The organism is Rhizobium glycinendophyticum (assembly GCF_006443685.1).
GTDB classification, from domain to species: domain Bacteria; phylum Pseudomonadota; class Alphaproteobacteria; order Rhizobiales; family Rhizobiaceae; genus Allorhizobium; species Allorhizobium glycinendophyticum.
Map to the genome: position 1 here is coordinate 618,774 of NZ_VFYP01000001.1, position 453,962 is coordinate 1,072,735.

General features: G+C 61.6%; 420 protein-coding genes, 4 tRNA genes, 1 pseudogene and 2 riboswitches (2 of these 427 cut by a window edge). Of the genes and pseudogenes, 237 read left to right on the forward strand and 188 right to left on the reverse strand.

From position 1 onward, the window contains the following. Window positions 1-863, reverse strand: partial view of a LacI family DNA-binding transcriptional regulator gene (locus FJQ55_RS03045; RefSeq protein WP_140829052.1) — the 5' portion only. 169 nt of this gene lie to the left of the window's left edge; the window shows 863 of its 1,032 coding nt (coding positions 1-863); it begins with the start codon at window positions 861-863; its stop codon lies off the left edge, out of view. A gap of 276 nt (window positions 864-1,139) precedes the next feature. Here FJQ55_RS03045 and FJQ55_RS03050 point away from each other — a divergent pair, with 276 nt between their 5' ends. From FJQ55_RS03050 to FJQ55_RS03085, 8 genes are all read left to right on the forward strand, one after another. Beyond that, window positions 1,140-2,501 (forward strand): ABC transporter substrate-binding protein, encoded by a 1,362-nt coding sequence (locus tag FJQ55_RS03050; RefSeq protein WP_140826235.1) that lies wholly within the window; start codon window positions 1,140-1,142, stop codon window positions 2,499-2,501. Window positions 2,502-2,622: 121 nt separating this feature from the next. Then, window positions 2,623-3,633, forward strand: coding sequence for a carbohydrate ABC transporter permease (locus FJQ55_RS03055; RefSeq protein WP_140826236.1), 1,011 nt, complete (start codon window positions 2,623-2,625; stop codon window positions 3,631-3,633). A 1-nt stretch (window position 3,634) separates the two neighbouring features. Beyond that, window positions 3,635-4,780, forward strand: coding sequence for a carbohydrate ABC transporter permease (locus FJQ55_RS03060; protein ID WP_140826237.1), 1,146 nt, complete (start codon window positions 3,635-3,637; stop codon window positions 4,778-4,780). A gap of 39 nt (window positions 4,781-4,819) precedes the next feature. Then, window positions 4,820-6,475, forward strand: coding sequence for a beta-galactosidase BglA (bglA, locus tag FJQ55_RS03065; protein WP_140826238.1), 1,656 nt, complete (start codon window positions 4,820-4,822; stop codon window positions 6,473-6,475). A 16-nt stretch (window positions 6,476-6,491) separates the two neighbouring features. Beyond that, on the forward strand, window positions 6,492-7,580 hold the full coding sequence (locus FJQ55_RS03070; protein ID WP_140826239.1) for an ABC transporter ATP-binding protein: 1,089 nt from the start codon (window positions 6,492-6,494) through the stop codon (window positions 7,578-7,580). 157 nt (window positions 7,581-7,737) lie between these two features. Continuing rightward, window positions 7,738-8,142 (forward strand): hypothetical protein, encoded by a 405-nt coding sequence (locus FJQ55_RS03075; protein WP_140826240.1) that lies wholly within the window; start codon window positions 7,738-7,740, stop codon window positions 8,140-8,142. 120 nt (window positions 8,143-8,262) lie between these two features. Next, entirely contained in the window at window positions 8,263-8,967 is a 705-nt protein-coding gene (locus FJQ55_RS03080; protein ID WP_140826241.1) for an SDR family oxidoreductase, read from the forward strand. A gap of 189 nt (window positions 8,968-9,156) precedes the next feature. Beyond that, complete coding sequence (locus FJQ55_RS03085) at window positions 9,157-10,479, forward strand: DUF2778 domain-containing protein (RefSeq protein WP_140826242.1); 1,323 nt, start codon at window positions 9,157-9,159, stop codon at window positions 10,477-10,479. A gap of 164 nt (window positions 10,480-10,643) precedes the next feature. Here the strand turns inward: FJQ55_RS03085 and FJQ55_RS03090 are convergent, their stop codons facing one another. The 6 genes from FJQ55_RS03090 to FJQ55_RS03115 form a co-directional block, all read right to left on the reverse strand. After that, complete coding sequence (locus tag FJQ55_RS03090) at window positions 10,644-12,422, reverse strand: methyl-accepting chemotaxis protein (RefSeq protein WP_140826243.1); 1,779 nt, start codon at window positions 12,420-12,422, stop codon at window positions 10,644-10,646. Window positions 12,423-12,681: 259 nt separating this feature from the next. After that, window positions 12,682-14,499: a phosphogluconate dehydratase gene (gene edd, locus FJQ55_RS03095; RefSeq protein ID WP_140826244.1), complete on the reverse strand. Its 1,818-nt coding sequence runs from the start codon at window positions 14,497-14,499 to the stop codon at window positions 12,682-12,684. A 126-nt stretch (window positions 14,500-14,625) separates the two neighbouring features. Next, entirely contained in the window at window positions 14,626-15,324 is a 699-nt protein-coding gene (gene pgl, locus FJQ55_RS03100) for a 6-phosphogluconolactonase (RefSeq protein WP_140826245.1), read from the reverse strand. A gap of 10 nt (window positions 15,325-15,334) precedes the next feature. Continuing rightward, window positions 15,335-16,807 carry a glucose-6-phosphate dehydrogenase gene (gene zwf / locus FJQ55_RS03105; protein WP_140826246.1) on the reverse strand — a complete coding sequence of 491 codons (1,473 nt, stop codon included), beginning with the start codon at window positions 16,805-16,807 and terminating at the stop codon, window positions 15,335-15,337. Window positions 16,808-16,952: 145 nt separating this feature from the next. After that, entirely contained in the window at window positions 16,953-18,239 is a 1,287-nt protein-coding gene (locus FJQ55_RS03110) for an NAD(P)/FAD-dependent oxidoreductase (RefSeq protein ID WP_140826247.1), read from the reverse strand. 10 nt (window positions 18,240-18,249) lie between these two features. After that, window positions 18,250-19,686, reverse strand: coding sequence for a glutamine synthetase family protein (locus FJQ55_RS03115; protein ID WP_140826248.1), 1,437 nt, complete (start codon window positions 19,684-19,686; stop codon window positions 18,250-18,252). A gap of 122 nt (window positions 19,687-19,808) precedes the next feature. Here FJQ55_RS03115 and FJQ55_RS03120 point away from each other — a divergent pair, with 122 nt between their 5' ends. From FJQ55_RS03120 to FJQ55_RS03125, 3 genes are all read left to right on the forward strand, one after another. Then, window positions 19,809-20,990 carry a BaiN/RdsA family NAD(P)/FAD-dependent oxidoreductase gene (locus FJQ55_RS03120; RefSeq protein WP_140826249.1) on the forward strand — a complete coding sequence of 394 codons (1,182 nt, stop codon included), beginning with the start codon at window positions 19,809-19,811 and terminating at the stop codon, window positions 20,988-20,990. 165 nt (window positions 20,991-21,155) lie between these two features. After that, a complete protein-coding gene (locus tag FJQ55_RS23300; protein WP_161596938.1) occupies window positions 21,156-21,308 on the forward strand; it encodes a hypothetical protein in 153 nt (50 codons plus the stop codon). A gap of 283 nt (window positions 21,309-21,591) precedes the next feature. Further along, window positions 21,592-24,117 (forward strand): methyl-accepting chemotaxis protein, encoded by a 2,526-nt coding sequence (locus FJQ55_RS03125; protein ID WP_425467492.1) that lies wholly within the window; start codon window positions 21,592-21,594, stop codon window positions 24,115-24,117. A 61-nt stretch (window positions 24,118-24,178) separates the two neighbouring features. Here the strand turns inward: FJQ55_RS03125 and FJQ55_RS03130 are convergent, their stop codons facing one another. Continuing rightward, a complete protein-coding gene (locus FJQ55_RS03130) occupies window positions 24,179-24,406 on the reverse strand; it encodes a hypothetical protein (RefSeq protein ID WP_140826251.1) in 228 nt (75 codons plus the stop codon). A gap of 90 nt (window positions 24,407-24,496) precedes the next feature. Between FJQ55_RS03130 and FJQ55_RS03135 the strand changes: the two genes are divergently transcribed. Then, window positions 24,497-25,372: a LysR family transcriptional regulator gene (locus FJQ55_RS03135; RefSeq protein ID WP_140826252.1), complete on the forward strand. Its 876-nt coding sequence runs from the start codon at window positions 24,497-24,499 to the stop codon at window positions 25,370-25,372. Window positions 25,373-25,418: 46 nt separating this feature from the next. Here the strand turns inward: FJQ55_RS03135 and FJQ55_RS03140 are convergent. Further along, window positions 25,419-25,495: transfer RNA gene (locus tag FJQ55_RS03140), tRNA-His, on the reverse strand. Window positions 25,496-25,657: 162 nt separating this feature from the next. Beyond that, window positions 25,658-26,098, reverse strand: coding sequence for a phasin (locus tag FJQ55_RS03145; RefSeq protein ID WP_140826253.1), 441 nt, complete (start codon window positions 26,096-26,098; stop codon window positions 25,658-25,660). A gap of 248 nt (window positions 26,099-26,346) precedes the next feature. Between FJQ55_RS03145 and FJQ55_RS03150 the strand changes: the two genes are divergently transcribed. From FJQ55_RS03150 to FJQ55_RS03160, 3 genes are all read left to right on the forward strand, one after another. Beyond that, the gene (locus FJQ55_RS03150) at window positions 26,347-30,156 is read left to right on the forward strand and encodes a sensor histidine kinase (RefSeq protein WP_140829054.1); all 3,810 of its coding nucleotides are present in this window, start codon (window positions 26,347-26,349) and stop codon (window positions 30,154-30,156) included. Between the two features lie 133 nt (window positions 30,157-30,289). Then, window positions 30,290-30,949 (forward strand): LysE family translocator, encoded by a 660-nt coding sequence (locus FJQ55_RS03155; protein WP_140826254.1) that lies wholly within the window; start codon window positions 30,290-30,292, stop codon window positions 30,947-30,949. Between the two features lie 128 nt (window positions 30,950-31,077). Further along, entirely contained in the window at window positions 31,078-32,700 is a 1,623-nt protein-coding gene (locus FJQ55_RS03160) for an ABC transporter permease (RefSeq protein ID WP_140826255.1), read from the forward strand. A gap of 241 nt (window positions 32,701-32,941) precedes the next feature. On the opposite strand, the gene FJQ55_RS03165 is transcribed toward FJQ55_RS03160, so the two are convergent. Continuing rightward, complete coding sequence (locus tag FJQ55_RS03165; RefSeq protein WP_140826256.1) at window positions 32,942-34,891, reverse strand: acetoacetate--CoA ligase; 1,950 nt, start codon at window positions 34,889-34,891, stop codon at window positions 32,942-32,944. Window positions 34,892-35,051: 160 nt separating this feature from the next. Between FJQ55_RS03165 and FJQ55_RS03170 the strand changes: the two genes are divergently transcribed. Beyond that, window positions 35,052-36,926, forward strand: coding sequence for an AsmA family protein (locus tag FJQ55_RS03170; protein WP_161596939.1), 1,875 nt, complete (start codon window positions 35,052-35,054; stop codon window positions 36,924-36,926). 209 nt (window positions 36,927-37,135) lie between these two features. Continuing rightward, entirely contained in the window at window positions 37,136-37,357 is a 222-nt protein-coding gene (locus FJQ55_RS03175) for a hypothetical protein (protein WP_246085008.1), read from the forward strand. A gap of 30 nt (window positions 37,358-37,387) precedes the next feature. Here the strand turns inward: FJQ55_RS03175 and FJQ55_RS03180 are convergent, their stop codons facing one another. The 5 genes from FJQ55_RS03180 to FJQ55_RS03200 form a co-directional block, all read right to left on the reverse strand. Next, window positions 37,388-38,209, reverse strand: coding sequence for an ABC transporter permease (locus FJQ55_RS03180; RefSeq protein WP_140826259.1), 822 nt, complete (start codon window positions 38,207-38,209; stop codon window positions 37,388-37,390). Between the two features lie 10 nt (window positions 38,210-38,219). Continuing rightward, a complete protein-coding gene (locus FJQ55_RS03185) occupies window positions 38,220-39,128 on the reverse strand; it encodes an ABC transporter permease subunit (protein WP_140826260.1) in 909 nt (302 codons plus the stop codon). Window positions 39,129-39,138: 10 nt separating this feature from the next. Beyond that, window positions 39,139-40,293, reverse strand: coding sequence for an ABC transporter ATP-binding protein (locus FJQ55_RS03190; protein ID WP_140826261.1), 1,155 nt, complete (start codon window positions 40,291-40,293; stop codon window positions 39,139-39,141). Window positions 40,294-40,383: 90 nt separating this feature from the next. Beyond that, a complete protein-coding gene (locus tag FJQ55_RS03195; protein WP_140826262.1) occupies window positions 40,384-41,484 on the reverse strand; it encodes a polyamine ABC transporter substrate-binding protein in 1,101 nt (366 codons plus the stop codon). Between the two features lie 148 nt (window positions 41,485-41,632). Beyond that, entirely contained in the window at window positions 41,633-43,060 is a 1,428-nt protein-coding gene (locus tag FJQ55_RS03200; RefSeq protein ID WP_140826263.1) for a helix-turn-helix domain-containing protein, read from the reverse strand. Between the two features lie 236 nt (window positions 43,061-43,296). Here FJQ55_RS03200 and aceA point away from each other — a divergent pair, with 236 nt between their 5' ends. Both aceA and FJQ55_RS03210 read left to right on the forward strand, forming a co-directional pair. Continuing rightward, window positions 43,297-44,586 (forward strand): isocitrate lyase, encoded by a 1,290-nt coding sequence (gene aceA / locus FJQ55_RS03205; protein ID WP_140826264.1) that lies wholly within the window; start codon window positions 43,297-43,299, stop codon window positions 44,584-44,586. Window positions 44,587-44,748: 162 nt separating this feature from the next. Further along, entirely contained in the window at window positions 44,749-44,994 is a 246-nt protein-coding gene (locus FJQ55_RS03210) for an SMc00767 family acetate metabolism repressor (protein ID WP_113377258.1), read from the forward strand. Between the two features lie 108 nt (window positions 44,995-45,102). Here the strand turns inward: FJQ55_RS03210 and FJQ55_RS03215 are convergent, their stop codons facing one another. Together FJQ55_RS03215 and FJQ55_RS03220 are read right to left on the reverse strand one after the other, a co-directional pair. Next, window positions 45,103-46,206 (reverse strand): branched-chain amino acid aminotransferase, encoded by a 1,104-nt coding sequence (locus FJQ55_RS03215; protein WP_140826265.1) that lies wholly within the window; start codon window positions 46,204-46,206, stop codon window positions 45,103-45,105. 173 nt (window positions 46,207-46,379) lie between these two features. Then, a complete protein-coding gene (locus tag FJQ55_RS03220) occupies window positions 46,380-47,009 on the reverse strand; it encodes a HupE/UreJ family protein (RefSeq protein WP_140826266.1) in 630 nt (209 codons plus the stop codon). 169 nt (window positions 47,010-47,178) lie between these two features. Here FJQ55_RS03220 and FJQ55_RS03225 point away from each other — a divergent pair, with 169 nt between their 5' ends. From FJQ55_RS03225 to FJQ55_RS03235, 3 genes are read left to right on the forward strand one after another with little or no spacing between them, the layout of a single operon-like run. Continuing rightward, window positions 47,179-47,769 (forward strand): HupE/UreJ family protein, encoded by a 591-nt coding sequence (locus FJQ55_RS03225; RefSeq protein WP_140826267.1) that lies wholly within the window; start codon window positions 47,179-47,181, stop codon window positions 47,767-47,769. Window positions 47,770-47,798: 29 nt separating this feature from the next. Then, window positions 47,799-48,485 (forward strand): hypothetical protein, encoded by a 687-nt coding sequence (locus FJQ55_RS03230; RefSeq protein WP_140826268.1) that lies wholly within the window; start codon window positions 47,799-47,801, stop codon window positions 48,483-48,485. Beyond that, window positions 48,485-49,090 carry a DUF1007 family protein gene (locus FJQ55_RS03235; RefSeq protein WP_140826269.1) on the forward strand — a complete coding sequence of 202 codons (606 nt, stop codon included), beginning with the start codon at window positions 48,485-48,487 and terminating at the stop codon, window positions 49,088-49,090. The genes FJQ55_RS03230 and FJQ55_RS03235 overlap by 1 nt, the downstream gene beginning before the upstream one ends. 43 nt (window positions 49,091-49,133) lie before the next feature. Here FJQ55_RS03235 and FJQ55_RS03240 read toward each other — a convergent pair whose 3' ends face one another. Beyond that, on the reverse strand, window positions 49,134-50,015 hold the full coding sequence (locus FJQ55_RS03240; RefSeq protein ID WP_140826270.1) for a LysR family transcriptional regulator: 882 nt from the start codon (window positions 50,013-50,015) through the stop codon (window positions 49,134-49,136). Window positions 50,016-50,119: 104 nt separating this feature from the next. On the opposite strand from FJQ55_RS03240, the gene FJQ55_RS03245 reads away from it, so the two are divergent. From FJQ55_RS03245 to FJQ55_RS03255, 3 genes are all read left to right on the forward strand, one after another. Continuing rightward, window positions 50,120-51,616, forward strand: coding sequence for a CoA-acylating methylmalonate-semialdehyde dehydrogenase (locus FJQ55_RS03245; RefSeq protein ID WP_140826271.1), 1,497 nt, complete (start codon window positions 50,120-50,122; stop codon window positions 51,614-51,616). Window positions 51,617-51,826: 210 nt separating this feature from the next. Beyond that, on the forward strand, window positions 51,827-52,894 hold the full coding sequence (locus tag FJQ55_RS03250; RefSeq protein ID WP_140826272.1) for a YjgN family protein: 1,068 nt from the start codon (window positions 51,827-51,829) through the stop codon (window positions 52,892-52,894). Next, window positions 52,884-53,945 carry a M48 family metallopeptidase gene (locus tag FJQ55_RS03255; protein ID WP_140826273.1) on the forward strand — a complete coding sequence of 354 codons (1,062 nt, stop codon included), beginning with the start codon at window positions 52,884-52,886 and terminating at the stop codon, window positions 53,943-53,945. Before FJQ55_RS03250 ends, FJQ55_RS03255 begins: the two co-directional genes overlap by 11 nt. A gap of 97 nt (window positions 53,946-54,042) precedes the next feature. On the opposite strand, the gene FJQ55_RS03260 is transcribed toward FJQ55_RS03255, so the two are convergent. Beyond that, complete coding sequence (locus FJQ55_RS03260; protein ID WP_140826274.1) at window positions 54,043-55,086, reverse strand: Fe(3+) ABC transporter substrate-binding protein; 1,044 nt, start codon at window positions 55,084-55,086, stop codon at window positions 54,043-54,045. A 172-nt stretch (window positions 55,087-55,258) separates the two neighbouring features. Here FJQ55_RS03260 and rirA point away from each other — a divergent pair, with 172 nt between their 5' ends. From rirA to FJQ55_RS03275, 3 genes are all read left to right on the forward strand, one after another. Then, complete coding sequence (gene rirA, locus FJQ55_RS03265; RefSeq protein WP_062276273.1) at window positions 55,259-55,741, forward strand: iron-responsive transcriptional regulator RirA; 483 nt, start codon at window positions 55,259-55,261, stop codon at window positions 55,739-55,741. Between the two features lie 230 nt (window positions 55,742-55,971). After that, a complete protein-coding gene (locus FJQ55_RS03270) occupies window positions 55,972-57,612 on the forward strand; it encodes a GMC family oxidoreductase (protein ID WP_140826275.1) in 1,641 nt (546 codons plus the stop codon). Between the two features lie 48 nt (window positions 57,613-57,660). Next, the gene (locus FJQ55_RS03275) at window positions 57,661-58,194 is read left to right on the forward strand and encodes a gluconokinase (protein ID WP_140826276.1); all 534 of its coding nucleotides are present in this window, start codon (window positions 57,661-57,663) and stop codon (window positions 58,192-58,194) included. Window positions 58,195-58,232: 38 nt separating this feature from the next. On the opposite strand, the gene FJQ55_RS03280 is transcribed toward FJQ55_RS03275, so the two are convergent. The 3 genes from FJQ55_RS03280 to FJQ55_RS03290 all read right to left on the reverse strand — a co-directional run bounded on the left by FJQ55_RS03280 (window position 58,233) and on the right by FJQ55_RS03290 (window position 62,432). After that, window positions 58,233-59,531: an NAD(P)/FAD-dependent oxidoreductase gene (locus tag FJQ55_RS03280; RefSeq protein WP_140826277.1), complete on the reverse strand. Its 1,299-nt coding sequence runs from the start codon at window positions 59,529-59,531 to the stop codon at window positions 58,233-58,235. A 10-nt stretch (window positions 59,532-59,541) separates the two neighbouring features. Next, a complete protein-coding gene (locus tag FJQ55_RS03285) occupies window positions 59,542-60,900 on the reverse strand; it encodes a glutamine synthetase family protein (RefSeq protein ID WP_140826278.1) in 1,359 nt (452 codons plus the stop codon). Window positions 60,901-61,178: 278 nt separating this feature from the next. After that, a complete protein-coding gene (locus FJQ55_RS03290; RefSeq protein WP_140826279.1) occupies window positions 61,179-62,432 on the reverse strand; it encodes an NAD(P)/FAD-dependent oxidoreductase in 1,254 nt (417 codons plus the stop codon). A gap of 168 nt (window positions 62,433-62,600) precedes the next feature. Here FJQ55_RS03290 and FJQ55_RS03295 point away from each other — a divergent pair, with 168 nt between their 5' ends. Continuing rightward, window positions 62,601-62,966: a YbaN family protein gene (locus FJQ55_RS03295; RefSeq protein WP_140826280.1), complete on the forward strand. Its 366-nt coding sequence runs from the start codon at window positions 62,601-62,603 to the stop codon at window positions 62,964-62,966. 63 nt (window positions 62,967-63,029) lie between these two features. On the opposite strand, the gene galE is transcribed toward FJQ55_RS03295, so the two are convergent. Genes galE through FJQ55_RS03310 form a run of 3 tightly spaced genes read right to left on the reverse strand, consistent with a single transcriptional unit; the run spans window position 63,030 to window position 67,325 of the window. Next, a complete protein-coding gene (galE, locus tag FJQ55_RS03300; protein WP_140826281.1) occupies window positions 63,030-64,016 on the reverse strand; it encodes a UDP-glucose 4-epimerase GalE in 987 nt (328 codons plus the stop codon). A gap of 51 nt (window positions 64,017-64,067) precedes the next feature. Continuing rightward, on the reverse strand, window positions 64,068-65,225 hold the full coding sequence (locus FJQ55_RS03305) for a UDP-galactopyranose/dTDP-fucopyranose mutase family protein (protein ID WP_140826282.1): 1,158 nt from the start codon (window positions 65,223-65,225) through the stop codon (window positions 64,068-64,070). Window positions 65,226-65,285: 60 nt separating this feature from the next. Then, a complete protein-coding gene (locus tag FJQ55_RS03310) occupies window positions 65,286-67,325 on the reverse strand; it encodes an O-linked N-acetylglucosamine transferase, SPINDLY family protein (protein ID WP_140826283.1) in 2,040 nt (679 codons plus the stop codon). Window positions 67,326-67,380: 55 nt separating this feature from the next. Here FJQ55_RS03310 and FJQ55_RS03315 point away from each other — a divergent pair, with 55 nt between their 5' ends. The 3 genes from FJQ55_RS03315 (at window position 67,381) to FJQ55_RS03325 (ending at window position 76,719) form a co-directional block, all read left to right on the forward strand. Further along, window positions 67,381-68,127 (forward strand): hypothetical protein, encoded by a 747-nt coding sequence (locus FJQ55_RS03315; protein WP_425467494.1) that lies wholly within the window; start codon window positions 67,381-67,383, stop codon window positions 68,125-68,127. 65 nt (window positions 68,128-68,192) lie between these two features. Further along, window positions 68,193-68,993: a hypothetical protein gene (locus FJQ55_RS03320; RefSeq protein WP_140826285.1), complete on the forward strand. Its 801-nt coding sequence runs from the start codon at window positions 68,193-68,195 to the stop codon at window positions 68,991-68,993. Window positions 68,994-69,231: 238 nt separating this feature from the next. Further along, complete coding sequence (locus FJQ55_RS03325) at window positions 69,232-76,719, forward strand: beta strand repeat-containing protein (RefSeq protein ID WP_140826286.1); 7,488 nt, start codon at window positions 69,232-69,234, stop codon at window positions 76,717-76,719. Window positions 76,720-76,834: 115 nt separating this feature from the next. On the opposite strand, the gene FJQ55_RS03330 is transcribed toward FJQ55_RS03325, so the two are convergent. After that, window positions 76,835-77,038, reverse strand: coding sequence for a hypothetical protein (locus FJQ55_RS03330; protein ID WP_062276256.1), 204 nt, complete (start codon window positions 77,036-77,038; stop codon window positions 76,835-76,837). A gap of 205 nt (window positions 77,039-77,243) precedes the next feature. Here FJQ55_RS03330 and FJQ55_RS03335 point away from each other — a divergent pair, with 205 nt between their 5' ends. From FJQ55_RS03335 to FJQ55_RS03345, 3 genes are all read left to right on the forward strand, one after another. Continuing rightward, window positions 77,244-78,245, forward strand: coding sequence for a GlxA family transcriptional regulator (locus tag FJQ55_RS03335; protein WP_140826287.1), 1,002 nt, complete (start codon window positions 77,244-77,246; stop codon window positions 78,243-78,245). 43 nt (window positions 78,246-78,288) lie between these two features. Next, complete coding sequence (locus FJQ55_RS03340) at window positions 78,289-78,684, forward strand: (R)-mandelonitrile lyase (RefSeq protein WP_140826288.1); 396 nt, start codon at window positions 78,289-78,291, stop codon at window positions 78,682-78,684. A 151-nt stretch (window positions 78,685-78,835) separates the two neighbouring features. Next, window positions 78,836-79,168, forward strand: a complete 333-nt coding sequence (locus FJQ55_RS03345; RefSeq protein ID WP_140826289.1) for a helix-turn-helix domain-containing protein — start codon at window positions 78,836-78,838, stop codon at window positions 79,166-79,168. Between the two features lie 64 nt (window positions 79,169-79,232). Here the strand turns inward: FJQ55_RS03345 and FJQ55_RS03350 are convergent, their stop codons facing one another. The 3 genes from FJQ55_RS03350 to FJQ55_RS23400 form a co-directional block, all read right to left on the reverse strand. Continuing rightward, on the reverse strand, window positions 79,233-80,423 hold the full coding sequence (locus FJQ55_RS03350; RefSeq protein ID WP_140826290.1) for an NnrS family protein: 1,191 nt from the start codon (window positions 80,421-80,423) through the stop codon (window positions 79,233-79,235). 65 nt (window positions 80,424-80,488) lie between these two features. Then, the gene (locus FJQ55_RS03355; protein ID WP_140826291.1) at window positions 80,489-81,004 is read right to left on the reverse strand and encodes a hemerythrin domain-containing protein; all 516 of its coding nucleotides are present in this window, start codon (window positions 81,002-81,004) and stop codon (window positions 80,489-80,491) included. A gap of 10 nt (window positions 81,005-81,014) precedes the next feature. After that, window positions 81,015-81,170 (reverse strand): hypothetical protein, encoded by a 156-nt coding sequence (locus tag FJQ55_RS23400; RefSeq protein WP_167507684.1) that lies wholly within the window; start codon window positions 81,168-81,170, stop codon window positions 81,015-81,017. A gap of 121 nt (window positions 81,171-81,291) precedes the next feature. Here FJQ55_RS23400 and FJQ55_RS03360 point away from each other — a divergent pair, with 121 nt between their 5' ends. From FJQ55_RS03360 to crcB, 13 genes are all read left to right on the forward strand, one after another. Then, window positions 81,292-81,837 carry a cytochrome c oxidase subunit 3 gene (locus FJQ55_RS03360; RefSeq protein ID WP_246085010.1) on the forward strand — a complete coding sequence of 182 codons (546 nt, stop codon included), beginning with the start codon at window positions 81,292-81,294 and terminating at the stop codon, window positions 81,835-81,837. An 8-nt stretch (window positions 81,838-81,845) separates the two neighbouring features. Further along, on the forward strand, window positions 81,846-82,121 hold the full coding sequence (locus FJQ55_RS03365; RefSeq protein ID WP_140826293.1) for a cytochrome C oxidase subunit IV family protein: 276 nt from the start codon (window positions 81,846-81,848) through the stop codon (window positions 82,119-82,121). A gap of 148 nt (window positions 82,122-82,269) precedes the next feature. Next, window positions 82,270-82,722 carry a c-type cytochrome gene (locus tag FJQ55_RS03370; RefSeq protein WP_062276241.1) on the forward strand — a complete coding sequence of 151 codons (453 nt, stop codon included), beginning with the start codon at window positions 82,270-82,272 and terminating at the stop codon, window positions 82,720-82,722. A 26-nt stretch (window positions 82,723-82,748) separates the two neighbouring features. Further along, window positions 82,749-84,095 (forward strand): nitric-oxide reductase large subunit, encoded by a 1,347-nt coding sequence (locus FJQ55_RS03375; protein ID WP_140826294.1) that lies wholly within the window; start codon window positions 82,749-82,751, stop codon window positions 84,093-84,095. A gap of 77 nt (window positions 84,096-84,172) precedes the next feature. Further along, a complete protein-coding gene (locus tag FJQ55_RS03380; protein WP_140826295.1) occupies window positions 84,173-84,976 on the forward strand; it encodes a CbbQ/NirQ/NorQ/GpvN family protein in 804 nt (267 codons plus the stop codon). A 12-nt stretch (window positions 84,977-84,988) separates the two neighbouring features. Then, entirely contained in the window at window positions 84,989-86,887 is a 1,899-nt protein-coding gene (locus tag FJQ55_RS03385) for a nitric oxide reductase activation protein NorD (protein WP_140826296.1), read from the forward strand. 183 nt (window positions 86,888-87,070) lie between these two features. Next, complete coding sequence (locus tag FJQ55_RS03390) at window positions 87,071-87,352, forward strand: DUF2249 domain-containing protein (RefSeq protein WP_140826297.1); 282 nt, start codon at window positions 87,071-87,073, stop codon at window positions 87,350-87,352. Between the two features lie 87 nt (window positions 87,353-87,439). After that, entirely contained in the window at window positions 87,440-87,955 is a 516-nt protein-coding gene (locus tag FJQ55_RS03395) for a DUF2249 domain-containing protein (RefSeq protein ID WP_140826298.1), read from the forward strand. A 285-nt stretch (window positions 87,956-88,240) separates the two neighbouring features. Beyond that, complete coding sequence (nirK, locus tag FJQ55_RS03400; RefSeq protein ID WP_140826299.1) at window positions 88,241-89,380, forward strand: copper-containing nitrite reductase; 1,140 nt, start codon at window positions 88,241-88,243, stop codon at window positions 89,378-89,380. A 68-nt stretch (window positions 89,381-89,448) separates the two neighbouring features. Continuing rightward, complete coding sequence (locus tag FJQ55_RS03405; protein WP_246085011.1) at window positions 89,449-90,342, forward strand: SUMF1/EgtB/PvdO family nonheme iron enzyme; 894 nt, start codon at window positions 89,449-89,451, stop codon at window positions 90,340-90,342. 98 nt (window positions 90,343-90,440) lie between these two features. After that, window positions 90,441-91,145 (forward strand): Crp/Fnr family transcriptional regulator, encoded by a 705-nt coding sequence (locus tag FJQ55_RS03410; RefSeq protein WP_140826300.1) that lies wholly within the window; start codon window positions 90,441-90,443, stop codon window positions 91,143-91,145. Window positions 91,146-91,261: 116 nt separating this feature from the next. Then, the gene (locus FJQ55_RS03415; RefSeq protein ID WP_140826301.1) at window positions 91,262-91,708 is read left to right on the forward strand and encodes a pseudoazurin; all 447 of its coding nucleotides are present in this window, start codon (window positions 91,262-91,264) and stop codon (window positions 91,706-91,708) included. Window positions 91,709-91,985: 277 nt separating this feature from the next. Beyond that, window positions 91,986-92,369 carry a fluoride efflux transporter CrcB gene (gene crcB, locus FJQ55_RS03420; protein ID WP_140826302.1) on the forward strand — a complete coding sequence of 128 codons (384 nt, stop codon included), beginning with the start codon at window positions 91,986-91,988 and terminating at the stop codon, window positions 92,367-92,369. A 181-nt stretch (window positions 92,370-92,550) separates the two neighbouring features. Here the strand turns inward: crcB and ribB (FJQ55_RS03425) are convergent, their stop codons facing one another. Together ribB (FJQ55_RS03425) and FJQ55_RS03430 are read right to left on the reverse strand one after the other, a co-directional pair. Next, on the reverse strand, window positions 92,551-93,186 hold the full coding sequence (gene ribB / locus FJQ55_RS03425; protein ID WP_140826303.1) for a 3,4-dihydroxy-2-butanone-4-phosphate synthase: 636 nt from the start codon (window positions 93,184-93,186) through the stop codon (window positions 92,551-92,553). 116 nt (window positions 93,187-93,302) lie between these two features. Next, window positions 93,303-93,447: riboswitch (FMN riboswitch) on the reverse strand. A 190-nt stretch (window positions 93,448-93,637) separates the two neighbouring features. Further along, entirely contained in the window at window positions 93,638-94,159 is a 522-nt protein-coding gene (locus FJQ55_RS03430; protein WP_140826304.1) for an FAD/NAD(P)-binding protein, read from the reverse strand. Window positions 94,160-94,549: 390 nt separating this feature from the next. Here FJQ55_RS03430 and FJQ55_RS03435 point away from each other — a divergent pair. The 12 genes and pseudogenes from FJQ55_RS03435 to FJQ55_RS03490 all read left to right on the forward strand — a co-directional run. Next, a pseudogene (locus FJQ55_RS03435) lies at window positions 94,550-94,750 on the forward strand (nitrilotriacetate monooxygenase); the annotation flags it as partial. A gap of 194 nt (window positions 94,751-94,944) precedes the next feature. After that, window positions 94,945-95,538 (forward strand): ANTAR domain-containing response regulator, encoded by a 594-nt coding sequence (locus FJQ55_RS03440; RefSeq protein WP_140826305.1) that lies wholly within the window; start codon window positions 94,945-94,947, stop codon window positions 95,536-95,538. A gap of 28 nt (window positions 95,539-95,566) precedes the next feature. Then, window positions 95,567-96,841: a CmpA/NrtA family ABC transporter substrate-binding protein gene (locus FJQ55_RS03445; protein WP_425467522.1), complete on the forward strand. Its 1,275-nt coding sequence runs from the start codon at window positions 95,567-95,569 to the stop codon at window positions 96,839-96,841. A gap of 354 nt (window positions 96,842-97,195) precedes the next feature. Next, window positions 97,196-98,494 (forward strand): CmpA/NrtA family ABC transporter substrate-binding protein, encoded by a 1,299-nt coding sequence (locus FJQ55_RS03450; RefSeq protein ID WP_140826307.1) that lies wholly within the window; start codon window positions 97,196-97,198, stop codon window positions 98,492-98,494. A 198-nt stretch (window positions 98,495-98,692) separates the two neighbouring features. After that, window positions 98,693-99,604 (forward strand): nitrate ABC transporter permease, encoded by a 912-nt coding sequence (ntrB, locus tag FJQ55_RS03455; protein WP_140826308.1) that lies wholly within the window; start codon window positions 98,693-98,695, stop codon window positions 99,602-99,604. Window positions 99,605-99,615: 11 nt separating this feature from the next. Next, on the forward strand, window positions 99,616-100,413 hold the full coding sequence (locus FJQ55_RS03460) for an ABC transporter ATP-binding protein (RefSeq protein ID WP_140826309.1): 798 nt from the start codon (window positions 99,616-99,618) through the stop codon (window positions 100,411-100,413). Window positions 100,414-100,418: 5 nt separating this feature from the next. Then, on the forward strand, window positions 100,419-102,866 hold the full coding sequence (nirB, locus tag FJQ55_RS03465; RefSeq protein ID WP_140826310.1) for a nitrite reductase large subunit NirB: 2,448 nt from the start codon (window positions 100,419-100,421) through the stop codon (window positions 102,864-102,866). Between the two features lie 158 nt (window positions 102,867-103,024). After that, entirely contained in the window at window positions 103,025-103,354 is a 330-nt protein-coding gene (gene nirD / locus FJQ55_RS03470) for a nitrite reductase small subunit NirD (RefSeq protein ID WP_140826311.1), read from the forward strand. A 30-nt stretch (window positions 103,355-103,384) separates the two neighbouring features. Further along, the gene (locus FJQ55_RS03475) at window positions 103,385-106,042 is read left to right on the forward strand and encodes a nitrate reductase (RefSeq protein WP_140826312.1); all 2,658 of its coding nucleotides are present in this window, start codon (window positions 103,385-103,387) and stop codon (window positions 106,040-106,042) included. Continuing rightward, complete coding sequence (cysG, locus tag FJQ55_RS03480; RefSeq protein WP_140826313.1) at window positions 106,014-107,525, forward strand: siroheme synthase CysG; 1,512 nt, start codon at window positions 106,014-106,016, stop codon at window positions 107,523-107,525. The genes FJQ55_RS03475 and cysG overlap by 29 nt, the downstream gene beginning before the upstream one ends. A gap of 392 nt (window positions 107,526-107,917) precedes the next feature. Next, the gene (locus FJQ55_RS03485) at window positions 107,918-108,433 is read left to right on the forward strand and encodes a hypothetical protein (RefSeq protein WP_425467495.1); all 516 of its coding nucleotides are present in this window, start codon (window positions 107,918-107,920) and stop codon (window positions 108,431-108,433) included. 465 nt (window positions 108,434-108,898) lie between these two features. Beyond that, window positions 108,899-110,182: a glycerate kinase type-2 family protein gene (locus FJQ55_RS03490; protein ID WP_281285491.1), complete on the forward strand. Its 1,284-nt coding sequence runs from the start codon at window positions 108,899-108,901 to the stop codon at window positions 110,180-110,182. A gap of 282 nt (window positions 110,183-110,464) precedes the next feature. Here FJQ55_RS03490 and FJQ55_RS03495 read toward each other — a convergent pair whose 3' ends face one another. The 4 genes from FJQ55_RS03495 to FJQ55_RS03510 all read right to left on the reverse strand — a co-directional run bounded on the left by FJQ55_RS03495 (window position 110,465) and on the right by FJQ55_RS03510 (window position 115,684). Then, window positions 110,465-110,680 carry an AraC family transcriptional regulator gene (locus tag FJQ55_RS03495; RefSeq protein WP_140826314.1) on the reverse strand — a complete coding sequence of 72 codons (216 nt, stop codon included), beginning with the start codon at window positions 110,678-110,680 and terminating at the stop codon, window positions 110,465-110,467. A gap of 113 nt (window positions 110,681-110,793) precedes the next feature. After that, entirely contained in the window at window positions 110,794-111,771 is a 978-nt protein-coding gene (locus tag FJQ55_RS03500; RefSeq protein ID WP_140826315.1) for an alpha/beta fold hydrolase, read from the reverse strand. A 1,025-nt stretch (window positions 111,772-112,796) separates the two neighbouring features. After that, window positions 112,797-114,947, reverse strand: a complete 2,151-nt coding sequence (locus FJQ55_RS03505; protein WP_140826316.1) for a sensor histidine kinase — start codon at window positions 114,945-114,947, stop codon at window positions 112,797-112,799. Further along, on the reverse strand, window positions 114,944-115,684 hold the full coding sequence (locus FJQ55_RS03510) for a response regulator transcription factor (protein ID WP_140826317.1): 741 nt from the start codon (window positions 115,682-115,684) through the stop codon (window positions 114,944-114,946). The genes FJQ55_RS03505 and FJQ55_RS03510 overlap by 4 nt, the downstream gene beginning before the upstream one ends. Before the next feature lie 214 nt (window positions 115,685-115,898). Here FJQ55_RS03510 and FJQ55_RS03515 point away from each other — a divergent pair, with 214 nt between their 5' ends. The 5 genes from FJQ55_RS03515 to FJQ55_RS03535 all read left to right on the forward strand — a co-directional run bounded on the left by FJQ55_RS03515 (window position 115,899) and on the right by FJQ55_RS03535 (window position 122,255). Continuing rightward, window positions 115,899-116,921 carry an ABC transporter substrate-binding protein gene (locus tag FJQ55_RS03515; protein ID WP_425467496.1) on the forward strand — a complete coding sequence of 341 codons (1,023 nt, stop codon included), beginning with the start codon at window positions 115,899-115,901 and terminating at the stop codon, window positions 116,919-116,921. 108 nt (window positions 116,922-117,029) lie between these two features. Further along, entirely contained in the window at window positions 117,030-118,055 is a 1,026-nt protein-coding gene (locus FJQ55_RS03520) for an ABC transporter substrate-binding protein (RefSeq protein ID WP_140826318.1), read from the forward strand. 77 nt (window positions 118,056-118,132) lie between these two features. After that, window positions 118,133-120,364: an ABC transporter permease gene (locus FJQ55_RS03525; RefSeq protein ID WP_140826319.1), complete on the forward strand. Its 2,232-nt coding sequence runs from the start codon at window positions 118,133-118,135 to the stop codon at window positions 120,362-120,364. Then, on the forward strand, window positions 120,361-121,419 hold the full coding sequence (locus tag FJQ55_RS03530; protein ID WP_140826320.1) for an ABC transporter ATP-binding protein: 1,059 nt from the start codon (window positions 120,361-120,363) through the stop codon (window positions 121,417-121,419). Before FJQ55_RS03525 ends, FJQ55_RS03530 begins: the two co-directional genes overlap by 4 nt. 32 nt (window positions 121,420-121,451) lie before the next feature. After that, on the forward strand, window positions 121,452-122,255 hold the full coding sequence (locus FJQ55_RS03535; RefSeq protein ID WP_140826321.1) for an inositol monophosphatase family protein: 804 nt from the start codon (window positions 121,452-121,454) through the stop codon (window positions 122,253-122,255). 265 nt (window positions 122,256-122,520) lie between these two features. On the opposite strand, the gene FJQ55_RS03540 is transcribed toward FJQ55_RS03535, so the two are convergent. The 6 genes from FJQ55_RS03540 to FJQ55_RS03565 all read right to left on the reverse strand — a co-directional run bounded on the left by FJQ55_RS03540 (window position 122,521) and on the right by FJQ55_RS03565 (window position 128,563). Next, on the reverse strand, window positions 122,521-123,318 hold the full coding sequence (locus FJQ55_RS03540) for a CPBP family intramembrane glutamic endopeptidase (RefSeq protein WP_140826322.1): 798 nt from the start codon (window positions 123,316-123,318) through the stop codon (window positions 122,521-122,523). Window positions 123,319-123,665: 347 nt separating this feature from the next. Then, on the reverse strand, window positions 123,666-124,214 hold the full coding sequence (locus FJQ55_RS03545) for a hypothetical protein (protein WP_140826323.1): 549 nt from the start codon (window positions 124,212-124,214) through the stop codon (window positions 123,666-123,668). Window positions 124,215-124,272: 58 nt separating this feature from the next. Next, window positions 124,273-126,375 carry a M13 family metallopeptidase gene (locus FJQ55_RS03550; RefSeq protein ID WP_246085013.1) on the reverse strand — a complete coding sequence of 701 codons (2,103 nt, stop codon included), beginning with the start codon at window positions 126,373-126,375 and terminating at the stop codon, window positions 124,273-124,275. Window positions 126,376-126,442: 67 nt separating this feature from the next. Continuing rightward, entirely contained in the window at window positions 126,443-126,781 is a 339-nt protein-coding gene (locus tag FJQ55_RS03555; RefSeq protein WP_246085014.1) for a hypothetical protein, read from the reverse strand. A gap of 50 nt (window positions 126,782-126,831) precedes the next feature. After that, complete coding sequence (locus FJQ55_RS03560) at window positions 126,832-127,530, reverse strand: SH3 domain-containing protein (RefSeq protein ID WP_140826324.1); 699 nt, start codon at window positions 127,528-127,530, stop codon at window positions 126,832-126,834. Window positions 127,531-127,648: 118 nt separating this feature from the next. Next, window positions 127,649-128,563 (reverse strand): LysR family transcriptional regulator, encoded by a 915-nt coding sequence (locus tag FJQ55_RS03565; RefSeq protein WP_140826325.1) that lies wholly within the window; start codon window positions 128,561-128,563, stop codon window positions 127,649-127,651. Between the two features lie 187 nt (window positions 128,564-128,750). Between FJQ55_RS03565 and FJQ55_RS03570 the strand changes: the two genes are divergently transcribed. Continuing rightward, window positions 128,751-129,743, forward strand: coding sequence for a L,D-transpeptidase (locus tag FJQ55_RS03570; RefSeq protein WP_140826326.1), 993 nt, complete (start codon window positions 128,751-128,753; stop codon window positions 129,741-129,743). Window positions 129,744-130,536: 793 nt separating this feature from the next. On the opposite strand, the gene FJQ55_RS03575 is transcribed toward FJQ55_RS03570, so the two are convergent. The 8 genes from FJQ55_RS03575 to FJQ55_RS03610 all read right to left on the reverse strand — a co-directional run bounded on the left by FJQ55_RS03575 (window position 130,537) and on the right by FJQ55_RS03610 (window position 139,370). Beyond that, a complete protein-coding gene (locus FJQ55_RS03575) occupies window positions 130,537-131,670 on the reverse strand; it encodes a Gfo/Idh/MocA family protein (RefSeq protein ID WP_167507685.1) in 1,134 nt (377 codons plus the stop codon). A 35-nt stretch (window positions 131,671-131,705) separates the two neighbouring features. Then, on the reverse strand, window positions 131,706-132,605 hold the full coding sequence (gene folD, locus FJQ55_RS03580) for a bifunctional methylenetetrahydrofolate dehydrogenase/methenyltetrahydrofolate cyclohydrolase FolD (protein ID WP_140826328.1): 900 nt from the start codon (window positions 132,603-132,605) through the stop codon (window positions 131,706-131,708). Window positions 132,606-132,608: 3 nt separating this feature from the next. Then, on the reverse strand, window positions 132,609-133,493 hold the full coding sequence (gene purU, locus FJQ55_RS03585; RefSeq protein ID WP_140826329.1) for a formyltetrahydrofolate deformylase: 885 nt from the start codon (window positions 133,491-133,493) through the stop codon (window positions 132,609-132,611). A 112-nt stretch (window positions 133,494-133,605) separates the two neighbouring features. Beyond that, window positions 133,606-134,688 (reverse strand): ABC transporter permease, encoded by a 1,083-nt coding sequence (locus tag FJQ55_RS03590; RefSeq protein WP_140826330.1) that lies wholly within the window; start codon window positions 134,686-134,688, stop codon window positions 133,606-133,608. Between the two features lie 20 nt (window positions 134,689-134,708). After that, window positions 134,709-136,262: a sugar ABC transporter ATP-binding protein gene (locus FJQ55_RS03595; protein ID WP_140826331.1), complete on the reverse strand. Its 1,554-nt coding sequence runs from the start codon at window positions 136,260-136,262 to the stop codon at window positions 134,709-134,711. A 63-nt stretch (window positions 136,263-136,325) separates the two neighbouring features. After that, window positions 136,326-137,249, reverse strand: a complete 924-nt coding sequence (locus FJQ55_RS03600) for a sugar ABC transporter substrate-binding protein (protein WP_140826332.1) — start codon at window positions 137,247-137,249, stop codon at window positions 136,326-136,328. 116 nt (window positions 137,250-137,365) lie between these two features. After that, window positions 137,366-138,178: a TIM barrel protein gene (locus tag FJQ55_RS03605; protein ID WP_140826333.1), complete on the reverse strand. Its 813-nt coding sequence runs from the start codon at window positions 138,176-138,178 to the stop codon at window positions 137,366-137,368. 160 nt (window positions 138,179-138,338) lie between these two features. After that, a complete protein-coding gene (locus FJQ55_RS03610) occupies window positions 138,339-139,370 on the reverse strand; it encodes a LacI family DNA-binding transcriptional regulator (RefSeq protein WP_140826334.1) in 1,032 nt (343 codons plus the stop codon). A gap of 127 nt (window positions 139,371-139,497) precedes the next feature. Between FJQ55_RS03610 and FJQ55_RS03615 the strand changes: the two genes are divergently transcribed. The 5 genes from FJQ55_RS03615 to iolG are packed head-to-tail and all read left to right on the forward strand — an operon-like array spanning window position 139,498 to window position 144,043. Next, on the forward strand, window positions 139,498-140,625 hold the full coding sequence (locus FJQ55_RS03615) for a fatty acid desaturase family protein (RefSeq protein WP_425467497.1): 1,128 nt from the start codon (window positions 139,498-139,500) through the stop codon (window positions 140,623-140,625). A gap of 43 nt (window positions 140,626-140,668) precedes the next feature. Further along, window positions 140,669-140,983 (forward strand): MocE family 2Fe-2S type ferredoxin, encoded by a 315-nt coding sequence (locus FJQ55_RS03620; RefSeq protein WP_140826336.1) that lies wholly within the window; start codon window positions 140,669-140,671, stop codon window positions 140,981-140,983. A gap of 1 nt (window position 140,984) precedes the next feature. After that, window positions 140,985-142,205, forward strand: coding sequence for an NAD(P)/FAD-dependent oxidoreductase (locus FJQ55_RS03625; RefSeq protein WP_140826337.1), 1,221 nt, complete (start codon window positions 140,985-140,987; stop codon window positions 142,203-142,205). 24 nt (window positions 142,206-142,229) lie between these two features. Further along, window positions 142,230-143,024: a 3-methyl-2-oxobutanoate hydroxymethyltransferase gene (locus tag FJQ55_RS03630; RefSeq protein ID WP_140826338.1), complete on the forward strand. Its 795-nt coding sequence runs from the start codon at window positions 142,230-142,232 to the stop codon at window positions 143,022-143,024. Between the two features lie 23 nt (window positions 143,025-143,047). Next, window positions 143,048-144,043, forward strand: a complete 996-nt coding sequence (gene iolG, locus FJQ55_RS03635; RefSeq protein ID WP_140826339.1) for an inositol 2-dehydrogenase — start codon at window positions 143,048-143,050, stop codon at window positions 144,041-144,043. A gap of 374 nt (window positions 144,044-144,417) precedes the next feature. On the opposite strand, the gene FJQ55_RS03640 is transcribed toward iolG, so the two are convergent. Then, window positions 144,418-145,878 (reverse strand): FAD/NAD(P)-binding protein, encoded by a 1,461-nt coding sequence (locus tag FJQ55_RS03640; protein WP_140826340.1) that lies wholly within the window; start codon window positions 145,876-145,878, stop codon window positions 144,418-144,420. Between the two features lie 140 nt (window positions 145,879-146,018). Here FJQ55_RS03640 and FJQ55_RS03645 point away from each other — a divergent pair, with 140 nt between their 5' ends. Continuing rightward, window positions 146,019-146,558: a flavin reductase family protein gene (locus FJQ55_RS03645; RefSeq protein WP_140826341.1), complete on the forward strand. Its 540-nt coding sequence runs from the start codon at window positions 146,019-146,021 to the stop codon at window positions 146,556-146,558. A gap of 30 nt (window positions 146,559-146,588) precedes the next feature. Next, entirely contained in the window at window positions 146,589-147,467 is an 879-nt protein-coding gene (locus FJQ55_RS03650) for an acyl-CoA dehydrogenase family protein (protein ID WP_140826342.1), read from the forward strand. On the opposite strand, the gene FJQ55_RS03655 is transcribed toward FJQ55_RS03650, so the two are convergent. Further along, entirely contained in the window at window positions 147,443-147,889 is a 447-nt protein-coding gene (locus tag FJQ55_RS03655; RefSeq protein ID WP_140826343.1) for an Rrf2 family transcriptional regulator, read from the reverse strand. The genes FJQ55_RS03650 and FJQ55_RS03655 overlap by 25 nt on opposite strands. A 262-nt stretch (window positions 147,890-148,151) precedes the next feature. Here FJQ55_RS03655 and FJQ55_RS03660 point away from each other — a divergent pair, with 262 nt between their 5' ends. The 4 genes from FJQ55_RS03660 to FJQ55_RS03675 are packed head-to-tail and all read left to right on the forward strand — an operon-like array spanning window position 148,152 to window position 152,157. Then, window positions 148,152-149,504 (forward strand): LLM class flavin-dependent oxidoreductase, encoded by a 1,353-nt coding sequence (locus FJQ55_RS03660; RefSeq protein WP_140826344.1) that lies wholly within the window; start codon window positions 148,152-148,154, stop codon window positions 149,502-149,504. A gap of 11 nt (window positions 149,505-149,515) precedes the next feature. Continuing rightward, window positions 149,516-150,355, forward strand: coding sequence for an ABC transporter permease (locus tag FJQ55_RS03665; protein WP_140826345.1), 840 nt, complete (start codon window positions 149,516-149,518; stop codon window positions 150,353-150,355). A 48-nt stretch (window positions 150,356-150,403) separates the two neighbouring features. After that, the gene (locus FJQ55_RS03670; protein WP_140826346.1) at window positions 150,404-151,381 is read left to right on the forward strand and encodes an ABC transporter substrate-binding protein; all 978 of its coding nucleotides are present in this window, start codon (window positions 150,404-150,406) and stop codon (window positions 151,379-151,381) included. Between the two features lie 2 nt (window positions 151,382-151,383). Next, the gene (locus FJQ55_RS03675) at window positions 151,384-152,157 is read left to right on the forward strand and encodes an ABC transporter ATP-binding protein (protein WP_140826347.1); all 774 of its coding nucleotides are present in this window, start codon (window positions 151,384-151,386) and stop codon (window positions 152,155-152,157) included. Between the two features lie 543 nt (window positions 152,158-152,700). Here FJQ55_RS03675 and FJQ55_RS03680 read toward each other — a convergent pair. Together FJQ55_RS03680 and FJQ55_RS03685 are read right to left on the reverse strand one after the other, a co-directional pair. Beyond that, complete coding sequence (locus FJQ55_RS03680) at window positions 152,701-154,320, reverse strand: GMC family oxidoreductase (protein WP_140826348.1); 1,620 nt, start codon at window positions 154,318-154,320, stop codon at window positions 152,701-152,703. 26 nt (window positions 154,321-154,346) lie between these two features. Further along, entirely contained in the window at window positions 154,347-155,066 is a 720-nt protein-coding gene (locus tag FJQ55_RS03685; RefSeq protein ID WP_140826349.1) for an FCD domain-containing protein, read from the reverse strand. Window positions 155,067-155,209: 143 nt separating this feature from the next. Between FJQ55_RS03685 and FJQ55_RS03690 the strand changes: the two genes are divergently transcribed. The 8 genes from FJQ55_RS03690 to FJQ55_RS03725 all read left to right on the forward strand — a co-directional run bounded on the left by FJQ55_RS03690 (window position 155,210) and on the right by FJQ55_RS03725 (window position 164,195). Beyond that, window positions 155,210-156,682, forward strand: coding sequence for an aldehyde dehydrogenase family protein (locus FJQ55_RS03690; RefSeq protein WP_140826350.1), 1,473 nt, complete (start codon window positions 155,210-155,212; stop codon window positions 156,680-156,682). 104 nt (window positions 156,683-156,786) lie between these two features. After that, window positions 156,787-157,713: an ABC transporter substrate-binding protein gene (locus tag FJQ55_RS03695; protein ID WP_246085119.1), complete on the forward strand. Its 927-nt coding sequence runs from the start codon at window positions 156,787-156,789 to the stop codon at window positions 157,711-157,713. An 87-nt stretch (window positions 157,714-157,800) separates the two neighbouring features. Continuing rightward, window positions 157,801-159,279, forward strand: coding sequence for a sugar ABC transporter ATP-binding protein (locus FJQ55_RS03700; protein WP_246085120.1), 1,479 nt, complete (start codon window positions 157,801-157,803; stop codon window positions 159,277-159,279). Window position 159,280: 1 nt separating this feature from the next. Continuing rightward, window positions 159,281-160,288, forward strand: coding sequence for an ABC transporter permease (locus FJQ55_RS03705; RefSeq protein WP_140826353.1), 1,008 nt, complete (start codon window positions 159,281-159,283; stop codon window positions 160,286-160,288). 9 nt (window positions 160,289-160,297) lie between these two features. Further along, the gene (locus tag FJQ55_RS03710; RefSeq protein WP_140826354.1) at window positions 160,298-161,281 is read left to right on the forward strand and encodes an ABC transporter permease; all 984 of its coding nucleotides are present in this window, start codon (window positions 160,298-160,300) and stop codon (window positions 161,279-161,281) included. A gap of 13 nt (window positions 161,282-161,294) precedes the next feature. Further along, on the forward strand, window positions 161,295-162,392 hold the full coding sequence (locus FJQ55_RS03715; protein ID WP_140826355.1) for a mandelate racemase/muconate lactonizing enzyme family protein: 1,098 nt from the start codon (window positions 161,295-161,297) through the stop codon (window positions 162,390-162,392). 10 nt (window positions 162,393-162,402) lie between these two features. Further along, window positions 162,403-163,440, forward strand: coding sequence for a zinc-dependent alcohol dehydrogenase (locus FJQ55_RS03720; RefSeq protein ID WP_140826356.1), 1,038 nt, complete (start codon window positions 162,403-162,405; stop codon window positions 163,438-163,440). Further along, entirely contained in the window at window positions 163,437-164,195 is a 759-nt protein-coding gene (locus FJQ55_RS03725; protein WP_140826357.1) for an SDR family oxidoreductase, read from the forward strand. The genes FJQ55_RS03720 and FJQ55_RS03725 overlap by 4 nt, the downstream gene beginning before the upstream one ends. A gap of 210 nt (window positions 164,196-164,405) precedes the next feature. Here the strand turns inward: FJQ55_RS03725 and FJQ55_RS03730 are convergent, their stop codons facing one another. From FJQ55_RS03730 to FJQ55_RS03765, 8 genes are all read right to left on the reverse strand, one after another. After that, window positions 164,406-165,134: an SDR family oxidoreductase gene (locus FJQ55_RS03730; RefSeq protein WP_140826358.1), complete on the reverse strand. Its 729-nt coding sequence runs from the start codon at window positions 165,132-165,134 to the stop codon at window positions 164,406-164,408. 22 nt (window positions 165,135-165,156) lie between these two features. Further along, the gene (locus FJQ55_RS03735; protein ID WP_140826359.1) at window positions 165,157-165,885 is read right to left on the reverse strand and encodes an SDR family oxidoreductase; all 729 of its coding nucleotides are present in this window, start codon (window positions 165,883-165,885) and stop codon (window positions 165,157-165,159) included. Window positions 165,886-165,909: 24 nt separating this feature from the next. Beyond that, the gene (locus tag FJQ55_RS03740) at window positions 165,910-166,980 is read right to left on the reverse strand and encodes an ABC transporter ATP-binding protein (protein WP_140826360.1); all 1,071 of its coding nucleotides are present in this window, start codon (window positions 166,978-166,980) and stop codon (window positions 165,910-165,912) included. A gap of 122 nt (window positions 166,981-167,102) precedes the next feature. After that, on the reverse strand, window positions 167,103-168,143 hold the full coding sequence (locus FJQ55_RS03745) for an NAD(P)-dependent alcohol dehydrogenase (protein WP_140826361.1): 1,041 nt from the start codon (window positions 168,141-168,143) through the stop codon (window positions 167,103-167,105). A 4-nt stretch (window positions 168,144-168,147) separates the two neighbouring features. Further along, window positions 168,148-168,351, reverse strand: a complete 204-nt coding sequence (locus FJQ55_RS03750; protein WP_140826362.1) for a DUF2160 family membrane protein — start codon at window positions 168,349-168,351, stop codon at window positions 168,148-168,150. A 4-nt stretch (window positions 168,352-168,355) separates the two neighbouring features. After that, window positions 168,356-169,189, reverse strand: coding sequence for a carbohydrate ABC transporter permease (locus FJQ55_RS03755; protein ID WP_140826363.1), 834 nt, complete (start codon window positions 169,187-169,189; stop codon window positions 168,356-168,358). Further along, a complete protein-coding gene (locus FJQ55_RS03760) occupies window positions 169,186-170,064 on the reverse strand; it encodes a carbohydrate ABC transporter permease (protein ID WP_140826364.1) in 879 nt (292 codons plus the stop codon). Before FJQ55_RS03760 ends, FJQ55_RS03755 begins: the two co-directional genes overlap by 4 nt. Before the next feature lie 130 nt (window positions 170,065-170,194). Further along, window positions 170,195-171,625 (reverse strand): extracellular solute-binding protein, encoded by a 1,431-nt coding sequence (locus tag FJQ55_RS03765; protein WP_140826365.1) that lies wholly within the window; start codon window positions 171,623-171,625, stop codon window positions 170,195-170,197. A gap of 243 nt (window positions 171,626-171,868) precedes the next feature. Between FJQ55_RS03765 and FJQ55_RS03770 the strand changes: the two genes are divergently transcribed. Continuing rightward, window positions 171,869-172,792, forward strand: a complete 924-nt coding sequence (locus tag FJQ55_RS03770; RefSeq protein ID WP_140826366.1) for a helix-turn-helix domain-containing protein — start codon at window positions 171,869-171,871, stop codon at window positions 172,790-172,792. Between the two features lie 672 nt (window positions 172,793-173,464). Next, a complete protein-coding gene (locus tag FJQ55_RS03775) occupies window positions 173,465-173,893 on the forward strand; it encodes a MarR family winged helix-turn-helix transcriptional regulator (protein ID WP_161596941.1) in 429 nt (142 codons plus the stop codon). A 9-nt stretch (window positions 173,894-173,902) separates the two neighbouring features. On the opposite strand, the gene FJQ55_RS03780 is transcribed toward FJQ55_RS03775, so the two are convergent. Both FJQ55_RS03780 and FJQ55_RS03790 read right to left on the reverse strand, forming a co-directional pair. After that, window positions 173,903-174,313 carry an ester cyclase gene (locus FJQ55_RS03780; RefSeq protein WP_140826368.1) on the reverse strand — a complete coding sequence of 137 codons (411 nt, stop codon included), beginning with the start codon at window positions 174,311-174,313 and terminating at the stop codon, window positions 173,903-173,905. Window positions 174,314-174,691: 378 nt separating this feature from the next. Then, a tRNA-Gln gene (locus tag FJQ55_RS03790) sits at window positions 174,692-174,765 on the reverse strand. Window positions 174,766-175,051: 286 nt separating this feature from the next. Between FJQ55_RS03790 and FJQ55_RS03795 the strand changes: the two genes are divergently transcribed. From FJQ55_RS03795 to FJQ55_RS03805, 3 genes are read left to right on the forward strand one after another with little or no spacing between them, the layout of a single operon-like run. Continuing rightward, window positions 175,052-176,770, forward strand: a complete 1,719-nt coding sequence (locus tag FJQ55_RS03795) for a Ppx/GppA phosphatase family protein (protein ID WP_140826369.1) — start codon at window positions 175,052-175,054, stop codon at window positions 176,768-176,770. Window positions 176,771-176,772: 2 nt separating this feature from the next. After that, window positions 176,773-177,555 (forward strand): RlmE family RNA methyltransferase, encoded by a 783-nt coding sequence (locus FJQ55_RS03800; RefSeq protein WP_140826370.1) that lies wholly within the window; start codon window positions 176,773-176,775, stop codon window positions 177,553-177,555. Window positions 177,556-177,568: 13 nt separating this feature from the next. Then, complete coding sequence (locus FJQ55_RS03805) at window positions 177,569-177,952, forward strand: VOC family protein (protein WP_140826371.1); 384 nt, start codon at window positions 177,569-177,571, stop codon at window positions 177,950-177,952. 11 nt (window positions 177,953-177,963) lie between these two features. Here FJQ55_RS03805 and FJQ55_RS03810 read toward each other — a convergent pair whose 3' ends face one another. Further along, window positions 177,964-179,370, reverse strand: coding sequence for a DHA2 family efflux MFS transporter permease subunit (locus tag FJQ55_RS03810; RefSeq protein WP_140826372.1), 1,407 nt, complete (start codon window positions 179,368-179,370; stop codon window positions 177,964-177,966). 244 nt (window positions 179,371-179,614) lie between these two features. On the opposite strand from FJQ55_RS03810, the gene FJQ55_RS03815 reads away from it, so the two are divergent. Beyond that, window positions 179,615-180,595 carry an MBL fold metallo-hydrolase gene (locus FJQ55_RS03815; RefSeq protein WP_140829065.1) on the forward strand — a complete coding sequence of 327 codons (981 nt, stop codon included), beginning with the start codon at window positions 179,615-179,617 and terminating at the stop codon, window positions 180,593-180,595. 64 nt (window positions 180,596-180,659) lie between these two features. On the opposite strand, the gene FJQ55_RS03820 is transcribed toward FJQ55_RS03815, so the two are convergent. Beyond that, window positions 180,660-181,010: an ATPase inhibitor subunit zeta gene (locus FJQ55_RS03820; protein ID WP_161596942.1), complete on the reverse strand. Its 351-nt coding sequence runs from the start codon at window positions 181,008-181,010 to the stop codon at window positions 180,660-180,662. Between the two features lie 285 nt (window positions 181,011-181,295). Between FJQ55_RS03820 and guaB the strand changes: the two genes are divergently transcribed. The 3 genes from guaB (at window position 181,296) to adhP (ending at window position 184,514) form a co-directional block, all read left to right on the forward strand. Further along, a complete protein-coding gene (guaB, locus tag FJQ55_RS03825; protein WP_140826374.1) occupies window positions 181,296-182,786 on the forward strand; it encodes an IMP dehydrogenase in 1,491 nt (496 codons plus the stop codon). 86 nt (window positions 182,787-182,872) lie between these two features. Continuing rightward, window positions 182,873-183,286 (forward strand): MAPEG family protein, encoded by a 414-nt coding sequence (locus FJQ55_RS03830; protein ID WP_140826375.1) that lies wholly within the window; start codon window positions 182,873-182,875, stop codon window positions 183,284-183,286. A gap of 199 nt (window positions 183,287-183,485) precedes the next feature. Continuing rightward, window positions 183,486-184,514 carry an alcohol dehydrogenase AdhP gene (gene adhP / locus FJQ55_RS03835; protein ID WP_140826376.1) on the forward strand — a complete coding sequence of 343 codons (1,029 nt, stop codon included), beginning with the start codon at window positions 183,486-183,488 and terminating at the stop codon, window positions 184,512-184,514. 57 nt (window positions 184,515-184,571) lie between these two features. Here the strand turns inward: adhP and FJQ55_RS03840 are convergent, their stop codons facing one another. Continuing rightward, window positions 184,572-185,048 (reverse strand): hypothetical protein, encoded by a 477-nt coding sequence (locus tag FJQ55_RS03840; protein ID WP_140826377.1) that lies wholly within the window; start codon window positions 185,046-185,048, stop codon window positions 184,572-184,574. Window positions 185,049-185,242: 194 nt separating this feature from the next. Here FJQ55_RS03840 and FJQ55_RS03845 point away from each other — a divergent pair, with 194 nt between their 5' ends. Both FJQ55_RS03845 and FJQ55_RS03850 read left to right on the forward strand, forming a co-directional pair. After that, entirely contained in the window at window positions 185,243-186,382 is a 1,140-nt protein-coding gene (locus tag FJQ55_RS03845; protein WP_140826378.1) for a DUF3734 domain-containing protein, read from the forward strand. Between the two features lie 140 nt (window positions 186,383-186,522). Continuing rightward, window positions 186,523-187,149, forward strand: coding sequence for a TetR/AcrR family transcriptional regulator (locus FJQ55_RS03850; protein WP_140826379.1), 627 nt, complete (start codon window positions 186,523-186,525; stop codon window positions 187,147-187,149). Window positions 187,150-187,157: 8 nt separating this feature from the next. On the opposite strand, the gene FJQ55_RS03855 is transcribed toward FJQ55_RS03850, so the two are convergent. Continuing rightward, window positions 187,158-188,111, reverse strand: coding sequence for a LysR substrate-binding domain-containing protein (locus tag FJQ55_RS03855; protein WP_140826380.1), 954 nt, complete (start codon window positions 188,109-188,111; stop codon window positions 187,158-187,160). Between the two features lie 191 nt (window positions 188,112-188,302). On the opposite strand from FJQ55_RS03855, the gene FJQ55_RS03860 reads away from it, so the two are divergent. Further along, window positions 188,303-188,602: a YjiS-like domain-containing protein gene (locus FJQ55_RS03860; RefSeq protein ID WP_140826381.1), complete on the forward strand. Its 300-nt coding sequence runs from the start codon at window positions 188,303-188,305 to the stop codon at window positions 188,600-188,602. Between the two features lie 210 nt (window positions 188,603-188,812). Beyond that, a complete protein-coding gene (locus tag FJQ55_RS03865; protein WP_140826382.1) occupies window positions 188,813-191,305 on the forward strand; it encodes a methyl-accepting chemotaxis protein in 2,493 nt (830 codons plus the stop codon). Between the two features lie 83 nt (window positions 191,306-191,388). Here the strand turns inward: FJQ55_RS03865 and FJQ55_RS03870 are convergent, their stop codons facing one another. The 8 genes from FJQ55_RS03870 to FJQ55_RS03905 form a co-directional block, all read right to left on the reverse strand. Further along, complete coding sequence (locus tag FJQ55_RS03870) at window positions 191,389-192,279, reverse strand: DUF937 domain-containing protein (protein WP_140826383.1); 891 nt, start codon at window positions 192,277-192,279, stop codon at window positions 191,389-191,391. 119 nt (window positions 192,280-192,398) lie between these two features. Continuing rightward, window positions 192,399-193,772 (reverse strand): glutamate--cysteine ligase, encoded by a 1,374-nt coding sequence (locus FJQ55_RS03875; RefSeq protein WP_140826384.1) that lies wholly within the window; start codon window positions 193,770-193,772, stop codon window positions 192,399-192,401. Between the two features lie 139 nt (window positions 193,773-193,911). After that, entirely contained in the window at window positions 193,912-194,649 is a 738-nt protein-coding gene (locus FJQ55_RS03880; RefSeq protein ID WP_140826385.1) for a 16S rRNA (uracil(1498)-N(3))-methyltransferase, read from the reverse strand. 20 nt (window positions 194,650-194,669) lie between these two features. Continuing rightward, on the reverse strand, window positions 194,670-196,175 hold the full coding sequence (locus tag FJQ55_RS03885; RefSeq protein ID WP_140826386.1) for an inorganic phosphate transporter: 1,506 nt from the start codon (window positions 196,173-196,175) through the stop codon (window positions 194,670-194,672). A 176-nt stretch (window positions 196,176-196,351) separates the two neighbouring features. Next, on the reverse strand, window positions 196,352-196,861 hold the full coding sequence (locus FJQ55_RS03890) for an NUDIX hydrolase (RefSeq protein ID WP_208758177.1): 510 nt from the start codon (window positions 196,859-196,861) through the stop codon (window positions 196,352-196,354). 182 nt (window positions 196,862-197,043) lie between these two features. Next, a complete protein-coding gene (locus FJQ55_RS03895) occupies window positions 197,044-197,793 on the reverse strand; it encodes an HAD-IIB family hydrolase (protein ID WP_140826387.1) in 750 nt (249 codons plus the stop codon). Further along, window positions 197,790-199,127: a glycosyltransferase family 4 protein gene (locus FJQ55_RS03900; RefSeq protein WP_140826388.1), complete on the reverse strand. Its 1,338-nt coding sequence runs from the start codon at window positions 199,125-199,127 to the stop codon at window positions 197,790-197,792. The genes FJQ55_RS03895 and FJQ55_RS03900 overlap by 4 nt, the downstream gene beginning before the upstream one ends. A 230-nt stretch (window positions 199,128-199,357) precedes the next feature. Further along, entirely contained in the window at window positions 199,358-200,191 is an 834-nt protein-coding gene (locus FJQ55_RS03905; RefSeq protein ID WP_140826389.1) for a FadR/GntR family transcriptional regulator, read from the reverse strand. Window positions 200,192-200,372: 181 nt separating this feature from the next. Here FJQ55_RS03905 and FJQ55_RS03910 point away from each other — a divergent pair, with 181 nt between their 5' ends. Both FJQ55_RS03910 and FJQ55_RS03915 read left to right on the forward strand, forming a co-directional pair. Next, window positions 200,373-201,644, forward strand: a complete 1,272-nt coding sequence (locus FJQ55_RS03910; RefSeq protein ID WP_140826390.1) for a DUF3422 family protein — start codon at window positions 200,373-200,375, stop codon at window positions 201,642-201,644. A 66-nt stretch (window positions 201,645-201,710) separates the two neighbouring features. After that, window positions 201,711-203,123 carry a DUF6880 family protein gene (locus FJQ55_RS03915; protein ID WP_140826391.1) on the forward strand — a complete coding sequence of 471 codons (1,413 nt, stop codon included), beginning with the start codon at window positions 201,711-201,713 and terminating at the stop codon, window positions 203,121-203,123. Between the two features lie 3 nt (window positions 203,124-203,126). Here the strand turns inward: FJQ55_RS03915 and FJQ55_RS03920 are convergent, their stop codons facing one another. Further along, entirely contained in the window at window positions 203,127-204,023 is an 897-nt protein-coding gene (locus FJQ55_RS03920) for a LysR family transcriptional regulator (RefSeq protein ID WP_140826392.1), read from the reverse strand. A gap of 138 nt (window positions 204,024-204,161) precedes the next feature. On the opposite strand from FJQ55_RS03920, the gene FJQ55_RS03925 reads away from it, so the two are divergent. The 5 genes from FJQ55_RS03925 to FJQ55_RS03950 all read left to right on the forward strand — a co-directional run bounded on the left by FJQ55_RS03925 (window position 204,162) and on the right by FJQ55_RS03950 (window position 209,388). After that, window positions 204,162-205,595 (forward strand): FAD-linked oxidase C-terminal domain-containing protein, encoded by a 1,434-nt coding sequence (locus FJQ55_RS03925; protein WP_140826393.1) that lies wholly within the window; start codon window positions 204,162-204,164, stop codon window positions 205,593-205,595. A gap of 277 nt (window positions 205,596-205,872) precedes the next feature. Next, the gene (locus FJQ55_RS03935) at window positions 205,873-207,081 is read left to right on the forward strand and encodes an FAD-binding protein (protein ID WP_140826395.1); all 1,209 of its coding nucleotides are present in this window, start codon (window positions 205,873-205,875) and stop codon (window positions 207,079-207,081) included. Next, window positions 207,078-207,458: a DUF4870 family protein gene (locus FJQ55_RS03940; RefSeq protein WP_140826396.1), complete on the forward strand. Its 381-nt coding sequence runs from the start codon at window positions 207,078-207,080 to the stop codon at window positions 207,456-207,458. Before FJQ55_RS03935 ends, FJQ55_RS03940 begins: the two co-directional genes overlap by 4 nt. A 53-nt stretch (window positions 207,459-207,511) precedes the next feature. After that, entirely contained in the window at window positions 207,512-208,828 is a 1,317-nt protein-coding gene (gene glcF, locus FJQ55_RS03945) for a glycolate oxidase subunit GlcF (RefSeq protein WP_140826397.1), read from the forward strand. Window positions 208,829-208,887: 59 nt separating this feature from the next. Next, window positions 208,888-209,388 (forward strand): hypothetical protein, encoded by a 501-nt coding sequence (locus FJQ55_RS03950; protein WP_140826398.1) that lies wholly within the window; start codon window positions 208,888-208,890, stop codon window positions 209,386-209,388. Here FJQ55_RS03950 and FJQ55_RS03955 read toward each other — a convergent pair. The 3 genes from FJQ55_RS03955 to FJQ55_RS03965 all read right to left on the reverse strand — a co-directional run bounded on the left by FJQ55_RS03955 (window position 209,376) and on the right by FJQ55_RS03965 (window position 211,758). Further along, window positions 209,376-210,035 carry an outer membrane protein gene (locus tag FJQ55_RS03955; protein ID WP_140826399.1) on the reverse strand — a complete coding sequence of 220 codons (660 nt, stop codon included), beginning with the start codon at window positions 210,033-210,035 and terminating at the stop codon, window positions 209,376-209,378. The two genes, FJQ55_RS03950 and FJQ55_RS03955, sit on opposite strands and share 13 nt — an antisense overlap. Window positions 210,036-210,182: 147 nt before the next feature. Next, window positions 210,183-210,866 (reverse strand): L,D-transpeptidase, encoded by a 684-nt coding sequence (locus tag FJQ55_RS03960; protein ID WP_140826400.1) that lies wholly within the window; start codon window positions 210,864-210,866, stop codon window positions 210,183-210,185. A 91-nt stretch (window positions 210,867-210,957) separates the two neighbouring features. Further along, window positions 210,958-211,758 (reverse strand): L,D-transpeptidase, encoded by an 801-nt coding sequence (locus tag FJQ55_RS03965; RefSeq protein WP_140826401.1) that lies wholly within the window; start codon window positions 211,756-211,758, stop codon window positions 210,958-210,960. Window positions 211,759-211,966: 208 nt separating this feature from the next. Between FJQ55_RS03965 and FJQ55_RS03970 the strand changes: the two genes are divergently transcribed. Continuing rightward, entirely contained in the window at window positions 211,967-212,602 is a 636-nt protein-coding gene (locus FJQ55_RS03970; protein ID WP_140826402.1) for a DNA-3-methyladenine glycosylase I, read from the forward strand. A 5-nt stretch (window positions 212,603-212,607) separates the two neighbouring features. On the opposite strand, the gene FJQ55_RS03975 is transcribed toward FJQ55_RS03970, so the two are convergent. The 7 genes from FJQ55_RS03975 to relB all read right to left on the reverse strand — a co-directional run bounded on the left by FJQ55_RS03975 (window position 212,608) and on the right by relB (window position 216,479). Then, window positions 212,608-213,273 (reverse strand): DNA-3-methyladenine glycosylase I, encoded by a 666-nt coding sequence (locus tag FJQ55_RS03975; protein WP_140826403.1) that lies wholly within the window; start codon window positions 213,271-213,273, stop codon window positions 212,608-212,610. Window positions 213,274-213,280: 7 nt separating this feature from the next. Next, on the reverse strand, window positions 213,281-213,988 hold the full coding sequence (locus FJQ55_RS03980; protein WP_140826404.1) for an HAD family hydrolase: 708 nt from the start codon (window positions 213,986-213,988) through the stop codon (window positions 213,281-213,283). Window positions 213,989-214,086: 98 nt separating this feature from the next. Next, complete coding sequence (copM, locus tag FJQ55_RS03985; RefSeq protein WP_246085016.1) at window positions 214,087-214,470, reverse strand: CopM family metallochaperone; 384 nt, start codon at window positions 214,468-214,470, stop codon at window positions 214,087-214,089. 63 nt (window positions 214,471-214,533) lie between these two features. After that, entirely contained in the window at window positions 214,534-214,923 is a 390-nt protein-coding gene (locus FJQ55_RS03990) for a hypothetical protein (protein WP_140826406.1), read from the reverse strand. Between the two features lie 53 nt (window positions 214,924-214,976). Continuing rightward, a complete protein-coding gene (locus tag FJQ55_RS03995; RefSeq protein WP_140826407.1) occupies window positions 214,977-215,732 on the reverse strand; it encodes a hypothetical protein in 756 nt (251 codons plus the stop codon). Between the two features lie 3 nt (window positions 215,733-215,735). After that, a complete protein-coding gene (locus FJQ55_RS04000) occupies window positions 215,736-215,942 on the reverse strand; it encodes a type II toxin-antitoxin system RelE family toxin (RefSeq protein WP_167507719.1) in 207 nt (68 codons plus the stop codon). A gap of 45 nt (window positions 215,943-215,987) precedes the next feature. Then, window positions 215,988-216,479, reverse strand: a complete 492-nt coding sequence (gene relB, locus FJQ55_RS23935) for a type II toxin-antitoxin system RelB family antitoxin (protein WP_425467498.1) — start codon at window positions 216,477-216,479, stop codon at window positions 215,988-215,990. Between relB and hisS the strand changes: the two genes are divergently transcribed. The 4 genes from hisS (at window position 216,370) to hisG (ending at window position 220,359) form a co-directional block, all read left to right on the forward strand. Next, window positions 216,370-217,941, forward strand: coding sequence for a histidine--tRNA ligase (hisS, locus tag FJQ55_RS04010; protein ID WP_140826409.1), 1,572 nt, complete (start codon window positions 216,370-216,372; stop codon window positions 217,939-217,941). The two genes, relB and hisS, sit on opposite strands and share 110 nt — an antisense overlap. Next, window positions 217,941-218,306 (forward strand): VOC family protein, encoded by a 366-nt coding sequence (locus FJQ55_RS04015; RefSeq protein WP_140826410.1) that lies wholly within the window; start codon window positions 217,941-217,943, stop codon window positions 218,304-218,306. Before hisS ends, FJQ55_RS04015 begins: the two co-directional genes overlap by 1 nt. A gap of 179 nt (window positions 218,307-218,485) precedes the next feature. Beyond that, complete coding sequence (locus FJQ55_RS04025) at window positions 218,486-219,667, forward strand: ATP phosphoribosyltransferase regulatory subunit (protein ID WP_140826411.1); 1,182 nt, start codon at window positions 218,486-218,488, stop codon at window positions 219,665-219,667. Continuing rightward, a complete protein-coding gene (gene hisG, locus FJQ55_RS04030) occupies window positions 219,664-220,359 on the forward strand; it encodes an ATP phosphoribosyltransferase (protein WP_140826412.1) in 696 nt (231 codons plus the stop codon). The genes FJQ55_RS04025 and hisG overlap by 4 nt, the downstream gene beginning before the upstream one ends. A 198-nt stretch (window positions 220,360-220,557) precedes the next feature. On the opposite strand, the gene FJQ55_RS04035 is transcribed toward hisG, so the two are convergent. The 4 genes from FJQ55_RS04035 to groES form a co-directional block, all read right to left on the reverse strand. Beyond that, window positions 220,558-221,007: a DoxX family protein gene (locus FJQ55_RS04035; RefSeq protein WP_140826413.1), complete on the reverse strand. Its 450-nt coding sequence runs from the start codon at window positions 221,005-221,007 to the stop codon at window positions 220,558-220,560. 242 nt (window positions 221,008-221,249) lie between these two features. Next, window positions 221,250-221,690: a hypothetical protein gene (locus FJQ55_RS04040; protein WP_208758178.1), complete on the reverse strand. Its 441-nt coding sequence runs from the start codon at window positions 221,688-221,690 to the stop codon at window positions 221,250-221,252. 813 nt (window positions 221,691-222,503) lie between these two features. Then, entirely contained in the window at window positions 222,504-224,144 is a 1,641-nt protein-coding gene (gene groL / locus FJQ55_RS04045; RefSeq protein ID WP_140826414.1) for a chaperonin GroEL, read from the reverse strand. Window positions 224,145-224,212: 68 nt separating this feature from the next. Then, on the reverse strand, window positions 224,213-224,509 hold the full coding sequence (gene groES, locus FJQ55_RS04050; protein ID WP_062276043.1) for a co-chaperone GroES: 297 nt from the start codon (window positions 224,507-224,509) through the stop codon (window positions 224,213-224,215). Between the two features lie 150 nt (window positions 224,510-224,659). Here groES and chrA point away from each other — a divergent pair, with 150 nt between their 5' ends. The 7 genes from chrA (at window position 224,660) to FJQ55_RS04085 (ending at window position 232,756) form a co-directional block, all read left to right on the forward strand. After that, on the forward strand, window positions 224,660-226,015 hold the full coding sequence (gene chrA / locus FJQ55_RS04055; RefSeq protein WP_140826415.1) for a chromate efflux transporter: 1,356 nt from the start codon (window positions 224,660-224,662) through the stop codon (window positions 226,013-226,015). A gap of 97 nt (window positions 226,016-226,112) precedes the next feature. Further along, entirely contained in the window at window positions 226,113-226,961 is an 849-nt protein-coding gene (locus FJQ55_RS04060) for a TIGR01459 family HAD-type hydrolase (RefSeq protein ID WP_140826416.1), read from the forward strand. A 13-nt stretch (window positions 226,962-226,974) separates the two neighbouring features. Continuing rightward, entirely contained in the window at window positions 226,975-227,955 is a 981-nt protein-coding gene (locus FJQ55_RS04065) for a bifunctional riboflavin kinase/FAD synthetase (RefSeq protein WP_140826417.1), read from the forward strand. Window positions 227,956-228,047: 92 nt separating this feature from the next. Continuing rightward, window positions 228,048-228,287, forward strand: a complete 240-nt coding sequence (locus tag FJQ55_RS04070) for a BrnA antitoxin family protein (protein WP_140826418.1) — start codon at window positions 228,048-228,050, stop codon at window positions 228,285-228,287. A gap of 246 nt (window positions 228,288-228,533) precedes the next feature. Then, window positions 228,534-231,437 carry an isoleucine--tRNA ligase gene (ileS, locus tag FJQ55_RS04075; RefSeq protein WP_140826419.1) on the forward strand — a complete coding sequence of 968 codons (2,904 nt, stop codon included), beginning with the start codon at window positions 228,534-228,536 and terminating at the stop codon, window positions 231,435-231,437. 136 nt (window positions 231,438-231,573) lie between these two features. After that, window positions 231,574-232,206 carry a hypothetical protein gene (locus FJQ55_RS04080; RefSeq protein WP_140826420.1) on the forward strand — a complete coding sequence of 211 codons (633 nt, stop codon included), beginning with the start codon at window positions 231,574-231,576 and terminating at the stop codon, window positions 232,204-232,206. Window positions 232,207-232,273: 67 nt separating this feature from the next. After that, window positions 232,274-232,756, forward strand: a complete 483-nt coding sequence (locus tag FJQ55_RS04085) for a GNAT family N-acetyltransferase (protein ID WP_140826421.1) — start codon at window positions 232,274-232,276, stop codon at window positions 232,754-232,756. An 18-nt stretch (window positions 232,757-232,774) separates the two neighbouring features. Here the strand turns inward: FJQ55_RS04085 and FJQ55_RS04090 are convergent, their stop codons facing one another. Next, window positions 232,775-233,095, reverse strand: coding sequence for a hypothetical protein (locus FJQ55_RS04090; protein ID WP_140826422.1), 321 nt, complete (start codon window positions 233,093-233,095; stop codon window positions 232,775-232,777). Beyond that, window positions 233,092-233,547, reverse strand: coding sequence for a nucleoside deaminase (locus FJQ55_RS04095; RefSeq protein ID WP_140826423.1), 456 nt, complete (start codon window positions 233,545-233,547; stop codon window positions 233,092-233,094). The genes FJQ55_RS04090 and FJQ55_RS04095 overlap by 4 nt, the downstream gene beginning before the upstream one ends. Window positions 233,548-233,616: 69 nt before the next feature. Between FJQ55_RS04095 and FJQ55_RS04100 the strand changes: the two genes are divergently transcribed. From FJQ55_RS04100 to FJQ55_RS04110, 3 genes are read left to right on the forward strand one after another with little or no spacing between them, the layout of a single operon-like run. Beyond that, the gene (locus tag FJQ55_RS04100; RefSeq protein WP_140826424.1) at window positions 233,617-235,593 is read left to right on the forward strand and encodes a pseudouridine synthase; all 1,977 of its coding nucleotides are present in this window, start codon (window positions 233,617-233,619) and stop codon (window positions 235,591-235,593) included. A gap of 6 nt (window positions 235,594-235,599) precedes the next feature. Continuing rightward, window positions 235,600-236,160, forward strand: a complete 561-nt coding sequence (gene rsmD, locus FJQ55_RS04105; protein WP_140826425.1) for a 16S rRNA (guanine(966)-N(2))-methyltransferase RsmD — start codon at window positions 235,600-235,602, stop codon at window positions 236,158-236,160. A gap of 26 nt (window positions 236,161-236,186) precedes the next feature. After that, window positions 236,187-237,062, forward strand: coding sequence for a patatin-like phospholipase family protein (locus FJQ55_RS04110; RefSeq protein WP_140826426.1), 876 nt, complete (start codon window positions 236,187-236,189; stop codon window positions 237,060-237,062). A 106-nt stretch (window positions 237,063-237,168) separates the two neighbouring features. Here FJQ55_RS04110 and FJQ55_RS04115 read toward each other — a convergent pair whose 3' ends face one another. Continuing rightward, window positions 237,169-238,992, reverse strand: coding sequence for a monovalent cation:proton antiporter-2 (CPA2) family protein (locus FJQ55_RS04115; RefSeq protein WP_140826427.1), 1,824 nt, complete (start codon window positions 238,990-238,992; stop codon window positions 237,169-237,171). Between the two features lie 122 nt (window positions 238,993-239,114). Between FJQ55_RS04115 and FJQ55_RS04120 the strand changes: the two genes are divergently transcribed. The 6 genes from FJQ55_RS04120 (at window position 239,115) to lpxK (ending at window position 244,912) form a co-directional block, all read left to right on the forward strand. Beyond that, window positions 239,115-240,461, forward strand: a complete 1,347-nt coding sequence (locus FJQ55_RS04120) for a TldD/PmbA family protein (RefSeq protein ID WP_140826428.1) — start codon at window positions 239,115-239,117, stop codon at window positions 240,459-240,461. Between the two features lie 16 nt (window positions 240,462-240,477). Beyond that, entirely contained in the window at window positions 240,478-241,269 is a 792-nt protein-coding gene (locus FJQ55_RS04125) for a 3'(2'),5'-bisphosphate nucleotidase CysQ (protein ID WP_246085018.1), read from the forward strand. A gap of 61 nt (window positions 241,270-241,330) precedes the next feature. Continuing rightward, window positions 241,331-241,567, forward strand: a complete 237-nt coding sequence (locus FJQ55_RS04130) for a DUF4170 domain-containing protein (protein WP_140826430.1) — start codon at window positions 241,331-241,333, stop codon at window positions 241,565-241,567. 148 nt (window positions 241,568-241,715) lie between these two features. After that, the gene (waaA, locus tag FJQ55_RS04135) at window positions 241,716-243,035 is read left to right on the forward strand and encodes a lipid IV(A) 3-deoxy-D-manno-octulosonic acid transferase (RefSeq protein WP_425467523.1); all 1,320 of its coding nucleotides are present in this window, start codon (window positions 241,716-241,718) and stop codon (window positions 243,033-243,035) included. 19 nt (window positions 243,036-243,054) lie between these two features. After that, window positions 243,055-243,762: an HAD family hydrolase gene (locus tag FJQ55_RS04140; RefSeq protein ID WP_140826432.1), complete on the forward strand. Its 708-nt coding sequence runs from the start codon at window positions 243,055-243,057 to the stop codon at window positions 243,760-243,762. 109 nt (window positions 243,763-243,871) lie between these two features. Beyond that, window positions 243,872-244,912 (forward strand): tetraacyldisaccharide 4'-kinase, encoded by a 1,041-nt coding sequence (gene lpxK, locus FJQ55_RS04145; RefSeq protein ID WP_140826433.1) that lies wholly within the window; start codon window positions 243,872-243,874, stop codon window positions 244,910-244,912. On the opposite strand, the gene FJQ55_RS04150 is transcribed toward lpxK, so the two are convergent. After that, a complete protein-coding gene (locus FJQ55_RS04150) occupies window positions 244,909-245,139 on the reverse strand; it encodes a DUF2093 domain-containing protein (protein ID WP_140826434.1) in 231 nt (76 codons plus the stop codon). The genes lpxK and FJQ55_RS04150 overlap by 4 nt on opposite strands. Window positions 245,140-245,226: 87 nt before the next feature. Continuing rightward, the gene (mutL, locus tag FJQ55_RS04155) at window positions 245,227-247,095 is read right to left on the reverse strand and encodes a DNA mismatch repair endonuclease MutL (RefSeq protein WP_140826435.1); all 1,869 of its coding nucleotides are present in this window, start codon (window positions 247,093-247,095) and stop codon (window positions 245,227-245,229) included. A 278-nt stretch (window positions 247,096-247,373) separates the two neighbouring features. On the opposite strand from mutL, the gene FJQ55_RS04160 reads away from it, so the two are divergent. Together FJQ55_RS04160 and FJQ55_RS04165 are read left to right on the forward strand one after the other, a co-directional pair. Further along, window positions 247,374-249,074, forward strand: coding sequence for a response regulator (locus FJQ55_RS04160; RefSeq protein ID WP_140826436.1), 1,701 nt, complete (start codon window positions 247,374-247,376; stop codon window positions 249,072-249,074). A gap of 140 nt (window positions 249,075-249,214) precedes the next feature. Then, window positions 249,215-250,576: a putative bifunctional diguanylate cyclase/phosphodiesterase gene (locus FJQ55_RS04165; RefSeq protein WP_140826437.1), complete on the forward strand. Its 1,362-nt coding sequence runs from the start codon at window positions 249,215-249,217 to the stop codon at window positions 250,574-250,576. Window positions 250,577-250,589: 13 nt separating this feature from the next. On the opposite strand, the gene FJQ55_RS04170 is transcribed toward FJQ55_RS04165, so the two are convergent. Then, window positions 250,590-251,492: a LysR substrate-binding domain-containing protein gene (locus FJQ55_RS04170; protein WP_140826438.1), complete on the reverse strand. Its 903-nt coding sequence runs from the start codon at window positions 251,490-251,492 to the stop codon at window positions 250,590-250,592. An 88-nt stretch (window positions 251,493-251,580) separates the two neighbouring features. Between FJQ55_RS04170 and FJQ55_RS04175 the strand changes: the two genes are divergently transcribed. Further along, on the forward strand, window positions 251,581-253,122 hold the full coding sequence (locus tag FJQ55_RS04175; RefSeq protein WP_140826439.1) for a trimethylamine methyltransferase family protein: 1,542 nt from the start codon (window positions 251,581-251,583) through the stop codon (window positions 253,120-253,122). Between the two features lie 195 nt (window positions 253,123-253,317). Then, on the forward strand, window positions 253,318-255,363 hold the full coding sequence (locus tag FJQ55_RS04180) for an NADH:flavin oxidoreductase (RefSeq protein WP_140826440.1): 2,046 nt from the start codon (window positions 253,318-253,320) through the stop codon (window positions 255,361-255,363). A gap of 62 nt (window positions 255,364-255,425) precedes the next feature. On the opposite strand, the gene FJQ55_RS04185 is transcribed toward FJQ55_RS04180, so the two are convergent. After that, complete coding sequence (locus FJQ55_RS04185; protein WP_140826441.1) at window positions 255,426-256,121, reverse strand: PRC-barrel domain-containing protein; 696 nt, start codon at window positions 256,119-256,121, stop codon at window positions 255,426-255,428. A 262-nt stretch (window positions 256,122-256,383) separates the two neighbouring features. Next, window positions 256,384-257,271, reverse strand: coding sequence for an SMP-30/gluconolactonase/LRE family protein (locus FJQ55_RS04190; protein WP_140826442.1), 888 nt, complete (start codon window positions 257,269-257,271; stop codon window positions 256,384-256,386). 344 nt (window positions 257,272-257,615) lie between these two features. Here FJQ55_RS04190 and FJQ55_RS04195 point away from each other — a divergent pair, with 344 nt between their 5' ends. The 5 genes from FJQ55_RS04195 (at window position 257,616) to FJQ55_RS04215 (ending at window position 264,265) form a co-directional block, all read left to right on the forward strand. Continuing rightward, window positions 257,616-258,353 carry a helix-turn-helix transcriptional regulator gene (locus FJQ55_RS04195; RefSeq protein ID WP_140826443.1) on the forward strand — a complete coding sequence of 246 codons (738 nt, stop codon included), beginning with the start codon at window positions 257,616-257,618 and terminating at the stop codon, window positions 258,351-258,353. Between the two features lie 358 nt (window positions 258,354-258,711). Beyond that, window positions 258,712-259,872 (forward strand): iron-sulfur cluster carrier protein ApbC, encoded by a 1,161-nt coding sequence (apbC, locus tag FJQ55_RS04200; RefSeq protein WP_140826444.1) that lies wholly within the window; start codon window positions 258,712-258,714, stop codon window positions 259,870-259,872. Between the two features lie 150 nt (window positions 259,873-260,022). Next, window positions 260,023-261,000, forward strand: a complete 978-nt coding sequence (locus FJQ55_RS04205) for a magnesium transporter CorA family protein (protein WP_140826445.1) — start codon at window positions 260,023-260,025, stop codon at window positions 260,998-261,000. 15 nt (window positions 261,001-261,015) lie between these two features. Beyond that, window positions 261,016-262,917: a potassium transporter Kup gene (locus FJQ55_RS04210; protein WP_140826446.1), complete on the forward strand. Its 1,902-nt coding sequence runs from the start codon at window positions 261,016-261,018 to the stop codon at window positions 262,915-262,917. A 217-nt stretch (window positions 262,918-263,134) separates the two neighbouring features. Then, window positions 263,135-264,265, forward strand: a complete 1,131-nt coding sequence (locus FJQ55_RS04215; protein WP_167507720.1) for a cell wall hydrolase — start codon at window positions 263,135-263,137, stop codon at window positions 264,263-264,265. A gap of 2 nt (window positions 264,266-264,267) precedes the next feature. Here FJQ55_RS04215 and FJQ55_RS04220 read toward each other — a convergent pair whose 3' ends face one another. After that, window positions 264,268-264,462: a hypothetical protein gene (locus FJQ55_RS04220; protein ID WP_140826448.1), complete on the reverse strand. Its 195-nt coding sequence runs from the start codon at window positions 264,460-264,462 to the stop codon at window positions 264,268-264,270. A gap of 377 nt (window positions 264,463-264,839) precedes the next feature. Between FJQ55_RS04220 and FJQ55_RS04225 the strand changes: the two genes are divergently transcribed. The 6 genes from FJQ55_RS04225 to FJQ55_RS04250 all read left to right on the forward strand — a co-directional run bounded on the left by FJQ55_RS04225 (window position 264,840) and on the right by FJQ55_RS04250 (window position 268,030). Next, window positions 264,840-265,202 (forward strand): AtpZ/AtpI family protein, encoded by a 363-nt coding sequence (locus FJQ55_RS04225; protein WP_062275971.1) that lies wholly within the window; start codon window positions 264,840-264,842, stop codon window positions 265,200-265,202. Between the two features lie 55 nt (window positions 265,203-265,257). After that, on the forward strand, window positions 265,258-266,010 hold the full coding sequence (locus tag FJQ55_RS04230) for a F0F1 ATP synthase subunit A (RefSeq protein ID WP_062275969.1): 753 nt from the start codon (window positions 265,258-265,260) through the stop codon (window positions 266,008-266,010). A gap of 68 nt (window positions 266,011-266,078) precedes the next feature. Then, window positions 266,079-266,306, forward strand: coding sequence for a F0F1 ATP synthase subunit C (locus FJQ55_RS04235; RefSeq protein ID WP_006466154.1), 228 nt, complete (start codon window positions 266,079-266,081; stop codon window positions 266,304-266,306). A 79-nt stretch (window positions 266,307-266,385) separates the two neighbouring features. Continuing rightward, on the forward strand, window positions 266,386-266,973 hold the full coding sequence (locus FJQ55_RS04240; protein WP_062275967.1) for a F0F1 ATP synthase subunit B: 588 nt from the start codon (window positions 266,386-266,388) through the stop codon (window positions 266,971-266,973). A gap of 5 nt (window positions 266,974-266,978) precedes the next feature. Continuing rightward, window positions 266,979-267,464 (forward strand): F0F1 ATP synthase subunit B, encoded by a 486-nt coding sequence (locus FJQ55_RS04245; protein WP_062275965.1) that lies wholly within the window; start codon window positions 266,979-266,981, stop codon window positions 267,462-267,464. 83 nt (window positions 267,465-267,547) lie between these two features. Continuing rightward, window positions 267,548-268,030, forward strand: coding sequence for a hypothetical protein (locus FJQ55_RS04250; RefSeq protein WP_140826449.1), 483 nt, complete (start codon window positions 267,548-267,550; stop codon window positions 268,028-268,030). Window positions 268,031-268,034: 4 nt separating this feature from the next. Here the strand turns inward: FJQ55_RS04250 and FJQ55_RS04255 are convergent, their stop codons facing one another. Together FJQ55_RS04255 and FJQ55_RS04260 are read right to left on the reverse strand one after the other, a co-directional pair. Further along, window positions 268,035-268,724 carry a ribonuclease HII gene (locus FJQ55_RS04255; protein WP_140826450.1) on the reverse strand — a complete coding sequence of 230 codons (690 nt, stop codon included), beginning with the start codon at window positions 268,722-268,724 and terminating at the stop codon, window positions 268,035-268,037. A gap of 143 nt (window positions 268,725-268,867) precedes the next feature. After that, window positions 268,868-270,025, reverse strand: coding sequence for a PA0069 family radical SAM protein (locus FJQ55_RS04260; protein WP_140826451.1), 1,158 nt, complete (start codon window positions 270,023-270,025; stop codon window positions 268,868-268,870). Between the two features lie 130 nt (window positions 270,026-270,155). On the opposite strand from FJQ55_RS04260, the gene FJQ55_RS04265 reads away from it, so the two are divergent. After that, window positions 270,156-270,677: a glycosyltransferase family protein gene (locus tag FJQ55_RS04265; protein WP_140826452.1), complete on the forward strand. Its 522-nt coding sequence runs from the start codon at window positions 270,156-270,158 to the stop codon at window positions 270,675-270,677. 12 nt (window positions 270,678-270,689) lie between these two features. On the opposite strand, the gene moaB is transcribed toward FJQ55_RS04265, so the two are convergent. The 4 genes from moaB to FJQ55_RS04285 all read right to left on the reverse strand — a co-directional run bounded on the left by moaB (window position 270,690) and on the right by FJQ55_RS04285 (window position 275,097). Beyond that, window positions 270,690-271,235 carry a molybdenum cofactor biosynthesis protein B gene (moaB, locus tag FJQ55_RS04270; RefSeq protein ID WP_140826453.1) on the reverse strand — a complete coding sequence of 182 codons (546 nt, stop codon included), beginning with the start codon at window positions 271,233-271,235 and terminating at the stop codon, window positions 270,690-270,692. After that, the gene (locus FJQ55_RS04275) at window positions 271,232-272,146 is read right to left on the reverse strand and encodes a 4-(cytidine 5'-diphospho)-2-C-methyl-D-erythritol kinase (RefSeq protein WP_140829070.1); all 915 of its coding nucleotides are present in this window, start codon (window positions 272,144-272,146) and stop codon (window positions 271,232-271,234) included. The genes moaB and FJQ55_RS04275 overlap by 4 nt, the downstream gene beginning before the upstream one ends. 5 nt (window positions 272,147-272,151) lie before the next feature. Beyond that, the gene (locus tag FJQ55_RS04280) at window positions 272,152-273,963 is read right to left on the reverse strand and encodes a tetratricopeptide repeat protein (protein ID WP_140826454.1); all 1,812 of its coding nucleotides are present in this window, start codon (window positions 273,961-273,963) and stop codon (window positions 272,152-272,154) included. Between the two features lie 117 nt (window positions 273,964-274,080). Further along, a complete protein-coding gene (locus tag FJQ55_RS04285) occupies window positions 274,081-275,097 on the reverse strand; it encodes a polyprenyl synthetase family protein (RefSeq protein ID WP_140826455.1) in 1,017 nt (338 codons plus the stop codon). A 107-nt stretch (window positions 275,098-275,204) separates the two neighbouring features. Here FJQ55_RS04285 and FJQ55_RS04290 point away from each other — a divergent pair, with 107 nt between their 5' ends. From FJQ55_RS04290 to FJQ55_RS04315, 6 genes are all read left to right on the forward strand, one after another. Further along, complete coding sequence (locus tag FJQ55_RS04290; RefSeq protein ID WP_140826456.1) at window positions 275,205-275,435, forward strand: putative signal transducing protein; 231 nt, start codon at window positions 275,205-275,207, stop codon at window positions 275,433-275,435. A gap of 29 nt (window positions 275,436-275,464) precedes the next feature. After that, window positions 275,465-276,238 carry a tRNA1(Val) (adenine(37)-N6)-methyltransferase gene (locus FJQ55_RS04295; protein ID WP_140826457.1) on the forward strand — a complete coding sequence of 258 codons (774 nt, stop codon included), beginning with the start codon at window positions 275,465-275,467 and terminating at the stop codon, window positions 276,236-276,238. A 91-nt stretch (window positions 276,239-276,329) separates the two neighbouring features. Next, a complete protein-coding gene (locus tag FJQ55_RS04300) occupies window positions 276,330-277,193 on the forward strand; it encodes a S49 family peptidase (RefSeq protein ID WP_140826458.1) in 864 nt (287 codons plus the stop codon). Between the two features lie 36 nt (window positions 277,194-277,229). Beyond that, complete coding sequence (locus FJQ55_RS04305) at window positions 277,230-277,424, forward strand: hypothetical protein (RefSeq protein ID WP_140826459.1); 195 nt, start codon at window positions 277,230-277,232, stop codon at window positions 277,422-277,424. Between the two features lie 108 nt (window positions 277,425-277,532). Beyond that, window positions 277,533-278,672, forward strand: coding sequence for a PAS domain-containing sensor histidine kinase (locus tag FJQ55_RS04310; RefSeq protein ID WP_167507686.1), 1,140 nt, complete (start codon window positions 277,533-277,535; stop codon window positions 278,670-278,672). 162 nt (window positions 278,673-278,834) lie between these two features. Continuing rightward, entirely contained in the window at window positions 278,835-279,767 is a 933-nt protein-coding gene (locus tag FJQ55_RS04315; RefSeq protein WP_140829073.1) for a glycine--tRNA ligase subunit alpha, read from the forward strand. A 3-nt stretch (window positions 279,768-279,770) separates the two neighbouring features. Here the strand turns inward: FJQ55_RS04315 and FJQ55_RS04320 are convergent, their stop codons facing one another. After that, window positions 279,771-280,172: a response regulator gene (locus tag FJQ55_RS04320; RefSeq protein WP_113376060.1), complete on the reverse strand. Its 402-nt coding sequence runs from the start codon at window positions 280,170-280,172 to the stop codon at window positions 279,771-279,773. A 28-nt stretch (window positions 280,173-280,200) separates the two neighbouring features. Next, a complete protein-coding gene (locus FJQ55_RS04325) occupies window positions 280,201-282,213 on the reverse strand; it encodes a sensor histidine kinase (RefSeq protein WP_140826460.1) in 2,013 nt (670 codons plus the stop codon). A 203-nt stretch (window positions 282,214-282,416) separates the two neighbouring features. On the opposite strand from FJQ55_RS04325, the gene FJQ55_RS04330 reads away from it, so the two are divergent. The 6 genes from FJQ55_RS04330 to FJQ55_RS04355 all read left to right on the forward strand — a co-directional run bounded on the left by FJQ55_RS04330 (window position 282,417) and on the right by FJQ55_RS04355 (window position 289,587). Then, on the forward strand, window positions 282,417-282,968 hold the full coding sequence (locus tag FJQ55_RS04330) for a LemA family protein (RefSeq protein ID WP_140826461.1): 552 nt from the start codon (window positions 282,417-282,419) through the stop codon (window positions 282,966-282,968). A gap of 36 nt (window positions 282,969-283,004) precedes the next feature. Beyond that, window positions 283,005-284,270: a 3-phosphoshikimate 1-carboxyvinyltransferase gene (aroA, locus tag FJQ55_RS04335; protein WP_140826462.1), complete on the forward strand. Its 1,266-nt coding sequence runs from the start codon at window positions 283,005-283,007 to the stop codon at window positions 284,268-284,270. Beyond that, entirely contained in the window at window positions 284,267-286,201 is a 1,935-nt protein-coding gene (locus FJQ55_RS04340; RefSeq protein WP_140826463.1) for a DUF2207 domain-containing protein, read from the forward strand. Before aroA ends, FJQ55_RS04340 begins: the two co-directional genes overlap by 4 nt. A gap of 170 nt (window positions 286,202-286,371) precedes the next feature. Further along, window positions 286,372-288,681, forward strand: a complete 2,310-nt coding sequence (gene glyS / locus FJQ55_RS04345) for a glycine--tRNA ligase subunit beta (RefSeq protein WP_140826464.1) — start codon at window positions 286,372-286,374, stop codon at window positions 288,679-288,681. Window positions 288,682-288,784: 103 nt separating this feature from the next. Beyond that, the gene (locus FJQ55_RS04350) at window positions 288,785-289,048 is read left to right on the forward strand and encodes a type II toxin-antitoxin system ParD family antitoxin (RefSeq protein ID WP_140826465.1); all 264 of its coding nucleotides are present in this window, start codon (window positions 288,785-288,787) and stop codon (window positions 289,046-289,048) included. Window positions 289,049-289,092: 44 nt separating this feature from the next. Beyond that, window positions 289,093-289,587 (forward strand): 2-thiouracil desulfurase family protein, encoded by a 495-nt coding sequence (locus tag FJQ55_RS04355; RefSeq protein WP_140826466.1) that lies wholly within the window; start codon window positions 289,093-289,095, stop codon window positions 289,585-289,587. A gap of 56 nt (window positions 289,588-289,643) precedes the next feature. Here FJQ55_RS04355 and FJQ55_RS04360 read toward each other — a convergent pair whose 3' ends face one another. The 4 genes from FJQ55_RS04360 to purD all read right to left on the reverse strand — a co-directional run bounded on the left by FJQ55_RS04360 (window position 289,644) and on the right by purD (window position 295,717). Then, on the reverse strand, window positions 289,644-291,464 hold the full coding sequence (locus tag FJQ55_RS04360; protein ID WP_140826467.1) for a methyl-accepting chemotaxis protein: 1,821 nt from the start codon (window positions 291,462-291,464) through the stop codon (window positions 289,644-289,646). Between the two features lie 313 nt (window positions 291,465-291,777). Beyond that, window positions 291,778-293,610, reverse strand: coding sequence for a methyl-accepting chemotaxis protein (locus FJQ55_RS04365; RefSeq protein ID WP_140826468.1), 1,833 nt, complete (start codon window positions 293,608-293,610; stop codon window positions 291,778-291,780). A 269-nt stretch (window positions 293,611-293,879) separates the two neighbouring features. After that, a complete protein-coding gene (locus tag FJQ55_RS04370; protein ID WP_140826469.1) occupies window positions 293,880-294,332 on the reverse strand; it encodes a plant virulence effector HPE1-like domain-containing protein in 453 nt (150 codons plus the stop codon). 113 nt (window positions 294,333-294,445) lie between these two features. After that, window positions 294,446-295,717, reverse strand: a complete 1,272-nt coding sequence (gene purD, locus FJQ55_RS04375) for a phosphoribosylamine--glycine ligase (protein WP_140826470.1) — start codon at window positions 295,715-295,717, stop codon at window positions 294,446-294,448. 173 nt (window positions 295,718-295,890) lie between these two features. Between purD and FJQ55_RS04380 the strand changes: the two genes are divergently transcribed. Next, window positions 295,891-298,209 (forward strand): Tex family protein, encoded by a 2,319-nt coding sequence (locus FJQ55_RS04380; RefSeq protein ID WP_140826471.1) that lies wholly within the window; start codon window positions 295,891-295,893, stop codon window positions 298,207-298,209. Window positions 298,210-298,288: 79 nt separating this feature from the next. Here the strand turns inward: FJQ55_RS04380 and FJQ55_RS04385 are convergent, their stop codons facing one another. Both FJQ55_RS04385 and FJQ55_RS04390 read right to left on the reverse strand, forming a co-directional pair. Then, a complete protein-coding gene (locus FJQ55_RS04385) occupies window positions 298,289-298,630 on the reverse strand; it encodes a TraR/DksA family transcriptional regulator (protein WP_425467502.1) in 342 nt (113 codons plus the stop codon). A gap of 10 nt (window positions 298,631-298,640) precedes the next feature. Continuing rightward, the gene (locus FJQ55_RS04390; RefSeq protein WP_140826472.1) at window positions 298,641-299,051 is read right to left on the reverse strand and encodes a universal stress protein; all 411 of its coding nucleotides are present in this window, start codon (window positions 299,049-299,051) and stop codon (window positions 298,641-298,643) included. A 216-nt stretch (window positions 299,052-299,267) separates the two neighbouring features. On the opposite strand from FJQ55_RS04390, the gene FJQ55_RS04395 reads away from it, so the two are divergent. From FJQ55_RS04395 to FJQ55_RS04420, 6 genes are all read left to right on the forward strand, one after another. Then, on the forward strand, window positions 299,268-300,152 hold the full coding sequence (locus tag FJQ55_RS04395) for a VOC family protein (RefSeq protein WP_140826473.1): 885 nt from the start codon (window positions 299,268-299,270) through the stop codon (window positions 300,150-300,152). A gap of 140 nt (window positions 300,153-300,292) precedes the next feature. Next, window positions 300,293-301,369 carry an AI-2E family transporter gene (locus tag FJQ55_RS04400; RefSeq protein ID WP_140826474.1) on the forward strand — a complete coding sequence of 359 codons (1,077 nt, stop codon included), beginning with the start codon at window positions 300,293-300,295 and terminating at the stop codon, window positions 301,367-301,369. Window positions 301,370-301,466: 97 nt separating this feature from the next. After that, window positions 301,467-302,324, forward strand: coding sequence for a metallophosphoesterase (locus FJQ55_RS04405; protein ID WP_140826475.1), 858 nt, complete (start codon window positions 301,467-301,469; stop codon window positions 302,322-302,324). Window positions 302,325-302,493: 169 nt separating this feature from the next. Then, a complete protein-coding gene (locus FJQ55_RS04410; RefSeq protein ID WP_140826476.1) occupies window positions 302,494-302,940 on the forward strand; it encodes a c-type cytochrome in 447 nt (148 codons plus the stop codon). Between the two features lie 78 nt (window positions 302,941-303,018). Further along, window positions 303,019-303,936 carry a cytochrome c gene (locus FJQ55_RS04415; protein ID WP_140826477.1) on the forward strand — a complete coding sequence of 306 codons (918 nt, stop codon included), beginning with the start codon at window positions 303,019-303,021 and terminating at the stop codon, window positions 303,934-303,936. Between the two features lie 80 nt (window positions 303,937-304,016). Next, on the forward strand, window positions 304,017-304,241 hold the full coding sequence (locus tag FJQ55_RS04420) for a hypothetical protein (protein ID WP_062275898.1): 225 nt from the start codon (window positions 304,017-304,019) through the stop codon (window positions 304,239-304,241). A gap of 25 nt (window positions 304,242-304,266) precedes the next feature. On the opposite strand, the gene FJQ55_RS04425 is transcribed toward FJQ55_RS04420, so the two are convergent. Beyond that, window positions 304,267-304,836, reverse strand: a complete 570-nt coding sequence (locus FJQ55_RS04425; protein ID WP_140826478.1) for a DJ-1/PfpI family protein — start codon at window positions 304,834-304,836, stop codon at window positions 304,267-304,269. 32 nt (window positions 304,837-304,868) lie between these two features. Further along, window positions 304,869-305,357, reverse strand: a complete 489-nt coding sequence (locus FJQ55_RS04430; RefSeq protein WP_140826479.1) for a GNAT family N-acetyltransferase — start codon at window positions 305,355-305,357, stop codon at window positions 304,869-304,871. Between the two features lie 411 nt (window positions 305,358-305,768). On the opposite strand from FJQ55_RS04430, the gene FJQ55_RS04435 reads away from it, so the two are divergent. Beyond that, complete coding sequence (locus tag FJQ55_RS04435; protein ID WP_140826480.1) at window positions 305,769-306,128, forward strand: HVO_A0114 family putative DNA-binding protein; 360 nt, start codon at window positions 305,769-305,771, stop codon at window positions 306,126-306,128. A gap of 8 nt (window positions 306,129-306,136) precedes the next feature. Here FJQ55_RS04435 and FJQ55_RS04440 read toward each other — a convergent pair whose 3' ends face one another. Together FJQ55_RS04440 and FJQ55_RS04445 are read right to left on the reverse strand one after the other, a co-directional pair. Continuing rightward, complete coding sequence (locus FJQ55_RS04440) at window positions 306,137-306,595, reverse strand: cupin domain-containing protein (RefSeq protein ID WP_140826481.1); 459 nt, start codon at window positions 306,593-306,595, stop codon at window positions 306,137-306,139. Window positions 306,596-306,607: 12 nt separating this feature from the next. Continuing rightward, window positions 306,608-307,021, reverse strand: coding sequence for a MerR family transcriptional regulator (locus FJQ55_RS04445; protein WP_140826482.1), 414 nt, complete (start codon window positions 307,019-307,021; stop codon window positions 306,608-306,610). A gap of 84 nt (window positions 307,022-307,105) precedes the next feature. On the opposite strand from FJQ55_RS04445, the gene FJQ55_RS04450 reads away from it, so the two are divergent. Further along, complete coding sequence (locus FJQ55_RS04450; protein WP_140826483.1) at window positions 307,106-307,843, forward strand: cation efflux transmembrane domain-containing protein; 738 nt, start codon at window positions 307,106-307,108, stop codon at window positions 307,841-307,843. A 72-nt stretch (window positions 307,844-307,915) separates the two neighbouring features. Here the strand turns inward: FJQ55_RS04450 and FJQ55_RS04455 are convergent, their stop codons facing one another. Together FJQ55_RS04455 and FJQ55_RS04460 are read right to left on the reverse strand one after the other, a co-directional pair. Next, entirely contained in the window at window positions 307,916-308,233 is a 318-nt protein-coding gene (locus FJQ55_RS04455; RefSeq protein ID WP_140826484.1) for a hypothetical protein, read from the reverse strand. A 211-nt stretch (window positions 308,234-308,444) separates the two neighbouring features. Continuing rightward, window positions 308,445-310,553: a S9 family peptidase gene (locus FJQ55_RS04460; protein WP_140826485.1), complete on the reverse strand. Its 2,109-nt coding sequence runs from the start codon at window positions 310,551-310,553 to the stop codon at window positions 308,445-308,447. Window positions 310,554-310,699: 146 nt separating this feature from the next. On the opposite strand from FJQ55_RS04460, the gene FJQ55_RS04465 reads away from it, so the two are divergent. Next, entirely contained in the window at window positions 310,700-311,470 is a 771-nt protein-coding gene (locus FJQ55_RS04465; RefSeq protein ID WP_140826486.1) for a polysaccharide deacetylase family protein, read from the forward strand. An 8-nt stretch (window positions 311,471-311,478) separates the two neighbouring features. Here FJQ55_RS04465 and FJQ55_RS04470 read toward each other — a convergent pair whose 3' ends face one another. Then, on the reverse strand, window positions 311,479-312,366 hold the full coding sequence (locus FJQ55_RS04470; RefSeq protein WP_140826487.1) for a branched-chain amino acid aminotransferase: 888 nt from the start codon (window positions 312,364-312,366) through the stop codon (window positions 311,479-311,481). A gap of 295 nt (window positions 312,367-312,661) precedes the next feature. Between FJQ55_RS04470 and FJQ55_RS04475 the strand changes: the two genes are divergently transcribed. Beyond that, window positions 312,662-313,459, forward strand: a complete 798-nt coding sequence (locus FJQ55_RS04475) for a MipA/OmpV family protein (protein WP_140826488.1) — start codon at window positions 312,662-312,664, stop codon at window positions 313,457-313,459. A gap of 79 nt (window positions 313,460-313,538) precedes the next feature. Continuing rightward, window positions 313,539-314,492: a 4-hydroxybenzoate octaprenyltransferase gene (gene ubiA / locus FJQ55_RS04480; RefSeq protein ID WP_140829078.1), complete on the forward strand. Its 954-nt coding sequence runs from the start codon at window positions 313,539-313,541 to the stop codon at window positions 314,490-314,492. A gap of 136 nt (window positions 314,493-314,628) precedes the next feature. Here ubiA and FJQ55_RS04485 read toward each other — a convergent pair whose 3' ends face one another. Next, a complete protein-coding gene (locus FJQ55_RS04485) occupies window positions 314,629-315,195 on the reverse strand; it encodes a DUF6101 family protein (protein WP_062278037.1) in 567 nt (188 codons plus the stop codon). Window positions 315,196-315,558: 363 nt separating this feature from the next. Between FJQ55_RS04485 and FJQ55_RS04490 the strand changes: the two genes are divergently transcribed. The 4 genes from FJQ55_RS04490 (at window position 315,559) to modC (ending at window position 320,440) form a co-directional block, all read left to right on the forward strand. After that, entirely contained in the window at window positions 315,559-317,742 is a 2,184-nt protein-coding gene (locus FJQ55_RS04490) for a DUF1217 domain-containing protein (RefSeq protein ID WP_140826489.1), read from the forward strand. Window positions 317,743-317,828: 86 nt separating this feature from the next. Then, window positions 317,829-318,629 (forward strand): molybdate ABC transporter substrate-binding protein, encoded by an 801-nt coding sequence (modA, locus tag FJQ55_RS04495; RefSeq protein WP_140826490.1) that lies wholly within the window; start codon window positions 317,829-317,831, stop codon window positions 318,627-318,629. Between the two features lie 24 nt (window positions 318,630-318,653). Then, complete coding sequence (gene modB / locus FJQ55_RS04500; protein ID WP_140826491.1) at window positions 318,654-319,355, forward strand: molybdate ABC transporter permease subunit; 702 nt, start codon at window positions 318,654-318,656, stop codon at window positions 319,353-319,355. Then, window positions 319,355-320,440: a molybdenum ABC transporter ATP-binding protein gene (gene modC / locus FJQ55_RS04505; RefSeq protein ID WP_140826492.1), complete on the forward strand. Its 1,086-nt coding sequence runs from the start codon at window positions 319,355-319,357 to the stop codon at window positions 320,438-320,440. The genes modB and modC overlap by 1 nt, the downstream gene beginning before the upstream one ends. 18 nt (window positions 320,441-320,458) lie before the next feature. Here modC and FJQ55_RS04510 read toward each other — a convergent pair whose 3' ends face one another. From FJQ55_RS04510 to FJQ55_RS04520, 3 genes are read right to left on the reverse strand one after another with little or no spacing between them, the layout of a single operon-like run. After that, window positions 320,459-320,848, reverse strand: a complete 390-nt coding sequence (locus FJQ55_RS04510; RefSeq protein ID WP_140826493.1) for a winged helix-turn-helix domain-containing protein — start codon at window positions 320,846-320,848, stop codon at window positions 320,459-320,461. A 4-nt stretch (window positions 320,849-320,852) separates the two neighbouring features. Then, the gene (locus FJQ55_RS04515) at window positions 320,853-322,295 is read right to left on the reverse strand and encodes an FAD-binding oxidoreductase (protein ID WP_425467503.1); all 1,443 of its coding nucleotides are present in this window, start codon (window positions 322,293-322,295) and stop codon (window positions 320,853-320,855) included. Beyond that, the gene (locus tag FJQ55_RS04520; RefSeq protein WP_140826494.1) at window positions 322,292-323,293 is read right to left on the reverse strand and encodes an L-threonylcarbamoyladenylate synthase; all 1,002 of its coding nucleotides are present in this window, start codon (window positions 323,291-323,293) and stop codon (window positions 322,292-322,294) included. Before FJQ55_RS04520 ends, FJQ55_RS04515 begins: the two co-directional genes overlap by 4 nt. A gap of 219 nt (window positions 323,294-323,512) precedes the next feature. Here FJQ55_RS04520 and FJQ55_RS04525 point away from each other — a divergent pair, with 219 nt between their 5' ends. Next, window positions 323,513-324,592, forward strand: a complete 1,080-nt coding sequence (locus tag FJQ55_RS04525) for a GGDEF domain-containing protein (RefSeq protein ID WP_140826495.1) — start codon at window positions 323,513-323,515, stop codon at window positions 324,590-324,592. 15 nt (window positions 324,593-324,607) lie between these two features. On the opposite strand, the gene FJQ55_RS04530 is transcribed toward FJQ55_RS04525, so the two are convergent. Continuing rightward, a complete protein-coding gene (locus FJQ55_RS04530) occupies window positions 324,608-325,210 on the reverse strand; it encodes a DUF6656 family protein (protein WP_140826496.1) in 603 nt (200 codons plus the stop codon). 303 nt (window positions 325,211-325,513) lie between these two features. Then, window positions 325,514-325,716: riboswitch (cobalamin riboswitch) on the forward strand. A 101-nt stretch (window positions 325,717-325,817) separates the two neighbouring features. Between FJQ55_RS04530 and FJQ55_RS04535 the strand changes: the two genes are divergently transcribed. The 7 genes from FJQ55_RS04535 (at window position 325,818) to minE (ending at window position 331,469) form a co-directional block, all read left to right on the forward strand. Beyond that, complete coding sequence (locus tag FJQ55_RS04535; protein WP_140826497.1) at window positions 325,818-327,062, forward strand: aromatic ring-hydroxylating oxygenase subunit alpha; 1,245 nt, start codon at window positions 325,818-325,820, stop codon at window positions 327,060-327,062. 2 nt (window positions 327,063-327,064) lie between these two features. Beyond that, the gene (locus FJQ55_RS04540) at window positions 327,065-328,150 is read left to right on the forward strand and encodes an FAD-binding oxidoreductase (protein ID WP_140826498.1); all 1,086 of its coding nucleotides are present in this window, start codon (window positions 327,065-327,067) and stop codon (window positions 328,148-328,150) included. A gap of 205 nt (window positions 328,151-328,355) precedes the next feature. Next, on the forward strand, window positions 328,356-328,745 hold the full coding sequence (locus tag FJQ55_RS04545; RefSeq protein ID WP_140826499.1) for a BA14K family protein: 390 nt from the start codon (window positions 328,356-328,358) through the stop codon (window positions 328,743-328,745). A 243-nt stretch (window positions 328,746-328,988) separates the two neighbouring features. Continuing rightward, on the forward strand, window positions 328,989-329,432 hold the full coding sequence (locus FJQ55_RS04550) for a BA14K family protein (protein WP_140826500.1): 444 nt from the start codon (window positions 328,989-328,991) through the stop codon (window positions 329,430-329,432). A gap of 164 nt (window positions 329,433-329,596) precedes the next feature. After that, a complete protein-coding gene (gene minC, locus FJQ55_RS04555; protein WP_140826501.1) occupies window positions 329,597-330,367 on the forward strand; it encodes a septum site-determining protein MinC in 771 nt (256 codons plus the stop codon). A 29-nt stretch (window positions 330,368-330,396) separates the two neighbouring features. Next, the gene (minD, locus tag FJQ55_RS04560; RefSeq protein WP_140826502.1) at window positions 330,397-331,212 is read left to right on the forward strand and encodes a septum site-determining protein MinD; all 816 of its coding nucleotides are present in this window, start codon (window positions 330,397-330,399) and stop codon (window positions 331,210-331,212) included. Further along, window positions 331,209-331,469, forward strand: a complete 261-nt coding sequence (gene minE / locus FJQ55_RS04565) for a cell division topological specificity factor MinE (protein WP_062275848.1) — start codon at window positions 331,209-331,211, stop codon at window positions 331,467-331,469. The genes minD and minE overlap by 4 nt, the downstream gene beginning before the upstream one ends. A gap of 108 nt (window positions 331,470-331,577) precedes the next feature. On the opposite strand, the gene FJQ55_RS04570 is transcribed toward minE, so the two are convergent. Beyond that, complete coding sequence (locus FJQ55_RS04570) at window positions 331,578-333,491, reverse strand: PhoX family protein (protein WP_140826503.1); 1,914 nt, start codon at window positions 333,489-333,491, stop codon at window positions 331,578-331,580. A gap of 404 nt (window positions 333,492-333,895) precedes the next feature. Between FJQ55_RS04570 and FJQ55_RS04575 the strand changes: the two genes are divergently transcribed. Both FJQ55_RS04575 and FJQ55_RS04580 read left to right on the forward strand, forming a co-directional pair. Next, complete coding sequence (locus tag FJQ55_RS04575) at window positions 333,896-335,674, forward strand: acyl-CoA dehydrogenase family protein (RefSeq protein WP_140826504.1); 1,779 nt, start codon at window positions 333,896-333,898, stop codon at window positions 335,672-335,674. 271 nt (window positions 335,675-335,945) lie between these two features. Then, on the forward strand, window positions 335,946-336,704 hold the full coding sequence (locus FJQ55_RS04580) for a crotonase/enoyl-CoA hydratase family protein (protein WP_140826505.1): 759 nt from the start codon (window positions 335,946-335,948) through the stop codon (window positions 336,702-336,704). Window positions 336,705-336,739: 35 nt separating this feature from the next. On the opposite strand, the gene FJQ55_RS04585 is transcribed toward FJQ55_RS04580, so the two are convergent. Beyond that, a complete protein-coding gene (locus FJQ55_RS04585) occupies window positions 336,740-337,657 on the reverse strand; it encodes an aminoglycoside phosphotransferase family protein (protein ID WP_140826506.1) in 918 nt (305 codons plus the stop codon). A gap of 218 nt (window positions 337,658-337,875) precedes the next feature. Between FJQ55_RS04585 and FJQ55_RS04590 the strand changes: the two genes are divergently transcribed. Then, on the forward strand, window positions 337,876-338,199 hold the full coding sequence (locus tag FJQ55_RS04590; RefSeq protein ID WP_140826507.1) for a hypothetical protein: 324 nt from the start codon (window positions 337,876-337,878) through the stop codon (window positions 338,197-338,199). Window positions 338,200-338,205: 6 nt separating this feature from the next. On the opposite strand, the gene FJQ55_RS04595 is transcribed toward FJQ55_RS04590, so the two are convergent. After that, window positions 338,206-339,456, reverse strand: coding sequence for a class I SAM-dependent RNA methyltransferase (locus FJQ55_RS04595; protein WP_140826508.1), 1,251 nt, complete (start codon window positions 339,454-339,456; stop codon window positions 338,206-338,208). After that, complete coding sequence (locus tag FJQ55_RS04600) at window positions 339,453-340,289, reverse strand: TlyA family RNA methyltransferase (RefSeq protein ID WP_140826509.1); 837 nt, start codon at window positions 340,287-340,289, stop codon at window positions 339,453-339,455. Before FJQ55_RS04600 ends, FJQ55_RS04595 begins: the two co-directional genes overlap by 4 nt. A 454-nt stretch (window positions 340,290-340,743) precedes the next feature. On the opposite strand from FJQ55_RS04600, the gene FJQ55_RS04605 reads away from it, so the two are divergent. The 3 genes from FJQ55_RS04605 (at window position 340,744) to FJQ55_RS04615 (ending at window position 346,036) form a co-directional block, all read left to right on the forward strand. Next, window positions 340,744-341,769: a DUF4424 domain-containing protein gene (locus FJQ55_RS04605; RefSeq protein ID WP_140826510.1), complete on the forward strand. Its 1,026-nt coding sequence runs from the start codon at window positions 340,744-340,746 to the stop codon at window positions 341,767-341,769. Window positions 341,770-341,976: 207 nt separating this feature from the next. After that, window positions 341,977-344,001 carry a methyl-accepting chemotaxis protein gene (locus tag FJQ55_RS04610; RefSeq protein WP_140826511.1) on the forward strand — a complete coding sequence of 675 codons (2,025 nt, stop codon included), beginning with the start codon at window positions 341,977-341,979 and terminating at the stop codon, window positions 343,999-344,001. Window positions 344,002-344,191: 190 nt separating this feature from the next. Beyond that, entirely contained in the window at window positions 344,192-346,036 is a 1,845-nt protein-coding gene (locus FJQ55_RS04615) for a methyl-accepting chemotaxis protein (protein WP_140826512.1), read from the forward strand. 75 nt (window positions 346,037-346,111) lie between these two features. Here the strand turns inward: FJQ55_RS04615 and FJQ55_RS04620 are convergent, their stop codons facing one another. From FJQ55_RS04620 to FJQ55_RS04630, 3 genes are all read right to left on the reverse strand, one after another. Further along, a complete protein-coding gene (locus tag FJQ55_RS04620; protein WP_140826513.1) occupies window positions 346,112-346,369 on the reverse strand; it encodes a DUF2188 domain-containing protein in 258 nt (85 codons plus the stop codon). 8 nt (window positions 346,370-346,377) lie between these two features. Beyond that, complete coding sequence (locus tag FJQ55_RS04625; protein ID WP_140826514.1) at window positions 346,378-346,704, reverse strand: hypothetical protein; 327 nt, start codon at window positions 346,702-346,704, stop codon at window positions 346,378-346,380. A gap of 158 nt (window positions 346,705-346,862) precedes the next feature. Further along, entirely contained in the window at window positions 346,863-347,465 is a 603-nt protein-coding gene (locus FJQ55_RS04630; protein WP_140826515.1) for a superoxide dismutase, read from the reverse strand. Between the two features lie 194 nt (window positions 347,466-347,659). Here FJQ55_RS04630 and FJQ55_RS04635 point away from each other — a divergent pair, with 194 nt between their 5' ends. Beyond that, complete coding sequence (locus tag FJQ55_RS04635) at window positions 347,660-347,989, forward strand: hypothetical protein (RefSeq protein WP_140826516.1); 330 nt, start codon at window positions 347,660-347,662, stop codon at window positions 347,987-347,989. Window positions 347,990-347,992: 3 nt separating this feature from the next. Here the strand turns inward: FJQ55_RS04635 and FJQ55_RS04640 are convergent, their stop codons facing one another. The 7 genes from FJQ55_RS04640 to FJQ55_RS04670 all read right to left on the reverse strand — a co-directional run bounded on the left by FJQ55_RS04640 (window position 347,993) and on the right by FJQ55_RS04670 (window position 354,416). Continuing rightward, complete coding sequence (locus FJQ55_RS04640; protein WP_140826517.1) at window positions 347,993-348,334, reverse strand: YkgJ family cysteine cluster protein; 342 nt, start codon at window positions 348,332-348,334, stop codon at window positions 347,993-347,995. A gap of 3 nt (window positions 348,335-348,337) precedes the next feature. After that, window positions 348,338-349,522 carry an MFS transporter gene (locus FJQ55_RS04645; RefSeq protein WP_140826518.1) on the reverse strand — a complete coding sequence of 395 codons (1,185 nt, stop codon included), beginning with the start codon at window positions 349,520-349,522 and terminating at the stop codon, window positions 348,338-348,340. A gap of 46 nt (window positions 349,523-349,568) precedes the next feature. Beyond that, window positions 349,569-349,817 (reverse strand): type II toxin -antitoxin system TacA 1-like antitoxin, encoded by a 249-nt coding sequence (locus FJQ55_RS23940; RefSeq protein ID WP_140826519.1) that lies wholly within the window; start codon window positions 349,815-349,817, stop codon window positions 349,569-349,571. Between the two features lie 44 nt (window positions 349,818-349,861). Then, window positions 349,862-351,781, reverse strand: a complete 1,920-nt coding sequence (gene dxs, locus FJQ55_RS04655) for a 1-deoxy-D-xylulose-5-phosphate synthase (RefSeq protein WP_140826520.1) — start codon at window positions 351,779-351,781, stop codon at window positions 349,862-349,864. A 92-nt stretch (window positions 351,782-351,873) separates the two neighbouring features. After that, window positions 351,874-352,800, reverse strand: a complete 927-nt coding sequence (locus tag FJQ55_RS04660) for a pirin family protein (RefSeq protein WP_140826521.1) — start codon at window positions 352,798-352,800, stop codon at window positions 351,874-351,876. A gap of 423 nt (window positions 352,801-353,223) precedes the next feature. Beyond that, a complete protein-coding gene (locus FJQ55_RS04665; protein ID WP_140826522.1) occupies window positions 353,224-353,478 on the reverse strand; it encodes an exodeoxyribonuclease VII small subunit in 255 nt (84 codons plus the stop codon). Window positions 353,479-353,480: 2 nt separating this feature from the next. Further along, a complete protein-coding gene (locus FJQ55_RS04670; protein ID WP_140826523.1) occupies window positions 353,481-354,416 on the reverse strand; it encodes a histone deacetylase family protein in 936 nt (311 codons plus the stop codon). 178 nt (window positions 354,417-354,594) lie between these two features. Here FJQ55_RS04670 and FJQ55_RS04675 point away from each other — a divergent pair, with 178 nt between their 5' ends. Next, on the forward strand, window positions 354,595-354,996 hold the full coding sequence (locus FJQ55_RS04675; protein ID WP_140826524.1) for an acyl-CoA thioesterase: 402 nt from the start codon (window positions 354,595-354,597) through the stop codon (window positions 354,994-354,996). 35 nt (window positions 354,997-355,031) lie between these two features. On the opposite strand, the gene FJQ55_RS04680 is transcribed toward FJQ55_RS04675, so the two are convergent. The 3 genes from FJQ55_RS04680 to FJQ55_RS04690 are packed head-to-tail and all read right to left on the reverse strand — an operon-like array spanning window position 355,032 to window position 356,904. Beyond that, window positions 355,032-355,595, reverse strand: a complete 564-nt coding sequence (locus FJQ55_RS04680) for a biotin transporter BioY (RefSeq protein ID WP_140826525.1) — start codon at window positions 355,593-355,595, stop codon at window positions 355,032-355,034. 29 nt (window positions 355,596-355,624) lie between these two features. Further along, window positions 355,625-356,230 carry an energy-coupling factor transporter transmembrane component T family protein gene (locus FJQ55_RS04685; protein WP_140826526.1) on the reverse strand — a complete coding sequence of 202 codons (606 nt, stop codon included), beginning with the start codon at window positions 356,228-356,230 and terminating at the stop codon, window positions 355,625-355,627. Further along, complete coding sequence (locus FJQ55_RS04690; RefSeq protein WP_140826527.1) at window positions 356,224-356,904, reverse strand: energy-coupling factor ABC transporter ATP-binding protein; 681 nt, start codon at window positions 356,902-356,904, stop codon at window positions 356,224-356,226. Before FJQ55_RS04690 ends, FJQ55_RS04685 begins: the two co-directional genes overlap by 7 nt. A 148-nt stretch (window positions 356,905-357,052) precedes the next feature. On the opposite strand from FJQ55_RS04690, the gene FJQ55_RS04695 reads away from it, so the two are divergent. From FJQ55_RS04695 to FJQ55_RS04715, 5 genes are all read left to right on the forward strand, one after another. Next, the gene (locus FJQ55_RS04695; protein ID WP_140826528.1) at window positions 357,053-358,240 is read left to right on the forward strand and encodes a winged helix-turn-helix domain-containing protein; all 1,188 of its coding nucleotides are present in this window, start codon (window positions 357,053-357,055) and stop codon (window positions 358,238-358,240) included. Between the two features lie 31 nt (window positions 358,241-358,271). After that, complete coding sequence (locus tag FJQ55_RS04700; RefSeq protein WP_140826529.1) at window positions 358,272-358,688, forward strand: GNAT family N-acetyltransferase; 417 nt, start codon at window positions 358,272-358,274, stop codon at window positions 358,686-358,688. Between the two features lie 153 nt (window positions 358,689-358,841). Further along, window positions 358,842-360,890, forward strand: coding sequence for an autotransporter domain-containing protein (locus FJQ55_RS04705; protein ID WP_140826530.1), 2,049 nt, complete (start codon window positions 358,842-358,844; stop codon window positions 360,888-360,890). Window positions 360,891-360,967: 77 nt separating this feature from the next. Next, entirely contained in the window at window positions 360,968-361,399 is a 432-nt protein-coding gene (locus FJQ55_RS04710; protein WP_140826531.1) for an antitoxin Xre-like helix-turn-helix domain-containing protein, read from the forward strand. Then, window positions 361,400-362,098 (forward strand): RES family NAD+ phosphorylase, encoded by a 699-nt coding sequence (locus tag FJQ55_RS04715; protein WP_140826532.1) that lies wholly within the window; start codon window positions 361,400-361,402, stop codon window positions 362,096-362,098. Between the two features lie 27 nt (window positions 362,099-362,125). Here the strand turns inward: FJQ55_RS04715 and ribB (FJQ55_RS04720) are convergent, their stop codons facing one another. From ribB (FJQ55_RS04720) to FJQ55_RS04730, 3 genes are all read right to left on the reverse strand, one after another. Further along, a complete protein-coding gene (gene ribB, locus FJQ55_RS04720) occupies window positions 362,126-363,226 on the reverse strand; it encodes a 3,4-dihydroxy-2-butanone-4-phosphate synthase (RefSeq protein ID WP_140826533.1) in 1,101 nt (366 codons plus the stop codon). A 9-nt stretch (window positions 363,227-363,235) separates the two neighbouring features. Next, complete coding sequence (gene aroC, locus FJQ55_RS04725) at window positions 363,236-364,330, reverse strand: chorismate synthase (protein ID WP_140826534.1); 1,095 nt, start codon at window positions 364,328-364,330, stop codon at window positions 363,236-363,238. Window positions 364,331-364,505: 175 nt separating this feature from the next. Next, the gene (locus FJQ55_RS04730) at window positions 364,506-367,568 is read right to left on the reverse strand and encodes a bifunctional diguanylate cyclase/phosphodiesterase (protein ID WP_246085019.1); all 3,063 of its coding nucleotides are present in this window, start codon (window positions 367,566-367,568) and stop codon (window positions 364,506-364,508) included. 300 nt (window positions 367,569-367,868) lie between these two features. Between FJQ55_RS04730 and FJQ55_RS04735 the strand changes: the two genes are divergently transcribed. Further along, window positions 367,869-368,129 (forward strand): DUF1344 domain-containing protein, encoded by a 261-nt coding sequence (locus FJQ55_RS04735; protein WP_062275785.1) that lies wholly within the window; start codon window positions 367,869-367,871, stop codon window positions 368,127-368,129. Window positions 368,130-368,150: 21 nt separating this feature from the next. Here FJQ55_RS04735 and FJQ55_RS04740 read toward each other — a convergent pair whose 3' ends face one another. Then, window positions 368,151-368,753 (reverse strand): histidine phosphatase family protein, encoded by a 603-nt coding sequence (locus tag FJQ55_RS04740; RefSeq protein ID WP_140826535.1) that lies wholly within the window; start codon window positions 368,751-368,753, stop codon window positions 368,151-368,153. 17 nt (window positions 368,754-368,770) lie between these two features. After that, complete coding sequence (fabI, locus tag FJQ55_RS04745) at window positions 368,771-369,589, reverse strand: enoyl-ACP reductase FabI (RefSeq protein ID WP_140826536.1); 819 nt, start codon at window positions 369,587-369,589, stop codon at window positions 368,771-368,773. A gap of 242 nt (window positions 369,590-369,831) precedes the next feature. Between fabI and FJQ55_RS04750 the strand changes: the two genes are divergently transcribed. After that, the gene (locus tag FJQ55_RS04750) at window positions 369,832-370,647 is read left to right on the forward strand and encodes a DUF2243 domain-containing protein (RefSeq protein ID WP_140826537.1); all 816 of its coding nucleotides are present in this window, start codon (window positions 369,832-369,834) and stop codon (window positions 370,645-370,647) included. Between the two features lie 8 nt (window positions 370,648-370,655). Here the strand turns inward: FJQ55_RS04750 and FJQ55_RS04755 are convergent, their stop codons facing one another. Beyond that, window positions 370,656-371,927, reverse strand: coding sequence for a J domain-containing protein (locus tag FJQ55_RS04755; RefSeq protein ID WP_140826538.1), 1,272 nt, complete (start codon window positions 371,925-371,927; stop codon window positions 370,656-370,658). Window positions 371,928-372,149: 222 nt separating this feature from the next. Beyond that, the gene (locus FJQ55_RS04760) at window positions 372,150-372,560 is read right to left on the reverse strand and encodes an RT0821/Lpp0805 family surface protein (RefSeq protein ID WP_208758179.1); all 411 of its coding nucleotides are present in this window, start codon (window positions 372,558-372,560) and stop codon (window positions 372,150-372,152) included. 109 nt (window positions 372,561-372,669) lie between these two features. Between FJQ55_RS04760 and pdxH the strand changes: the two genes are divergently transcribed. Continuing rightward, on the forward strand, window positions 372,670-373,284 hold the full coding sequence (gene pdxH, locus FJQ55_RS04765; RefSeq protein ID WP_140826539.1) for a pyridoxamine 5'-phosphate oxidase: 615 nt from the start codon (window positions 372,670-372,672) through the stop codon (window positions 373,282-373,284). Between the two features lie 21 nt (window positions 373,285-373,305). On the opposite strand, the gene FJQ55_RS04770 is transcribed toward pdxH, so the two are convergent. Both FJQ55_RS04770 and FJQ55_RS04775 read right to left on the reverse strand, forming a co-directional pair. Next, window positions 373,306-374,352, reverse strand: coding sequence for a polysaccharide deacetylase family protein (locus tag FJQ55_RS04770; protein WP_140826540.1), 1,047 nt, complete (start codon window positions 374,350-374,352; stop codon window positions 373,306-373,308). A gap of 82 nt (window positions 374,353-374,434) precedes the next feature. Continuing rightward, entirely contained in the window at window positions 374,435-375,925 is a 1,491-nt protein-coding gene (locus FJQ55_RS04775; protein ID WP_140826541.1) for an MFS transporter, read from the reverse strand. 78 nt (window positions 375,926-376,003) lie between these two features. Here FJQ55_RS04775 and soxR point away from each other — a divergent pair, with 78 nt between their 5' ends. Beyond that, a complete protein-coding gene (gene soxR, locus FJQ55_RS04780; protein WP_140826542.1) occupies window positions 376,004-376,447 on the forward strand; it encodes a redox-sensitive transcriptional activator SoxR in 444 nt (147 codons plus the stop codon). A gap of 244 nt (window positions 376,448-376,691) precedes the next feature. Then, on the forward strand, window positions 376,692-378,041 hold the full coding sequence (locus tag FJQ55_RS04785) for a D-alanyl-D-alanine carboxypeptidase (protein ID WP_140826543.1): 1,350 nt from the start codon (window positions 376,692-376,694) through the stop codon (window positions 378,039-378,041). Here the strand turns inward: FJQ55_RS04785 and FJQ55_RS04790 are convergent, their stop codons facing one another. The 5 genes from FJQ55_RS04790 to FJQ55_RS04810 all read right to left on the reverse strand — a co-directional run bounded on the left by FJQ55_RS04790 (window position 378,042) and on the right by FJQ55_RS04810 (window position 381,212). Then, on the reverse strand, window positions 378,042-378,395 hold the full coding sequence (locus FJQ55_RS04790; RefSeq protein WP_161596943.1) for a type II toxin-antitoxin system RelE/ParE family toxin: 354 nt from the start codon (window positions 378,393-378,395) through the stop codon (window positions 378,042-378,044). Window position 378,396: 1 nt separating this feature from the next. Next, window positions 378,397-378,648: a hypothetical protein gene (locus FJQ55_RS04795; RefSeq protein ID WP_140826545.1), complete on the reverse strand. Its 252-nt coding sequence runs from the start codon at window positions 378,646-378,648 to the stop codon at window positions 378,397-378,399. Between the two features lie 78 nt (window positions 378,649-378,726). Beyond that, window positions 378,727-379,158 carry a bleomycin resistance protein gene (locus tag FJQ55_RS04800; protein WP_140829083.1) on the reverse strand — a complete coding sequence of 144 codons (432 nt, stop codon included), beginning with the start codon at window positions 379,156-379,158 and terminating at the stop codon, window positions 378,727-378,729. Then, a complete protein-coding gene (gene tldD, locus FJQ55_RS04805; RefSeq protein ID WP_140826546.1) occupies window positions 379,158-380,573 on the reverse strand; it encodes a metalloprotease TldD in 1,416 nt (471 codons plus the stop codon). Before tldD ends, FJQ55_RS04800 begins: the two co-directional genes overlap by 1 nt. 105 nt (window positions 380,574-380,678) lie before the next feature. Next, window positions 380,679-381,212, reverse strand: a complete 534-nt coding sequence (locus FJQ55_RS04810) for an invasion associated locus B family protein (RefSeq protein ID WP_140826547.1) — start codon at window positions 381,210-381,212, stop codon at window positions 380,679-380,681. A gap of 327 nt (window positions 381,213-381,539) precedes the next feature. On the opposite strand from FJQ55_RS04810, the gene coxB reads away from it, so the two are divergent. From coxB to ispH, 10 genes are all read left to right on the forward strand, one after another. Continuing rightward, the gene (gene coxB, locus FJQ55_RS04815; protein WP_140826548.1) at window positions 381,540-382,424 is read left to right on the forward strand and encodes a cytochrome c oxidase subunit II; all 885 of its coding nucleotides are present in this window, start codon (window positions 381,540-381,542) and stop codon (window positions 382,422-382,424) included. A 14-nt stretch (window positions 382,425-382,438) separates the two neighbouring features. Next, window positions 382,439-384,106 carry a cytochrome c oxidase subunit I gene (gene ctaD / locus FJQ55_RS04820; RefSeq protein ID WP_140826549.1) on the forward strand — a complete coding sequence of 556 codons (1,668 nt, stop codon included), beginning with the start codon at window positions 382,439-382,441 and terminating at the stop codon, window positions 384,104-384,106. A gap of 90 nt (window positions 384,107-384,196) precedes the next feature. Continuing rightward, window positions 384,197-385,153 (forward strand): heme o synthase, encoded by a 957-nt coding sequence (locus FJQ55_RS04825; protein ID WP_140826550.1) that lies wholly within the window; start codon window positions 384,197-384,199, stop codon window positions 385,151-385,153. Then, entirely contained in the window at window positions 385,153-385,287 is a 135-nt protein-coding gene (locus FJQ55_RS23835) for a hypothetical protein (RefSeq protein ID WP_140826551.1), read from the forward strand. The genes FJQ55_RS04825 and FJQ55_RS23835 overlap by 1 nt, the downstream gene beginning before the upstream one ends. A gap of 5 nt (window positions 385,288-385,292) precedes the next feature. Beyond that, window positions 385,293-385,919, forward strand: coding sequence for a cytochrome c oxidase assembly protein (locus FJQ55_RS04835; RefSeq protein WP_140826552.1), 627 nt, complete (start codon window positions 385,293-385,295; stop codon window positions 385,917-385,919). A 55-nt stretch (window positions 385,920-385,974) separates the two neighbouring features. After that, window positions 385,975-386,853: a cytochrome c oxidase subunit 3 gene (locus tag FJQ55_RS04840; RefSeq protein WP_140826553.1), complete on the forward strand. Its 879-nt coding sequence runs from the start codon at window positions 385,975-385,977 to the stop codon at window positions 386,851-386,853. A gap of 157 nt (window positions 386,854-387,010) precedes the next feature. Beyond that, window positions 387,011-387,394, forward strand: coding sequence for a DUF983 domain-containing protein (locus tag FJQ55_RS04845; RefSeq protein ID WP_140826554.1), 384 nt, complete (start codon window positions 387,011-387,013; stop codon window positions 387,392-387,394). Next, window positions 387,387-388,139, forward strand: a complete 753-nt coding sequence (locus FJQ55_RS04850; protein WP_140826555.1) for an SURF1 family protein — start codon at window positions 387,387-387,389, stop codon at window positions 388,137-388,139. The genes FJQ55_RS04845 and FJQ55_RS04850 overlap by 8 nt, the downstream gene beginning before the upstream one ends. Window positions 388,140-388,213: 74 nt before the next feature. Then, a complete protein-coding gene (locus tag FJQ55_RS04855; protein ID WP_140826556.1) occupies window positions 388,214-388,579 on the forward strand; it encodes a DUF1304 domain-containing protein in 366 nt (121 codons plus the stop codon). A 10-nt stretch (window positions 388,580-388,589) separates the two neighbouring features. After that, a complete protein-coding gene (ispH, locus tag FJQ55_RS04860) occupies window positions 388,590-389,588 on the forward strand; it encodes a 4-hydroxy-3-methylbut-2-enyl diphosphate reductase (RefSeq protein ID WP_425467524.1) in 999 nt (332 codons plus the stop codon). Between the two features lie 30 nt (window positions 389,589-389,618). Here ispH and FJQ55_RS04865 read toward each other — a convergent pair whose 3' ends face one another. After that, window positions 389,619-391,322: a putative bifunctional diguanylate cyclase/phosphodiesterase gene (locus tag FJQ55_RS04865; RefSeq protein WP_246085020.1), complete on the reverse strand. Its 1,704-nt coding sequence runs from the start codon at window positions 391,320-391,322 to the stop codon at window positions 389,619-389,621. A gap of 209 nt (window positions 391,323-391,531) precedes the next feature. On the opposite strand from FJQ55_RS04865, the gene FJQ55_RS04870 reads away from it, so the two are divergent. The 3 genes from FJQ55_RS04870 (at window position 391,532) to FJQ55_RS04880 (ending at window position 393,473) form a co-directional block, all read left to right on the forward strand. Continuing rightward, a complete protein-coding gene (locus tag FJQ55_RS04870; RefSeq protein WP_140826558.1) occupies window positions 391,532-392,497 on the forward strand; it encodes a homoserine kinase in 966 nt (321 codons plus the stop codon). After that, entirely contained in the window at window positions 392,494-392,961 is a 468-nt protein-coding gene (gene rnhA, locus FJQ55_RS04875; protein WP_140826559.1) for a ribonuclease HI, read from the forward strand. Before FJQ55_RS04870 ends, rnhA begins: the two co-directional genes overlap by 4 nt. A gap of 89 nt (window positions 392,962-393,050) precedes the next feature. Beyond that, entirely contained in the window at window positions 393,051-393,473 is a 423-nt protein-coding gene (locus FJQ55_RS04880; RefSeq protein ID WP_246085021.1) for a type II toxin-antitoxin system RelE/ParE family toxin, read from the forward strand. A 15-nt stretch (window positions 393,474-393,488) separates the two neighbouring features. On the opposite strand, the gene FJQ55_RS04885 is transcribed toward FJQ55_RS04880, so the two are convergent. Beyond that, window positions 393,489-393,806 carry a helix-turn-helix domain-containing protein gene (locus FJQ55_RS04885; RefSeq protein ID WP_140826560.1) on the reverse strand — a complete coding sequence of 106 codons (318 nt, stop codon included), beginning with the start codon at window positions 393,804-393,806 and terminating at the stop codon, window positions 393,489-393,491. A gap of 166 nt (window positions 393,807-393,972) precedes the next feature. On the opposite strand from FJQ55_RS04885, the gene FJQ55_RS04890 reads away from it, so the two are divergent. Continuing rightward, window positions 393,973-394,281: a Dabb family protein gene (locus tag FJQ55_RS04890; RefSeq protein ID WP_113375649.1), complete on the forward strand. Its 309-nt coding sequence runs from the start codon at window positions 393,973-393,975 to the stop codon at window positions 394,279-394,281. 57 nt (window positions 394,282-394,338) lie between these two features. On the opposite strand, the gene FJQ55_RS04895 is transcribed toward FJQ55_RS04890, so the two are convergent. The 6 genes from FJQ55_RS04895 to FJQ55_RS04915 all read right to left on the reverse strand — a co-directional run bounded on the left by FJQ55_RS04895 (window position 394,339) and on the right by FJQ55_RS04915 (window position 398,886). Continuing rightward, window positions 394,339-395,238: a metal ABC transporter solute-binding protein, Zn/Mn family gene (locus tag FJQ55_RS04895; protein WP_140826561.1), complete on the reverse strand. Its 900-nt coding sequence runs from the start codon at window positions 395,236-395,238 to the stop codon at window positions 394,339-394,341. A 39-nt stretch (window positions 395,239-395,277) separates the two neighbouring features. Continuing rightward, the gene (locus FJQ55_RS04900) at window positions 395,278-396,150 is read right to left on the reverse strand and encodes a metal ABC transporter permease (RefSeq protein WP_140826562.1); all 873 of its coding nucleotides are present in this window, start codon (window positions 396,148-396,150) and stop codon (window positions 395,278-395,280) included. Next, the gene (locus FJQ55_RS04905; protein WP_246085022.1) at window positions 396,147-396,902 is read right to left on the reverse strand and encodes a metal ABC transporter ATP-binding protein; all 756 of its coding nucleotides are present in this window, start codon (window positions 396,900-396,902) and stop codon (window positions 396,147-396,149) included. The genes FJQ55_RS04900 and FJQ55_RS04905 overlap by 4 nt, the downstream gene beginning before the upstream one ends. Further along, entirely contained in the window at window positions 396,899-397,021 is a 123-nt protein-coding gene (locus tag FJQ55_RS23840) for a hypothetical protein (protein WP_281285476.1), read from the reverse strand. The genes FJQ55_RS04905 and FJQ55_RS23840 overlap by 4 nt, the downstream gene beginning before the upstream one ends. 433 nt (window positions 397,022-397,454) lie before the next feature. Next, on the reverse strand, window positions 397,455-397,940 hold the full coding sequence (locus FJQ55_RS04910) for a peroxiredoxin (protein ID WP_140826564.1): 486 nt from the start codon (window positions 397,938-397,940) through the stop codon (window positions 397,455-397,457). 70 nt (window positions 397,941-398,010) lie between these two features. Then, the gene (locus tag FJQ55_RS04915) at window positions 398,011-398,886 is read right to left on the reverse strand and encodes a protein-disulfide reductase DsbD domain-containing protein (protein ID WP_246085023.1); all 876 of its coding nucleotides are present in this window, start codon (window positions 398,884-398,886) and stop codon (window positions 398,011-398,013) included. A 161-nt stretch (window positions 398,887-399,047) separates the two neighbouring features. On the opposite strand from FJQ55_RS04915, the gene FJQ55_RS04920 reads away from it, so the two are divergent. Both FJQ55_RS04920 and FJQ55_RS04925 read left to right on the forward strand, forming a co-directional pair. After that, on the forward strand, window positions 399,048-399,653 hold the full coding sequence (locus tag FJQ55_RS04920) for a YqgE/AlgH family protein (protein ID WP_140826565.1): 606 nt from the start codon (window positions 399,048-399,050) through the stop codon (window positions 399,651-399,653). Window positions 399,654-399,760: 107 nt separating this feature from the next. Next, on the forward strand, window positions 399,761-400,396 hold the full coding sequence (locus FJQ55_RS04925; RefSeq protein ID WP_140826566.1) for a LysE family translocator: 636 nt from the start codon (window positions 399,761-399,763) through the stop codon (window positions 400,394-400,396). Between the two features lie 26 nt (window positions 400,397-400,422). Here FJQ55_RS04925 and FJQ55_RS04930 read toward each other — a convergent pair whose 3' ends face one another. From FJQ55_RS04930 to thrC, 4 genes are all read right to left on the reverse strand, one after another. Then, complete coding sequence (locus tag FJQ55_RS04930) at window positions 400,423-403,272, reverse strand: EAL domain-containing protein (protein ID WP_425467525.1); 2,850 nt, start codon at window positions 403,270-403,272, stop codon at window positions 400,423-400,425. A gap of 56 nt (window positions 403,273-403,328) precedes the next feature. Then, window positions 403,329-403,940 (reverse strand): GNAT family N-acetyltransferase, encoded by a 612-nt coding sequence (locus FJQ55_RS04935; RefSeq protein WP_140826568.1) that lies wholly within the window; start codon window positions 403,938-403,940, stop codon window positions 403,329-403,331. A gap of 61 nt (window positions 403,941-404,001) precedes the next feature. After that, window positions 404,002-405,300: a M16 family metallopeptidase gene (locus tag FJQ55_RS04940; RefSeq protein WP_140826569.1), complete on the reverse strand. Its 1,299-nt coding sequence runs from the start codon at window positions 405,298-405,300 to the stop codon at window positions 404,002-404,004. A gap of 20 nt (window positions 405,301-405,320) precedes the next feature. Continuing rightward, window positions 405,321-406,727, reverse strand: coding sequence for a threonine synthase (gene thrC, locus FJQ55_RS04945; protein ID WP_208758202.1), 1,407 nt, complete (start codon window positions 406,725-406,727; stop codon window positions 405,321-405,323). A gap of 304 nt (window positions 406,728-407,031) precedes the next feature. Between thrC and FJQ55_RS04950 the strand changes: the two genes are divergently transcribed. Continuing rightward, the gene (locus FJQ55_RS04950) at window positions 407,032-407,616 is read left to right on the forward strand and encodes a hypothetical protein (RefSeq protein ID WP_140826571.1); all 585 of its coding nucleotides are present in this window, start codon (window positions 407,032-407,034) and stop codon (window positions 407,614-407,616) included. 96 nt (window positions 407,617-407,712) lie between these two features. Next, window positions 407,713-408,633 (forward strand): diacylglycerol/lipid kinase family protein, encoded by a 921-nt coding sequence (locus FJQ55_RS04955; RefSeq protein WP_140826572.1) that lies wholly within the window; start codon window positions 407,713-407,715, stop codon window positions 408,631-408,633. 18 nt (window positions 408,634-408,651) lie between these two features. Here the strand turns inward: FJQ55_RS04955 and FJQ55_RS04960 are convergent, their stop codons facing one another. The 4 genes from FJQ55_RS04960 to FJQ55_RS04975 all read right to left on the reverse strand — a co-directional run bounded on the left by FJQ55_RS04960 (window position 408,652) and on the right by FJQ55_RS04975 (window position 411,186). Then, entirely contained in the window at window positions 408,652-409,341 is a 690-nt protein-coding gene (locus FJQ55_RS04960; RefSeq protein WP_140826573.1) for an HAD family hydrolase, read from the reverse strand. Between the two features lie 142 nt (window positions 409,342-409,483). Then, window positions 409,484-410,074, reverse strand: a complete 591-nt coding sequence (locus FJQ55_RS04965) for a TetR/AcrR family transcriptional regulator (RefSeq protein WP_140826574.1) — start codon at window positions 410,072-410,074, stop codon at window positions 409,484-409,486. Continuing rightward, a complete protein-coding gene (locus tag FJQ55_RS04970) occupies window positions 410,074-410,418 on the reverse strand; it encodes a DMT family transporter (RefSeq protein ID WP_140826575.1) in 345 nt (114 codons plus the stop codon). The genes FJQ55_RS04965 and FJQ55_RS04970 overlap by 1 nt, the downstream gene beginning before the upstream one ends. An 81-nt stretch (window positions 410,419-410,499) precedes the next feature. Next, entirely contained in the window at window positions 410,500-411,186 is a 687-nt protein-coding gene (locus tag FJQ55_RS04975) for an ArsR/SmtB family transcription factor (RefSeq protein ID WP_140826576.1), read from the reverse strand. A gap of 168 nt (window positions 411,187-411,354) precedes the next feature. Between FJQ55_RS04975 and FJQ55_RS04980 the strand changes: the two genes are divergently transcribed. From FJQ55_RS04980 to FJQ55_RS05000, 5 genes are all read left to right on the forward strand, one after another. Then, window positions 411,355-411,684 (forward strand): NIPSNAP family protein, encoded by a 330-nt coding sequence (locus FJQ55_RS04980; RefSeq protein ID WP_140826577.1) that lies wholly within the window; start codon window positions 411,355-411,357, stop codon window positions 411,682-411,684. Then, window positions 411,681-412,025 (forward strand): antibiotic biosynthesis monooxygenase family protein, encoded by a 345-nt coding sequence (locus FJQ55_RS04985; protein WP_140826578.1) that lies wholly within the window; start codon window positions 411,681-411,683, stop codon window positions 412,023-412,025. The genes FJQ55_RS04980 and FJQ55_RS04985 overlap by 4 nt, the downstream gene beginning before the upstream one ends. A gap of 120 nt (window positions 412,026-412,145) precedes the next feature. Further along, window positions 412,146-412,568, forward strand: coding sequence for a DUF1284 domain-containing protein (locus FJQ55_RS04990; RefSeq protein WP_140826579.1), 423 nt, complete (start codon window positions 412,146-412,148; stop codon window positions 412,566-412,568). Between the two features lie 124 nt (window positions 412,569-412,692). Then, window positions 412,693-413,070 (forward strand): MmcQ/YjbR family DNA-binding protein, encoded by a 378-nt coding sequence (locus FJQ55_RS04995; RefSeq protein WP_140826580.1) that lies wholly within the window; start codon window positions 412,693-412,695, stop codon window positions 413,068-413,070. A 764-nt stretch (window positions 413,071-413,834) separates the two neighbouring features. After that, window positions 413,835-414,965 carry a site-specific DNA-methyltransferase gene (locus FJQ55_RS05000; protein ID WP_140826581.1) on the forward strand — a complete coding sequence of 377 codons (1,131 nt, stop codon included), beginning with the start codon at window positions 413,835-413,837 and terminating at the stop codon, window positions 414,963-414,965. A 261-nt stretch (window positions 414,966-415,226) separates the two neighbouring features. Here FJQ55_RS05000 and FJQ55_RS05005 read toward each other — a convergent pair whose 3' ends face one another. The 3 genes from FJQ55_RS05005 to mutY all read right to left on the reverse strand — a co-directional run bounded on the left by FJQ55_RS05005 (window position 415,227) and on the right by mutY (window position 417,561). After that, window positions 415,227-415,589, reverse strand: coding sequence for a nuclear transport factor 2 family protein (locus tag FJQ55_RS05005; protein WP_140826582.1), 363 nt, complete (start codon window positions 415,587-415,589; stop codon window positions 415,227-415,229). A gap of 271 nt (window positions 415,590-415,860) precedes the next feature. Further along, window positions 415,861-416,472, reverse strand: a complete 612-nt coding sequence (locus FJQ55_RS05010) for an HAD family hydrolase (protein WP_140826583.1) — start codon at window positions 416,470-416,472, stop codon at window positions 415,861-415,863. Window positions 416,473-416,475: 3 nt separating this feature from the next. Continuing rightward, window positions 416,476-417,561 (reverse strand): A/G-specific adenine glycosylase, encoded by a 1,086-nt coding sequence (mutY, locus tag FJQ55_RS05015; RefSeq protein ID WP_140826584.1) that lies wholly within the window; start codon window positions 417,559-417,561, stop codon window positions 416,476-416,478. 160 nt (window positions 417,562-417,721) lie between these two features. On the opposite strand from mutY, the gene FJQ55_RS05020 reads away from it, so the two are divergent. The 3 genes from FJQ55_RS05020 (at window position 417,722) to FJQ55_RS05030 (ending at window position 423,187) form a co-directional block, all read left to right on the forward strand. Next, the gene (locus FJQ55_RS05020; RefSeq protein ID WP_140826585.1) at window positions 417,722-418,243 is read left to right on the forward strand and encodes a DUF721 domain-containing protein; all 522 of its coding nucleotides are present in this window, start codon (window positions 417,722-417,724) and stop codon (window positions 418,241-418,243) included. A gap of 293 nt (window positions 418,244-418,536) precedes the next feature. Then, window positions 418,537-420,741, forward strand: coding sequence for an SLC26A/SulP transporter family protein (locus FJQ55_RS05025; RefSeq protein ID WP_140826586.1), 2,205 nt, complete (start codon window positions 418,537-418,539; stop codon window positions 420,739-420,741). 166 nt (window positions 420,742-420,907) lie between these two features. Beyond that, the gene (locus FJQ55_RS05030; RefSeq protein ID WP_208758180.1) at window positions 420,908-423,187 is read left to right on the forward strand and encodes a SulP family inorganic anion transporter; all 2,280 of its coding nucleotides are present in this window, start codon (window positions 420,908-420,910) and stop codon (window positions 423,185-423,187) included. A gap of 32 nt (window positions 423,188-423,219) precedes the next feature. Here the strand turns inward: FJQ55_RS05030 and FJQ55_RS05035 are convergent, their stop codons facing one another. From FJQ55_RS05035 to FJQ55_RS05045, 3 genes are all read right to left on the reverse strand, one after another. Beyond that, complete coding sequence (locus FJQ55_RS05035; RefSeq protein ID WP_140826588.1) at window positions 423,220-425,364, reverse strand: CHASE2 domain-containing protein; 2,145 nt, start codon at window positions 425,362-425,364, stop codon at window positions 423,220-423,222. An 83-nt stretch (window positions 425,365-425,447) separates the two neighbouring features. Further along, a complete protein-coding gene (locus FJQ55_RS05040; RefSeq protein ID WP_161596944.1) occupies window positions 425,448-427,976 on the reverse strand; it encodes a FecR domain-containing protein in 2,529 nt (842 codons plus the stop codon). Window positions 427,977-427,985: 9 nt separating this feature from the next. Continuing rightward, window positions 427,986-429,386, reverse strand: coding sequence for a tetratricopeptide repeat protein (locus FJQ55_RS05045; protein WP_140826590.1), 1,401 nt, complete (start codon window positions 429,384-429,386; stop codon window positions 427,986-427,988). Window positions 429,387-429,744: 358 nt separating this feature from the next. Here FJQ55_RS05045 and FJQ55_RS05050 point away from each other — a divergent pair, with 358 nt between their 5' ends. The 3 genes from FJQ55_RS05050 to FJQ55_RS23630 all read left to right on the forward strand — a co-directional run bounded on the left by FJQ55_RS05050 (window position 429,745) and on the right by FJQ55_RS23630 (window position 434,594). Continuing rightward, entirely contained in the window at window positions 429,745-430,482 is a 738-nt protein-coding gene (locus tag FJQ55_RS05050) for a DsbA family protein (RefSeq protein WP_425467504.1), read from the forward strand. Window positions 430,483-430,704: 222 nt separating this feature from the next. Beyond that, window positions 430,705-434,169 (forward strand): chromosome segregation SMC family protein, encoded by a 3,465-nt coding sequence (locus tag FJQ55_RS05055; protein ID WP_140826592.1) that lies wholly within the window; start codon window positions 430,705-430,707, stop codon window positions 434,167-434,169. Continuing rightward, complete coding sequence (locus FJQ55_RS23630) at window positions 434,166-434,594, forward strand: Ivy family c-type lysozyme inhibitor (RefSeq protein ID WP_246085024.1); 429 nt, start codon at window positions 434,166-434,168, stop codon at window positions 434,592-434,594. The genes FJQ55_RS05055 and FJQ55_RS23630 overlap by 4 nt, the downstream gene beginning before the upstream one ends. Before the next feature lie 11 nt (window positions 434,595-434,605). Here FJQ55_RS23630 and FJQ55_RS05065 read toward each other — a convergent pair whose 3' ends face one another. Then, window positions 434,606-435,772, reverse strand: coding sequence for an MFS transporter (locus tag FJQ55_RS05065; RefSeq protein ID WP_140826593.1), 1,167 nt, complete (start codon window positions 435,770-435,772; stop codon window positions 434,606-434,608). A 361-nt stretch (window positions 435,773-436,133) separates the two neighbouring features. Further along, window positions 436,134-437,447 carry an enoyl ACP reductase FabMG family protein gene (locus tag FJQ55_RS05070; RefSeq protein WP_167507723.1) on the reverse strand — a complete coding sequence of 438 codons (1,314 nt, stop codon included), beginning with the start codon at window positions 437,445-437,447 and terminating at the stop codon, window positions 436,134-436,136. Window positions 437,448-437,799: 352 nt separating this feature from the next. Between FJQ55_RS05070 and ppdK the strand changes: the two genes are divergently transcribed. From ppdK to FJQ55_RS05085, 3 genes are all read left to right on the forward strand, one after another. After that, window positions 437,800-440,466, forward strand: a complete 2,667-nt coding sequence (ppdK, locus tag FJQ55_RS05075; RefSeq protein ID WP_140826595.1) for a pyruvate, phosphate dikinase — start codon at window positions 437,800-437,802, stop codon at window positions 440,464-440,466. Between the two features lie 5 nt (window positions 440,467-440,471). Continuing rightward, complete coding sequence (locus tag FJQ55_RS05080) at window positions 440,472-440,729, forward strand: addiction module antidote protein (RefSeq protein WP_140826596.1); 258 nt, start codon at window positions 440,472-440,474, stop codon at window positions 440,727-440,729. 121 nt (window positions 440,730-440,850) lie between these two features. Continuing rightward, the gene (locus FJQ55_RS05085; RefSeq protein WP_140826597.1) at window positions 440,851-441,198 is read left to right on the forward strand and encodes a hypothetical protein; all 348 of its coding nucleotides are present in this window, start codon (window positions 440,851-440,853) and stop codon (window positions 441,196-441,198) included. Window positions 441,199-441,359: 161 nt separating this feature from the next. Here the strand turns inward: FJQ55_RS05085 and FJQ55_RS05090 are convergent, their stop codons facing one another. Beyond that, entirely contained in the window at window positions 441,360-441,851 is a 492-nt protein-coding gene (locus FJQ55_RS05090) for a histidine kinase (protein ID WP_140826598.1), read from the reverse strand. 283 nt (window positions 441,852-442,134) lie between these two features. On the opposite strand from FJQ55_RS05090, the gene FJQ55_RS05095 reads away from it, so the two are divergent. The 5 genes from FJQ55_RS05095 to FJQ55_RS05115 all read left to right on the forward strand — a co-directional run bounded on the left by FJQ55_RS05095 (window position 442,135) and on the right by FJQ55_RS05115 (window position 445,576). Continuing rightward, complete coding sequence (locus FJQ55_RS05095; protein WP_140826599.1) at window positions 442,135-442,602, forward strand: carboxymuconolactone decarboxylase family protein; 468 nt, start codon at window positions 442,135-442,137, stop codon at window positions 442,600-442,602. Next, window positions 442,602-443,462, forward strand: a complete 861-nt coding sequence (locus tag FJQ55_RS05100; protein ID WP_140826600.1) for a sigma-70 family RNA polymerase sigma factor — start codon at window positions 442,602-442,604, stop codon at window positions 443,460-443,462. The genes FJQ55_RS05095 and FJQ55_RS05100 overlap by 1 nt, the downstream gene beginning before the upstream one ends. A 147-nt stretch (window positions 443,463-443,609) precedes the next feature. Beyond that, complete coding sequence (locus FJQ55_RS05105) at window positions 443,610-444,233, forward strand: FMN-binding negative transcriptional regulator (protein ID WP_140826601.1); 624 nt, start codon at window positions 443,610-443,612, stop codon at window positions 444,231-444,233. Window positions 444,234-444,356: 123 nt separating this feature from the next. Continuing rightward, entirely contained in the window at window positions 444,357-444,653 is a 297-nt protein-coding gene (locus tag FJQ55_RS05110) for a cupin domain-containing protein (protein WP_140826602.1), read from the forward strand. Further along, on the forward strand, window positions 444,650-445,576 hold the full coding sequence (locus FJQ55_RS05115; protein ID WP_140826603.1) for an MBL fold metallo-hydrolase: 927 nt from the start codon (window positions 444,650-444,652) through the stop codon (window positions 445,574-445,576). Before FJQ55_RS05110 ends, FJQ55_RS05115 begins: the two co-directional genes overlap by 4 nt. Before the next feature lie 46 nt (window positions 445,577-445,622). Here the strand turns inward: FJQ55_RS05115 and FJQ55_RS05120 are convergent, their stop codons facing one another. Both FJQ55_RS05120 and FJQ55_RS05125 read right to left on the reverse strand, forming a co-directional pair. Further along, window positions 445,623-446,576 (reverse strand): DUF1499 domain-containing protein, encoded by a 954-nt coding sequence (locus FJQ55_RS05120; protein ID WP_140826604.1) that lies wholly within the window; start codon window positions 446,574-446,576, stop codon window positions 445,623-445,625. A gap of 87 nt (window positions 446,577-446,663) precedes the next feature. Then, complete coding sequence (locus FJQ55_RS05125; protein WP_140826605.1) at window positions 446,664-447,647, reverse strand: hypothetical protein; 984 nt, start codon at window positions 447,645-447,647, stop codon at window positions 446,664-446,666. A gap of 104 nt (window positions 447,648-447,751) precedes the next feature. On the opposite strand from FJQ55_RS05125, the gene FJQ55_RS05130 reads away from it, so the two are divergent. After that, window positions 447,752-448,075 carry a hypothetical protein gene (locus tag FJQ55_RS05130; RefSeq protein ID WP_140826606.1) on the forward strand — a complete coding sequence of 108 codons (324 nt, stop codon included), beginning with the start codon at window positions 447,752-447,754 and terminating at the stop codon, window positions 448,073-448,075. Window positions 448,076-448,386: 311 nt separating this feature from the next. Here FJQ55_RS05130 and FJQ55_RS05135 read toward each other — a convergent pair whose 3' ends face one another. After that, window positions 448,387-448,947, reverse strand: a complete 561-nt coding sequence (locus tag FJQ55_RS05135) for a type 1 glutamine amidotransferase domain-containing protein (protein ID WP_140826607.1) — start codon at window positions 448,945-448,947, stop codon at window positions 448,387-448,389. A gap of 169 nt (window positions 448,948-449,116) precedes the next feature. Here FJQ55_RS05135 and FJQ55_RS05140 point away from each other — a divergent pair. Continuing rightward, window positions 449,117-449,191: transfer RNA gene (locus FJQ55_RS05140), tRNA-Gln, on the forward strand. Between the two features lie 84 nt (window positions 449,192-449,275). Here the strand turns inward: FJQ55_RS05140 and FJQ55_RS05145 are convergent. Both FJQ55_RS05145 and FJQ55_RS05150 read right to left on the reverse strand, forming a co-directional pair. Beyond that, window positions 449,276-449,554: a hypothetical protein gene (locus FJQ55_RS05145; protein WP_140826608.1), complete on the reverse strand. Its 279-nt coding sequence runs from the start codon at window positions 449,552-449,554 to the stop codon at window positions 449,276-449,278. A 423-nt stretch (window positions 449,555-449,977) separates the two neighbouring features. Further along, window positions 449,978-450,394 (reverse strand): hypothetical protein, encoded by a 417-nt coding sequence (locus FJQ55_RS05150; protein ID WP_140826609.1) that lies wholly within the window; start codon window positions 450,392-450,394, stop codon window positions 449,978-449,980. A 345-nt stretch (window positions 450,395-450,739) separates the two neighbouring features. On the opposite strand from FJQ55_RS05150, the gene FJQ55_RS05155 reads away from it, so the two are divergent. Then, window positions 450,740-450,816: transfer RNA gene (locus FJQ55_RS05155), tRNA-Pro, on the forward strand. A gap of 332 nt (window positions 450,817-451,148) precedes the next feature. Further along, complete coding sequence (locus FJQ55_RS05160; protein WP_140829093.1) at window positions 451,149-452,216, forward strand: LacI family DNA-binding transcriptional regulator; 1,068 nt, start codon at window positions 451,149-451,151, stop codon at window positions 452,214-452,216. Between the two features lie 46 nt (window positions 452,217-452,262). On the opposite strand, the gene FJQ55_RS05165 is transcribed toward FJQ55_RS05160, so the two are convergent. Next, window positions 452,263-453,962: the 3' portion of a methyl-accepting chemotaxis protein gene (locus FJQ55_RS05165; RefSeq protein WP_140826610.1), read on the reverse strand. 7 nt of this gene lie beyond the right edge of the window; 1,700 of the gene's 1,707 nt are visible here — the last part of the coding sequence; its start codon lies beyond the right edge, outside the window; it ends in the stop codon at window positions 452,263-452,265.

Genomic DNA, 453,962 nt, shown 5'->3' on the forward strand with positions numbered 1-453,962 from the left:
GTAAAATTCTCCGGCTTCAACAAGGGCAATTCGTCGTCATGGGCGATCAGCGACATGTCGATGCCCAGCTTCAGCCCTGCCTCGTTCATGGCGCGCACGGCCCCAAGCGCAAGCACCGTACTGGCACACAGCACGGCAGTCGGTCGCTCCGGATGCGCCAGAATTTCTTTCATGCCACGATAGCCCTGTTCGTCGCCCATGAACGTGTGCCGGACATGCGCTGGATTGAGACTGAGTTGTGCCTGCGACAGCGCCTTTTCGGTGCCAAGCTTTCGGCGAAATGCGAAATCCAGATCGGCTGGTCCATTCAGTAGCGCGACCCGCTTGTGTCCCAACTGCATCAGGAAGCGCGTCGCATCGAAGAAAGCGCCTTCATTGTCGACGTCGAGATAGGGGTAATCCAGCTCCATGCCATAAGATCGTCCATGCACGATGAAGGGCAGCGATAGAGACTTCGCCATGGCGATCCGCGGATCCTTCTCCCGCACATAAGCGAGATAATATCCGTCGACGCTACCGCTCGCCACGAGCCATCGGATGGCCTCTTCCTCCTGGTTCGCCTTGGCCGGCATGATGACGAAGTGAAAATCCTGGGTGATGGCAGCTTCCGCGAGACCGCTCTGAAACTCGGCAAAATGCATATCGGAGCTGTGGTCCGGCGAGATCGGCATGATCAGGCCGATCGAGCCCGCCTTGCCTGTCGCCAGCCGCTGGGCTGCGCGATTGGGACGATAGCCGGTCTCCTTTGCCGCCAGCAACACGCGCTGGCGCGTGTCCTCGCTCACTTCCGGATAACCATTGAGCGCGCGGCTGATCGTCGTTTGTGACAGCCCGAGCAGCTGAGACAATTCCTTGAGATTCACTGCTGGCATTCCTCTCCCAGGCCCGTGCGCAACCTCCTGAATTGCGCTCAAAGCGCTTCGACTATGGCTCAGGCCGGGCCGACTTCACAAGCGGAAACTGACTGAAAGCAAGGCATCCGTATGTTGCCTTGCGGCATGTTGCGACGTTTTCAAGCAAACGGAGAAAAGCCGCTTGACTCGCGATGGAACCCAATGGGATGAAATAGGCGCCAAAGCGCTTTGAAGAAGTGCGGACCGAAGGACGTTGGCCGTCCGATGTGATGGGAGGTTAATCACATGAAGAAAATGTTTCTGATGACCGTGGCAGCAGCCGCGCTGGTCGCCGGCACTGCCGCCGCAGCAGACCTGAAGTTCAAGCCGGGTGAGGATTCCAAATTCAACTGGGCAAGCTTTGAACAGTACAAGGCAGCGAACAGCGCCTTGAAGGGCCAGTCGATGACCATCTTCGGCCCCTGGCGCGGCGAAGACCAGGTATTGTTCGAAAGCGTCCTGGCCTATTTCGAAGACGCCACCGGCGTTGACGTCCAGTATTCGTCTTCTGAAAACTACGAGCAGCAGATTGTTATCGACACCCAGGCCGGCAGCCCGCCGAACGTGGCCATCCTGCCGCAGCCGGGCCTGATCGCCGACCTTGCGTCGAAGGGTCATCTGACGCCGCTCGGCGACGAAACCAAGTCCTGGCTCCTGGAAAACTATTCGGCCGGGCAGTCGTGGGTCGACCTGTCGACCTATAAGGGCAAGGACGGAGCTCCGGCTCTCTACGCATTCCCCTACAAGATCGACGTGAAGTCGCTGGTCTGGTACGTGCCGGAAAACTTCGAGGACGCTGGCTATGAAGTCCCGAAGACCATGGAAGAGCTGAAGGCCCTGACCGAAAAGATCGTCGCCGACGGTGGCACGCCCTGGTGCATCGGTCTGGGTTCTGGCGGTGCGACCGGTTGGCCGGCAACCGACTGGGTGGAAGACATGATGCTGCGCACGCAGCCCGCTGATGTCTACGACAAGTGGGTTACCAACGAAGTGAAGTTCACCGATCCGGCCGTTGTTGCTGCGATTGATGAGTTCGGCTGGTTCGCCAAGAACGACAAGTTCGTCGATGGCGGTTCGAAGGCCGTCGCTTCGACCGACTTCCGCGACAGCCCGAAGGGCCTCTTCGGCGCACCGCCCAAGTGCTACCTCCATCACCAGGCTTCGTTCATCCCGTCCTTCTTCCCGGAAGGCACAAAGGTGGGTGAAGATGCAGACTTCTTCTACATGCCGCCCTATGCCTCCAAGGCAGACCTCGGCAATCCGGTCCTCGGCGCCGGCACACTTGCCATGATCGCCAAGGACAGCCCGGCTGCCCGCGCCTTCATCGAGTTCCTGAAGACCCCGATTGCCCATGAAGTCTGGATGGCACAGTCCAGCTTCCTGACGCCGTTCAAGGGCGCGAACAAGGCAGCCTATGCCAACGCGCCAATGGCCAAGCAGGGCGATATCCTCCTGAACGCGACCACGTTTCGCTTCGACGGCTCCGACCTGATGCCGGGCAAGATCGGCGCTGGCGCATTCTGGACCGGTATGGTTGACTACTCCGGCGGCAAGCCCGCTGCGGATGTTGCAGCCGACATCCAGAAGGCTTGGGACGGGCTTAAGTAAACCCGCAACCGACCGCAATTCGCCGGGCCGCATCGAGACGATGTGGCCCGGTCGTCGATACACAAGAACAAGTGCACCGCGCCTCGAGGCGACGCGGAGCGATCGACAGGGAGGGGACATCTTGGAACAGTTACTCTTTGCATTGCTGACGATCATCGTCGGCGTCGCCGCAGCGATCGGTTATTTCTACGGCTCGAACCTGCTGCTGGACCGCATTTTTCCATCCCGCATCGCCGATACGGCCAAGGCGTCCCGCAATTTGCGCCGCGCGGCGCTCATTCGTCCCTGGCTGTTCCTGGGGCCGGCGCTGATCTCCTTGACCGTCTATCTGGTCTATCCACTGTTTTCCTCCATCGCCTATTCCTTCATGGATCGCGGCGGTGAAAACTATGTCGGGCTCGCGAATTTTCGCTGGATGCTCAACGACGGCGAGTTCCGCCAGTCGATCTACAACAACATTCTCTGGCTGATCGTGGTGCCAGCGGGCTCCACCTTCTTCGGCCTGATCATCGCAGCACTCACCGACCGGATCTGGTGGGGCAATATCGCCAAGTCGCTGATCTTCATGCCGATGGCGATCTCCTTCGTCGGTGCATCCGTTATCTGGAAATTCGTTTACGACTATCGCGACGCCGGCTCCGAGCAGATCGGTATCCTGAACGCGATCGTCATGGCCTTCGGGGGCGATCCGCAGATCTGGATCTCGCTGCCCTTCTGGAACAACTTCTTCCTGATGGTCATCCTGATCTGGATCCAGACGGGTTTTGCCATGGTTCTTCTGTCGGCTGCCCTGCGCGGAATTCCGGAAGAAACGATCGAGGCCGCCGTCATCGATGGCGCCAATCCCTGGCAGATCTTCATCAAGATCAAGGTGCCGCAGATCTGGACGACCATTGCCGTCGTCTGGACCACAATCACCATCCTCGTTCTCAAGGTGTTCGACATCGTTCTCGCCATGACCAACGGCCAATGGCAGACCCAGGTTCTGGCGAACTTGATGTTCGACTGGATGTTCCGCGGCGGCGGCGATTTCGGCAAGGGTGCCGCAATCGCTGTCGTCATCATGGTTATGGTCGTGCCGATCATGATCTGGAACATTCGTAACGCCCGCCGGGAAATGGAAGGACACTGAGATGGTCGCAAAGAAACTTTCCCCGCTGACGATCGTCGTCAATCTGACCGTCCTTCTTCTGGTCGTTCTCTGGACCCTCCCGACTGCGGGCCTTCTGATCTCGTCATTGCGCGACAAGGACCAGATTGTCGCATCGGGTTGGTGGACCGCGCTTGGCACCTCCAGCCAGAACGCCATCTATCGAGCCCCTCCGCCGAGTGCGCAGGTCGAGGAAAACGGTGTCTTCGTCATTTCCGGCAATGTTTTCGAAGGCAACGCCGGCAATGTCTCTGCCTTCGGCATCAACATCAACGCGCCTGCCGCCTATGAGCCGGGCCAGACGGCGGAACGCAACGACGGCAGCAAGCTGACCATCCAGGAGAATGGCGACTTCCGCATCGAGTCGACCACCGCCTTCGAAGGCACGCGCGGCGACCGTATCTTCTTTACGGCTTCGGTGCCGCCGCGCTTCACCCTGGAGAACTACCAGACGGTGCTCACCGCCGAGGGGCTCGGCAAGTCCTTCCTCAACTCGCTGACGGTGGCCATACCCTCGACCATCATCCCGATCCTTGTTGCAGCCTTCGCCGCCTATGCGCTCGCCTGGATGAAGTTTCCCGGCAAGGCGCTGCTGCTCGCCGTCATCGTCGGCCTGCTCGTCGTGCCCTTGCAGATGTCATTGATCCCGCTGCTCAAGATGTACAACGGCGTCGGCGCCTTCTTCGGCGTACCGGCCAAGGGTTATCTCGGCATCTGGCTCGCCCATATGGGTTTCGGCCTGCCGCTCGCCATCTATCTGCTGCGCAACTACATCGCCGGCCTGCCGCGCGAGATCATGGAATCGGCCCGTGTCGACGGCGCCTCCGATTTCGAGATATTCACCAAGATCGTCCTGCCGCTGTCCTATCCGGCACTCGCCTCGTTTGCGATCTTCCAGTTCCTCTGGACCTGGAACGACCTGCTGGTCGCCATGGTCTTCCTGGGAACCGGCGACAACGAACTCGTTTTGACCGGACGCCTCGTCAACCTGCTCGGCTCGCGCGGCGGCAACTGGGAAATCCTCACGGCTTCGGCCTTTATCACCATCATCGTGCCGCTCCTCGTCTTCTTCGGCCTCCAGCGCTACCTCGTCCGGGGTCTGCTCGCCGGTTCGGTCAAGGGAGGCTGAGCGGTCCGGCTCAACTTCAGACATGCACAAGGATTGACTATGAGTTCATCGACGCAATCGGCGCTTCCCGCCGACAAGGATTGGTGGCGTGGTGCGGTGATCTACCAGATCTATCCGCGCTCCTATCAGGATTCCAACGGCGACGGCATCGGCGACCTCAAGGGCATCACCGCGCGCCTGCAGCACATCGCCGATCTCGGCGCCGATGCGATCTGGATCTCGCCCTTCTTCACCTCGCCGATGAAAGACTTCGGCTACGACGTTTCGAACTATGTCGATGTCGACCCGATGTTCGGTTCGCTGACCGATTTCGACGGCCTGATCGCCGAAGCGCACCGCCTCGGCATCCGCGTCATGATCGACCTCGTGATGTCCCACTCTTCGGACCAGCATCCCTGGTTCGTCGAGAGCCGCTCGAGCCGCGTCAATCCGAAGGCTGACTGGTATGTCTGGGCGGATTCGAAGCCCGACGGCACGCCGCCGAACAACTGGCTGTCGATCTTCGGCGGTTCGGCCTGGCAGTGGGACCCGACCCGCATGCAGTATTACCTGCACAACTTCCTGACCTCGCAGCCGGACATGAACCTGCACAATCCGGAGGTCCAGGACGCCTTGCTCGCAGCAACCCGCTTCTGGCTGGATCGTGGCGTCGACGGTTTCCGCCTCGACACCATCAACTTCTACTTCCACGACAAGGAACTCAGGGACAATCCGCCGCTGGCGCCCGAGCGCCGTAACGCGTCGACCGCGCCGGCCGTCAACCCTTACAATTTCCAGGAACACATCTACGACAAGAACCGCCCGGAAAACATCGCCTTCCTCAAGCGGTTCCGCGCGCTGCTGGACGAGTATCCTGCAATCGCCGCTGTCGGTGAAGTCGGCGACAGCCAGCGCGGTCTGGAAATCGTCGGTGAATACACGTCCGGCAACGACAAGATGCAGATGTGCTACGCCTTCGAATTCCTGGCGCCGGAACCGCTGACGCCCGAAGTCGTGCGCAACACCCAGAATGCCTTTGCAGCCGCCGCCCCCGAAGGCTGGGCCTGCTGGGCCTTTTCCAACCACGATGTCGTGCGCCATGTCAGCCGCTGGGGTGCCAGCGTGCTCGACCGCGACGCCTATGCCAAGATGATGGCGGCCCTGCTGCTCACCCAGCGCGGCTCGGTCTGCATCTACCAGGGTGAGGAATTGGGTCTGACCGAAGCCGACATCGCCTTCGAAGACCTGCAGGATCCCTATGGCATCCAGTTCTGGCCTGAGTTCAAGGGCCGTGACGGCTGCCGCACGCCGATGGTCTGGGACGACCACGCCACCCAGGCGGGTTTCTCGACAGCGGCCAAGACTTGGCTGCCCATCCCGGTCGAGCATGTGCTGAAATCCGTCAACACGCAGGTCGGCAGGCCGGAGACGGTGCTGGAGCAGTATCGCCGCTTCCTCGCCTTTCGCCGTCAGTATCCGGCCTTTGCCAAGGGCGACATCACCTTCCATGAAGCGAGCGACACGCGCCTTGCCTATACGCGCGCGCTCGGCAACGAGAAACTGCTCTGCGTCTTCAACATGAATGCCGAGTCTGCCGCGATCGCCTTGCCACAGGGAGAGTGGCTGGCGCTCGAGGGGCACGGCTTCGTCAGCAGCGTCAACGACAACAAGGTAGAATTGCCGGCCTGGGGCGCTTTCTTCGCGCGCCACGCCTGACAGGGGAGGAAGAGAAATGACGGGTCTGGTTCTGAAAGACATCCGCAAGGCCTATGGGCAGGTAAAGGTCCTGCACGGCATCGATCTGGAGATCAAGGAAGGCGAGTTTGTGGTCTTCGTCGGCCCGTCGGGCTGCGGCAAGTCCACGCTGCTGCGCATGATCGCCGGTCTTGAGGATATCACCAGCGGCGAGATGTATATCGACGGCCAGCTCGTCAACGATGTGCCGCCTTCCAAGCGCGGTATCGCCATGGTTTTCCAGTCCTATGCGCTTTACCCGCATATGACGGTTTACGACAACATGGCCTTCGGCATGCGCATTGCCGGCGAGAGCAAGGAAGAAATCGACCGTCGCGTCCGCTCGGCCGCCAATATCCTGCAGCTCGGCCCTTATCTCGACCGCCTGCCCAAGGCTCTGTCGGGCGGCCAGCGTCAGCGTGTCGCCATCGGCCGCGCCATCTGCCGCGACCCTAAGGTCTTCTTGTTCGACGAACCGCTGTCGAACCTCGATGCAGCGCTCCGGGTTGCGACCCGTATCGAGATCGCCAAGCTCAACGAGCAGATGGCCGACGCCACGATGATCTACGTCACGCACGACCAGGTCGAGGCTATGACTTTGGCAGACCGTATCGTGGTTCTCTCGGCCGGCAAGATCGAACAGGTTGGCCCTCCGCTCGAACTCTATGAGCGTCCGGCCAATCTCTTCGTCGCAGGCTTCATTGGTTCGCCCGCCATGAACATCATGCCGTCCACCATTATAGAGACCGGTGCCGTCACCCGCATCAAGCTCAAGGACGGCTCTGAAGTCGCCGTCGATATCGAGACGGCAGCCTCCGAAAAGGGCAAGACCGCAAGCTTTGGCGTCCGTCCTGAAGACCTTTCCATCGCAACGGGGGACCAATTCCTGTTCGAAGGCACGGTGTCGATCGTTGAGGGCCTTGGTGAAGTCACGCTTCTCTATGTTATGGGCCCGGTCGAGGAAGAACCGATTGTGGTCAAGCTCCCGGGCATCGTCGACGTGAAAAAGGGCCAGACTTTGCGCTTCTCTGCCGACCGGACGAAGCTCCATCTCTTCGACGCAGCTGGCCAGACCTACCGCCGCTAACCGTATTCAACTCTCCTGATTTGTTAAGCCCTCGTTATCCCTAGTGGTAACGGGGGCTTTTCGCAGCCATGTTCGGCATCGTGTGAAATACCGACTGTTAAGGTGTGACTGCTAGCTTTTTACCCATAACAAACGACAAAAAGACAAGGGTAGAACAATGAGAGCGGCAGGTGGCAATCACTTTCTGAAAAAGGAAGAATCCTTCATGTACGACCGGGAGAACCGGTACCGCATGGAAGACACCATGAATGCCGGGCGTCTCGAATATACCGAGAACGGCATGACCCACATGGCGGCGCGGCGCTGCGACGTCATTCGCATCTCGATGAGCGGCGCGGTGATCGCCCTGCTGACCCAAGTCAATCTCCCGAAGCAGTTCTATCTCGACATTCCGGACGCCCGTATCAACAAGGTTGGCGCAGTCCTGATGAAAACCTTCCCGAACAACACCGCGGAGATCCGCTTCCTGCGCCTGCTGACGCAGAAGGAACTCGACCGCATCTTCGTCTTCTCCACCCATCCGGCGCACAAGGACCGGGTTCTCGACGTCCGCAGCTGGTAATCAGGGCATTCGGATTTTTGAAGGCCGGTGGAGCGAAGGCTGCACCGGCCTTCAGCATTTCTGACTGGACATCGAATACAGGACCTTCGATCTTTCGCCCACATCAACGGGAGAACGAACATGTCCATTGAAAAGGTAGCTATTGTGACCGCCGGCGGAAGCGGCATGGGAGCTGCAGCAGCACGCCGACTGGCCGCCGACGGCTTCAAGCTTGCCATTCTCTCCTCCTCCGGAAAGGGCGAGGCACTGGCGGAAGAACTGGGCGGTTACGGAGTGACCGGCTCCAACCGCTCGGCGGAAGACCTTGCCCGCCTCATCGACGGCACCATGGAACGCTTTGGCCGTATCGACGTGCTAGTCAACAGCGCCGGCCACGGTCCGCGCGCGCAGATCCTAGAGATAACCGACGAGCAGTGGACGACCGGCATGGATGTCTACCTGCTCAACGTCATCCGCCCGACCCGCCTCGTCACGCCAATCATGCAGGCGCAAAAGTCCGGCACGATCATCAACATCTCCACCGCCTGGGCCTTCGAACCCTCGGCCATGTTCCCGACGTCTGCCGTTTTCCGCGCGGGCCTTGCCTCCTTCACCAAGATCTTTGCCGATACCTATGCGGGCGAAAACATCCGCATGAACAATGTTTTGCCCGGCTGGATCGATAGCCTGCCGGCGACCGAGGAACGGCGCGACGCGGTGCCGATGAAACGCTATGGCACCAGCGAGGAAATCGCCGCGACCATCGCCTTTCTCGCATCGGATGGCGCTGCCTACATCACCGGCCAGAACCTGAAGGTTGACGGCGGGCTCACTCGCCATGTCTGAGATCACCCTGAATGAAGCGGCGGAATGCTGTTTGTGACAACAAATCGCTCCGCGTAAACCACTTGGTTACCAAACTTCTTCATTCTTTAGGACCAGCGACAGGACAAAAAAGTCCTCTCCTGTCCCAGTAAAGCCGGCATTGACTGTCATGTGCCGGTTCCCAAGAGTTTGGTAAGCGAGTTCAGTATCATGGCGTCCTCGACCTCTCCGGTCTCCGGTGGCACTGCGTCCGCCGTCAAGAAGATGCAGTCGCGCAAGGTCAAGCGCGGCTCCAGCCTGCCGACGGTCATGGGCGTTACACTTGCCTGTCTCTTCTGGACGACCGCCAGTTTGGCCGTGTTCAAGGGGCTGGCCTCGTCGCCGATTGAGGCGCCGCTCTACAACGCTCACGTCCTGCCGAAGCCAAGTCTCGCCCTGGCGCAACCTCTGACACCGCAAGCGACGACGGCATCGTCAGGCGACTTCCACGCGCTCGAAACCATGCGGAAGCGATTCGCAGAAGCGGTCGCGGCAACCGACAGTCTAGGGCTCCTGATGCTGCCGACCGCTATGCGTCTGGCCGAGGTCGAGAAATCCGACCGCCTGCTTCTTGCTCGCATCGAGAGCTTCTCCGATCCGCAGGCAATGGCCGTGCTGCGCGAAGCGCTCGGCAAGTTCGAGGCCGAACGTCAGCAGGCGGCGCTGGCCGTCGCTACCCGCGATCGGCGCACAGGTGCGGACGATATCGTGCCGGTGGATCCCATCGTGACAGCCTCTCTTGCCCCGGCGTCAACGATCGCGCCGACTGCGCTCGGCTATGCCGCACCTCCAACGGCGGATGCGGTGATGGCGGCGACAGATCCCCGCGAGGAGCCGTTCCAGGAACTTCTATCGGAACCGCAGGCGAGTGAGCACGGCGACTTGCCGGACGACGGCCCGCTGCCGCAGGCAAAGCCCCGTGCGGCGGCAATCCCGGCGCCGGAGCCCCCCGTCGCGACCGCTCCGGAAAAGCCGAAGAGGAAGACGCTGGCCAATATGCTGGCCTATGCCAAGCCGGATAATCCGATCACCACGGATGACGGGGCAGGCGGACTTTTCAGCCGTAAGAACTCGCTTCCCGGTCCAGGTAGCCGCATCGCGGTCTATGTGATCGAGGATGCCACCGTTCATATGCCGAATGGCGAGAAGCTTCGCGCCCATTCCGGAAGAGCACATATGCGCGACAACCCGAAGTTTGTGCACATGAAGAACCAGGGTCCGACCCCGCCAAACGTCTACAAACTGCGGATGCGTGAAGCCCGATTCCATGGTGTTGAGGCGATCCGCATGACCCCGGTCGGCGACGCGAAGATGTACAATCGCGATGGCTTCCTCACCCATACCTATCTGCTGCGCAAACGCGGAGACAGTTCGGGCTGCGTTGTGTTTGAGGACTACAATCGCTTCCTGAATGCCTTCAAGCAGGGTCAGGTCAACACGTTGATCGTGGTGCCCTCGCTGCGGGAACTGCCGAAATACACCGCAATGCTTTGACGCAAGCGCATAGATCGAAGGCCTGCGAGGTTCTGCTTCGGAGGCCTTTTGTGTTGCGCGCCTTATGATCCTGAGACCGAGGGTCGATTAGGCGATGAGGCTTCTAGCGCGAAGGGTGAAGGCCGGCGGATGCAGCCGGCCCCATGCCCGTTGCCTCTGCAGGATCAGAATTCCTGCCAATCCTCCTTGAGAGCCGTATTGCCCTGAACGGACATCGGCCGTGCCGCGGGCCGACGCTCGCTTTGCGCCGCGGGCGGCGCGTGTCTCACTGGTGCAGAGGGCTTGCGGGCCGAACCGGAATAGTGGTGGCCGAGCGAGAACCGGGCGATGAACTGGCGGAGCCTTTCGGTCTCGTTGGCAAGCGTGGCGCTGGCGGCGTTGGATTCTTCCACCATCGCTGCGTTCTGCTGCGTCACCTGATCCATCTGGTTGACTGCGGAGTTCACCTCCGAAAGCCCCGTCGCCTGTTCCCGGGCAGAGCTTGCGATCGCCTGCATGTGGTCGTTGACGGCAATGATGTTTTCCTGGATCGTCTTCAGAGCCTCGCCGGTCTCGCTGACCAGCTTCACCCCGTTTTTCACTTCTTCCGAGGAATTGCGGATCAGTTCCTTGATTTCCTTCGCTGCCTGGGCGGAACGTTGCGCGAGCTCGCGCACTTCCTGAGCGACGACGGCGAATCCCTTGCCCGCTTCACCGGCGCGGGCCGCTTCCACCCCGGCGTTCAGGGCCAGCAGGTTGGTCTGGAAGGCGATCTCGTCGATCACCCCGATAATGTTGGAGATCTGGTTGGACGACTGTTCGATCCGAGCCATCGCGCCGACGGCCTCGGCGACGATCTCGCCCGATCGAGCGGCACTGGTATCGGCCAGCTGGGTCGACGTGCGGGCCTCTTCTGCGCGCTTGGACGCATTGTTGACGTTGACCGTGATCTGGTCGAGCGCCGCCGCCGTCTCTTCCAGCGAGGCCGCCTGCTGCTCTGTCCGCTTCGACAGGTCTTGGGCGCTGTGGCTGATCTCACGAGTTCCGCTGTCGATCTGGTCGGTCGATTTGGCAACGGCTCCGAGCGTCGAGCCGAGCTGTGTCAGCGCTTCGTTGAGGTTGGTGCGCAGGGCTTCGAAATCCGGCGCGAACGGTCGGTCGACCGTGAAGCTGACATCGCCGCCGGCCATCTTCATGAGGGCGTCGCCGATCGTATCGACGGCATGAACGCGTTCGGTCACATCCGTTGCGAACTTCACCACCTTGGCCACACGGCCCCGATCATCGAGCATCGGGTTGTAGGAGGCGTTGATGACTACCTTTTTGCCGCCCTTGCCGTAGCGTGTGAATTCGGCCGCCTGAAACTTTCCGGCACGAAGCTGTTTCCAGAACTCCTGGTAATCGTTCGTCCGGCTGTATTCAGGATCGACGAACATGCTGTGATGCTTGCCCTTGATCTCGTCCATGCGGTAGCCGAGCGCATTCAGGAAATTGTCGTTCGCAGTGACCACCTCGCCATCAGGCGTGAATTCGATGATGGCCTGGACGCGACTGATTGCGACCATCTGGTTCTGGTAGTCGAGATTTTGCAGACGCGCGCTGGCATTGGCCCATTCAACGACGAAACCCGTTGTTTTCGAGCCGCTCTTTAAGGGAGTCACGATCAGGTCAAAGGCATGATGGCCGACCCAGATCGTGGCTTTATGCTGCACTTTCAGGCTGGCCAGCATATTGCGCTGGTGCGACGGGTTTTTGTGGAAGATGTCGATGTTGCTGCCGATCAGCTTGGCATACTCGAAGCGCGGCAATTCTTTCTTCAGGTCGGCTTCGGCTTCCTGAAGCATCTCTTTCACGGCGGCGTTCATGTAGCGGATGTTCAGCTTCTCGTCGGCGATCATGATTTTGGCGGTGATCACTTCAAGGGACTCGAGCTGCGCCTTTGTGTTGTATGACTGTCCAAACATTCTGTCCTGGTCCTTTTTGCCAGTTTTGCGAGTAGAGCTCCGCTCCTCCGGAACGAAGGTAGACAAAAGACAGAATTTCTCGAAGATGGGTTGGGTTTGTATATCTTCTTGATTCTGTTGGCTTTTATTTGAGGGGATCGTACATATTAGCCGTTGCGAATGCGTTAATCAGTCTCATGCTTCGATATCTCGATACATGTTGCGAACAAAAAGGCCGCGATTGCTCGCGGCCTGGCTGTAGTCAAAATTCGCGTCGGTTTCAGAACAGAACGCTGGCGCCCCGATCCGCAGGACCTGCAAGGCGCCGGAAGCTCGCAAAGAGTTCGCGGCCCATGCCGAATTCGTTTGCATCCAGATCGGTTGTGGCATTGTCGCGGCCAGCGAAATCGACGGCGTCGACCAGAACTTCGAGCGTGCCGGCAATGGCATCCAAGCGCACCATATCGCCATCCCGGATCTTGGCGATGGGTCCGCCATCCACCGCCTCCGGTGTCACGTGGATCGCCGCCGGCACCTTGCCGGATGCGCCGGACATGCGGCCATCGGTCACCAGCGCGACCTTGAACCCACGATCCTGCAGCACGCCAAGCGGTGGCGTCAGACGGTGCAATTCCGGCATGCCATTGGCTTTCGGCCCCTGGAAGCGCACGACGGCAATGAAATCGCGGTCGAGTTTGCCTGCCTTGAACGCATCCTGCAGTTCCTGCTGGTCGTGAAAGACGATCGCCGGCGCTTCGATGACGTGACGCTCGGGCTTCACCGCCGAGATCTTGATCACGGCCTTGCCGAGATTGCCGGTGAGCATCTTCAGGCCGCCATTCGACTGGAACGGCTTGTCGATGGTGGTCAGCACCTTCGGATCTGCACTCACGTCGGATGCCGGCTCGCGCGAGACCGTGCCGTCCTCGGAGAGCTTCGGATCGATCGTATAGGCTGCAAGACCCTGCCCATAGACGGTCCGCACGTCGTCGTGCAGGTAGCCGGCTTTCAAGAGCTGCTTGATCAGGAAACCCATCCCCCCGGCCGCATGGAAATGGTTCACGTCGGCAAGGCCGTTCGGGTAGACGCGTGCCAGCAACGGCACGATATCCGAGAGTTCCGAGATATCCTGCCAGGTGAGTTGTATCCCGCCGGCGCGCGCCATGGCGATCAGGTGGATTGTGTGATTGGTGGAACCACCTGTGGCGTGCAAGCCGACGACACCGTTGACGATCGAGCGCTCGTCAATCATCTCTCCGGCCGGGGTGAATTCGTTGCCAAGCGCCGTTATCGCAAGCGCGCGCTTGGCGGCTTCCTTGGTCAGCGCATCACGCAGCGGCGTGCCCGGATTGATGAACGATGCGCCGGGCATATGGAAGCCCATGATCTCCATTAGCATTTGGTTCGAATTGGCCGTGCCGTAGAAGGTACAGGTGCCAGGACCGTGATAGGATTTCGATTCCGCTTCGAGCAGTTCTGCGCGACCGACCTTGCCTTCTGCATAGAGTTGACGGATGCGCGACTTCTCGTCGTTCGGCAGGCCTGTGGTCATCGGGCCGGCGGGAATGAAGATCGACGGCAGGTGGCCGAAGGTCAGAGCCGCGATCATCAGGCCCGGCACGATCTTGTCGCAGACACCGAGATAGACTGCGGCATCGAACATGTTGTGCGACAGACCGATACCGGCCGCCATGGCGATCGCATCGCGCGAAAAGAGGGAGAGTTCCATGCCGGGCTGGCCCTGAGTGACCCCGTCACACATTGCCGGAACCCCGCCGGCGACCTGTGCAACTCCACCCGCTTCAGACGCGGCCTTGCGGATCAGCGCCGGATAGGTCTCGAAGGGCTGATGGGCCGAGAGCATGTCGTTATAGGCGGTGATGATGCCGAGATTGGGTACCACATCGCCGGCGAGCGCCGCCTTCTCGGAGGGGGAACAGACGGCAAAGCCATGGGCGAGATTGCCGCAGGAGAGAGTGGAGCGGTGTACGCCCTTGGAGATCGCGCGGCGCGTCCGGTCGAGATAGGCCTCGCGCGTCGGCTTGGAACGCTCAACGATCCGCTTGGTGATGGCTTCGATTCGGCTGTCTGCACTCATCGGATTTCGCTCCTCTAAAAGCGCGCATCAGCTCACGCCGCGCGCAGGGCCTCCCGGGCCCGGACATCAGGTTCTTGCGCATCAGGCCAGCCGTGATCGGTCACGGCACGGCGAAGGGTCACCGGTTCAGGGTGCCCAGTAGATCTCAGGCGTTGTCGCGGCCCGTTCCAGCACCGCGCGGATCGGCATTTCCGCCGCGTCTGTGCCGGAAATTGCCTTGTCCAGCACGCTCTTCTTTTCCGCGCCCTCGATATGGACGATCAGCAGGCCGGCATCTTGCAGCGCAGAGAAGGAGAGCGTCAATCGCGCTTCCCCGGCACCCGGTGCCTCCATGGTCATGACGCGGCGAGGCAGGGAAAGGTCCAGTGCGGCGGCGAGGTGATCGCCACCGGGGAAGAAGGAGGCCGTATGGCCATCCGTCCCCATGCCGAGGATCACAACATCGAACGGCCCCGTCATGCCCGGAATGATGCCGGAAGCCGTGATCGCCGCCTCTTCGATGGTCGCCTCGGGCCGGTACAGCGGTACGAACTGCGCCATCGCGGCGGCGTTCTTGAGAAGATGTGTCTTCACCAGCAGATGGTTGGAGCGCGGATTGTCCTCCGGCACGAAGCGTTCGTCGACCAGTGTCACCTTGATCTTCGGCCACTCGATATCCCGGGTAGAGAGTGCTTCGAAGAAAGCCTTTGGTGTCGATCCGCCGGAAACGGCGAGCGTGGCTTCCCCGCGGGCAGATAAAGCCGCCGAAAGAGCCGCCGCCACGCGATCGGCGAGAGCCTCGGCAAGCGCCGGGGCAGTCTCGAAACTGTGCATCTGATGCCCCATCTCCCCGGCCTCAGTCGTTTTCGTGCCAGGTGCGACCGTCACGCTCGATGAGCGCGATGGCCTGGCTCGGACCCCAGGTGCCGGACGTGTACCCTTGAGCCTTCTGGCCAATTTCTTCCCAAGCTTTCAGGATCGGGTCGCACCACTTCCAAGCCGCTTCCACTTCGTCGCGGCGCATGAAGAGCGTCTGGTTCGAACGGATGACGTCCATCAGGAGGCGCTCGTAGGCATCGGGATTGCGTACGTCGAAGGCCTGGGCAAAGCTCATGTCAAGAGAGACATGGCGCAGGCGCATACCACCCGGGCCCGGATCCTTGATCATCAGCCACTGCTTGACGCCTTCATCCGGCTGCAGGCGGATGACCAGTTTGTTGGCTTCGATCCGGCCGGCGCTCTCGCCAAAGATCGAATGCGGGATCGGCTTGAAGGCAATGACGATCTCCGACATGCGGGCGGCAAGACGCTTGCCCGTGCGCAGGTAGAAGGGAACGCCGGCCCAGCGCCAGTTGTTGATCTCGGCCTTGATGGCGACGAAGGTTTCTGTGTCGGATACTGCGCCCAGCTCTTCCTGGTAACCGTTGACAGCACCACCTGCAGAGGCGCCAGCGCGATACTGGCCGCGCACCGTCTGCTTCTCCACATTCGCAGGCGTGATCGGCTTCAGCGACCTGAGCACCTTCAGCTTTTCGTCACGAACAGCCTCGGCGTCGAGGGAGGACGGTGCTTCCATCGCCACGAGGCAGAGAAGCTGCAGGATATGGTTTTGCACCATGTCACGCAGCGCGCCGGCCTTGTCGTAATAGGTGACGCGGCCTTCCAGACCGACAGATTCTGCGACCGTGATCTGCACGTGGTCGATATGGGCGGAGTTCCACAGCGGCTCGTAAAGGGCATTGGCGAAGCGCAGTGCCATCAGGTTCTGCACCGTTTCCTTGCCGAGATAGTGGTCGATACGGAAGATCTGGTCTTCCTTGAAGACCTTGCCGATCGTGTCGTTCAGCGCTTGGGCCGAGGCGAGGTCGCGGCCGATGGGCTTTTCGACGACGATGCGCGTCGACTTGGTGATCAGCTTGTGGTCGCGGATCTTGTCGGCGATGTCACCGAAGATCGAGGGCGATACGGCGAGATAGAAGGCACGCACCGTATCCTTGCCAGTATCCAGCAGCTTCTTGAGATCGTCCCAGCCCTGATCGGATTTGGCATCGACCGAGACATAGTAAACGCGCCCGAGAAACTTAGCGACCTCAGACTCTTCCAGCTCTTCCGCCTTCAGATGCTCCTTGAGGGCTGCAAGCGTATAGTTGCGGTACTCTTCGTGCGTCATGGCGGTGCGCGAGGCGCCGATTACGCGGGTTGGCTCCGTAAGTTGCCCGGCCAGTTGGCGATGATAGAGCGCGGGCAAAAGCTTGCGTTCGGCCAAGTCGCCGGTCCCGCCGAAGACGACGTAGTCAAAGGGTTCCACAGGGATGATCTGGCTGCTCATGCGGCATCTCTCGTTCGCAAATTCGTTGGACAGGTTCTAATCTAATCGATTTAAAAAAGCCACCCTGCGGCCAGGGATTTTGTCGATCCATGCCGTCGAAAGGATGAACAAAGCCTTGTCTGCGACACTCGATCGCGGCTCGGATTCAGAATCGATCCCGAAGGGCATACCAGGTGAGCGCCAGGAAGAGCAGGGGCTTTCTCAGCCGCGCGCCTCCGGGGAACGGGGAGATCTTCAGATCCTTGAGCACGTCCAACTCGCTGGCATTGCCGGCAATCGTGTCCGCATACATCTTGCCGGAATAGTTCGACAGCATCACGCCATGGCCGGAATAGCCGGCAAGCGAAGTGACACCTGGCAGGACCTCGCGGGCAAACGGTTTGCGCGGCATCGTGATCCCGACAGAGCCGCCCCATGCATGGGTCATCTCCACGGATGCGAGCGCAGGATAAATCTCCGCGATTTGCCGGCGAATATGGCTCGAAATATCGCGCGGGCTGTCAGAGGTATAGGCCTCGCGTCCGCCGAACAGCAGCCGTCCATCCCGTGTCTTGCGGAAGTAGCGCACGACAAAGCGGCTATCGGCAACCGCTTCCGATCCCGGCAAAACTTGCGGGAACTTTTCGAGCGGCACCGTCGCGCCGATGAAGGAGCGGATCGGCATGACATGGGCTGCCGTCACCGGCTCGAGATTGCCGATATAGGCGTTGGTCGCGATCAGCACGCGGTCCGCAGTGATCGTGCCCCTAGCCGTGTCGATGAAAGTCTTGCCGCCCATCTGACGAATGGCGCTGGCCGGCGTCATTTCGTGGATCTTTGCACCGGCAGAGGCGGCGACGCGCGCCAATCCCACCAAGAGCTTCAGCGGATGGATGTGGCCGGTGCCGGCGTCGCGCACGCCGTAATGATAGCGCGTCGATCCCAACCGCGCCTGCGTCTCTTCCCGGTCCATGAAAGAGACATGCGGATAGCCGTAGCGCTCGGCCATGACGTCCGCGTCATGCCGGTAATCCTTTTCCCAGCCGCGCTTGTGCGCGACATTCATCTGGCCGGGCATGTACTCGATGTCGATGGCGTGCTGCTCGGCGAAATCCAGGAGATATCGCTTGGCGTTTTCCGCGAGGTCGAACAGCGCCTTCGATCGCTCGAACCCCAGTTCCTCCTCCAGTTCGGCGGGCCAGGCGCGCTGGCCGGTGCCGAGCTGTCCGCCATTGCGGCCGGAGGCGCCGTCGCCGAAGCGGCTGCCCTCGATCAGGACGACAGAGACGCCGAGACGGGCGAGATTGAAAGCGGCCTGCAGGCCGGTGAAGCCGCCACCGATGATGGCGACGTCAGCGGAAACCGAGCCGTCAAGGGCCGGGTAGTCCGGCCGCTCGCCGACACTGGCCTGATACCAGGATATTCCTGGGGCGATCGGGCTTTGCCAGGTCATGCTGTGCTTCTCATACGTTCAAGAGGAGGAATTCCCGTTCCCACGGGCTGATCACCTGCATGAAGGTCTCAAACTCGCCGCGTTTCACACCGGCATAGAGCCCTATGAACTCGCGACCGAAGACATCAAGGAAGTCCGGCTCGCTCTCCATGAGCGAGACCGCTTCCAGGAGACCGCGCGGAAGGTCCACCGAACCCTCATTCTCGGAACCCTCGGCGGCGGCAGTCGGCTCGATTTCCTTGATGATGCCGAGATAGCCGCAGGCGAGCGAGGCCGCCAGCGCGAGATACGGATTGGCATCCGAACTCGGCAGACGGTTTTCGACACGCCGGGCCGCCGCATCCGACACCGGCACGCGAAACGCCGTCGTGCGGTTGTCATAGCCCCAGGCATTGTTGACGGGCGCCGCCATGTCAGGCGTCAGGCGGCGATAGGAATTGACGTATGGTGCAAGCATCGCCAACGCACTCGGCACATATTTCTGCATGCCGCCGATGAAGTGGAAGAACTCCTGCGAGGCCGAACCATCCGGCTTCGAAAAGACATTTTTCCCGGTCTTGATATCGACCACCGACTGGTGGATGTGCATGGCCGAACCTGGCTGACCCTGCATCGGCTTTGCCATGAAGGTGGCGTAGATGCCGTGCTTGAGCGCCGCCTCGCGGATCGTTCGCTTGAACATGAAGACCTGGTCGGCAAGCTCAATCGGATTGCCATGGCGCAGGTTGATTTCCAGCTGTGCCGGGCCTTCCTCGTGAATAAGGGTATCGATCTCGAGACCCTGCTTTTCCGAGAAGTGGTAGATGTCGTCGATCAATTCGTCGAATTCGTTGATGCCGGCGATCGAGTAGCCTTGACCGCCCACGATCGAACGGCCCGAGCGCCCTTTTGGGGGATGAAGGGGATAGTCCGGGTCGTCGTTCATCGCCACGAGATAGAATTCGATCTCCGGCGCGACGACCGGCTTCCAGCCCTTCTCCTCATAAAGACGAAGCACGTTTTTCAGGACGTTGCGCGGCGTATAGGAGACGTTCTCGCCATCGACATTGACGATGTCGCAGATCACTTGCGCCGTCGGGTCCGTCTCCCACGGCACCACGGAGAGCGTCGAAAGATCGGGCACCAGCTTCAGGTCGCTATCGCGCGGCTCATAGCGGAAGTTCTCCGTCTCATCAGGATATTCGCCTGAGATCGTGTGGCGATAGAGCGCCGAGGGCAAAGCGAGCGACGTGTTCGACGTGAACTTCGACGACGGCATCATCTTGCCGCGTGGCACGCCGGCCAGGTCAGGCGTAATGCACTCGATATCCTCGATGCCGCGGGCTCTCAGCCAGCTCGCAGCCTCCTTCCAATTGGAGACTCCACGCTTCGATCCAGGGTCCGGCGGAATGCTCGCCTTCTTGGAGGTCACGTTGGAGGGTCTCTTCATCGGTTTCTTCGGAGGCATGTCTCACCAGTTGGTTGTTGGTGAGTTCCATCATAGCCAGACTTTCCCCGATGGCGAGGGGGAAGCGTTGACTTTGATCATAAGTTTGTCGAGACAGGCGGCAATTGGACAGGAGACGTGGCATGGCCATGACCTATGACACCGTCATTATCGGAGCGGGTGCAGCCGGGATGATGGCCGCCTTTACAGCAGGTCGGCGCGGTCGCTCCGTCCTCGTGCTCGACCACGCTAAAGCTCCGGGCGAAAAAATCCGCATTTCCGGCGGTGGCCGATGCAACTTCACCAACATACATGCCAGCCCGAAGAACTACCTGTCGCAGAACCCGCATTTCGCCAAGTCTGCGCTCGCCCGCTACACGCCTGCCGATTTCATCGCGCTCGTCGACAAGCACAAGATCGCCTGGCATGAAAAGACGCTTGGGCAGCTCTTTTGCGATGACAGCGCCAAGGACATCATCCGTATGCTGCTCGACGAGATGCGTGCGGCTGATGTCGAACTGAGACTGTCCTGTGAGATCTCCGAGGTCGTCAAAGGGATCGATGGTTTCCGCTTGCAGACGACCGATGGCCTGGTCATCGGCCGCACTCTGATGGTCGCCTCCGGCGGTAAGTCGATCCCTAAAATGGGCGCCACCGGCTTTGCCTATCGCATCGCCGACCAGTTTGGTCTCTCCGTCACCGAAACAAGGCCGGCACTCGTGCCGCTGACGCTGGAGCCGAACCTGCTCGCGTCCCTGTCCGATCTTTCCGGCGTTGCCGTCGATGCCGACATCGCTCAGGGCAAGACGCATTTCCGCGAGGCCATGCTCTTTACCCATCGCGGCCTCTCGGGCCCCGCCATCCTGCAGATCTCCAGTTATTGGCGTGAGGGCGACGAGATCGTGCTGTCGCTCGAGCCGGAGCGGGACTTTGCCGACATCCTGAGGTCAGCCAAGCGCGACAACGGCCGTCAGCAGGTGCAGACGATTTTGGCCCAGTATTTGCCCAAGCGTCTCGCCCAGTATTTGGCGGAAACGCACAAGCTTGGGCGTCCGCTCGCCGATCTCCCCGACAAGGCTCTTGTGGCGCTCGCCGACCAAATCCGCGGCTGGCGCCTGAAGCCCGCCGGCTCCGAAGGATACCGCACGGCGGAAGTGACCCTAGGCGGTATCGACACCCGACACCTCGATAGCCGAACGCTGCAGGCGAAGGACGTGCCCGGCCTCTTCTTCATCGGCGAGTGCGTGGACGTCACCGGCTGGCTCGGCGGCTACAATTTTCAATGGGCCTGGGCCTCCGGTCATGCGGCGGGCGAAGGCGTCTGAACTTTTCGCCCGTTAGGGGCAAGCTTCGGGGGGTAATTCAGAACTTGTTAACATGCGTCGGCCATCCTGACTGAATGCCGGCATGCAAACGAAGCCGCGACATGAGGTCAGGCCGGCGAGCCGAAAGGCATGTTCTCGTCACGGACCGTTTCAAGGATTGCATGGATGACCCCTGAAAACCGCAAGCCCCGCGCCATTGCCATCGCCGTTAGCCGCCGGCAGGATGAAGAACGCAGCAGTCTCCGCGCATTTCTGATCAGCACCCTGTTTGCTGCAAGCATGCTGGCAACCCTTGCCACCGGTCTTCTTCTCGGCTGAACCGCTGAAACCGGAGCGACTCGAGCCGGAGCGCCTGTCTCTGTGCCCGATTTCCAATGGGCGGATCGGGCTTGCCGCGCTATCGGCGGATGTCTGTCCCTGCCATGGGATCCACCAGATCAGTTGAGGTCCAGCCTTTAGCTGTCGCTGTTTAACCTGGTCTTGATACTTTTCGCGCAATCCTCGTCATCGGAGTGGAGTAACGCCCATGCGGAGAAACCCGCATGGCAATCAAGGGATGTGCCGGAAAATGCCGGTCTCTTCCCGTCATGGGGGATGCGTTTTGATCGATCAGATACTGTCCAGATTTTCGATTTCGACCAAGGTCATGGCCTTCGTGCTGCCCTTTGTTCTGTCGATCACTGCTGTTGGCCTCATGGGGCTCTATGCCTCCGGTCTGCTGCAGCAGCGAATGGAGATCTCCAACGGTACTATGCGTTCGCTGAACGGTTTCCGCAGCGTCAATGCCGCCATGACCCGCTTCCTGAACGAGACGTCTGAAGAAACCCGCACTGCCGTCGTCTCGCAACTCGACGTCCAGCAGGCGACACTGAAGGACAATATTGCCGAGATCGGTGAAGGTGGCATGGGGCGCAACTTCCTTGACGAAGCGATTGCCGGCACTGGCGCGATCAATCAGAAGATCGATGCGCTGTGGCAATTGCACCAGTCGGAGGTGCAGACGGCTGCCGCCATTCAGGAGCATCTGAAAGGTCTGATGGCCCAGCAGATCCGCGTTGCCGACGAAGCGCAGAAGCTGCAGCGCGCCGTGGTCAGCGGTGAAGGTGATGCCAAGGCGGCATTGCGCGAAGCCGACCGTCTGGCGGCTGCCGGCACGCAGCTTGCCGAATTCACTCGCGGTTATTTTGCAGCCGGCCTTCCCGAAGCGCAGGTCCCCTATCTGCAAAAACAGCTACCTGAACTGGTCAAGACGCAGCGCAAGATCGCCAATGCCCTGCCGGCCAAACTGAAGCCTATGGGGAAAGATTTTCAGGCCGCCATCAACGATCTGAAAAAGCAGATTGCGACCGGTGACACGAGCCTGGAGGCAGGTCGCGCGCTCGGTTCCATCGTCGCCCGTTTCCGCGGCTTTGCCGCAACCTTGGAGCAGGGCGCAAAAGAGAAATACGCGTCATCGGTCGAGAAATTTTCCACTGTCGAGACGGGCGCCGTCCAGGCCGATGACGTCCAGACCGGTAGCCGTATGCTGGTCGCTGACGTCTATGACCTGCGCCTCGTCGCTGCCAACTTCCTTAATGTGAAGGACGACAAGAGCCGCGAGCCCCTGCTGCGGCAGATCAAGCTTGTCGGCGACAACCTCGTCGTGCTCGGCGGCAGCATTGCTGACAAGGCCTTTTACGAGAGCCTGACGGGCGCAATCCAGCCGCTGCTGGCCTCGCTGACCAGCGATTCAGAGACGCTGGTCAAGACCAGCAGTGCCCGCGCGGAAAGCTTCGCTGATGCGAGCCGCACCATGGATGCGATATGGGCCTCGCTCACCTCCTTTGCCGACCTGCAGAAGGATGCAGCCGGCACCGAACGCCAGGAAGCAAACCGCCTGTCGATCGGCACAACCATCGCCGGTGTGATCCTCGCCATCATCGGTGGCTTTGCTTTGGTGCTGACCCTGCAGCGCCCGATCGCACGCATCACTGCCACCATGCAGCGTCTGGCCGAAGGTGACCTCGAAGCCGGCATTGCCGGTGACAAGCGTGGCGACGAAATTGGTGCGATGGCGCGCGCACTCGGCGTCTTCAAGACCAACGCCCATACCAAGATCGAGATCGAAATGCAGCGCCAGCGCGAGCAGATCGAGGCGGAGGCCGAGCGGCGGCGCAATGACGAGGAAAAGCAGGCTCTGGACCGCCAGATCGAGCATGCCGTCGGCAAGCTTGCCCAGGCGCTGGAACGGCTCGCCGTCGGCGACATCTCCTTCGAGATCGAGGATCGTTTCCACGGCCGCCTCGAACAACTGCGCACCGACTTTAACCTGTCGCTCGCCCGCCTGCGCGACACCATGCACCAGATCTCCGGCAATGTGGACCAGATCCAGAACAACGGCCGGCAGATGGCGCAGTCGGCGCTCGACCTTGCCCGCCGCACCGAACAGCAGGCCGCCTCGCTAGAGGAAACGGCCGCTGCCGTCGACGAAATCACCGCTGCCGTCCGCTCCTCCTCGGAGCGCGCCGAACAGGTGAACGGCGTCGTGCGAGAAGCCAAGAAGAACGCCGACGAATCCGCCGTCGTGGTCGGTAGCGCGATTTCGGCCATGGGCCGGATCGAGGACGCCTCCCGCCAGATCTCCAACATCATCGGCGTCATCGACGAAATCGCCTTCCAGACGAACCTCCTGGCCCTTAACGCCGGCGTCGAAGCCGCCCGCGCTGGCGAAGCCGGCAAGGGCTTTGCGGTCGTTGCCCAGGAAGTCCGCGAACTCGCCCAGCGCTCCGCCAATGCGGCGAAGGAAATCAAGGGCCTGATCAACCGATCGGCAACCGAAGTGGCAAGCGGTGCAACCCATGTCCAGCAGACCGGCGAGGTCCTGTCGCGCATTGGCACCCAGATCTCGGCGATCAGCGAGCATATCGAAAAGATTGCCGAGACCAGCCGCGAACAGTCCGGCGCACTGCAGGAAGTGAACGGCGCCGTCGGCCGCATGGACCAGATGACTCAACAGAACGCCGCGATGGTGGAAGAGGCGACGGCGGCCACGCAGGATCTGTCGATGCAGACCGATGCGCTGCGCGATCTCCTGCAGCAGTTCCGCATCGAGGCGGATCGGGGGCAGGGAGCGGTCAGAGCTGCGTAAGCAGAGATTTCCGCAACAGGAATAGAGAAGAGTCCGGTGACGTCACCGGGCTCTTCTGCATTTACCTGCAGGTATGCGGTGCAGCGGCCGCGTGAGAACGTCCGGCTGGCTCGCAGGTCGCGGCTCTCACCCTGGAGAGCCAGTGATCAAGATGCGACCAGTTCCAATGCAGTCGGAAAGACCACGGCTCCGAATACTGCCGGTAGAAGTCATCTTCATCCTTGGCGCTGTAAGCCCGCGACGCTTTCTGCAGAAAAAGAAAGGCCAGGATCATGGAATGTTCGGTCATCAAAAAGCTCCTCGTCAATGTCTCGACTTGAGAGGCTATCGATCAAATTTAGCTGTATAAACCGGCAATTTTGCAGTATGTTTTTCAGTCATGAAAGATATCGCTTGGGACGCTTATCAGATTTTCATCGTGATTGCCCGCCAGGGCGGTTTAACAGCTGCCGCTGATGTCACGGGCATGAGCCCCGCAACACTAGGTCGGCGCATGGTCGACCTTGAGCAGCGGCTGGGCCGCGAACTCTTCCTGCGCAGCCAAACCGGATATCGCCTGACGCCCGACGGAGGGCAGCTGCTGGAGCAGTTGTCCGAGCTTGAGGCGGCGTCGCGCAAGGTCGAGGAATGGCGGCGTGGCACAGTCGGGCAAGCCTTGGTGCGCATCAGTCTCGGTACCTGGATCGCCTGGCTCGTAGCGCAGAACATGCACGCGATTCGCACTGACCGGGATGCTTTCCGTATCGATCTGAATATCGCCGAGCAGCGGGCACGTCTGGCCCACCGCGAAAGCGATATCGGCATCCGCGCTTTCGAGCCGGAGGAGGCGAACCTAGCGTCCGTCGCCGCAGGCGAGGTGGCTTATGCAGCCTATCGCGCCAGCAATCGTGACTGGATCGGCGCCGAGCCGTGGCTGGCTGTGGATACGGAAAATGCAGTCTCGAACTATCTACGGTGGCCGCACGAAAACAAGCCGGACCGGATCGTCACTACCGTCAACCGTCCGCGCTCGCTGCGCGATCTTGTCAGGGCCGGAGCCGGTATGGCGATCTTGCCTTGCTTCGTCGGGGACCTTGATCCAACCCTTGAGCGGAGTGGCGAAGAGATCGTAGCGCTCCGTCACCGGCAATGGATCGTGATGAACAACGATGACCGCCATCGCCGCGAGATTCGCACGGTTGTCGACCGCATGGCAAAGCTGCTCTCCGCACACAAGGACCTGTTCGCAGGGCGTCGACCGAGCAAGACGAGCTAGGACCGCGTTTCCACGTCTCGTGTGCAGATATAGAAAAAGTGAAAAATGGTACGGTTGGGGGGTCTCGAACCTCCGACCTCAGGTGCCACAAACCTGCGCTCTAACCAACTGAGCTACAACCGCACATGACCGCGTCGCTGACGCCGTCGAGGGGTCACATACGAGCAGTCGGATTTTTTTTCAAGCCCTTTCTGCGGATCATGCAAAATGCGCTTGGATAGACAAAGGGCCAGGCTTGAAAGCCCGGCCCTCTGTTCTGGGAGGATCTTGCGTCAGAAGACGGGATCAGGCGGCCTTGAAGGTGGAAGCGGCCTTTTCAGCGGCTTCCTTGCCCGGCTTGACGACGGATTCGGCAACCTTCTTTGCGGTTTCCTGGATGGACTTGGCCTGTTCGATCGTCACTTCAGCCTGCTTGCGGATGAAGGACGTCTGGAGTTCAAAAAGTTCGGCAACCGACTTGACGCCGAGCAGGGCTTCGAGATGCGAGAGCGAATGCTCCGTGTTGGTGCGCAGTGCGTCGATCGCCTTGAGGCCCAGCTCGACGGTGCCGGCCTGGGCGGTCTGCACGGTGGCTTCAACGGTCTTGGTGGCTTCTTCGGTCGCAGCCTTCATCTTGGCATAGGCTTCCTTCGACTGGGCAGCGCCCTTTTCGGCGAAGTCGCGAAAGCTTTCCTGCATCTTGGAAGGATCGAAGGTCGAGAAGGAGAACATATCCTTGGTGTTCATGGCGTATTTCCTCTTGTTCGGTGGGGCCGTGCGGGCCGCTCGTACATGCATGAGGACTATATAGCACCGTTTATGGTGCGTTGCAACATCATTGTGCAGTGCACAATTAGAAAAGCTGCATGTGGGCAACTCTGGCCGGTTAACCTTATCGACCGAAACAAGGGACACTTTCTGGACCCAAAGGCCCTCCCTAGCTATTAAAAATCTGTTAATTTGCCTTTTGAGGCCATGACGTGACAGGTTCAGCAATGCCCGCCCAGTATCCCTTCATCGACGTCGCCGTGCATGATCTGATCCGCCCGAGGCTTGCCCAGGGCGAGGCGCTCGTGCTGTTTTCGCCGTCGCTCGATCGGGTTCTGTGGTGCAATGGTGCGGGTGCGCGCTTCTTCGGTCAGGCTTCTATCTACGATTTTCTGGAGGAGGGCCCCGACCGCAGCGACGTGACCTTCCGTCAGATCGATGCCGCTGCACGCCAGTTGGCGAACACCGGCGACAGCCGCAGCCTGATGCTGCGCGTCACCTCGGGCTTTCAGAAGCTGCCGGTCACGGCTGCCGTTGAGCGCGTGGAGATCCGCGCCGCCGATCCCGTTGTCCTTCTGGCCGTGCCGTCCCTCACGAAGGGTCGCCCTGGTCTGGCCGAGCGCGCTCAGGACCTGATGAGCGGCTTCGATGATCCGGATACCCATATGGCGGTTCTCGATGCGGAAGGAACCGTCGTCGCCGGTTCCGCCGACTTTGCCCGTCTGGGCGTAACGGCTGCCACCGCGCGCATGCTGATCAATCTTGTCGAGGCCGATGCCGACCGCCTGGTTAAGCGTCCCATCCCGACGGGTCGGGGGTATTTGCCGGCTGCAATCGGCAAGATCTCCGACGATCCGACGCTGCACCTGTTGTTTGCGGTGGAGACGATTTTGGGTCAGATGGACCCGAGCGACGATTTCGAAGACGATGCCCAAGCCGACCCTTTGGAAGGTATCGCTGACGTTGCAGACGCAGAGGTCACGGCCGAGCGTGATTTGCCCGTCGCAATTGCCGAGCCAGTTCGGGCCGACGATACGGGTGAATTGGAAGAGGCGGATGAAGTCGGCGCGATGGAGCCGATCGTTGCCGAGCAGGGACCCGTATCGGAGCCCTTCGACGCCGTCATCGATGCGATCGGCGCGATCGAAGAGATTGAACCGGACGCCCAAGATGTCATTGAAGCGGATCCTGCAGATGAGCCGCAGGCGTCTCTTGAAGTGGGCGATGAGCGCCTGACGCCAGAGGTGGTTGGCCCCGTGTACGCCAGCGAGTTCGCTGGGGAGCAAGCGGCTGACTTGTCCTCCCGAGAGTCCGACGCCTTCGATCAATACACGCCGGCTGCACCGCAGGCGGCAAGCCCGGAACGGGCCGTCGCCGCAACCATCGTCAACACGGTCCCGAGCTCCAGTGCTGCACCTTTTGCCTTCGATCGCAGCCGTCGCGCAACGCGCTTCGTTTGGAAGATCGATGCTGAAGGCCGTTTCAGTGACGTCTCCCCCGAATTTGCCCAGGCCGTTGGCCCTCATGCGGCCGATATCAACGGGGTCGCCTTTTCCGATCTCGCCGCTCTCTTCAATCTCGATCCCGAAGGAAAGATCGGCGAACTTCTGAAGAAGCGCGACACCTGGTCCGGCAAGACCATCCTTTGGCCGGTCGAGGGCACGACGCTTGTCGTCCCGGTCGATCTGGCAGCCCTTCCGACCTATACCCGCAACCGTGATTTCGATGGCTTCCGGGGTTTCGGCATCGTTCGGGTCGCCGACGCGCAGGAAGATCCCAATGCCACAGGGTTGACCTTCGTGCCCTCCATGGCATCTGCCGCGGCCGCAGCATCTGATCCGATCGACAGCCGCGAACCGACCCGCGACGAGGATCTCGAAGAATTCCTGTCCGAACTCAGCGAAGGCGAGGGCCATCCGCCGGAGGATTTCGAGGAAGACCAGCTGCATCATCATGATCTCGATGATGTCGAGACCTGGGTGATCGGCGGCAACGAAGACGGGGAAGAGTTCAACACCACATCGGATATGGGCGAGGGGGATGCCGACGCACCTGCTTCTGGAGAAGAACCCGCCACGGCTCCGGCTGAACCGCAACAGCCGTCCACGTCGCCGCCAAGCTATGAACCTCCCGTGCTGCGCATCATGCAGCCACCGAAGCCGAGCCTGCCGGAAAAGGTCATCCAGCTGGAAGAACACCGCATCCGCAGTCGGGACAACCTGACGCCAGGTGAACAGGCAGCCTTCCGCGAGATTGCCCGGAAGCTCGACCCGCTGGGTCTGAGGGCCCGCGTCGAGGAATCGCTCAACCCGGCGGCCTCCGCCCCGCCGGCCCTCAGCACGGCTCCGCCGACCTCGCCGTCACCGGCCGCAGCCGAAACCGCCGCAGCTTCCGCCTCTTCGACCGCCGCTGACAAGCCCGCATCCGTGGCCACCCCGGAGACGGACACGCCGACCGAAACGGTTACGCCCGCAACGCCGCCGGTGGACCTGCCGGCAGCGACTGTCCTTGAGGGCTTGCCGTCACGCCGCGAGCGCAGTTTGACCGCCGAGATCGTCGATCTCATGCCCGTCGCCCTGCTGGTGCATGTCGGCGACCGGCTGATCCACGCCAATCCCGAATTCTTTGCGCTCACCGGTTACACTTCGCTCAACGATCTGCAGGCCGTCGGCGGACTTGATGCGCTCATCCAGCGCCAGGACATGGATGAAAATGGCGAGCCGGGCGGCGGTGTTGTTGCCGTCTGTGCCGATGATCGACTTGTGCCGGTTACGGCCCGCCTGCAATCGGTGCGCTTCGATGACGCAAGTGCTCTGATGCTCGCCCTCATCGCTCAGCCCGGCCACGGCGCCAAGGCGCAGGAACACGTGGTGGAACCTGCCGAGGCTCCAGTCAATCCAGGTGAACTGGCGCGCCTGAAGGTCGAGGTCGACGAATTGCGGTCGATCCTGGAGACCGCGACAGACGGCGTCGTCATCCTCGATTCCGATGGCGACATCCGCTCGATGAACCGGGCCGCAAGCGCCCTGTTCAATTTCGACGACATGGAAACCCGCGGCAAACCCTTCGTGATGCTGTTTGCCCATGAGAGCCAGAAGTCGATCCTCGATTATCTGAACGGCCTTTCCGGCCATGGCGTGGCGAGTGTTCTGAATGACGGACGCGAAGTCATTGGCCGCGAAGCCTCCGGAGGCTTTCTGCCGCTATTCATGACCATCGGCCGCCTCAACTCGTCCAATGGCTACTGCGCCGTCATCCGCGACATCACCCAGTGGAAGCGCACGGAAGAGGAACTGCGCAACGCCAAGCGGGCCGCGGAGACCGCAAACGCCCACAAGACCGACTTCCTCGCCCGCGTCAGCCACGAGATCCGTACGCCGCTCAACGCGATCATCGGCTTTGCCGACATGATGGCCAACGAACATTTTGGTCCGGTCGGTCACCCGCGCTACGGCGAATACGCGCATGATATTGTCCGCTCGGGCCGTCATGTGCTCGATATCGTCAACGACCTTCTGGATATCTCGAAGATCGAAGCAGGCGAGATGGAACTCGATTTCGCCTCTGTCGGCCTGAACGACATGGTCCAGGCGGCCGTATCGATCGTCCAGCCGCAGGCCAACAGCCAGCGTGTCATCATCCGCACCGCTTTGTCTCAAGCCGTCCCGAATGTCGTGGCCGATGGCCGCTCCATCAAGCAGATCGCGCTCAATATCCTGGCAAACGCCATCCGCTACACGCCCTCAGGCGGGCAGATCATTGTCTCCACATCCTATGAGCCAAACGGCAGCGTCACCCTGCGTATCCGCGACACGGGCATCGGCATGTCACGCAGCGAGCTAGAGCAGGCGATGAAGCCCTTCCGTCAGGTCTCCACCGGCACGCCGCGCAGCCGCGGCGACGGCACAGGCCTTGGGCTTCCCCTCACCAAGGCTATGGTTGACGCCAACCGCGCCCAATTCGCCATCTCCTCAACACCCAACGAGGGCACGCTGGTGGAAGTGACCTTCCCGTCACCACGGGTACTGGCGGATTGAACGCCGATGCTGCGGCGAGGCACCCGCAAATCTTAAGGCTTGAGGCGGGCGTGCCGCGTCAATAGGCCTCGTGTTAGTGCCCCGGCAAGCCGGGGCTCGCTCTAGGGAACGACGAAGTACAGGCGGAACGACCATGGCCACGATCGGCATCTTGACAGGCATTCTTTTCGCAATCGCAATAGGTGCCATGAGCCCCGGACCGAGCTTCGTTCTCGTATCCCGCGTCTCCATTTCGCATTCCCGCCTGCATGGGCTCGCCTCAGCCATCGGCATGGGTCTCGGCGGTGCGCTTTTCGCGACACTTGCTCTGGTGGGTCTGGTAACTCTGCTGCAGCAGGTCGAATGGCTCTACCTGCTGCTGAAGTTCGGCGGTGGCCTCTACCTCGTCTATCTCGCCACCCGGATCTGGCAGGGCGCAAAGACGCCGCTGGTTGCCGCAGGGAGCGGTGAGGCCGCCGGAACGGGCGCTTCTGTCTGGCACAGCCTCGGCCTTGCCTTTGCCACCCAGATCAGCAATCCCAAGACCGCCGTCGTCTACGCCAGCATCTTCGCGGCCCTGATGCCGGCCGCCCCGCCGCTTGCCATGCTTCTGGTCCTGCCGCCGGCGATCTTCGCGGTCGAGACCTCCTGGTATGCAGTGGTCGCAATCGCTTTTTCGGCGCCGCGCGCCCAGAAGGTTTATCTCCGTTGGAAGATCGGTATCGATCGTCTGGCTGCTCTGGTCATTGGTGGGCTCGGCCTGCGCCTTGTCGGAGAGACGGTATCGTCTGCGGCGCGTCTCACCCTGCGCTGATCCGGGCGGTTCCCTTCTGCAGGCCTTTGCGCTAGAGGAAACCAGCCTCCCCATCCGCAAGGGCCGACAGCTTGTATTCTAACGCGCGCTCGGGCACAGCCCCATCGACCAGACCTCTTCGCAGCAGCATGGGGCCAGCAACGCGCGCCGCCTTGGTCGTGGCCCTCGTCGTCGTGATGCCGATTGTCGCGATCTTCGTCATCGGTCTGTCGTCCGATCCGGGCAATTGGCAGCACATGCTGACTAACGTCATTCCGCGGGCCGGCTTGCGCACGCTCTGGCTCCTGCTTTTCACCGGCCTGGTCACCGCCATCTACGGCATCGGCACCGCTTGGCTTGTGGCGTCCTGCGAGTTCCCGTTGCGCCGCGTCTTTTCGCCGGCTCTCGTCCTGCCGCTCGCGATCCCGTCTTATCTCGCGGCCTATGCCTTTGGCGAGTTCCTCGATTTCACCGGCCCGGTCCAAACACTGTATCGCGCGATTTTCGGCTATACCTCGGCACGAGACTACAGCTTCTTCGATGTCCGCTCTCTCGGCGGCGCCGTACTGGTAATGTCGTCGGTACTCTACCCTTATGTCTATCTCGCCTGCCGCTCGATGTTCCTGATGCAGGGCCGCGCCGCCGCCGATGTGGCGCGAACGCTGGGCGCGAGCCCTTTGCGCGTTTTTGCCCGCATCCAGGTGCCGATGGCCAAGCCCGCCATCATGATCGGGCTCACGCTCGTGACGATGGAAACGCTGAATGATATCGGCGCGGTGGAATATCTCGGCGTCCAGACGCTGACCTTTTCGATCTACGACACCTGGCTCAACCGTGGCAGCCTCGCAGGCGCCGCCCAGATTGCCTGCGTCATGCTGGCAATCGTCGCGCTGCTGCTCTTCGTCGAGCGCCAAGCCCGCAAGCGCCAGCGCTTTACCAGTCACAAGACGACAGCCGTTGTTTCCGATGCCGTGCGGTTGAAACTGTCTGGTCTGAAGGGTGCGCTCGCCACCTTTTTCTGCCTTCTGCCGATCCTGCTCGGTTTCGTCATACCCTTCATCGTCCTGGGCGGCTTTGCTCTGCGGCGTGTCGACGACTTCCTTGAACCGAGGCTCCTCGATGCTCTCTGGCATTCGACGCTCGTGTCGGCCACGGCGGCCGTGATCACGGTCTTCCTTGCATTTGTGCTTGCCTATGCCGCCCGCACCGAACGTTCGCGGCTCGCCCGTAGTGCCAGCCGCTTCGCCTCCCTCGGTTATGGCATTCCAGGCACAGTGCTCGGTATCGGCGTGCTCATCCCGCTCGCCGCATTCGATAACGCCTTCGATGGGTTCCTGCGCCAGACCTTCGGCGTCTCGACAGGCCTCCTCCTGTCGGGGACCGGTTTTGCCATCGTCTACGCCTATACAGTGCGCTTCCTGACTATGTCGGAAGGAACGATCGATGCGGGCTTCCAGAAGCTGTCCCCGCATCTCGACATGGCCGCCCGTACGCTCGGCCGATCCGGGCCACAAACGCTGCGCCAGGTGCTGCTACCCAATCTTCGGCCCGCTGTTCTGACGGCGGGCCTGCTGGTGTTCATCGAGACGTTGAAGGAACTTTCCGCCACCATCCTGCTGCGGCCCTTCAACTTCAATACGCTAGCCACACTCGTCTACGAGGATGCTTCACGCGGCATGGCCCAGGATGCGGCCGTTGCCGCAATCATCATCATTCTGGCGGGACTGGTGCCAGTGCTGCTCGTATCGCGCTCGCTGGACGACAAGCACTAAGGCAAAAAAAAAGGGCGGCCCGAAGCCGCCCACAGTAGATGCTGTCGAACCGGAGAAGAAGGCAATCGACATCATGTCTAAGAAGCCGGAACCGGCTCTCACTCGCACTTCATTGTGCGTCTCCAAGTTGCCGACAGTCTTGCCAAACCCGCCTTAACAGATCCTTACCGCCTGGGCTTGCGGAATACCCTAGAATTGAGGTGTCGGGTCGGGCTGCGGCAGGTTTCGATACACAATCGCGTCAGCTCTGCAGCTCTGGCAGATGGGCGAAGAGGTCGAGCGCTTCCGGATTGGCGAGCGCCTCCTTGTTCTTCACCGGACGTCCATGCACCACCTCGCGCACGGCAAGTTCGACGATCTTGCCCGACTTCGTCCGCGGGATATCTGTCACCTGAATGATTTTTGCCGGAACATGGCGCGGAGACGCACCCGTGCGGATCTTGGCCTTGATCTTCTTGTCCAGTGCCTCGTCCAGTATTACGCCGGGTGCCAGCCGCACGAAAAGGATGACGCGGACATCGTCATCGAAGTCCTGGCCGATGCAGATTGCCTCGATCACTTCGTCCAACTGCTCGACCTGGTTGTAGATCTCCGCCGTACCGATGCGCACACCGCCCGGATTGAGCGTGGCATCCGAGCGGCCGTGGATGATGATCCCGCCATGCTCGGTCCATTCGGCAAAATCGCCATGGCACCAGACATTGTCGAACCGATCAAAATAGGCTGCATGGTATTTTGCACCGTCGGGATCGTTCCAGAACATGATCGGCATGGACGGGAAGGCCTTGGTGCAGACGAGTTCGCCCTTCTCGCCGCGAACGGGTTGCCCGTCATCGTTCCACACATCCATCGCAAGCCCGAGGCCCGGCCCCTGGATCTCGCCACGCCAGACCGGCTTCAAGGGGTTGCCCAGCACGAAGCAGGAAACGATATCAGTGCCGCCGGAAATAGACGCCAGCTGGATATCGTTCTTGATGCCTTCATAGACGAAGGAAAAGCCTTCAGGCGACAGCGGCGATCCGGTCGAGGTCAGCAGCCGGAGGCTCGACAGGTCGTGGGTCGTCTTCGGTGTCAGTCCGCTCTTGCGCACGGCATCGATATATTTTGCCGAAGTACCGAAGACCGCGAATTTCTCCTGCGCCGCATAATCAAAGAGCACGTTGCCGTCGGGATAGAAGGGCGAGCCGTCATAGAGGCAGAGTGTTGCCCCACAGGCGAGCCCTGAGGCTAGCCAGTTCCACATCATCCAGCCGCAGGTGGTGAAGTAGAAGAGCCGGTCGCCGGCACTAATCCCGCAATGGAAACGGTGCTCCTTCAGATGCTGCAGCAGCGTGCCGCCGGCGGAGTGCACGATGCACTTCGGTACGCCTGTCGTTCCCGAAGAGAAAAGGATGTAAAGCGGGTGCGCGAATGGCAGTTGCTTGTAAACGATCTCCTGCACGGAGAATGGCGCAACGAATTGGTCGAGGCTGCGGCCATCGGCAAGCCTTTCCACGAGCGCAGCCGTTTCGCCGGCATAAGGAATGACGAGCACCGGCACGCCGAGCTTCTCAGCGACTGCCACCACCTTGTCGGCCACATCCTGACGCTTGCCATTATACCAATAGCCATCACAGGCGATGAACAGGCTGGGCTCGATTTGGCCGAAGCGGTCGAGCACACCTTGTTCGCCGAAGTCCGGGGAGCAGGACGACCAGATGGCGCCAAGCGAGCTGGCGGCCAGCATCAACGCAATGGTCTCCGGCATGTTCGGCATCATGGCGGCGACGCGGTCGCCGGCGCCAATCCCCATGGCCTGCATCGCCTGCTGCAGCCTTGAGACCATGGCCGTCAGGCGCTGCCAGCTCCACCGATCTGACACCTTGTTTTCGCCGCGAAAGATCAGCGCATCGCCTTCACCGGCATGTACCAGCAGGTTCTCGGCAAAATTCAGTTGAGCCTCGGGAAAGAAGCGCGCCTTCAGCATAACATCGCCGTCAGCCAGCGCGATGCTCCCCTTGCTGCCCTTCACGCCGCAATGATCCCACACCGCAGACCAGAAGGCACCCCGGTCGCGGATCGACCAGTCATAGAAGGCCTCATAATCCGGAAAAGGTGTGCCCAGGGTCGAGCCGCACCACTCGATGAACTGCGTCAGCGGCTGAGCAGCCTTGAAAGCGTCCGTCGGAACCCAAAGGGGTGAGATGTCCATGATACTGTCCTCCGCAGGTGGCGAGGCTTATAACATATTGCAGTGCGATATACAGCGCCGTTCACGGCGCTTCCAAGGCATTACTTTCCTCGTTGCGACGAGAGTAGGTATCGAGCAGAACGCTTGCCAGCCGGTCCCTGCACCCGGTAAAGGAGCATGGATGTCAAAAGCCGACCGCCCCTATCGACAGGACGAGAACCCTGCGGCCAAGTTGCATTGGCGCCGCTTGCTGAGACTTGTTCTCGTCTCCACGGTTCTTCTCGTTCTGGGCTCTGTGGCTCTGCGGCTGGCAGCACCCCATCTGATATCGAGTTCAGTGGTCAGGGCGGCGCTGGCTTCTGCCGTTTCGCGTTGGACAGGACATGACGTTTCCATTGCAGATGTCGCCGAGATCACGTTCTGGCCGGAGCCGCAGGTCACCTTGACCGGCGTGACGGTCAGCCGGGGTAAGGGGTCCGCGCGGCAGGTACTCGGTGAGATCGATGCGCTCTCAGCTCGGTTCAGCTTTCTCTCAGCCCTGCGGGGGCAGCCTGAATTCAATGCCTTTGAATTCACCCGGCCGAGGATCCGTATCGAGCGCGACATCGACGGACTGCTCGACTGGAGCAATGAGGGGCTGCTGAGCGAAGCTGTACGTTCCGTTGCCCCCAGTGCCTCTGGCGGCCAACAGATCGAGGCCGATGCAGATGCTGAAGTCGGCAGCGTTGCCGTTCTTGGCGGTGAGATCATCCTGATCGACGCCGCGAGCGGACGGGAATTCGAAGCCCGTGATGTGAACGCCGAGATCGAATGGCCAAAGCTTTCCGCGCCGCTTTCCGGCAAGGCCACGTTCACCTATGACGCCTTGCCTGTTACCCTCACCCTCGACACCCATGCGCCGCTCTTGCTGATCGGTGGCCAAAAGGCTGATGTCGATATTTCTGCGGCCTTGCCGGGCGTAACCGGCAAGCTGAAGGGGGGCGTCAGCCTCCGTAAGGGTCTGACCGGAACCAGCAATATCGAACTGGCGGTCACAGATATCCCGACCGTCGCCGGCCTCGCCCAGCTTAGGATCGCGGGAACGGAACGCTGGAAGAGCGCGGCGCTGAAGACGCAACTGATCCCGGCTGACAGCGAGTGGCGCCTGGAAGGGTTGGATTTCCAGGTTAACGATAGCCGTGGCAACGGCTTTCTCGCATTCCGGCATACGCCCGGCACACGCCCTGTGCTCAGCGGCACACTCGCGCTCGCCCACCTCGAACTGGAGGATCTCTTGCAGTCCTTGTCGATCGAGATCGGCGACAGGGCAGACGTTCGTTTGCCGAGCCTCACCCGCTGGCTGGATTTCGACCTGCGGCTGTCGGCAACCACGGCTGCCCTGTCGCCCTTCGAACTGGCTGAAGTCGGTGCCAGCGTCATCGGGCGTGGGGACGCGCTGAAACTGGTGATCGCCGACAGCGATTTTCTCGGCGGCTCTTTGAGCGCCCGCATTAGCGGCAGTGGAGACGGCTTCAGCAAAGGAGCCGATCTTGCGGTGACCATCATCGATGCCCGTCTCAGTGAACTCGCCAAGGGCCTCGGTGTTGAAGGTCCGGTCCTCACCGCCAAGGGCTCGGTCGACTTGAACGCCAAGCTTGCTGGCGTGGGCTGGCGCAGCAATCTTGAGGCGATGTCGGGCACACTGCGGATCTCCGCCACTTCGGGACAGTTGGAGGGCTTCAACGCAGAGGGGGTGCGACAGCTGGCTGCCGATCGCTCCTATTTCCAATTGAGCGCAGCTGGCAGTGGCCGTTTTGCCTTTGATCGTTTCGACATGTCCGCACGTTTCGCCGAAGGCTCAGCGGAAGTCGAACGATGCCTCTTCGTCGGCAACGACCAATCTCTGTCCCTGTCAGGGATCGTCCCGTATAGCCGCAAGGCGCTGGCATTGATCGGCCAACTATCGCCCTCGACCTCAAATGTCGCCACCCCGGCAGACCTGCGCTTTTTCATCGGCGGCGGCTTTGCGGATCCCGTGATCTCGCCCATTCCCCGTTCCGGCAGCGTCAGCCCATAAAGAACCATGCTCGCCAGATGCGAGCCGGTTCATCCAAGTCCTCAGAGCAATTTTTAAGAAGTGCGCAGGGGTCTCGCGCCCGGAATCGCGCAACAACAGAGAGCTAGAGCGGTTGCGCGATTCAGAGAGGCGCGGAAAAGCTCTAGGCGCTACAATGGATCGAATCAAAACGTCTGGGGGCGCGGACGGTGCAGGGATTTCTCTCCGGCTTGATCAAGTTGGCGCTGGCCTCGCTGATCGCGGGCACGCTTTTGTCCTTGTTCGGAATCACGCCGCGCGCGGTGATGGACGGCATGGGCCTGACCCCCGAGGACATTCAGTACGGATTCGTCACCGCCTTCGCCTGGACGGCTCCGCGCATTCTGATGGGAGCGTTGGTGATCATTCCGCTTTGGTTCGTCACCTATATGTTGCTGCCGCCCCGAAGTTAGCCTGACGGCAGGTGACGGGCTTCAGTGGCCTCAACTCGTCAGACCGCGCGCTGCGACATGCTCGTCGCGCTGCCGCTGCAACTCGCGCTGTTTGGTGCCGATCGAGGCGATGATCACGCCGATCGTGACGATCCCGATCAGGATCGTGCAGACTGCATTGATCTCAGGCGTGACCCCAAGGCGAACCTGCGAATAGATCTTGATCGGCAGCGTGGTGGCGCCCGGGCCTGTCGTGAAGCTCGCAATGACCAGATCGTCGAGCGACAGGGTGAAGGCCAGCATCCAGCCGGAAATGACGGCAGGCAGGATGAGCGGCAGGGTGATCTTGAAGAAGGTCTTGACCGGCGGGCAGCCGAGATCATGGGCCGCTTCTTCGAGACTGGTATCGAATGTCAGCAACCGCGACTGCACGACGATCGCCACGTAGCACATGGTGAAGGTCGTGTGCGCGATGACCACCGTCATCAGCCCTCGGTCGACGCCGATGGCGACGAACAGCAAGAGCATCGACAGGCCGGTGATGACCTCCGGCATGACGAGCGGCGCATAGACCATGCCGGAAAACAGCAAGCGACCGGGGAAGCGGCCGTAGCGCACCAGCGCCAGCGCCGTCAGTGTGCCGAGCACGGTACCGAGCGTGGCGCTCAGCAGACCAACACGCAGCGTCACCCAGGCAGCACTCATCAGGCCTTCGTTGCGCCACATCTCGCCATACCATTTGAGCGAGAACCCACCCCAGACAGTGACCAGCTTGGAATCGTTGAACGAGTAGATCACCAGGATCAGGATCGGGATGTAGAGAAATGCGAAGCCGATAGTCAGGATCGTCGGGTCAAATTTACCAGGTTTCATTGGCCGCTCCTCACGCTTTCTGCTGCTGGTTCTGGAAGATCGCGATCGGAACGACCAGAAGCAGAAGGAGGAGAACGGCGACGGCAGAGGCCAGTGGCCAGTCGCGGTTGCCAAAGAATTCGGTCCACAACGTCTTGCCGATCATGAGCGTCTGGGCACCACCCAGAAGATCCGGAATGACGAACTCGCCAGTGATCGGGATGAAGCAGATCATCGCGCCGGCAATCACGCCCGGAATGGAGAGCGGGAAAGTGATTTTCCAGAAGGCTTTCCACGGAGGACATCCAAGGTCGCTCGCGGCTTCCAGGAGCGTCCCATCCATTTTCTCCAGTGCCGAATAGAGCGGCAGCACCATGAAGGGCAGGTAGGAATAGACGATGCCGATGAAGACGGCGATTTCAGTACGGAATATTTGCACCTGATTGCCTTCGTCCATCAGGCCCAGCGAATGTAGGAGCACCGTCAGCAGACCTTCCGGCTTCAGGATGCCGATCCAGGCATAGACGCGGATCAGGAACGAGGTCCAGAATGGCAGGATGACCAGCATCACCAGTGTCGGGCGAATGGTGACCGAGGCGCGCGCCATTGCCAGCGCCATGGGATAACCAATCAGAAGCAGCAGCACGGTCGAGATCAGCGCGATGCGCAGAGACGACACATAGGCGTTGAAATAAAGCGGATCTTCCGTGAGGAAGCTGTAGTTCTCGAAGTCCAGTTGGCTGAAGAAGTCACCGATCGCCGATAGCCCTTCGAAGACGGGCGTATAAGGGGGCATGGCAATCGCCGTATCCGACATCGAGATCTTTACGATGATCAGGAACGGCGCCACGAAGAACAGCACCATCCAAAAATAGGGAATGAGGACGACCAGCCAGCGGGCTGGCCCGGATTTGGTGGCGGCGGCGACGGGTTCGGCCATGTCGCTCTCCTCAGCGGGTTAGAACGAGGCCGGCATCGGCCGGCCAGGACAGCCAAACGATGTCACCAAACGTGATCGGCCGGTCAACCAGTCGGGAAACATTGGCCTGCGCGGCACGGAACATGCGACCATCGTCCAATTTGACGATGAAGATGGAAAAATCGCCGAGATAGCCGATGTCCCAGACCTCGCCATGCAGGGCATTGGTTGTCGCTTCCTCGGGCTTCGAGGTTGTAATGCGCACCTTCTCAGGGCGGATAGCGAAGGCGACGCTGTCTCCGACTGTAGCGTCGCAACTCTGGTCGACGGCGATCGTCACGCCCTCGCAGTCAACCTTGACAAGCTCACCGTTGATCCCCGCCTCCTTGGAAGCGACCTTGCCCTCAAGGATGTTGATGTCGCCGATAAAGTCGGCGACATAGCGCGAATTCGGAGCCTCGTAGATTTCCGCAGGCGTTGCCACCTGCACGAGGATGCCCTTGTCCATCACCGCAATGCGGTCTGACACGGTCATCGCCTCCTCCTGGTCGTGGGTGACGATCAGAAAGGTCAGGCCGAGCTTCGTCTGGATGTCCATCAGTTCGAACTGCGTCTCCTCGCGCAGCTTGCGATCAAGCGCGCCGAGCGGTTCATCGAGTAGCAGCACCTTCGGACGCTTGGCGAGAGAACGGGCAAGCGCCACGCGCTGCCGTTGGCCACCGGAAAGCTGGTTCGGCTTGCGCTTGGCAAAGCTCTCCAGTTTCACGAGCTTCAGCATTTCCTGAACACGCGCTTCGATCTCGCCCTTTGGCAGGTTGTCCTGTTCAAGGCCGAACGCGATGTTCTTCTCCACCGTCATGTGCGGGAAGAGCGCATAGGACTGGAACATCATGTTCGTCGGCCGCTTGTAGGGCGGTGTGCCCGCCAGGTCCTTGCCCTGCAGCAGGATGCGCCCGCTGGTCGGCTGTTCGAAGCCCGCCAGCATGCGCATCAGTGTCGTCTTGCCGCAACCGGATGGGCCGAGCAGCGAGAAGAACTCGCGCTCGTAAATGTTGAGCGTCAGATTATCAACGGCGACGAAATCCCCGAACCGCTTCGTCACGTTCTCGAAGCGGATAAACGGGACCGCGTCAGGATCCATCCAAGGAGAAAATTTGCGTTTAACAGGCCCCAATGACTTCGCCATTACCCGATCCCAGCCGTAGTGTTTTGATTGACCCCAGACACGAAGAAAACCGCCGGATGCTTGAGGCACCCGGCGGTTTCAAATCAATTGTTAGCTACCCGTTTTGATCTGTGTCCAGACCCGGTTCAGCACGCGCTGTTCCTTGGGGCCGTAGGGCGAGATGGTAAAGAGTTTTGCCATGACGTCAGCCGGCGGATAAACGGCCGCATTATCCTTGACCGCCGGGTCCAGCAGTGACTGCGAAGCGAGATTGCCATTGGCATACTGGACGTAGTTCGAGGCCTTGGCGATGACATCCGGCTTCATCAGGAAGTTGATGAACTCATGCGCCTCGGCAACATTCTGGGCATCCGCGGGGATCGCCATGTTGTCGAACCACATGTAGGTGCCTTCCTTCGGGATCACATAGTTGATCTCGACGCCGTTTTTGGCTTCTTCCGCACGCGCCTTCGCCTGCAGAATGTCGCCAGACCAGCCGATCGTCAAGCAGATGTCGCCATTGGCGAGATCGTCGATATAGGCCGAGGAATTGAAGGTGCGCACCGAGGGACGGATCTTCGAATAGACCTCGCCGCCTGCTTCGAGATCGGCCGTTTCCTTACTGTCCGGATTCTTGCCGGCATAATTCATCGCGATGGCAAAGGTCTCGTCTGATGCGTCGAGGATGTTGATGCCGCAGCCCTTGAGTTTCTCGGCATTTTCCGGCTTGAAGATGGCATCCCAGCTGTCGACCTTGAAGTCGGCGCCGAGCGCTTCCTTGACCTTGGCGACATTGTAGCCGATGCCGGTCGTGCCCCACATGTAGTTCACGGCATATTCGTTGCCGGGATCATACTTCGCCAGACGTTCGGAGACGTCGGGCCACATGTTCTTCAGGTTCGGCAGTTTCGACTTGTCGAGTTTCTGGAAGACACCAGCCTGGATCTGGCGGGCGAGGAAGGGTGCCGTCGGCACGACGACATCGTAGCCGGAGCCACCGGCGAGCAGTTTGGTCTCCAGCAGTTCATTCGAATCGAACACGTCATAGACGACCTTGATCCCCGTTTCCTTCGTGAATTCCTCAAGCACCGATTCGTCGATGTAGTCCGACCAATTGTAGACATGAACGACGCGTTCCTGCGCCTGAACACCGGACGCGATGAAGATCGTCGTGAGGGCCACTGACGCCGTACGAATGAAAAGAGCCTTCATTTTTTTCTCCTGTTCCAGCTCGAAGACCTGCATCTCCGGCTACCGTTCCCGTTGTTTTTTAAGAGACTAGAAAGGAATTGGACGGGCGACAAGCGAAATTCTTCGCAGTCGCGAAGGGGTCTGGAGCCAAGTCCTGGACTCCCTACATTCATTGAAAATCGAAGGCGGAGAGGCCTGTGACCATTTCATCCAGCCCCAGCGGTCGTGTGAGCGGTGGCTCGGCACGTGCCAGGCAACCCGATCTTTCGCAAAGCCGACAGGCCGCTCCAATGGCGATCGGCGGCACAGCTTTGTCGGGCAGGGCGGCCGCATAGGCCACCTCGTCACGGTGTCCAATATCGCAGCCGATCAGGAGTGCGGTCCGCCGGACCCGCTCCCCGAAGCCGGCTTGAGGTCCTTCCAATGTCCGGGAAATCGTCAGGAAGCCGGCGCCATCCGGCATTTCCACCTGTTCCACCAGAACCTGCCCCGGCTGCGCGAAGGCGGCGTGGATGTTGAGCTTCGGGCAGCCACCCCCGAACTTCGCATGGGGAAAGCCTTGCGCCCCCGCCCGGCGAAAACGATTGCCGGCATTGTCGATCTCCATCATGAAGAAGGCCAGTCCCGGTGCCCCCGGCCGCTGCAGCATGGTGAGCCGGTTCGCCGCCTGCTCAAACGACACATTGAAGCGCGCCCTCAGGATGTCGATATCGTAGCGCGCCCGGATGGCCGCCGAAAGGAAGGCGCCATAGGGCATCATCAGCGCATGGGCGGCGGCGCGGGCCAGCTCGAAACGCCCGAGCCGGCGCGCCTCGCCCGAACTCAGCTCCAACGCATCGAGTTCGGCCTGCAGCGCTTCGCTCAATGCCAAAAGCACTACCTCCATGGCCACTTCCCGCAGTTGGTCGAAGACAGAAAGACGCTCGGAGAGAAACAGCCGCATGGAGTGCCGGTCATAGCGCCGCCTGAGCGATGGCATGGTCTGGACCGGCAATGTTCGGACCACGATGCCGTGGGTGCTGCGCAACCAGGATTTCAACGCCACGGCGAGGTCGTCGCCGGCGGCGAGGCCAAGGCTCGCATGGAATGCCTCGGCCGCCTCGTCCAGCCTGTCGAAGTAGTTGGCTCGCCGCTCGAAGGCCTCACGCACTTCGTCGATCGGCAGCCGCGCGCCGGACAGGGATGTCTCGTGTCCTTCCCGTGCCAGGAGATCGGCGAGGTCCGACAACCGCGCCGCCTGTTCGCGATAGGCGCGGTAAAGCTTGACGATGCCGCTCGCCGCGTTGGGGGCCGCTTCCGCCACCTCAATCAGTTCCTGGTCACCCGGCAGCTCACCGGAGAGCAGCGGGTCGGCGAAGACCTCTCGCAGCTGGCTCGCCGACCCTCCGGCCTCTCCCTGTAGCTCATCCAGATCCACCTTGTAGACAGAGGCGAGCTTCAGGAGCAGCTGCACGGTGAGTGGGCGCTGGTTGCGTTCGATCAGGTTGAGGTAGGACGGCGATATTTCCAGCGCCTCTGCCATGGCGGTCTGCGTCAGGCCAAGGCCGTTGCGGATTCGGCGCACACGGGGTCCCGCGAAGATCTTGCGCTCTGCCATTTACAGATCCTTACAAGTGAAGCCAATCCATCTCAAGATAGCATTGTGACATAATTTACAAATTAACACGCCGCTCCTGTCAAAGGCAAGACAGCATAACCTCTTTCATCTCGTTGTTTTATTGAATTATCTGGCCGTCTTTTGCAGTGCGATGTAAATATAGTCACATCAGAAGGGCGAAGCGAAGGCACAGCGATCGCTTGAGCCGCATCCGGAATTGAACAGGGAGATCCCATATGACTGAATTTTACAATCTCGTTCCGAACGCACCCAAGGGCCGTTACGACGGCATCGATCGTCCCTACACTGCAGAAGACGTCAAGCGCTTGCGCGGTTCGGTCGAGATCAAGCACACGCTCGCCGAAATGGGCGCCAATCGCCTCTGGAAATTGATCAACGAAGAGCCGTTTATCAATGCGCTTGGCGCTCTCTCTGGCAATCAGGCCATGCAGATGGTCCGTGCCGGCCTGAAGGCCATCTATCTCTCCGGCTGGCAGGTTGCAGCCGACGCCAACACGGCATCCGCGATGTATCCGGACCAGTCGCTCTATCCGGCGAACGCTGCACCAGAGCTCGCCAAGCGCATCAACAAGACGCTGCAGCGCGCCGACCAGATCGAGACGCAGGAAGGCAAGGGGCTGTCGGTCGATACTTGGTTCGCCCCGATCGTTGCCGATGCGGAAGCAGGCTTCGGCGGGCCTTTGAACGCCTTCGAAATCATGAAGGCCTTCATCGAAGCCGGTGCTGCTGGCGTTCACTTTGAAGACCAACTGGCGTCAGAAAAGAAGTGCGGCCATCTCGGCGGCAAGGTTCTGATCCCGACCCAGGCCCATATCCGCAATCTGACCGCTGCCCGTCTGGCCGCCGACGTCATGGGTGTCCCGACGCTGATCGTCGCACGCACCGATGCCGAAGCTGCAAAGCTTTTGACCTCCGACATCGACGAGCGCGACCAGCCCTTCGTCGACTATGATGCAGGCCGCACGGCGGAAGGCTTCTACCAGGTGAAGAACGGCATCGAGCCCTGCATCGCCCGTGCGATCGCTTACGCTCCCTATTGCGACATGATCTGGATGGAGACCGGAAAGCCGGATCTGGAACAGGCCCGCAAGTTCGCCGAAGCCGTGCACAAGGTCTATCCGGGCAAGAAGCTTGCTTACAACTGCTCGCCCTCCTTCAACTGGAAGAAGCATCTCGACGACGCGACGATCGCCAAGTTCCAGAAGGAACTCGGTGCCATGGGCTACAAGTTCCAGTTCATTACGCTCGCCGGCTTCCACCAGCTGAACTACGGCATGTTCGAACTGGCGCGCGGCTACAAGGATCGCCAGATGGCCGCCTATTCGGAGCTGCAGGAGGCGGAATTCGCTGCCGAAGTCAACGGTTACACCGCGACCAAGCACCAGCGCGAAGTCGGCACGGGTTACTTCGACGCCGTCTCGCTCGCCATCACTGCCGGCCAGTCCTCGACAACCGCGATGAAGGAATCGACCGAAACCGAGCAGTTCAAGCCGGCTGCTGAGTAAGGATAGCACCCTCCCCTCGAGGGGGAGGGTCGGCACGCAGTGCCGGGGTGGGGTGACCACCGCAATCATCAAAGGTTCACCCCCACCCGCAGCTACGCTGCGACCTCCCCCCTCAAGGGGGAGGTGACTTCAAAAACCCCAGACACCAAGAGGAGAAATGCCATGACACCCCAGACCCGAGTCAAGGAACGCGCCGAAGAACAGTCGTCGGCCATGAGTACCGATCAGCAGGCGATGATCCGCATGCTGGCCAATGACCTGCACCGTCTCAATCATTCGATCATGAAGGCCGTCGATGCCGGTGTCTCGGTCGAACTCGTCCGCTCGGCCCGTCACCATGGCGGCGACGGCAACTGGGGTGATCTGTTGATCCCCGTCATCGTGACCCAGGGCGCAAACGCGGCCTGATCCCGCAGACCAATATCCCCCATCCGGTCCTGACCTCCGGATTGGTACCGCACAGCGATCGCCTCGGGGAGGAGGTGGATTGCTGTGCGGCTTTTTCGTTCGGCTGCCTTAGATGCGGGTGACGTCCTTCACCCAGCCGTAAGGGTCGGCCACCGTGCCGCGCTGGATGCCGGTCAACTGGTTGCGCAGCTTTTCCGTTTCCATGCCGGTACCGGCATTGCCGATGACGAATTCGCCGTCCGGATGCCGCACAGTCCCGATGGCTGCGACCACGGCGGCCGTGCCGCAGGCAAAGGCTTCGCGCAGCTTGCCGCTCTTGGCGTCCGCCATCCATTCGTCGAAGGAATAGGGCCGCTCGATGACCTTCAAACCGTTGTCGCCCGCAAGCTTGATGATCGAGTTGCGGGTAATACCTGGCAGGATCGTGCCTGAGAGCGGCGGGGTGACGACGGTGCCGTCATCCATCACGAAGAAGACGTTCATGCCGCCCAGTTCTTCGATCCACTTGTGCTCCGCAGCGTCGAGGAAAACCACCTGGTCGCAACCGCGGCTGGACGCTTCCTTCTGGGCAAGCAGGCTTGCGGCATAATTGCCGCCGCACTTGGCAGCACCCGTGCCGCCAGGGGCAGCGCGCGTATAATGCTCGCTGACCCAGAGCGTGACCGGCTTGCTACCGCCCTTGAAATAGGGGCCGACCGGGGAAGCAATGACGCTGAAGATGTATTCGCGCGAGGGGCGAACGCCGAGGAAGGTTTCGCTCGCAAACATGAACGGGCGAAGATAAAGGCTCCCTTCCCCTTCCGGCACCCATTTCGCGTCGATCTTGACCAGTTCCTCGACAGCTTTCAGGAACAGCTCTTCCGGAATCTCCGGCATCGCCATGCGCTCGGCCGATTGGTTGAAGCGCCGCGCATTCTCTTCCGGGCGGAAGAGGGTGATGCGACCGTCCGCACCCTTGTAGGCCTTCATGCCCTCGAAGATTTCCTGGGCGTAGTGCAATACGCTGGCAGCCGGATCGATCTGGAATGGGCCGCGGGCCTTCACTTCGGCCGTATGCCAGCCCTTGTCGGCATGCCATTGCACCACCACCATGTGGTCGGTGAACAGCGTTCCGAAGCCCAGGTTTTCAAAAGCCGCTAGCCGCTCGGCTTCCGGCATGGGAGCGGCATTCGGTACGATATGGAAGTCGAGCTCTGCGGTATTCGTGGTCATGAAAAGCCTGTGCCTGGATGTTCACGGTTTCGCGGTGTCAGGCGGAAACTGCTCCGGCCGGACGATGCCGTGGTTTGTGCGGTTCCGCTCCCGTTTGTCAACTGAAACCGTATGGCTGCAATGCAGCAAAATGCGGCTGCTGGCAGGGCTTCCCGTGGCTCGGAGCGCTTCGGTCAGCCAAGGACGAGAGCCAGCAGGAACCACATGCCGGCAAGTGCAATCGTAGCACCGAGCGCCTGCACCAGTTTTCCGTGGGCTACGGATTTGAGAGCAGCGCCGATCCCGATCCCGACCACGTGAATGACGCCGGTCGAAACGACGAAGCCGACGGTAAAGGCGGCCGGGTCGCTGGCCCTCGGGGCCAGCGCGCCGTGGGGGATGCCGTGCAGGATGGCAAAAGCGGAAATCAGGCCCAGCGCCACCCATTCCGGCGCTTTCCAGGCTGCCGCGATTGCAGCACCGAGCGTCAGCACCGAGATCGCGATCCCGGCCTGTACGATACTGGAAGGCAGGATCTCCAGCATGCCAGCAACGCCGCCAAGGCACATGACAAGGGGGAAGGTGGCTGGCAGGGTCCAGACCGAGCGCCCGCCCATCTGCGCGCCCCACAGCCCGACCGCCAGCATCGCAAGGAAGTGGTCGGGTCCCGCCAGCGGATGACCGAAACCGGAGCCGAAGCCCCCGAGCGGCCCGTCCATGACATGCGCCTGGGCGAGAGAGGGCATCCAAAGGAAGGCGAGGGCGAGGCCGGCAGGCGCGATGTATCGCCGGGTCCTGATCACTTTCGTGGAAATTGCGCCCATCATCCTTCTCCGATGTCTCTACGTCCGCGATCGCGACAGTCATTCCCGTCTACAGTTTTGCACGATTCGGATATAGTCGTGTCGGCGCATGCGACCCGCTCCTCGTCCCATCGTGTTTTTGCCGCAAATCTCGTTTCAGCCTTTCGCCGTCATGTCCGGAGAATTTCATATGCCATCCAACCGCCTCGTTCATCATCTGGCTCTTGTCTCACTCGTCTTCGCCCTCCCGACCGTGGCTGAAGCGCATGTGCTGGCGGGTGAAGGTGGTGGTTTCGTGCATGGCTTCGAGCATCCGCTTTCCGGCCTCGATCATATGCTGGCGATGTTCTGCGTCGGCCTGTGGGGTGCCCAGATGGGCGGTCGCTCGGTCTGGAGCCTCCCGATCGCCTTTCCGCTGATCATGGTCGTCGGTGGCATGATGGGTATTGCCGGCATCCCGCTTCCGGCTGTCGAAAGCGGAATTGCCCTGTCGATCATCGTGCTCGGTGCGGCGATCGCCTGCCTCTGGCGTCCTCCGGAATTGCTGGCCCTCGTGGTCATCGGCGTCTTTGCGATCTTCCACGGTTATGCCCATGGCGCGGAACTCCCGAACGCAGCCGATCCCGCCGATTACGCCTTCGGCTTCGTCGCCGCCACCGGCCTCATCCATCTCGCCGGCATTGCCGTTGGCCTCGGCTTCCAGAGGCTTCATGGCGGCCAGCTCGCCCGCGCGCTCGGCGGGCTGATCGGCCTCGGCGGCGTTTACTTCCTCGTCGCCTGATGGTGAGCGTGCCATCCAGGATATGGTCGTTGCTTTTTCTTGCTCTCTGGGCGCTGGCGGTGGGTTTCATCCTGGCGCCGGGTCTGAGGAATGGATCCTCGCCCTTCACGGCTCTCGCAACCGTTGAATTGCTGCTGCCTCTGTTTGGCATCGCAGTCCTGACTGGCCAGCTGCCTGGACGTTTTGCCGCCCCTGGTGTCTTCGTCCTGTTCATCGGCGGACTGGCGGGTCTTGTGTTTCGCGAAACCCTCTATGCCATTCTGGCGCCGGTGCCCGGTGCGGCCCAGCATCTGTTCCTCGCCGGTCCTATCGCCTGTGCTGTCACCGGCGTCCTTCTCGTCCTGCCTCTGGGCTGGCGTCCCTATATGGTCCTGCCGTTCCTGCCTTTGGCCGGTGCAGCTCTTGCCGTGGCAACCCGCCTCAGCGACCCGACACTCTTTGCCCCCAACTACCTCGCATCCGCCTTGGCGCTTCAGGCATCGGCGTTGTTCGCCATCGCCTGGCCGGTTTCGCGTTTCCCCCATCCGGTGCTTCAGGTCGGCTCCCGTATCATCGGCAGCTGGATGCTCGCAGTCGCCCTGCTTTACGGTGGTGCCTATGTTGCAGGCCGCGACAAGTCGCTGACACCGCCGCCCTTTCCGCCTCTTGCAGGAATAGAACAGGCGATCGAGGAGACGGCACCCGGTCTCGGCCCGTTACCAGGGCAGGGCGGCTGATGCGCAGATGTTTCGCTGCCATGTTCGCCGCTCTGAGCCTGCTTGCAGCGCTGCCGCTGTCCACTAGCCCAGCCTTCGCCCATCCCGATATGGCCGCATCAGTCCGTCTGTCATTTGCCATGGAGCAGTCGCGTCTCACTGGCCTGGCCGAGCGACTGGTCTTCGATGCGACGACCAGCCGGCGGCTTTTGACACGCTTCGACGTCGACGATGACGGTGAGCTGTCAGATGTCGAACGCGGCAATCTTGAGGACGAACTCCTCACGCGTCTCACGGAGCGGCATTTCTTCACCGAGCTGTCGCTGGATGGCGAGCAGCTAATCCTTCCTGCTCCCTCCGGAGCCGTGGTCCGGCTAAACGCAGGCTATGTCGAGCTGCAGGTCGAATTCCGCTTCGCATCCCCAAACGACCTAAACTCGGCCACGTTCGGCGTCCTGATGCGCGACCGGGATCTCGCGATTGTCTTCAGGCTGGATCCGGTGACCCCCGCGATCCTGTCCGGTACCCCGTCAGCGGTATGCGTCACAGGCATGCAGCAACGACGTGATCAGGCCTATTTCGGCGGTCTCGTCATACCAACGATGGTCACGCTCACCTGCCGTTGAAGACGTGGAGTTCCCTTGGCTGGTGCAGGCAACGACGCTGCTTTCATCCGAAGATCCCGCGATCCCGCTCCACGGCCTCCTGCAGGAACTGCACCACAGCGCGCACGCGCACGAGCTCGCGGGCACTCTCGTGATAGGTCGTCCAATATGCCCTGCGAATGGTAATGTCGGGCAATACGCGCACGAGGCCGTCATGCTGCCGCGCGATATAGCTGTGCAGGATGCCGATCCCAGCGCCGGCGAGAACGGCTTCCGTCTGCCCAATCGCCGAGGAGATCTCGAAGCCGGCATTCCAGTCGCGCATCACCTCGCCGGTAAAATTGAGCGAGGGTGTGAAGATCAGGTCTTCGACATAGCCGATGCGGCGGTGGTTTTTCAGTTCCTCGGCGCTCGACGGCAGGCCGTGTGTTTCGACATAGCCACGGGAGGCGTAGAGCCCGAGCGTATAATCCACCAACTTGGAAGATACGAGGCGGCCCTGATCGGGCCGCTCAAGGGTAACCGCAATGTCCGCCTCGCGTTGCGACAGCGAAAATGAGCGTGGCACCGGCACGAGCTGGATCTTGAGTTCTGGATGCTGGGCAATCAGGGCGCCTAGCCGTGACGCGAGGAAGAAGACGCCGAACCCGTCAGGCGCTCCGATCCGGACAGTGCCGGCGACCTGCGTATCGGTGCGTCCCAGACGCGCCTGCACCTCCAGCATCTCGGTTTCCATCCGCTCGGCGGAGGAAAGAAACGCTTCGCCCTCGGCGGTCAGCTCGCAGCCATTGGTGCGGCGAATGAAGAGCCGTGTCTTCAGCGCGGTTTCCAGTGACGTTAGCCGCCGCGACAGCGTTGCATGGTTTAGCCCCAGCCGTCGGGAGGCAGCAAGGATTTGCCCGGTGCGTGCCACCGCGAGGAAGATGCGAACGTCATCCCAGTTCATCGAACGCCTTGTGTCGAAATTTGCACAACGGATGCGTAAATCATCGCGTTGATTTGTGCAAATCGAAGCGCATACTGCCTCCACAACAATCCAGGAGGACACCCATGTATCAGGTAGGTCATTTCATCGGCGGCAAGCATGTCGCCGGAACTTCGGGCCGCAAGCAGCCGATCTACAATCCGGCCACGGGCGAGATCCAAGGTGAGGTTTCGCTCGCCAGCGCCGAGGAACTGAACGCGGCCGTCGAGAACGCAAAGTCGGCCCAGGCCAAGTGGGCCGCCACCAATCCGCAGCGCCGCGCCCGCGTCTTCATGAAGTTCGTCCAGTTCCTGAACGACAACATGGATAGCCTCGCCGAGACCCTCTCGCGCGAACACGGCAAGACGATTGAAGATGCGAAGGGCGACATCGTTCGCGGCCTCGAAGTCTGCGAATTCGTCATCGGCATCCCGCATCTGTCGAAGAGCGAGTTCACCGAAGGGGCCGGCCCGAACATCGACATGTATTCGATCCGCCAAGCTGTCGGCATCGGCGCCGGCATTACGCCGTTCAACTTCCCGGCCATGATCCCGATGTGGATGTTTGCCCCTGCAATCGCCTGCGGCAATGCCTTCATCCTGAAGCCGTCGGAGCGTGATCCGTCCGTTCCGATTCGTCTGGCCGAACTGATGATCGAGGCAGGTCTCCCGGCCGGCATCCTCAACGTCGTCAACGGCGACAAGTCCGCCGTTGACGGCATCCTGACCCATCAGGACATTTCGGCCGTCTCCTTCGTTGGCTCGACCCCGATCGCCCGTTACGTCTATGGTACGGCAGCCATGAACGGCAAGCGCGCCCAGTGCTTCGGCGGCGCCAAGAACCACATGATCATCATGCCGGATGCCGATCTCGATCAGGCAGCCCAGGCGCTGATGGGTGCAGGCTACGGCTCCGCCGGCGAGCGCTGCATGGCGATCTCGGTTGCCGTTCCGGTCGGTGAAGAAACCGCCAACCGCCTGATCGAAAAGCTGACGCCGATGGTGGAAAGCCTGCGCATCGGCCCCTACACCGATGACAAGGCCGACATGGGCCCTGTTGTCACCAAGGAAGCCCAGGCCCGGATCAAGTCGCTGATCGACAGCGGAGTCGAAGCCGGCGCCAAGCTCGTTGTTGACGGCCGGGATTTCAAGCTCCAGGGCTATGAGAACGGCTACTTCGTCGGCGGCTGCCTCTTCGACCACGTGACTCCCGAGATGGACATCTACAAGACCGAAATCTTCGGTCCGGTTCTGTCGGTCGTTCGCGCCAAGACTTATGAAGAAGCCCTCGACCTGCCGATGAAGCACGAATACGGCAATGGCGTCGCGATCTACACCCGCGATGGTGATGCCGCCCGCGACTTCGCCTCGCGCATCAACATCGGCATGGTCGGCATCAACGTGCCGATCCCGGTTCCGCTCGCCTACCACTCCTTCGGCGGCTGGAAGTCGTCGTCCTTCGGCGACCTGAACCAGCATGGCACCGATTCCATCAAGTTCTGGACGCGCACGAAAACGGTCACCTCGCGCTGGCCGTCCGGCATCAAGGACGGCGCCGAATTCGTCATGCCGACGATGAAGTAAACGGCGCATCTTCGATGACATGCACGACGCCATCCTCCTTCACGGGAGGGTGGCGTCGTCGTTTGTAGTTGTCGTCAGCGCGGATTTTGCGAAAGAAGCGGTGCTGCAGAGTGTCCTCCGGCACTTGAGTGCAGTCCGCTGTCGTGGTCATTGTGGGTTGCGTCGCCGGGGATAGCGACGCTCCATACGTGATCTGACGAGGGACATTTTATGCAAGAGGCAGTTTTCGGTCGCGCTTCCAGTTTGAAGCGCGGCGAATTTCGCGGCAGCGCCGGCGAGTATTTTGGTATCTGGATCGTCAATATTCTTTTGACGATCATCACGCTCGGGATCTATTCCGCTTGGGCCAAGGTCCGCCGCAATCGCTATTTCTACGGCAATACGGTCGTTGACGGCCATTCCTTCGATTATCACGCCCGCGGTCTGCAGATCCTTGTCGGTCGGGGGATCGTGTTTGGCTACATCGTCGTCTACAACATCATTCTGTCGATCAGCCCGATCGCCGGCGGCGTGCTGGCACTTTTGATGCTGGTCCTGCTGCCCTGGATCGTCATGCGCAGCCTGCGCTTCAACGCCCGCGTGACGAGCTACCGCAACATCCGCTTCGATTTTGTGGGCAAGACCTGGGGCGCCGTCGTGGCGATCATCTTCGGTGGCCTTGTCTCGGTCTTTTCGCTTGGCATTCTCGCCCCCTTCGCCAGCCGCTGGCTCTATGGCTACATCTTCAACAACCTGCGCTACGGCGACCGCGCGTTCCAAACGGACCCGAAGATCGGCGCTCTCTATCGAGTCTGGCTGCCGGCCTTCCTGCTGATGGTCGTCGGCGTGGCGATTGGTGCCTTCCTCGGCATGATGGCCTATTACGGTTTCGAGGGCGTGGACGAAAGCATGGCGGAACCGGAAGTGCAGATCATCCTCGCCATCTATGGCGCCTTGATCCCGGCTTTTGTCGTCTGGGCCGTCGCGGCCATCTTCTACCGCGTTGGCGTCCGAAATGTCGTGATGAACGCAACCATCTTCGACAACCGTCATCGTCTGTTTTCCGATATTGGCCGGCTCCGCTATTTCTGGATCGTGCTCTCCAACATCCTTGTGTCCATTGTCACTTTCGGCCTGATGCGTCCCTGGGCGGCCGTCCGCGAGCACCGTTACGTGATCACCCATTCGGGCATAATCGTCGATGGTGAACTGGGCGATGTGGTAGCCTCGATCCAGAATTCCGGCTCGGCCATCACGGCCGAATATCTCGATCTCGAAGGGTTCGATTTTGGCTTCTGACGACACCCGCATTGCCATCGGCCGCTGGCATCCGCCCGGCTCCAGTCGCAGTGAACCGGCGATCCTTCTGGCTCAGGGCAAGACACTTTTCGTCCGGCTGGAAAACCAGTCGGGCGACCCGGTCTCAGTCAATGATCTGACGCGGGTGGATATTTCCACCCGCGTCAGCCGCATTCCGCGCCGCATTGCCTTTGCAGATCAGTCCCTGTTCGAAACCGAGGACAATGACGCCATCGATCTGTGGCTGAAGCGTCACCGGCGCACGGGCGTCGTGCACGAACTGGAGCGCTTTCACCCGCGTCTCGCCGCAATGGTCATGGCGGTCGCTCTTCTGGCCGTCCTTATTTATCGTTTCGCCGTTCCGGCTCTGGTTGAAATCGCCGTGGTAGTCACCCCGCCGGCCGTGACGCAGTGGATGGCGAGCGGCACGCTAATCTCGCTCGATAAGGCGGTATTCAGCGAAACCAAGTTGCCGCAGGCGAGGCAGGACGAAATCCGGGCAGCCTTTGCCGACATAGCGCGCGTTTCGGTGCGCGGCCCTGACGCTTACAATCTCAACTTTCGGGCAGGGGGCGCAATCGGTCCCAATGCTTTCGCTCTGCCTGATGGCACACTTGTCGTCACTGACGAACTGGTCGAACTGGCGGAGAATGATCTCGACATGATCGCCGGCGTGCTTGCCCATGAAATCGGCCATGTCGAACGTGAGCACTCGCTCCGTCAGCTTTATCGCGCTGCCGGCACGGCCGGTCTCATCATGTTGATTGCCGGCGATGTCGGCTCGGCCGGCGAGGATATCCTGACCAACGGTGCGGCTCTGATGTCGCTGTCTTATTCGCGGGATGCCGAAAGCGAGGCGGACCGGATATCGGTGGAACTGATGACCAAAGCTGGTCGAGATCCACGCGCCATCGGCCGCTTCTTCGAGAAGATCGAACAGAAGCTCGGGATGAAGGGCGACTCCTCCTTTCTTTCAACGCATCCGGGCACGGCCGAGCGCCGAAAGGCAATCGATGACTACGCAGCCAGCATCGGGACAGACGGCCGCTGATCCGGCAGCCGATCTCGTTTGACGCAGCAACCTAGGGGACAAAAGAAAGGGGCCACCGTCGCCGGCAGCCCCTCTTCATCCTGGGAGGATCAAAGTCTTATTGGGTCGGGCCATCGTTCAGGCCGACCTTGTCGACCAGTTCCGATGCGATCTTGCGATTGGCAGCGATTTCCGCGAGCGGCAGTGCATCAGGCTTGATTGGTCCGAAGCCGGCAACGATTGCAGACGGCTTGGAGCGAGGGCCGACAGGATATTCGAACACCTGCTCGGCATAGATCGTCTGGGCTTCGTCAGAGGCCAGGAATTCCATCAGCTTGACGGCATTGTCCTTGTTCGGCGCGTTCTTGGCGAGCGCCATGCCTGACACGTTCACATGCGTGCCACGATCGGCAGCATTCGGGAACAGGACCTTTACGGAAGCAGCCCATTCCTTCTCTTCCGGGTCCTTCTCGTTCGTCATCATCAGGCCGAGATAGTATGTGTTGGCAAGACCGAGATCGCATTCGCCGGAATAGATGGCCTTGGCCTGGGAGCGGTCATTGCCGTCGGGTTTCTTGGTCAGATTGTCCTTCAGGCCCTTCAGCCAGGTTTCGGTGTATTCAGCCCCATGATGGGCAACCATCGAGGCAAAAAGACCGATATTGTAGGAGTGCTGGGCATCGCGCATGCAGATGCGCCCCTTCCACTTCGGATCGGCGAGTTCCTCATAGGTGATCGCCGTCTCCTTGACGCGTTCCTTCGAGGCATAGACCACACGGCCACGGGTGGTGAGACCAAACCAGTTGCCCTCGGGGTCGCGATACTGCGCAGGGATCTGGCTGTTAATCTTGTCGTCATTCAGCGACTGCGTCACGCCGCCGTCCTTGGCCTCGGTGAGGCGGGCGATATCGACGGTGAGAATGAGGTCAGCAGGCGAGTTTGCACCCTCAGCCGCAATACGTTCCACCAGACCCTTGTCGAGGAACAGCACGTTGGTCTTGATGCCCGTCTCCTCCGTAAACTTGTCCATCAGCGGCTGGATGAGTTCCGGCTGGCGATACGAATAGATGTTCACTTCGCCATCGGCCAATGCCGCGCCGGCAGTCAATGCCAGCATCGAGGCGGCGCCCAAAGCAAGCGCGGTGAAAGATCCGGATGTCATGGATTGCCTCCCGTTCTAAAAATGTTGAGGCGCATATTCATGAAATGAAATAAGCTGTCAATCGCGTGACACTCGCTTCACGGACACGTGAGGCCAGAACTTGAGTATTTTGGAATTGTTCAAAACTGCAAAAGGCGCTATATAAGCTCTAAGAGAACCAGAGGAATCGTGCATGCGTTTGACAAAGCAGACAAATTACGCCGTGCGCATGCTGATGTACTGCGCCGCCAACAATGAGCAGTTGAGCCGCATTCCCGAAATTGCCAAGGCTTATGGCGTTTCCGAGCTGTTCCTGTTCAAGATTTTGCAGCCGCTGAACAAGGCCGGTCTCGTCGAGACGGTCCGTGGTCGAAATGGCGGTGTACGTCTTGGGCGCCCCGCCGAGAAGATCACGCTGTTCGACGTCGTCAAGGTTACCGAAGACAGCTTTGCCATGGCCGAATGTTTCGAAGATGACGGCGATGTCGATTGCCCGCTGATCGACAGCTGTGGGCTGAACTCGGCCCTGCGCAAAGCACTGAACGCTTTCTTTGACGTGCTGACCGAATACACCATCGACGATCTGGTCAAGGCACGCCCACAGATCAACTTCCTGCTCGGCATCGACGATCTCGCGCCGCGCCGGGTAACCGGCGTGGCGGCACCTGCGGCCTGACAACCGGTCGCACGCCTCAAAGCCTTCAAGATCCCGAGACCCGCCTTGCGCGGGTCTTTTTTTGTCTTCGTCCCACCTCAGGCGGAGCGGGAGGGGCCGCAGGCATCGTCCTCCCCGCACGCCATGACCTGCTTGCGTCGGCCATTGTCTATGCTACGCTTACGTTCACGGCAGAATTGATCGGAAAAAATACCGACCAGCGGGGACTGGGCAGCCGTGTGGGGGATGGCATGGACGATTACGTCATCGTGGGAGGGGGCTCGGCGGGCGCGGTGATGGCGGCCCGCCTTAGCGAAGATCCATCCGTCACCGTCTGTCTGCTCGAGGCCGGCGGCCGGGGTGACGGAATTTTCGCCCGCGTTCCGATGGCAGCAGCGGCTGTCGTTCCGGGGCATGTCAAAAGTGGCAACTGGCGCTTCTCCACTGTTCCGCAAAAGGGCCTGAACAACCGCATCGGTTACCAGCCTCGCGGCCGTGGTCTGGGTGGCTCGAGCCTTGTCAATGCCATGCTCTATGTCCGTGGCCATCAGCGCGATTACGATGAATGGGCAGCGCTCGGTTGCCATGGCTGGTCCTGGGCAGACGTGCTCCCCTGGTTCCGCAAGGCCGAAGACAACATCCGGGGTGCCGATGCGCTGCATGGACGCGGCGGGCCGCTCCAGGTCTGTGACCAGAACTGGGCGCGACCGATCAATCTCGCCTTCATCAGGGCTGCGGAGCAATGCGGCTATCGACACAACGATGATTTCAACGGCCCGGATCAGGAGGGCGTCGGTCTCTATCAGGCCACGCAATTTTGGCAGGGGCCGAAACGCGGCGAGCGATGCTCGGCCGCTGCCGCCTATCTGCATGATGTGATGCATCGGCGCAATCTGACCGTGATCACCGGTGCTCATGTTACCCGCATCCTGGTCGAGCGGGGCAGGGCGGTCGCAGTCGTTTATCGTAAGGGCGGTGAGGAGCGCACCGTTCGTGCCGCTCGTGAGGTCATCCTCGCCGCTGGTGCGCTGCAATCGCCCCACATTCTCATGCTGTCCGGCATCGGACCGGCAGATCATCTGCGCCAACACGACATCCCGGTCGTGCTCGACCAGCCGGGGATCGGCGCCAATCTCCAGGATCACCTGGATTACACCATGATCTTTCGCTCTGCGGATACCGACCTCTTCGGCCTGGGGCTGAAGGCGACACGCGATCTCCTGCGTGCAGCAAACGAGTGGCGCACCGAGCGCATGGGGCACTTGCGGTCGACCTGCGCCGAATCGGGAGGTTTCCTCAAGACCGACGCTGCTCTGGACCGACCTGACATTCAGCTGCATTTCCTGGTCGGCATGGTGGATGACCACGTCCGCAAGATGCATTGGGGCCACGGTTATTCCGCCCATGTCTGCGTGCTCAGACCCCATTCGCGCGGCACGGTCCGCCTGGCCAGCGCCGATCCCTTTGCAAACCCGTTGATCGACCCGGCGTTCCTGAGCGATCCGAGGGATCTGACGACATTGCGCAAGGGCGCGCGCCGCCTCGCCGACATCATGGCAGCGCCTGCGCTCGCCCGCTATCGTGGTCGCGAACTCTATCCGGCGGGTGAAAGCGACGCTGAACTGAATGCCGCCATCCGCGCCCGCGCCGATACGATCTACCATCCTGTCGGCACCTGCCGAATGGGCTCTGATCCGGCAGCCGTGGTCGCGCCGGATCTCAAATTCAACGGCATTGAAGGCCTGCGTGTCGTCGACGCCTCGGTCATGCCACGCCTGATCGGCGGTAACACCAATGCCCCCGTGATCATGATGGCGGAAAAGACGGCTGCCGCGATCCGTGCAGAGCGCCACCCGGCTCGTAAGGTGGACGCCGGATTGAATTTCGCCTGAAGCCCCTTATTGTCGCGCCTCCCGAAAGACGTGCACGACAGGAAGACCATGCAGCCCGGAACCATCGCATCGACACCGCTCGCCATCATCGTCATGGGGGTCAGCGGATGCGGCAAATCTTCCGTCGGTGCGGATCTGGCGGCCAGCCTCGGCCTCGCCTTCGTCGAAGGCGACGTCCTGCATCCGAAGGCCAATGTCGACAAGATGGCGGCCGGCACGCCGCTGACTGACGACGATCGCTGGCCTTGGTTGGCGATCATCGGCCAGACCATGGCCGATTCCTTGGCGAGAGGGCAGGGGATCGTCGTCTCCTGCTCGGCCTTGAAGAAGATCTACCGCGACCGCCTGCGCGCCGCCACGGGCGGGCGCCTGGCCTTCGTCTATCTGGAAGGGTCACACGCCTTGCTGAGCGCGCGCATGGGCGCCCGCACCGGCCATTTCATGCCGCCGGCCCTTCTCGAGAGCCAGCTTGCAACCCTCGAAGTTCCGACCGGGGAACCGGGCGTGGTGACCGTCTCCATCGATCAACCCGTCGCGTCGATCGTAGGGGATGCCCTGGGGGGCTTGACGCGGATCGGCTGAGCCGGTGATGAAGAAAGGGTGGACCTGCGCTTTCGGGATCAAACGCCGAGCTTGTCGCGCAGCCCATACCACCAGGCGCCCATGACCGTGAACGGCACCCGGAACATCCGACCACCGGGGAAGGGGTAGGCCTGCAGCGACGACCACACGTCGAAGCGGCTCATCTGGCCGTGCACGGCCTCGCCCAGGATCTTGCCGAGCAGATGCGTGGTGGTAACCCCATGACCGCTGTCGCCATGCGAGAAGTAGACGGTGTCGGAGAGCTTGCCCATATGCGGAATGCGCGTCAGCGTCAGGGCGAAATTGCCGCTCCAGGCATAGTCGATCTTCACGTCCTTCAACTGCGGGAAGGTCTTCAGCATGTTCGGCCGGATGACGCCCGTCAGATTCTTCGGATCCTGACCGCCGTAACCGATGCCGCCGCCATAGAGCAGGCGGTTGTCGGCCGTGCGGCGATAGTAGTCGAGCACGTAATTGGCATCCTCGACGCAGTAGTTGGCCGGCAGCAGTTCCTCGATCAGTCTGGCGTCGAGCGGTTCGGTCGCCATGACCTGGGAGGAGACCGGCATCATCTTTTCGGTGATCTTCGGTGCGAGCCCCGCCATGTAGGCATTGCCGCAGACCAGAATATGCTTTGCCTTCACGACGCCGCCTTCTGTGCAGACGAAGGGTTGCGGTCCAGTGTCGAGATGCATGACCTTGGAGTTTTCGAAGATCTTCGCCCCCAGGCTTTCGGCCGCTGCCGCTTCGCCCAGCACCAGGTCGAGCGGATGGATATGGCCGCCCTTGGTATCGATCATGCCGCCAACATAGCGGTCGGCCTTCACATATTTGCCGACCTCGGACTTCGAGACCATTTCCAGCCCGTCATGGCCGTGCTTCTGCCAGTTGGACCGTACTTCGGCCATTTCCTTCACCTGCTTTTCGGTGAAGGCTGCGAAGAAGCCGCCATCGACGAGATCGCATTCGATGCCGTATTTCGCCACACGCTCGCGAATAATCTTGCCGCCTTCCAGCGACATCTCGCCGAGCCGTGCCGCTCTTTCAGGACCATAACGCTTGGCGATCGTCTCGAGATCGCGGCTATACCCGTTGACGATCTGCCCGCCATTGCGACCGGACGCACCGAAGCCGATGCGGTCGGCCTCGAGAACGATCACCGAGTAGCCGTTTTCCGCCAGTTGTAGTGCCGCCGAAATGCCGGTGAAGCCGGCACCGATCACGCAGACATCGGCCGTGTGCTGACCATCCAGCTTGGGCCGAACGCGTTTGTCGCGGGCAGACGCCGCATAATAGGTGGCCGCATGGCCGGGATTGGGTCCGATCGACTTTTCCATGGGCTTCACCTCAAACGGTTCGGATATAGGCGTCGTATTCGACGTCGGTTACGCGCAGCGAGAATTCGGAGAGTTCCTGATACTTGCAGGCCGTGTAGAGCCCGCGATACTTCGGGCCCAGCGCCGCATAGGCAAAGCTCGACTTGGCAAAGCGCTGCAATGAATAGTCCCAGTTGGTCGGCAGCGGCTCGTGGCTCACCGCGTGCTCGTCGCCCGTAATTGCGCCGCCAGGCGAGAGCTTTTCCTTCATGCCGGCGAGCGCCGCTGACAGGATCATCGCCAGCACCAGATAGGGGTTGGTATCGGAACCGGCGACACGATGCTCGATGCGGGTTGCAGGCGTCGAGGCAGTGATCACGCGAACCGCGGCCGAGCGGTTGTCGATGCCCCATGAGGCGTAGGTCGGAGCATGTTCGGAAGGGCGCAGGCGCCGATAGGAGTTCTGGTGCGGCGCGAAAATCGCCATGCTCTCACCCATGTTCTCCAGCAATCCGCCGACGGAATGATAGAGCGCCTCGGAGGGTCCGTCCTCGCCGACATAGATGTTGCGGCCCTGTTCATCCAGCACCGAGAAATGCACATGCATGCCGCTTCCGGCCTGCATGCCGTAAGGCTTCGCCATAAAGGTGGCGTCGAGGTCGTTGGCCCGCGCCACGCCCTTGACGATACGCTTCAGCAAAACCGCATAGTCGGCGGCTGCAAGGGCATCCGGCACATGGTTCAGGTTGATTTCGTACTGGCCGGGACCGTTTTCCCGCAGCGTCGTATCGGCCGGCACTTTCTGGGCGCGGGCCGCCGTTGAGATCCCGTGAAAGACCTCTTCGAAATCCTGCAGTTCGGAGATCGACAGAACCTGCGTCTGGCCGGTGTGCCAGCGACCGTCACGCGTATTGGGCGGCCGCACCGGATCGAGCGCCGAGCGCACCGGGTCGATCAGGTAGAATTCCAGCTCGGTCGCGACGACCGGCGTCAGCTTGGCGGCAGCAAAGCGCGCCATGACATTGGCCAGCACCTGCCGCGGATCGGCGTAGAAGCTCTCGCCCTCCGTCGTTCGCATTTGGAGCAGGACCTGCGCGGTCGGCCGCGACAGCCAGGTCACCCGGGAAAGAGTACCCGGCACGGGAAAGCAGATGCCATCAGGGTCGCCGGTGCCCTCAGCGAGGCCGGCGGCATTGACGTCGCGGCCCCAGACGTCAAGCGCATAGACCGAGCGTGGCATCGCCATGCCCTTGGTCAAAACGTCGATGGCGCGTTCGCGCGGGATCCACTTGCCGCGCGGAACGCCGTTCACGTCGATCACGAAGGCTTCGAGTACTTCAATATCGGGATTTGCCGCGAAGAATTCGCGTGCCTCTTCGGCCATGTCCATGGGTCACCGTAATGGCTGATGTCGATCGGGTTTTAAACGCGCAGCAAGACGCGAGCGGACTGTCCGCTAACGATAGACGCTTTTCGCGTTATGGATCAAACACCGGCGCATGCCACTGCCCGTCTCTCAGGATCGCATCTGGACCCGGGCCCATGAGGAGCCTGAAGGTCCGGTCTGTTTCCGTCGGGAAACAATTTGATCAAATTGCGCAGCTTGGATAGCACTTCCCGTTCCTGAAGGCTAGCCCCGGCGAACACCTGCCAGTCGAGGCGGCAGCCTCAGGCGCGAAAACGTTCCGGACTCCAGGCTTTCGGATCGAGGAAAGGCTTCTCCCCCGTCATCATCTCGGCGATCAGGCGGCCTGTCGTTGGCCCAAGGGTAAGGCCGTGATGAGCATGGCCGAACGCGAACCAGAGACCCTCGTGGCGCGGCGCCTTGCCGATCACAGGCATCATGTCAGGCGTGCAGGGGCGGGCGCCCATCCAGGGCTCCGCATCCAGCCGTTCGGCAAGCGGGAAGATTTCGCGCGCCACTTTCTCGGCGCGGGCGAGCTGCACCGGCGATTTCGGCGCATCGCGATTGGCAAATTCCGCCCCGGTGGTCAGACGGATACCCTTGTCCATCGGCGCGAGAAAATAACCCCGCTCGGCATCCATCGTCCAGTTGTTGAGCACGGCATTGCCCGCAGGGGCGTAATGCATGTGATAGCCGCGCTTGACCCCAAGCAGGAAGCGATAACCGAACTTGCGCGTCACCTCTTCCGACCAGGGGCCAAGTGCGAGAACCACCTCGTCGCCATCGACCATGCCGTCATCGGTTTGCACCCGCCATCCGTGACCGTTTGGCCCCTGTTCCAGGCTCAAGGCATCGCCTTTGACGAAACGGCCGCCGAGCGACTGGAAATAGGCGAGATAGGCCTGCGTCAGCCCATGCGGGTCGGTGACGGACCAGGGGTCGTTCCACTTCAGGCCACCGACGAAGTCACCGCGAATATGCGGTTCTTCCTTTGCCAGATCTTCGCGCGAGAGCGCGCGGTAGCTGACGCCGTATTCGCGCGAAAGCCGCTCGGCCTCGGCAAGTTCGGTATCGCGCTTGCCGTTGGTGCGGAAGATCTCCATCCAGCCGTCCTTGCGGATCAGGTGCCCGGCATTGGCGGCCTCGATCAGGTCCTTGTGTTCTGTGACCGAGCTTTCAATCAGCGGCGCATAGGCGCGCGCGATCGCCTGATGGCGGCTCTTGTTCGAATGCCACCAGTAGCGTGACAGGAACGGCACGAGCTTGAGCATGGCGCTCGCATGGTAATGCGCATCGATGCGGTTGTTGAAACCGTAGCGGATCAGCATGCCCAGTTCCTGAGGAAAACCGTAGGGCACGACGCCCTCGCGCTGGATCAGCCCGGCATTGCCAAACGACGTCTCTTCGCCTGCCCCACGCCGATCCACCAAAATGACCGAACGGCCGCGACGGGCGAGGTGAATGGCAGTGGATACGCCGATAATGCCGGCGCCGAGAACGAGGGTGGTCTTGGACATGAGACTTCAGAATTCCTGAGGACGAGATTTCCCGGCCAAGGATGCATGTCCCCTGTTGCGGTGCAAACGAAAAATTGCCGCAATTGCTCCGATCCTCAACATCCTTGCCAAGTTGCGAACATGCGGTATCTCTGGCGCAACTTAAAGCTTCGCCGCGAAGGACACCGCATGCGTCTTCTCACTCTCGCCGCTGCCTGGCTGCTGGTCGCGATCGGCGTGGTCGGCGTCTTCCTGCCGCTTTTGCCGACGACGCCCTTCATGATCCTCGCGGCGGCACTCTTCGCACGTTCTTCGCCGCGCTTCGAACAGTGGTTGCTCGATCATCCCCGTTATGGTCAGCCGCTCATCGATTGGCGGCGCGAGGGAGCGATCTCCAGGAAGGCCAAGATTGCATCGGTTTCACTAATGTCGGCGAGCTATGTCATCGTCTGGATTGTCGGTCCGCCGCAACTCTGGCTCAAACTGTTGGTCGGTGCGATCCTCGTCGCCTGTGCCGTCTTCGTGCTGACTAGGCCCGGACCTCGCACGTCGTGAGCAGTGCCCCCAGACGACGAAAAGGCCTGACGGCGGAGCGAGCCAAAAGGGTTCAGTCGCCGCTCAGGAATGTCCGTTGAAGCGGCGATGCCAGGTCCAGGCCGAGCGGATGATGTCATCGACATGGTGCTCCGGCTCCCAGCCGAGCAGAGCGCGGGCCGTCGCGTTGCTCGCCACCAGAAGCGGCGGATCGCCCGGGCGTCGCTCTGCCTTCGTCACGGGCAGGGGCCGTCCGGATACGGCTTCGACGGCCGTCACCAACTCTTGAACACTGGTTCCTGTGCCGGTGCCAAGATTGATCGCCACGGTTTCTCCGCCGTTCAACAGATACTCGACGGCCCGAACATGGGCTTCAGCCAGATCAGAGACATGCACATAGTCGCGGATGCAAGTGCCATCACGTGTCTCATAGTCGTCACCAAAAATGGAGAAGCCCTGGCGTCGTCCGAGCGCCGCCTCGATGAGACGGGGAATCGCGTGCGTCTCAGGGGTGTGCCATTCGCCTATGCGGCCTTCGCTATCGGCGCCGGCAGCGTTGAAGTAGCGCAACATCACGGAGCGCATGCGGTCGCACAAGGCAAAGTCCCGTAGTGCCTGCTCGACGATATGCTTCGTGCGACCATAGGGATTGATGGGCGCCTGCGGATGCGCCTCATCGAGCGGCATGTATTGCGGTTGGCCGTAGGTGGCGCAGGTCGAGGAGAACACGAAGGCACGGATATCGGCTTCCATCATCGCCTGCAGGAGGTTCAGCGACCCGCCGACATTGATGTCGTAGAAGGCTTCGGGCTCCTTGAACGATTGCGACACCTCGATCAGACCAGCAAAATGCAGTACGGCCGCTGGCTTGTGCCGGGCCAGCACCTCGCGCAACCGCGAACGATCGCGAATGTCCCCCTCTTCGACCGGCCCCCACTTCACGAACTCGCGGTGGCCGCTTGAGAAGTTGTCATAGACGACAGGGATAAAATCCTTTGTCGCAAGCGCAAGGCAGGTGTGGGAGCCGATATAGCCGGCGCCACCGGTGACGAGAATTTTCGTTGCGGTCATCCAAAGACGCTTCCAGTAGCGAGTTTCGAACTCATCCGTGCGACCGGCCCGTCAGACAGGGGCGTGTAGAAAGGCCGGCATGGGTATATCCACCCGGCGCTGGTCGAGGAACAGTCGGGCCGTGTCGAGTGCCTCGCGGATTGTGACATCCATGTCGAGGTAACGATACGTCCCGAGCCGTCCGACAAAGGTGATGGCCGTTTCCTCTTCCGCTCGACGGACATAGGCGGCCAGCTGCTGCTTCTCCTCGACGAGTCGAATTGGGTAATAGGGAATGTCGTCCTGACCGCATTCGCGAGAAAATTCGCGATAGCACACGGACCCCTGATGCGTTTCCCAAGGCGAAAAATGCTTGTGCTCGGTGATGCGCGTATAGGGCACGGACACGTCGCCGTAGTTCATCACCGCACAGCCCTGATAGTCGCCATCATAGGTGAAGCGTTCGAAATCGAGCGTGCGATAACCCAACTGGCCGTTCTCGTAATCGAAATAACCGTCGAGCGGCCCGGAATAAAATACATGATCGAAGGCGTCGTTCTGCGACCGGTGATAGACCGTGCCGAGATGGAGGGTAATCCCCGGCTGGTCGAGAATGCCGCGCACCAGCTCCGTATAGCCGTTTTCCGGCATGCCCTGATGCTTGTGGAAGAAATAGTTGTCGTCATAGTTGAAGCGGACGGGGAGCCGCTTCAGGATCGAGGCGGGCAGGGCGGTCGGCGAGCAACCCCACTGCTTCTGCGTATAACCCTTGAAAAAGGCCTCGTAGAGATCGCGGCCGACGAACCGGAGCGCTTGCTCCTCGAAGGTCTGGGGATCGGTGATCGATGTATCGGCCTGCGTCTCGATGAACGCGCGCGCCTCGTCAGGCCGGAATGTCTTGCCGAAGAACTGGTTGATCGTGTGCAGGTTGACCGGCAACGAGAAGACCTGCCCCTGGCTCGTCGTTTTCACCCGGTTTTTGTAGGGCATGAAGGTGGCGAAGCGGTTGACGTAGTCCCACACTTCCGTGTCATCGGTGTGGAAGATGTGCGGCCCGTAGACGTGCACCATCACACCGGTATCGGCATCGCGTTCCGTGTGGCAATTGCCGGCGATGTGGCTGCGGCTGTCGAATATCTCGACGCTGTAGCCTTCCGCCGCCAGCGCCCGGCCGATCACCGCGCCCGAAAGCCCGGCACCGGCGATCGCAATTCTTCCCCTCGCACTCATCTGCTCTCCCTGCGTGTCAGTGGTCTTGCGACCTGTCCACTCTCTTCACGATGGACGCGATCAGGCGGACGGTTCCGCCCACAGGCGCGAGTCACGGGGAAGCGGCGAAAAATCATTCCACTGGCGGAGCTTCTGGAGGTAGCGCTGGCGATAGGTGCCCTCGTCCAGGAAATCGGTGTTCTCAAGCATCAGCTCTGCACCGATCTCGTAATAGACGTCGAGGTTGGTGAGATCCGGAACCGGCGTCTCTCCTCGCTCGCAATCACCCTGCATCTCCCAGAACAGCTCTTCCAGGCGCCGGACCAAGGCCGGAATATCGCGCAGCACGCTGCCCTCCCTCTGGTCTTGCAGGGACTGCTTGACGGCAGCAAGCGCTGCCGGATTGCGCGCAAAGGCGATCGCCTTGGCAACATAATCGGCGGGCGTATCGCAGATCAGCTCTGGAATGCCGGCCGCAGACACGATGCTGCTGCAGAAACGCGAGGCGAAGGTCTTGCCCGGCACAGTCAGCACCGGCAGCCCCATGGTGATCGCGTCGGCTGCCGTGGAATGGGCGCCGTAGGGGAATGTGTCGAGGAAAAGGTCGGCGAGCGCAATGCGCGCAAGGTGATGCGGGTTTGCCGCCTTCGGGGCAAAAATCAGCCGCTCGGGTGCGACGCCCCGTTCGGCGGCAAGCGTGCAAAGGCGCTGGTTGACGCTGTCGGCCGCACCGAGCAGCCAGAGCACGCTATTTGGCGTGGCAAGCAGGATGTCCATCCAACGCGAGAAGACCGGTGCCGTGGTCTTCTGCATGCCGTTGAAGCAGGCAAACACAAAGGCGTCTTCCGGCAATCCGGCCTCGGCGCGTGTCGGCGTCTTGGCAATCACGCGTTTACGGTCGATCGGCTGGTTGCAGGGAATGCGCAATACCTTCTCGCTGTAATAGATCTCGTTTTCCGGCGGTATGATCTGCTCGTCGGCGATGATGTACTGGTGGTAAGGGCTGCCCATCGAGCCGGGATAGCCGCAGAATGCCACGATGACGGGCGCCGGCCGATAGGCGAAGATCTTGGTGCGCGCATGTTTGGTGAAGCCATTGACGTCGACGAGGATATCGATCTCGTCGGCAACGATCTGATTTGCCGCCTGCAGGTCGGTGATCGATGCGATGTCGCGCCAGCCATCGACGGCGGCTTTGATCCGGTCCTGCGTGGCGTCGTTGATCCGCGTCTCGCCACAGTAATAGGCGAAAATCTCCACCTGGCTCTTGTCATGCAGTTCGAGCACTTCGCGCAGGGCGAAACCGACGGCGTGATCGCGTAGGTCGGAGGATACATAACCGATGCGCAGACGCTTGCCCGTCCCGGTCTTCACCCGCGGTGTCTGCCGGGTGAAGCCTGACGTGTCAGGCCGACCGACGAGGAAATTGTTGTAGCGATAGGCCTTGGCGAGCTGGAACAGCGGATCATCCGAGAAGCAGCCGAGCGGCAACGGCGACATGGCGTCCACAAGCTGTCGCGTCGATACATGTTCGGAGGTGACGATGATCGGCCACTTGCACTGATGCTGGCGCAGCGACAGCCAGTGCTGGCCGGCCTCTGGCTTGTCGGGCCGCAACTCGATTGCCTGCCACAAGACGGTCTCGGCTTCCTCAAGCAGTCCAGCGCCTTCCATAACACGGCCGATATGCTGCAGGGTCATCAACCGGTGGCTTGATCTTTCCGCCGTGATTTCCGCTGTCTGGTCGGCATAGCTGCGCCATTGCTGGATGGCCTGCAGGTTCAATCCGCTGTCTTCCATGGCGCGGCCAAGATTGATGTGGGCCTGACCGAATTGCGGGTTGATCCTGAGACAAGCCTGCAGCGCCTGGATGGAACCGGCGAGGTCGTCCATCTGGCGCAACGTGACGGAGTAGTTGAAATAGACAAAGTGCAGGAGCGGATTGCTGTCGTTGTAGGCGATCCAAGCCTTATAGAGTTCAGCCGCCAAGATCCGCTGACCACCGGCACTCAGAGCTTCGGCGACCTGGAACAACTCTCCCAGCGGAAGTTGTTGGTTGCGCGCGCGCAACAAGAGGGCTGCGAACAGTGAAGCATTGTCTTGGGCGGGTGCATTATCCATGATCTGGACATTCCACGAAGGTTGAGGCCTGGCGGCACGAATTGACACGGGCGCTTTGCGCTCTCGCTCATTAGCAAATCTAGCTTGCTTTGGGCTTGCCGCCGCCCTCTCATCGACGCAGGTCGCCGCGCTTTCCTCTGATCAGATCGCCGCGATGACCAGCAGCCAGATCGGCGCTTTGAGCTCCGCGGCTATTGCATCTTTGGCCACTGAAGACTTCGCAACCTTGGATTCCGCCGATATCGCGGCGATCAGCGCCAAGGCAATCTCAGGCCTTTCGACAGCAAATATCGCAGCCCTCTCCACGGCTCAGCTGGCAGCTCTGTCAAGCGCGCAGGTTGCGGCGCTGACGACAGCCCAGATCGTCGCTTTGACGACCGACAACATCGCAGCTCTCAGCATCACACAGGTCGCCGCCCTCACATCGTCTCAGGCTGCAGCGTTGAGCGCTACCCAGATCCAGAACCTGTCGACGTCTCAGGTCAAAGCACTCAGCACCAAGGCTATCGTTGGCTTCACCACCCAGCAGATCGACACGTTGAACGTCAATGTGGAAGGTCTCAGCACCGCCCATTTCGCCATTCTGAGCTCTGCCCAGATCGGGGCACTGATGTCGGATGACATCGTCGCGGCTCTGAGCACCAAGGCGATCGCCGCTTTGACGAGCACCCAGATCGCCGCCCTGACGACGGATCAGGTTGCCGCTCTGACGACCAGTCAGATCGCAGGCCTCAGCTCTGTCGCTCTTGCCGCGCTCGGCACGACGATATCGCCACCTTCTCCACCTCCGAGATCGCCCTGATCAGCAGCAAGGCCATCGCCGGCCTCAGCACCACAGTCATTGCCGCACTCACCACAGACCAGACGGTGGGTCTGACGGCCACGCAGGTAGGAGCACTGAGTTCAGCTCAGATCGGCGCTCTGACAAGCGATCAGGCGACGGTGCTGACAACCACTCTGACATCGACGCAGATCGCCTCGCTCACGTCGGCACAGGTGACGGCGCTCAGCACCGATCAGGTTCCAGCCCTGAGCACTGCCCAGATCGCCGGCCTCGGCTCGGCGGCTTTGGCGGCGCTCGGCACCGATGACCTTGCGACCTTCTCGTCCAGCGAAATCGCGCTGCTCAGCTCCAAGGCCTTGGCAGGGCTTTCCACCGATAACGTGGCAGCACTGACAACGGACCAGACTTCAGGCCTGACGTCGACGCAGATTGCAGCACTGAGCACAACTCAGCTGGGCGCCTTGACCACCGACCAAGTGGCCGCTCTGACCACGGGGCAGATTGCGGCCTTCACTTCGGCCCAGGCAGCATCCCTCAGCACGGCCAATATCGCCGCCCTGACCACCGCAGGGATCGCAGCACTCAGCACGTCTGCAATCGCCGCTTTGACCACGGCTCAGATCGATGCTTTGAGCACCGACCAAGCCGAGGCCCTGACCGCGACGCAGGTCGCCGCATTGGGTTCTGCAGCAATGACCGCTCTGTCAACGGCAGATCTGTTGCTATTCTCAACGGCAGACATTGCCGCCATCAGCTCGAAAGCGATCGTCGGTCTTGAGACGGGTGACATCGCAGCTCTGGACAACACCCAGCTCCAGGCCTTCACCAGTACACAGACTGGTGCGATCACAAACGATCAGGTAACCGCCATTATCGCGGCCTAAGCGGCGATCTGATCCGCACGCAATCACTCATACACTGTGACTGAAGAAGGCGCCTCTTAGGGGGCGCCTTCTTCGTTGTGTGGTGCGTTCGTCGCCCGGCTTTAGCCGAAAGTTCCCTGTCCAGTCTCGGGCAAGCCCGACCGCTTAACGATGGCGGACATTTATAGTCGCGCGCCCTCGGTTCCGTTGCGGTACCGGAGTTGATTTTGATGACAACATAGCATCACGGATTTTGTAAATGAGCACCACGATCTCGTCTCTCAGCGTCACTCAGATCCGGTCACAATCAACGTCCTCGGTTGCTGCATGGTCGACGGAAGACGTGGCGTCGCTGACGACGCAGCAGATTGCTGCGCTGTCATCTGCCCAGATTGCCGCGCTCGACACGGAAGACGTCGATGTGATGAGCAGTCGTCAGCTCAACGCGATCTCGCAGTCCGCAATCGTTGGTCTGACGCTGGATCAGCTGGCAGTGCTCGACCAGGCCGATATCGAGAGCCTGAACAGCACGGCTGTCGGCAAACTCACGACCAAGCAGATCGCGGCCCTCTCGAGCGCGCAGGCGGCCGCTCTGACGGCCGCTCAGGTCGCGAACCTGACGGCTACGCAGCTTTCGGCAATGGGCTCCGAGGACATCGCGGGCTTCTCTACGGCCGATATGGCTGCCATCAGCAGCAGCGCAATCTCGGGGCTTTCCATCGAGGCTTTGGCCGTGCTGACTTCGCAACAGGTCGCCGCTCTGAGCACCGGCACGATCGGCCAGCTGACGACGAAGCAACTGGCGGCGCTCACCACGGCCCAGACAAACGCCTTGACCACGCAGCAATTGGGAGTGCTGACTGGAAAGCAGATCACCGCGCTCAAGACGGAGAACCTCTCCGAACTCTCGACGGCCCAGATCGCGGCGCTCAGCACAGCGGCGATCGCCAGCCTGTCCACGGCCCAGCTGGTTTCCCTGTCGACGGCGCAGGTTGATGCCTTGACCACGAGCCAGATCAAGGTGTTGAACGCCTCGCAGATCGCCGTGTTCGATGAAGACGATTTTGGTACCTTTACCACAGCCGAGATCGCCGCTCTTTCAAACAAGACGGTGCCGGGCATCACCACTGCGGTCTTCGCAAGCTTGAGCACAAGCCAGATTGCAGCCCTCGCGACAGCTTCGGTTGCAAGTCTGACGACGGCCCAGATGACCGCTTTGAGCACCACCCAGGTGGAAGCGTTCACCAGTGACCAGACGAAGGCGCTGACGTCTGCACAGGTTGCCGTCCTCTCAGCCGATGCGATTTCGACGTTTTCGACTGCGGACTTTGCAGCCCTCACCAATAAGGCCGTGACAGGCCTGTCGACGGATGTGGTCGCCACGCTCACTGCAAGCCAGATATCCGCGATGAACACCAGTGCCATCGCGGGGCTCTCCACGCGCCAGTTGGCCGTCTTTTCCACAGACCAGGTGGCCGCTCTGACGGAGACCCAGGTCAAAGCCATGAGCTCCCGTCAGATCGGCGGATTTACTACTGAAAACGTCACGGCTCTAAGCGCAGCACAGATTGCGGCAATCACCACGGCCGGCATCATAGGGCTGAACAGCACGTTGATCGGCGCACTTTCAACGCAGCAGGTCGAGGCTCTGACGTCGGCCCAGGTCAAGACCCTACGTTCCGATCAGCTTGCAGCCCTGAGCGCAGAGGATATTGCTACCTTCTCGACCGCGGACATCGCAGCGATCGTGAACAAGGCAGTGTCGGGGCTGTCGACGGATGCAATTGCGGCTTTGTCGACCGCTCAGATCGCCGCTTTGTCGACCTCGACGGTGTCAAGCCTAACCACTGACCAGATCAACGCCCTGTCCACCACACAGGTAGAGGCCTTTGGGACGACACAGGTCAAGGTTCTGACCGCAAAGCAGTTGGGTGCTCTCGGAACGGATGATATCGCGACCTTCTCCACGGGGGACATCGCGTCGCTGACGAGTGCTGCCGTCATCGGGTTGAACACCGAGCTTGTGGCTGCGCTCACCACCACGCAGATCGCTGCCCTCAGCACCGCTGCAATCACCAGCCTGACCACCACCCAGATCAGTGCATTGACGACCGAGCAGGTACCGGCTCTAGCAACCTCGCAGATCAAGCTCTTGAACTCCAAGCAGATCGCGGCCCTGAGTTCAGCAAACGTAGCCGCCCTGTCCACTGCTCAGATCGCAGCCCTGAGTGTGACCGCGGTCACCGGCTTGACCACTGAGCACATGGAGGTCCTGTCTTCCGCCCAGGTCGAGGCCCTGACCTCGGGCCAGATCAAGTCGCTGAGTTCGGCACAGATCTCCATGCTTGATAGCGGAGACCTCGCAACCTTTACGACGGCGGAGATCGCTGCGATCACCAACAAGGCCGTGTCCGGCATTTCGACCGAGATCATTGCGGCGCTGCCGACCACCCAGCTTGGTGCCCTTTCGACCTCTGCGATGGCGGCATTGACGACCAGCCAGGTCGAGGCCCTCGGGACCAATCAGCTGTCGATTTTGTCCACCAATCAGATCGCTGCGCTGACGGCCGCCCAGGTCGCCGCCATCAGTTCCGGCGCCCTCACCGTGCTGTCGACCGAGCAGGTCGCCTCGCTGAGCACGCTCGGCATCGGCGGCCTGACGTCGGAACAGGTTCAGGCCTTGTCCACCGCCCAGGTTCAGGCTTTGACGGAGAAACAGGTCAAGGCTCTGAAGTCTACGCAGATGGCGGCTCTCGGCACGGACGATCTCGCCACGTTCACGACGGCGGAGATCGCGGTCCTCACGAGTGATGCAATCTCCGGCCTGACGGAAGAGACAGTCCAGTCGCTGACCACCGCCCAGATCGCCGCCATCAGCACGGGCGCTATCGCCAAGCTGCCGGTTGATCTCGTTGAAGTCCTGACATCTGAGCAGGTGGCGGCGTTGACCACCAAGCAGATCGCGGCCCTCGGCTCGAAACAGGTCGCGGCCCTCAACACGACGAATATCGCGTCCCTGACGACCGCGCAGGTGCAAGCCTTGAGCGGTGCTGGCATCGCCGGGCTGACGACGACCCAGATTGTTGCGCTGAGCACCGCTCAGATGCAGGCTCTCACCACGACCCAGGTCGCGGCTCTGGGGTCCCTGCAGATCGAAGCGCTCGGCACCGAGGACCTCGCAGTCTTCTCGACGGGTGATATCGCCGCGCTGACCGCCGCTGCTGTTCCCGGGCTCTCCACCTCTCTCATCGCATCCCTCACGACCGGTCAGATCGCGGCCTTGAGCACAACGGCCTTTGCCACCTTCAGCACTGCTCAGGTGGCGGCTCTTGGGTCGGATCAGATTGGTGTGCTCACCAGCAAGCAGATGGCCGCCCTGACCTCAACACAGATTGGCGCCCTGACGACGGAGACGATCGGCGGGCTTTCCACGCTCCAGGTTGCGTCACTTAACACCGTGACGCTCGCTGCGTTGACGACGGCGCAGATCGCGGCACTGACGACGGCGCAGGCGGAAGCCCTGACCACGGTCCAGGTCGCCGCTCTGACCGCTTCGCAACTCTCCGTCCTCACGGCCGATCATCTCGCGACGTTCGCGACCAAGGATATCGCTGCCATCGGATCGGTCGCGATTGGGGGTCTAACGACCGACGTCATCGCCACACTGTCGACCGCCCAGGTGGCGGCCTTGAATGCATCAGCAATCACGGGCCTATCCACCAAGCAGATCGACGCTTTCAGCACGGCTCAGGTCGAGGCCCTCGGGACGGCGCAGGTTGCGGCACTCAGTTCAACCCAGTTGGCGGTATTGGGCTCTGACGACATCGCCACCTTCGCTACCAAGGATGTGGCTGCAATCAGCGCTGCGGCCATTTCTGGCCTCACGACTGAGGCTATCAGTGCATTGTCTTCGGCCCAGATGGCCGCCCTGACCATGGCCGGTGTCGCCGGCATGAGCACCAAGCAGGTGGCAACGCTTTCCTCTGGCCAGTTCGCGGCCATGAGCACCACCCAGATTTCAGCGCTCTCCTCGGCTCAGATCGGTGCAATTGCCACAAGCACGCTTGTGACGCTATCGACCAATCAGGTTGCGGCCCTGGGCGTGGGCACAGTACCTGGCCTGACCTCCAGCCAGATCGATGCGTTGAACGCAGCCCAGGTCGAAGCTCTGACCGCCAATCAGGTGGCCGCGCTGACCTCGTCCCAATTGGCGATGCTGACCACGGCTGATATTGCGACTTTCTCGACTGCGGACATCGCCGCTATCGGGTCGGCGGCGATCGGTGGTCTCTCGACAGCTGTCATTGCGTCTCTCTCGACCGCGCAGGTTGCCGCCCTGAAAACAGCAGGCATCCCCGGCTTGCGCACGCAGCAGGTCGCCGCGTTGACCACGGCGCAGGTTGCAGTGCTCGGGACCCTGCAGATTGCAGCACTGTCTTCCGCGCAGGTTGCGGTTCTCAGCACGGACGAGATCGCGTTACTGTCCACTGCCCAGGTGAGCGCGCTGAGTGCAGACGGTATCAGCGGCCTTGGCACCGCACAGATCGTCGCCATGAGCACCGCTCAGGTGGAGGCACTGACACCAACCCAGGTGGCGGCACTCGCTTCCAAACAGATTGCGGCACTCGGCACGGATGACATAGCCGTCTTCTCGACCGCTGATATCGCCTCGATAACTTCAAGTGCCGTCGTTGGCATGACCTCTGACCAGATCGCAGCGCTGTCGGCCGATCAACTTGCAGCCTTGAGTGCCGGCGGGGTCGGCGGCTTGTCGACGTCGCAGTTGAACGGGTTGACCCCGTCTCAGGTGGCGGAACTCACGACGGCCCAGATCGCGGCCCTGAATTCCAGCCAGGTCGCGGCCATCTCGACGTCCGGCATCGCTGCCTTCTCCACCACCCAGATCGCGGCAATCAGTGCCCAGGGGATTGCCGGTCTGTCGACGGCACTGATCAATGTATTGAGCACCGCTCAGGTGGAGGCCCTGAGCACGACCCAAGTCGCTGCCTTGAGTTCGCGTCAGATCGCTGCCCTCGGGACCGACGATCTCGCCACCTTCTCCACGGCGGATGTGGCTGCGATCAACACGGCGGCCGTCGCCGGCCTCGCGACCGGATCGATTGCAGCGCTTTCGGCCGATCAGGTCGCAGCACTGAACACTGCAGTGATCGCTGCTTTGTCGACGTCGCAGATCGCTGCCCTGACCGTCGGTCAAATCGATATCATGAAGACCAGCCAGATCGCGGCCCTGGGCTCCCGTCAGATTGCCGCTCTCGCGACGGATCGAGTGGCGATCCTCTCGGCAGATCAGATTGCCGCGATCAGCGCCGTTGGCGTGACTGGGCTTACCCAGACACAGATCCAGACGCTTGTTTCCGATCAGGTGGAGGCATTGACCCCCACGCAGGTCGCAGCATTCAGTTCCACACAGATCTCAGCGCTGGGTACTGAAGACTACAATGTCTTTTCCACTGCCGATCTCGCGGCCATCGCGTCGGGCTCGATTGCCGGGATACCGACCTCCGTGCTGGCAGCCTTGACTGGCGATCAGATTGCGGCTCTCAGCGCTAGCGGGGTCTCCGGACTGACGACCGGGCAGATCAATGCGCTGAGCACGGCGCAGATGGAGGCCTTCACGACAACCCAGGTTGCGGCGCTGACCACACGACAGATCGCCGCATTCGGGACCGATGACTTTGCCGCACTCACCACGGCACAGGTAGCGGTCCTGAGCACGGCCGTCGTGAATGCTCTGACGACGACACAGATCCTCGCCTTCAGTTCGGAGCAGGTCGAGGCGCTGACATCGGTTCAGGTGGGAGCTCTCACCTCCACCCAGATTGGCGTTCTCAGCACCGCCGCCCTCGACATGTTCTCAACGGCTGACATCGCTGCCATCAGTTCCACCGCGATCAAGGGGCTTTCCACCGGGACCATCGCATCCTTGTCGACGGAGCAGATCGCTTCTCTTGGCACAGCTGCGATCAGCGGACTGACGACGGACCAGATTGCCGCACTCAGTACAGTGCAGGTCGAGGCACTCACATCGCAACAGATTGCCGCTCTCGGTTCGAGGCAGGTCGCTGCCTTGGGCACGGACGATCTGGCAGTTTTGTCGACCGCCAAGATCGCAGCCCTGACCACCACGTCGATCGCCAACCTGACGACAAGCCAGATCGCGGCACTCAGTGTCGACCAGATTGAAGCTTTCTCTTCGTTGCAGGTGGCAGCCCTAACCTCAGCGCAGGTCGCGGTGCTCACGATCGACGCTATCGAGACCTTCTCGACGGCAGACATTGCTGCCATCAGTTCGGCCGCTATCGCGGGTCTATCGACCGGCATGATCGCTGCGTTTTCGACCAACCAGATTGCTGCGCTCGGAACCAGCGGCATTGCCGGCCTGTCGACCGCCCAGATCAATGCGATGAGCATCGATCAGATCGAAGCCCTCACCACCAAACAGGTGGCGGCACTCACGTCCCGCCAGATCGCAGTTCTCGGAACGGACGATCTGGACGTCTTCTCTTCGGAAGACATCGCGGCGATCAGTGCAGCCGGCATTGAAGGCCTCTCAACCACCATGATCGCCAGCCTGACGCCAGCGCAGGTGGGCGCTCTCAGCACGGGTGCGGTGGCAGCCCTCAGCACGAGCCAGCTGGCCACCCTGACATCTGAGCAGATCGATTCGCTGACAACGGCCCAGGTCAAGGCCTTGACCTCCAAGCAGATCGGGTCACTCACCACTGAAGACCTCGGATCCTTCTCGACCGCCCAGATCGCGGCCATCAGTGCGGCGGGCATGGCTGGGTTGACCAAGACCCAGATGGCAACTCTCAGCGTCGAACAGATCAGCGCGATCACGACGTCTCAAATCGGCGCTCTGACCTCGGATGCCCTTTCGGGCCTGAGTGCCGCCGATATCGAAGGCTTCTCGTCAGAAAAATTTGCCGCCATCAGCTCGTCGGGTATCGCCGGCCTGTCGACGGCATTCATTGCCGGGTTGAGCACCAGCGCCATCGCTGCACTCAGCACGGCAAGCGTCTCGGGTCTGTCCAGCGCGCAGATCGCCGTGCTGGGAGCCGACCAGATCGACGCCTTCTCGACCAGCCAGATTGCGGTCCTGAGTGCCGATGCCATGGCGGGCATTTCCACGCTGGGTATAGCGACGTTCTCGCAAACCGATCTCGCGGCCATCAGTGCCTCGGCGATCAAGGGTCTGTCCACGGCCGTCATCGCATCACTGTCCACGGGTGAGATCGCAGCTCTGTCCACCGCCCAGATCGCCGGCTTGAGCTACAATCAGGTCGATGCCATGAGCACGCTGCAGATTGGCGCCCTGACACTGGCACAGATCGGCGCCATGGGAGCAGTGCAGGCTGCAGGTCTCGGCACGGAAGATGTGGCGCTGATGTCGACGGATGCCATTGCAGCCTTGAGCAGCAGCGCCATCTCGGGCTTGCGGACGCAGGTGATCACGTCGCTAACGACCGCTCAGGCCGAGGCGCTCAAACCAGGCCAGGTCGCGGCTCTGAACTCTGCCCAGGTGGCGGCCCTTGAACTGGAGGACCTGGCAACCTTCTCGTCGTCGGATATCGCGGCCTTCAGTTCAAGCGGCATAGCCGGACTCTCGACAACCTACATCTCCCAGCTCTCAAGCACGCAGTTGGGCGCCCTGATGGATCATCAGATGGGCGTGATGAACTCCGACCAGGTGGCGGCGGTGATCGCGGCTTATCTCGGCTCCTGAACCGCCTGACATTCGGGCTGAATAGAAAAGGCCTCCCTGGCATTCGCCGGGGAGGCCTTGTTGTATCCATTCAGGCACCGCGCCTTCGCTCGAATGCGGTCGGCCAGGCAAAGCCTCAAACAGCGAGGACCGGCTCGAGATCACGCTCAAGAGCAACGCGTCCCTGTTTGAATTCTTCGTTGTAGAGACGATATTGAGGGCTGTTGTCACGCAGCGGCATCGGTGCCTGAACCGTGTAGGTAGAGGCAGCCTTGGGTGACAAGGCGGTCAGATTGGTGAGACGGACGGCTTGGCCGACGGTGAAGCGATGAACGGGCATGACTTTTCCTTGCACGGCTGGAACGAGATCCTTGGAGAAGGATCGCAAACGACGATCGGCTTTCGCTGACTGCCACTACTACAAGATGTAGGGTCTAAATTAAAAATTGCAATGAGACGATAGCACAAGAGTGCCGAAAACACGCTGAGGGGATACCCGGTCGCCTAGGCTCCGGACGCGGGATCGGCTACGAGTGCTGGGACAGATGAGGACGGAACGGATGGCCATCGCAGAACGCAACAGCAAGCCGCAGCTGAAGATTGCCTTCGTGCTGTCGCGCGCCTTCACGCTTTCGGCGTTTGGCTTGTTTATCGACACCATTCGCCTCGCCAGCGACGAGTTCGACCGCTCCGGGCGCGTCAAGGCCGACTGGCACGTCCTTGGCAGCACCCGCCACCTGATTACCTCGAGCTGCGGTGTTCAGGTGGCGCCCACCAGCGACTTCGTTGATCCCAGCCGGTTCGACTACATCGTGGTGGTCGGCGGACTGCTCGGCCAGCAGGCCGCCGTGGATGAGGAAACGATCCAGTTCCTGCGACGCGCCGATGCTCAGAAGGTGCCGCTTATCGGGCTTTGCACCGGCACCTTCATCCTAGCTGAGGCCGGATTGATGAAGGGCCACCAGAGCTGTGTCAGCTGGCTTCATTATCAGGCATTTCGCGAGAGATTTCCGGATCTCGATGTCCGTTCGGACCGGCTGTTCAATCTCGACCGCCGCCGCGGATCTTGCGCCGGCGGCAGCAGCTCCGCCGATCTCGCTGCCTTTATCGTGCGCCAGTATCTCGGCCATGACGCGGAGCGCAATGCGCTCGAGGTCCTGCAGATCGAGCGGGCCCGTTCGAACCGAGACATCCAGGTCCGCCGTCCCCTGACCATCGAGTGTGAAGATCCTCGGATCAAGGCCGTGCTGATCCTGATGGAGCAGACACTCGAAAGCGAACTGACCATCGACCAGCTGGCCCGCTCTGTCGGCCTGTCTCGACGTCAACTCGAACGGCTCTTTGCACAGGAACTGAAGGCATCGCCGGCACGCGTCTACATGCGGCTGCGCATGGAGCGGGCAAAGATGCTGGTCGCCCAGACCGATGCTTCTCTGATCGACATCGCCCTCCAGGTCGGATTCGAGAACACTTCGCACTTCAACCGGGTGTTCAAGAGCATCCATGGCAAGACGCCGGGTCAGATGCGCAATGCACTGCCGGCCTGATCAGGCGCATCGGCACCCGAAGCGAGAAGGAACAGGAAGCAAGATGGACATCAAACGCGCAGGCAGTCAGCCTTCCGGTAAGGGCCCGTCAGACTGGTTTACCGGAACGGTTCGGCTGGACCCGTTGTTTCCAGCTCGTGCGCCGGCAAGGGTGGCCGGCAATGCTGTGACCTTCGAACCCGGCGCCCGCACCGCCTGGCATACCCATCCGCTCGGCCAGATCCTGATCGTCACGGCAGGCCTCGGTCGCGTCCAGCGCGAAGGCGGGCCTGTCGAGGAGATCAGACCGGGCGACGTCGTCTGGTTCGAGCCGGGCGAAAAGCACTGGCATGGGGCAAGCCCGACGGTCGCCCTGACCCACATTGCCATTCAGGAGGCGCTGGATGGCAAGGCTGTGGACTGGCTGGACCATGTGAGCGACGACGACTACGCCGCCTGACCGCCCGCCCATTTTTCCAACCAGCGCTATGTGCCGTGGCTGGAGGAAGGTATTCGATCGCGCCGAAACGCAATCGAACTTCACTCCCGGTGGGACGTTGTCAGTTGGAAGGCTTTGACCTTCGTCTGGACGCAAACCCGAAAGGATCGGCATGATCACCGGAAGACAGATTGCAGCGGCGCGTGCGCTTCTGGGGTTAACCGCAGCTGACCTTGCCCGGCAAGTTGAATTGCCGCTCGCCACCGTCGAAGAGATGGAGGCAAGGGCCACTGCTTGTCCTGATGACAGGAGCGAGGTCGAAGTGCTTCGCACCGCGCTGGAAAAGGCGGGGATCACCTTCATAGATGAGCGCGTGACCAGCGCTGCCGGCGGACCCGGAGTTCGCCTCTCCGTCCCCCTTTCGACATCTCATGACACCGACGTGAGCGGGACCGTGCAGTATCCGGAAATGGCCAAGGACGGCCCCTTCGGCGCTGGCGGCTGACGATTGGACCGGGCTCCGAAACGGCACCCGGTTTAAAGAGACGCAGTCGGTGCGGCGGCCGCCTCTACCGGCTACGAAGCAGGATCGATCCGTAAAACACCACATATCCCAGGAATGCGACAATCCAGGCGATGCCTGCCACTGAAAGCAGGGCAGAAGCGTCTTTGGGCAGGACGGCCGCGCCGATGCGGGCGGAGGCCGCGATGATGGCAAACGCATAGATGAGCCAGGTCGTGGTCCAGGGGGCGTGGAGCGCGAGCCCGGTATGGCCGCGTGTCGCCCTGGTCATAACGGCAAGGATCATGATGCCGATGCCGCCCACCGTCCAGGCATGGATACCGGCGGACGCCAGGCTCGGATCATCGAGCAGCAGGGACGAACCTATAAGCAGGAAGCCGATGGGCAAGAAGAAATAGCCGAGATGCAGGATCCAGAGGAGAGGTTCGCTGAGGGTCTTCAACGGGCGCCAGCGGAACTGGCGCACGAGGTGGGCAGCACCGATTGCAATCATCAGCACACCGAGAGGCGTTGCGACGTTGAGGCCAGCGCGGGCTTGAATGACCCAGGCGAGTAGGGTGACCAGCGACAGAATGATCACCACAGCATCGAAGCGCGAGAAAGGTACCGGCAGCAGTCCGGGACGATTGGCCTTAAGCCAGTTTCCGGTGAAGGAGGGAATGATCCGCCCGGAGACGATGGACACCATCAGAACGATCGTCGCAACCGCGAGACGTGCGGAAATGAGGGTGTCGCCGAACTGCTCGAGCTCGATGAAGAAACACACTTGTGAAAGGCTAAGGAGAGCAAGAATGACGAGGATCTTGTAGTTACGGCGGTTGCCCGCGGCCGCGAGTTCCCGACCGATCATCAATGCGAAGGCAGGGAGGAAGAGGCACGCAATCGGCGCGGCGATGATGAGGCCGGTCGATCCCGACAGGGCAATCGAGGCCCGTCCGGCAAGCCAGAGCAGGAAGAGGCAGAGCAAGGGCCTCCCGGCAATCGCCGCGCGGCCCGTCCAGTTGGGCACCGCCGTCAGAAGAAACCCGGCAACCACGCCGGGCACGAAACCGAACAGCAGCTCATGCTGATGCCAGGCGAGAGGGGGCAGTGCGACCGGAAGATCGAGGAGACCGAGATACCACGGAATCCAGATCGCCACCACCAGTGCAGCGGCAACTGCACTGCCGGGAAAGAACAGGCGAAACCCACCGGAGAGCAAGGTCTCCGATACGGACCGAGGGGGGAGGCTGTGCATGGCAGTGCCCTTTCGAGGCGATATCCGGAGCCGAGGGCTCTGAAGCAAATGATGTTGGAGAAGGGTCAGGGATCTGCTGGGGGCAAAAAGGATTTTGGTGGTGCGGGTGAGCCCGTATCCGGCTCATGGCCGCCTGCCGCAGCGACAAGATTATCCAAAAGGATCTGCTCCGCTGCCACATGGCGCTGAAGATAGTCCTGGAACCGTGTCGTCATGCGCGCCACCGTATCGAGGCTCAGCCTGCAGCGACCGTCTGCGACAGCGTCGAGCGTCAGTTTGAGCTCATGGGCAGCCTTGCGATCGACGCCATGCTCCGCCTTGATCTGCGCAATCATCAGGGAACTGAAGCAGGAACCGGCTTGCTCCTCCAAGGTTGGATATAATGTCTCTTCTTCAAGCTTGTGAGCGGCATCGACGAGCGGTTCGAGCTGGGCAGCAATAGGCCTCGTGGAGGCAGGCACGATGGCATGCTTGAGATCTCTCGCGAGTTCTTCGAGTTCGAGACATAGTGCCAAAAGGGCGCGGTGGCGCTCTTCCATCATGGTCACCTGCATCCGGGACAGTTTTGGTGTGTGCAGCATGTCCGCCTCCTCACTGGCCGACGAACAGGACGACAGCGATCAGCCCCGAAGCCACGATCGCGGAGATCGTACCCGTTGGCTGAAGCACACCCATGCGATGGAGCATCAGGGCAAAACCCATGATGACAGGGGTGGCGACGATGAGCCCGATCTGTGCATCCGTCATGGCGGTCTTCCTTCCGTTTCGCATGCACTTTGCCCGGTCTTTCCGCAGCCTTCTTTGCGCTCCCACAAAGAGGAACAGGGATCGTCGCTCTAAAACGGACCCGACAAAGGGAGATGCGACGATGGCCTTGGAAACGAGCCTCGGAAACGAGACAAAGGATGACCAACTGCTGCTCTGGATCCTGGTGTGGAGCGAACTGATCGCGTTCGGAATACTGATCCTCGGCTTCCTCGTGGTCTCGACCTATCAGATTGAAGCATTCGACCTCGCCCGCTTGCATCTGAGGCCGGGGATTGCAGGGGCCAACACGCTGATCCTGTTGCTCAGCGGATATTTCGTCGCGCTCGCGGTACGGCATCGCGACGACCTCTCTGCCGTCAAGCGGCCACTGAGGCTCGCGGCTGCGCTTGGCCTCTGCTTCGTCGCCGTCAAGCTGTTCGAATATGGGGGCGAGCTGCGCTTCACCACGGATGCCACGCTCGGTTCCTTCTTTGAACTCTACTTCATGATCACTGGCTTCCATCTTTTCCACGTCTTCTTCGGCGCTCTCGCGCTGCTGCTCGTTGCCTGGCGTCCGGCGCACGAGAATGTGCGTCTTGTTGCAACGCTCTGGCACGTGATCGACCTTGTCTGGCTGGTCATCTTCCCGATCCTCTATCTGGCGTGAGGCCCTTCATGACCCGCAGACAACATGAAGAACTGGCCGGAACGCTGGCCATGCTGCTGACCTTTGCCGTGGGTGCCGCCGTCGTCGCAGCCCTTGCCGGCGGCACGGTCGTCCCTATTGGAGCCGTGCTCGTCATTGCTTTCGCCAAGGGCCGCCTGATCATCCTTGATTTTCTGGAATTGCGAGGTGGGCTCCACCCGATGCGGCTTGCCCTCATTGCTTGGCCAGCGCTTCTGCTGACGGCTGCCTTTGCCCGCTCGGTCGCGGTCGCTTTCGCGGGGTGATCTTCGCGCTCTTTGTCGGTGCGCAAAGAAGGCTTTTCGCCAAGCGCTAGAAACGGGACATCCCGTGATGCCGACACCGCAAAGAAGGTTGATCGCGGAGACCTCAACGACCGGCCATTCAAGCACCGGCAGACGGAAGGACAAAGGCATGGCAGAGCGCCTGACCAAGACCGGAGCGCGCAACGTCTTCTACGGCGGCTCCATATTCTTTTTTGCGATCTTCGTGGGGCTTACGGCCCACAGCCACTATTACATGCGCACCACCTCGACAAACGAGGCGACGCTCAGCGAAAGCGTCGAGCGCGGCAAACGTGTGTGGGAAAGAAACGCCTGCATCAACTGCCACACGCTGCTGGGTGAGGGCGCTTATTTCGCGCCTGAACTTGGCAATGTCTGGACCCGTTGGGGCGGCAAGGACGATCGCGACGGTGCGCGCGAGACGTTGCGCGCCTGGATGGCTGCACAGCCCTCAGGCGTCGAGGGGCGCCGGCAGATGCCCCAGTTCCACCTGACGGATGACGAGATCAACGATCTCGCCGATTTCCTCGAGTGGACCAGCACGATCAAGACCCAGAAGTGGCCGCCCAACGACGCCGGCTGAGCCTTTCGACCTCAAGGAGACATGACATGAAATATCAAACCCAGAAGGTCGCGATGCTGTATTTCTACGGCGCGCTCGGCCTCTTCCTCGCCCAGGTTCTGTTCGGCGTTCTGGCCGGCACGATCTACGTGCTGCCGAACACACTGTCCGAACTGCTTCCGTTCAACATCGTGCGCATGATCCACACGAATGCACTGATCGTGTGGCTGCTCATGGGCTTCATGGGCGCCACCTACTACCTGCTGCCGGAAGAAACGGAAACGGAGCTCTATAGCCCCAAACTGGCCATCGCCCAGTTCTGGATCTTTCTGATTGCGGCAGCCGTCGCGGTCGTCGGCTACCTATTCCACATCCACGAGGGTCGCGAATTCCTTGAACAGCCCTTCGCGATCAAGGTGGGCATCGTCATCGTTGCCCTGATGTTGTTGCTCAACGTCACCATGACCGTGCTCAAGGGTCGCAAGACCGTCGTCACCAACATCCTGATCTTCGGGCTCTGGGGCGTCGCGATCTTCTTCCTCTTCGCCTTCTACAATCCGGCCAATCTCGCACTCGACAAGATGTACTGGTGGTTTGTCGTCCACCTTTGGGTCGAAGGCGTATGGGAGCTGATCATGGCTTCGGTCCTCGCCTTCCTGATGATCAAGCTGAACGGCATCGACCGCGAAGTGGTCGAGAAGTGGCTCTATGTGATTGTCGGTCTGGCCCTGTTTTCCGGCATCCTCGGCACCGGCCACCATTATTACTGGATCGGCGCGCCCGGCTACTGGCAGTGGATTGGCTCGCTCTTCTCGACGCTGGAAGTGGCACCCTTCTTCACCATGGTCATCTTCACCTTCGTCATGACCTGGAAGGCCGGCCGCAAGCATCCGAACAAGGCTGCCCTTCTGTGGTCGCTGGGCTGCTCGGTCATGGCCTTCTTCGGCGCAGGCGTTTGGGGCTTCCTGCACACCCTGTCGTCGGTCAATTACTACACCCACGGGACACAGGTCACCGCCGCACATGGCCATCTCGCCTTCTTCGGCGCCTATGTCATGCTCAACCTTGCGGTCATGGCATATGCCATCCCCGAGTTGCGCGGACGCGAACCGTATAACCAGTGGCTGTCCATCGCTAGCTTCTGGATGATGTGCACCGCCATGTCGGTGATGACCTTCGCGCTCACCTTCGCCGGTGTCCTGCAGGTGCATCTGCAGCGGGTCCTGGGCGAAAGCTACATGGACGTCCAGGATCAGCTTTCCCTCTTCTACTGGGTTCGCCTCGGCTCGGGTGCCGTGGTGCTTGTCTCGGCACTGATGTTCGTCTGGGCGGTGCTGATGCCCGGCAAGGAGAAAGCCACCGCCTTCGGTGGCTACGTCGAGCCGGCCGAGTGAGGCCTATGCCCCGCCCGCTTGCCCGCCTTCTCGGTTGAGCCGGCGGGGCACATTCCGATAATCTAAGGATCAGAACCATGAACATCATTGCCCGCAATCTTCAGCCGGAGATCCCGGCCTATACTCCGCTCGGCAACGAGTGTGCTCTCTTCGAAACCGCCTGGACGCGGCAACTCCCGCTCCTTCTCAAAGGTCCGACCGGCTGCGGCAAAACCCGCTTTGTCAGCCATATGTCCGAGACGCTCGGCCTGCCGCTTACCACCGTCTCCTGCCATGACGACCTCGCCGCCGCCGACCTGACCGGCCGCTTCCTCTTGAAAGGTGGCGAGACGGTCTGGGTCGACGGACCGCTGACTCGGGCCGTTCGTGAAGGCGGCGTCTGCTATCTTGATGAGGTGGTGGAGGCGCGAAAGGACGTCGCCGTGGTGTTGCATCCACTGACCGACGATCGGCGCATCCTGCCGCTGGAGCGCACCGGCGAAGAACTGGAAGCTCCGCCCTCCTTCATGCTCGTCGTCTCCTACAATCCCGGCTACCAGAGCCTGCTCAAGGCGTTGAAACCCTCCACCCGCCAGCGTTTCGTCGCCATCGAATTCGACTTCCTGCCCAAGGCGCGCGAAATCGAAGTGGTCTCGGCTGAGAGCGGTTTGCCGGCAGCGAGTGTCGAACCCTTGGTTGAGTTCGCAAGGCGGCTGCGGGCGCTGAAAGGTCATGATCTGGAGGAGGGGGTCTCGACCCGTCTTCTCGTCTATTGCGCAAGCCTGATCGATGCCGGTCTTCCTCCGCGCGATGCGGTCCGGGCCGCAATGATCGAGCCGCTGACCGACGAGCCGGATGTCCGCGCCGCTCTTCTCGAACTGGCACAGGCGGTCATCCGCTAGGAGTGATGCGAGATGCTGGATTTTCTGGAACTCGAGGAGACGGTCGGGCGCGCCTGGCACAGGCTGGCCGGCGGCACCCAGACCTGGCCCCGCTACCCGCAATCTGCGGTCACGCTGGAGGAGATGCTGCCAACTCTCTCCGTCTGCTTTCGCGGCTTCGGCGGCGAAAGAACGGTGCAACTGGTGCCGGCGCGGGGAAAGACTTCGCAGCATCGCCTGAAACTGAGACAGCGCATGGGTCTGGGCGAGGAAAAGCTCGTCCATCCCGCCCGCGACGAGGCAAGCGTCATGCTGCCGCCCGTCCTCGATCTGATGCCGCAGCCGGGACTCAACCGCGATCTCTATGTCTGGCTCGCAGCGGCTATGGCCGTAATGCCACTCGAACCGGTGACGGAAATCGATCCGCTCCAGGCCGATCTGGAAATGCTGCAATCGGCGAAGCGTCTCGAAGCGGAGGTGCTGGCGGCCTTTCCCGGTTTGCGCGATCGCTACCGCGGGCTCTGCCTGGCGCTGCTTTCGGAACGACGGCGCGGATCGCTGCCCCGGGTGGAAGGGCAGATCGAGGATCTCATCATCGATCGCTTGCGCGCGGGCGCAGGTCTCGCACCGCTCTCGACGAACGAAGACTTTCCCGGCCGCGCACCGCCCGGCTATCTGCCGATGCTTCCGGTGCCGCTCTGGCCGCAGGCGGTCCCGCGTGAGGAATGGGCAGGGCGTGAGAACCAGGATCAGCCGATCGGGAGTGGCGAACGCGACGCACAAGGGGCCGGACGCCATGTGGCAACCCGCGAGAAGGATTCGGCGAGCAAAGGCGAGCGCAGCCCCTTCATCCTCAACCGCTTTGAAAAGATCCTCGCCATGGCCGAGATGGTCAATGTCGACAGACCTTCCGACGACAGCGACGATCACGATTCCTCAGCCGCCGACGAACTGGACGAAATGGTGCTGGGCGAGCGCAAGGGCAGGCCGTCAGCCAAATTCCGTTTCGACCTCGATCTCCCTCCGGAGGCGCTACGCCATTCCGCCCTCGAAGCCGACCTCACCTATCCGGAATGGGACTATCGACGCGGCATCTATCTGAAAGATTACTGCCGCGTCGTGACAGGTGTCGCTTCGGGGGAACATCCCTCCGGTGAGCCTTCAGAGGAGATGAAAGCGCTGGTTCGTCTTGTGCGACGTCAATTCGAGGCCATGCGGCCGCGCCACGAAATGCTCCGCGGGCAGATCGACGGGGCCGATCTCGATCTCGACGCCGTCGTGCGCAGCCGCACCGAACTGGTCGCCAGCGGCGAATGCTCCGACCGCATCCATTTGGCCAGTCGTCCGCAGGGACACGATCTGGCGATCACACTGCTGATCGACGTCTCGCTGTCGACGGATGCCTGGTTCAACGATCGCCGGGTGCTTGACGTCGAGAAGGAAGCGCTGCTGGTGCTGGCGGAAGGATTGGCTGCCTGTGGCGACACGCACTCCATCCTGAGCTTCACCTCACGCCGTCGGGATTGGGTGCGGGTCGAAACCGTGAAGGACTTCGACGAACCGATGAGCGCGCTGGTGCGTCACCGGATCGCTGCCCTGAAACCGGGCTATTACACGCGCATGGGCGCTGCGATCCGTCACGCGACGGCGAAGCTCGCCGGGCGGCCGAACCGAAAACACCTGCTTCTCGTGCTGACCGACGGCAAGCCGAACGATGTCGATCACTATGAGGGCCGCTTCGCCTTAGAAGACACCCGACGGGCGGTGACCGAGGCACGCCGAAGGGGCATCCATGTTTTCGGCGTCACCGTCGATCAGGACGCCAAAACCTATGTGCCGGCCGTTTTCGGTCATCATGGCTATGCCGTCGTGCCGGACATCCGCCGTCTGCCGGCCGCACTGCCGCAAATTTACCGCGCGCTCGTTCGCTGATCCGCGAGCGCGCCTCAGAGGACCCGGGTCGAGCGATCAGCCTGGGTCCTTACTTGCTCCACCAGTCCGTCCGTCCCTCTCTTTGTCGCAGCACAACGACGGCTTTGCCCACCTCGCTCAAGAGGGGCCGAGGCTGGTCAGCATTCTGCAAACTGGCCCATGATCTTTCGATAGGAACATCCCATGACCGATACTGCTACAGACAAGCTCCAACTCGACGTGCGCTCCATTCCTCACCCCGAACGCCATCCGCGCATTTTCGGGATGCTGAATTCGCTGCAGCCCGGCCAGGGCGTGACGTTGACCGTGGACCATGACCCGCTGCCGCTTTACTATCACCTGGGAATGCACTTTTCCGGCCTCTTCGGCTGGGACTATCTGGAGCGCGGCCCAGACATCTGGCAGGTCCGGATCACCCGTGAAAAGCACGAAGGCTGCAATTGCAATTGTGGCGGCAGTCATTGAAGAAGAACGGCGCGATGTGTTCTCATGTCGCACTGTGCATGTGCGGCTGGTGACCCGTCGGATCACTGGCCCGGGAGAGGGAAGTCAATGCCGCCACGTTTCAAGGACCTCGACGTTCGCCCGATCCTCAAAGAAGGCGGAGAGCCCTTTCCGGCCATCATGCAGGCGGTGCAGTCGCTTGAACCGGGCGAGGGCCTGCGCCTGCTGGCAACCTTTCGACCGACGCCGCTTCTCAGCGTCATGGCCCGGCGCGGTTATGACGCTGAGATGAACGAATTGCGTGACGGCGACTGGGAGGTGCTGTTTTCCCCGGCATCGCCGATTACGGCAAATGTTTCCGTCTCGCTTGGCGCCGAAGAAGCTGCTGGCTGGCCCGATCCCCTTTGGCAACTCGATCTGACCGGGCATGAACCGCCTGTGCCGATGGAGAAAGTCCTCTCGCGCATTGGGCTTATGGAGCCCGGCGAAGTTCTTTTTGCAGTCTTCTCCGATGAGCCGGTTTTTCTGATGCCGGAACTCGACAAGGAAGGCCATCAATGGGTCGGGAAGCCTGATGCGAGCGGATCGTGTTACCGAATGCTGATCCGGGTCGGCGGCGCCTGAACTGCATCTCTTCTATCAATTCGACATACAGGCTCACTTCGTCATTGGTGGCTGGCAAGAGCGACCCGGCGATTTTACATGCGGTCAAGCGGCGGACATGCCGAATTGGTCTGGGCTGTCTTGATCTACATCAACGGAAGACAAATTTATTCTTTTTGCTCAGACAGGTAAATCGCCAATTTTCATCGGAAGTTTGTCCTGAAACAAATAGAAAACGGCCTTTTCTCCTACAACGGAAAGCAACGAAGCGGCTGACGCTTCGCTCTTTCCAACGGAGTGACTGAGATGACCCACGGGCTTACACTGACAAGACGGACCATGTTGACCGGCGCTGCGATCGCCGGAGCTCTTGCGCCCGTGATCGCTTCCACCGTCGCCCACGCCGAAGGCGCGGCAATCAAGACAGACCCGGCCGCCGTTGCTGCCGATATCGCCAAGCTCGAACGCGTGAAGGTCGAGCTCGTCCGCCCGCCCTTCGTACATGCCCATACACAAAAGGCCGAGGGCGCACCGAAGGTTGTCGAATTCACGCTCACCATCCAGGAAAAGAAGATCGTCATCGACGATGCGGGGACAGAGGTCAACGCCATGACCTTCAACGGCTCAGTACCGGGACCCCTGATGGTCGTGCACCAGAACGACTATGTCGAACTGACGCTGATCAATCCGGAGACCAACACCCTGCAGCACAACATCGACTTCCACGCCGCCACAGGCGCGCTGGGTGGTGGTGCGCTGACCCTCGTCAACCCCGGCGAGAGGGCAGTCCTTCGCTTCAAGGCAACCAAGGCTGGCGTCTTTGTCTACCATTGCGCACCTCCCGGAATGGTACCGTGGCACGTCACTTCGGGCATGAATGGCGCGATCATGGTTCTGCCGCGGGATGGTCTGAAAGACCAGAAGGGCAATGAACTGGCCTACGACAAGATCTACTATGTCGGCGAGCAGGACTTCTATGTCCCAAAGGATGCAGACGGCAACTATAAGAAATACGAAAGTGCCGGCGATGCTTATGCGGACGTGCTCGAAGTGATGAATACGCTCACCCCGAGCCACATCGTCTTCAACGGTGCAGTCGGCGCCCTGACCGGCGACAATGCTATGACAGCTAAAGTCGGCGAGCGGGTCTTGATCATCCATTCGCAGGCCAATCGCGACACCCGGCCCCACCTGATCGGCGGCCATGGGGACTATGTCTGGGCAACCGGCAAATTCGCCAATCCGCCGGAGCTCGACCAGGAAACCTGGTTCATTCCGGGCGGGGCCGCAGGGGCTGCCTACTACACCTTCCACCAGCCGGGCATCTACGCCTATGTCAACCATAACCTGATCGAAGCCTTCGAGAAGGGCGCCGCAGCCCATTTCAAGGTCACCGGCGACTGGAACGACGATCTGATGACCGCCGTGGTCAAGCCTGACAGCTGATCGAACTGCGGGAGGACGCCTCGGATGAGGCGCCTCCCGCAAACCTGCTCTCGATGAGGATCGGTCCCATGCCCGCGTCGATGTCTCTTCCCCTGCCACACAAGCTGTCCGGCTCCCTGCTTTTTCCGCTTGCGCTGATCGTGGCGCTCTCGGTGGCCCTCGTGTGGCAGAGCGGCCTGTTGCACCTCGGTTCGCCGACACTGACCGAGCCAACCGCGATCACGATTGAACCCGGCACTTTCCTCTACCGCCAGCCCGGAGAATTTTATCGCGGCGGTTTCGCGGTCGATGGCCCGAAGGCAAAAGAGGCGGAGAGCGATCCGCTTACCATCATGAAGTACCAGGTTAGCACGCAGGACTATGATGCCTGCGTGGCGGAGGGCATCTGCGCTGCGCGGGAGGCGACGACCCCGACGCAGGCAGATATGCCGGTGACCGGCGTCAGCCATGACGACGCGATCACCTATGCCAGATGGCTGTCGGACAAGACGGGCTCATTCTGGCGCCTGCCGAGCGATCGTGAACTGGCCTTCGCGGCCGCTGAAGATTTCCCGGATGATGCCCTGGGTGTCGATGCCGACAGCGGCAACCCGGCGCTCCGCTGGCTCGCCGACTACGAGCGCGAAGCTGCTCGCAAGCGCTCGCGCGATCCGGACCCGCTGCCCTTCGGCAGCTTCGGCGAAAACCGGCACGGCCTCGCCGATTTCGCCGGCAATGTCTGGGAATGGACATCGACCTGCAATCGGCGTGTGGACTTCCTGACCTCAGGGGCTGCGCGCACGGAGGAGCGTTGCGGCGTCTATATCGCCGCCGGCAAACATCGCGCGCCTCTCAGTTCCTTCATCCGCGACCCCAAGGGCGGCGGATGTGCGGTCGGGGTGCCGCCGGATCATCTCGGCTTCCGTCTCGTCAAAGACACTCGCTGGTACGCGCCGTTGCTCTTTGCTCTTCACGCGCGTTGATGTAGCGTGCCCCCGCTTCGCGCAGCCTGCTGCTCGCGCGAGGTGGCCGTGTTTGACTTCGGCCAATGCGACAGACGCCTGGGCGAAGGAAAGCTCTTTTGAAACTCGACCGGACGATCATCAAATCGCTGCCTCTGTTCGATCGCATGACGGACGACGAACTCGACCGGCTGCTCGTGCCGGCCCAGTCCCGCCGCGTCGCCATTGGCGAGACGGTCTTTGAACAGGGGGAGCCGGCGCAGAACTTCTTCCTACTTCTTCATGGCCGGCTGAAGGTGACGCAGGTGACGGCGGATGGTCAGCAGATCATCGTGCGCATGGTCCATCCCGGCGACCTCTTCGGTTTCGCCAAGGCGCTTCAGCGGGCCGACTATCCGGGCACTGCCATCGCCGCCGTCGACAGCGTGACGCTGTGCTGGCCGACGGACCTCTGGCCAAACTTTGTCGAACACAATCCGCGCCTGGCCGTCAGCGCCATGGAAACGATCGGCCAGCGGCTGGAAGAGGCGCATGTCCGCATTCGCGAAATGTCGACCCAGGAAGTCGAGAGGCGCGTGGCACATACGGTTGTTCGTCTGGCGAAGAAGGCCGGGCGACCCGAGCCTGCGGGACTGCGCATCGATTTTCCTATCTCCCGGCAGGACATCGCGGAAATGACCGGAACCACCCTGCACACAGTGTCACGCATTTTCAGCGCCTGGGAAGGCAAAGGCCTGATCGAAGGCGGGCGGCAGAAGCTGCTGGTGAGAGACCTTGTCGCGCTTGAACATCTGGCGACCGCTGTTGTGGAGCGCAAAGGATGACCGCGAGGAAAACGTCTTCCGTCTGCCTAATTGATTTTGCGCAAAGAAGCCGTGTGTCGCTCGGCCTATGTCTCTGTCAACGGAACGCTGACGTTCCCGCTTCAAGGAGATAGACAATGACACGCCACTTTCCCAAGATCGCCGTTCTGGCTGCTCTCGCACTCTCCATTCCCGGGCTTGCTGCCGCTGCCGATTTCGAGGTCAAGCTGCTCAACAAGGGCACCGATGGCGCCATGGTCTTCGAACCCGCTGGTCTGAAGATCGCCCCCGGGGACACCGTCACCTTCACGCCGACCGACAAGGGTCACAATGCGGAATCCATCAAGGGCATGATCCCGGAGGGCGCTGCTGAGTTCAAGGGCAAGATGAGCGAGCAGATCAAGGTAACCTTCGATGTGCCCGGCCTCTACGGCGTCAAATGCGCTCCCCATGTCGGCATGGGCATGGTCGCCGCCATTCTTGTCGGCGACGCACCCGCCGCCAATCTTGACGCCTTCAACGCAGTGAAGCTGCCGAAGAAGGCCCGCGAGCGCATCGACGCGGCTGTCGCTGCAGCAAAGTGATCGAGGCAGCTTGACGCGTCCTTCAGCGTGACGAAAGCCGTAGGGGTCGAAAGATCCTCTGCGGCTTTCGCGTTCCCGGCGGTGATGCGCTTGATCTGTCTGTCGTGGATCGCCTTCCCCTCCCAGTCCTTGGCATAGGTGGGCGGCAGGCCAGCGAGGTGATTGTTAAGCTACACGATGATCATCTATAAGCAGCAGCGAGGTTGGGATAGGGCAGACCCTGTCTCGACAATCGACGAAGCGGTCATAAACGACGCGCACGGTAAGGAACCGACTCATGGCCTATCTCATCGTTTTCCTTGGAGCGGGCTTTGGCGGCGCCGCGCGCCATGCGGTTAATACAACCGCTGCCCGGATGCTGGGTTATGGCTTTCCCTTCGGAACGCTGACTGTGAACGTCATCGGCTCCATCATCATGGGCCTCCTGACCCAAGTCTTCGTCATGCGTACCGGATTGCCGCAGGAGTTGCGCCTGTTCCTGACCACCGGCGTGCTTGGCGGCTTCACCACCTTTTCCACCTTCTCGCTCGACGCCGTCACGCTCTGGGAACGCGGTCAATGGAGCCTCGCGGCCGGCTATGTCGCCTTCTCCGTGATCTTGTCCTTGGCGGGGCTTTTCCTCGGCCTTTCGCTCCTTCGTCTCACCGGTCAGGGGAGTTGAGCGAAGACCCACCGCGCAGGCGGAAGCCCCCCTCGGAAGATTAAGCCGCGGCGTCTGGCGACAAACTCACGCTCTTTCGGGCCCTTGCATATGATGCCGCTTTTGCACCCGCGACGTGGCCCGTCCCGGCCCTTCAACACAGGGATCGGCCCCGCCGCAGACGCTCCAGCCGAGAGGTGTCTCAGGCCGCAACAGCCGACCCAGACGCCTCGCCACGCGCCCTGTAACGGATGAGATCCTCGATCGAAATCAGCGGCAAATCGTGCTCTTTGCAGAAGACGATGAGGTCGGGTAGCCGTGCCATCGTGCCATCGTCGTTTGCCACTTCGCAGATCACGCCGGAGGGTTTCGCACCGATCAGCCGTGCGAGATCCACGGCAGCTTCCGTGTGTCCCGGGCGCCCCAGCACGCCGTCCGGATGCGCGCGCAACGGAAAGATATGGCCTGGCCGCGCGAAATCGTCAGGTGCCGCCGTCTCGTCCATCAGGGCCCTGACGGTGGCGGCGCGATCTGCCGCTGAAATCCCTGTCGTCGTTCCATGAATGTAGTCCACAGACACGGTGAAGGCCGTCTTCAGATATTCGGTGTTGTTCGGAACCATGAGCGGGATCCCGAGCGTATCCAGACGGTCTCCCTCCATTGCGATGCAGACCAGCCCGCGGGCATATTTCATCATGAATGCGATGGTTTCAGGCGTCACATGATCGGAGGCGACGATGATATCGCCCTCGTTCTCGCGGTTTTCGTCGTCCACGACTACAACCATGCCGCCTCGTGACAAGGCTTCCAGTGCAGTTTCAATTGTCGAAAGTGTCATTTCATTGCCTTTCAAGGGTTACCGCAGCAGCGGTCAAACCGCGACCTCTCGGCCGCCATCCAATCCCTTGGGCGAACACAGCACATACGCCTCCCCAATGCGGGGAACCGCACAGCCGATGCTCTCTTTCATCCGGACTCTAACCGTCGGCTCCGGCATCGCACCGGATCTGCTGCCTTTCACCGGAGTGAAAGCGCTCGCGGGCTCCCGGCAAAGCCGGATACCGCCGGTGGGGAATTTCGCCCCGCCCTGAGAACATGGATAAAGTAGGGGAGAAGCCTCCGCCTTTTCAAGCGCAAAGTGAGCAGATGCAGCAAAAACTGGATCGGTGTCGCGGATGCGCAGGCAAGGGTCGCACAGGCCAAAGGGAACGAGGGGCGCGACGCGGCGTAGATGTGTGAGACTTGGAATGGCAGGATCTCTGATCGCGTTCTTGTGCAGAGCCAACATGTCAGCTCGATTGGCCAATTGCGAAGGTCCGCGTTTCGCGTGCGCAGTTTTGGATGATCCTTTCGGCGACATTCGCTGCTTGAGTCGCAATCTCCGGTACACCCGTCAGCTCGCCGAAAGCCGGACGAGCGGGAGGGCCAACGACGAAAAGGCCGGTGTTGGGGGTGCCTGCCACGGTGAGTGCACGCCCCGCCGTGTCGCAGGCAACAAGGCCGAGGCCGAGTGGATCCGACTGGATGAAGCCGTCCCGCTGCATACCGAGCAGAAATCTCTGATGCTCGGCATAGGCCCGATGTTCGGGTCCCGTGGCGAGGAGTATGCGCCGACAGCGGACAAGGGCGTCTCCGGCGCTGCGACCGACCCCCGCAAGCAGGTCTTCACCGTCACGGGTGACGGAGGCGAGTTCACCCCGCTCCATGGTGACCCGGCCAGTGTCGAGGCCTTGTCGCAGGACGGCAACGGCCTGCGGCGGCATGCGGTAGCGGTGCACGTCGTACCACCGGCGGAGGCGTCTTAGAAACATCTGGCGTTCGCGCATGGGGAGCCCACGCCTCAGTTCCTGAGCATGCTGCCGCAGCGCATCGAAAACCGATCGCCAGGGAGTACCCTCCGTTTCAGCGTCTTTGATGGCGACACGCACTTGTTTGAGCAGCGTCTTTGAGCAGCGTCCTCGCAGAGGTCAGTTCGGCGTTGCGGAAGTCACCGAAGAGAGAAACGCCCCCGCCGGCATGGGCCCGCGGCAGCAGGCCGGATCGTGAGAGAAGGGTGACCTTGCCCTCATGGCCGAGCGCCTGCAGTCGGGCAAGTGCATCGAGAGCGGTTAGGCCGGAACCCAGAACCAGGATCGCGTCGGTTTTGCGGATGCCATCGAAGGCATCCGGGGTAAAGACATTCCTTACCTGCGTAGCCGTTCCGGCAGATCGCCGACGGGAACAACTTCACGATCCGCCAGCTTTGCCAATGTGTCGCCTCGGCGCGCGGTCACTTCACCATCGTCGGAACGCCCGTGCAGATCGCCGATACGCTTCAACAATGGTTCGAAAATGAAGCGGCGGACGGTTTCAACATTCTGCCGCCGTGGCTGCCGACGGGGCTCGATGATTTTGTAGATCTCCCTTTTGGGCGGACGACACGCCCATCAATGGCTCACTCTCTAAATCTGGCGTGAAAATTGCTTCCTCTGAAGGGCAGTCAGCTGGAGATTTCATTGTCGGTTCACGAACCCAATCATGATCGGACATCGTGCCAACGCTCATGCCGAGGCATGCGGCGGCTCTCGCTGCCCACAGCCGCTAGCATGGTGTGACGATGGGCAAGACCGCCACCGACCTCACGATCCTCGTGATTGACGAAAATGCCATTCGTGCCTCGATCATCGAGGAAGGTCTGAACGAGGCCGGCCACGTCAATGTCCGGGTCATCCATGAAATGCAGGGTGTGGCGCGGCTGATCGAGACCATGGATCCCGACGTCATCATCATCGATATCGAGAATCCCAACCGTGACATGATGGAGCATATGTTCCAGCTCACCCGGATGATCTCGCGCCCGATCGCCATGTTCGTCGACAGATCCGACACCGCCGCCATCGAGGCTGCAGTGGATGCGGGCGTGTCGGCCTATGTGGTCGATGGCCTGAAAAAGGAGCGCATCAAGCCGATCCTCGACATGGCCGTGAGCCGCTTCAACGCCTTCAGTCGCCTCCAGCGCGAATTGTTGGAGGCGCGGAATGCGCTTGAGGAACGCAAGGTCATCGAGCGCGCCAAGGGCATATTGATGAAGATGCGTGGCTTGAGCGAGGAGCAGGCGTTTGCCCTGCTTCGCCAGACGGCCATGAACGAAAAGAAGAAGCTGGCCGACATCGCGCAAAGCGTTGTCACGGCTGCAGGACTGCTGCTGTGAGGGCGGCATCGATCGGAGAATGCCGGTGATTGACATGGTGTCCACGCAATCGGGTCGCAATGCCGTCTACGCGCCAGCGCGCGTGCGGGGCAGGGAACAGAGGACGCTGCGGACGGGCTATATCCCGCTGATGGATGCCTCGATCCTCATCGTTGCAGCAGAACTCGGCTTTGCTGAAAGCGAGGGGCTGCGTCTCGAACTGGTACGCGATGTCACTTGGGCCAACGTGCGGGACCGCCTCGCATTCCGCCAGTTCGACATAGCGCACATGCTCTCCCCGATGCCGGTTGCCTCCATGCTCGGGCTGGGCTCAAACCCTTCGCCAACCATTGCACCCTTCTCGCTGGGCCGCGGTGGCAATGCCATCACGCTCTCGGCGCGCATCTTTGAGCGGATGAAGTCACTGACCGGCCTCAGCGATGATGCAGACGCGCTTGCCAATGCGCAGGCGCTGGCGGCCCTTCTCGCCGACATGCGCGCGCGCGGCGAGACGGTACCCACTCTGGGCATGACCTATCCGTTCTCGTCACACAACTATGAGTTCCGCTACTGGCTTGCCGCCGGCGGCATTGATCCGGACCGCGACGTGAAGCTCGTCGTGGTGCCGCCCCCGCTGACATCCGATGCCTTGGCGGCCGGAGCAATCGACGGCTTCTGCGTCGGTGCGCCGTGGAACATGATCGCCTCCGAGCGCGGAACAGGCCGCATCGTCGCCGCCAAGCAGGATATCTGGCCGCTTGCACCGGAGAAGGTTCTTGGCATGCGTCCCGACTGGGCCGACGCCAATGCCGATACGGTGTCGCGCCTCATCGTCGCGCTAGACCGGGCAGCCCGCTGGTGCGACGATCCCGGAAATCACAATGAACTTGCAGAGATCCTGAGCGCACCCGACTATATTGCCGCGCCGACGGGCATCATCCGGCGTGTGCTGAGCGGAGAATTTAGTCTCGATGCGCAGGGCACCAAGCGGATCGTCCCCGACTACTTCCTCTTCCATCGCGGGGCGGCCAACCATCCCCGGCTCGATCAGGCCACTTGGATCTATAGCCAGATGATCCGCTGGGGACAGGTCGGTTTCAGTCCAGAAGGCATGGCGCTGGCCAGAAGTGCATTCCGCCCCGACCTTTACCGGACCGCGCTCGGTGCGGATGCAGCCATACCAGATGAGACGAACGAAAAGGGGTCGGCTGGCTATGCCGGCTTCATGGATGGCGGGCTCTTTGACCCCGAGGATATAGCGGCCTATGTCGCACGTTTCCCGGTCAGATCGGCTGCGGCAAGCACCGGTTCGAGCGAAACATGATCCGCTGCGATGCACAAAGCTGAGGCATTTGCACCGATCAGTAGGTCGGTGAACGTGCAGTTTCTCAAATAAGCCATTGGCAGGAATTGATGCAGCCCCTGTGAAGAACGCTTGAATTACGCGAACTTAACCCAAGCCAGATCAAACTGGCACGCTCCTTGCTTCACATTTCACGTCCGCGATCAACGGCGATCGCAGGACGGATGAGCGCCGCATCAGGCGCAGATAACCATCAGACAATGACGTCGCAGGCTTCTTGCTGTCCGGCTCCTCCCGCCAGGACCTCGCAGGATAGCACGCGGCGTTTTTTCGTTTTTCCGGATCTCCGTCATCAGACATAGAGGGGCACACGCTATGACCAAGACCAAGGCAACGAGCATCGGTCGCCGCCAGATTCTTAAACTCGGTTCTGCCGCCGCACTTGCGAGTGCTGCGCGGTTGGCTTTTCCATCCGGCGCATTCGCCGCGACCGCTGGCCCGGAAGTCACCGGCGTCAAGCTGGGCTTCATCGCACTCACCGATGCCGCACCACTCATCATCGCCAAGGAGAAGGGCCTCTTCGAAAAACATGGGCTTCCCGATGTCGAAGTGCTGAAGCAGGCATCCTGGGGTGCCACCCGCGACAATCTCGTGCTCGGTGGCGAAGCGAATGGCATCGACGGCGCCCATATCCTGACCCCGATGCCTTATCTGATCTCGACCGGCAAGGTGACGCAGAACAATGTGCCGGTACCGATGTCGATCGTCGCCCGCCTCAATCTCGACAGCCAGGGCATTTCGGTCGCCAAGGAATATGCCGGGACCGGCGTACAGCTCGATGCCTCCAAGCTGAAGGAAGCCTTTGCCGCCAAGAAGGCTGCGGGCGGAGAGATCAAGGTCGCGATGACTTTCCCCGGCGGCACCCACGATCTCTGGATCCGCTACTGGCTGGCCGCCGGCGGTATCGATCCGGACAAGGACGTCTCCACCATCGTCGTGCCGCCGCCGCAGATGGTCGCCAATATGAAGGTCGGCAATATGGACGCCTTCTGTGTCGGCGAACCCTGGAACGAGCAGCTCGTCAACCAGGGCATCGGCTTCACCGCCTGCACAACCGGCGAACTGTGGAAGGGCCACCCGGAAAAGGCACTCGGCCTGCGCACCGAGTGGATCGAGAAGAACCCGAACGCCGCCAAGGCGCTGATGATGGCCGTCATGGAAGCCCAGATCTGGGCCGACAGCATGGATAACAAGGAAGAGATGTCGGCGATCCTCGGCAAGCGCCAATGGTTCAACGTCCCGCCGAAGGATGTCGCCGGCCGCCTCAAGGGCACGATCAACTACGGCACTGGCCGTCTCGTGGAAAACACCGGGCTCGAAATGAAGTTCTGGAAGGACCACGCCTCCTATCCGTTCAAGAGCCACGACGCCTGGTTCCTCACCGAGAACATCCGCTGGGGCAAGTTCTCACCCGATACCGACATCAAGGCGCTGGTCGACAAGGTCAACCGCGAGGACATCTGGCGTGCCGCAGCCGCGGATCTCGGCATCGCCGCCGCCGATATCCCGGCCTCGAGCTCGCGCGGCCCTGAAACCTTCTTCGACGGCAAGGTCTTCGATCCGGAAAACCCGAAGGCCTATCTCGACAGCCTGACGATCAAGGCCGGGGCGTGACTTCCCTTCTCCCCGGCGGGGAGAAGGTGGCCCGTTAGGGCCGGATGAGGGGGAGCGAAGCTCGCGCACGTCGTGCACTTGGCCCCCTCATCGCCTCGCATTCGCTCGGCACTTCTCCCCGCTGGGGAGAAGAGGAAAGCGGATCCGCTCGCACCGACAGATTTCGTCCGACGACCATTAACTTTTGAGGACCACACCATGACCGCAACAGCCCGCAAGGCAGACCAGATGGCGACGCCGGCAGCGTTGGCCCACAAGGCCTCTGACAAAGGCGCAACCGTCGTAATGATGGCACAGCGCCCCACCCGCAGGTTCAACATGCAGCGCGCCGTGGCGGCCGTCTGTCGCAACGTCCTGCCGCCGCTTGTGGTGCTGATTGCGTTGCTGGCCATCTGGCAGATCGCCTGTTCAAACCCCGGCGCAACCCTGCCGCCGCCGTCGCAGGTCTGGAGCGACAGCTATGATCTGATCGCCTTTCCGTTCTTCGACTATGGCTCGCAGGATATCGGTCTGGCCTGGCGGGTGCTGATCTCGCTGCAGCGCGTGGCAATCGGCTTTGGTCTCGCCGCCGTGGTCGGCGTTTTCCTCGGTGCCGTTGTCGGTCAATCGGTCTGGGCCATGCGCGGCCTCGATCCGATCTTCCAGATCCTGCGCACGGTCCCGCCGCTCGCCTGGCTGCCGCTGTCGCTCGCCGCATTCCAGAATTCAAATCCCTCGGCGATCTTCGTGATCTTCATCACCTCGATTTGGCCGGTGATCATCAACACCGCCGTCGGTGTGCGCAACATTCCCGACGACTATCGCAACATCGCCCGAGTGCTCCGTCTCAACCCGCTGGAATTTTTCGTCCGCATCATGGTGCCGGCCGCCGCTCCCTACATCTTCACCGGCCTTCGCATCGGGGTCGGCCTTTCCTGGCTTGCGATCGTTGCGGCAGAAATGCTGACCGGCGGCGTCGGCATCGGCTTCTTCATCTGGGATGCGTGGAATTCCTCGCGTCTCTCCGACATCATCGTGGCGCTCGCCTATATCGGCGTGACCGGCTTTGTCCTCGACAAGCTCGTCGCGCTCCTCGGCAACGTCATCACCCGCGGCACCGCGAAGAACTGAGGAGAGCGAGCATGAACGCCTATCTCAAGATCGACCATATCGACAAAAGCTTCGAACGTGGCGGCACGAAGACAGAGGTTTTGAAGGACGTCACACTCAACATCAACAAGGGAGAATTCGTCTCCATCATCGGCCATTCCGGCTGTGGCAAGTCCACACTCCTCAACCTGATCGCCGGCCTGACGCGGGTGTCCGCCGGCGCTGTTCTCCTCGAAAATGTCGAGGTCAATGAACCTGGTCCGGAACGCGCCGTCGTCTTCCAGAACCACTCGCTGCTTCCCTGGCTGACCGTCTACGAAAACGTCAATCTCGCCGTTTCCAAGGTCTTTGCCGGCAAGAAGACGAAGGCGGAAAAGCATGACTGGGTCATGCGCAATCTCGATCTCGTCCAGATGGCCCATGCGAAGGACAAGCGTCCGGCGGAAATCTCCGGTGGCATGAAGCAGCGTGTCGGCATCGCCCGGGCGCTCGCCATGGAGCCGAAGATCCTGCTGCTCGACGAGCCCTTCGGGGCATTGGACGCGCTCACCCGCGCCCACCTGCAGGATGCGGTGATGGAGATCCATTCCCGCCTCGGCAACACGATGATCATGATCACCCACGACGTCGACGAAGCGGTGCTTCTATCTGACCGGATCGTGATGATGACCAACGGCCCCGCCGCCCGCATCGGCGAAGTTCTCGACGTTCCGATCCCGCGGGTGCGCGACCGCATCGCGCTCGCCGCTGACCGCACCTACCTCAAATCCCGCGAAGCCGTGTTGAAGTTCCTTTACGAACGCCACCGCTTCGTTGAAGCCGCGGAGTAAAATCAATGGCTGAAAAACTCGTCATCATCGGCAACGGCATGGCGCCGGGGCGCATGCTGGAAGAATTGTTCGAAAAGGCGCCCGGCCAATTCGACGTCACCATTTTCAACGCCGAGCCGCGGGTCAACTACGACCGCATCATGCTCTCGCCGGTGCTCTCGGGCGAAAAATCCTATGACGACATCGTCATCCACAATGACGACTGGTACGCCACCCACGGCGTGACCCTCTACAAGGGCGCCAGAGTCACCGGGATCGACCGCCATACGAAGACGGTCACCTCGGCGAACGGCATCACGGTGCCCTATGACAAGCTCGTCATCGCGACAGGCTCGCTGCCCTTCATCATCCCGGTGCCGGGTCATCAATTGCCAGGCGTTCTGCCCTATCGCGATCTCGATGATGTCGACGCCATGTTGAAGATCGCGGAAGGCAAGGGGAGGGCGATCGTCATCGGCGCCGGCCTGCTCGGTCTTGAGGCAGCTTACGGATTGAAGCGGCAGGGCATGGACGTCACGGTCATCCACCTGATGCCGACCATCATGGAGCGCCAGCTCGATCCCGCCGCCGCCTACCTCCTCGAAAAGGCACTCACAGAACGCGGCATCGAGATCATCACCAAGGCCAACACCAAACAGATCCTCGGCACCGAGAAGGTCGAGGGCATCGAGCTGGAAGATGGCCGCGTGATAGCAGGCGACATGGTGATCATGGCCGTCGGCATCCGCCCGGCATCCAGCCTCGCCAAGGAGGCGGGGATCGCCGTCAACCGCGGCATCGTCGTCGACGACGGCATGATGACCTCTGACCCGAACATCTTTGCGCTTGGCGAATGTGCCGAACATCGCGGCACCTGTTACGGCCTGGTGGCGCCGCTCTATGAAGCGGCCCGCGTTCTTGCCGATCGGCTGACTGGTGGCACCAGCGAATATCATGGCTCCGTCGTCAATACGAAGCTCAAGGTCACCGGCATCAATCTCTTCTCCGCCGGCGACTTCGCCGAAGCGCCGGACCGCGAGGAAATCGTGCTGCGCGATGCCTCGGCCGGCATCTACAAGCGCCTTGTGCTGAAGGACAATAAGATCCTTGGCGCCGTGCTCTATGGCGAAACGGGCGATGGTTCCTGGTTCTTCGACCTGATGAAGCGCGGAACCGATATCTCCGAGATGCGTGATACCCTGATCTTCGGCCAGTCCTACCAGGGGGGCACCCCGCTGGACCCTATGGCGGCCGTTGCAGCCTTGCCGGATGATGCAGAAATCTGCGGCTGCAACGGCGTCTGCAAGGGCAAGATCACAGGCGCGATCACGGGGAAAGGCCTGACGACGCTCGACGGCGTGCGGGCCCACACGAAAGCGTCTGCCTCCTGCGGCAACTGCACTGGCTTGGTCGAGCAGCTGATGGTCCTGACCTTGGGCGACGCCTACAATCCCGCAGCCGTCACACCGATGTGCACCTGCACCGAACTCGGTCATGACGATGTCCGCCGGCTGATCAAGGCCAAGGGCTTGAAGACCATTCCCGCCGTCATGCAGGAGCTGGAATGGAAGACCTCTTGCGGCTGTGCCAAATGCCGCCCGGCGCTGAACTACTATCTCGTCGCGGACTGGCCCGACGAATATGCCGACGATTACCAGTCGCGCTTCATTAACGAGCGTGTGCACGCCAATATCCAGAAAGACGGGACCTATTCCGTTGTCCCCCGCATGTGGGGCGGCGTCACCAATGCGGCCGAACTGCGTGCCATCGCCGATGTCGTCGACAAGTTCGAAATCCCAATGGTCAAGGTCACCGGTGGCCAGCGCATCGATCTGCTCGGCATCGAGAAGGAAGACTTGCCCGCCGTCTGGGCCGATCTTGGCAAGGCCGGCTTTGTGTCAGGTCAGGCTTACGCAAAGGGTCTCAGAACCGTGAAGACCTGCGTCGGGTCTGACTGGTGCCGCTTCGGCACACAGGATTCGACCGGGCTCGGCATCCGCATCGAGAAATTCATGTGGGGTTCCTGGACGCCGGCCAAGCTGAAGCTTGCCGTCTCGGGCTGTCCACGCAACTGCGCCGAAGCGACCTGCAAGGATATCGGCGTGATCTGCGTTGATAGTGGCTTCGAGATCCACTTCGCCGGTGCCGCCGGCCTCGACATCAAGGGCACGGATGTTCTGGGTCTCGTCAAGACCGAGGATGAGGCGCTGGAGCATATCGTGGCGCTCACCCAGATGTATCGCGAGCAGGGTCGCTATCTTGAGCGCATCTACAAATGGGCCAAACGCGTCGGCCATGACGAGATCCGTCGCCAGATCATGGAGGATGCCGACAAGCGCCGCGCCTATTTCGACCGCTTCGTCTTCAGCCAGAAATTCGCCCAGGTCGACCCCTGGTCGGAACGCGTCTCCGGCAAGGACAAGCACGAGTTCAAGCCCATGGCGACCGTCGGATTTTCGGCGGCGGCGGAGTGACTACCTCCCCCTTGAGGGGGGAGGTCGCGCGGAACGCGCGGGTGGGGGTGATCCGCGTCGCGCGCCGAGTGTTCACCCCACCCCGGACCTGCGGTCCGACCCTCCCCCTCGAGGGGAGGGTGAACATCCGCAAGCGCTGAACAACAAGGAGACTACCCATGAACTGGATTGCAATCGGTGCCCTCGACGACATCCCGCTGCGGGGCGCGCGCTGCGTGAAGACCCCCCAAGGGAAGATCGGCGTGTTCCGCACTGCCGACAACGAGGTCTTCGCCATCGAGGATCACTGCCCTCACAAGGGCGGTCCGCTCACCCAAGGCATCGTGCATGGCAAGGCCGTGACCTGCCCGCTGCACAACTGGGTCATCTCGCTGGAAACCGGCGAGGCGCTGGGTGCCGACGAAGGAGAGGTCAAGACGATCCCGGTCCGCAATATCGACGGTCAACTCTCCATCATGCTCGAAAGCATGCTGGTCGCGGCCGAGTAAGCGGGATGATCAGCGCTCGGAGCTACAGCCATGCCCTGTGAAACCAGAACGACCTGCCCCTATTGCGGCGTTGGCTGCGGCGTGATCGCCACCGTCGAAGATGAGGGCAAAGTCAGTGTCCGGGGTGACCCCGATCATCCCGCCAATTACGGCAGGCTCTGCTCCAAGGGCTCGGCGCTTGCCGAGACGCTGGGTCTCGACGGCCGCGCGCTCTATCCGGAGATCCTGGGCGAGCGCACCACCTGGGACACCGCGCTCGACATGGTGGCTCGCACCTTCACGCAGACCATCGCCGCCCACGGTCCGGACTCGGTCGCCTTCTATGTCTCCGGGCAATTGCTGACTGAGGATTACTACGTCGCCAACAAGCTGATGAAAGGCTTCATCGGCTCTGCCAACATCGACACCAATTCGCGCCTGTGCATGGCCTCGTCCGTCGCCGGCCATCGCCGTGCCTTCGGTGCCGACACCGTGCCCGCCTGCTACGAAGACCTCGAGCTTGCCGACCTCGTGGTGCTTGTCGGCTCCAACATGGCCTGGTGTCATCCGGTCCTCTATCAGCGGCTCGCCGCGGCCAAGGCTCAGCGTCCGGCCATGAAGGTGGTGGTGATCGATCCGCGCCGGACCGCTACCTGCGACATCGCCGACCTGCATCTGGCCGTCCGTGCCGATGGCGACGTCGCTTTGTTCAACGGCCTACTCGCCCATCTCGCCGAAAGCGGCGCGATCGACGAAAACTATGTCGCCAGGCATACCGCAGGCTTTGCCGAAGCTCTGCTTGCAGCCTCACACGGCAGTCTGGCGGACCTTTCCGAGGCAACCGGCATCTCCGGCATGCTGATCCGCCAGTTCTTCCGCCTCTTCGCTCAGACGGAAAAAGTGGTCACCTGCTACAGCCAGGGCGTCAACCAGTCCTCCGTCGGCACAGACAAGGTCAATGCCATCCTCAATTGTCACCTGGGAACGGGGCGGATCGGCCGCCCCGGCATGGGGCCTCTGTCGCTGACCGGCCAGCCCAACGCCATGGGTGGGCGAGAGGTCGGCGGTCTAGCCAATATGCTCGCGGCCCACATGGCGATCGAAAATCCGGTTCATCGTGGTCGGGTGCAACGTTTCTGGAACGCCCCGATGATGGCGGACACACCCGGCCTGAAGGCGGTGGACATGTTCAAGGCGCTGGCTGACGGACGCCTCAAGGCAATCTGGATCGTGTCGACCAATCCAGTCGTCTCCATGCCCGATGCCGATGCGGTCAAGGCAGCACTGGCAGCCTGTCCCTTTGTGGTCGTTTCGGACATACAAAAGGACACCGACACCGCCCGTCTCGCTCATGTGCTGCTTCCCGCGACCGCGTGGGGCGAAAAATCGGGTACGGTCACCAACTCCGAACGGCGCATCTCCCGCCAGAGACCTTTCTTATCCGCCCCGGACGAAGCACGTGCCGATTGGTGGCAATTTGCGGAGGTGGCCAAGCGCATGGGATTCCGTCCCCATTTCGACTACTCCGGCCCCGCTGCCATCTATGCCGAACACGCGGCTCTTTCCGCTTTCGAAAACGACGGCGAACGCGATTTCGATATCGGCGCCCATGCCGGCATCGATGACCATGCCTATGAAGACCTTCTGCCGTTCCAGTGGCCTCTTTCTCAGACCGGAGCATCGCAAGCCCGCTTTTTCGCCGAGGGGGGCTTCTTCACCGCCGATCGCAAGGCACGCCTCGTGCCCGTCGCGACACCCGTCATGCAGAGGCCGGATCCGAGATTTCCCTTCACCCAGAACACTGGCCGTATCCGCGACCACTGGCACACGATGACACGCACGGGAAAGAGTGCGCGGCTATCCGCGCATTTCGCTGAGCCCTTCTGCGAGATCCATCCGTCGGATGCGAACAAGGCCGGTATCGGCGATGCTGATCTGGTGCGCATCGACGGTGAAAACGGGCGATCGATCATCGTGCGCGCGCTTTTGACCGAACGGCAGATGCGTGGCGCGCTCTTCGTTCCCATGCACTGGACGGGGGAGACGGCGCCAAGTGCCCGCGTTGATACCCTTGTCAGTCCCGTCGCCGATCCGATTTCGGGCCAGCCGGCCTTGAAGATGGCGCGTGTTGCGGTCTCCCGCTACGTGCCTCAGGTGCATGGCTTCCTGATCACGACAGCGCGCCCTCGCGACCTACCCTTCGCCTATTGGGCGATTGCACGAACAGAGGCGGGCTACCGGCTGGAATTTGCAGGCTCCCCACCTGCAGATGGCTGGGAAACCTGGTTGCGGCATAGCCTGCAGCGTGGGGAAGATCAGGAATTCTCTGGCTATGTCGATCGAAAGACAGGCGATCATCGCCTGCTCGCTTTCGATGGTGATCAGCTTCTGGTCGGTCTGTTCGTCTCGCCAGAGCCAGTCTTGGTGTCGCGGCAATGGGCGGCGGATCAACTGAAACAAAGCCATCCTGACCGGCAGGCGCGCTCCAGGCTCTTCGCCGGTCGCCCGGCTGCCGGCGCGCCTGACAAGGGTGCCATCGTCTGTTCCTGCTTTTCCGTCGGTATCAACGAAATCAGCGCCGCCGCCCATCGTGGCTGCCACTCGATCGAGACTATTGGCGCCGCCTTGAATGCCGGAACGAACTGCGGTTCCTGCCGCCCTGAAATCAGGAGGATCCTGGATGCGAACCAAGCCCTTGCCGCAGAGTGATGTTCAAGAACGCATCGCCCCGCTCGCCAAGCTTCCGGTGTTCTGGAACCTTGCCGGCAAGCGAGCGGTCATCGCAGGAGGATCGGATGGCGCCGCCTGGAAGGCGGAGCTTCTCCAAGCCTGCGGTGCCGAGGTCGAACTCTATTGCGAAACCGTTCATCTTGGTGAAACGATGAAGGCGCTCGTCGAACGGACGTCGATGATCCACCATACACACCCCTGGCATTGTGGCATCTTTGCAGGCGCATCGCTGGCCCTTGCCGATTGTGAAACCGATGACGAGGCGCGCGCCTTTTTCTGTGCCGCCCGTGCGGCAGGCGTCCCCGTTAACGTGATCGACAAGCCGGCCTACTGCCAGTTCCAGTTTGGCTCGATCGTCAATCGCTCGCCGGTCATCGTCTCGATCTCTACGGACGGTGCCGCCCCGATCCTTGCCCAGGCGATCCGCCAGCGGATCGAGACCCTCCTGCCAGCATCCCTGAAGCAATGGGCGACCCTTGCGCAGTCGCTCCGGGAAGTCGTCAATTGCCGCTTGGCGCCGGGCGCGGCACGACGGCTCTTTTGGGAGCGGTTTGTTTCCCGGAGCCTCTCAACGAACGAGCCCCCGACGGAAGAGGCGGCAGCCGGATTGCTGGCAACGGCAGAGCGGATTGCATCTGCCCCGCAACCGGGATCGGTTACCTTAGTCGGCGCAGGTCCAGGGGATGCCGAACTTCTGACACTGAAAGCCATGCGGGCGTTGCAGGCCGCCGATGTCATTCTCTTCGACGACCTCGTCTCACCGGACGTGCTGGAACTCGCCAGGCGCGAGGCGAAGCGCTTCCTCGTCGGCAAGCGAGGTGGCCGGGAGAGCTGCCGCCAGGATGACATCAATGACATGATGGTTCGGTTCGCCAAAGCCGGGAAGCGCGTGGTGAGACTCAAATCTGGAGATCCGATGATTTTTGGGCGGGCGGGCGAGGAGATTACCCGGCTCAAGAGCGAAGGAATTGTCGTGGATGTCGTCCCAGGCATCACCGCCGCTTCCGCCATGGCCGCCTCCCTCAAGACCTCGCTGACCAATCGTGACTATGCCCAACAGGTGCGTTTCGTCACCGGCCATTCCCGGCACCACGAACTGCCTCGAACCGTCGACTGGGCTTCGCTCGCCGCAACCAACCAAACCTCGATCTTCTATATGGGCGGCCGCATGGCCGGACAGATCGAGCAGCGCTTGAGGCAGCACGGCATGAAAGGCGATATGCCGGTGGTCGTGGTCTCCTCCGTCAGCCGACCGCAAGAGCGCCGCTGGGCCGGTCCGCTCAAGAGCCTCGCCGCAGCCATGCAGACTATGGGCGTTGACGACCCGGTCCTGATCGGTGTGGGTGAGGTGTTTGGTGGCATGGCAGAGAGCCAGTTTAGTCCATTGGAAACGGTGATGGATCAACGACAGTCAAACAGCAGCCCATCTTCGCTAGGCGCGATGACTTTCTCTGGTCGATAGCCGTGAAGTAACGGTTCGGAGTTCCTGGTCGAGACTCGGCAAGGACTATGGTTTCGCAGGTGGATATGGTCAGGCGGGTGCACATATGCCCGATGTCGGCATATCCTCCACCTGCACATCGCCCGGAACTGTGGCCTCATTCCCTCCTTCAATCGACGGCAACGGCCTGTCGCGTCTGAAACGGCCGCAGATCCGCGAGACGATCAGAGGCCCGAAAAGCATCTCAGATCCATGATGTCATCGGGTCTGCCCTGCGTGCGGCAGGGCTGATGAGATGATCGCGACCCAGCAAATTTTAGCAATCGTGGAACTTCATGGCTCGGGCCCTGTTGCTCTTCCAGTTGCTGCGAGGGCCGCTTGTGTCGCTCGCCCCAGATGGAAGGTGAAGTGTCATGAACAAGTTTTGGGCCCTATTTCTTGCATGTGCCACACCGATGGCACTCCTCGTGGTCACCCCCGCCGCGGCAGACGAGACAGCTTTTCTGAAATCGATGGAGGGAAGTTGGGGAGGCAGAGGTACGGTCAAAGTCCGAGCCAATTCTCCGACTATCAATGTAACCTGCCGTTTTCAGACGGACACCACAGCTCAGTCGCTTTCCCTGGACGGCAAGTGCACGAGCCTTGCTGTATTCTCGCGCAATATCAGCGCAGATCTCAAGGTGAAGGGCTCCAAATATACCGGGCGTTACGTCGGAGCAGGAACAGGTGTGGCTGGGCTTGGAGGACAAAGGGTGAATGACACGATCAACCTCGGCATCACCTGGGCAAAAGCGGTCAACGGTGACCGTCGCGCCCAGATGACAATCGAGAAAGTCGGGGCATCCGGCATGCGCCTTACGACTGTGGATACCGATCCGAGGACGGGCAAATCCATCGTCACAAGCCGCATCGATCTACGCCGCAGTTGATCCTCCAACGAAGTCTGGCCGACATCGATCCCCTCGACCTGAAGACCACTCTCGAGAAGGACAGGCTTTAGCCGCGCCGCGACATCGTCCACTATTCCGACATCCTCCGGCTGGTCAATCAGGCACGTCTGTTTGGCGATTCGCAGCGTGCCGTGGAAGGAGACGGGTCCTGCTGGACATCAACGGAGTGTATCAACGGGCATAGAGCGTCGGCGGACGATCATCGACGTGGCGCGCGTGGCGGTATCGCCCAATCGAACAACCTTTCCGCCGGGTCGGCTTCAATGCTATCAAGGAATGCAGCCAAGTGCCTCCAGCCATGTCGTCGGTTCATTGCCGATTGCAGAGGTTGGTCGCGGCAACCGGACTGGTATGGCTCAAGGACCAGAACTAGGCGCAACCGGAGCCGGTGACTTCGGTCGCATTCCTGATCCGCGACACCAGTGGCGTAAGGGAGATTTCAGGATCGATCCACCGGAAAACTTCCTTCGACGCCTTTTTGATCGGGCCGTCGAAGTCGCCGACCCCATGCGCTCTCTCAAAAGTTTCCTACCGGAGAAGCCGAACGGACGCGTCATAGTGATCGGCGCCGGCAAGGCGAGTGCGCGCATGGCCGAAGCGGTAGAAGCCGCCTGGGGACCTTGCGAAGGCCTCGTCATCACGCGCTACGGCTACGGCCGACCCTGTCGGGGGATCGAGATTGTTGAGGCAGCCCACCCCGTGCCGGATCACGCCGGCGTCGAGGCGACGACCCGAATGCTCTCGCTGGTCGGATCCGCCGGTGAAGGCGATTTCATCCTTGCGCTGATTTCCGGAGGTGCGTCGGCCTTGCTGGTTCAACCGGTGCCGGGGGTCTCTCTTGCTGAGAAACAGGCCGTCAATCATGCGCTGCTCTCCTCCGGCGCGCCGATTGACCGAATGAATACGGTGCGCAAGCACCTGAGTCGGGTCAAGGGTGGACAATTGGCGGCCGCAGCCTGGCCGGCAGATATGCTTGCGCTGATGATCTCCGACGTACCGGGCGACGATCCGGCCTTCATAGGCTCCGGGCCGACGGTCGGCGATTCCTCGACGATCAAGGACGCTCTCGCCGTCATCGATCGGTGGAAGGTCGACGTGCCGACCTCGGTTCGCAGCGCTCTCTCCCGTCCGTCGGGTGTGGTGCGGCCAGATGATCCGCGCCTCTCTCGCGTGCGCAATGTCATCTACGCCGCACCCGGGCAGTCGCTAGAGGCCGCTGCGGTCCTCGGGCGGGAGGCCGGGTGCGATGTGCGCCTCCTCGGAGACGCGCTGGAAGGCGAAGCGCGGGAGGTCGCCGGGGCGCAGGCGAAAGAGGCCCTGGCTTTGCAGGGCGGAATGAAGGCGGGCGATCCACCGATCCTCCTTCTGTCGGGCGGAGAGCTGACGGTTACCCGTAGAGGCGATGGTATCGGTGGCCCCAATGCCGAATTCTGCCTCGCCCTTGCCCTGACGCTTGATGGCGCAGGAGGCATCCATGCTCTTGCCTGCGATACGGACGGCGTTGATGGGGCCGCCGAAGTCGCTGGCGCCATCATCGGCCCGACCCTGCTGAAAGAAGCCGAGCAACGTGGTGTCGATCCCAAGCGCGCGCTTCAGCGCAACGACGCCCATTCCTTCTTTGCAAGCCTGAACGCGCAGGTCACCACCGGGCCAACGCTGACCAACGTGAACGACTTTCGCGCAATTCTGGTCCGGCCGAATCCACCTGCTGAGAAAGTCGGACGCTGATCTCGTTTCCGAGAGGAGGGGACTGCGTGGTCGATCAGCCAGTTCGAAGTGATAGTGAAAGGGATGGTTCCAATAAGCCTCAGTTCGTTCGCCACCAGGATTGGCATGTTTCAGCCATCCCGGAGGTAGGAAGGGTATGACCCACGACCCCGATTTTCGATGATGAGGTTTGCCGGATTGCGCATGGCGCGCGATCAAAGCGGAAGGCGCCTTGGGCACACTGAAGGATCATGGCGCCGTGTCACGCAAGGTCGCGTGCCAAGCATCGGGCGCATCTTGCTTTCAGGCTATCCGCCTGTTGCGACGCCACGCGACAGGTGTCTGGCCCGTGATGCGGCGAAAGACATGGCAGAGATGGGACTGGTCGGCAAAGCCGCATTTCGTATAGGTGCCGGTATTGCCGATGACCGTTGCGGTCCAGAGGACAGCGAAGGCCGCATGGTGGAACGGAGCGAGCGCATTGCCGACTTCCGCTTTGTCAGGCTGCAATTGGATCATGACGATCACCTCTGAGGGTTCGGTGCAATGATGCGCCCTCCTGCGAAACAGGCAGGGTGTAGACACACGAAGGCCGCCGCGGTTCAGGCGGCGGCCTCGAGGCGTCGACTGGCTCAGCTCTTCACGAAAGCGAGCTGGTCCGGATTGATGACGTCGGCGTTGACGGTCAGCATGCCGTGCGAGAAGCCCTTGTAGACCTTGAGCGTGCCGTTCTTGAGGAGCTTCACGGAAAGCTCGGCAGATGCGGCGATCGGCACGATCTGGTCGTCGTCGCCATGCATCACGAGCGTCGGCACCGAGATGTTCTTCAGGTCTTCGGTCTGGTCGGTTTCCGAGAAGGCCTTGATGCCGTCGTAGTGGGCTTTGGCACCGCCCATCATGCCCTGGCGCCACCAATTCTGGATCACGCCTTCATGCGGGGTCGCGCCTTCGCGGTTGAAACCGTAGAACGGACCGGCCGGAACATCGCGGAAGAACTGTGCGCGATTGGCGGCCAGCGCCGAGCGGAAGCCGTCAAACACTTCGATCGGCAGGCCGCCCGGATAGGCCTCCGTCTTCAGCATGATCGGCGGGATGGCGCTGACCAGCACGGCTTTCGCGACACGGCCCTGCGGCTCACCGAACTTGGCGACATAGCGGGCGACTTCGCCGCCGCCCGTCGAATGGCCGATATGGACGGCATTGCGAAGGTCGAGCTTTTCGAACACGGCTGCGGCATCCGCTGCATAGTGGTCAAGATCGTGACCTTCGCTCACCTGCTCCGACCGCCCATGGCCACGGCGGTCATGGGCGACGACGCGGTAGCCATTGAGGAGGAAAAACAGCATCTGCGCATCCCAGTCGTCAGAGGACAGCGGCCAGCCGTGGTGGAAAACGATCGGCTGTGCGTCCTTCGGACCCCAGTCCTTGTAGAAGATTTCGACGCCGTCCTTGGTGGTGACGAAGTTCTCGGTCATTGGTATCGTTCCTTCCTGTTGAAGTGCGGTGAGGGTTTCCGAGGCAAAGACCGGGAGCGTCGATGCCAGCGAAAGGGTGGCGCCTGCGAGCATGACCTGCCGGCGTGACAATTGGAATTCGGGTTTCTGATCCATCACTGTTTTCCTGCTGGTTGGATAGGCTGACCCTAGAGAGGGGCGAGCAGTCACTCTTGGAAACTAGACCGGTTTTTTTGGATGTTTGACCTCTCCCGTTCGTGCGGACGCGTAGATTGGCATCAGAGGGGGACCGCGTCTTGCCGTTCCCGCAGGACTGGCTGCGGCGGAAATCTCTGGCGGTGTTGCCAACGGTGCTCGGCAATCTTGACGCCATCCTTGATGGTGAGGATCAGACCTGGGTCGTGACCATTTCGGCCAGTGGATCGCCGTCATCTGGGTACGTTACAAGTATACTGCGTCCAGCTTCCTTGGCCACCGTGTTAAGCCCGTCGGATGCCTTCCGCTCCAAAACTCGAAGCACATTGCGTATGGCCAAAGCGGAAGCGCCAAGCTCTTGCGCGCAATCATGGCTCTCTTGAAAGGCGATTACCGCGCTCGTCTGTCCTTCCGGGCTTTGATCATGCCAGAGGAGACTGCAACGGATGGACTGCAGCGCGACGAATTACAGGCAATCCCTAGCCAAAAAGGCTAAACCTGCCCTGAGGCAGACGACGCATGATGGGTCGAGCGGTCGTGTGCTCAGAACAGGTAGTTTGGGCAAATGCGGCGTGTCAAATCGTCCAGAAAGGCAAAAGCATAGCATTACCGATATTCGGAACCTGCGGCCATGAAGGGAACTACACGGTTCGCAGCTGGACGTATGTAAAGCGGCCATGTTGAGCCATGATGCGGGAAGCTGACGTGTCTCCCGATGTGAGACGCGCTTGAGCACGATGGAAAAACTGCGGCAATCAGGGCATTCAGGTAGAATTGGCTGGGTAGTCTGAAATCTATTGTAAATTGAAGGCATTGGCGAAATATCCTGTGTTTCGCCACTGTTTTCCTGCCGCGGGCGATCGTGGATGCCATCTTTGTGCCCCGGCTTTGGGCCGACGCAACATGGCAGGATAGCGGCAATTATTTCCGCCTTTGGTTATCCGGGTCTGTGTGAAGCTCGGTTGAATGGAGAGGGCTAACGGCCTTCAAGTGTGAGCTCGCGCTGGCTGATGCTCAGCCTGCCACGGCGTTGCATCGGACTTCGACGGAAGGAAACAAAGCTCCACGCGGGTGCCTTCCCCCAGACGAGAGGTGATCCTGACTTCACCACCAGACTGGCGCACGAACCCATAGACCATCGCGAGCCCGAGGCCCGACCCACCGGTTTTCGAACGTGTTGTAAAATAGGGTTCCATCGCCTGGTCGAGGACTTCAGGCGACATGCCGACACCTTCGTCGACAACTGCTATTGTTACGCTTTCTGTGTCTCCCATTGCTTCCACTCGGACCCTTCCACCATCCGGCATGGCGGCCGATGCGTTGAGGCAGAGGTTCAGGATGGATTGCTCCAGCAATGCTGGATCAAGGCAGATCGTCGGCAAATTGGCCGCAAAGTCGAGCTCCAGACGATTGCGGGCACCGATCGCCATTTCCAGAACATCGGCCATGCCGTGGAGGATCGTGGCAACGTCGATCGATGCCGGACGGATCTGCTGCTGGCTGCCGACGGACAACATGCTGGACGCAAGCGCTCGCCCGCGCTCGGCGGCCTTGCGGATGCGTCCGAGGTGCCGCTTCTGTCGCTCGGTAAAGCCCGGTTCGCGCTCCAGCAGGCCAAGACTTCCGGTGATGATGCCGATCATGTTGCCGACCTCGTGGCTCACCTGATGCGTCATTCGCATCACCACATCCAGGCGCTGGGCACGGGCCGCTTCCATCTCCTGGCGATCCATGGCCGTCACATCGCGGGCGAGCAGGACGACCCCTCCGTCAGGCTGCCTCGATGCGGAAATCTCCACCACCTGGTCGTCGACGAAACGGTGCCGGAGGACCTGTCGCTCGACGAGGGTGCCGCGCTCGCTTTCGGCAGGCATGAGCAAAGGATCGATCTCGGGGACTGTGCCGACGAAACGGCGAAGCGGCATTTTTCGCGAGGATCCCGTCTGCCGCATCAGTTCGATGATGCGCCGGTTCATGGTGATCGGTCGGCCGCCGGGATCGAAGAGGGCAATGCCTTCGTTCATCGTCCGGAACGTCGATCGGATCGTCCGCGCAGCCGCTTCGGCGGTGCGTCTGAGGCGCGACACGCGGTCGACGCTCTCCTTGAAGGCACGGAAGGCGTCGAGCAACCGAATCAGTTCGGTTTCCGTCCCGGCATAAACGGGTGGTCCGACGTTTTCCTCCCCGCGTGCCAGCGCATTCATCCCGCGCGAGAGATCACCGATCCCATGCGACACGCGCATGACCGAGCGGATGGAGACAATGGCGAGGATGACGACCGCGAAGGATGCCAACACGATCATGACGAGCAGCTGACGCAACGCGCTGGAGGTGGCTTCGAGGTTCTGGTTCAGCGCGCTGGCAACCAGAGCACTCTGGGTTTCGGTCGCATGCGAGAGGTCACGCGACACGGTATGCAGGCGTGAAACCGACGCGCGGATCGTGAACATCTCGAGCAGGTAGCGTGTCTGTGCCTCGAAGATCCGCCGATAGGGTTCCAGCTGTTCGGGCGAGACGCGCAGGTTGGGCCCCGGCGCCACCATCCGGGCGGTCGTTTCCGCAACGAAACGCCGTTGCAGTTCGCCAAGCTGAAAGAGGCTGTCCGATGTCGATGCGGATTGCGCAATGCCGTTGAGACGCTGCCGAAGATCCTGATCCTGGATGGTGCGAGCCGTTGCTATTTCTCCAAGCGCCACGGCAGCCTCGGCTTTCTGCTCCTGGGCGGCATCCGCATTGGCTGCCAGAGCCAGCGTCTGCGCTTCGATGTCTTCGAGAAGTTCGATGATCCGGCGCGCACCTGCACCTTGCACTGGCGTACCTGGCTGATCCGGTGTGATCGTCTCCAGAAGTGTCTCCACCTGCGCGACCACCGCACGGCTTTCGCTCGAGACACGATAGGGAGACGTGGCATTCATCAGGAATGGCGCGCTCGAAACAAGGTCGGAAACTTGCCTCGATACCAGTGAGGCCTTGGCGAGACTTGAAAAGGCTTGCACGCTGTAGGCCGACATTTCGCTGCGCGCCCTCTGCAGGCCATAGATGGCGACGGTCGAAAGGATGAGAACCGAGACGCAGATGAAGGCGATTGCGAAGGGCAATCGGAAGGCGATGGAGGAGAGGAAAGCGCGGTTGATCAAGGCGATGGTCCGGCTTCGTCGGTGTGAAGTATATAGCCTTTGCCGCGCCGGGTCTGGATGTGTCGGGGGAGGTCTGGGTTCCGCTCGATCTTGCGTCTCAGCCGAAGCACCAGAACATCGACGTTTCGATCGACGAAACGATCGGAATCAGCGCCCATCCGGTCGAGGATCTGGGCGCGGCTGACCGGTGTATTCGGGGTTTCCGCGAGGATCTCAAGCAGGGCAAATTCCGCAGCCGTCAGCGTTTTCGTCGGATCTGCAAGGCAGACCGCACGACGCTGGGTGAGATCGACGGCCCATTCGCCGAGCCGGAGTGCTGCCGAGGCATGATCTCGCTCGGTTTCCCTGTCGTGGCGCAATTGCGGATGCGTGCGGCGGAGAACTGCCTTGATCCTGGCGGTCAGTTCGATGGGTTCGAACGGCTTCACGACATAGTCGTCGGCCGCCGTCTCGAGACCCAGAACCCGATCCGTCGCGCTGCCCGCTGCCGTGACCATGACGATGCCGACATCGGTCTGGGCCCGCAGCCGCTGCGCGAAGGCCCTGCCGGAAAGGCCCGGAAGATTGTGGTCGACCAGAACCAGTTGAACCGTCTCATGCTGCAATCGCTCCTGTGCAGCCTCGGCGGAGGGGGCTGTGATTGGTATCCAGCCTTCAGCCTCCACAAGATCACAAATGAGCTCCGCCATATCCGGATCGTCCTCGACGATCAGAATTTTCACCTTCTGATTCAACACGTTGCAGTCCTCCCACGACCATCATAACCGTGTCGGGGGAAAACGCCAAAGACTTGCTGGTTATCGGCGAACGTCACAATTGTAATATTTGCAATCTCTGCAATGGGTGACGACGGTGCTGTGAAAGATCCGTAACCATTCTCCGTCTTGCCAGTCCGGGTCGATATGGACATGCTTCTGTCATTGGAACGGGGAGGTTCCAAGGGAGGACGACGTGAAGGTATTGACCGCCATCGGCGCGGGGTTGCTTGCAACCTTTGCCACGGCCATGACCAGCCGAGCTGCCGAACCGCTGAATGTTCTCTGCGGCGTTGATGAGGTCTGGTGTGCCGTCATGGAAAAGACCTATGAGGCGAAGACCGGCCTCAAGGTCGACATGGCGCGGATGAGCACCGGCGAGATCCTCGATCGTGTCCGGGCTGAGAAGAATGCTCCGACTGTTGATGTCTGGTGGGGCGGCACAGGGGTCACGCATCTCCAGGCCGCCTATGAAGGTCTCCTTGAACCCAATCGACCCGGACAGGAAGCAGACCTTCTGCCCTGGGCGCGGAACTTCCACTCTTTGTCGGGCGGTACATCCGTCGGTCTGTATGCTGGCGCGCTCGGCTTTGCCTACAATGCGGATCTTCTCTCGTCTGAAGGATTGCCGGCGCCAAACTGCTGGAAGGATCTCGCCAAGCCGATCTATCGCGGCCATATCCTGTCCGGCAATCCGCATTCGTCGGGCACCGCCTTCACAACCCTGGTGACGCTGGTGCAGCTGCTCGGTGAAGACGAGGCTTTCGCCTATATGCGCGAGCTCGGCCGCAACATCACCGAATACACCAAGGCCGGTGCCGAGCCGGTCAAGGCCGCGGGCAGGGGAGAGATCACGATCGGCATCTCCTTCATGCACGATGCCGTCACGCAAAAGGAGGCGGGCGCTCCCCTCGTGATCGTCGCGCCCTGCGAGGGCACCGGCTACGAGATCGGAGCGGTCAGCATCGTCAAGGGCAGTCGCGATCTGCAGGAGGCGCGCCGCTTTGTCGATTTCGCGCTGAGCCCCGAGGGACAGGCAACCGGGGCCATCGCCGGACAGAACCAGGTGCCATCCAATGCCCGGGCGATGCTTCCGCCTGCCGCTCCCGACATTTCGATGATCAAGATGGTGGACTATGACTTCGCCACCTTCGGTTCCCCCGAACAGCGAAGTCGGCTCTTGAGCCGCTTCGATCGCGAGATCAACCCGACCAACTGATTTTCCGACAACCGGACGATCCCGGAAACGGTGCCCTCTCGGCACCGCCGCCGAAGGCTTGTCCCATTTCTTCGACTTCCATCAGACGCAAGCAACAGGAGGATACCCATGCGACTGAAACTTCTTTCCACTCTTCTCTTTGCCGGCACGAGCTTGGGCACCGGTTCGGCCATGGCTGCCGGCGAGCTCAACCTCATCTGCGCCGCCGATGTCGTCATCTGCGAACAGATGAAGGGCGATTTCGAAAAGGCTCATGACATCAAGGTCAACATGGTCCGCATGTCCTCGGGCGAAGCCTATGCCAAGATCCGCGCCGAAGCGCGCAACCCGAAGACCGACCTCTGGTGGGCGGGCACCGGCGACCCGCATCTTCAGGCCGCGTCCGAAGGGCTGACCGCCGAATACAAATCGCCCATTCTCGACCAGTTGCAGGATTGGGCGAAGAACCAGGCTGAAAGCTCGGGCTTCAAGACCGTCGGCGTCTACGCCGGTGCACTCGGCTGGGGCTACAACACCGAGATCTTCAAGCAGAAGGGCTACAAGGAGCCGGTCTGCTGGGCCGACCTTTTGGCGCCCGAACTGAAGGGCGAGATCCAGATCGCAAACCCCAACTCCTCCGGCACCGCCTATACGGCGCTCGCCTCGCTCGTGCAGATCATGGGTGAAGACAAGGCCTTCGAATACCTGAAGTCGCTCAACGCCAACATCTCGCAATACACCAAATCCGGCTCCGCTCCGGTGAAGGCTGCTGCCCGCGGCGAGACCGGCCTCGGCATCGTCTTCATGCACGACGCCGTCGCCCAGACCGCCGAAGGCTTCCCAGTCAAGGCGATCGCGCCGTGCGAGGGCACCGGCTACGAAATCGGCTCGATGTCGATCGTCAAGGGCGCCCGCAACATGGAAAACGCCAAGATCTGGTACGACTGGTCGCTGAAGCCTGAAGTCCAGTCACGCATGAAGGATGCCAAATCCTTCCAGCTTCCGTCGAACAAGAGCGCCGAGATCCCGAAGGAAGCGCCCCGCTTCGAGGACATCAAGCTGATCGACTACGATTTCAAGACCTATGGCGATCCGGAAAAGCGCAAGGCGCTGCTTGAGCGCTGGGATCGCGAAATCGGCGCTGTCGCCAACTGACGCGACCTTCTTCGGGCCGGCAGTCTGAAGATTGCCGGCCACCTCTTACCCTTGCTTTCATTCGGATGAGGTCGACCATGAGACATGGCAACCGCAGACTGGACCTGTTGCTGGCCTTTGGCGCCGCGTCCTTCGTTTTGCTTCCCTGGTATAGACAGGAGACCGGCTTTTTCGGCCTGACCTGGCTCCGCGATTTTCCCTTTTCGGCGGAAACCGCACCGGGCATGTTGCAGCTCGTCGGCCACGGCCGCCTCTGGCTTCTGGGTGCCGTCCTCTTCTTCGGCCTCGGTCTCGCGGCCCGTTTCATCGCCGACCCGATGCGTCGAGGGGCTTTCTTCGCGGCTGCCGGCGCTGGGGGGCTCGTCTATCTCTGCCTGCAGGGGCTTGCGGTCGGTTTCTCCGGCTGGACCTGGGGGATCAGTGAAACCCTTTTCGGAGCGCTATCCGATGGGCAACCCTCCATGGGCGCTGGCGCCGTCACCATGGCGATCGTCTTCGTTTTCATGTTCGCCTTCGGCCTCGTGGAGCGCGGCGTGATGAAGGGCGATGCCTTCGTCGTTGGGTCGATCTCGCTGCTTGTCTTCCTCGTCTTCGTCTTCGTTTTTCATCCGATCGGCAGCATGCTGGTAGCGGCCGTCCAGGATTTCGACGGTTCCTTCAAGCCGGATGGCTTCATCCGCAATATGCAGGATCCGGGCATTTGGAGCCTGAGCTGCCTCATAGGTGACGGACGTTGCGGCGTCGCCTGGCGCACCTTCACGCTCGCCATCATGACGGCGTCCGCCTCCACTCTGCTGGGGCTCGCCTTCGCGCTCGTCGCCACCCGCACCCGCTTCCCCTTCGAGAAGGGCCTGCGCCTGCTGACCGTGCTGCCGATCATCACGCCGCCCTTCGTCATTGGTCTCGCGCTCGTGCTGCTCTTCGGCCGTGCCGGCGTGGTCACCGAGACGCTGTCCAGCCTCTTCGGCATCGAACCCGGCCGCTGGCTCTATGGGCTGACTGGCATCTGGATTGCCCAGGTCCTGTCCTTCACCCCGATCTCCTTCCTCGTCCTGATAGGTGTCGTCGAGGGCGTCAGCCCGTCGATGGAAGAGGCATCCCAGACGCTGCGCGCCGACCGCTGGCGCACCTTCTGGCGCGTCTCGCTGCCGCTGATGAAACCGGGCCTCGCCAATGCCTTCCTGATCGGCTTCATCGAAAGCATGGCCGATTTCGGCAATCCGCTGGTACTGGGCGGCAGCAATGGCGTGCTTTCGACCGAAATCTTCTTTGCCGTGGTCGGCTCGCAGAATGATCCCTCACGGGCTGCTGTGCTGGCCCTGGTGCTGCTCTTCTTCACGCTCTCGGCCTTCCTTGCGCAGCGCCTCTGGCTGTCAGGCAAGAATTTCGCGACCGTCACCGGCAAGGGAGACAGCGGGGCGCATATCGCCCTGCCGCGCGGCCTTTCCATCGCGGTCCACGCCATCGTCATTCCCTGGATGATCTTCACCGTCGTCGTTTACGGCATGATCCTCGTGGGCGGCTTCGTCACGACCTGGGGCCTCGACAACACCCTGACCCTCGACCACTACGCTCGCGCGTTTTCGATCAGCATCCAGAACGGCTCGATCGCCTGGACGGGCGTGGCCTGGAATTCCTTCTGGACGACCATGGAAATCTCGCTCATCTCCGCGCCTCTGACAGCCGCTGTCGGTCTGCTCACTGCCTACATAATCGTTCGTCAGAAGTTTGCAGGCCGGAACCTCTTCGAGTTCGCCCTGATGATGAGCTTTGCCATTCCGGGAACGGTCATCGGCGTCAGCTACATCATGGCCTTCAACCTGCCGCCACTAGAAATGACCGGCTCCGCCCTGATCCTGATCGCCTGCTTCGTCTTCCGTAACATGCCGGTCGGCGTGCGCGGCGGGATTGCGGCGATGAGCCAGCTGGACAAGAGCCTGGACGAAGCGTCGCTGACGCTGCGGGCAAACACCTTCCGCACGGTGCGCAAGATCATCCTGCCGCTGCTGCGGCCGGCAATCACGGCAGCCCTCGTCTACTCCTTCGTGCGCGCCATCACCTCGATCAGCGCCGTGATCTTCCTCGTCAGCGCCGAACACAACATGGCGACCTCCTACATCGTCGGCCTTGTCGAAAACGGCGAATACGGTGTGGCCATCGCCTACTCTTCGATGCTGATCGTCGTGATGATCACGATCATCGCCGGCTTCCAGCTCCTCGTCGGCGAACGCAGGCTCCGCCGCGAAAATCGTGTCGCCGGCCTCGGCAACAACAGTCCCGTTCCTCTCGGTCAGGAGAAAACCGCATGATCACCGTCAAAGCCGGATCCGTCACCTTCCAGAACGTCCGCAAGACCTTTGGCGCCTTCACCGCCATCCACGATCTCTCGCTCACCATCGAACCGGGAACGCTGGTGACGCTTCTCGGCCCCTCCGGCTGCGGCAAGACCACGACGCTGCGCATGCTGGCGGGCCTGGAGCATCCGACCTCCGGAAAGATCCTGATCGGCGGCAAGGATGTCACCATGCTGCCGGCCAATGAGCGCGACGTCTCCATGGTCTTCCAGTCCTATGCGCTCTTTCCGCACATGACCTCGCTCGAAAACGTTGCCTATGGCTTACAGTCATCAGGCCTCGGCAAGAAGGACGCGCGCGAGAAGGCCGAGGAGGGCCTCAAACTCGTCGGCCTCGCCGGCATGGGCCATCGCCTGCCGGCAGAGCTTTCCGGCGGCCAGCAGCAGCGAGTCGCTGTCGCCCGTGCGCTCGTTCTGGAGCCGCAGGTTTTGCTGCTCGACGAGCCGCTTTCCAACCTCGATGCAAGGCTTCGCCGTCGGGTCCGCACGGAAATCCGCGACCTCCAGCAGCGGCTCGGTTTCACCGCCGTCTATGTCACGCATGATCAGGACGAGGCGCTGGCCGTCTCCGACCGGATCATCGTGATGAAGGATGGCGAAATCGCCCAGTCGGGCGCGCCGCGCGAACTCTACGAAGCCCCGGCCTCGCCCTTCATCGCCGATTTCATGGGCGAGGCGAATGTGCTTCCCTGTGAGGTGGTCCAATCTGAAGGTGGCCAAGTCCTGGTACGGGTCAGCACTATCGAGCACCGCCTGCAGTCCAAAGCGGGCCGGGGGCCAGCCAAACTCGCGGTCCGACCCGGTGCCATCCGGATAGGGTCTGCTGGCGCAGAAGGGTTGAAGGGCCGCGTCCTTCACTCTGCCTATCTCGGCGGCCATGTCGAATATGAGGTCGAGACCGATGTCGGCACGCTCTTCGTGATCGACCACGATGTCGATCATGCCCATGCCGCCGCAAGCGACGTCACACTGGCGTTCAAGAACCGTGGCATTGCCGTCATCAGCGGCTGATGAATTTTTGAAGAAGATGAAGGAACGAGAGAATGACAGTGAATGATACGGCGCTCGCAGCGCGCTTTGCCCTGGCCAAAACGCTGGCAGCGGAAGCGGGAGCCATGGCACTCGATTATTTCAACCGGCGCGACACCCTGGTGATCGAGACCAAGCGAGACCTCCAGGACGTGGTGTCTGCCGCCGACCGCAATGTCGAAATCTTCCTGAAGCAGCGCGTTGCGGAAATCTACGCGAATGACGGGTTCTTGGGAGAAGAGTTCGGCCACGATGAAGGCTCCTCCGGTTTCACCTGGGTCGTCGATCCGATCGACGGCACCGCACCCTTCGTCAACGGCATGCCGACCTGGTGTGTCTCCGTCGCGATCGTCCGGGATGGGCAGCCGGTCGTGGGCGTGATCCATGTGCCCTGCGCGGACGAACTTTATGCCGCGGCCCATGGCTTTGGTGCGACCCTGAACGACAGGCCCCTGCGCCTGGATCCTAGCCGCAATCTGCAGAATGCGATGACGGGGATCGGCTGCAACAACTACGTCACCCCCGAACGCGTCGGTGCGATCATCACCGGCCTCATGGCCCGGGGCGGCAATTTCATTCGCAACGGGTCGGGCGCGCTGATGCTGGCCTATGTCGCCGCCGGTCGCCTGGTTGGATATTATGAGCCGCATATGCGCGCCTGGGACTGCATGGCCGGCTTCTGCCTCGTCCGCGAAGCCGGCGGCAAGAACCTCGCCTTTCCCGCAAGCGGTCCCGACTTCCTGAAGGGGCATCCCGTTCTTGCCGCAAACCAGTCCTGCTACGATGAACTCTTGCAGCTTCACCTTGCCAATCTTTGACGCTTGCTGTGTCCCGCTGGCGAATTGCGGACAACTGCGCCTAGCTCCCTGAGCAGGCCAGTTCGGTTCTGTCACAAGAGAAGCATAGCAGGCTCCGGCTCCACCGACTGCGTGGAGCCGGCACAAAGAAAGTCTCGTCGCTAGAAATGTGTGCCCCGTGCAATGATCGATGGAAGCTCAATCAAGCAGATCCTCATGACAGCAGGGAAGCCACAGACTGCGAAGGTCTGGTGAGGTCCCGCAGCCTTCGATGGTCGCACAGCCTTCAATGATCGCACAGCCACTCGGGACTCAGGACATCGTCGTTTCGGACATTTCTCAAAAGATAGACCCCATAGAAAAAATGGGGCAGCACCAGAACAACGGGCAGCAGAAACGCCCAGTCCCCGACATCGCCTCCGGGAACTTCGACGCCCAATTGGTTGCTGGCTGAGATTGAGAACGTGCCGAAATCCCAAAGCGCGTGATAGATGATCGCCGGCCAGATCGATCCCGTACGCACGAGGATGGCCATAAAGGCGAAGCCACTAAGGGTCGCGGTGAAAGCCTGCAGCATGGCATTCAGCAATTCCCCCGTCGTCAGCGCGTTGAGAATATGAACAGAGCCGAAGAGCACCGAGGTCCAGATCATCGCTGGCCAGAGCTTCACGCGCGTGCGCAATGCCTGAAACAGGATGCCGCGAAACATCGTTTCCTCCGACAGTCCGACAAAGACGGTGCTGAGAAGGATCATCAGCATAAGGTGGAGCGGGGGCAGACCGATCACGGCAGCAAGGCCGAGAAACATCAGGATGTAAAGTCCCGGCAGCCACATGATCCGAAGTGAACTCATGGGCTTCGGAACCTCGAACCTCAGGTCGCGCCATCCGGTAACCAGGATGACCGCGACCAGGAAGAAAAACGCGGCGACGACATTCCAGAGCGGTCCTCTCGAAAGCCCTTCGATGAGCGACTGCTTCTGACCGCCGCTGAGCCAGATCCCGCCGGGAATGGTTATCGCTGCCCAGAGAAGATAGACTACCAGACTGAAGGGCAGTCGGAATCGTCCGTGCGCAAAGTTCATGTCGTCCTGCCTCTATTCAAGCGCCGCTAGTGTTGCGATGCCCGCCGCGATACGCTTGATTATCTTATGACCGATGGCGCATCCATAAGGGCGGCAGCGTGTTCCCCCCGTTTTGCAACCATGCGCAGCAACAATAGACCCATATCCGTGCAGAGGCCGAACGCCACCACACTTCCCTCCATGCCGAAACTGCCACCTGTCGGGAACCTCGTCCTTCGAGTGTCGCCTTGAGCAGGGCGGACTGGTTGAAGAACGCCACACCCTTATCGGCCACGCAGGATTGGTAGAGCAGCGCGCCATGGGCGGCCTTGGGATCATGGAGGCAGGGCGTTAACCCATGAGGTGTCTCAAAGGCGGCCGCCGGTGAGATCGATCAGTTCCCCGGTGTCCCGGATCTTGCAGGTCATGTATTGCCGCCCGACCGCCGCTTCAATCAGCCATTCATGCTTGCCCGGAGACCGCGCCTGCGTGAAGTGGACCTGATGAGTGCCGACCGCGAAGTTCTGCGCCACAATCTGGGCGCAGCCCTGATAGGCCATCGGCGGTGCCTTGGCATCGCGTGCTTGCTGGCGATGAGCCATTGCGTGCTCCCGCTCGAGATCGCCAGCCTGATAGCCTTGAGCATATCCCCTCGTGCGGTTCTGCTCCCAATAGGGGTAGCCGTGGACGGCATCCCGATAGCCGCGTTCGAACTCCGCCATCTCCTCGCCGTCACTCGGTTCGTAGCCTTCCTGATAGTGGTGTTTGTTGTGTGCCAGTGCGGCAATGCCGAGAATGGCGATGGCTGCTGCAGCTGCTGCTGCCTTGTCCTTGTCACTCATGCTGGCTTCGACTGGCTGGATACCGGCCTGCAGACAGAAAGTCGTGGCAGTCAAGATTGCGATGATGCGTTTCATGCTTCCCTCTCCTTTGAACTCGACCGTGTCGTGGCTTCACTCGATTTAGGTCCATCGTTCACCACGCCCTGACGCGTCGTTCTGGCGGCATCCATTCCTTGTCACCCTCGCGGATGTCGAAAGCCTCGTAGAAAGCATCGACATGCTTCAGGGCGGCAGTTGCGCGATAGAAACTGGGTGGATGGGGGTTGCTCAGGAAGACGCCGCGGATGGCCTGATCGGTCACCTTCATCGCCCAGAACTGGGTCCAGGAAATGAAGCAGCGTTGTGCCGGAGTAAGCCCGTCGATGCTGACGTTTTCCTCCGGATGCTCCGCCAGATAGTCCCGAAGCGCCTCATAGGCAAAGTTGATGCCGCCGACATCGGCCATGTTCTCGCCGACACTCAGCGCTCCATTGAGCTTAAGTCCTGGCAGCACCTCGTAAGCGCTCGCCTGCTCGATCAGCTTCTGTGCCTCCTTTTCAAAGGCACTTGCATCCTCTGGCTTCCACCAATCCTTGAGGTTTCCGTTGGCATCATAGAGCCGTCCTCGGCTGTCGAAGCCATGGGTCATCTCGTGCCCCAGCACAGCACCGATCCGGCAGAAGTAAGTGGCGGCGTCCCTGTCGGCTTCGAAGGCAGCCGGCTGCAGGATGGCCGCTGGTACCTCGAAGCCATTCTTTACCATGCTGTAGCCGGCATTGATGATAACAGGCAGGGTGGCGCGGCTGTCAGAAAAGTCCTCGCTGACCGCCGGCCTTCCAAGCTTTGCGTAGCTGCGGCCTGCATCGAAGGCGGTGAGCCGGATGATGTTGCCGACGAGGTCATCGGCGCGGATCTCAACCGAGGAATAATCTATCCAGTTTTTCGGATAGCCGACCTTGTAGGAGAGCTTCTTCAGTTTTTCCAGGGCTGCCGCCTTGGTTTCCGGTGCAAGCCAGCCCAGCATCTCCATGCGCTTCTGGAAGGCCCTGTGGATCCGCTCCACCATGTCTGTCGCCTTCGCCTTGGTCTCTTCTGAGAAGTATCGCTCGACATAAAGGCGTGAAACCGGATGGCCGAGATTGGACTGAAGAGCCGACTGTACCAGCTCGGAGCGCGGAGGAAGTCGATCGATGCCGTAGATGATCTTGGTCCACTCTTTCGCGGTCTCATCGAAGCGGGTGCCGAGATAGGGCTTGAAATGGTTGATCACCTTGACCTTCAGATAGTCCTTGATGTCCTCGATCGGACGGTCCTTGAGCATCTTTTCAAGCGCGGCCAGATAGCGCGGCTGAGTGAGGACGATCGTTTCCGGTGGCTCGAGGTCGGTAACGGCCAGCATCTTGCCCAGATCAAGGGTGGGGATCTCTGCCTGAAGCTCCTTGAAGCTTTTGGGCTGATAGCTGTTGGCGGGGTTCATGGCCTCGACGGGCGTCAACGTGGCTGAATGGAGCTCCCGTTCGAGATCGGCAATCATATCGACCACCGCCGTTGCGCGGGCCGCGTCATAGCCGGCGGTTTCGAGGACTTGCCTCAGATTGGTGCGAAGCGCGAGGTCGAGTTCCGAGCCCGGCGGGACGTCGTAGAGGTTTTCCTGGTTGAAGATCAGGGATCCCTCGACGAGGAAGAGTGCCACTCGCGTGGTGTCGGCCTGGTCGGTCGACGGAACGAGGCCGACCAGTGCCACCTCACCGGCGACCGTGATGTAACGTCCGAGATAGGTCGCAAGATCGTCCAGGCTGGTTATGGCGTCGATGCGGGCAAGCTCGGGTTCGATCGGCGCGATGCCTTTCTCGTCCAGGGCTGCGGTGTCCATGTAGGCATTGTAGAAGGCGCCGACCTGCTGCAGCGGGCTGCCCTTTTCTGCTGTCGCCGATTTTTCGCCGGCATCCGCCATCAGGCTCTGCATCTGCGCGGTCAGCCTTCGGCCCATGAAGTCGAACGTATCGATGCTGACACGATCGGAAGGCCGCTCGACGCGGTCGAGCCAGCCGCCTGCGGCATAGCGATAGAAGTCCGCACCAGGATCGACCGAGGGGTCCATGTTGGTGATCGAGAACGACAACTGGTCGGGTCCGATTTCCGGCACCGCCGCCTGGTCGGCGCCCAGTGCGACGACGGATGCCGACAGATACAGAAAGGCAAGCGAAGTCAGGCGCTGCATGGAGATCCCTCTACGGTCGAGCGTGGCAGATGCCATCAGGTGGCCTTTGCCACCTCTTGCGCACAAGGACGGTGCCGGAACGCCGGCACCGTCATCGGTCCGATCAGAGCGAACCTTCGTTCGTCAGCGACATCACGTTCGCGACCACGCCGCTGTTTGAAACGAGGCAGCGCCAGGGCGCCCGTGTCGGACCGACGCCGACGGTCACCTGAGAATTGGCTTGCGAGAAGATCATCTCCGTGATCTGCACATCGCCATTATTGGCGGTGTTCGACACGGCGGCGAGGCAAGCGCTACGGGCGGCCGGTGGAACGCTTTCGTCCATCAAAGGCTGGGTTGCCGCCGCCATCGGTGGCGATTGCGAAGAACCATCCGTGGTGCAGCCGGAGAGCACCACGGCTGCCAGGCATATGAGGCCGGTCGTCGCTAAGAACTTCATCATGTCATCTCCCCCTTTGATTGTTGACTTCGTCTTCGGTGCCTGACCCGGGCTCAGTTGCTGGCCTCGATCAGGAACCGTCCCGCCGCCCAACCGGAATCGCTGCCGTCAGGCCGAGACACCCGGCACCACCGCGTCTGCCCGGTCATCCGGCACCCGCCATTGCGAAGAATCTCGCCGTTGACAACCCGGGTCACAATCGGGCTTTGAGCGCTGGGTCGGCTGCGGATGTTCAGGGCATCGCCACGAGACACGCCAGCCACTTGAAAGAAGTCGGGGCCGCCTGAGAGCCCATCGGCAAAGTCAGGCTGGGGCGGGGCGATTGGTCTGCCGCCCGTCACTTCGATGCGCAATGTAAACCGCGCCTGTTCGTTGCGGCGCGCGGCATTGCGCATCAAGTAGACCTGGACGACATAGTCGCCGCTGTCGGGAACAATGATGTCGGCGAAATCGCCCGAGATTGACCCGTTGAACAGCGCGTCGCCACCGCCGGGGCCGAGGATATTGAAGTAGTTGCTGCCGTTGGAGCTGTCCATCGTGACGGCGAGACGCTGGCCGCCCCGGACGTTGACCCGGTAATTTGCGCCTTCATAGCCGCGGACCGTGCCACGGATGACCGTCGAACTCTGGCCTCGGCCGAATTCAACGCGAACATTCCGCTCTTGCGCGACCGCCGTTTGCGGCCCCGCATCGGCGAAGACAAGAAGCGCCGCCGCAATCACTGCACCTGAAAACGCACGCCACCGACACATCGGACATCTCCCGCTGGCAAAGCCTAGGATGGCTGTCTTGCAACCTTCCGATGTCTTCAGACTGGCATGGTGTCAGCTTGCGAACCAGTGAATTAAATTAGTCTAATATGAGAAAGTCTCATGGTTGCACCAGCTTCAAAGTCTCCTTCTGCGCGCAGCGCTGGGATTTCCCGAGCTCCTGCCTGAACCAGCGCATCAACGCGTCCAGAGCAGGCTCAGTACGGCGGCTCTCCTTGATGCAGAGGTGGTAGTCCTCGTGTGTCGGCAGCTTCGCCTGATCGAGAAGTGTCAGCTCTCCCGCATCCAGTTCGGGCTGTGCGAGGAAGTCCGGAACCAGTGCTGCGCCGAGATCCCGACGCACCATGTCGAGCGCGATCACGTAATGCGAGGCAAACAGCCATCGGCAGTCGAGCGGCAGGAGATCGGCCCTTCCCGCATATCTTGCATAGGCCTGCCAGTCGCTTCCGATCTTGCCGGGCTGCAGTTCGGTGGTGATGTAGCGGAAGCCCTTCTTTCGTGCCGCGACCGCCGAGGAGACGATAGGAACGAGATTTTCCGGCCAGAGCAGCTGTGCATGGTAGCCGCGATCCCTCGGCAGGGTCGTCACGAAGGCATCGCCCGAGGCATCGGAGAGCTCCGGATCCTGCGCATACATTAGGATCTGCAGATCGATATCCGGGTGGATCTGATAGAAGGACTGAAGCCGCGGAACGAGCCAAGCCTGAGCGAAACTGCTGCAGATCGCAAGCCGCACGCGATCGCGCGTGCCGCCGATGGCCTCGGCCAGCGAGCGGTCGATTTCGGCGAAAGCTGGCTGCAGTCGTCGCGATAGGTCACGTCCGGCGTCCGTCAATGCAATGCCGCGGCCATTTTTCTGAATCAGCCGTTCTCCGACGATTTCCCCGAGCAGACGCAACTGGTGGCTGACGGCACTTTGGGTCACTCCGAGTTCCTCCGCTGCCGCCGCCACGGAGAGATGACGGGAGACCGTTTCGAACGTGTGCAAGGCCCTGAGGTTATGCCTGAAATCCATCGCGTGATCCTTGAGGCGGCAATAAGCTCTAAGTTTGGCGCCCTCTACCCGCAGCGGGCAAGAGTGGATGCGCCTGAAACCAACGTTTCATGAGGATTATTTAAAATTCAAGAGAGAAACTCATTGGACACCCGCGGTCGGCCCTGAAATGGTCTCTCACGTCGAAATTGTGAACGAGAGATCGACTATGAGGAAGACAGATGAGGGCAGGCGCCTCTTTATGCAGGGGATGTCGGCGGTTGCGCTTCTTGCCAGTCCTGTCGCACTCCTCGCCGGCGAGGTGATGAAGGAGGTCGCGGCCCTGAAGCCCGGCGAATTCACCTGGCATCCCGAACGACAGCGTACGGGGCCAGTCGCGATCGTCGTCTCCCTGCCGGAGCAGCGCGTTCACGTCTACCGCAACGGCATCCGCATCGCCGTTTCCACCTGCTCCACCGGAAAGCCGGGCCACGAGACGCCGACCGGCGTCTTCGTCGTCCTGCAGAAAGATAAGCACCACAAGTCCAGCACCTATGACGACGCACCGATGCCGAACATGAACCGGCTGACCTGGTCCGGCATCGCGCTCCATGCCGGCAATCTGCCGGGCTATCCGGCCTCGCATGGCTGTGTGCGTCTGCCGATGGACTTTTCGGAGCGCCTGTTCGGCATCACCCATCTCGGCACACCGGTAATCATTTCAGGCACGGCGACGGACTCCTATGACATCACGCATCCGGGCATGGTGCTCGGCGCCTATGCGGCCCGGGAGTTTGAAGGCGCAGTCGCGGCACTACACGGCAAGGAGCGCCCCAACGACTGGACGGACCTGAGCAAGCAGCCGGTGGTTTCGGTGATCATGTCAACCTATGACGGGCGTGCACTATTGGTGGAGAATTCGGAGATCCGCGCAGAGGGCCAGATCACCGTCAGCGGCAGGGACAAACTCGGCAGCCATGTCTTCCTGCTGGACAGTCTCGATCAGGCCGCACAAGGCATGCGCTGGATCGCGTTTGCGAACTCGGACGAAGATGTGGGTGTGCTCAGCACGGCCGCTAACGTGCTCTCCCGCATCTCGGCCGAGGCGCCTTTCGTCACAACCATGCAAAAGGTCCTGCATCCCGGCGCCATCCTTATCCTCACCGACGCGCCGCTTGCCCCCGACAGCCGATCAGGCAAGGATTTCGTGATCATGACTTAAGTTGGGTGGGACTGACTAGCCCCGAGTTTCACCTATGCGACCGCGATGTCCCTCCACCACGCGAGCCGAAGTATCATGCTCACATGACCGCAGTGAACGGTAGAGCTGACTGTGAAGCCGTAGCCACCGGTAAGCAAGAGCTAGCATGATACCTTCATCATGAGGCGATCTGTGAAGCCTACGCAGAGAACGGGGTTGTCCGTTCGTTCAGCACCCCATTCAATAAGTTTCGACGACGTGCCGTCGCTGGTCGCGCAGGCTGTACACGCTGCAGGCGGCGAGGATGTATGGGCAGAACTCAATCCCGAGAGGAGGCGAAAAAAGGAAGGCGCGGCAAAGCGACAGCTCAATGGGTGGTTGTGGCTAAAATGACCGCGGATCGCCTCAATCAATCTGACGCGAACGGTCATATCAGCGGTGGGTTAAGGAGATAAAGGAAATGATCGCAGCCGTTGGCGAGTAGTAGCGCATCGAGGTACAAGACGCGGTACAGGTTGAGGTACGCATCGCCCGCTGAGGGATTGATTTCTTGCTTTAGAAGAATTGGCTGGGGGTCTGCAATATCACATGATTTCAAAGGTTTAAAAAATCGCCTTTGATTTCCCTATGTTTTCCTGCCGCGAGCGACCGTGGGTGCCATCTTTGTGCCCTGGCTTTGGGCCGACGTCAACATGGCGGGAGCGGCAATTATTTTCGCTCGGAATGTATCGTAAGCGGTTACAAGCTCGGTCTCAAACGCCGCGACGCACAGCGTCCTTGCTAGCGAAGAGTTCGCCGTTGAGCGTCTGAGGGATCATGGCAAGTCAATGTACTCGATCTTGACCCACGTGCCCGATACTGCCGATCGTGCCGCCGCATGCACGGTGCGCTCTATTTCGAGGCCACGCTCGAAGTCGATGACATAGGCATCGTGTTCGCCGGAGATCGCCCTGAGCAACTCATGGCATTCGATCACCTTGAGTTCGTTGAACCCCAAACCATGACCTGGGGCAGGGATAAACTGGCGATAGGGCACATGAGGCGGCGCCGCGAGTATCGTACGGTAGCCCTGAAGGTCAGCCGGATCTTCGGCCGAATAGATCTGCAGCTCATTCATCCTCTCCTGATCGTAGAGGATTGATCCTTTTGATCCAAAGATCTGCAGCGCAATTCGACCTTTCCTGCCCCAGGCTGAGCGGTTGACCATCAGCACACCCGAAGCGCCGAACTCAGTTCTAAACAGAGCCTGGGCTATGTCGTGGTTCTCCACCGGACGACGAGCACCGTCACTTGTCGGCCTTTCCGGATAGGGTTTGGCCATATCGGCGACGACGGAGGTGATGCGTCCGTGGAGGACTGCCAGCAGCGAAAGCGGGTGAACCGCGAAGTCATCGAGCACGCCATATCCCGATTTCTTTTCACTCTTCCAGTAGAAGGGCTGGCTAGGATCAGCCATGAAGTCTTCATCCATCTCTAGCCGGATGTGGTTGACTTTGCCGATCCTGCCTTCGGCAATCAGATTGCGCGCATGCCGGATCATGGGGTTCTGGATGTAGTTGTATCCGAGGATCGCCGTCTTGCTTGAGCGTCTTGCTGCATCTCGCATGCGAATGGCATCTTCGAGAGAAGTAGCCATCGGTTTTTCACACCAGACGTGTTTGCCGGCTTCCAATGCCGCCACTGCCATATCGGCGTGAAACTGGTTCGGGGCTGCAATGGAAACCACATCGACTGCGGGATCGGAAATCAGGTCGCGCCAATCTCCGGTCCCTCGGCCGAAACCAAATGCATCAGCCTGCTCACGCGCAAGTTCCGGTGTTGCATCGGCGAGTGCGACGAGCCGCGGACGGTCGACGTCCGGAAAGACCGTCGCCACAGAAGCCCATGCAAGGGCATGGCATTTGCCCATGTAGCCAGAACCAATCAACCCCACACCCAGTCCCATCACGCCCTCCCAGCGGTTAGAGTCTCATTCGAACGCTATCAGAAGCTAGGTGCTGCGACACCCGCCCGGCGATGGGCAGCGATCACGGTGTTGGCCATCAGCATGGCAATCGTCATCGGTCCGACACCGCCGGGAACCGGGGAAATGGCCTTGGCGATCGGCTTGCATTCGGCAAAGGCGACATCGCCAACCAGCTTGAACTTGCCCTCGCCCTTTTCCGGAGCTGCAACGCGATTGATGCCGACATCTATGACGGTCGCGCCCGGCTTCAGCCAGTCGGCCTTGACCATTTCGGCACGCCCGACGGCGGCCACCAGAATGTCGGCCTGACGGGCGAGCTCCGGCAGATCGCGGCTCTTCGAATGGCCGATCGTGACGGTGGCGCTGGCATTCAGTAGGAGCTGCGCCATCGGCTTGCCGAAGAGGTTCGAGCGGCCGATAACAAGTGCATTGAGGCCCGAGAGATCCTTGCCGTGGATCTGGCGCACCAGGATCATGGCGCCGGCCGGCGTGCAGGAGAGAAGACCGGTCTTCAGGTCGCCGGTGGCGAGCTTGCCGGCGTTGACGACATGCAGGCCGTCGACATCCTTCTCCGGCAGAATCGACTGGATGACCGGCTCGCTGTCGAGATGTTTCGGAAGCGGGAGCTGGACCAGGATCCCGTCAATCTCGGGGTCGGCATTCAGCGCGGCGACCAGCGCCATCAGGTCTTCCTGCGAGGTCTCTTCGGGCAGCGTGTGCTGGATGGAGTTGAAGCCGCACTGCTTGGCCATGCGGCTCTTCGCGCTGACATAAGCGTGGCTTGCCGGGTCGTCACCGACGATGACGACGGCAAGGCCGGGTTTGCGATGGCCGGAACTTTCGAGCGTCGTTGCCGCTGAGGTTACCGCTTCGATGACCGAAGCGGCGGCTGCCTTTCCGTCGATGACAACAGTCATGGATCACCCCATGCGCTCGGAGGCAAAGGAGCCCGGGCTTGCCGGGAAGACGACAGTCCGGTTGCCATTGATAAAGGTCCGGTGGTGAATATGCGCATGGATCGCGCGCGCCAGTACTTGGCTTTCGACGTCGCGGCCGATCGAGACGTAATCTTCCGCCGACTGCGCATGGGTGATGCGAGCGACGTCCTGCTCGATGATCGGACCTTCGTCGAGATCAGCCGTGACGTAGTGGGCGGTTGCCCCGATAAGCTTCACCCCGCGCTCGAAGGCCTGCTTGTAGGGGTTGGCGCCTTTGAAGGACGGCAGGAAGGAGTGGTGGATGTTGATGATCTTCCCGGACATCTTCTTGCACATGTCATCCGAGAGGACCTGCATGTAGCGGGCGAGCACGATGACTTCGGTGCCGGTCTGCTCTACGAGATCCATGATCCGGGCTTCGGCTTCCGGCTTGTTTTCCTTCGTGACCTTGATGTGGTGGAAGGGGATGTCATGGTTCACAACGACCTTCTGGTAGTCGAAATGATTGGAGACGACGCCGACGATCTCGATCGGCAGCGCGCCAATCTTCCAGCGGTAGAGCAGGTCGTTTAGGCAGTGGCCGAAGCGCGAGACCATCAAGAGCACCTTCATGCGCTTGGCGGCATCGTAGAGATTCCAGGTCATGCCGAATTTCTCGGCGACGGGACCGAAGCCCTTTTCGAGCTTGCCTTCGTTCGCCCCTTCCTCGGAAATGAAGGAGACGCGCATGAAGAACTGGCCGGTGTGGAGATCGTCAAACTGGGAGCTGTCGACGATGTTGCAGCCCTGGTCGGCGAGATAACCCGAAATCGCCGCTACAATGCCGCGAGAGGACTGGCAGGATACGGTCAGCACATAGTTCTTCATTGATGTCCAATGCTCCAAGACGTCGAGATGTAAGGGGAGGGGACAGAAAATTGGGAGGGAGGCGATGCGAGCTCCCCCGAGCCGCATCGCCTCCTCGCGCTTGACGAGATGATCAGGCGCGAGATTTTTTCTTCTGGCGGTGCACATCGATGACCACGGCTGCAACGATGATCGCGCCCTTGACGATCTCCTGGTAGTAAGCACCCACCTTCAGGAAGGTGAAGCCGGAGGTCACAACACCCAGGATGATGGTACCAATTACTGTTCCGGTAATACGGCCGATGCCGCCCGTAAGTGAGGTACCGCCAATGACCGCAGCAGCAATTGCGTCAAGCTCAAACGAAACGCCCATATTCGGCTGGCCGGACTGAGCGCGCGCTGCCAGCATCACACCCGCAAGTCCAGATAAAAGGCCAGCGACAGCGTAGACCTTTATCAGGTGCTTGCCGATGTCGATGCCGGAGACACGGGCAGCTTGCGGGTTTGCACCAATAGCATAGGTGAATTTGCCATAGCGCGTGTAGCAGAGTGCGATGTGACAGATTGTGGCGACGATGAAGAAGACGATCACCGTGCGCGGTACTGGAAAGCCCCAGAGATCGAAGCTCTGACCAAGCCAGGTGAAGTTCTCGTTCAGGAGAGCCACCGGTTGCCCTTCGGTGTACCACTTGGCCAGGCCACGTGCAGAAACCATCATCCCAAGTGTTGCGATGAAGGGCGGAATTCCGGTCTTGGCGATGATGAGTCCGTTGATATAGCCGAGCAGGGCTCCAAGCAGGATACCAGTCAAAACTGGCCATAGCGGACTGGAGTCGATGAACCAGTTCAAGCCGAAGGCAGCATATTCTGGTTGAAGGAAGACGGCCCGGGCATTGAGCGAAGTCTGGGCGAAACTTGCCACGACCATCGCGATAAAGCCCACCATTGATCCCGACGACAAATCGATGCCGCCCGTGATGATGACCTGGGTAACGCCGACCGCAATGATGCCTGTGACGGCGACCTGCAATACGATGATCGACAAGCGCTGCTTGTTGCCTAGAAAACTCTCTCCGACGACGTACCAGCCGATGATTTCGAAGACGAGTGCAATCCCGATCAAGACGGCCAGAATGGAGAACTCTGGCGGCAAACGGCGTACCTTTTTCAGGCCCGTCTTCGACGTCTCGCCCAGTTCATTGGTGGCATCTGACATGATTTCCTCCCGGCTGGTCGTCAACGCGACGCCAGCTCCATGATTTTGACTTGGTCCGCTTCCGCTCGGTCCAGAATTCCTGTGACCCGCCCTTCATGCAGCACGACAATCCTGTCGCTCATTCCGAGCACCTCTGGCATTTCCGACGAGATCATGATGATTGCGACCCCCTGACCCGCCAGTTGCGAGATCAGGCGGTGGATTTCGGCTTTTGCGCCAACGTCGATGCCGCGGGTCGGTTCGTCGAGAATTAGAATTTTCGGATTTGTCATCAGCCACCGACAGATCAGCACCTTCTGCTGATTGCCGCCGGAAAGGTTGATGATAGGTTCGTTCATATCAGGCGTGCGCACGCGAAGCCGGTTGGCCATATCGGATGCTGCTTTGGCCAATGCCTGTTGTTGGACAAAGCCGAAATTCACGTATCGCTGCTGGAGCACCGCCATCTGGGCGTTCTCCTGAATATTGAGGAGAAGGAAGCAGCCTGTTTCCTTGCGATCCTCTGTGAGAAAAGCCATGCCATGGCTCATGGCGACCGAAGGCGACGAGACCTGCACCGGCTTGCCGAAGAGTTCGATGACACCTGCGTCGGCAGGCGTCACACCAAAGATAGTTTCGGCAACATTTGAGCGGCCGGAGCCGACAAGACCCGCAAAACCTAAGATCTCACCCGCCCGCAGCTCGAATGACACATCGCGGAAAACGCCATTCAGAGTGAGGCTTTTCGCAGAAAGGACGACCTCGCCGATTTTGGCCGGCTCTTTCGGGAACATTTGTGTGATCTCGCGGCCCACCATCATGCGAATGATGTCGTCGCGTGTCACATCGGCCGAGTTGCAGGTCGCGATGTATTTGCCATCGCGGAATACCGAGAACTCATCCGCAATCTCGAAGAGTTCATTCATCTTGTGGGTGATGTAGATGATCCCCTTTCCATCCTCGCGAAGCGACCGAATGATCCGGAAAAGGTGGTTGACCTCCTTCTCGGTGAGGGCAGATGTCGGCTCGTCCATGATGAGGACGTCGGAATCGAAGGAAACTGCCTTGGCGATCTCGACCATTTGACGACTAGCGACACTGAGTTTGCCCACCTTGATATCTGGATCAATGTCGATGCCAAGGCGGTCAAATAGCGCTGCAGTACGACGGTTCATCTCGGCATGGTCGACGAGGCCAAACCGCCTCAGCGGCTCGCGTCCTATCCAGATATTCTCCGAGACGGTCATGGGTGCCATCAGGTTCAGCTCCTGATGGATCATCGCAATGCCGTTCTGCAGGGCATCGAGCGGGTTTTTGAGTCGAATATCAACGCCGCGCAGCTTGAAGCTGCCGCTGTCTGGCGAGTAGATCCCGGCAAGGATCTTCATCAAGGTCGACTTGCCAGCGCCATTTTCCCCCATCAGAGCATGCACCGTGCCGCGTCGCAGCTTTAGCTGCACATCGTCGAGAGCAACGACGCCCGGAAATTCTTTCCGCACATCTGAGACCTCAAGCAGGTATTCACTATGTGGGACGGCCCCGCTGGCCCGTACGGCCTGCATTGTCTGTGGGCTCAATGCCTGTGTTCGTGCCATCTCAGATCCTCCCCGAATGACAGACCCGCCGCCTTGGTGACGGCGAGCCTCTTCATCCTTGCATCAGTTCTTGGTGACGAACTGATCCATGTTTTCAGGCGTGACGAGCTGGAAGGGGATCCAGACCTTGGCATCTACCTTGTCACCCTTGGCGAGCTTGATGGCGGCATCGACCGCACCTGCACCCTGACCGAAAGCGTCCTGGAAAACCGTCACATCGAGATCACCTGCCTTCATGTAGGCGAGGGCTTCCTGGGTGGCATCGATGCCTGCAACCACGACCTCATTCATGCCCCAGCCAGCGGCCTTCATGGCATTGATAGCGCCGATTGCCATGTTGTCGTTGTTGGCGATGACAGCAGCCGGCTTGTGACCAGCCGCAATCCAGTTGGTCATCAGATCCTGCGCCTTGACTGGATCCCAGACAGCAGTCTGTTCGTCGAGGATCTTCATCCCGGCGCAGTCGGGGGTCGCAATCACGTCATGGATATCCTTGGTCCGCTGAACGGCTGCCTGGTTGGCGAGGTCGCCGACCATGACAAGAATGTCTCCCTTACCGCCGAGAATGCGGCAGACTTCCTTGGTTTGCAGAGTACCGGATTCGACTTCGTCCGATGCGACGAAAGCGCCCTTGGGACCCAGTGCGTCAACGTCAGACGGCATGCGGTTGACGTAGACGATCGGAATCCCGGCGTCATTGGCCAGCTTGGTCATCGGAGCGGTCGCCGACGTGTCGACGGCGTTGACGATGATCGCGTCGACCTTGGATGCGATGAAGTTCTGGATCTGCGAAAGCTGCTTCTGGACATCGTCGTCGGCGATTTCGATCTGAACAGGCTGGCTTGCGTCACCAGCAGCTTTCTCGATGCCCTTGCGCAGGACAGTCAGGAAGGTGTCAGAGTTCGCCATGGAGACGCCGATATTGCCTGCCATTGCGCTGGATGCCATCAGCACGCCCAGAAGGGCGCCTGCTACGAGTTTCTTCATTTGTCATTCCTCCACATGTTGTGCGGTGCCCGGCAACACCCCTGAAAGCCGGCACGCCTCCTCCCCGGAGGCAATTCGCCCGGACGCCCAACTCCTCCTGGCCGTTCGGGATTTGATCAGAGCGTATTTCTCACGAAGTCCATGCTGCCCTTAACGAGACCGACGACGTCGGATGTGGCATGGACCGAAGGGGAGAAAGGCTCAAAAGAGAAGGGGCCCACGTAGCCCTGTGCCAGCATCGCGCGGATCTGGACGACATTGCCGAGGCGATCTAAGTCTGTGACCATCACCCGATGAGGGTCGCGCATGTCGTCTACGCTGACCTGAGCGTCGTCCACTCCAGATATGTGCACCAAGCCCGTCATGGCCGGGAATAGCTCTGGTTCGCCTGCTAGCTCGTGGTGGAAGGTATCGTGCACAAGCCGGAAACGATCGACCCCGTTAGTAGCATCGATGGCATCGACTGCTTCCTTCTTGGAGCGCAGCGAGCAGATCTGAAAGCCTAGCGGTTCGACCAGACCAATGATGCCGGCCTGCTCGAGGATCGGCTTCAGTCCTTTAAGGGCTACACGAAGATTGCCCTGACGTTCGCCTTCGAGCTTGCCCGAGCCATCGTTGACTGGAACGAGAACGAGTGCTTTGGCTCCGCATGCCGCAGCATAGGTTGCAAGGCTACGCGCCTCTTCCTCGCGCGCCGGAGTCCATTCGTTGAAGCGCTGAAGGGCATTGATGGAAATGATTTCCGCACCCTCTGCTGCGGCGAGCTCTCGTACTTGGTACGGCGAGGTCCCGTCTAGGATGGCATTGCCTGAAAGGTCGTTGCGGATCTCAAACTGGTGGATGCCAAGAGTTTTGCCAAGCTTGAAAAAGGCGCCAAGCGGCATCTGTGGCGCAACCATGTGGTTGAGCGCGAAAGTGGGCGCAGCCATGAAGATTCTCCCGAGGTGTCTGGCAGGCCCTCGGTTCCTCCTCAGGGCCGCTGACGTCGAAATCATCAGGTTTCATGACGTTCGTCAAAGCGGAAATGGAGGTATTCTATTTCATTCATGATAGAATTTGCCGATTGGCATGATGGAATTCTATCTTCTCCTAGATATTCTCGGGTACGTAGAGCTCCAGGGGAAGGAATGTTTGTCCAGGAGCGGTGGCCGGACCGCTGTCCACAGCCTCCACCATCAATTGAACCAGTTCTCGGCAAAGGTTTGCGAGCGGAGTGGCGATGGCCATGGTCACGACCTCATCTGCGAGCGCAGCGCGGGAGATAGGTGTTAGTTCGTTGACCACAACAATGTGCTTTCCGCCGAGCTTTTCTTCCCTGATGGCGGAGATAGCGCCTTCCATGCCGCCACCCGCAACGTAGAAGCCAACGAGATCGGGGTGGCGCAGCAGCAGATCGAGCGTTGCTTCATGCGTAATCTGTACGGTCTCGAGGTTTACTAGGGTATCGAGAACCTCGAAGTCAGGAGCATGTTCGCGAAAGTAGGAGCGAAAGCCGATCTCACGCAGCTCGTGCCCGTGAAACCGATGACTGCCTACGAAAACCGCGACTTTACCTGGCTTTTTCGCGGTCTTGGCAATCATCCAGGCTGCCGTTCTCCCGGCTTTCCGGTTGTTCAGACCGACATATCCCTCCCGAATGCCGGAGGCAAAGTCCGACAGCAGCGAGAACACCGGCACGCCTTTCGCCTTCAGTTCTTCGACGACCACAGACAGAGCGGGATAGTCAGGCGCAGTCATTGCGACGGCCTGGTTCCGTCCGCCTACCTCCCGAAGCTTGTCTGCCAGTTCAGAAGGTGTCTGAGATGTGCAGAAATCGATCTGCGCGACACCCCGTATTCCGGGATGGTTCTGCACTGCGATCTCAATCTCGCGCGCGAACGCCTGGTAGAAATGATGATCCGGCTTCTGCAGCACGAATCCCAACTTGTATTGGGGCAGTCCCTCGAAAACTCGCTGCCTGAGCAAGCCGACTGCATGGAAGCCGATCTCGTTTGCTGCGTCGTAAACCCGTCTTGCTGTATCTTCCCGCACTTTGTGTCGACCGTTCAGCACACGGTCGACGGTCGCAACGCTTACGCCTGCCGCTTTCGCGAGGTCGGCAATAGTGGGACGCGATGCCATACCCGTTCCTTTCTGAGGTCATTCTATCATCTGTAGACGTCTATATGATGTGAAATGATAGAATATATCAAGGCCCCATTGAGTGGATCGAAATCCGCGATATTCCTTCTGGCATTCGTCAAGCGAAATGGTCCGGCCAGAACCGGACAGGCAGGAGGAAGTCGTGGCGAGCACAGCAAGCAAGAGAGATTACAGCCTTTTGGGACGTGATGCCCGGGCAGCGGTTGCCAATGGGCTTTCGGCGGCCGAGTGGTATCACACCGATGTTCCTCGCAAGCAGATGAAGGAATTGATGAAGCGCGAGGATGGCCCGGCTATTCGCGACACTGCGATTTGGCTCGGTGCCATGATCGTCTTCGGAGGCCTTGGCGTTTATTTCTGGGGCAGCTTTTGGGCGATCCCATTCTTCCTCGCCTACGGCGTGCTTTACGGGTCGGCATCTGACAGCCGGTGGCACGAATGCGGTCATGGCACGGCCTTCAAGACGATGTGGATGAATAACGTCGTCTACCAGATCGCCTGCTTCATGATCATGCGCAATCCGGTCACCTGGCGTTGGAGCCACACCCGGCATCACACCGATACCGTTATCGTTGGTCGAGACCCGGAAATCGCCGTCATGCGTCCGCCGGATCTTGTGCGGCTGGTCCTCAACTTCTTTGGTCTGCTCGATACCTGGCACGCTCTGATCGACATGGTTCGTAATGCCTTCGGGGTGATCAGCGCTGAAGAAAAGACGTTCGTTCCTGAAAGCGAACAGCCGAAGGCCATCCGGGTCGCGCGCATCTGGCTGGCGATCTATCTTGCAACGGGAGCAGTCGCCGTCTACCTGGGATCGATCCTGCCCTTCATGTTGATAGGTCTGCCGCGTCTCTACGGCGCCTGGCATCACGTGATGACGGGCCTGCTGCAGCATGGTGGCCTTGCGGACAATGTCATCGATCATCGGCTCAACAGCCGGACCGTCTACATGAACCCGATCAGTCGGTTCATTTACTGGAACATGAACTACCACGTCGAACACCACATGTTTCCGATGGTGCCCTATCACGCGCTGCCCAAGCTGCACGCCATGATCAAGGATGACCTGCCAGCGCCGAACCCCTCGATCCTCCATGGCTATCGCGAGATGATCCCGGCCTTCCTGCGCCAGCTCCGCAATGAGGATTACTTCCTCAAGCGGCAACTGCCGCCGACCGCCAAGCCGTATCGCGAAGACTTTCATGGCGAGGCTATGGCCCCAGCGGCCGAGTAAAACGGGCTGGCTTTCAAGAATTCAGAATGGGGAGGAGAACGCAATGAGCAATTGGATTGACGTCTGCGAGGCGGACGAAATCGACGAAGAGGATGTCGTGCGCTTCGACCACGAGGGCAAGAGCTTCGCTGTCTATCGCAGCCCGGAGGACACATACCATGCAACCGACGGCCACTGCACGCATGAGCATGTTCATCTGGCAGATGGTCTGGTGATGAACGACATCATCGAATGTCCGAAACACAACGGTCGCTTCAACTACAAGACGGGCGAGGCTAAGGGCGCTCCCGTTTGCGTCAACCTGAAGACCTATCCTGTGAAGGTCGAAGGCGGTCGCGTGTTGATCCAGGTCGGCTAACATGGCCAACTCCGGCATGGTCATTGTTGGCGCGGGCGAAGCGGGTGTCCGCGCCGCCTTCGCCTTACGCGAACAAGGATATCAGGGGACGATCAGCCTCATCGGAGATGAGCCCCATTTGCCGTATGAGCGGCCGCCCCTGTCAAAGGCAGGAGCCGAGGCCGAAATCGTGCGGGCAATCGTTGCCGAGGCCCGGTTCGCCGAAGCAGGAATCTCGTACCGCCGGGGGGCTCGCGTTTGCGCCATCGAGCGCACCGCGCATTCACTGCTTTTAGACAGCGGCGAAACGCTCGCTTATGAGCGACTGCTTCTGGCAACAGGGGCTTCGCCACGAAAGCTACCCGGTCTGCACTTTGGGACACGCATTCACGCCCTACGGACTGTAGAGCAGGCTGCTGCCATTCGTGGCGCGATGCGGCAGGGCCAGCACCTCGCCATCCTGGGCGGAGGCTTCATCGGCTTGGAACTTGCAGCCATGGGCCGGCACCTTGGAGCCATGGTGACCCTGATCGAAATGCAGCCGCGTGTGCTGATGCGCGGTGTGCCAGAACGACTGGCTCTGGCACTTCAGGCTCGCCACGAGGAAGAGGGCGTCAACATTGTCTGTGGCGTGGGGGTCGCGAGCATCGTTGAGGACGAAGAACGTGTGATCATTAGCCTCGTCGACGGACGGCATATCCACGCTGATGCACTGGTGGTGGGGATTGGCGCAGAGCCTAATACCGCTCTGGCCGGACAAGCCGGGCTGGCCCTCGAAAACGGCATCGCAGTCGATGATCATCTGCGCACTGACGATCCGGACATTTTCGCGGCCGGTGACTGCTGCTCCTATCCTGTTGCAGTTTATGGCGGCCGACGCGTTAGGCTCGAATCCTGGAGAAACGCTCAGGAGCAGGGCAGCGCGGCGGCAGCCAACATGCTCGGCAGGGCCGAAGCTTTCGACGCCGTACCCTGGTTCTGGTCGGATCAATATGACTTGACGCTGCAGGTGGCCGGCTTAGCCGACGGCGCCGTCGCAACTGTTGCTCGCCCCTTGTCCGATGACGCGGAAATCCTCTTTCACCTCGATGGTGATGGAAGACTTCTCGCAGCCAGCGGCCTTGGCCGGGGAGGCGCCGTTGCGCGCGATATACGGCTTGCTGAGATGTTGATCGCGCGTCGGGCACATCCGGATCCAGCAGCGCTCGCCGACCCTGCTGTCAAACTCAAATCCCTTTTGTAGGCGCCAAGCGCCAAAGGAATATCCATGAAATCGAAACGTCCCACTGTCGCCGACATCCTGGCACTCAAGGGCAAGCGGCAATTGAGCATGTTGCGGGTTGTCACGCTCGAAGAGGCAGAGGCTGCTGAAAAGGCCGGGATCGAAATGGTCTCCGTTCCCCCGGCCTTGCTCGGACCAGCCTTCCGCGAAGCGGCCCCGACGGTGTTTGCTGTTCCAGGCCTGGAATACGGCGACTTCATTACAGCGGAGGAGTATCTCCGAGCCGCCTTCCAGGCGATGCGAGCGGGCGGCGATGCCGTCTATTGCGCAGCCAGCCTCGGCATTATTCGCAGGCTGCGTGACGAAGGCATCCCGGTCTGCAGTCATGTCGGCCTCATCCCCTCGAAGGCAACCTGGACCGGCGGTTTCAAGGCTGTCGGTAAGACGGCCGAAAGCGCGCTTTCGATCTGGATGGCGGTCCAGGCCCTGGAAGAGGCGGGGGCTTTCGCAGCGGAAATCGAGGTCGTTCCGTCAGAAGTCGCCGCAATCATCAGTGCAAAGACCTCGCTCTTCATGATTTCCATGGGCGCGGGCGCTGGCTGTGATGCGCAGTATCTTTTCGCTGACGACGTGCTCGGCCAAACCCGTGGCCACGTCCCACGTCATGCCAAGACTTATCGCAATTTCGCGGCGGAGTACGACCGCCTTCAGCAAGAGCGGATTGCCGCTTTCCGCGAATTTCGTCACGACGTCGAAAGCGGCGCCTATCCTGCTGATCGACATAATGTCGGTGTGCCAGCCGACGAACTCGCCCGCTTCAACACCATGATCAACGGCTGACCGAGCCGATAGGAGAGAAGACCATGACCGTAAACTTCGCCCTTCTGGGCGCGGGCCGTATCGGACGCGTCCATGCCAAGGCTGTCGGCAGCAATCCGGATGCAAAGCTAGTCGCCGTGGCCGATGCTTTTCCGGCCGCCGCCCAATCAATCGCGGCTCAGCATGGCGCAGAGGTTCGCACCATTGATGAAATCGAAGCGGCCCGCGACATCCATGCAGTGATCATCTGCACACCGACCGATACCCACGCCGACCTGATCGAAAAGTTTGCGAGGGCAGGCAAAGCGATCTTTTGCGAGAAGCCAGTGGACCTGGACATAGCTCGCGTCAAAGCGTGCATCGACGTCGTCAAGGAGACAGACGCGAAGCTGATGGTTGGCTTCAACCGCCGCTTCGATCCCCATTTCATGGCGGTCAAGCAGGCGATAGACGACGGCCGTGTCGGGAAGGTTGAAATGATCACCATCACGTCCCGCGATCCCGGTCCGCCGCCACTTGACTATATTAGCCGTTCCGGCGGCATCTTCCGCGATATGACAATCCACGATTTCGACATGGCGCGCTTCCTATTGGATGGTGAAGAGATCGCATCTGTCTCTGCTCACGCTGCTGTTCTGGTCGATCCTGCTATTGGCGCTGCAGGAGACCACGACAGTGTGACCGTAATCCTCGAGACGGTCACCGGGCGCCAGGCTGTGATTTCGAACTCGCGACGCGCCACATATGGCTATGACCAGCGCATCGAAGTTCACGGCTCATTCGGTTCGGCCAGCGCGGAAAACCAGCGCCCGATCTCGATTGAGGTGGCGACTGCCGAAGGCTATACCCGCCCGCCGCTGCACGACTTCTTCATGACCCGCTACACCGAAGCCTACGCCAATGAAATAGCCGGGTTTATTGCTGCGATCGAAAGCGGGGCGTTGATCTCGCCCAGCGGTGAAGATGGCCTGCTTGCACTTCAGCTCGCTGACGCGGCACTGGAAAGCGTTCGGACCGGCCGGCGGGTCACCTTGGGCTAAAGCCGCTCGGGCGAGCGTTTAAAGCGTCTGGCTCTTTCATAAGATTGGGCCGGACCTGCTGCACTGGCGCGTTGGTTATACAGTGGAAGCGGACAACACCCGTCACCCAAAGCTCGTTATGAATACAGCGGGTCCCCAGCCAATTTTCGCGAGACCCGTTTCGGAGCAACGGATGGACTGAATAACAGCAGCCGGGATTGCTCAAGTTGTTGAAAAGCGTCCCTTTTTCTGCGAGAAATAGTCGCTGATTTTCAGCGAAAAACCGGCCTAAACAGTTTGCGCGCCGCGCCGCCACCAAATCGCTGGCCTCCTTCGTCCTGTCGCAGGTGTGGGGCTGTTCGCTACGGGCTTAGGCAAGGCTAGTTGCCAGCCGTTCACATTGGTGGGTTAATGACGATGGTCCTCGTCTCGCGGGCACAACAGCCGATGATCCGGTCTACCAAGCTCGCAGCCTGTGCGGCAATTTCCGGGACACCTGTCAGCTCACCAAATGCTGGGCGAGCGGGCGGTCCGGCGACGAAGAGCGTGGAGTTCGGGGTTCCGGTGGCTGTGATAGCGCGGCCCGCGCTGTCGCAAGCGAGGCCGAGACCGAACCGATCCGACTGGATGAAGCCATCCCGCTGCATGCCAAGCAGAAACCGCTGGTGGGTCGCATAGGACCGGAAATCAGGACCAGTCGCCAAAAGGATGTGGCGACAGTGAAACTCAGTCTTTCCTCCGCGGGTATCCACCTCCGCAAGAAGCTCTTGTCCGTCGACCCTGATGGACATGAGATCGCCCGTTTCCGGTCTGACCCGACCAGTGCCGATGCCCAGTTCGAGGATGGCGGCCCCTTGGGGTGGCATCCGGTACCGATGAACGTCGTACCAGCGGCGGAGGCGCCTCAGGAATTTTTGTCGCTCGCGCATCGGCAGCGCTTGCCACAACGACGGTGCGTGCTGACGCAGAGCATCGAACACGGACTGCCAGGGTATGCCCTGCGCCTGCGCATCTTTGATCGTGGCTCGCACCTTCGATAGAAGCTTTTTGGCCGACGTAAGGTCGGTGCTGCTGAAGTCACCAAAGGGTGAAAAGCCACCGCCGGCATGCGGTCTCGGCATGAGGCCTGTGCGGGAGAGGAGGCTGACGGTCCCGGTATGGCCAAGGGCCTTTAGGCGGCAGAGGGCATCAATGGCGGTAAGACCGGAGCCGACGACAAGGACGGGATCGCTCTCGCCGATTTCGTTGAACGCATCAGCGGCAAGGACCTCTTTCACACGACGTGTTGCCAAAGCACTTAGCCTGTCGATGACGGGTGGCCTAGAGGCAGGAGGGTGCCCGGTCGCGAGGATCAGAATGTCGGCCATGACGATGGTGCCGTCAGCCCCGCAAATCCGCCACTGCTCATTCTGTCGCTCGACAACCCGAACGACATCGCGGACGTGTCGCACCGCGCCACTGTCGAGATGGGGCGCAAGTTGCACCTGCATGAACCGTCCGAAATCCCTACGACGGGCAAAGATACCTTCCGGGGTCACGGCATCTGGATCCACCGTGAGCGTTCCGCTGGTCTGCAGCCAGTCGAGGAAGGCTGTCGGAGCGCCAGGGATGGCGCGCATTCTGTGTGCTGCGACATTCAGGCGGACATCAAGGTTCTTGACATCATAGGCAAGGCCACATCCGAGCTGCTCGCGGGGCTCGAAGATGGTCACCTCTTCAATGTCCCGGATCCCGCGCTCGACGAGAAGTTTGGCAACAATCGCGCCCGTATATCCGCCGCCGATGATTGCGACGCGAGAGCCGGGGCCCGGCGCTCGCGCCTGCAGTCTCGGGGACGAGATCCTGATCTTCAACATGGCAGTCTTCCTTCCGGTTCGCGGGTGGCAGATCTGGGCATATTTTCTATAAAATATATGGAGATTAAAAACGCTTGTCTACTGCTTCGGTTCCTCGGCTGTTACCCATGCTTGAGATGCAGTCTGCACGGAGAGGTCAGATGAACGTTTTTATCGCAAGCGAATTCAGCGAGCCGCGCCTTCGCCCAGTGTCCGATCGTCCAGCCGACACGGCTGGTTTGAAGGAGGCCTTGAGAACGCTGGGCGGCGGTGTCAGCGTGATTACGGCGGGTGAAGGTGCTGAGCGCTCGGGAGCCACGGTCACCTCTGCGACGGCTCTGTCCGTCGATCCCCCGCGTATGCTGGTGTCCCTCAACAGATCTTCCTCCACCTGGCCCGTCGTTGAGCGTTACCGCCATTTCGCGGTCAATGTGATTGGTGCGGCCCATCAGGAGATTGCAAACCGCTTTGCGGGCATTGGTGGATTGAAGGGACCCGAGCGCTATGTTGGGGCCGAATGGACAAGGCTTGCCAGCGGAGCGCCAGTGCTGGAAGATGCGGTTGCAGCACTCGACTGTGAGGTCGAGGAGGCGATCGAGCGACATAGCCATGTCATCCTGATCGGTCGCGTCCTTTCGATACGCTTGAGCGGTGGGAGTTCACTCCTGTATCAGAATGGCAAATACCACGCAGTGACGTAACTCTGGCTTGAGTGGAGGAGGGTCTTTTTGATGGTGGTATCGACGGCTGATCGATTGCGACCCGTACCGGCTGCACTGACGCGTGAGGCTGATGTCTTGGCCGCACTCGATCGCCTGGGACCTTCGGCGACCAGTCACAATCTGGACCAGGTCTCCAGTCTGCCCACAAGTGGGCTTCTTGCCATGTCGATTCCCGCGAGCTTCGGGGGAGCAGATATCTCGAACCTCATCGTCGCCGAGGCCGTCAGCCGGCTGGCCATCTGGAACGCAAAGGCGGCGGAGCAATTGCTCCGGCATCTTGTTGCCTTGGAACTGGTGCGCACCAGCGGATCGGCAGAACAGCGCAAGGCGATTTACGGACGGGTGGTGCTGGGCGATGTCTTCGACTTGAGTGCTCGTCGCGAGGGTGTTCCGCCACCGAGGCTTGTACAGTCGGGTCTGGCTTTCGCTTTGGACAATGGTGAGTCGGACTTGGAGATCAGTGCGGCGGATTGGCAGATCATAAGGGCATCAGGAGCAAGTTCTGAATCGATGGCCGCCATTCTGGACAGCAAGCGCGTGTCATTCCGCGGCGAGGATGCATCACCGGAGTTAACCGTCCATCCCGATTACATTCTTTCCCTCGGTGAGAATGCGGACTGTCTGTCACGACTGATGATGGCATTTCTGACGGCTGCCGCAGCCCGCGGACGAGTTAGCGCGAAAACACTGACCTCAGGGGCAGATCCTTCTGCCGCAATCGAACTCGAACTTCTGGACGCAATGATCCAGAAGGCAGCCTCCCTGATCGATGGCATTCAGGTGGACGATCCGCCAATCGATCTTGCACAGATCGATCGGTTCTGCCTCGCACTGGACACTTCGCGTTTGCGCTGTTCCGTGGATCACTCGCCGGTGATCAGATCCTGATCGGGCTGTTCCGATGCTACGAATTGCGTGAGCGTCATTGTGTCGAGAACAGCGGCCATGGCTTCGCGAACCTGCGTCATGGAAATGCGGATCTGGCACGATGCCGGGTCCCGGCAATCGTCGCAGGCTTCAAACGCCGTGCGACTGGCGTAGCGCATGGGTGCCAGCGGCCCGTCAAGGGCGCGGATGACCTGCCCGATCATGATCTCATCTGCGGGTTTTGACAGCGCATGACCGCCATGCGGCCCCTTCTTCGAGCGCAGGAAGCCGTTGTTGCGCAACTCCAGCAGGATCGTGTCGAGGAACTTCTTCGGAATATTGTTGCGGGTCGCAATGTCGGCAACGAACGCCGTCTGCCCTGGCTCCAGACCCGCGAGGTCGACCAGCGCTTTCAGACCGTATTTGCCTTTGTTGGTGAGCATCGCGGAGATATCCGGCCGAAGGCCCCCAAGGATGATTTTGCTCATCGTACATAGTTTATGAAGTAGCGTTCAAGCTGTTTCCGGATCGGAGCGAGCTAAGTGCTCCGGCCTTTTTGCTTCCGTGTCGCGGATGTCTCAGATCGCCGTCATATTCAAAAATCCATTCGCCGAGAGGCTGAATCTTCGCAATCCTATTTCTCTATATAAATTATAGACAATGTAGGCTGACCTCATTCTATGATTGAGTGAGAGAGGACCAGCCATGACACGCAAGATCAGATTAGGCGCATTCCTTCCCGGCGGCGGACAGCATATCGCCTCCTGGCGGCATCCGGATCAGCCAGCCGATGGTGCCGTCAGCTTCGAGTTCCACAAACAGTTGGCCCTCACCGCCGAGAGGGGATTGTTCGACGCCTACTTCCTTGCCGACGGTTTGGCCGTCGGCTTCGGCGGCGCGCGAGAAGGCGGCAATGCAAGGGTCGCCGGCTTCGAGCCCGTGACGCTGTTCTCTGCGCTCGCTCCCTTCACCACCCATCTCGGCTTCATCGCGACGGCGTCGACGACCTATGAGGAGCCTTATAATACGGCGCGGAAGTTCGCCTCGCTTGACCTCATCTCCGGCGGCAGGGCCGGCTGGAACGTGGTCACGACAACGGGCGATGCCACGGCGCAGAACTTCAACCGTGATCAGCAGCTCCCGCATGCCGACCGCTACAAGCGGGCCGCCGAGCATGTCGATGTCGTCAAGAAACTCTGGGACAGTTTTGAGGACGATGCCTTCATCCGCGACAAGGAAACGGGTGTCTTCTTCGATCCCGGTAAGCTGCATGATGCCGCTCACAAGGGCGAGCACTTCAAGGTCAAGGGACCGCTCAACGTCTCGCGCTCGCGCCAGGGGCATCCGGTCATCGTCCAGGCAGGCCAATCCGATGACGGCCGTGGTCTGGCCGCTGCGACGGCAGAGGTGATCTTCACCGCCCACCAGCACATTGAGACAGCGCAGGAATTCTACCGCGACATCAAGAACCGCTCTCGCGGCCTCGGGCGCAATCCCGATCATATCCTGATCATGCCCGGCGTTTCGCCTTTTGTCGGTCGCACGGAGGAAGAAGCGCGTGAGAAATACGATCGCCTGACGTCTCTGATCCTGGAGGAAGACGGCATCGGCCTGCTCAATGGCCTGACAGGTGGCACGCTCGACCTCAAGGGATATGATCTCGACGGCCCGCTTCCGCCGGCACCGCCAACCGAGGGCATGAAGAGCCGGCAGGCGTTGATCCGCCAGATCGCCGACGAGAACAATCTCTCGATCCGCCAGCTCTACCAGTGGGTCGCCTCGGCGCGCGGTCACTTCACCATCGTCGGAACGCCGGTGCAGATTGCCGACACGCTGCAGCAATGGTTCGAGAACGAAGCGGCTGACGGCTTCAACATCCTGCCGCCCTGGCTCCCGACGGGCCTCAACGACTTCGTCGATCTCGTCATCCCCGAGCTGCAACGCCGCGGGCTCTTCCGCACCGCCTATGAGGGCCGGACGCTTCGCGAAAACCTAGGCCTGCCATTCCCGATCAACCGCTATGCCGCCGACCGTCAGGTCGTGCAGGCCGCCGAATGAGGAGGTCCCCCATGTCCTACGAAGACATCCATCACGGACGGGCCTATGGCCTCGATCTCTCACCGAATGTTGACACCGCACCCCGCTGGCTTAGTCAGGCAACGGCAGTCATCACGCCCTTCCTTGGCCGCTATGGTCTCGTGATCGCCTTCCTCATCCTCTGGCAGGCCTCGTCGAAACTCGGCTGGGTGAACGCATCCGTCTTCCCGCCGCTCGATCAGATCATCGGTGCCTTGTGGAAGGCGCTCTCCTCGGGCGCCATCGTCGATGATATCGCGATAAGTCTGCAGCGCTCCGGCATTGCCTTTGTTGCTGCCGTTGGCCTTGGCATTCCGCTCGGCCTCTTCATGGGGCAGGTGCGCGCTGTCGAGCAGGCCCTCGATCCGCTCTTGCAGTTCTTTCGTCAGACGTCTGCGCTCGCCCTCTATCCCGTCTTCATCCTGCTTCTCGGTCTGGGCGAAGCTTCCAAGGTCTTCGTCATCTTCTGGGCGACGCTCTTCCCGATCCTCCTGTCGACCATCGGTGGGGTTAAGGAGGTCGACAAGAAGCTTATCGAGATGGCTCGCACTTATGGCGCTGGCTCTCTGCAGATATTCCGTCGTGTCGTGCTTCCAGCCTCGGTGCCCGCGATCTTCGTTGGCCTTCGCCTTTCCGCAACGACGGCACTGCTGCTCCTCATCGCAGCCGAGATGATCGGTGCCAACAAAGGCATCGGCTTCCAGGTGATGAATGCCCAATACAACTTCCAGATCCCGCTGATGTTTGCGGCCATCCTGCTTCTCGCACTGCTCGGCCTCGCCGCAAACGCCGTCCTCGTCCTTCTGCAGCGGCGACTGTGCCGCTGGGCCTGACCAGGCATCGCACGCATCCCTCCATTCTCGTTATCAAAGGAAACTCCGATGACATTCCATTCCCGCAAGCTCCTCCTCTCTGCCGCGATTACCTTTGCGCTCTCAGGCTCCGCCTACGCCGCCGAAGAGGTCAAGTTCCGCTATCTCGCCAGTCAGGGCGGATTGTCCGCCCATGAACTGGCTGCCGAGCTGGGCTATTTCGACGGCACCGGCATCACCATCGAGAATGTCGGCTATGCCACTGGCGGCCCGGCCTCGCTGATTGCGCTCGCCTCCGGCGATGTCGAAATCGGCAGTGCTGCCACCTCGGCCGTCTTGAACTCGATCATCGGCGGCAACGACTTTGTCGCGGCTTATCCCTCCAACGGCATCAACGACGAGGTTCAGTCGATCTTCTACGTGCTGGAAGACAGTCCCATCCGCGAGATCAAGGATATCGCCGGAAAGACCGTCGCAGTGAACACGCTCGGTGCCCATCTCGACTACACGATCCGCGAGGCTCTGCATTCCGTCGGTTTGCCGTCTGATGCCGCCAACCAGATCGTCGTTCCTGGCCCGCAGCTTGAACAGGTCCTGCGCTCCGGTCAGGTCGATGTATCGGCCTTCGGCTACTGGCAGACGACTTTTGAAGGTGCTGCCAAGCAGAAGGGCGGGCTCCGTGCGATCTTCGACGACACCGATGTGCTCGGAGAAATCGCCGGCGGCTTCATTGTGCTGCGCCGCGACTTCATCGAAAAACACCCCGAAGCCGCCAAGGTCTTCGTCGAACAGTCCGAGCGCGCCCTCGACTATGCCCGCGAAAACCCGGAGGAGACCAAGAAGATCTTCGCCAAGGCACTGGCCGAGCGTGGCGAGAACCCTGACATCGCCCAGTTCTTCCGAGGCTATGGCGTGCGCCCAGGCGGCAAGGCAGTCGAGCGCGACCTGCAGTTCTGGATCGACGTCCTCGTCCGTGAAGGCAAGCTGAAGGAGGGCCAGCTCTCGGCCAACGAGATCCTCTATTCCCCCGAGACAGCGAGCAACTGACCATGGCACTCGCTCAGTCCAACAGCATTCGCGGAGAGGTGACGGTCCGTCACCTCTCCAAGACCTACACCCTCAACAGAAAGCCGCTGTCGGTCCTGAAGGATCTCAACCTCACCATCCATTCGGGCGAAAGCCTGGCGATCGTCGGCGCAAGCGGCTCGGGCAAGACGACACTTCTGCGGATCCTGGCGGGACTCGAAGATGCGGACAGCGGCGATGTCCTGATTGATGGCCGTCGCATCCGCGGCGTTGGCACCGAACGGGCCGTCATATTCCAGGAACCGCGCCTTCTGCCTTGGCTGACCGTCATCGACAACATTGGATTCGGATTGGAGACCAGAGGCCTTTCCCGCGACGAGGCGCACTTCATCTCGCAGCGCTATGTCGAACTTGTCGGATTGAAGGGCTTCGAAACCGCCTATCCGCGTCAGCTTTCGGGCGGTATGGCGCAACGTGTCGGTATCGCCCGGGCGCTTGCCGTCCAGCCGGAAATCCTGCTGCTCGACGAACCTCTCGGTGCGCTGGACGCGATGACCAAGATCGGCATGCAGCAGGAACTGGCACGGATTTGGAAAGAGGAGGACGTAACGACGGTGCTCGTGACCCACGATCTCGAAGAAGCGATTTTCCTCGCTGACCGAATTCTGATTCTGCCCCGCGAGAAGGGCGGGGAGTCCCGGCTGATCGACATCGACTTGCCCCGGCCCCGCGATCGCAGTGCGCCTGCTTTCGTGCGCCAGCGAGAGGAACTGCTCGGGCTTTTTGGATTGCATTGAAATGGGTCGGATGAAGAGGAAGCGCGGTCGTTGGCTGCGCTTCTTTCTTCGCCTTTAGCGGGCGGCAAGCGACGCGAGCCAAACTGTGGCAGCTTGTTCCCCAAGCTACATCGATGAGCGGTGATCCGCCTCCGCTCAGTTGCGGTGACTGCGAGCGGGTCCCCAGCCAGTTCAGCGAGACCCGCTCAAACACGACGGATGGACTGAAGAACAGCAGCCGGGATTGCTCAACATGATTTGAAAGGCTTGAAAAAATAGCCTGTGATTTCCCTATGTTTTCCTGCCGCGAGCGACCGTGGATGCCATCTTTGTGCCCTGGCTTTGGGCTGACGTCAACATGGCGGGAGAGCGGCAATTATTTCCGCTCGGAAACATCAAGCCGGGGGTAAGGCGAGCTTTTACCAAATGGCATATTTGCGCCTCACATCGGCAACAACGGTGGTGGTCGATCGCGTTCAAAAGCCTATGGTGGCTTCGGGCTCCACCTGTCCCTGAAGGCCTCATCCCGGAACAATGAAAAAGATGACGCTCACAACGGCCAGTTCAATTGCCACCGAGAATGAAGGACGCGCATCGATCGCCCAGCATCATTGCCGGAGCTGCAGTGTTTCCAGCGTTGATGTCTGGCACGGCCGACATGTCGCACACCCGCAGACCGTCGATCCCTCTGACCCGCATACGTGCATCCAGCACCGCCATCGGGTCGCCATCGGCACCCATCTTGCAGGTTCCCGCGGGGTGATAGTTGGTCTTGACGAAGCGCTTGCAGTGCAATTCCAGCGCCGCATCCGAGAGATCGGCAGGGGAGGGGACAGCGACTTTGCTGATCCGCTCCTTAAGCGGCGTGGCCTCCAGAGCCCGCAGGAAAAACCGCTGGCCCGCAATCATCTCGCGCATGTCCGCCGGATCCTTCAGCAGGTTTGGCGAGACGCGCGGCTTGTCGGATGGTGATGCCGACCGCAGGCGGACGTGTCCCCTGGACTTCGGCTTGACCACCACCGTCGTAATCGTCAGGCCATAGGTGTCGTCGACGAGGCTCCTCGTATCGCGGTCCAGGTAGACAATCGGAACGCAGAAGGCTTGGATCGTGGGTTCACCATCCGGGTTGCCCGGATTGACAAATGCGCCCGCCTCAACCCCGGCCGAGGTGATCGGTCCAGATCCGAAGAGCTTGAACTGCAAGCCGTTGCGGATCATACGCCAGCCATCGCCCTGGCGGTGATAGCCATATTTGCCGTTCGCCGTCGAAATGATCGGCACTTCCGGGTGGTCGACAAGGTTCTCCCCGACGCCCGGCAAGTCCAACGCCACGTCGATCGAATGGGCCTTCAGTTCGTCCGCTGGGCCGACGCCCGACAGCATCAGGAGCTTCGGCGTGATCAGAGCCCCTGCACTCAAGACGACGGCATCGTCCGCCATGGCCACCGATGTGGCACCATCCTTCTCCCGGTACTGGACGCCTTTCGCGCGACCGTTTTCGATGATGATCTTCTCGGCTCGTGTCTGCAGTTTCAGGTCCAGCCTGGGATCTTTGAGCAAAGGCTCGATGAAGGCGTAGGCTGAGCTCGATCTCTTGCCGGCGCGGTTCATGAACTGGTAGAAGCCGACGCCTCGCTGGGAGAGGCCGTTGAAGTCGGGATTGAAGGGCTCGCCGAGGCCCTGCACCGCCTGAACGAACCATCGCGACATCTGATCGATATAGCCCGGATCAGAAACCTTGAGAGGGCCGCCTGCGCCATGTCGCTCGTTCAGGAGACGGTTGTTGTCCTCCATCCCCCTGAAGTGGCGGAGCACAGCGTTCCAGCTCCAGTCGGCGCCGTCATTGTTGCCCCGCAAGATGTCGTTCCACGCCTCGTAATCCGACGGTCTGCCGCGAATATAGACCTGCGCATTGACGGAACTGCCGCCGCCCAGAACGTTACCTTGCGGGATGTCATGTGCACGCCCATCGAGATGCGGCTGGGGATCGGTCGTATGGTAGTGCATGTAGCGACTGCCATTGATCATCTTGAAGATGCCGGGTGGCATGTCGAGCAGGGGATGCCGATTGGAATAGCCGCCCTCTAGAAGCAGCACGCGGCGACCGGCTGCAACGAGGCGAGCGGCGACCACGCAGCCTGCTGCTCCTCCTCCAACGACGATGTTGTCATAGGTTTTGGTCACCACATCATGCTCCGGTTGAATGAGGTTCAGCGAAACGTCCCGCGGACGAATTCCCAGGCTGAAACGAGATGCGCCTGCATGGCCTCTTCGGCCGCCTCCGGATCCCGGTTCTGGATTGCCGTGAATATCTCGAGATGCCGCAGGAAATTCGTTTCGTTGCGTTCCGGCATGCTTGGCATCTTGCGCCAATGGGGCGAGAGCCAGGCGACATAGGCCATGTGTATCACCGGAAACACAGGGTTTTTCGGGATCTGAAACAGGGTCCCGTGGAATGCGACATCGGTCGCGTAGAAAAGCTCCGACTGGCCGATCGCGGCCTCATTGGCATCCAGCGCTTCCTTCAGTGCCTCGATGTCGGCACGCTTGGCATGCAGGGCCGCATGCCGCACCAGCGCCATCTCCAGGAATATCCGGGAGTTGAACAGGTTCTTGATGCCGTCCGGTTCGGTCAGGAGATGGCCGATCGCGCCTTCGACGGCCTTGAGCGCCGTGTCGTAGCCCGGCCGCCTCGCAATCGGGCGATAGCGCGGCCTCGCCTCCAGCAGCCCGCGGCTTGCCAGTGTTGTCACCGCCTCCCGGACGACGGTGCGGCTTACGCCGTAGATTTCCATCAATTCTCGCTCAGATGGCAGATGGGCGCCGTCCGCAAGCTCGCCGGAAACGATCTGGCGCTCCAGCGAACGGATGACGTTCGATGCTGCTCGCTTGGCGTTATTCGGACTCAGGTCTTCGTCAATCGTGGTCATAGCCTTTTGTAGTTTGGAGTGACATGCGACGCAAGATCCGCAAATTTGGTACGATGAAAAAATATTATTTGGCAAGCGGGTTGACGCAATAGGCGTACTGCGCCTTAATTGGCTAAATTTTGGTCGTACCAAAAAGGGGCGATATGTTGATCGAATTGTCTGAGCTGGCCCGTGGCGGCTCTCCTGTCCAGACGAAGATGTTTGTCGGCGGGCGGTGGGTGTCAGGATCGGCAAGCAGCCTTCAGCCGGTTGAGAATCCGGCCGATGGATCCGAGATCGCATTCACGCCGATGGCGTCTGCAGCGGAAGCAGAGGAAGCTGTCTCAGCCGCCCGTCTGGCTCAACCCCTTTGGGCTGCTCTCGCCCCCGTCGAGCGCGGCAGGCTCGTGGGTCTGCTGGCGGATCAGGTAAACGATCATGCAGAGCTGCTCGCTCAGATCATCACGATGGAGCAAGGTAAGCCGATCGGGCAGGCACGCGGAGAGGTCGCAGCCACCGCGACATTCCTTCGTTACGCCGCCGAACAGGCGCGCCGTATGGAGGGAGAAATCGTGCCCTCCGATGCCCGCAACGAGGAGATCTGGGTTCGCCGAGTTCCCCACGGAGTCGTTACCGGAATCACTGCCTGGAACTATCCGGCGGCGCTCGCCGCGCGCAAGCTCGGGCCTGCGCTTGTCGCGGGAAATGCCTTCGTCCTCAAATCTCACGAGTTCACGCCTCTGTCGGGGCTCTTCATTGCAGCACTCGCTGAAAAGATCGGCTTTCCGGCCGGCGTGATCAATGTCGTGACTGGCGACGGGCGCGTCGCCGGCAGCCGTCTCGTCGAGCTTTCAGACATGGTGACGATGACCGGGTCGACCCGGGCAGGGCGGGAAATCTACCGGACCGGTGCTGATGACATCAAGGTCGTGCGCCTCGAGCTTGGCGGCAAGGCGCCGTTCATCGTCATGGAAGACGCAGATATTGACGCGGCTGTCGAAAGCGCCGTCACGGCCCGCTTCACCAATTGCGGGCAGATCTGCACCTGCAATGAACGCATGTATCTGCACAGATCGATCTCTGAGCAGTTCCTGGAAAAGTTCGTGGCGCGTGTCCGCGCGCTGACCATTGCCCCGCCGCTCGAAGATCCGGATCTGGGGCCGAAGATCAGTGCCGGCGAAGTGACCAAGGTCGAGGAGATTATCGCCCGCAGCGTCCGGGAAGGGGCTGAAGAGCTTCTGCGCGGAGGAGCGATCACCGAAGGGCGGCTGAAGTCGGGTCATTTCATGGCGCCCTCGGTCCTTCTGGCCACGTCCAACGGCAATCCGGCGATGCAGGAGGAGATCTTCGGTCCGGTGGCGGTTGCCATGGTCGTTGATGATTTCGAGCAGGCGCTGGCCCATGCCAACGACACGAAATTCGGGCTCTCCGCCTTTGTCTACACGCGCGACCTGCGTCGTCTGATGCGGCTCACAAACGAGCTCAATTTTGGCGAGATCTACTTCAATCGGACGAACGGGGAACTCGTCCAGGGCTTCCACAGTGGCTGGGGGCTCTCAGGCATCGGCGGCGAAGACGGCAAGCACGGCTTCGACGGCTACCTGCGCAAGAAGACCATGTATGTGAACTGGTCCTGAGGTTTTGGAGGAAAAGCGCTCGCATGGTGCGAGCGCTAAAAGTGGAGGAAGACATGTATAGACGCGCTTTTCTGACGACGACGGTGCTTGCCGCCGTGACCGCGATGACGAGTTTCGGGTTGAACGCCCAGGAACTGCCAAAGCTGGAGAAGAAGGAAACCTACAAGGTCGGCTTCGCGCAGACCGAAAGCAACAATCCCTGGCGCATCGCCCAGACCAACAGCATGAAGGCAGAGGCCGAAAAGCTCGGCCATCAGCTTGTCTACACGGACGCTGCCGGTTCTGCTGCCAAGCAGGTTTCCGACGTCAACTCGATGATCGCCCAGGGCGTCGACCTGATCTTCCTTGCCCCGCGCGAGGAAAAGCCGCTCATTCCCGCCGTCATGGCCGCTAAGAAGGCAGGCATCCCGGTCATCTTGCTCGACCGCAGCGTAGATCCCTCGCTCGCTAAGGCCGGCGAAGACTATCTGACCTTCATCGGTTCCGACTTCGTTGAGGAGGGACGGCGCATCGCGGAGTGGCTGATCAAGAATGCCAACGGGAAGACCAAGATCATCCAGCTCGAAGGGACGACCGGCTCGTCCCCAGCCAACGACCGTAAGAAGGGCTTTGATGAGGCAATCCAGGCAGCCGGCGGTTTTGAGATCGTCGCCTCCCAGTCCGGTGACTTCGCCCGCGACAAGGGCCGTCAGGTCGCCGAAGCGCTGCTGCAGGCGCATCCCGATGCAAACGTGATCTATGCCCACAACGACGAGATGGCGATCGGTGCCATTTCGGCAGTCGAAGCGGCAGGCAAGGTTCCCGGCAAGGATATCCTCATTCTGTCGATCGATGGCGGCAAGGAAGCCGTACAGGCCGTGGTCGATGGAAAGATCGCAGCCGTCGTGGAGTGCAATCCGCGCTTCGGGCCCAAGGCCTTCGAGACCATGATGCGTTACGCGAATGGCGAGACGATCCCGCCGGTGCTGATCAACGAAGACAAGTTCTACGACGCGAGCAATGCAGCCGCCGAACTGGCGAACGCATACTGATCGAGCCACATGCGGCGGCGGGCGCTCCGGCCCTGCCGCCCCCCAATTCCTCGTTATCCAAGGACACCTCCCGTGCCCCTGCTCGTCATGGACTCCATCTCAAAGAGCTTCGCAGGGCTGAAAGCTCTGGACGCAGTCTCACTCACGATTGACCCGGGTGAAGTTGTGGCGCTCGTCGGTCAAAACGGCGCCGGCAAGTCGACGCTGATCAAGATACTGACCGGCGTCTATCGCAGGGACACGGGCTCCATCCAGTTTGACGGCCGCGAAGCCGATTTCTCGATGCCGGCCGAAGCCGAAGCTGCAGGCATCGCGACCATCTATCAGGAGATCAATCTGGCACCGCAGCGATCGGTCGCGGAGAACATCTATCTGTCCCGCGAACTGCGGCGCTTCGGCATGCTCGACAGCGGCGCAATGCGTCGCGGGGCAGAGGAGATCCTCAAGAGTTTCGAGCTTTCGATCGATGTCGACCGCCCGGTCGGACAATTCGACGCAGCCACCCGCCAGATGGTGGCGATCGCACGGGCGGTACTTCAGGACGCCCGGCTCGTCATCATGGATGAGCCCACCTCATCCCTCGACGAGCGCGAGGTCGGCATCCTGTTCAGGACGATCCGTATGCTCAAGCAGCGCGGCGTCTCCATCATCTTCGTCGGGCATCGGCTGGATGAACTTTACGCCGTCTGCGACAGCGTCGCGATCATGCGGGACGGCCGGCTGGTGGCCCGCGGCGCCATGGCCGACTTCCCGAAAATCGAGCTTGTCCGGCACATGCTCGGCAAGGAACTCGATGCCCTGACGCTGGTGGCACCGGAAGAGGACAAGGTCTCGAAGCCGGTGCGGCTGGAGCTCCACGGGGCTTCCGCCGGCACCCGCGTCGTCGACGTCGATCTGAAGTTGCGTGAAGGCGAGATCACCGGCCTTGCCGGACTTCTCGGGTCAGGCCGGAGCGAAACGGCACGGCTGATTTTTGGAGCGGACAAGCTCGAGAAGGGTGAACTTACCCTAGAGGGGCGCGCCAGGCACTACCGCGAACCCTCCGATGCGATCGCCGATGGAATCGGCTTCGTATCCGAAGACCGGAAGATCGACGGGATCATTCCCGACATGTCCGTCCGGGAGAATATGACGCTTGCTCTGCTTCCGAAGCTGAAGCGTGCGGGCATCGTAGATCGGCGCAGGCAGGACGAGATCGCGCAGCGCTTCATCAAGGCGCTCTCGATCAAGTGCTCGTCTCCGGATCAACCGATCAAGGAACTGTCCGGTGGCAACCAGCAGAAGGTGCTTCTGGCCCGATGGCTCGCCACCGATCCGCGCATTCTGGTCATCGACGAGCCGACACGCGGGATCGATATCGGCGCCAAGTCGGAAATTCTGAAGCTCTTGCGCAACCTCGCCGACGAAGGGTTGAGCGTGCTGATGATTTCGTCCGAACTGGAAGAGCTTCTGGCCTGTTCGGACAGTGTCAGCGTCCTCAGCGACGGCCGCTCAGTGGCACGTCTCTCGCGCGGTGAACTGAGTGAACCCGCCTTGATCTCTGCCATGGCTCATCAGGTAGACTGACATGACCAATCCCCAAGTTCCCATTTCGACGATTGAGGCGCCCCGGGCCCGGGGAGGTTTCCTTCTCTATGCGAGCCGCTATGGAACGCTGGTCGCGTTTCTGGCCCTTGTTGCGCTCAACATCGCCATCACGCCCAACTTCCTGTCGATGCAGACCTTGACCGTCAACCTGACGCAGGTGGCGACGATCGTCATCGTGGCCACCGGAATGACACTTGTCATTGCGACCGGCGGTATCGACCTGTCGGTCGGGTCGTTGATGGCGATCGCCGGCGCCATCGCGCCGATGATATTCATGCATCCTGCCTGGCCGGCCGGGATGATGCCGATCGCTGTCACTCTGGCGATCCTGGTGCCGGTTGCTGTTGCCGCAGTGCTCGGCCTCTTCAACGGCATGCTCATCACCAGATACGGCATTCAGCCCATCATCGCCACGCTGGTGCTTTTCATTGCCGGGCGCGGCATCGCGCAGGTGATGACCAACGGTAACCTCCAGGTTTTCCGGAACGACAGTTTCCAGTTCATCGCCATGGGCAAGATCGCAGGCATACCCACGCAGGTAATCCTGATGATGATCATCGTCGTCATCGCCTGGGCCGTGACGCGCTACACGGTCATCGGACGGCAGATCATTGCCGTCGGCGGCAACGAACGGGCAGCACGTCTCGCGGGTCTGCCAGTGAAACGGGTCAAGCTGTACGTCTACATGATCAGCGGAGCGCTGGCCGGCCTGGCGGGGTTGGTCGTGATTGCTCGCAACTCGGCAAGTGACGCCAATCTGGTCGGACTGGGCATGGAGCTCGATGCCATTGCCGCGGTCGCAGTGGGTGGGACACTTCTGGCAGGTGGACGCGCGAACGTGATCGGCACCGTGCTCGGCGCTTTCGTCATCCAGCTCGTCCGCTACACGCTTCTTGCCAATGGCGTGCCGGATGCAGCCGCCCTTATCGTCAAGGCGGGTCTCATCGTGTTCGCCGTCTATCTCCAGCAACGCGCCGACAAGAGTTGAGGACCGCAAATGAACAGGCTCAAGCGTGCCTTCACCTTTGGATCTCCCGCTGAACTCGCCCGCATCGGCGTGATCCTCGCTCTCCTCGGGCTCATCATTTTCGGTGGCCTGCGCTATGACAACTTCCTGTCCGCGTTCAATATTCTGAGTTTCCTCAGATACAACTCGATGTTCGCTCTGATTGCTCTGGGGATGACATTCGTCATCATCACCGGCGGCATCGATCTGTCGGTCGGCGCAACGGCCGCCATGGCCAGTGTGGTTGCGGCGCTGCTCTCCGGACACCACTGGGCAGCGGGGCTCGGTGGCGGCGTTCTTGCCGGTCTAGCCGTGGGCATTCTCAATGGCTTCCTTGTGAGCCGGATGCGGATCCAGCCATTCATCGCAACGCTTGCGACAATGCTGGCCGCCTCGGGGACCGGCCTTCTTCTGGCCGGCAACCAGTCGGTTTCCGTCTCTTACGACACGGGCTTTACGGCTATCGGACAGGACGATTTTCTCGGCTTTCCGATCGCTGCGTGGATCGCGGGGCTGGCCTACGTCGTTGGCTGGCTCGTCCTCGAAAAGCGTCCCGTTGGCCGACATATCCTCGCGATCGGCGATGGCGAGCAGACCGCGCGCATGATGGGTCTGAACGTCGAGCGTAATCTGGCTCTGGTTTATGCGGCCTCCGGCGCGCTTGCCGGTCTCGCAGGCGTCATTCTTGCCTCCCAGTTTGGTGCGGGGCAGCCGACCGAGGGGGTCGGCTGGGAACTGTTTGCCATTGCTGCCGTGGTGGTCGGTGGCACCTTGCTCACCGGCGGCTCCGGCTCTGTCGGAGCGACGCTCGCAGGTGCCCTGCTTCTGGGGATGGTCTTCAACATCCTGAATTTCGAAAACGGCCTCGGCTGGATATCGCTCTCCGCATACTGGCAGTCGATCATCCGCGGCGCCTTCCTTCTCGGCGTGGTCATTCTCCAGGCGCGCCTCCAGCAACGCGTAAAGCTGTCCTGAAAGGAATATCGTCATGATCGGTTCCTGTATCGTTGACCTGCAGGCACGGCTCTTCCGTGTGCCGCTGGATGAGGTCCTTTCCGATGCCAAGCATGGCGACCACACCCATTTCGAACTGGTCACTGTAACGATCGCCCAGGCCGACGGCACGGTCGGTACCGGCTACACCTATACGGGTGGGTTCGGCGGCCGGGCGATTGCCGCGATGATCAATCACGATCTGCGTCCAATGCTTCTGGGCCGCGATGCGACCCCGGTTGAAGAGATTTATGAAGCCATGCAGTGGGCGGTGCATTACGTCGCACGCGGCGGGATCGCTTCATTTGCGATTTCGGCGATCGATATAGCGCTCTGGGACTTGAGAGGACGGGTACAGGCACTGCCGCTTTGGCAAATGGCAGGCGGAGCCGGCAGTACCGCCCAAGCCTACAGGGGTGGAATCGACCTCAACTTTCCGCTGGAAAGACTGCTGGAGAATGTCCGCGGCTATCTAGCGGAGGGATATGAAGCCGTAAAGATCAAGGTCGGGCGGCCGAACCTTCGGGAGGATGTGACCCGTGCGGAGGCCGTGCGCGCCCTGCTGGGTCCGGACCGCAAGTTCATGGTCGACGCGAACTACGCGCTCGATATTCCCCAGGCGATCGCCGCCGCGCGAGCTTTTCAGCCGCTTGATCTTCTCTGGTTCGAGGAGCCCATCATCCCGGACGACTATGCCGGCTATGCCCGCATCGCAGACGAGACCGGAATGCCGCTCGCGATGGGTGAGAACCTGCATACGATCCACGAATTCGAATACGCGCTGGCGCAATCCAAGCTGTCTTATCTGCAGCCCGATGCCTCCAACTGCGGCGGGATCACCGGTTGGCTTGCGGTTGCCGAGCGCTGCGCAGCGCATGAGATCCCTGTTTGCAGTCACGGCATGCAGGAGCTGCATGTCAGCCTCGTTGCAAGCCAGGCCAATGCCGGCTGGATCGAAGTGCACAGCTTCCCCATTGATCGCTACACCCTGAGACCGCTCGTTCTCGAACATTCGAGAGCCGTAGCGCCGGATGTGCCCGGCACCGGCGTGGAATTCGACTGGGCCCGATTGGCCCCCCATGCAATCTTCTGAGGAGTTCATCATGCCGAATATCGCCGCCTATTACAAAGGCGACCACCGCTTCGAGCTGCGGGATGCGCCCGTCTTGCCGCCCGCCGCCGATGAAGTGCAGATCGAAGTTGCCTGGTGCGGCATCTGCGGAACCGATCTGCATGTTTTTCACGGCGCCATGGATCAGCGCGTCGGTTCGAACCGTATCATAGGCCACGAAATGTCTGGCACCGTTGCGGCCCTCGGCGCAGGCGTCTCGGGTTTAGCCATCGGCGACAAGGTGGTCGTGCGTCCGTTGAAACCCTGCGGTCACTGCCCCGCCTGCGCCGCAGGGCACTCCCATATCTGTCACAACCTGAAATTCCTCGGGCTTGATACCGACGGCGCCATGCAGCGCTACTGGAGCGTGCCGGCTTATGCCGTTCACAAGCTCCCCGACGAGATTCCGCTTGATCTGGCAGCCCTTGTGGAGCCTTTGGCTGTGGCATGCCATGACATCGAGCGGGCGCGGCTTGCCCCCGGCGAAACGGTTCTGGTCATCGGTGGTGGTCCGATCGGCATGCTGATTGCGATTGCGGCAGCCAAACGCGGTGCGCGGGTGCTGCTGTCGGAGATCAACCTCTCCCGCCTGACGCTGGCCGCCTCTTTCGGCATCGGCGCGTTCGATGCATCCAAAACCGACGTGGCGCGCGAGGTCATGGCCGCCACGGGCGGGAAGGGCGCTGACGTCGTCTTCGAAGTCTCAGGTGTCCAGGCGGGCGTGGATCTGATGACGGAGGCTGTTTCGACCCGAGGGCGGGTGGTCATGGTCGCCATCCACGCCAAGAAACCGGTCATCGATCTCTTCCGCTTCTTCTGGCGCGAGATCGAGATGCTTGGCGCACGGGTCTACGAGCCGCAGGACTACGAGGCTGCCATCGATCTGCTTGTCCGGCATGGCTCGGAGATCGGTCGCGTCATCACCGAGCGCCGGCCCTTGAGCGAGATACAAATCGCATTCGAATCGTTCGAGGCAAACGGGACCTCGATGAAGACGCTGCTGAACTGCCAGGAGGGCACGGCTCAATGAACCCCTTCGACCTTACGGGCAAGACGGCCGTTGTCACGGGAGCGCGACGCGGTATCGGTGCCGCGATTGCCATAGCTCTTGCAGAAGCTGGCGCCGACATCATCGGCGTTTCCTTGAGCATGCCGGAGGATGGTGCGGAAACCGGAAGCGCGGTACGGGCCTGTGGCCGCCGGTTCACCGGGATCGCCTGCGATTTTTCGGATCGTGGCAAGGTCCTGGACCTGGGAAAGCGGCTGGCAGAGGTGCCCGTCGACATCCTCGTCAACAATGCCGGGACGATCAAAAGGGCGCCGGCTGCCGAACACCCGGCGGAATACTGGGACGAGGTTCTGGAGACCAACCTTTCGGCTCAGTTCTTTCTGACCCAGGCCATCGGTCAGCAGATGATTGCAACGGGCCGCAAGGGCAAGATCATCTTCACCGCATCTCTCCTGACGTTCCAGGGAGGCATCAACGTTCCCGGCTATGCGGCCAGCAAGGGCGGCGTCGGCCAGCTCGCGAAGGCCTTTGCCAACGAGTGGGCGGCCAAGGGCATCAATGTGAACGCAATTGCCCCGGGTTACATAGCGACCGACAATACCGAGGCCCTTCGAAACGACCCGCAACGCGCGGCTTCAATCCTGGCACGCATTCCGGCCGGCAGATGGGGACAGGCCAAAGACATGGCAGGTCCGGCAGTCTTTCTTGCATCGAGTGCGTCGGACTATGTGCACGGCACGATCATCACGGTGGATGGAGGCTGGATGGCGCGCTAGGGCAGGGGCGCAAGCGTCCGGAAGTGTCAAGGGTTTAGGCCGACTTCAGCATGGCGGGAGAGCGGCAATTATTTCCGCTCGGGAGCGCCAGGCAGCATGTGAGGCGAACACCTGCCGACACAGCATCGCGCCCTCTGCGTCGGTGTTTCACAGGTGCTCACTTGTCGCGGAAGCGGCCCCTGCGCTTCCTATGACCTCGTGGTGGCAAACCTACACGTCGAAATTGGTCGGCAAGACAATCATGTCCCGGATCGTGACGTTGCGCGGTCGGGTCAACATGAAGATGATCGCCTCGGAGACTTCAGTGGGCTCGATCAGGCTCCCGTTGGCCTTGGCTTTTTCGAGGTTCTCCGCGGGCCAATCGGCAAGCAGAGCGGAGACCACGGGACCGGGCGAGACCTGGCCCACTCTGATGCCGTGGTTCTTCAACTGCCGGCGCATGATCTGGACGAAACTGGTAATCGCCCATTTGGAACTGGAATAGACCGGCTCCCATGCGATAGGCGCATGGCCGGCGACGGAGCAGGTGACAAGGATGTCCCCGGTTCCCCGCTCGATCATATGCGGGGCGACAGCGTGCACGTTCTTCATGACCGCGTTCACGTTGAGATTGAGCATCCGATCGATTGCGGCCCCATCGGTTTCAATGAGATCGCCGCCAATATAGGATCCTGCATTGCAGTGCAGGATATCGACGTGGTCCACCTTCGCCAGGATTTCCGGCACCATGGCTGCACAGCTTGCTGCGTCCAGAAGGTCGGTTACCTGAATGACAACATTGTCACCAAACTCGGCGGCGAAGGTCTCAAGCGCCTGTCTGTTGTAGTCGACCATCACGACCTTGGCGCCGGCATCAATCAGGGCGCGGGTCGTTGCAAGCCCAATTCCAGAAGCTGCGCCGGTGACTGCAGCGATCTTTCCTTCGAGTGGTTTCGTCATCTTCTTCTCTCGCTTTTGGTTTTCAGACGGCAAGGAAGCCGCCATCGACGGGCAGGACGGCGCCACTGATCATGGCCGCGTCCTCTGAAATCAGCATCGCGATTGAGCGCGCGACATCATCGACCTCTGCAAAACGCTCCATCGGGTGGCGAACCATCATGGGGTCTCGTTTGGAGGGCTCGGACCATGCTTTCGCGGCAAGTTCCGTCATGGTCACCGTCGGCGCCACTGCATTGACGCGGATGCCGTGCGCGCCGAGTTCCTTGGCCATGACGCGGGTTGCGCCTTCCAGCCCGGCCTTCGAAGCCGCGTAGGCCACGTGGTCCACGAAACCACGATGTCCGGCAATCGAGGTCACATTCACGATCGTACCGCCACCGCCGTTGGCAATGCGGGAGCGGGCAAATTCCTGCGCACAGATCAGCGCGGCCCGTAGATTGATGCCGAGAACCTGTTCATAGCCCTCTTCAGTCATGTCGAGGACGCTCTCGAGCACATTCGTTCCCGCGCAATTGATCAGAGCGTCTGCGAGCCCTGCCTTCTTCATGGCGTCGCGTGCTGCGGCATTGTCGGCGAGATCGACCGAAATGACGGCCGTGCCAAAGGCTTGTGCCAAATGATCAAGATCGGCCTGGGAGCGCGAAAGCCCGATGATGCGTGCGCCACGACGAGTAAACAATTCAACGCAGGCGCGGCCTATACCCTTACCGGCGCCCGTAATGATGATCGTCTTTCCGGTGAAGTCTGACATGGATGATCCCTCGATGCGTCTTGCTCAGGGTGAGATTCTCTGTTCGGTTTGCCTGTCGAACACGTGGGCCGCGGCAGGATCGACATCGAGCCTAATCCTGTCCCCCGGCCTCAGCGGGTGGCGCTCACGAAAGGCGCATAAGATCCGCTGCCCGGCCAATTGGGCTGCGAGGAGTATTTCTGCCCCCGTCGGCTCGATCAGTTCGACGGTCGCGGGTACCCCCATCTCGCCATGGTGCAGAACCCACTGGTCAGGGCGAACCCCGTAGATGACGTCTTGCCCGTTGGTCGCCCGGGTGCCTTGCGGAAGGGGAAGGGTCGACCCGTCAGCAAGCCGCGCTGAGTTCAAGGCAAGATCGATCGTGGCCGGCAGCATGTTCATCGCCGGCGATCCGATAAAACCGGCGACAAAGGTGTTGGCTGGCCTGTCGTAAAGCTCCAGTGGCGCCCCGATCTGCTCCACCTTGCCACTGCGCAGCACGACAATGCGGTCCGCCATGGTCATGGCTTCGATCTGGTCGTGCGTGACATAGACCGATGTGGCGCCGAGGCGCTGGTGAAGAGCCTTGATCTCCGAACGCATGTCCACGCGCAGTGCGGCGTCGAGGTTTGACAAAGGCTCGTCGAAAAAGAAGGCCTTGGGGCTGCGAACCATCGCGCGTCCCATGGCGACGCGCTGCCGCTGGCCACCGGAGAGCGCTTTCGGATATCGGTCCAGATAAGGCGTCAGCCGCAACATCTCGGCAGCCTTGTCGACCTTGGCGTTGCGGTCGGAAAGATTCTCTCCGCGCAGCTTCAACGCGAAAGCCATGTTCTCCCGGACCGTCATATGCGGATAGAGCGCGTAGTTCTGGAACACCATGGCTACGTCACGGTCCTTCGCTGCGATGTTGTCGACGCGATGTCCAGCGAGCTTGATCGTGCCACCGGTGATTTCTTCGAGGCCGGCAAGGGTCCTAAGCAATGTAGACTTGCCGCAACCAGAAGGTCCCACCAGCACCACGAATTCACCATCCGCGATGTCGAACGAGATGTTGCGCAGTGCGTGGTAAGAGCCGTAATACTTATCGACCTGGTCGAGCTCTATCGTCGCCATATCTCAATCCTCAGTCAGTTGAAGCGGCGAGGCCGCCGGTCTTTCGGGATGGGTGAACGGTCAGCTTCAGCATGGCTTGTGTCCTGCCTCGGCTGCTGCAATTTAATGTCCGCCGATCCATCTCAGGTGCCGAGTTGGATCTGGATCTTGACGGAGGACGGCTTCGGCCGCACCGCGTAGTCAAACGCCGCAATGGAATCCTCGAAGGCGTAGGTGTCGGTGATCAGAGCGTCGACGTTGATCTGGTTGGAGCCCAGGAGTGCGATGATGCGCGGGTAGACATGGGCGTAACGGAACACATGTTCGACGCGCAGTTCCTTGGTTTGTGCGATGACGACATCGAACAGAACCGGCTTCACCGGCATCCCCACGAAGATGATGGCGCCGCCGGGGCAGGCATGGTGGACGGTATCTGCGACGACGTCGACCGCGCCGGAGCATTCAAATACGACATCGACGCCCCAGGCGTCGGTTTCCCGGGCGATAACACTCTGCAGGTCCTGCGATCGCACGTTGACGGTCACGATGGCTGAACTGAGCTTGCGCGCCACGGCAAGTTTCTCGTCGACCACGTCGGTGACGATGACTTTGGCGCAGCCAGCCGACAGTGCCGCGATTGCCGTCACCATGCCAATCGGTCCCGCACCCGTGACCAGTGCGATCGCCCCGGGCGTCAGCCTTGCCTTGGAGACAGCGTGGAAGCCTACGGCGAGCGGCTCGACCATGGCACCAGCGGCATAGGACACATTGTCCGGAAGCTTGAAGGTAAAGGCCGCCGGGTGGACCACGCTCGGCCTCAATACGCCATGCACCGGGGGGGTCGCCCAAAAGCGCACTGCCGGATCGAGATTGTAGAGACCCAGCCGCGACGCGCGACTTTGAGGGTCGGGAATGCCGGGCTCCATGCACACGCGGTCGCCGACCTTCAGGTTCTGGACCGCGCTGCCGACCTCTTCGATGATGCCGGCTGCTTCATGGCCGAGGATCATCGGCTCGCGGACCACGAAGGGACCGATGGCGCCGTGCGTATAATAGTGAACGTCGGATCCGCAGACTCCCACGGTCTTGATGGCAATGCGCACGTCGGAGGGACCGAGCACCTCTTTCGGGTCCAGGTCGCGAATGCGCAGTTCGTCTTTTCGTTCGAGAACGAGCGATCTCATATGTTCAGCCCTTTCGGATAATGAATGCGGCGAGCGCCAGGCAGAGCACCGTCGCCACCCACAGGGGCAGCACGCCCTCAAGAAAGCGCATCCACAGAAGATGCACCAGAATCAGGATCACGACCGAGATGAAGCCTCTGTCGAAGCCGTTGGTGCGGATCGGTAGGAACCCGTCGCGCTCGGGTTTCTGGGGTTGAATGCCAGCCATGAATTTATCCTTTCAATGCGCCGAACGTCAGGCCGGTCACGATGTGCTTCTGGACGAAGCCGAGCACGACCAGAGCCGGGAGCGTGGTCAGGAACGCCATGGCCGCCATCTCGCCCCAGTTCGTTCCGGTGACCGAGACATATTCGGCGAGCGCTGTCGTCACGGTTCTAGCGTCCGCCGACGAGGTGAGCGTCGCTGCGAACAGGTACTCATTCCAGGCAAAAATCCAGGTCAGGATGAAGGTGACGGCCAATCCGGGGCGTGCCAGCGGCAGGATGACGTGGGAGAGCACTTGGCCAGTCGTCGCACCATCGACGCGTGCCGCTTCGTCCAGCTCCAGCGGTATCCCGTCCAGCATGCCTTTCAGGAGCCAGATGGCGAAGGGCAGGTTGAACACGCAATAAAGGAGGATCAGACCGATCTTCGTGTCGAACAACATGAAGTCGCCGAACACAAACCATTTGGTGAACAGCAAAAAGAGCGGCAGCAGAAACACGGCAGGCGGCGCCATGCGGTTGGTGATCAGCCAGAAGAATACGTTGTCACCGCCGCTGATCTTGTAACGCGACAGCCCGAACGCAGCGAGCAGGCCGAGCGCGCAGACAAGCGCGGCATTCGATGTCGCCACGACCATCGAATTCCAAAGATATTGCAGGAAGGTCGAGCTGTTGAGGACGGCTAGAAAATTGTCCCAGTAGAGATCGTCGATTAGGACTGATTTCGAATACAGCTTCACCCGAGGCCGCATCGAAACGACCAGCATCCACCAGACCGGAAGAAGGGTCAGGAAGGTCAGGCCAATCCAGAGGACTAAGGAACCTATACCGGAGCGTTTCATTGTGCGCCTCCCTTGCGGCCGGTCATTGCGACGAAGAGCAGCCAGCTCAAAACGATCGTGACGTAAAGCGTGAGAAGCGACATGGCTGCGCCATAGCCATAGTCCGTCTTCGGAAAGACGTTGATCCAGATGTGAAGGCCGATGAACCTCGTTGCCTCGGCGGGGCCGCCTTTGGTCAGCATCCAGATTTCGTCGACGGAGCGAAGGGCGTCCATCAGCCGGATGAAGACGGTAGTCAGCAAAACCGGCTTCAGCATCGGCACGATCACGTACCAGAAGATCTGCAGCTTGTTGCCGCCGTCGATCTGCGCCTGCTCGAGTGGTTCTTTCGGCAGGGCGGTGAGCCCCGCCATCAGCGACAGCGTGACAAACGGTGTCCAGTGCCACAGGTCCATGATGATCGCCGTGCCGAAGGCGTGATAGGCATTGGTCGAGATGTTGTAGTCGATGCCAAACCACAGTTTCAGGTAATAGGGCACGATGCCGAAGCCCGGAACGCAGAGCAGCCGCCAGGTGGCGCCGACTGCAATGGGCGCGACAACGATCGGCAGCGTATGGATAGTCCGAAAGAACTGTCGGCCCCACAGCCGGTCTGCCATCAGCGCGCGGGCCAGCACGTAACCCAGCAACAGCTCGCTGATGACCACGATGAAGGCGAAGACCAGCGTGCGCGCAAGCGAGCTCAGGAATGTCGTGTCAAAAACGAGGTTACGGTAATTCTGCAAACCGGCCCAGCGGAGGGTGGGATCGAGCGCATTGGTGTTCCAGTCGAAGAACCCGACATAAAGAATGTAGATGAAGGGAATAAACCCGACAACGAACAGGATTAGGGTGGCTGGCGCTAGAAACAGCCATCCGATGTTGGATTGTCTCATCCTACGCTCCGTCAGACATCATTGGTATCAATTCGACCAGCAGCTTTGTGGACAAGTCCGCAACCTGCAGTGAGGAAGGGGCGGCCACCTTGCTGAAGGTGGCCGCCTACCGCTGGGAGGGGGCGGCTTCTTACTTGCGGTAGCCGAGCTTTACGAGTTCAGCTTCAGCCGCCGTGGCGGCCTGGTCCAGAGCGTCGTCTGGCTTGATCTCGCCAACGATCGCCTTGTAGATAAACGGCGCGACAACCTGCAGGACTTGCGAGTGGAACGGGTATGGCGGCGCTCCGGCGAAGAGCTTTCCGTCGTCGCGCATCAGCGTGTAGTAACCGTTCATCTTCTGGTCCTGCTCGACGATTTTGGGGTCGTCATAGGTCGAGTTCATGACGATGCGGGAGCCGGCCAGCGCCCAGTCCGTCTGCACGGAAGCCTGCCCGATATACTGCAGGAAGAGCAGCGAGGCGTCCTTGTTCTTGGAAGAATGCGGGATGCCGAAGGCGCCGCCATCGTAGTAGCCGATGTACCCCTTGCCGGATCCGGCCGCTTCCATCACGCCTGCCTCAACCGGCGGCAATGCCACGCCCACTTTGCCGACGACGGTCGATTTGCTTTCATCGGTCGCGATCCACGCGGCGTTCTCGCCGTAGACGAGGCCCTGGGCTGCGCGGCCGGCGGCAAATGTGCCGGCAACCTCGTCCCAAGTGGACGACGTCGATTCCGGCGGCGCATATTTCAGAAGGTCGACCCAGTAGTTGAGCGCCTTCTTCGCCGCGGCGGAGTTCATCTGGCCGCCATTGGCTTCCGTGGCGGCGAAGGTCGTGCCATCGATGCCCCAATTGTATACGCCAAAGGTCGGCGCGACCGACTCGAAGAATTCGTAGAAGGCAGCGGGGTGGCTCGACGAGGCCTGTACTGTCGTGCCCCAGAGCTCCTTGTCTGCGCCATATTCCGTGAAGAACTTGGCAATCTGGGTGTATTCCTCATGCGTGGTCGCGGGCTTCAGATCCGCTCCGGTCGCATCCTTGTAGGCCTTCTGGATCGCGGGATCCTCGAAGAGATCCTTGCGGTAGAGATAGGGCTTGATGAAAGCTTCCATGGGCACGCCCATGACGTTGCCTGACTTCGGATCCTTGAAATAGTTCAGGAACGTGGTGAAGTTCTCCGGCTTGAAGTCCGGCGACGCGATCTTTGCGTTGTCGGCGAGCGACTTGGTGATATCCACCAGGAAGTTGCGAGCCAGATAGGTGTAAACGATGTCCTGCTCGATGTAGACGAAGTCGTAGATGCCAGTATTGGCCTCCATGTCCTTGATCGCCTTATCGTACATCTGGTCCCAAGACGTGGCCTCGAACTCGACCTTAATCCCGGTCTCCTCGGTGAATTTCGGGCCGAGGACCTGCTCGACATATTTCGACGCCGGGGTGGATTCGGAAATGCCCCGGATGGTCGCGCCCTGATACGGCTGCGCGGCAGTCTTCCACCAGGAATCCTGCGCAAGCGCGGTTGAACTCCAAAGGCCAAGCGAGACGAAGCCGACGCCCACGGCTTTTGCGAAATTATTCATTGTTCTCCTCCATTTGGATCGCGAAATCGCTCCGGTTGTGCGTGCTAAACTCTCCTCCGACACGCTCAACGGACCTTGATACTTCTGGAAAGACGGGGTGGACACAAGCGTCGGCGTTGCGCCATACTGATACTTTAATGCGTGAAATGTCGGGAATAGGTATGAAATCTTGTGTGCGTTGCACAATCTAATACCGGTTGTTGACGCTATGGGCAGTCTGAGAAAGTCTGGGGAGGGGTGGCTATGTCGGTTGTTTCGCCAACGGTGGCGAGATTTGAATATGTGTTGACAGGCGCTGACGAGACATTTCTCTGGCGCCGGGACGACTATCCGTGGGAACGCAATGTCTGGAATTTCCACCCGGAGGTGGAGATCCATTACATTCCCAATGCCAGCGGCGTTCTGCTGGCGGGTGATCATGTCGGCGCGTTTGCGCCGGGCCATATCTCCTTGATCGGAAGCAACCTGCCGCATGACTGGGTCACGCCACTTGGTGACGGTGAGCGCATTCCTGGGCGCGATATTGTCATCCAGTTTCTGCCGTCCAAGCTGGAGCAGGCCTCTGCCTTTCTTCCAGAACTGGCGGGACTGCGGGAATTCTTCGTCCGCGCGCAACGCGGGCTCTCATTCAAGGGACGGGCGAGGGAAAAGGCAGAAGCGCTGATACTCGACATGGAGTTTCAGACGGGATCGGCACGCCTTGCGACCTTCTTGTCATTGCTCTCGCTGCTGCGAGACACCGACGAAGTCGATATCCTGTCTTCGGAGGCCTATGTGCCGGACCTGAGCTATGGTTCTCTCGAAGCCTTGCAACAGGTTTTCGCATATATCTTCGCAAATCTCTCGGAAGATATCCGCTTGCCGGACATGGCACGCATGGTCGGTATGAGTGACAGTTCCTTTTCGAGATTTTTCAAGAAGAACAGCGGCAACAGCTTTACTGACCACGTGAACAAGCTTCGGATCTGGAAGGCGGGGCAGCTACTGACCGATACCTCCATGCCGATCACGGACATCTGCTTCGAAGTGGGGTATCGCAATCTCTCGAATTTCAATCGGGTCTTTCTCCGACACCACAATCTCACGCCGACAAGATACCGGAAATTGTCTGCCAACCGAAGGACTGTGCCGCTCCCTCAGGCAGGGTCGGGTCATGTGCCGGTTTAGTTGCAGTGATTGGGCTCTCGCACTTCGTGCATGACGATGACATCATGCAGATTAATCGGCATTTGAAAGCATGCTTCATCCTATGCGTTGCGCCAATAGCCGACTGTCTGTTTCCGTAAACAAATTGCTTGCGGGTCCCCAGTCAACTTTAGGAGGCCTGCTTGCGCACAACGATGGCATGAAGAACGGCGGCCAGGGCTGCTCAAATTGTTGAGAAGGCATTACTTTTTCTTGTGAGAAACGGACGCGGAGTTTCAGCGGAAAACCGATCTACAAGAGTCTGTCTCGAAGACCTGGGTTCTCAGATGATGTCAGAGGCTTACCAATATAGCCTCTGATTTCCCTATATCTTTCCGCCGAGGGCGACGTTGGATGCCATCTTTATGCTTGGCTTTGGGACGGCGCCGATATGACGGGAGAGCGGCAATGATTTCCGCTCCGGAGTGGGGGGGCGGAGCTGTGGCGAGCATTTTCGCGGAACTGCTTTGCCCTTAGAGTGACGTTGGGGCTAGCTGGATCTTGACCTGAAAGCACTCGGTCTGCATCCCTTCTTGCAGACTGCTACTACTTATGATGCCTATTTCTGGCAGTCATCCTGCGGTTGATCCGCGCACTGCGAAGGGTTGCGGAATCGCTGTCCTGAGGTCGCACCAAAGAAATGAAAATCAAGAGATGAGCTCCAGTAGTCAGATAGATGCGCTCACGCTTGCTGAAGCGCTCCGTCATGCGCTCGGCAGCTTCATCCGCGACATAAAGTCCGGGGCACAGACACCGACAACTTCGCAGTCAGAAACACTGTCGCTTTTGGATCGGGAGGGGCCACTAAGCGTTGCCCAACTGGCCGAACGTCGCAACGTTCGCCACCAAAGCATGCGGCTGGTTGTCGGTCAGTTGGAAATCGAGGGTCTAATTGGCAAGATGCCCAATCCGGCGGACCGTCGCAGCGAACTTCTTTTCCTCACTGAGGAGGGGCGTGCGCGGTTAACCCGCGCCCGCCAAGCCCGAACGGCGCAGATCGCCGAACGGATCGAGGAGCGCCTGTCCGAAGAGGACAGACGAACGCTCGAAGCGGCCATCCGCATCATCGAACGGCTCTGCTAGCGAGACAGATCAGTCCTTGGACAGAGCGGCAATCACGTTCGACAGCGTGTTCAAGCCCCAATGCTCCGCATATCTGCCGCCTTCAATTCTCACGATATCGATGACGCTAATTGTCACCTCTCGTCCTGTCGCCGGAATGTCGAACAGCGGGCCAGAGTGAATTCCGCTGATGGTTTTTCGGGTGGTGACCTTGTCTCCCTCAGCGATCTGGTCGTGGATTACTATTTTCAGGTTCGACAGGGCGGGACGTAGAACGCTCTCAAAGGTGTTCCACATGCTTTCAGGACCACGAGGCATGTTTTGCGGGGCGGAGTGATTTATGAAGCTGGGAGACATCAGAGCCTGAAACTCGGCTTCGTTCCCATTTTGGATCACTTCGATGTTGAAGCGGCGAACCACTTCCTTGTTCTCATCAGACATTGTCGGCCCTTCAAGGATAAACGATATATACAGTTTGACTGTATATATCGTTTATAGGTGTGTTTGAGCTCTTTTGCAATTGGAGGCCCTCCCAATGCCTTTGATCAGAACAGTGAAGGCTGAGTGAAAGCCGGCTGCCCGTCCGGCATTGCCCAAAGGCGGTTGGGATACGCGCGCGCCAATAGAAGATATTGCCGCGGCGGGTGAGATTCTCGACGTCGTGGCGGACCGCCATGAAGTTTCTGCCCTTGCCTGCCACCGGCGACGCCGCCACGCAAATTTCGCGTGGGCATCACCTTTGGGCATCAGGTCGCCGATGATGCCAAAACGGGATCCGGCACGACGGAAAAACATGAGAATCAAGGCTTTTGGGAGAATTGGCTGGGGAACCTGGATTCGAACCAAGATTAACGGAGTCAGAGTCCGTCGTTCTACCGTTGAACTATTCCCCACCAGGGTATCGCTTGCGCGATCGGTGAGCGGGCTTATAGACAAAAGCTTCGGCATTGCAAAGACCCAAAGCTGAAAAAAATCATGGAAATTGTCGGCACCGACAAAGCACTCCAGGATCCCGTCTTTTGCGGCTCTGGTCCGGTTCTCGTCCCGGCTCTCGCGCCTTTCAGAAAAACCGTTTGGCGCAAGTGGCTTGCGCTGGTATGCTTTGCCCAACGAAACGAATGATGACACCAGCGGCACGCGTCGATCTCGGCGCCTTGCGCGGTTCAGTGGATAACTTCAGTGACAGACCCCAGTCGCGGCGGACAGCCGAAAAGCGAGGGGGCGTCGACAGGCAGGCGCAAGGGCGGGTCACACCGCCGGCGCGGCAAGGGCAAGAAGGCGGGGCCGGCAATGAACGGTCTTGAGACTTCTGCTTCGGCAGGATCGGCGGCAGCGTCGGTCCCTGAGCGACGTTCCGAAACGGTGATTGCGGATGGCCCCATCCGCAAGCGAAAGCGCCGCCGGCGCGGCAAGGGTGCGGGAGCGCCTTCCGCCAATCCCCAAACGCTTGGTGTAACGAGGTCTGGTGAGGCGCAGTCTATGCGACCGGTCGGCTCCACCGGCGGTGCTGTCGTCGCCGACGGCGCATCTGGCTCGCAGGTTCGTCATCCACAATCGCAGGCATCGGAGCGGCATAGTGACCCCGCGCGAGGCTCAGCGGGTGCGGCAACCGGGGAGCCGTTGGCCACCCGGGGCGACCAGCCGCAAGCGCGCAAGGGTCGGCGCAACCGCAGTCGGCGCGGCCACGGCCTGAAGCCCGGGCATGTCCGGCCACTCACGGGATCGGAACCGCCCTCTGCCGCCCACAAGGCCCGTGCTGTGGATCCCGCACCCACGCCGAAGCTCGCTCCGGCCAAGTCGCATGCCCCGCGCCCTCCGCAGGGCCCTGTGACGGAGCGGCCCCGCAGCACCTGGGAATTTGCCTCAGACGATCTTTATGCGGCACTTGATCTCGGCACGAACAATTGCCGTCTGTTGATCGCCCAGCCGACCCGGCCCGGGCAGTTTCGCGTCGTCGATGCCTTCTCCCGCATCGTCCGGCTCGGCGAGGGTCTAGGCGCCACCGGCCGGCTGTCGCAGGATGCCATGGACCGGGCCGTCGAAGCCCTTCGCATCTGCGCCTCGAAGCTGGCCGGTCGCGACATAAGGCGCATGCGCCTGATTGCCACCGAAGCCTGCCGGGCGGCGGAGAACGGCGAACTCTTTCTCGAACGGGTGACCGCCGAGACCGGCCTGAAACTTGAGATCATCAACCGCGAGACCGAGGCGCGCCTTGCCGTGTCCGGCTGCTCGTCGCTGGTCGGGCGCGAGGCCCGTTCGGTGGTTCTGTTCGACATCGGCGGTGGGTCGTCCGAAATTGCCGTCATTCGCATTGCGGACAACCGCTCCAGCCGACTCGCTAACCACATCACCCATTGGACCTCGCTTCCGGTCGGCGTCGTCACGCTCTCCGAGCGCCATGGCGGTCGCGATGTGACGCCCGACGTCTTCGAGGCGATGACCCGTGAGGTCGAAGGCATGCTCGAGCGGTTCGATTGCCCCGACCTCGGCTTCGGACCGGGCGGGGTTCCCGATGATTTCCATCTGATCGGCACCTCCGGAACGGTCACGACGCTCGCGGGCGTGCATCTCGACCTGCCGCGTTACGATCGCCGCAAGGTGGATGGTCTGTGGCTCACCGATGCCGAGGTGACGGCGATGCAGGCGAAACTCTTGTCGTGGGATTATGCCGGCCGCGCAGCCAATCCCTGCATCGGACCGGATCGCGCCGATCTGGTGCTCGCTGGCTGCGCGATTTTGGAAGCCATCCGCCGCCGCTGGCCATCGAGCCGCATGCGGGTGGCGGATCGTGGCCTGCGCGAGGGACTTTTGACCGACATGATGGCCGATGACGGTGTCTGGCGACGGGGCCGCAGCCGCCGCCCGCATCCGGCGCCGCAGACTTCGAGGGAACGCTGAGAATGGCAAAACCACCCATTGCCGGCAACAGAACTGGCCGCAAGCTCGGCCAGAAGGTCAAGAAGGGCAAGCTGAAGGCCTCGTCCAGGCGCTGGATCGAGCGCCACATCAACGACCCCTATGTCCAGCGCGCCAAGCTCGAGGGTTATCGTGCCCGCGCCGCTTTCAAGCTGCTGGAGATCGACGAGAAGCATCAGATCCTGAAAGGGGCGACTCGCATCATCGATCTGGGTGCGGCGCCTGGAAGCTGGTCGCAGATTGCCGCCAAGGTTACCGATTCGACGGATGAGGATATCCGCGTCGCGGCAATCGACTTCCTCGAAATGGCGCCTCTACCGGGCGTAAAAATCCTGCAGCTCGACTTTCTTGATCCCGATGCCCCGCGCCAGCTGATCGAGGCGGTCGGCGGCACGCCGAACCTCGTCATCTCGGACATGGCGGCACCGACCACGGGCCACCAGAAGACCGACCACATCCGCACCATGCATCTGTGCGAAGTCGCGGCGCATTTCGCCGTCGAAGTTCTGTCCGAAGGCGGTCACTTCCTCGCCAAGACGTTCCAGGGCGGCACGGAAAAGGACCTGCTCAACATGCTGAAGCAGAACTTTCGCCAGGTGCTGCATATCAAGCCTGCCTCTTCGCGGCAGGAATCGGTCGAGATGTTCTTGCTCGCCAAGGGCTTCAAGGGGCGCAGGGGAGCGGGCGTCGTCGAACTGGACGAGGAGGGCTTTGCTCGTGATCCGCGCGAGGATGTTCCGGAAACCGAAGATCTCGACCAGGACTGAGGCGGGCAGGCGCATGTTCACCTACATCACCATCGGCATCAACGATCTGCCCCGCGCAGTCAGCTTCTACGATGCGGTTCTTTCGACGCTTGGCATCGAGCGGCGGGAGATCGACGACAACGAGGCTGGATATGCGGTGGCCGGCGACAGTCGCTGCCGGTTCTGGATCACGCATCCCTTCGATCGCCGCCCGGCAACCGTCGGCAATGGCTCCATGCCGGCTTTCGAGGCGCCGTCACGGGCAGCGGTCGATGCGTTCTACGCGGCAGCGCTCGCCCATGGCGGCACGGATGACGGCGCACCGGGCATCCGTATCTTCCATCCCAATTTTTATTCCTGCTATGTCCGCGATCCCGATGGCAACAAGCTGTCGGCGCTGTGCGAACGGCCTGAGTGATCAAGGCGTGATCACTTCACGCTGATCGTATCGTCCTCGGGCGCCCGCCGATAGCCTGACACCGCCGAGCCGACATCGCGCGACAGCCCGAAGAAGGGTAGGACCGCGAAGATGGACAATCCCGCGACAATCGCAAAAGCCAGATGGAAATCGCCGAGCGACAGCGTCTCTCCGGTCACCCGCGTGCTCGCCTCCAGGATGGCGGCGGCGGTTGCCACGCCCAGCGCCAGGCTCACTTGCTGCAGCACCGAGGTCAGCGACGTCGCCTGCGATGCCTGCCCGTCTTCGATTTCGGCATAACCGAGCGTGTTCACCCCGGTGAAGAAGAAGGATCGGCAGAAGCCGCCGATCAAAAGCATGGTCATGATCAACGCGATCGGGGTGGCCGGTGTAAAGATGCTGTTCGCCGCCGTCGTGATCGCTCCGCCGATGCCGGCCGCGATCAGCAGGTTCCGGAAGCCGGCCGCAGCAAAGGCGCGCCTGGCAATGAATTTGGTCGAGATAGCGCCGACGGCTGCGATGAAAGTGGTCATGCCCGATTGGAAGGCGCTCATACCGAAACCCAACTGCAGCATCAGGGGCAAAAGGAAGGGCGTCGCGCCGGCGGCTATGCGGAACACGGTGCCGCCGATGATGGCCGCGCGAAAACTCCGGTTGGCAAACAGCGTCAGAGCGAGCAGCGGGGCAGGGTGGCGCCGAGCATGGACCACATAAAGCACGAGGCAGAGGATGCCGCCGAGCGTAGCGGTCGCGCCGACGGCAATCGGCAAAGCCGGCAGGCTGAGGACAGAAAGGCCGAACACCAGGCCGGAGGCTGCCCCGGAACTGAACGCAAAGCCGCGCCAGTCGATCGCTGCGGTCTCGATCGGCTCGATCTCCGGCAGGTAGCGGCTGGAGAGGAAGAGACCCAAAAGTCCGATCGGAATGTTGATCAGGAAGATCCAGTGCCAGCTGAAAAAGGTGGTGATGAAACCACCCACCGGCGGTCCGGTGATCGGTCCGAGCAGGCCGGGAATGGTGAGAAGCGCCATGGCAGAGACCAGCTCGGATTTCTTGGTGGTGCGCAACAGGACGAGTCGCCCGACTGGTGTCATCATCGCGCCTCCCATGCCCTGCAGGAAGCGCGAGGCGACGAAGAAGAGGAGCGAACCGGAGATGGCACAAAGCAGCGAGCCGATCATGAACACGACGATCGCGGCACGAAAAATTCGTTTGGCGCCGAAGCGGTCGGCCATCCAGCCGCTGACCGGGATGAAGATTGCAAGCGCCACCATATAGGCAGTGAGGGCAAGCTTGAGCGTGATCGGCCCAACGCCGAGATCGGCGGCGATTGTCGGCAACGCGGTCGCAATCACAGTGGAATCCATCTGCTCCATGAACAGGGCGACGGCGAGGATCAGGGGGGTGATGCGGTTCATCGGCATTCCGGAGAGGCCGTTGGGACACGGCAGATAGGGCCTCATACTGCATTCGCACATGGGGTGAAACCGTTTGCGTTGCAGCGCGTTCCCAAAGGCGTGGTCCGTCGGGCGGACAGAGGGCGCAAGCCTGCATCACGATGGTGTGAGGGAACTTTCCTCTCGCTTTGTCCAGCCTATGTCGCGTTGCGGCCCCTCGATCCGGGGGTAGAGGACTTGTCGTTGAGGAGATTTCAAGATGTCGATGAACAGAAGAATGGTATTGGGCGGAGCCGGCCTCGCGCTTGCATCGCCGATGATCATGACGCGCGCCGCCGTGGCGCAACAGACGAGTGCCGACACATCCATGAGCATCGATCACGCCATGCCTCCCGAAACGCACCGCTTCAATGTCGGAAAGTTCGAGGTCCTCGTCGTCAAGGACGGCGCTCGCCCCTCTGGCAAGCCGCAGGAAACATTCGGCACCAACCAGACGCCCGAAGTGGTCGGTGCTTTGCTTGAAGCGAATTTTCTGCCAGCCGACAACTTCGTCAACAGCTTTGCTCCTGTGCTCGTCAATACCGGCTCTGACGTCATCCTCTTCGACACGGGCATGGGAGAGGCGGGGCGTGCCAACGGCCTCGGTCGTCTGGCCGAGGGCCTGACCGCCGCCGGCTACAAGCGCGAAGACGTCACGATCGTCGTCTTGACCCATATGCATGGCGACCACATCGGCGGCCTGATGGAAGGGGGGCAGCCGGCTTTCCCCAATGCGCGTTACGTCACCGGACAGGCGGAATATGATTTCTGGGTCGACCCGGCCCGTGCCGGCACCCCGGCGGAAAACGGCCAGAAGGGTGTGCTGGCCAACGTCAAGCCTCTGGCGGAAAAGATGACCTTTATCGGCGATGGCGGCGAGGTGGTCTCCGGTATCACGGGCATGGCGGCTTTCGGCCATTCACCGGGCCACATGATCTACCGGCTGGAGTCGGATGGCCGCCAGCTGGTGCTGACCGCCGATACCGCCAATCACTTCGTGCTGTCGCTCCAGCGTCCGGACTGGGAAGTCCGCTTCGACATGGATAAGGCGGCTGCCGCAGCCACGCGCAAGAGGGTCTTCGACATGATCGCGACCGACAAGCTCGCCTTCCTTGGATATCACATGCCGTTCCCGGCCGTAGGTTATGCCGAGAAGATCGAAGAAGGCTACCGCTTCGTGCCCAAAGCCTATCAGTTCGACATCTGATCTTTGTTGCCACCCATCGGAGCCCGTGCGATCCCCTTCGCGCGGGCTTTTCTGTCGCACAGAGTCAATTTGGCCCATCCTCGGTACCGCGGTGGGGATGGCCATGCTCGCTGCGCCGCAACTCCTCTGCAGCGCTGCGCAACAGGGCCACCATCCGATCCTGCAGAACTTCGTCCAAGATCTCGATGCCCGCAGCCTGGAAATCCGTTCGGATCCTATCTAGAAGCCCGGCATCGCCGGATGCAGCAGCCCGAGCCAGTTCCTCGGCATAGGTTTGCGCATCTTCAAGGTCGAGGACGGTGGTCGCCCATCGTGCCATCAGTGTTATTCGTCGGGCGCAAATCTTGCCGGAAAGAACATCGTCATGCGCGTCTCTGTGCGGCCGCGCTCTCTTGCTGCTGTCACCGATGACCATCGGACCGTCTCCGTCTGCGTCCCCGTGCTCCTCCGAGGGACGACGCGTTTGATAGCACATCGGATTTGACGATCTCTTTATTAGGAAGATTGAATTTCCCTCTCTTCATCGCGATCCCCGGGTGAAAGGTTCCATCGGGCGTCAGACCTGCAGGTTTTGCTATTCCCTTCCTGTCATGAACGTGTTACCAGCCCTCGCCAACTTCCAAGCATTTCATGCAGAAGCGACCGAACGGGATTCCCGTTTTCCGGCCGGATTCTGCCTATTCAAACGAAGGAATTGGCAATGGCACGCATCGTAATGTCGGCAACCGGCGCAGAAGCGCTCACCTTCGACGACGTCCTCCTGCAGCCGGGGCACTCGGTCGTCATGCCGGGTCAGACGAATATCGCCACCCGGATTGCAAGAGACATCGAACTCTCTCTGCCGATCCTCTCATCCGCCATGGACACGGTCACCGAAAGCAGGCTCGCCATCGCCATGGCCCAGTCCGGCGGCATCGGCGTCATTCACCGCAATCTCACCCCTGTCGAGCAGGCCGAAGAGGTCCGCCAGGTGAAGAAGTTCGAAAGCGGCATGGTCGTCAACCCGGTCACCATCGGCCCGGATGCCACACTCGCGGAAGCCAAGGCGCTGATGAGCGCGCACGGCATTTCCGGTATCCCGGTCGTCGAGGGCGCAAGCCGTCCCGGTCGCCTGGTCGGCATCCTGACGAACCGCGACGTACGCTTCGCCTCCGATCCGAACCAGAAGATCTACGAGCTGATGACCCGCGAAAACCTCGTCACGGTCAGGGACGGGGTAGACCAGCAGGAGGCCAAGCGCCTGTTGCATTCGCATCGCATCGAGAAGCTCCTCGTGATCGACAATGAAGGCCGTTGTGTCGGTCTGATTACCGTCAAGGACATCGAGAAGTCGCAGCTCAACCCGCATGCCGCCAAGGACGCCCAGGGCCGCCTGAGGGTCGCCGCTGCCATCTCCACCGGTGACGACGGCGTCGAGCGCGCAGAGCGCCTCATCGACGCCGGCTGCGATGTCATCGTCGTCGACACCGCCCACGGCCACAGCCAGAAGGTTCTGGATGCCGTCGCCCATGTGAAGAAGATGTCGAACGCCATTCGCATCGTTGCCGGCAATGTCGCGACCGGCGAGGGCACCCGCGCTCTGATCGACGCGGGCGCCGATTGCGTCAAGGTCGGCATCGGCCCGGGCTCGATCTGCACCACCCGTATCGTGGCCGGCGTCGGCGTGCCGCAGCTCGCAGCCGTGATGGCGGCTGTTGAAGAAGCCAACAAGCTGGACATCCCAGTTATCGCCGATGGTGGCCTGAAGTTCTCGGGCGACGTCGCCAAGGCAATTGCTGCCGGCGCCTCGGCCGTCATGGTCGGTTCGCTGCTGGCAGGCACCGATGAAAGCCCGGGTGAGGTCTATCTCTACCAGGGGCGCTCCTTCAAGGCCTATCGCGGCATGGGCTCCGTCGGTGCGATGGCCCGCGGCTCGGCCGACCGCTATTTCCAGGCGGAAGTACGCGATACGCTGAAGCTCGTACCGGAAGGCATCGAAGGCCAGGTTCCCTACAAGGGCCCGGTCTCGGCCGTCCTGCACCAGCTCGCCGGTGGCCTCAAGGCCGCCATGGGTTATGTCGGCGGCAAGGATATCAAGGAGTTCCAGGAAAAGGCGACCTTCGTGCGCATCTCGGGTGCCGGCCTGCGCGAAAGCCACCCGCATGGCGTGACGATCACCCGCGAGAGCCCCAACTATCCGGGCGCGAACTGAGGCGGCAAGTCTGGTCCAATAAGACACAAAGCCCGGGAAGGGAGGTCTTCCCGGGCGTTTTCATGAGCTGAAAGAGGACGTCGACAATGAGCGGTTTCGAGATGTTCTGGCCAATGATGGCCCATGCCTTCCTCGTCTTCTGCCTCTACGGTCTGCTGGTCCGCCGCCGCGCGGCGGTGGTCCGCGCCGGCAAGATCGATCGCAGCGCCTTCCTGGAAAATCACGCCGAGCCAGAGGAAAGCCGCGCCGTCAACAAGGCGATCGCCAACCAGTTCGAGCTCCCCGTCCTGTTTTACGCCATTTCCATCCTGCTGTTCATGATGGAGGCAGACAATATCCTGTCGGTTTCGCTGGCTTGGCTTTTCGTTCTCTCCCGCTATCTCCAGGCTTATATGCACATCACCGGCAACCTGCCGCTGCGTCGGGCATCCTTCATGGCCGGTTTCGTCAGCCTATTCCTGATGTGGCTCTGGCTCGTCGCGTGGATGGCGACCAGCTGACTGCTGACGCCGGGACCGAAATGGTGCCTTGCCACGTCTCTGACGCCCCGTCTTTGCTTTTCCATGACGTTTTGATGAAATCTCCGCGCGTTTGACACCGATCAATCGCCTGCATTCCGAGCGCGCCTATGGTCCGGCCATACCGCTCTGCCCGGCGTCGGCCGGTAGGCGGAAGGTTTGGAAACGTTGGGAGATTGACATGGCATCGATGATGAAAGCCGCCGTTGTGCGGGAATTCGGCAAGCCGCTGGTGATCGAGGAGATGGTGATCCCCGAGCCCGGTCCCGGTCAGATCCTGGTCAAGTATGAGGCAACTGGCGTCTGCCACACGGACCTCCATGCCGCCAATGGCGATTGGCCGGTCAAGCCCAGCCCGCCCTTCATTCCTGGCCACGAAGGCGTCGGCTACGTCGCCAAGCTCGGTGCCGGCGTCTCCCGCATCAAGGAAGGCGACCGCGTTGGCGTGCCATGGCTGCACACCGCCTGCGGTTGCTGCTCGCCCTGCCGCACCGGCTGGGAAACGCTCTGCGGCAGCCAGCAGAACACAGGCTATTCGGTCAACGGCACGTTTGCGCAGTACGGCCTTGCCGATCCCGATTTCGTCGGCCGGCTTCCCGACAACCTCGAATTTGGCCCGGCAGCCCCCGTTCTCTGCGCCGGCGTCACTGTCTACAAGGGCCTCAAAGAGGCGGAAGTGAAGCCTGGCGAATGGGTCGTCATCTCCGGCATCGGTGGCCTTGGCCACATGGCCGTGCAGTATGCCAAAGCCATGGGCATGCATGTGGTCGCCGCTGATATTCACGAAGACAAGCTGGCGCTCGCGAAGAGCCTCGGCGCCGATGTCGTGGTCAACGGCGCGGACAAGGATGCGATCGAGCAGGTGCAGAAGGCGACCGGCGGTGTGCATGGCGCGCTGGTCACCGCCGTTTCGCCGAAGGCGATGGAGCAAGCCTATGGCTTCCTGCGCTCCAAGGGCACGATGTCCCTCGTCGGCCTGCCGCCGGGCTTCATCTCGCTGCCGGTCTTCGAAACCGTCTTGAAGCGCATCACCGTGCGTGGCTCGATCGTCGGCACACGTCAGGATCTGGAAGAAAGCCTGCAGTTTGCCGGCGAAGGCAAGGTCGCCGCGCATTTCAGCTGGGACAAGCTGGAAAACATCAACGCCATCTTCCAGCGCATGGAAGAGGGCAAGATCGACGGCCGCATCGTGCTGGACCTCGCAGCCTGATCCTAGATCTCGAACAACAACCAACGGCGCGGCCTGACCGCGCCGTTCCAATTTCCGTCAGTCGACGGATTGGATGGTAATGACGCGCGGCAGGCTGTTGTTGCAGGCGCTGTCCTCGCAGACGCCGCTGATCCACACCTCGCCGTCGCCGAACATCAGACCCTCGCTATTGACGAAGGCCTGGCCATAATCCTGGCTGCGCACGATATTCACGATCTTGTCCGTGAAGACGTCGTTATAGCTGTCCAGTAACTGCGCCTCGTTCTCGAAGGTCGCGTCTTCCCCGCCGATGCTGATGGTGATCGGGTAGGACACGAGGCTTACGGCAATCTCGGCCTTGCCCTCGGCGACCGCACTCTGGAAGGCGTAGAAGAGCTCCTTGTAGTCGGCGGGATCGCCGAGCAGGTTCTCGATCTGCCGGTCGGTCTCGGCCTCGTCCGCCCGGACGGGTCCTGGAACGGCTGTGATCAGCGTTCCTGTCAAGAGGCTGGCGACGAGGAGGGATCGAAGCACACGATAGGTCGGGAGCGGCATGTGGCAGGTCCTAGGTCGATGATTCAGGCCGCACGACCTTAAGCGAGAATGCGTCACGTCGCTGAATTACTTTTGGGGCTAATGCGGAGCTCGCGTCCAATCCGAAAAGTGATGACTGCATTGGAGAGCCGGCTCTGGCTTAAAACCGCTTCCATCGCTATATACTGCACTGCAGCATTATTCGGGATCCACTCATGCCAGACGCCGTCACCAACTCTGAGACCGACCGTATCTTCGTCTTTCAGGGGGGTGGGGCACTCGGAGCGTATCAGGCTGGCGCCTATGAGGCGCTGCACGAAAACGATCTTGAGCCGGATTGGCTCGCCGGCATTTCGATCGGTGCCGTCAACGCAGCAATCATCGCCGGCAGCCCGCGCGACAAGCGCATCGTGCACTTGCGCGACTTCTGGCACACCGTCTCCAGCAGCCTGGATTACGGCTGGGCGGCGCAAGACAACACCTTGCGTCGAATGCAGAACGATGCGGCCGCCATGGCAGCCACCTTCTTCGGCGTGCCCGGCTTCTTCTCGCCGCGTCTTCCAACGCCGAGACAGTTGCTTGAAAATGCCGATATGCGCGTGAGCTATTATGATACAGGCCCCCTCCTGAAAACGCTGGGCCGGCTGATCGATTTCGATTTGCTCAACGACAGCCAGACACGGCTGAGCCTAGGGGCGGTTGAGGTGAAGTCAGGAAACTTCGCCTATTTCGATAACCGCCAGACCCGCCTTGATGTGCGCCACATCGCCGCTTCCGGCGCTCTGCCACCCGGTTTTGCACCGGTTGAGATCGATGGCCGCTCCTATTGGGACGGCGGGCTTGTCTCCAACACGCCGCTCCAGCATGTGCTGAATGTGAGCGACGCGACGCGCGATCTGGAGATTTTTCAGGTCGATCTGTTCAATGCCCGGGGCGACATGCCGCGCGACCAGTTCGAGGTGGAAAGCCGCGTCAAGGAAATCCGCTATTCCAGCCGTACCCGCATGAACACGGACGAATTCGCCCGCCGCCAGATGGTGCGGCGCGCAGCCAAGCGCCTGCTGGACAAGCTGCCGCCGGAATTCCGCGACGACGAAGACGCTAAGGTTCTGCGCTCGATCGGTCAGGAATACGACGTCACCATTGTCCACCTCATTCATCGCCGTGCCTCGCATGCCACCCATGCCATGGATGTAGAATTCTCCCGTCGCTCGATCGAGGAGCACTGGAAGGCCGGTTATGACGATGCCAGCTATACCTTGAAGCACCCAAAATGGCGGGGCCGCGGCAGGCCGCGCGACGGCATCCAGATCTTCGACCTCGCACGCGAACGTCATCTGCGCGTGAAGGCTTGACGTCTCTCTGCGACCTTTTTTGTGTTAATATTTCAGTATGGGGAAAAAACCCATTCCGTTAACCATTTGGCGACGGCGACGTCCTATTAATCTTGCAGATTATCAAGGGAGCCGACGCATGATTTGTCGGTCATATGTCGATGATAGACCGTACTTCAGTCGTGCGACTTGCATTGCGCAAGCTGCCACAGCAAGAGCGCAGTGTCCAAAGGCTTGAGGCCATCCTGGACTCGGCCATGTCGCTTGTTCTGGAAAAAGACGTTTCCACCGTCACGATGAGTGAAATCGCCCAGCGTGCCGGCATTCCGATCGGCTCGCTCTATCAGTTCTTCCCGCAAAAAGCTGCAGTGCTCAAGGCGCTGCACGATCGCCTCTCGATGGAGATCGAAGACAGGGTCAGTCAGATCTTTTCGGGCGTAAGTTCGCTGGAAGAGGCGGCGAAACGCGGTGCGGATGCACTGTTCGAACTGCATACCCTGTTTCGCGAGCGACCCATCTTCATGTCGATCTGGCAGGCGATCCAGTCGGACAAGGATCTCAACCACCTGTCGAACGACTACCACGAACACCTGATGGGGATTTTTCTCAAGGATCTTGCCCACCTCATCCCGGCCGAAGATCTCGGCAAGGTCCGCGTCACTTTGAAGCTGTTCATCATCACGAGCGGTGATGTCATCCGCTTCGCAACCAGCCAGGGACCGGAAACGGCACGGCTCTATCTCGATCGCTGGCACCAGATCGTGCGCACGAGCCTCTTCACCTACTGACGCGGCAGTTACCAGCCGGGGATCATGTTCCCCGCCTTCAGCCGCGGGTAATGCCGCGAATAAGTCTTCGTCTCGCCATCCATGTCATCGTCAACCTGAGCGGGCGTGATGTTGTCGAGGCAGGCTGTGATGTGGTCGGTGATCGCGTTGAGCAGTGACACCGAGAAACCGGGCCGCTTCATCAAGCCGATTTGAACCGGTGGCAAGGGCGGGAAACCGTCATTGGCGGTCAGCACCTTCATGCCTGTCCTCAGCGCCGATTCCGGCAGGATCGATACCGCCATGCCCGCCAGCACGGCGGCTGCGACAACTGTCGAGGACCAGCTCGTGAACAGCACCTGGTAATCCCGGCCATCCGCATCGAGCGCGGAGCAGGCGAGTTGCCGCCACTGACAATCCCGTCGCCCGACCGCAAGCGGCACCGGCGCATCGTCCTTGAGGGGGTGGTTGGCAGAGCCCACCCAGCAGAGCGGCTCGGTCCGCACCACGTCCGACTGGCGCAGCAGCGGGTTATGGGTCACGAGCGCGATGTCGAGTTCCCCTCGGCCCATCTTCTCGGCCAGATCCACCGATGGTTCGCAGACGATATAAAGTTCGACATTCGGATGCGTCTTCGCAAAACGTCCGATGATCTCCGGCATGTAGCGATCTGCATAATCATCCGGAGTGCCGATGCGGAGCGTGCCTTCCAGACGATTGTCGTCGAAGGCGGCGATCGCCTCCGAGTTCAGCCGAATGATCCGCCGCGCATAATTCAGCAGCTTGTCTCCATCCGCCGTCAAACGGTTGCCGCGACCGTCCTTGATGAACAACTGTTTGCCAACACGTTCCTCCAGCCTCCGCATCTGCATGGAGACGGCCGATTGCGTCTTGAAGACGCGGCCGGCAGCCTTGGTAAAGCTGCCTGTATCCACGATGGCGATGAACGTCTGCAATTGGTCGATATCAAGTGGAGCCGACATGAAACTTACCCATCAGAGAGGTTGATGATTATCATTAGAAACATTCGTTGGACTGATCAATATCCATTCGACATCCTGAGGCTGCATTCCGCCCCGGCCATGCAAGGCCAATCGTTCCACTCCAGCCCCATCGCCTCGTCGCGCAAGCGATCGGGGCATGTCTCTTCGTGCCTGTCAAAAGGATGAACGCCATGCGCACGACCCATCGGACCCTCGACCTCGACCTCGCTCTGCCTTTGAACGCGCGCGTTGCGCATTCTCATGGAGTGCTCGTGTGGCTTCGAAACCGGGTGACGGCGCTGCGCAATCGTCTTTCTGCGAACAGCCTCACCGATCTCGACGACCGCCTGCTCAATGATGTTGGCCTCAGCCGCTCCGACGTCAACAAGGCGCTCAAGGAGACCGGCATAGCTGACGATCCTTCGCAGCAACTGGCCCGCCTTGCCCGCCGCCGGGCAGAACTCGCACTGCGCGGCCGCAGGGCAGACTGACACAATTCCCATCCCCGCAGGGTGACAGCCAATAGCCCTGCTCTTTGCCCGGTTTCGGAAATTTTCCGGACCGGGCTTTTTTGTAAACGCTAAAATAACGGTGGCTGTTGTGAAATGCGAAAGGAATGGGGCCGGCAAGTAACGACTTGCTAACGGCCTTGTGTCAGCGATGAAGTGGCTTGATCGCGCTACTTCTGATGGGGATCTTTCATGCGCATTTCGACAAAACTGCCTGTCGCCGCAGCTCTCTTCGCCTTCGTCATCCTGAGTGCATCCGTTGCGATCGGTTTGGTGCAGCAGAGCCGTATCCTGGACCAGCAGGTTTTTGAGAAGCTGGAGGCCACGGCGGACGGGCGCCGCAACGAAGTTCGGCGCTTCCTCGACGGTATTCGCCTCGATGCGCAGCAGACGGCCGCCAACATGATGACGCAGCAGGCGCTGTTCGGCATCACCGGCGCATGGGCCAAGCTCGGCGACGATCCGGCCACGGAACTGCACCGCCGATACATCGACGAGAACCCGAACCCGGTCGGTGAAAAGTTCAAGCTGGAAAGCGCCAAGAAGGACAATTACGACCGCGCCCATCGCCAGGGACACACGACATTCCTGAAGCACAAGGAAGCGCAGGGCTATTACGATATCTTCCTGATCGATGCAGATGGCAACGTCGTCTACACGGTCATGAAGGAAACGGATTTCGGCACCAACCTGAAAACCGGTCCCTACAAGGATACCGGCCTGGCCAAGGTCTTCCAGAAGGTCATCCAGAGCGACGACCCGAATGTCTTTGCCAACTCCGACTTCGAATCCTACGCGCCGTCTTCCGGCGCGCCGGCATCTTTCGTGGCTGTTCCGATCATCATGAATGACCGAAAGGTCGGCGTTCTCGCCTATCAGCTCCCCAACGACCAGATCAATGCCATCTTCTCCAACACCCGAGGCCTCGGCAAATCAGGCGAGACGGTCCTCGTCGATAGCGCCGGATTTCTGGTCTCCGACAGCACGCGCACGCCGGACGACGACACCTTGAAGGTGAGCATCCACTCGCCAATGCTGCAGGCCGCCCAGTCCTCCGGCGACGCCAGTGGTACGATCGAAGGCTATCGTGGCATGAGCAGTTTCGCAGCCATCGTGCCGCTGCAGTTCGGCGACGTTCGCTGGTCCGTCATCGCTTTGATCGGCGAAGAGGAAGTCTGGGCACAGGTTGTCTCCGCCGGCCTCAAGTCCGTGGGTTTCGGCATCGTCCTGATCCTGGCCGGCTCATTGGTTGGCGTTGTCTTCTCACGCTCGCTCACTCGGCCGATTTCCGAACTCGTCGGCTCCATGGGGCGCCTTGCCAATGGGGACACGAATATCGACCTCAAGGGCCTCGAGCGCTCCGACGAAATCGGCGACATGGTTCGCTCGGTCGCCGTGTTCCGCCGGGCCGAAATCGACAAGCGCGATCTTGAGAGCGAAAACGAAACGCGTCGCGCCGCAACCGAGACCGAGCGCCGACAGCGCGAGGCCGAACGGGCAACGGCCCAGGCCGAGCTGACGGAAGCGATCGACGTGCTCGGCTCCGCTCTGCAGCGTCTGGCGAACGGCGACCTGACCGCCACCATCCAGAAGCCGCTGACCGGCAATCTCGACCGGCTGCGTCTCGATTTCAATGCGTCGCTGGAACGCCTGTCCGGCACGGTTTCTGCCGTTCACGGCAATGTCGCCGAGATCAACCGCAAGAGCAGCGCCGTCAGTTCTTCGACGGCCGATCTCAGTCACCGAACCGAGCAGCAGGCCGCTGCCCTTGTCGAAACCTCGGCCGCCATCCGCCAGATCATGGATGCGATCCGTCATTCGTCTGAGCGTGCGGAGAATGCGTCCCGTCTCGCGCTCGAGGCACGTAGCAATTCGGACAAGTCCGGCGAAATCGTCGGTGGTGCGGTCGATGCCATGCAGCGCATTGAAAATGCGTCGAGCGAAATCTCGAAGATCATCAACGTGATCGACGAAATCGCCTTCCAGACCAACCTGCTCGCCCTCAATGCTGGCGTCGAAGCGGCCCGTGCCGGTGAAGCCGGCAAGGGCTTTGCGGTCGTTGCCCAGGAAGTCCGCGAACTCGCCCAGCGATCGGCAACCGCCGCCAAGGACATCAAAGCCCTCATCACCAAGTCGGGCGAGGAAGTCGCGAACGGCGTCGGCCTCGTGCGCCAGACCGGCTCGGTTCTGTCGGCCATCGCCGGTCAGGTCGTCCAGATTGGCGATCATATCCATTCGATCGCCTCCACCTCCAAGCAGCAGTCTGCAAGCCTCAACGAAATCAACGCCGCCGTCGGCCGGATGGAGGATGTGACCCAGCACAATGCTCGGGCTGCGGAGCAGACCAACGCTGAGATGGCTGGTCTGACACGCGATGCCGAAATGCTCTCCTCGCTCGTTGGCCAGTTTACCGTCGAAGCAGGCTCCGCCTCTGTGCAGAACCGCTTTGCCGATCAGCGCGACACCGGTTTCTCACGCACGCCGACCTCTGGTTCGGCTCAGCCGGCCGCGCCAGCCGCCCCGGTTCGTCCCGCAGCCAAACCCCGGGTTGCTCCTGCTGAAGCCGGCAGCCGTTCGGTCGCCTCGCCGGCCCGCTCGCTGATGGACAAGATTTCCGTGGGACTGGGTGCCAAGCTCAGTCAGGCGAAGGACACCAAGTCGGGTTCGGATTGGGAAGAGTTCTGAAGGCTCACGCTATTTCCTAATGAGAACGGCGCGGGTAACCGCGCCGTTTGCATTTGAAGATGAACGTGGCTGGAGACGGCGCGTCAGCCTTTCGGTGCCTGCGGCTCGTTGTCTGCCGCTGTCTCGCCCTTGGAGGATGTCAGATAGGTGTCGAAGATCTGCTCCATGCTCTTCTGGTAGCTCTTCTGCACCTCGAGCCCGCTGTCGAACATGGTGTTGATCATTGCCGACAGACCTTCCTTCAAGTCCTTGTCCGGTGACTTGGTGGCTTCGGGCTTCGCAGCCTCCGCCGCAGCGGATGCCTGGCCCGTATAGGCGGCGGCCATGTCCTGGAAAGCCTTGGCAAAAGGATTCGCCAGGAAGGGGTTCGCCTGGGCCTGCGGTTCCGGCTTCTTCGATCCGCCCATCATATCCTGGAAGGCGCGGGTAAAGGGATTGTCGAACATCGTGTCGGCCTGGGGCTGCGGTTTCGGCTGCAGTCCGGTGCTCTCAAGCCATTGCTGCATCATCGCAGCCATAGGCGAGGCCGTGAAGGCATTGGCGCCACCGAACTGGCCGGTTGCCTGCTTGAATAGACCACCCATCATCGTATCGGCCATGGCAGGCATCATCTGCTTGAGGATGTCCTGACCAATGCCGGTGAGTTGGGCCGCCTGCGCGGCAATCGCGCGGGAAACTTCCTTGGAGCCGAAGAGCTGCTGCAAAACCTGGTTGCCATCGGCGATGCCCTGCGGCGTAAAGGCGGAACTCATGTCCTCGAAGTATCTGGCATAATTGCCGGAGCTCATCGCGGAGAGCAGGGCCGAGAAATCGTAAGGGTTTGCCGTATTGCGCTTGAAGCCGGAGGCGAATGCCGGCGTCAGCGCGGCCATGGCCTTCGCCGCCTGTTCCTGGGCCAGCCCGAACTGCCGCGCCATGGCGTCCATCGCGTTGCCGTTCTGTGCCTGAAGCATCATGTCGAACAATGGCAGCATGGACGCCTTCTCCCCGAATATGTGCGAATGTGTAAAGCACTATAGACGGAAAAAACCCTGGGCAAACCGGTTTCTACCGTTTTGCCCAGGGTGGCTTATCTGCGGGATAAGGGGATGCGTCAGTACTGGTATTCGTCGAAGACCGGATCGACGGAGCCGTTCCAGCGCCCGTGATAGAGACCGAGCAGATCGTCGGCCAGTGTCGTGCCCTTGGCGAGCACCTCGTCCAGCGTGTTGAGGAAGATGCTTTCATCCTGGCCGTCGCCGTTCAGCCGGGCTCTCGCCTTGAGGCCCTGGCGCGAGATGCCGACCATTTCGCGGGCAACTTCGAGCAGTGGCCGGCCGGCGATACTTGCCTTCAGGCCTTGCGCGGGCACAGCATCGCGCATTGCAATCACGTCTTCGACCGTCCACTCTGCGGTCGCAACGTCGGCGGCAGCAAGCGCCGCATCGTCATAGAGCAGGCCGACCCAGAAGGCAGGCAGGGCACAGATCCGCCGCCAAGGGCCGCCATCAGCGCCACGCATTTCTAGGAAACGCTTCAGCCGCACATCGGGGAAAAGGGTCGACAGGTGGTTCGTCCAGTCGCCCAGTTGCGGTTGCCAATCAGCAATCTCGCCCTTCAGGGCGCCTTCCATGAACTGCCGGAAGGTAATGTGCGTGCAGTCATGGTAGCGGCCGTCGCGGGTGACGAAATACATCGGTGCGTCGATCGCCCAACGCACATAGTCACCGAAGGAGAAATCCGTGTTCAAGGTGAAGGGCAGCACGCCGGCACGCTGGTTGTCGGTGTCGCGCCAGATGTCTCCGCGCCAGGACAAGAGTCCGTTCGGCTTGCCTTCGGTGAACGGCGAGGAGGCGAAGAGCGCCGTCGCCAGCGACTGCAGCTTCATCGAAACTCGCATCTTCTGCCGCATGTCGGCTTCTGATGAGAAATCGAGGTTCACCTGAATGGTGCAGGTCCGGTACATCATGTCCAGGCCCTTGGTGCCGACCTTCGGCATGTAACGAGTCATGATGTCGTAACGCGACTTCGGCATCCGCGGCGTCTCGGCCAGCGTCCATTTCGGACTGCCACCGAGCCCGAGGAAGCGGATGCCCATCGGCTCGGCAATCTCGCGCAAGACGGCCAGATGCTGGTTGGATTCCTTGCAGGTCTGATGCAGCGTCTCGACCGGCGCGCCTGAAAGCTCAAACTGGCCGCCCGGCTCGATGGAAATCGCACCCATCCCATGCTGTTCGCCAAGCCCGATGATGTTCTCGCCGTCCATGATCGGTTCCCAGCCGAGCTTGCCCTGCATGCCCTTTAAGAGCGCAGAGATGCTGGCATCGCCGAAATAGGGGACCGGGCTGTTGTCGGCGCGGAAGAAGGCGAACTTCTCATGCTCCGTTCCGATCCGGAATTGCTCCTTCGGCTTGGACCCGGCATCCATATAGGCTGCCATATCGTCGATTGTGCCGAGGGGGGTCTGGTCGGTGGTGTCACGGGCCATGAATGAAACCTTGTTGAGGCATCGTCGCTGGGCACGGGAGGCCCATCCGACAGGCTGATTGAACCGGATTTATATGCCGCGCAAGTGAAATTCTCTCAAGCACGGCTCAAAAAACTGGAACAAGCGAAGGGGGGCAAAGCTAGCGCCAGTCGCCGATGGCGGCCTGCACTACAGCCATCGCGGCCACGGCGGCGGTGTCGGCCCTGAGGATTCGTGGCCCCAGAGGGATGGCCGTCACGAAGGGCAGGGAGCGCAAGAGTCGACGCTCCTCGTCCGAAAACCCGCCTTCCGGCCCCACCAGAAGCGCAAGCGACTTTTCCTCGATCCGGGAGAGGGCCGGGAGAGGATTTTGGGTCGAGCTGTCCTCGTCGCAATAGATGATCCGCCGCTCAGGCGGCCAACGGTCTAGAAGATCACGCAACTTCACCGGCTCTGTCACGCTGGGAATAGCGAGGATCCCGCATTGCTCTGCTGCCTCGACGGCATTCGCCTGCAGCCGCTCGACGCTGCCGATCTTGCCTTGAACGTGCTGGGTCATCACCGGCTGCAAAACACCGGCACCCATTTCCACGGCCTTCTGCACCAGATAATCCATCCGGCCGACCTTCAGCGGGGCAAAGAGGAAATGCAGGTCGCTATCCCCAGGCTGCGGTCGCGTCTCCTCGACGGGGGTCAGCAGGATGCGTTTGCGCGTGGGAAAGCTGACGGTTGCCCGCCACTCGCCGTGACGGCCGTTGAACAGCAGCAGCTCAGCGCCCTCATCATAGCGCAGCACGTGAGCGAGATAGTTGAACTGCTCGGCTGTCGCTTCGATCGCCTGCCCGGCCGCGAGATCCGGCATGACATGAAGCCGCTGCATCTTGTAGTTCGCACGCATCGGAAAAATCGCTCCTGTCATCAGCCAACGAGCTGAGACATAATCCAATAGATGATCGCTGCAAGCCCTGCAGAGAACGGAACGGTAATGACCCAGGCGGCGACGATTGTCATGAAATGCGATCGCCGGACGAGATAGCGACGGCGCAGCTCTTCCGGGTTCCGCTCGGGTTTCGGCTCAACCTCCCAGCGCTCCGCCTTGGCGCGCATATACTCGACCCTGCGCGTGGAATTACGCGTGTACCATTCGCGAAAGAAGCCGACGCCGAAGACGGCCCCGACAGCAATGTGGGTCGAACTCACCGGTAATCCCATCGCAGAGGCGACAAGCACGGTGATCGCCGTCGACAGCGATACGCTATAGGCCCGCATCGGGTTGAGTTTGGTGATTTCTTCACCGACGATCCGGATGAGCCGTGGGCCGTAAAGCAGAATTCCAGTGGAGATGCCGAAGGCGCCGATCAGCACGACCCAAAGGTGCGGTGCGTCACCGGTGGGCAGTCCGTAAGTCCCCGTCGCGTCAACGATTGCCGTCAGCGGACCGATGGCATTGGCGACGTCGTTTGCTCCATGCGCGAAGGACAGGAGCGCAGCTGCGAAAATCAGCGGCAGGCGGAACAGTTTGCGCAGGGACTGGTTGCGGTTTTCGAGCCCGATGGACTGTCGCCTTATGAGCGGGACGGCAGCCGCCCAGGAGAGCAGTCCAGAGACAAGGCCGATCGCGAGCGCCATCGGCATGCTGATCGGGATAATCTGCCCGAGCCCTTTCAGGGCGAGGTAGCTCAAAAAAGCGCCCACCATCACAGCGATAAGGATCGGCACCCATCGGCGGGCCGACTCGATCTTGTCCTCCCGGTATATGACGAATTCCTTGATGAAGGCGAGAACCAGCGCTGCGATGACGCCGCCGATAAGGGGGGAAAGCATCCAGCTCGCCGTAATGCCACTGACGATGCCCCAGTTGAGCGCCGTAGGTCCGGCGGCAGCGACGCCCGCGCCCAGAACCCCGCCAACGACGGCATGGGTGGTCGAGACCGGTGCATTAATCCACGTGGCAAGATTGATCCAAAGTCCGGCCGACAGGAGTGCCGCCATCATTGCCCAGACGAAGGCGTCTGAAGACCCTGTCATGGACGGGGCAATGATGCCGCTCGAGATCGTCGAGACAACCTCGTTCCCGGCAATCATGGCACCGGCGATCTCGAAGACCACGGCAAGCGACAGGGCGGTCGCCATGGTCATGACGCGGGCACCGACTGCCGGGCCGACATTGTTTGTCACGTCATTGGCACCAATGTTCATTGCCATATAGGCGGCGAGGGCGGCAGCGGCGATTACGACAGCAGCGCCCGGCCTGCCTGCGGCGGCGCCGGCGGCAACCACTGTGGCAAGGATGACGAAGATCAGGCCGAGGCCGAGCGGTGCCAACCCGCGCGACACGTGCTGCGAGGCGGCCTCGATATGGGCGACTTTGCCCAGATCCTTGTCCAGGGTCGGCTTCAAAAGCTTTGGCGTCGTTTTGCCCATGGGCCGGCTGCCTCCGGAAGAGGCCCCGTCCTGGTCCTCGTTCTTGCATGTCTAACGGCGGTTGATGAACGTGACGCGTCGGCGACCGCCGGCCATGTCTCGGGTTCACATCAATCCGAAGGCACTAACGGCAAAGGCCAGCGGGTTCAATATGACAGTTTTGTGACGGGGCCGTTTCAGGCCACCTCGGCGGATTTTTTTGGGTTTTCCGCCTGGCTCTGCAAGAGGCTGGGGAAGGCACGGAACAGCGTTTTCAGCTCCGGTTCATCGACGCGGTTCGCAGCTTCCTCGCAGCTTACCCATTCCAGTCGGCGGCTTCCCTTCTCCGGAAAGTCCTTGAGCATGGACTTGACCAGAAGGCTATAGACCTGAACCCGTGTGGGCACCTTCAGGCCTCCGTTCATCTTCTTCATGTAGCCATAGCTGCCGATGGGGTCGCGCTCGGCCTTGCCCTTGATGCCGGCTTCTTCATAGGCCTCCCGCTCGGCGATGGCATGCGGCTGCTTGCCGGACATGTGCCAACCCTTGGGGATCACCCAGCGTCCCGTATCACGGCTGGTGATCACAAGCACTTCGAGTTCATTGGTCTTCTTGCGCCTGCGGTGACAGATTGCAGCAAATTGCTGCCGCGGCGGTCGCTGCAGCATGAGCCTGATGTCGGATGTGATACGGCCGATGATTCCCAATGGATTTGCACCTCGATTCGGGTGATTAGCGCATGATCAGCTGCTTAAATGAGGGCCGATCGATGTCATAGGCAAGCACTTAATGATCTGGATCTGCGGCGTAGCAGCCGATCTCTCGGCAGGAATATGTCGCTGCGACATGCAGTGCCGCATCTGGCAAAGCCAGCAGGGGGTGTCCTCTTTCAACCGGGATCGAGTAACCCCAATTGCCTGAGGCCATCCAGAACGCCCCAAGCGGCTCGGCCGTTGCCGTGGACGATAGCATTTCTAGCCTGTGCAAGGCTGGAGAGCTCCCCCAGAGCGTTTTCCGGCAGGATGCCGGTCACCCCTTCGAGTTCAAACATCGCACGATCATTGCCGGTGTCGCCGGCGACCACCACGAAGGAGAGTCCGATCCCCAGTTCTGTGCACAGCCAGCGGAGCGCTTGACCCTTGTCGGCGGCGCTGGGGATGATGTCGAGATCGCGTTGGCTGGAATAGACCAACCGCGCCTCCTGACCCTCCACCTGCAATCGGTTCTCGATCGCTTCCAGGTCTGCCTGCCCGGCATCATGGAGGTACCAGCTGGATTTCAGCGGATGCTGATAGTGGTCCGGCTGGCGCGACAGGTTATCCAGCGACCCCAGCACCGCTTCGACACGATCGACGTCAAATCCGCGATCCAGTGTCGCCCGATAGGCATCGCCAAGATGGGGCCAGGCCTCCGAATGAAGCATCGTCCCGACTCCTCCGATGATGAAGTCGGCCATAGGCAGCCCTTCTTCGGCGGTGAAGGCGAGGATATCTTCAACCAGCCGGCCGCTATTGTAGACCAACAGGGGACGCCGGTCGTCGGGTAGGGCCGACCAATGTCTCGCAAAGGCATGGGCGCCATCACGGTCGCCCGCGAGCGTGCCATCCAGATCGGAACAAAAGAGTTGGATCGGGTTCAATCGCCGTCATTCCAGGGTTCGGCCCAGTCGCTTTCCTCCAGAGCCTGCGCCACCGGCCGCCCCTCGACAAGGGCGATCAGCTGTTGCGCAATACCGGTCCAGGTAAAGAGACTGCGAGCCTTGTGCGCACCCATCCGGGAAAGCCGGCCGTAAAGCCGCGGGTGGTTGAGCGGTTTCATCATCGTAATACCAAGATCCTCCTTGTCGAAAGGATCCGCATAGAGCGCGTGCCGGCCGTAGCTCACGGCGCGAAACAGACCTCCATGAATGGTGACGATCGTCGGTGTTCCGCTCGCCATCGCTTCGATTGCGGTCATGCCGAAGGGTTCATAGCGGCTGGACAGCACAAACAGGTCGGCTGCGCGATACATGTCCGAGAGATCCTCGTCGGCCACGAAGCCACTGAACTCCACCCTGTCAGTCAGTCCTAGATCAGCGACCTGCTGCTTCAGCTGCGCAAGGATCGTCTCTTCCTGCGCATCGAGACTTTCGCCACCCAGTGCCAGCCGTAGCCGTGCGTCCGGAACGCGCCCGGCCAGCACCGAAAAGCCATCGATCAGGAGGTCATAGCCCTTGTTAGTGGCGAGCCTGCCGAGCGCCAGGATCGTCCGGCCCTCGAAGCCGAAGCGTTGGCGGAGCATCTGTCGTGACGACTCGGAGACCGGATAGAAGCGGTTGTCGTCGTAACCCGGCGGAATCATGTGAACCCGGCTGCGCGACAGCCCATAATCTTCAGTCAGCATATCGAGCTGGATGGGGGTTGTCGCAATCACCAGCTGGCAGCTGCGATAGACGATAAGCTCGTGCTGGATGCGTTCCTTGAAGTTGAATTCCTGCTCGAACTTGTCGGCCCGTTCCGGGTAGTCGGTTTCCATCTGCCGCTTCTTCCACAGACCGAGGGAGTGCGGCGTGTGGATATGCGGCACGCGAAGTGCCTCGGACAGCCGCTGACCGGCGACGCCGGCATCCCAGTAGTGGCTGTTGATGAAGAGGTACTTCAGGCCCTCACGCTTGATGAAGCGAAGAGCCTTCTCGTTCCACTCGCCCAGGTGACGATGCAGATATTCCTTCGCAATGAAGTCCGGGCCACCGCAGGGAATGCGGATCACCCGCACATTTTCGTCGACTTCATCGAATTCGGGCTGGTCTTCGAAGCGGCGGGTATAGATGTCGACCTTGTGCCCGAGTTGGGCCAGCTTCTTGGCGAGCTCCAGCACATAAACGACCTGTCCGCCAGTGTCGGCCGCACCCAGGGGTGGTTGGGCGGCGACATAGCCATGGGTCGAGATGAGCGCGATGCGCGGTGTCTCCAATGCGTCCGATGTCGGTGCCATGGGTCCCCCGTTGTGAAAAATTCATCCGTATGAAGCGGGAAGATAACACGATAGCCAGAATCATGTTCCGAATAATCGGATGAAAATTCTCACGACCGGGTAATTTGTCGCAAATCGACCTGTGCGAACACCTAGTTCCTGCCGCCCTCAACCGGTACGCGGCCGGTCTGTGAGGGGGCTCAGGTGCCGGGAGTGTTGGCGATCATGGTTGGGCCGCCATGCGCATGGCTTCAGTCGGAAGCCGGGTCTCGCGACGGCCGTGTCGCGCGCGTTGCCGGCTGAGTGCCCTCGCGTCGAAGAAGCCGCAGTTTTGAAACGCGGCCCCATTCGTCTGAGCGCGCACATTCGGCCGCAGCCTGCATCACGAAGTCTATATGGGCCTGTGCCGCCTGCTTGGCTGCAACGGGATCGCCGTCCCGGATCGCCTCCTGGATCGCCACATGCTGCTCCAGCAGCCGTTCGCGGGCGCTGGGGAGCGAGAACACCGCCTTGCGATTGAAAAGGATGCCTTCCGACAGCAGCCGGTAACAGGCCCTCATGGTGTGCAGGAGGATGATGTTGTGGGCAGCCTCGCCAATGGCATTGTGGAACTCGACGTCAGCGGCAAGTTCTGCCTCCGGCTCTGCACTCTCATGCGCCAGGCGCATGTCTCCGACGATCCGTGCCAGAAGTGCCTTGTCCGTCTCGGTTGCGCGCTGGGCGGCAAGCTCTGCCGTCAGCCCCTCGAGTTCCCGCCGGTATTCGAGATAGTCGCGTGTCGCCCGCGCGTGCCGTGAGATGAGTTCGGTGACCGGTTTGGAAAACACCTGACCGATAATGTCTGCGACAAAGGTGCCGCCGCCATGATGGCTGACCAGAAGTCCTCGCGTCTCCAGCTCCTTCAGTGCCTCGCGGAGGATCGGCCTCGACACATCGAGGGACTGTGCCAGATCCCGCTCGCCCGGCAGCCGATCGCCGTCGCGCAGCACGCCGTCGAGGATCAGCAATTCTATCTGCTGCACCACCTCGTCCGCAGTCCTGCTGTGTGTCACGCCGGAAAAAAGGGTCTCGTCACTGTCGCTCACGTGGCTCTCCTTGGCTCCGAGACTTATCAAGCACCCTGCAGATTGGTCAAATAATTTGGCCACTTCTGTCGTGACGCTTGGTCATACAAAACTGCGGGTCGACCACATCCTGTGACAATTGCGCCTTTGCTCCCGGGCAGTAGCACTGCTAGCTTGACGATGGGCAAGGGAGACGAGTGACGTGGCAAAAGGTGATTTCGCATTTCCGATGGCGCCGGAGCGCGCACTGGCGCTCGGCGAAATCCATGCTCGACCTTATGCGCTGGTGAAATCCAGCCGCGTCATCTTTCAGCTCGCCTTCATGATGGATGGCGGTTCTGCGGTGCACCACGCCGCGATTGCCGAAATGTCCCGCGCGCGTGGCGTGCCGCTGCCGGACAAGCAGGCGCGCTACCAGGCGCTGCCCTGGGGACAGGGCACGCTGCGTTGGGAGCGGCACACGGAATTCTCGACCTGGTTCTGGGATGGGCCTCTGCCGGACACGTTCGGCGGCGAGGTGCCGATCCATCCCTTCGGCGATGGCTTCGTCGCCCCCGGACCTCTGATCTCCGGTATCAGGCTCGAATTGAGACCCGAGGGCCCTGAGAGCACCGAAGCGCGCAATGCCTTCGATCCTGCTAGCCTCTGCTACAGCGAATTGAAGAACGGTCAGGCGGCTGTCCTCACCGATTTCCGCCAGGACGGAAACGGCCTGACCCAGATCCTCGTCATTGATCGCGGCATGACCGAGGCCGGACGGGGGGCTGTCGTCCAGCGCCTGCTCGATATCGAGACCTATCGCACCATGGCCATGCTCGGCCTGCCGCTTGCCCAGACCCTGTCGCCCGAAATTCGCCGGATCGAGGACGGGTTGACCGCCGTCACCCAGCGCATGAAGGCCCATGCGCGCGAGGAAGCCGACGAAATGCTGGCCGAGATAACCCGGCTTGCCGCGGAATTGGAAGCCAATGCCGCCCTCAGCCTCTATCGTTTCGGCGCGAGCCGCGCCTATGATGGAATCGTGCGCGAACGCATCAAGACGCTCGACGAAACGCCGGTACCCGGCCATGAAACTTTGGGCTCGTTCCTGGAGCGCCGCCTGGCGCCCGCCATGCGCACATGCCAGTCGATCGAGGAACGGCAAGCCAACCTGTCGCGCAAGCTGTCACGCGCCACCGGCCTCGTCCGTTCCTGGATCGACGTCGAGATGGAGCGCCAGAATTCCGACCTGCTGGCCGCCATGAACAGCCGCGCCGAAATGCAGCTTCGCCTGCAGCAGACGGTCGAAGGCCTCTCCGTTGCCGCCATCTCCTATTACATCGTCGGCCTCGTCAGCTACGCCGCCAAAGCCATTCCGCACGACGTCCTGCCCGTCGATCCTGCCATCATCACCGGGATCTCGGTGCCGCTTGCGGTGCTTGCCGTCTGGTGGGTGGTCCGCCGCATCCGCCGGAGCCACGAGAACGAGGCGTGATCACACCTTGCTGCCTGCCGTCGTCGATCGATATAAGACGGCGGGGAATGGCAGGTGACAGGTAGAATGGCAAAGCAGGCAAAGGCCAAGCTCGACAAGAAGGGCCTGACGGGCCTCGGGATCGACAAGCTGGTTGAGATCCTTCTTGAGGAATCCGCCGCCAACAAGGCGCTGAAGACGAGACTGCAGACGGCGCTTGCCGGCGAAACAGGACCGGACGAAATGGCCCGCCTGATCGATCGGCGCATCGACGCGATCGACCAGGCGGCGACGCGCATCAACCGGGCGCGTGCCAAGGACCTCGCGGTCGAGTTCGCAGCGCTTGCTCGCAACATCCTGTCGGAACTCGGCAGCGCCGATCCACAGGCTGCCGCTGAACGCATCCTGCGGTTCCTCGCTCTGCGTTTCCCGATCTCCGCCCGCCTCGCGGTGGACAATGCCCGCCTGTGGAAGGTCTTCGATGATACCGAACTCTCGGCGCTCGAACTGATCAAGACGATTGACGAAGGTTCTCAGGCCCTGCTCGTGCCGCAGATCGAAAAGCTTCGGCTTCGCGACCGCTACGGCGAACACACCGGCTTCTTGCGCGCCCTGACATCCGTTCTTGGCAAACCCGCCGCTGCCGCGTGGAAACAGATGCTCGCGGGAGTGCTACCGAGCGAACCGCTGAAGCTCGGCGCGCTCGATCTGTTGCAATCCCTTGCTCTCCATCAGGGAGAGATCGACGACTTCCTGAAGCTTGAACGGCAGAAACCCGACAACCGCCGCGATACACTGACCGTGGCCGCACTGCTCCACGAGGCTGGCCGCTTCGAGGATGCCCTCGAATGGGTACGCGAACGGCCGCGCGGCGTGCGTCTCATTCCGGTCAACGGCGTGCTGGCCTCCGTCGGCCCCGAATACGGCGCCCATGAGCGACGCCTCCTGGAGGCCGAAATCCTCGACCGACTGAAGCGCCGCGAGGATGCGCAGGAACTGCGCTGGCGCGAATTCGGCGAAACGCTCGATCCCGCCGTCCTCAGGCTCTATCTCTCGAAGCTCGACGATTTCGCCGAATTCGAGGAAATGGACCGCGCCTTTGCTGTCGCGAAGGCGCATGACGACATCTATCTGGCGCTCGACTTCTTCCTCGCCTGGCCCCGCCTCGATCTCGCCGCCGAGCATGTGATGCGGCATAGGCATGACTGGGAGGGGCGCTACTATGACGACCTGGCGCCAGCAGCCGAAGCCCTCACCGCGAAGGAGCCGCTGGCCGCCGTCCTTCTCTACCGCGTTCTGGTCGAGGATATCCTGAGGCGCGGCATCGGCATGGCCTATCCCCATGCGGGCCGTTACATTGGCGAGCTCGCCCGCCTCATGCCGAACCTGCCCGAAGGTCACGGCCTCTCGACCCACGCCGCCTTTCTGGCAGAGCTACGGCGCAATCATTCGAAGAAATATGGCTTCTGGAGTTCGGTGCCGGGCGGGCTATCAGGCTGAACCCTAGCGCTCCCAATAGGGCACCGGCCCATACAACTCTGCCAGATAATCGATGAACAGCCGCACCTTGGCCGGCAGGAACTGACGGCTTGGATAGACGGCGGACAGCGCCACGTTGCGCGAACTCTCATACTGCGGCAGGACCTGCACGAGGCGGCCGCTCTTCAACTCCGTGCCGATATCCCAGGTCGAGCGGAGCGCAATCCCGAGACCCGCGATCACGGCCTCCCGGATCACCTCGCTCGAATTGGTGATCAGCATGCCTTCGGGGCGCAGCACAACAGGTCCGTTAGGCCCTTCCAAACGCCACGAATCCATGTTGTGCGCCGGCAGGCAGCGATGGCGTTTCAGGTCGTCCAGCGTCTCCGGCATGCCATGTTGGGCGAGATAATCGGGGGCGGCGCAGAGAACCCGGCGAACCGGCGCCAGCTTCCGGGCCACCAGCGAGGAATCGTTGAGCTCCGCGATGCGGATCGCCAGATCGAAGCCGCCGCCGACAATGTCGGTGAATTCGTCGGAGAGAATGAGGTTCAATGTGAGGTCCGGATGCCGGTCCATGAAGGCTTTCAGGTGTGGCGCAATATGCATGCGACCGAACGAGGTCGGCGCCGATATCTTCAGGACACCGTTGACCTCCGACGACCGGCCGGACGCAAAGGCTTCTGCCTCTTCCAGCCCGGCAAGCACGGTCAGAACCCGTTCGTGAAAACCCTGACCTGCTTCGGTGAGCGAAATCTGCCGGGTTGTCCGCTGCAAAAGCCGGGTCCCGAGTTTGTCCTCAAGCCGCTTGATGCGTTTGGAGACGACGGCAGGCGAAAGGCCGAGATCACGCGCGGCCGTCGACATGCTGCCCGCTGCGATCACCCGGACGAAGACTTCAAGATCACCGAGATTGGTCATGAGTAGGCGCCACTCTTTCAGATTTGGTCATAAGTCCATAGCATTTGCCCTACCAATGGCATAGTGGTAAGAAAAATGAACCAGTTGAGATTGGCGTCGTGTGTCGTTAGCATGGCCGGCGACGAAGGGGATGTTATCATGACCGAGGCCATAGCCTTTCTGCCGCCGCGCGCCGATGTTCTGGCACGTCGCGCCGAAATCCTGGCAGATCTGCGCGAACTCGTGCCCCCAGGCCGCCTCGTCGAGGAAAACAACGCGCTGGTACCCTTCGAAACCGACGGCTTCATCGCCTATCGTCGCCGCCCGTTGGCGGTCGTCCTGCCGGAAACCACGGCCCAGGTGGCGGCAGTGATGAAATACTGCCATCGCTACGGCATACCAGTCGTCCCGCGCGGGGCCGGCACCTCACTGTCGGGGGGCGCCATCCCGCAGGAAGATGCGGTGGTGCTCGGCCTCTCCGCCATGACTCGCATCCTCGATGTCGATTATGCCAACCGCACCGCGACAGTTCAGGCCGGCGTCACCAACCTCGCCATCTCGGATGCCGTAGGCAGCGACGGATTTTTCTACGCGCCCGATCCAAGCTCGCAGCTCGCCTGCACCATCGGCGGCAATATCGGCATGAATTCCGGCGGCGCCCACTGTTTGAAATACGGTGTCACCACCAACAACCTGCTCGGCGTCAAGCTGGTCCTGGTCGACGGCACGGTGGTCGATCTCGGCGGCCAGCATCTGGACAGCGAAGGCTACGACCTGCTCGGCCTCGTCTGCGGCTCGGAAGGCCAGCTCGGCATCGTCACCGAAGCGACCGTGCGCCTGCTTGCGAAGCCCGAAGGTGCGCGCCCCGTGCTCTTTGGCTTTGAAAGTGCGGAGGCAGCCGGTTCCTGCGTCGCCGATGTCATCGGCGCCGGCATCATCCCGGTCGCCATTGAATTCATGGACAAGCCCGCCATCCAGATCTGCGAGGCCTTTGCCAAGGCAGGCTATCCGCTCGATGTCGAGGCGCTGCTGATCGTCGAGGTCGAAGGTTCCGAGGCCGAAATGGACGCCATGCTCGCCTCGATCGTCGCGATCGCCAAGACCCATGGAGTGAAGACCGTGCGCGAATGCCAGTCGGCCACTGAAGCTGCACTCATCTGGAAAGGCCGTAAATCCGCCTTCGGCGCCACCGGCCGTATCGCTGATTATATTTGCATGGACGGCACGGTTCCCTTGAGCCAACTTGCCGATGTGCTGAAGAAGACCGCCGAGATCGTCGATCGTTACGGTCTGCGCGTCGCCAATGTCTTCCATGCCGGCGACGGCAACATGCACCCGCTGATCCTCTACAACATCAACGATCCGCAAGACGCAGCCAAGGCCGAAGCCGCCGGCATGGAGATCCTCAAACTCTGCGTCGATGCTGGCGGTTGCCTGACCGGCGAACACGGCGTCGGCATCGAAAAGCGTGACCTCATGCGCCATCAGTTCTCCGACATCGACCTCGCCCAGCAGATGGCCGTGCGCTCCGCCTTCGACGAGGGCTGGATCCTCAATCCCTCCAAGGTCTTTCCGCTGGAGGGGAGGGGATGATTCCTATCTGTTTTTTCTCCGCAGCTCACCCCCCTCTGTCCTGCCGGACATCTCCCCCTCAAGGGGGGAGATCGGTTGTGGCTGCCGCTCGTTCCTCCGCGTCCGTCGCGAAAACAGCATTCGAGGTGATACGATCATCAATTCATCTCGACGATCAGCTTCCAACTTTTGCTGAAGGACGCAGTACCTGTGGCTTTCCGATCTCCCCCCTTGAGGGGGAGATGCCCGGCAGGGCAGAGGGGGGCGAGCTTGTGCAGAGAGATGAGGGGGCTGTCCCGTGCTGACGCCAGCCACCGAAACCGAAGCGTCCGACATCATCCGCGCTCACGCGGAAATCCGCACGCCGATCCATATCCGGGGCGGGGGCACCCGCGCCGGCTTCGGCAATCTCGTCAATGCCGCCGCAACCCTGTCGTCGTCGGGGCTCACCGGCATCACCGCCTATAACCCGGCCGAGATGGTCATGACCGCCCGCGCCGGAACGCCGGTGGCGGAAATTGAAGCCGCATTGGCCGCGAACGGCCAAGGCATGGCTTTCGAGCCGATGGACCATCGCGCCGTGATGGGCACCACGGGAACACCGACCATAGGCGGTCTCTTCGCCGTCAACAGTTCCGGTCCGCGCCGCTTCACGGCAGGTGCCGCCCGCGACCATCTTCTCGGCATCCGCTTCGTCAACGGAACGGGCGAACTGGTGAAGGCCGGCGGCCGGGTGATGAAGAATGTCACCGGCCTCGATCTCGTGAAGCTGCTCGCCGGCTCCTATGGTACGCTCGGCTTCCTCACCGAAGTCACCTTCAAGGTCCTGCCGACGCCGAAGACGACCGCGACCATCCTCATCTCCGGCCTGGAAGACGAGACGGCTGTGCGGGCCATGGCGGCTGCCATGTCGATGTCGGTGGAAGTCTCAGGGGCAGCCCATCTGCCGGAAAGCGTGCGCGGACGTTTCCTTGGCAGCACTTTGCCCGAGGGACCGGTAACGGTGCTCCGGCTCGAGGGTCTGGCCGCATCTGTTGCCGTTCGGGCAGACAAGCTCGAGGCGGCCATGACAGGCTTCGGCCCCGTCACGCGTCTTGGCGCGGACGAGTCCGAAGTCCTCTGGCGTGAAATCCGAGATGTCGCGCCCTATGCCGATAGCACGGATCGTCCGCTCTGGCGTGTTTCCATGGCCCCCTCGCGGGGCCACGAACTCGTGGCGGGCTTACGTCTGCGTGCCGGCGTCGACGCCTTCTATGACTGGCAGGGCGGGCTGATCTGGATGCGCATGGAAGCCGATCCAGAAGCCGATATACTGCGCCATGGCATCCGGAGTTTGGGCGGTGGGCACGCGACCTTGCTGCGGGCAAATCCGGAAATCCGGACAGCGACCCCCGCCTTCGAGCCCCAGTCACGCCCGGTCGCCCTTCTCTCCGAGCGCATCAGGGGAAAACTCGATCCGCACGGCATCTTCAACCCCGGACTGATGACATCAGGAGTGTCTCGATGACCGACCCGAACTTCCGCCCACCTGCCGGCCCCGCCGGGGAGACCTGGTTCTCGCCGGGCCGTCTCAATGCGCAGATGGTTTACGCCCTCTATCTCGTGAGTTTCGTCGTCGGCATCACCGGTATCATCGGTCTCATTATGGCTTATGTGAACCGCGGCAAGGGCGAGCCTTGGGTCGACACCCACTACACCTATGCCATCCGTACCTTCTGGATCGGACTTCTCTACGCGCTGATCGCTTCGATTCTGATGCTGCTGGCGATCGGTTTCATCTTGATCTTTGCCGTCGCCATCTGGATCGTCGTCCGCTGCGTCATTGGCCTGCAAAAGGCTTCTGCCGGAGAACCCATCGCCCGCCCCGAAAGCTGGTGGATCTGAACCTCACGGACACGGCCGTAAGCCGTGCCTGAGTTCGCCTGAGGAGGATCTGCGTGCAGACCAATTTTACCGCCGAACAGCTCGCCGATCCCCATGTGGCGGAAGCGGAATCGATCCTGCGCAAATGCGTGCATTGCGGCTTCTGCACGGCCACCTGTCCGACCTATGTGACGCTCGGCAACGAGCTCGACAGCCCGCGCGGCCGCATCTACCTGATCAAGGACATGCTGGAAAACGGCCGTCCGGCAGACGAGCAGATCGTCACTCATATCGACCGCTGTCTTTCCTGCCTCGCCTGTACCACGACCTGTCCCTCCGGCGTCGACTACATGCATCTGGTCGACCATGCCCGCGTCCACATCGAAAACACCTATCGCCGTCCGCTGATGAACCGGCTGACGCGCAACATGCTGGCCATGGTCCTGCCTTATCCGGACCGCTTTCGTTTCGCGCTGAAGCTCGCCGCGCTCGGGCGCCCCTTCGCCGGCCTCTTGGATCGGGTGAAGGCGCTGAAGCCAATGGCCGCCATGCTGAGGCTTGCGCCGGCAAACGTCCCTCCACCCTCGAAATTTGCCACACCCGCCACCCATGCCGCCGTCGCGCCCCGTCGCGGCCGGGTCGCCATCCTCACCGGCTGCGCACAGCCCGTCCTCGATCCGGGGATAAACGAAGCCGCCATTTCCCTGCTCACCCGTCTCGGTGTCGAGGTCGTTATACCGCCGGGCGAGGGCTGCTGCGGCGCGCTGGTCCATCATATGGGCCGCGAGGCGCAGGCGCTGGACAGCGCCCGTCGCAATGTCGATGTCTGGACCCGCGCCATCGAAGAGGGCGGTCTGGACGCGATTATCGTCACGACCTCGGGCTGCGGCACAACAATCAAGGACTACGGCCACATGCTGCGCCTCGATCCCGCCTATGCCGAAAAGGCCGGCCGGGTCTCGGCGCTTGCGAAAGACATCACAGAATATCTCTCCACCCTCGACCTCCCCGCAGGCGAGACCAGGGGCATGACGGTCGCCTATCATTCCGCCTGTTCCCTGCAGCACGGCCAGAAGGTGACTATGGCGCCGAAACTGCTGCTGAAAGCGGCGGGCTTCACCGTCAAGGACCCGCCGGAGGGCCATCTCTGCTGCGGCTCGGCAGGCACCTACAACATCATGCAACCCGAGATCTCGGCGCGGCTGAAAGCCCGTAAGGTCAAGAATATCGAGTCGACGAGGCCGGATATCATTGCCGCCGGCAATATCGGCTGCATGACTCAGATCGGTTCGGCTACCGGCATTCCCGTGGTCCATACGGTGGAGTTGCTTGACTGGGCCTATGGCGGCAAGAGGCCAGGTGCGTTGCAAAGCATTCACGCGATCGACTGAAGATTTATTAAGCGATTGCTGTTATAACGATCCCAGGATGAAACATCCTGGAGGCTGTTATGGGTAACAGGCACCTGACAATCGCGATGCTCGCACTCTGTTCCTGGACAATGCCCGCATTCGCCGCCGCCGATCGCATCTATTGCGCCGCGTCCGACGCGGCCGTGAATGTGACGCTGGAAACCGGATTCAGCAACAAAGACGAGCAGAGGCTCATTCATTTCCGCGGGATGGTCGCGGTAATGGAGAAAGCGGTACCGCCGGAGTTCCGGCGGATCGAACTTGATTCAGACATGCTGCGTCAATACTGGACGGACGGACGAGACCTTCGCTTCAGCCTACACGCCTTTTCGCCGACTAAATCCCCGGTCTATCGTGTCACCATATCGCTCGTGACGAACCGAAAGACGGACAGCGATCCGCGCTATGATGGCAACTTTCGCCTCGCAGTCCAGAAATTGACGTCGGGCAGCCGCGTCGATGGCGATAGCCTGTTTGAACACGATGTGCCGATATTCTGCGCGATCAAGCGGCCGGTCTGGCCGTCTCAGAACTTGTAGCTGACCCCCACGTTCACCGCATTCGTGAGGATCTGCGTCTTCAGCGTCGTGCTGGAATCGATGTCGACATCGACCCAGGAATAGTTGCCCTTGTATTCGAGAAAGGCGGCCCAGTTCCTGCTGAACTCATAGGCCACGCCCGCCTGCGCTTGCAGGGTTGCGCCGCCGAATTGATACTCGAAGGTCTTGCCCGACCCGCGCGTCACTTCGACATGCGGAACATTCACGCCGGCGCCAGCGCCGATATATGGCACGAACTTTGTCCCCCCGATCGGCATGCGATAAAGCGCATTCAGCGTCAGAAGGTTGAGCCCATCGGAAAATTCGAAATGCGACCAGCCGGATGACGCGAGTGTCTCATCATCGGCATAGACCTTGGCATGACTGAAATCGACGGAAAGGCCGAGGTTCGGTTTCCCCAGACCATCCATCCACCAGGTGCCACGCACGCCGTAATACGGTGGGCTCTCGAAAGATCGTCCTTCCCAGCCGGCTCGGAAATCCGTTCCGTCGGAAAGATCGATGTCACTGTGCGGCGCGGTCTGAAAGCCGCTATAGACCGAGATCGCCATCTCTGCATGGGCAGCAGAAGTCAAGGCTGTGATCAGGACGCCGGCCAGGGCCAGCGGAAATGCGCGTGATGTCATCAAGAAGCCCCCGGACGGTCTGGCAGACGGGCTGATCCGCCTGCCGTTCACGGAAGACTGCCCCGACGAGGCGACAGGAAGATGACAGCAAAACGGCCGCGCTGGATTGCGCGGCCGCGAGTGTATCCTCCGCAAATGGCTCCTGGTTCAGCCGCCGAAGATCGTGCGCAGGATGTCGATGCCCTTGTCGTCGAAGGAAACGTCGCCCTGTTTGTTGCCCGGGCCAACGACGATCACCTTGGCGCCGATCTCGGCGCGATCATAGAGATGCTCGACATCCTTGTTCATCATGCGGATGCAGCCGGACGACATGTTGAGGCCGATCGTCCAGGGCTGGTTGGTGCCGTGAATGCGGAAAATCGTGTCGCGGCCACCCTTGTAGAGATACATGGCGCGCGCCCCGAGCGGATTGTCCGGGCCGCCTTCCTGCACGACCGGCAGTATATGGCCTTTGGCGGCTTCACGGCGGCGCATTTCTTCCGGTGGGCGCCATTCCGGCCATTCCGACTTGCGGCCGATCTTCACCACGCCCGACCAGCCGAAGCCGTCACGACCGACGCCGACGCCGTAACGGGTCGCGCGATTGTTGCCTTCGACGAAGTAGAGGAACTTGTTGTTGGTGTCGATGATGATGGTGCCGGGCTTTTCGTCGGTCGTCAGCCGGACGACCTTGCGCTTGAACTTCTCGGCAACCTGCTTCTGCTGCACGACAAGCGTGACATCGCTCGACGTCTGGACGCGGTTGAGAGTGAGGGCGCTTGCCGGCATGGGAAGCAGGAAAGTCGCCGCGATCATGGTCGCGGCAACCCGGGTCGTGATGGAATCGAGCATGGTTGGTCCCCTGGATTTACTGGGGTGAGAGCCTAGCCGCTTCCTTTGCTAATGCAAGAGCCGAGCCGGCGATTGTGATGTGGAGAGTGTCTCAGATCACAATCACCTTGGTCCCGACCTTCACCCGATCATAAAGATCGGTCACGTCCTCGTTGCGCATGCGAATGCAACCGGATGAGACGCCGCTGCCGATCGACCAGGGTGCATTGGTGCCGTGGATCCGGTAGAGGGTGGAACCGAGATACATGGCGCGTGCGCCAAGAGGATTTTCCGGTCCGCCTTCCATGCTGGCCGGCAGATAGTGACCCTTGGCCGCCTCGCGCGCGATCATTTCCTGCGGCGGGTTCCACGAGGGCCATTCGCGCTTCGCCGTGACCTTGTGCGTGCCGGCCCACTCGAACCCCGGTTTGCCGACGCCGACGCCATAGCGCTTGGCCATGCCGTTTTCCATCACGAGGTAGAGGAAGCGCTGGCGTGTATCGATGACGATCGTGCCCGGCTTCTCCGTGGTCTGGTACTCGACCATCTGCGGCAGGAACTGTGGCTCGATCTGCGTGCGCACCGGCTTGTTCGGGCGCATGGCGACCTGCTGGAGGGGTGGCTGCTGTCCAAAAAGAACGCGGCGCTGCTGCAGCACTGGACGCTGTTGAACGGGCTGAGTCTGCAGGGTCTGCTGACGATAGACAGGCACCATCTGGCGACCGGCGTTGGCGACCGGCCGCGTCGCGTAACCCCGTCTCTGCGGCGGCAGACCGCCGAGTTGCAGCAGCCAGGCCGCCTGCAGGTCCGGGCTCACCATCACAGGGGGGCGGCTCTGGTAACGGTCGTTTGCGGTAGCGGAAAAGGCAAATGACAGGCTGGCGATGAGGGCCAGGATTGATTTCTTCAACATCGGACAACTCGCAACATGGGACCGAAGGCGGCGGCAGGCAGAAAACCGGCCGGGTTCATGCTGATCGTGCCAGAGCGAGCGCCGCCATTTGGTAAAGAGCAGTTCATGAAAATGCGATCGAAGCCGTAAACCTTTCAGAAGGGTTAGCAGTCGGTTTGGAAAAGTCGTGAACAAATGGTAAACGCAGCTAAACGTGTGGGAGAATCGCATGGACGGCGTGGCGGAAGGACTGATGCGGGGAGAGGACGGCCTCGACCGCTGTTTCTGGCACGGCGGGCTGGAAGACTACCGCCGCTATCACGACGCGGAATGGGGGACGCCCGTCACCGATGATGTGAGGCTCTTCGAAAAGATCTGCCTCGAAGGTTTCCAGTCAGGTCTCTCTTGGCTGACGATCCTGAGAAAACGAGAGAATTTCCGTGCCGCCTTCGCCGGCTTTAATTTTCATCAGGTCGCCCACTTCGGCGACGAGGACATCGCCCGTTGCCTGGCCGATGCCGGCATCATCCGCCACCGCGGCAAGATCGTTTCGACGATCAACAATGCCCGCCGCGCCGTCGATCTGAAGGGCGAATTCGGCTCGCTCGCCCGGTACTTCTGGGGCTTCGAGCCTGATGTCTCCGAGCGTCCGCCACGCATGGACTATGCCACGTTGAAGGCTAATCCAACCTCGCCAACCTCGATCCGCCTGTCCAAAGACCTGAAGAAGCGCGGCTGGACCTTTGTCGGCCCGACCACAGTCTATGCCTTCATGCAGGCCATGGGCCTGGTCAACGATCATATCGAGGGATGCTGCTGCCGCGAGCGCATCGAGGACCTGAGGGCGAAGTTCGTCCGACCCTAGGCATTTCATTCGATGCTGAGCGCCAGCACCCGGCTTATCTCCGTCAGCGACCGTCCGGACTGATCCCGCCAGGTATTGAAGGCAGCCTGCACGGCGGCCTTGTCGCGGGCCGATGTCGGCGCCTTCGTCACGATCCCCTCTGCGATCAGGCGATTGACCACACTTCGCGACAGGATGAAGCTGTCGATCCCGGCAAAGCGCAGGAAATACTGTCCCGTATTGCCGCCGAGCCGTGCCCCCTTTTTCTGCAACAGATCGAGCAGGCCGACATAGTTCTCGGTAGGCCAACTGGCAAAAAGGGCACCTGTCGAGCCATGCTCGCGCGCGATGTCCGACAGGAAGACAGCATTCTCCTGCACGGCGCGGATCTTCGGTCCATGGCGCACAATGCGGGCGTCCGACACCAGTCGCCCGAAATCCTCGTCATGCAGCATGGCGCATCGGCCAATGTCGAAGCCGTCGAAAGCCGCCTCGAAACCCGGCCACATCGCCTCGACGACCTTCCAGTTGAAGCCGGACTGGAAAATGCATTTCGTCATCAGCGCCAGGAAGCGATCATCCGGTGTTGTCCGGATGGCGTCAGACGGCTTCGGATATTGAAGGTTTTCCAGGACTGCCGGCTCTCCCTTTCGGGAGATGGCCAATCCGTAGATGTCATCGAAGTGTCGCATGCGGCGTTCAATCCTGCAGGCGGGCGACGAGATCCGGCACATGACCGAGATCGGGAATCTCCCGGAAACGGGGTGCCTCCACCGGTTTCTCGACATGCTCCAGCACCCAGGTCAGTTCATGCGGCACGAACACACCCCAGGCACCAGCCGCAATCGCCGGCACGATGTCAGATTTCAGCGAATTGCCGATCATCATCGCCCGCTCCGGACCATCGCCATGTTTGCCAAAAATGCGTCGATAGGTCGTGGCCGTCTTGTCTGAGACGATCTCGACCGCGTCGAAATAGTCTCCGAGGCCGGATTGCGCCAGCTTGCGCTCCTGATCGAACAGATCGCCCTTCGTAATCAGCACCAGGAAATACTGCCCCGTCAGTGCTTCCAGCGCCTCGCGCGCATGCGGCAGGCATTCGACGGGATGGCCGAGCAGATTGCGCCCGATCGACAGGATCTCGGAGATCACGCTGGTCGGCACGCGCCCCTCGGTGATCTCAAGCGCCGTCTCGATCATCGACAGCGTGAAGCCTTTGATGCCGAAGCCGTAATGCGCCAGGTTGCGCTTCTCGGCATCGAGAAGCCGTTCGGAAATATGGTCTCCTTCGGCAAAATCCTTGAGCAGGCTGCGGAAATGCGCCTCCGTGAGCTTGTAGTACTGCTCGTTCTGCCAGAGCGTGTCGTCGGCATCGAAGCCGATGACGGTGACGGGTCTCATCGACATGAAGCCTCCTTATCGATCAGGCGGCCGAGACTAATCGCTCTCCTGGGCAAAGCAATGGCGCCGCGAGGCGCCATTGCAGCTTTTCGGAAGAGGGAGGCTTACTGCCCGTTCTTGGCCAGCCATGCCTTCATCATGGCAATTTCGCCCTCTTGGGCCTTGATCACATCCTCCGCCAGCTTGCGAATTTCCGGATCCTTGCCGTGTTCGAGCACGATCTTCGCCATGTCGATCGCACCCTGATGATGCGGGATCATGCCTTGGACGAAGTCGACATCGGCATTGCCGGTGAGCGGCACGGCCATGTCCTGATGCATCTTGGCATTGGCCTCGGCAAAGGCCTTGGAGGACGGACTGTCATCCATCATGCCATGGTCCATCGAGGACATGTCATGGCCCTGATGCATGGTGTTGTCCTGGGCGACGGCGGATGCGGTGACGAGTGCGGTCGCAAGCGATGCCGCAACGAAAATAGTCTTCAGCATTGAAATCTCCTGTGCTGATCGATGATGGATGGTCGCAGCCAGACGCTGCGCGGCTTCATCGGTTCAGGCGCGGGGAGGGGGCGTGAGTGGTGCTGACAGCTGCGATACGAGTTGCGGCATTGGCAATGCGGCTTCCGCTGCCCGTGCGGCTTTGCCGCCAGTGGCAATTGCGGGAGTGGCCGGCAGTGTAAGACAGGTTGCGCAATGCCCATTGATCTTCACCGGCTTGGCACTTTCGTCGATACCGTCGCCAGCATCGGCAAGGGTCTTACTGGTGCCCGAATGCGGACAGTCGACATCCACCACGGTTTTTGCCACTGACGCAGGTTGAAGGTCCTCGCCGTGATCCGTCATCTGCGCCACAGGCATCGCCATCGCCGACATGCCGGTTAAGGGCATGGCACCATAGGCAAGCGCTGCAATCAGCAGCATGAAGCGGACAAGCGATCTCATACGATGAAGATGATGCTGGATCTGGACGAAAGCAAGGCTGCGGGTCCCGAAGTTTACCGGGCGACGACCCGATGCACTATCTGGTAGTCGCGGCTCTCTTCGCCAAAGGGAATGACTGGCCAATCCCAGAAGGTCGCAGGCGTGCCGAGATCGACGCCGTGCATGAGGTCTTCAGTTCCATGCTCAGCACCCGATCGGTCCAAAATGGTATAGGAAACATCGGTCACAAGGACCGTCTGCGCCGCCACCTGTGCCATTCCGTCGAGATGGGCCTTGACCAGACCCGGCAGCAGATCATCCGTTACCGCCTGGCGCTCCATCCCCGAAATCCGCCTGCTGGCGCCGATGCCGATCTGCGACAGCAGATTGGCCGAGGCGACGAAATCGAGATAGGGCACCTGCCGCAGGAAGGAGAGCGGTTCGGCTGTTTGACCCGCGAGCATGGCATCGAGGCCCGACAGATCCCGCTCGATCAGCCGCAGGTTCTTGAGGCCTTTGGCCATGATCCAGCCGCGCACGCTGGCCAGATGCACGAGATCAACGAGAACCACCGTATCGAACAGCCGGGACAACTCGATCACCGGCACATCCCGCAACAGTCCCGACCCCAGCACCACGGCCGTCCGCCGTTGCCGACATCCCTGGGTCGCCCTCAGAATGGCCGCCTTCGTCTGCCGCTCATGCTCGGCCCAGGCGGCCCGGCACCGATTTACCCGGGCCCACAGATTGACCGAGGAGCGGATGAACGGGCGATGGCCAGCCGAGGTCAGCGGCCAGGTCGCGGCATAATTCAGGGCTTCGAGGATCATGATTTACCGATAGACGGAGCCGCGATGGCCGATCTCGACCACGAGCACAATGAGTTTGCCGTCCTGGATATCGCAGATGATGCGGTAGTCGCCAACTGTGTAGCGCCAATAGGCACCAAGCTTGCTGTCATGAAGAGGATCGCCAAGGCTTCGTGGGTTGTCATGTTTGGCAAGCCGCTCTTCCAGAAACTGTTTTATACGGCGACGAATGACGGGATCGAGTTATCGATCTTTTTCCGAACAGGCTGGCGATATTCAATCGTCCAGGCCACGCCAGAACTCCTCGGAACTGACGACCTTGTCCTCTCCGCTCTGTATTCGCTTCATGGCCTCATCGGCGGCGGCGAGGTCCTGAAGATTCTCAAGTTCGCGCTGGATCATCTGACGTAGATAATCATCCGGCTCGGCACCGGCCTCCGACGCGTATTCAACGATCAACTGATGCATTTCTTCCGGCATCTCGAGCGTGACGCGCTTGTTCATCGGTCCAACCTCTGGTTCCGCGTGCAAACTTACCACCAAACACACCCATTTTCCAGCATCCGCCCTCCGCGCCGCCCGCCTTCGCCCTTGCCGCCAAATCCTTGATCCTCTAAGACACCGGCACCTTTCTGAAACGAGAATTCCGGTTGTCATCATGAGCGAGAAGAACAAGAAGCCGCAAAAGCTGAAGGCCCGCCTGCCGCGCGGCTTCGTCGATCGCGAGGCCGCCGATATTCGTGCTGCCAACCAGATGATGGAGACCATCCGCGAGGTCTACGAGCGCTACGGCTTCGATCCGATCGAGACCCCGCTCTTCGAATATACCGATGCGCTGGGGAAATTCCTGCCCGACAGTGACCGACCGAACGAAGGCGTCTTCTCGCTGCAGGACGATGACGAGCAATGGATGTCGCTACGCTACGACCTGACCGCGCCGATGGCCCGTCATGTCGCGGAGAATTTTCAAGCGATCCAGCTGCCGTTCCGCACCTATCGCGCCGGCTACGTTTTCCGTAATGAGAAGCCGGGCCCGGGCCGTTTCCGCCAGTTCATGCAGTTCGATGCCGACACCGTCGGCGCGCCCGGCGTCCAGTCCGATGCCGAGATGTGCATGATGATGGCCGACACGCTGGAAGCGCTCGGCATCAAGCGCGGCGACTATGTGATCCGGGTCAACAACCGGAAGGTTTTGGATGGCGTCATGGAGGCGATCGGCCTCGGCGGCGAGGAGAATGCCGGCCGTCGCCTGACAGTGCTTCGCGCCATCGACAAGTTCGACAAGTTCGGTATCGAAGGCGTGCGGCTGTTGCTCGGAGAAGGTCGCAAGGATGAGTCAGGCGATTTTACTAAGGGGGCCGGGCTTAAACAAAGTCACATAGAACTCGTTGCGAATTTGTTCTTGAAGGCGAACGACGGCGAAGCGACCAGACAGATCCAAGCGTCAGAACGCGCCCGGCAAGCGATGCAGTTGCCTTTGCAAGGCGTCCTTGGTGGGGGCATGCAAAACGAGACATACCTAGCCGGTATGGATGAGCTGCTTAGCCTAGAGAAAATGGTCAAGGCAGCTGGTTATGGGCCGGAGCGCATTCTGATCGACAAGTCGGTTGTCCGTGGCCTCGAATACTACACCGGGATGGTCTACGAAGCCGAACTCACCTTCGACGTCACCAACGAAAAGGGCGAGAAAGTCGTCTTCGGCTCGGTCGGCGGTGGCGGCCGCTATGACGGCCTCGTCTCGCGCTTCATGGGCCAGCCGGTCCCGGCCACGGGCTTCTCCATCGGCGTCTCGCGCCTGATGACGGCCTTGAAGAACCTCGGCAAGCTCGGCCAGGACGACGTGCAAGGCCCGGTCCTTGTCACAGTCATGGATGGTGATATCGAAAGCATGGGCCGCTACCAGCGCTTCACGCAACAGCTTCGCGCTGAAGGCATCCGCGCCGAAATGTATCAGGGCAACTGGAAGAAGTTCGGCAACCAGCTGAAATATGCCGACCGCCGCGGCGCCCCGATCGCCATCATCCAGGGTGGTGATGAACGCGCGCAAGGCGTCGTCCAGATCAAGGACCTGATCGAGGGCAAGCGCCTCTCCGGCGAGATTACCGACAACGCCGAATGGCGCGAGGCCCGCGTCGCGCAGGAAGTGGTGCCGGAGGCCGAGCTGGTCGCCAAGGTCAAGGAAATCCTGGCCGCCCAGGCGGAAGATCGTCGTCGGGCGAAGGGGCAGTAATGGCTCTTTTGGGGCTTCACCATGTTCATCTGGCCATGCCGTCAGGTGGTGAGGACCAGGCGCGCGCCTTCTATGGCGATGTGCTGGGACTGGTCGAAGTGCAGAAGCCGGAGAATCTGGCGCGTCGTGGCGGCTGCTGGTTTGAGCTGGGTGATCTTCGCATCCATCTCGGCGTCGAAGAGGAATTCCGCGCCGCGCGCAAGGCGCATCCGGCTCTGCTCGTCGATAACCTTGCCGGATTAACGGCTCGGATTGATGCTGCAGGGTTCCAGATCGTGTCCGATGAACCGTTGTTGGGGTTTGAAAGACTTTATGTCTATGACCCCTTCGGCAATCGGATCGAGTTGATGCAGGCAGTTGGTTGAATGATCATGATTGATATAGTGCCGAGCGTTTACCCCCCTCTGTCACTTCGTGACATCTTCCCTACAGGGGGGGAGAGTAGTGGCGGCGCGAGACGTCGGCCCCAATCCGCTCTCCCCCCTTGTGGGGGAGATGCCCGGCAGGGCAGAGGGGGGTATCAACACATTCCAGGTTCAATCTCATGCCCCTGACCGACATGCCGGATTTCGCCGGTACCATCCTGCAGGAATTCGCGTCGCGCGGCACCACCCGCGTCGATACCCCCGTGATTCAGCCGGCCGCCCCCTTCCTCGACATGGCGGGTGAAGACCTGCGCCGCCGCATCTTCCTGACCGAGAACGAGCGCGGCGAAAGCCTCTGCCTGCGTCCGGAATTCACCATTCCCGTCTGTCTCCGCCACATCGAAACCGCGACCGGCACGCCGAAGCGTTATGCCTATCTCGGCGAAGTTTTCCGTCAGCGGCGCGAAGGCCCGCAGGAATTCTATCAGGCCGGCATCGAGGATCTCGGCGATATCGCAACCGCCGCAGCGGATGCCCGAGCGATTGCGGACAGCGTGGCGATTCTCACCCGCCTGCTGCCGACCAAGCCGCTGACGGTCACCCTTGGCGATCAGTCGGTATTTGAGGCCGTGGTCAAGGCGCTCGGCCTGCCCGCCGGCTGGCAGAAGCGCCTGATCCAGGCCTTCGGCAACCCTGTCCAGATCGACCAGCTCCTGCGCACGCTCGCCACCCCGACGCCGGTGCCGGGTCTGGCCCCGGAGGTTTCGGACCTTCTGGCAAAGGGTGACCAGGACGCCCTGATCGCCCATATCGATGCGACCATGCAGGAAACCGGCTATCTCACCAATGCCAGCCGCACGCCCGCCGAGATCGCCCGCCGCCTGAAGGAAAAGCTGGAGCTTTCCGAGACCCGTCTCGATGGCGCGGCTCTTCTTTTGCTGCGCGAATTCCTCTCGCTCGAACTGCCGCTTGCCGACGCCTCGGCAGCCCTTGCCGGCTTTGCCGATGCCGCTGGCCTGGAGCTTGGTTCGGCGCTCGGCCGCTTCGACGAACGCGTCGCAGCGCTTGCCAATATCGGCACGGATCTCACCCGCATCACCTACCGCGCCGCCTTCGGCCGTCCGCTGGATTATTACACCGGCCTCGTCTTCGAGGTGGCCGTGGAAGGCAAGCCCGCCGTGCTCGCGGGCGGTGGCCGCTTCGACCGGCTGCTGACCCTGCTTGGCGCCGAAAGTCATATTCCCGCCGTCGGCTTCTCGCTCTGGCTGGATCGCATTGATTCCGAAAGGGCGGACGCGGCGATCCGAAAAGTGGATGCCGGTTTTCGGACGGAATCGCCGCGCAAGGAGGGAAGCAAATGACCATCACCATCGGTCTGCCTTCTAAGGGCCGCATGAAGGACGATGCCTCCGCCATCTTCGAGCGTGCCGGCATGAAGATCGTCGCCGTCGGCAACGACCGCTCCTATCGCGGCCGCGTCGAAGGTTTCGACGATGTCGAGATCGCCTATCTCTCCGCCTCCGAGATCTCCCGCGAGATCGGCAATGGCACCGTCGATTTCGGCGTCACCGGCGAAGACCTGATCCGCGAGGGGCTGGCGGAAGCAGACAGCCGCGTCGAGATTGCCGCGCGCCTCGGCTTCGGCCATGCCGATGTCGTCGTGGCAGTCCCTGAGATCTGGTACGACGTCGACACCATGGCCGATCTGGGCGATGTCGCAGCCGAATTCCGCACCCGCCATGGCCGGCGCCTCGCGATCGCCACGAAATACTGGCGCCTGACGCAACAGCACTTTTCGGGAAGCCACGGTATCCAGCTCTATCGCATCGTCGAAAGCCTGGGCGCCACCGAAGGCGCACCCGCTGCCGGCCAGGCCGACATTATTGTCGACATCACCTCGACCGGCTCGACCTTGAGAGCCAACCACCTGAAGGTCCTTTCAGACGGCGTGATCCTGCGCTCCGAGGCCTGCCTTGTGCGGGCGAGAAAGCCGGAGCATGAGGGCAATGCCATGATCGGCCGGATCGTCGAGGCCGTGCGCGGGGTTCTCTAAGCCGGAGACGAGATTTGCTTCTCACCCTGACCCTCTCCCCGCTTGCGGGGAGAGGGGATGGCAGGCGTTGGCGGGTCCGCCCTTCTCCCCGCCTGCGGGGAGAAGGTGCCCGAAGGGCGGATGAGGGGCAGCTATCACAGCACGAAAAAACCCGCCGGATCGCTCCAGCGGGTTCCTTTTAGCCTTTAAGGGCAGGGATCAGGCGGTGACGGCGGAAGCCGAACCGCGGCGGGCGTCGAGCGAGTAGGCGCCGGCACCGACGATGGCGAGAGCGATATAGCCGCCGGCGAGCGTGATGTTCTTCATCATCATGATCTGGTTCAGCGTGTTGATCCAGCCAAGTGCGCCTTCCGGCCAGCCTTCGATGGCAACCGTGCCGGAATGGAAGACGAGACCGGTGAACACGCAGAACAGCGCGAGCGCCCAGGCGGTCAGCTTGGTCTGGAATCCGACGAGGACGAAGAGGCCGGCGACGAGTTCGAAGAGACCGGCAACGTAGGCCAGTGCCGTGGCAGCCGGGAAGCCGGCGCCGGTGATCATACCGGCAGTGCCAGCCGGATCGGCAACCTTGCCGAAGCCGGAGAGGATGAACATGAAGGACAGGAGAATGCGGATAAGGACGAGAAGGCCATTATTGGTGGTGGACATCTTAGGCTCCATGGGTTTGTCGCTGAAACCACACCCCGTGTGGGCTTCAGAATGTGCATCCTAGATGCCTCCATTTTTGCTTGAGCGATAGATTAACGACGTTTAACTGTTCGTTCACAAAAACAGAACAATCCTCATTCCAATTGGCCCTAGTTGTAAACACTGATGCGCACAATCCTGCTGTCGACCCTTAGCCGGTCGCCGGCACGAAGCGTCGTTGGTCAACTCGCTCGTGGTGACAATCACACAGGGGTTACGGTTGCGGTCGTGGGCAACTGGAAGCGCGGAAAAATGAACAGTCCCACCATCGTCCCCCGCGTGCCGTCGAAGCCGGTGGATTCGCCGATGCAAAAGACCGGCTGCCTTTGATGGGCTGCAGAGAGGATGGTTGTCGAATAGCAGAAGCGCGAAGGCTCCGTGGCCGCCTGTTCGAATAGCCGCAGAATGTGCCCCCGATCGGCGGAATCGTAGCAGCGCATCATGGTCAACAGACCGCACTCGTGGCTATCGAGCCCATGAAGTTGCCGCGCTCGACTGCCGAGCGTCAGAATGCCGTTTGTCAGATCGCCCGTCCAATCCTCGGATATTCCGAATCGGCAGGCGTTCTGACCGAGGAAACGGTCGGATTCCGGATCGCCCACCGCAAAACTGGTCGCGAGATCTGCATTTGCAATTTTGAACAAGGTTGTCCCCAAGCCGAGGCCGAAACGGCCCTCACCATGCTGGAGGTCTTGCCCCGCCGGGCAAAACATCCGAAGTCCCCCACCGGCCCAGGCCGGCATTTCGTTGAATGGAAGCGTGCCGGTGAGAGCCTGCACGCCTTCGTCTCACCTCCGCAGGGGCCCCCACCTGCGGTCCTGGAGCAACCCAGAATCACGTCCGAAACCTTTATATATGAATAATCTAACTCACATCTAAAGGTTTTCACCGGATAGTGCCGCGTCCTAGCGGCAACTCCGGCAAAATTTGGCCAAATCCCGGAACCTGCCCCTTCTGGCGACCAAGCTGGTCCCCAAGTATAGGTTGCAAGTCCGACGGGTTTCGCCGCCAAAAATTAATCCGCTAGATACCATGAAAGTATTTAGATGAAAACGCCTCACCTTCGAGGATACGACAAACTATCGACGATTTGTCCCCAAGCATTGCAACTAAATATTAGGGCAGTCTAATCTTTCTGGTGCGCTCGACGGCCAGATAGCTTTCGCGCCAGAAGTGTCAGTTCAATTAAGGAGCGCTTGGTTAACAAGTATTCATATTCGAATTCGATGTGTCAACACGCACGACGAATGGTTGTGTGTTGATTTGCGGATGGGGCTTTCACGACACGTTCCCAGACGCAAAAAGGGCGGCCCGAGAGCCGCCCTTCGAAACCAGACCGTATGGTAGACCCGGAGGTCTTACATCATGTCCATGCCGCCAGTTCAGCGCGCTTGACGCGCTGAACCACTTTAGGTGATGGGCGGCTTCTATGGACCTGATGGTAAGACCCGAAGGTCTTACATCATGTCCATGCCGCCCATGCCGCCCATGCCGCCCGGCATGCCGCCAGCAGCTTCCTTCTTCGGAAGTTCGGCGATCATGGCTTCGGTGGTGATGAGCAGCGAGGCAACCGAAGCTGCGTTCTGCAGGGCGGTGCGAACGACCTTGACCGGGTCGACGATACCCATGGCGATCATGTCGCCGAATTCGCCGGTCTGGGCGTTGTAGCCGTAGTTTTCTTCGTTCTTGTCGAGGATCTTGCCGACGATGATCGAAGCTTCGTCACCGGCGTTGGTGGCGATCTGGCGAACCAGCGACTGGAGAGCGCGGCGAACGATGTTGATGCCGGCTTCCTGGTCGTCGTTTGCACCCTTTGCGGTGATCTTCGTGGAAGAGCGCAGGAGAGCGGTACCACCGCCGGGCACGATGCCTTCCTGAACGGCGGCGCGCGTTGCGTTCAGCGCGTCGTCGATGCGGTCCTTGCGTTCCTTGACTTCGATTTCGGTCGAGCCGCCAACGCGGATGACGGCAACGCCGCCAGCGAGCTTGGCAAGGCGCTCCTGCAGCTTTTCGCGGTCGTAGTCCGAAGTGGTTTCTTCGATCTGCGCCTTGATCTGGGCGACGCGGCCTTCGATGTCGCTCTTGGAGCCAGCACCATCAACGATGGTGGTGTTTTCCTTGGTGATCGAGATCTTCTTAGCGCGGCCGAGCATGTCGAGCGTAACCGACTCGAGCTTGATGCCAAGGTCTTCCGAGATGACAGTGCCGCCCGACAGGATGGCGATGTCTTCCAGCATGGCCTTGCGGCGGTCGCCGAAGCCCGGAGCCTTGACGGCAGCGATCTTCAGACCGCCGCGCAGCTTGTTGACGACGAGGGTCGCGAGGGCTTCGCCTTCCACGTCTTCAGCGATGATGACGAGCGGCTTGCCGGTCTGAACGACAGCTTCGAGAACCGGCAGCATGGCCTGGAGGTTCGAGAGCTTCTTTTCGTGCAGAAGGATGTAAGCGTCGTCGAGATCGGCGACCATCTTTTCCGGGTTGGTCACGAAGTAGGGCGACAGGTAGCCGCGGTCGAACTGCATGCCTTCGACGACTTCGAGTTCGGTTTCAGCGGTCTTGGCTTCTTCGACGGTGATGACGCCTTCGTTGCCGACCTTCTGCATGGCTTCGGCAATGTCCTTGCCGACCTGCGTGTCGCCGTTGGCCGAGATCGTGCCGACCTGGGCAACTTCTTCCGAAGTCGAGATCTTCTTGGCCTTGGCCTGGAGGTCCTTGACGACTTCAGCAACGGCCAGATCGATGCCGCGCTTCAGGTCCATCGGGTTCATGCCGGCAGCGACGGCCTTGTTGCCTTCGCGAACGATGGCCTGGGCAAGAACGGTTGCGGTCGTGGTGCCGTCACCGGCGATGTCGTTGGTCTTCGAAGCAACTTCGCGGACCATCTGGGCGCCCATGTTCTCGAACTTGTCTTCCAGTTCGATTTCCTTGGCGACCGAAACACCGTCCTTGGTGATGCGCGGAGCGCCGAAGGACTTGTCGATGATGACGTTGCGACCCTTCGGGCCGAGGGTAACCTTCACGGCGTCAGCGAGGATATCGACGCCATGCAGCATCTTTTCGCGCGCGGTGCGGCCAAACTTGATTTCTTTAGCAGCCATGTTCAAAACTCCCGGGCGTCTAGCCCATTGGTGAATTGTTAAAGAGGAAGAGGGGTATCAAGCTGAAATCAGCCGATGATGCCCATGATGTCGGCTTCCTTCATGATCAGCAGGTCGACGCCATCGAGCTTGACCTCGGTACCGGACCACTTGCCGAACAGAACGCGGTCGCCGACCTTCACGTCGAGGGCAACCTGCTTGCCGCTTTCGTCGCGGGCGCCCGGGCCAACAGCGATGACTTCGCCTTCAGCCGGCTTTTCCTTGGCGGTGTCAGGAATGATGATGCCGCCCTTGGTCTTTTCTTCAGACTCGACGCGCTTGACGACAACGCGATCGTGCAGCGGACGGAAATTGGTGCTTGCCATTGTCTAATCCCTCGATCAAATGACACTCGCGACCCCGGAAGGGCATCGCATCGGAATTTGTTAGCACTCGCCCTCGGGGAGTGCCAGCGAGGCTGAGATAAGAACAGGCTCGCGACGAGTCAAGCGCGCTCGTGAAAAAAGGGATGGTGCATGCCGGCGAAATCAACCGACATCCACGGCAGCAAAGTCTTCAGCGTTCCCCTGTCTTCGCCCTCTCTCGCCGAACTTGTTTCAGTCTTTGCCCGTATCGGCTGCCTCTCCTTCGGTGGACCGGCCGCGCAGATCGCGCTGATGCATCGCATCTGCGTCGAGGAAAAACGCTGGATCGACGAGGATCGATATCTCCACGCCTTGAACTACTGCATGCTGTTGCCGGGTCCCGAGGCCCAGCAGCTTGCGACCTATATCGGCTGGCTCCTGCATGGCGTGCGCGGCGGCATCATTGCCGGACTGCTCTTCGTGCTGCCAGGCTTGGCCGTCATCCTTGGCCTGTCGGCCACCTATGCCGTGTACCAGGAAGCAACGCTGGTGGCGGGCCTGTTCTTCGGCCTCAAGGCGGCAGTGCTGGCTATCGTCGTCGAGGCGGTCATCCGCATCGGAAAAAGGGCCCTGAAGACTTCTTTTCACCGGAGCCTTGCTGCCGCAGCCTTTTTCGCGCTGTTCTTCCTGTCTCTGCCGTTCCCGCTCGTCGTGCTGACGGCGGCTCTTGCTGGCTTGATTCATGCGCGAGTTACCAAACCGGCGGCGACCGTGATCATGGTGGAGGGGACGGTGCGCCCGCCCTTGGCTCGCCAGATTGCGGTGTTCGCGTTTTGGATCCTCCTGTGGCTGGTGCCTCTCCCCATCCTCTGGCTGGTGCTCCCTCAGACCGCTTTGCCGGATATACAGGTCTTCTTCTCGAAGATGGCGCTCGTCACCTTCGGCGGCGCCTATGCCGTACTTGCCTATGTCGCCCAGGTCGCTGCCGATCATTATGCGTGGCTGAAGCCCGGCGAAATGCTCGATGGTCTGGCGCTCGCCGAAACGACCCCCGGGCCCCTGGTTCTCGTGCTTTCCTATGTCGGCTTCCTCGCCGGCTTTCGTCAGAGTGGTGCGCTCGATCCGCTCGTCGGTGGGCTCCTCGGCGGCCTCATCGCCGCCTGGGCCACCTTCATTCCCAGTTTCGTCTGGATCTTTGCAGGCGCTCCCTACATCGAGCGCCTGCGCGGCAATCGCTTTTTGAGTGCGGCACTTTCAGCGATCACCGCCGCCGTCGTCGGCGTCATCCTCAATCTTGCCATATGGTTCGCCCTGCATGTCGTCTTCCACACTGTGGAGCCGGCCAGCCTGCTGAGCCTCGGATGGCTGAGGCTGTCGATGCCGCAACCGGTCTGGGCCTCGCTCGACGTTCCGGCGTTGGCGATCGCCGTCCTCTCAGCCGTGATGATCTTTCGCTTCCATTTGGGCGTCGGCAAGACGCTGATCGCAGCCGGGATGCTCGGTCTCGCCGTTCGCTTTCTACTCTAGTCGGCGCAGCAATTTGCCCCGCTCTCGGCCAGACCCCTTGCCTTGCCGCCTATCCTTTGCCATGTCACCGGGCACGAACTTCAAGTCAGGAACCAAGATGGCCCGCAGCATTTCCACCCTCGGCGACGTCACGGACAGCTATGACGTCATCCTCTGCGACGTCTGGGGCGTGCTGCACAACGGCATCGACGCTTTTCCGCTTGCCGGAGAAGCGCTGACGGCGGCGAGAAACAAGGGCCTCACGGTGGTCCTCATCACCAATTCGCCGCGGCCCGCCATCGGCGTCATTCCTCAACTGCGCGCTATCGGTGTGCCGGATACGGCCTATGACCGCATCGTCACGTCCGGCGACGTCACCCGCACCCTGATTGCCGCCGGCCCGAAGAAGGTCTTTCTGCTCGGCCCGGCACGGGACCTGCCCTTGTTCGATGGTCTCGATGTCGAGGTCGTCTCGCAGGAAGAGGCCGACTGCGTCGTCTGCACCGGGTTCTTCGACGACGAGGTCGAGCAGCCGGAAGACTATCGCGACATGCTGACCGATTTCGTCGCCCGCAAGGTGCCGCTGATCTGCGCCAATCCGGATCTCGTCGTTGAGCGCGGCCACCGCATTATTCCCTGTGCCGGTGCCGTTGCCGCCTTTTATACGGCGCTCGGCGGCGAGACCCGCATTGCCGGAAAGCCGCATACGCCGATCTATGAGGCGACACTGGCTGCGGCCCGTGAGGCACGTGGCGATTTCGACAAGTCGCGTGTGCTGGCGATCGGCGACGGCATGCCGACCGACGTCAAGGGCGCCGTCGATGCCGGCCTCGACCTTCTCTATATCTCCGGCGGCATTCATGCTGCGGATTATGCGGTGAACGGCCTGACCGACGAGGGCGCGCTTCATGTCTTCCTCGACCGGGAAAAGGTTGCCCCGCAATACTGGATGCATCGGCTGGCATGAGGCACGGGCAGACATGACGGTTTTCCATCGCAACGAAAAGAGGGAGCCGCTGCCAGCCATTCTGCGCGGCGGCGTGGTCGCCATCGGCAATTTTGATGGCGTTCATCGGGGTCATCAGGCGGTGCTGCGCCGCGCTCTGGAGCGGGCCGAAAGCCTCGGTGTTCCCGCAATGGTGCTGACCTTCGAGCCGCATCCACGCTCTGTCTTCAACCCGGACAAACCCGTCTTCCGCCTGACACCACCATCGCTGCGGGCCCGCATCCTCGAGGCCATGGGCTTCCAGTCCGTAATCGAATATCCCTTCGACCGTGAATTTTCGCAGCGCTCGGCCGAGGATTTCGTCCAGTCGATCCTGGTCGATTGGCTCGGTGCCCGTGAGGTCGTCACCGGCTTCGATTTCCACTTCGGCAAAGGCCGCGAGGGTGGTCCCGCCTTCCTCATGGAAGCCGGCGGTCGCCATGGCTTCGGCGTGACACTGGTCGATGCCTTTCGTGACGAGGGCGGCGAGGTTATCTCCTCCAGCCGCATCCGTGGCCTCCTGGCAGAAGGCGACGTCACCCAGGCGGGAGGGCTCCTCGGCTATCGCTTCACCGTGGAAGCGGAGGTGATGAAGGGCAAGCAGCTTGGTCGCACGCTGGGCTTTCCCACCGCCAACATGCATCTGCAGCCGGAGGCGACGCTGCGGCCCGGAATTTATGCCGTGCGCTTCCGCCGCCCCGACGGCATCATCCGCGACGGCGTCGCAAGCTTCGGCTACCGCCCGACGGTCACCGACAACGGCGATCCCTGGCTTGAAACCTTCGTCTTCGATTTCTCGGGCGACCTCTATGGCGAGATCTGCTCGGTCTCCTTCTTCGGCCATCTGCGCGACGAGTGGAAATTCGATGGCCTCGACCCGCTGGTCGCTCAGATCCGCAAGGACGAGGAAGAGGCAAGGGCGCTTCTGTCGGGTGTCACGGCGATCGGCGAGCTGGATATGAAGATTGCCTTCTGACGGCTGTCGCGCGCCAATACATCTTGACGCCCAGTGCGCACTGCCGCCTAGTGCAGCCAGAAAATTACTCGATACAGCCCGAAAGGCATCTCATGGCTACAACACCGCGCAGACCCGTCAATGCGAGGGATGCAGCAGAAGCGCTCTTCAAGCCGGCGCCAAAGCCAATTGCCCCGGCCGTCGAGCGCCGCGCCCCGCCGCAGGTGAAGGAACTGGTCTCGATCAAGCTCGACAGCGCCGTCATCGAGCATTTCCAGAAGGACGGCCCGGGCTGGCAGGACCGCATCAACGACGCCCTTCGTGCGGTCGTCGAGGCGGAGAGCGGCGAGTAGGAAGCTACGCACGGCGCCTCATCTTGCCCCTTCCTTTCGCCGCGAAAAACCCCTAAAGAACGCGGCCATGACGTATCTTTCGGCGGCCCGGATCATTCGAATTATTGGCCCGGCCCTCCCGGCGGCTTGAAGAGCTGCGGGAAGGTCCGGGTTTTTGGCGTTGGGTTAGAAGCCCGGCGCCCGCTTGCCGCCAATCCATGACACAATTCCGCGACCGACCAGGTCGCCCCATCCGATGGCTGATCCATGACCGATACCCCTGAAAAGATCGACTACTCCAAGACGCTCTATCTGCCCGAGACCGAGTTCCCGATGCGCGCCGGCCTTCCCCAGAAGGAGCCGGAAATGGCGGCGAAGTGGAAGCAGATGGGTCTCTACAAGCGCCTGCGCGCCTCGGCCGCCGGCCGCGAAAAATTCGTCCTGCATGACGGCCCGCCCTATGCCAACGGCAACATCCATATCGGCCATGCGCTGAACAAGGTCTTAAAGGACGTCATCACCCGCTCCTTCCAGATGCGCGGCTTCGATTCGAACTACGTACCCGGCTGGGACTGCCACGGCCTCCCGATCGAGTGGAAGATCGAGGAAAAGTACCGCGAGAAGGGCAAGGACAAGAACGAGGTCCCGGTCAACGAATTCCGCAAGGAATGCCGCGAATTCGCGCAGGGCTGGATCAACATCCAGGCCGAAGAATTCCGCCGCCTCGGCATCGAGGGTGACTTCGACAATCCCTACACCACCATGGCCTTCCATTCGGAAGCCCGCATCGCCGGCGAACTCCTGAAGATCGCCATGTCCGGCCAGCTCTATCGCGGCTCCAAGCCGATCATGTGGTCGGTCGTCGAGCGCACGGCGCTGGCTGAGGCGGAAGTGGAATATGCCGAGGTCGAAAGCGACACGATCTGGGTGAAGTTCCCGGTAGTCGAGGGCGCCGCAGATCTGAAGTCGGCCGCCGTCGTCATCTGGACCACCACCCCCTGGACCATCCCGGGCAATCGCGCGATCTCCTACTCCTCAAAGATCGAATACGGCCTCTATGAGATCACGGAAGCCACCAACGACTTCGGCCCGCAGCCGGGCGAAAAGCTGATCTTCGCCAAGCGCCTTGCCGAAGACGCGGCCACCAAGGCCAAGGTGACCTTCAAGCTCGTTCGTGATGTGACCGCCGCCGAACTCGGCGCCATCACCTGCGCCCATCCGCTCGCAGACCTCGGCTACACCTTCGCCGTCCCCATGCTCGATGGCGACCACGTCACCGATGATGCGGGTACCGGTTTCGTCCACACGGCCCCGTCGCATGGTCGCGAAGACTTTGAAGCCTGGATGGCCAATGTCCGCGCTCTCGAAGCCCGCGGCATCGACACCAAGATCCCGTTTCCCGTCGATGACGCCGGTTTCTACACGGAAGACGCCCCCGGTTTCGGCCCCTCGGCCGAAGGTGGTGCAGCCCGCGTGCTCGACGACAACGGCAAGAAGGGCGACGCCAACAAGCGCGTGATGGACGCTCTCATCAAGGCCAACAACCTCTTTGCCCGTGGCCGCATCAAGCACGAATATCCGCATTCCTGGCGCTCCAAGAAGCCGGTCATCTTCCGCAACACGCCGCAGTGGTTCGTCTATATGGACAAGACGCTGGACGACGGCACGACGCTACGCACACGCGCGCTGTCTGCCATCGACCAGACCCGCTTCGTGCCATCAGGTGGCCAGAACCGCCTGCGCGCCATGATCGAGCAGCGCCCGGACTGGGTGCTCTCGCGTCAGCGCGCCTGGGGCGTGCCGATCTGCGTCTTCGCCGATGCCGAAGGCAATGTGCTGAAGGACGAGAAGGTCAACGCCCGCATCCTCGAAGCTTTCGAGAAGGAAGGGGCAGACGCCTGGTTCGCCGAAGGTGCCAAGGACCGCTTCCTCGCCGGCGAGCACGACGGCGAGAAGTGGCAGATGGTGACCGACATCCTCGACGTCTGGTTCGATTCAGGCTCGACCCACACCTTCACCCTCGAAGACCGCCCCGACCTGAAATGGCCAGCTGACGTCTATCTGGAAGGCTCGGACCAGCATCGCGGCTGGTTCCATTCCTCGCTCTTGGAAAGCTGCGCCACCCGCGGCCGCGCGCCCTACAATGCCGTCATCACCCATGGCTTCACCATGGCGGAAGACGGCCGCAAGATGTCGAAGTCGCTCGGCAACACGGTGACACCGCAGGACGTCATGAAGGAATCCGGCGCAGACATCCTGCGCCTCTGGGTCATGTCGACTGACTATGCCGAAGACCAGCGCCTCGGCAAGACGATCATCCAGACCAACATCGACGCCTATCGCAAGATCCGCAACACGATCCGCTGGATGCTCGGCACGCTCGCCCATGACAAGGGTGAGGAGATCGCTTATGCCGATCTGCCGGAACTCGAAAAGCTGATGCTGCACCGCCTGGCCGAACTCGATCAGGTCGTCCGCAAGGGCTACGACGAGTTCGACTTCAAGCGCATCGTCCGCGCTCTCAGCGATTTCGCCAATGTCGAGCTGTCGGCCTTCTATTTCGACATCCGCAAGGACACGCTTTACTGCGACGCACCGTCCAGCCTGAAGCGCCGCTCGGCCCTCTTCGTCATCCGCAAGCTCTTCGACTGCCTGGTCCTCTGGTTTGCACCGATGATGCCGTTCACGACGGAAGAGGCCTGGCTATCGCGTGATCCGAAGGCCGAGTCGGTCCATCTTGAACAGTTCCCGACAGTCCCGGCCGACTGGTCGAACGAGGCCGTCGCCGAGAAGTGGAAGGGCGTTCGCGCCGTCCGCCGTGCGGTCACCGGTGCTCTCGAAATCGAGCGCAAGGAAAAGCGCATCGGCTCCTCGCTCGAAGCCGCCCCGGTCGTCCACGTCGCCGATCCCGAGCTCTTGAAGGCGCTCGATGGCCTTGACTTCGCCGAGATCTGCATCACCTCCGACATCTCCGTTGTCGCAGGTGAAGGTCCGGCGGAAGCCTTCCGTCTCGACGATGGCACGAAGGTCGCCGTCGAGCCGAAGCCGGCCGAGGGCACGAAATGCGCCCGTTCGTGGAAAATCACCAAGGACGTTGGCTCCGACCCTGATTATCCCGAGGTCTCGGCCCGCGACGCCCAGGCCCTGCGCGAGCTTGCGGCGCTCAACTGAGGAAATATTACCGGATGATTTGCGCTTTCGTGGGTCATCCGGTAAAACTGCCTGAAATTGGCCGAATTCCACCGGCAGCGGTGGGGAGGAAATATTCGGCGGCACAGATGAACTGCGGCGAGGCTGGTAGACATTCATGAAATCGGCATATCTGTTCAGAGTTGGCCTTGGCATGGCTGGACTGCTTGGCGTGACTGTTGGCCTCTCCGGCTGCGTCGGCGGGCCGACCTATGGCACAGACAAGACTGCCATGGAGCAGCTGGCGGATGACGTCGGCACGGCCGTGTCGATCGCCCCGCGCGAGCCTGCCAACAAGGGCACGAAGTACAACCCGCGCCCGTCGCTCGTCCTGCCGCCCGGCGGCACGCAGACGGCAGCGCTCGTTGCCCCGCAGGCCTCCGTTGCCAACCGGGAGAACAATCCGGAATGGGCAGAATCCCCGGAAGAGGCGCGTGAGCGCCTCGTCGCCGAGGCCGACGCCAATGCCGACAACCCGCGCTATCGTTCGCCGTTGCTCGCCGGCTACGGCACCTCGGGCACGATGACCGAGACGCAGAAGTGGCAGGCTTTCCGCGAAGCCCGCAAGCTGCAGAAGGGCGCCTATCTGGACCAGCGCCGCCTTCTGTCGGATCCGCCGACGGAATATCGTCAGGCCGAAGAGGCAACTCTGACGGATCTCGGCGAACCGGAACTGAAGAAGGAAAAGCGTCGCAAGAAGGCGGCCAAGGCCGCCCAGCAGACCAGCTCGTGGTGGATGCCCTTCCAATAAGCGGCTTTCCAGTACAATCGATCAGGCAGGGCGCAAACGCCCTGCCTTTTTTCTTTGAGGTTCCCCGATGTCCTTCACCATCCGCCCCGCAACGCCTGATGACGCCGCCACCATTCTCGGCTTCATCACCCAACTCGCCGTTTATGAGAAGGCCGGTCACGAGGTTGAGGCGACCGAAGAGACAATCCGTGCATCCGTCTTCGGCAAGGGCTCCGTCACCGAAGCGGTGATCCTTGAAAGCGACGGCAAGCCGGCCGGCTTTGCCGTTTGGTTCTACAATTACTCCACCTGGCAGGCGAAGAACGGGCTCTATCTCGAAGATCTCTATGTCTCGCCCGATTATCGGGGCTCCGGTGCCGGCAAGCTTCTCCTCAAGCACCTCGCACGGATCGCCGTCGAGAAAGGCTGCGGCCGCTTCGAATGGAGCGTGCTGGACTGGAACGAACCGGCCATCCGCGTCTATGATTCAATTGGCGCCGAACCGCAGACCGAATGGATTCGCTACCGGCTAAGCGGCGACAAACTCAAGGCCTTTGCCGGGGCCGACTAAGCCGCACGCCCGCAGGCGTCATTCTTGCGCGTCGAGCATCCGTGCCAGAAACGCGAGATAAAAGGCCTCGATCCCCGGCCCAATGATCGAGATCCAGATGAGCCCCATGTTGCGATCGGCCGGATCATGGCGCGAGAGATAGGCGACAAGGACCATGGTGGCGGTGATCGCCACCGGGATCGCTGCCACCGCCACGAGCCTCGGCACCTCGCGGTTCACCGCGCCGCTCACGGACCATTGAATCGGCAGCGACCGCCGCTCCGGCGCGATGTTGCGATGACCCCATGCAGCGATCAGGCCCATTGCGATCAGCGAGAGCAGGGGTGCAATCAGGATCATGTTTCTCTCTTCGTCTGGAAAAAGCCTTTGAGCAAATCCGCCGCTTCGGTCTCGCGGATACCCGAATAGACCTCCGGTGCGTGATGACAGGTCGGCTGCGCATAAAAGCGCACGCCGCTTTCCACCGCGCCGCCTTTTGCGTCATGCGCAGCATAATAAAGCCGGCGGATACGCGCAAAGGAAATGGCGGCCGCGCACATGGTGCAGGGCTCCAGCGTGACATAGAGATCGGCATCGACGAGGCGTTCGTCACCGACCGCTTCTGCCGCCCGCCGGATGGCGAGGATTTCCGCATGCGCTGTCACGTCGTTCAGCCGCCGCGTCTCATTGCCCGCTCGGCCCAGGATCTCGCCGTCGCGCACCACAACCGCGCCGATCGGCACTTCGCCGCGTTCGCCGGCGGCCAGTGCCTCTGCGAAGGCAGCGTCCATGAAGCCGTTTGTCTGCGCCATGCCTGAACTTTCCGCTTAACCCGAGCCGCGCGACCTGATACGACAGCCCAAACCACAGGCAAACAACAAATGACATTCAAAGACAAGTCCAAGCGCCCGGCAGGCAAGCCCGCTGAGCGCGGCGGCAAACCGCTCACCCGCAAGCCGGCCGCCAGATCCGAAAGCAAGCCCGCCCGTGCCGCCCGCCCTGAGGCGCCGGCCGGCGACGACGCCATGAAGCCGGAGCGCATCTCCAAGCTGCTCGCGCGCGCGGGCGTTGCCTCGCGGCGCGACATCGAGCGCATGATCATGGAAGGTCGTGTCGCCGTGAACGGCAAGGTGCTGGAAAGCCCGGTGCTCAACGCCACGCTCGCCGACAAGATCGAGGTCGACGGCCAGCCGATCCGCGGCATCGAGCGCACGCGTCTCTGGCTCTACCACAAGCCGGCCGGCCTGGTGACGACCAATTCCGATCCGGAAGGCCGGCCCACCGTTTTCGAAAACCTGCCGGAAGATCTTCCGCGCGTCATGTCGATCGGCCGCCTCGACATCAACACCGAGGGCCTGCTGCTGCTCACCAATGACGGCGGTCTCGCCCGCGTGCTCGAACTGCCGACCACCGGCTGGCTGCGCCGCTACCGCGTGCGCGCCTATGGCGAGGTCGACCAGCCGGCACTTGATGCACTGAAGGAAGGCATTGCCGTCGACGGCGTCCTCTACGGCGCGATCGACGCGACGCTCGACCGCAAGCAGGGCCACAATGTGTGGATCACCATGGGGCTGCGCGAAGGCAAGAACCGCGAGATCAAGAACGTGCTCGGCGCGCTCGGCCTTGAGGTCAACCGCCTGATCCGTGTCTCCTATGGCCCGTTCCAGCTCGGTGATCTGCCGGAAGGCCAGGTGCAGGAAGTGCGCGGTCGCATGCTGCGCGACCAGCTCGGGCCCCGTCTGATCGACGAAGCCAAGGCCAATTTCGACGCCCCGGTCTATAGCCATGGCGGCGTCGAGGTCGAGGACGACGAAGAAGCGCCGAAGAAGTCGGTCCGGCCGGGCAAGGCCGAATGGGGCCGCGATGAACGTCCGGCTGGCAAACGTCCCGATAAGCTCGACAAGAACGACCGCCGTGAACGTGCGCTCGAACGCCTCGACACCAGCCGCAGCGACAGCGGCAAGAAGTTCGGGGACAAGAAGTTTGCCGACAAGAAATTCGGCGATAAGAAATTCGGCGATAAGAAATTCGCGGACAACAATTTCGACGACAAGCCGAAGCGTGCGCCGGCTGCCACCAAGAACCGCACGGCGAATGTCTGGATGGCGCCTGGCGCTCGTCCGCTTGGAGAAAAGGCTGCCGCTGCCCGCCGCAAGCCCGACAACCGCACGGAACGCCCAGTTGATCGCTTCGACGACCGCGAAGGACCGCGCGTCGTCGTCAGCCGCGCCCATGACGACGAGGGCGAATGGATCCGCGCCGACGGACCGGACAAGAAGCCCGGTGGCCGTGATGGTGGTCGTAGCGACAAGCGTGGTGGCTTCGGCGACCGTCCCGGCCGCCGTGACGGCGACGACCGTGCGCCGCGGCGCGAGGGTGCCGACCGTGGCCCGCGCCGCGAGGCCGAAAGCCGTGGCCCGCGCAGTGATGCCCCCGCCCGTGGACCGCGTCGCGATAATGCAGATCGTCCGCCGCGTCGCGACGGAGATGAGCGTGGACCACGTCGGGATTTCTCCGACCGTCCGGCGCGCACCGGTGACGACCGCCCGCGTGGCGAGCGTCCGTTCGGTGACAAGCCTCGCGGTGCAAAGCCCTTTGGTGACAAGCCGCGCGGGCCCAAGAGCTTCGGCGACAAGCCTGCCGCGCGTGCCTATGGCGACAAGCCTGCTGGAAAATCCTTTGGTGACAAGCCGGCTGGCAAGTCGTTCGGCAAGCCCGGTGGCAAACCGGCGGGCAAGAGCTTTGGCGGCAAGCCGGGTGGTCGCCCGGCCGGCGGCCCGCGCTCCGGTGGTCCCGGCGGCAAGCCCGGTGGTGGCAAGCCCGGTGCCGGTCGTGGCGCGCCCAAGGGCAAGAGGTAAGGCCGCATGCGCATTGTTGGTGGCGAGTTTCGTGGCCGTACTCTGGCCACGCCCAAATCCAATGACATCCGGCCGACCGTCGACCGGACGCGCGAAAGCCTGTTCAACATTCTGTCGCACGCCCATCCGGGCGTGCTCGATCGCACCCGCATCCTCGATCTCTTCGCGGGCACTGGTGCCGTCGGGATTGAAGCTCTGTCGCGCGGCTGCAAATCGGCTCTCTTCGTTGAAAACAGTGTCGAGGGTCGCGGCCTGCTCTGGGAAAACATCGAGGCACTTGGCCTGCATGGCCGCGCGCGCATCCTGAGGCGTGACGCGACCGATCTCGGCCCGTCCAGCAATATCGAACCCTTCGACATCGTGTTTGCCGATCCGCCTTATGGCAAGGGTCTTGGCGAGAAGGCGCTCCTCGCAGCCCATCAGGGCGGCTGGCTGGCGCCCGGCGCCCTTGCCATTCTTGAGGAGCGGGGCGATGTTCAGGTGAGCGTCGATCCTGTCTTCGGCTTCATCGAACAGCGCACCTTCGGTGACACGAAAATGTACTTCTTTTCCTATAGGCCCGGCTGACACCGACTGCACGATAGGCCCGCCGCATGGATCAGATCGCCGAGACGCCCATTCCCTCAACCGGCCACAAGGCGGACCCGACCATCGGCCTGGCGCTCGGCGCTGGCGGCGCCCGGGGTTTCTCCCATATCTCTGTGCTCGAAGTCTTCGATGAGCTCGGTATCCGCCCGAGCCTGATTGCCGGCTCGTCGATGGGCGCAATTCTCGGCGCAGGTTATGCAAGCGGTATGAGCGGACGCGACATCCGGGAATACGCGCTTGATCTCGCCGACAACCGCGCCCGTGTCCTCAACATGTTCTGGAGCCTGAGACCCGCGAGCATCCGTGCCCTTGGGGGCTTTCGCATCGGCCAGTTCAACTTGGGGCGCATCCTGCGCACTTTCCTGCCGCCGCAGATCCCGGAGAGCTTCGCAGGGCTCAACATGCCGTTGAAGGTGGTGGCGACGGACTATTATGGTCAATGCGAATTGATCCGCAGCGAAGGTGACCTCTACGAGGCCCTCTCTGCCTCTGCCGCCATCCCGGCACTGTTCGCCCCGGTCACGATCGATGGCCGCCTCATGATCGACGGCGGCATCTTCAATCCCGTGCCTTATGATCACTTGGTCGGGGAGACGGAGCTGCTGGTCGCCATTGATGTCATCGGGGCCCCGGAAGGGGACGGCACCCATGTGCCGAACCGCATCGACAGCCTCTTTGGTGCCTCGCAACTGATGATGCAGTCGCATGTCGCGCTGAAGATGAAGCTCTGCCAGCCGGACATCTACCTCAGGCCCAACGTCAACGGCTTCCGTGTGCTTGATTTCTTCAAGGCACGCCAGATCCTCGAAGCCGCCGACCGGCTCAAGGAGCCGCTCAAGCGGGATCTCTCCGAGCGGATCGAGGACTTTATCCGCCGTTAGGGCAATTCCAGCAGAAGTGCGCAGCGGTTTTGCGTCCGGTCCTGCGTAAAAACAATGAGGTACAGCGTTTTCGCGACTCGAAGAAAAGCTTAAACGCTCTACCCGGTCATTCGCCGGCCACCGTTTCTTCCTCCCTGACGGACTGCACCGGACGCTTCGGCTTGACCAGCGGTTCCGGCTTGACCGGCCGGTTGTGCATCAGGTCGCGCCCGGCCTGGATACCTTCCTGCGCCTGCAGCTTCAACCGCTCCTCGTCGCGGCGACGAATGTCCTCGCCAATCTCATAGGCCTCATCCTCGGAAACTCCCAGCCCCTCCAGCGTCCGGCGACCGAACAGCAGACCGGATTCCAAAGTTTCACGCACCTCGTATTCAACGTCGCGGCTGCGCAGTTCGATGCTGTGCACGCGGTCGTAGGAACGCGCGTAGATCCGCATGTCGGGGCATTCCGACTGGATGAGTTCGACGATCTTGTTGGTGATTTCCTTCTTGTGCGTGCAGACCGCAACGATCTTCGCCTTTTCGATACCCGCGGCCCTCAGCACGTCCAGCCGCGTGCCGTCGCCGAAATAGATGCGGAAGCCGAAGGTCGCCGCCTGACGAACGCGATCGGCGCTGTCGTCGATAATGGTGACGTCCCGCCCGCTCGCCAGCAGGATCTGCGCCGCGATTTGGCCGAAGCGCGAGAAGCCGATCATTAAGACGTCCGAACCGGCGCCCTCGAAATCCTCCTCCAACTCCTCCCGCTCGCTGGTCTCGCGTGCCAGCAACCTTTGGCCAATCAGGGCGGAGAGCGGCGTCAGCGCCATGGACAGTGTGACGATCGAGATCAGCAACGAGGACTGGCCGCTGCTCAGCACTCCAGCCGAAGCCGCGGTGGTGAAAAGCACGAAGCCGAACTCACCGCCCTGCGGCAACAGAAGACTGATCCGCAACGCATCCCGGTGCGGCGATCCCGCCAGCCGGCAGATGGCGTAGAGTGCCGCTGCCTTGACCACCATCAGCACCGGAACGGCGATGGCGATGAGCAGCAGGTTGTCGACGATCACATGCAGTTCCATCGACAGCCCGACCGCGATGAAGAACAGCGCGAGAAGCAGGCCGCGAAACGGCTCGATATCAGCCTCCAACTCATGGCGATACGACGATTCCGCCAGCATCACGCCGGCGAGGAAGGCGCCCATGGCCATCGAAAGGCCTGCAAGCTGCATGACGAAGGCCGCACCCAATACCACGAACAGCGCTGCCGCAATCATCACCTCACGCGCGCCGGTCCGTGCGATCACCTGGAACAGCGGCGTCAGCAGATAGCGCCCGGCCATGATCATGGCAAAGACAGCGCCGATGGCCACGGCAACGCCAATGAGAGGTGACTGCTGCGCCTCACCGCCGGAGGTTCCGAGCACGCTGACCATGGCGAGCAACGGCACGATGGCGAGGTCCTGGAAGAGCAGGATCGAGAAGGAGCGCTGGCCGTAGCGGCTGTTCATGTCGCCATAGTCTTCGAGAAGCTGGAGTGCGAAGGCGGTGGACGAAAGCGCCAGGCCGAAGCCGGCAACCAGCGCGCCGCGCCAGTCGAGGATGCCCGAGGCCATCACGATCCCGGTCAGCACGAGGCCGGTCAGCACGACCTGGCTTGCCCCGAGCCCGAAAATGTCCCGTCGCATGTTCCACAACCGCGTCGGCTTCAACTCCAGTCCAATGATAAAGAGCAGCAACACGACGCCGAGCTCTGCGACGGCGAGAATTTCACCCGATCCCCCGATCAGGTGCAGGACCGGGCCGATAATGACGCCGGCTGCGAGATAGCCGAGAACGGTCCCCAGGCCGAGCTTGCGGAAGATGGGTGCTGCAATGACTGCGCCGCCGAGGAGCAGGAGGGGTTGGGCAAACAGTGCTTCGCTGGCGCCGGCCAAGTTGATTCTCCTCATTCTTTCGTTCGGGGGCAGGGTGTGCTGCAAACTATGTCGGGCTCGTGAACGGGAAAAGCCCGAACCGCACTTGATGCCCCTTCTCAGGCACAATAAATGGAGCGGGAAGGAAAGGCCAAGCCATGCCCCATGAAATTGATTCCGCCAATCTCCTCGAACGCGCCGAACAACTGGTCCAGCTGGCCCTGAAGGCAGGGGCAGAGAAGGCGGACGCGGTGGTCGTTCGTTCACGTTCCAAGGGCGTCAGTGTCCGTCTCGGCAAGGTCGAGTCGACTGAAGCATCTGAAAGCGACGACTTCTCGCTGCGCGTCTTCATCGGCCGGCAGGTGGCAAGCGTTTCGGCCAATCCGGGCTTCGACCTGACGGCGCTAGCCGAGCGCGCCGTCGCCATGGCCAAGGTCTCGCCGGAAGACCCCTATGCTGGTCTCGCCGACGAAAGCGATCTTGCCCGAGAGATCGCTGATCTCGAACTCTATGATCCGACCGACGTCTCCAGCGATAGCTTGCGCGAAAGCGCGCTTGCCATGGAAGACGCGGCACGTTCTGTCGCAGGTGTCAGCAATTCGCTCGGCGCCGGTGCCTCTGCCGGCATGGGTGGTCTGGTTCTGGTCACGTCGCATGGCTTTTCCGGCAGTTATGCCGGCTCGCGCTTCTCCCGCTCCGTCGGCGTCATCGCCGGCGAGGGCACGAAGATGGAGCGTGACCACGATTTCGACAGCCGCCTCTATTTCGCCGAACTCGACAGCCCGGAAGAGATCGGCCGCCGCGCCGCAGAGCGCGCCATTCGCCGTTTGAACCCGCGTCAGGTCCCGACAGCCTCCAATCTCACCGTCGTCTTCGACCCGCGCGTGGCGCGTGGCTTCGTCGGTACGATCGCCGGCGCCATCAACGGTGCCTCGGTCGCCCGCAAGACCTCGTTCCTGCGCGACCGCATGGGCCAGCAGGTCTTGAAGGCTGGCCTCAACATCACCGACGACCCTTTGAAGGTTCGCGGCTCCTCCTCGCGGCCCTTCGATGGTGAAGGCATTGTCGGCAAGCCGCTGACCATGATCGAGGATGGAGTGCTCAAGCACTGGTTCCTGTCCTCGTCCACCGCCCGCGAACTGGGTTTGAGAACCAATGGCCGCGGCGTGCGCGGCGGCACTGCGGTCTCGCCGTCTTCCACCAACCTTGCGCTCGAGCCCGGCGACATCTCGCCGGAAGATCTGATCCGCAATGTCGGCACGGGCCTCTACATCACCGACATGATCGGCCAGGGGGTCGACATGATTACCGGCGAATACAGCCGCGGCGCGAGCGGCTTCTGGATTGAAAACGGCGAACTGACCTATCCGGTCTCCGAGATCACCGTCGCGTCCAATCTCAAGGACATGTTCATGCGGATCACGGTCGCCAACGACATTGACCGCAAGTTCGGCGTGGCTGCTCCCACCCTGGCCATCGAAGGCATGACCCTTGCCGGGCTCTGACGACAGAGCAGGGCCGGTGGACTGGAGCGCCGACCTCACGCTGATCACCGAGGCTGCCCGTGAGGCGGGCAAGGTGGCCTTTGCTCATTTTGGCCAGTCGCCGGAAGTCTGGTGGAAGAATGAGGGCATGTCACCCGTCAGCGCCGCCGACTATGCCGCCAATCGCGTGCTGGAAGAGATCCTTCGCGAGGCCCGCCCGGGCTATGGCTGGCTGTCGGAAGAAACCGACGATGATCCGGATCGGCTGACCCGCGAGACACTCTTTGTCGTGGATCCGATCGATGGCACCCGCGCCTTCCTCGCCGGCAAGAGGACCTGGTGCGTCAGCGTTGCGGTTGTCCACAAGGGCGCGCCCGTCGCTGGTATTCTCGTCGCCCCGGCGCTCGACGAGGAATTCACGGCGATCGCCGGCGGCAAGGCCCTTTGCAACGGTCGCGACATCACCGTGTCCGCGCCGGAGCCGGAGGGACGCCTCAAGATCGCCTCTGCACAGGACATGGTGGCCGGTATCGAAAAGAGCCTTCGTCCGCGCGTCGAGCGCGTCGAGCACATTCCGTCGCTCGCCTACCGCCTGGCCCTGGTGGCCGATGGCCGCATTGACGGCACGCTCGTCAAGCAGAACTCCCACGATTGGGATCTGGCAGCGGCTGATCTGATCCTGTCCCGCGCCGGGGGAGCACTGACCGATCTGGAGGGCAGGGCGCTTGTCTATAACCGTGTCGAGGTGACCCATCCGGTCCTGTGTGCCGCGTCAACTGATCTTCTTCCGCTGCTGCTGAGCAACGTCACCCGGATTCCCCGGAGTTGACCTTTCGGGCGAAATCGCGCAGATGAAGGACCGACAGCAGACCAACGGGAAAAGACGAGACATGACGCCTTCCAGTGAAAACAAGCAGCTTCTCCATCTGGTTTTTGGCGGTGAACTGTCCAACCTGGAAGAGGTGCAGTTCCGCGATCTGGACGCCCTCGACATCGTCGGCATTTTCCCGGACTACGCGAGCGCGCTGGCCGCCTGGAAGGGTAAGGCCCAGGCCACCGTCGACAACGCCCACATGCGTTACTTCATCGTGCATATGCATCGGCTGCTCAACCCGAACGACAAGTAGGCGCCGGACGTACGGCGGGATCTTGGTCGATCCGCAAGGGTCACGTTTTGAACTCAGTCTTCTTGCATCTCTCTGATATTGCGTTGCCCGCCTCCGGAAAGGGCCAAATGGTATTGTCGATCAAGATGAGCAGGTTGATCCGATGGCGCTGAGCGAGGCGCTGGCATCGTTTGCGGTGAAATCCTACAGCTGGTTCGGCGCTGCCGTTTACCCGCTGACCGCACCGCTGCTTGCCTATCGTGCGGCCAAGGGCAAGGAAGATCGCAGCCGGCGCTCTGAACGTCTTGGTCATGCAAGCCTGGAGCGTCCCTTCGGCCCACTGGTCTGGATCCATGCCGCAAGCGTCGGCGAAACCACCGCCGTCATCCCCCTGATGCGCGAGCTGCGCCGCCGCGACATCCATGTGCTCTTGACCACAGGTACTGTCACCTCGGCTGCCGTGGCGGAGAGCCGGCTGGGTGACACCGTTATCCACCAATATGTACCGCTCGACTTCCTGCCCGCCGTCCGCCGCTTCCTCGACTACTGGCAACCGGATGCAGCGATTGGCGTCGAATCCGAGATCTGGCCGACGACGATGTCGGAACTGCGCCGCCGCCACATTCCGCAGATCCTCGTCAATGCCCGCATGTCCGATCGCTCGTTTGATCGCTGGCAGCGCTACAAGTCGGTGGCCGAGGCACTCTTCGGCAAGCTCGCCCTTGTGATCGCCCAGTCCGATGTCGATGCCGAGCGCTTCCGGGATCTCGGTGCCTGGCCGGTGATCGTCTCGGGCAATATCAAGGTCGACAGCGATGCGCCGCCCTGTGAGGAGAGCACGCTCAACCATTACCGGCAGCAGATTGCCGGGCGCAAGACATGGGCCGCCATCTCCACCTTCGAAGGCGAAGAGAAAATCGCGGCCATGGTCCAGCGAGCGCTCAAAGCCCATACCGGCATGCTGACCATTCTCGTGCCGCGCCATCCGGAACGCAGCGACGACATCGAGGCCATGCTGATCGAAAAAGGCCTGACCGTTGCCCGCCGCACCCGGGGCGATGCGATCACGCCCGAGACGGACGTTTTCCTCGGGGATACGATCGGTGAGATGGGCCTCTATCTGCGTCTAACCGAAGTGGCTTTTGTTGGCCGCTCGCTTGCGGCCGAAGGCGGCCAGAACCCGCTGGAGCCGGCATTGCTCGGTTGCGCCATCCTGTCGGGCCCGCAGGTCAGCAATTTTCGCGAAAGTTATCAGCGCCTCGTTCGCAAGGGCTCGGCCCGCATCGTGCGCGATGCCGAAATGCTGGCCAAGGCCGTTCATTTCCTGCTCAACAACGACGTTGCGCGTCTGAAGATGATCGATGCCGGCCATGAGAGCGTCCAGGAAATGCGCGGCGCTCTGACCGCGACACTGAAGGGGCTGGAGCCCTATATCAGTCCGCTCTCGGTGAAGGCCAAGCTTGAGCCGCGCGGCGCAGTCCAGAGCTGATAACACGCCGGGGGGCATAATGAACGATAAGGCCGAGATTGCCGGGATCCTGTTCGACAAGGACGGCACACTTCTCGATTTTGACGCCAGCTGGGGCCCGGTCAATCGCAAGGTTGCCCTGATTGCCGCCGATGGCGACCAAGGGCTTGCCGACCGCCTGCTCATCGCCTGCGGCATGGATCCGGAAACCGGATCGATTGTGCCGGACAGCCTGTTCGCCTCGGCCAATACGCAGGAAATCGCCGAGGGAATGATCACGGCCGGCGCCGTGCTGCCGCTTGAAACGCTCGTGCCGCGCATCGACGACTGCTTTGCCGAGGCAGCGCGTCTCTCCGTGCCGATCACCGAACTCGAGCCGCTCTTTGCCCGCCTGCACAAGCGCGGCCTGCGGCTCGGCATTGCATCGAGCGACAATGAACGCTCGATCCGCATCGCTGCGGAACGGTTCGGCATCCTGCCCTATCTCGATTTCATCGCCGGCTATGACAGCGGCCACGGCAGCAAGCCCCATGCGGGCATGGTGCTCGGTTTCTGTGCGGCAACCGGTCTTTCGCCCGCCCAGGTTGCCGTCGTCGGTGACAACAATCACGACCTGCACATGGGGCTGAATGCGGGTGCCGGCCTGAAGGTCGGCGTCCTCTCCGGAACGGGTTCGCGCGAGACGCTGACGCAGCATGCCGATACGGTGCTGGCTGATATCACGGTGCTCGAAAGCGTGCTTGGCTAATCCTCGCATGCGCTTTTGAATTGCAGGCGCTTGACCATTTCCTGCCGCAATGGTTCTTGTTGCCCGCATGCGGGCTTGGAAGAGTGGCCCCGCCCAAGGCAGGGATGAGATGGTTTCTGAGGCACCGCCCTTCTGGTGGACGTCGATCGGCTGGCAGGCACGATGCCTCGCCCCGGTCTCCTTCGTCTATGGCCGCATCGCCTCGGCCCTCATGCGTCATCGCCGCCGCCACGCGCTGCCAGTGCCCGTGATCTGCGTCGGCAATTTTACGGTCGGTGGCGCCGGCAAGACCCCGACAGCCATTGCCATCGCCCGCGCGGCCAAAGCCAAGGGCCTGAAGCCGGGCTTCCTCAGCCGTGGCTATGGCGGCTCGCTCGATGTCACCACCGTCGTCGATCCCCATCATCACCGTTCCACTGCCGTGGGCGACGAACCGCTGCTGCTCGCCCGCGAGGCGCTCACCGTCATTTCCCGTCGCCGCGTCGTCGGCGCCGACCGCTTGGTGGCCGAGGGTGTCGATCTCGTCATCATGGATGATGGCTTCCAGAGTGCCCGTCTTAAGGTTGACTACGCCCTGATCGTCATCGACAGCACGCGGGGGATCGGCAATGGCCGCGTCGTGCCCTCAGGACCCGTTCGCGCACCCATCGGCGTCCAGATGCGCCACCTGGACGCGATCCTGAAGGTCGGCAAGGGCGATGCCGCCGATCTTCTCGTTCGTCAGGCCGCTCGTTCCGGAAAGCCCGTGATGGTTGCCGAAGTTTTGCCCGCAGACCCTGATGCCTTGAAAGGCAAGACCGTTCTGGCCTATGCCGGCATTGCCGACCCGACCAAGTTTTACCGGACCCTGGAGCACATGGGGGCAGTCATCGTCGACCGGCAGGGCTTCCCGGATCACCATCATCTGGCGGAAGACGAAATTGCCGATCTGATCGAGCGCGCCGCCCGCCAGGGCCTGCAGCTGGCCACGACCGCCAAGGATCACGTGCGCCTGACTGGTGGCCACGGCCGCAGCGGTGAACTCTCGCGACTTTCCCATGTTGTGGATATCGACATGGCCTTTGACGACCCGAAGGCGCCGGACCTGATCATCGAGGCGGCGATTGCCAATTGCCGTCGCCGCAAGCTGGTGGCCGCAATCGAAAACTAGCGCTTCTGGTTGGGCAGTGCGCCTGCGCGCTTTTCGGCCTCGAGCGACGCTGCGGCATCGGCATAGGCCTCCTGGCGGGCGACGCTCCAGTAGCGCAGCTCATCCACCAGAACCGGGCGCCCAGTGATCACACAGGTGACGAACGAACCCGGCGTCAGGATCTGGAAATCCGCATCGAGATAGCGGATCTTGGCTTCGCGGTTGCCGCTGCCTTCGAAACGGTTCATCGGTTTTCTCCTGCGCTGCCTGTCACTGAACTGCAATACAGCGGCCTCCCCGCCTTTTAAAGGGTTCGTTTGTCGCTTTCCAGTGGGTCAGCTGCGCCCGAATAGCCGCTCGATATCAGACAACTTCAGCTCGACATAGGTCGGCCGCCCGTGATTGCACTGGCCCGACCCTGGCGTCTGCTCCATCTGCCTGAGAAGCGCATTCATTTCCTCCACCCGCAACTGCCGCCCCGAGCGCACGGAGCCATGGCAGGCCATGGTCGCAGCGACATGCTCGAGCTTCGCGTTCAGCCGGTCGGCGGTATCCCATTCCGCAATCTCGTCGGCCAGATCACGTACGAGCCCGGCCGTATCCATCTCGCCCAGCATGGCCGGCGTCTCGCGCACGGCGATGGCACCAGGCCCGAAGCGCTCGATGGCGAGCCCCAGTTGCTCTAGCCCTTCCGCGTGGCTCATCAGCCGGTCGCAATCCTCTTCCGGCAGGTCGACGATCTCCGGGATCAGCAGCCCCTGCGATGGCAGCCGTCGACCCGTGAGCGCCTTGCGCATCTGTTCGAACACCAGCCGCTCATGGGCCGCATGCTGGTCGACGATGACGAGCCCGTCCGACGTCTGGGCAACGATGTAATTGGCATGCACCTGCGCGCGGGCAGCACCCAGGGGATAACTGGCGATCGCCTCGACCTGGCCGGCCGGCTGTGCTGAAATAGGCTCACTACGGGCCGTCGGCACGGACAGGCTGTCGAAAGCCGCCTGCGCCACTTCGCCGAAACCGGTCCGTGCCGGGGCGTAAACCGCAGCAGATGCGGCAGAACCGTACCCACCGCCGAATACCCCACCCAGAACCGAAGCCCCGCCGTGCAATGGCCGACTGGGCGATGCATCTGCCGACCAGGCCTGCGCCGGTTGCGGACTAAAGCCTGGTCGAAACGCCCGGAGCATTCCCCCAGCGCCGGTTGTCGATGCCCGGTCGCCCTCCCGCTGCAAGGAGTGCCGGATGGCCCCAATGATCAACCCGCGCACCAGGCCCGGATCGCGAAACCGCACGTCCGATTTTGCCGGATGAACATTGACGTCCACCAGCGCCGGATCAAGCGAAAGCGACAGCACCGCCACGGGATAACGCCCCTGCGGGATGGTCTCCGCATAGGCGCCGCGGATGGCAGACAGGATCTGCTTGTCCTGCACCGGGCGACCGTTGACGAAAGCATATTGATGGGCCGAATTGCCCCGGTTGAAGGTCGGCACGCCGGCAAAGCCCGTCAGCCGCACATCCTCGCGCTCTGCGTCGAGTTCGATCGCATTGTCGCGGAAGTCGCCGCCCAGCACCTGCGCGATGCGCGCCAGATGGTCGTCACCGGTTGCCGGAAGTTCCATGAGCGACCGGTCCGTGCCGGAAAGAACGAAGCGGATAGCCGGAAAGGCGATCGCCATGCGCTTGACGATTTCGGTGATCGCCCCCGCTTCTGCCTTTTCCGTCTTCATGAATTTCAGCCGCGCCGGCGTCGCGAAGAACAGATCCCGCACCTCGACCGTCGTCCCGGGATTGGCCGGCGCCGGCCTGACGTCGCCGACCTTGCCACCGGTGACAGTGATTTCCGAACCGCTGCCCGCCCCATGCGGCCGGCTGGTAATGGTGAGCTTGGCGACAGAGCCGATCGAGGGCAGGGCCTCGCCGCGAAAGCCGAGCGAGCGGATGTCAAACAAGGTGTCGCTGAGCTTGGAAGTGCAGTGGCGGCGGATAGCGAGCGACAGGTCATCGGGCCCCATGCCGCAGCCATTATCGATCACCCGCAGCAGCGTCTTGCCGCCACCGGCGGTCGCGATCTCGATGCGTGTCGCACCGGCGTCGATGGCATTTTCGATCAGTTCCTTCGCAGCACTCGCGGGTCGTTCGATGACCTCGCCGGCGGCGATCTGGTTGATCAGGGTCTCTGACAGCTGCTTGATGATCATCGCTTCATTTTCCGGGATTCGAGGCCTGCAGGAAAGGCCTAATCGCAACCGTCCCCACCACCCTCACCATTAATCCGCCCTTAACGGAATGATTCTAGTTTGACCAATGACTTGAGATGTCTCTCGGCAGGTCTTTTGACCAGAGGAAGAAGGGCACCGCCGGTGTGCCCTTGACCAAACTTCCTCGCCACTTCAAGCGCGACCGGCATGTTCACCGCCTATCATCAGCAGGAATTCAGACTTGTCGCGTCAGCGGCAATGGTCTCAGAGGCAGCAGTGTGAGCGAGTTTCCACCGGCCCCCGGCGACAGAAAGGGACACCAGGGTCCGGATGCGCCGTCGCCCGAGACGTCGCTCGACCTTGCCCTGATGGATGCCGTGTCCGATGCCTTCCAGGCCGCCTTCCTGATCTATGATCGCAATGACGAACTGATTTTCGCCAGCCGCTCGGTCACCAATTTCCTCCCGCTCCCGCCAGAACAATTCCAGCGCGGCAATCGCCTGCGCCGCCTGCTGGAAGCAGCCTATGATCTAGGCCTTCGCGCCGGTGAACCCGAATCCGCAGCTATCAGCCGGGACGAATGGCTGACCCGCCAGATCGCGGCGCACTGGAAGGAGCGCCACGAGATCCAAGCCAGCGAAGACGGCAAGCGCTGGACCCGCTATTCCAAACGTCGTCTGCCATCGGGGCACGGCTTCTGCATCATGACCGACATCAGCGAGCAGAAGCGTCGCGAGGAGCAGTGGCGCGCAGACGTCGAGCGGGTGCAGCTGACCGAGGAAATCCTTGACAATCTGGCGCATCCTGTCTTCGTGCAAGACCGCAATCTGCAGCTCGTCGCCGTCAACAAGGTCTTCTGCTCGGCGCTGTCAATCGGGGCTGACAACGCCCTTGGTGCCGATCTCCGCCGTCTGTTCGATGCCGATCTCGCAGAGAGCCTGCAATCCGTGTCGCGGGATGTGCTCGACAGCGGGATTACAGCTTCCATCACCCAGTGCATGCGCCTTTACGGCGACCCACCGCGTCCGATCCTTGTCCATGTCCAGCGCGTCGGCAAACCGGGTCGCTACTTCGTCGTGGCGAGCCTCGGCGAGGTAGGCGCCACCGGCCTGGTTCCGATCGAAACCCCTTCCTCTGCCGCAGCGCCGCCAGCTTCATCCGAGCTTTCCGTTCGCACCGATCAAAGCCTTGCCGGCCGCAAGGCCTTCGTCGTCTCGGCGGACCCGCGCTTCGAAGCGACGGCTCTCGATATCCTCGAACTACTCGGGCTCGACAGCTGCTGCGTGCGGGGCGAAGAGGAACTCGATGCCTTTCTCGATGCCGCCCGCTCCGTCGGCGTCGTCATCGATCTTGCCGTCTTCGACGTTAAGGCCGATCCGCGATGCCTCGAAATTCTGCAGGCGGCAGAGGTCGATTATACCAGCTTGTCGCAGGAAGATGTTGCCTCTGAACTCGCATTCATCGTGCTTGAGCGTCTCTCCGCGCTGCGAGCGAGGCCCGCACCCGCCGACGATTGGGAGATCGACACGGAACAACAGGCGGCATCCGAAACGCCGCCACCGACTTCGCCCATCCCGCCTCTAAAATCCTCACTGGTTCTGGTGGCCGAGGACAACGAGATCAACCAGATCGTCTTTTCTCAGATCCTTGAGGGGCTGGGATACTCCTATCGGATCTGCGCCGATGGCGAGGAAGTCGTCAGGCTCTGGGCAGAACTCAATCCGGCGATCATCCTGATGGATGTGACGCTGCCGGGGTTGAATGGTTTCGAGGCCGCGCGGCGGATCCGCGAGACCGGACGTAGCCGCGCAGATGCCACGCCAATCATCGGCGTTCTCGCTCAGGCGTTCGACCGTGACCGCGAAGCGTGCTACGCCTCGGGCATGGACGACGTCATCCTGAAGCCGCTGAGCCCGGATATCGTGGAGCAGGCACTAATGGGCCTCGTGCCGCAGGTGGCACGCGCGACAAACGGCTGATGCGGATCAATCGCTCGGCCGCCCTCTGATTTCGTAAATTAGAGGTTCCAATGGCACCCGCAAATGCTTGTCGCTATTATTATATTAATGCTTTAGATCCATTATATCCGCTGTGGAAGGAACCGTAGCAGGAAGAATGAATGGGTCCCGCTGGCACTGCCGTTGAGCAGCACAACCAGAAAGAACTGCAGCGTCTGGCCTACACCGATCACTTGACCGGATTGGGTAACCGCAACCGCCTCGCAGACAAGATCCGTCAACTGGCCGCCGATCGTGCCGCAGATCCTGCGCCCTTCACCGTCGGCATCGTCAATCTCGACGGCTTCAAACCCATCAACGATCTCTTCGGCCAGGCCTCTGGTGACGAGATCCTGTGCCAGGTCGCCCACCGCCTGAAGGCCTGCGTGCCGGATGGTGCAACCGTGACCCGACACGACGGAGACGAATTCGCCATCGTCCTGCCGCTGGTCTTCGAGCGCACCGGTGCGGAACGCGCCGGCCAGTTGATCAAGGACGTGTTGTCCGCCCCTTACGATCTCGGCGACCGAAACGTGCGGCTGTCCGCCTCGCTGGGTTTTGCCGTCTATCCCTTTGCCGGCGAAGAGTTCGAGGAGCTGATGAAGAGTGCCGAGACGGCGCTCTATCGCTCGAAGCGCCGCGGCCGTGGCCAGATCACCGTCTACTCGCGCGAGATCGCGCAGGAAATGAAGCGCGCGACGCAGCTCGAACAGGCGCTGCGCAACGCCATCATCAATGATACGGTTGACGTGCATTTCCAGCCGATTGTGCGCCTAAGCGACAACCGCGTCGTCGGTTTCGAGGCGCTCGCCCGCTGGATTGATCCCGATCTCGGCTTCGTCTCGCCCGCCGTTTTCGTGCCGCTTGCCGAAGAGCGCGGCTTCATCGACACGCTCTCGGAAACCCTGCTGCGCAAGGCAGCCGAAGCCACGCTCGCCTGGCCACGCGATCTTTTCCTCTCGTTTAACCTCTCCTCTGTCCAGCTGATGGACCTGCGCACCTCCTACAATACGCTGTCGATCCTCAACAGCGTCGGCTTCGATCCGCGCCGGCTGGAGATGGAAATCACCGAAACGGCGGTCATGACCTCGGCCGATACCGCGCGCCGGATCATCAAGGACCTGAAGGACGCTGGCATCCGCATCTCGCTCGATGATTTCGGCACCGGTCAGTCCAGCCTTGGCCGCCTGCGTGATTTCACCTTCGACAAGGTGAAGATCGACCGCGCCTTCGTCTCCGCCATCACCACAGACCGCACCTCCGAGCATATCATCAAGGCGATCATCACCATGTGTGAGGGCCTCGACCTCGAAGTGGTTGCCGAAGGCATCGAGACGGAAGCGGAAGCCCAGAAGCTGCGCGAACTCGGCTGCGGCATGGGGCAGGGCTATCATTTTGGCCGCCCCGCCGATGCCGCCGCCACTCTCCGCTACCTCGCCGAGAACCACCACGAATTCGCTCTGGTCGACCGCGCATCCGCCTGAGCCAGATGGTCGGTCAGGCCTGCTTCAGCAACCAGTTGCGCACCCGCGTCGCGGCCCCGCTGAGTTCGCGGGAGCGCGGCCAGACCACGTGAAAGGCAAGCTCCGTGCGCAGCGCGTGGCCCCCCACTTCGACCAACTGGCCCTGCGCCACCAGCTGCCGCACGAGATGGGTCCAACCCAGCGCAATCCCCTGGCCGGCCAGCACCGCCTGGATAACCAGAACATAGTCGTTAATCGCCAGCCGCCGGCTGGCCGGTTTGTAGTCGATACCGGCCGAGGCAAACCAGTCAGGCCAGCTACAGGCTTGGCGCACAGGCTCTTCCAGCCATATCAGCGGATGTCGGGTGAGAGCCTGAGGTGTCTCGGGCATGCCATGCGCCTCGACGAAAGCCGGGCTCGCCACCGCAGTGATGACTTCGGGTGCGAGAAGCGCCGAATGATAGTGCGGCCAATCCTCCGCCCTGCCGCCGCGCACGCCAAGCGGGATTGATTCTTCCTCAAGATCGAGATCCCGCACGCTGGTCTGGATCCTCAGATCGATGTCCGGCAGGTCTTCGCGCAGCGCCGTCAGCCGCGGTAGCATCCACATCGAGGCAAAAGCCGTGGAGGCGGCGAGTGTCACGTTCACCTCGCGTCCCTTGCTACGAATATCCTCCGCCGCCCGCCCGATGCGGGATAATCCCGCCGACACATCGGCATGAAAGCGCTCGCCGACTTCCGTCAGTCGAGCCGCTCGGTGCTGGCGCTCGAACAGCGCGACGCCGAGCTGCTGCTCGAGCCCGCGGATCGCATAGGAAACCGCGACTTGGGACATGCCGAGCTCGGCGGCAGCGCGGGTGAAATTTTCATGCCGCCCCGCCGCCTCGAAGACGATGAGCGCATTGGCCGAGGGGATCAGGTGCCGATAAGTTGTCATAAGCTCAGCTTATTGCATCGCGAGGAATTTTCCAGCGTCACACATAACTTGTGCTGCACTAGCCTCCGGGAAAAGCGAGGGCAGGGCGATGGACAGTGTGACCGTGGAAGCAACAGGCGGTAGAAGAAACAGACCGGTGCGGCGAAGCGCCGGTTCCCAGCCAGGGCTGAAGGTGCCCTTCATACGCCGCAACATCCCGACCTATGACATTCTGTCGGAAGAGAACCTCGCGCGTATCGAGGCCGTGGCAGACCGTATCCTGGCCGAAATCGGCATCGAATTCCGCGACGATCCGGCGGCTCTCAACCTCTGGCGTGGGGCAGGGGCTGAAATCGAGGGTCTGCGGGTGCGTTTCCCCAAGGGCATGCTGCGCGAGATCCTGGCGTCAGCCCCTGCGGTCTTCACCCAGCACGCCCGCAATCCGGCCAATAATGTCGAGATCGGCGGCAGTGCCGTGGTCTTTTCGCCCGCCTATGGTTCGCCCTTCGTCATGGATCTCGACAAGGGCCGCCGTTACGGCACGATTGAGGACTTCCGTAATCTCATCAAGCTCGGCCAGTCCTCGCCATATCTCCATCATTCCGGTGGCACGATCTGTGAACCGGTCGACGTGCCCGTCAACAAGCGCCATCTCGACATGGTCTACAGCCATATCAAATACTCCGACCGCGCCTTCATGGGCTCGGTGACGGCGGAAGAGCGCGCCGAGGAATCAATCGAGATGGCCCGCATCCTTTTTGGTGCGGATTTCGTCGATCGGAACTGCGTCATCCTCGGTAATGTCAACGTCAACTCGCCGCTCGTCTGGGACGGCACCATGACCAAGGCCTTGCGCGCCTATGCCCGCGCCAACCAGGCGGCGGTCATCGTGCCCTTCATTCTCGGCGGTGCCATGGGTCCGGTCACTTCCGCTGGTGCGATCGCCCAGTCGCTCGCCGAAACCATGGCCGGCTGTGCGCTGACCCAGTTGGAGCGCAAGGGCGCGCCGGTCATCTTCGGCAATTTCCTGTCGTCGATGTCATTGCGCTCCGGTTCTCCCACCTTCGGCACGCCGGAACCCGCGATCGGCTCCATGGTGGTGGGCCAGCTCGCCCGCCGGCTGAAGCTACCGCTCCGCTGCGCCGGCAATTTCTCCAATTCCAAGCTGCCGGATGCCCAGGCGATGCAGGAGGGCGTCATGTCGATGATGTCGGCCGTGCATTGCGGCGCCAACTTCATCCTGCATTCGGCCGGCTTCGTCGATGGCCTGCTCGCCATGTCCTACGAGAAGTTCGTCATGGACACGGACTTCTGCGGGGCCCTGCATTCGTACCTCGCCGGTGTCGTGGTCGATGACAACACGCTGGCCATGGACGCCTTCGAAGAGGTGGGACCCGGCAGCCATTTCCTCGGCTGCGCCCACACCATGCGTAACTACCAGACGGCCTTCTGGGACTCGGCCCTTTCTGACAACGAACCCTTCGAGAAATGGTCGGAAGCCGGTTCGACCGATATGGCAATCCGCGCCAATCTTCGCTGGAAAAAGACGCTCGCCGAATACGAAGCGCCGCCTTTGGACGTCGCCATCGATGAGGCACTCCGCGACTATGTCGATCGCATGAAGCGCGCCAAGCCGGATGCCTGGTACTGAAAGACGAGAAGCCGATGCAATACCCCCCTCTGTCACTCCGTGACATCTCCCTCTTAAGGGGGGAGATTGGTCGATCCGCTGCCCCGCTGTTCCACTGTCTGCCCGGACTGCAATCAACGGATTGGGAGGGCGGCGACAATCCGATCTACCCCCTTGAGGGGGAGATGCCCGGCAGGGCAGAGGGGGGCATGCACCATGCTTGATCGCAGCAAGGATCCGCTTCTCCAGCCCTTCCAGCTGAAACACCTCACCCTCAAGAACCGCATCATGTCGACGGCGCATGAACCGGCCTATTCGGAAGGGGGTATGCCGACCGAGCGCTACAGGCTCTACCATGTGGAGAAGGCCAAGGGCGGCATCGCACTCACCATGACGGCGGGTTCGGCCAGTGTCAGCCGCGACAGCCCGCCGGCCTTCGGCAACCTGCTCGCCTGGAAGGACGAGATCGTCCCGCATCTGAAGCGACTGACGGACGACTGTCACGAGCACGGCTGCGCCGTGATGATCCAGCTCACTCACCTCGGTCGCCGCACCAACTGGAACAAGGGAGACTGGCTGCCCGTCCTCGCCCCGTCCCCGATCCGCGAGCCGGCCCACCGGCATTTCCCCAAGGAGATAGAGGACTGGGACATTGAGCGCATCGTGAACGACTATGCGACCGCTGCCGCCCGCATGCAGGAGGCCGGTCTCGATGGCATCGAGTTCGAGGCCTATGGCCACCTGATGGACAGCTTCTGGTCGCCGGCCACCAACCGGCGCCAGGATGAATTCGGCGGCTCCCTCGACAACCGGATGCGCTTTTCAAATCTGGTGATCGATGCCGTCCGCAAGGCCGTCGGCCCGGATTTCATCGTCGGCATGCGCATGGTCGCCGATGAAGACTGGGATAAGGGCCTCAGCCGCGACGAGGGCGTCGAGATCGCCAAACGCTTCGCAAGCTCCGGAAAGATCGACTTCCTCAACATCATCCGGGGCCATATCGAACACGACGCCTCGCTCAACAACGTCATTCCGATCCAGGGCATGGCGGCCTCCCCACATCTCGATTTCGCCGGCGACGTGCGTGCCGCAACCAAATTCCCGATCTTCCACGCCGCTCGCATTGCCGATGTCGCGACCGCCCGCCATGCGATTGCGGAGGGCAAACTCGACATGGTTGGCATGACCCGAGCCCATATCGCCGATCCGCATATCGTCCGGAAAATCATCGAAGGCCGCGAGGCCGAGATCCGCCCCTGCGTCGGCGCCACTTACTGTCTCGACCGCATCTATGAGGGTGGCGAGGCGCTCTGCATCCATAACGCCGCAACCAGCCGCGAGGCGCTGATCCCGCATGATCTTCCGAAAGCTGAGACGTCTCGCAAGGCCGTCGTGGTCGGGGCTGGTCCTGCTGGTCTCGAAGCCGCACGTGTGCTCGCAGAGCGCGGCCACAGGGTCGAGGTACTGGAAGCTTCGAGCAAGGCAGGCGGCCAGGTCAATCTGATGACCCGCAATCCGCGCCGAAAGGAAATGGTTGGCATCGTCGACTGGCGCCTGGCCGAGCTGAATCGCCTCGGCGTCACCATCCATTACGATACCTATGCCGGTGCCGACGATGTGCTGGCCTTAGAAGCCGATCTCGTAGTCATCGCCACGGGCGGCATAGCGCAATCGCCTGAACTAGAAGAGGGCGAGGATCTGGTCGTGTCGAGCTGGGACATCCTGGCCGGTGCCGTGAAACCGGAAGGTCCCGTGCTGCTTTTCGACGATAATGGCGGTCATCAGGGCATGAGTGCGGCCGAAGTCATTGCCAATGCCGGTGTCGAGTTGGAAGTCGTCTCGCCAGAACGCTTCTTTGCACCCGAGATGGGCGGCATGAACCATGTGCCTTACGCGAAAACTTTTGCGGAGAAGAATGTCCGCGTCACGATCAATACAAGGCTGACCGGCGTCCGCCGCGACGGCAATGCCCTGCTTGCAACGCTCGGGTCGGATTTCTCGGATGCCAGGGTGGAAAGGCGGGTGGCGCAGGTGGTGGTCGAACACGGCACCATGGCCAACTCCGATCTCTATCTGGAGCTGAAGCCGCTGTCTCGAAATCGCGGATCGGTGGATTATGCAGCGCTCATCGCCCGCCGCCCGCCCTTGCCAGTCAAGGACGAGACCGCCAGCTTCGACCTTCTGCGTATTGGTGATGCCATCGAAAGCCGCAATATCCACGCGGCGATCTATGACGCTTTGCGCTACTGCAGCCTGCTCTGACCGCGACGCGAAAAGGCGACGCCGAAGCGCCGCCTGTCCGTCTTTGAGCTATTGGCTCAAAATTAGTTGTTGGTCGACGACGTGGTCGTACCGTCAGCCGGCATACCCGTACCGGTCGTGCCAGTGGTCGTTGCCGCGCTGTCGGCATCGTCAGCCTGATCGTCCAGAGTGCGGAATTCGGGAGCATTCTTCAAGCTCTCGGCGGTCTCAGTGGTCGTCAAGCGGATTTCCGCTTCGGCAGCGACTTCAGCCTTGGTATCGCCATCAGCTGCGGCGTCGGCTGCATCGCCAGATGCGGTTTCGCGGGTGATGGTGATCTTGTCGAACGGGATCGCGACATTCTTCTCGCCAATGCCGAGGAAGCCACCGACGCCGACGACTGCAGCGACAACGCCGCCGTCATTTTGCACCAGCAGGTCGTTGATATCGCCGATCGACTGGTTGTCGGCAGTGTAAATTGCCTGGCCCATGAAGTCGTTGACGCTGATCTGGTTTTCAGCCTGTTCGGTCAGATATGTGCCAGAGCCGGAGGCGGCATCGGCAGTGGTGTTCGGAGCGACGGTGCTGTTCGAACCCATGGTGCCCGTTGCACCGGTTGCGTCCGTGGTGCCGCCCGAAGCGTCAGGCGTTACAGGAGCGGTGGTAGCCGGAGGCGTCGTGGTGGTCGTGCCCGTGGCGTCCTGGGCGAAAGCGACCGGTGCCATGGCGGTGGAGCCGAGCAGCATGGCTGCGGCGATCGTCGTAAGGGTCTTTTTCATGGTGGACCTACCTTTCCTCTGAGATGGTCTTGCGACTGACACGGCCCTGGGCGGCTGCCCTAGGCTGCGTCGGTTCGAGAGGAAAATGCCTGGCCGTCGTCTTCGTTCCCTGGTTTATTTCGGCAATTTCGTGGAACAATTCAGACGCTTGGCAGTTTGGGCGCCCCCGTGGGGCCGGCTTGCAAACAGGCGCAGTGACCACCGTTCCAAGCACCAGACATAGGCCGGTTCGCCTCTCGGGCGCACCGGCCCCATGAGGTGTTTAGAGTTTGAAGAACGGTTCCGGCTTGCCCTTCACCGGAATGCCGAGTTCGAAGATCTTGCCCGCATGGACGTCCTCTGCACGTTCGCTGTCACTCATGCCTTCCCAGCATGACGTGACGGCAAGACGGTCGAAGCCGGAACCGAAAAAGGCGGGGCAAGTGGGACGGCGCGTCGGCATTTCGTAACGACCGATGTGGCGGCCATCCGGGCCATAGCGGTCGACGGCGCCTCCGTCCCAATTCGAATTCCATATCGTGCCGTCCACATCGACCACCGATCCGTCGATCACGCCCTTGCGTCCCGACTGGTCGATGAAGACCGAGGGGGCACCTCGTGGCAGGCCGGTTTCCGGGTTAAGGTCGACGCGCATCATGTGGTTGACCTTGGAATCGTTGAAATAGCCGACGGCCCCATCCGGGGAGAAGCAGATACCGTTGGGGATGCTGACCGCTTCGAATAGCTTGGTCACCTGCGTTCCCGCGACGTGATAGATCGCGCCGGCGCCGGTATCGGCAGTCTTGCTCATTGTCCCGATCCACAGGGCGCCGCTCGGATGCATGCGACCGTCGTTCGACCGGTTCTGCGGCTTGTCGGCTTCAAGGCTGGCATAGGGCTTGAGCACGCCCGACGCCCGCTCGCGAACGAATAGCCCCTGATCTGACGCAATCAGCTGCCGGTCCTTGTCGATCACTGCAATGACGCTGCCGAGAAAGGGGAGCGCGTGTTTGGCGAAGGCGCCGGTCTCCACGGTCAGCTCGCACAGCGTCTTGCCGAGGATGTCGAACCACAACAGCGTACCGGACAGCGGATCGAATGTCGGCCCTTCGCCCAGCTCCTGACTCTCGTCCACCAGCACCTCACCCTTGAAGCTTTCTGTCGAAATCACGTGCGTCTCCTCGTCGATCTATTGGACCCTGTCGGCAATACCTGTCTTGTGACAGGGGTTTACGGTAAAATACAGGGGGTCTCTGGACCCTCCGGCGTCTAAAAGTCTATGCTTTGAAACCTTAAGGGGTAGAGATTCGCGTGTATGCTCTCTTTTTTCTCCCGAGGGTCCTCTCCTGTAGCGCGCGGATACCCATGAATGGGGCTGGGGCATGTGGATCAGATCGTGGATGATGCGTTCCGCAAGCTCTCGAACAACCGAAGGTTTGGAAAACTGTTGACCTGTTCTTCGTGCAATTTGGGATTCCTCGTGACGGCAGGCTTGGCCGTGAAGAAAACGCACTCATGACCGATCTGGATCCGTCCGTAACTGAACGCATCGGAGACCTCGTGGTCGAGGTCAAAAGCTTCAAGACCCAGTTCGACGTGTTCCGCTTCATGAAGCGTGTGACGGAACTGTTTGGCGCCCGTTGTTTCATGGTCCTCAACATGCCGGGTCCGACGACGCGGGATCTGGGCAGCAGTTCGATCATCACCAACTGGCCCTCCGACCTTCTGACGGAGTTCGATCAAGTTTCGCTTCTGTCGGACAGCCCGGTGCTGGCCCATCTGCGCCGCGCCTCCATCCCGTTCCGCTACGACGTCGATGACAACGCGCTGCTGCGCGATCCGCGCTCCGCGGAAGTGTCGAAGTCGCTCTTCAAGCGCTTCCGGATGAATCGCGGCGCGTATTTCCCGGTGCATGATGCAAGTGGTGCCCGTGGGGCGGTGTCCTTCAATGGTGATCGCGAGCCTTTCACCAATAACGAGATGATGGAACTGACCTATCTCTCGATCCACGTCTTCAACCGCCTGGCGGAGATCCGCGAGCTTGATAGCCGCAACAGCGACATGCTGACGGAGCGGGAACTGGATTGCCTGAACTGGACGGCTGCCGGTAAGACCAGCGTCGAGATCGCCGAAATCCTGACCCTGTCGGAGCACACCATCAACCACTACCTCAATCGTGCGACCAAAAAGCTTGATGCCGTCAACCGCACCCAGGCCGTGGCCAAGGCGTTGAGGCTCGGCCTGATCAAGTAGTCTAACGGTCTGTCGCTTTTTTGTGCGCACTCTTGGCGGCCGCCTAGATTACCGGCAGTTTCGCCCCCAGTTGACACTTTCTTTTCGTTCTTTGCCTCGACGGACGCCGCATATCTGCCGTTCAGCGAGTTGGCACGCTTCCTGCATCGTTTCATTCAGTCCAGAGGGGACGCTGCATGGCGCCCATAAAAGGGTGCTGCAAGGACAAGCCGCCGCGGGGAACTCATACCCGACGGCGGCTTTCCTGCTTAATCGAGCCTGGAGAACGTGTCGCAGAGCCCATCCGTATTTGCGGTTGGCGAAGGCGCAGCACTCCATTATCTAGTCCGCAGCAGAATGCAGCGGAAAGAGGAAGATGATGGCCGAGTTGACGCGCGACATGGTTCTGGAAGCGCTGGGGCGTGTTCGGGGGCCAGACCTCGACCGCAGCATCGTCGAGCTGAAGATGGTCTCCGACATCTTCATTTCCGATGGTAAGGTCTACTTCTCCATCAATGTACCAGCAGAACGGGCCCAGGAACTGGAGCCGCTGCGCCAGGCGGCCGAGCGCACCGTGAAGGCGCTTGCCGGCGTGAAGGGGGCCGTCGTTAGCCTGACCGCCGAGCGCAAGCAGGGTTCTGCTCCCCCGCCTCCACGCCCCTCGGCTGCGGCCCCCGCCCATTCCCATGGACATTCCCACGCACCGGCTGCGGCCCCCTCCGGCACCCAGCGGTCGAAGGCAGGTGTACCCGGCATCGGCGCGATCATCGCCGTCGCGTCGGGCAAGGGCGGCGTCGGAAAGTCAACGACGGCGGTCAATCTGGCACTGGCGCTCAAGGCCAATGGCCTGCGCGTCGGCATCCTCGATGCCGATGTTTACGGCCCCTCGATGCCGCGCCTGCTCGGCATCACGGGACGGCCGCAGCAGATCGAAAACCGCATCATCGTTCCGATGGAGAATTTCGGCATCAAGGTGATGTCGATGGGCTTCCTGGTGGACGAGGGGACAGCCATGATCTGGCGCGGCCCCATGGTTCAGTCCGCCCTCATGCAGATGCTGCGGGAAGTCGCCTGGGGTGATCTCGACGTTCTGGTCGTTGACATGCCGCCCGGCACAGGCGACGCCCAGCTGACCATGGCCCAGCAGGTTCCGCTGTCGGGGGCCGTTATCGTCTCCACCCCGCAGGATCTGGCTCTGATCGATGCCCGCAAGGGCCTCAACATGTTCAACAAGGTCGAAGTGCCCGTGCTCGGCATCATCGAGAACATGAGCTATTTCATCGCCCCGGATACCGGCAATCGCTACGATATCTTCGGCCATGGAGGCGCCCGCGCCGAAGCTGAAACGATCGGCGTGCCCTTCCTCGGCGAGGTACCGCTCACCATCTCCATCCGCGAGAATTCCGATGCCGGCACCCCCGTCGTGGTCGCGGAACCGGACAGCCCGCAGACGGCCGTCTACCTGTCGATTGCCGAAAAGGTCTGGGCCGAGGTCAAGGCGCGCTCCGGCCGCGCGGCGCCCGCCATCGTCTTTGAATGAGGCTTGAAAACAGGCGGTGATGCGTCGTTTTTGCGGAGCAGCCGTGCAAATGACGCATTTCCCGCCGCGTGATTCGTCTTGGCTTTATCAGCGGACTGTGATTGTGTCCCCGCCCACAGTCACCGAGGCGACCATGAGAGCGACCTGTCCTTGATCAGGGCCTATAGAACAGACGGCAGCGCCGAAATTCTCGGCCCCCAGTCCGCCAAAGACCACATATCTCCCGACATCATCTGGATCGACCTCATTAGCCCGAGTGTCGAGGAAGAGGAATATGTCGAGCGATCGATCGGCATTCCGTTGCCGACCCGGGAGGAGTTGAAGGACATCGAACCTTCCAGCCGCCTCTATCTGGAGAACGACGCGGTCTACATGACGGCCTCGCTCATCTACAAGGCCGATACTCCTCTGCCGCAACTGACCGACATCGCCTTCATTCTGCATGACAACCGGCTGATCACCATCCGCTATGCGGAGCCGAAATCCTTCGCCTTGTTCAGCGCCAGCCTCCTCAGGCTCAACGGACAGTGCAAATCGGGCGCCGCGCTGCTCGGCAGCCTGCTTGAGACGGTTGCCGACCGCACGGCGGAAATTCTCGAAACGCTGGCAGCTCGACTCGATACGCTGTCGGTCGCCGTCTTCGTCGATCGCAAGGCTGCCAAGCGGCGCCCGCCGCGCTTTCTCGAAGACAAGCTGCTCGACATTGCCGCGCACCATCAACTGGTCAGCAAGGTCCGCGACAGTCTCGTCTCCCTCTCCCGTCTGGTTACCTTCCTCAGCTCCCAGTCGGTCATTCGGTCGGATACGCTGGCGAATGAACTCTGCACCATTGTTGCCCGCGACATCCAGTCGCTGGCGGAGCATGCTGCATTCGTCGGCAACAATATTACATTCATGCTCGATGCCTCGCTCGGCCTGATCAGTGTCGAGCAAAATGCCATCATCAAGATCTTCTCGATTGCGTCCGTGGTGTTCCTGCCGCCAACGCTCGTCGCGTCGATCTACGGCATGAATTTCCGGATCATGCCGGAGCTGGACTGGAGCTTCGGGTATCCCGTGGCGTTGGTCGCCATGCTGGTCTCGGCAGTAATACCCTTCTTGTTTTTCCGTTGGAAAGGCTGGCTCTGACGAGCCTGTAGTCTCATGCAACACAGCGAAACCCAGTCGGTGACTGGTCCCAAGGATTTGCGCAGCCTGTTGGTGCTTGCGCTCGGCTCCGTCGGCGTCGTCTATGGCGACATCGGCACCAGCCCGCTTTATGCGTTCCGCGAGGCACTGAAGCCGATCGGCGCCGACGGCATCACCCGCGTCGAGATCATCGGCCTTATCTCGCTGATGATCTGGGCACTGACGATCATCGTCACCCTGAAATACGTTCTCTTCCTACTGCGCGCCGACAATGACGGCGAAGGCGGCACGCTTTCGCTGCTGGCACTGCTGTCGAAGACCGCGAACGGCCATGGCAAGATCCTCATGGTGTTGGGTTTGGTCGGAGCCGCGCTTTTCCTCGGTGATTCCATGATCACCCCCGCGCTTTCCGTTCTCTCGGCGGTCGAGGGCCTCAAGCTTGTTGCCCCCAGCATGTCGGAATTCATTCTGCCGATCTCGATCGTCATCCTGATCGGTTTGTTTACCGTTCAATCGCGTGGCACTGGCGCGGTGGCGCGTTATTTCGGGCCGATTACCGCCGTCTGGTTCATCGTTATGGCTGCGGGCGGGATTGCCCACATCTCCGACGATCCGGGCATCTTTGCTGCATTCAATCCATGGTATGCGATCAGCTTCATGCTGCGGGAGGGCTTCCTGGGCATCGTCGTGCTGGGTGCCGTGTTCCTGACGGTGACCGGCGCCGAAGCGCTCTATGCCGACCTTGGCCATTTCGGCCGCCGCCCCATCCAGTGGGCCTGGTTCCTGCTGGTCTTCCCGGCGCTCGTGCTGAATTATCTTGGTCAGGGCGCGCTCGTCCTGCACAACCCAGCCGCTGCCTCCGATCCCTTTTTCCTGATGTTCCCCTCCTGGGCGCTGTTGCCGATCGTCATCCTCGCCACGTTTGCGACAATCATCGCCAGCCAGGCTGTCATCACAGGTGCCTTCTCGCTGGTGCGCCAGGCAATCCATCTCGGCTTCCTGCCGCGTATGCAGATCCTGTTCACATCCGAGACGCAAACGGGTCAGATCTACCTGCCATCCGTCAATACGCTTCTGCTCTTCGGTGTGATCGCGCTTGTCCTTCTCTTCAAGAGCTCGGAAGGCCTTGCCACCGCCTACGGTATCTCCGTCACCGGCGCCATGGTGGTCACCACGATCATGGCCTTCGAATTCGTCCGCAAGAAATGGCAGTGGAGCTTTGCCCTGGCGGTCACGGTACTGACGCCCCTGCTCGTGCTGGAACTGGTGTTCCTCGGCGCCAATCTGCTCAAGATCCATGATGGCGGTTATGTGCCGGTGCTGTTTGCCGCAGGCTTCACCATCGTCATGTGGACCTGGCGCCGCGGAACCGCGATCATCTTCCAGAAGACCCGCCGCGACGATATTCCCCTCGAAGCCTTCATCGGCATGATCGAGAAGAAGGGGGACCACGGTCCGGCCTGTGTCTCGGGAACGGCGATCTTCCTGACCAGCGATCCGACGCGCGCGCCGGCAGCGCTGATGCACAATCTCAAGCACAACCACGTCATCCACGAACGCAACATCATCCTGACGATCCGCACCATTGGCCGTCCGCGCGTCACGGATGAACAGCGCTTCGAGGTCGAGGAACTGTCGGAACGGTTCTCGCGCGTGGAAATCCGCTTCGGCTTCATGGAGACCCAGAACGTTTCGAAGACCCTGGCCAGCCTGCGCCGCGGCGGACTGAAGTTCGACATCATGTCGACCTCCTTCTACCTCGGACGCCGCAAGCTCGTGCCCGGCAAATCCATGGGCATGCCCCACTGGCAGGACCGCCTCTACATCGCCCTTGCCGACCTCGCCGCCGACCCGTCCGACTACTTCCGCCTCCCGGCCAACCGCGTGGTGGAACTGGGCTCGCATGTGATCATCTGATCGGTCTTCGTTCCTGCAAAAGACAAGAAGCCGTCGGGGCCACCCGGCGGCTTTTTGCGTCTGGATAATGCGCTTCGTCCCGGCCCGCGTTCATCGTTAACCATCCATCAAGGTTAACGAGAGATAGTTTGCTAATGGAGTTCCCGTCGCTTCCGCGTAGTGTTGGAGTTTGGCCTTGCGTCTCTCGTTGCGTCCTTCGAAGAAGGCCCTGTCTCGCATGGAGACCTGGGCTTCTCCCCTGGTGTTCGGCCTCGCATCCTGGCTGATCTTCCCAACCGTTGCCGCTCAGGCCGATATGGCCGGCATGCTGGCGGGTCTCGATCGTGGTGCCAGCAACTGGCGCATGGTTCTGACGGCCTCGCCCGCCGGTTCGATCCACGCCGCGAGTTTGTCCTTCCCCGGCGAACAGTCCGAAAGTCTCCAGGCAGGAACCGGTCTGGTGCTCCCCGACGGCCGCCGCATTGCCTTCGATGGCGGCAAGGCCGATCCTGATGCTCTGCCGGACGAAATGCGCGTGACGCGTGATCTGAAGAAGGGCAGGGTGGTCGCGGTAGAGCCCATGTTGCCGCCGCGCGCCTTTTCTGCCGGATCGATCCTGCAGCGCACCAGTTTTCTTCTCGATCCGAAGGTCAACGCGCCCGCCGCTTTTGCGCGTGAGGATCGCAAGACAAAGCCGGTGGAGCTCGCAAGCTTCTACTTCAAGCGCGAAGCCCGGCCGGCCGATGCGGCCATGCCCGCCATGATCGCAGATCTCGTCACGAACACGACACCGGACGTGCTGGCGACCGCCTACGCGCCGCCGGCGCCGGACTATGCCAGCGTCTCACCCTTCGATTCGATCCTCGCCGACAAGGATGAGAGTGCCGGGCGCTTCATTCCCGATATCGGCCCGCAGGATCATGCCTGGGCGGCGACGCCGCTGCCGGCAACCGTCTTTTCCGCCAAGGAGCAGAAGTGCCTGGCTGAAGGGATCTATTTCGAGGCGCGCGGAGAATCGGTGAAAGGCCAGGCAGCGGTCGCCCAGGTCATTCTCAACCGGGTTCGCAATCCCTACTATCCCAATTCGATCTGTGGCGTCGTCTACCAGAATGAAGACCTGCGCAATCGCTGCCAGTTCTCCTTCGCCTGCGACCGCATCCCGGATCTGGTCACCTCGCCGCGCCACTGGAAGATCGCCAAGGAGATCGCCATGGCAGTGACCGCCGGCAAGATCTGGTTCAAGGACGTCGGCTCGGCCACCCACTATCACGCCACCTATGTCCGGCCGAACTGGGCGCCGACGATGAAGCGGGTGGAAAAGATCGGCAAACACATCTTCTACCGCACCTATGGCGGCGGCTGGAGCTGAGGCTATCGCAGCCGCGATAGCCACCCGCTAAACAGCGGCACGATCAGGAATGACAAGAGATAGGTGACGGGGACCGCGAACAGGATCGGGATCAAGGGGCCGAGATTACTCTCAGGCCACAAGGTGAGCCCGATCTCAACGCCGATCCACCAGCCCAGCACGAGGCTGATCACGATACGCATGAAGAACCGCGCCATGCTTCACCTCGCCCCCGCTGAGAGCTCCAGCTTCCCCGTTCCCAAAAGAAAATGCAAGCGGCGACGAGCCGGCCTTAAGGTCCGCTCGCCATGCGACTCCGTCTCTCGCCTTTCCACGGATTCCCGCCGACCGCCGCGACCAAGTGGCTCGATTTGTCTCTTATCATCCGGCAGGAAACGCGGCATTACACTTAAGTCTATGATTTTTTTCGGTTAATTTGTGGTGTAACTTGCCCCTTCTATGCCTTGACTATGCGGGGCCTCAAAATTATGGTGCGCCCGACTTCAAAGCGGGCCACAAGGGTTTGTCTCCGGCCGTTTCTGCATTCAATTCGGGCGCAAACGGCCCATCGAAGACGGAGCGGGCGTAGAGGATCATGACGGATAACCGAGAAGAAAGTCTGGACGAACGTCGTCGACGATTGGCTGCGGAACTCGCACAGCGGGGTGTCGCGGACAAGACTGAGGAACGCGACGAGATCCGCGCCGAGGAAACCCGAAAGGGCTACGGTATGGCGATGAAGATCTCGAGTGAATTCATCTCGGCCGTCATCGTTGGTGCGATCCTGGGCTATCTTTTTGACCACTTTGTGGGCACAGGTCCCTGGGGCATGATCGTGATGCTGCTCCTCGGTTTCTGTGCCGGCGTGTTGAACGTCATGCGGACTGTCGGAATGGTGGCTTCGCCGCATCCCGCCGACCGCAGGATGGATTTAAAAGATAAGGGCGAAGACCTCTAAGGTCATTGCAGGACGGAAGTGTCCGCCTCTGGCGGCAAAAGCGAAAGAGCAGAACGTGTCGAACGATCCTACTCATCAGTTCCTGGTTCAGAAGATTGTGCCGATCGAAATTGGCGGAATTGATTTTTCGTTCACAAACGCATCGCTCTTTATGGTCGCAACCGTCGCTGTTGCCGCCGGTTTCCTCTATTTCTCTACGGCCAATCGCGGCCTGATCCCGACACGCATGCAGTCGGTCGCCGAGATGTCTTACGAGTTCATCGCCTCGATGCTCCGGGAAGGGGCGGGAAGCCACGGGATGAAGTTCTTCCCCATGGTCTTCTCGCTGTTCATGTTCATCCTGACGGCAAACCTTCTCGGCATGATGCCGTACTTCTTCACGATCACCAGTCAGATCGTCGTGACTTTTGCGCTCGCGCTCTTCGTCATTGGCACCGTTGTGGTCTATGGCTTCTACAAGCATGGCTTCCACTTCCTGCAGATCTTCGTGCCGAGCGGTGTTCCCGGCGCGCTTCTGCCACTGGTCATCATGATCGAAGTCATTTCGTTCCTGTCGCGTCCGATCTCGCTCTCCGTGCGTCTGTTCGCCAACATGCTGGCCGGACACATCACGCTCAAGGTTTTCGCAGGCTTCGTCACCTCGCTCAGCGCACTTGGCGCGCTCGGCATCGGCGGTGCGATCCTGCCCCTTCTCATGACCGTCGCCCTGACGGGTCTCGAGTTCCTCGTCGCCTTCCTCCAGGCTTACGTTTTTGCGGTGCTGACTTGCATGTACCTCAACGACGCAATACACCCCGGCGGGCACTAAGGATCACCGACATCGGCGCTGTCGCGCCAGTCAATAGCCGCAAACAACCATCTCGAAGGAGTTCATTCATGGAAGCGGAAGCAGCAAAGTACATCGGCGCAGGTCTGGCTTGCTTTGGCATGGCCGGCACGGCTCTCGGCCTCGGCAACATCTTCGGCAACTACCTGTCGGGCGCTCTGCGCAACCCGTCTGCCGCTGACAGCCAGTTCGGCCGTCTGGTATTCGGCTTCGCCGTCACGGAAGCTCTGGGCATCTTCTCGCTGCTCATCGCTCTCCTGCTCCTCTTCGCCGTCTAATACCGGCTTTGAGTCTGGGATCACGGCGCGCCGCAGGGCAGCCGTGATCCTGTGCATTTGAATACACCTGGAGGTGAGCATGTTCGTGACCCCCGCCTATGCCGAAGAAGCGCCGGCAGAGGGCCAGATTAACACCGAGACCGGCGTCGCTCACGAAGAGCATGCTACCGGTGTGTTCCCGCCGTTTGATACCACCACCTTTGCCTCGCAGTTGCTGTGGCTGGTCATCACCTTCGGTCTCTTCTACATGCTCATGCAGAAGGTCATCGTACCGCGTGTCGGCAGCATTCTTGAGAATCGCCACGACCGCATCGCGCAGGACCTCGATGAGGCCGCTCGCCTCAAGTCCGAGGCCGATGCCGCCATTGAAACATATGAGCGCGAACTGAGCGCAGCCAAGGCGAAAGCCGGCCAGATCGCTTCCGTCGCCCGCGACGAAGCCAAGGCAAAGGCTGACGCCGAACGCGCCAAGGTCGAAGCCGACCTTAACGCCAAGATCGCCGCCGCCGAAACTCGCATCGCCGAGATCAAGGCAAAGGCATTCGCTGAAGTTGACACGATCGCCATCGACACTGTTGGTTCGATCGTCGAGGAACTGATCGGTTCCAAGGCGACCGCTGCCGACATCAAGGCCGCCGTGTCCGGCGTCGCCAAGCAGGGAGCGTAAGCAACATGCATTTCGACGCAACATTCTATGCGTTTGTCGGCCTCGTTCTTTTCCTGGCCCTGATCGTTTACCTCAAGGTGCCTGGCATCATCGCCAAGTCGCTGGACGAACGCGCCGACAAGATCACGGCGGAACTGGCCGAAGCCAAGCGCCTGCGCGAAGAGGCTCAGCACCTGCTGGCCGAATACCAGCGCAAGCGCAAGGAAGCCGAAGCCGAAGCCGCAGGCATTGTCGCTGCCGCCGAGCGCGAAGCAACTGCACTGGCTGCTGAAGCCAAGCAGAAGACCGAGGAGTTCATCGCTCGCCGCAATGCGCTCTCCGAGCAGAAGATCAAGCAGGCCGAGACGGAAGCCGTCAACGCTGTGCGTTCGGCAGCGGTAGATCTCGCAATTGCTGCTGCCGAGAAGGTCTTGGCAAAGAAGGCCGATGAAAGCGTCCAGCAGGCGCTGTTCAAGGCTTCTGTCGGTGAGGTAAAGTCGCGCCTCAACTGAGTTCGGGCGGCGTCGATTGCGCCGTAGCTTTCAAACGCCCCGATCCTCAACGATCGGGGCGTTTTTCGTTTGGAGTGATCTGTATGACATTACGCACACTCTTACTGTCCTTTTCCGTCGCAACACTCTGGGGCCTGGTATCGACGTGGCCGGTCTTGGCAGAGGAGAAACTGGCCTGGCATGGCTGGAGTGGCGATGGCGCGGCACAGCTCGTCTATGGTGTCGCCGAAAGCGACCACGTCCTCTTGTCCTTCGCCTGTGAGCAGACGGGCAGCCCCATCCGCTTTGTCTATCCTTACGAGCCAGAACAGCCTAAGAATGGCGGTCTCTATGACGTGACCTTAAAGGCTGGCAAGCAGACCCTGTCTCTCAAGACCACGGGCACGCGACTGGAGATGGACGACCTCTTCATCCTGGAAGCGGACATGCCCGCGGGTGCAAATCTCGTCGCCCTGCTGACCGCCGGCAAGACACTCAGCCTGACCGTGGGCAAGGATCTAACCGAAGTCCCGCTTCAGGGAGCGGCAACCGCGGGCTCCGCCTTGTTCGAGATTTGCGGCCGCTGACTTCTCACCAGGACTGCTCTCGGGGCGCGAGATCGGTCTCCAGCGCCGGCTTGAGCGGCCTGAAGCTCATCCGGTGCAGGGGGCAGGGGCCATGCGCTACGATGGCGCTCCGGTGACGATCGGTGCCATAGCCGGCATGCAGGTCGAAGCCATAGTCGGGATAGACGAGACCCGCCCGCACCATCATCCTGTCGCGCATGACTTTTGCAAGGATCGAGGCAGCGGCAATGGAAACCGAGCGTGCATCGCCCTTGACCACGGCTTCGCCGCTACAGCCGAGCCCGGGCGGCACGTCCCGACCGTCGGTGAGCACATGCCTTGCCTCAAGTGAAAGGCCGGCGACAGCGCGGCGCATCGCATCAAGGCTCGCCTTTCGAATATCGATCACGTCAATCCGGCGCGGCGAAGACGAAGCGATCGAGACCGTCGCCGTCGCGATGATTTCCTCGTAAAGCGCCTCTCGTTGCCTGGCAGAGAGTTTCTTGGAATCGTTGAGGCCATCAGGGATGCGCTTGGGATCGAGAATGACTGCGGCGGCCACGACAGGGCCGGCGAGAGGGCCACGGCCCGCTTCGTCGGTGCCGGCAACCGGCCAGTTCCCCCGCCGCTTCGCGCGGCTCTCCAGCGAGAAATCCGGGACGAGCGGTAGGTCAGGAAAAAGGCCAGGAGAATCGGGTGGCGTGCGCGTTTTCATGCGGCAGAAATCGCACGCGCACCCGACCTCCTGCAAGTCCCCGGTCCCCTCGGCGTTTGACGACCTTGGGGGCGGCTTACCAGGGACCACATCCGGTGCGAGGCGGCGGACAACAGCACCGGAATTGCAAATGACACTAGCTCTCAGAGCAGGGAGAGCTGCACCCCGTCGCTGTTCGGCGACAGGAAAAGATCCTCGCGAAGATGCAGGCTGCGGCGCATCAGCCCGAGCCGCTTGGTCGCCATTTCGAAGCGACGGCCGATCTGCCAGGCATAGGGACCGGCGCCCTTCATCCGCTTGCCGAACTCCGCGTCGTAGTCTTTACCGTCGCGCATGGAGCGAACCAGCGACATCACGTGACGATAACGGTCGGGATAATGCTGCAGCAACCAGTCACGAAACAGTGGGCTGACCTCCAGCGGCAGACGCAGCAGCACGTAGCTCGCTTCCGAAGCGCCAGCCGCCTTGCCACTGTCGAGAATCCGTTCGATCTCATGATCGTTCAGCGCCGGAATGACAGGGGCCATCATGATCGCCACCGGAATGCCGGCATCTGACAGCGTCTTGATCGCCTCCAGCCGCTTGGCTGGCGTCGAGGCACGCGGCTCCATGGTCCGGGCCAGCTTCCGGTCGAGCGTCGTTACGGAAATGCCGACTTTCACCAGACCCCGTTCAGCCATCGATTTCAGAATGTCGATGTCGCGCAGGATGAGCGCCGACTTGGTCACGATCACCACCGGGTGGTTGGCCTTGTCGAGGATCTCGAGGATCTGGCGCATGATGCGCCATTCCCGCTCGATCGGCTGATAGGGATCGGTATTGGTGCCGATCGCGATCGGCTTCACCTTGTAGCCTGGCTTCGACAGTTCGCGCTCCAGAAGGCGCGGCGCATCCGGCTTGGCAAATAGTTTGGCTTCAAAATCGAGACCGGCAGACAGACCCATATAGCTGTGGGTGGGTCTGGCGAAGCAGTAGATGCAACCATGCTCGCAGCCGCGATAGGGATTGATCGAGCGGTCGAAGGGAATGTCGGGAGACTCGTTGCGGGTGATCACCGTGCGCGGCTTTTCAACCTGCACCTCGGTCTTGAACGGCGGCATCTCTTCCAGCATCTGCCAGCCGTCATCGAAGGCAACCCGTTCGAGCTTTTCAAACCTGCCAGACGGGTTCATACCCGCCGCCCGTCCGCGCCGGCGATCGATCTCGATCCGCAGGCCGGAGGCGCCCATGACTGCATCGGCAATATCTGCCGTATTGCCGGGCTGAAAGGCAGCCTGGCTCACAAGAGACAGCTCGTTCATGTTTGCTCCTCGCAGGCTTCGGTGGCCCGCTCAATGACTTTATTCCTAGCTCAGCAATGAGAACAATGCAAGAACAAACTTCATGAATCTCTCAGTGGCAAAACTTTGTGCAATGCGATAGATGTAGGCAATGCTGACAGTTGTCATGGAATGCCACGATCAGGAACCGGAACTCGCACAGACGCTGTCCGTGCTGGTGGCTGGTGCGATCGAGGGGCTGGTGAGCGATGTGATTGTTCTCGACCATGGGTCGCAGGACGGCTCTTCGACAGTCGCAGATGCCGCCGGCTGCCGCTTTTATCAGCAATGGGACATGAAGGACGTGCTGGCCAAGGCGCGGGGCGAATGGCTGCTTCTGGTCGAGCCGGGTGCCCGTCTTGGTGCCGGCTGGATCGACGAGGTGGCGGAGTATATGGCGCTCCATGGCGTCCCGGCGCGCTTTTCCGAAGCTCGGCTTTATCGGCTGCCGTTCTACCGCCGCATTACGCGTCGCAGCGCGCCGCTCGAAACAGGCCTCTTGATCCCGAAGCGCCAGGCACTCGCTATCGTCGATTCGCAGACAGATCTGTTGCAGCTGGCGCGGGGCCACAAGGCGCGGCGTCTGGCGAGCGAAATTATCCCTTCCCGGGTCGCGCGCGAAGCCCGCCGCTGATCGGCAGAGGCCTCAGCTTCCCCGTTTCAGATGCTCGTCGAGCCGCGGCATGATTTCCACAAAATTGCAGGGCATGTGGCGATAGTCGAGTTGCAGCATGATGATCCCGTCCCAGGCATCCTTGCAGGCGCCGGGCGAGCCCGGCAGCACGAAGATGAAGGTGGCGTTCGCCACGCCGCCGGTCGCGCGCGACTGGATCGTCGACGTCCCGATCTTGTCATAGGAGATCCGGTGGAAAACTTCAGAGAAGCCATCCATCTTCTTCTCGAACAACGGCTCCAGCGCCTCGGGGGTTACGTCGCGCCCGGTAAAGCCCGTGCCGCCGGTAGTGATCACCACGTCGATATCAGGGTCCGTGGTCCAGCCCTGCACCTGTTCGAAGATCGCTGCCTTGTCGTCTTTTACGATGGCCCGCGCCACGAGCCGATGGCCGGCCTCTGCGATCCGGGCGACAAGCGTATCGCCAGAGCGGTCGTCGGCGGCCGTGCGTGTGTCGGACACGGTCAGCACGGCAATGCCGACGGGGATGAAGGGGCGGCTTTCGTCGATCCGGCTCATGCTGGTTCTCCGGCGATCGTGTGGGTGAGCAACACATACCAGTCCGGCCGATAGCTGGACAGGGCAAGGGCTGCCCTGAGCGCAAAGGTCTCGCTTTCGTACAGACCGAAGCAGGTGGCGCCGGACCCCGACATGCGGACGAAACCGGCAAGGCTCTGCCGAAGATAGTCACAGGCCTCGGTAATCTCCGGCACTAGCGCCTCCGCCGGTGGCTGCAGATCGTTTCGCAAGCCGGCAAGGCCCGCCAGCCAGCCGGCAGCGTCGCCCTCGCTCGGCAGCGTGCCAATCGCAGCATTGTCCCGACACGCCAGTCGCCGGAAGATCTCGGGCGTCGAGACGGCCTTCATCGGATTGACAAGCACGATCGGAAAGGAGGGGAGGGTAATCGGCTCCAGCGCTTCACCGATTCCTTGCGCCCGAAGCGGCCTCGACATCAGGCACATCGGCACATCAGCACCGAGCTTCAGGGCGATTTCCTGCACCTTTTCATCAGTCAGCTTCGCCTGCCACAGCCGCATCAGGCCGCGCAGCGTGGCTGCGGCATCCGCCGAGCCCCCACCGATTCCGGACGCAATCGGCAGGTTCTTGTCGAGGGTGATCGCAACGGGCCCATGTGGCTGCCCGGTCTCGTCGAGGGCTGCCCGCAGCAGGTCGCGGGCGCGCAGCACCAGATTGCCGTCCTGCCCGCCCGGATCGAGTGCAAGCACCGGGCCGAATCGACCGGCAAGAGTCAGGCGGTCAGTTTCGGCGGACACAAAGGACAGCTCGTCGCCATCCTCGGCAAAGGTCACGAGGCTGTCGATCAGGTGATAGCCATCGGCACGCTGGCCGGTCACATGCAGAGCGAGATTGATTTTTGCCGGAGCCGTCTCTTCGACGCGCCCCGGCGATATGACCTCGGCAGCCGTCATCGGCATCAGGTCTTCTTGTCGTCTTTCTTCGGCTCGGCGGCCGGTTCGGCATTCACCTTCGCAGCATCCGATTCGATCGGTGGCAGGCCCTTTTCGATCTTGGCCTGGATCTTCGGGATTTCGGCTTCTTCCGGCTCGGATGCCAGCGCCCGTTTCCACTGGAAGGTAGCTTCCAGCTTGCGGCCCACGCGCCAGTAGGCGTCTCCAAGATGGTCGTTGATCGTCGCGTCACCGGCCTTCAGCTCGATCGCCCGTTCCAGCTCGGTCACAGCCTCGTCGAAGCGACCCAGGCGGTAATAGGCCCAGCCGAGAGAATCGACGATATAGCCATCATCGGGGCGCAGCTCCACGGCCTTCTTGATCATGTCCAGACCCTTGTCCAGGTTCCGGTTCATGTCGACCCAGGAATAGCCGAGATAATTCAACACCTGCGGCTGATCCGGGTTAAGTTCCAATGCCTTGTTGAAGTCCGGCTCAGCCTTGTCCCACTTCTTCAGCCGCTCATAAGCGATGCCGCGCTGGAAGAAGACCGACCAGTGATTGCGGTTCGCCGCTGGCCCGATCATCTCCACGGCCTTGTCGTAGTTCTCCGCCATTGCCGCGTAATCCTTGGCGTCGGAGAGCACGCTGCCATAGGCGAGATAGCTGCGGATATCTTTTGGATCCGAGGCGATCAGCTTCTGCAGATGCTTTCGCGCCTCTTCCACTTTGCCGGTCTCGGCCAGCGTCAGGCCGAGTTGCAGCTCGGAGACCCGCCGCATCGGCGAGCTTTCCGGAACCTGGCGGTAGAATTCGATAGCCTTGTCGGCCTGGTCTGCCTTTTCGGCGATACCGCCGAGCAGGATCAGCGTGTCCGCAGCCGTCGCGTCGAGAGCGCGGGAGAACTGCAGATAGAGCATCACGGTGTCTTCCGCACCGTCGCGGTTCAGCGCGCCGCCGATGGAGAAGAGAACGCCTGCCGCACCCTGCGCCGCTGTCTCGACCGTCTGCTTCGGTTTGCGGCCGGCCTCGATCTCGTCGCGCAGCGCCTTGAAGGGTGCAAAATTGGTGATCAGCTCATCGCCGGCCGACAGGGCGTCGAGCGCCTTCTGCTTGTTGCCGGCATTGGCCTCGAGCGTCGCAAGGGCCATGACCGCACGGGCAAACGTGTCAGGCGCGGTCGCCCCGCCATTGCGGTCCGTCACCGTTTCGGTCAGCGCCTTACGCGCCGTATCCACATCTCCGGTGACATTGGCAATAGCGCCGAGATTGTAGCTCTTGAAGATGCCATACCAGCTCGGACCTTTCAGATCCTGCAACTGCTTGAGGGCTTCCTTGCCCTTGCCCTGACCCACCTTGGTCCAGGCGATCAGCAACTCGTTCATCAGCCGGTCGAGGTCGTTCGGTCCCTCGTATTTCAGTGTCTTAAGTGCTTTTTCGTAATGTCCGTCGCGGATCGCCTGAAAGCTCAAGGCAACCGACGTCACCCGTTCGACTGCCGGATCCTTCTCCAGGAGCTTGGCGAGCTTGGCGCCCTCATCGAAATCGCCGTCCATGAACAGCGCGATCATCAGTCGCTGCTGCAGTTCCAGCTCGTTCGGCGAGAAATCGAGAGCTTTCTTGTAGAACTGGATGGCGTTCTTGTAGTCGCGATCGGCCTCGGCAGTGCGTGCGGCAAGGAATGCGCCGGCAAAGGAGTCCACGGTACCGTAGTCGAAGTTCTCGGTCGCATCCGGCGCGGCTGGCTTGGAAGACGAGGCCGATTGCGCGAAGGAGACGCCGAGGAGCAGCGCCAGCGCAGTGCCGGCGAGGATGCGAAGGGCGGGACTTTGCCGCATGAACGAGCCTTTCAGGAACCGATGACAAGCATTCTCGCCCACACGGACGACACGCGATGATTCACGCACAGAATGGCTTTTTTGAAGCAGCCTCGCAAGGCGATCCACAGCTCTGCGTCAATTGACGCGAGAGATGCAGAAATCGATCACGTTGTTCAGCGCGTCCTTCCACGGCGAGTTCGGCAGCGGCGCCAGCGCATCCCGCGCGATGGTGCCGTAATGCTGCGCCCGCTGGATCGTGTCGGTGAGAGCGCCGTATTTGCCGATCAGGCCGAGCGCTTTTTCGAGCCTGGCATCGTCGTTCTCTCCGCCTTCGATCGAGCCTTTCCAGAACTCGCGCTCCGCAGCCGTTCCCCGGCGATAGGAAAGGATGACCGGCAGCGTGATCTTGCCCTCGCGGAAATCGTCGCCGACATTCTTGCCGGTCTCAGAAGCCTTGCCGCCGTAATCTAGCACATCGTCGACCAGCTGGAAGGCAAGGCCGAGATTCATGCCATAGGACTTGAGCGCACTGCGTGTCGCCCGGTCGGTGCCGGCCACGATCGGGCCGACCTCGGAAGCCGCCGCAAAGAGCGCGGCGGTTTTGGCGCGGATGACGGCCAGGTAATCGTCCTCCGTCGTCTCCATGTTCTTGGCGACGGAAAGCTGCAGCACTTCACCCTCGGCGATGACGCAAGCCGCAGTCGATAAGACGTCGAGCGCTTCCAGCGACCCGACCTCCACCATCATGCGAAAGGCCTGGCCGAGCAGGAAGTCACCGACGAGAACGCTCGCCTGATTGCCCCAGATGGTCCGCGCAGTCGATTTGCCCCGGCGCAGATCGCTTTCGTCCACCACGTCGTCATGCAGAAGCGTCGCCGTGTGCATGAACTCGACCGAGGTCGCGAGCTTGATGTGATGATCACCCTCGTAGCCGAACATGGCAGCCGTCGCGAGCGTCAGCATGGGGCGTAAACGCTTGCCGCCGGATGAAATCAGGTGGTTCGCGACCTCCGGAATCATCTGCACATCCGAGCCGGCCTTCGACAGGATCAGCTGGTTTACGCGCTCCATCCCGCTTTTGGTCAGGTCCACCAGAGGCTTGACGGATGCCTGTTTGTTTTTGTTTTCCTCAAGCGGTATGACTACGCCCAACGCACCGGACTCCTGTTCATTTTGGTGCCCGACCATAAAAAGCCGAGGCCTGAACGGCAAGGGGCGAATTGTCCCGCCGGGCCGAACCGGGGAGTTTTCGCGATAAAATGCATGAAATCATCCGCAGCAACGACGTCGTTCTCCTCTCCTTTGCCGAAAGCCTGATGCGCGACGCCGGCATTGCCGTGATGATCGCCGACCAGTCGATGAGCATCCTCGAAGGCTCGCTCGGCATGCTGCAGCGGCGTCTGCTCGTTGATGGCGACTGCGTCGATCAGGCCCGACGCATCCTCACCGATGCCGGTCTCGGGGCCGAACTGCGTGACCGCGACGCCTGAGGCCCGCCATGGAGCCTGTGCATTCTCCGATGCCTGACGAAACGATCGACGCCTTTCACCGTGGCGCCTTCCATCTTGTGCAGCCTGTGGGACGCGGCCATCGGGCCGGCATGGATGCGATGTTGCTGGCTTCGCTGGTGCTCGATGAGAGACCCGTCCGCATCGCCGACCTTGGCGCCGGTGCAGGCGCCGCTGGTCTCGCGGTCGCCGCCCGGCTGCCGGAGGCGTCCATCGTCCTGGTGGAGCGCTCACCCGACATGGCCGTCTTCGCGCGCAAGAGCCTGGCCTTGCCGCAGAACGCGGGGATTGCATCCAGGGCCGAGGTTGTCGAAGCCGATGTCACGCTGACTGGCCGCGCCCGTGTCGCCGCAGGCCTTGCCGACGACAGCTTCCACCACGTCATCATGAACCCGCCCTTCAACGACCCCTGCGACCGAAAGACCCCGGATGTCCTGAAAGCGGAGGCCCACGCCATGACGGACGACCTCTTCGAAAGCTGGATACGCACGGCGGGTGCCATCACGATCCCCGGCGGTCAGCTGTCCCTGATCGCACGCCCGCAATCGATCGCCGACATCATCGCCGCCTGTGGCCGGCGGTTTGGCGGGATTGAGATCACCCCAATCCATCCACGGGCCGGTGAAAACGCAACTCGCATTCTCGTGACCGCCATCAAGGGCTCGCGCGCCCGTCTGCAGTTGAGGGCGCCGCTTCTGATGCACGACCGGCCGGACGCGCATGCGTTTGCGTCCTTCGTCGACGACCTCAACAACGGACGCATCGGCTATCGCCGCTTGCGTTGAAAACGCTGATTTTTAGCGCAACCATTGTGTTCGGCCTGCGGCTCCTTACATCTCCCGTCAGAGTAAGATCGTGAGGAGTTGAGACGCGAACATGGCAGACTTTCTGAAACGGCTGGTTCCCAAGCGCTTCCGCAAGAAGGGCATCGTCATTCCGGTCGTCAGGCTGCACGGGCCGATCATGAGCGGTGGCTCGCGCTTCCGCCCGGCGCTCAACCTGTCCTCCGTTGCCAGCCAGCTGGAAAAAGCCTTCGCGATGAAGGACAGCCCGGCCGTGGCGCTTTCGATCAACTCTCCAGGTGGCTCGCCCGTTCAGTCGCGCATGATCTACGATCGCATCCGCGCGCTCGCTGAAGAAAAGAACAAACGCGTCTTGGTCTTTGTCGAGGATGTCGCAGCGTCCGGCGGATACATGATCGCAATCGCCGGCGACGAGATCATCGCGGATGCCACCTCCATCGTCGGCTCGATTGGCGTCGTCTCCGGCGGTTTTGGCTTTCCCGAACTCCTGAAGAAGATCGGCGTCGAACGCCGCGTCTATACCGCCGGCGAAAACAAGGTGATCCTCGATCCCTTCCAGCCTGAAAAGGAAAGCGACATCGAGTATCTGAAGACCCTGCAGTTGGAGATCCACGAGATATTCATCGACATGGTCAAGGCGCGCCGGGGCTCGCTGCTTGCCGATGATCCCTCACTCTTCTCGGGCCTCTTCTGGACCGGCCGTCGTGGTCTAGAGCTTGGTCTCGTGGACCGCCTGGGAGGCCTGCGCGAAGAGATTAAGACGCGTTACGGCAAGGATGCCCGGCTCGAACTGGTCGGCGCTCAGAAGGGCCTGTTCGGCCGCCGCGTGCCGGGGATCGGCACCTTCGGATCCGCCGATCAAATTGCCGCTCAGGCCGCCGCCGGTCTTGCCGAAACCCTTGAGGAGAAGGCACTATGGGGGCGTTACGGTCTTTGATCGTGGCGGCGGACAGGGGCTGACGGGCGAGGGGACATGGCGCAGCTGATTTTTCTTGTGATCCTGGTGGGCGGCAGTTGGCTGCTTTACCGGAAGTTTGTCAGCGATGCCGAGAAGCTGGCGGCACGTTCCCGCGCACGGGAAAAGGAGCGGGAAACGGATGCCATCGGCACGCTGGTCAAGGATCCTGAAACCGGCGAATACCGCCTGCGCCGCGAGGACGACGACTGATCGGCCGTGCGGACCATCCAGATACCTCGATTTTTCTCATCGCGCGAGGGAACAATTCTCGATTGGCCGCATTGTTTTCATCGCCATAAAGCGTGACGCGGGAGTTTGATGAAGAGCAGCGAAGAATTCCTGGGCGTTACCTGCGATGTTGCGCGATATCTGAACGCTGTCGATTGGGCCGCAACATCGCTCGGACCGGTCGATGGCTGGTCCTTATCCCTCAAAGCGACGTTGCGGACAGTCTTGTCCACCCGTCAGGCGATGTGCTTCTGGTGGGGAGACGACCTGCTGCAGTTCCACAATGATGCCTATCTCCCGATGCTCGGTCAGCGGGTCGAGCGGGCTATCGGCGCACCATTCAGGGAATTGTGGTCGGATGTATGGAAGGATGTCTTGCCCTTCGTGGAAAGCGCCTTGTCCGGCAAGGGCACCTGGCAGGAAAACCTGCCCCTGATCGTGACCCGCAACGGTTACGAAGAGCCGACCCATTGGACGTTTTCCTACAGCCCTCTCTATGACGACGACGGCCGCATTGCCGGCATCCTCAACAATGTCACCGAAACCACCCAGGCGGTGAAGGATCGCGAGGCGCTGGAAGAGGCTTATCGCGAAGCGAAAAATCATCTGGCTGAGCGCGGTCGTTACGAGGAAGAGCTGAAGCTTCTCAACCGCGAACTCGCGCATCGGATGAAGAACACGCTGGCCATGGTCCAGGCGATCATCAGCCAGAGCCTGAGAGGCGCCTCGTCCCTGACGGAAGCAAGCGCCACGATCAGTGCCCGCATCCAGACGCTGGCCAAGGCCCAGGATCTGTTGACCGGCATGAGCGTCACCGCCGCAGAAATCACTGCCATTGCCAATGCGGCGCTTGCGCCCCACCGGGACGGCACGGGACGCATTCACGTCGAGGGTCCGCGTGTCTACCTGTCGGCCCAGCAGGCTCTCGGCCTGTCGCTCGCAATGCACGAACTGGCGACCAACGCGACGAAATATGGTTCCCTTTCGGTGCCGGATGGTCGCGTCGAAATCAGTTGGTCGCACCGCCCCGGTGACGACTTCACCTTCGATTGGCGCGAAAGCCAGGGGCCGGCAGTGACCGAGCCGACGCGGCGGGGTTTCGGCTCCCGGCTCACCGAGCGGATTGTTTCGGATCTCTTCAAGGGGCAGGCGAAGATCGACTTCGCCGTCGAAGGGGTCGCCTTCTCCCTGGTCGGCAAACTGCACCAGGCGGCAGATCTCGACCACTGACCGGGCGGCTTTCGATGTCTTGCGCTCTTGGCCTTGCAAGAGCCGAGACGGGAGACCGGATCACGGGCGCTTGACCCTTCGTCCCGCTCGTGGCACCAGACGGCCAAAGATTGTCAGTCCCTGCCGATGGATAGCCCGATGACTACGCTCCTTGCCCCGCACATGGACCCCAAGCGCTCCTTCCAGGCGCTGATCCTGACGTTGCATGCCTATTGGGCCGACAAGGGTTGCGCGGTTTTGCAACCCTACGACATGGAAGTCGGCGCCGGCACCTTCCATCCGGCAACCACGCTCCGCGCGCTCGGCCCCAAGCCCTGGCGTGCCGCTTATGTGCAGCCGTCCCGCCGTCCCTCGGATGGCCGCTATGGCGAAAACCCGAACCGCCTGCAGCACTATTATCAGTACCAGGTCATCCTGAAGCCGAACCCGTCCAACCTGCAGGAGCTCTATCTTGGCTCGCTGAAGGCGATTGGCCTCGACCCGCTTCTGCATGATATCCGTTTTGTGGAAGACGACTGGGAAAGCCCGACGCTCGGCGCCTGGGGTCTTGGCTGGGAATGCTGGTGCGACGGTATGGAAGTCTCGCAGTTCACTTACTTCCAGGCCGTCTGCGGCATCGACTGCTCGCCAGTGGCGGGCGAACTGACCTACGGCCTCGAGCGCCTCGCCATGTATGTCCAGGGCGTCGACAACGTCTACGATTTGAACTTCAACGGTCGAGAAGGCGAAGAGAAGATCTCCTATGGCGACGTCTTCCTGCAGGCCGAGCAGGAATATTCCCGCCACAACTTCGAATTCGCCAACACCGAGATGCTGCATCGCCATTTCATCGATGCCGAGAAGGAGTGCCAGGCGCTCCTCGCCGCAGGAGCCCCCTCGGACAGCGAAAACCAGCGCCTGCACAAATGCGTCTTCCCGGCCTACGACCAGTGCATCAAGGCCTCCCACATCTTCAACCTGCTCGACGCCCGTGGCGTCATCTCGGTGACCGAGCGCCAGGCCTATATCGGCCGCGTCCGCGCGCTGGCGAAAAGCTGCGGCGAGGCGTTCCTGCTGACCGATGCCGGTGGTGCGAACTTCGGTCGGGCAGCGTAGGCTTTAAAACTCCAGCCCCGCCGCCACCCGGTTCTCGATCCGGACCACCAGACCGTGGATCTTCGCCATCAGCACGTCGAAGTCGATCGGCTTGGTCAGGTAGCTTTCAGCACCGGCACCCAGCCCCTCGATCATCTTCTCCCTGTCGGCCAGCGCCGTCAGGAAGACGAAGGGCATGTTGGAGAATTGCGGATGGTTGATCTGCAATTCGCCGAGCATCGAGATGCCGTCCATCTCTGGCATGGTGATGTCGGAAATGACGATATCGGGCCGGTCCTTGAGGATCCTGTCCAGGCCCTCCTTGCCGTTCTCCGCCTGCAGCACGCGAATGCCCGCGTCCTCCAGTTCCTCGACGATCAGTTCCCGGACGTCTCTTTCGTCCTCCACGCACAGTACCGTGATCATTGTGTCCTCCTTCTCTCCCCGTCAGGGATCACGCGGCATGAACCTCCGCTGCCGCCTCGGTTTCGGTTGTCCGCGCCGGCCCCTTGACCGGCAGGACGAGGGTGAAAGTGGTGCCCTTGCCGCGCTGGCTTTCGACGAAGATGTCACCGTCGTGCAGCGTCACGATCTGCTTGACGAGTGACAGGCCGATACCGGTGCCGGCAATGCCGGTCGAGGTGCGGGCGCGGAAATAGGGCTGGAAAAGCTTGTCGATATCCTCGGCATCGATGCCGACGCCTTCGTCCTTGACCGACAGGAAGACGAAGCCCTCCTCTTCCCAGCCGCGGATCAGGATGTCGGGCGCGCGGGGCGCATATTTGATCGCATTCGACAGAAGGTTGGTGATCACCTGCGAGATGCCAAGCGCGTCGCAGCGAATCATCGGCGGCAGGGCGTCGATATCGGTCTCGAAACGGTGGTGATGCGAGGAAAGCTTCTGCCGCTTGATCGCCTGTTCAATCAGCTTGTGCAGCGCGCAATCGACCAGGGACAGCTCGGCCTTTCCGGTCTCGATCCGTCCGGCAGACAGGAAGCTCTCCATCAGTTCGACCATGCGCGCCACAGCGGACCGGATCTGCTGCGTCTTCTCGCCGAGGAATGCCGTGTCGATGCCGCCCTTCTTGCGCAGGAGGCGCTGTGCTGCACCGTCGATGATGGCGAGAGGCGTGCGGAATTCATGGCTCGTCATCGCCACGAACTGTCGCTGCATGGCGTTGATGTTCTTTTCCTGCTGCAGCGCCTCTTCGAGCGCCGCTGCCTGGGCGGCAATCTCCGCCGTGCGCTGCCGCACCGTTTTTTCCAGCTCGTCGCGATTGCGGATCAGGTCCTTTTCCGCCCGCTTGCGCACCGTGATGTCGGTATAGCTCAACACGTAACCGCCATTCGACAGCGGCTCTGAGCGGACCGCGAGCACCTTGCCGCTCGTCCGTTCACGCTCGAAGCTATAGGGCAGGCCGAGTTCCGCCTGTTCGACACGCTCGCGCACCATCGCCTCGTGGTCGCCGTCACCCCATTCGCCGCGGCAGGCATTGTAGCGCAGGATGTCCTCGAAGGATGATCCCGGCGGAAAGAGCTCCGGCGGGATGTTCATCAGGTCGTAGAGCCTGCGGTTCGCCATCAACAGCCGCGAGCGGTTGTCGAAAACCCCGATGCCGCCGGGGATCGCGTCGAACACCTGTTCCAGAAGGCCGAAGGCCTTGCGCTGATCGGCGGTGGCGATCGCCACTTCGGCGAAGATATCCGCTTCCTCGCCCTTGATCCGCCAGACCTGCACCTTTACGGGATAAACGGTGCCGTTCCGCCGCCTTTGGATGGTGTCGAAGCAGATCTTCTGGGTGCGCCCCAGCAGCAAGGGTACGAGCCGCGCCCGGTAATCCGCCTCGGAAATCCCGGCTTTCAACTCCGCCGGAGTCATCGTGGAGAGCGCCTGGGCGGAATAGCCGGTGCGGACGCTGGCCGTGGCATTGGCACGGGTGATCTGCAGGCTTTGCGGATCGAAGACATAGATTTCGTCGGTCGAGAGTTCGACCATGTCGATGAGCGTCCCGGTGCCGCCATTCCTGTGCGTGATGATCGTCGCGATCTCTTCCGTCAGCAGGCGTAGGATGGCGAGTTTTTCCTGGCTCATCCGCTTGGCCGTGCGGCCGAAGAAGAACACGGATCCCATGCGCTGGCCCGAAGGATGGTGGATTGCCAGGCCGTAAATGGCGGATTTCGATCGCCCGGTTACGGAAGGCGGCATGCCGTCTTCCGGACAGATGTCGAGCGGCAGAGCAAACTCGTCGGCGGCGCATTGGTGAAACAGGCGATGCCGGTCATGCTGACTGTCGACCAGATAGATGGCCGAGGCCGGCGCAAGGTCCAAAGGAGCGGTCGCGGTGATCAAGCTGCTCACGTCGTTGAGCACGTCCGCCAGTCGGCGTTCGGGCGTTGCTGCGCGAAGGATGTCGCGATCGGCCAGCAAGGCCCAGACAGGCAGGTCGTTCCACGTCATCGGCTGCATATGCAGGTCCCGCTTGAAGCTGCTCGGATGCCTACATTAGCGTATGCGAATTAAATGAGGCGGAAGAACTTCGCTGCAAATTTAAGCGATCTGCGGCTTTCGGTGGAAACAGCAGCCAAGTTCGGCCACCGGCGTCTTCCATCATGACTTTGCAAAAACAAAAGGCTAACGTGCCGCCACTTCAGCTGGGGAGCCACCGCATCATGTTCACGACACTTGCCATCATCGCCGCCATCGCAGCCTACCTCGTCTTCGTCTATAACGGCCTCGTCAAGGCGCGGCAGATGGCCGAGGAAGCCTGGTCAGGCATCGATGTCCAGCTGAAGCGTCGCGCCGATCTCATCCCCAATCTCATCGAGACGGTGAAGGGCTATGCCGGCCACGAAAAGGGCACGCTGGAAAGCGTGGTCGAACTGCGCAACAAGGCCCAGGCCGTGCCGGCAGGCGATGTCGCGGGTCGCGCCCAGGCCGAAGGCCTGCTTGGCGCTGCCCTCGGCAAGATCGTTGCACTCGCCGAAGCCTATCCGGATCTGAAAGCCAACGAGAATTTCGTTGAACTGCAAAAATCGCTTGAAACCATCGAAGGCGAGATCCAGATGTCGCGTCGCTATTACAATGGCGCTGCCCGTGACCTGAACGTCAAGGTCGAGAGCTTCCCCTCCAATCTCGTCGCCGGCCAGTTCGGCTTCTCGAAGAAACCCTATTTCGAGATTGCCAACGAGGCCGACCGTGCGGTACCGACGGTCAAGTTCTGACGTCCATTTCAGGGCGCCGTTTGAAAGACCGGAATCATGACGACTGACAGTGTGACCATCCTTCCGCCCACCCACGCCCTGACCGGCAAGGTGAGCCCTCCGGGTTCGAAGTCCATCACCAATCGCGCGCTGCTGCTCGCCGGCCTTGCCAAGGGCACGAGCCGGTTGACCGGGGCGCTGAAGAGTGACGACACGCGCTACATGGCCGAAGCGCTGCGCCAGATGGGCGTCACCGTCGAGGAGCCGGATGCCACGACCTTCGTCGTTACCAGCTCCGGTGAACTCAAAGCCCCAGCAGCCCCACTTTTCCTTGGCAATGCCGGAACCGCTACCCGCTTCCTCACTGCGGCGCTGGCACTAGGACACGGTCGCTACGTTGTCGATGGCGACGAGCATATGCGCAAGCGTCCGATCAAGCCGCTGGTCGAGGCCCTGCAGTCGCTCGGTGTGGCGATCGCCGCTCCATCGGGTTGCCCACCGGTCGCCATTGATGCCAATGGTGCCTTCAAAAAGAACCACGTGGTGATCGATGCCGGCCTCTCCAGCCAGTATGTCTCGGCTCTCCAGATGGCGGCAGCCTGCGGTTCCGAACCCTTCACCATTGAGCTTGCCGGTGCCGATATCGGCGCGCGCGGTTACATCGACCTGACGATGTCGGCCATGCGCGCCTTCGGCGCAAAGGTCGAGCAGCCGACGCCGGCCTCCTGGGTCATCCAGCCGACCGGTTATACCGCGACCGATTTCCACATCGAGCCGGATGCCTCCGCCGCCACCTATCTCTGGGGTGCCGAAGTGCTGACCAAGGGCCAGATCGATATCGGCACGCCGTCGGATGCCTTCACCCAGCCCGATGCCAAGGCCTATGATGTGATCGCCCAGTTCCCGAACATGCCCGCCGTGATCGACGGCAGCCAGATGCAGGATGCGATTCCGACCATTGCCGTGCTCGCCGCCTTCAACGAAACGCCGGTCCGTTTCGTCGGCATCGAGAACCTGCGCGTCAAGGAATGCGACCGCATCCGGGCCGTCTCAACCGGCCTCAACAACATCCGCGAAGGCCTGGCGAAGGAAGAGGGCGACGACCTGCTGGTCTTCTCCGATCCATCGCTTGCCGGTCAGTCGCTGCCGGCCGAGATCGACACCTTTGCCGATCACCGCATCGCCATGAGCTTTGCGCTGGCGGGCCTGAAGATCCGCGACATCACCATCCTCGACCCCGGCTGTGTGGCCAAAACCTATCCCGGCTACTGGGATGCGCTCGCCTCGCTCGGCGTCGACCTCGTCAGGAACGACAAGAAATGACGACACTCCTTCGTCTGTGCTCCGCTTTCCTTCTTGTTGTCTGGATGGCGTGCGGTGCGCAGGCCGAGGAAGTCGTTCGCGACTACCACGCCGATATCACCGTCTTTCCCGATGCCTCAATGGAGGTGACGGAAACGATCACCGTCAATGCCGAAGGCAATGACATCAAACGCGGCATTTTTCGCGATTTTCCGCTTTACGCTCAGGATGCGCGTGGCTTTCGCCAGAAGGTCGATTTCGAATTGATCTCGGTGGAGCGGGACGGGCGCGCTGAGAATTACCATACGGAAAACGTCACCGGTGGCATCAGGATCTATACCGGCTCGGCCGACGTCTTCCTGCGTCCCGGTGAATACACCTATACCATCACCTACCGCACCGGCCGGCAGATCCGCTATTTCGACGATCACGACGAGCTCAATTGGAACGTAACTGGCAATGGATGGCTCTTCCCCATCGAGCAGGCGAGCGCCAGCGTTACTCTGCCAAATGATGCGGTTCCGACAAGGACGACGGTGTACACTGGTGCATCAGGTTCGACGGAGAAGAACGCGCGCGAGGTCCCAGGCTCCGATGGCCTCGAGTTTGAAACGACCCGGCCCCTCGGCCTAAGCGAGGGCCTGACCATCGTGCTCGCCTTCGACAAGGGCTTGGTCTCGGCCCCTTCGACGGAGGACAGCGCCTGGTGGTTCATCCGGGACAATCTCAACACGATCATCGGTTTTGGTGGCCTTGCGGTGATCTTCCTCTATTACCTCCGCTCCTGGGTCGCTGTCGGTCGCGATCCGGTGAAGGGCGTCGTCGTGCCGCGCTGGGACGCACCGGAAGGCATCTCGCCGGCACTCGTCAACTACATCAACAACAAGGGCTTTTCCGGTGCCGGCTGGACCGCGCTCTCGGCCTCGGCGCTTGATCTGGCGGTCAGGGGTTATGTCGAGCTGGACGATCTCGACAGCAGCATCACCATCCGGCGGACGAAAAAACCGGTGGAGGGCAAGCTGCAATCTGGCGAGGCTGCGCTGATGGCGGAAATCCCCTCTGCCGGCAACGAACTCGTCATCGACAAGGCCAACGGCAAGAGAGTCGAAAGCGTCGGCGATCGTTTCCGCCAAGCGATCGAGAAGGAGCATCGCAACAAGTATTACAAGGCCAATGCCGGCTATACCTCCTTCGGCATCGGCCTGTCGATCGCCGTTGTCGCCGCCCTTTTCATCTTCGGTGATCTCGACGAGGACGTCTACGCCCTGATCTTCGTGCCGACCTTCTTCTCGGTGTTCTTCGGCACCTTCACCGTGGGTCTGGTCAACCTGTTTCGCGGCGGCCGCTCGCTCTTCAGCAAGATCTTTGCCATCGTCGCACTCGCTTTCATCGGCTTCATAGCCCTCTCGACGCTAGGCTTGATGCTGATCTCGATGTGGATGGATCTCGAAGCCACCCATCAGTTCCCGGTCCTGATCGCCTTTGGCGGCATCTTGACGATCAATCTCCTGTTCTTCTTCCTCATGGGCGCCCCGACCCCGCTCGGCCGCAAGCTGATGGACGGTATTGAGGGCCTGCGCATCTATCTGACGCTCGCCGAAAAGGACCGCTTGAACATGGCCGGCGCTCCGACCATGTCTCCCAGCCATTTCGAAAAGCTTCTGCCCTATGCCGTGGCGCTCGGCGTCGAAAAGCCCTGGTCGCGAGCCTTCGAAACCTGGCTCGCCACAGCCGCCGCCGGTGCCGCAGCCGCCAACTACAGCCCCGGCTGGTACCACGGCAGCAACTACGGCAATTTCGGCGACCGTATCGGCGGCTTCTCCTCCTCCATGGCTTCCACGATCGCCTCCACTATTCCCGCGCCGCCCCCTTCCAGCTCCTCTTCCTCCTCGGGCTTCTCAGGCGGTTCCTCCGGTGGCGGTGGCGGCGGTGGCGGCGGGGGAGGGTGGTAGGCACCCACCTCCCCCTTGAGGGGGGAGGTCGCCGCGAAGCGGCGGGTGGGGGTGACACGCTTACCGCCGCCTGATCCGCTGCCATTTTGCACGCATCCATGGATGACTTTTGCCGCGCGGCTTGCTAAGTCCCGCGCAGCCTTTCGCAACAGTTCAAAAAGTCAGTCCCCATGCCCGATCTCCTGCTCGAACTCCGCTCCGAAGAAATCCCGGCCCGCATGCAGCGCAAGGCGGCTGGCGATCTGAAGAAGATGGTCACGGATGCGCTGGTTGATGCTGGTCTGACTTACGAGGGCGCACGCGAACACTGGACGCCGCGGCGCCTGACGCTCGATATCCGTGGCCTGACCGCCCGTTCTGCCGACATCAAGGAAGAGAAGAAGGGCCCGAGCGTTTCGGCACCTCAAGGCGCGATCGACGGCTTCCTGCGTGGCGCGGGCCTCACCTCGATCGACCAGGCCACGATCAAGACTGATCCGAAAAAGGGCGATTTCTATGTCGCCTATCTGGAAAAGCCCGGTCGTGCGGCGGAAGAGATCATCGCCGATGTGATGCCGGGCATCATCCGCACATTCCCCTGGCCGAAGTCGATGCGCTCCGGTTTTGCCTCCATGCCGAAGGGCTCCGGCTATGGCGGAATCGAGGGCAAGGGCATGGAAAGCCTGCGCTGGGTGCGCCCGCTGCAGTCGATCGTCTGCACCTTCGGCCCCGAGCATGATGAAGTTCAGGTCATTCCCTTCGAGATCGACGGCATCGTGGCGGGGAATGTCACCTATGGTCACCGCTTCCATGCGCCTGACGCCATCACCGTCAAGCGCTTCGACGACTACGTCTCGAGCCTCGAACGCGCCAAGGTCATCCTCGATGCCGAGCGCCGCAAGGACATGATCCTGCACGACGCCCGCGACATCGCCTTTGCCAACGGCCTCGAACTCGTTGAGGACGAAGGCCTGCTGGAGGAAGTCTCCGGCCTCGTCGAATGGCCGCAGGTTCTTCTCGGCACCTTCGAGGAGGACTATCTCTCGATCCCCGCCGAGATCATCCGTCTGACGATCAAGACCAACCAGAAGTGCTTTGTCGTGCGCCCGCAGGGTGAGACGGACAAGCTCTCCAACCATTTCATCCTGATTTCCAACATCCAGGCCACCGATGGCGGCCGCGAGATCATGCATGGCAATGGCAAGGTCGTGCGCGCCCGCCTGTCGGATGCCCTGCACTTCTGGAAGCGCGATCAGGGCGACCTGCCGGACCTCGATACGCTGAAGGCCTCTGCCGCCAAGTTCGACCTGGATCTCAAGAAGCCGCTCGATCAGCGCATGGCCAAGCTCGACGCGCTGAACGTGACCTTCCACGCCAAGCTCGGAACGCAGGGGGAGCGCGTCGCGCGTATCCGCGAACTGGCCAAGGTGCTGGCACCGATCGTTTATACGTCGCGAAACAGCCCCTCATCCGGCCTGTCGGCCACCTTCTCCCCGTTGAACGGGGAGAAGGGCGAACCCGCCGGCGCCGGCGTCCCCCTCGCCCCGCTTGCGGGGAGAGGGTCCGGCGAAGCCGGGGGTGAGGGGCAGGACCCCGATCTCGACACCTTCATCGCCCTCGTCGACCGCGCCGTGGTGCTGGCGAAGGCCGACCTGCGCACCGAAGCCGTCGGCGAATTCCCCGAACTCCAGGGCGCCATGGGCCGCAAGTATGCGCTCCTGCAGGGCGAGAATGCCTCCGTCGCTGCCGCGATCGAAGACCACTGGAAGCCGAACGGCCCCTCCGACCGTCTCCCGGAAGACAAGGTGGGCCTGACCGTCGCGCTCGCAGACAAGCTGGATACGCTCGTCGGCTTCTGGGCAATTGACGAAAAGCCGACCGGCTCGAAGGACCCTTATGCGCTGCGCCGCGCGGCACTGGGCGTGGTGCGGATGATTTTGGAAAGGGGTATCCGTCTGCCGCTGGTGTCCGTCGCCAAGGATGCCGACCTCCTCTCCTTCTTCCACGACCGCCTCAAGGTCTATCTGCGCGACCAGGGCGCCCGCCACGACATCATCGATGCCGTGCTGACGCCTGATGCCGACGATCTCTTGATGGTCGCCCGCAAGGCCGAGGCGCTCACCGCCTTCATCACCTCGGAAGACGGCTTGAATCTGCTCGCCGGCACCAAGCGCGCCACTCAGCTCTTGGCCGCCGAAGAGAAGAAGGGCACCGTCGTTGCCGATGGCGTCTCGGAAGCGCTCCTGACGCTTGATGCCGAGAAGGCGCTATTCGCCGCCATCCAGTCCGCCTCGAAATCGGCGGCTGAAGCGGTCGCAGCGGAAGACTTCCGCTCCGCCATGCAGGCGCTCTCGACGCTGCGCGGCCCGGTCGACAGATTCTTCGAGGACGTGCTGGTCAATGACGAGGACGCCGCCATCCGCGCCAACCGCCTGGCGCTCCTGAAGGCCATTCGTGAGGCGACCGCCACGGTCGCCGACTTCTCCAAGATCACCGGCTGATGATGTGAGACCCCGCTTCGGCGGGGTCTTTCGTTTCACGCGGCGAGTTTTCCGAGATCAGCATCTTGTGCTAGGTTGGAGCAACATACAGCCGGAGCCCCCCATGAAGCCCGTTCAGGTCACCATTGCCGAGCCCTATGACAGCTTCGTCGAGGCCCAGCTCGAAAGTGGCGTGTTCAAGTCTGCCGAAGACGTGGTCGAGGCCGGACTCACGCTTCTGCAGGAAGAGCAGGCGCGGATCGAATGGCTGCGCAATGCGCTGATCGCGGGTGAGAACAGCGGGCCGTCTGTGCCGTTCGAGTGCGAGGAATTCAAGGCCCTCATGCGGGAACGTCATCTTCGTACGCGAGCTTCTCAAGAAACCTAAGCTGCTGCAGATATCGCCCGCGCGACCACTTTGGTATTGCTAAAATGCTCCCCAAAATCCTCATCAGCGCCTGCCTGCTCGGCCGCCCCGTCCGTTATGACGGCAAGGGCAAGCCGCTCAATGATCCGCTGATCGAGCGCTGGAAGGCCGAGGACCGCCTCGTCGGGTACTGTCCCGAACAGGCCGGCGGTCTGCCCACCCCGCGTCCGCCCGCTGAAATCGAAGACGGCATGAATGGCGAGGACGTACTCGCCGGCCGCGCCCGCGTGCTCGAAGTCACCGGTGGCGATGTGACCGCAGAATTCATCGAGGGTGGTAAGAAGGCCGTCGCCTTCGCCCGCGAGCATGGCTGCGACGTAGCGCTGCTCATCGACGGCAGCCCCTCCTGCGGGTCGGGTTTCATCTATGACGGCTCGTTTTCCGGCACCCGCCATCCCGGCTTCGGCGTCACGGCAGCCCTGATGCATCGGGCGGGCATCGAGGTCTTCTCCGATCGTGAACTGGAGCGCCTTGCAGAACGGGTCCAATCGATGAGCTGAAACGAAAGAAGCCGCCGGGCATCTCCGGCGGCCTCCATCATCAGTATGGCGTGGCCTCAGCCCGCCATGCGCATCGGCGTCTTGTATCCCTGCTGCTCGGCGCGGGTGCGGAAGCTGCGCATCAGGTTCAAGAGTTCCTCCGTATCACCGGCCAATACTTCGGCCGAAGCGGTGGTCTCTTCCGCCATCGCCGCATTCTGCTGGGTTGCGGCGTCCAGCTGGTTCATCGACGAGGAGATTGAGCGCAGCGTCGTGTCCTGCTCTGTCGCCGAATGGGCGATCTTGGTCACGATGTTGCTCGCCGACTGGATCTGGTCGGAGATACGCTTGAGCGCCGCGCCGGCCTCGCCGACCAGCTGCACGCCGTTTCGCACCTGACCGGACGAGCGGGAGATCTGGTCCTTGATCTCCTTGGCGGCGGCAGCCGAACGCTGGGCGAGTTCACGCACCTCCTGGGCGACGACGGCAAAGCCCTTGCCGCTTTCGCCGGCCCGAGCAGCCTCGACACCGGCATTCAGCGCAAGCAGGTTGGTCTGGAAGGCGATTTCGTCGATCACGCCGATGATCTTGGTGATCTCGGCAGACGATTGTTCGATGCCCCCCATGGCGCTGATCGCTTCAGCCACGACCGCGTCGGAGCGCGCCGCTTCCGATGAGATCGTCTGCACGCGTTGTGCCGCCTCCTGCGCGCCTTCGGCCGTCTGGCGAACGGCGACGGTCAACTCGTCGAGGGCTGCCGATGTCTCTTCCAGATTGGCCGCCTGATGCTCGGTGCGCTGCGACAGCGTGTGCGAGGCGCGGCGGATCTCTTCCTTCGAACCGGCGATCTCGACGCCCTTGGCGCTCACGCGCGCCAGGGCCGTTTCCAGATGATCGAGCGCCTCGTTGAAGTTGTCGCGCAATGCGCCGTAGCGAGGACCAAGGTCTCCGCAGCGCGTCGTCAGATCGCCTTGTGCCATGGCCTCGAGCGCAACGCCGATTTGCGAAACGACGCGCGCCTGCTCTGCCGCATCGGCCTGCTGCGAATCGACGTTCTGCTGGCGCTCCTGGTCGATCTGCCGTTGCTGCTCGGCCTGGCTGCGCGCCAGCGCCTGCCGTTCGCGGACCTTTTCCTGAAGGGCGCGCGTGGCTTTTGCCATCATGCCGACCTCGTTGCCCATGTCCGTGTGAGGAATGGCAATCGAGACATTCTCCTCGGCCACTGCGGTCAGTGCGCCATGGATCGCCGTCAGCGGACGGCTGATCCCACGGATGATGACGAAGGCGGCAAGCAGCCCCAACACCACGACGCTGCCGCCGATCACCACGGCCTTCCAGATCATTGCGTTGATCTTCTGCTGGAGATCGTCGATATAGACGCCGGTTCCGACCACGACCTGCCATGGTTCGAAGGCTTTGCTGTACGCGGCCTTCAGATAAACGTCACCGCTCTGGTCGCCGGGCTTGCTCCACGAATATTCCGTGATGCCTCCGCCGTTGCGGGCCTTCTCGATCATCTCCTCGCGGAACATCTTGCCGTTCTTGTCCGGCTGTCCCTTTTGGTTGAGGCCGATCTGCGCGGCCACGGGATGAAACAGCATGGTGACATCGTAGTCGAAGCCGAACATGTAGCCGTTGGGTTCAAAGGCTATCGTCGTCATGGTCTTGAACGCTTGGGCTCGGGCATCTTCCATGCTCATCTCGCCCGCTTTCACCCGCGCGTCGTAACCCTTGAGGATCGAGATGGAGGACTCCACCTGGCTGCGCAGCAGATCGTAGCGTTCGGCGAAAATCGCCTCGGACGTGCTCTTGATCTGGAAATAGGTCGCCACGCCGAAGGCGAGCATCAATCCGCAAATCAGCAGAAACAGTTGTTTGGAAATCTTTAAATTCTTCAATGGAGCCTCCTCCGCAAGGAATTGTCCGGTCGGTATCCTTCCGAAGTGGCGACCGTTCCCCTGTCGCCCGAGCGCGCCTCATGCAGCCACCGGTATGTAGCCACAGTGTTCCCTGGACCGTAAAATTTTACTTAAATAAAGATAATATAAGTTATTTTGATATTAGAAAACAAACATTTAGCATATGTCGAATGGGCCAAACGCAGTCGCAATCGTCCTTCGCCTGCGCCAAAATTGCCATGGCTGCACCGCATAACGAAAAAGCCGCCGGCAAGAGCCGACGGCTTCGAAACGAATGGGAAAGAAGTGTGTGTCAGCCGGCCTTGCGCATCGGCTGGTGGCCACCATGCTGGCCGCTTCCCGACTCGCTGGTCTTGAAGCTGCGGATCAGGTTCAGGAGATCGCCAGTGTCGTTGGCGAGAACCTCGGCCGATGCCGTAGTCTCTTCCGCCATGGCGGCGTTCTGCTGTGTCGCCTGATCGAGCTGGTTCATCGAGGACGAGATCGAGCGCAGGGTGGTGTCCTGCTCCTGCGCGCTGTGGGAGATCTTCGAAACGATGTCGTTGGCGCTGGCGATCTGGTCGGAGATACGCTTCAGCGCCTCGCCTGTCTGACCCACCAGTTGTACGCCCTGTTCGACCTGGGCGGACGAGCGGGCGATCTGGTCCTTGATCTCCTTGGCGGCAGCAGCAGAGCGCTGGGCAAGCTCGCGCACCTCCTGGGCAACAACCGCAAAACCCTTGCCGCTTTCGCCGGCGCGTGCCGCTTCGACGCCGGCATTCAGCGCCAGAAGGTTGGTCTGAAAGGCGATCTCGTCGATCACGCCGATGATCTTCGTGATCTCGGCCGACGACTGCTCGATGCCGCTCATTGCATTGATCGCGCGGGTGACGATCTCGTCGCTCTGCTTTGCTTCGCCGCTAACCGCACCGACACGGCTCGCCGCTTCCCGGGCACCGTCGGCAGTCTGTCTAACGGCTACCGTGAGCTCGTCGAGCGCGGCCGAGGTTTCCTCGAGGTTCGCGGCCTGGCGTTCTGTGCGGGTGGCAAGCTCGCCGGAGGCGCGGCGGATCTCTTCTTTCGACACGGCAATGTCGTTGCCCTTGAGGTTGACCCGGGCCATGGCTTCTTCGAGACGCGCCAGCGCCTCGTTGAAGTTGTCGCGCAAGCCGGCATATTTCGGGCCGAGATCGGCGCAGCGCACGGTCAGGTCACCGTCCGCCAGATTGGCAAGCGATGCACCGATCGTGGCCACGACATGCGCCTGCTGGCGCGCGTCTGCGAGCTGCATTTCCGAATTCTGCTGGCGCTCGCCATCCAGTTCGCGCTGCTGTTCTTCCTGGCGGGCAGCAAGCGCATGGCGCTCGCGGATCTTTTCCTGCAGGCTCTGGGTCGCCTTGGCCATCATGCCGACTTCATTGCTCATGTCCGTGTGCGGAATGGCGATCGAGACGTTTTCGTCCGCCACCGCTTCCAGCGCATCATGGATGGCGTTGAGCGGGCGGGTGATGCCGCGCACCACGAAATAGGCAGCAATCAGAGCCGCGGCAAAAATGCCAAGCGAAACGCTGACGGTCTTGATGATGCTGGCCCGGATTTCAGCCTTCAGGTCGTCCGTGTAGAGGCCGGTGGCGACCACGAGCTTCCATGGCTCGAAGGCCTTGGCGTAGGCAGCTTTCGGATAGGTGCGATCTTCCGGATCCTTGCCCGGCTTCGGCCCGATGAATTCGACGAAGCCGCCGCCGGCCTGGCCGAGGCGCACCATCTCGTCACGATAGGCAAATCCGTTTCCGTCCGCCTTGCCCTTGTTGCTCTTGCCCACGTCCTTGGATGTCGGATGGAAGACCATCACGACATCATAGTCGTAGCCGAAGAAATAGCCGTCCGGCTCGAACTTCATCTTGTTCAGCAGGGCATAGGCGCGGGTCTTGGCTTCGTCGACCGAAAATTCGCCAGCAACGGCGCGGTCGTTGAAATCCTGGAGAATGGAAAGCGCCGACTCCACCTGGGTCCGCAGCAATTCGTAGCGTTGCTGATAAATGGTGGCGGTTGCGGACCGCACTTCGAAATAGGTGGCGGTGGCGAAGGCCGCCATCATGCCGCCGATCAGCACGAAGAGTTGGAGGGAAATACGGAGATTTTTCATGGCCAAGCAAGCTTTCGTCGAACCGAACAATCGGTTGAGATCCGGGAACAAGGGGGGAGCAGCGGCCCTCATGGCCGGTCGAAGTCTCGCCCCAGAGTCATCGCGAAAGATTGATATGACTTTAAGCTGTTAAGAATATTCGGCTCTCAGAATTCACCCCCGATAAATAGGGAAACGACATAACGCCCGGGACTGGACCGGGCGCTATATCCGTGTGTCACCACGATGTGCCGCAGAACCCGGATCGTAAGGCGCTGCGGGAGATGTCGTTACTTCAGCCGAAGCTCGAAGCCTGCCTGGTTGATCTGCACCGGGCCATCGGGAAGCGAAACATTGGTAACCGCTGCCGTGGTAGCGCTGGGGTCCACTCCGTCCGAAGCAGGGGCATTGGCCACGATGACAGAGCCCTTGGTCGCCCAGCCCTCGGCAGACGTCATGAACACGACAGGCGAGCCACCGAGCCAGCTTTCCACGCGCTTAAGCTTCTTCTGGCCGTTTACGTCCACCACTTCGGCAAACTGGTCGCCCGACGCCACGGTCGGAACCTGGTACCGGTTTCGGGAAATCTTCGGCTGGAGGGCCGGGCACTGTGCACAGGTGACCCGGATGACGCTTGAGCCGTTCGTCGCGAGGCCGCTCACGAGGTCGATGGAGGAGGCGAGGGCCGGTGTTGCACCAGCCACTGCAGCCAGGATCATGGATGTACGAAGGATGCGGCGCATGATGTCTTTTCCCCGATGGTTGGGGAAACCCTAGCGCAGCTTTCTTTCGATCCGGTCAGGAGCTTTGGTAAAATTTGAGCGAATGAGCGGATTTCCGCGTTAAGCCCGGCCTTTCAAGAATTTTCGCGCGCAATTGCCCGCCAGCCGATATCCCGGCGGCAAAATCCGTTCTCCCAGTTGACCGCGTCCACGAGGTCGTAGGCCGCAGCCTGAGCCGCAGCCACGGTCGCACCGCGCGCCGTGGCGTTCAGCACACGTCCGCCGGTCGCCACCAACTGGCCGTTCTTGAGTGCCGTTCCTGCATGGAAAACCTTGGCGCCCAGCTCGGCTTGCGGCAGGGCAGCGATCGGCGTCGCCTTTTCGTAAGCGCCGGGATAACCCTTTGAGGCGAGAACCACGGTCAGCGCCGGGTCATCGCTCCATTCGGCCTTGATCTGATCCAGCGTGCCGGTGGCAGAGGCGTAGAGGATCGGCAACAGATCGCTCTTCAGCCGCATCATCAGCACCTGGCATTCCGGATCGCCGAAGCGGACATTGTATTCGATGAGTTCCGGACCCTTTTCGGTGATCATCAATCCGGCGAAGAACACGCCCTGGAAGGGATGTCCCATCTCGGCCATGCCCCGCAGGGTCGGCTCGATGATCTCCTTCATCGTCCGCTCGACCATCTCCGCAGTCATGACGGGCGCAGGAGAATAGGCGCCCATGCCGCCGGTATTCGGGCCGGTATCGCCGTCGCCCACGCGCTTGTGGTCCTGAGCCGTGGCAAGTGGCAGAAGGCACTTGCCGTCTGATAGGCAGAAGAAGCTTGCTTCCTCGCCGTCGAGAAAAGCCTCGACCACGACTTCAGCGCCGGCAGCCCCAAAAGCGCCCTCGAAGCAGTCGTCGATGGCGGCCAGCGCCTCGTCCAGCGTCATCGCAACCGTGACACCCTTGCCGGCGGCAAGCCCATCGGCCTTGATGACGATCGGTGCACCCTGCTGGCGCACATAGGCTTTTGCTTTCGGTGCATTGTTGAAGCGCTGGTACGCCCCGGTCGGGATGTTGAAGCGGGCGCAGACATCCTTGGTAAAGCCCTTGGAGCCCTCGAGCTGGGCCGCAGCGGCAGAGGGTCCGAAGACGGCAATGCCGGCCTCACGCAGACGGTCGGCAATGCCAGCGACCAGCGGTGCTTCCGGCCCGACGACGACGAAGTCGATGCCCTTGTCCTTGCAGAACGAGACCACCGCAGCGTGATCATCGGTGTCGAGTGAAACGAGTTCCGCCTCTTCGGCGATGCCGGGATTGCCGGGGGCCGCATAGAGCTTGGTCAGCAGTGGCGACTGGGCGATCTTCCAGGCCAGCGCATGTTCGCGTCCACCCGACCCGATCAACAAAACCTTCATCACCAGCCTCCAGTGCCACAGGGGAATGTCCGGCGGTTAAGGGGGAAGGGGGCAAAGGTCAAGCCGAATTGACCTTGGAAACCCCCGCTTTCCTGTGAAGTGGGCCGCATGCCCGTTGCCTTGCCGCATTCCCTCGCTATGGTCCGCCGCTTACCAGATCAGACGGAAGACCCATGGCCGACGACATCAAGAGCATTGCCGCCCTCATCGCCACCGAGATCAACGCCCGACCCGAGCAGGTGACGGCGGCTGTCGCCCTGCTGGACGAGGGTGCCACGGTTCCCTTCATCGCACGCTACCGCAAGGAAGTGACCGGCGGTCTCGACGACACCCAACTGCGCAATCTCGCTGAACGGCTGATCTATCTGCGCGAGCTTGCCGCCCGCCGCAAGTCGATCTTTGAAAGCATCGATAGCCAGGGCAAGATGACCGACGAGCTCGCCCGCAAGATCGCCCAGGTCGCGACCAAGGCCGAGCTCGAAGACCTCTATCTCCCTTACAAGCCTAAACGCCGTACCCGCGCCGAGATTGCCCGCGAAAAGGGTCTGCAGCCGCTTGCCGATGCGATCCTCGCCGACCGCACGAGCGATCCGCAGCAGCTCGCAGCCGGTTACATCACCGAAGAGGTGCCGGACGTGAAGACGGCGCTCGAAGGCGCCCGCGACATCATTGCCGAGCAGATCTCGGAAAACGCCGATCTCATCGGCCGCCTGCGCAACGACATGAAGGATCGCGCGATCCTCTATTCGAAGCTCGTCGACGGCAAGGCGGAGGCCGGCGCCAAGTTTGCCGACTATTTCGACCATTCCGAACGCTGGGCAACCGTCCCTGGCCACCGGGCGCTGGCGATGCTGCGCGGCTGGAACGAGGAGTTTCTCTCGCTCTCGATCGAAGTCGATCGCGATGACACGGCCCCGGTGAAGCCCAGCCAGCGGACGATCGCCGCTGCCTATGGCATTTCCGGCAAGGGCCCCGCCGACCAATGGCTGCTCGAGGTCGCCGGCTGGACCTGGCGCGTCAAGCTTTCCGTGTCCCTCTCGCTCGACCTGATGCGCGAATTGCGCGAGCGGGCCGAGGAAGAAGCAATCCACGTCTTTGCCCGCAATCTGAAGGACCTGCTGCTGGCGGCCCCGGCAGGCTCGCGTCCGACCATGGGTCTCGACCCCGGCATCCGCACCGGCGTCAAGGTCGCCGTGGTCGATGGCACGGGTAAGGTGGTGGAAACGACGACCGTCTATCCCTTCCCGCCGAAGAACGACATCCGCGGCACCCAGGCCGAACTGGCTTCGCTGATCCGCAAGCACAAGGTCGAGCTGATCTCGATCGGCAATGGCACGGGCAGTCGCGAGACGGAAAAGCTGGTGTCCGACATGCTCGCCCAGTTCCCGTCGACGGCGCCGAAGCCCACCAAGGTCATCGTGTCTGAAGCCGGTGCCTCGGTCTATTCGGCCTCGGAAACCGCCGCCAAGGAGTTCCCCAATCTCGACGTGTCGCTCCGCGGCGCCGTCTCGATTGCGCGCCGCCTGCAGGATCCGCTGGCCGAACTCGTCAAGATCGAGCCGAAGTCGATCGGTGTTGGCCAGTACCAGCATGACGTCGATCAGGGCAAACTCGGCCGCTCACTCGATGCCGTTGTCGAAGATGCCGTCAACGCCGTCGGCGTCGATCTCAACACCGCATCCGCCCCGCTGCTCGCGCGCGTTTCCGGTCTCGGCAAGACGACAGCGGAAGCCATTGTCGCCCATCGCGACGCGACCGGCGCATTCGAAAGCCGCAAGGATCTCTTGAAAGTTCCGCGCCTCGGCGCCCGTACCTTCGAACAATGCGCCGGCTTCTTGCGCATCCCGAACGGCAAGGAGCCGCTCGATGCCTCCTCCGTTCACCCGGAAGCTTACGGCGTGGCGAAGAAGATCGTCGCCGCCTGCGGCCGCGACCTGCGCTCGCTGATGGGCGACAGCGCCACCTTGAAAAGCCTCGACCCCAAGCGCTTCATCGATGAGCAGTTCGGCCTGCCGACGGTCAAGGACATCCTCGCCGAACTCGAAAAGCCGGGTCGCGACCCGCGGCCAAGCTTCAAGACGGCGACCTTTGCCGAAGGTGTGGAGGAGATCACTGACCTCAAGATAGGCATGACGCTAGAAGGCACAGTCACCAATGTCGCCGCCTTCGGCGCCTTCGTCGATATCGGCGTGCATCAGGATGGCCTCGTCCACGTCTCTCAGCTTGCCGATCGCTTCGTCAAGGATCCGCATGAGGTGGTGAAGGCCGGCGATGTCGTGAAAGTCCGCGTCGTAGAGGTCGACGTCAAGCGCAAGCGCATCGCGCTCACCATGCGCAAGGATGGCGGCGAGGCTCAAGCGCCATCGATGCGTGGCGATGCCCGCGGCAATGCCAATGCGATGAAACATTCCAACGCCCGCCCGCCAAAGCCGGAACAGCCGGCCATGGGCGGCCTGGGTGCAGCGCTCGCCGAGGCTATGCGCAAGAAGTAACGCTTCTCTGCGGCCCGACTAAAGAGACAGGCCGGAGCTTTCGCCCCGACCTGTCCCACTGCCCCTCGTAGGCAAAGCATCAACGCGCCGCTGCACAGTCCTTGCAGAATGGCGTATGCGGCACGGCCTGCAGACGTTCGACCGAGATCGGCTCGCCGCAACTGACACAGGTCCCAAAGGTGCCGGCATGGAGACGGTCCAACGCGGCGTCGATGCCGCGCAACTCGCCTTCGCCGACCTGGCCGAATTCCTCCAACACTTCGTCGTTTTCGGATTCGACCGCCCGCTCCGCGCTGTCGGCGCTTTTGAGCTGACTGAGATCCGTGTCGATCTTGGTCAGCCGGTTCTCGATCTCCGCCTTGCGGGCTTTGAGCATTCGCTCGAAATGCGCAGCGTCCATGGGCTGTGCTGTCTGTTTCATCAGATCCTCCTCAGCGATCGACCAGAACCGAGATCTTCGAATGGCGCACCAGCCGGTCGGCGGTGGCCCCGATGAAGTAGTTGGAAATGTCAGGCACATGCGAGCCGACGATGATAAGGTCGGCATCATGCTCCTGGGCCGAGGCAAGGATTTCGCGGGCCGGTGCACCGGAGCGAATTTCTACCCGGGCGCTGACCGCCGCCTTGTCCTTCAGGCCAACCAGCTTGGTTTTGGCGTCCTGAATTGCACCTTCGATGAGATCGACGGGCATGTCGATCGCCAGATAGCCGGGAATATCCTCGACAACGCTTAAAAGAACGATCTCACCGCCGTCGTCGAGCAGCGAACTCGCCTTGGACAGGATCTTCTCTCCCTTGTCGAGCGCTGCTGGATCGACTGGAACGACGATCTTCTTGTACATCTTGCTCTCCATCCTTGTGCCCTTGCCGGGCGTTTCCTCTGATGGTGAGATCATGCGGCGCAGACAGCTCTCCCGCATTGATCAGGATCAAGCTGCGGAGGAGCGCGGCTTCGTCAACATTCCTCGAACGAGCTATCGACCATCTGGCGTCTTTTGTGAACGATCATTCCGCGCCATATTTGGTGCAAGGCATGACATGCCACCAGGAGAACCGAGATGACCGCTGCCCTTGCATCCAACGTCGAAAGCTTTGCCCTCAGCCGCCCTGTTCATGTCGGGCAGGCGCATCTGGTCGTCGCCGATCTCGATCTGCTCAGCCGTTACTATCAGCAGGTGCTCGGCCTGCAGCGCCTCGAAGAGAGCGCGAGCGGCGTTGTGCTCGGCGCTGGAGGCAAGCCCTTGCTGACGCTCACCACCCGAGGCAATGCGGCCCGCGCGCCGCGCGATGCGGCCGGCCTCTTCCACAATGCCTTCCTGATGCCCAGTCGCGAGGAACTGGCGCATTGGCTCTTCCATGCCGCCCAACTCGGTGTCCGCTTCGATGGCGCGAGTGACCATCTGGTGAGCGAAGCGATCTACCTCACCGACCCGGAGGGCAACGGCATCGAGGTTTATCGGGACCGGAGCCCGGCCGAATGGACCTACCATCCCGACGGCACCGTCGAGATGGCAACCGACCGGCTCGACCTGCAGGCGCTCTACGACAGCGCCCCGAAGTCCCCATGGTCCGGAATGGCCCCGGATGCCGCCATCGGCCATATCCATCTGCAGGTCGGCAATGTGCCTGAGGCGGACCGCTTTTACGAAGGCGTGCTCGGGCTGAAGAAAATGGCGAGTTATCCAGGCGCCAGCTTCTTCGCGTCCGGCGCCTACCACCATCACATCGCCGCCAATGTCTGGAACAGCCGAAATGCCGCCGCCCGCACCGGTTCCATGACCGGGCTCAACGACTATGCGCTGACCTTCAACGACCAGCAGATGCTGGCCGGCGTCCTCGCGTCGCTTCATGCTCAGGAGGTCAAGGTGGACCGCACTGCGGATGGCTACCGCCTTCTTGATCCGTGGGGGATCGGCATCACGCTCGTTCCGCCTCAGAACTGAGGCGATTGGAGGAAGAGGGGCAGCATTGAGGCCGCAGGCGGAACGGAAGATGTTCCATTGGCGTTGTTCCTGTCTCGACGGGAAACGATCGCCATGCCAAGAACCGACATCCAAGCCGCACCAGCCTCAAGGAGCGGCCCGTGAACCTGCAGGTCCAGCCGAAAAGAAGTCGCCACCGGCCGCCCCGTCATGCCAAGACGGGCCTCGACTACACCGTCTCCTGGTCGGTGATCGGGCTCTTCGTCATCTTCGCGCTGATCGCCCTGCATCTCGCCTCATTCGTACTGATCCCCCTGACCATGGCCATCGTCGTCGGTCTGATCCTTGGTCTGGCCGCTGATCGCATGGGCAGGCTGGGCGTCCCGCCAACGCTCACGGCCATTATTCTCTCGAGTGTCTTCATCGGCATACTCGGTCTCTTGGCCGTTACCATTGCCGGGCCAGTCAACATGCTGATGCAGAACGGACCGAAAATGCTGGAGCAGGCCATTGATTACCTGCACGGCGTCTCCTGGCTTCGTCGTCCGATCGATGCGCTGTCCAGGGGGCCCGTCTCGCCGGAGGCGATGCTGGAAAACTCCGGCACGATCCTGTCCACACTTGCGACGGGCGTGACCCCGGCACTCCTGCAGATCTTCATCTTTATGGCCTCCCTCGTCCTCTTCCTCTCGTCGCGTCTGGCTCTCAGGCGCGGGCTGATCCGCGCCTTCTCCAGCCGGGGGCGCAGGCTGAAAGCCATTCGCCTCTTCAACGAGGTGGAAGCGGCCCTTGGTCACTATTTCGCGACGGCCTTGGTGGTCTATGCCCTCTTCGGTGTGGTCGCTGGCATCATCGCCTGGGTCGGTGGCCTCGGCAGCCCCTTGCTCTGGGCCGTCGCCGCCTTCCTCCTCAGCTTCATTCCCTTCCTTGGCATTGCCTCGGTAACGCTCGCCATGGCCGTAGCCGGTGTGCTGGCGCATGATTCCCTGTTGATCGGCCTTCTGCCTTCTGCCGTCTTCTTCATTGTCGATGGCCTTCTGGAAAACCTCCTGATCCCCGCCGCCATGGGGCGGCGCCTGGAAATGAATGCCTTCATGCTCTTCGTTGCCATTGTCTTCTGGACTTGGCTGTGGGGACCCGTCGGCGCCATGCTGGCGGTTCCGCTGACGCTGATCGGCATGACCTTGTTCGGCGGCATCGTTCCGCAACCGAAACTCCAGCCGAATCTGCCGGACTGACATCCGGGTGGCACCATCCGTCATGTCCCTGTCACAGCGCGGGTTTACCGGCGCGCAACTGCCGTCTTTTCGCTGTCGGCGCCGCAAGGGACCCATCATGACGCAAGAGTCAGTTCGCCTCAGCCTCGGCATCATCGCCGATCCGCAATACGCCGACCGCGAGCCGGATCTCGCTCTGGACAGGCATTTCCGCCAGGTACCGGCAAGGCTGAAACAGGCGATCGATCGGTTCAACACGCTGCCCCTCGACGCCATCGTCGTGCTGGGTGATCTCATCGACCGGGACTTCGAAAGCTTCGAACCCGTCCTCGAAATCCTTGGCCAAAGCCGCCATCCGCGCATTCTCCTGCCAGGCAACCACGATTTCTCCGTCTCGGCGGATCGTCTGGCGGATATCCATTCGACCCTCGACATGCCGGCTCCGTATTATGAGCACCGCATCAACGGTCTGCGCCTTCTGATCATCGAGGGTAACGAGATTTCCCTCTTCTCCAACTCGCCGGGAAGTCCTCGACATGCTGAAGCCGAGGCGCGTCTCGCCCGGTTGAAAACAGCCGGCGCTCCCAATGCCCAAGACTGGAACGCCGGTATCAGTGCCACCCAGGAAGACTGGATTCGGGAGCGCCTGACCGATGCGGCCGCCGCAGGTGAGCCCGTTATCCTCCTCGGCCACTATCCGATCCATCCCCCCTCCGACCACAATCTCTGGGACAGCGAGCGGCTGGCAGAACTCGTTGCATCCGCGCCGGCCGCCATTGCCTATCTCTGCGGCCATCAGCACAAAGGCAACTACGCGGCCCTCGATGCGACGCATTTCGTCAATTTCTGCGGCATGGTGGACACGATTGACAGCAACGCCTTTGCAGTCCTTGAATTGTACGACGACCGGATCGAAATCGCCGGTTTCGGTCGTGAACCGAGCCGTAGGCTGGCTCTCGGTGTCAGTTCTCGATGACAATACCTGGCACCGATCGATCAGCGATTTGTCAGCCTTCCCAGAATGTTGCTCCTTCGGTGTCGCTTCACTCCATTGTGACTTTTGTCCCTGCCTCTGAGGCGGCAATCATCGGGCGTTACGGAAAAAGATCGCCGGTGCGCCGGTCGACCCAAGGGAGAACAGCCTTATGAAAGTGAAAGTCGTCCTGTCCGCCACCGTGGCGATCTGTCTTGGCGTCTCCGCTGCAATCGCAGCCGGAGAACCGCAGACTGTCCGTCAGGAACTGATGAAGAAGGCAGGAGCTTCGGCCGGCGCACTGGGTGCGATCGCCAAGGGCGAAAAGCCCTATGACGCCGAAGCCGTAAAGACCGCCCTGACCAACCTCGTCGAAGTCGGCAAGACCTTCCCCGAGCATTTCCCCACCGGCAGCGAAACCGGTCTCGATACGGAAGCTAGCCCGAAGATTTGGGAAAACATGGATGACTTCAAGGCAAAGTCGGCCAAGCTCGCATCGGTCGCCGAAGCCCAGCTCGCCGCCATGCCAGCCGACCAGGCAGGCGTCGGCACCGCTCTCCAGGCCATCGGCGCCACCTGCGGCGACTGTCACCAGACCTATCGCCTGAAGAAGAACTGACCCTACAGTCGGGCGCTCTCGGGCGCCCGACATCGATTTGGGCTTCATTGAAGCCTATTCACTCGCAAGGATGGCCTGATGGCATCGATTTGGCTGAAAGGTCTCGGCGGCTTGGCCGTTCTGGGTATTGCCGGTTTCGGCGCATTCCTCTGGGTGACCGCGCCCGAGAGGCAGGATCTGTCCGTTTGGACCAATCTCGGCGACCCCGATCTTGCCCATGGCCGGGAAGTATTCTTTGCCGGCGGCTGCGCCAGCTGCCATGCGCCGGCGGGAGCGGAGGGAGATGCCCGACTGATCCTCTCCGGCGGCGCGCCGATCAAAAGCGATTTCGGCATCTTCCATCCCCCGAACATTTCCAGCGACCCCAATGTCGGCATCGGTGCTTGGACGCTCGCCGAATTCGGCGATGCTATGACCCGCGGTGTCGGACGGGACGGCGAGCATCTCTATCCGTCCTTCCCCTATGGCTCCTATGTCCGCATGACGCCTCAGGACGTCAAGGATCTCTACGGTTTCCTCAAGACCCTGCCGGCAAGCGACAAGCTCGCACCGGCTCATGAACTTGCCTTCCCCTTCAACCAGCGGCTCGCGCTCGGCGGCTGGAAATTCCTCTATTTCAGTGCAGCCCCCCGTGCCGAACTGACAGACGCCTCGGACCTGGTGAAGCGCGGCCAGTATCTCGTCGAAGGCCCAGGACATTGCGGAGAGTGCCATACGCCACGCGATGCGCTCGGCGGCTTTAAATCCGGCCAATGGCTGGCAGGCGGACCCAATCCGGAAGGAAAGGGCGCCATCCCGAACATTACTCCAGGCTCGAAGAGCATCGGCTCCTGGAGCGCGGGCGACATCGCCGCCTACCTGGAGACCGGCTTTACCCCCGATTTCGACAGCGTCGGCGGGACCATGGTTGAGGTGCAGAAGAACATGGCACAGCTCCCGGCCTCCGATCGCGAGGCCATCGCCGCCTATCTCAAGGCCATCCCCGCGGTGCAGTAGGCCTTCCCGTTCGAAGATGACCAGCATCGCGCAAGGCTGATCCGGCATCCTGCTCACCTCGAATTGCCTTCGGAGGGGCCATGAGCATTGAACGCCGGCGGATGGAGAGTGCGCTACGCTCGCTGCTCGACAACTATCCCGATCCCGCCCTGCACCAATGGGTGGACCAGACGGTGCGCGCCTTCGAGAAGCGGCTCTCGGCGATCGTTGATCCTCGCGAGCGCGACCATGCCCAGCAGGCAGCGCTCATCCTGATCAAGACGACCCTGCAAAAATGGTCGGAAAATCCGCCGGTCCGTCACTGACGAAAGACCGTTGAGCCCCGCATCGTCACCCGCGATGCTCTGCCGCAAATGTGGAAAGCTCGGCCTCTGCCTCCGGCCCATACAGGTCGAGCGCTTTCAGCACTTCGATGGTGAACGTGTCCGGCGAAGAGCCGGCCGCCGTAACAATGCCGCCGTCGCGGACCGCCGGTGCCTGGTCGCGGTAATGTTCGGAACCCTGATAGGTGGCATACTGCTGGTGTGAGGCGAGCGCGTTGCCGGTATGGGCGACATTGTTCAGCACGCCGGTTGCGGCAAGTCCGCTCGCCGCCGCACAGATGCCGCCGAGGACCTTGCCCTTGTCGCGGAATGCCACCGCAAGATCGGTAAAGTCGTAAGCGACGCCCTTCTCCCAGGCATAGCCGCCCGGAATAACCAAGGCATCGAACGTCTCGGCGTCGATTGCATCATAGCCGATGTCGGGCATCACCTTCAGCCCGCCCATCGAGACGACGGGAGCGCCGTCCGGCGAGGCGGTGACCACATCGCAGTTCAGATAATAGCGGGCCGCCGCCATCAGAAGCGCAGGCTCCCAATCGGCGAAATCATTCTGCAGGGCAATGGCAATGCGTGTCATGTCCAGTCTCCGTCCTCAGCGCAAAAGGGTGCTTAGTTCAACGCATGCAAGTAGCGCATGCCGGTGACCGGGCGCGGCACGAAATCCATGTTTTCGTAGAAGCGATGCGCAGCGACGTTACCCGTGGCAGCCGAGACCGAGAGGAAGTCACATCCGGCCTGGCGGGCGATCTCGCGGGCCCGGTCGACCAGATGCTGGCCGATGCCGTTGCCACGCTGGCCGTCGCGCACGAAGAGGTGATGCAGATCCATGCCCCGCTTGCCTTCCTGCGCCCTATAGAGTGGAACCAGAATGGCGTAGCCAATCAGGCCCTGGCCGTCGTCTGCAACCAGCGCCTGGATCCACGGCATGGGGCCGAACAGATCGCGTTCCAGCTTCTCCGGCGTCATCGCAGAGGCGTCGCCATGATGCTGGGCCAGCGCCGCAATCATCGCATTGAGTTCCGGCAGGTCGCGCGGCTTCGCGTGCCGGATGGCGATCACGGGCGGGCGGGGCAGGGTGATGTCGGTGTCTTCGGTCATGTTGCTTTCCCTTTTGCTTATTCTGCGCCGTCAGGGGGAAAGTCGTCTGGAAAACAACAAGGCCGCCTGACGGCGGCCTGTTGACAATGTGATCTTGTCGGGCCGCCGGTTACCGGTAGGCCCAAAAATACGTGCAGGTGATGGTTGCGCGAATGTCGATCATGGCGGCTTAGATGCGCCGAATTGGTTCCATTGTCAACGGGATCTTTGCCGTAACGCGCTGATGGAGTATACTCCATCAAAAGGTGCGGGGCGAAGATGGCCAGAGCAACCTTGATCCGTCGGATACGCAATTTTGTGCGCGACGGCGTCTTCGTGGAAATCGTGATCTGGCATGTCCCGGTTGCCGTGCGCGTACCGGAATAGATGGATTGATCGCAGACTTTCTTATGGATGTGGAAGGATGGTTGGATGGCAACGCTGAAGGTGAAGATCGAAAGTCTGGAGCAGACGATGGCGACCGTGGCTGAAGTCATGAAGGCCGCTGGCGGTCAAACGGGACTTCAAGCCGAGCCCAGCCTCATTTTTCCGTCCTGGGAAGCGCTGCATCGGGTCCTGACACCCAAGCGTCTGGAGATCGTCAAGGTTATGACGGGGCAGGGGGTCTTGACGATGCGGGAGGTCGCGCGGCGTGTCGGCCGCGACTTCAAGGCCGTCCATGCAGACCTCGACACCCTTGTGAAGAGCGGTGTCATCGACAGGGCCGATGACGGCGTTGTCTTTCCGTATGATCGGATCCATTTCGAGTTCGAGATCGAGTCGGCTGCCTGAGTGCTGTTTTACCGCTCGACGCTCAATCCCGCCTTCGTGGTCAGCCGCTTCTCGAACCCCACCTTGGTCAGCAGCAGATCCTTGTCCGTGTAATGCACCACATCGTCAGGCGAGCGCGTGCCCACTACCAGATAGGTCGCCGGCGCCTCCGACCGGTTCTCCAGCCGGTGCCCAATTGCCACGCCTGCCTTGAAGGTCGCGGCGTCGCCCGGCTGCATTTCCGTCAGCGTTTCGCCCTCGTTCAGCGTAACGGTGCCTGCCAGCATATATACGAATTCGTCTTCCTGCTCGTGCCAGTGCTTGTGCGAGGACATGGCGCCGGGCATCAATGTCTCGACGAAGGCGCCGAACTGCGTCAGCCCGCCGGCATCTGAGAGCAATCGTGCCTCGTAAGGCCCGAGCTCGGCATTCACGCCCGTGCCGCTCCATGTCTCAAGCGGTGCCTTATTCTGTCGGATCACCGGCATAACGCTTATCCTTCAGTGCTCGTGTTCGCACAGCCCGTGATCGGCCAGCGCCTGGATCACATAGCAGTCGCCAATCGTATGATTTCCGCAATGTGAGACGATCCGCGACAACTCCTCCTCAAGCTTCTTCAGCTTGGCGATCTTTTCGCGCACCTCGTCCAGTTGCTCCCGGGCGATCCGGTCGGCGGCCCCGCAGGGCTCTTCCGGATGGCGGCTCAGCGTCAGCAGTTCCCGGATCGCATCGATCGGAAAGCCGAGATCGCGTGCATGACGGATAAAGGCCAGCCGCTCAAGGTCGGCCTTCTCATAACGCCGCTGGTTGCCCTCGGTCCGGTCCGGCGCCGAGATCAGTCCCATCTGCTCGTAATAGCGGATGGTCGGCACCTTGACCCCGGTCCGGCGCGACAGATCGCCGATTGCATACATCGTGAAATTTCCTCTTGAACCTCTAGTCACTAGAGATCGTAAGGCTGCTTTGTGATCAGATCAAGACGTGAAGGATCAAGACGAATGAGTGCTTCCTGCGGCCATGACCATGCTCCTTTCGACGGCATGTCAGATACCTACAAGCGGCGCCTATGGATGGTGATCGTCATCAATGCGGCGATGTTCATCGTCGAAATGACCGCCGGTCAGCTCGCCCGCTCCCAGGCGCTGCAGGCCGACGCGCTGGACTTCTTTGCCGATGCTGTCACCTACGGCATCTCGCTCGCCGTCATCGGCGCCTCCTTGAAGTCCCGCAGCCTCGCGGCCGCCGCCAAGGGTGGCAGCCTGTTTCTCATGGGGCTTTGGGTTTTCGGCTCCACGCTTCACCGGGTGTTTTACCAGGGCGTGCCGGAAGCGCCGGTCATGGGTGCCATCGGTTTCCTGGCGCTCGCAGCCAATCTGGCGAGCGTCCTGCTGCTAATGAACTACAAGGACGGCGACGCAAATGTCCGCTCCGTCTGGCTCTGCTCGCGCAATGACGCGATCGGCAATGTCATCGTCATGATTGCGGCCCTCGGCGTCTGGGGAACGGCGACCGCCTGGCCGGACCTGATCGTGGCGGCCATCATGGCGGGCCTCTTTCTCTATTCGTCGACCCAGATCCTGTCGCAGAGTTATCAGGAGTGGAGAAAAGGCGAGACCGTGACGCTGACATCGAGTTGCTGCGCATCGGAGGCAAATCCCGGCCACGGTCATGCCGCCCACTCCGATTTGGGCCATGCCCACCACGGGCATGCTCATCACGGTCACGCCCATCATTGAGCCAGCAGACGGAGTACAAAAAAAGGCCGGCGCGGCATCATGCCGGCCGACCTTTTTCTCCGCATCGTAACCTTAGAACTCGTCGTAGACGGTCGGCACTTCGTATTCGCGGTAAGCGGCTTCGACCATCTGCAGCCGCGCGTTTTCACTGGAGTCGTCGCCGTTGGTGCTGGCGCCGTTGAGTTGCACGGAGGTCTTGCGTCCGCTGTCGACGGTCCAGAGCGCCGAAGCCAGCTGGTTGGACAGAAGCGTGCTCGAAAACGTGCTCGCGCCCGTGGCGCGGCCGGACGTGGCGGTCGTTGCTTCCGAAGACGTATCGTCGACGACGACCGTGCCCGGCACGTGACGGCTTTGGTAGGAATAGCTGCTGAGACCGCTCTCGATCCTCATGGCGGAGACCTCGGTTGAAAAATTAACCTTTTGTTAACCTTTCAACCTTGCGCGAGGCTTGCGCGGCCTGCCTGACCGCGAGAAATGTCCCTTGCGGAAACGGAGCGCAAAAAGTAGAGCGGCGAATCACGACAAGAAACGGGATCGCCCCGATTCCGCCAAAGCGGTCGAAGCGAGCCCGTTGCACTCAAAGGCCGTTGGCCTTTGGACGTTACATCTTCCCCGCCACCTTGATCGCATAGGCATATTCGAACGCAATTTCCTCCAGCCGCTGGAAACGTCCCGACTTGCCGCCATGGCCGGCGGCCATGTTGGTCTTCAGCAGGAATGGCCCGGCGTCCGGCGCGGTGGCGCGCAGTTTCGCGATCCACTTGGTCGGCTCCCAATAGGTCACGCGCGGGTCGGTGAGGCCGGAGAGGGCGATGATCGGCGGATAGCGCTTCTTGTCGACATTGTCATAGGGGCTATAGGCCGCGATCCAGCGATACTCCTCTTCCGACTCGATCGGATTGCCCCATTCCGGCCATTCCGGCGGGGTGAGCGGCAGGGTGTCGTCAAGCATGGTGTTGAGCACATCGACAAAGGGGACGGCGGCGATGATGCCTGCGAATTTTTCCGGCGCCATGTTGGCGACCGCGCCCATCAACATGCCGCCGGCCGATCCGCCTTCGGCGATGATCCGGTCGTAGGAAGTGAACTTCTCCTTCACCAGGTGGTCGGCGGCTGAGATGAAGTCCTTGAAGGTATTGACCTTCTTTTCCATCTTGCCGTCTTCGTACCAGGAGAAACCCTTGTCCTTGCCGCCGCGGATATGGGCAATCGCATAGACGAAGCCGCGATCGGCGAGCGACAGGCAATTGGTATTGAAGCCGGCCGGAATGGTGATGCCATAGGCGCCGTAGCCATAGAGCAGGCAGGGCGCGGAGCCATCGAGCGGCGTATCCTTGCGATAGAGCAGGGTGACCGGCACCTTCTCGCCGTCATGCGCTTCGGCAAACACCCGGCGGGTGACGTAGTCCTCAGGGTTATGGCCCGACGGCACTTCCTGGGTCTTCAGAAGCGTGCGCTCGCGCGTCGCCATGTTGTAGTCGAACAACTGCGAGGGTGTCGTCATCGACGAATAGGAGAAGCGGATGACGTCGGTGTCGTATTCGGCAGCTCCCTGCAGGCCGAGCGAATAGGCTTCCTCGGCAAAGGCGATTGAATGTTCTTCGCCGGACGTCCGGTCGCGGATCATGATGACGGGCAGACCCTCGCGGCGCTCCAGCCAGACGAGATGCCGTGCAAAGGCCATATGGTTGAGGATCAGCCGGCCGGGCTCATGCGGCACGACTTCTGTCCAGTTCGCCTTGCCCGGTGCGGATACCGGTGCCTCGACGATCTTGAAGTCCTTGGCGCCATCGGCATTGGTCAGGATGTAGAAGACGTCGCCGCCTTCCGTCATCGAATATTCGACGCCTTCCTCGCGCTCGGCCACCAGCTGCGGCTCGGCGGTCAGGTCCTTGGTCGAGAGCAGCCGATATTCCGAGGTCTCGTGGTCGTGGATGTCGATATAGATGACATCGTCCAGTAGCGAGCCGCCCACGCCCATGAAGAAGCCCGGGTCCTTTTCCTCGTAGACAAGGCGATCTTCAGATTGCGGCTGGCCGACGATATGGTGAAAGACCTTGGACGGCCGGTGGTTCTCGTCCTGCAGCGTATAGAAGAAGCTCTTGCCATCAGGCGCCCAGACACCGCCGCCGGCGGTGTTTTCCAGGACGTCGTCGAGATCTTGCTTGGTGGTGAGATCGCGGACGCGCAGCGTAAAGTATTCCGAACCCTTGTCGTCATAACCCCAGATGCCGAAGGCATGATCGGTCGTGTGGTCGATGCCGGCGAGGCGGAAATAATCCTTGCCCGCTGCCTCCTTGTCGCCGTCCAGCAGAAGCTCGCGGATCGTTTCGTCCTTCGCATTGCCGTCGCGCGGGATGCGGAAATAGCGCGGCTGCTCGCCGCCGGTGACGAAGGCGGAACCATAGGCAAAGGGGCCGTCTTTCATCGGGATCGAGGAATCGTCTTCCTTGATGCGCCCCTTCATCTCGGCAAAGAGCTGGCCCTGCAGCGCCTTCGTATCGGCCATCGCCGCGTCCATATAGGCGTTCTCGGCCTCCAGATAGGAGCGGATTTCGGGATCGAGGATCGAGGTGTCCTTGAACATCGCCTGCCAGTTGTCGGCGCGCAGCCAGGCATAGTCGTCCGTGCGGGTGATCCCGTGGCGGGTATCGGAGACGGGTTTCTTGGCGGCGGCGGGCGGGGAGGGCAGGTTTCTAAAAACGGACAAGGTTTTCTCGCTTTATCATGTCGAGGCAGATTGCCTGCCTGTGTGGTTTCAGAGATAAAGCCGCCCCGGCAGGACTTCAAGCCAAGTGTTCCGTGCAGCCGTGCTGCATACGGCAGGGATCGAACGACAGGCAGACGAGAACGACGATGATGACCACTTTGAGGTTTTCGGGCCTCGCTCTGTTCTGCGCTGCCTCGATCGGCGCAGCAGTCCCGACCCCGGCCAAGCCTTCGACCGTCTCACCCAAGCCGCGCCTCACCGAACCTAAGCTGACGATCGCCCAGGTGAAGGACGAAGGGCCGGCCGTCGCGCTCACCTTCGATGCCTGCATGGGCAAGGTCGACGACCGCATTCTCGACACGCTGGTCGAAAACCGCATTCCCTCGACGATCTTCGTCACGGCCCGCTGGCTGAAACACAACGCCGCCGCCTTTGCCGTGATGCGGGCCAATCCCGATCTGTTCGAGATCGAGGACCACGGCGAAAACCACGTTCCCGCCATCGACGTGCCGATGACCATCTTCGGCATCAAGACGGCCGGATCTTCTGAAGCCGTGGCTGCCGAAGTGGAGGGCGGGGCCGAGGCCATCATGGCTGCCGGTGGCGAGCGTCCCGTCTGGTTTCGCGGCGCGACGGCCAAATATACGCCGAGCGCCATTGCCGAAATCCAGTCCCTCGGCTACCGCGTCGCGGGTTACTCAATCAATGGCGACAGCGGCTCGCTCCTAGGCGCTTCAGGCGTAGCCCGCCAATATCACCGCGCAAAAGACGGGGACGTGATCATCTCGCACATCAACCAGCCGACCCATGAGGCCGGCGAAGGCGTGGTCAAGGGCATCCTCGACTTGAAGGCCCGCGGCTTCCGCTTCGTCCGGCTGAAGGACCGCACGGAGCCGGTCTCCGGCAAGAGTTTCTGAACCCCGGATCAGCCATCCGTCCCATGGCTGGATTTCGCCCAATCCATGTAGAGGTCAAGCGCCTTGCGCGTCACCGGCCCCTCCTGGAACTGCGCATCATCGAGCCGCGTCACCGGCACCACCTTGGAATAATTGCCGGTCTGGAAAATCTCGTCGGCATTCATGAAATCCTCGACCGACAGCGTCGCTTCGCGAACGTCGAAACCGGCATGGCGCAGCAGTCCAATGATCCGGGCGCGGGTGATGCCGGCAAGGAAGGTGCGGTTGGCGGCGGGCGTATAGACCACGCCATCCTTCACCATGAACACGTTGGAGGAGGCGGTCTCCACCACATTGCCGTTCATGTCGCGCACCAGCGCATTGTCGAAGCCACGTGAACGGGCTTCGATGATCATCCGGCCGGAGTTCGGATAAAGGCTGCCGGTCTTCGCCTCGGTCATCGCCGTTTCCGGCGACGGCCGGCGGAAGGGCGATACCGTCAGCGACGAGGGCTTGGCGGTGTGCATCGGCGCCTCGAACAGGCAAAGCGCAAAGCGGGTCGAATCCGGATCGGCCGCGACGACCGATCCCATCTGCCCGTGCTCTGCCCAATACATCGGTTTGATATAGATTGCCGTCCGGCCGTCAAACTTGCCGATGCCTTCCCAGGCCAGTCGCTCGATTTCCTTCGCCTCCACCACCGGCTTCAGGCCCATGTTGACGGCCGAGCGGTTCACGCGTTCGCAATGCAGGTCGAGATCCGGCGCGATGCCATCGAACCAGCGCGCGCCGTCGAACACGGTCGAGCCCAGCCACATGGCATGCGAAGCCGGCCCGATCAGCGGCGGATTGCCGGAAAACCAGTCGCCATCGACATAGGTGAAGGTGGGGGTGCGGGCAGACGTATCGACGGCCATGGCGGCTCTCCTGTTCTCGTTGCCTGCAGGAAAGGTGCTGCGGCGGGAGAGGTCAAGGATAAATTGGCCGCGCCCAGGGGAAATCCCGCGATGGTGCCACTGTCGCCGTCATTGGGTCGATTCCCTATGCCTCATCAGCAACTTGGCTGATTGGTCCATCGTTTCAAGTGATGGTCGCCGCCCAATCGGAGCGCCTATCGTGGTTAAATGTGTTGTAACGGATTTCCGCGATATTGAGCGAAAGCAAGGCCCGTGCCCTGCCAGTCTGTCGTTCTGCGTTTCTCTGGGGGTCACCATGCACAAGGCGCGTTTCGCCTCTCTTCTCGCCGCATCCGTGGCGCTCGTCGCTTCGCCGGCCCTGGCCGATGGCTTCTTCTCCGGCAACTGGTATGTGACACTGGGTGGCGCCGGCATTTCCGCCCCCACGTTCGAAGGCTCCAAGAACCGCAAGCTGTTCTTCCAGCCGATTATCTCCGTCGGTCGCGGGGGCGCACCACGTTTCTCGTCCCGCAACGATAATCCGAGCTTTGCGATCTACGACACCGACGTCCTGCGCGCCGGCGTCGTCGGCAAGTTCGTGCCCGGGCGTGACGCCGGCACCGACGATGCGCTGAAAGGCCTCTCCGAAGTCAAATGGGGCGGTGAACTCGGCGGCTTTGCCGACCTTTATATCACCGATTACCTGCGCGCCCGTGCCGAGCTGCGCCAGGGCATCCGCGCCCATGACGGACTGGTCGCCGATATCGCCGTCGATGCCTTCACCGATATCGCGCCCGGTTTGCGCGTCTCGGCTGGCCCGCGCATGACCTACGCCACGAGCGGCTATACCCAAGCCTATTACGGCGTGAACGCCGCCGAATCCGCCGCCTCCGGCCTCAGCCAATACGATCCCGATGGCGGTATCACCTCTTATGGAGCGGGCGGCGCGATCACCTGGGATGCTACCGACAAGCTCTCAATGAGCGCCTTCACCGAATACAAGCATCTGGCCGGTCCGGCCGGGGATTCGAGCCTGGTCCGGGAAGAAGGCACCCGCAACCAGCTGATGTTCGGCGTCTCCGCCAGCTACAAGTTCGGCGTCAGTTTCGACTGACAAAGGGCCGCAGCGGATTTTCGATCGGGAAGGGCAGGGGGCGGTTTTCTTGACCCCGCCCATGCTCTATCAACAGGGGATGAGCACAGCCGATCCGAACATCGACCGCGTCATCGACGCGCCTTCCGACAACTTCGTCTATCGCATTCTGCCGCGATGGCTCTGGCCGCATGCCCAGCTCGCCCGCTGGGATCGCCCGATCGGCTGGCAATTGCTGATGTGGCCCTGCTTCTGGTCCTCGGCGCTCGCCGCCAACACACTTGCCGCTGAAGGCCGGTTGAACCTCGGCCTTTTCGCCTTTCACCTTGTCCTGTTTTTCCTCGGCTCGGTTGCCATGCGTGGCGCAGGTTGCACCTATAATGACCTCGTCGACCACGAGATCGACGACAAGGTGGCGCGCACCCGCTCGCGTCCGCTGCCTTCGGGTCGCATAACGCGGAAAAACGCCAAGATCTTCATGGTGTTGCAGGCGCTTGTCGGTCTCGTCGTTCTGCTCTGCTTCAACACGTTTTCGATCATGCTCGGCATCCTGTCGCTCGTCATCGTCGCGATCTATCCCTTCGCCAAGCGCTTCACCGACTGGCCGCAATTCTTCCTCGGGCTCGCCTTCTCCTGGGGCGGGCTGATGGGCTGGGCAGGCCTTCACGGCAATCTGTCGCTCGCCGCTGTCCTCCTCTATGCCGGTGCTGTTGCCTGGACCATCGGCTACGACACCATCTACGCCCATCAGGACAAAGAGGATGACGCCCTGGTCGGCGTGCGTTCCACAGCCCGGCTGTTTGGCGACGACACGAAGATCTGGCTGGTCGGGCTCTATGGCCTCACCTTGGTCCTGCTGCTCGTGGCCTTCCTGGTGGCCGGCGCCGCCTGGCCGGCGATCTTTGGGCTGCTGGCCGCAGGCGCTCTTCTCGGCTGGCAGATCAAGGTGCTCGATATCGACGACGGCGCCCAATGCCTCAAACTTTTCAAGTCCAACAATCGTGTCGGCCTGATCATCTTTGCCGGTCTGGTGCTGGCGCTGCCGTTTGCATGAGCGATGTCTTGAAACCGGATTGCCGCACGCTCCGGATCTGTTTCCCTATGAGACGGGTCGTCTGACCAAAACCCCAAACGCAAGAGGCCCGGAAGTCGCCTTCCGGGCCTCTTTTTTGTCCCGTCTCAGGACACAATCAGTTGCGGGCGATGATTTCCTTTCCGGAAATCTTCATGGTTACACCCAGCTTGCCGGTGGTGCGACGCACCAGGAAGCGCGGACGGCGCTCGGCGAAATAGGAATGGCGGCGGCGCGGCTGTGTCTCCTTGGTGCGCACCTCGCCGATATGCTCTTCCAGCGGCCGTGCAACGCCATCCGCCTCGACCATCAGCATCGGAATACGGAACGCATCCGACCATCCGCGCCAGTCGGCGGCGATGTCGCACAGGTCGTGAGCAACCAGAAGCGGGATGCACAGTTCCGGATCGTCGTGATGCAGTTCCAGCGTTACGGTGACTTCGCCGTCACCATGATCGATGGCACGGGCCGCCACACCCTTGAAGGCGCGGGCAGGAAGAGCGAAGGAAAGCGGAAGGCCGCTGCCGGCCAGGATCTTGCGCAGCACGGCGCCGCGTTCGTCGATGGTGATCGTCACGTCTCCCGAGGCTCCGCGCAAAGCGTAGGTGACCTGCTGAGGGAACCGTGCAGGGTCCAATCGCAAGGTGGCGCCGGCCCATGCAGGCTTCAAAACGGTGTTCGTCATCTTCATGCTACCCTTGTTTTACCCGAGAGCGCGTCATGTGCTCGTCTGTTCGGGACTTTGCGTCCTCTATGGCGCCAAGATAGCCACGCCCCCTTCGAGACAGCTTAAAAATTGCGGTAAAAAAAACCTTGCGGTCTCAAATGGTTAGTTTTGTCATATCGGGCAGGGTTTCGAAAAAGTGAATGTTTGTTCGCCCTGTTTCAGGGAGAGACAGCCGCACGGCGATAGTCCCGGAAACAGGAGCGGTCGTGCGACGGAAATCGCCACTTCGATCCGCTTCTTCAGGATTTCATAAAGCTCCAGGCAAGAATTGAGGCGCATACTGCGATTCGCGCTGTCTGTATCTTTGCCGAGGAATGCCCGATGGTTTCTACCTTTCTGAGCTACAATCTGGTCACCCGTGACCTGAAGGGAAGCCTCGACCGCGTGGCCTCGGACAGCACCGTCGCGCGCCAGACCCAGTACTTCAAGGACAACATCGACAAGGTCACCTCGGTCGACGAGTTTCTCGACGATTATCAGCTCTATTCCTATGCGATGAAGGCCCATGGTCTCGAAGAGATGACCTATGCCAAGGCTTTCATGAAAAAGGTTCTGGAAAGCGATCTGAACGACGAAAAGAGCTTCGCCAACCAGCTGAGCGACGACCGCTACCGCAGTTTCGCCGCCGCCTTTCAGTTCACCGAAGAAACTGCAGACGGCCAGACGGATGCGCAGCAGACGAAGATGCTGGAGCAATACGAAGCGGCACTCGCGGCCGAAAGCGATTCACTGGAGGCGGAAAGCAACTACTACGATCAACGGATCGATACGATCACCAGCGCCCAGAGCCTGGTCGGGACATCACGGCTGCTGAATTACGCCTTGAACGCTTATGGCATCGACGGCACCTATTACAGTAAGGATCACATCCTGAAGGTGCTGACGAGTGATGTGACCGATAGCAACAGCTATGTGAACCAACTGGTGAAGAACAAGAGCCAGGACGCTGCCGGCTTCCTGAAACTGGCCAAAGCATTCAATTTCAACAGCGACGGCAGCCTTTCCGATACCAAGGCGCAGACCGATACTCAGAAGGAGGCGACAATCTCCCTCTATGTCGACGAAGAGCAGACCTATGTCAGCAATTACTATCTGGAGCGCGAGAAGGCATACTACGCCTCCAAGATCGGCAGCGTTGACTCCGTCACCGACATCACCTCCGACAGCCGCCTGTTCAACTACGTAAAGACAGCTTTCCAGCTCGACAGCACGGTCACGTCGTCGGTGTTCAAGAGCATCGTCACCAGTGATCTCACCGCGTCGGACAACTACGCCGTCACCAATGGCGGCGATGCCTGGGTAGCGCTGGCGCAGAAGTTCAACTTCGACACCACGGGTGCGGTCAAGGCCGATTCGGCTGCTCAGTCCAGCACGCAGCTCGCCACGACGAACAGCAATTTTGCCACCTATTACGACGACGCCGACGAAGAGAAGAAGACGGCCCTCATCGAGACATTCAAGACCGGCATGGCCAAGGTCACCAAGGTCGATGACATTCTGAACAACGCTTCGTTGAAGCTGATATTGCAGCGCACCTTTGGATTCGAATCCAGCGAGTTCAGCAACACGGAACTGCGCAAGGCGCTGACCAGCGACTTCACCGATCCGGAGAGCTATGCCAACAAATCCAAGGATGAACGTCTGATTGAAATGTCGAAGCTGTTCAACTTCGACAGTGACGGCAATATCGACGCGCCGCTGCAGGCCCACAGCACTTTCGCCGCCACGATGATTTCGAAGGACTACATCATCAACAAGTCCCGTTTTCTTGAGGGGACCGAGCTGAAGACAACCAAGGAAACCGCAACCAAGGCGGCGACCTACTACCAGGAAAACATTCAGGGCGTGGAGACGGTCGATGACCTGTTGTCCGATCGCGGCATCATCGATGTGGTGATCGGTGCCTACGGCCTGGATGAGACGGTGAGCGACGATTTCCTCAAGCAGATATTCGCTTCCGATCTGTCCGACCCGAAGAGCTTCGTCAATCAGCAGTCCAGCAACAAATGGGCTGAACTGGTCGCATCCTTCAACTTCGACAGCGAGGGCAAGCTGACCCGCGAGACCTTGGGCACAGTCCAGCAGCGCGGCGAGACGCTCGAGACCGTCAATCTCTATATGCGCCAGACACTGGAAGAGAACGAAGGCGAGAGCAGTGAAGCTGTTCGCCTCGCGCTCTATTTCGAGCGCACGGCGCCGACGATTACCGACGCCTATGAGATCATCGCCGATGACGCTTTGACGGAAGTCTTCCGCACCATCTTCGGCTACACCGAGGATTTCTCCAACATGGATGTTGACGCTCAGGCCAAGGTGATCAAATCGCAGCTTGAGCTGTCCGACCTTCAGGACCCGAAAAAGCTGCAGCGCTTGATCGAACGCTACACCGCCATGTATGACACCGAAAATGCCAGTTATGATACGACGGCAGTCTCGATCCTGTCCGGCGGCAGCGCGAGCATCTCTGCCGACCTGCTCTTGAGCATCGCTCAGCTCAAATACTGAAGAATTCCGAAGCCGCCTGTACCTTGCAGGCGGTTTTCCTTTTGGCTATCGATATATCCAAGGAAATATATCGATGGGGATTTTTCATGCGTAAATTCACGAAGGTTGCCGTCCTCGCCCTTGGCGCGATTGTGGCTCAACTCTCGCCTGCCACCCTTGCGGCAGGGCGTGCAGAAGCCGCCGATCCCATCACAGTCTTCGCCGCGGCAAGCCTCAAAGAAAGCGTCGAGACAATCGCCGCGGACTGGAAGGCCGAAACCGGCAACGAGGTCCGCTTGTCCTTCGCCGGCAGTTCGGCTCTCGCCAAGCAGATCGAGGAAGGCGCGCCCGCTGACGTCTTCATCTCTGCCGATCTGAAGTGGATGGATCATCTCGACAAGGCCGGCAGGATCAAGTCCGCCACCCGCGTCAACCTGCTCGGCAACCGCATTGTGCTCGTCGCACCGAAGGATTCCACGTTAACCGCCACCATCGGCGAAAGCTTCCCCTTGGCGACCCTGTTGGGTGATGGCCGCCTGGCCATGGCCAATGTCGATGCTGTCCCCGCCGGAACCTATGGCAAGGCGGCGCTCGAAAAGCTTGGCGTCTGGCAGAGCGTCAAGGACAAGGTGGCCCAGGCCGAGAATGTCCGCGCGGCCCTGCTGCTGGTCTCGCGCACGGAAGCCCCTCTCGGCATCGTCTACGAGACCGACGCCAAGGTCGATGCGGGTGTGAAAATCCTCGATCGCTTCCCCGAAGAAAGCCACCCGGCCATCGTCTATCCGGCAGCCGTGACCACCGACAGCAAGAATCCCGAAGCCGCCGCCTTCCTCGCTTACTTGCAGGGCGGCAAGGCCCATGCCATCTTCACCGCTGCCGGCTTCACGGTACTCGCCAAGACCAACTGACGGCGGACGAACCCTCGCATCGGGATGCCTTTCTTGACCCTGACGGCTGAAGAATGGACCGCCATGTGGCTCAGCCTGAAGGTTGCGAGCGTGGCTGTCATCTTTTCGCTGCCCCTCGGACTCTTCGTCGCCTGGCTGCTGTCGCGACGAAACTTCTGGGGCAAGTCGCTGTTGAATGGACTTGTTCATCTGCCGTTGATTCTGCCGCCAGTCGTCACGGGTTACCTGCTGTTGATCACCTTTGGTCGGCGTGGCGCCGTCGGCGCCTTTCTCGATAACACGCTCGGCCTCGTTTTTTCCTTCCGCTGGACGGGGGCAGCACTTGCCGCCGCCGTCATGGGGTTCCCGCTTCTCGTCCGCTCCATTCGCCTGTCGCTGGACGCCGTGGACCAGAGGCTGGAAGCGGCCGCCTCAACGCTCGGCGCGAGCCCCGCCCATGTCTTCCTTACTGTTACCCTGCCGCTGATCCTGCCCGGCATCGCCGCCGGGGCCATCCTCGCCTTCGCCAAGTCCATGGGTGAATTCGGCGCGACCATCACCTTCGTCTCCAATATCCCCGGTGAGACCCAGACGCTCGCCTCGGCCATCTACACCTACACCCAGGTGCCGGGCGGTGATGTCGCTGCCATGCGCCTCACCCTGATCTCCATCGCCCTCTCGCTCGGTGCGCTCGTCGCTTCCGAATTCCTTTCCCGGCGCATCGCCGCCCGCGTCGGAGCGGGCTGATGCTGGAGATCTCCGTTCACCACCACCAGGGCGCCTTCACCCTCGACGCCAACCTCGCCATCGGCCGCGGCCTCACGGCGCTCTTCGGTCCCTCCGGTTCCGGCAAAACAACACTCGTCAACATGCTCGCCGGCCTGATCCGTCCCACACAGGGCCGCGTGGTCTTCGACGGAGAGCCATGGACCGATACCGGGCGCGGCGTCTTCGTGCCCCCGCATCGCCGGCGCATCGGTTATGTCTTCCAGGAAGGTCGCCTCTTTCCGCACATGAGCGTATTGCAGAACCTGCGCTACGGCGAAAAATCTTTGCCCAAGGGCGAGCGTCGCGAGGATCTTGCCCGCGTGACCAACTTGCTCGGCATTTCCGCTTTGCTCGACCGTCGCCCCGCCCATCTTTCCGGCGGCGAAAAGCAACGCGTGGCGCTCGGCCGCGCCTTGATGGCAAGCCCCAAACTACTCTTGATGGACGAACCGCTCTCGGCACTCGATCACGATCTGAAGGGCCAGATCCTGCCCTATATCGAGCGCATCCGCGACGATGTCGGCATACCGATCCTCTATGTCAGTCATTCGCTCGACGAGGTGGCGCGACTGGCAACCGGCGTCGTCACCTTCGAACGCGGCAAGACAACCGCCATCGGCGGTCCGGATGCCATGTTGGCAACGATCGCGCGTGGCACGGGAGACTTACCGGCCGGCAATTTCATTGAAGCGACCGTCACCGGCCACGATGACCGGGATGGCCTGACGGAAGCCCTGGCCACGGCAGGCCCGATCGTATTGAGGCGTGCTCAAGTCGAGATCGGCGCCCGCATCCGCGTTTTCGTGCCGGTGTCGGATATCGTCGTGGCCAAGGGGGCCGCCGACGGATTATCGACGCTTAACAGGCTGTCAGGGGTGGTCGCTGATATCTCGGATAGCGGTGAGGGCGCAGTAACACTGAGCGTCAGCTGCAACGGCGAGCGTCTGCTGGCCGAACTTACCCGCCGTTCTGTGTCTCAACTTGCCCTGACAAAGGGCATGCCGGTCAGCCTGCTGTTCAAGACGGTGTCGATCGCCCCCGAGGGACTGTTCCGCCGGCTTTAGGGTCACGCAGCGAGCGCTTCACGCCTCGTCTTGCGCACCCTTTCCTGACCTCTCGGTAAAATCGATGGCCTGTAAGCTCGCCAGCCAATCCAGATCCGCCTGAAGCACCCGGCGGCTCTCGGCTTCCATCCTCCGGCAGGTTTCAAGCAGTCGCTCGCCGAAGGCCGTCAGCCCGGCCCCGCCGCCACTCTTTCCGCCGTGGCGGGTCACGATCGACGGATTTACAAACATCCGGTTGATCTCGTCGGCGAGCAGCCAGGCCCGCCGATAGGACATGCCCATGGCCGCCCCCGCCGCCCGGATCGAGCCGTGTTCGACGATCAGCGCCAGCAATCGCGCCTTGCCGGGCCCTAGCCGCGCGCCATTGGCGAAATCGATCCTGAACGAAAGGCGAGGGGAGCTGCCCATGGCCTCACTCGACCACCTTGCCGGGGTTCATGATCCCTGCCGGGTCGAAAGCCTGCTTGATCCGACGCATCAGCTCGGTCTCGATGGCCGGTCGGCTGGCGGCCAGTTCGTCCCGCTTCAGCTGCCCGACGCCATGTTCCGCCGAAATCGAACCGCTGTGGCGGTGCACGACGGCGTGAACCACCGCATTCACCTCGCGCCAGCGGGCAATGAAGGCGGCCTTGTCGGCGCCAACAGGCTGGCTGATGTTGTAATGGATATTGCCGTCGCCCAGATGCCCGAAGGCGCAGATGCGGGCATCCGGAATTAGCGCATGCACGGCGGCATCGGCCTCCGCAAGAAACGCGGGGATGCGCGAGATCGGCACGGACACGTCGTGCTTGATCGACCCGCCCTCCGGCTTCTGCGCGTCCGACATGCTCTCGCGCAGGTGCCAGAAGGCATCCTGTTGTGCAAGGGAGCTGGCAATCGCCGCATCTGAGACGAGACCACTTTGGAATGCTTCGGTCAGCAGCGCCTGCATCATCAGATCGGCAGCCTCGGCCGTATCGGAGGTGGAAATGTCAATCAGCGCATACCAGGCATGGACGGAAGCGAGCGGATCGCGAACGCCCGGAATATGCTTTGTCGTGAACTCGATGCCGATGCGCGGCATCAGCTCGAAACCGGTTAGCGCCGACCCGCAACGCTGCGACGCTAATTCGAAGAGCGCGAGAGCAGCTTTAGGCGAGGAAAGGCCGGCATAGGCCACCTGCCGCCCGCGCGGACGAGGATACATCTTCAGCACCGCCCCGGTGATCACGCCGAGCGTCCCCTCCGCCCCGATGAACAGGTCACGCAGGTCATAGCCGCTATTGTCCTTCTTGAGGCGCCTGAGGCCGTCCCAGATCTCGCCCGTCGGCAGGACCACTTCGAGGCCGAGGCAGAGCTGGCGCATATTGCCATAGGCGAGCACGGCCGTGCCGCCGGCATTCGTCGCCAGGTTGCCGCCGATCCGGCAGGAGCCTTCGGAGCCAAGCGACAGAGGAAACAACCGCCCATGCGCCTCTGCCGCCTTCTGCACATCCGCAAGGATGGCGCCGCCATCGGCGACGATCACATCAGCGACCGGGTCGACCTCCCGGATCTTGTTCATCCGTTCGAGCGACAGCAGCACGTCCTGCCCGCCTTCGCGCGGGACCTGACCGCCGACGAGGCCGGTGCCGCCGCTCACTGGAACGATCGCCGTACCGGTTTCTGATGCCAGTTTCATGATCGCCGAGACTTCTGCCGTCGATGCCGGTTTCAGCACCAGCGGCGAAGACCCGTGGTACAGCCCGCGGTTTTCCGTGAGATAGGGTTTGATGTCTGCCTCACGCACCAGGGCATGGGCCTCGCCGACGATATCCATGAAGGCTTGAAGCAGGCCTTCCCGGCTCCTGCCGGAAGAATGGGTCGAATCGCTCATGCCTCTGCTCCTTCCGCGCCGCGTGGAGCAGCCGCCCGCACCAGCCGGTCATTGATCGCCTCGCCAAGACCCTGCTCGGGGATCGGCATGACCGCAATGCCGAAAGCCCCCGTCGCGTCGGCTTGTTTCAGATAGGCGAAAAGATTGGCCGCCGCTTCCGCGAGGTCGCCCGCTTGGCTGAGGTTCAGCACCACCCTGGCTTTCTCCGCTCCTGCGGCCGGCTCCTGACCGAAAGCGATCAGCGCTTCGTCGGCAAGAACCTCGGTCGCGTTGAGCCGCACTTGCGCGCGCGGGGCATAATGCGATGCAAGCATGCCCGGCGCCTCGATCGCAGCTGTCCCGGCAGCCTTGAGACGCTCGACCGAGAGTCCGGTTGCATCCTCGATCGCCTCGACGGGAACGCCCCCCGGCCGCAACAGCCGGATGCGGCCGTCCTCCACCTTCACGATCGTCGATTCCACCCCGACAGGGCATGCGCCGCCATCGATGATGACGCCGATCTTGGCGCCGAGATCGGCCTCGACATGGGCCGCCGTCGTCGGGCTCACCAACCCGGAAGAATTGGCGCTTGGCGCTGCCAGCGGCCGCCCATAAGCGCCGATCAGTCGTGCCGGGAAACCGAGCGGCACCCGAATGCCGACACTGTCGAGGCCGGCGGTCGCCAGCGCGTGAATGTTCGACCTGTCGGAAAGAGGCAGCACCAGCGTCAGTGGCCCGGGCCAGAACGTTTCCGCCAGCTTACGCGAGATCGGGTCAAACATCGCATGACGCTCCGCCATCGCGAGATCCGACATATGGCAGATCAGCGGATTGAAGCGTGGTCGCCCTTTGGTCTCGTAGATCGAGGTGATGGCCGCAGGATCGGTCGCGTCAGCGGCAAGGCCGTAAACGGTCTCGGTCGGAACAGCGACGGGGCGACCGGCTTCGAGCACCGCGATCGCAGCGGCAATCGCTGCGTCCGCTCCGCCTTCATCGTCGATGGAAATCACGCGTGCCATGCGCCCGCCTTGCTCGTTGGAAAGTCCGTCCATAGCGCGGACGGGGGGACGGGATCAAACCTCAATTTTCGAAACCGGACCTGCCTGAGGCCACACCCTCTATTTTAAGGGGGAACGTGATCGTTCAAATTTTACCTACCGGTGTAACCGAAAGAAAGAAGTCTTCTGCTTATTCTGTTTTCAACGAACACAGACTGCCTCAAGACCGGGACGTATCAGATGCAGCAGATGAAGAACCCAGCGGCCAGCATCGCGCTTCGTGTGGCGACCGCAATGCACCAGATGGGCATCGACGGCCTGCCACGTAACTACGAACTGGTCTACGAGGCTTATTCGGGCAGCAATCCGGAACTCGTTCGCGATTTCATCGCACTCGGCAAGGTCAAGACCCAGGAAGCGCTGGATGAACTCGGCCGCAAATATCTGCCGCATCAGCATGAAGATGGGCTGCTGAGCCGCCAGAACGGCCAGGTCCGCGCCGAGATGAGCAATTTCATCTCGCTGCTCAATGAAGAGAAAATTTCGCTGACCGATTACGGTCGCGTCATCGGCCATGCCTCGCGCACCATCCTGACCGAGGCGGACCTGGAAGGCACGCCGCTCGGCCAGTCGATCAAGATGCTAAAGGCCGCGACTGAAAAGCGCGCCCACCAGAACAGCAATGTCGTGCGCGCTGTCGTCGACAAGACCGCATCGCTCGCGGACATGCAGCGTGAGGCCGAGGAAGCCGAAGCTGCGAAATTCGTCGACCCGCTCACCCGCCTCGCCAGCCGCCGCGCCTTCAACAAGGCCGTGGCCAAAATCTATGCCAATCCGGAAATGCCGGCTCTCTGCGGTGTCGCCATTGGTGAAATCGACGATTACGCCCGCATCCAGGAACAGATGGGCCCGACTGTCGCCGAGCGGCTTTTGATGCAGGTGGGCAAGGTTCTTGAAGCCGTTTCTGGTGGTGGTGATCTCGCCTGCCGCTTTGACGGCGGTCGGTTCGGCCTCCTGCTCTATACCTCTGATCAGGACGAGATCAGCCGCGTCGTCGACCTCGTGCGCGGCAAGCTGAAGGCCAGCGCCTTTGTCGGCTCGAACGGTGGCCGCAGCATGGGCCAGCTGTCCATGTCTTTCGGCATCTGCTTCTCAGAGCAGGCACCGAACGCCTTCGACTTCACGAACTTCGCCGAAAAGGCTTTGTCGACCTCCAAGGCAGCCGGCGGCGACACCGTTACCGTCTATGGTGCTTCCGATTACGTTTCCAAGGACTGGCTGCTCTACAAGAAGAAGCCGCTTGGCGGCTTTGGTGCCTGATCAGGCAGGGCTCAATCAGAGCTTGGCGATGATCTTGCGAAGCTCCGCATCCCGCGCACCGAGCATCAGCACGTTGCGCAGCGCCTCCTTCGGATCATGGGTGCGAAAGAGCAGCCCGTTGTCGCGGATTGAGCGGTCGATGGTCATGGCTTTCGCTTCTGCTTCCGGCTTCAGCGCCACGGCAAAATACATCCGCGAATAGTTCTGCCGGATCCGCTCGAAGAACGCTTCATTCTCACCGATTTCTGCGAAGAAATTGGCGATGTAGAAGGCCCAGCGCACATCGGCATATCGGGCAAAATTCGTCCGCGCCGCCGTCACGTGACAGTAGCCCAGATGCGGGCTGTCGCTCAGCGTGCGGTGAAAGATGATCTTCGGAAACTGGATCGACCGGTGGAAGGAGTTGATCCGTGTATGCGTCGTATCGGCAGCCGCTTCCAGCCGCTTGCCGGTCCGCTCCGCCACTTCCTCATAGGTGAGATAGCGCCGCTGCTCCGGGACCCAGTCATCGCGATGCCGCGAAATGCGCCCGGTCCGCAGGAATTCAGTATGAGCCGCCTTGGCTGGGGATCCAGCCTTCTCGGTCTTTGATGCCGCGAAATATCTCAGTTTCTGCATTTTGACGCTCTGACGGTGCCCGGCTTCAAGTGTAGAGCTTACCGCAGCATGGTTAATCATCATTTGATGGTATTCTGCGGTACAGAGGTTTCGCGAGGCTTGCCGCACTGCAAATCCTGAAATCTTCCTTCACTCGCTCATTTGCGCCATCGTCGCTGAAAGCAGAACTTATCCGTTGCTGCAGTTTGCCGAAATATAACGACAATTTCCGATTTTGCTCTTCACGAGACAGCCTCTGCATATGTCGCAAACGATTTCTGCCGTGTCGTTCCGCAGTGCAGCGCCGCCTCGGGCCTTGTGATTAGATGAACCCAAGCTCGAGGTGCTGCCCAGCTAGGGAGGGCGGGAAATCGGGAAGCCGGTCAAAATCCGGCGCTGCCCCCGCAACGGTGGTGGAGAATGCGCTTCGGCACAAAGCCACTGGGAGAAACCCTGGGAAGGCGCCGGCGCGGTCCGCAAATGGACCACTCCAGAGCCCGGAAACCAGCCTCGGGAAACGAACAATCAAGGTCGCGGCGGGCGGCCGGAGATGGCCGTGCTCTGCCCATCCCAAGGGGCGGTGCCGTGCTGCGCTCCTCATCCGCCGATCCAGGAAAACGAGGACGACATGGACCTGCAGACCACGGCATTGCGCCAGTTGAAGAACCGCCGCGAAGGCTTCAGCCTTGAACAGCCCTTTTACATCGACCAGGACTACTTCAAGCTCGACATGGAGACGATCTGGTATCGCGACTGGCTGTTCATGGGCCATGACTGCGAGATCCCGCGCGCCGGCAATTATTTCACCGTTCAGGTCGGCGATTATCCTGTCGTCATCGTGCGCGGCAAGGACCAGGTCATCCGCGCCTTCCACAACACCTGCCGCCATCGCGGCCACCGCGTCTGCACGCAGGACAAGGGCGCATCCGCCAAGCTCGTCTGTCCCTATCACCAGTGGACCTACGACCTCGACGGCTCGCTGGTCTTTGCCCGTCAGATGGGCGAGAATTTCGACAAGGCGGACTTCGGCCTGAAGACGGCCCATTGCGAAAGCGTCGCCGGCTACATCTTCATCTGTCTGGCCAACGAAGCCCCTGACTTCGCCCCCGTCCGCGCCTCGATCGAGCCCTACATGGCGCCGCACCGCCTGTCGGAAGCCAAGGTCGCCCACAAGACGACGATCATCGAAAAGGGCAACTGGAAGCTTGTCTGGGAAAACAACCGCGAATGCTACCACTGCGCCGGCAATCACCCGGAACTCTGCCGCACCTATCCGGAAGCCCCGACGGCAACCGGTGTCCAGGGCGCCGGTGACGATCCCTTCATTGCCGACCACTGGGCGCGCTGCGAAGCCGCAGGTCTCCCCTCCACCTTCAAGATGGATCCGTCGGGCCAGTTCCGCACCGCCCGCATGCCGCTGATCCAGGATGCCGAGAGCTACACCATGTCCGGCAAGCGCGCCGTGAAGAAGCCGCTCTCTGCCGACGTGCCGATCAGCCATATCGGCACCATGCTGCTCTTCCACTATCCGACGACCTGGAACCACATCCTCGGCGACCACGCGATCTCCTTCCGCGTCCTGCCGATCTCGGCCGAGGAAACCGCGGTCACCACCACCTGGCTGGTCAACAAGGATGCGGTCGAAGGCGTCGACTACGACCTCGAAGAGCTGACCCATGTCTGGACCATGACCAACGATCAGGACCGCTCGATCGTCGAGGAAAATGCCTTCGGCATCCGCTCCCCGGCCTATGAGCCCGGCCCCTATTCGGTCGATCACGAAGGCGGCGTCATGCAGTTCGTCGAATGGTATTCCAACTTCATGATCGAGCGTCTGCAGGGCGACAAGGCCCGCCTCTCGGCGGTGGCATAAAGATGAACATCGCGGTCAACCCATACCGTCACGTGGACGAGATGCATCCCTGGTCCGACAGGGAGCATTTGCTCGAATGCGTTGCCGTCACGCCGGAAGCCCCCGACGTGATGACATTCACCTTCAAGCCGAACAAGCCAAACCTCTGGTTTCGTTACCAGCCCGGCCAGTTCGTCACGTTGGAGATCCCGGCCGAGCCTGAGCCGGTCATGCGCACCTACACGCTCTCCTCCAGCCCCTCACGCCCCTATACGGTCGCGGTCACGGTGAAGGCGCAGGCCGACAGTATCGGCACCCGCTGGATGTTCGACAACCTGAAGCCCGGCATGGCGCTGAAGGCCTTCGGCCCGCTCGGTGATTTCTCCTATGCCCGCCATCCGGGCAAGAAATACCTCTTCGTTTCGGCCGGCTCGGGCATCACGCCGATGATGTCGATGACCCGCGACATGAGCGATCGGGCGCCCGACAGCGACATCACCTTCCTCAACTGCGCGCGCTCGCCCGACGACATCATCTTCCGCTGGGAGCTTGAGGCCAAGGCCCGCGAGATGCCGCATTTGACGCTCGGCTTCATCGTCGAACAGGTGTCGCGCGGCCAGCTCTGGTCGGGGCTGAAGGGCCGGATCGACAAGGCCAAGATCGCGCTTCTGGCACCCGACTTCCTCGAACGCACCGTCTTCTGCTGTGGCCCGGCGCCCTTCATGGCAACCGTCCGCGAGGCGCTCGAAGGCGCCGGCTTCGACATGAAGAACTATCATGAAGAAGCCTTCCAGCCGGTCAAGCCGGAGCCGCTCGTGGTCGTCGCAGATCATGCCGATGGCGAGCAGCCGACCAAGGTCAAGTTCGCCATGTCCGGCAAGGACGGGCTCTGCGCCCCCGGCCACACGGTTCTGCAGGCGGCCCGCGCCGCCGGCGTGAGGATCGGCGCTGCCTGCGAATCCGGCCTTTGCGGCACCTGCAAGGTCATGAAGCTCTCGGGCGAGGTCGAGATGGACCACAATGGCGGCATCCTCGACGACGAGATCGACGAAGGCTACATCCTCGCCTGCTGTTCGCGGCCGAAGGGCGACATCGAAATCGAAGCCTGAACCATCCTGGAGCGGGCGTCCTCATTCGCCCGTGCACCCCGCTGTTTGCCCTGTGTTCGGGGGCTTGTTCCATCGCCCCTGACGCATTAGCCTTCCATCATTGACGCCTCCCATGCCCGGAAGTCTCAGCCGGGGCTCGCATCGAACCAGACCATGAGGGTCCGGCGTGTGCGGCGGAGGCTCGATAAAATGGGAGGGGAATCGCATGAGCAGGATCTGGACCTTCATGGCCGCTGTCTGCGTGACACTGACAGGTATTGTCGCCGAAAGCGCACCGGTCAGCGCAGGCGTCGATGTTGTCGTCTACGAACGCTATGAGCGCTACCAGCGCATCACCGTCAAGACGCATCACGGCAATCGGCCCTATCGACCGGGCTACGTCTATCACCGAGGCCACTGGTTTTCCGCAGCATCGATGCGCGCAGGCGTCATCGTCGATCGGCCCATCCTGCCGCATCGGATCATCCGTTCCGTTGAATTCCACCCGCGCCACTACAGCTGGTGCGCCGACCGCTATCGGTCCTACAACTGGCGCAGCAACACCTTTCAGCCGTATCACGGTCCGCGTCGGCAGTGCTACTCACCCTATTTCTGATGGCTGAACCTAGATCTCGACATTCCGCCGGTCACGATCAAGTGTCCGGTGGAACATTGCCCTGTATTGCCCGTTGACGGGCACTTGCGTGCCGAAGCCGCCTACGGCCCGGTACACGCGGTGCGCGAGGCCAGATTTCCCATTAATCCTGGGTTCAGGCTGGCGCCGTTAACCTTTGTTCAAGATAGGCACTGGTCGTCACACGTCCAGGCTTGTCTCAAACACAGACAGGGAGAAAACACCATGAAGACTGTCTTCAAGAAAGCCGCCGTTGCCGCCCTGGCATCGGTCATCGGGCTTACCGGCATGATCCCCGCCCAGGCCCAGGTGATCCGCCCCACTGCGCCGGTCGCAGCGACGTCGGATGTCACACAGGTTCAGTTCCGCCGCGACCGTGACCGCTACGAGGCCCGCCGCTACTGGCGCGGTCATCGTGGCTATCGTGAACGCCGCGCCGGCTACCGTTACCACAATGGCTACTGGTACCCGCTCGCAGCCTTCGCTGCCGGTGCCATCATCGGTGGCGCCATCGCCAACCAGCCGCGCGCCGTCCCGCGCGTCTCGGGCAACCTGAGTGCGAACCACTACCAGTGGTGCCAGAACCGCTATCGTTCTTACGACAGCTATTCGAACACCTTCCAGCCGTATAACGGCCCGCGCCAGCAGTGCGTCTCGCCTTACTACTGATCCCTTTCAGGGAAACTTATCGCCATCTCAAGCCGCTCGCAGCCCGTCGCTGCGGGCGGTTTTTTCGTGTTCTTTCCGAGACTTTCCTAACGCCGCCATGGCCGCATTAACCATTTGTTAACCAAATCGGCGCTACTTCTTGCATCAACGATTTGTTTACGTAGATGACCAAAGTGCTAACCGAACCACGCTCCATCCGCATCAAGGGCAGATCCTTCCTGGCCGTCGTCCTGACGCCGGATCTGCCGTTTGACGATTGGCTCGTCCGGCTCGATGATCTCGCGGCCCGCTCCGCCGGCTTCTTTCTCGGTCGGCCCGTCGTTCTCGACGTATCGGACCTGGAGATCGACCGACCGCAGCTGAAGGCGCTGATCGCCGAGCTTGGCAGCCGCAACGTCTCGATCATGGGCATTGAGGGCGGACGTCCCTCGCTGGTCGAGCCCGGCATGCCACCGATGCTGAAGGGTGGCAAACCGGCGGCAGATTACGAGGTACCGCGCTCCGAGGTGCCGGAACCGGTAAGCGGCAAGAGCGCTGAAGCAACGGCGAACCCGCCGGTCGAGCAGGCGCCGCCGCAGGTGGTGGTGCAGCAGAGCCAGGTTTCGGCTCCCTCGCTGATTGTGCGGGAAACGGTGCGGTCGGGCCAGTCGGTGATCTACGCCCAGGGTGACGTGACGGTCATCGGTTCGGTTCAATCCGGTGCCGAAGTGATCGCCGGAGGCTCTGTTCATATTTACGGCGCCCTTCGTGGGCGTGCATTGGCAGGCTGCGTTGGCAATGCCGACGCAAGGATCTTCTGTCGTAAGTTCGAATCCGAACTGGTGGCAATCGACGGTGTCTACGCGATGACCGACGACATGGATCCGGAATTGAAAGGGCATCCAGTTCAGCTTTGGCTGGAGGGGGATGCGATCATGACAGAAAGAATGATGTGAACGTGAGCGGGGATAGACAGGAGAACCACATGGGCAAGGTTATAGTCGTGACATCCGGCAAGGGCGGGGTCGGCAAGACCACCTCGACGGCCGCTCTGGGTGCAGCGCTCGCGCAGCGCAACGAAAAGGTCGTCGTCGTCGATTTCGACGTCGGTCTTCGCAATCTCGATCTGGTGATGGGCGCTGAGCGCCGCGTCGTCTATGACTTGGTGAACGTGATCCAGGGTGACGCCAAGCTGCCGCAGGCGCTCATCCGCGACAAGCGACTGGAAACGCTCTTCCTGCTGCCCGCCTCACAGACCCGCGACAAGGATAACCTGACCGCCGAAGGCGTCGAGCAGGTCATCAACGAGCTGAAGAAGTATTTCGACTGGATCATCTGCGACAGCCCCGCCGGCATCGAACGCGGTGCGACGCTCGCCATGCGCCATGCCGACATGGCCGTCGTCGTCACCAATCCGGAAGTCTCCTCGGTGCGTGATAGCGACCGCATCATCGGTCTCCTGGATTCCAAGACGCTCAAGGCCGAGCGCGGCGAGCGCATGGAAAAGCATCTGCTGCTCACCCGCTACGATTCCAACCGCGCCCAGCGCGGCGACATGCTGAAGGTCGACGACGTGCTGGAGATACTCTCCATCCCGCTGCTCGGCATCATTCCGGAAAGCATGGATGTGCTGCGCGCCTCCAATATCGGCGCACCGGTGACGCTCGCTGATGCCCGCAGCGCCCCGGCTCTCGCTTACTTCGACGCCGCCCGCCGCCTGGCTGGTGAAAACGTCCCGATCACCATTCCTGGCGAGAAGCGTGGCCTCCTCGACAAGATCTTCGCGCGGAGGGCCGCATGAGCATTTTCTCCCTGTTCCGCAAGCAGCGTTCCGCCCCCATGGCGCGCGAGCGACTGCAGGTCCTGCTCGCCCATGAACGGGCGTCGCTCGAAAGTGATCTGGTCGCAGTGCTGCGCGAGGAAATCCTCGCCGTGATTGCCAAGCATGTCGAATTCGACCGCGACAAGGTCGAGATCAAGATGGACCGCGACGGCGACGTCTCGATCCTCGAGATCGACGTCGAGATACCGCTCAACGCCCAGCGTCTCGCGGCCTGATCCGGTCGTCATCTGTCATGAAAAAGGCCGCCACCGGAATTCCGGTTGGCGGCCTTCTCTTTTGTCGAACGGGCAGGGCGGTTTCGCCACCCTGCCTCGCCAGGATCGTTAGCCGATGCGGGCGTTGTCGTCCTTCTTGATCGCAACGATGGTCGAACGTGGCAGCTTGCCCTCGCCATCGGGGAAGGGCGCGTCGGGATGCTGGATCCCGACGAAATGGGTGCGCTTGTCGGCAGACCAGGTCTGGCCGGTGACCTCGGCACCCTTCGGCGCGGTCAGGAAGCGCTCGATCCGTCCGGTGACCGGGTCGCCTGCGAGCATCTGGTTGTTGCCCTGACCGGCAAAGTCGCCCTCATTGGTGTCCTCGCCGTCGGTCTGGATCCACAGAAGACCAGTGGAATCGAACATCATGCCATCAGGCGAATTGAACATGTTGCCTTCGTTGATGTTCGACGAACCGGCATAGGGGCTGTCCTTGTGCACGACCGGGTTGCCGGCCATCAGGAACAGATCCCACTTGAACTTGCCATCTGCATGGTCGTCATTCTCCGGGTACCAGCGCACGATCTGGCCGTATTCATTGGCCTCGCGCGGGTTGACGGCGTTGATTTCCATCACGTCGCCCCCGGCATTGGTCTTCATCTTGCCGTCCTTGACCACGGCACGGTTCGAATTGTTGGTCAGGCAGCAATAGGCTTCGATGGCAACCGGATTGGTGGCAACCCATTCCGGGCGGTCCATGGTCGTCGCGCCAACCTTGGAAGCGGCCTGACGGGTGAGAACGCAGATCTCGTCCATCTTCATGCCGGTCGTCTCTTCGGTGAGCGCGAGCCACTCGCCGTTGCCGTCGTCCGAGAATTTGGCGACGTAAAGCGTGCCTTCGTCGAGCAGCTTCGAGGTGTCGCCACCCGGAACATAGATGCCGTTGGAGACATATTTGTAGAGAAACTCGCCACGCTCGTCGTCACCCATATAGACGACCACGCGGCCGTCACGGGCCACCACCACGGCGGCGTTTTCGTGCTTGATACGGCCAAGTGCTGTGCGCTTGATCGGGGTCGAGGACGCGTCCGAAGGATCGATTTCGACGACATAACCGGCGCGACGCGGCTCGTTCGGGTTCTTCGAGACGTCGAAGCGCTCGTCAAACTTCTCGTAGCCATAACGCGTCTCCGCGACGATGCCGTAACGCTTGTAATCGTCGGGCATTTTGAAGTCGGCAACGGTCGAGCCGAAATAGCCGTTGAAGTTTTCTTCGCAGGTCAGATAGGTGCCCCAGGGCGTCTTGCCGGCGCCGCAGTTGTTGAAGGTCCCGAGACAGTCGACACCATTGGGATCGGCAGCCGTCTTCACGAGGTCCGAACCGGCGGCCGGGCCCGACAGCTTCATCGGCGTGTTGTGATGGATACGGCGGTTGAACTTGCTGTCGACCACGATCTGCCAACCGTCAGCGCCTTCCGCCACTTCCATGACGGTCACGCCCTGCATGTGTTGCAGGATCTTCACGTCGTCGAGGCTCTTCGGCATGCCCTTTTCGTTGTGCGGCAGGTTGGTCTCGTTGTTCACATATTCATGGTTGACGGCGATCACCTGGGCGCTGCCAATGACGAACAGCTCCATACCGTCGGTGTTCTCACCGAACACCTTGTCGGAGTTTTCAAGCGACACGCCATTGGCCGGATCGATGTCGGAGGCGGTGGAAAAAAGCGGCTGGCCCCACTTGGCGAGCGGCTCCCAGCGATAGCCTTCCGGCACATGCACGGTGTTGTCGGTCGAGATCGGCACCGGCTTGAACGGGAAACGCGAGCCGGCTTCCTGGGCCTGGGCAGAGGTCGACGACATCAGATTGCCGAGCGTGCCCATGGCAGCAGCAGCCGAGCCGAGGGCGAGCACGCCGCCGAGAAAGCCACGGCGGGAAACGGCGCGTTCGACGACGCGATCGAAATCGGTCACGGCCGGCGGCGGATTGTGCAGCTCGTCCCACTCGTCCCAGGACAGATGATTGGTGTTGGTCTCGGTCATCGCGAAGCCTCCTTTGGGTTGCGTTCACTTCCGACTAGCCAGCCCGAGTAACAGTCATGTGACGAAGACCAGCCCTCGTCACCGATCGCAAAATTCGAAATTTCGACGCCCCTGCAACAGGCCGGCTATCCGGCCGGATTAAATCCTTGGGCCGTCTCGCCTTTGCCCACCAATCGCGATCGCAGGGCTGGCGACGCGGCTTTTCCGCTCACGCAACTGTCTCCTCCCTCCCGTGGCAGTCCTGTTTCGTGGGGCCAATGGGTCGGTGGACGAGACTTCCTGACGCATGCAAAAGATTTGACGTTTACGTAAAAATCAATTAGCCAAAGAGGAGAATGAGCCGCGCCTCCTGGGTGGGAGTCCTTGGCGTGGCTTGAAGCATACGCCAGATGGAGGAGCACGTCATGTACAAGGCGCCCGTAGAAGAGATCGCGTTCACCCTGAAGCATGTCGCAGGTCTCAGCAAGGCCATCGAAGACGGCAAGCTGGGCGACCTGAGCGACGATCTCGTCGACGCCATCCTGACAGAAGCCGGCCGCTTCGCCTCCGATGAGGTCGCGCCGCTGGCCGAGATCGGCGACAAGCAGGGCGCTCGAATGGTCGATGGCAAAGTGATTGTGCCGGATGGCTGGGACAATCTCTACCGTGCCTGGGCCGAAGGCGGCTGGAACTCGCTGACGGCGTCGCAAGACTTCGGCGGGCAGGGGCTGCCCCATATGCTCAACGTCGCGGCACTCGAAATGTGGAACTCCGGCTCCATGGGCTTTGCGCTCGGACCGACGCTGACCATGGGCGCCGTCGATGCCGTCACCGCGCACGGTTCCGAGGAATTGAAGGCGAAGTATTTGCCGAAGATGGTCTCCGGTGAATGGACCGGGACCATGAACCTCACCGAACCCCATGCCGGTTCCGACCTGGGCGTCATGAAGTCCCGCGCTGAGCGTCGCGACGACGGCACCTACCGTATCTTCGGCCAGAAGATCTTCATCACCTGGGGCGAACACGAGATCACCGAGAACATCATCCATCTCGTCCTCGCACGCCTGCCCGATGCACCCGCCGGCACGCGCGGCATCTCGCTCTTCCTCGTGCCGAAATATCTCGTCAACGACGACGGCTCGCTCGGTGCCCGCAACGACCTCCACTGCCATTCGTTGGAGCACAAGCTCGGCATCCACGGCTCGCCGACCTGCACCATGATCTATGGCGACGGCAAGTATGGCGACGAGCCGGGCGCGATCGGCTGGCTGATCGGCGAGGAAAACAAGGGCCTCGCCTGCATGTTCACCATGATGAACAATGCCCGCCTCGCCGTCGGCATGCAGGGCGTCGCCATCTGCGAGGCCGCCACCCAGAAGGCCGTGCAATACGCGAAGGATCGCACGCAAGGCAAAGCCCCCGGCTGGACCGGCTCCGGCATGTCGCCGATCATCGAACATCCCGATGTCGCCCGCATGTTGGTGACCATGAAGGCGCTGACGCAAGGCTCCCGCGCCATCTGCTATGTCTGCGCCCACGCAACCGACATGAGCCATCACGCCGAAGGCGACGAAGCCCGCCACTGGGCCGAGCGCGCCGCTCTGCTGACGCCGATTGCCAAGTCCTTCGCCACCGACGCCGGCGTCGATGTCGCCTCGCTCGGCATCCAGACCCATGGCGGCATGGGCTTCATCGAGGAAACCGGTGCTGCCCGCTACTGGCGCGACAGCCGCATCGCCCCGATCTATGAGGGCACCAACGGCATCCAGGCCGCCGACCTCGTGACGCGCAAGCTGCCGCTCTCCAACGGCAACCATGTCCGCGGCTACATCACCGAGCTGAAGCAGGTGGTCAACGCCGTGCGCGCTTCCAACCTCGAGGCTTTCGGCGAAACCGCCGCGCGCCTCGACGCGAGCCTTTCGGATCTGGAAGACACCACTGAATGGCTGCTTTCGCAGCTCGCCGCCGGCAATGCTTCGGCCGCGCTCTCGGGCGCCACACCCTACCAGCGCCTCTTCGGCCTGACGCTCACCGGCGTCTATCTCGCCAAGGGCGCGCTCGCCGACGAGGACCATGGCCGCGACAACCGCTTGGCCCTCTGCCGCTTCGCCACCGAAAACCTGATTGCCGAGACCGCAGCCCTCAAGGACCGCGTCATTCACGGCGAGGCAAGCCTCAACGCAGCCAGGGCATTGTTTGCGTAATTCCCACCTCCCCCTTGAGGGGGGAGGTCGCCGCAAAGCGGCGGGTGGGGGTGACTGCCGCTCAGCGGGCTAGGATCGCCCCTCATCCCCGGCGCAATGGCATTGCGCCTGACCTGCCGGCACCTTCTCCCCGCAAGCGGGGAGAAGAGCGAAGGCCGCAGCGCCTCCGGTCCCCCTCGCCCCGTTCACGGGGAGAGGGATCGCCGAGCGAAGCGGAGGCGGGGTGAGGGGCTATTCGCGGCGACGGACACAATTGAAGAGGGACAATAAAATGACCGACCACATTGAGATCACCCGCCCCGAAGCCCATCCCGGCGTCCTCGTCCTGCGCTTCAACCGGCCGGACAAGAAAAACGCCATAACCCAGGCGATGTACCAGAAGCTCACCACTGGCCTCCTCGAAGGCGAGAATGACGACAGCATCCGCGCCATCGTCTTCCTCGGCACTGAAGGCTGTTTCTCCGCCGGCAACGACATGGCCGATTTCTTGGGCTTCGCCATGGCCGGTGCCGTGGGGGAACCGGCGGCCTTCGGCCTCCTCAAGGCGCTGACCGAAGTCACCAAGCCGCTGGTCTCCGGCGTCGACGGTCTCGCGATCGGCATCGGCACGACGCTCAACATGCATTGCGACCTGACGGTCGCCTCCGACCGCAGCCTGTTCAAGACGCCCTTCGTCGATTTGGCGCTGGTCCCGGAAGCCGCCTCCAGCCTGATCGCCCCGCGCATCATGGGCCACCAGCGCGCCTTTGCCATGCTCGCCGCCAGCGAGGGTTTTTCCGCCGAACAGGCACGCGAGGCCGGTCTCATCTGGAAAGTCGTCTCACCTGATCAGGTCGAGGCCGAAACCTTGAAGATCGCCTCCTCGCTCGCGTCCAAGCCTCCGGCCGCCATGAAGATCGCCCGCGCGCTGGTCAAGGGCGGCGCCGAAGAGGTGCGTACCCGCATGCAGGAAGAGCTCGTGCACTTCGTCGCCCAGCTGAAGAGCGCGGAAGCCCGCGCTGCGTTCGAAGCCTTCATGAAGGGGCGCTGAGGGCCAGGCTCCATCCCGACCGCACGCGTTTTGGTTCAGTCGGCACGCGCTCGGTGATCGTCGAGAACGGCGGCGATCACCTCAGCCGGTGAAAACTCCTCCGGATGCGTCGGCGCACCGGAGGCGAGAACCAGGGCCGCCTTCCACAGGGCCCAGGCCCGGGCGCGGGCCCAGCGTCCCGTATCGGCGGCGACCGCCTCGCGAAACGCGTTCCGGCTTTCTCCCTCGAAGAACAGCCAGGTGATGACGAGGTCGCAGGCCGGATCGCCGACGCCGCAGGAGCCGAAATCAATGACGCCGGAAAGCTTGCCACCCGTCACCAGCAGATTTCCGACCGCGATGTCGCCGTGCAGCCAGCAAGGCGGTCCGGAGAACGGGGCCGCTTGCGCCGCATCGAGAACGGCAAGCGCCGCCGCCGTGTCGATCCTGTCGCGCAGCTGATCGAGGGCCCGCCGGGCTTCTGCTCCGTAGACGCCGATCACGTCGCCGCCCCGGAAGAAGTTGTGAGCGCCTGCAACCGGGCCGCCTTCGACATCGATCTGGTGCAACACCTCGAGGAAACCGGCAAGATCGGAAGCGAAGGAGGTGAGGTCCGGCACGAGCTCTCGACGCACGGGTTCGCCCGCCGTCCAGTCGTAGATCGTCCAGTGCCAGGGATAGTCCGCTTCGGGCTTCCCGAGGGCGACCGGCATGGGCACGGCGAGCGGCAGCAATGGCGCCAGAACCGGCAGCCAGTGAAACTCCTTCGTCGCCTGTCCGGCATAACCCTCGGCCGTGGGCAGGCGAACCTTCAGCCCGTCACCCAGCCGAAAGGTCCAGTTGTCCCAGCCGTCGTTCTCGACCTCTCGGACCGGCAGATCGGCATATTGCGGAAACTGTCGCGCGACGAGCCGCCGAACGAGGTCGACGCCCACGGCAAACTTGCCCGCCTTCAGTTTGTCGGTGCGTTGCATGAGCGGTTCCCCCTGTCGTGGCGAGATAAGCGGTGTGTTGCCTGGTAATCAACTCCGTCGGCTTGAATGCCATTCTTGCCCGAGGGTTCCGCAGGCTGGACCCGGATGCCGGGACGTCGTGCGATTGGTTCAGCCTCTGTTCAGCCTTTTCGGCCTAGAGTCGCAACAAGTACGCCTGTCGGGCGTTTGACCTATTCGTTTCCGGTTCCGAGGTTTCTATGTTGCGTGTGTTCTGTGTCGCAATCGGCCTGATGATGGCCGCTCTCTCCGCCCATGCCGGCCCCATGTCGGTGATGCCGGGACAGCCTGGAAAGGCCGACCTCGTTTTTGTCGACAGCAATGACGACAACGATGTCATCCAGAGCGAGTCCAAACGTCCTCGCGAGCCCTATGTCCGTCCGCAACGCTATATCTGCGTCGTCGATCAATCCGGCAGCATCGGCGGCACCGGACAGGCGCAGTGCCCGGCCAAGCCCGGCCGCGTCGGCGGCAAATGCCGCTGCGCCAACGTCACCGGCTCGGGCACGCTCTATACCTACTGAGCAGCCTCAGCCCTTGGTAAGCGTCGCTACCGCCTCGACATGCGGCGACCAGAGGAACTGGTCGATCGGCGTGACGGTGTCGATCCGGTAGCCGCCAGCCGTCAGGATCGCGAGATCGCGGGCCAGCGTCAGCGGGTTGCAGCTGATCGCGACGATCTTTTTCACCTTTGATTTCGCCAATTCCACGCACTGCGCCTCGGCGCCCGCACGCGGCGGGTCGAAAACCACGGCGTCGAAAGCCTTGAACTCGGATGTCATCAGCGGACGCCGGAAAAGGTCGCGGCGTTCGACGCTGATGGGCTTCAGTCCTTGCGTATTGCGGGCGGCGAAATCGAGCGACTTGACCGCCTTCTCGTCCGACTCCACGGCGAAAACCGAAGCGACCCGCGCGATCCGCAAGGCAAAGGTGCCGATGCCGGAAAACAGGTCCGCGACCTTCTTCGCCTTGCCGATATGGGCGATGGCGAGCCCGGCCATATGCTCTTCGGCCTCATGTGTCGCCTGAGTGAAGCCTCCCGGCGGCAGCACGACCCGGGCGCCGCCGAAATCGAGCAGCGGTTTGTGCGGTTCGATGACAATTTCGCCATTGGCCGAAACGCGGGCGATGCTCTTCAGCTTGATGACGGCATTGGTAACGGCGCGCCGCGCCTGATCCCCGAGCCCGCCGCGCAGCCCGTCGAGCGAGATGTCGAGACCGGTCGGCGTCTCGGTCACGGTGACGCGGAAGTGTTCGGCACCGCAGGCATTGGCGATGATCTTGATCGCGTCCAGACGGGAGATCAGCCCGTCGGACGCGATGGGACATTCCTCGACGGGAACGACATGATGCGTCTCGGCCTGCATGAAGCCCATCACTAGACCATGCTCGCGCCGCCGGGCGGTGAAGACGAGGCGCCGGCGCTGGTGCGGGTGAGCCTCGAAGATCTCGGCCACTGGCACATCCAGGCCCTTCGATTTCAGCGCATCGATCACGATCTGCCGCTTGAAGGCGTTGTAGGGAGCCTTGGCCAGATGCTGCAGCGAACAGCCACCACAGATGCCACCGACCCCGTGGGGGCCGAAATGCTTGCAGGGCGGCGCGACGCGATCGGGTGAGGTCGAGGCAAACGACATGATCGTGCCTTCGTTCTTCACTCGTGCAATGGCGACGGTTTCCCCCGGCAGGGCGAAGGGCACGAAGACCGGACCATCGGAGCCATGCGCGACCCCGTCGCCCTTGGCACCGAGGCTGGCGATGGTGACGCTGTCCGCGCTCATGCCTCGTTCCCTTCGTCGTCGAGGTCGCCGTCGACATCGTCATCGAGATCATCGTCGTCATCAGCGTCGCGCGGTGCATCGAGCGGCTTGACCCCGGCGAGCAGAAACTCCTCATTGCCGTCCCCGCCGGAGATGGGCGAGGGGATGAGTCCGAGGCTCGTCCAGCCCATGTCTTCGGTGAGCCAGCGTTCCAGCTCGGCTGCCACCAGCGGTGCCGTTTCCGGCTCCTTCAGCAGGCCCGCCTTGCTGATCGCCTCGCGCCCGGCCTCGAATTGCGGCTTGACCAGCAGCAGGCAGTGTGCGCCCGGCTCGGCAAGCTCCAGTGCCGGCACCAATGCCAGCTTCAGCGAGATGAACGAGACGTCGGAGACGACGAAGTCGATCGGCCGGTCGTCAATGTCCTCGGCCTCCATGTAGCGCGCATTCAAGCCCTCGATATTGGTGACGCGCGGATCGGCGGCAAGGCGCGGATGGAACTGGCCATGGCCGACATCCACCGAAACGACATGCGCCGCGCCACGCTTCAGCAGCACTTCGGTAAAGCCGCCGGTCGATGCCCCGACATCGAGACATTCGCAGCCTTCGGGCGAGAGACCGAAATGGTCGAGACCGGCCACCAGTTTCAGCGCCGCGCGCGAGACATAATCCTGCGCCGGATCGTCGATGGTGAACTGGTGGGTCGCGGCAAAGACGAGGCTGGGTTTGGTGACGACTTTACCATCCACCTTCACGGTGCCACGCTGGATCGCGTCACGCGCGCGGGAGCGGCTGGCGAAGAGGTCGAGGGCGACCAGAAGCTGGTCGAGGCGCTGGGGTTCGGGCAAATGTCTCATGCCCCGTCAATGATCGGTGCGGGGCTGCGGCGCAAGTGTTTTTCTGCCGAAATGACAGGACGGGGCTCGGCATTGCCATCAGCTCCGACAGCGCGAGCTATATTTCTGCGGCCATTCCAGGTTTCATTAGGAATCCTTTAATCCATGGAATCTAATATACAGATGTCGGCCGATGCAGATCTCCTCCTCCCAAGCGATCGTCGACCGACCCAAGCCCTGCGCGTTCTCGTCCCCTCCAGGCCGCAGACAGACTGAAGCCCTCCGGATTCGGGCCCGGAGGGCTTCGCTTTTTTCTCCCGCTCTCATCCCGTATGCGATGTCGCGTTCGTATGCCGCGATCCCTCTTGTTCCATTTGACCCAGCTATGGCCGCGCTGCGGCATTGACCGGAGCCGAACGGCCTGACTAATTTGCCGATCGAGATCGTTAGACGGGGCGTCAAAGAGGTGAGGGTGATGAAAGCAAAGAATGGCGGCTGGGCATTGGGATGGATGCTGCTGGCGCTGTCACCGGCAGTCGCGTTCGCCAATGACACCATGGCCGTGCTGAGTGCCGGTGGTCTGAGCTTCACCCATACGGACCAGATCACCATGGCGCGGGAGGATCTCTCTATCTCGCCCGAACGCGTCGACGTGAAATACACCTATCGCAACACCGGTGACACGCCGGTCACCACGATCGTTGCCTTTCCCATGCCGAAGATCGGCGGCCCCGTCGAAACCATGGCGGCGGTGCCGGACGAGCAGAGCGACAACTTCATGGGCTTTTCCGTCGTGCAGGATGGCGAGACCATCAAACCGAACCTGCAGCAACGGGTCCTCGTGCAGGGCATCGATTTCACCGAGGAAGTGAAGTCGAAGGGCGTACCGCTGCAGCCGCTTGCGACGAAAACCCGGGAAGCGGTCGCAGCACTCGATGAGGCCGTGGCCGACGACTGGTTGGTCAAGGGCCTGATCGTCAACATGGATTTCGGTGCCGAAAAGCCGGAATATGTGCCCGTATGGGAACTGGACACGGTTTACTGGTGGGAAACCACCTTCCCGGCCGGAAAGGAAGTAGAGGTCGAACACTCCTACCGGCCGAGCGTCGGCGGGACGACCGGCCTGGTGTTTCTTTACGACGGCAAGCCATCGGACCAGATCGATGACTATCGCAAGCGCTACTGCCTCGATGACGACTTTCTCAAAGCGGCGATCAAGCTGGAAAAGTCGCAGAACTTCGACACCGGCCTCTACTATTTCGAGCAGTGGCTCTCCTACATCCTGACCACCGGCAACAACTGGTTCGGGCCCATCGAGGATTTCCACCTGACCGTGGACAAGGGCAATCCCAACAACATCATCAGCTTCTGCGGTGAAGGCATCAAGAAGACCGGCCCGACGACGTTTGAAATGCGCGCCAAGGACTTCGTGCCCGAGCGGGATCTCGATATCCTCATGCTTGTCTCCAGCAAAGACTGGACCATGGGCAATCAGCCATGATTTGGTAACGGGTTGTAAAACCGTTTTCGACAGGATTGCCGCGATCGGATGGATCCGGCTTCCCCCTGAACGCGCCATGACGGCTGCGCAAATCCCGGATTGGATCATGCAACGCTCCAGCGGCGATGGCTTGAAGGCCTCGTCTGCCGCATTGCGACGCCTGCGCGCGTTCGCAAGGCCTAAAGCCATGCCCGAAAGTTGAAGTTCATGTCGCTCAACAACCTGTCTCTCAGCAAGAAGCTGATCCTCACCTTCTGCACCATCATGGCCGGCTGCTTTCTGGCTTCGGTCGTCGTCTTTCTGCAGGCCTATACCGCCAAGATGGCGGTCATCGATCAGGACCGCGCCCAGCGCATCGTGAACCTCGTTGATAGCGCCAAGACTGCCATGGCCGAACAGGCCGCGAACGAGCGCGGCTATCTGCTGCTCGGAAGCGATACCACCCTGGCCGCCGTGACGACCGAGCGCAACGCGCTGGAAACCGCCCTCGCCGAGGCTGCCACGCTTGCCGCCGGCGACACGGCCGTCAGCGGAAAGATCGAGGCGATGCGGACCGCCGCAGCTGCCTACGCCGCCAATGTCGCCGATCCGCAGATTGCCGCCCGCAAAGACGGCAAGCTGGCAGCAGCCGAGATCGCCGCGATCGACAAGACCGTGGGCACTGGCGAACTCGATGAGTTCCGCGCAGCTGGCAGCGAGATCAAGGCGCTTCTGGCCGATCGAACGGCCGAAATCCGCGCGAAGCTCGACAATGCCCATCATGCGCTTGAACTCGCGCTCATTCTCGGTGCTGCCGTTGCCGGCGTCTTTGCCGTTGGCCTCATCTGGCTGCTCGCCCGCTCGATCGTGACTCCTATCACCGGCATGACCGATGCCATGGCCCGGCTTGCGGCCGGCGATCACAAGGTCGAGGTTCCGGCCGTTGAGCGGGGCGACGAAGTCGGTCGCATGGCCAAGGCCGTACTTGTCTTCAAGGACGCTGCGATCGAAAGCGCCCGCATGGCCGATGAACGCCGTGTTATGCGCGAGCAGGCCGAGGCCGAACGCCAGAAAACGGAGGCTGAAAAGGCGAGCGAGGCGGAAGAGATCCGTTTCGCCATGGCCGAACTGGAACAGGGCCTGACGGCACTTGCCAATGGCGACGTTGCCTTCCGCTTGGAGCGTGCCTTCGCGCCGAGGCTCGACAGCCTGCGCGGCAATTTCAACGACTCCGTCGACAAGCTCCAGGCCGCACTCCGCACCGTCGGGGACAATGCCAAGGCGATCAATGCGGGCGCCGCCGAAATCCGTGCCTCGGCCGATGATCTCGCCAAGCGCACCGAACAGCAGGCCGCCTCGGTCGAACAGACCGCCGCTGCCGTCGAGGAGGTCACCACCACCGTCAAGGATACTGCCCAGCGCGCCGAGGATGTCGGCCAGCTGGTCGAGCGCACGCGCGCCGGCGCCGAACGGTCCGGTGAAGTCGTCCGCTCGGCCGTCGCCGCCATGTCGGGCATCGAACAGTCCTCGCAGTCGATCTCCAACATTATCGGCGTCATTGAGGATATTGCCTTCCAGACCAACCTTCTGGCACTGAACGCCGGTGTCGAGGCCGCGCGTGCCGGTGAAGCCGGCAAGGGTTTTGCGGTCGTGGCCCAGGAAGTGCGCGAACTTGCCCAGCGCTCGGCCAATGCCGCCCGCGAGATCAAGTCACTGATTGCCAATTCGACCGCCCAGGTCGGAAATGGCGTGGCCCTGGTCGGCGAGACCGGTACGGAGCTTGAAAAGATCGTCGCGGCTGTCCAGGAAATCAGTCACCATGTCCAGGCGATCGTGACGGCCGCCCGCGAACAGTCGACGGGCCTCCAGGAAATCAATCTGGCGGTCACGGCCATGGATCAGGGCACCCAGCAGAACGCCGCCATGGTCGAACAGCAGACGGCTGCCTCCCACACGCTGGCGGCAGAAGCGGATTCGCTCAACACACTTCTGGCGCAGTTCAGGCTCGGCCAGTCCGGCTCCTCGGCAACGGCTGCCCCGCGCCGAAACACCGTCAACGCCGCCGGCAGCCGCACGACCCCGGAGCCTGCCGCCTTGCAGGCGCGCTCGACGCCAAAGCCGGCATCCGCCGCCCATGCCGCTGCACCATCACCGGCCCGGGCACTCGCCGGCAAGCTTGGCCGCGCCTTCGGCGGCGGCAAGGCACCCCAGGCGGCACCGGCACCCGTTCAGCAGGACTGGACTGAATTCTGACCATTGCAATCGGACGTGGGGCGTCCCAAGGCGCCCCACCTCTTTAGCGGCAAAAGTAAATCGTGATGAACGATTTCCTAAGATTCGCATGGCGAAATTTCGCCATTCGGAACCAAATGTTAACGCCTGTCGGGGAATGTGTTACCGTTAACATCGCCCACCGAATGCGGTGGCATCCAACGGACGTTCCATGTTCAGATCATATACGAAACTGCCGCTCTCGCTCCAGATGGTATTGGGAATTGGCATCGCAGTGGCCGCCATTCAGGCCGGCACCGCCGCTTACGAAATCTCCGCAGAAAGCCTGACCCTCACCGACAAGGCCGCAAAACGCGGCGACGCGGCACTGGACATGCTGGAATCCGTCCACACCCAGGCGATGCTCAACCGCAAGGAAGTGGCTGAAGACGATCCGGCCATCGCAACGCTCGACGGCACCATGGAGCAGTTTTCCAACTCCGGCGGCAGCGTGAAGCTGTGGCTCGTCATGGGCCCCAAGGTCATCGATTTTCAGAAGGCTCAAGGCGAGACGGAATTTGAAGGACCGCGCGATCGCGTCGACGAACAGGCGATCGCAAAGCTGGAGCGGCTGAACAGCCTCGAAGGCGAGCGCTTCCGCATGACCCGCCCCGTCATCCTCGGTCAGGGCAGTGCGAGCAACGAGAAATGCGCCGCCTGTCATACCGCCAAGATGAACATCCAGCCGGGAGAAGTCGTCGGTGTCTATAGCGCCGAAGTCGACCTTGCTCCGGAACTCGCCGCTTGGCGTGCCAATGCCTGGAAGCGGGTTGCCATCGGGGCCGGCGCGCTTGCCGTGATGATCGCGCTCGTGGTGCTGATGCTGCGCGTGACCGCTGTCAATCCGCTGCGCAAGCTTGCCCGCGCGACCCAGAGCCTGTCCGAAGGCAATCTCGACATCGATGTCGGGACGAATGACCGGCGCGACGAACTGGGAACGATGGGCCGCGCGCTGGAAGTGTTCCGTGACAACCTGCGTCGCACCCGGTCTCTGGAAACGGAGACTGAACACAATCGCCAGCGGGCAGAGCAACACCGTCGTGACGTGGAGCGTCGTGCCGAGGAAGAGGCCGCAGAGAAGCTGCAACTCGCTACCGCTGGATTGGCATCAGGCCTGCGTCGCCTTGCCGCCGGGGATCTTGCCTTTCAGATCGAAGAACCCTTCGACGCCAGCTTCGAGGCATTGCGGCACGACTTCAATGCCTCCGTTCGTGAACTTGCCGGCACCATGTCCGCCATCCAGGGAGCGGTTGGCGTGATAGATGACGGCAGCGGCACGATCGCAGCAGGGGCAAATGAGCTGGCACGGCGGACTGAAAGCCAGGCTGCGTCCCTGGAACAGACCTCTGCTTCGCTGAAGGAGATCAATGCGACCGTCCACGCAGCGAATAAGCGAGTAGCCGACGCACGCGAGGTGGCGAAAAAGGCAAATCAGAGTGCGCTTAATTCCGGCAAGGTTGTCACGGAAGCCGAGCAGGCGATGCACCGCATAGAGGAAAGCGCGCAGCAGATCTCCAACATCATCGGCGTGATCGATGAGATCGCCTTCCAGACCAATCTTCTGGCGCTGAATGCCGGTGTCGAGGCGGCCCGTGCGGGCGAGGCCGGCAAGGGATTTGCCGTTGTCGCCCAGGAAGTTCGTGAACTCGCCCAGCGCTCGGCAAATGCCGCCAAGGAGATCAAGACCTTGATCCAGAATTCGACCGCCCAGGTTGAGAGCGGAGTGAAGCTGGTGCATGGAACCGGCGAAACGCTGGTTGAAATCGGCAGCCTCATCCAGACGATCAATGACCACATGGATGCTATCGCCGACTTCTCGCAGGATCAGTCTAACGGTTTGCGCGACATTGCCGGTGCTGTCGAGACGCTCGATACGGCAACCCAGCAGAATGCGCGGGTCTCGGACGACCAGAGCAACGAGGCAAGCCGACTGGCAAAGGAAGCTGCAGCGTTGCGGGTGATGATCGAGCGCTTCCGGATTGAGGCAGGTCGCACGCAGATGCGCCGCGCTGCATGAGCCATTCCAGAGAGACGAAAACGAAGAAAGCCCGTGGCGATGCCACGGGCTTTCCCTTAGCCTGCGAGGCAGGCTTTACCGGGCGTCTTCGACATCGTCGACTACGTCCGTCATGGGCCGGTCCGCACCGTCCGCATGTTCGTTGTGCCAATTGCCGTCCGCGTCCTGCCAGCTGATCTCTGTATCGCCATCAGCCAGCTGCTGGGCGCCGGCTGCCTGTCGTGCGGCCGAAAGCGCCTCGGCATGGGTCGGGTACGGCTCGGAATAAACGTCCCCGAGCCTGTACGCGTAACCTTCGTCATGCTCGACGACGTGATAGGTCACCTTGACCATGCCGCGCCTCAGTTCCAGCGCCAGCGATGGTCGCGCGCCGCCGGAGCGGAATTGGCCACCAGATAACCGATAAGACCGCCAAGGATGCCGAGCGTGATCAGACCGGCAGAGGTAGCGCCCGGATGGCGGCGAACGACGCTGGCGACGGCATCGGCACCATCACGGGCATAGCCTGCCATGGCGCTTGCGGTGTCTGCGGCACCGTCGAATGCATCAACGGCACGATGGCGGATGCGGCTGGTGCCACGGCTTGTCTCGCGGCTGATCACCGTCTTCAGGTCATTCATCTGTTCGCGCAGCTCGCGCAGTTCTGCCTGCAGGTTCGAAGTCGCCATGGGACATTCCTTTCATTTTTGACTGGGTCTTGGCGAACAAACGTGGTGGCACGGCGATGGTTCCATCGGCCGGACCCACCATTCTGTCGCAGCCGGAAACGAAAAACGCCCGGCACCTTTTGGCACCGGGCGTCCGAAGAAACGGATCTGTCAGAGGCTTACTTGGTCGCGCCTTCGTAAAGTTCCAGCACGTAGTCCCAGTTGATCAGGTTGTCGACGAAGGCTTCGAGATACTTCGGGCGGGCGTTGCGGTAGTCGATGTAGTAGGAGTGTTCCCAGACGTCGACGCCGAGGATCGGCGAGGCGCCGTGGATCAGCGGGCTTTCGCCGTTCGGGGTCTTGGAGATCTCGAGCTTGCCGTCCTTGACCGAGAGCCAGGCCCAGCCGGAGCCGAACTGCGTGGTGCCGGCGGCGATGAAATCGGCCTTGAACTTGTCGTAGCCACCGAGGTCACTGTCGACGGCTGCCTGCAGCTTGCCGGGCAGCTTGTTGCCGCCGCCGTCCTTCTTCAGCCAGTTCCAGAAATGCAGATGGTTGTAATGCTGGCCGGCATTGTTGAACAGGCCGGCATTCTTGCCGTAGGACTGCTTGACGATCTCTTCGAGCGACAGGCCTTCGAGACCCGAATCCTTGAGCAGGTTGTTGCCGTTGGTCACATAGGCCTGGTGATGCTTGTCGTGATGGAACTCGAGCGTTTCCGCCGACATATAGGGCGAAAGTGCGTCGTAAGCATAGGGCAGGGCGGGCAATTCGAAGGCCATGGTGATATCTCCTTTGGGCAATGGATTGCGTTTTGGCAGGTGACGGGAACATAGGTGCGCTTGAAGGGCGAGGCAACCTTTGCTCTTCCAAAAACCGGAGTGGGGAGGAAAGAAATGTCTTCCGTTTTTGGACTTGCAGCCAGGCCGTTTCCAACGGATCTTCCAAATCTCGCCAATCGACGCCAAGGTGCTCCATGACCTCATTTGCCCGCCTCGTTTCCGCTGCAGCGCTGCTCGTTCTTCCTCTATCCACACTGGCCTTTGCTTCGTCCGACGATGCCTGGGACGAGTTCGCCAAGGATGTAGCAGCCAAATGCACGGCGCTTGCGGAGGGCCGCATCGAAAAGCCGAAGGTCGTGGTCGATCCCTTCGGGACCGAAAGCTATGGCATGGCCATTCTCACCGGCAAGGCGGTTGGTGCCGATGCCACGGTGAGCTCGATCTGCGTGTACGACAAGAAGACCCAGACGGCGGAAATCGGCGGCGAATTGCCGGCCGATCAGGTGACGATCACCGTTCCCTGAGGCTTACGCTTCGTAGATCTCGGGCTCCGGCAGACTTTCCAGGCTGAAGCCGAATTCTGCCCGCGCGATCTTGCATTCCTCGTCTCCGGGCATGCAGGTGCGGCAGACATGCGGGCGCACGAGATAGACTGCGCAGCCGACATGTTTGCCGACTTCGCCCGTGAGGGCCGCACAGCGCCCGTGTTCGAACTTCATGCCGCTCTCGTCCTTGGCGATCATGGCTTCAGGGATGGCGGCGATCTCCTCGTCACTTTCGAGGGAAAAGCGCGGCCATTCGGCGGAATAGGCGCAGCAGGCGCCGCAGGCCTGACAGTCGAAGATCTCGGGCGGCGAGGTTTCCAGCATGGCTCAGCGCTTCGCGGCGCGCAGGCGCATCAGGTTGACGGCGAAGAAGCCGGTGAAGCCCAGCATCAAAAGACCGACGAAGACAGGCCCGGCATCGACCGAGACGAGATCCATGGTGAGGCCCGTGCTGCCGGAGCCCGCGGCACTGCCGATCGCGTAAGCCAGCGCGAAAACGGCAGCACCCGAGACCAGCAGGCCGCCACGGAAGCGTTCGCCGAGCAGGGTCAGTGCTGCGGTGTACAGCGAGAAGCTGGCCGCACCGAGGATCGAGATGGTGATAAGGAGCGCCGCCTGCGATGTCATCAGCGGCAGGACGAGGAAGGCCACCGCCGTGACCAGCGAACCGGAGACGGCGATGACCGGCCGCGACAGCCGGTCGAGCAGCCAGCCGACGAAGGGCTGGGCGAGTGCCGTCGGCAGAGCCACCATGGTGACGACGAAGGCCGCGAAATTCTGGCTGTAGCCGCGCTCGACGAAATAGAGCGGGATCATCGAGATCGCCGCAATATCCGAAAAACCGAAGGCGACGACCATCAGCGTCAGCACCGGCGCGAGCTTGACGAAGGTCAGGAGCCCGCCGGTTTCCGAGGCTTCCGGCTTGGTCTTGGCGTAGCGACCGAGCATAACGGAGGCGAAGGCAACGAGCGCGACATAGGCGGCCGTGAGCGCGAAGGCGAAACCGTCCTCGATGCCGACAAGCGGAATGGCGAGCGGCCCGGCGGCAAAGCCCGCGCACATGCCGGCACTATAGGCGCCGGAGACGCGGCCGCGCAGGCGGTCCGGACAAGCGGTGTTCAGCCAGGCTTCGGAGACCGTGTAGATGATGCTGGTGCAGAAGCCGAGCAGGAAGCGGGCGACGAACCAGACGGCGAGGCTGTCGAAAGTGGAGAAGGTCGCAAGACAAACCGAGACGCCGCAAAGCGATGCGACGATCAGCCTGTCGCCGCGGACCACCTGCGTCAGTCTGCCGATCAGAAGCGTCGAGGAGGCGAGACCCAGCGCAAAGACCGAGGCGTTCAGGCCCGCCATGCTGGAGGAGACCCCCCGGCTTTCGAGGATCAGCGAGATCAGCGGATAGGTCAGCCCCTGACCGACGGCAAAGGCGGTGACACCGAGAATGACAACCGCGATCGCCGCCCAATCAGGCGCGACGTCGGGTGCGATATCCGTGGTGCCTGCGGTATGCATGGGGCCTCCGAGACGCGTTTCAGCGCGCGCCGATTGACGCTCCGGTCTAGCGGCGGGATCGGGGGAAGTCCAGAGAGGGGCTTTGAACGTCTGCCTCTGAGCTTTGGTGATCTGCAATAACCCGCTCCCGGTGCCGAGCAAGCGCCTCTCGCAATGCCATTGTCGTTGCTGACGGATTGTCCATTGCGGCAAGGAAGACCGCATAGTCCTCGGGCTTGAGCACAGTGACACGCTCACTGCTGATGTTCGGCTCGCCGTTGCTTGTGCTGCGGTCCGGCAGGTCTCTGTTGCGCATAAGAGATTGTCTCGCAGGCAGCGATAAAGATCAACCTTACCGTCTCAACCCGCAGCAATCACGGCTGGCACATCCTGCCCCAGCGCAGCGAACACCGTCTTCAGAATACCCGCAGCATCGAGGCCTGCCTTGGCATACATCACCTCGGGCTTGGCCTGGTCCATCCAGACATCGGGCAATACGAGCGAGCGGACCTTCAACCCGTTGTCGAGCAGGCCCTCGTTGACCAGGAAATGCATGACATGGCTGCCGAAGCCGCCGACGGCGCCTTCTTCGACGGTGATCACCACCTGATGGTGGCGGGCGAGTTGGCGGATCAGGTCGTGGTCGAGCGGCTTGGCAAAGCGGGCGTCGGCGACGGTCGTCGAGAGACCGGCAGCGTCGAGGTCTTCGGCCGCCAACAGACAGTCGGCTAGCCGCGTGCCGAAAGACAAAAGCGCCACCTTCGAGCCCTGCTTGACGATGCGGCCCTTGCCGATCTGAAGGATCTCGCCGCGCTCGGGCATGGGAACGCCCACACCTTCGCCGCGCGGATAGCGGAAGGAGATCGGACCGTCGTCGTAGGCCGCGGCGGTGCGCACCATGTGCTTCAGTTCCGCTTCGTCGGCCGCCGCCATGACAACGAAGCCGGGAAGCGATGCCAGAAATCCGGTGTCGAAGGAGCCTGCATGCGTCGGCCCATCGGCGCCGACGAAACCGGCGCGGTCGATCGGGAAACGCACCGGCAGGCCTTGGATCGCCACGTCGTGCACGACCTGGTCGTAGCCGCGCTGCAGGAAGGTTGAGTAGAGCGCGCAGAACGGCTTGAAGCCTTCGGCTGCAAGGCCGGCCGCAAAGGTCACCGCATGCTGCTCTGCAATCCCGACGTCGAAGGTGCGTTCGGGAAAGAGCGTCTGCAGCTTGTCGAGACCTGTGCCGTTCGGCATGGCGGCGGTAATACCGACGATCTTCTCGTCGTGACGCGCTTCTTCCACGAGCGCATCGGCAAAGACGGCTGTATAAGCAGGGGCATTCGGTTTGGCCTTGGCCTGGGTGCCGGTGATGACGTCGAACTTGTTGACGCCGTGATATTTGTCGGCCGCAGCCTCCGCCGGCGGATAGCCCTTGCCCTTCTGCGTCACCACATGGATCAGGACGGGACCCTTGGCATTGTCGCGAACATTGCGCAGCACCGGCAGAAGATGCTCGAAGGAATGCCCGTCGATCGGGCCGATGTGGTAGAAGCCGAGCTCCTCGAACATCGTGCCGCCGGTCACATAACCGCGCGCATGCTCGACGGCCCGCGTGATCGCCCGGTCGACGGTTTTGCCGAGATAGGCGGTCAATTTCTTGCCGAAATCGCGAAAGCCCATGTAAGTACGGCCGGAAGCAAGACGGGCGAGATAAGCACTCATCGCCCCCGTCGGCGGCGCGATCGACATGTCGTTGTCGTTGAGAATGACGATCAGACGCGCATCGAGCGCGCCGGCATTGTTCAGCGCTTCATAGGCCATGCCAGCCGACATTGCGCCATCACCGATAACGGCGATCACATTGCGGTCGGTCTTCGACAGCTCGGCCGCCACCGCCATGCCGAGGCCGGCTGAAATCGAGGTGGACGAATGGGCCGCACCGAAAGGATCGTATTCGCTTTCAGTGCGCTTGGTGAAGCCGGAAAGACCGTCTTCCTGGCGCAGCGTTCGAATACGGTCGCGCCGGCCGGTCAGGATCTTGTGCGGATAACACTGGTGACCGACATCGAAGATCAGCCGGTCATGCGGTGTGTTGAAAACCTTGTGGATGGCAATCGTCAGCTCCACCACCCCGAGCCCTGCGCCCAGATGTCCACCGGTCTTCGACACAGCGTCGATCATCTCGTCGCGCACTTCGCGCGCCAGCTGTGGCAGCTCTCGGTCTTCAATCACCTTCAGATCCGCGGGGTAGTGGACCTTGTCGAGAAGCGGCGTATCGGGCAGGGATGTCACGGGGCGCATGCCTTCTTAAACTCGTTCTTGGTGCGCGATAACATCCCAAACCGGTCGGGGCAAATAGTCGGCACTGGACAACTATATAGACATCATCGCCCTTCCGGCAAAGGCACGAATTCCTCTTCGTCCCCCGGAACGATGTCGAAACGGCCGGTCCGCCACTCTTCCTTGGCCTGTTCGATGCGTTCCTTTGACGAAGAAACGAAGTTCCACCAGATGTGTTTCTGCGATCCCATTGCAGCCCCGCCGAACAGCATCGCGTGACAACCGGCAGCACCGCCGATCAGGGTGATCGCGTCGCCCGGCCGGAAAACAAGCAACTGGTCCGGCCCGAAACGGTCACCGGCAATCTCGATCTCGCCGGAGAGGATGTAGAGCGCCCGTTCTTCCTGCGTCGCGTCGAAGGGAAACTTCGCACCCGCCTCAAGGCTCAAGTCCACATAAAGCGTCTCCGAAAACGTCTTCACCGGTGAGCGCAAGCCATCGAGCGCACCGATCACCACACGGCCGGAGGCGCCGCGATCGGCAAAAGTCGGCAGCGCCGCCTTGGCGGTATGCGCAAAGGCCGGATCAATCTCCTCCATCTGATCGGGAAGCGCGATCCAGGTCTGCAGGCCGGACATGGCGAGCGGATGCCCGCGCAGGTTTTCCGGCGTGCGCTCGGAATGCACGATGCCACGCCCTGCTGTCATCAGGTTGATGTCGCCGGGCGCGATCACCAGTTCGGTGCCGAGGCTGTCGCGATGCTTGATCTCGCCGTCGAACAGGTAGGTGACGGTGGAGAGCCCGATATGCGGATGTGGCCGCACATCCATCGCTTCGTCGGCCTTCAGCACCGCCGGCCCCATGCGGTCGAAGAAGATGAATGGCCCGACCAGCCGCCTCTTCACCGAAGGCAGAGCCCGGCGCACCGAAAAGCCGCCGATATCGCTGGAGCGGGGAATGATCAGATGCTCGATCGCATCGCAGGCAAAGCCGTCGCCAGGGACGGGATCAATTCCGGGAAAGAAGGACATGGGCGGTCTCCGCGTGATCAATGCAAAAACTGTAAGGTGGCGTGAGGCCGGAGGCCAGCCGGCAATTTCGTCGACAGGCTAGACGCTGCGTTCAGATTTTGCACGAATCCCTCGCAGCCTGCTGTTGAAGGCGGTTGATCCGGGGCCGAGACAGGGTCCTTGGCCCTGTCTCAAGTCTTCACAATCAAAACTGTATCCTGAGCTTCGCGCTAACACCGTTCTCACGGGCGGTTTTGCCGATCCGACCGGAACAGGTCAGGCTGAAACCTGCGAGCAACCGCCGGTTCAACCCACTCGGTCTTATATGCATCAGCCAACTCGGCCCCGCATAGAGAGCCTCACAGCCTGTGGCGTTGACAAAAGATCAATAATAGGGGCCCTGGAAGGGTGCGGACTGTTTGTTGATATGGCCCCGTCTGCCGCTCAAGCCCCGTCGAGCGGCTCCGTCCCAACAGGCTTGCCGGCACGATCCAGCCGGATCTTCTCGATGCGGTTTTCAGCTGCCGAAAGCAGCGTCTCGCAATGTTTCTTCAGAAGTTCGCCGCGCTCATAGATCGCGATGGATTCGTCGAGCGCCACATCGCCGCGCTCGAGCCGGGCGACGATGCTTTCGAGTTCGGCCACGGCCTTTTCGAACGAGAGGCCGGAAAGATCGGCGGAAACGGCGGCGTCGGACATACTCAACCCTTCATCAGTCTTGCGATGTGCAGGCCGGCCGATTCGGCGAGCCCTTCGAGATCATACCCGCCTTCGAGCAGACTGACGACCCGGTTCTTGGCGAAGCGGTCGGCGACTTCCAGCAGTCGCCCCGTCGCCCAGTCGAAATCCTCGCCGACGAGATTGATCTGTGCCAGGGGATCGCGGTGATGCGCGTCGAAGCCGGCCGAGATCAGGATCAGGTCGGGCGAGAAGTCGTGAAGTGCCGGCAGCACCCGGCTCTTGAACGCCTCGCGAAAATGATCGGAGCCGACATTGGGCGAGAGCGGCGCATTGACGATGTTGCGGTGTTTGCCCGTCTCCTCCTTGGCGCCGGTTCCGGGATAAAGCGGCATCTGGTGCGTCGAGCAGAACAACACCGACGGATCGTCCCAGAAGATGTCCTGCGTGCCGTTACCGTGATGCACGTCCCAATCGACGATCGCGACCCGCTCGACGCCGTAGGCCTTCTGCGCGTGGCGCGCGGCAATGGCGATGGTGTTGAACAGGCAAAAGCCCATGGCCTTGGATTTCTCGGCATGATGCCCCGGCGGGCGTCCGGCGACAAAGGCATTGTCCGCCTTGCCGGTCATCACGTCGTCGACCGCCGCCAGCGCCCCTCCGATCGCGGTCAGCGCGACCTGCAGGCTCTTCTGCGAGGCGTAGGTATCGGCCTCGATCTGGTTGATGCGATCCTCTTCTTCGGGGATCTCCCGCATCACGGCGAAGAGATGCTCTTCCGGATGGGCCAGCGTCACTGCGTCTTCATTCGCCTGAACCGCCTGGATCCGCTCCAGTCGCGCGAAATTCGGATGCTCGAGCGCGATGTTGAGCGAACGCAGCCGGTCGGCACGTTCGGGATGCCCCGGTGGCGTGTTGTGCTCGAGGAAGATCGGGTTCTCGTAAAGACGGGTGGCCATGGGCGTCCTTCCTGGGTGAGACCGGAAGATAGTGCGCCGCCGCGCCGTCTTCCACCGGTCGTTCCGCTTATACCCATCTTAGATGACGCGCCGATGCCGCACCTTTTTTGCCAAGTGCTTGTTATCGCCGGGCTGATGCCGTTAGATATCGGGAGGTGTGGAGGGGACGGCTGCGGGAATGGATGAAATCGAGCGGATCGAGGTGAGCGAACTGGTGGTGCCCTATCGGGACATCGCGCCGACGGGGGAGATGCAGGCCGGCGCCTATGTCACCCATGCCGAAGAGGCGCTTCGCCATTTCTGGCGCTACCGCCCGCCGCTCGAGGACGAGCCTCGCTATAGTCCGACGAAGCTGGAGGTTCGGCTGCATCTGCCGCTGCGTGTCGAAGATCAGGTCCGTATGACCGTGCGTGTCGACAAGATCGGTGGCAAGTCGGTCGGCTTCGAGGTGGAGATGGAGCGAGACGGCCAGACGGTCGCCGAAATCGACGTCACCTGGACCGCCCGCGACCGGGACACCGGCGAACCTGCGGCCCTTCCGGAAGACGTGCGCGATTGGCTCTACCGTTATTTGCGGTGAGAACCGCCCCGAGGGGCGGCCTCTGTGTTTTCTCGTTACGCCCGCGCCGGCAGCAGCGGATAGCCGACGATGACCGCGCGGGCCGCGAGCGTTGCGATGGCGGCCTTGACCAGATCACCCGGGATGAAGGCAAGCGAGCCGAGTGCGACCTTGTCGAAGGGTGTACCGGCAACGACGGACAGCCACGGCATGCCGCAGAGATAGACGACGCCGATGCCGCCGACGATCGAGGCGATGAAGAAGCCGGTCATCTGCTTGGCTGCCGATTGTCCCTCGCGAACCAGCTTCTCAGCCAGCATGCCGGTCACGAAAGCGCCGATGATCCAGCCGAAGATATAGCCGCCCGTCGGCCCCATCAGCACGTTGAGGCCACCACGGCCACCAGACAGAACCGGAAGTCCGACCGCGACGAGCACGACGAGCAACGCATAAGCCGCAGCGCCCCGCTTGGCACCAATGATGCAGCCTGCGAGCATCACGCCCATGGATTGTGCTGTGATCGGAACCGGAATGAGCGGGACCGGCACGGGCGGAATGAAGCCGAGCACGATGATGATGGCAGTGAAGAGGGCGGAAAGGACGATGTCTCTGGTGGTCATAAAAGGATCCCCTGTCGATTTCGAAGGGTTTAGTGACCTCTAATTCCCCGGGCGTCAATCGCCTCGGCAATGCGGTCGGCATCCTTCAACGTCGAAATGATCAGCGGCCCGAGCATGCGCGGCAGCCTGACCGGAACACCACGTGCCGCATGCGCCTCCTTCAGCGCCTCGTATCGGGCGGCGATTTCGGGCACGAAACGCAAGACGAGACCAAGTGCAAGACCGAGATCGGCCGCCTTCAAGAGCCCCATCCGCTCCAGCGGCCGTGCCAGATCGGTGATGGCGCCCATGAAGTCGGCGATGGTCGTGCAGGCCGTGACGGCGGCTGCGAGGAAGAGGATCGCAAGCAGCCGGAGCGTCGTCACAAGCGCTTCGACCGGCGAAAGCAGGAGAAGGTTGACGGCCGCAAGAAACGCGATGGTGAGCAACACCGGCCTCAGCCGCTTCAAGCCGTCCCACAGCCCGATGCCGGTGGAGACATAGAGGAGGGCGGTGAGGGCCAGCGCCGCGCCGAGCACGAGTGGGGCACTCACGAAATAGAGCCCCAGCCCGAAGATCATCAGTCCCAGAAGCTTCGGTTTCACCGGAAGGCGATGCAGCAGGCTCGTGCCCTCCACATGCAGGCTTGTCAGCATCCGGCGATCTCCCGGTAGCGGGCAGTGGCCGCGTCTCCGCTCCCATCGAAGACAAGCGCGCCCTCATGGAAGACCAGCACTCTTGAATAGTCCGCGATCAGGTCGAGATCGTGGCTGATGACCACAGCCTGTTCGGCAAGCCCCTCGATCGCCGCCTTCACCCGGGCGCGGTTCCTGAGGTCGAGCTGGTTGGTCGGCTCGTCGAAGATCACGACATCGGGTCGATTGATGCAGACGGCGGCGAGTGCCGCCAGTTGCAACTCGCCGCCGGAGAGTTCATGCGGCCGCCGCTCCGCAAGATCGCTGATGCCGAACCGGGCGAGTGTGTCCTCGACCTGCCGGTCGACATCCGGACCCGCCAACCCCCGCGATTTCGGCCCGAGCCCTACATCCTCGCGGATGAGAGGCAGGATGATCTGATTGCCCGGGTTCTGGAAGATGAACCCGGTCTTCGCCCGCGCCGCCTTTTCGTCGTTCACCGTGTCGAGCCCATCCAGCGTCACCGCGCCGGAGGAAGGCTTGGCCAGTCCCGCAATCAGCCGGGCGAAACTCGTCTTGCCCGAGCCGTTGAGCCCGATCACGCCGACGCGAGCCTCGTGAAGCTCAAGCGTCAACGGCTTCAAGGCTGTGCGGTCGCCATACCGAAGGTCGGCCTGTTGGAAACGGATATGCAAGATGGATGGTCTCCGAACTGATCCGGTCTCTATAGACTGTCATAGACAGAGGAGCCAGCCTCAGAGGGGGGTAGGATGGATCAGACCGGCAAGACCCATATCGCCAGTACCCATTGAACAAACCACGAACATGTCCTAGCCTCCAGGCATGACGATTCAGATCCCCAATCCGCTGGCGCGAAAGATCTTCCTCGAACGGCAGGGCCTGTCGCGCTCGCCGACGAAGGCGCTGTCCCGTCAAGGGCTTTACGAGCTGATCCACGATCTCGGCTTTGTCCAGGTCGACAGCATCCAATGGGTTGAGCGAGCGCATCACCAGATCCTGTTTTCGCGCAATCAGACTTACAGACAGGCTGATCTGACGCATCTGACGGAGAAGGATCGGTCCCTGTTTGAGCATTGGACGCATGATGCCTCGGTGATCCCCTCGGAATTTTTTCCCTACTGGAAACACCGCTTCGTCCGCCGCGAGGCGAAGATCATGGAAAACTGGGCGAAGTGGCAGGGGGAGGGCTTCGACAAGGCCTTCGAGGAAACCTATGTCCGCATCCGTGACCACGGCCCTGTGATGGCCCGTGATGTGAAGGCCGAAGATCACAAGTCCGGCGGCTGGTGGAACTGGCATCCGTCGAAAACGGCGCTCGAATTCCTCTGGCACACCGGCAAGCTGTCGATTGCCCGCCGCGAGGGGTTCCAAAAGGTCTACGACCTGTCCGAGCGCGTCATCCCACAGGAACATCACGCTCGAGAGGTCGATCACGAAACCTTCGTCGACTGGGCCTGCCGGGCCGCACTCACCCGCCTCGGCTTTGCCACATCAGGCGAGATTGCCGCCTTCTTCGACATCATCACGCCGGATGAGGCCAAGGCGTGGATCACGGCCCATCGCGACGAGTTGGAGGAGGTGTTGCTGGAAACGGTTGACGGCAAGCCGCGCGCCTCCTTCGCCTTTGCCGATCAGGTGGCCTCTCTCTTGGAAGCCCCCGAGCCACCCGCCCGCATCCGCGTTTTGTCACCCTTCGATCCGCTGATCCGCGACCGCAACCGCACCGAACGTCTCTTCGGTTTCTTCTATCGGATTGAGGTCTTCGTGCCGGAGCCTAAGCGACAATACGGCTACTACGTCTTCCCGCTGCTGGAGGGCGACCGCCTGATCGGCCGCATCGATATGAAGGCGGAGCGCAAGGCGGGTATACTGGATGTCCGCCGCCTCTGGCTGGAACCGGGCGTGAAACCGAGCGCCGGCCGGCTGGAGAAGCTGCAGGCCGAATTGCAGCGCATCGCCCGTTTCGCCGGAATGGAAAGCGTCCGCCTCCAGGCCGGTTGGCTCGGCTGATTCAAGACACTTTCACCAGGAAAGATTTTGCATGATCGACAATAGCGCCTACCGCATCGAAGCCCGCGTGCCCTCCACCGACGACTACATGCGCTTGCGCCTGGAAGCCGGCCTCACCCCCTTTTCAAGGGAAGCGGCTGAAAAAGGCCTGCCCAATTCGATCTTCGGCGTCAGCCTGATGTATGGGAATGAAACGGTCGGCATGGGCCGCATCATCGGCGATGGCGGCTGCTTTTTTCAGGTCACCGACATTGCCATCTTGCCGGAGCATCAGGGCAGGGGGCTTGCCAAATGGATCATGGCCGCACTGTCCGATTTCATCGCCACCCTGCCGAAGTCAGCCTATGTCAGCCTGATCGCCGACGTGCCGGCCAATCGCCTCTACGCCCAGTTCGGCTTCGACGAGACGGCGCCGCGGTCCGTGGGCATGGCGCGCAAGGTGGGTTGAAGCGCCGGCGACCGATCCAACTTTCGCCGCCGTCAAAAAATTGCCTGCAACCTTTGGAGTTGTGCATTAGTCGCAACTCACACAGTTCTTTCGCATAACCACCGCCGACGCGCGTCGTGCGGCGACCCGACGAATTTTGCGAAAGACGGTTTCATGCGGCATTTTTCTCCTGCACGACTCATCTCCTCCGCGCTGCTGCTCAGCTCGGCCTCGGCCTTTTCACAAGCCGCGCTCGCCGCGGACTTCGGCTGGGAAGCCGTCGCCGATCTTGCGGGCACCACGTCGCGCAGTACGGCGATCAGCGCCGATGGCAGCGTCATCGTCGGTATAATCACGACGCCGGATCCCATGGGAGATCCCAACGGGGCCGTCACGAGCGGCTTCAGCTGGTCTGCTGAGGATGGTACTTCCGCCCTCGGCGCGCCGATTGGATGGGCATCCATGTATGTCGCCGGCATCAATGCCGACGGCACGATGTATGTCGGCAACCTGTTTGGCGGAAACCCGACAGAGGCTTTTCGCGCGTCGATCACCACGGGTGACATCGATCTTCTCGGCTTCCTGCCGGGCGGGACGGTCTCCCGCGCCACGGCAATCAGCGGAGATGGAAACACTGTCGCGGGATGGGGGAATTCGACGAATGGCGTTCGGGCCTTCCGCTGGACCTATGATCCAGTCGCGCTCTCCGGCAGCATGCAGGAACTCGGCACGCTTGGCGGCAGCAGTTCGATCGGTAATGGCATCAGCCGCGATGGCCATGTGATCGTCGGTCATGCCGATACGGCCGCAGGGGTGTCGACGGCGGCCTACTGGGTCGACGCGGGCCCGGCAACCGCGATCGGCATCCTGCCCGGCGGCGGCAGCTCTGCGGCCCATGCAGCCAATGCCGATGGCTCTGTTATCGTCGGCGGGTCCGAAGCAGGCGGTGTCTACCGCGCCTTCCTCTGGGCTGCCTCGACCAATGTCATGGTCAATCTCGGATCACTCGGCGGAGGAGAATCCACCGCCTATGGCGTGAGCGACGACGGCACAGTGGTCGTTGGTCAGGCGGGCCAGGGCCTCGGCGTCTACAACGGCTTCCGCTGGACGGAAGCGACCGGCATGATCTCCGTCGACGAGTGGCTGCGGCAAAGCGGTGTCACCCTGACGACCGATGTGACGAACGACGCCACGGCAGTCTCTGCCGATGGCACCATCATTGTCGGTACGCTGCGCGACGGCAAGGCCTATGTCGCCCGTGGCGCCTCCACCGATCCCAACGGCCCTGGCGCCGGTATCATCGCCGTCGAAGACTATATGCAGAGCTTCAACGGTCTTCCGCGCCACGTGCTCGTGCCCCAGCAGATCGCCGATCTCGCGATGAACGGCGCCAATTCGTCGCCGATGTTCCATCGCCTCTCGGCTGGCCAGCACGCCCTCTGGGCGACCGGAGACATCGGCGCGGTGAAGAATGATTTCGGCACCGGGCCGACCGGCACCGGCGAAATCGGCTTTGCCTATGCTCCGACCGACGACCTTACCCTCAGGCTCGGGATAGGCACCTCCTATTCGAAGGCCGATCTCGACCTCGACGGTTACAGCCGCGTCAGCGGCAGCTATATCCTGCCGGAGGCCACCATGGCGATCGCGCCCGACGTCTATGCCACGCTCACCGGCTATGCCAGCTTCGGCAACCAGTCGATGCGCCGTGCCTATCAGAATGGCCTGGGCAATGATGCTTCGGAGGGCGAGAGCGACACCCGCACGCTCGGCTTCCGCGCCCGGCTCGATTGGCTCAACGCTTTCCAGGTCCAGGACACTGCCTTCTCGCCCTATGCCAGCTTCACCCATCTGACCACCCGGGTCGACGGCTATAGTGAGACCGGCGGTGGCTTTCCCGCCAGCTTCGACGAGGTCAAGGGCTCGTCCAATACCCTTCGTCTCGGCCTCGACGGCCGATATGATCTGACATCGACCATCGCCCTCATCGGCCGCGCCGAAGTCGCCCACCGTTTTGAGGACCAGGCTCCCGACACCTCGGGCGAAATCATCGGCTTTTCGAGCTTTGATCTTCCTGGTGCGCCCATCGAGCAGAACTGGCTGCGCGGCGGCATCGGTTTCGAGGCAAAGTCCGGCACGCTGGAAAGCCAGGTCATGTTCAATGCCTCCAGCCAGGAGGAGGGAAGCTACTGGCTGAGCGCCAGCACCCGCGTCATCTTTTGAAGAGGCTGAAGCGGACAGCGTCTTGTAGAATCCTTCAGATGACATAGATTGATATTGTCATTTGAAGGAGGACGCATGTGCTGAACTCGCTCGAAGCCTCTCCCACCCCGGTCCCGGTCTCCCAGGGATTTTCGGTCGAAGCCGACCGCAAGCGCCTTTCAGCGACCGCGCTGAAAGCCTTCCGCCGCCTCATGACGCAGTGGGACCTGACCAGCCAGCAGGCCGCAGCCCTTCTCGGAGTGTCGCTTAGCACCTGGGAACGGCTGAAGCCGGAGACGGTGTCGAAGACCCTCAGCCAGGACCAGATGACCAGGATCTCCGTTCTCACGGGCATCTACAAGGCGCTGCATCTGCTCTTCGTCGACGCCATGGCCGACCGCTGGCCGAGCCTCGAAAACACCGGCCCCCTTTTTGATCGTCGTAGCCCGATCGCTGCCATGATCGAAGGCGGCATTCCCCACATGCTCGAGGTTCGCCGCTATCTCGACGCGGTGCGTGGGGGAAACTGAGTGGAACTCGCCGGCGTCCCGGTGTCGATGCTCGCATTTTCCCGGACGGTCCGGCTGGTCTCCACGGCCAGACTGCGGGCCCCCGTGCTCGAACCTCTCGTCGATACGACGGACGAGCTGCAGCAACTGGCCGAGATCGAGGCCGCCACATCGCATCGCCTGCAGGCTGAGACGCGGGGGATTTCCGGTCTTGATGCCCGCGAGCTCGTCTATGACGTACCGCATGCACATTTTATCAATGCCAGCTTCGCCTATGCCAAGCCGCGCGAGCCGAACCGCTTCAATGGCGAGCTGCGCGGTGCCTGGTATGCGGCGCTGGAGGTAAAGACCTGCTTTGCGGAAATCAGCTTTCACATGACCGAATTCCTCGCCCGCACCGGCGTCTTCGAAGCGGTCGCCGACTACGCGGAAATGTATTGCAGCGTATCGGGAGAGTTTCTGGATCTGCGGGATCAAACAGCGCATCCGGCTCTGTCACCGGACAAGTCTATCGGATATTCGCAAGGCAATCGGCTGGCACTGGAGGCGAGACGCGCGGGCCTGAACGGCATCATCTATCCCTCGGTCCGCCACCCAGGTGGCACCTGCTTGGCCATCCTGCGGCCCGCCGCCGTCCAGTCCGTCCGCCAGGGTGATGTCTGGCGATTGTCCTGGAAGGGCGGACCGGAGCCAGTGGTCGAGGGACCGATCGCGACCTGAAGCTTCGGCGAACGACGAGCTCTGCCCTCAGACGATCTCCGTCCCTGAGATCTGAATGCCAAACCCTTCAAGCCCGACATAATGCCGCTCGCGTGAAGCCATAAGCCGGATCGAATTGACGCCCAGATCTTTGAGAATCTGCGCACCAAGTCCGATTTCCAGCCACTCGCTTTCACGCGCCTGCGCCTCGCTATGCGCCTCGCGATCATGTTTGCCACTACGGGCCGTAGTGGAAACGCCGACCCCGACCGAACCCTCGCGCAGGTAAACGACAACGCCGCGGCCCTTGTCGGCGATCCGCTTCATGACGCCGTCGATCTGCCGGTTAGAGCCGAACACGTCGCGCCCGACATCTTCGAGATGCAGGCGCACCGGAATGTCCTCGCCGTCTCTGATATCGCCGAAGACCACCGCCAGGTGCTGCATCGGGTCCCAGGGCAGGGAATAGGCATAGGCCTTGGCCGGACCATAAGGCGTCTGGATGTCGAACTTCGACTTGAGCTCGATCAGCGTTTCCTTGCGCTGCCGATAGGCGATGAGATCGGCGACCGAGACCTGTTTCAGTCCGTTCTGCTCGGCAAAGGCCGCCACCTGCGGCCCGCGCATCACGGTGCCGTCGTCATTGACCAGCTCCGAGATCACGCCGATCGGTGGCAGGCCCGCCATGTTACAGAGGTCTACGGCCGCTTCCGTATGGCCCGAGCGCATCAACACGCCACCCTCGCGAGCGACCAGCGGAAAGATGTGGCCTGGCCGGACAAAATCGGAGGCGCCGACATTGGGGTTGGCGAGATTGCGCACGGTCAGTGTGCGGTCATCGGCGGAAATGCCCGTCGAGGTGCCGTGTTTGAAATCGACCGAGACGGTGAAGGCCGTGGTATGCGCACTGTCGTTTTCCGCCACCATAGCCGAGAGGTTCAGCCGTTTCGCCTCTTCCTTCGGCATCGGGGCGCAGACGATGCCCGAGGTGTGGCGCACGATGAAGGCCATCTTTTCCGGCGTGCAATGCACGGCAGCGACGATCAGGTCGCCCTCGTTCTCGCGCCCGTCATCATCCATGACCACCACGATTTCGCCCGCCTCGAAGGCGCGCAAGGCCTCGACGACACGTTTCTGGTCATAGCTCATGCGACGTCCTCACCTTATACGGTTGTTCTGGCCACGGTCTCTCAACATATGATCGAGAATGATGCAGGCGAGCATCGCCTCGCCCACCGGCACGGCGCGAATGCCGACGCAGGGGTCGTGCCGGCCCTTGGTGCGCACATCGACATTGTTGCCGTCCGAATCGATCGACTGGCGCTCGGTCAGGATCGAGGAGGTCGGCTTGATTGCGAAACGCGCGACGATCGGCTCGCCCGTCGAGATACCGCCCAGGACGCCGCCGGCATGGTTCGACAGGAAGATCGGTTTGCCGTCATTGCCCATGCGCATCTCGTCGGCGTTTTCCTCGCCGGTGATCTCGGCCGCCTGGAAGCCGTTGCCGACCTCGACGCCCTTGACCGCGTTGATCGACATCAGGCCGGAGGCGATGTCCTGGTCGAGCTTGCCGTAGACCGGCGCTCCGATCCCGGCCGGCACGCCTTCGGCGACCACCTCGATCACGGCGCCGATGGAAGAGCCTGCCTTGCGGATGCCGTCGAGATAGTCCTCGAAAACCGGAACCATCGCCGCATCCGGGCAGAAGAACGGGTTCTGGTCGACCTGCGCCCAATCCCAGTTGTCACGGTTGATCTTGTGCGTTCCGATCTGCACCAGCGCGCCGCGGATGGTGACGCCGGGCATGGCGAGCCGTGCCAGCGCACCGGCGGCAACACGCGCGGCGGTTTCGCGAGCGGACGAGCGGCCGCCGCCGCGATAGTCACGGATCCCGTATTTCAGATCGTAGGTATAGTCGGCATGGCCGGGGCGATAACGCTTGGCGATCTCGCCGTAATCCTTCGAACGCTGGTCGGTGTTTTCGATGAACAGACACACCGGCGTGCCGGTGGTGATCATCGATCCGTCTTCCTGTGGCATGACGCCGGAGAGCACCTTGACGATGTCGTCCTCGCGCCGCTGGGTGACGAAGCGCGACTGGCCGGGCTTGCGCTTGTCCATGAAGACCTGGAGGTCCTCCTGTCTGAACTGAACACCCGGAGGGCAGCCGTCGACGACCGCGCCGAGCGCCGGGCCGTGGCTTTCGCCCCAGGTGGTGACGCGGAAGAGATGACCGAAGGTATTGTGAGACATGGACTGAAGAACCACTCATTTCCACCCGCCGGACCGTCTCCCAGCGGGGCTTGCCTTGGATGGCGACACTCATAGAGCAAATGGTCGAAGTCTGTGAAGCGCTTTCACGCGCAACGGCGCCGAAAACGCCCAGACGCAGTGTCCGTGCGGGAAAGACAGGCACGGATGCCAGCAGTTACGAAGCCTTCTGCTGCGGCAGGCGGTTCACAAAGCGGGTGAAGTCGTCAAACGACAGAGGTTTGGCGAAGGCATAACCCTGCAGGTAGTCGCAGCCCAGTTGGCGCAGCATGCCGGCATGTTCGTGCGTCTCAACCCCTTCGGCCACCGTCTCGATGCCGAGCGAGCGGGCAATCTCAACGATGTTGCGCACCAGACTGCGCTCCTGCGGCTGCACGGTGATCGGCATGACCAACTGGCGGTCGATCTTCAGCCGCTTGGGTTTCAGCTTCAACAGCGAGACGATTGAGGTGTGTCCGGTGCCGAAGTCGTCGATCTCGATGTCGATGCCGAGTGCCTTGATCTTCTCGATGTTCTCGGCGGCCTTCGTGTCGCTTTCGTCGAGGAAGATCGATTCCACCAGCTCGAAGCAGATCGATCCCGGCGTGATGGCCAGCCCCTGCAACTGTTCGATCAGGTTCTCGTCGTGCAGGCGCTTGGAAGACACGTTGACCGAAATCCGCGGCACGGCCATGCCCATCGCCGTCCAGCGCATCTGGTCCTTCAGCGCCGTCTGCAGCACGAGCTGGTCGATGCGGGCCATGACGTTCAGGTCCTCGGCGACCTTGAGGAAGTTGCCCGAGGCGAGCACGCCGCGATCGGGATGGCGCCAGCGCACCAGCGCCTCGGCGCCGCAGAGCTGCATGGTCTCGGCCTCGAACTGCGGCTGGTACCAGACGATGAACTCGTCGCGCTCGAGCCCGGCCAGCATGTCGTCTGCCATGCGCTTCTTGGCAATGATGTTGGCCTGCAGATCAGGCGTGAAGAATTCGTAGCAGTTCCGGCCCTTTTCCTTGGCCTGGTAGAGCGCGATGTCGGCATTGATCAGCACCTTGCGCGCATCCGGCATCAGGCCGGACGCCTGGGCAATGCCGATCGACACGCCGCAGCGGCAGTCGAAGCCTTCGAAATCGATCGGATGGCGCATCGCCTCGATGATCTGGCTGGAGAGGTTGGCAAGCTCCTCCATGCTCGTCGAACGGCGTGCCAGAACCACAAACTCGTCACCGCCGATGCGCGCGACCAGATCGCCGCGCGGCACGTGGCGACGCAGGATTTCGGCGGCATGCACCAGCATGGCGTCGCCGGCGGCGTGGCCGAGCGTGTCGTTGATCTCCTTGAAGCGGTCTAGGTCGAGATGCAGGATCGCGAACTTGGCGCGTTGCGTGGCATGGCCACGGCTCAAGCCATCGAGCTCCAGGTCGAGCTTGCGGCGATTGGCAAGCGAAGTCAGCGGGTCGTGCAGCGCGTTGAACTCGATGCGGTTCTTGGCCAGTTCCAGCTCGATGTTACGCGTATCGGCTTCCGCCTTGGCCGCCCGCATCTGCTCGGCGAGCAGGGCGTCGGCCGTGACGTCAAAGGCAATGCCGATCATCTTCTTGCGCCCGTCGCGCCCGATATGCGGCTGGCCGACCGATCGGATGTAGCGGATCTCGTTGTTCGGCAGAATGACCTTCTGGGTGGTGTTTAACACCTGGTCGAGTGTCGAAGCACGCTTGGCGGCCAGCTGGATCTCGCCGCGATCATCGGGGTGGATGCGCGAGAGCCAGACATGCTCCGGTACCGGCTTGTCGCTGTAGGGCAGGTCGTAAAGCTGGTGCATGCGTTCGTCCCAGACGGCGGTCTTGCTGACAGGGTCGCCCTCCCAGGTGCCGCAATTGTAAGACCCCAATGCCAGGTCCAGTCGGCGCGACGCCTCGGCCAGTTGGTGTTCGCGGCTCGAGAGTTCCTCGAGCGCCAGTTCCAGCTCGGCATTCTTGATATCGCTGTTTTCCTTGGCCCGGCTGAGCGACTGCGTCAGCAGGGTGTCAGTGGTAATGTCACAGACGATCCCGGTAATGCGACCGTCGATCGTGCGCGCGCCCACCGAGCGCAGGTAGCGGAAGCTGTCGTCGGCAAGAGGCAGGCGATAGACGATGTCCCAGCTGTCGGTGGTACGGGCGATGACGCTGTCGAAGTAGAGCTGCTCGGCCCGGCAGAGATCCTCCGGCTGAATGGCGCCATACCAGTCTGCCAGCCGGTCTTCTTCCTCGTCCAGACTTTCCGGCAGGCCGTGCAGACCGGCCGTGCGCTTGTCCCAGAGAAGCGAGTGGGTGGCCTCATCGATTTCCCAAATGCCGATATTCGACGTCTCCAGCGCCAGCTGGAAACGCTGCGACAGTTCCAGCAAGCGCTCCTCGCGGGCGCGCAGCCGCTGGATGTTGAGGTTGCGCTCCCGCAACAACACAATGGCGAGCAGGATCGAGATCATCATGGCTGCGATACCGGCCGTCAGAAGCAAGCGGCTCGGCAGCAGCCGGTTCATTGCCGCATCCCAGCCTTCCTCCGGCATGGCGAAGACGACGAGCGACAGGTCGTCGATGTCGATCCGCATGGTCAGAGGTGTATCGTTTAAGAGATCAGGATCGCCCGAAATGACATCGATGGAGCCCGTGGGGGCCATCTGTCCCACGGCCATCTTCAAGCCGCTGCCCTCGGCGTGGCCGATCTCGGTATCGTCGGCCCGGATCTCAGCGGCCTGCAGAAAATCGACGGAGTCGATTTCGATCCGCAGCGATTGCCACTGGCGAAAGTTCTGCCAGGACATTGGCGGCACGGGAATGTCTATGGATAGAGTGCGGCCGTCGCTATCGATCTTCGGATCGAAGGCCATGCGATAAGGATCGTGGAGCGGTTGCAGCCGGATCGCACGGAAATGCGGGTTTTGCGCCATCTGCTTGGCGACCGTGCGGTTGAATTCCATCGGCGACAGCATGGGATCGTCCCCAATGTCATCGGCCATTTCCATCGCCAGGTGGACATCGCTGTCGAGCCGATGGCGAATGGCTGCGCCCGCATGCTCGAGCCCGTCCTGAACCATGTGCTCGACGCGTTTGCGCTCATGGGCGGCGGTGTCGCGGTCGATCATGAAGCCGGCAGCGATGATCAGCGCGCCGATGACGGCCCCGCCTGCCAGCAAATAGATGCCGTTGCCCCATTTGCCGTCGGATTTTGTCCCCGCCTTCACGTTACGCAACGCCACCAACCCTTAAACCCTACCTGGGGTAACCCTATGCGACGGCGGTTAATTTAGAATTTCGAAGATGCCTCACGTTTTGCGCGCAGTAGTGTCTCGGCGCACGAAGAAGTTTGGCCGTGGCCGGACGGATGTTGCAGTGCAGCTTGCCCAAAGGAGCGGGATAAACTTGCGCCATGGCTTGATCACAGCTGCGTTCCTCTCCACAATCCCACCGAAATGACACGTCATCGGGCAAATTTTGCCATATTCCGGAGGCCTATCTTGTACTCGTTTTCAGCATTGATTTGGTCGAAGGTGGTTCGTATGCGTATCCTGATATCCCTGCTTCTTGGTACAGCCAGCCTCCTGTCTCCGATTGCCGCCTATGCCGGCAGTCACGATGTCGAGGCAACGATCGCAGCCGTCAATGTCGACGCCATGAGCCTGATGCTCGACGACGGCAAGACCTATACGGTTCCGGACGAATTCAATTTCGAAGGGCTGGAAAAGGGTCAGAAGGTCATTGTCTTCTACACGGAAGTCGACGGCAAGCGCGTCATCGACGATCTTGAGGTCGTCCAGTAAGCAAGCGCGTCTGACGATCCGTCAGATCCAGCCGATCGTGGCGGCGGACGACGCCGTGGCCAGGTCGATCTTCAATATCCGGTCCTGCGGGATGTTCATTTCGCAGGCCTCGTCTTCATCCACATTCCCGATCAGCCGGAAACAGCTGCGGATCACACCGCCATGGCTGACGCAGACCGTCGGCCGTTCCACGGATGCTAGCCAGGCGCCGATCCGCCAGGACAGAATCTCATAGCTTTCGGCATCGTCGCCCGGCGGAATGAAGCTCCACTTCTGCCGCGCCCGCTCTGCCACCCGCTCGGGCGAAACTCGAGCAAGTTCTGGCAGCGTCGAGCCTTCCCAGTCTCCGAAGGAGAGTTCCTTCAACCGGTCGTCGATGCAGTAGCCCTCTGCCGGCAGGCCCATGGCGGCCCGCACGCGTTCCATGGTGTCACGGGTACGCGAAAGGGGAGAGGAGACGAAATCGTAGTCGAGCGCGGTATCGCCGAGAATTTGCCCGAGCTTGCGGCCGATCTCGCTCGCCTGAGCGCGGCCGATATCGTTGAGGCCGATATCCTTCTGTCCCTGCATCCGCCCTTCGGCGTTCCAGTCGGTCAGGCCGTGACGGATCATGTAGATGAGCACGGCGCAAGACCTCTGTTTCAATCCTTGGCGACGGAGATGTCGGGCGCGTCCACGGCTTTCATGCCGACCGTGTGGTAGCCGCAATCGACGTGGTGCACTTCACCAGAAACGCCGGTCGACAGATCCGACAGCAGATACATGCCCGACTGGCCGACCTCGTCGGTCGTCACGTTGCGCTTGAGCGGAGAGTGGTACTCGTTCCACTTGAGAATGTAGCGGAAGTCGCCGATGCCGGAAGCGGCAAGCGTCTTGATCGGGCCGGCCGAGATGGCGTTGACGCGGATGCCGCGGCCGCCCATGTCGACGGCGAGGTAACGCACGGAGGCTTCCAGTGCCGCCTTCGCCACACCCATGACGTTGTAATGCGGCATGACCTTTTCGGCGCCGTAATAGGTGAGCGTCAGGAGCGAGCCGCCATCGTTCATGATCTTCTCGGCGCGCGCTGCAACCGCCGTGAAGGAATAGACCGAGATATCCATCGTCCGGGCGAAGTTGTCGCGCGTCGTGTCGATGTAGCGGCCGGTCAGCTCGTCCTTGTCGGAAAAGGCGATCGCGTGAACGACGAAGTCGATCTTGCCCCACTTGGCTTCGAGATTGGCGAAGACAGCATCGATGCTTTCGAGATTGGTGACGTCGCAGTCGCCGGCGAGGAAGGCGTCCAGTTCGACGGCCAGCGGCTCGACGCGCTTCTTCAGCGCATCACCCTGCCAGGTCAGTGCAATCTCTGCGCCCTGTTCACGGCAGGCCTTGGCAATGCCCCAGGCGATGGAGCGATTGTTGGCGACGCCCATGATGACGCCGCGCTTGCCGGCCATGAGGCCTGAACCTTGAACCATGATGGATCCCCTAAACTGTCAAGTGGAGTTGCCTATGGCATAGGCCGTTCCGCCGTTCAAGTTTGAAGCCTGTCAACTGCGCCGGAGGAACCGAGAATGAACGCTTCCATTGGAAATCCTTCATAAAACAGCGTCTGGTTGGCGTTCGACATCCACCGCTGCCGTCACCCCCTTTTCTGCTCCCGTGACCGCGGGAACCCTCGTCGGTGAAGAGGGTTGGGCCTGTTCGACAGGAGTAGAGCATGCCAGATGCACACGAACCGAACCGCCATCAGACTGAACGGAGACCCTGGCTCGCCGTTGGTGCCCTCGGTTTTGCTCTCGGAGGTTTCTTCGACGGCATCCTGCTGCATCAGATCCTGCAATGGCATCATTTGCTAAGCGGTCTGCCGGGCAAGGCCGGCGATCTGCGTTTCCTGGTGATGACTGACGGCCTCTTTCATCTGGCGATGTATGCCGTGGCCTTTGCTGGTCTCTGGGGCCTTTGGCGCGCACGCAAATCCCTGGGCAACGTCCCCCGGAGCCGCCCTGTCATCGCCTGGGTGCTCATCGGTTTCGCCAGTTGGCACGGGATCGATGGGATCCTGTCGCATTGGCTACTCGGCATCCACCGCATTCGGATGGACAGCGACATGCCGCTGGTCTGGGATGTGCTGTGGCTGCTGGTGTTTGGTCTGCTGCCCCTGTCCTTGGGCCTGAAGATGCGTCTCGACGGAGGCGACGGAGGCGGCATTGGCGCAGGGACCCATGCGACGCGCTCGGCCTGGCTTCTTGCCATTTTAACGGTCGGGGCCGGCCTTGCTCAGGCGCTTCCCCCGCCGACGGACCAGCCTGTCATGGTGATGTTTCGCGAGGGCCTTTCGCCGGAGGGCGCCATGGCGGCGATCGAAGCCGTCGACGGCCGGCTGCTCGGCCAGGATGCAACGGGCACTTTGTGGGCGGTTCAAGTCCCGCCCATTCGATCGCCCGCATCGCTTTACCTACACGGTGCTCTTCTCGTCAGCGGCACCGGCGTCTTTGCCGGATGCCTCGATTATACCACGCCGCAGGAGGCCTGACGCAAGGCTCAGATGTAGAGACCTTCGCGCATCAGGCGCATCAGGTCTGTCACCTTCTCGTCCGGCTTTTCCCAGAGCATGACCCGGAGTTCGACCACGAGCGCACCCCGCCCGCCATCCCCGTCCGGCAGCCCAAGGGCCTCGACGCGGATTGCCTGATCCGAATTCGACCAAGGCGGGACCGTGATCTTGACCGGCCCTTCCGGCCCTTCCACTTCGGTTTCGCAGCCGAGAACGGCATTTTCCAGCGTGATCGGCAGAACGGTCTTGATGTCGAAGCCATCGACGGCGAAGCGTTCACTGCGCAATATGCGGATCGTAACGGCAAGGTCGCCTCTGAGGAGGCCCTGGAACTTGAGCCCCTGGCCTTTAAGCTTGACGACATGACCTTCGGTGGCGCCGCTGAGCGGCACGCGCACCTCCCGTCCATCGGTGAGGGTGACGGGCACAGCCTTTTGTTCCAGCAGGTCAGAGATTGCAACGATCGCCTCGGCAAAGACATCGGGTGCCTTTTCCGGCGGTGGCGGAGGAGGGGTACGACGCAGGCGCCGCACGAGAGAGCTGAACAATTCGATCGGGGCAAGGAGCGGCGAACTCGTCGTGCGCAACGGGATGCCGTCATTAAGGTCAGACGCCTCCTGGTCGCGCTTCAGCTGTTCGGCAGCAACCGCCGCCTCCGGGCTGTCGCCGAAGATGCGGGAAACGATGTCTTCCGGCCCCTCGGATTTCGCACCCGCACCGCCGGCCCCAGCGGCCTGGGACTTGCCGGCGTCGGCCGATGGGCCTGCCGGTGCTGGCTTTGCGCCATTGTCGGCCGTACTGCCCTCGCCCTTGGATTTCGCGGCCTCGGCCTTCGGGTCAGGCTTTGCGGATTTGGCCTGCTTGGCAGCCCTTGCTGCCTCTGCCTTGGCGGCGGCAGCGGCTTCGGCCTTCGCCTTTTCCGCCTCGGCCTGAGCCAATTCAGCCAGAATGCGCTCGGCATTCGCCTTGGCGATTTTTGCCTTTTCGGCGGCCTCGCGGGCGGCGTTGCGCTGCTGCATGATGGTCTGCTCGCGCTCCAATGCCTCGACCTTGGAGCGCTGCTGGTCGTAGCGGCTGCGCTTGGCAGGGTCCTTCAGCACCTCATAGGCGCGGCCCATTTCGGCAAAGCGGTTATGCGCATTGGGATCGTCGCGGTTCTGGTCCGGATGCACGGATTTTGCCTTCGTGCGCCATGCGGCCTTGATCTCGTCCGCACCCGCATCGCGCTTCACGCCCAGGATCGAATAGAAGTCACGCATTGATGACACCAATTATCGAATGCGGAGAGGCCCGTTCATGGCGCCTTGGTCCGCGAAAATTCGGTAACCACTCCGCAGACATGGCGGCAGCGGCAAACAATAGGCCGAAACCGTCGCACGAAATTCTCTAATCGAAAGTTACAGGAGGCAGGTGCGTGCGGGGCTATTCTTTCGGCTTGCTTAAGCAAACCTTTCAAAAGCGACCGAACACGTGGCCGCCGTTTACGAACGGCGATCGAAGCTCATAAGTTCCCAATTTCCGCTGCCCGATGTACAGGTCTTGCCGGAGAAATAGGCGATACCCTCATAGGAGTGTCGGGTGGTGGAGAAATTGCGGCAGATGAACCCCTGGCCCTTTTCTTCCTGAATGGCGGTCACCACTCCGGCGCTGCCAGTAGTCGCATTGGCCCAGGGAAGCGGCTTGCCATCGGTCTTTTCGAGGTCGACAGAGGAGACCGCGCTCTGCACGGTGAGTTCGTCCGAATGGCTGGAGGGATTACCCTTCTTGGAGACGGTCGATGTCGAGATCGAGCTGTCGACGCTGTCGGCTCCGAATAGGTCCATGCTGCTGCCGAAGCAGCCGCTGAGCGGAAGTGTCGCAGCGATGACGAAGATCATCGAGGCTTTGCGCATGCAGCTACCCTTTGTACGCTCAACCGACTTTGCTATGTCTTCCAAGGGCCGTTTCATCCGGTGCTTCGCACTGGTGGCGAGTATGCAGATCAGGAGCAATTGAGACAATATGTCAGAAGTCGGGTTAACAACTGGTGACTTTACCGAAGAGAACGAGCCCTTTGCCTTGTTCGCCACCTGGCTGAAGGACGCAGAGGCTTCGGAGATCAATGATCCCAATGCGGTAGCATTGGCCACCGTGGATGCGGATGGTCTTCCGAATGTGCGTATGGTGCTTCTCAAGGGGTACGATTCTCGCGGCTTCGTTTTCTACACGAATTTTGAGAGCCAAAAGGGACAGGAAATTCTCGGCCAGAAAAAGGCGGCAATGTGTTTTCATTGGAAATCGCTCCGCCGACAGATCCGCTTGCGTGGTGAAGTCGAGGTCGTTTCCGACGCCGAGGCGGACGAATATTACCAGTCCCGCCCGCTCGGCAGCCGCATTGGCGCCTGGGCCTCGAAACAGTCGCGCCCGCTCGAAGGCCGCTTCGCGCTGGAAAAGGCGGTGGCCGAATATACGGCCAAATATGCGCTCGGAAACGTGCCGCGTCCGCCCCACTGGTCCGGCTTCCGCATCATTCCGAAGTCGATCGAATTCTGGCACGACCGCAAGTTTCGCCTGCACGACCGTATCGAGTTTCGCCGCGACGGCGAGGGCTGGGCGAAGGTGCGGATGTACCCGTGAGCAAAGACCGGGCAGGAGCTCTTAGCCGCGACCGAGCCGAGAGGGAATCCCGGACGCCAGTGCCTGCACGTAACGGGCCTTCTGGTAGAACCCGTTGAGCGAGATGCGCGGCAAAAGCTGCGGTGCATCAAGCGAGGCTTCGGTGAGGGTGCCGGGGCGCGTGGTGACGGCCAGCCGAAACCCCGCCCATTCCGCATAACCCGCCGTGCGGGGCGTTGCGCTGCGTGCATCCCCGTAGGGATAGGCGAAGGTCACCGGCCGTATACCGGTGATCTCAGCGACATACTCGGCGCTGTCGTTGAGTTCGGCGAGGATCTCCGTGTCCGTCAGCGCCTCCAATGCCCTGTGGCTGACGGTATGGGCGCCGTAGGAGACGAGCGGGTGTTGTGCAAGCGCCCGCAGCTCTTCGCCGTCCATTACGGTTTCTGCCACCAGCGCATGCGGATTGAGGCCGATGGCCTGGGCGGTGGCGTCGAGTAGAGCGACGGCCTTTGCCTCATTGCTGGAAAAGATCGCTTTCGCGACGGCGTCGAATGCCGCCGCCTTCGTTTTGACGGTGCTGCAGTCGACATCGATCCGTTCGGCGGGCAGGCAGAGCGTCAGACGTTTTTGCCGTGCGATCAGCATGGCCGCCGTGTCCCACCACATGGTGTGGCTGCGCTCCGACAGGCCCTTGCAGACGAAGATGGTGAAGGGCACACCATGCCGCTCGAAGACGGGAAGGGCGTGCTGGGCATTGTTGCGAAATCCGTCGTCAAGCGTGAAGACGGCAAAGGGGGTGGAGGCGGCGGGTTCTTGGAGTGCTGCCGGCACGTCGTCCAGCCGAAGGAAACGATAGCCGTCCCGTTTCAGCCCGACGATCGCGGCGTCGAGGAATTCCGGCGTGATCTCAAGATGACGGTTCGGCTGGAACGGACCCGCTTCGGCAGGGCGAACGTGATGCAGCGTGAAAATCACGCCGCGTCCCCGCGCCGCCTTGAACAGCCCAAGACGGGAAAGGCAGAAGGAGACCTCCAGCCCGGCGGTGATCACCGCCCGCTTGATCCTCTGTTTCAACTGTCCCGCCATCGTCTCCGCCCGCACTCCTTTTCGAGTCGCAGTCAACCTAGCGGCCAAGTCCTTAAGCTTCGTTCAATGGCTTCGTCTCAATTCAGGACAAGCCGGGACCCCAAGGTGCGGGAGCGAGCCGCAGTGTCCGCTGCGCCAGAATGATGGCGGGAAGCGTCCAGAGGATGGGAGCCACGAAAGTGGCTGAAAGAACAAGGTGCAGCCTGTCCGCGTCCGAACTACCGGCAAAGCCGAGACTGTTGGCGGTGAGCCCGGCAAGGGCCGCGCCAATGGCGTAGCCAGCCGATTGCAGGGTGGGCAACAGGCCGGAGGTTTTGTCCCGTTCGGATGCCGGGCTTGAGGCCATCAGCATCTGGTTGAGATAGGACCAGCTGGAGCCGAAGGCAGCCCCGACCAGCACTTGGCCAAGGACCAGAAGAGGTAGAATCTGCAAGGCCATCCCAACTGCCACGAGGATCATGCCGGCGCATTGCAGCACAGGCCCGCCCTGTATCGCCCGCCGCCTCGCCTGCGGCGAAGTGAGGTTGGCGATCAGCACGGCGACCACACTCCAGCTCATCGCCATCACGGCGCCGAACCCGCCGGCCGCCGTCGGACCATAGCCGAAGACATGCTGCAGTCCGAAGACGATGTAGACGGCGCTGGTCGCCTGCGCCACCGGCATCAGCAGCACGACCCAGAGTCCAGTGCCAACGGTCGATCCGAACCCGAACGCGCCCTGCGGCATCAGCCGGTCAGAAGACGTGCGATCACGGACCACGCTCCAGCTCACAAGCGTTATGCCGACGATGACGGTGAGCGCCGAAATGCGCAGATCGACCGCCGAGCCGGCAGACAACAGCACCAGCATCCCTGCGGCCAGCAGAAGCAGGGGAGCAAGTGGTATCCGGCTGCCGGTTTCGTAGATCTCCCTCGGCGTCGCCGTCTTGATCGCAAGCACGAGGAAGATCAGCCCGAGCGGGATATTCACCAGGAAGGCGGCGCGCCAGGACAGGGTCTCGGTGATCCACCCGGCCGCGAAGGGGCCGCCGAAAGAGGCGACCGCCCAGACCATGGCTTCGGCGCCAAAAACCTTGGGCACCAGCCGCGTCGGATAGAGGGCGGGAATGAGCGCATAGCAGAGGGCAGCGACAATACCTTCGCCAAGCCCCTGCGCCATCCGGCCGAGCAGCACCTGCGGCATCGCGGTCGCGAGGGCGGCCGCGAGCGTGCCACCGAGAAACAGCAGCGTCGCGACCAACATCACCAGCCTCGACCCGAACCGGCTCTTCAGTGCTGCGGCACTGGCGCCTGATACGATCGAACCGATCAGGTAGAGCGACACCGACCAGGCGATCAGTTCGCCACCGCCGATCTCGGCAATGGCGCTCGGCATCACGGTGGTGACGAGAAAGCCGTTGAAGGCAAAGAGTGCCACCCCCATGCACAGCATCACGGTCGTCGCGGCGTGGCGGGGCGTCAAGAGGTCGAGCCAGCGGCCCTCGGTTGAGGTGTCCACCGTCTGCGGGCTGGGCGCGGCAGGATCGGCGCCGGCTTGGGCAGCGGCGGGGGAGATGGCGGCGGTCTTGGACATGGGGCATCCTTGCAATGAGGGTCTTGGTCGGTTCGGGATCGGATGCTACAACCTCAACTTAAGTTGAGGTAAAGACCTATGGCGAAAGAAAACTCTCTCCTCAGTGTCGGGGATGTCGCAAGGCGCAGCGGCCTTGCCGTCTCGGCCATCCATTTCTACGAGCGCAAGGGCCTGATCGCGGCCGACCGCACCGGCGGAAACCAGCGGCGCTACGGCCGCGATGTGCTGAGGCGCCTTGCCCTGATCCGTGCGGCCCAGGAGGTTGGGCTGCCATTGTCGGAAGTTGCCGACGCGCTTGCGAGCCTGCCCGCCGGACGCACGCCGACACCCGCCGACTGGCGCCGCATCGCAAGTGGCTGGGCGGAGAGGCTCGACGCGCGCATCCGCGTGCTCCAGCGCCTGCGCCACGATCTCGACGGCTGCATCGGTTGCGGTTGCCTGTCGACGAAGCGTTGCCAGTTGATCAATCCGGCGGACACGCTGGCGAACGAGGGGACGGGTGGGGTGGCGCTGCGCAGGTAAGCTTCGGGGAGGATTGCCGGGATAAAGGGAAGCGGCGGGGAGGCGATGTGGCAGAACTCGCCGACAAAATTAACCTCCCGCTAACCACGATCGCGGCACCTTCTGTGGATCATTGGTTGCATTTGATTCCGATCGGCTGATTGTCGCCCCATTCTTGCCCTAAGCGCAGCATCCGGAACGGCGCGTCGAGAGAATCATGCAAGCCTGATCCATCATCGAAATCCAGGCGGCAGTTGGAGTTTTCATGAAGAAGTTATTGATCGCGTTTTCGTTTTGCGTGGCGATCCTGTCTCTCTCGACTTCGGCCCAGGCCGGCAGCGCCCAGCTTCTCCTCGATGCGCGCACCGGTGAAGTGCTTGCCTCCGAAAACCCCGACGCGCTCAATCACCCGGCATCACTGACCAAGATGATGACCATCTACATGGTTCTCGATGCGATCCATGCCGGCAAGCTCAGCTGGGACAGCCCCGTTCCGTTCTCGAAATACGCCTCCGCCCGCCCGCCGACCAAGCTGCGCGTTAAAGCCGGTGACTCGATTACCGTCAAGGAAGCCGTGCTTGCGATGATCGTGCTCTCGGCCAACGATGTTGCAACCGCCGTCGGCGAAAAAATCGGCGGTTCGGAAGAGGGTTTTGCCGCGCTGATGACCCGCAAGGCGCGTTCGCTTGGGATGCTCAACACCACCTTCTTCAACGCCTCGGGTCTGCCGCACGACCAGCAGTTCACCACCGCCCGCGACATGTCGACCCTCGGCGTCGCCCTGATCCGCGACTTTCCCAAGGATTACGAACTCTTCTCCACCAAGAGCTTCGCCTTCCGCGGCCGCACCATCAATGGCCACAATAACCTGATGTATCGCTACAAGGGCATGGACGGCATCAAGACCGGCTATACCAATGCTTCGGGCTTCAACCTCGTCAGCGCCGTCGAAAGCAAGGGACGCCGCGTGATCGGCGTGGTCATGGGCGGCCGCACGGCCGCGAGCCGTGACAGGCTGATGGAAAAGCTCATCGACGCCAACATCAAGAAGGCCTCGACGGGAACGCAGCTCGTGGCGAGCCACACGACCGGTGTCCAGATGGACCTCGCCCGCCTGGGTGACGACATCCCGGTGCCCGCCTCGCGCCAGTCGGCCATGGCAGCTGTCCAGGGCATGGCCGGCGCAACCGGTGTCGGGACGAGCGACTTTGCCGCCGCCTATGCCGAGGGTGACCTCGCTCCGGCGGCGCAGCCGCTGACCGCCGCCATCCCGCGCGTCACGCCGCGCGCCAATGTCGGTGCCGGAGCCTCCGTCGGCGGGCAGGGCGCCCAGCAGGCCTCTGCCGCCTCGACCACCGGCGAGCGCAAGTGGCAGATCCAGATCGCTGCCGCCACCTCCGCCCAGGCAGCCATGGATCTGCTCTCCGACGCCCGCGACAAGGTCGGCGCGCCGCTCAAGAACCTGGACACCTATACCGAGATGGTCACCCGCAACGGCACCACCTTCTACCGCGCCCGTTTCACCGGCTTCGACACCAAGGACGAAGCCCGCACCGTCTGTGACAAGCTGGTCCGCCAGCGCTACGACTGCGTGCTGATGCCTGCGCGGGGGTGATCATTCGATCACCTCGCGCGCGATCCGGGCGAGGTCGGCGCGAAGTTTTCTCGGCATGTCTCGTCGCACATCCACGAGCCTCAGTATGCCGATCGAGCCGCTCGGCAGTTCACGGAAGAAGATGTAATGTCGCTGGTGGCGGGAGACATAGAGCGTGACGTCGCTACGGATCAGGATGCCCACGCGGTTCGGTAGCGCACGCCAGAGACCGCGAGACGCCGCGAGCAGTTCGAGATGCGCATGCAGTTCCCGGATATAGGTTTCCGCTTGGCGTTGGCCCCAGCGCTCTCGCATGAAAAGAAATATTTCGTCCTGTTCAGCATCCGCGATCGGGTGGAACAGGTATCCGGTCATGCTAGCGCGGCGAATTGCGCTGGATGACGTCGTTCGGTTCGACTGCTCTGAAACTGTCCTCGCCGTCATTTATGGCATCCGCCAGCAAGTCGTGCAGGAACACGGCCGTCGCGTCGTCCGCTTCCATATCCTGGCGGATCAACTCCCCGACATAATCCTCGGCAGTCTCATAGCCGGTTTCGGCCTGCACCTTGCGGTCCACATGGGCAGCGAGGTCTTTGTCGAGCGTAATGTGGAGGCGTCTGTTTGCCATGTCTGCTCCAAGCGAAATGGACCGAAAGAGTGTCGCACAGACGCAAAGCCTTGCCAATTGGTCCAGAGACCTTTGCCGTCAGCCTTCGGCCGCGAGCTCCCGCCGACCAAGATCCTCGAACAGCCGCAGCAGATACCCGTCCGGATCCGCCACGACGAATTGCCGGTTGCCGACCTCGTGGTCATCCCGACGATACCACTTCTCTTCGAGTGGCAGGTAGAGCGCCACGCCCGCTTCGCTGAGACGATACAGGATGTCGACGACATCAGGCACCCGGATCTGCAGATTGAGCCCCCGTCCGAAGGGGCGCTCGATCGGTGCATTCTCGAGCGCAAAAGTCCGTCCGATGCCGATCTGGTCGATCATCAACTGCGCCTCGCCGAGCGTCAGGTAGCTGAAGCCTTCCTCCGGCCGCTCATAGGCGACCTCGAATCCAACAAAATCCAGATAAAAGGCCCGGCTCCTGCGCCAGTCGCTGACGCCCAGCTCCGGCACCAGCGCATTGCCGATCAAGCCTTCGTCCCGCCCACCGTGATCTGGTCCATCCTCAGATGCGGCTGGCCGACGCCGACCGGGACCCACTGGCCGGCCTTGCCGCAATTGCCGATGCCTGTGTCGAGCTTGGAATCATTGCCGATCATGGTGATGCGCTTCATCGCATCGGGACCGTTGCCGATCAGCATGGCGCCCTTCACCGGTGCGCCGATCTTGCCGTTTTCGATCAGATAGGCCTCGGTGCAGCCGAAGACGAACTTGCCGGAGGTGATGTCCACCTGGCCGCCGCCGAAGGAAACGGCATAGATGCCCTTCTTCACCGAGGCTATGATCTCTTCCGGCGTCTTGTCGCCCGAGAGCATGTAGGTGTTGGTCATGCGTGGCATGGGCTGGTGGGCGTAACCCTGGCGGCGGCCGTTGCCGGTCGCCTTCATGCCCATCAGACGGGCGTTCTGCCGGTCCTGCATATAGCCGACCAGCTTTCCGTTCTCGATCAGCACGTTATAGGCCGACGGCGTGCCTTCGTCGTCGATGGTGATCGAGCCGCGCCGGTCATTGATCGTGCCGTCGTCGACGACGGTGACGCCGGGCGCGGCAACCATTTCGCCCATCAGGCCGGCAAAGGCCGAGGTTTCCTTGCGGTTGAAGTCGCCTTCCAGCCCATGCCCGACAGCCTCGTGCAGCATAACACCCGGCCATCCATTACCGAGCACCACGTCCATCGTGCCCGCCGGCGCTTCCTGTGCTTCGAGGTTGACCAGCGCCTGACGCAGCGCCTCGTCGGCACCGAGCTGCCAGCTTTCGCTCGTCAGGAAGTCGTTGAATCCCATGCGCCCGCCGGTGCCGAAGGAACCGCTTTCCTGGCGGTCTCCCTGTCCGGTGACGACGGAGATGTTGATGCGGGTCATCGGCCGGATGTCGCGCACCCGGTGGCCGTCAGCGCGCAGGATCTCGACCACCTGCCAGCTCGCGCCGACGGTTGCCGTCACCTGCCGCACTTTCGGGTCCTTGTCGCGCAGATAGGCGTCGATCTCGGACAGAAGCTTCACCTTCTCCTCGAATGTCGGCGAACCGATCGGATTGCCGTCGCCATAGAGCTTCGAATTCGTTCGCTGCGGGGCCGCCGCATAGGAGCCGGAATGGCCGTGGGTAACCGCACCGACGGCGTCTGCGGCACGGGAAAGCGCAGCGAGTGAGAGTTCGCCGGCGTGGGCATAGCCGACGGCTTCACCGGCGACGGCCCGGAGCCCAAAGCCCTGGTCGGTATTGAACGAGCCGCCCTTCAGGCGTCCGTTGTCAAAGGTCAGCGATTCCGCCTGGGCATGCTCGACGAACAGCTCTCCGTCATCGGCACCCTTAAGCGCATCGGCGACGCGCTGGGTCAGCGTGGCGTCGTCGCAGTCGAAGAGGGAGAGAAGGTCCTGGGTCATGCGGGTCTCCTTGGAACGTGCCTCTGCATGTAGGGGGACAACGAGAAAGGGGCAAGTCCATTGGACTTGCCCCAAAACGATCATTGGGTCACGATAAGGCGAAGCTTACGGCAGGGTGTCGTAACCTTCGCCGAAGCCGGCGAGCTCGATCGGAATGCCGACGCGGTCCTGGTCGGCAGATTCGCGGAGCGCAAAGACGGCAGCCTTGCCGGCGCGCAGGATCTTCATTAGTTCCTCGTCGATCTCGACCTCTACATAACAGCCCTCGGAGAAACAGCGGGTGAAATAGGCGCGGCCGATATTGTTCCCGTCGACGAAAAGCTCCATCCCGTCCTTAAGGAGTACGCCGAGCGGCGCCAGAATGCGCAGGATCCGCGCCTTGCGGTCGGCGGTCTTCAGCACGACGACCGACAGACCCACTTCCGGTCGGTCTTCCGCAATCACGTTCTGCATCAGCGCACACTGTTCGGCCGTGGCACCCGCCGGCTTGTCGCAGATCACCGACCATGCGCCATGATTGGACCGGACGGAACCCGGCTGCTGCTGCTGGGTTTGCTGGCTCTGCGCCGGACCGGCCAGCGCACCGATCAGTACCGCAGATGCGGCAAGGCCGGACCAGACACGTCTAGAAAGCCCCATGAATACCTCTGGAAAACGAATCATCCCGGACATTCTTGTCGCCCGGGTGGGCAAATGGAAAGCCCCGGCGCCTGTTTTACGGCCGACTACGGCATAATTGGGACTGGGCATGTGCCTCTGGCGGGCATTCGGCACTGCTTCCACCACCCGTTGGGGAAAAGCCTGTGTATCCAGCGCTCTCGCAATTGATGAAGAGCAAAATGCCGCACCGGCTTTCGCCGCAGCGTATTGCGAATGCGGCTGATCTGTGATTTTAAACGGCGACACTAGCATGATTTTTGCGCTATGGTTTGATGTGGATCAAGCGCTTGTGGGAGACCAACCGTGATGAAGAGAACCTATGCAGCCTTGGCCGCACTGGCCTGTCTGCTTTTCGCTTCTGCCAGCTTCGCCGATCAGCCGAAGCCGTGGCAGATGGGTCTGCAGGATGCAGCGACCCCGGTCATGGAAATGAACCGTTGGTTTGAGCAATACACGCTCTGGTTCATCGTGCCGATCACCATCTTCGTCCTTATTCTTCTGATCCTGGTTGTAGTGAAGTTCCGCGCTTCCGCCAATCCGGTCCCCTCGAAGACCAGCCACAATACGGCGATCGAAATCGTCTGGACCGTGGCACCGGTTCTCATCCTCTTTGCAATCGCAATCCCGTCTTTCAACCTGCTGACCTATCAGCTGAAGATGCCGGAAAATCCTGACCTGACAGTCAAGGCGACCGCTACCCAGTGGCTTTGGTCCTATGAATATCAGGGCGACCAGGCCGTGTCCTTCGACAGCTACATGTTGAAGGATGGCGATCGCGCTGCGGCGGGCAAGGAAGACGTTGCGCGTTACCCGCGTCTCCTCGCCGTGGACAACGAAGTCGTTGTTCCCGTCGGCAAGACGGTCCGCATGCTTGTCACGGCTGCCCCGACCGACGTTATTCACGCTTTCGCCATGCCCGCCTTCGGTATCAAGATCGACGCCATTCCGGGCCGTCTGAACGAGACCTGGTTCAAGGCTGAGCGCGAAGGCTTGTACTACGGTCAGTGTTCGGAGTTGTGCGGCAAGGATCACTCCTTCATGCCGATCGCCATTCGTGTCGTGTCCGAGGAGCAGTATTCGACCTGGCTCCAGGCTGCGGCGTCTGACCTTGCTGGCGCCAACAAGGCGCTGATGGCTGCTGTCGACGGGGCTCCGGCCGCTGTCCAGAGCGCCGAAAACATCACGAACTGAGAGGAGTGAGGACAATGGCCGGTTCTGTTGCCCACGACGACCACGCGAACGACGCGCATCATGACCATAAGCCGGGCTTTGCTGCTCGCTGGTTGTTTTCGACCAACCACAAGGACATCGGCACGCTCTACCTGATTTTCGCGATCATCGCGGGTATCATCGGCGGCGCGTTGTCGGTAGCCATGCGCATGGAGCTCCAGGAGCCCGGTATCCAGATCTTCCACGGCCTGGCTTCCATGGTCTACGGCGCCGAAGGCGATTCCGCCATCGATGCCGGCAAGCATATGTATAACGTATTCACCACGGCGCACGCGCTCATCATGATCTTCTTCATGGTCATGCCGGCGCTGATCGGCGGTTTCGCCAACTGGATGATCCCGATCATGATCGGCGCTCCGGATATGGCTTTCCCGCGCCTCAACAACATCTCCTTCTGGCTGATCGTCCCGGCCTTCCTGCTGCTCGTGCTCTCGATGTTCGTCGAAGGCCCGGCAGGCGCCCACGGCGTCGGCGGCGGCTGGACGATGTATCCGCCGCTCGCGACCTCCGGCCAGCCTGGACCCGCAGTCGATCTTGCAATCTTCGCGCTCCACGTTTCGGGTGCGTCTTCGATCCTCGGTGCGATCAACTTCATCACCACAATTCTCAACATGCGCGCTCCGGGCATGACGATCCACAAGATGCCGCTGTTTGCCTGGGCCGTTCTGGTCACGGCCTTCCTGCTGCTTTTGTCGCTCCCGGTTCTCGCCGGCGGCATCACCATGCTGCTGACCGACCGCAACTTCGGCACGACCTTCTTCGCGCCGGAAGGCGGCGGTGATCCGATCCTCTACCAGCACCTGTTCTGGTTCTTCGGTCACCCGGAAGTCTACATCCTGATCCTGCCCGGCTTCGGCATCATCAGCCACATCATCTCGACCTTCTCGAAGAAGCCGGTCTTCGGCTACCTCGGCATGGCCTACGCCATGGTCGGCATCGGCGCCGTCGGCTTCGTCGTCTGGGCGCACCACATGTACACGGTCGGCCTGTCGCTCGCCGCCCAGCGTTACTTCCTCTTCGCAACCATGGTCATCGCGGTGCCGACCGGCATCAAGATCTTCTCCTGGATCGCAACGATGTGGGGTGGCTCGCTGACCTTCAAGACCCCGATGGTCTGGGCGATCGGCTTCATCTTCCTCTTCACCGTCGGCGGCGTCACGGGCGTTCAGCTCGCCAATGCCGGCCTCGACCGCTCGCTGCATGACACCTACTACGTCGTGGCTCACTTCCACTACGTTCTGTCGCTCGGTGCCGTCTTCGCCATCTTCGCCGGCTGGTACTACTGGTTCCCGAAGATGACCGGCTACATGTACAACGAGTTCGTCGGCAAGCTGCACTTCTGGATCATGTTCGTTGGCGTCAACATGGTCTTCTTCCCGCAGCACTTCCTCGGCCTCGCCGGCATGCCGCGCCGCTACATCGACTATCCGGATGCTTATGCCGGCTGGAACTATGTTTCGTCGATCGGCTCTTACATCTCAGCCTTTGCAGTGCTCGTCTTCCTCTACGGTGTCTTCGAAGCCTTCGCCAAGAAGCGCGTCGCAGGTGACAATCCGTGGGGCGAGGGTGCGACCACCCTGGAATGGCAGCTGTCTTCGCCGCCGCCGTACCACCAGTGGGAACAGCTCCCGAAGATCAAGTAAGCAGATCTTCGAGGCCACCAGACAGTCGGGCGCCGCAGTCAAAGGGATTGCGGCGCCCGAAAGATCAGACGGAAGACGGAAAGCAACAGAATGACAGTCATCGACAATCGCGACGTATTCGGCATCGAGGGCGAAATCCGCCTGTCCGAAGCCGGCCCGCGCGATTTCTTCGCGCTTCTGAAGCCGCGCGTCATGTCGCTCGTCGTCTTTACGGCGCTTGCAGGCCTCGTGCTGGCGCCAGGTTCCATCAATCCGGTCATCGGCTTCATCGCCATCCTGTGCATCGCGGTCGGGGCAGGGGCCTCGGGTGCCCTCAACATGTGGTACGATGCCGATATCGACGCGATCATGTCGCGCACGGCAACCCGCCCGGTGCCGGCGGGCCGTGTCACCCCGCATGAAGCCTTGGCCTTTGGCCTCGTGCTCTCGGTCTTTTCGGTCAGCATTCTCGGCCTTGCCGTCAACTGGTTCGCCGCCGGCCTGCTCGCCTTCACCATCTTCTTCTACGCCGTCGTCTATACGATGTGGCTCAAGCGCTCGACCCCGCAGAACATCGTCATTGGCGGTGCGGCCGGCGCCTTCCCGCCCATGGTCGGCTGGGCCTGTGTCACCGGCGGCGTCTCGCTCGACAGCTTCATCCTCTTCATGATCATCTTCCTCTGGACACCGGCCCATTTCTGGGCGCTGGCGCTGTTCAAGATGAAGGAATATGGCGCCGTCGGCGTCCCCATGATGCCGAATGTCGCCGGTGTCGCGTCGACCAAGCGCCAGATCACCGTCTATGCCGTTCTGACCGCAATCACCGGCGTGCTGCCGACCGTCACCGGTCTCTCCTCGATCGGCTACGGCCTTGTCGCCGCCCTGCTCGGCGCCGTCTTCATCCACTGTTCCATCGCCGTCTGGCGTATGCCCGACGGCGATGAGAAGATGGTGCCGGCGAAGAAGCTTTTCGGCTATTCGATCTTCTATCTCTTCGCGATCTTTTCGGCCCTGATGGTCGATCTCTATGTCGCGCCCGCAATCCTGTCTCTCGGAGGTGCCGCCTGATGGAGACCATCGAGCTCAATGACGTCCAGAAGAAGTCCCGCCGCGGCCGCAACATCGCGCTCGGCGTGGTTCTGGCGCTTCTTGTCGTCATCTTCTACGTCGTGACGATCATCAAGATCAGCAAGATGGGCTGACGGACATGACCGACGCACCGCTGAACCAGACCCCGAAGACCACCGAACGCCGCGCCAGCCGGCGCGATTTCGGCGTGGCAACGGCCTGTGTGGTGTTTGTCGGCGCCATGGTTGGCATGAGCTATGCCGCCGTCCCGCTTTACCAGATGTTCTGCAAGGTCACCGGCTATGGTGGCACCACGCAGCGCGTCGAGCAGATGTCGGATGTGGTTCTGGACAAGACGATCAACGTCACGTTCGACGCCAATGTCTCTGATGGCCTGAACTGGGATTTCAAGCCGCTCGACAAGAAGGTCACGCCGAAGATCGGCGAAACGGTCCAGATCCGTTACGTTGCGACCAATCATTCGGCCGAGCCGGTAACCGGCGAGGCCGTGTTCAACGTCTCTCCAGGCGAAGCCGGCGCCTATTTCAACAAGGTCCAGTGCTTCTGCTTTACCAAGACCACGTTGCAGCCGGGCGAAACACTGGAAATGCCTGTTGTCTTCTTCGTCGATCCCGCCATCGTAGATGCGGAAGAGACCAAGGACATCGGAACGATAACCCTTTCCTACACCTTCTATCCGCGCGAGGATGACAAGCCCGTGGCAGCGCTGGAAGCGGGAGAGGGCAAGGAACAGCCGAAACTGTGAGAGGGGTCCGGTAAGCCGGGTCTCGTAATGAAATTGACATTCGGGGATTGCTGAAATGGCCGAAGCGCACCAGAAGAACCACGACTACCACATTATCGATCCGAGCCCCTGGCCGATCCTGGCCTCGATCGGTGCCTTCCTCCTGACCTTCGGCGGCGTTGGCTACATGCGTTACCTGCATGGCGGCTCGTTCAAGCTTTTCGGTCTTGAGCTCGCCCATCCGTGGCTGTTCTTCATCGGGCTGGCCATCGTGCTCTTCACCATGTTCGCCTGGTGGGCAGACACGATCCGGGAAGCCCATGCCGGCGCCCACACCCGCGTCGTATCGCTGCACCTGCGCTATGGCATGATCATGTTCATCGCTTCGGAAGTGATGTTCTTCGTCGCCTGGTTCTGGGCCTTCTTCGACGCCAGCCTTTTCGCCAACGAGGCGATCCAGGCAAGCCGCGTTGAGTTCACAGGTGGCACCTGGCCGCCGAAGGGTATCGAGGTTGTCGATCCCTGGCACCTGCCGCTCTACAACACCGTGATCCTGCTGCTCTCGGGCACCTGCGTCACCTGGGCTCACCACGCGCTGCTGCACAACGACCGCAAGGGCGTCGTCTCCGGCCTGGTTCTGACGGTCCTGCTCGGCATCCTGTTCTCGTCGGTCCAGGCCTACGAATACATGCACGCCCCGTTTGACTTCAAGAACTCGATCTACGGCGCGACCTTCTTCATGGCCACCGGCTTCCACGGCTTCCACGTTCTGGTTGGCACGATCTTCCTGATCGTCTGCCTGTTCCGTGCGCTTGCCGGTCACTTCACGCCGAAGCAGCATTTCGGCTTTGAAGCCGCCGCCTGGTACTGGCACTTCGTTGACGTCGTCTGGCTCTTCCTCTTCTTCGCCATTTATATCTGGGGCGATTGGGGTGCACCGCTGCACGCCGGCTGATCAGGGCCAAAAGCATCGAAGGGCGGCGCAAGCCGCCCTTTTTCGTTCTCTTCCCTTCGCCTGCGGCGCGCCCTGCGACCTTGCGGGCACTGGGATGGAACACCGGCCTGCACTAAGGGTTGGCCTACGGCTGGAATATCCCGAAGGAGGGACTGAAATGACCGACGACAACGCACAATACGCCCCCGTAGACCCGATGAAGGCGGCACTCTCCGCCTCCTGCCCGCGCTGTGGCAACGGCAAACTCTTTGATGGGCTGACCAAGCCGAAGCAGCGTTGCGCCTCGTGCGGCCTCGACTATTCCTTCATCGATGCTGGCGACGGTCCGGCGATCTTCGTCATCCTGCTCGCCGACCTCCTGGTCGTCGGGTTTGCCGTCTGGGTAGAGCTCACCTATCAGCCCTCCGTGTGGCTGCACATCCTCGTCTTCGCCCCCCTCGGCGTCGGACTGACGCTCTGGCTGATGCGCACGCTGAAAGCCCTGCTGATCGCTCTGCAATACCGCCACAACGCCGCCCCGGGGGTTATCGACCGTGGTTGAACAGACTGACGCAGTGGGCAAGACGAGCCGCGGCTGGCGCTTCTGGGCCGGTCTCGTGCTGGTCCCGCTCGCCATCGCCATCTTGCTGTCGCTCGGCACATGGCAGGTCAATCGCCTGCATTGGAAGGAAAGCCTGCTCACCGCGATCGACGAACGTAGCCATGCTCCGGCCATCGACGTATCGGAGATCGCGGCGCGTCTGGCGGCCGGCGAGGAGATCGACTACCGCCACGCCACGGCCAGCGGGCGCTTCCTGCACGACAAGGAACGCCATTTCCTCGCGACCTTCGACGGTCAATCCGGCTTCTATCTCTACACGCCCCTCGAACTGGCCGATGGTCGCTTCCTCTTCGTCAACAGGGGCTTCGTCCCCTATGACCGCAAGGATGCCCAGACCCGGCCCGAAAGCCTGGTTGAGGGGCAGCAGACAGTGACCGGCCTTGCCCGGGCACGCCTCAATGAGAAACCTTCCTCGCTGGTGCCTGACAATAACGAGGCCACCAACATCTTCTACTGGAAGGACCTGACCCGCATGGCCGCCTCGACCGGCCTGCCGGAAGATCGCGTCCTGCCCTTCTTCCTCGACGCCGATGCGACCCCTGTTCCGGGCGGACTGCCGAAGGGCGGGGTCACGCAGGTCGATCTGCCGAACAGCCACCTGCAATATGCCATCACCTGGTATGGCCTCGCCTTCGCTCTGGCCGCCGTCACGATTGCAGGCCTCTTCCGCCGCAGAACGCCGTAGAGGCGCGCCGCGATATCGGCTAGATAACGCTCCACGCGCAGCCTGAATCGCGGCTGCCTCATTGGAGGAACCGCATGTCCTATCTCGCCTCGACGCTGGTTGCGCTCATCGCACTGGAGCACATCTACATCCTGGTGCTGGAAATGTTCCTCTGGACAGCGCCGACCGGCCGCCGCGCCTTCGGCCTGAAGCCGGAACAGGCCGAAGCGACCAAGGTCATGGCCGCCAACCAAGGTCTCTACAATGGTTTCCTAGCTGCCGGCCTGATATGGGGCCTGCTCCATCCCGATCTCGCCGTCGGCTATCAAATCCAGTTGTTTTTCCTTGGCTGTGTGCTGGTCGCGGGCCTATATGGGGGTGCAACGGCCTCGCGGAAGATCTTCGTCATCCAGGCGCTTCCTGCGGCCATCGCCATCCTCGCTGTCCTGATTGCCGGCTGACCCTATGAATATGCACATGAACCGCCCCCCACTGACGATCAGGCTTTGCGGCCCGCGCGGTTTCTGCGCCGGTGTTGACCGCGCCATCCAGATCGTCGTTCTGGCGCTGAAGCGCTATGGGGCACCGGTTTATGTGCGTCACGAAATCGTCCACAACAGGTATGTCGTCGAGGGCCTGGAAGCGAAGGGCGCAATCTTTGTCGAGGAACTCGACGAAATTCCCGCCGAGCATCGCCAGCAGCCGGTCGTCTTCTCCGCCCACGGCGTGCCGAAATCGGTGCCCGAGGACGCGACAAGCAGAAACCTCTTTTATCTCGACGCCACCTGTCCGCTGGTCTCCAAGGTTCACAAGCAGGCCATGCGTCACCAGCGCTTGGGGCGCCATGTCATCCTCATCGGCCATGCCGGCCATCCGGAAGTGATCGGCACCATGGGCCAATTGCCGGAAGGCTCGGTCTCGCTCGTTGAAACCGTCGAGGACGCCGCCGCCTACACGCCCGCCGACGCCGACAATCTCGGCTACGTCACGCAGACCACGCTGTCGGTGGATGATACGGCCGGTGTCATTGCCAAGCTGATGGAGCGTTTCCCGAACCTGACGGCACCGTCGGCCGACAGCATCTGCTACGCCACTACCAACCGCCAGGAAGCGGTGAAGGCGGCAGCCCCCGGTTGTGACCTTTTCATCGTCGTCGGTGCGCCCAACTCGTCGAACTCCAAACGTCTCGTCGAAGTGGCGCTGAGGGCAGGGGCCACCCGCTCCCTGCTGGTCCAGCGGGCCTCCGAGATCGACTGGGACGATGTCGGCGAAATCGGCACGCTCGGCATCTCCGCCGGCGCGTCCGCCCCGGAAGTCATCGTCGATGAAATCATCGAGGCCTTCCGCCACCGTTTCGACGCCAAGGTCGAGCTTGCGATCACGGCGGAGGAAAACGAGCACTTCCTCGTCAACCGCGAACTGCGTGATGTGGAATTGACGCGCGCGGACATGGCCTGGGTGAATGGTTAGGTCGTGGTGTCGTCCTAAGCCTCGAAGACGTCAGAGGGCTCGTGCTGCGCGCAGGCCGCCCGCTGTCTGGACCTGACGGAAGAAGTTGAGCGCATCCTGCGCCGGCATCGGCCGACCATAAAGGTAACCCTGGCCTTGCCCGCATCCCATGGCCAGCAAAACCGCGGCCTGTGCTTCCGTCTCGATTCCCTCGGCAACGGTATCGAGCCCCATCTCCCGACTCATCGCCACCAGAGCCCGCGTGATGGCGGCATCCGAGGCCGAGGTCTGGATGTCGCGGATGAAGCCTCGGTCTATCTTGAGCGTGGTCAGCGGATAGCGCTGCAGCGAGGAGAGCGAGGCATAGCCCGTTCCGAAGTCGTCGAAGGCGACACCGACGCCGATGTCGCGGATGCATTTCAGCGTCTGCAGGCTCGCCTCGTCGTCGTTGAGCGTGACCTCCTCGGTGACTTCGAGCTCGAGCCACGACGGCGCAATGCCGTGTCGCTGCACCGCTTCCATGACCCGCTCGCGCAAATGAGGCGAGCGGAACTGTTGTGCAAAGAGATTGACTGCCACCTTGCAGCCCTCGCCACGGCCATTCAGTTTGTGAGCCATCCGGCAGGCCTCGTCGAGCGTCCACCAGCCGATCTCGCTGGCGAGCGCGCTCTGCTCGAGGGAGGGCAGGAAACGGCCCGGCAGAAGCAGCCCGTGCTGCGGATGGTTCCAGCGGATGAGCGCCTCGAAGCCGACGACCCGACGCGAGGAAAGCTCCACCTGCGGCTGATAATAGAGTTCCAGCTCCCCCTGACGCATGGCGCGGCGTAGGTCGTCCCGCATGTCGCGCTTGGCTTGGCTTTCGCTGCGCATCGAGGGTTCGAAGAAGCGATAGCCGCGACCGCCGGCGGCCTTGGCGCGGTAGAGCGCGAAGTCCGCCGACGCGAGAAGCTCGTCGCCGTCTTCGCCATGCAACGGTGCAATGGCAATCCCGATGCTCACTCCCAGTTCCAGCTCCAGCCCACCCAGGCTGAACGGTTTGCGAAAGGCATCGAGGATCGCGGAGGCGTCCTTCTGTGCCGAGAGCGGATCTCCGCTATCCGCGTAGAGCACGGCAAACTCGTCTCCGCCGAGACGGCCGACCGTAGCCCTGTCGCCGAGCAGATAAGGAATGCGCACCGCAACAGCCTGCAGGAGGCTGTCGCCCACGACGTGACCATGCGCATCGTTGACCTCCTTGAAGCCGTCCAGGTCCATCAGGAAGAGGCTGCAGGGCGCGCCGGCGGCGAGTTTTTGCGCCAGATGCGTCGTGAATTCATGCCGGTTCGGCAAGCCCGTCAACGTGTCATGAGAGGCAAGCCGCATCAGCTTGGCATCTCGCTCTCGCCGCTCCGAAATGTCCTTGATGGCGGCGCCGGCCCAAAAGCCGCTCTCGGTCTTCCAAGTCGACAGAGTGATCTCGATCGGAAATTCGCTCCCGTCGCTCTTCAACGCCGAAACTTCCACCGCTTTGCCGCCGAGGCCCGGTTTGGCACCGGCGGCAACATTGCTCATGCCGACGGTATGGGCCCCGCGCATGCGTTCCGGAATGATGATGGTAATCGGCCGTCCTCTGATGTCGTCGAAATCGTAACCGAACATGCAGCAGAACGCGGGATTGGCGAACTGTATGTGTCCCTCACCGTCGACGACGATAAGCGCAAGGTTCATCGCCGCGGCGAAATCATGCGCCATGCGGACGCTGGAAACGGGATCCATCACGTCACTCCGGTTGTTTTGCGAGGCGAGACTAAATCAACAACATTAGTGATGGGTAAAATTTTAAACCTGAAAACATGCCTACGACGCCGCGAGAGGTGCGGGCATGAGCCCCATTTCCTGTGCTCCATGTCGTTCCGGGGCTGGCATGGATGCGGCGCCCGTTATAGGACTCGGAGCCATTCCCGAAGCGGCACGGAATCTCACCTGTGGCAGTCTATACCGATATCAACGAACACGACCTCAAGTCCTTCCTGGCGCAGTACGATGCCGGGGAACTGCTGTCCTACAAGGGCATTGCCGAAGGCGTCGAGAACACCAATTTCCTGCTGCACACAACCAAGCAGCCGCTGATCCTGACGCTCTATGAGAAGCGCGTCGATCGAAACGATCTGCCTTTCTTCCTCGGCCTGATGCATCACCTGTCTGAGCGCGGTCTGTCCTGCCCGCTGCCTTTGCCGCGCAAGGACGGCGAACTTTTGGGTGAACTATCCGGCCGTCCGGCTGCCCTCATCTCCTTCCTCGAAGGCATGTGGCTGCGCAAACCGGAGGCGCAGCATTGCCGCGAAGTCGGCAAGGCTCTGGCCGGCATGCATGTGGCAGGCGAAGGTTTCGAGCTGACGCGCCCCAATGCCCTGTCGCTCGAGGGCTGGCAGACGCTCTGGGCAAAGTCGGAGGCGCGTGCCGACGAGGTCGAGGCAGGTCTCGAAGACGAGATTGGCGCCGAGCTCGATTTCCTCGCCGCCCACTGGCCTGGGGATCTGCCCGCCGGCGTCATCCATGCCGACCTCTTCCCCGACAACGTCTTCTTCCTCGGCGATGACCTATCGGGCCTGATCGACTTCTATTTCGCCTGCAACGACTTCCTCGTCTACGATCTGTCGATCTGCCTGAATGCTTGGTGCTTCGAGAAGGACGGGTCCTACAACATCACCAAGGGCAAGGCGATGATCGAGGGATATCTCTCGGTGCGCCCGCTCTCCGCTGATGAGATCGCAGCCCTTCCGGTGCTCTGCCGTGGCTCGGCTTTGCGCTTCTTCCTGACGCGCCTCTATGACTGGCTGACGACGCCGGAAGGGGCGCTGGTGGTCAAGAAGGATCCGCTCGAATATCTGAAGAAGCTGCGCTTCCACCGCGCCGTGACCAATGCCTCGGAATACGGACTGATTTCATGAAACATGTCGACATCTTCACCGACGGTGCCTGCTCGGGCAATCCCGGCCCCGGTGGTTGGGGCGCCGTGCTCCGCTACGGCGACGTCGAGAAGGAGCTGTGCGGCGGTGAGGCCAATACCACCAACAACCGCATGGAGCTGCTCGCCGCCATCAGCGCGCTGAATGCGCTCAAGGACACCTGCGAAGTCGATCTCTACACCGACAGCAAATACGTCATGGACGGCATCTCCAAGTGGATCTTCGGCTGGAAGAAAAACGGCTGGAAGACCGCCGACAAGAAGCCGGTGAAGAACGGCGAAATCTGGCAGGCGCTCGATGCCGCCAACCAGCGCCACAAGGTCAAATGGCACTGGGTCAAGGGCCATGCGGGTCATCCCGAGAACGAACGCGCCGACGAACTCGCCCGCAAGGGCATGGAGCCGTTCAAGATCTCCAATTTCGGCAAGTCGCTCCTGGTGAAGTGAGCGAGTTGGACGACCACTGATCCCCGGATTTGCACGGGTATAACCAGCCTAGCCGCTACGGTATGATGCCCCTTGCGGATGCGGGGACCGTGGAAAATTGCCGCCATTCGCGAGACAGGGAGATGTCCGTTTGGCGGGTGGCGGGTATGGCGATCAGGACAATCAGATACGTCAACAATGCCGCCAAGAAAGCGGTTCAAAAACTGCCGCAAGCCATTGCCATCGACTTTCTCAACGATCTGAACTTCGTGGCTGCAGGCAAGGATCCGCGCTCACCGTTCAAGCACTTGCCCGAACTCGGTGCAGGTGTGATCGAGTTGATTGAGAACGGTTCACCCGCCTATCGGCTGGTCTACTGTGCCAAGTTTCTAGACACGGTCTTCGTGCTTCACGCGTTCACGAAGACAACGAACGGCGTGGACAAGAAGGCGATGGCCACGGTGAAGGAACGCTACAAGGAGATGATGGCGATCATCCGCGACGAGGAAAAGCGGGGCAGAGCGAAACGATGATCCGCATGAGCATCCTCAAGCCGCTGCCGGCTCCACCGAGCAAATCACCCGGTGTTCGCCGTCAACCGACGGGCGCAGACGGTAGCCGAGCTTGGCCAGATATCCAATCAGCCGATCCGAGGAAAACAGGCTGATCTTGCCACGCAGCAATTCGCTCACGCGAGGCTGGGGAATGTCGAGCGCCTCGGCAATCTCAGACTGCTTCCAGCCCTTGTGCTCGATGATGTCGATCAGCGTCATCATCAGATCCGAACGGAATTGCAAGTCCGCAGCAAGCGACGTGTCTTCCGTGATCGACTCGAAGATGTTGCTGTAGGTAAGCTTTTCCGACATGTGTCCGCACCAGTTTATACTGATTTCGGTATAAACTGGTCTCTATTCGGAAGAATGTCAAGATTGACGGAGGAGTGAGCGACCCTCACCGCACGGTGCGCGCGCCCTTGCCCTTTCCCCCATTACCCCTATGCTCGCCTCAAAACGAAACATCCGGGAGACATCCATGATCCAGCACTGCGTGTTCCTGCGCTTCAAGGCCGCTGTCCAGGAGGCCGAGAAGCAGGCGATCTATGCCGCGATCGCGGAACTGAAAGATGTCGTGCCCGGCATGCTGGAGGTGAAGTCGGGCCCGAATGTCTCGCCCGAGGGCCTGAGCGGCGGTTATAACGACGGCTTCATCGTCACCTTCGAGGACGAACTGGTCCGCGACTACTATCTGAAGCACCCGCAACACGTCGCCGTCGGCGAACGCATCGTACACGCGACCGATGGTGGCCTCGCCGGCATCCTGGTCTTCGACCTCGCCCATTGACGAAAAGCCCTCCCGGCTAGGGGAGGGCCCATCGACCATCAGTCGTATCGTTTGCGATCAGCTCGATTTCGCCATGGCGGCCGAGAGCTGGTCGACATTGTAGCGGAACATCTGCTCATAGGTCGGCGCCGGGCCGTCCTTCTCCGACAGCGATTCGACGTAAAGCTCCCCGCCCGACTGCGCCCCGGTCGCACCGGCGATCTGCTCGACCAGGCGCGGATCGTTGGAGTTCTCCAGGAAATAGGTCTTCACATGCTCCGTCTTGATCTGCTCGATCAGTTGGGCGACGTCGGCGGCCGACGCTTCCGTCTCGGTCGATAGCCCGAGCGGCGACAGGAAGGTCACGCCATATTCCCGGCCGAGATAGCCGAAGGCGTCGTGGCTGGTCAGGATCTTGCGGCTGGCCTCCGGAACCGCATCGAACTTTTCATGCGCATAGGCATCCAGAGTGTCGAGCTTGTCCTTGTAGGCTTTGGCATTGGCTGCGAAATCCGCCGCGTCGTCAGGATCGGCCTTCGCAAGGGCTGCCGCGATATTGTCGACCCAGACCTTCACATTGACGGGGCTGTTCCAGACATGCGGATCGGTCACGGTCTCACCGTCCTCTTCCATGCTGCGGAGCGTAATCCCGTCGGACACGACCACCGGCTTGCCTTCATAACCCGAGGCCGAGATGAGCCGTTCCATCCAGCCTTCCAGGCCCTCGCCGCTGATGAAGGTGACCTTGGCCGCCTTCAACGCCTTGGCATCTGATGGAGATGGCTCGAATTCATGCGGGTCGCCATTCGGCCCGACCAGGCTGGACACCTCGACATGATCGCCGCCCACCTGCGCCACGACATCGGCGAGCACGGTGAAGGAGGCAACCACCTTGACCGGTTCGCCGGCCAGCGCCGTGGAACCGTAAAGCGACGCGATCAGGGGGAGGGCGGAGAGAAGGGAGAGCTTGCGGATCATCGGACACTCCTTGGTGTGCGGTTGGAAAAGCGGCAGTCGTCAGGCCTTGAGATGCGGCAGGCGCAGGAAGCGGCGGGCGATGCCCATCGGGGCGATGAGGATCGACAGGCCGTAGAGAATGGCGGCGGTCAGGATGATCGTCGGGCCGGAGGCGAGTTCGAGGTGGAAGGAGGCGATCAGGCCGACATAGCTGGAAACGATCGCCGTCACTGCGGAGACCGCCAACATGCCCGGCAAAGTCCGCGCCCAGAGCTGCGCCACCGCCGCCGGCAGCATCATCAACCCCACCGCCATCAGCGTGCCCAGCGCCTGGAAGCTGGCGACGAGGTTGATGACCACGAGCAGCAGGAAGGCAAAGTGATAGAGGGAGCCACGGCCGCCGACGGCCCGCAGGAAGCCGGGATCGAGGCATTCCAGCACCAGCGGCCGATAGATCAGCGCCAGCGCCACAAGCGTTAGCGTGCTGATCGCGCCGATCTGCGTTAGCGCCGGCGCGTCGATGGCGAGGATCGTGCCGAACAGCACATGCAGGAGATCGATATTGGAGCCGCGCAGCGAGACGATCAGCACCCCGAGTGCGAGCGACGCCAGATAGAAACTGGCAAAGCTCGCATCCTCCTGCAGCACCGTGGAGCGGCTGACGAGGCCGGAGAGAACGGCGACTGAAAGGCCGGCAACCAGCCCGCCAATGCCCATGGCCGTCAGCGACAGCGAACCGGCGACCAGATAGCCGATGGCAGCACCGGGCAGCACTGCATGGCTCATCGCATCGCCCATCAGGCTCATCCGCCGCAAGAGCAGGAACACCCCAATCGGCCCGGCGCTGAAGCCGAGGCAGACGGCCGCCATCAAGGCGCGGCGCATGAAGCCGTAATCGGCAAAGGGCGCAATCAGCAGGTCGAAGGCGCTCATGCCGCCGTCCTCCCGAGCTTGCCGTCCGGCTGACAGACCTCTGCATCCTCGTCCCAGCGCTCGGCCATGCTGCGCATCGAAAGCAGATTGGCCGGTGTCAGAACGTCCCCGGTCGCACCCCAGCCGATCAGTTCGCGTGCCAGAAGCAGCGTCTCGGGAAAGTGGCTGCGCACTTGCTCGAGGTCATGCAGCACTGCGATGACGGTGCGGCCCGCGCCATGCCAGCCCGCAACGAGATCGATCAGGTCGCGGGTGGTGCGGGCGTCGATGGCGGTGAAGGGTTCGTCGAGCAGGATCACCTGCGCGTCCTGCAGCAGCAGCCGCGCAAACAGCACGCGCTGGAACTGCCCGGCCGACAGCGAGCCGATCTCGCGCCGCTCGAATCCCTCGAGCCCGACAGTCGAAAGTGCTTCGCGCGCTCTGTCCGTCTCTTCCCGGCCTGTACGCCCGAACGCGCCCACCCGCCGCCAGGCACCGAGCATGACGGTGTCGAGCACGCTGATCGGAAAGCGTCGGTTGATCTCGACTGCCTGCGGCAGATAACCGAAGTCATGCGCGGTGAGAGCATGTTCTATGCGGCCCTCGGAAGGGCGGATTTCACCCATGATCGCCTTCAGCAGCGTGGATTTTCCTGCCCCGTTCGGTCCGGCCACCGCCGTCAGGCTACCCTTGCGGATCACGCCAGAGAGATGGTGCACGGCCGGATGCCGTCGATAGGTCAGCGTCAGGTTGTCGATGCGGATCAGGCTCATGGCAGTGCGACAGCCCATTGAACGCCGACCCAGATCAACGCGACCAGCAGGAGCACAAAACACAGGCGGGCGAGAGCCGAGCGGGCGAGAAGGCTCGGGAGAAAGGCAGGATCGTCCATCAGCTTCCTGTGATTAATGTAATAACATTACAAAAGCCAAGGGCGCTCAAATTGTGGCGAAATCAAGGTGGCCGCTTGGGTGGTGCATTGGAGCAGCGGAGTGTGAAAAGCGTCTTGCCCGTGCTTCAGCGGCATCGGGCGCCAATGTTGTCTTATCGTCTACCAGATCCAGTGGGAAATTTGTCGCATTGGAGATCGCTTTCCTCTGCCTTGCCAGGCATCTTCCCCTCGAGGGGGGGAGATCGGAAGACAGCGCCGCTCGCAAGACACGCATCCTTCAGGAAGAACGTATCGGATCGGGGAACGCAGATTGGTTCTAATCTCCCCCCTTGAGGGGAGATGTCCGGCAGGACAGAGGGGGTAACCCAGTCCGCATCCTATCCGGCAGGCGGGGGGACCCAACCCTCCAGCCTCTCCGGACGCTCACATCACATCAGAGCTGCTCGATCATCGTCGCGGCAGACGAGACGGTCGCCTGGCCGGGGTTTTCCTCGATGTTGAGGCTCTTCACCACGCCGTCCTCGACCAGCATGGAATACCGCTTCGATCGCACGCCGAGCGCGCCGGCCGAAAGATCCATGTCGAGACCCATCGCCTTGGTGAAGGAGGCATCCCAGTCGGCGAGGAAGTGGATCTTGCCCATGCCGCCCGAATGCTGGGCCCATGCGCCCATGACATGCCAGTCATTCACCGAGACGACGGCGATGTCGTCGACGCCACGCTCCATCAGAGCATCTCGGTTTTCCAGATAGCCCGGAAGATGATTCAAGGTGCAGGTCGGGGTAAAGGCGCCCGGCACGGCAAACAGCACGACCTTCTTGCCGGCGAACAGCTCGTCGGTGCTGATCTCGACGGCACCATCAGTCGTCTTTTCCTTGAAGGTTGCCTTGGGCAGCGTGTCGCCAATTGCAATGGTCATCGAATTCATCCCCGTTGTTCGTCGCGCCGGCCTCGTGCCGGTGGTCGTCGCGGCCGAATATAGAAGCGGGTCAGTCAAAGGCAAGCGTGGTTTCCATGGCGCGGTCACCGGCCACCACGAGGATGCCCCATCTCTTGCCGGCCATCGTATAACCCTTCGGCAGCTTGCCGATCGGCACCGTCACGACCGTCTCACCAGCCGCACCGGCGGAAGGTTTGCCGTCGACGTAAACATGGCCAACCGGGCCGCTGATGATCACCTGCGGGGCAGGAGCGCCGGAGGGCAGCCGCAGCGACACTGAAAGGCTCTTCAGATCCGGCTGCATCACAAGGCGCGTCACCTGGAAGTCCGTGCTCGGCCCGGGCGGCAATTGCCGCTTGGCGTCCTCGACCAGCGCCACCTCCTGCGGATCGCTTCCCACTTGAGAAGCGGGATCGACGGTCAGGTCCGCCTGAAAGGGGATGCAGATGTTCTGGCACACGCCGACAAAGGCGGAGATCTTGAACGGCGCATCCCCGCCAGCATTGGCGAGTTGCAGTGGCAGGGCCACCGGGTGGTCATAGCCGACATCCTGCATGTCGCCTGTGGACAAAAGTTTCGGCACGGGGAAATCGACACGAGCGACGGTAAAGCTTGATCCGGGCGCCGGCGTGATCGACGGCGGAATGCCGACATCGCCCGGCTCTCTCCAATAGGTGATCCATCCCTTCTTCGGCTCGACCAGCAAAACGCCCTCGCGGCTCCCGTCATCCTTCGCCGGCAACAGCACAAGGCGCATGCGCCCGCCTTCGTTCACAGCCCAGTCGCTGCTGGCGGCCTGTGCGACGCCGGTGAAAGCTGCGAGACAGAGCGGCGCCATGGCAATGAGGCCCGCCAGCGAGGCGAGCAAGGCCTCTGGAAAGACGCGTCGGGGGGGAAGGGGAAGGGTGCTCAGACGGTGGATCATGCCCAATTCTCTAGGCGATCAATGCGGCCGATGCCAGTCACGCTTCAGCGACCGCGATCATTTTGGGTTGATCACAGCCGACTTCTGCCCCATCTTGGTTCAGGGACAAACCTGAACCACGCATCACATCGATGGCCGCAAGGCAGACCGAGGAGGCAGGCATGGCATTGTCGTCGAAGACATCCTTGAGAGAGCGCGGCTTTCTGGACGGCCAGTTGCTGATCGCCATGCCCGGCATGGCAGACGGCAATTTCGCCCGCGCCGTCGTCTATATCTGCGCCCATTCGGATGCCGGCGCCATGGGCTTCATCATCAATCGCTCGCAATCGGTCACCTTCGCCGATCTCCTGCTGCATCTCGAACTGATCGACCGCAACGACGCGATCATGCTGCCCGATCACGCCCGCCATTTTCCCATTCAATGCGGCGGCCCGGTCGAGCAGAACCGCGGCTTCGTGCTGCATTCCGATGACTATCTCTCCGATAGCTCCATCCCCGTCAGCGACGATATCTCGCTGACCGCCACGCTCGACATCGTCCGCGCCATCTCCGACGGCCGCGGCCCGCGCCACGCCACGATGCTGCTCGGTTATGCCGGCTGGGGTCCGGGACAGCTGGAAGAGGAAATCGCCCAGAATGGCTGGCTGAATTGCGCCGCCACCGAAGACCTGATCTTCGATCGCAGCCTCGACAACAAATATGACCGTGCCTTAGCGCTGATGGGCATCAACCCGGCCATGCTGTCGATGGATGCGGGGCACGCGTGAGGGACGAGGTTTCGAGGCTGCAGGCCTTGGCGCTTGCACGCACGCGTCCGGAGTGACATCGTCGGCGCGCCAGACAACAAGGTCTGGCTCACGCTGAGACCCATCCCATGCCCTCCACCGATATCCTGCTCGCCTTCTTCATCACCACCGCCGTCTTTGCCTTCATTCCGGGTCCCGCCATGCTCTATGTCGCGGCCCGCACGCTGGCCGCCGATCGCCGCGCCGGGTTGATGGCAACGTTTGGCATTCATGTCGGCTGCTACGTGCATGTGGTGGCCGCCGCCGCCGGCTTGTCGATCCTCTTCCACCTGGTGCCGACGCTCTATCTGGCGGTGAAGCTCGCAGGGGCTGCATACCTGATCTATCTCGGTTTCCGCATGATCCGTGCCACCCGCTCGAAGGGGCCGGCAAGCGAGACCCTGCTGCCGCAGAAATCAGCCGGCCGCGCCTTCGTCGAAAGCATGTTTGTCGAAGTACTCAATCCGAAGACGGCGATCTTCTTCCTTGCCTTCCTGCCGCAGTTCATCGATGCCGACGCGAGCTTCCCCGTCTGGCTGCAATTCGTCATTCTGGGAACAGTGGTTAACGTCATGTTCACGATGGCCGACATCGCCTGCGTCATGGCCGCAAGCACCGTCACCAAACGCCTGGCGCGGGTGTCGTCCCTGCAACGCAATCTGCAAAGGGCAGGGGGCGCTGTGCTCGTCGGGCTTGGCCTGCACGTCGCTTTTCAGAGAACCTGATGCAAATCAGCGTGAGGGCTTGCCCCTCACGCCCGCTTCATCAGCGGAAACCGTTCCTTCAGGAGCCTTAGCACCGACTCCGAACCGAGCGGCGGGCCGAATAGGTAGCTCTGGCCGAATTCGCAGCCCATCATCGCCAGGTCGGCGGCGTCCTGATCACTCTGGATGCCCTCGGCCACCACCTGCATGTCGAGCCCGCGCGCCATGGCGACGACGGAGCGCAGGAGAACGGCGCGCTTGTCGGACTGGTCGCAGACCAGCGCCTTGTCGAGCTTGATCGTGTCGAAGGGGAAGCGGGTCAGATAGGCGAGCGAGGAATAGCCGGTTCCGAAATCGTCGAGCGCCAGGCTGATGCCCGTGTCCTTCAGCTTCTGCAGCATCAGGCGCGCCTGTTCCGGATTCTCCATCACGACGCTCTCTGTCAGCTCCAGCTTGATCCGCTTCGGGTCACACTGGGTCTTGGTCAGCATGGCGCGCACGTCGTTGTAGATCTCGCTAGAGATCAGCTGCGCCGAGGACAGGTTGACCGAGACGAACAGCGGCAGTTCGCCGGTCTGGCGCTCCCAGTCCATCAGGTCGGTCGAGGCGCGCTCCAGCGCGAACATCCCGAGCGGCTCGATCAGGTCGGACATCTCCGCGATCGGAATGAATTCCGTCGGCGGAATATTGCCGCGCTTCGGATGATCCCAGCGCATCAGCGCCTCGAAGCCGGCGATCTCGCCGTTCGACAGCCGCACGATCGGCTGATAGGCCATCGACAGCTCCTTGCGCTCGATGGCGCGGCGCAGGTCCGTCTCCAGTTGCAAGCGGTCGGTGCTGACGGTGCGGAAGGCAGGGCGGAACGGCTCGACCCGGTTCCCCCCGGCACGTTTCGCCCGATACATCGCAAGCTCGGCATCCGCGAGCAGGCTCGTCGCACTTTCCTGCTGGTCCACCCAGGACACAAGTCCGATCGAAGCCGTCAGGCTGATCTCGCGATTGGCGAAGTTGAGCGGCACCATGATCGCCTTGGAGACGGCATCGGCAAAGTCCGCGATCTTGGCCGGATCCTTTTCCGACACCAGGATCAGGCCGAATTCGTCGCCGGAGAGGCGCGCCAGCGTATCCTGCGGCTTCAAGAGCCGGCGCAGGCGTCGTGTGATGGCAATCAGGATATTGTCGCCGGCGGCAATACCCAGCGCATCGTTGACCTGCTTGTAGCGGTCGATGTCGATCGCCAGCACCGTCGGCCGAACGCTTTCCGAGGTCGAGGCGAGAGACAGGATCGCCTGCAACCGGTCGAGGAAGACCTCGCGGTTCGGCAGGCCCGTCAGGTTGTCGTGCATGGCATCGACCAGAAGCCGGTCGATCGAGTTCTTCTGCTCGGTGACATCGATAATGGTGCCGACGCAGCGGATGACTTCGCCATTCGATCCGAGGACCGGTCGCGCCCGGATCTTCAGCCAGTGGAAATGCCCGTCTTCAGCGCGGATACGGAACTCATGGCTAAGCCGCCCCTTGCGATGCTCCAGCAGCACGTCGAGCGTCGCACGAAAACGGTCGCGGTCGTCGGGATGCAGGCGCGGCAGCCAGTTGCGGGCCGGCCCATGCATGGTGCCGGGTGACAGGCCGAGACGCACGGAAACGTCCGGGCTGGTGACGACGCGGTCGCGCGCCACGTCCCAGTCCCACACGGTGTCGCCCGAGCCGGTGAGCGCCAGCGACTGACGCTCGAGATCGGAGAACAGCCCCTGCTGATAGGCGCCGCCGGCAAAGGCGTGCTGCATGACCGTAAAGCCGATTAGCAGAACGATGAGCACCAGCCCGCCGCCGAGCGCCGGCTGGATGATGTCGTTCGAGAGCTGTCCAGTCACGGTCATCCAGCCGCCGAACAGCCAGACCAGAATCAACACCCAGGTCGGCACCAGAAGAACGGCGCGGTCGTAGCGGTTGAAGCCGAGATAGATGATCAGGCCAATGCCAACGACGCCGGTCAGCGCGAAGGACATACGCGCGATCCCGGCGGCAATCGAGGGATCGACGATCGCAACACCGAACAGTGCGGCGAGACCCAGCACCCAGGCAAGGGTCGCATAGCCGAGATGCACATGCCAGCGGTTGAGGTTGAGATAGGTGAAAAGGAAGATGACGAGCGACGAGGCGAGCGCCACCTCGGCCCCGGCACGCCATATTCGCACGTCGGAAGAAGTGATCGAGATCAGCTTTTCGAGGAAACCGAAGTCGACGCAGATATAGGCAAGGACCGCCCAGGCAAGTGCGGCTGCCGCCGGCAGCATGGATGTGCCCTTGACGACGAAGAGGATGGTCAGGAATACGGCGAGCAGGCCTGCGATGCCGAGCACGATGCCGCGATAGAGCGTGAACGCGTTGACCGTGTCTTTGTACACATCCGGTTCCCACAGATAGATCTGCGGCAGGTTGGGCGAGGCGAGTTCCGCGACGAAGGTAATGACGGTGCCGGGGTTCAATGTGATGCGGAAAACGTCAGCATCGGCGCTCGGCACGCGGTCGAGCGCAAAGCCTTCCGAGGGCGTGATCGCCATGATGCGCTGAGAGCCGAGGTCGGGCCAGAACATCTTCGACCCCGAAAGCCGGAAATGCGGTGCGACGATCACCCTTTCCAGTTGCTCTTCCGAGACATTGGCGAGCGCGAACACGGCCCAGTCGCCCTGATGGTCCTCCGAGTCCGAACGCACCTCGATGCGCCGGCGGATCCCATCGGCGCCGGCGGCGGTGGAAACCTGGAAGGCCGCACCCTGGTTGGTATAGATTTCGGTGGTCGCGGTCAGATCAAGCGCCGTATCGTCGCGCGCGATCTTCACCGGCTCGACCGCTAAGGCCGGTGCTGCATAACCGAAGCAAAGGGCCGATAGCATGGCCAGCACGAGGAGCAACAGGCGCTGGGCCGCGCGCGGGGCGATCTGGGTCTCAGTCATGAACCTGCTTTGCCGTTCCGTCCCCTTGCCGGGGCGATCTTCGAAAACAGCACGTGATCGCGCCACTCTCCGTTGATTTTCAGATATTCGCGCAAAAGACCTTCTCGCTCAAATCCCGCCTTTTCCAGCAGGTTTACGCTGTTGACGTTGTCGGGAATACAGGCTGCCTCGATGCGGTGCAACTCGAGCGGCCCGAAGATGTAGGGAATAGCCAGTTGAAGTGCGGCAAACATATGGCCCTTGCCCGCATGTTTTTCGCCCATCCAGTATCCAATCATGCAAGCCTGCGATGCGCCCCGTCGGATCAGGCCGATGGTGAGGCCGCCGAGCAGGTCCCCGCTTTCGCGTTCGAAGAGGAAGAACGGCACGGCCATGCCCGAATGATATTCCTGCTCGTTGCGCAGCACGCGTTGCCGGAAGGCCCGCTCGGTCAGTTCGTCGGCCCGCCACGTCGGCTCCCAGGGCTGCAGGAAGGCGCGGCTGTCGCGTCTGAGCGCATGCCAGGGCTCGAAATCGCGGTAGCGGGCGAGGCGCAGCAGGTGGCGGTCGCTGACGAGTTCCGGTAGCTCCGCCTGTCGCGACAGAAACCGAAAGACCGAGCGCGTCATCCTGGAACCCCCAGAGAGATCCGGCGACATCCCCGCCGGATGATTTCATGTGTGGTCGCGTTCAGCCGGCAGCCTTGCGGGCACCTTTCGGCTGGGTGCTGAGCGCCCCGGCGATCTCGTCGAGCGAAACCAGCTTCTCGACCGGTCCGATGGCAGAGAGCGTCGGCGCCGTGTCGAAGAACAGGCGTCCGGCGAGGTCGGTCAGCCGCTGGGTCGTGATGCCGGCTAGCCGCTCCATCATTTCCTGGTTCGGAATGGTGCGGCCATACAGCATCATCTGCCGGGCGATCTGGCCGGCGCGGGCGGCGGGGCTTTCCTGGCCCATCAGAAGCTGCGCCCGGATCTGTGCCCGCGAGCGCTCGATTTCCTGTTCGTCGATATGCTGCGACGCCTTGCGCAATTCATCGATGATGACGGGCACCAGTTCCGGCAGGTTGTCTCCGCCGGTTGCGGCATGAATGCCGAAGATGCCGGTATCGGAAAAGCCCCAGTGGAAGGCATAGACCGAGTAGCAGAGGCCGCGAATTTCGCGAACTTCCTGGAACAGGCGCGACGACATGCCGCCGCCGAGGATATTGGCCAGGATCTGCGAACAGTAGAAGTCGCGCATGTGGTAGGCCTTACCCTCGAAACCGAGCAGGACCTGCGTGTCCATCAGGTCGCGCTCTTCGCGGGCTTCGCCGCCCGTATAGCGGGCGACGTCCATCACGGGTGCGGCAGAAGGCTGGGTCGGAAGCGAGGCAAAGCGCTCTTCGACCTGTTTGACAAAGGCGTCGTGATCGACGGCGCCGGCCGCAACCACGAACATCCGGTCGGTGGTGTAATTGCGCGAGAGATAGGCGCGGATCTGATCGCTGGAGAAGGATTGCACCGTCTCCGGCGTGCCAAGAATGCTGCGGCCGATCGTCTGGTCCTGGAAAGCGCGCTCGGAAAACCGGTCGAAGACGACGTCGTCAGGCGTGTCGTCGGCAGCGCCGATCTCCTGCAGAATGACGTGTTTTTCCCGCTCGAGCTCTTCCTCGTCGAACACCGAGTCCGTCAGGATGTCGGCGAGAATGTCGACGGCCAGCGGCACGTTGTCCTTCAGCACGCGGGCATAATAGGAGGTCGTTTCGGTCGAGGTGGCGGCATTGAGTTCACCCCCGACATTCTCGATCTCCTCGGCGATCTGGCGGGCGCTGCGGCGCTGCGTCCCCTTGAAAGCCATGTGTTCCAGGAGATGGGCAATCCCATGCTCCGCTTCCGTCTCGTTGCGCGACCCGGACTTGATCCAGGTTCCGAGCGCCACGCTTTCCAGATGCGGCATGGTCTCCGTTACGACCGTCAAACCCGAGGCGAGCCGGGTGCACTCAACATTCATGGTCCGTCTTTCTGCGCTTCTCAACTGTCCGCACGGGCATGTGTGCCGACAAAGCTTTCGACGGCCTTAAGTTCCGCGGGCAGGATTTCGAAGCGCTCCTCCCTGTCCATCAGATCAGCAAGCCATGTCGGAAGCGCGGGGTCAATACCGCAGGCCGATTTTACTGCTGCCGGGAATTTCGCCGGATGGGCGGTAGCCAGCACCACCATCGGGCTCTGCGGCTTCTCGAATTTCTTCGCGACATGCACGCCGACGGCCGTGTGGGGATCGAGCAGATAGCCGGTATCGGCGAGCACCGCCTTGATGGTCTTTGCGACTTCCTTCTGCGTTGCACGGCCGGCGCGGAATTCCTTGCGGATCGCCTTCAGCGCCTCCGGCTGGATCTCGAACGAACCCGACTGCTTCAAGCCTTCCATCGCGGAGCGGATGGAACTGGCGTCACGGCCATAGGATTCGAACAACAGCCGTTCGAAATTCGACGAGATCTGGATGTCCATGGATGGCGAGGTCGTCGCCATGACGCCCTTCATCTCGTAGCGGCCGGTCTTCATCGTGCGCGCCAGGATGTCGTTGTCATTGGTGGCGATCACCAGCTTGTCGATCGGCAGGCCCATCTTCTTGGCGACGTAACCGGCGAAGATGTCACCGAAATTGCCGGTCGGCACCGTGAACGAGACCTTTCGGTCTGGCGCGCCGAGGGCGACGGCAGACGTGAAGTAATAGACCACCTGCGCCATGATGCGCGCCCAGTTGATCGAGTTGACGCCCGAAAGCTTCACCCGGTCGCGGAAGGCAACATCGTTGAACATCGCCTTCACCAGGTTCTGGCAATCGTCGAAATTGCCCTCGACGGCGATGGCGTGAACATTCGCCTCTTTGCAAGAGGTCATCTGGCGCTGCTGCACCGGTGAGACCTTGCCATGCGGGAAGAGAATGAAGATGTCGGTGCGCGCACGTCCTGCAAAGGCGCCGATGGCTGCACCCCCGGTGTCGCCCGAGGTCGCGCCGACGATGGTCGCCCGTTCGCCACGCTTTTCCAGCACATGGTCCATCAGACGCGCGAGCAACTGCATCGCCACGTCCTTGAAGGCGAGCGTCGTGCCGTGGAAGAGCTCGAGCACGAAGGAGTTCGGCCCTGTCTGTACCAGCGGTGCGACGGCCGGATGCTTGAAGGTCGCATAGGCCTCGTCGATCATCGCGCGGAAGGTGTCGGGTTCGATCTCGCCATTGGTGAACGGCAGCAGCACCTCGTAGGCCACGTCCTGGTAGCTCTTGCCGCGCAAGCCCCGGATCGCCTTTTTCGACATCTGCGGCCATTCGCGCGGCACATAGAGGCCGCCGTCGCGGGCAAGCCCGGCGAGAAGCGCGTCACAAAAGCCGAGGCTCGGGGCCTCTCCGCGGGTCGAGATATATTCCACGATGCTTATCCTTGGATACGAGTTGTCCGGAGCGATGACGTCCGCAAACCTATGGCGTTTTCGATAAAGAGGTTTGCCATTTTGCGCCAGAGCGGAGGTGTGAATTTCGCAAGCCCGGCAGTGCCGGCCACAAGGTGGCCCGGCGGCGGCGAGACGGGTTTGTGCAGGCAGATCGAAAATTGACTCAAATTGCCGGCTACCCAATCGATTTTTGTCGTGGCCGCTGGTATAGACCATCCGCAAGGGCGCTGAAAAGCCTCAAGTTTGACTGGTTCCCGGCTTTTTCGGCCGTGCATGCGGAAGGTGAAATCTCGTGTCTGTAAACGTGTCGCGTGGTGTCTTGGTCGTTTCGCTGATGATGGCGCTCGGTGGCTGCAATGCCGGCAGCATGGGGTCTAGCCTCGGCCTCTCCTCGCCGGAAACCGCAGCACAGCCCGCCGCCCAACCGCAAATGCAGATCGCTGAAAACGGATCTGTGCAGCCGGTGGTTCAAGGCTTTTGCCCGCAGATCGCTATGCGTGACGGCACCGCTTTCTACCGCACCTATGCCAAGGCAAAGAGCGAGGATCCGAAGGATGTCGTCTTCCAGGTCTCGCTTGCCGATACGACGCGCTCCTGCTCCCGTACCGACACCACGCTCACCATCAACGCGCTGGTCCAGGGGCGGACGATTTCCGGACCGCAGGGCAAGGCCGGGTCGCTCAACGTGCCGATCCGCATCACGGTCATCGACGGCGATCAGGAAGTCTATTCCGAAGTCGAGCAGTATTCTGTCTCGCTTGCCGACGTGAACCAGCCGACCCAATTCGTCTACAGCCGCCAGGTTACCGTCCCCGGCAATGTGTCCAACCTGACCCGCGTCTATATCGGCTTCGATACGGCCAAAAAGAAAAAGTAACTTCCCCGATCTATACTGTGCTGACGCGCGGCGGCGAGTAAGCTGTCGCGCACACGCATGGCCGTCGGTTGACCCGGTGGTGGGGGAGCAGAGGCGTTGAAGGTTAGCATCATCAGGAACCCGGTCGCCGGTGGCGGCAAGCATGGCAAGGCTTGGCATGCCGCGCATGGTGCTTTCGTCGCACAATTTCCTGGCCTTGAAGTGCATGAAAGCCGCTCCAGCGGCGATGCCATCCGTCTGGCGCGGGCAGAGGCAGAGCGCGGATGCGAGCTGATCATCGTCGCCGGCGGTGACGGCACCATCAGCGATGTCGTCCATGGCGTTCTGACCTCCGGCCGGCCGGACACGCCGCTTGCCTTTTTGCCGATCGGCACCGGCTGCGATTTCGTTCGCAATTTCGCCCTCCCAAAGGATCCGGCTGAAATCGCCCGCCGCATCGCCGCAGCCGCCCCCCGCAAGATGGATGCCGGATTGCTTTTGGCGCGCGATGCCGAGGGACGCGAGCAGCGCCGCTACTTTGCCAACATCGCAAGCGTTGGCATTTCCGGCGAGATCGTCGATGCGGTCAATGCCCCCGGACGGCGCAAGATCCTGGGCGGCCCTCTGCGTTTCCTCGTCTTCTCGGTCCTCGCCATCCTGAGATACCGTCCTTATGCCTTTGACATTCTGGTCGACGGTATGCGGGTGCATGAAGGGCGCCTGGCGATCGCGGCCATCGCCAACGGCGCCTGGTTCGGCGGTGGCATGCATGTTACCCCGCAGGCCGATTTGGCGGATGGCTTCTTCGACATCGCCGTGATGCGCGAGGAAACGGTGATTGGCCTGCTCGGTTTACTGAAGAGCCTCTATTCCGCCGGTCATCTCGGCCATCCGCTTCTCAGCTTTCACCGCGGGCGGCGCATCGAGCTCCGGCCGCAGGATCCGAACCGCTTCCCGGTCGAAGTCGATGGCGAAAGCCCCATTCGCGGCGGTTTCGTCGCAGAAATCGTGCCCGGCGCCCTCACGATCCGGACCTGAGCGTTTCCGAAGATTGGCTCAGAACGCGCCTTCCCACTCTTCCATGGCGGCAATCACGCCCGGCAGATCGCTCATCCGCGCGATCACCGTTTCAGCACCCGCATCCGTCAGCTTGTCGGCATGCGACGGATAGGTGTGCGACGCCCCGGTAAAGCCGATCACCCGCATGCCGGCCTCGCGCGCGGCATGCACGCCATGCACGGAATCCTCGACCACCACACAGCGCGAGGGGCTGACGTTGAACTGCTTGGCGCCATGCAGGAAAATATCGGGCTTTGGCTTCACGCGATCGGCGCCCAGATCCTTGGCCGAATAGATATGCGGGGCAAAATGCTCCTTCAGCCCCACCTTGCTGAGCATCATGTCCAGCCGGTGCGAAGATGAATTCGAGCAGATGCAGCGCGGCCCCTTGATCCGCGACAGGGCGAACTGGATACCGTCTATCGCCTTGACCTCGCGGGCCAGCCGCTGGTCCAGAAGTTGTTCGGACTTGTCGATCAGGCTGGCCGACAGCGGAATATCGACTTCCTTCTCGATCGACAGGAGAATGTTCTTCCAGGTCATGCCGGCAAAGCGCTCGCCCATTTCCTCGACCGAGATCGGATAACCCGCCTCCGTCAGAAGCTTCGATTCCACCTTGGCGGCAATGATCTCGGAATCGACGAGAACGCCGTCGCAATCGAAAAGGGTAAGCTCGAAACTGCTCATGGGATGATCCGTGGTGGCGGTGAGGGATGGCCGCTCCCTACACGATCGGGACGCGGAGAACAATCACGCTGGCTGCAGGGCTGGTGTGCTGTGGTCAATCAGGGCCAGCAATTGCTCTCTGACCGGAATCTCAAGGGAGACTCTAGCCGCCCGCCAGTGCTAGAAGCCTTGCCTCGAGCGAATGCGGATAACGCTTCAAGCCGTCGGCCTTCTCGAGCACATCTGCCAGCCATACACCGTCGGCCGCCAGCCGCACGACGGTAAAGATCGGGTCCCCATCGGTATCGTGATGCCGCGCCTGGCGTGCGTCCAGCCACCCGGACCATAGGGCCTTCAAGGCCGGTTCAGAGACGATCGACACCGCAAGTGCTGCCCAGAGGCTCTGCGCCCCGAGGGGCCGGTTGGCGAAACAGGCCCGTACATAGGCGCGGGTGAAGCGCCCTTCGGCGTTTGCATCCGTTGCCATCGAGCGATCGATTTCCTGGTCGAGTTGGTCGAGCAGATCGGCAAAGACGGCCGCTAGCAGCGCCTGCTTGCTGTCGAAGTGATGCAGCAGCCCGCCCTTGGTCACTCCCGCCCGTGTCGCCACTGCCTGGATGGTGATGGCGGCAGCCCCTTCTTCGGCGGCGATCCGGGCAGCGCAGTCGAGCAGCGCCCGGCGCACCTGTTCCGGCTGTTTCTTGCGGTGATGGGCCGACAAAGGCGGTTCGGAAGGGGAGGCGGCCCGGACCATCAATGAGACACCGTGTTTGACAGCGTGTTCATGACGATCACGCCTGCAATGATCAGTCCCATGCCGGCAAAGGCCGCAAGATCAAGGCTTTGCTTTAAGACGAAGACGCTGACCAGCGCCGTGAGCACGATGCCGAGCCCGCTCCACATGGCATAGGCAATGCCGAGCGGCAGCTGCTTGAGCGCCTGCGACAGGAGATAGAAGGACGCCACGTAGAAGACCACCATGCCGAACGTCGGCAGCAACTTGGTGAACTGCGCCGATTTCTGCAGCAGCGTCGTTCCGATGACTTCGAACAGGATCGCGACTGCAAGCGCGGCATAGGCAGTTAGAACAGGGTTCATGACGGCGCTCCGGATTGGACCGCCCAAAACATACCGTATGGTCGGTATCTTTTCAAGGTGTCGCCTATTCCCTTGTGTCTTTCAGCCCGGCAGGGGGAACAGCGCCAGAAACTGCCGCTCGCCCTCGCGTGAGAAGCGGATGATGCGGCTGTCCTCAACGCGGCGCGCTTGGCCTTTGTCGAGAAAATGCGAAAGAAGTGCCGCGCCGAGTGTGCCCGCGAGATGTGTCCGCCGCTCGCTCCAGTCGAGGCAGGCCCGGCAGAGCGGACGGCGCCGGGCCCTGAGGCTGCCGATATCGAAGCCCCGTGCTCTCAGCAGGCGCTCGCCCTCAGCTGTCAGTGTCAGCGCTTCGTCCTCGGCTTTGATCGCGCCTTGGGCAATCAGGCTGTCCAGCATCCGCACGCCATAATCGCCGGCGAGATGGTCGTAGCAGATCCGCGCTTTCCGCAATTCCGGCTCCTTCGGCCCGATCCGGTGCCGCAGCGCCCCACGGCTTGCGGCAAAACCCATCAAGCTCTCGATCATCGCGCCAACCTCGTCATCGGCCAGTGCGAAATAGCGGTGCCGCCCCTGCTTGCGCGGCAACAGCAAACCGCCCTCCTGCAGTTTTGCCAGATGCGAACTCGCCGTCTGGACCGTCACCCCCGCCGCCCCCGCCAGCTCGGTCGCCGTCAGTGCCTTGCCGCCGAGAAGCGCGAGCAGCATGTTCGATCGTGCCGGATCGCCGATCAGCGCCGCGATGCGTGCAATGTCGGGACCTTCCGCCATGATGTCCTCCGGTTGTTTCTGGCAGCATTATCGCTCCCAACTGTAGCAGATGCTTCGATGGTCGTCGAAGTGTGCTATTTATTGGCTCGCCTGAAACTTCGATCCCGATCGAAGCATCACCCGGTGCCGTCATGCCAGAACCGCCTCGTCATCAACGAGGACGCTTTCATGATCACCTGCATCATCCGCTATCACATCGACCCGTTCGGCCGCGACGACTTCGCAACTTACGCCCGCAACTGGGGCGAGGCGATCCCCCGCTGCGGCGCCGATCTCATCGGCTATTTCGCCCCGCATGAGGGATCGGCGACCACCGCCTATGGCATCTACAACATCGAAAACCTCGCAGCCTACGAGGCCTATCGCACAAGGCTCGCCGCCGATCCCCTCGGCAGGGCCAACTACGAATTTGCCAGGAACGCCCGCTTCATCCTGAAGGAAGACCGGCTCTTCCTCAAAAACGTCTCGCATCCGCCGTCCCGGACGCTGCAGCCATGATCGCCGTCATCTTCGAAGTCACGCCCTTCATCGGCGAGCGCCACCGTTACCTCGATCTCGCCGGCGACTTGCGCAGGCAACTGGAGGCGACCGACGGCTTCATCTCCGTCGAACGCTTCGAAAGCCTCACGACCCGGGGAAAACTGCTCTCGCTGTCCTTCTGGCGCGACGAAGACGCCGTCCGCCGCTGGCGCGAGACGCCCGACCATCGCGCCGCGCAAGGGGCAGGTCGCGGCGGCTTGCTTGCTGATTACCGGCTGCGTGTCGCCCATGTGCTGCGCGATTACGGGCTTGCTGAACGTGAGGAGGCGCCTGAGGACAGCCGGGCGAGGCATGGCTGAGCGCGGGTGGCGGTTCCGGCCTTGAGCCCGCCTGGCAATGAAGATAATCCGTTCCGGCCACCACCTCGCCGCCCCGACTGTTTTGTCGGAACGGGGACCAACGCCATTTCGGAAACCTCCATGACCGTCCGGCTCCGCCCCCACCATCTCCTATGCATGCTGACCTATGTCGGCAAAGGCTATTCGCCGGCCTTCGTCGAGAATTACGAAGCGATCGCCGCCCGTCTGTCGTCCGGCGAGGAGATCGAGCTGGTGGCCGGGCCGGACGATATCTGTGCACCGCTGACCGCAGATGCAAAGGCCCATTGCCATGGACCGAGCGTCGTGGAGCGCGACCACGAGGCGGCCGTCGCCGTCGCCCGCCTGCTCGGCAGCCCGCTGCCGCTCGGCGCCCGCATCACGCCAACCCCGGCTCTCCTCTCCCGCCTCAGAAAAACCTTCGCCACCGGAGAGATCCGCACCGCCTGTTCCGGCTGCGAATGGTCGGGGCTTTGCGATCATGTAGCAGACGGTGGTTATGTCGGCGTGCGGGTGGAGATGTAGGCTGGTGACTTCCCTTCTCCCGCCTGCGGGGAGAAGGTGCCCGAAGGGCGGATGAGGGGCAGATGCCCCAGCAGATGACACGTCCGGCGACCTCTGGCAGACTGCCCCCCCCTGGAGGCCCATCATGATCACCCTCGACACCCTGCGCCAGATCATTCTCGCTCTGCCGACAACGGAGGAAACCACCTCCTGGGGATCGCCCTCGTTCAAGGTCAACGGCAAGGCCATGCTCTTCTGGAACCCGACCCATGACTGTCCGGTCTTCAAGGTGCCCTTCGAGGAGCGCGACCACCTGATCGAGATCGATCCCGACACCTTCTTCACCACCGACCACCACCGGCCGCACCCGATGGTGCTCGCCCACCCTAATCACCTCGACATCGAATGGGCGCGGGAAAACCTCACCCGCGTCTGGCGGGCGCAGGCCAAGAAGGCGGTGGTGAAGGCTTGGGATGCCGGGCGGTGGCGGGCTTTTCTCCCCGGCGGGGAAGGTGGCGCGTAGTGCCGGATGAGGACCGCTCCCTCCGGCCGGTCGCTTCCTCAGCAAGGAGATTTGGTCCTGCTCCGGGGATATGCCTGCAGGCTCTTCCAGGCTGAATGAATTTCCCTCCTAGAGACCTGACCCGGCTCAAATGTCAGTACACGAGCAGGAGTTCCGGAGCAGGCTCTTTTAATGACTATGTTCACGGGACCATGGATGAAGACGTAACGGCCAAGATCGACGCAGTTTGGCTGACCTGTTTCGATGGGGGTGCCGTCTGCTGCGCATCGATTGGGGTACGTGAAAATCTCTGCCGTTGCATTGAGCCGGCTGAGAGCAGCGCTCTCGCTAAAGATCTCCCAAACGAAGTAAGATGCTATCGCGACGATGGCGAAAAAGGTGCCCACTCGGATCAGGCCGACAGTCACACGTGGTCCATCGCAGTCATCCCGCGAAGTTGGCTTGCGGAACTTACGCGACAATTCCAATTGTTTTGGACTTTGCGCAGATGAATTCGAGCTAAACGCGATCGCTTGCGCAGCGCCTTCAGTGATGGGTGGTCGAGAAGAGCTTGGGGCAAGCGGTTCTCCTGTCGCTGGCTTGTAACCACGACAACAGTGCTTCATGCAGTGGTTGCCTGCAAGCGGCGTTTCTACTTTTCGGGATCGTCTGCCCCCCATCCCACCCCCGCACAAATTCTCTCCCCCTCTTCACGCTTCAGTAACCAACTTCGGTAACCATAAGCCTCGTGTCCCGTGCTGCGTCAGCGTAAGAGTGAGTAACCGATGGCTTCTGTATTTCCGATTGCCGAACTCCGCCGTTCGTCCGACCCGCTTGCCTGGGTCGACAGCATCATCAAGGGCGATTGCGTGTCCGCCCTCGAAGCCCTTCCCGACAAATCCGTCGACGTCATCTTTGCCGATCCACCGTACAACCTGCAGCTTGGCGGCGCCCTGCATCGCCCGGACCAGTCGCTCGTCGATGCCTGCGACGACGAATGGGACCAGTTCGCCTCCTTCGAGGCCTATGACGCCTTCACCCGCGCCTGGCTACTCGCCTGCCGCCGCGTCTTGAAGCCGACCGGCACGATCTGGGTCATCGGCTCCTACCACAACATTTTCCGCGTCGGTGCGACGTTGCAGGACATGAATTTCTGGATCCTAAACGACATCGTCTGGCGCAAGACCAACCCGATGCCGAACTTCAAGGGCCGCCGTTTCCAGAACGCCCATGAAACCATGATCTGGGCCTCGCCCGATCCGAAGGCCAAGGGTTACACCTTCAATTACGATGCGATGAAGGCATCGAACGACGACGTGCAGATGCGCTCTGACTGGCTTTTCCCGATCTGCTCGGGCGGCGAGCGGCTGAAGGGCGACGACGGCAAGAAGGTCCATCCGACCCAGAAGCCGGAAGCGCTTCTCGCCCGCGTCATCATGGCGTCGACCAAGCCGGGCGACATCGTGCTCGATCCCTTCTTCGGCTCCGGCACGACAGGGGCCGTTGCCAAGCGCCTCGGCCGTCATTTCGTTGGCATTGAGCGCGAGCAGGACTATATCGACGCGGCCTCCGCCCGCATCGCCGCCGTCGAGCCTTTGGGTAAGGTCGAACTGACAGTCCTGACCGGCAAGAAGGGCGAGGCCCGCGTCGCGTTCAACACGCTGGTCGAAAGCGGCCTGGTCAAGCCCGGCCAGGTGCTGACCGACGCCAAGCGCCGCCATTCGGCGATTATCCGCGCCGATGGAACGCTGGTTTCGAACGGCGAAGCCGGCTCCATCCATCGTCTCGGCGCCAAGGTGCAGGGGCTCGACGCCTGCAACGGCTGGACCTTCTGGCACTTCGAAGAAAAGGGCGCGCTGAAGCCGATCGACGATCTGCGTACTATCGTCCGCGCCGGCATGAATAAGCTCGACTGAGGTTGCAGCCGGTGAAGACAATTGGCGCCTGCCGATCACGCTGGCGCCAATCCCCGGCACGACATGTCGGCAATGCCGCGTCATCCTCGGCCCCCGTGCCGAGGATCTGCCAAGGTTAAATAAAAATCAAAGGGTTGTAGATGCTCGGGGCAAGCCCGAGCATGACGAACGAGAAGGCCGGCGCCTTCTTTCAACGACCACCCTGTTCCCAGTCGCGCGTTTTCTCGTTGGGTATGGCGCCGAAGGCGGCCGACGTGACCCTCAGACTTTATAGTCGGTCACATCCACCGAGATGATCTTGCCTTCATCGTTGAAGGTGATCGTCTCCTCACCGAAACGCACAAGCGGCTCGCCCGTCTCCGAATGCGTCGCCTTCAGCCGCCACACGGCCCGCGCCGCCATCGGCGACACCGCCTCGGTCAGTTCATCGACGGCCACTTGGTCGGGATAGGTCTCGAAATAGCGCCGGAACGCCGCCATGATCTCGGTCTTGCCGGAGAGCTGGCCGACCTTCACCGATCCATAGACGGCATCCTCGGCAAAGAAGGCGTCGATCGTGTCGAAGTCGAGCGCATTGATCGCCTCGTGGAAAGTGCGGGCAGCAGAAACGGGATCGAAAGACATGAATTCTCCGGAGACGGCTTAAGAGCAGGTGAGGGGCGGGAAGAGCAGGCGCGGAATCGGCGCCTGCCTTTGTGACGAGTTTACCGTATCTAGTCACAGGGAACAGTTTCGGACAAGCCGATGGCCGTAACACCGCTTCACACATAAGCGGACGTAACGTCAGTCGATCGACGCCGACCGCAAACAATTCGGTCGTTCGCGACCGAACTGGCGCGGGTTGGGGTCCGCCAACTCCACCCGCGCCTATTTTTCCCAACTTATGAGACGCCGATCAAACCTCGACGCCCAGCGCCCGCAGATCCGCCTTCAGCTGTTCGGCGCCGGTAAAATGCACGGCCTGCCAGCCGGCAGCGCGGGCACCTTCGACGTTCGGGAGGCTATCGTCGATGAAGACGCTGTGCGCCGGCTCCAGGCCGAAATCCGTGGCATGACGCTGATAGATCGCCACATCCGGCTTGATCAGGCCCACTTCGCCTGACACCGTGACACCGCGTGGTGCATTCAGGAACGGATACATCTTTCGGGCTTCGGCAAAAGTATCGGCAGCGAAATTGGTCAGCATTGTCACGTCATGGCCGGCCTCGATCAGTCCCGTCATGACGGCGACGCTGTCCTCATAGGCATGCGGCACCATTTCGGACCAGTAGCGGCGAAAGGCGCGGATCTGCTCCTCGTGCTCCGGAAATTCGTCGATCAGCAGGTCTTCGGCCTCCGCCCAACTGCGGCCGCGATCCTGCTCGATGTTCCAGTCATGGGTGCAGACGGTCGCGAAGAATTCCGCCCGTTCGTCCGGATCGGGGATGATCCGCTGAAACGGCAGGTTCGGATCGTAATGGATCAGCACCTTGCCAATGTCGAAGACGATGTGGCGAATCTCGGTCATGTTTTATCCCTTGGAAGTTGGAAAGGCCGTTGGAATAGCCGCCACAATTGCCTTCTTCATGACAGTCGGCAGCGCTTCCCCATCAAGTTCCACAACGGGAACCCAGAAACCGTGATCGCCCGCAGGCAGGTTGATCGGTCCGGCCCTGAAAATCGAGAGCCTCAGTTCGAAATGGGTGAAGACGTGGCTGATCGCGCCGGCCGGCTGCCAGTCGGCGGGGAAGGGGGCGGCGTCGGTGCCGGTTTCGCCATCCTGCCGCGACGTCCAGTCCGTCGTGGGCACTTCCGTCATGCCGCCCAGCAGCCCGCTTTCCGCCCGCTTGCGCAGCAACAGCCGCCCATCCCGGTCGACCGCGATGAAAGCGGCCCCCAGCCGCACAGGCTTTGCCTTCTTCGCCGCCTTGACCGGAAAGCGCTCCGGTTCGTCGGAGGCAAGCGCCATGCAGGCATCATTGAACGGACAGAGCGCGCAGGCCGGGCGCTTCGGCGTACAGATCGTCGCGCCCAGATCCATCATCGCTTGGGCAAAATCGCCCGGCCGGTCGGTCGGGGTGAGTTCGGCCACCTTCGCCTTCATCTGCGGCTTCGACCCCGGCAGCGGCGCATCGATGGCAAAGAGCCGCGAGATCACCCGCTCCACATTGCCGTCCATGACCGCCGAAGGACGATTGAAGGCAATCGCAGCGACCGCCGCCGAGGTATAGTCGCCGATGCCGGGCAGCGCCCGCAAACCCTCTTCCGTGTCGGGGAAGACGCCGGCATGTTGAAAGGCCACGGCTTCTGCGCATTTCTTCAGATTGCGCGCCCGGGCGTAATAGCCGAGCCCCGCCCAGGCGGCCATGACATCCTCGCTCGGCGCCTCAGCCAGATCCGTCACCGTCGGCCAGCGCTCAATGAACTTGGCAAAATAGGCCTTCACTGCCGCAACCGTCGTCTGCTGCAGCATCACCTCCGACATCCAGATGTGATAGGGATCCGGGGTCACACCCTGTTTTGAGGCATGAGGTGAGATTCGCCACGGCAATTCACGGTGGTGGCGGTCATACCAGGACAACAATGTGCGGGCATCCGGCTTCGTCTTGTGATGCATTCCGTTTCCGTCTACCTCTGTCCGAAACATGGGCCATGTCTTCTATGCATCTATTCGACAGACCGCCGGCTGAAAACAATCTTGCAGTCTTCCCTGTCGTTTTGTCTCGCGCCCGGGCAATGCCTGCCGAACACATGCGCTTGAACAGGATCGGTTGACCATGGAAAGCCGCAGTTTCACCCGCAAGGGTGCCAACCAGATCTCCGAAATTGCCAATGGCATCGTCGATCCGGTGCTGGCGCGCCGCGCCGGCATCAATACGGCGCTTCTCGGCTCCTGGGAGGATATTGTCGGCGAAAGTTTTGCCGATTGCACCCGACCGGAAAAGATCGCCTGGCCCAGGCGCGGCGATCTTGCCGAAGACGGTGGTCACCGTCCGGGTGTGTTGACCATCGCCTGCGAAGGCGCCCGGGCGCTTTTCCTCTCTCACGCCCAGGGCGAACTGATCGCCCGCATCAACGGCTTTTTCGGCTATCCCGCCATCGGCCAGATCCGCATCCTGCAGAAACCGGTCTCCAATGCCGCCCTGCGCCGCCCGGTCCCGAAGAAGTTGCAGGGCGAAAAGGCGCGGCATCTGGAAACCCTTATGGAGGGGATCGAAAGCGACAGCCTGCGCCGCGCAATCGAGCGCCTCGGCACGGCGGTTCTGTCCCGCTCCAAGGGTCCGAGCGGCCCTCGCTGAGGCGCGGGCCAGGTCTTTATCAACCCTGAAAGCCAGCGCGGTCGACTGCTTTTCAAGGGAAAACGAAAATGCTGCACTGCAGCGACCTTTTCTGGGCTGATCAGCCAGGTGCCGTTGCTGCCGATCGTAAGTGAGGTTTACCAATATGGGAACGCCCCGGTTGCGGGGCGCCTCCTGTATGAGATGCCCAGGTGCCCCTTAACACGCCGACAAGCCAGCCTGGACCTTTACCCGACGCTGCGTCAGAGCCCACGATCGGCAACGCCACGGACGCGCCGCAGCAACCGGCATGCATGACAGTCCCATCCTCCGTCCCGTCGAATCGTTCAAATAACCTCGCGGCCTCGCTCTTCTTTGCCCTTATTGCCGGCATGGACGGGCTCAGCACCAGTATCGCCTTTTCAGCCCTCATCTTCACAGGCTCGCTTGCCGCAGGCTTCGGCATGGGCGTTGGTCTCATTCTGTTGTCCAGCCTCGTGCTGGTTCTTGCAATGGCCTTGTTCAGCTCCCATCCGGCGAGCATCGGTCAGGTACGCAAACCGAGCGTGGCCATCCTTGCGGCCGCGATCGCCGGGATAACCTCGACCATGTCGGACGCCCCGGTCGAGACGAAGATCCTCACCGCTTTTGCCGTCCTGGCGGTGAGTGGCCTCGTCACCGGCATCCTCTTTTGGATCTTCGGCGCCTTCCGCTTCGGCAGATTGATACGCTTCCTGCCCTATTCGGTTATCGCCGGCTTCCTGGCCGGCTCCGGCGCGCTGATGGTTGAGGGCGCAGTCATGATGGTGCTCGGCGAGGGAGGCTTTGCGGGTCTGATCCAGCCTCAAGGTCTTCCGGTAGCGGGCAATCTGATCGTCTCATTTTTGTTTGCCGCAATCCTGCAGGTGAGCCTGGATCGTCTTTCCCATCCGGCCACCGGCCCCATCGTCATGCTTCTGGGCGGTTTGCTTTTCTACGGGCTTCTCGCAAGCCTCGGGGTGCCGGTCGAGCAGGCCCGGCTCCTGCACTGGCTTCCGGCCATGCCGACAGCCCAGGGTCTCAACCTGCCGTCGCCGCTCGAAACCCTGTCCGGGGCGGATTGGCTGGCCGTCGCACAAACCCTTCCAGCCATTGCCTCCGTCGTGCTGCTCAGCATGATCGGCCTTCTGCTCAATACCAGCGGCCTCGAAGTCGCCACACGCCGCGAGATCGATGCGGACCGGGAAATGCGCACCGCCGGCCTCGCCAATATTGCCGTCGGACTGCTGGGTGGACCGCCCGGCTTTTCCAGCCTGTCGATGACCATGCTCGCCAATCGCATGGGCGCGCGCACGCGGTTGGTCGGCCTTGCTACTGCGGCGGTTCTCGTCGTGATGCTGCCCTTCGCCAGCCAGCTTGCCGGCATCATGCCGATCTTCATCGCCGCCGGCCTGATGATGACGCTCGGCTTCGAATTGCTGCACGACTGGCTGTGGAAAGCGCGCCGGAAACTATCCGTCAGTGAGTGGCTGACCGTGCTTGCCATTCCGCTCGGAATGGTCGCTTTCGGCTTCCTCGGCGGCATGGGCCTCGGCCTGGCTTTGTCCGTGGTGACCTTCGTCTACAACTACGCCAGCCTCTCCGTCATCCGGGCCGAAACCTCGAACCGCGAACGCCGATCGAGCGTCGACCGCCCGATCGTGGAAAACCAATTGCTCGACCGGGAGGGCGACCGGGTTCAACTGCTCGAACTGCAGGAGTTCCTCTTTTTCGGGACCGCCGAACATGTGATGGATCGTATCCGCCGGCGCCTGCGCGACCAGGCGCGGCCGAAACTTGGCCACGTCATCATCGATTTCCGCCGCGTGAGCGGCATGGACGCGGCCGCCGCCGTGACATTCCTCAAGACCCGCAATCTCGTCGCCGGCAGCGGCGCAGTCCTGGTCCTGTGCGGTTTGTCGACCGAGATCGAAAACACGCTCCGCCGCAACGGTGTGGATCTCGATGACGACCCGGCGGTGTGGCTGATGGACAACCTCGATCAGGCCCTGGCGCGTTGCGAACAGAGCCTGCTCGAAGCCTTGCCCCGCGAGGAAGCCTGGCAGGATGTCGAGGATTGCCTGGCTCGGACGATCGGGCCAAACGAGCGGCTTCACGATCTCGTTGCAGTCATGCAGCGCATCGACTTCGCCGCCGGGGATCGGATCATCCGCGCCGGCGAAAGCGGCGATGATCTATTTCTTCTCTGGAAGGGCCGGGCCAAGATCCAGGCCCGCCTGCCGAATGGCCGGACCTTGCACCTGCGCACGGTGATGCCGGGCGTGGTGCTGGGCGAAATCGCCCTCTACCGGGAGGGACCGCGCACCGCCGACGTGGTGGCCGAACTGCCCTCCACCGCCTACCGCCTCGCACGCGCAGACCTTCTTCAGCTGGAACAGTCGGATCCGCAGCTCGCCGTGCTCGTACATCTGCTTTGCGCAACGGCGCTTTCGGAGCGACTGACCATCGTCAACCGCGTGATCCAGGCGCTGCACGAATGACCTTAACCGCTTGGCGCAAAGGGTTTCCAGCTTCTGCATTCGCAATCGGCCAAGTTTGGGCGGATCGGGGGCAGGCCCGTTGTCGGGCCACGGGGCCAAGGCTACCAATCCATCGTACTCCTCGCCCCACTGGCGCATGGACCGCCCGCTTGCAGGAATGGCCACGGTGAACGTCAGCACCACCAAATTCGAGCCGGAACTTCCCGTCGACGCCCTTGTGCCGGGACCGGACGTCGTGGCGCCCCGTTTCGTTCCGAAGGGACGGCTTGCGACCGCGGCCGCGCCATTGCTCTTTGCGGCAATCGCCGGCATCGACGGTCTCGGCACCAGCATCGCCTTCGCTGCCCTCATTTTCACAGGGCCACTGGCCGCAGGCTTCGGCATGGGTGTCGCGGTCATCCTGCTCTCCTGCGTCGTCATCGCGTTGCTCATCGGTCTGCGCAGCCGCTACCCGTCAAGTGTAGGTCAGGTGCAGGAGGCAAGCATCGCCATTCTCGCCACGGCCATTTCCACCGCCATGGCGGCACCGGCGCTCGTCGAGGGCTCGCAGGCCCTTCGGATCGACACCGCCTTTGCCATTCTCGGAACCAGCGCGGTCGTGACCGGCGCGATCTTCTGGATCTTCGGCATCTGCCGTTTCGGCAAGCTCGTCCGTTTCATGCCGTTTTCGGTAGTCGCCGGTTTCCTGGCCGGTTCCGGTTTCTTGCTGATCCAGGGGGCTGTGATGATGATCGTCGGCGATCGCTCTTTGTCCGATCTCCTCATCCAGCCGCTCGGCCACCAGGCGCTCGCCAACCTCTACATCGCGCTGATCTTCGCCATCGTGCTGACGCTGGCGCTGAAGAATTCCAGCAATCCTGTGACGGCTCCTCTTGTGATGCTGGTGGGCGCCCTCTTGTTCTATGCCATGCTGGCCTTCATCGGCGTAACCTCCGAAGAGGCACGGCTGATGCAATGGTTGCCATCCATGCCGCCGACCTCCGGTCTGCATTTGCCGTCGCCGCTCGGCATCGTCTCCGGTGCCGATTGGGGCGTGGTCGCCCAGGCGCTGCCGGCCATTGCCTCGGTGGCGCTGCTCAGCATGGTCGGCGTGCTGCTCAACACCAGTGGCCTTGAAGTCGCGACCCGCCGGGAGATCGACGCGGATGCCGAACTGCGCATCGCCGGCATTGCCAATCTTCTGGCAGGCGGTTTGGGTGGTGCCCCCGGTTTCAGCGGCCTCAGCATGACCTTGCTCGCCAACCGCATGGGAGCACACAACCGTTGGGTCGGGATCGCAACCGCCGTCGTGCTCTTGGTGATGCTGCCCTTTGCCGGCCAACTCGCCGCCGCGATGCCGAATTTCATCGCTGCGGGACTGATGCTGACCCTCGGATTCGAACTAATCCATGACTGGCTCTGGGGCGCGCGTCGGCAATTGCCGGTGAGCGAATGGCTCGTTGTTCTCGCCATTCCCGTCGGCATGATTGCCTTCGGCTTCATCGGCGGCATGGCGCTCGGGCTTGCCCTCTCCATCGTCACCTTCGTCTACAACTATGCCAGCCTCTCTGTCATCCGGGCGGACAGCTCGGGCCGCGAGCGGCGCTCCAGTGTCGACCGGCCGATCGCAGAAAATGCGGTGCTGGCGCTGGAGGGCGAGCAGGTTCAGGTCCTCGAACTGCAGGAATTCCTCTTCTTCGGCACGGTCGAGCAGATCATCGGGGCCGTGCGCCGACGGCTCAACGATCGCACGAAGCAATCGCTTCGCTTCGTCATCCTTGATTTCCGCCGTGTCAGCGGCATGGACGCCGCCGCCTGCGCCGCCTTCGTGAAGATCCGCAACATGCTGGTGGCAAGCGAGGTGACCTTGCTTGTCTCAGGCATGAACGCCAAGGTGGAGACGGCACTGAGGCGCAACGGCCTCGACGTCGTCGATGATCCGAGCGTCCGGGTCGAGCGCGATCTTGACCATGCTCTGGAACGCTGCGAGGAGCGGCTTCTTGCAAGCCTTCCCCGCGAGGCAAACTGGAACGACGTCGAGGACTATCTCGCCCGCACCATCGGCCCCAATGCACGTCTGCAGGATCTTGTGGCTGCGATGGAAAAAATCGAGCTTGAGCCTGGTGATCGGTTTATCCGTGCCGGCGAGGCTGGCGACGATCTTTTCCTGCTGTGGAAGGGGCGCGCCAAGGTCGAGGCCCGCCTGCCCAATGGCCGTCGCCTGCGGCTGCGCACCGTCACGCCCGGCGTGGTGCTGGGGGAAATCGCGATCTATCGCGGCGGCCCGCGCACGGCCGATGTGGTCGCCGAAGTGCCCTCGACCGTCTACCGCCTCGTGCGCCAGCAATTGCGCCATATGGAAAAGTCCGATCCGCAACTGGCGCTTCTCGTGCATCGCCTCTGCGCCACGACGCTTGCCGAACGCCTCACGATTGCAAATCGCGTGGTTCAGTCGCTGCACGAATAGAAGACCGAAAATTGTAGCCGAAGAGCGAGTCGTTACTTGCTCTTCGCGGTAAACACGCCGTCCCAGTCCCCGGGCGCCGTCTCCGGCAGGGCGGCCAGCCGCTCGCGATAGAGCGCATGCGTGCCAGAGAGCGGGGTCTTCGGTTCCAGCGCGAACGCCTCGATCATCTGCCGGCAGGTGGCAAAATCTCCGGCCTGCCAGGCATCGATGAAGGCATCGTGCCGAGTCAGAAGCGGCGCCAGATCGGTGAGAGCCGGATCACCCTCGCGGCCGAGCAGCGTATAGAGACGAACCGCCCCGCGGCGTCCGACGACCCTCACGCGATCGACTTCGGCGAAGACGAAGCCCGGTGATCGCCGGCTGACCTCTTCCGTCACCAGGATGGTCACGTCGTACAGCTTGGTCATCCCCTCGACGCGCGAGGCGAGGTTGACGCTGTCGCCGAGGCAGGAATAGCTGAAGCGCTGGTCTGAACCCAGATTGCCGACGCAGGCCATGCCGGTGTTGAGGCCGATGCCGATCTTCAGCGCCGTGCCGCGCTCGCGGTTCATTGCCTCGAGCGCCTCGACCATGGCGAGCGCCGAGCCACAGGCTTTGGCCGCATGGTCGGCGATGTCGAGCGGCGCATTCCAGAAGGCCATGATCGCATCGCCGATGTATTTGTCGATTGTCGCCTCGCGCTCCAGAAGCACGTCCGTCATCGGCGTCAGGAAGCGGTTGAGCAGGGCCGTCAGTTCGGTGGGCGTCAGGCTCTCCGACAGAGTCGTAAAGCCGCGGATATCCGAAAACAGGATCGTCAGTTCGCGGTCTTCGCCGCCGAGCTTCAGCCCTTCCGGGTTTTCCGACAGCCTCTCGACCAGCGTCGGCGACAGATAGCGACCAAAACTTTCGCGCACGAAGCGCTTCTCGCGATGCGTCAGCATCAGGAGCAGGGGAAGGGCGGTGAGCAGCACCGAGGCAAGCCCGCCGAGCGGCAGCAGAGGATCGAACAGGACCAGCGACTTCGAAAAGGCGAACCACGAGACGGCGCCGATCATGGTAGACAACAGCACTGCGGAAAGCACCGCCATCGCCGGCGAACCGAGCGCCAGTACCGCGAGCAGCAACAGCCCCGCCACGACCGCCAATCCGCGTTCCGCCCCGATGATCCAGTCCGGCCGCTGCAGGAAGACGCCGCTGGCGATCTGGTCGATGATCTCCGCATGCACCTTCACGCCCGGCATGGCCGGATCGACGGGTGTCGCAACGAGATCGCGCAAGCCGACCGCACTGGTGCCGATGAGGAGAATACGGCCTTCGATTTGTGCGGTGAGTGTGGCAGCCTTGGACGGATCGAGCAGATCCGCCGCCGAGATGACCGGCATCGCTGGCAGTCCGGAATAATAGATCCACATCTCCCCGCCAGGCCCCACCGGGACCTCCAGCGCGCCGACCCGCAGGTCCGTCATGGCGAGCCGCCCGCCGCTGGTTGCCGAACGCACGATGAAGGATCCGGCCTGCTGGGCAATGCGCAAGGTCTCGATGGAGAGCGCCGGATAGAGCTTGCCCTGCGCCGTCGAGACGAGCGGAAAGCTACGGATGATATTGTCGGCAGAGGGCGGGAAGGAGAAATAGCCGATCGCCGAGGCCGCATCGCTGAGGACCGGCAGGTTGGACAAGGCGCCGGAATAGCCGGAAAGCGACTTGGCCGGGTCTTCGCCCAGAAAGGAAAAACCTGCCTTGGGGGCAGTGACCGGCGCCTGGGACTCATTGGTGAGCGCAATGCCGAGCGCCACCGCATGGCTGCGTGTCGCCTCGGCAAGCGCAAGGTCCGGATCGGGAAGCGAGGTGGCTGCAATGTCGAGCGCCACGCCCTGGCGTCGCATGTTTTCGATCAGCCGCGCCGGTGCCGTTCTATCCGGCTCGGAAAACACGATATCGAAGCCGATGGCGGCAGCACCGAGCGCGCTTGCCTGCGTCACCATGTCAGCCACCACGCTCCGCGACCAGGGCCACTGGCCAAGCTTGGCGATCGACGCCTCGTCGATGTCGATCACCACCACAGGCGGATCGGTCGCTTCGCGCGGCTTGATCTGCTGGTAGCTGTCGAAGACGAGCGCGGTCAGGCGAAAGGCCTGATCGGCAAAGACGGCATGAAAGGTGATGAACCCGGTCAGCGCTGCGGCCCCGATCAGCATCACCCCCAGCCTGCGCCGCTGCGACGACGACAGCCGCCGCAAGCCCGGCCGACCCTGATCCTGCCGCGCCGCCACAGCCCGCCTTACCGGCTGCCGGCGAAGATGCCGGTCGATGACCAGGTGCCGTCTTCAGCTGTGAAGCTGCCCATGATGCCGGCGACCGGGTCTGTGCCGTTGGAGGCAAACGCGCCGGTGACGCTGGTTGCAATACCGATCATGGACGTACTGGTGAGGCTCGACACCGACGTGTTACCCGACTCGAAGCTGACTTCCGCACCGAAGGTGTCCTTGTCGTCGTAATTGCTGATTTCGATAGTTCCCGTCCGAGCGCTGAAATCCATCGTCGCGTTGAGATCCCCGGTGGCGATGTATTGCGATCCATTGTTCACCACAGTGCCTACGGCATTGCCGGTATAGGTGGCGGTGCCGCCTGTTTGATGCACCTGCTCTACCTCCGCATCTGTCGGCCTCTCCGCGATAATCCAGTTGCCGAGATGAACGGAGCTGGTGCTTTCGGGACCTTCTGCCTGTCCCCACCAGCCCCAGGTCATGAATTCGCAGCTGGAGCAGATCTCGCTGGTGGTGCTTCCGTCGGTGTTCTTGAAGATTTCCGCCGGCACGACCTCTGAGGATACGATGTAGGAGCCGTCGATTTCGCCAGCAGCCGCGATCAGTTGATCATTGAGATAGGCCGTCTGCGAGTTGATGGACGACATGTAGACCTCGTTCGTGTCGCCACTGTCCACGCCATCCACGTCGATGGCGCCGGTAAAGCTGTTTGTCGTCCCGTCGATGTTCCAGGAGACGGTGCCCGAGGCGAGCTCGGTGCTGCCGGAGCTGGTCACCGCGCCGGTCGCGAAGCCCGTTACCGTCGTGTCGGCAAACGAGCGCGTCCCGTCTGTTTCTGTTGCGGTGTCGTCGCGGCTGACGACATTGGCGCCTGAGTTGAGGTAGGTCCCACCAAGACCGCCATTTGCTGTGGCGTCGTAGGTCTCCCCGCTGCCGACGATCACCATGTATTCGCCGTCATCGCCGAAGAGCTGGTCGTCGCCTTCACTGCCGCCGATGGTTTCCGCGGTCGACTGCTCGTTCGTCACGCCCGTATTGGCGTCCGTTACATATCCTCCCGAGCTGAGTGCGGTCAGGCCGTTACCGCCATTTGTGAGTTCGGCAAACGTGCCGGCTGTAACGTTGATCGCACTCGTCTGGTCGCTGCCCTCGCCGCTGATCGAAAGGGAGGCCTGAATCGCTTTGCCGACGATTGTATTGCCGGAACTGTCGGTTCCCGATGCTCCGACGACGAGCAAGTCGCTGGAGATTACATCGCTCGTGTCAAGCGCGAGAGCCAGGTCCGGGTTGACAGCCCCGATCGTGACGGCCCCTGACGCCGGGTCTTCGCTCACCACGTAATGCAGCACATCGGTGCCGTTGAAGGTCGACGCCATGCTCGCACTCTCGCCACCGACCACGTAGAAGGGCTTGTCGTCCGTCGTCGAGCGCATCAGATAGGCGATGAAATCGCCGCTGCCGGCATAGGCAGAACCCGTCAGGCTGCCGAGCACCGAGCTTGAGCCCGTAACCGTTGCGCTCGTCAGCGTTTCCGAAGGAGTGATTCCGTCCAGGGAAAAGGTATTGCCGTCGCCATCCGTGCCCGACCACGAGCCGTCACTCTGCCGGGTCATCTGGCCATAGCCGCTGCTGAGCTCCGCATCGCCCCAATTGTCGACGGTCTCATAAACCACCCCCACAGACCCGTCCCAGCCATCTGCCTCCGGTCGCGTCGTGTCGCGTGTTGAGTCTGCCGCAATCTGCTCCGGTGACGTTACCGGCAGCGGCCGTGGCTGCGGAACCGGAATGCTGTTCTTCGCCGGCGGCTGTTGCGAGTTGTTGTTGGCCACCTGGCTGTTGCGCACGCTGTTATCTGTCGGCAAGGTCTGCGCGCCGCCGGTCTGGCCAGGACGTCCGGCGAGATATTGCTGCAGGCTGCTCACCCAGAGCGGCGGCGTGCGCTTGACGCTGTTGCCGCCATTGCCGGCTACGATCGAAAAGCCCGGACGGAACACGCGCTCGGAACTGCCACGACTGTTGAGCTCCACCTGCTTGCCGAAGACCAGCGAGACATGCGGCGGGATCACCTGGCCATCAGCGGTCTTGCCGTCAAGATTGATGTCGACCACGGCGCCACGGATGCCGGCCGTGCCGATCGGGGTATTGATCGTGACGTCGCCGCTCGCCTTCGAGGCCTTGCCGCCGATGAAGCGCAATGCGCCCTTGGTCATGGTGGCCGCAAGCGACGCCGTCTGTTTTTCCGGGTCATAGACGAAGCTGTCGATGACGATGGAGGAATTGGGCCCGACGGTAAACGAGGTGCCGTCGGCCAGCAGGATCTGCACCAGGCCCTGCGGTCCGGTCTCGATGCGCTGGTTGCGCACCACCGGGTCGCCAAGCGAGATCAGCTTGCGTTTGCCGCTGGGCTCAAGTGCCGATGCTGTCGGGTTCACCGCTGCGGTGACGCCGGCGACATTGGTTTCCGCATGGCTCAAAGAGGCGCCCGAAACCAACATGGAGACAGATGCGGCGAGAAGTGCAGAGCTCGACAGGATGCGGTTCATGGTCATCTCCTAGAAGCTCGACTGGATGCCAAAGGACACACTGATGTTGTCAAAAGTCTTGATGTCGTAGTTTGACCAGACCTTGCGGTAGCCCGCCTCCGCCACCAGTGCCACGTGTTCGTTGAACGGTACGATCTGCCGCAGGTTGACGCTGAACTCGGTGTCCTGCTGGCTCTCGTTTGCATTGATCATGGCATCCGGAGCGTCATAATTGCGCCGGGAGAGGCCGCTGTCGAGGGCCAATACCCAGGCCGGACCCTCGCCCACCGGCGAGGCGAAGCGCCAGGCACTGCCAAGGCCGAGACCCACTTCGGTCGACGAAAGATATTCCGCTTCGGCGCTTCGGCGGGTGGCCAGAAGCCGCGCCGACAGATTGAAATCTTCGGTGACCTGCCGCGAATAGGAAAGCTGGCCGTCGAAGCGGTCGCCGGTCTGGTATTCCGCAGTCTTGCGCGATTTCGTGTTGTTATAGTCCTCGTAGCGATATTCGACCTGCGCCCCAATACCGTCGCTCGGCGTCACCTGCCAGTTGAACACGGTCGAAGCCCCGATTGAGGCGAGATAACGATCGCCCTCGATCAGAACGCCGCTCGAGAGGAGGAATACCGAGAGCGAGCGGTCGTCGAGGCCGAAGCGGGCCAGATCGAAGGTCGGCCCGACAAAGGCTTCGAGCGCGCCCGTATTGAGCGTGTCGCGGTCCCGGTAGCCGGCGGTATAGCCGGAAAGCCCGGCTTCGATGGCAATCCCCTGTTCGTCAAGTTCGTGGCGATAGCGCACCGAACTGGTGAGGAATGCATTGAAGTCTTCACCCGCGACAGTCAGGCTGTCGAGCGTATAAGGTAGGCCATTCAGCGTCACGGTGGAATTGCCGGGACCGGCATTGGCATTGCTCTGATAGCGGATGCCGGCCCGCACCATGCCGGTCAACGAGTTTGGCGCTGCCCGCTTGTCGATCGCCGCGAGATATTCCTCGACCTTGGCCGCCACCTCCGGCGGCACATTGCCGGCAGACTGCGCGCCTTCGAAGTATTGCCGCGCGGTTTCATAGGCCCCGAGCCGGTAATAGAGCACACCGAGTTCCAGCTGCAGGCGCGGCAGGCCGGGGGCATAGATCAGCATCCGCTCCAATGTCGACACGGCACCTTCGAGGTCGCCTGCCTGCGATGACAAAGCTGCATATTGAAACGCCGTATCCAGATCGTCCGGCTGCGCCATCATCCGGGCGAACAGCGTCTTGCGTTCGGCCTCGATCGCCTCCAGGGACTGCCCCGCAGGGCGCGGCACGACGTTCTGGGAAGACTGGGCAAGGGCATCAACAGCGCAGAACGACAAGCTGCACGCGACCAGCATGCCGCTTATGGGGAGTGCCGGAAAAAAGAGCTTGCTGAAACTACGGGATGAGAAAATCATGACGGCAACTCTTTACAGCGGACGGATGAAAGGCATTTACGATGAGTTGAACCTAAGTATGAAGCAGAGAAACGAGCCCTCAACGGCCAAGTTTGGGGCCTTCCCCGCCGAAAACACGCCTGCGTCACATCTGTAAAGCTGCAGTGCAGCAAGGGCAAGAGCCGGTCACGCGCCGTCGCATGTTGCCTGGGTCGCTCCCGGCACCTCGGTCAAGACCCGGATTGGGCGCGCGTTCTGTGCAAAAAGGTCACGGAACTTTGATTTTTCTCCTCGGTCCCCGCCTTGTTTGCCGCAATCTGGCGTTATAACGGTTGAGCCCAGAATAAACGTCATTCCAACAGGTAAGAGACCGATGTCGATGTCTGAACTCACGATCACCAAGCGCCGCCTGCTGAGCGGCATCGCCATGGCCGGCGCCGTCGCCGCCCTGTCGGCCTGCAGCGAGGAAAAGTCGGCGAGCGCCGAACAGCCGGTGCCGGCGGTCAGCAACGAGACGACGGCCTCGACCACCTCGGCGGAAATGCCGAAGTCCGATCGCGATGTCGACATGGAAGCCGCCCTGAAGCCTGGCCCGCTCAAGGAAATGGCGCTCGGCGATCCCAATGCGCCGGTGAAGATCATCGAATACATGTCGATGACCTGCCCGCACTGCGCCCACTTCCACGAAACGACCTTCGACGCGATCAAGACCAAGTATGTCGACAGCGGCAAGGCCTACTTCGTGCTGCGCGAATTCCCCTTCCCGCAGGACACGGCATCGCTCGCAGCCTTCATGCTGGCGCGTTGCACGACCGAAGACAAGTTCTTCCCCTTCGTCGGCATGTTCCTGAAGCAGCAGCGCGCCTGGGCGGCCCCTGATAACGGTGATGTCCGCGCCGCCATGCTGCAACTGTCGAAACTCGGCGGTTTTACACAGGAGACCTTCGACGCGTGCTTGACGAACGCGAAGCTTGCCGGTGATGTGACGGCAGTCCGCGACCGCGGTGCACAGGAATTCGGCGTCAATTCGACGCCAACCTTCCTGATCAATGGCAAGGCCTATTCGGGGGACATGTCGGTTGACTCCATGTCGGCCCTCATCGACAGCCTGCTCTGATCGACGTTCCGTTCTGACGACGGGCGCCGACGGCGCCTTTTATCGCTCTTCTCCCCGTTCACGGGGAGAAGCTGCCGGCAGGTCAGGCGCAAAGTTTGCGCCGGGGATGAGGGGCAAATCCCTGTCATCGCGTGCGGTTTTACATCACGGCAAACACGGCCCCTCATCCGGCCCTTCGGGCCACCTTCTCCCCGCAAGCGGGGCGAAGGGGAGGCTGTGCCGATGAAATTCAATCGCCTCCGGCTCCTCGGCTTCAAGTCCTTCGTCGAGCCCTCCGAATTCGTCATCGAACGCGGCCTGACCGGCATTGTCGGGCCGAACGGCTGCGGCAAGTCGAACCTTGTCGAGGCGCTCCGCTGGGTCATGGGCGAAAACTCCTACAAGAACATGCGCGCGTCCGGCATGGACGACGTCATCTTCTCCGGCTCCGGCAACCGCCCCGCCCGCAACACGGCCGAAGTCGGCCTTTATCTCGACAATTCCGACCGCACCGCACCCGCCGCCTTCAACGATGCCGACGAAATCCAGGTGACCCGCCGCATCGAGCGCGGCGCCGGCTCCGTCTACCGCATCAATGGCAAGGAAGCCCGCGCCAAGGATGTGCAGCTTCTCTTCGCCGATGCCTCCACCGGCGCCCGCTCGCCGTCCATGGTCGGCCAGGGCCGCATCGGCGAACTGATCCAAGCCAAGCCTCAGGCGCGCCGGCAATTGCTCGAAGAAGCCGCCGGCATTTCCGGCCTGCATTCCCGCCGCCATGAGGCCGAACTGCGCCTGCGCGCTGCCGAAACCAATCTCGAGCGGCTGGAGGACATCACCGCCCAGCTCGAAAGCCAGATCGAGAGCCTGAAGCGCCAGGCCCGCCAGGCCAACCGTTTCAAGCAGCTCTCGGCCGACATCCGCGCGCACGAGGCCATGCTCCTGCACATCCGCTGGGCGCAGGCGAAGCAGGCCGAAGGCGAGGCGGAAAGCGCCCTCAACCAGGCCATGTCCATCGTCGCCGAAAAGGCCAACCACCAGATGGAAGCCGCCAAGCTGCAGGCGGTGGCGAGCCTCAAGATGCCGGAACTGCGCGAGGAGGAGGCGAAGGCCGCCGCCGCCCTCCAGCGCCTGCAGATCGCCCGTTCTCAGCTCGACGAGGAAGCGAGCCGGATTCTGCGCCGCCGCGACGAGCTCACCCGCCGCTTGGCCCAGCTCGACGAGGACATCCGTCGCGAGGAGCGTCTGGTGTCGGAGAATGGCGAGGTCATTCAACGGCTCGCCGAAGAAGAGGCCGAACTCGAGGAAATCCTCGCCGATGCCGGCCGCTTTGGTGAAGAGGCTAAGCAAGCCTTCGAGGCAGCCGCCGCAACGCTCGCCGATAGCGAACGTGACTTCACCCGCCTGACCGCCGAGCGCGCCGAGGCAGCCGCCGGCCGAAACCAGCTGGAACGCGCCATCCGCGATCTGACCGAACGCCGATCGCGTCTCGAACGCCAGGTCTCCGACGCTTCCCGCGAACTCTCCGAGATCTCCGACCGCATCGCCGCACTTCCTGATCCGGACGAGAAGCGCGAAATGGTCGAGATCGCCGAACAGGCCGTCGCCGACGCCGAAAGTGCGGCGATGGAAGCCGAGGCTGCACTCAACGAAGCGCGCCGCACGGAAGGCCATCTGCGCCAGCCGCTCGAAGCCGCGCGCGCCCGCGTCAATGGTCTGGAGACCGAAGCCCGCACCATCGCCCGCATCCTCGCCTCGACCACGACAGGCGATTTCCCGCCGGTTGCCGACGAGCTCTCCGTCGATCGCGGTTATGAGACGGCGCTCGGTGCCGCCTTGGGCGACGATCTCGACAGCGCCCTCGACCCGTCGGCCCCCGCCCATTGGCACGGCAATGGCGACGGGGCAGGGGATCCGGCGCTACCGTCAGGCGCAAAACCGCTCATTGCCCATGTCCGCGCCCCTGCAGCCCTGACCCGAGCGCTGCGCCAGATCGGCGTGGTCGAAGACGCCGATGCGCTGCGCCTGATGGCAGACCTTGCCCCCGGCCAGCGCCTCGTCACCCGCGATGGCGCCGTTTATCGCTGGGACGGCCATGTCACCGGCGCTGACGCCCCGAGTGCTGCCGCCCTGCGTCTTGCCCAGAAGAACCGCCTCGCCGAAATCGAGATCGAGACCGAGGAAGCCCGCGACCAGATGGTCGAGGCCGAGGAGCGCTTGGCCGAAGCAGTCGACGCCATCCGCGCCGAAGAAGCCCGCTTGACCGATGCCCGCGACCGCAGCCGCCTCACCATTCGCCAGCTCTCCGAAGCCCGCGAAGCCCTGGCCCAGGCCGAACGCGCCTCGGGCGACCTCATCCGCCGCCGCGAGGTGATCGAGGAGGCGGTCAACGGTCTGAAGGCCCAGATCGAGGAGATCGTCGAGCAGGAAGAAACCGCCCGCATCGAGATGGAGGAGACGCCCGACCTCTCCGCCCTCGATGCCCGTCTGCGTGACGCGGAAAGCCTGGTCGCCCGCGATCGTGGCCTGCTCGCCGAAGCCCGCGCCCGTTTGGAAGGGCTTGCCCGCGAAGACGAAATGCGCCGCCGCCGCATCCTCTCGATCCGCCAGGAAAAGCAGAACTGGCAGAACCGCGCGAACTCGGCCGAAGAACACATCGCGACGCTGCGCGAACGCGAAGCCGAGGCCCGCGAGGAGATCACTGATCTCGAAATGGCGCCCGACGAATTCGAGGACAAGCGGCGCAACCTGATGACCGCGCTCGACAAGGCCGAGAAGGATCGCCGCGAGGCAGCGGACCGTCTGGTGGACGCCGAGACCCGCCAGCGTGAAGCCGACCAGAAGGCCGCTGCGGCACTCGCCGAACTCGCCGAATCCAGGGAGAAGCGCGGCCGCGCCGAAGAGCGTCTGGTCTCCGCCAAGGAATGGCGCATCGATGCCGAAACGCGCATTGCCGAAGCGCTCAACGTTCCCCCGCACGAAGCTTTCCGCCTGACAGGCCTGAAGGATCCCTCGCAGATCGGCGACCTGCGCGAGGTGGAGCGCAATGTCGACCGGCTGAAGATGGAGCGCGAGCGCCTAGGGGCCGTCAACCTGCGCGCCGAGGAGGAACAGAAGGAGCTCTCGGAAAAACTCGCGGCGTTGATCAAGGAGCGCGACGACATTATTGACGCCATTCGCAAGCTGCGTGGCGCGATCCAGAGCCTCAACCGCGAAGGCCGCGAGCGCTTGATCGCCGCTTTCGACGTGGTCAACGCCCAGTTCCAGCGCCTCTTCACCCACCTCTTCAACGGTGGCACGGCCGAACTGCAACTGATCGAAAGCGACGACCCGCTCGAAGCCGGTCTCGAAATCCTCGCCCGCCCGCCGGGCAAGAAGCCGCAGACCATGACGCTGCTCTCCGGTGGCGAACAGGCGCTGACCGCCATGGCCCTGATCTTCGCCGTCTTCCTCACCAACCCCGCGCCGATCTGCGTGCTCGACGAAGTCGATGCACCCCTCGACGACCACAATGTCGAGCGCTACTGCAACCTGATGGACGAAATGGCCGCCTCCACCGAGACCCGCTTCGTCATCATCACCCACAACCCCATCACCATGGCCCGCATGAACCGCCTCTTCGGCGTCACCATGGCGGAGCAAGGTGTGTCCCAACTCGTCTCCGTGGATTTGCAGACGGCGGAGGCGCTGCGCGAGCGGGATCTGGTGTGAGGGGTTTCCTGCTGACAGTGCTGACGGTTTTCCTGATCGGTCCCGCCGCCGCTCAGGATGTGACCGCCGGTCTTCCCGATACCTCTCTCTCCGGCAACTTCCTGCCCAAGGTTCTCGAGACCTCGGCGGCCCACCGCGAGAGTTTGCTGGGTATGATCAAGGGCAAGCCGGGCTTGCCCTTCTGGGTGCGGGCGCTGGTGCGCCAACCGCAATATGTCGCGCTCGCGTCCGAGGAAGTCGCCGTGTCCGGTGAGAGACGGCAGAAGTTCAGGGCTTGCGAAGCCGGCCATTGCGAGGCGAGCTGGCTGGTGATCGTGTATTCCGCCGATGGCAAACACGCGGTGCTGAAGGTTTCCGATGCCAAGCTCGGCGTCAAATTCTTCGGCAATCCGACCCCTGATGAATTGGCCGCTCTGGCGGATTGAGAGGGTCCGCGTCAGGCGTTAGCTTCGGGCGCCTTCGCCACCCGGACCGGCAGTGCCGAGCTCGCAAAAATCGACCCCAGAATGAGCGGCAGGCAGACGAGATAGGCATTTCGGATGCCGAAGGCTTCGGCGACAAAGCCGAGCAGTGGCGGTCCGAGGAAGAAGACGACGAAGGCCATCTGCGCAATCGCTGCCACATTGACCACCGCCGGACGATCGGTCCGTTGCGCGGCGGCTGACACCGCCATCGGATAGACCGCGCTGCAGCCGGCCCCCATCAGCGCGAAGCCGAGAAGCGCCACATAGGGATGGGGCGCGAGCCATGCCATGGCGATTCCCACCGCCGCGACCGAGAGCAGCACCCGCCCGACGAGCCGCGCGCCGTGCCGGTCGACCACCGGATCGACCGTGAGCCGGGCGAGCGCCATGAAGAAGGCAAACAACGTGAGCCCGGAGCCGGAAATGAAAGGCGAGACGTCGAAGACTTCGTTCATGTAGATCGTCGACCAGTCGATGCCCGCGCCCTCGATCAGGAAGGCCGAGGTGCCGATGATGCAGAGCGGCAGAAGGCCGAGGGTGGGCAGGGCAAAATGCGGCTGCTTCTCCTCGGGCCCGGCATGTACGAGATGCGGCGCATTTTTCATGCCAGCAACCGTGACCGCCCCGATCACGAACATCACCGCCAGCAGCACGTGCATATGCGTCTGCATGGTGATCTCCGCCTGGCGGACCAGCGAGGCGGTGACGGCGGTGACGAAGAAGCCGAGGCTCCAGCAGCCATGCGCCCGGTTCATGATGCCGAAGCCGATCTGCGCTTCGATCCGCCCGATCTCGACATTGAGACAGATCTCCAGTGCGCCGGCCAGCAGGCCCATGATGAAGAGTGTCGCGAAGACCAACGGCGCATTGGGAAGAAGCGGAATGATTGACAACAGCGCCATGACACCGAGCAGCGAGATCGCGAGCGTCGTGCGCGTGCCGAGCCGGACGATCAACGGCGAGGAGAAGGTCAGTGAAATCAACGATCCGATCGCCATGCCGATCAGCGTCGTGCCGAGTTCCGCCTTGTTGACCGAAAGCTGCGCCTGCAGGTCCGGCAGCCGCGAAAACAGCGAGCCGGTGGACATGGCGAACAGGAAGAAGGCGATATAGACGCGAAACTGCGGGGGAAGATGCATCAGGACGACTCGATTTGTCAGACAACCGGGCACCGACGTGCCAGCATTCGCCCGGCAAGTCCAGCCGCGAGGGACGTCGATCGGTTCGCCGCCGGAAAAGGGCTCATGAGCTGGTGCTGTTCGCCGAGGCATATGGCGCTGAGGGAGCATGCCTCATACAAGCCGTCATCCTCGGCCTTGTCCCGAGGATCTCTGAAGGGTGGCGATGAATGGGAGCTCTAAGCGAAGGCCATAAGCATCAAGCAAATGGCCGCGGCAGTAGATCCTCGGGACAAGCCCGAGGATGACGAAGGGGGCGTGAAAACGAAAATGCCAGAAGCAAGCTCCCGGCATCCATCTATTCGCTATTCGCTTCCCGCGCTCAGCCCGCCGAATTGATCTGCCGCGCCACCACATCATGGTTCAGCCACAGCACCGGGGCGGACGGGTTCGCTACTTCGCCAAAAATCAGCGCGCCGGTCGCCTCGACCACGAGCACGCTCAGATAGTCCGAGATCAGTGCCTTTGCATCCTTGTGCATCTGGGCGATTTCGGTGGAGGTACCGATGGTGATGTCCGACTGGCCCTGGCTGTTGGGCATCGGCCACTTGTTGAAGTCGTAGAACGGCTCCATGACGGTGCTCACCTGGAAGTCGGCGATCTTCTGCAGAACGTCGTCGATAGTCGCACCCTCGACCAGAAGCGCCTGGCAATCGGCCCAGATCTTCTCGGCCCGCGCGCCGCCGTTTTCCTTCTTCAGCGCCTTCAAGAGCGGCAGAAGCGGCAGTTCGATGCCGGCAAAGACGTCGGACGAATTGGTGCGGATCTCCGGGCAGTTGAACACGGTCGCCTTGATGCCCGATGCAAAAGCCTCCTCGGCAATCGCCTCGAGCTTCATCTTGGCATAGCCCTGGGTATAGTTCGTATAGGTCTGCCAGCGATATTCGTCGCCGATCAGGATGCCCGTGCCGTGATAGCCATAGGCCGAGTAACGCACCTGGCCGCCGCTCTTTTCGATGCGGGCACGGATGGCGGCACTGCCTTCGATCAGGTGGCGGAAGGTATTGGCCGAGACTTCGTCGAAATTCTGTAGGATCAGCTTGCCGAGATCGCTTTCGAGCAGAACCTGCGAGGACATGTGACGCGCGCCACGACCCTTGTAGATGCGGTTGGCGATCACGAGGAAAACCTTCGCCTTCGGGATGCCGCCGGCCATGGTGTGGGCGAAATGCACGTTTTTTCCGTCGGCAATCATGCCCTCAAGCTCGGCCATGATCTTGGCAACGGCATCCTGAAAACGCTTCACGCCGATCTGGCGGCACTTTTCGATATGGGCCCAGTCGAGCTTTTCGGTTTCCCAGTTTTCCAGCGTCAGCGCGCCGAGCAGGTCGGTCGGCGTCGGCTCGCCCTCAGCTGAGTCGAGGTCAAAGCCGGCCATGGCCGGTACATTGATGATCCGGCCGCCGAGATTGGCTTCCGCCTGCGCCAGTTCTTCTTCCGTCAGCGGGCGAAGCTTGTTGTTTTCGTCACGGCGACCAACGGTGATCCCGATGATCTCCATGCCAGTCTTCTTCGCCTGGTCGAGCAGGCCAGTCACATAGCCGCGACCGAACAATTCACCGAAGAGAACGAAGACATCACCCTTTTTATACAGGGTATTCTGCGGGATCTGCGTCAGGGAGACCGGGCTTGTCAGGGGCATTTGCGAATCCGGATTACAATACTCGTGCAAGCCCACTACCAAAGTCTTGGCCGCAGTGCATCATCTTGAAGCGATTTCTCCGGTCATTTTAAGTGACCGTTTATCGCATTGCGTGATGAGCTGTAACAATTGCCGGCCCTTGCGGCATCGACGGGCGGACAGTCCGGGGGACTGTCTTGCCCTCCGATGATGACTTCTTACGCCGCTTTTCGTCGGCGCGAGCATCATGCTCACCCTCTGCCGCAATTATGATGCATTGCAGCATAAACTTGGACCGGTGGCGTTTCCAATTCGTCACATTTGCTGTAAACGGTGGAAAATAAAGCCTGTTTGGGTGGAGAGGGCAATGCGGAAGTGGGTTTACACCTTCGGCGGAGGAAAGGCCGAGGGGAGTAGGACCGAGATCGATCAGTTGGGAGGGAAGGGGGCCAATCTCGCCGAAATGGCGGCGCTTGGGCTACCGGTTCCGCCCGGCCTCACGATCGTGTCAGATGCCTGTGGCATTTATTACAAGAGCGGCAAGACCCTTCCAGACGATCTGAAAGCCGAGGTTCTCTCGGGCATAGCAGGCATCGAGGCCGCGACCGGCCGTGCTTTCGGCGACACCAGCCATCCCCTGTTACTCTCCGTCCGCTCCGGCGCGCGCACCTCCATGCCCGGCATGATGGACACCGTGCTCAATCTCGGCCTCAACGACCACACGGTAGAAGCCCTTGGCCACCATTCCCGCGATGCCCGCTTCGCATGGGACAGCTATCGCCGCTTCATCCAGATGTATGGCGATGTCGTCATGGGTCTGGACCACGAGATTTTCGAGGAAATCTTCGAGGACGAGAAGGGCCGCCTCGGCCATGAACTTGACACCGATCTCTCTGCTGTCGAATTGCAGCATGTCGTTTCGCTCTACAAGGATCTCCTGGAAAACGAGCTCGGCCAACCTTTTCCGCAGGACCCGCATGTCCAGCTCTGGGGCGCAATCGGCGCTGTATTTTCGAGCTGGATGAACTCTCGCGCTCAGACGTACCGGATGCTCCATAACATTCCCGGCGAGTGGGGTACGGCCGTCACCGTCCAGACCATGGTCTTCGGCAATCTCGGTTCGACCTCGGCGACCGGCGTCGCCTTCACCCGCAACCCCTCGACCGGCGCCAAGGAACTCTATGGCGAGTTCCTCGTCAATGCCCAGGGCGAAGACGTGGTGGCCGGCATCCGCACGCCGCAATCGATCACCGAGGCCGCCCGCATCGACAGTGGGTCCGACAAGCCGTCGCTGGAAAAGCTGATGCCGGAGGCCTTTGCCGAATTCCAGGCCATCTGCGACCGGCTCGAAGCGCATTACCGCGACATGCAGGATCTGGAATTCACCATCGAGCGCGGCAAGCTCTGGATGCTGCAGGCCCGTTCCGGCAAACGCACCACCAAGGCAGCAATGAAGATCGCCGTCGACATGGTGGCCGAAGGCCTGATCACCGAGCAGGAGGCGGTGCTGCGCATCGAACCCTCCTCGCTCGACCAGTTGCTTCACCCGACGATCGATCCCCGTGTCGCCCGCCATGTCATCGGCTCGGGCCTGCCCGCCTCGCCGGGGGCTGCCACAGGCGCCATTGTCTTTACCGCGGAAGAAGCGGTCGAGGCTGAAGCAGAAGGACGCAAGGTGATCCTGGTGCGCGTCGAAACCAGCCCCGAAGACATTCACGGCATGCATGCCGCCCAGGGCATCCTGACGACACGCGGCGGCATGACCAGCCATGCCGCCGTCGTCGCCCGCGGTATGGGCATCCCCTGCGTCTCCGGTGCCGGCACCATGCGCGTCGATCTGCGCAACGAAAAGCTCATCGGCATGGGCGTGACGCTGGGGAAGGGCGACATCGTCACCATCGACGGCTCCTCCGGCCAGGTGCTGAAGGGCGAAGTGCCCATGCTGCAGCCGGAGCTGTCAGGCGATTTCGCCAAGCTGATGGAATGGGCAGACGCAACCCGCCGCATGACCGTACGCACCAACGCCGATACGCCCGGTGACGCCCGCGCCGCGCGATCCTTCGGCGCCGAAGGCATCGGCCTCTGCCGCACCGAACACATGTTCTTCGAGGGCGAGCGCATCCATGTCATGCGCGAAATGATCCTCGCCGAAGACGAGGCCGGCCGCCGCGCAGCGCTGGACAAGCTTCTGCCCATGCAGCGCTCCGACTTTACCGAGCTCTTCACCATCATGCATGGCCTGCCGGTGACGATCCGGATGCTCGACCCGCCGCTGCATGAATTCCTGCCGAAGTCCGACGAAGAGATCGAGGAGGTGGCGAACGCCATGGGGCTTGAGCCCGGCTTCATGCGCCGCCGCATCGATGCCCTGCACGAGTTCAACCCGATGCTCGGCCATCGCGGCTGCCGTCTCGCCATCTCCTATCCCGAGATCGCCGAAATGCAGGCCCGCGCCATCTTCGAGGCAGCCGTTGCCGCTGCCCGAGAAACCGGCGCCCCGGTCGTGCCGGAAATCATGGTGCCGCTGGTCGGCTTGCGCTCGGAACTCGATTACGTGAAAGCCGTCATCGACCGCGTCGCCACCGAAGTCATGGGCGAGGCAAAGCTTGAAATCTCCTATCTCGTCGGCACGATGATCGAGCTGCCGCGCGCCGCCATCCGCGCCCATATCATCGCCGAGGCCGCCGAATTCTTCTCCTTCGGCACCAACGACCTGACCCAGACCACCTTCGGCATGTCCCGCGACGACGCCGCCCGCTTCATCCCGACCTACCAGAAGAAGGGCATCATCGTGCAGGACCCCTTCGTGTCGCTCGATTTCGACGGCGTCGGCGAACTCATCCGCATCGCCGCCGAACGCGGCCGCAAGACGCGCCCCGACATGAAACTCGGCATCTGCGGCGAACACGGCGGCGACCCCACCTCGATCCACTTCTGCGAGGATGTCGGGCTGGATTATGTCTCGTGTTCGCCGTTTCGTGTGCCGATTGCAAGGCTCTCGGCGGCCCAGGCGGCGATCAAGGCTAGGGGGTGAGGGTGATGGCTAAGATTGTTTCTGACTACGATCCAGCCGAAGACCTCACTTCACCGGAAGCCATCGCCGCGTTCGTAAACGAAGCGCTGGGGACCGACGATGCCGCATACATTGCACATGCACTCGGTGTCGTCGCCCGGGCGAAAGAAATGGCCGGAGTTGCCGAGTTGGCTGAGCTTTCGAGCGAGGACAATCCGACGCTCAAGACCACGCTTGCGGTGATGAAGGCGCTGGGGATTTCGCTGACGGCGGATGTTGTATAGGTCACCGGCGGGTCGGACCCTTGGGACGGCACTACGGCCTCATCATTTCACGCTTTGTAAACAGCACACATGGCAGGTCCTTCCGACTGGACCTGTCTCAACCCGCCATAGGATTACCGACGTGCCGAAATTGCCGCTCTACGCCCTCCTGCTTGCTGCCGCGCTGTCCGCCCCAGTTCATGCCGAGGAGGACAAGCTGCCGGACCATGCGTCTCCTTCGGCCTGTGTGGTGATCATCGGCCTCGCGCTCCAAAACGGCGTCATCGACGCCGCTGACGAGGAGGACTACAAGGCCGCCGCCGAGACATTTCGTGAAAAATCCGAGGAACTCAATGGGGGCAAGGATGCCGCCAACCAGATGATCGGCAGCAGTGTCGCCTTTTTCGACGGGCTGAGCGCGAGCGATCTCGAAGAGGGCGCCGAGATGTGCCTGGACGCCGAAGACGAGAGCTTTGACGCCGACGAGTGAGGCGCCCCTGATAGGGCGGGGATTGCTCCGTCTGAAACCTCTTCGGCGCCAGACACCCGGTTCCTCATGTCCGCGTGTCTCAGCGCAGAGATAAACCCGCCGAAAAATCGACGGGTCTTCAATCAGCCTTGAGGGGCGCGGAAGCGCCTGGTCTTCGAACGTCAGCTCGCGGGCTTCAGCGAGGCCAGCATTTCACCCAGTTCCTTCTGGTGTTCGGCCTGGGTATCCTTTGATCCCCAATAGGTGAAGATCAGAACCTTCTCGCCCGCTGCGGCAAAACCGATGGAGACGTCGACCGGACCACTCTCGTCCGTCCCCTCGTAATCCAGCGAGGAAATCTTCAGGCCGTTGACATCGGTCTCGCCAGACTCCTTGAGGGACTGGGGATCGATCTTCACGCCGTTCTTGGTCAAAAAGTCGATGGCGATTTCGGTCGTCTTGTCGGAAGACGCGGCGTCGGCCACGTCGATCGAGAAATAGACGGCTCCGTCTTCGGACGTAGCGTCAACGCCGGTCTCGGTTTCCTTCGGTCCCCAGCTGTCGGGGATGGTGATGGACGCAACCGGCGCATCGCTCGGGAAGATGAGTTCGGCGGCAGATGCGGCAAACGGCATGGAGATGGCGAAAACCGAGGCTATGAGAAGTTTTTTCATGGCTGTCCCTTCGAGGATTTTTCCGGATCGGGATGGTAGGTGATTTGCAGTCGCGTCTGTATATCCGTCTTCAAAAGCCCCCTAAATTGAGACGGAGGTTAACGACACTGGGATGAGGCCTTCACCTTCTCTGCCGTTTCGCCAGAACGAAGGATGCGACGGCCGGAGAGCCTAGGCTTCTTGCTGGGGCGGGCATGAATGGGGCGAAAAATTCTCCCGTCCATGTCACATTGACCATTCCGCGCTCGTCATGATCTCGTAGCCAACAGAAGGAACCGACATCATGACCGCAACACTCGATCCTTTCGCCGCCGCTCCCACGTTGATGAAGAAGTGGATGGCCGTCTCGACCGACATCGCCGCGAGCCTCGAACCGAGCCTCGTCGAACTCGTCAAGATCCGCTCGTCCCAGATCAATGCCTGCGCCAATTGCCTCAACATGCACGCGGCCGAGGCCCGGGCCCAGGGTGAGACGGAGCAACGCATCTATCTGCTCTCGGCCTGGCGCGAGGCGCCGTGTTATACGGAGCGCGAACGGGCCGCACTCGCCTGGACCGAAGCCCTGACGACACTGTCGATCGGCCATCCGTCGGCAGAGGCGCGCAAGGCCCTTGAGGCAGCCTTCACCGAGGAGGAACAGGTGAAACTCACCCTGATGATCAATGTCATCAATGGCTGGAACAGGCTGGCCGTCGGCTTCGGCCTCTGGATCGAGACACCGGCGACCCGCGCTCAGGGAGTTGCCGCCTGATGCACACGTCCGAGCATATGGATGCGGCGGCAAGTTTCGATCCCCTGAGGCGCAAGCTGATGCGGCTTGCCTATCGTATGCTCGGCTCGGTTGCCGATGCCGAAGACATGCTGCAGGAGGCCTTCATCCGCTGGATGAGGGCCGACCGAGGCGCAATCCGCGAGCCGGAAGCCTTTCTGCGCCGCGTCGTCACAAGACTCTGCCTCGACCAGCTGAAATCGGCCCGCCATCAGCGCGAGACCTATATCGGCCCCTGGCTGCCGGAGCCGGTGGTCGAGGAGGAGGACGAGGCGGAGGACGTCACCCTGCCGCTGATGCTGGCGCTGGAGCGCCTGTCGCCGCTGGAGCGCGCGGCCCTGCTGCTCCACGATGTCTTCGGTCAGCCCTTCGAGGAGATCGCGGTGACGCTGGACCGTGACGTCGCCGCCTGCCGGCAGCTCGCGGCACGGGCGCGCAGAAACGTTCGCGAGGAACGCGTCCGCTTTGCGGTGGATCGCAAGCAGGGTCTGGAAATCGCCCAGGCCTTCTTCACCGCCTCCCGCAGCGGCGACATGACGGCGCTCTCCGCCATGCTGGCTGCCGGTGTCGAACTGCATTCCGATGGCGGCGGCAAGCGTTCGGCGGCGATCACGCCGATTCTCGGCCATGCTGCCGTGATGAAGGTTCACACCTATCTCTCGGATAAGATCTGGCCGCAGGGCTCGGACCTCCTGCGCATCGGGCTCGTCAACGGCCTGCCGGGTTTCGTCACGCAGGAGGCAGACGGCGAATTGCAGACCACGGCGCTGCAGATCGAAGACGGCGCGATCACCGCCATCTATGTCATGCGCAATCCGGACAAGCTCAGGCATCTGCATTGAGGAGGGGGGCGTGTTCTAGGTCCCTTCAATCCAGGAATACCGGCCGGGGTCTCCGCGGCTCAAATGGTCCATGCTTTTTGCCGGAAACTGGTCCTTCGTTTGACGCCAGTTGGATGCGATAATCACAAGAGGTTATCGGAGATCCACATGTACACCCCTCCAGCATTCATTGTTTCCGAAAGATCCGAACTCCTTGAGATGATGCGCCAATGTCATCTGGCGAATTTCATCACCGCCACAGCAGAGGGGCCGATGGCGACGCCCTTGCCACTGTTGCTTGATGAAACCGAGGGCGGAATGGGGGTGCTCTACGGCCATCTCGCAAGACCCAACCCGCAATGGCAGGCGGATGTCGTCGGACACGGCCTTGCCGTATTCATGGGCCCCGATGCCTACGTGACGCCATCCTGGTACGCAACGAAAGCCGAGCATGGAAAAGTGGTGCCAACCTGGAACTACGCAGCCGTGCACGCATCCGGTCCGGTCGAGTTCTTTGAGGATGCCGATCGTCTCCTCGATGTCGTCAGGCGTCTGACCGACAGGCATGAAGCCCCGCGCCAGCAGCCCTGGACCGTTGCCGACGCGCCGGAGAACTTCATCAGCGGGCAGTTACGTGGCATCATCGGCGTCCGGATGCCGATCGTCGAACTCAAGGGCAAACGCAAGATGAGCCAGAATCGTCCCGAGGCGGATCGGGAGGGCGTCAGGCGCGGCCTGCAGGAACGGGCCGAGCGGCACGACATCACGGTTGCCGCCATGGTTCCGACCTGAATTTGGGGCGTGAACGAGGCGCAGCCTGCCATCTTTGAAGGCAGCACTCAACCCGCATCCCCAATTGCCGCCGCCACCCCCACAGGCTAGGTTGCGCTCTCATTTGCTCCGGAGTCCCCACCCATGCCCGGCTATTCCGCCCGTCCGCCCGCCATCCCGACTGTTGTGCTTGACGATGCCGTCACCCGCATCACCCGCTGGGACTTCGAACCCGGTGCCGCGACAGGCCATCACACCCATGGTTTGGGCTATGTCGTCGTACCGCTCACCGATTGCCATTTCCTCATCGAGGATGCCGAAGGTGAGCGCCGTGTGACGTCGAAGGCCGGTGAAGCCTATCGCCGCGAGGCCGGCATCGAGCACAATGTCGTGAATGGCGGCGACCAGCCGATGAGCTTTGTCGAGATCGAGTACAAATGAGCGGGGTTGACGTTCAGGCGGCGCCTCAATTCGTCACGACCTTCGACCCGCAGCACGGCGTGCCCGTCTCCGTGGCCGAGGGTGTCCAGCGCCTGACGGCACCCAATCCAAGTCCCTTCACCTTCCACGGCACCAACACCTATATCGTCGGCGAAAAATCCGTCTGCGTCATCGATCCCGGCCCGGACGATGACGCGCATTTTGACGCCCTGATGAAAGCCCTTGAGGGCCGCGAAGTCAGCCATATCGCCGTCAGCCACACCCACCGCGATCATTCTCCGCTCGCTCGCCGCATGAAGGAAAGAACCGGCGCCATCATCGTAGCCGAAGGCCCCCATCGGCCGGCCCGCCCTTTGTTCGAAGGCGAGGTGAACCCCTTCGCCGAAAGCGCCGACACGGATTTCGTGCCCGACCGCGCGCTCGTCGATGGCGAAACGGTCGAGGGTGACGGCTGGCGCCTCACCGCCGTCCACACGCCGGGCCACACCGCCAATCATTCAGCCTTCGCGCTTGAAGACACCGGCATCCTCTTTTCCGCCGATCATGTCATGGCCTGGGCCACTTCGATCGTCGCGCCCCCGGATGGCGCCATGAGCGATTACATGACCTCGCTCGACCGGCTGCTCACGCGCGACGACCGCCTCTATCTGCCCGGCCACGGCGGCCCGGTCGAGGATCCCCCGACTTTCGTGCGTGCGCTCCGCAGCCATCGGCGCCAGCGGGAACAGGCGGTGCTGGAGCGCATCATCAAGGGGGATCGCCTGATCCCGGATATGGTCAAGGTGATCTATGCCACGACAGACCCCCGCCTTCATGGGGCCGCCGCGTTGTCGGTGCTCGCGCATCTGGAAGATCTGTTGGAAAAAGGTTTGATCGCGACGGATGGCCCGCCGCGGCTGTTTGGCCAATACCGGCCGGGTTGAATGCCAGGCCGCCATTTTTCCAATTTTCCCACGAGGTGGGAGAGCCTCAATTTCCCGAAATCCCCAGGAGTTCCGCATCAAGTGCATGCAGGAAATCCTCTGCGATCTCGTCGCTGAAGCCGAGGTCGTGTGGCCCGAAGCGCGAGGCGACGCGGATGTCGACCAGCGTCATTTCCGCTTCTTCCTTCAGCCGCACCACGGCATCGAAGGGAAGGCCCAGCACGAAGGTGCGGGTCGAAAGCTGCAGCCGCGCCTCGCCTTCTGGTTCGCCGTCAGCGGCCTCGGCGGCGCCGATCAGGGCGGCGATGGCGTCCGGTCGCCGCATCGGCAGCGGCCCGCTTTCGGGCAGCGCTTCCTCACCCGGCGGCGTGCCGGTTGCGGCAGAGGGCGGGGTGGTGGTCTGGCCGTCTTCGGCCGGACGCAATTGCAGATCCGGCAGGGCGTAGTCCTCGCCTCGGCTCGCCGTCACCACAAGTCGGTTGGCGGCTGCCACCTTGCGCACCGCCTCGTAAACACGGTCGATCGCCCCCTCGTAACGCCGCCCGTTGAGGCCAGGATAGTGCTCGGTCTGCATCACATCCGCCCCGACCGGAAGCGGTGGCCTCGGCAGGAACTGCTGGTTGGCATCCGGCACCGACACCCAGGCGGGGCGGTCGGTGAGATCGCTGGAAACCTCCGTCAGCTTCGGTCGGCTGTCATAGAGATAATAGGCATAACCTGGCAGCGCGATCGGCAGGGCCGCATAGACAAGCGCCTGCACCGAAGCGATGCCCCCGAGCGCGCCGATTTGCCAGAGGCGCGCAAGACCGATCAGCGCCAGCGGTACGGCAAGCGCCGCCGGCACCGCCGCCACCAGCACGAGCGCAACGAAATCCGGAGTTTTCACCAGCCCGAACCGATGCACCAGAACCACCACGAGCAGCATCACAAGCGCAAACAACCCGAGCCGCCGCGCAAGAAAGGCGGAGCGGGACACGGGACGGTCGTAGCGGACGATCATGCAGGCGACACCGGAATCAGGAAAAGGACCAGCCCCTTGTGTACCCGCTCGACCGGGAGGCGTCGATATGAAACGGCGGCGGCCAACTCACGGATTCGGGTCTTCCTCGCGCGGCAAAAACAGATCGGAACCGTCGCCACCCGGCGCATCTTCGAGGCCTTCCTCGATAGCCGGATCAAGGGGCGCCAGGCTTGGGCTTTCGAGCGAGCCGATCCCCGGCATCATCACATCGGGTGCGGTGGGGTCACCGAGCGGCGGCTGTTGCTGCGGCGAGAGCGGCACATAAAGCGACACCGTCACGATGATCGCGATCACCACCAGCCAGGAACCGATGATCCGGGCCGGGATCGTCAGCCATTCCCCGCGAAACGGCCGCAACAGGAGGCCGGGCGATAAGAGGATCCAGAGTGCGCCCAAAACGGCGGTGAGGGTGAATTCCTTGATCCCGATGCCGAAATCGTCGAGGCCGATGAACAGCGACAGCGACAGCGCCACCACTGCGGCAGCCAGGGCTGCCCCGAAAACCCGAATACGCGCCGGCAACCACAGCGCCAGACCCGACAGCAGGACAGCGACCGGCGCAATCAAAAACAGTTCGTCGCCCAGCGGGCTCTGCAGAATGACCGGGAAGACCGTGTCGAACAGGATCAACATCGGCAGAAGGACAACGAGAAAGGCAAAGGTAATCCAGCCGATCTCCCGGCCGCGTTCCGCCATGGCGACGACGACGGAGAGGCCGAGCATGGCCAGCACCAGGTCATAGATCGACAGCGTGAACAGGAAGCCGAGTTCGAAGAAGGCAAAATCATGCGGAATGGAAAGAGAGAACGCCACCGGCAGCACGCCGGCCAGGAAAAGCCCGAGCGCCAGCTTGAAGCCGCGCGTGGCGATGCCCGCCCGCAAGCGTGCCCGCGCAGCGCTTTCCCCTGCCGCAGCCCCGGTAATGCCGCCTGCGGCCTCTCCGCCCGCTGCAGGCACTCGCTCGGTGGTGGAGCTACCGAGAGGCGTATTTGCCGCCGCCGGTGCTGCCCGCCGCTTTTGCTGCCCGCCGCGCTGCCGCTGTTTTTTCATGCCTGCCGTCCGTTGCTCCGATTGCCTGAAAGCCTATTCCACAACAGGCTTGATTTGTCACCGCCAGGCGCGCCACACTGGCGGGACGACACGGAGATGAGGCCATGCGCGCCTTGGTCATGATGACGGCGGTAACGCGGGTGGACCGCAGGCTTGCGACCCAGCTGGTCTTCGATTCGGTGAGCCGTTTGGGCGGCTGGATCGACGACATCAAGATGTTTTCCAACGTGATGAACACGATCCGCCTGACACTGCCCGCCAAAGCCTTCCCCGCTTTCGCCGAAGCTCTAGAAGCGGCCGGCATAGGGGTCTATCCACCGCAGAACTTGGGCGGCAATCCGGACGCCGAACGCATGGCGACCCTCCAGATCACCTTTATCCACGAAGAGCCGGACCTGCGCCGCGACGTGCCGCCGATCCCCGGTTGACCGGAGGTGAATTACCCCGATGGGCAGACGTGGCACTGCGCAAGTGAGTGCCGGGGCGGGGCCTGAGAAGCCTAAGGATGCGGCGGGTGCCCTCGAAGGTGCCTCGTCTTTGTTCTTGTCGCCCCGTCCACCGGCGGGGAGGGGCAACCGTCTCCGGGACGGTCCGCGTGGCTGCCGAACCTCACGCAACCATTTTCACCCTTTCGTAAGGGAGCCGAAACGAAGAAAGGCCCAGCGGAGATCGCCGGGCCCCGAAATCATGAACTGGCCGCTAGTCTGGTACGCTGCCGGCCGGAGTGACAAAGAACCGTTCAGGCGGCGCGGCGCTGATGGCGGCCTTCCTCGACCTCTTCGACGATCTTGGCCACAAAGGCATTGAGGTCGCCCGGATTGCGCGAGGTAACGATGCCCTGATCGGTGACCACGGCCTCGTCGCGCCAGTCCGCACCGGCATTGATCATGTCGGTCTTGATCGAGCTAAACGAGGTCGCCTTGCGGCCCTTGACGGCGCCGGCCTCGATCAGCAGCCACGGCGCATGGCAGACTGCGGCCACCGTCTTGCCGGATTTGACGAAGGAGGAGATCAGGTCGACCGCCTTGCGTTCCTTGCGCAAGAGGTCGGGATTGATCTGCCCGCCCGGCAGAACGATCGCATCGAAATCATCGACGGACACCTGATCGAGCGTCAGGTCGACATCGACGGTGTCGCCCCAGTTGTCTTCGTCCCAGCTCTTGATCGGCGCCTTCTCCAGGGAGGCAATGAGAACCTTGGCGCCACGTGCGCGCAACTGCTCAAGCGGCACGCGCAGCTCCGAGCGCTCGTAGCCATGGGTGGCGAGGATGAGAATGCGTGCGGATGTGATGGAGGGCATGAGGTGTCCTTTCGTCTCTGTTGCGCTTGGGGATGCAAGGCAAACGGGGCGGACCCGCGATCGTTCCGCAAAAAACGCTTGGCCGGACGACAAGACCTGTTGCCGCTCGGCTCCCGCTTTGCTAATCAGGCGGCGATTTGCGGCGCGGCCTCACGCACCCGCAATCTGTTGGGGCGTCGCCAAGCGGTAAGGCACCGGTTTTTGGTACCGGCATTCCCAGGTTCGAATCCTGGCGCCCCAGCCATTTCCATTCTTCCCAAGCAACAGTGCGGCTCAGCACCGTCCGTCATCTGGTCGCGCAAGCCTCCCTGCGCCGCCGACATTCCGCCTACAGCTTCACCTTCACCGGCCGCCAGACGATCGTTTCGGGGGTGCGGTCGTAGGGATTGTCCATCAACGTGATCCTGCAATTGTGCTTGTTGCATTCGGTGCAGCGGAATTTCAGCGAAAAAGGGTCGCGGCCGTGGCCGTAGAAGGTGGCGAGGTCGCGGGCGAGGAAGCGGGCCTGGCGCTCGCAGTCGCGACAGGTGGCCACCACCAGCATGTTGTGGCGAAGCGCTTTTCCAAGGGTATCGAGGGCCTGGGTCATGTGAGATGATGCGAACATATGGGGAACACCGTCAAGCGTGAATTTGAATCTGTCAGCAGATTTTCCCGTATTTCCAGGCCTTCGGACAGGCGTACATCCCGGCTTGAACTATGCGCCGCCCTCCCTTCGCGAGGGGCCGATGTTCCATCACAAGTCACGGAAAATTAACCACAAAATCCGGCGGGCGTAGGGAAGTTGTTAACCTTGATATCGCTATAACCATAACGCTTCCATCAGGGTACAGCGTCGAGAAGCGCATCGGTTTCAGTCTCGCGTATCGGGGGAGGGCGTCATCCACGGCGTCCTCCCGTTGCGAGCCCGACCGTTTGTCGCCGGCATGCAGCCGGTCCCTTCCTTCCCCAGGAATGCCCGTATTCGCTCCAGCAAAAAGCCTCCGGCCCAGATGGACCGGAGGCTTTGTCAGTCTCATGATCGTCGTGTTTATTCTGCGGCCAGGAATTCGGCGCAGTAGCTGGAGCCGCCGTCGACGCCGGGGCGATCGACCACGGTCCGGATGCTGCGGATGACATAATCGGAAGACACCGTCAGCTGCACTTCGCAGCGCAGATACTGGGTGCGCGCCGGAGTAAGCAGCTTGCCCTTCTTCCCGCCGCCGAGATCCTCATATGTGGCAGGGATCACGCGGGTCTTGTTGCCGCCGCGCCAGGTATAGAGCGTGGAATTGCCTGCGGCCGTATCCGATACCGGTGGACCGAACCGGGCGAAAAAGGCGCCGGCCTGCTGGCCGTTCCAGCGCGCTTCGACCGGGTTCTTCGCCACCCCTGTCGTCGTGCAGCCTGCGGCTGCCAGTCCGAAGGCAGCCACGAGGCCTGCCGTCACCATGTTGCGGAATGTCATCTCTACTGCCCCTTGCACCATGAAAAGCATATGTCCGGCCACAATATGCGGTGCGCTGCCGGTCGCGCGTTCCCCACCTGCCTTTATCGGCAAAAACCGCCAGGGGAAATTGTTCACGATGGTCACACACCGTAAAATTTCTGCCTGATGCGTCTGCGCAACGACAGGCTCCGTCAAATGTTCCGCCAGGGATCCTACAGGGAATTGCCATACGCTAACGCGGTAAAATCCCCGGAAACAGGGGCTTTCCCTAATCGGCCGAAAAAATTCGCCCTTCCGTCGCGATTTTGTCACGTCCCCGCTTGTACTCGTAAAATCGCTGGTCTATAGAGGCGCCGCTGGTCACGGAGTGTAGCGCAGTCTGGTAGCGCACCACGTTCGGGACGTGGGGGTCGAGTGTTCGAATCACTCCACTCCGACCAGCTTGAAAACCCCGCTTCGGCGGGGTTTTTTCATTGTGGCTGTGGGATAAGGGCGATACGGTTTGGTACGTTCTGTGCCCGACTGCAGCCCCGACTACAGAGCTGCGCGACGGCAGAGGGATCGGCTCGCCGCTGGGCCTAAAGTCGTAGATCCCACTCATAGTTGTACACAACAACAAAGAGGCCTCGCTTCTTCGTCGCCGCTTTTGCTGCAAGGCATTGCATTGCTGTTTATTTAAGAATAAGCTTTATTGGTGTAACTGACATGTTCGGTGTTGACGCATCTGCTCCTTCAACTACCATTGGTTGAAGATTTTGCTAAAGTGGCACGCATGATTCCAGGCACCAGAAGGCGGCGTCACCGCCAGGAAAAAGTCACCCTCTCAGATGTGGCCCTGGCCGCAGGCGTCAGTGCGATTACCGTATCGCGTGCCTTGCGCGATCCCGAAAAGGTCTCTCCGGCTTTGCGGGAGACGATCCTCAGGGTCGTCGAACAGATGGGCTATGTGCCCGATATGGCCGCCCGGGCGCTCGCCAGCAAGGACAGCGGGCTGATCGGCGTGCTCACCCCCGGCCTCACCAGTTATGCCTTTATCGCTGTCATGCGCGGCATCGAAGACAGGGTGCGCGCAACTGACCTGCGCATCCAATATGCCAATCCCGGCAATGACGGCGAGGACGATGCCCGCAAGCTGCGTTTCTTCTTCTCGCAAAACCCGGCCGGCATCATCTATGTCGGGCGCCATCATGATCCCGCCCTCGATGATCTCTTGAAGCGCGCGCCGTGTCCGGTGGTCGAGATCATGGATGTCAGCCGCACGCCGGCCGAAATGGCGGTGGGTATCGACCACCGCATGGCGGCGGAAGCGGCGACCCGGCATCTGCTCAACGAGGGCTATCGGCGCATCGGACTTCTCGGCGGAGGGTGGGACAGCCGATCGCTACGCCGACTGGAAGGCTATAAGGCCGTGATGGAGGCAGAAGGTCTCTTTGATCAGGCCCTCGTCCTCTCCATCGACAGCTATACCAGCGTCGGGCTCGGTGCCCATCTGCTCGACCGTCTGTTGAGCGCCTGCCCGGAGGCCGATGCCGCCTTCTGCCATAGCGACGATCTGGCGCTCGGGGCCCTGTTCGAATGCCAGCGCAAGGGGCTTCGCATCCCGCAGGACTTCGGCATATGTGGCTTCAATGACTTCGATTATGCCGGCGTCGCCTATCCCTCGCTCACCTCGGTCAGGCTGCCGCGTTACGAGATTGGCTACCGTGCCGCCGACATGCTCATCCGGGCAACCGGCGGTGGGCGACAGCCGCCCACCCTGGTCGATCTCGGCTTCCAGCTGATCCCACGCCAATCGACGGCTCGCATCGCGGCACAGCAGCCGTCGGGCTCACTGGCATAAAGCCGTGCCGCGACCGCAGCCGGAAAGCGGGGAGGCCGGGCCACGCTCACGCCGCCCGGTCCATATCCGCACGCTGGCTGCTCCAGCCGGTCGACGGACGGCTCGAGCTCCCCAGATTGAACTGGCCGATCATGCCGCGCAGCTTCATCGCCTCGCTGGCAAGCGTTGACGCCGCTGCGCTGCTTTCCTCGACCATGGCGGCATTCTGCTGGGTGGTCTGGTCCATGCCGTTGACGGCACCGTTCACTTCCGAGAGGCCTGTCGACTGCTCGCGCGCAGCGGTCGAGATTGCCACCACATGGTCGTTGATGTCGACGATCAGCTTCGAAATCGTGCGGAGCGCCCCGCCGGTGTCGCTTACCAGCTTTACGCCGCTCGAAACCTCGGCCGCAGAATTCTGGATCAGGTCCTTGATCTCCTTGGCAGCCTTTGCCGAACGCTGAGCAAGCTCGCGCACCTCCTGCGCCACGACCGCGAAGCCACGACCGGCCTCGCCAGCGCGCGCCGCCTCGACGCCGGCATTGAGCGCCAGCAGATTGGTCTGGAAAGCGATCTCGTCGATCACGCCGATGATGTTGGAGATTTTGGAGGAGGAATCCTCGATCCGGCTCATCGCATCGACCGCCTGGGCAACCACATTGCCGGACGCCTCGGCATTGGCCTTGGCGTTGCCGGCCACTTCGCGTGCCTCCTGGGCGCGCTGCGCAGATGATGTCACATTGGCAGTGATCTCCTCGAGCGCTGCCGCCGTTTCTTCGAGGCTCGCCGCCTGGCTTTCGGTGCGCTTCGACAGATCGCCGACACCCTGGCCGATCTCCCGCGTGCCCTGGCCAATGACTTCGACGCTGGCTGAAATCTCCTTGAACGTGTCGCAGAGCTGAGTGACCGAACGATTGAGATCATGGCGCAGGAACTCGAATTCAGGCGCAAAGGGCTCCGTCAGCTGGAAACCGAAATCGCCGGAGCATAGTCGCTTGAGCGCGTCGCCCAGCGAACCGACCGTCTTCACGCGCTCCGTGACATCCGTTGCAAATTTGACGATCTTCACCACCTTGCCATGAATGTCGAGGATCGGGTTGTAGGAGGCAGAGATGATCACTTCGCGGCCAGACTTGGTCTTGCGCTTGAATTCGGCTGCCTGGTAGCGGCCTTCGCGCAACGCTGCCCAGAAGGTTTTATACTCGTCCGAGGCCTGGTAATCCTTATCCACGAACATGCTGTGATTCTGGCCGACGATCTCGTTCAGGCTATAGCCCATCAGCTTCAGGAAGTTCTCATTGGCGCTCATGACGCGGCCATCGACGCCAAATTCGATGATTGCCTGTGAGCGGCTGATGGCCGCAATCTGCGCCGCGTAATCGAGATTGAGCAGTCGCGCCTTCGCATCCGCCCATTCGACGACGAAACCGACGGTTTTGGCTCCTTCTTTCAGCGGCGTCACCAGAAGGTCGAACACGCGCGTGCCAACGGTGATCGTCGCGCTATGGCGCTGCTTGAGGGCCGCCAGCATGCCGCGCTGATGCGCCGGGTTCTTGTGAAAGACGTCGATATTGCTGCCGATCAGGCTGGCGACGCTGAACTTCGGCAACTCCTTCTTCAGGTCCGCTTCCGCTTCCTTGAGCAGTTCTATCACTGCGGGATTCATGTAGGTGATGTTCAGTTTCGCATCCGCAACCATCACATTCGCCTGCAAGGCTTCCAGAGCCAGGGTCTTGGCGGCTGTCTTGGCATTCACGAAGGAGGCAA

Coding starts and splice junctions, on each gene's coding strand:
- FJQ55_RS03050 (WP_140826235.1), top strand. CDS start 1,140: ATGAAGAAAATGTTTCTGATGACCGTGGCAGCAGCCGCGCTGGTCGCC.
- FJQ55_RS03060 (WP_140826237.1), top strand. CDS start 3,635: ATGGTCGCAAAGAAACTTTCCCCGCTGACGATCGTCGTCAATCTGACC.
- bglA (WP_140826238.1), top strand. CDS start 4,820: ATGAGTTCATCGACGCAATCGGCGCTTCCCGCCGACAAGGATTGGTGG.
- FJQ55_RS03070 (WP_140826239.1), top strand. CDS start 6,492: ATGACGGGTCTGGTTCTGAAAGACATCCGCAAGGCCTATGGGCAGGTA.
- FJQ55_RS03075 (WP_140826240.1), top strand. CDS start 7,738: ATGAGAGCGGCAGGTGGCAATCACTTTCTGAAAAAGGAAGAATCCTTC.
- FJQ55_RS03080 (WP_140826241.1), top strand. CDS start 8,263: ATGTCCATTGAAAAGGTAGCTATTGTGACCGCCGGCGGAAGCGGCATG.
- FJQ55_RS03085 (WP_140826242.1), top strand. CDS start 9,157: ATGGCGTCCTCGACCTCTCCGGTCTCCGGTGGCACTGCGTCCGCCGTC.
- FJQ55_RS03090 (WP_140826243.1), bottom strand. CDS start 12,422: ATGTTTGGACAGTCATACAACACAAAGGCGCAGCTCGAGTCCCTTGAA.
- edd (WP_140826244.1), bottom strand. CDS start 14,499: ATGAGTGCAGACAGCCGAATCGAAGCCATCACCAAGCGGATCGTTGAG.
- pgl (WP_140826245.1), bottom strand. CDS start 15,324: ATGGGGCATCAGATGCACAGTTTCGAGACTGCCCCGGCGCTTGCCGAG.
- zwf (WP_140826246.1), bottom strand. CDS start 16,807: ATGAGCAGCCAGATCATCCCTGTGGAACCCTTTGACTACGTCGTCTTC.
- FJQ55_RS03110 (WP_140826247.1), bottom strand. CDS start 18,239: ATGACCTGGCAAAGCCCGATCGCCCCAGGAATATCCTGGTATCAGGCC.
- FJQ55_RS03115 (WP_140826248.1), bottom strand. CDS start 19,686: ATGCCTCCGAAGAAACCGATGAAGAGACCCTCCAACGTGACCTCCAAG.
- FJQ55_RS03120 (WP_140826249.1), top strand. CDS start 19,809: ATGGCCATGACCTATGACACCGTCATTATCGGAGCGGGTGCAGCCGGG.
- FJQ55_RS23300 (WP_161596938.1), top strand. CDS start 21,156: ATGACCCCTGAAAACCGCAAGCCCCGCGCCATTGCCATCGCCGTTAGC.
- FJQ55_RS03130 (WP_140826251.1), bottom strand. CDS start 24,406: ATGACCGAACATTCCATGATCCTGGCCTTTCTTTTTCTGCAGAAAGCG.
- FJQ55_RS03135 (WP_140826252.1), top strand. CDS start 24,497: ATGAAAGATATCGCTTGGGACGCTTATCAGATTTTCATCGTGATTGCC.
- FJQ55_RS03145 (WP_140826253.1), bottom strand. CDS start 26,098: ATGAACACCAAGGATATGTTCTCCTTCTCGACCTTCGATCCTTCCAAG.
- FJQ55_RS03150 (WP_140829054.1), top strand. CDS start 26,347: ATGCCCGCCCAGTATCCCTTCATCGACGTCGCCGTGCATGATCTGATC.
- FJQ55_RS03155 (WP_140826254.1), top strand. CDS start 30,290: ATGGCCACGATCGGCATCTTGACAGGCATTCTTTTCGCAATCGCAATA.
- FJQ55_RS03160 (WP_140826255.1), top strand. CDS start 31,078: ATGGGGCCAGCAACGCGCGCCGCCTTGGTCGTGGCCCTCGTCGTCGTG.
- FJQ55_RS03165 (WP_140826256.1), bottom strand. CDS start 34,891: ATGGACATCTCACCCCTTTGGGTTCCGACGGACGCTTTCAAGGCTGCT.
- FJQ55_RS03170 (WP_161596939.1), top strand. CDS start 35,052: ATGTCAAAAGCCGACCGCCCCTATCGACAGGACGAGAACCCTGCGGCC.
- FJQ55_RS03180 (WP_140826259.1), bottom strand. CDS start 38,209: ATGAAACCTGGTAAATTTGACCCGACGATCCTGACTATCGGCTTCGCA.
- FJQ55_RS03185 (WP_140826260.1), bottom strand. CDS start 39,128: ATGGCCGAACCCGTCGCCGCCGCCACCAAATCCGGGCCAGCCCGCTGG.
- FJQ55_RS03190 (WP_140826261.1), bottom strand. CDS start 40,293: ATGGCGAAGTCATTGGGGCCTGTTAAACGCAAATTTTCTCCTTGGATG.
- FJQ55_RS03195 (WP_140826262.1), bottom strand. CDS start 41,484: ATGAAGGCTCTTTTCATTCGTACGGCGTCAGTGGCCCTCACGACGATC.
- FJQ55_RS03200 (WP_140826263.1), bottom strand. CDS start 43,060: ATGGCAGAGCGCAAGATCTTCGCGGGACCCCGTGTGCGCCGAATCCGC.
- aceA (WP_140826264.1), top strand. CDS start 43,297: ATGACTGAATTTTACAATCTCGTTCCGAACGCACCCAAGGGCCGTTAC.
- FJQ55_RS03210 (WP_113377258.1), top strand. CDS start 44,749: ATGACACCCCAGACCCGAGTCAAGGAACGCGCCGAAGAACAGTCGTCG.
- FJQ55_RS03215 (WP_140826265.1), bottom strand. CDS start 46,206: ATGACCACGAATACCGCAGAGCTCGACTTCCATATCGTACCGAATGCC.
- FJQ55_RS03220 (WP_140826266.1), bottom strand. CDS start 47,009: ATGGGCGCAATTTCCACGAAAGTGATCAGGACCCGGCGATACATCGCG.
- FJQ55_RS03225 (WP_140826267.1), top strand. CDS start 47,179: ATGCCATCCAACCGCCTCGTTCATCATCTGGCTCTTGTCTCACTCGTC.
- FJQ55_RS03235 (WP_140826269.1), top strand. CDS start 48,485: ATGCGCAGATGTTTCGCTGCCATGTTCGCCGCTCTGAGCCTGCTTGCA.
- FJQ55_RS03240 (WP_140826270.1), bottom strand. CDS start 50,015: ATGAACTGGGATGACGTTCGCATCTTCCTCGCGGTGGCACGCACCGGG.
- FJQ55_RS03245 (WP_140826271.1), top strand. CDS start 50,120: ATGTATCAGGTAGGTCATTTCATCGGCGGCAAGCATGTCGCCGGAACT.
- FJQ55_RS03250 (WP_140826272.1), top strand. CDS start 51,827: ATGCAAGAGGCAGTTTTCGGTCGCGCTTCCAGTTTGAAGCGCGGCGAA.
- FJQ55_RS03260 (WP_140826274.1), bottom strand. CDS start 55,086: ATGACATCCGGATCTTTCACCGCGCTTGCTTTGGGCGCCGCCTCGATG.
- rirA (WP_062276273.1), top strand. CDS start 55,259: ATGCGTTTGACAAAGCAGACAAATTACGCCGTGCGCATGCTGATGTAC.
- FJQ55_RS03270 (WP_140826275.1), top strand. CDS start 55,972: ATGGACGATTACGTCATCGTGGGAGGGGGCTCGGCGGGCGCGGTGATG.
- FJQ55_RS03275 (WP_140826276.1), top strand. CDS start 57,661: ATGCAGCCCGGAACCATCGCATCGACACCGCTCGCCATCATCGTCATG.
- FJQ55_RS03280 (WP_140826277.1), bottom strand. CDS start 59,531: ATGGAAAAGTCGATCGGACCCAATCCCGGCCATGCGGCCACCTATTAT.
- FJQ55_RS03285 (WP_140826278.1), bottom strand. CDS start 60,900: ATGGACATGGCCGAAGAGGCACGCGAATTCTTCGCGGCAAATCCCGAT.
- FJQ55_RS03290 (WP_140826279.1), bottom strand. CDS start 62,432: ATGTCCAAGACCACCCTCGTTCTCGGCGCCGGCATTATCGGCGTATCC.
- FJQ55_RS03295 (WP_140826280.1), top strand. CDS start 62,601: ATGCGTCTTCTCACTCTCGCCGCTGCCTGGCTGCTGGTCGCGATCGGC.
- galE (WP_140826281.1), bottom strand. CDS start 64,016: ATGACCGCAACGAAAATTCTCGTCACCGGTGGCGCCGGCTATATCGGC.
- FJQ55_RS03305 (WP_140826282.1), bottom strand. CDS start 65,225: ATGAGTGCGAGGGGAAGAATTGCGATCGCCGGTGCCGGGCTTTCGGGC.
- FJQ55_RS03310 (WP_140826283.1), bottom strand. CDS start 67,325: ATGGATAATGCACCCGCCCAAGACAATGCTTCACTGTTCGCAGCCCTC.
- FJQ55_RS03325 (WP_140826286.1), top strand. CDS start 69,232: ATGAGCACCACGATCTCGTCTCTCAGCGTCACTCAGATCCGGTCACAA.
- FJQ55_RS03330 (WP_062276256.1), bottom strand. CDS start 77,038: ATGCCCGTTCATCGCTTCACCGTCGGCCAAGCCGTCCGTCTCACCAAT.
- FJQ55_RS03335 (WP_140826287.1), top strand. CDS start 77,244: ATGAGGACGGAACGGATGGCCATCGCAGAACGCAACAGCAAGCCGCAG.
- FJQ55_RS03340 (WP_140826288.1), top strand. CDS start 78,289: ATGGACATCAAACGCGCAGGCAGTCAGCCTTCCGGTAAGGGCCCGTCA.
- FJQ55_RS03345 (WP_140826289.1), top strand. CDS start 78,836: ATGATCACCGGAAGACAGATTGCAGCGGCGCGTGCGCTTCTGGGGTTA.
- FJQ55_RS03350 (WP_140826290.1), bottom strand. CDS start 80,423: ATGCACAGCCTCCCCCCTCGGTCCGTATCGGAGACCTTGCTCTCCGGT.
- FJQ55_RS03355 (WP_140826291.1), bottom strand. CDS start 81,004: ATGCTGCACACACCAAAACTGTCCCGGATGCAGGTGACCATGATGGAA.
- FJQ55_RS23400 (WP_167507684.1), bottom strand. CDS start 81,170: ATGACGGATGCACAGATCGGGCTCATCGTCGCCACCCCTGTCATCATG.
- FJQ55_RS03360 (WP_246085010.1), top strand. CDS start 81,292: ATGGCCTTGGAAACGAGCCTCGGAAACGAGACAAAGGATGACCAACTG.
- FJQ55_RS03365 (WP_140826293.1), top strand. CDS start 81,846: ATGACCCGCAGACAACATGAAGAACTGGCCGGAACGCTGGCCATGCTG.
- FJQ55_RS03370 (WP_062276241.1), top strand. CDS start 82,270: ATGGCAGAGCGCCTGACCAAGACCGGAGCGCGCAACGTCTTCTACGGC.
- FJQ55_RS03375 (WP_140826294.1), top strand. CDS start 82,749: ATGAAATATCAAACCCAGAAGGTCGCGATGCTGTATTTCTACGGCGCG.
- FJQ55_RS03380 (WP_140826295.1), top strand. CDS start 84,173: ATGAACATCATTGCCCGCAATCTTCAGCCGGAGATCCCGGCCTATACT.
- FJQ55_RS03385 (WP_140826296.1), top strand. CDS start 84,989: ATGCTGGATTTTCTGGAACTCGAGGAGACGGTCGGGCGCGCCTGGCAC.
- FJQ55_RS03390 (WP_140826297.1), top strand. CDS start 87,071: ATGACCGATACTGCTACAGACAAGCTCCAACTCGACGTGCGCTCCATT.
- FJQ55_RS03395 (WP_140826298.1), top strand. CDS start 87,440: ATGCCGCCACGTTTCAAGGACCTCGACGTTCGCCCGATCCTCAAAGAA.
- nirK (WP_140826299.1), top strand. CDS start 88,241: ATGACCCACGGGCTTACACTGACAAGACGGACCATGTTGACCGGCGCT.
- FJQ55_RS03405 (WP_246085011.1), top strand. CDS start 89,449: ATGCCCGCGTCGATGTCTCTTCCCCTGCCACACAAGCTGTCCGGCTCC.
- FJQ55_RS03415 (WP_140826301.1), top strand. CDS start 91,262: ATGACACGCCACTTTCCCAAGATCGCCGTTCTGGCTGCTCTCGCACTC.
- crcB (WP_140826302.1), top strand. CDS start 91,986: ATGGCCTATCTCATCGTTTTCCTTGGAGCGGGCTTTGGCGGCGCCGCG.
- ribB (WP_140826303.1), bottom strand. CDS start 93,186: ATGACACTTTCGACAATTGAAACTGCACTGGAAGCCTTGTCACGAGGC.
- FJQ55_RS03430 (WP_140826304.1), bottom strand. CDS start 94,159: ATGTTTCTAAGACGCCTCCGCCGGTGGTACGACGTGCACCGCTACCGC.
- FJQ55_RS03440 (WP_140826305.1), top strand. CDS start 94,945: ATGGGCAAGACCGCCACCGACCTCACGATCCTCGTGATTGACGAAAAT.
- FJQ55_RS03450 (WP_140826307.1), top strand. CDS start 97,196: ATGACCAAGACCAAGGCAACGAGCATCGGTCGCCGCCAGATTCTTAAA.
- ntrB (WP_140826308.1), top strand. CDS start 98,693: ATGACCGCAACAGCCCGCAAGGCAGACCAGATGGCGACGCCGGCAGCG.
- FJQ55_RS03460 (WP_140826309.1), top strand. CDS start 99,616: ATGAACGCCTATCTCAAGATCGACCATATCGACAAAAGCTTCGAACGT.
- nirB (WP_140826310.1), top strand. CDS start 100,419: ATGGCTGAAAAACTCGTCATCATCGGCAACGGCATGGCGCCGGGGCGC.
- nirD (WP_140826311.1), top strand. CDS start 103,025: ATGAACTGGATTGCAATCGGTGCCCTCGACGACATCCCGCTGCGGGGC.
- FJQ55_RS03475 (WP_140826312.1), top strand. CDS start 103,385: ATGCCCTGTGAAACCAGAACGACCTGCCCCTATTGCGGCGTTGGCTGC.
- cysG (WP_140826313.1), top strand. CDS start 106,014: ATGCGAACCAAGCCCTTGCCGCAGAGTGATGTTCAAGAACGCATCGCC.
- FJQ55_RS03485 (WP_425467495.1), top strand. CDS start 107,918: ATGAACAAGTTTTGGGCCCTATTTCTTGCATGTGCCACACCGATGGCA.
- FJQ55_RS03495 (WP_140826314.1), bottom strand. CDS start 110,680: ATGATCCAATTGCAGCCTGACAAAGCGGAAGTCGGCAATGCGCTCGCT.
- FJQ55_RS03500 (WP_140826315.1), bottom strand. CDS start 111,771: ATGGATCAGAAACCCGAATTCCAATTGTCACGCCGGCAGGTCATGCTC.
- FJQ55_RS03520 (WP_140826318.1), top strand. CDS start 117,030: ATGCGACTGAAACTTCTTTCCACTCTTCTCTTTGCCGGCACGAGCTTG.
- FJQ55_RS03525 (WP_140826319.1), top strand. CDS start 118,133: ATGAGACATGGCAACCGCAGACTGGACCTGTTGCTGGCCTTTGGCGCC.
- FJQ55_RS03530 (WP_140826320.1), top strand. CDS start 120,361: ATGATCACCGTCAAAGCCGGATCCGTCACCTTCCAGAACGTCCGCAAG.
- FJQ55_RS03535 (WP_140826321.1), top strand. CDS start 121,452: ATGACAGTGAATGATACGGCGCTCGCAGCGCGCTTTGCCCTGGCCAAA.
- FJQ55_RS03540 (WP_140826322.1), bottom strand. CDS start 123,318: ATGAACTTTGCGCACGGACGATTCCGACTGCCCTTCAGTCTGGTAGTC.
- FJQ55_RS03545 (WP_140826323.1), bottom strand. CDS start 124,214: ATGAAACGCATCATCGCAATCTTGACTGCCACGACTTTCTGTCTGCAG.
- FJQ55_RS03550 (WP_246085013.1), bottom strand. CDS start 126,375: ATGGCATCTGCCACGCTCGACCGTAGAGGGATCTCCATGCAGCGCCTG.
- FJQ55_RS03555 (WP_246085014.1), bottom strand. CDS start 126,781: ATGATGAAGTTCTTAGCGACGACCGGCCTCATATGCCTGGCAGCCGTG.
- FJQ55_RS03560 (WP_140826324.1), bottom strand. CDS start 127,530: ATGTGTCGGTGGCGTGCGTTTTCAGGTGCAGTGATTGCGGCGGCGCTT.
- FJQ55_RS03565 (WP_140826325.1), bottom strand. CDS start 128,563: ATGGATTTCAGGCATAACCTCAGGGCCTTGCACACGTTCGAAACGGTC.
- FJQ55_RS03570 (WP_140826326.1), top strand. CDS start 128,751: ATGAGGAAGACAGATGAGGGCAGGCGCCTCTTTATGCAGGGGATGTCG.
- folD (WP_140826328.1), bottom strand. CDS start 132,605: ATGACTGTTGTCATCGACGGAAAGGCAGCCGCCGCTTCGGTCATCGAA.
- purU (WP_140826329.1), bottom strand. CDS start 133,493: ATGAAGAACTATGTGCTGACCGTATCCTGCCAGTCCTCTCGCGGCATT.
- FJQ55_RS03590 (WP_140826330.1), bottom strand. CDS start 134,688: ATGTCAGATGCCACCAATGAACTGGGCGAGACGTCGAAGACGGGCCTG.
- FJQ55_RS03595 (WP_140826331.1), bottom strand. CDS start 136,262: ATGGCACGAACACAGGCATTGAGCCCACAGACAATGCAGGCCGTACGG.
- FJQ55_RS03600 (WP_140826332.1), bottom strand. CDS start 137,249: ATGAAGAAACTCGTAGCAGGCGCCCTTCTGGGCGTGCTGATGGCATCC.
- FJQ55_RS03605 (WP_140826333.1), bottom strand. CDS start 138,178: ATGGCTGCGCCCACTTTCGCGCTCAACCACATGGTTGCGCCACAGATG.
- FJQ55_RS03610 (WP_140826334.1), bottom strand. CDS start 139,370: ATGGCATCGCGTCCCACTATTGCCGACCTCGCGAAAGCGGCAGGCGTA.
- FJQ55_RS03615 (WP_425467497.1), top strand. CDS start 139,498: ATGGTCCGGCCAGAACCGGACAGGCAGGAGGAAGTCGTGGCGAGCACA.
- FJQ55_RS03620 (WP_140826336.1), top strand. CDS start 140,669: ATGAGCAATTGGATTGACGTCTGCGAGGCGGACGAAATCGACGAAGAG.
- FJQ55_RS03625 (WP_140826337.1), top strand. CDS start 140,985: ATGGCCAACTCCGGCATGGTCATTGTTGGCGCGGGCGAAGCGGGTGTC.
- FJQ55_RS03630 (WP_140826338.1), top strand. CDS start 142,230: ATGAAATCGAAACGTCCCACTGTCGCCGACATCCTGGCACTCAAGGGC.
- iolG (WP_140826339.1), top strand. CDS start 143,048: ATGACCGTAAACTTCGCCCTTCTGGGCGCGGGCCGTATCGGACGCGTC.
- FJQ55_RS03640 (WP_140826340.1), bottom strand. CDS start 145,878: ATGTTGAAGATCAGGATCTCGTCCCCGAGACTGCAGGCGCGAGCGCCG.
- FJQ55_RS03645 (WP_140826341.1), top strand. CDS start 146,019: ATGAACGTTTTTATCGCAAGCGAATTCAGCGAGCCGCGCCTTCGCCCA.
- FJQ55_RS03650 (WP_140826342.1), top strand. CDS start 146,589: ATGGTGGTATCGACGGCTGATCGATTGCGACCCGTACCGGCTGCACTG.
- FJQ55_RS03655 (WP_140826343.1), bottom strand. CDS start 147,889: ATGCTCACCAACAAAGGCAAATACGGTCTGAAAGCGCTGGTCGACCTC.
- FJQ55_RS03660 (WP_140826344.1), top strand. CDS start 148,152: ATGACACGCAAGATCAGATTAGGCGCATTCCTTCCCGGCGGCGGACAG.
- FJQ55_RS03665 (WP_140826345.1), top strand. CDS start 149,516: ATGTCCTACGAAGACATCCATCACGGACGGGCCTATGGCCTCGATCTC.
- FJQ55_RS03670 (WP_140826346.1), top strand. CDS start 150,404: ATGACATTCCATTCCCGCAAGCTCCTCCTCTCTGCCGCGATTACCTTT.
- FJQ55_RS03675 (WP_140826347.1), top strand. CDS start 151,384: ATGGCACTCGCTCAGTCCAACAGCATTCGCGGAGAGGTGACGGTCCGT.
- FJQ55_RS03685 (WP_140826349.1), bottom strand. CDS start 155,066: ATGACCACGATTGACGAAGACCTGAGTCCGAATAACGCCAAGCGAGCA.
- FJQ55_RS03690 (WP_140826350.1), top strand. CDS start 155,210: ATGTTGATCGAATTGTCTGAGCTGGCCCGTGGCGGCTCTCCTGTCCAG.
- FJQ55_RS03695 (WP_246085119.1), top strand. CDS start 156,787: ATGACGAGTTTCGGGTTGAACGCCCAGGAACTGCCAAAGCTGGAGAAG.
- FJQ55_RS03700 (WP_246085120.1), top strand. CDS start 157,801: ATGGACTCCATCTCAAAGAGCTTCGCAGGGCTGAAAGCTCTGGACGCA.
- FJQ55_RS03705 (WP_140826353.1), top strand. CDS start 159,281: ATGACCAATCCCCAAGTTCCCATTTCGACGATTGAGGCGCCCCGGGCC.
- FJQ55_RS03710 (WP_140826354.1), top strand. CDS start 160,298: ATGAACAGGCTCAAGCGTGCCTTCACCTTTGGATCTCCCGCTGAACTC.
- FJQ55_RS03715 (WP_140826355.1), top strand. CDS start 161,295: ATGATCGGTTCCTGTATCGTTGACCTGCAGGCACGGCTCTTCCGTGTG.
- FJQ55_RS03720 (WP_140826356.1), top strand. CDS start 162,403: ATGCCGAATATCGCCGCCTATTACAAAGGCGACCACCGCTTCGAGCTG.
- FJQ55_RS03725 (WP_140826357.1), top strand. CDS start 163,437: ATGAACCCCTTCGACCTTACGGGCAAGACGGCCGTTGTCACGGGAGCG.
- FJQ55_RS03730 (WP_140826358.1), bottom strand. CDS start 165,134: ATGACGAAACCACTCGAAGGAAAGATCGCTGCAGTCACCGGCGCAGCT.
- FJQ55_RS03735 (WP_140826359.1), bottom strand. CDS start 165,885: ATGTCAGACTTCACCGGAAAGACGATCATCATTACGGGCGCCGGTAAG.
- FJQ55_RS03740 (WP_140826360.1), bottom strand. CDS start 166,980: ATGGCGACGATAGAGCTCGACCAGGTCGATAAGTATTACGGCTCTTAC.
- FJQ55_RS03745 (WP_140826361.1), bottom strand. CDS start 168,143: ATGAGATCGCTCGTTCTCGAACGAAAAGACGAACTGCGCATTCGCGAC.
- FJQ55_RS03750 (WP_140826362.1), bottom strand. CDS start 168,351: ATGGCTGGCATTCAACCCCAGAAACCCGAGCGCGACGGGTTCCTACCG.
- FJQ55_RS03755 (WP_140826363.1), bottom strand. CDS start 169,189: ATGAAACGCTCCGGTATAGGTTCCTTAGTCCTCTGGATTGGCCTGACC.
- FJQ55_RS03760 (WP_140826364.1), bottom strand. CDS start 170,064: ATGAGACAATCCAACATCGGATGGCTGTTTCTAGCGCCAGCCACCCTA.
- FJQ55_RS03765 (WP_140826365.1), bottom strand. CDS start 171,625: ATGAATAATTTCGCAAAAGCCGTGGGCGTCGGCTTCGTCTCGCTTGGC.
- FJQ55_RS03770 (WP_140826366.1), top strand. CDS start 171,869: ATGTCGGTTGTTTCGCCAACGGTGGCGAGATTTGAATATGTGTTGACA.
- FJQ55_RS03775 (WP_161596941.1), top strand. CDS start 173,465: ATGAGCTCCAGTAGTCAGATAGATGCGCTCACGCTTGCTGAAGCGCTC.
- FJQ55_RS03780 (WP_140826368.1), bottom strand. CDS start 174,313: ATGTCTGATGAGAACAAGGAAGTGGTTCGCCGCTTCAACATCGAAGTG.
- FJQ55_RS03800 (WP_140826370.1), top strand. CDS start 176,773: ATGGCAAAACCACCCATTGCCGGCAACAGAACTGGCCGCAAGCTCGGC.
- FJQ55_RS03805 (WP_140826371.1), top strand. CDS start 177,569: ATGTTCACCTACATCACCATCGGCATCAACGATCTGCCCCGCGCAGTC.
- FJQ55_RS03810 (WP_140826372.1), bottom strand. CDS start 179,370: ATGAACCGCATCACCCCCCTGATCCTCGCCGTCGCCCTGTTCATGGAG.
- FJQ55_RS03815 (WP_140829065.1), top strand. CDS start 179,615: ATGAACAGAAGAATGGTATTGGGCGGAGCCGGCCTCGCGCTTGCATCG.
- FJQ55_RS03820 (WP_161596942.1), bottom strand. CDS start 181,010: ATGGTCATCGGTGACAGCAGCAAGAGAGCGCGGCCGCACAGAGACGCG.
- guaB (WP_140826374.1), top strand. CDS start 181,296: ATGGCACGCATCGTAATGTCGGCAACCGGCGCAGAAGCGCTCACCTTC.
- FJQ55_RS03830 (WP_140826375.1), top strand. CDS start 182,873: ATGAGCGGTTTCGAGATGTTCTGGCCAATGATGGCCCATGCCTTCCTC.
- adhP (WP_140826376.1), top strand. CDS start 183,486: ATGGCATCGATGATGAAAGCCGCCGTTGTGCGGGAATTCGGCAAGCCG.
- FJQ55_RS03840 (WP_140826377.1), bottom strand. CDS start 185,048: ATGCCGCTCCCGACCTATCGTGTGCTTCGATCCCTCCTCGTCGCCAGC.
- FJQ55_RS03845 (WP_140826378.1), top strand. CDS start 185,243: ATGCCAGACGCCGTCACCAACTCTGAGACCGACCGTATCTTCGTCTTT.
- FJQ55_RS03850 (WP_140826379.1), top strand. CDS start 186,523: ATGATAGACCGTACTTCAGTCGTGCGACTTGCATTGCGCAAGCTGCCA.
- FJQ55_RS03855 (WP_140826380.1), bottom strand. CDS start 188,111: ATGTCGGCTCCACTTGATATCGACCAATTGCAGACGTTCATCGCCATC.
- FJQ55_RS03860 (WP_140826381.1), top strand. CDS start 188,303: ATGCGCACGACCCATCGGACCCTCGACCTCGACCTCGCTCTGCCTTTG.
- FJQ55_RS03865 (WP_140826382.1), top strand. CDS start 188,813: ATGCGCATTTCGACAAAACTGCCTGTCGCCGCAGCTCTCTTCGCCTTC.
- FJQ55_RS03870 (WP_140826383.1), bottom strand. CDS start 192,279: ATGCTGCCATTGTTCGACATGATGCTTCAGGCACAGAACGGCAACGCG.
- FJQ55_RS03875 (WP_140826384.1), bottom strand. CDS start 193,772: ATGGCCCGTGACACCACCGACCAGACCCCCCTCGGCACAATCGACGAT.
- FJQ55_RS03880 (WP_140826385.1), bottom strand. CDS start 194,649: ATGCGTGCGAACTACAAGATGCAGCGGCTTCATGTCATGCCGGATCTC.
- FJQ55_RS03885 (WP_140826386.1), bottom strand. CDS start 196,175: ATGGGCAAAACGACGCCAAAGCTTTTGAAGCCGACCCTGGACAAGGAT.
- FJQ55_RS03900 (WP_140826388.1), bottom strand. CDS start 199,127: ATGGCACCGACATCGGACGCATTGGAGACACCGCGCATCGCGCTCATC.
- FJQ55_RS03915 (WP_140826391.1), top strand. CDS start 201,711: ATGGCAAAGCAGGCAAAGGCCAAGCTCGACAAGAAGGGCCTGACGGGC.
- FJQ55_RS03920 (WP_140826392.1), bottom strand. CDS start 204,023: ATGACCAATCTCGGTGATCTTGAAGTCTTCGTCCGGGTGATCGCAGCG.
- FJQ55_RS03925 (WP_140826393.1), top strand. CDS start 204,162: ATGACCGAGGCCATAGCCTTTCTGCCGCCGCGCGCCGATGTTCTGGCA.
- FJQ55_RS03940 (WP_140826396.1), top strand. CDS start 207,078: ATGACCGACCCGAACTTCCGCCCACCTGCCGGCCCCGCCGGGGAGACC.
- FJQ55_RS03950 (WP_140826398.1), top strand. CDS start 208,888: ATGGGTAACAGGCACCTGACAATCGCGATGCTCGCACTCTGTTCCTGG.
- FJQ55_RS03955 (WP_140826399.1), bottom strand. CDS start 210,035: ATGACATCACGCGCATTTCCGCTGGCCCTGGCCGGCGTCCTGATCACA.
- FJQ55_RS03960 (WP_140826400.1), bottom strand. CDS start 210,866: ATGCTCGATTCCATCACGACCCGGGTTGCCGCGACCATGATCGCGGCG.
- FJQ55_RS03965 (WP_140826401.1), bottom strand. CDS start 211,758: ATGTTGAAGAAATCAATCCTGGCCCTCATCGCCAGCCTGTCATTTGCC.
- FJQ55_RS03970 (WP_140826402.1), top strand. CDS start 211,967: ATGGACGGCGTGGCGGAAGGACTGATGCGGGGAGAGGACGGCCTCGAC.
- FJQ55_RS03975 (WP_140826403.1), bottom strand. CDS start 213,273: ATGCGACACTTCGATGACATCTACGGATTGGCCATCTCCCGAAAGGGA.
- FJQ55_RS03980 (WP_140826404.1), bottom strand. CDS start 213,988: ATGTCGATGAGACCCGTCACCGTCATCGGCTTCGATGCCGACGACACG.
- copM (WP_246085016.1), bottom strand. CDS start 214,470: ATGCTGAAGACTATTTTCGTTGCGGCATCGCTTGCGACCGCACTCGTC.
- FJQ55_RS03990 (WP_140826406.1), bottom strand. CDS start 214,923: ATGAGATCGCTTGTCCGCTTCATGCTGCTGATTGCAGCGCTTGCCTAT.
- FJQ55_RS03995 (WP_140826407.1), bottom strand. CDS start 215,732: ATGATCCTCGAAGCCCTGAATTATGCCGCGACCTGGCCGCTGACCTCG.
- hisS (WP_140826409.1), top strand. CDS start 216,370: ATGAGCGAGAAGAACAAGAAGCCGCAAAAGCTGAAGGCCCGCCTGCCG.
- relB (WP_425467498.1), bottom strand. CDS start 216,479: ATGGTCTCCATCATCTGGTTGGCAGCACGAATATCGGCGGCCTCGCGA.
- FJQ55_RS04015 (WP_140826410.1), top strand. CDS start 217,941: ATGGCTCTTTTGGGGCTTCACCATGTTCATCTGGCCATGCCGTCAGGT.
- FJQ55_RS04025 (WP_140826411.1), top strand. CDS start 218,486: ATGCCCCTGACCGACATGCCGGATTTCGCCGGTACCATCCTGCAGGAA.
- hisG (WP_140826412.1), top strand. CDS start 219,664: ATGACCATCACCATCGGTCTGCCTTCTAAGGGCCGCATGAAGGACGAT.
- FJQ55_RS04035 (WP_140826413.1), bottom strand. CDS start 221,007: ATGTCCACCACCAATAATGGCCTTCTCGTCCTTATCCGCATTCTCCTG.
- groL (WP_140826414.1), bottom strand. CDS start 224,144: ATGGCTGCTAAAGAAATCAAGTTTGGCCGCACCGCGCGCGAAAAGATG.
- groES (WP_062276043.1), bottom strand. CDS start 224,509: ATGGCAAGCACCAATTTCCGTCCGCTGCACGATCGCGTTGTCGTCAAG.
- chrA (WP_140826415.1), top strand. CDS start 224,660: ATGCCGGCGAAATCAACCGACATCCACGGCAGCAAAGTCTTCAGCGTT.
- FJQ55_RS04060 (WP_140826416.1), top strand. CDS start 226,113: ATGGCCCGCAGCATTTCCACCCTCGGCGACGTCACGGACAGCTATGAC.
- FJQ55_RS04065 (WP_140826417.1), top strand. CDS start 226,975: ATGACGGTTTTCCATCGCAACGAAAAGAGGGAGCCGCTGCCAGCCATT.
- FJQ55_RS04070 (WP_140826418.1), top strand. CDS start 228,048: ATGGCTACAACACCGCGCAGACCCGTCAATGCGAGGGATGCAGCAGAA.
- ileS (WP_140826419.1), top strand. CDS start 228,534: ATGACCGATACCCCTGAAAAGATCGACTACTCCAAGACGCTCTATCTG.
- FJQ55_RS04080 (WP_140826420.1), top strand. CDS start 231,574: ATGAAATCGGCATATCTGTTCAGAGTTGGCCTTGGCATGGCTGGACTG.
- FJQ55_RS04085 (WP_140826421.1), top strand. CDS start 232,274: ATGTCCTTCACCATCCGCCCCGCAACGCCTGATGACGCCGCCACCATT.
- FJQ55_RS04090 (WP_140826422.1), bottom strand. CDS start 233,095: ATGATCCTGATTGCACCCCTGCTCTCGCTGATCGCAATGGGCCTGATC.
- FJQ55_RS04095 (WP_140826423.1), bottom strand. CDS start 233,547: ATGGCGCAGACAAACGGCTTCATGGACGCTGCCTTCGCAGAGGCACTG.
- FJQ55_RS04100 (WP_140826424.1), top strand. CDS start 233,617: ATGACATTCAAAGACAAGTCCAAGCGCCCGGCAGGCAAGCCCGCTGAG.
- rsmD (WP_140826425.1), top strand. CDS start 235,600: ATGCGCATTGTTGGTGGCGAGTTTCGTGGCCGTACTCTGGCCACGCCC.
- FJQ55_RS04110 (WP_140826426.1), top strand. CDS start 236,187: ATGGATCAGATCGCCGAGACGCCCATTCCCTCAACCGGCCACAAGGCG.
- FJQ55_RS04115 (WP_140826427.1), bottom strand. CDS start 238,992: ATGAGGAGAATCAACTTGGCCGGCGCCAGCGAAGCACTGTTTGCCCAA.
- FJQ55_RS04120 (WP_140826428.1), top strand. CDS start 239,115: ATGCCCCATGAAATTGATTCCGCCAATCTCCTCGAACGCGCCGAACAA.
- FJQ55_RS04130 (WP_140826430.1), top strand. CDS start 241,331: ATGACGCCTTCCAGTGAAAACAAGCAGCTTCTCCATCTGGTTTTTGGC.
- FJQ55_RS04140 (WP_140826432.1), top strand. CDS start 243,055: ATGAACGATAAGGCCGAGATTGCCGGGATCCTGTTCGACAAGGACGGC.
- lpxK (WP_140826433.1), top strand. CDS start 243,872: ATGGTTTCTGAGGCACCGCCCTTCTGGTGGACGTCGATCGGCTGGCAG.
- FJQ55_RS04150 (WP_140826434.1), bottom strand. CDS start 245,139: ATGAACCGTTTCGAAGGCAGCGGCAACCGCGAAGCCAAGATCCGCTAT.
- mutL (WP_140826435.1), bottom strand. CDS start 247,095: ATGATCATCAAGCAGCTGTCAGAGACCCTGATCAACCAGATCGCCGCC.
- FJQ55_RS04165 (WP_140826437.1), top strand. CDS start 249,215: ATGGGTCCCGCTGGCACTGCCGTTGAGCAGCACAACCAGAAAGAACTG.
- FJQ55_RS04170 (WP_140826438.1), bottom strand. CDS start 251,492: ATGACAACTTATCGGCACCTGATCCCCTCGGCCAATGCGCTCATCGTC.
- FJQ55_RS04175 (WP_140826439.1), top strand. CDS start 251,581: ATGGACAGTGTGACCGTGGAAGCAACAGGCGGTAGAAGAAACAGACCG.
- FJQ55_RS04180 (WP_140826440.1), top strand. CDS start 253,318: ATGCTTGATCGCAGCAAGGATCCGCTTCTCCAGCCCTTCCAGCTGAAA.
- FJQ55_RS04185 (WP_140826441.1), bottom strand. CDS start 256,121: ATGAAAAAGACCCTTACGACGATCGCCGCAGCCATGCTGCTCGGCTCC.
- FJQ55_RS04195 (WP_140826443.1), top strand. CDS start 257,616: ATGACCGATCTGGATCCGTCCGTAACTGAACGCATCGGAGACCTCGTG.
- apbC (WP_140826444.1), top strand. CDS start 258,712: ATGGCCGAGTTGACGCGCGACATGGTTCTGGAAGCGCTGGGGCGTGTT.
- FJQ55_RS04210 (WP_140826446.1), top strand. CDS start 261,016: ATGCAACACAGCGAAACCCAGTCGGTGACTGGTCCCAAGGATTTGCGC.
- FJQ55_RS04215 (WP_167507720.1), top strand. CDS start 263,135: ATGGAGACCTGGGCTTCTCCCCTGGTGTTCGGCCTCGCATCCTGGCTG.
- FJQ55_RS04220 (WP_140826448.1), bottom strand. CDS start 264,462: ATGGCGCGGTTCTTCATGCGTATCGTGATCAGCCTCGTGCTGGGCTGG.
- FJQ55_RS04225 (WP_062275971.1), top strand. CDS start 264,840: ATGACGGATAACCGAGAAGAAAGTCTGGACGAACGTCGTCGACGATTG.
- FJQ55_RS04235 (WP_006466154.1), top strand. CDS start 266,079: ATGGAAGCGGAAGCAGCAAAGTACATCGGCGCAGGTCTGGCTTGCTTT.
- FJQ55_RS04240 (WP_062275967.1), top strand. CDS start 266,386: ATGTTCGTGACCCCCGCCTATGCCGAAGAAGCGCCGGCAGAGGGCCAG.
- FJQ55_RS04245 (WP_062275965.1), top strand. CDS start 266,979: ATGCATTTCGACGCAACATTCTATGCGTTTGTCGGCCTCGTTCTTTTC.
- FJQ55_RS04250 (WP_140826449.1), top strand. CDS start 267,548: ATGACATTACGCACACTCTTACTGTCCTTTTCCGTCGCAACACTCTGG.
- FJQ55_RS04255 (WP_140826450.1), bottom strand. CDS start 268,724: ATGAAAACGCGCACGCCACCCGATTCTCCTGGCCTTTTTCCTGACCTA.
- FJQ55_RS04260 (WP_140826451.1), bottom strand. CDS start 270,025: ATGAACGAGCTGTCTCTTGTGAGCCAGGCTGCCTTTCAGCCCGGCAAT.
- FJQ55_RS04265 (WP_140826452.1), top strand. CDS start 270,156: ATGCTGACAGTTGTCATGGAATGCCACGATCAGGAACCGGAACTCGCA.
- moaB (WP_140826453.1), bottom strand. CDS start 271,235: ATGAGCCGGATCGACGAAAGCCGCCCCTTCATCCCCGTCGGCATTGCC.
- FJQ55_RS04275 (WP_140829070.1), bottom strand. CDS start 272,146: ATGACGGCTGCCGAGGTCATATCGCCGGGGCGCGTCGAAGAGACGGCT.
- FJQ55_RS04280 (WP_140826454.1), bottom strand. CDS start 273,963: ATGCGGCAAAGTCCCGCCCTTCGCATCCTCGCCGGCACTGCGCTGGCG.
- FJQ55_RS04290 (WP_140826456.1), top strand. CDS start 275,205: ATGCATGAAATCATCCGCAGCAACGACGTCGTTCTCCTCTCCTTTGCC.
- FJQ55_RS04295 (WP_140826457.1), top strand. CDS start 275,465: ATGCCTGACGAAACGATCGACGCCTTTCACCGTGGCGCCTTCCATCTT.
- FJQ55_RS04300 (WP_140826458.1), top strand. CDS start 276,330: ATGGCAGACTTTCTGAAACGGCTGGTTCCCAAGCGCTTCCGCAAGAAG.
- FJQ55_RS04305 (WP_140826459.1), top strand. CDS start 277,230: ATGGCGCAGCTGATTTTTCTTGTGATCCTGGTGGGCGGCAGTTGGCTG.
- FJQ55_RS04310 (WP_167507686.1), top strand. CDS start 277,533: ATGAAGAGCAGCGAAGAATTCCTGGGCGTTACCTGCGATGTTGCGCGA.
- FJQ55_RS04315 (WP_140829073.1), top strand. CDS start 278,835: ATGGACCCCAAGCGCTCCTTCCAGGCGCTGATCCTGACGTTGCATGCC.
- FJQ55_RS04320 (WP_113376060.1), bottom strand. CDS start 280,172: ATGATCACGGTACTGTGCGTGGAGGACGAAAGAGACGTCCGGGAACTG.
- FJQ55_RS04325 (WP_140826460.1), bottom strand. CDS start 282,213: ATGCAGCCGATGACGTGGAACGACCTGCCTGTCTGGGCCTTGCTGGCC.
- FJQ55_RS04330 (WP_140826461.1), top strand. CDS start 282,417: ATGTTCACGACACTTGCCATCATCGCCGCCATCGCAGCCTACCTCGTC.
- aroA (WP_140826462.1), top strand. CDS start 283,005: ATGACGACTGACAGTGTGACCATCCTTCCGCCCACCCACGCCCTGACC.
- FJQ55_RS04340 (WP_140826463.1), top strand. CDS start 284,267: ATGACGACACTCCTTCGTCTGTGCTCCGCTTTCCTTCTTGTTGTCTGG.
- glyS (WP_140826464.1), top strand. CDS start 286,372: ATGCCCGATCTCCTGCTCGAACTCCGCTCCGAAGAAATCCCGGCCCGC.
- FJQ55_RS04350 (WP_140826465.1), top strand. CDS start 288,785: ATGAAGCCCGTTCAGGTCACCATTGCCGAGCCCTATGACAGCTTCGTC.
- FJQ55_RS04355 (WP_140826466.1), top strand. CDS start 289,093: ATGCTCCCCAAAATCCTCATCAGCGCCTGCCTGCTCGGCCGCCCCGTC.
- FJQ55_RS04365 (WP_140826468.1), bottom strand. CDS start 293,610: ATGAAAAATCTCCGTATTTCCCTCCAACTCTTCGTGCTGATCGGCGGC.
- FJQ55_RS04370 (WP_140826469.1), bottom strand. CDS start 294,332: ATGCGCCGCATCCTTCGTACATCCATGATCCTGGCTGCAGTGGCTGGT.
- purD (WP_140826470.1), bottom strand. CDS start 295,717: ATGAAGGTTTTGTTGATCGGGTCGGGTGGACGCGAACATGCGCTGGCC.
- FJQ55_RS04380 (WP_140826471.1), top strand. CDS start 295,891: ATGGCCGACGACATCAAGAGCATTGCCGCCCTCATCGCCACCGAGATC.
- FJQ55_RS04385 (WP_425467502.1), bottom strand. CDS start 298,630: ATGAAACAGACAGCACAGCCCATGGACGCTGCGCATTTCGAGCGAATG.
- FJQ55_RS04390 (WP_140826472.1), bottom strand. CDS start 299,051: ATGTACAAGAAGATCGTCGTTCCAGTCGATCCAGCAGCGCTCGACAAG.
- FJQ55_RS04395 (WP_140826473.1), top strand. CDS start 299,268: ATGACCGCTGCCCTTGCATCCAACGTCGAAAGCTTTGCCCTCAGCCGC.
- FJQ55_RS04405 (WP_140826475.1), top strand. CDS start 301,467: ATGACGCAAGAGTCAGTTCGCCTCAGCCTCGGCATCATCGCCGATCCG.
- FJQ55_RS04410 (WP_140826476.1), top strand. CDS start 302,494: ATGAAAGTGAAAGTCGTCCTGTCCGCCACCGTGGCGATCTGTCTTGGC.
- FJQ55_RS04415 (WP_140826477.1), top strand. CDS start 303,019: ATGGCATCGATTTGGCTGAAAGGTCTCGGCGGCTTGGCCGTTCTGGGT.
- FJQ55_RS04420 (WP_062275898.1), top strand. CDS start 304,017: ATGAGCATTGAACGCCGGCGGATGGAGAGTGCGCTACGCTCGCTGCTC.
- FJQ55_RS04425 (WP_140826478.1), bottom strand. CDS start 304,836: ATGACACGCATTGCCATTGCCCTGCAGAATGATTTCGCCGATTGGGAG.
- FJQ55_RS04430 (WP_140826479.1), bottom strand. CDS start 305,357: ATGACCGAAGACACCGACATCACCCTGCCCCGCCCGCCCGTGATCGCC.
- FJQ55_RS04435 (WP_140826480.1), top strand. CDS start 305,769: ATGGCAACGCTGAAGGTGAAGATCGAAAGTCTGGAGCAGACGATGGCG.
- FJQ55_RS04440 (WP_140826481.1), bottom strand. CDS start 306,595: ATGCCGGTGATCCGACAGAATAAGGCACCGCTTGAGACATGGAGCGGC.
- FJQ55_RS04445 (WP_140826482.1), bottom strand. CDS start 307,021: ATGTATGCAATCGGCGATCTGTCGCGCCGGACCGGGGTCAAGGTGCCG.
- FJQ55_RS04450 (WP_140826483.1), top strand. CDS start 307,106: ATGAGTGCTTCCTGCGGCCATGACCATGCTCCTTTCGACGGCATGTCA.
- FJQ55_RS04455 (WP_140826484.1), bottom strand. CDS start 308,233: ATGAGGATCGAGAGCGGTCTCAGCAGCTATTCCTACCAAAGCCGTCAC.
- FJQ55_RS04465 (WP_140826486.1), top strand. CDS start 310,700: ATGATGACCACTTTGAGGTTTTCGGGCCTCGCTCTGTTCTGCGCTGCC.
- FJQ55_RS04470 (WP_140826487.1), bottom strand. CDS start 312,366: ATGGCCGTCGATACGTCTGCCCGCACCCCCACCTTCACCTATGTCGAT.
- FJQ55_RS04475 (WP_140826488.1), top strand. CDS start 312,662: ATGCACAAGGCGCGTTTCGCCTCTCTTCTCGCCGCATCCGTGGCGCTC.
- ubiA (WP_140829078.1), top strand. CDS start 313,539: ATGAGCACAGCCGATCCGAACATCGACCGCGTCATCGACGCGCCTTCC.
- FJQ55_RS04485 (WP_062278037.1), bottom strand. CDS start 315,195: ATGACGAACACCGTTTTGAAGCCTGCATGGGCCGGCGCCACCTTGCGA.
- FJQ55_RS04490 (WP_140826489.1), top strand. CDS start 315,559: ATGGTTTCTACCTTTCTGAGCTACAATCTGGTCACCCGTGACCTGAAG.
- modA (WP_140826490.1), top strand. CDS start 317,829: ATGCGTAAATTCACGAAGGTTGCCGTCCTCGCCCTTGGCGCGATTGTG.
- modB (WP_140826491.1), top strand. CDS start 318,654: ATGCCTTTCTTGACCCTGACGGCTGAAGAATGGACCGCCATGTGGCTC.
- modC (WP_140826492.1), top strand. CDS start 319,355: ATGCTGGAGATCTCCGTTCACCACCACCAGGGCGCCTTCACCCTCGAC.
- FJQ55_RS04510 (WP_140826493.1), bottom strand. CDS start 320,848: ATGGGCAGCTCCCCTCGCCTTTCGTTCAGGATCGATTTCGCCAATGGC.
- FJQ55_RS04515 (WP_425467503.1), bottom strand. CDS start 322,295: ATGAGCGATTCGACCCATTCTTCCGGCAGGAGCCGGGAAGGCCTGCTT.
- FJQ55_RS04520 (WP_140826494.1), bottom strand. CDS start 323,293: ATGGCACGCGTGATTTCCATCGACGATGAAGGCGGAGCGGACGCAGCG.
- FJQ55_RS04525 (WP_140826495.1), top strand. CDS start 323,513: ATGCAGCAGATGAAGAACCCAGCGGCCAGCATCGCGCTTCGTGTGGCG.
- FJQ55_RS04530 (WP_140826496.1), bottom strand. CDS start 325,210: ATGCAGAAACTGAGATATTTCGCGGCATCAAAGACCGAGAAGGCTGGA.
- FJQ55_RS04535 (WP_140826497.1), top strand. CDS start 325,818: ATGGACCTGCAGACCACGGCATTGCGCCAGTTGAAGAACCGCCGCGAA.
- FJQ55_RS04540 (WP_140826498.1), top strand. CDS start 327,065: ATGAACATCGCGGTCAACCCATACCGTCACGTGGACGAGATGCATCCC.
- FJQ55_RS04545 (WP_140826499.1), top strand. CDS start 328,356: ATGAGCAGGATCTGGACCTTCATGGCCGCTGTCTGCGTGACACTGACA.
- FJQ55_RS04550 (WP_140826500.1), top strand. CDS start 328,989: ATGAAGACTGTCTTCAAGAAAGCCGCCGTTGCCGCCCTGGCATCGGTC.
- minC (WP_140826501.1), top strand. CDS start 329,597: ATGACCAAAGTGCTAACCGAACCACGCTCCATCCGCATCAAGGGCAGA.
- minD (WP_140826502.1), top strand. CDS start 330,397: ATGGGCAAGGTTATAGTCGTGACATCCGGCAAGGGCGGGGTCGGCAAG.
- minE (WP_062275848.1), top strand. CDS start 331,209: ATGAGCATTTTCTCCCTGTTCCGCAAGCAGCGTTCCGCCCCCATGGCG.
- FJQ55_RS04570 (WP_140826503.1), bottom strand. CDS start 333,491: ATGACCGAGACCAACACCAATCATCTGTCCTGGGACGAGTGGGACGAG.
- FJQ55_RS04575 (WP_140826504.1), top strand. CDS start 333,896: ATGTACAAGGCGCCCGTAGAAGAGATCGCGTTCACCCTGAAGCATGTC.
- FJQ55_RS04580 (WP_140826505.1), top strand. CDS start 335,946: ATGACCGACCACATTGAGATCACCCGCCCCGAAGCCCATCCCGGCGTC.
- FJQ55_RS04585 (WP_140826506.1), bottom strand. CDS start 337,657: ATGCAACGCACCGACAAACTGAAGGCGGGCAAGTTTGCCGTGGGCGTC.
- FJQ55_RS04590 (WP_140826507.1), top strand. CDS start 337,876: ATGTTGCGTGTGTTCTGTGTCGCAATCGGCCTGATGATGGCCGCTCTC.
- FJQ55_RS04595 (WP_140826508.1), bottom strand. CDS start 339,456: ATGAGCGCGGACAGCGTCACCATCGCCAGCCTCGGTGCCAAGGGCGAC.
- FJQ55_RS04600 (WP_140826509.1), bottom strand. CDS start 340,289: ATGAGACATTTGCCCGAACCCCAGCGCCTCGACCAGCTTCTGGTCGCC.
- FJQ55_RS04605 (WP_140826510.1), top strand. CDS start 340,744: ATGAAAGCAAAGAATGGCGGCTGGGCATTGGGATGGATGCTGCTGGCG.
- FJQ55_RS04610 (WP_140826511.1), top strand. CDS start 341,977: ATGTCGCTCAACAACCTGTCTCTCAGCAAGAAGCTGATCCTCACCTTC.
- FJQ55_RS04615 (WP_140826512.1), top strand. CDS start 344,192: ATGTTCAGATCATATACGAAACTGCCGCTCTCGCTCCAGATGGTATTG.
- FJQ55_RS04620 (WP_140826513.1), bottom strand. CDS start 346,369: ATGGTCAAGGTGACCTATCACGTCGTCGAGCATGACGAAGGTTACGCG.
- FJQ55_RS04625 (WP_140826514.1), bottom strand. CDS start 346,704: ATGGCGACTTCGAACCTGCAGGCAGAACTGCGCGAGCTGCGCGAACAG.
- FJQ55_RS04630 (WP_140826515.1), bottom strand. CDS start 347,465: ATGGCCTTCGAATTGCCCGCCCTGCCCTATGCTTACGACGCACTTTCG.
- FJQ55_RS04635 (WP_140826516.1), top strand. CDS start 347,660: ATGACCTCATTTGCCCGCCTCGTTTCCGCTGCAGCGCTGCTCGTTCTT.
- FJQ55_RS04640 (WP_140826517.1), bottom strand. CDS start 348,334: ATGCTGGAAACCTCGCCGCCCGAGATCTTCGACTGTCAGGCCTGCGGC.
- FJQ55_RS04645 (WP_140826518.1), bottom strand. CDS start 349,522: ATGCATACCGCAGGCACCACGGATATCGCACCCGACGTCGCGCCTGAT.
- FJQ55_RS23940 (WP_140826519.1), bottom strand. CDS start 349,817: ATGCGCAACAGAGACCTGCCGGACCGCAGCACAAGCAACGGCGAGCCG.
- FJQ55_RS04660 (WP_140826521.1), bottom strand. CDS start 352,800: ATGTCCTTCTTTCCCGGAATTGATCCCGTCCCTGGCGACGGCTTTGCC.
- FJQ55_RS04665 (WP_140826522.1), bottom strand. CDS start 353,478: ATGTCCGACGCCGCCGTTTCCGCCGATCTTTCCGGCCTCTCGTTCGAA.
- FJQ55_RS04670 (WP_140826523.1), bottom strand. CDS start 354,416: ATGGCCACCCGTCTTTACGAGAACCCGATCTTCCTCGAGCACAACACG.
- FJQ55_RS04675 (WP_140826524.1), top strand. CDS start 354,595: ATGGATGAAATCGAGCGGATCGAGGTGAGCGAACTGGTGGTGCCCTAT.
- FJQ55_RS04680 (WP_140826525.1), bottom strand. CDS start 355,595: ATGACCACCAGAGACATCGTCCTTTCCGCCCTCTTCACTGCCATCATC.
- FJQ55_RS04685 (WP_140826526.1), bottom strand. CDS start 356,230: ATGCTGACAAGCCTGCATGTGGAGGGCACGAGCCTGCTGCATCGCCTT.
- FJQ55_RS04695 (WP_140826528.1), top strand. CDS start 357,053: ATGACGATTCAGATCCCCAATCCGCTGGCGCGAAAGATCTTCCTCGAA.
- FJQ55_RS04700 (WP_140826529.1), top strand. CDS start 358,272: ATGATCGACAATAGCGCCTACCGCATCGAAGCCCGCGTGCCCTCCACC.
- FJQ55_RS04705 (WP_140826530.1), top strand. CDS start 358,842: ATGCGGCATTTTTCTCCTGCACGACTCATCTCCTCCGCGCTGCTGCTC.
- ribB (WP_140826533.1), bottom strand. CDS start 363,226: ATGAGCTATGACCAGAAACGTGTCGTCGAGGCCTTGCGCGCCTTCGAG.
- aroC (WP_140826534.1), bottom strand. CDS start 364,330: ATGTCTCACAATACCTTCGGTCATCTCTTCCGCGTCACCACCTGGGGC.
- FJQ55_RS04735 (WP_062275785.1), top strand. CDS start 367,869: ATGCGTATCCTGATATCCCTGCTTCTTGGTACAGCCAGCCTCCTGTCT.
- fabI (WP_140826536.1), bottom strand. CDS start 369,589: ATGGTTCAAGGTTCAGGCCTCATGGCCGGCAAGCGCGGCGTCATCATG.
- FJQ55_RS04750 (WP_140826537.1), top strand. CDS start 369,832: ATGCCAGATGCACACGAACCGAACCGCCATCAGACTGAACGGAGACCC.
- FJQ55_RS04755 (WP_140826538.1), bottom strand. CDS start 371,927: ATGCGTGACTTCTATTCGATCCTGGGCGTGAAGCGCGATGCGGGTGCG.
- FJQ55_RS04760 (WP_208758179.1), bottom strand. CDS start 372,560: ATGCGCAAAGCCTCGATGATCTTCGTCATCGCTGCGACACTTCCGCTC.
- pdxH (WP_140826539.1), top strand. CDS start 372,670: ATGTCAGAAGTCGGGTTAACAACTGGTGACTTTACCGAAGAGAACGAG.
- FJQ55_RS04770 (WP_140826540.1), bottom strand. CDS start 374,352: ATGGCGGGACAGTTGAAACAGAGGATCAAGCGGGCGGTGATCACCGCC.
- FJQ55_RS04775 (WP_140826541.1), bottom strand. CDS start 375,925: ATGTCCAAGACCGCCGCCATCTCCCCCGCCGCTGCCCAAGCCGGCGCC.
- soxR (WP_140826542.1), top strand. CDS start 376,004: ATGGCGAAAGAAAACTCTCTCCTCAGTGTCGGGGATGTCGCAAGGCGC.
- FJQ55_RS04785 (WP_140826543.1), top strand. CDS start 376,692: ATGAAGAAGTTATTGATCGCGTTTTCGTTTTGCGTGGCGATCCTGTCT.
- FJQ55_RS04790 (WP_161596943.1), bottom strand. CDS start 378,395: ATGACCGGATACCTGTTCCACCCGATCGCGGATGCTGAACAGGACGAA.
- FJQ55_RS04795 (WP_140826545.1), bottom strand. CDS start 378,648: ATGGCAAACAGACGCCTCCACATTACGCTCGACAAAGACCTCGCTGCC.
- tldD (WP_140826546.1), bottom strand. CDS start 380,573: ATGACCCAGGACCTTCTCTCCCTCTTCGACTGCGACGACGCCACGCTG.
- FJQ55_RS04810 (WP_140826547.1), bottom strand. CDS start 381,212: ATGGGGCTTTCTAGACGTGTCTGGTCCGGCCTTGCCGCATCTGCGGTA.
- coxB (WP_140826548.1), top strand. CDS start 381,540: ATGAAGAGAACCTATGCAGCCTTGGCCGCACTGGCCTGTCTGCTTTTC.
- ctaD (WP_140826549.1), top strand. CDS start 382,439: ATGGCCGGTTCTGTTGCCCACGACGACCACGCGAACGACGCGCATCAT.
- FJQ55_RS04825 (WP_140826550.1), top strand. CDS start 384,197: ATGACAGTCATCGACAATCGCGACGTATTCGGCATCGAGGGCGAAATC.
- FJQ55_RS23835 (WP_140826551.1), top strand. CDS start 385,153: ATGGAGACCATCGAGCTCAATGACGTCCAGAAGAAGTCCCGCCGCGGC.
- FJQ55_RS04835 (WP_140826552.1), top strand. CDS start 385,293: ATGACCGACGCACCGCTGAACCAGACCCCGAAGACCACCGAACGCCGC.
- FJQ55_RS04840 (WP_140826553.1), top strand. CDS start 385,975: ATGGCCGAAGCGCACCAGAAGAACCACGACTACCACATTATCGATCCG.
- FJQ55_RS04845 (WP_140826554.1), top strand. CDS start 387,011: ATGACCGACGACAACGCACAATACGCCCCCGTAGACCCGATGAAGGCG.
- FJQ55_RS04855 (WP_140826556.1), top strand. CDS start 388,214: ATGTCCTATCTCGCCTCGACGCTGGTTGCGCTCATCGCACTGGAGCAC.
- ispH (WP_425467524.1), top strand. CDS start 388,590: ATGCACATGAACCGCCCCCCACTGACGATCAGGCTTTGCGGCCCGCGC.
- FJQ55_RS04865 (WP_246085020.1), bottom strand. CDS start 391,322: ATGGATCCCGTTTCCAGCGTCCGCATGGCGCATGATTTCGCCGCGGCG.
- rnhA (WP_140826559.1), top strand. CDS start 392,494: ATGAAACATGTCGACATCTTCACCGACGGTGCCTGCTCGGGCAATCCC.
- FJQ55_RS04885 (WP_140826560.1), bottom strand. CDS start 393,806: ATGTCGGAAAAGCTTACCTACAGCAACATCTTCGAGTCGATCACGGAA.
- FJQ55_RS04890 (WP_113375649.1), top strand. CDS start 393,973: ATGATCCAGCACTGCGTGTTCCTGCGCTTCAAGGCCGCTGTCCAGGAG.
- FJQ55_RS04895 (WP_140826561.1), bottom strand. CDS start 395,238: ATGATCCGCAAGCTCTCCCTTCTCTCCGCCCTCCCCCTGATCGCGTCG.
- FJQ55_RS04900 (WP_140826562.1), bottom strand. CDS start 396,150: ATGAGCGCCTTCGACCTGCTGATTGCGCCCTTTGCCGATTACGGCTTC.
- FJQ55_RS04905 (WP_246085022.1), bottom strand. CDS start 396,902: ATGAGCCTGATCCGCATCGACAACCTGACGCTGACCTATCGACGGCAT.
- FJQ55_RS23840 (WP_281285476.1), bottom strand. CDS start 397,021: ATGGACGATCCTGCCTTTCTCCCGAGCCTTCTCGCCCGCTCGGCTCTC.
- FJQ55_RS04910 (WP_140826564.1), bottom strand. CDS start 397,940: ATGACCATTGCAATTGGCGACACGCTGCCCAAGGCAACCTTCAAGGAA.
- FJQ55_RS04915 (WP_246085023.1), bottom strand. CDS start 398,886: ATGATCCACCGTCTGAGCACCCTTCCCCTTCCCCCCCGACGCGTCTTT.
- FJQ55_RS04920 (WP_140826565.1), top strand. CDS start 399,048: ATGGCATTGTCGTCGAAGACATCCTTGAGAGAGCGCGGCTTTCTGGAC.
- FJQ55_RS04925 (WP_140826566.1), top strand. CDS start 399,761: ATGCCCTCCACCGATATCCTGCTCGCCTTCTTCATCACCACCGCCGTC.
- FJQ55_RS04930 (WP_425467525.1), bottom strand. CDS start 403,272: ATGCTATCGGCCCTTTGCTTCGGTTATGCAGCACCGGCCTTAGCGGTC.
- FJQ55_RS04935 (WP_140826568.1), bottom strand. CDS start 403,940: ATGACGCGCTCGGTCTTTCGGTTTCTGTCGCGACAGGCGGAGCTACCG.
- FJQ55_RS04940 (WP_140826569.1), bottom strand. CDS start 405,300: ATGAATGTTGAGTGCACCCGGCTCGCCTCGGGTTTGACGGTCGTAACG.
- FJQ55_RS04960 (WP_140826573.1), bottom strand. CDS start 409,341: ATGAGCAGTTTCGAGCTTACCCTTTTCGATTGCGACGGCGTTCTCGTC.
- FJQ55_RS04965 (WP_140826574.1), bottom strand. CDS start 410,074: ATGGTCCGGGCCGCCTCCCCTTCCGAACCGCCTTTGTCGGCCCATCAC.
- FJQ55_RS04970 (WP_140826575.1), bottom strand. CDS start 410,418: ATGAACCCTGTTCTAACTGCCTATGCCGCGCTTGCAGTCGCGATCCTG.
- FJQ55_RS04975 (WP_140826576.1), bottom strand. CDS start 411,186: ATGGCGGAAGGTCCCGACATTGCACGCATCGCGGCGCTGATCGGCGAT.
- FJQ55_RS04980 (WP_140826577.1), top strand. CDS start 411,355: ATGATCACCTGCATCATCCGCTATCACATCGACCCGTTCGGCCGCGAC.
- FJQ55_RS04985 (WP_140826578.1), top strand. CDS start 411,681: ATGATCGCCGTCATCTTCGAAGTCACGCCCTTCATCGGCGAGCGCCAC.
- FJQ55_RS04990 (WP_140826579.1), top strand. CDS start 412,146: ATGACCGTCCGGCTCCGCCCCCACCATCTCCTATGCATGCTGACCTAT.
- FJQ55_RS04995 (WP_140826580.1), top strand. CDS start 412,693: ATGATCACCCTCGACACCCTGCGCCAGATCATTCTCGCTCTGCCGACA.
- FJQ55_RS05000 (WP_140826581.1), top strand. CDS start 413,835: ATGGCTTCTGTATTTCCGATTGCCGAACTCCGCCGTTCGTCCGACCCG.
- FJQ55_RS05005 (WP_140826582.1), bottom strand. CDS start 415,589: ATGTCTTTCGATCCCGTTTCTGCTGCCCGCACTTTCCACGAGGCGATC.
- FJQ55_RS05010 (WP_140826583.1), bottom strand. CDS start 416,472: ATGACCGAGATTCGCCACATCGTCTTCGACATTGGCAAGGTGCTGATC.
- mutY (WP_140826584.1), bottom strand. CDS start 417,561: ATGCATCACAAGACGAAGCCGGATGCCCGCACATTGTTGTCCTGGTAT.
- FJQ55_RS05020 (WP_140826585.1), top strand. CDS start 417,722: ATGGAAAGCCGCAGTTTCACCCGCAAGGGTGCCAACCAGATCTCCGAA.
- FJQ55_RS05025 (WP_140826586.1), top strand. CDS start 418,537: ATGACAGTCCCATCCTCCGTCCCGTCGAATCGTTCAAATAACCTCGCG.
- FJQ55_RS05035 (WP_140826588.1), bottom strand. CDS start 425,364: ATGCTGATCGGGGCCGCAGCGCTGACCGGGTTCATCACCTTTCATGCC.
- FJQ55_RS05040 (WP_161596944.1), bottom strand. CDS start 427,976: ATGAACCGCATCCTGTCGAGCTCTGCACTTCTCGCCGCATCTGTCTCC.
- FJQ55_RS05045 (WP_140826590.1), bottom strand. CDS start 429,386: ATGATTTTCTCATCCCGTAGTTTCAGCAAGCTCTTTTTTCCGGCACTC.
- FJQ55_RS05050 (WP_425467504.1), top strand. CDS start 429,745: ATGTCTGAACTCACGATCACCAAGCGCCGCCTGCTGAGCGGCATCGCC.
- FJQ55_RS05055 (WP_140826592.1), top strand. CDS start 430,705: ATGAAATTCAATCGCCTCCGGCTCCTCGGCTTCAAGTCCTTCGTCGAG.
- FJQ55_RS05065 (WP_140826593.1), bottom strand. CDS start 435,772: ATGCATCTTCCCCCGCAGTTTCGCGTCTATATCGCCTTCTTCCTGTTC.
- ppdK (WP_140826595.1), top strand. CDS start 437,800: ATGCGGAAGTGGGTTTACACCTTCGGCGGAGGAAAGGCCGAGGGGAGT.
- FJQ55_RS05080 (WP_140826596.1), top strand. CDS start 440,472: ATGGCTAAGATTGTTTCTGACTACGATCCAGCCGAAGACCTCACTTCA.
- FJQ55_RS05090 (WP_140826598.1), bottom strand. CDS start 441,851: ATGAAAAAACTTCTCATAGCCTCGGTTTTCGCCATCTCCATGCCGTTT.
- FJQ55_RS05095 (WP_140826599.1), top strand. CDS start 442,135: ATGACCGCAACACTCGATCCTTTCGCCGCCGCTCCCACGTTGATGAAG.
- FJQ55_RS05100 (WP_140826600.1), top strand. CDS start 442,602: ATGCACACGTCCGAGCATATGGATGCGGCGGCAAGTTTCGATCCCCTG.
- FJQ55_RS05105 (WP_140826601.1), top strand. CDS start 443,610: ATGTACACCCCTCCAGCATTCATTGTTTCCGAAAGATCCGAACTCCTT.
- FJQ55_RS05110 (WP_140826602.1), top strand. CDS start 444,357: ATGCCCGGCTATTCCGCCCGTCCGCCCGCCATCCCGACTGTTGTGCTT.
- FJQ55_RS05115 (WP_140826603.1), top strand. CDS start 444,650: ATGAGCGGGGTTGACGTTCAGGCGGCGCCTCAATTCGTCACGACCTTC.
- FJQ55_RS05120 (WP_140826604.1), bottom strand. CDS start 446,576: ATGATCGTCCGCTACGACCGTCCCGTGTCCCGCTCCGCCTTTCTTGCG.
- FJQ55_RS05125 (WP_140826605.1), bottom strand. CDS start 447,647: ATGAAAAAACAGCGGCAGCGCGGCGGGCAGCAAAAGCGGCGGGCAGCA.
- FJQ55_RS05130 (WP_140826606.1), top strand. CDS start 447,752: ATGCGCGCCTTGGTCATGATGACGGCGGTAACGCGGGTGGACCGCAGG.
- FJQ55_RS05135 (WP_140826607.1), bottom strand. CDS start 448,947: ATGCCCTCCATCACATCCGCACGCATTCTCATCCTCGCCACCCATGGC.
- FJQ55_RS05145 (WP_140826608.1), bottom strand. CDS start 449,554: ATGTTCGCATCATCTCACATGACCCAGGCCCTCGATACCCTTGGAAAA.
- FJQ55_RS05150 (WP_140826609.1), bottom strand. CDS start 450,394: ATGACATTCCGCAACATGGTGACGGCAGGCCTCGTGGCTGCCTTCGGA.
- FJQ55_RS05160 (WP_140829093.1), top strand. CDS start 451,149: ATGATTCCAGGCACCAGAAGGCGGCGTCACCGCCAGGAAAAAGTCACC.